The sequence below is a fragment of the Pseudomonas sp. Tof1 genome, assembly GCF_055390395.1.
Genome location: NZ_AP024344.1, coordinates 6476060 through 6924271, shown reverse-complemented (window position 1 = coordinate 6924271; position 448212 = coordinate 6476060). Strand labels below are relative to the sequence as shown.

Below are 448212 nucleotides of genomic sequence, written 5' to 3'. Positions count from 1 at the left end.
CTTCGCGCAGGCCGGTGCGCCGGGTGATCCAGGCCGACAGGCCGGCCATGCCCATGCCCGCACCGAGGCCGCCGAGGGTCAGTGCCGGCAGGCTCAGGCCGGCGATCCAGAAGCCGACGGCGGCGCCGGGCAGGATGCCGTGGGCCACCGCGTCACCGATCAGGCTCATGCGTCGCAGGATCAGGAACACCCCCAGCGGCGCGGTGCTGCAGGCCAGGACCAGGCCGCCGAGCAGGGCCCGGCGCATGAACACGAAATCGTGGAACGGCTGCCACAGGTGCTGGGCGAACATCAGCATCAGGCCACCTGTGTGATCGGTTGTTGCACGATCAGCTCGCGGCTCGGTGCCAGTACGCAGCCGCTGTGCTTGATGCGCAAGGCGTCGGGGATGTGCTGGCGCACGGCGGCGAGGTCATGGCAGACCACTACCAGCGTACGCCCCGCCGCGTGCCAGGCGTGGATGTGTTTCCACAGCAGTGCCTGGCCTTCCTCGTCGAGGGCGGCGTGGGGTTCGTCGAGCAACAGCAGCGGCGCTTCGGCCAGGCTCAGGCGGGCCAGCAGAGCGCGTTGCAACTGGCCGCCGGACAAGGCCATCAGCGGCCGCTGTTCCAAGCCTTCGAGGTCCCAGTCGGCGATCACCGCCTGCAGGCGTTCGTTGCGTTGCTGCGGGCTCAGCTTGATGCCCCACAGGCCGGCGACCACCAGTTCCTGCAGGTTGATCGGGAACTGCCGGTCGAGGTGCTGCTGTTGCGGCAGGAACGACAGGCCTCCGCGGCGTGGAACATCCAACTGCACCTTGCCGGCCAGGGGCTTCTGCAAACCGGCGAAGACTTTCAGCAGGCTGCTCTTGCCGGTGCCGTTGGCACCGATGACCGCGGTGAGGCTACCGGCGGCCAGTTCGAAATCCACCGCGGGGGTCAGTGGCTGGCCGGGTGGGCCCCAGCGCAGGCCTTGGCAGCGGATCATGCCGACCTCCAGTTCCACCCGCTCTCGGCCACGGCGTCGTGGGCGTGCAGGCTTTCAGCGTGAACCACCCGCAGGTGGAAACCCTGCACCGCGTCTGCACGCTTGAGCGCCAGGTTCAGGCGGCGTGCCGCGTCTTCGCAGAACATCAGGTTCTGCCCGTTGGCGAGGGCGAAGGCCTGCTCGTCGGCGCGCTTCACCGCAGTCTGCACGGCGGTGCCCAGTGAGGCCTCGGCATCGTTGATCAGGGCTTCGAAGGGAAACCGATACGTTTTTTCATCAAGTCGGATTTGCAGGTGTGCAATGCTGCGCTGGCTATGGGGTGTGGCGACGATGCCTTGGGTACTGCCGAGCCAGTTGAGGACCTTGCCGTGTTCCAGCGGCTGGTCGGCGAAGTCCTGGTTGAACTGTTGCTGGATCAGTTGTCGGGCGAGGGCGGCCGAGCAGGGGCAGGTGGAGGAGTAGGCCACGTCAATTTTCAGTTCCACGTGGAACACTCCGCTTTTCAGCTCGGCTAACACACTGACGGGATAGGCTTTCCAGCCGGCCAGCGGGCTGACCAGCGCCGGGCGCTTGAGCAGCAAATCGGTGTGGATGCGCAGGTAGGCGTTACTGGACAGCCCGTCATGGCTGTCGAGGAATTGCTGCAGCACCGCGTGGACCCGTGCCGGTGTCAGTTCTTCCTGTTGCAGGCGCTCCAGGGCCAGGTACAGCCGGGACATGTGAATACCCCGCGCTTCGCCGTCATCGAGGCTGACGCCGGCGTCGGCGCTGGCGCTGAGGCGTTGGCCGTCGAGGGTGATGGGCAGAGCAATGCCGCACATGCCCACCCACTCAAGGGGCAGGGCTTGCCGGGATGACTGCGCGGCGATATCCGGCAGCGTCAACGCATTCATGAGTAGGTCCATCGTTGGAAATAAAATGTCATGTTATATTATAACAATTGATTCGACGATGCCTTTTTTCGCCAGGGCTCTACACAGCCATATCGAGCAGGGACGCTCCCTCAATTTGTGGTTATCGGTTCATGCATAGACGTCAATTGCTCAACTTCCTGCTGGCCAGTGCGGCCTTCATCCCGCTTGGCGTGTCGGCGGCGCAGATCCGCAACGCCCGGCTCTGGCGCTCCGGCGACAAGCTGCGACTGGTGCTCGATCTCAGTGGCCCGGTGCAGTACAAGACGTTTTCCCTGACCGCGCCCGAGCGGCAGATCATCGACCTGAGCGGGGCAAAGCTGACGGGCGACTTCAGCCAACTGGCCCTGAAGAACACGGTGATCCGCTCGATCCGCTCGGGACATTTCGGCCAGGGCGACACGCGGATCGTCCTCGACCTGGCCAACCCGGTGCAGTTGAACAGCTTCCTGCTGCCGCCCGGGGAGGGGCAGGGCCACCGGCTGGTGCTCGACCTGGCCAGCAACGCCAGCGCCGCCGCACCGCCCCAGACTCTGGCCGCGGCAGCCGTCGCGCCCCAGGCCAGGCATGAACCGACGCCGGGCAAGGCTCACCCCAGGCGCGACATCATGGTGGTGGTCGACCCCGGGCACGGCGGCAAGGACCCGGGCGCGGTGGGCTCCAAGGGGCAGCGCGAGAAGGACGTGGTGCTGTCCATCGCCCAGCTTCTGGCCAAGCGGCTCAAGCGTGAAAAGGGCTTCGATGTTCGCCTGGTACGCAACGACGATTTCTTCGTGCCGTTGCGCAAGCGCGTGGAGTTCTCCCGCAAGCACAACGCCGACATGTTCATCTCGGTGCACGCCGATGCGGCGCCGCGGATCACCGCGTCGGGGGCGTCGGTGTACTGCCTGTCCGAAGGCGGCGCGACCTCGACCACCGCGCGCTTCATGGCCCAGCGCGAGAACGGTGCCGACCTGATCGGTGCGCAGAGCCTGCTCAACCTCAAGGACAAGGACCCGATGCTGGCCGGGGTGATCCTCGACATGTCGATGAACGCGACCATCGCCGCCAGCCTGCAACTGGGGCATACCGTGCTCGGCAGCCTGGAGAACATCACCACCCTGCACCAGAAGCGCGTGGAGCAGGCCGGCTTCGCGGTGCTCAAGTCACCGGACGTGCCGTCGATCCTGGTCGAGACCGGCTTCATTTCCAACGTCCGCGACAGCCAGCGGCTGGTCACCGCGCGGCACCAGCAGGCGATTGCCGACGGGCTGTTCCAGGGCCTGAAAACCTACTTCGAGAAGAACCCGCCGCAGGACAGCTACATCGCCTGGCGCCAGCAGCAGGCAAACGAAGTGCTGGTCTAGTGGCCTAGCAGCCCACCAACCGATCACAGGTGAACTTCTTGCTCAGCCCGCCGGAACTGGAGAAGCGGTTCACCGTGGTCCACCCCACCCGCCGGCTGTAGCCGACCCAGGCCTCGCCATCCGAGGCAATGCCGGTGAAGAAGGTCAGTTGTCCGTAGCGGCTGCTGGTCTGCGCCCAGTAGCGCTTGCCGGTCACTTCGAACCCCTGCAGGTAGATCGTCTTGCCCACCGTGGCGACGCCATAGGCGTTGCCGGCGGCGTCCTTGCACGCCAGCAGGGTGGCGCTGCGGGTGCAGTTGGCCAGTGGGCCGGGCACCTGGGCCCCGGCGCCGGTGGCGCAGAGCAGCAGGCTCAGCAACGGGTATTTCAGGGCGGCGCGCATCGGCATTCTCAAGAGAGGGTTGGCTCCAGCATCAACCCCTTCGTCGCCAGCGGCAAGTGGGGATTGGCTAAAATGTATTGTTATAATATAACATTAAGCAAATTCCCCGACGGCGACCTCTCCATGACCGAAGACGAACTGCTCGCCCAGCCCGAGGCGGACTACATGAACGATGCACAGCAGGCGTTCTTCCGTGAGTTGCTGCTCCAGCAACGGCGTGAGCTGCAGGAGCGCATCAGCGGCGAGTTCGTCGTGCTGCGCGAGCACGAGCCCAGCAGCGATCCGGCGGACATCGGCAGTGCCGAGGAACAGCGCCAATGGCAACTGCGCCTGCTGGAGCGGGAGAAGAAGCTGCTCGACAAGATCGACCAGGCCCTCGAGGCCCTGGCCCGTGGCGAATACGGCTGGTGCCGCGAGACCGGTGAACCGATCGGTCTCAAGCGCCTGCTGCTGCGGCCCACTGCCACCCTGTGCATCGAAGCCAAGGAACGTGAAGAGCTGCGCGAGCGCCACAAACGGGCGCTCTGAGCCGGCCAACCTGATGAGGAACCAACCATGACCCAACGTCTTCCCGTGACCGTGCTGTCGGGCTTTCTCGGCGCCGGCAAGAGCACCCTGCTCAACCATGTACTGCGCAACCGCGAAAACATGCGGGTAGCGGTGATCGTCAACGACATGAGCGAAATCAATATCGACGGCAGCGAGGTTCAGCGTGACGTCAGCCTCAATCGCGCCGAGGAAAAACTGGTGGAGATGAGCAACGGTTGCATCTGCTGCACCTTGCGCGAGGACCTGCTGGAGGAGGTCGGCCGGCTCGCTCGCGACGGGCGCTTCGACTACCTGCTGATCGAGTCCACCGGTATCTCCGAACCGTTGCCGGTGGCCGAAACCTTCACCTTCCGCGACGAGACCGGACAGAGCCTGGCCGACATCGCCCGCCTCGACACCATGGTCACGGTGGTCGACGGCATGAACTTCCTGCTCGACTACCAGGCGGCGGAAAGCCTGGCCTCCCGCGGCGAAACCCTCGGCGAGGACGACGAGCGCTCGATCACCGACCTGCTGATCGAGCAGGTCGAGTTCGCCGACGTGATTCTGATCAGCAAGATCGATCTGATCTCCAGCCAGGAGCGCGAAGAACTGATGGCGATCCTCGCGCGCCTGAATGCCCAGGCCGAGATCATCCCGATGGTGATGGGCGAAGTGCCCCTGGCGAAGATCCTCAACACCGGCCGCTTCGACTTCGAGCGTGCCTCCCAGGCTCCGGGCTGGCTGCAGGAACTGCGCGGCGAGCATGTGCCGGAAACCGAGGAATACGGCATCGCCTCGACCGCCTACCGGGCGCGGCGGCCGTTCCACCCCGAGCGCTTCTTCGACTTCATCAACCGGCCCTGGGTGAACGGCAGGCTGCTGCGTTCCAAGGGTTTCTTCTGGCTGGCGAGCAAGTACCAGGAAGCCGGCAGCTGGTCCCAGGCCGGTGGCCTGATGCGCCATGGTTTCGCCGGGCGCTGGTGGCGCTTCGTACCGAAACAGCACTGGCCGCAGGACGAGGATAGCATCGCGGCGATCATGCAGAACTGGATGGCGGCCACCGGCGATTGCCGCCAGGAACTGGTGTTCATCGGCCAGGGTATCGATTTTGCGCAACTGACGGCCGACCTGGACGGCTGCCTGCTCAGCGACGACGAAATGGCCCTGGGGGTCGAGGGTTGGCGGCTGCTGCACGACCCGTTCGGACCGTGGCACGACGAAGAGGCGGCTGCCTGATGCTGGCGCCGCGCTTGCAGGCGCAACCGTCGATCCGCCAGGTCGAGGGCGAGGCCCCGACCGTGCTTGGCGAGATTCTTCAGGATGGGGTCAACCTGGCACTCTGGCAGCGCCGCCTACCCAGCCATATCGCCGATTTTGCGCACTTGCTGCTGTCGTTGGGCGAGCCGCTGGCGCAGGCGCTGAGCCTGGAGATGCCGGACGACGAGTCCAGGCCGAACCTGCACGGGCTGGCCTCGGGGTTCAGTGACCTGGAGGGTTACGAGGGCTTCATCAGCGACGTGTCCTGGCTGGTCGGCGCCTATGCCTGCCTGCTCGGCGCGCGGCGGATCGGCCTGCGCCTGCGGGTGCTGGACAAGGCGATGTGCCCGCGGTTTCACGTCGACCATGTGCCGGTGAGGTTGATCACCACCTACGCGGGTTTGGGCAGCCAGTGGCTGGCGGAAGGGGCGATGGATCGGCGACAGTTGGGCAGTCCGGTGGCGGAGCCGATGGAGGCCGGGTCGATTCGGCAGATGGACAGCGGCGCGGTGGCCTTGTTGAAGGGCGAACGCTGGCATGGCAATGAAGGGTTCGGGTTGGTGCATCGTTCGCCGCAGGTGGCGGCGGGGGAGCGCCGGTTGATCCTCACGCTGGACTGGCTGGCTTGAGTTCAGGCGCCGCACAGCTTCAGGTGTGCTCAGGGCACCTGCCACTGCCCGGCACTCTGGCCTTCGCAGAACGGCTTGAGATACGCGGCATCCGTTGCCACACCGTAATAGTGAATATTCTGCCGGTAGGGCATATTGGCAACCTGGGCGTTGCGGCAGACACCGAATGAGCCGCCCGGGCACTGCTCGACGTATTCGACCTCGACCTTTTGGCCCGCCAGGCTCGGCTGGCAGAAACCGTCGTTGAACAGCTTGGCCGGGATATTCACGTTCTCCTGGCAGACCTTCACGTCGAGCCGTTCGCCCTGGCTGTGGACCACACAGGCTTGCGCCAGGACCTGACTCGACCCCAGCGCCGCCAGCAGCGTCAGGCCAATCGACCGCATCATTCACCCACCCCTTCAGGCATATCGGCCCGCTTATGTTGCAGAACATTCCCACGCATGTCATCGCCGGTCCCCTCGGTGCCGGCAAGACCAGCCTGATTCGTCAGTTGCTGGCGCAAAAACCGCCAGGCGAGCGCTGGGCTGTGCTGATCAACGAGTTCGGCCAGATCGGCCTGGATGCCGCGCTGCTGACCCGGGCCGACGATGGTATCGCACTGGGCGAGGTGGCTGGCGGCTGCGTGTGCTGCGTCAACGGCGCACCGTTCCAGATCGGCCTCGGCCGGCTGCTGCGCAAGGCGCGCCCCGACCGCCTGTTCATCGAGCCTTCCGGTCTCGGTCATCCGGCGCAGATTCTGCGGCAACTGGGCGCGGCGCCGTGGCGCGGGGTACTGGCCTTGCAGCCGTGCGTGATGGTGCTGGACGCACCGGCCCTGGCGGCGAGCCAACCGTTGCCGGCGTCGCAGCAGGAGGCCTTGGCGCTGGCCGGGCTGCTGCTGTTGAACAAGTCGCAAGGGCTGGATGAGGCCGCGCGCGCGCACGTGCTGGCGCGTTTGCCGGAGCGTCCGCTGCGCTGGACCGAGCAGGGTGTATTGGCGCTGGACGAGTTGCTGGCCCTGGAGTCGCCAGGCCTGGATGAATCGGCCACGCCGGGCGTGCTGCCCACGGCACCGGCGAGCGTGACGCTGCCGGCGATCTGGACCGACCCGAGCCAACCGATCTGCCAGGAGCATGCCGGGGAGGGCAACTGGAGCATCGGCTGGCGCTGGCACCCGAGCCAGCAACTGGACCCGGAACGCATTCGTGAGTGGTTGGCCACTCTGGACTGGCGGCGGGCCAAGCTGGTTATCCACAGCCCGGCTGGCTGGGTGTCGGGCAATGCTGTGGATAACTCGTCGCTGGCCTGGCAGCCCAGCGCTTGGCGCAAGGACTCGCGGCTTGAGCTGATCTTCAGTCAGCCCCAGGACATCGAGCCGCTGAAAGCCGGCATGCAGGCCTGCCGGCTGGGCTAGCCTGTTCGCCTTCGGCCCGGGGCTTCGCCGGGCTGCGCTGCCATTCCTGGCAGGCCCCTGAACTGGAATGCAGGCATGCGCATCGGCCGTACAGGCCCCAGCCGCTCAGTGACGCGACTGGCTGTGGTCCTTGGGATGATCCTGGCGCCATTGGCTCAGTTCGATGATCTCGGCCGTCGGCTGTTCGGCCCTGGCTTCGAATGGGTAGGGCGGCAGATCGATCTGCGCGCTGTGGGCGCCGAACTGGGTGATGGTGCCGACGTGGCGCTGCTCGCCGGTGACGGTGAACTCGAAGTGGTAGATCCGCGCCAGGCGCCGTCGGCCGTTGGCATCACGGACGATACCGATACGCTTGAGGGCCACGGCACCGTCGAGCAGTTCCAGGTCAAGCCTGGCGCAATGCTGCTTGACCCGCTCCAGCGCCCGTTCGCGCAGGCCATGGTTGTGCCAGAGCCAGGCAGCGCCGGTGGCCAGCAACATCAGCACGAACATATTTCCCAGGGTCAGCATGAATGCCACTCCATCAAGTTGAGAGCAGCTTAACTGGCTCGCCGGTCTGTCGTACAGGCTCTGTTTAGTCGCATACTGCGTGGCTCGAATCTTTTTGTCTTGCTGGAATTCGGAATGAAACGCACTCCTCATCTGCTTGCCATTCAGTCCCACGTGGTTTTCGGTCATGCCGGCAATGGTGCGGCGGTTTTCCCCATGCAGCGGGTCGGGGTGAATGTCTGGCCGTTGAACACCGTACAGTTCTCCAACCACACCCAGTACGGCCAGTGGGCCGGCGAAGTGTTGGCGCCGCAGCGGATCCCGGAACTGGTGGAAGGTATTGCCGCCATCGGCGAGCTGGGCAACTGCGACGCGGTGCTGTCCGGCTACCTGGGCAGCGCGGCACAGGGGCGGGCGATCCTCAGCGGCGTGGCGCGGATCAAGGCGGCCAACCCCAAGGCGCTGTACCTGTGCGATCCGGTGATGGGCCATCCGGAGAAGGGCTGCAGCGTGCCGGTGGAGGTCAGCGACTTCCTGCTGCAGGAGGCGGTGGCGCAGGCCGATATCCTCTGCCCCAACCAGTTGGAGCTGGACAGCTTCTGCGGCCGCTCGCCCCAGTCGCTGTTCGATTGCCTGGCAATGGCCCGCAGCCTGCTGACGCGGGGGCCGCAGGTGGTGCTGGTCAAGCACCTGGCCTATCCGGGCAAGCCCGAGGACAGCTTCGAGATGCTGCTGGTGACCGCCGAAGGCAGCTGGCACCTGCGCCGTCCGCTGCTGGCGTTCCCGCGCCAGCCGGTGGGCGTCGGCGACCTGACTTCAGGGCTGTTCCTGGCCCGGGTGCTGCTGGGCGACAGCCTGCTGACGGCCTTCGAGTTCACCGCGTCGGCGGTGCACGAAGTGCTGCTGGAAACCCAGGCCTGCGCCAGCTACGAGCTGGAACTGGTGCGGGCCCAGGATCGCATCGCCCATCCGCGGGTGCGCTTCGAGGCGTTGCCGATCAGCCTGTGATCTCCGGGCCCACTCCATGTACCCGTGTGGGAGCGGGCTTGCCCGCGAATAGGCCCTCAAGTCTCGCGCCGCTTGAACGGACGCCTTCGCGGGTAAGCCCGCTCCTACAAGAGCTTAAGGCGCGTCGGCCTTGATCTCCTGGTAACGCTTTTCCAGCTCCTGGCGGATCTGCCGGCGCTGTTGGGCCTGGGCGTAGCGGCGCTTGCCCTCGCTGGTCTCCGGCTGCAGTGGCGGCACCGGTGCCGGCTTGCGCTGGTCGTCGACCGCGACCATGGTGAAGAAGCAACTGTTGGTGTGGCGCACCGAGCGCTCGCGGATGTTCTCTGTCACCACCTTGATGCCGACCTCCATCGAGGTGTTGCCGGTGTAGTTCACCGAAGCCAGGAAGGTCACCAGTTCGCCGACATGCACCGGCTCGCGGAAAATCACCTGGTCCACCGACAGGGTCACCACGTAGCGGCCGGCATAACGGGCGGCGCAGGCATAGGCCACTTCATCCAGGTATTTGAGCAGGGTGCCGCCGTGGACATTGCCAGAAAAGTTGGCCATATCCGGGGTCATCAAAACGGTCATCGACAGCTGGGCGTTTCCAGGTTCCATAGCACGCTCACGGGTAGGTAGGGACAGGTTCAGGCACCTCTGCGGGCGCTTTGGGCATTTTTCAGACACCTCGATTACGGGACGCCAGCCATGGTTGCATCGTCACGCGCCAAGCGATCTGTTTCTACATATTGCACCGGCTTTCTGTCGGAAGTCGCGGTGTTAACCTTCGAAAAGCCATGCCATAGAAAATTCTTACACCCGGAACGTTGACCGCCGACGACTCAATGGGCGCGGTGGGCGGTCTGGCCAACATCCGCCGACACAAGGAGCGTCACGCCATGCATGCCATCAGCTTTATTCAGGACCTGGCCGTGATCATGCTGGTGGCGGGCGTGGTGACCATCCTGTTCCACCGCTTCAAGCAGCCGGTGGTGCTCGGCTATATCGTCGCCGGTTTCATCATCGGCCCGCACACCCCGCCGTTCGGCCTGATCCATGACGAGGACACCATCAAGACCCTGGCCGAGCTCGGGGTGATTTTCCTGATGTTCTGCCTGGGGCTGGAGTTCAGCCTGGGCAAGCTGTTCAAGGTCGGCGCGACGGCGTTCATCGCCGCGTTCCTGGAAATCGTGCTGATGATCTGGATCGGCTACGAGATCGGCCGCTGGTTCGACTGGAACACCATGGACTCGCTGTTCCTCGGCGCGATCCTGGCGATTTCCTCGACCACCATCATCGTCAAGGCGCTCAATGACCTGAAGATGAAGAACCAGCGCTTTGCGCAACTGATCTTCGGCGTGCTGATCGTCGAGGACATTCTCGGCATCGGCATCATCGCCCTGCTGTCGAGCATTGCCGTCAGTGGCACGGTGAGTTCCGGCGAAGTGTTCTCCACCGTCGGCAAGCTGTCGCTGTTCATGATCGTCGCCCTGGTCATCGGTATCCTGCTGGTGCCACGTCTGCTGGCCTATGTCGCCCGTTTCGAAAGCAACGAGATGCTGCTGATCACCGTGCTGGGCCTGTGTTTCGGCTTCTGCCTGCTGGTGGTGAAGCTCGAGTACAGCATGGTGCTGGGGGCGTTCCTGATCGGTGCGATCATGGCCGAGTCGCGCCAGTTGCTGAAGATCGAGCGCCTGATCGAGCCGGTTCGCGACCTGTTCAGCGCGATCTTCTTCGTCGCCATCGGCCTGATGCTCGATCCGGCGGTACTGCTCGAATACGCCTGGCCGATCGCGGTGATCACCGTCGCGGTGGTGCTGGGCAAGATGGTCTCCTGCGGACTGGGCGCGTTCATCGCCGGCAACGATGGCCGCACCTCGCTGCGGGTGGGCATGGGGCTGTCACAGATCGGCGAGTTTTCCTTCATCATCGCCGCCCTGGGGATGACCCTGCAGGTCACCAGTCACTTCCTCTACCCGGTGGCCGTGGCGGTCTCGGTGATCACCACCCTGCTCACACCGTACCTGATCCGCGCGGCCGACCCGCTGTCGCTGAAGCTCGCCGCCGTGGTGCCGCGCCGCATGGGCCGGGTGTTCGGCCTGTATGGCGAATGGCTGCGCAGCATCCAGCCCCAGGGCGAAGGCGCGCTGCTGGCCTCGCTGATCCGCAAGATCCTGCTGCAGGTGGGGGTGAACCTGGCGCTGGTGGTGGCGATCTTCTTTGCCGGCGGCTTTTTCGCCCAGCCGATCGCCACCTATCTGCAAGGCTGGGTCAGTGAGCCGAGCTGGCACAAGGCATTGATCTGGGGTGGCGCGCTGCTGCTGTCGCTGCCCTTCCTGATTGCCGCCTACCGCAAGCTCAAGGCGCTGTCGATGCTGCTGGCGGAGATGGGGGTGAAGCCGGACGTGGCCGGGCGGCATACCCAGCGCGTGCGCCGGGTGATCGCCGAGGTGATTCCGCTGCTGTCGCTGCTGGTGATCTTCCTGCTGTTGTCGGCGCTGTCGGCGAGCATTCTGCCCACCAGCGAACTGCTGATGCTGATCGCGGTGGTCGCCGCGGCGGTGGCGGCGCTGCTCTGGCGCTGGTTCGTCCGCGTACATACGCGGATGCAGGTGGCCCTGCTGGAGACGCTGGAGAACAACAGGGACTCGGCGGGGCACTGAGGCCTCAGGGTGCCCCGCCGATTGGCGGGGTGTCAGCTTTCCAGCCAGACGTCCCGCGCCCAGTGCCAGACCGACTCCCAGGACTCTTCGGTGATCAGTTCCTCTTCGCCGGACCACAGCACCACAGTGCCGTCCTCCTCGACGCAGTAGTAGTCGTCGCCGTCCTGGCAGATCGGGATCAGGTCCCGCGGCACGCCGCTGTCCCAGGCGTTGGCCGCCACTTCCGGCAGGTAGGTGTGGGATTGCGGGTCGGTGACGGTCACCGGCTCCAGGCTGCCGTAGACCACGTCGCTGACGGTCAGCAGGAATTCCTTGAAGACGAAGGGGATGTTGATGAACAGCTCCTCTTCGATCTCGACCAACTGATCCTCGTCGGGCAACTCCAGTGGCACCGGTACGGGTTCGTTGGCTTCACGCAATTGTTCGATAACTTCTTCCACGGCCTCGATCCTCTTGCTGCATGGCGCGGTTGGGTATGACGCGTTTTATACAGTAGCTCGTTACAAGTGCAATCGTGAAATGCAAAACCCCGGACAAGTCCGGGGTTCTGATGTATCAGACAACGCGCCTGGATCAAACGTTCTGGCGGATACCGGCGACCAGCCAAGGCTGGTTGTCGCCTGGCAGGCGCTCCATGTTCCAGCTTTCGCTGAACACTTCGCCCTGGTCGAAACGCGAGGTTTTCGACACGCCGCTGAAGGTCAGGGTGGCGATGGTCTTGTCGGCACGGTCATCCACGCCGTCCAGTTGCACCTGCAGGTTGTCGATGTAGGTGGACTGGAAGCCGTCGCCCAGGCTGGCGCGTTCCTGCCTGAGGAACTGCAGCATTTGCGGGGTCACGAACTCGGCGATCTTGTCCATCTCGTTGGCGTCCCAGTGCTGCTGCAGCGCCTGGAAGTGGCTGCGGGCGGCTTCCAGGAAGCGTTCCTCGTTGAACCAGGCCGGAGCGTTGATCACGCGGCGCGGCGCGGCGGAACCACCGAAGATCGGGTTCTGGGCAGGAGCCGGTTGCTCGAACACTTCACGCTGGTACGGCGCGCCGGCTGGAGCCATTTGCTCCTGCTGCTTGCGGCGACGGGAGGCAATGAAGCGGAAGATCACGAAGGCGATGACCGCCATGATCAGGATGTCGAAGAACTGCATGCCCTGGAAGCCGCCGCCCATGAACATGGACGCCAGCAGGCCGCCAGCGGCGATACCGGCCAATGGGCCCAGCCAGCGCGAGGCGCCGCCGGCCTTGGCTGCCGCACCTGCGGCACCCGCTGCGCCAGCCGTGGCGGCTGCACCGCCGGCAGCGCCAGTGGCAGGGGCCATCTGGCTGGTTTGGTGGGTCGGTGCCGACCCCGCGCTTTTACCGCCGCCAAAGCGCTTGGCGTTGGCGTCGAGGCTCATCGTCAGGCCGATGCAGAGCGCCAGGGCGATGCTAAGAAAACGTTGCATAAAGGGTATTCCCGTTTGTGGAGTGCACGCGTGTCATACTGCACAGGTGAATTGTTACTGGCTAGCGAGAGAGTGTTTCCGGCTTTTGCCTGAATCCTCTCACCTCAATGCTGAATATTTCATGAAAGCCAGTAGGTCCAATGTTCATTGGGTTGTTGGCTTGTCTTTAGATCTTGTATGAAATTTCCAATTCGCCACCCCTCCTGTAGGAGCCGGGCTTGCCCGCGAAGCTTTTAGCGATCTCAAGGGCCCCTTCGCGGGCAAGCCCGGCTCCTACAGGGGCGCGGCGGCGCCCAAGACGTTTCAGTGCCGCAGGAGCAGCGGTGCCCAAGGCGTTTCAACACCACAAGGCTGTGTGCCCCGGAAGCGTCAGCGCCGCAGCGCCAGCAGGACTACGCCGCCGGTAATCATGCCGATACCGGCCCATTGCCGCAGGTCGAGCCTTTCGCCCAGCAGCAGGACGCCGATGATCGCCACCAGCACCACGCTGAGCTTGTCCACCGGCGCCACCAGCGACGCCGGGCCGGCTTTCAGCGCACGGAAGTAGCAGAGCCAGGAAGCACCGGTGGCCAGGCCCGACAGCAGCAGGAACAGGTAGCTCTTGCCGGAGATCGACCTCAGGGACTGATATTGGCCCGTGGCGTACAAAATCAAGGCCAGGCTGATCAGCACCACCACCGTGCGCAGCAGGGTGGCGAAGTCCGAGTTGACGTTATCGATGCCGATCTTCGCGAAGATCGCGGTCAATGCGGCGAAGGTCGCCGACAGCAGCGCCCAGAATGTCCACGAGGAAAAGAAGCCAGGGCCCATGGTGTCGCACTCCCGCAGAGTGAATTCGATTCGATCGTTCCCACGCATCGCGTGGGCCTGCATCCGGTACCGCCCTGCGTGACAGGGAATGGACGCCGAGCGTCCCGGGCGGCGCTCCCACGCGGAACGTGGGAGCGATCCTGGTTTCTGCCTTGCCGCTTAAATGGCTTCGAGCTTGGCGTAGCCGAGCATCAGCCACTTGCTGCCTTCGCTGAAGTTGACCTGGACCCGTGCCTGGGCGCCGGAGCCCTCGAAGTTGAGGATCACGCCGTCACCAAAGATGCTGTGGCGTACCGCCTGGCCGAGGCTGAAGCCGGTCTGCGGAATCTCGCTGCCGCTGAACAGGCTGCTGGCCTGCTGCTGGCTGCCACCGAACGGCCGGCTGACGCTGTTGGACAGGCGCACTTCCTGCACCAGGCCCTTCGGTACTTCACGTACGAAGCGCGACACCTTGTTGTAGGTCTCGCTGCCATACAGCCGACGGGTTTCCGCGTAGGTCATGACCAGGTTCTGCATCGCCCGGGTGATGCCGACATACGCCAGCCGACGCTCTTCCTCCAGGCGGCCGGGCTCCTCCAGGCTCATCTTGTGGGGGAACAGGCCTTCTTCCATGCCCACCAGGAACACGTAGGGGAATTCCAGGCCCTTGGCGCTGTGCAGGGTCATCAACTGGATGCTGTCTTCGTGCTCGTCGGCCTGGGCATCGCCGGCTTCCAGCGAGGCATGGCCGAGGAAGGCCGCCAGCGGCGACAGGTCTTCCTCGCCCTCGGCGGCCTCGAAGTTGCGCGCCGCACTGACCAGTTCCTCGAGGTTTTCCACCCGGGCCTGGCCTTTCTCGCCTTTTTCCGCCTCGTGATAGGCGATCAGGCCGGACTGCTCGATGACGATCTGGGTCATCAGGTGCAGCGGGCTGTCCTGGGTCCTGGCGGCCAGGTTCTCGATCAGCTCGATGAAGGCCCCGAGCGCGCTGGCGGCCCGGCCGGTCACGCCCTTGTTGGCGATCAGCTGGGCCATGGCCTCCCACATCGACACATTGCTGTGGCGGGCGTGTTCGCGGATGGCCTCGACGGTCTTCTCGCCGATGCCGCGGGCCGGGACGTTGATCACCCGCTCCAGCGCCGCATCGTTGCCCCGGCCTTCGAGCAGGCGCAGGTAGGCCATGGCGTTCTTGATCTCGGCCCGTTCGAAGAAGCGCTGGCCACCGTAGATCCGGTAGGGGATGCGCTCGCGCAGCAGGGCTTCTTCCAGCACCCGTGACTGGGCGTTGGAGCGGTAGAGAATGGCGATGTCGCTGCGCGCCAGGCCGGTCTTCAGCGCGCTTTCGATGGTTTCCACCACGTAGCGCGCCTCGTCGTGTTCGTTGAAGGCGGCGTAGAGGTTGATCGCCTCGCCGTCGCCGCCGTCGGTCCACAGCTCCTTGCCCAGGCGCCCGGTATTGTTGGCGATCAGGGCGTTGGCGGCCTTGAGGATACCGGCGGTGGAGCGGTAGTTCTGCTCCAGGCGGATGGTCTCGGCGTCCGGGAAATCGTCGGAGTACTGGTAGATGTTCTCGATCTTCGCGCCGCGCCAGCCGTAGATCGACTGGTCGTCGTCACCGACCACCATCAGGCTGTCGCCGCCCTTGGCGAGCATGCGCAACCAGGCGTACTGCACGGCGTTGGTGTCCTGGAACTCGTCCACCAGGATGTGCCGGAAACGCTTCTGGTAATGCTCGAGCAGGCCCGGGTGGTCGCGCCACAGGTCCAGGGCGCGCAGCAGCAGCTCGGAGAAGTCGATCACGTTGGCCCGGGCGCAGGCGGCCTCGTAGGCCTCGTAGATGCTGCGCATGGTCGCCAGGAACAGGTCGCCGCTGGCCTGGATATGCTGCGGGCGCAGGCCCTCGTCCTTCTGCCCGTTGATGAACCACTGGGCCTGGCGGGCCGGCCAGCGCTGCTCGTCCAGGCCCAGGTCGCGGATCACCCGCTTGACCAGCCGCTGCTGGTCGTCGCTGTCGAGGATCTGGAAGGTCTGGCTCAGGCCGGCTTCCTGCCAGTGCGCCCGCAACAGGCGGTGCGCCAGGCCGTGGAAGGTGCCGACCCACATGCCGGCCGGGCTGATGCCCATCAACTGCTCGATGCGGTGGCGCATCTCGGCAGCGGCCTTGTTGGTGAAGGTCACCGACAGGATCGAGTAGGGCGAGGCGTTCTCGACCTGGATCAGCCAGGCGATACGGTGCACCAGCACCCGGGTCTTACCGGAGCCGGCGCCAGCCAGGACCAATTGACGACCAACGGGGGCGGCTACGGCCTGGCGTTGGGCGTCGTTGAGGGAGTTCAGCAGGAGGGAGAGGTCATCGTTGCGCATCGGCGCATTCTAGGGTGCTGGCTACGGGTGGGCAAACCCTAATGCCGGGCGGTCGAGGCTGTGGCCGACGAAAAAACCGGCGTGATGACGACCGGCGGGTCATCGGCCGCAGGCGGCGCAATAGCTGACTTTGTCCGGTGTGGAAGGGTCTATCGCGGGAAAATCCATTACATTTTATGACTTGGAGCAGTTTGGTCCGGCCGGAGGCTTGTGTATGCTCCTGCGACATTTATGGCTCAACCATTATAAGAACAATGCCCATATGACACACAGCTCCGACACGCTGAGCCCCTCCGTGGAGGCCGGGCGGGTGATCCGCAAGCAGTTCGCCACCGAGTTGGCGGTCGAGCGCACACGCCTGCTGTACCAGGGCTCGTTGCTGCCCACCCTGTTCATGCTGATCAACGGTCTGGTCTGCGCCTGGCTGCTCTGGAGCCCGCAGCGTTACCTGCTGGTCAGCATCTGGATGGTCTGGCTGATGGCGCTGGTGGCCTTGCGCGTGATCCAGGTCGCGGCGTTCGATTCGGCCATTCCCAGCCGGCAGGCCCAGCCGATCTGGCGCCGGATGTTCCTGCTCGGCTCCGCCGTCAGTGGCCTGACCCTGGCCTGCGCCGGCATCGCCCTGGTGCCTACCGACAGTTTTCTCCAGCAGGCCTGGGTATTCGGCCTGATCGGCGCGGCCACCCTGTCTGCCAGCATCGCCTATGCCGTGAGCTTTCCGGCGTTCCTCACCTTCACCTTGTCCTGCCTGCTGCCTGCCATTGGCTACCTGTTCTGGGAGGGTGATGGCGCCCGCCAGGGCTGGGGCTGGCTCGGACTGATCCTGCTGGCCTCCCTCAGCGTGGTGGCATTGCAGGTCAACCGGCTGATCGAGCGCGGCCTGCTGCGGCGCTTCCAGAACCAGGCGCTGATCGAGAACCTGCAGCAGGCCCAGGCCCGCAGCGAGCAGCTCAACCAGGAGCTGGCCCGCGAGGTCGAGCAACGCCGCCGGGCTGAACTGGAACTGCGCGAGGCCCAGGCCGAGCTGGAAAACCGTGTCGCCCAGCGCAGCCGGGAGCTGGACCTGGCGAACCAGGCCCTGACCAAGAGCGAAACGCGCCTGGCGCTCGCCCTGCAGGCCAGCGAACTCGGCCTGTGGGACTGGAACCTGCAGACCGACGAGGTGCACCACACCCAACTCAAGGAGCTGTTCGGCCTCGACCCCGAATACGTCACGGCCATGCTCAGCCACCTCAAGCCGCGCCTGCACCCCGAGGACCTGCCGGCGCTCAAGCGCGCCCTGGTGGAGCACCTCAAGGGCCGCAGCGAGGACTATGTCATCGAATACCGCATACGCCATGGCGACGGCCACTGGGTCTGGATCGAGGACCGCGGCCGGGCGGTGGAACGTAGTGCCAGCGGTCGCGTACTACGAATGGTCGGTACCCGGCGCGATATCAGCTCGCACAAGGAGCTGGAGGCGCAGCGGCAACTGGCCGCGACGGTGTTCGAGGCCGCCAGTGAAGGCATCGTGATCTTCGACCCGAACTACTCGCTGCTGGCGGTCAACCAGGCGTTCAGCCGGGTCACCGGCTACCAGATCGAGGACATGCTGGGGCGCAACGTCGTCGAACTGCCTTGCAGCCGCGACGCCCGTCGGCATTACTCGATGATCCACCAATCCCTGGAGCAGTACGGCAGTTGGCAGGGCGAACTGGTGGAGGCGCGCAAGAACGGCGAGCTGTATCCGCAGTGGCTGCAACTGAATACCGTGCGCGACAAGCGGGGGAAAGTCAGCCATATCGTGGGCTTCTTCGCCGATCTGTCGGCGCGGCGCGAATCCGAAGAGCGCATGCGCTACCTGACTCATTACGACGAGCTGACCGGCCTGGCCAACCGCTCGCTGTTCAAGGAGCGTCTGCGCGAGGCCAATCAGCGGGCCCGCCAGGAAGGGCGCAGCCTGGCGCTGCTGCATATCAACCTGGATCGCTTCAAGCTGCTCAACGACAGCCTCGGCCATGAAGTCGCCGACCAGTTGTTGCAGAAGATGGCCCGGCGCCTGGTGAACGCGCTGCCGGAGGCGAACACCATCGCCCGCCTGTCCGGTGACGAGTTCGCGGTGCTGTTCGATGCCTACGGCACGCTGTCCAGCCTGGCCAGGATGGCGACGCGGCTGCTCGGCAAGCTGCGCCTGCCGGTGACGGTGGAAGGGCATGAGCTGGTGGTCAGCGCTTCCATGGGTATCAGCCTGTTGCCGGACAGCGCCCGGGAAATCCCGGCGCTGGTCAGCCAGTCGAACATCGCCATGCAACATGCCAAGCACCTGGGCGGCAACAACTTCCAGTTCTATACCGAAAGCCTGCAGGCCAGCACCCTGGAGCGCCTGCAACTGGAGAACCAGTTGCGCAAGGCCATCGAGGAACAGCAACTGAGCGTGTTCTACCAACCCAAGCTGTGCCTCGCCACCGGTCGCCTGAACGCCGCCGAAGCGCTGGTGCGCTGGGAGCATCCGACCATGGGCCGGGTGCCGCCCGGGGACTTCATCGGGCTGGCCGAGGAAACCGGGCTGATCGGTCCGATCGGCGAGTTCGTGTTGCGCCGGGCCTGCTGGCAGGCGTGTGAGTGGCAGCGCCAGGGCCTGCCGGCGATGCGGGTGTCGGTGAACCTGTCGGTGCACCAGTTGCGCCAGGGCAAGCTGGTCAGCCTGGTGCGTCAGGTCCTCGAGGAAAGCGGGCTGGCGCCGCACCTGCTGGAACTGGAACTGACGGAAAGCCAGTTGCTCGACAGCGTCGAGCACATCATCGCGACCTTCCAGCAACTGCGCGACCTGGGCGTGAAGCTGGCCATCGACGATTTCGGCACCGGCTATTCGTCCCTGAGTTACCTCAAGCGCTTCCCGGTGGACTACGTGAAGATCGATCAGGCCTTCATCCGCGGCCTGGACGAAGGCAGTGAAGACGCCGCGATCACCCGGGCAATCATCGCCATGGCCCACAGCCTGGGCCTGAAAGTGGTGGCCGAGGGCGTGGAAAACCCGCAGCAACTGGAGTTCCTCAAGCTGCACGGCTGCGACGAGGTGCAGGGCTACCTGATCAGCCGGCCGGTGGAGGCCGCGGAGTTGGTGCGGCTGCTACGCAACGACCGGCACGCCGGTTGATTCGTGCACTGTCTTCATGATCACCGCTTCATCTTGTAGGAGCCGGGCTCGCCCGCGAACCGCCAAAGGCGGCCATTCCCCGGCGAAACCGGCTCCTGAAAACGCATTCTCCAACGCAATGGCACAGGCGAGCACCGATTTCATGTAGTATAACTACAAGAATGCTACATCCCAGGCGTTCGCCCATAACAATCGAGTCCAGCCCTTGAACCTGTTGCAACACATCGCCCAGTCCCGCACCCTGCTTCGCAAATCGGAGCTCAAGGTTGCCGATCATGTCCTGCTCGACCCGGCGGCGGTGATGCACAGCTCCATGGCCGACCTGGCCCACAGCGTGGGCATCAGCGAGCCGACCATCGTGCGATTCTGCCGGGCCATCGGCTGCTCGGGCTTCCAGGACCTGAAGCTCAAGCTGGCCCAGAGCCTGGCGGCGGGTGCCAGTTTCGGCCAGTTCGCGATCCATGAAGACGACTCTGTCGCCGACTACAGCCTGAAGATCTTCGACACCACCCTGCACACCCTGATGGAGGTGCGCGAGAAGCTCGACCCGGCGGCCCTGCAGCGGGCGGTGACGGCCATGTCGGCCGCCCAGCGTGTTGAGTTCTACGGCTTCGGTGCGTCCGGTGCGGTGGCGGCGGATGCCCAGCACAAGTTCTTCCGCCTGCTGCTGACCGCGGCGGCGTACTCCGACCCGCACATGCAGGCGATGTCGGCGGTGACCCTCAAACCCAGCGACGTGGCGATCTGCATTTCCCAGTCGGGGCGGTCCAAGGACCTGCTGATCACCGCCAACATGGTCCGTGAAAGCGGCGCGACGCTGATCACCCTGTGCCCGAGCCAGACACCGCTGGCCGAGCTGTCGACGATCAACCTGGCGATCGACGTGCACGAGGACACCGAGATCTACACGCCGCTGACCTCGCGTATCGCCCACCTGGTGGTGATCGATGTGCTGGCGATGGGCGTGGCGATGGCCCGCGGGCCGAGCCTGGTGAACCACCTCAAGAGCGTCAAGCGCAGCCTGCGCAGCTTGCGGCTGTCGCCCAAGTCGCTGAAGAACCTCGAAGACTGATTTCATCTCCCTGTCATCCGGCTGCCGCCAAATCGTAACGCCCTGAAGCCATCTTGGAGTCTCCAACCCAACCTGGGAGACTCGAAATGGCCCGGCACCACGAAGAGCAAAGCAGCGTAAAGACCCGTCGGCAGCAGGAAGACCAGCGCCGCATGGAATTCCGTCGCGCAATCGAAGACCGCAACGAACTGCGTCAGCTGCAACAGGAAATCGCCGCCCTCAATTACTGGCAGATGGACTCGGCAGCCGACCGTCGAAGCGCTCAGCGAGCCCACTGATCTGCAGCCTTTCACTTCGGATGAACCCCAGGAACGCATGCGCGACCGGTGACAGGCGTTTATCCCTGGCCTGAACCACGCACCAGCTGCGATAGAGCGGCAGTTCTTCCACCGGCAGTTCCCGGAGCACGCCGGTCGCCAGTTCCAGGCTCAGGGCGTGGCGCGTCAACAGCGCCAGGCCCAGCCCCGCCACCACGCTTTCGCACTGCGCCTCGCCAGAGGTCACTTCGAGTGTCTGCGAGAAGTGCACGCGCTTTTCCTTGAAGTACTCCTCGCAGGCCATCCGGGTGCCCGACCCCGGTTCGCGGATCAGCAACGGATAGGGTTCCAGGTCCTGCAGGCGCAGCGGGCCCCTGTGGCACAACGGATGATCGGGTGGGGCCACGGCGACGATCGGGTTGTTCAGGAACGGCAGGAATTCCAGGCCCATGTCCTGGGGCACCATGGACATGATCAGCAGGTCGTCGCGGTTGTCCGACAGCCGCCGCAGGGCCTGGGCGCGATTGACCACCGTGAGGTGCAGGCTGACCTCGGGATACTGGCGCTTGAAGGCGGCGAACAGGTGCGGCACGAAGTACTTCGCGCTGGATTCCACCGCCAGTTTCAATTGCCCCTGCAGCGATCCCTGCATGTCGGAGAGCTGCATGTCGAGGTTTTCCAGCCGGCCGAAGATGTCCCGGCTGGCGCGCTGTAACGCTTCAGCCGCTTCGGTCATGTAGAGCTTTTTGCCGACATATTCGAACAACGGCTGGCCAATCAGCTCTTCCAGCTGACGAATTTGCAGGCTGACGGCTGGCTGCGTAAGCGACATTTCCTCGGCCGCGCGGCTGTAGGAACGCAAATCGCAGACCTCATTGAAGATCTTCAACTGGCGTAATGTCATACGCATCAAGGACTTACGCATTTCTTGCGAGCACTCTCAGGCGGCTGGTCAGGCAACTATAAGTCATTGCTTATAAGCGACCCAATAATTATTGATTTTAGTTTATCGCTGACCGGGACTAGTGTGGTGATGCGACTGGCTTGAAACATTTAGTCACTCGTCGACCCGTGCTGTGGGACAGACATCGGGTCGTGGACATAGGGCTGGCCCGCGAGGCTTCTGGTGTTTTGACGGACACCATCGCGGGCGGGCCCAGGTCCTTTCTGGTTCCAGCAGGTTGTTTTGTTCCAGCGGCTTAGGAATTTCCAAGTGATAAAAAAGATCCTGATCGCCAACCGTGGTGAGATTGCCGTACGTATCGTGCGGGCCTGTGCCGAAATGGGCATTCGCTCCGTGGCGATCTTCTCCGACGCTGACCGGCACGCCCTGCACGTCAAGCGCGCGGACGAGGCCTACAGCATTGGCGCCGAGCCCCTGGCCGGCTACCTCAACCCGCGCAAGCTGGTGAACCTGGCGGTGGAAACCGGCTGCGATGCCTTGCATCCCGGCTATGGCTTTCTCTCGGAAAATGCCGAACTGGCAGAAATTTGCGCTGAACGTGGGGTGAAGTTCATTGGCCCGGCGGCGGAAGTGATCCGGCGCATGGGTGACAAGACCGAAGCCCGGCGCAGCATGATCAAGGCCGGCGTGCCGGTCACTCCAGGCACCGAAGGCAACGTCTCCGGCATCGAGGAAGCCCTGCGCGAGGGTGACCGTATCGGTTATCCGGTAATGCTCAAGGCCACCTCCGGTGGTGGCGGTCGCGGCATCCGGCGCTGCAACAGCCGCGAGGAGCTGGAACAGGCATTCCCGCGGGTGATTTCCGAAGCGACCAAGGCCTTCGGCTCGGCGGAAGTCTTCCTGGAAAAATGCATCGTCAACCCCAAGCACATCGAGGCGCAGATTCTCGGCGACAGCTTCGGCAACGTGGTGCACCTGTTCGAGCGCGACTGCTCGATCCAGCGCCGCAACCAGAAACTGATCGAAATCGCCCCGAGCCCCCAGCTGACCCCTGAACAGCGCGCCTACATCGGCGACCTGTCGGTGCGTGCGGCCAAGGCGGTGGGCTACGAGAACGCCGGCACCGTGGAGTTCCTGCTCGCCGATGGCGAGGTGTACTTCATGGAAATGAACACCCGGGTGCAGGTGGAACACACCATCACCGAGGAAATCACCGGGATCGATATTGTCCGCGAGCAGATCCGCATCGCCTCCGGCCTGCCGCTGTCGGTCAAGCAGGAAGACATCATCCATCGCGGTTTTGCCCTGCAGTTCCGGATCAACGCCGAGGACCCGAAGAACAACTTCCTGCCCAGCTTCGGCAAGATCACCCGCTACTACGCGCCCGGTGGTCCCGGCGTGCGGACCGACACGGCGATCTACACCGGCTACACCATTCCACCGTTCTACGACTCCATGTGCCTGAAACTGGTGGTCTGGGCGTTGACCTGGGAAGAGGCGATGGACCGTGGCCTGCGGGCCCTGGACGACATGCGCCTGCAAGGCGTGAAGACCACCGCCGCCTATTACCAGGAAATCCTGCGTAACCCGGAATTCCGTAGTGGCCAGTTCAATACCAGCTTCGTGGAAAGCCATCCGGAACTGACCAACTACTCGATCAAGCGCAAACCCGAAGAGCTGGCCCTGGCCATCGCCGCCGCCATCGCCGCCCACGCAGGCCTGTGAGGACTATTACAATGACCAAAAAGATTCACGTTACCGACACGATCCTGCGCGACGCCCACCAATCGCTGCTCGCCACCCGCATGCGCACCGAAGACATGCTGCCGATCTGCGACAAGCTCGACAAGGTCGGCTACTGGTCGCTGGAAGTCTGGGGCGGCGCGACCTTCGACGCCTGTGTGCGCTTCCTCAAGGAAGACCCGTGGGAGCGCCTGCGCAAGCTGCGCGCGGCCCTGCCCAACACCCGCCTGCAGATGCTCCTGCGCGGCCAGAACCTGCTCGGCTATCGCCACTACAGCGACGACGTGGTCAAGGCCTTCGTCGCCAAGGCGGCGGTCAACGGCATCGACGTATTCCGTATCTTCGACGCCATGAACGATGTGCGTAACCTGCGCGTCGCCATCGAGGCGGTGAAGGCCGCCGGCAAGCACGCCCAGGGCACCATCGCCTACACCACCAGCCCGGTGCACACCATCGAGGCCTTCGTGGCCCAGGCCAAGCAGATGGAAGCCATGGGTTGCGACTCGGTGGCGATCAAGGACATGGCCGGCCTGCTGACTCCGTTCGCCACCGGCGAGCTGGTCAAGGCACTGAAGGCCGAGCAGTCGCTGCCGGTGTTCATCCACTCCCACGACACCGCAGGCCTGGCCGCGATGTGCCAGCTCAAGGCGGTGGAAAACGGTGCCGACCATATCGACACCGCCATCTCCAGCTTCGCCTGGGGCACCAGCCATCCTGGCACCGAGTCGATGGTCGCGGCCCTTAAAGGCAGCGAGTTCGATACCGGCCTGGACCTGGAACTGCTGCAGGAAATCGGCCTGTACTTCTACGCCGTGCGCAAGAAGTACCACCAGTTCGAAAGCGAATTCACTGCGGTCGACACCCGGGTACAGGTCAACCAGGTGCCGGGCGGGATGATTTCCAACCTGGCCAACCAGCTCAAGGAGCAGGGCGCCCTCAACCGCATGAACGAAGTGCTGGCGGAAATTCCGCGGGTGCGCGAAGACCTCGGCTTCCCGCCGCTGGTGACCCCGACTTCGCAGATCGTCGGCACCCAGGCCTTCTTCAACGTCCTGGCCGGCGAGCGTTACAAGACCATCACCAACGAGGTGAAGCTGTACCTGCAGGGCGGTTACGGCAAGGCGCCGGGCACCGTCAACGAGCAGCTGCGCCGCCAGGCCATCGGCAGCGAGGACGTGATCGACGTGCGGCCGGCCGACCTGCTCAAGCCGGAAATGGCCAAGTTGCGCAACGACATCGGCACCCTGGCCAAGTCGGAAGAAGACGTGCTGACCTTCGCCATGTTCCCGGACATCGGGCGCAAGTTCCTCGAAGAGCGCGAGGCCGGCACCCTGGTGCCTGAAGTGCTGCTGCCGATCCCCGAGGCCGGCGGTGTGCGTGCGCCGGGCGGCGAGGGCGTACCGACCGAGTTCGTCATCGACGTGCACGGCGAAACCTACCGCGTGGACATCACCGGGGTCGGCGTGAAGGCCGAAGGCAAGCGGCACTTCTACCTGTCCATCGACGGCATGCCGGAAGAAGTGGTGTTCGAACCGCTCAACGAATTCGTCGGCGGTGGCAGCAGCAAGCGCAAGCAGGCCAGTGCGCCAGGCCACGTCAGCACCACCATGCCGGGCAACATCGTCGATGTGCTGGTCAAGGAAGGCGACAGCGTGAAGGCCGGTCAGGCCGTGCTGATCACCGAAGCCATGAAGATGGAGACCGAAGTGCAGGCCGCGGTATCGGGCAAGGTCGTCGCCATCCACGTGGCCAAGGGCGACCGGGTCAACCCGGGCGAGATCCTGATCGAGATCGAAGGCTGATCGACAGCCTTCATCTATCAATGTTTATCCTCGGGGAGGCGTATGCCTCCCTTTTTTTGTTCATTCTTTGAGCATGTTGTGTGGGGTGTTATGGTCTGCTGCTCTAGAACGATATGCATTTTATTGCGTATATTTGCGCCGTATAGCAAGGCTGATGCATTATATTGCAGTTATTGGGCGATGCTGGCAGGCGAATCTGTACTATATTGCAGTTTTGGCGGCAGTCTCTGCCTATAAAGTGCATTAAGTTGCAGGTTGAATCATGTACGCACTCACACTTCAGGCCTACACCGACGGAATCTGGCAGGACGCCATGACCCTGATTTTCGAGTCGCCGGAAAAAGGTTTCGAGGGGCGTTGCAGGTTTGCCTACAAGCAGAGCTATCTGCTGGATCATATCGAGGATATGGGCAGTCCATTCGCCTGTGCGGTCAGTGCGAACCTCCCGCTGGACTGGGACAGCATGGATGACCGGCAGGCTCCGGCCTTCCTGCAGGATATTGCTCCTGCCGGTGCTGCCAGGCGCTTCCTCATCGCCAGGGTGGGGCGGGAAAAGCCTGATGATGTCAATGCCGACCTTTTTTTGCTGGGTAAAAGCACCCCGGCTCCCGTTGGCCATCTGCGGGTCAAGGAGTCCATGGACGTGCAGGACGGTCGTGAGCCCATGGGATTTACCCGAGCGGACGTGGTGGCGCGCGATAACCGATTTCTCGAGTACGCCTACGAGCAGGGCGCGGCGATTGGCGGAGCTACGGGAGCTGGAGGCGAAGCACCGAAGTTGCTGATGAGTGAGGACCACAATGGCCTGCTGTACCCGGACGCGGTTCTCGATGATCGCGACGTGGCACAACACTGGTTCGTGAAATTCGCTCGAAACAAGTCCACGCAGACCGATCAGGACATCCTCAGGAGCGAGTACCACTATTACAGGGCTTTGCAGGTGCTTGGGATCGAAACTGTCTCGGTGCAGGGGCTGAAGCTGGAGGAAGCCAACAGACCGAGCCTCTGGATGCAACGTTTCGACCGTCATGTCACTGAGCAGGGGACCGAGCGTTCAGCCGTGGAGTCGGTGTATTCGTTGGCCGGGGTCACGGTGCCTGGCAGTCGCCTGAAGCACCTGGAGGTGATCACTCGTCTGGTTGCACTTTGGCGCCAGGCCGGCCAGGGGGAGCAGGTGGAAGATCTGGTGGCGGATTATCTGCGCCGTGATTTGCTCAACAAGATCCTGGGCAACTCCGACAACCATGGGCGCAACACATCGATCATCCGCGATCAGCGGGGGGTTCGCCTGGCACCGATTTACGACCTGGCGCCCATGGTCATGGATGATGAAGGTGTGACACGCAGCACCAAGTGGGCAAGAGATATCGAAAGGGGCGGGGAGGTGGATTGGCGCAAGGCGTGCGACGCGCTGGCGGGGCTGGTCGAGCCCCAGGCGGCCTTTGAGCGGCTTCGGGCGGATGCCAGGCATCTGTTGGCCTTGCCCGATATTCTGACGGATAGTGGCTTGCCCGCCGTCACCATGAACCATCCGTTGATTGCCTTGAAAAGGCTTGGTCAGCGTCTGCGAGACTGGGGGTTGGCATGACGCTCAGCCTGGAAGTCCGTGCCCTGCTGATCCAGGCCATTCAGGATGATCTGGCCCAGGGCATGATCAGCATCGGTGTTGCGGTCAGGCGCTTGCGGACGGAGGTAACGGGGTTGCAGCAGACCCAGTTTGCCCGGATGTGCCGGATTTCGGTCCGTACCCTGGTGCATATCGAGCATGACGAAGGCAATCCGACCCTCAAGTCGTTGAACTCTGTATTCAGGCCCTTCGGGTTGCAGATGGGCGTGGTGCGACTGCGCAAGACATCAGGCTGAGGTGCTCAGCGGTCAGGCAGCTGTTCATGAGCCTGACCGGTTGATGGAAAGTTGTCAGAAAGCCAGCGCCCACTGCCCCATGATGCCGTGGTTGCTGTTCTTCGCGCCGAGTTCGCCGCTGTAGCCCAGGCCCAGGCGATGGCGGGAGGACAGGTTCAGTTCGAGTCCGGCTTCGATCGCCAGGCTGTCGCGGTCCTGGGCGATGCCGCGGGTCGTGAAGGTCATGGCGGTGGCCCGGTTCGTCTGGCGGGTGATGCTGTCGAGTTCGCCATACAGGTGCTTCCAGCCGGCACTCAGGTGCGGGGTCAGGCTCATGCCGTGGCCGAAGCGCCAGTTGCCGGCGGCCCGCAGGCCCAGTGTGGTGCTGAAGTTGTCCAGGGCCTGGCCGCTGTTCTTCAGCACCGCCTCACCGCCTTTTTCCGTGTGTCCCTGGCGTGAGTAGCGCTGGTAGCCGAGGCCGGCAAAGGGTTCGGTACTCAGTTGGTTGTTGCCCAGGCTGTAGCCGAATTCGGCGAAGGCCTGCTGGCTGGTGGCCGTGTAGTTGCCGGAGAGTCGATCCTGATAGCCGCTGAACGCGACGTGGCGTTGAGTGCTGCCAGCGTGGCTGCTATGGATCGCGCCGAAGCGCAAGGCTGCGGGGCCGTCCTGGCGCAGGGCGTAGGCGCCGGCATGCCAGCTGTCCAGTTCGCCCCTGAAGTGGCTGCCCTTGTGCTCGGAACGGGATTTTCCGCCGAGCAGGCCCAGGCGCCATTCGTTGCCCAGCGACCAGTCGGCCCCCAGCACCAGGCCCCGGGTCGTCTGCTGGAAGTCCTTGCCGCCCTGTGCCGGTTCGAATCGGCCCACGTTACTCAGGCTCTGTAGCCACAGGCGACTCCTGCCGTTGTCGGGCTGGAGCATGGCCGACAGCGCGCTGGCGCCCACCTGTCGGGTAGCGCCGAGAGTGGCCTGGGCCAGGTTGGCATTATCGGCACCGGCCAGTTGGGTCAGGGCGGCTTCTCTTTCGGCCGGACCGAGCCGGTTCAGGGCTTCGAGCAGTGGGGATGCCGGAATCGTCGGCAGGATGTTGCCACCCTGGCCGCCTTTGGCGGGCTCATGGGCGGGTGACGGGGAGGTGGTCGGCAGGCTGCCCCGGGTTCCGGCGGCTGTTTGAGCAGCCAGTCCCAGTCGTAGACGCTGGATGAACCGCGGTAGGCATTTGGCGGTGGCTGCTGGGCCTGTGCCTGCTGGGCCAGCAGTCCGTTGAGCACCAGGGCCAGGGAGATGGCGAGACGGGTCTTGGGGAGCATTCCATTTCATCCTCAGAATAGGTCGAGGAGGAAATGTATCGAGCTGTCCAAGCGGTAAATGTCGGGGTTTTTACCTGGGCTTCGCGGGAGATGTCAGCAGCTTTCCGTTTATTTCGGCTGTGTCCTGGTGTGCGGTGGCCGGAAAGTCGGCCACCGCGTGTCAGGCCTTCAGGCTTCGCGACATTCGGTCAGGGTCCGCACCTGCCCCGTTGCGCCCAGGTTGTCCTCCGACAGCCAGCGCTCGAAGCCGGCATTCACGGCGGGCCATTCCGAGTCGATGATGCTGAACCAGGCGGTGTCGCGGTTCCTGCCCTTGACCACCATGTGCTGGCGGAACACGCCCTCGAATTGGAAACCCAGGCGCTCGGCGGCGGCGCGGGAGCGGGCGTTGTCGTTGTTGCACTTCCACTCCAGGCGCCGGTAGCCGAGGGCGAAGGCCTCCCTGGCCAGCAGGTAGACCGCCTCGGTGCTCTTGGGCGAGCGCTGCATCGGTGCGCCGAAGGTGACGTGGCCGATCTCGATGCGGCCCTGGGCCGGCACGATCGACATCAGGCTGAGGGCGCCCTGGACTTCGCCGCTGGCCTTGTCGACAACGGCAAAGAAGTAGGGATCGCTGCTCGCCGCGTGGCCGGCAAGCCAGTCGTCGAAGGCGCCTTCACGCTGCGGGAACGGGCCGTAGGGCAGGTAGTCCCACAGTTTCGGATCGGCGCCGGGGCCTTCCAGGGCGCGATACAGCTCGTCGCCATGGCGGGCGGCGTCGAGTTTTTCCAGGATGATGAAGCGTCCTTCGAGGCGTCGGGTGGACGGCGCCGGGGCGCCATTCCAGTTGGCTACGGGTGTCGACATGGTGTTGTTCTCGGGCTCAGAGGCCGTGGCGGAATTGAATGAAGCCCGGGCGTTCGGCAATCCGCTCGTACAGCTGGATGGCCGTGGCATTGGTTTCGTGGGTCAGCCAGTGCACCTTGCTGCAGCCGTCCCGGGCCGCCGTGGCGTACACATGCTCGATCAGCTTGCGACCCAGGCCGGTACCGCGCACCTCGGGGGCGACGAACAGGTCCTGCAGGTAGCAGGAATTCTGGATGCTCCAGTTCGAGCGGTGGTAGATGAAGTGCACCAGGCCCACGGCCTTGCCGTCCTGCCAGGCCAGGGCGGCGTGGGTGGTCTCGGCCGGGTCGAGGAAGCGCTGCCAGGTCGACTGGTAGATGCTGTCCGGCAATTCGGTTTCGTAGAACTTCAGGTAGGCCTGCCACAGCGGACGCCAGACGGCCTGGTCGGCGGCGGTCACCGGACGGATTTCGATCGAACTCATGCTGACACTCCTTGATGCATCAATTGGGCGAGGGCTTGGTCCTGGCTGTCGGCACTGGCCGCCAGCCCTTGTTGTACGCCGGCGATATCGACGGCACTGCGGTTCTGGCTGAGCTTGCGCTTGCCTTCCAGGCGCTGGATCGGCAGGGCGATGCCGACGATGGCCTTGAGCATGGTGGCGATGTACGGCTCGGGCGCATCGTCGACTGTCCAGGGGGTGGCCCGGCCGGCTTCATGGCGGTCGGTGAGGGCACCGACCAGTTGGCGCAGGCGCCCGGCCTCGTCGAACACCTCGGCCTGGCCGTAGGCGTGCACGGCCGTGTAGTTCCAGGTTGGCACGACCTTGCCGTGTTCGGCCTTGCTGGCATAGAAGGACGGGCTGACATAGGCATCGGCCCCCGGAAAGATCACCAGCGCCTCGGCGCCTTCGGCCAGCTCCTGCCACTGCGGATTGGCCCGTGCCAGGTGCCCGAGCAGGGTGCCATGGGCGCCCTGGCCCGGGTCGAGCAGCAGCGGCAGGTGGCTGGCCTGCAGGCCCAGTTTGCCGTGGGTGACCAGGATCGCCAGGCGCGTGGCCTGGATGTGCCGGTGCAGGGTGGGCAGGTCGTGTTCGGCGAAGGCGCTGGGTGTGTACATGGAAATTTTCCTTGGCGAATACCGGCATCCTAGGCAGGCTATTGGTTGGTTGTAAGAGCCATTGTTGGTGATTTTCATAGGTCCAATGCCATGCCCAGTCCATCGCTGCCCCTGTCGTTCGACCCTGCCGGGATCCAGCTGGATCCGGCCAAGGGCCTCAGCCGCCAGCTCTACCAGGCCCTGCGCCTGCGGGTGCTGGACGGACGCCTGGCCAGTGGCAGCCGCCTGCCGGCCAGTCGCGACCTGGCCAGTGCCCTGGGGATCTCCCGCAACAGCGTGGTCCGGGCCTATGACCAGCTGTATGCCGAGGGCTTCATCGAGGGGCGGATTGGCGATGGCACCTACGTTGCGCGATTGCCAGACAAGGCGCTGCCGATCAGAAAGTTGTCCACAAAAGTATCCACAGGGTTTTCAACAGGCTTATCAACAGAGTTATTCACAAAATCGGTGAAAGATACTGGGATTTCGTCCAGTAAAGTTATCCACAATCAGGCGCTGGAGCGCATCGAGCGCAACGCGATGTACGAGCCGCCGGAGGGTCCGCCACGGGCTTTTCGGGTAGGAGTGCCGGCTTTCGACCTGTTCCCGTTCGGCGTCTGGGCCAAGCTGCAGGCGGCTTTCTGGAGAAAACCGGACCTGGCGCAGCTGTGCTACGGCGAGCCGGCGGGGGAGAGGCAGTTGCGCAGCCTGATCGCAGCGTACCTGCGCAGTTCCCGTGGTTTGTCCTGCTCGCCTGAACAAATTGTGATCACCAGCGGTGCACAACAGGGCATCAGCCTTTGTGCACAGTTGCTGGTGGACCCCGGCGACGGCGTGGCGGTGGAAAACCCCGGCTACCGGGCGGCGCGGCTGGCGTTCGCGGTAGCCGGGGCGACGGTGCATGGCGTGGCGGTGGATGACGAGGGCCTGGACTGTGCCGAACTCGGGCGGTTGCCGGACTGCCGGCTGGCCTATGTCACGCCGGCTCATCAATACCCCACCGGGGTGATCATGAGCCTGGCGCGGCGCCTGGAGCTGCTGGCCTGGGCCGAACGCACCGGCGGCTGGATCGTCGAGGACGACTACGACGGCGAGTACCGCTACAGCGGCGCGCCGCTGGCACCGTTGGCGGCCCTGGACCGGCAGGGGCGGGTGCTCTACGTCGGCACGTTCGGCAAGATCGCCTTTCCGGCGCTGCGCCTGGGTTACCTGGTGTTGCCGCCGACGCTGGTGGACGCCTTTTCCCAGCGGCGCGCACTGGACATGCGCCACTCGGAAGTCAGCACCCAGGCGGTGATGGCCGAGTTCATGGCCGCCGGGCATTTCCAGCGGCATATCCGCCGCATGCGCCGGGCCGCCCTGAGCCGACGCAACACCCTGCTGGCCCATTGGCCGACCGATATCCGCGGCTGCGGCAGCCTGCCGGAAGCGGTCGCCGGCCTGCACCTGACGGTACCGGTCGAGAGCCTGGAGCGGGAGCAGGAACTGATCGCCCGGGCGGTGGCTGTCAGCGTCGAGATCAGCTCCTTGAGCAGCTTCTGGATCACCCCGCCGCAGCCGCCGGCGGAGCGCCACGCCGGGTTGGTCCTGGGGTTTGCGGCGGTGCCGGAGGCGGACATCGAGGCGGCCCTGGGACGTTTGCGCGAGGCCTGGCGGGACTGACCAGGCGGCAACGCCGGACTACTTAGTTACCGCCTCCCGTGAGCGGCGCATGACTATGGTCGAGGGCCAGATTCTTCAGCCCCGAGACCTTTTGTCATGTCCAATGCTTCAAGTCCCCTCTCTTGCGTTCTGGCTCCGGTGAGCGAGAGCGATCAGGCCTCCCACGTCTTCAGCCTCGCTGATTGCCTGGCCGCTCGTCCCAGTCTCGAGCGCGCCACGGCCGAGCTGGTGCAGGCGATGCTGGAGGAGCATTTCCCGGCCCAGGGAAAACAGCTGCGCAATGCGGCTTTCATCAATCTCACGGTGGGCGCCGGCAGTGATGCACCGGCGACCCGGCAGATCGTCCCGCTGACCCATCGGCTGATTGACTGTTGGCTGGGCAAGGCCGCGCCGATTCATCCCCTGGGCAGCTACCTGACGCTTGATCCGGGCGCCGAGACGCCACAACTGCTGCGTCTGCCGGTGGACACGGTGGAAGGGCTGATAAGCGAATGGGCGCCGTCATTGCTCGATGCCTACCAGCAGAGCCTGGTGGATTTCTGGAGTTCGCCTGCTTCGTCGTGGCAGGGCCTGGCGGATTTCTGGAACCCGTCACAAGGGGCTTCGCCCTGGCAGCAACTATCGGACTTCATCGCGGCCCAGTTGCGCCAGGCCAGTGCTGTACTCACGGGCGAGGAGTTGGACACGGTACAGGCCGTCCTCGATTTTCCGGATTTTCAGGGCCGTTCCCAGGCGCTGGGAGAGAGTTGCGCGAGGGCGCGCATCATGCTGGTCGGCACCCGTGCCCAGGGCTCCGAGACGCTGTACCGGCAGGCACTGCTGCTGACGCGTGAGGTCGGCCAGCGACAGATCGTGTTGTTGTACACGCTGCTGGGGGCATCGAGGCGTTCGACTCCATCGAGGCGCTGGAGATGACCTTGAGTGAGGATGAGCCGGGCCCGGCCGACTATTCGGCGGACCATCATGTCTTCGATGCCCTGACGGCCACCCTGCTGACCCGCCAGTTGCAGCACATCGCCACGCTCGAACCGGGCGACTACAGCGACCGCGCCAGGCTCGACCAGCACCTGCAAGAGCTGACCGGGGCACAGGGGCTGCTGGGAGCCTTTCACTCCGACCATGAAGCGAAGCTGCGGCCGTTGCACGAGCTGCTGCCCGACTGGCTGCAGCAGGCCTCGACTGCGGACCGTAGCACCTACGCCCGCTATGTCAGCAGGCTGGCGCAAGTGCATCGGTCCCTGGGCGGCAAGGCGTTTCTCGATGGCATTCCCGGCATTCTCGAATTTGCCGAACAGGAGCTGGCCAAGAGCCTGACCAGGCTCGACTCCAGGGCCGAGGGGGTATCGGTTGGCCATATCCGCGTGACGCTCACCCAGAGGGACAACAGTTCGTGGGAAACCGCCGACCGGGGTTTCAACCCTGGCCTGGACCAGCGCACCCGCTCGTCCACCGAGGACTACACGGACATGGCGCTGCAGAACATCGAGGCCTTTCCACTCTCCGCCGTCGCGCAGATTCACTACGGCAAGCCTGAGACGCCGGTACCGGCCTGGATGACCTTTGAGCGGCTGCGTGCAGCCGTGAGCGAGGCCAACATCGGTGCCACCTATCCCGCCTTGCTCAAGCGCAAGCTCAAGTGCAATCCGGCCGAGCGCTATCGACAGTACTCGCTGTTCAGCCTGTACCTGCAGGTGCTGTTGCCGATGTTGGCATTGGAGCTGCGGTTGACGCAGCGGCTGACGGAGCCTGCGCAGCTTTACGTCGAGGCCGTGATGAGTCTCGGCACCCAGGCTCTGGTGGTGTCGGGACAGTCCATCGTGGTCCGGCCCCTGGCCTTGCGGGCGCACCCTGGCGCGACGGCGGACCAGGTACTCAATCATTTCGTGATCGGCCCGCGGAGCGTCGACCGGGGGCCGCAGGTGCTCTTGCGACCGGCGGCGGCAGAGCCCTTGCTCGAGTTCGCCTCGCTCGCGCACCTGCTGGCGGCCATCCAGGTCGAGGGGCAATTGCAACAATCGGTGCTGGCGGGCCTCGATGACTACAGTCGCAGGATCTATGAGCGGGGTGGCTTCATTGAGCCGCATCTGTCGCAGCTGATCATCGACGACTGGACACTGCCCGCGATTCCCGAGCCGCCCACACTGGATACCGCGGTGTTGTCCGGCCGGGTCACCGACGCTCTGTTCGATGCCAGCATCGAAGCGCTGATCAGACACGCCGAGGCGGTCACGGTGTCCAATGCCGAAGCACGCCGGCAGCGCCTAACCAACCTCGGCTGGGCGTTGTTCAACCTGCTGCTGCCATGGGCGCCAGGTCCTCTGGCGGGCGTGGGGCTGATCGTGCAACTGCTGCCCAGCCTCAAGGCGCTGGCCGAGCCGAATAACCGCAGCCCCTGGGCGGCGTTCGCCGATGTGCTGTTGAACCTGGCGGCCGTGCTGGTCTATCACCGCCGGCTGGCACTCGGCCCATCGCCCGTCGTCGGTGTCGGTGGCTCGGTCCTCAGCCCATGGAGCGGTGGCAGCAGGACGCTGCCGGCCTTCATCTGGACCCGCCGAGGACGTGAGCTGACCGCATCCGAGCTGGAGCGGCTGAAACCGTTCCACCTGGCGGCCGAGGTGCCCGACGTCATGTCGGCAGCCGTGGGTGAATGGCAGGGCCTGTACCAGCGCGACGGCTTGTTCTATGCCCATGTCGACGGCGAATGGTTTCGGGTTTCGCGCACCCTCGAAGGGGTGAGGATCGTCAATGACAACCACCCGGCGTTACAGGGGCCCTGGTTGACCCGCACGGCTTCGGGAAGCTGGCAACTGGACCGCGGTCCCCTGTTGCTGGGCGGTGCCGGCGAGCTGAGTGTGCGGGCCAGGAAGAAACTCAACACCCTGAAGTACCAGGCCCGCCAATTGCTCGACTCCTTGCCTGGCCGGCTGCACAGGGGCGAGAAGAACCTGCGTATCGCGCATGGCCCGGCCGATATCGAGACCCTGTTGGCCAATGAGGCCGGGTTGTTCAGCGAGCTGTCGGTCAAGCTGCAGGCGCTGACCCAGGGGCTGGAGGAGTATCCCGCAGAGCTGGTGGACAAGCTCGACGCCGGCGCGAAACTCCTGCGCGCCCAGGGCGTACGCCTGCGTATCGAAAGAGTGAAGCTCGACCCGCCCTCGGTCATTGGCGTGGCGTACCTCAAGAGCCGGCAGCAGATCAGGATCCGGCGCCTCGGGCCGCGCAAGGACATGTCCGGCGGCAAGGGCCGGGACTTTCTGCAGGAGTACGAGATCGCCGATCTGCAGCGTACCCCGCTGTGGTACGCGCACTTTCACTATGCGAGCCTGGAGGCGGCGGATGCCCGTTTTACCGCGGCCCATCTCAAGACGCCGCAGCAGCGTTTCCTGGGGAGGAGCTTCCAGAAGGCCCAGCAGAATTCGGGGCAGAGCATCGATGACATCCAGCGTTACACGATCGACCCGACCTCGGCCGCCGAACTGTTCCTGTCGCCGGACCGCCAGGTGTAGGCCCTGTCGCCACGGGGGCGGCGACAGGGCTGCGCCTCAAGTCCCCGACTTGATCCGCGTCCAGGCCCGGGTGCGGGCCCGTTCGGCCTTCTGGTCCAGCGGCTGCAGGGTGTAGAGGGTCTTCATCGCCGCCTCGGTGGGGTACAGGTTGGCGTTGTGGCGGATCGTCGGATCAACCATTTCGGTCGCATCCTTGTTCGGGTTCGGATAGCCGACGAAGTCGCTGATCGGGGCGATCACCTGCGGTTGCAGCAGGTAGTTGATGAAGGTGTAGGCGTCCTCCGGGTCCTTGGCGCCCTTGGGGATCGCCAGCATGTCGAACCAGATCGGCGCGCCTTCCTTGGGCAGGCGCATGTCCACCACCACGCCGTTCTTGGCGTCCTTGGCGCGGTTGGCGGCCTGGGAGAAGCTGCCGGAGTAGCCGACGGCGACGCAGATGTCGCCGTTGGCGATATCGGCCATGTATTTGGACGAGTGGAAATAAGTGATGTAGGGGCGAATCTTCAGCATCAACGCCTCGGCCTTTTCGTAGTCCTTGGGGTTCTTGCTGTTGGGGTTCAGGCCCAGGTGCTGCAGGGCCAGCGGCAGGATCTCCGACGGCGAGTCGAGCAGGGCGACGCCGCACTGCTTGAGCTTGCTGATGTTCTCTTCCTTGAAGATCAGGTCCCAGCTGTCCACCGGCGCGTTGTCGCCCAGGGCCGCCTTGACCTTGGCCGGGTTGAAGCCGATCAGGATGGTGCCGTACATGTAGGGCACGGCGAACTGGTTGCCCGGGTCGTTGGCCTCCAGCAGCTTCATCAGCTTGGGATCGAGGTGGTTCCAGTTCGGCAACTTGCTGCGGTCCAGCGGCTGGAATACTCCGGCCTCGATCTGCTTGGCGAGGAACACGTTGGACGGCACCACCACGTCATAGCCGGAATTGCCGGTGAGCAGCTTGGCCTCCAGCGCCTCGTTGGTGTCGAAGATGTCGTAGACCAGCTTGACCTGGCTGTTCTGCGCCTTGAAGTCGTCCAGGGCCTTGGGCGTGATGTAGTCGAACCAGTTGTATACCCGCAGGGTACGGTCTTCGGCGTGCGCCGCGCCGCTGAGCACGGCGGCGCACAGGGCCGGGGCGATGAGACGCTTGAGTCTGTTCATTCTTCTAGTTCCTCATTGGGCGTTCTGGAAACCTTCGAGTACGTTCACGGCATTGATGCCGATTTCTTCCACCGCATAACCGCCTTCCATCACGAACAGCGTCGGCTTGCCCAGGCGGGCGATGCGTTCGCCCATGCGCAGGTAGTCGGGGCTGTCGAGCTTGAATTGGGAAATCGGATCGTCCTTGAAAGTGTCCACGCCGAGAGAAACCACCAGCACGTCGGCGTCGTAGCGCTCGATCTCGCCACAGGCCTGCTCCAGCGCCGTGCTCCAGCGCTCCCAGCCGCTGCCGGCGGCCAGCGGGTAGTTGAAGTTGAAACCCTCGCCGGCGCCTTCGCCCAGTTCGTCGGCATAGCCGAGGAAGAACGGGAACTCGGCTTGCGGGTCACCGTGGATCGAGGTGAAGAGCACGTCGCTGCGCTCGTAGAAAATCGACTGGGTGCCGTTGCCGTGGTGGTAGTCGACGTCGAGGATCGCCACCTTGGCGCGGCCCTGGTCGAGGAACGCCTGGGCCGCGATGGCGGCGTTGTTCAGGTAGCAGTAGCCGCCCATCAGGTCGCTGGCGGCGTGGTGCCCCGGTGGCCGGCAGAGGGCGAAGGCGCTGTGGGCGCCGCGCTGGATCTCGGCCTGGGCGGTGAGGGCGACCTGCGCTGCGCTGTAGGCGGCCTGCCAGGTACCGGCGGTGATTGGTGCGCCACCGTCGAAGCTGTAATAGCCGAGCTGGCCATGCAGGCTCTTGGGCAGGACCTGACGCAGGGTGCGCGCCGGCCAGGTGAACGGCAGCAGGTCGCCGTCCTGGCCCAGTTCGGCCCAGCGGTCCCAGGCGCCCTTGAAGAAGTCCAGGTAGGCGGCGTCGTGGATGCGGCGGATCGGTTCGAGGCCGAAGTCCTCGGGCTCACGCACCGGCCCCAGGGCCTGGTGGCGGACACGGGCGAGTACGTGGTCGGCGCGCGAAGGCATCTCGAAGCAGGGCATCAGTTGCCCGTCGATCAGCTCGCAGCGGCCGTGGTGCAGGTGGTGATCATCTGAGTAGACCGTCAGCATTTATTGTTCTCCGTTGGCGTGGACGTGGGCTCATTCTTGATGCCCGGCGCGGATCGGAGAACGGCAGGAGCGGCCAAAAGGGGATCGATATGGCCAAAACCTCTGTCCTGATTTCGCCCCTGAATGAGGCAGCGCCGCACCGTTGGGTGGCACGCTCGGTCAGGGCCGGAACTGGCTCGGGCTGACGCCACTCCAGCGCACGAAGGCATGGCGGAAGCTGGCGGTTTCGCTGAAGCCCAGTTCGTCGGCGATCCGGTGGATCGGCAACTGGTCGTCGGCCAATAGTTGCTTGGCCCGCTCGAAGCGTAGTTCGTCGAGCAGTTCCTGGTAGCTGCAGCCGAGGTCGCGCAGGTGCCGGCGCAGGGTTCGCGCCGAGCAGTTCATCTGTTCGGCCAAGCCTTCCAGGCCGGGCGCGGTGTGCAACTGGGCGGCGAGCAACTGGCGGATGCGTCCGAGCCAGGCCTGGCGCCCGGTGAACTCCAGATTCTGCTTGCGGCAGCGTTCGGCCATGGCCTGGTGGGTGATCGGGTCGGCCAGCGGCAGCGGCTGGTCCAGCCAGGTGCGGTCGAAGGCGAAGGCGTTGCGGGTGGCGCAGAATTGCAGCGGGCAGTCGAAGCTGGTGGTGTAGTCGGCCTGGTAGTCCGGCGCGTCGTGTTCGAAGCGTGCGGCGAGCAGGGGCAGGGGACGGCCGAGCAGGTCGTCGCAGATGACTTTCAGCGAGACCAGGCAGAACTCGACGTTGAAGGTCGCCAGTTGCGGGCTTTCGCGGTAGTCCGCGGCGGTGAACCAGATGCGCTCGCCGTCTTCCTCCAGGCTCAGTTCGAAGAGTGTTCCCAATAGCGCCGGATAACGCAGGGCCAGGCGCAAGGCGTCACCGAAGGTGGCACTGGTGAGCAGGGCGTAACCGAGCATGCCGTAGGACGAGACGTGCATGCGCCGCCCCAGTTCCAGGCCGATTTCCCGACGCAGGGCCACGGCGTTGGCGCACACCTGCATCTCCTGGTTGGTGGTGATGCGGGTGTCGGCGCGGCTCAGGTCCGCGGCGCTGATGCCGCTGCCGGCCAGCAGCGTGTCGTCGGGCAGGCCCTGTTCGCGGAAGGTCTTGAGCACCAGGGAAACGGCGTTGAGGGTGGTCAGGTGGGAGTGGAGCATGCTCGATTCCGGCCTTGGGAGGTGCTTGAGTCGAGCAAGTTGCGTGCCGCAGAAGTCTTTCCTGAGGTCGACACGCTCTTGCAGGATGCAGAGTTTCTCGCGAAGTTTCTAGCAATCAGAGCGTTCCACACCATGTAGTTGTTCCAGTTCCTCCAGTGTTATGGCGTTACTTCGGCCTGACTGAATATCCGAGAGGCGTTGCTGGGCCACAGAGGCATCCTTGAAATTGTCCATGTGTTCAAGAATGGCCCTTCGGAAATGGATAGCTGCATTGATTGACAGGGCCAGGCGTCTCCCAATCATCTTTGCTCACCCTCGTTCTCCTACCGGTTGTGATCCGTCCAGCAACGCATCCACCAGGGCCCGGGCCATTTCCACCGAATGCACCATCGACCAGATCAGCCCGCGTTCGATGCCGCTGCCCTGTTCGGTGATTTCATCGGAGACCTCTTCGGCGCAGCGCAGCAGCAGGGAGACGTGGTTGAGGGTGGTTTCGGCGTCGATACCGGCCTTGACGTCGAACAGCGAGCGATGGCGGCCGTCGCGCAGGTCGCCGGGGCGGGCGGCAGTTTCCTTCAGGGCTTGCAGCAGAGGCGGTTCGTGGGGTTGGTCGTTGAGCACTTGCAGCAGGTCGGCGTTGGCCTGTTGCAGGATCGCCGTGATGCGGCGGTGGGTGGCTTGGCTGGGTGGATCGGGGACTGGCTTGTGCATGGTGTCACTCCTATTGCGGCATGGGAGTTGGCACCTGTCGCTGCTAAACGAGTGGGTGGCAGCTGTACGCGGGTTAGCAGACCGGCCAATAGGAAACCGGCGCACCCGAAGGTGCCCCACGCACAGCCGCCGTGAGACTGGGGGCGTGAAAAAACGCCGGCCATGAGGCATGGGGGCGCTGTGTGCCTATTGAGCGTGGGCTGCTAAACCCGATCACCGCGAAAGAGCGGTGACGCAACGACGATAGTCACGCGGCTGGACAGGCGCAATACGTTGGAATTTTCTAGGAAATATCCCTCAAGTAAAAGGGATTTGTCTTGAAACGCAATGTTTCATGCATCGCGGTTTGTCGGTGGTTGGGAGGGGGAGAGAGGCTGTCGTGGCGAGCGGGCTTGTCGGAACGCCGCACCGCCGCTCTCGGCTGCGAAGCAGTCGCAAAACCTACCGGCTCGATCATCCTGACATATCGAGTACACGGGTTTCAGGGCCGCCTCGCGCCCCAGCGCGGGCAAGCCTGCTCGCCACGAGATTGAGGGGGCCGGGATTCCGGCTCAGCAATCTGGGAGCCGGTTGCCCATCACGTCTCCGGCATCGCCGAGGAGTGGTGGGTCGAGATTCTCCAGCCGTTGGCGCTGCTCCAGGCATAGGTGAAGGTGTAGCGGGCGGACACGCTCGGCTTGTCCTTGAAGGCGAAGGTGTAGGTACCGATGTCGATCGCTTCGTTGCAGCCGGTGCGGATGGTGCGGCTGTCGATCCTGCCGCTCGGCTTGTTGGCCAGGAAAGTGCTCGAAGTAGTCGATGCGCTCGGCGTCGGTCAAGCGTGGTTTGTTCGATACGGTGGGCAGCAGCACGGCATCGTAGAGATACTCTTGCGCGACCTTTTTCGCATCACCGGTCTGCAACGCCGCGTTCCATTCATCGAACAGGACTTCGATCTGGGCCGCTGTCACCGGTGTACACATCAGGGGCTTGTCGGCCAAGGCCGGTACGGAAACAAGGCTGCACAGCGCGGCCAGTACGACTTGTTTTTTCATGCTTTTCCCAAGGCTGCTCCGGCAACTGTTCGAATAAGAAAGAGCCAATACTTCCGTGACCGGCACACTTCATCCGTTCGGGGCAGAATGCCCGTCCCGATTGGCTCGTGAGGTAATGGGCCGATGCGACACATAAGGCTGTCGGCGCCTGTTTGCAGGCGTGACAAGGCGTCGGTGTCTGGCCCGAAGCTGTTACTTGAACGTAACAAGTTGCTCTTTTGTGCGATTGGCCTGGCGTGTTTCTTATTGTTGGAAGACAGTGCGTTCACACAACCGGCGAGAACTTTCCTGTCTATGCACGGCAACTTGAGGCAAGCCTACCCCGGGCGTTATGGCGGGGTGTAGTGCTCGGACGGTCTATAGGAATTGCTACAGATATATCTGGAGGATGTTGCTGGAGTCTGTAGGAAGGGGCTGTAACCCCAGTGAGTGCTGGCTCACTGGGGCGCATCGGACGGCAGGGCGCCGCCCGCAGGTTGCATCAGCGTTGTGTCACCGGTACGCCTTGGGCGGCGCTTTCAACCTGTGGGTTGGCCGGCCAGGCGGCACGGTCCAGGTCCAGGTCGTTGAACTTGCTGGCGTCGAACACCGGCTGCTTGATGCCGGCACGACGCTGTTCGTCGTAGTCGCGCATCACCCGCAGGCCGACCTTGAACAGCAGCGCCAGGGCGACCAGGTTGACGAACGCCAGGCAGGTCATGGTGATGTCGGCGAAGGCGAACACGGTCGACAGGTCCTGCATCGAACCCCAGACCACCAGCGCCAGCACCAGGCCGCGGAAGGCCATCAGCACGGCACGGTTGCGGCTGAGGAACTGCAGGCTGTTCTCGCCCAGGTAATAGTTGTAGAGGATGCAGGTGAAGACGAACAGCGACAGCGCAACGCTGACGAAGATCCGGCCCCAGTCACCGACCACGGCGGCCAGGGAGTTCTGGGTCAGGACGATGCCGTCCCCTTCGAAGCCCGGGGTGTAGAAGCCCGACAGCAGGATCAGCAGCGCGGTGCAGGTGCAAATCACGAAGGTGTCGAGGAACACGCTGAACGCCTGCACCACGCCCTGGGCGCCCGGGTGTTTCACGGCCGCCACGGCGGCCACGTTCGGGGCACTGCCCAGGCCGGCTTCGTTGGCGAACACGCCACGCTTCACGCCCATGACGATGGCGCTGCCGAGCAGGCCGCCGAAGGCCGGGTCGAGGCCGAAGGCGCTTTTGAAGATGGTTTCCAGCATGGCTGGCACGTGTTCGATCTGGGTGCCGATCACGTACAGGGTCACGCCGATGTAGGCCAGGGTCTTGATCGGTACCAGCAGGTCCGACACGGCGGCGATACGCTTGATGCCACCGATGAAGGTGATGGCCAGCAGCACGGCCAGGACGATGCCGGTGTGCTTCGGATCGAAGGCGAAGGCGTTCTGCAGCGAGTGGGTCACGGTGTAGGACTGCAGGCCGATGAAGGCAAAGCCGTAGGTGACCAGCAGCAGGATCGAGAACACGATGGCCATGCTTTTCAGCTTGAGGCCGTGCTGGATGTAGTAGGCCGGACCGCCACGGTACAGGCCATCGCCATCGGCGCGCTTGTAGACCTGGGCCAGGGTACATTCGAAGAAGCTGCTGGACATGCCGACCAGTGCGGTGACCCACATCCAGAACACGGCGCCCGGACCCCGAGGGTCACGGCGATACCGACACCGGCGATGTTACCGGCGCCGACGCGGCCGGCCAGGCTCAGCATCAGGGCCTGGAACGAGCTCAGTTGGCCGGCCTGGCCGCGCAGGGATTCCTTGAAAACCCCGAACATGTGGCCGAAGTGGCGGAACTGGACGAACCGTGAACGGAGTGTGAAGTAGCTGCCGAGCCCGACGATGAGCACGATCAGTACTTTCCCTGAGAGGAAGTCGTTGATGACTTCAAGCATGGATGGATCCTCGCTTTTTTTGCAAAGGCGGCTCGATCGGCCGGTCGCGTCAACACCCGGTGTTGCGGGCAGTGTGGGCTGGCGACAGGTCTTCCCGAGCTTGCGCGGGTTGTTTTTAGTGTTGTTTCGCGTGTTTCAGTGCCGCTGTGCCGCGGATCGCTTACGCGAAGAGGGGCGGCACTATACCGATCAGGACTGCCAGCGTCTGCACAGCCTGTCATTTTTCATGAATAACCCTGTAAGCGTTGTCCCTGACACCTCGCCAGTCGGATGACGAGTACCGCTGTCCGGTAGACGATCGGCAGGGCGTTTTCACTATGAAAAATCCAGTCAAAAAAAAGGGCTTGAAGGATGGACCTTCAAGCCCTCAAAAGGTGAGAGGTGTCTAGTCCCTCGACCTGGTGAGCGTGTTGCGATCAGGTGGCTGAAGGTCAGGCCTTCAGGGGCACCAGACGTGGAGCGATCATGTTCTCCGGGCGCAGGATGTCGGCGAGCATCGCTTCGTCGAGCAGGCCTTCCTCGCGCACCAGTTCCAGTACGCCGCGGCCGCTTTCGAGGGCGACACGGGCGATACGGGTGGCGTTTTCATAGCCGATGTACGGGTTCAGCGCGGTGACCAGGCCGATGGAGTGTTCCACCAGCTCGCGGCAGCGGGTCTCGTTGGCGGTGATGCCGACGATGCAGTGTTCGCGCAGCATGTCCATGGCGCGTTGCAGCAGGCGGATCGAGTCGAAGATCTTGAAGGCGATCAGCGGTTCCATCACGTTCAGTTGCAGTTGGCCGCCTTCGGCCGCGATGGTCAGGGCCAGGTCGTTGCCGATGATCTGGAACGCCACCTGGTTGACCGCTTCCGGGATCACCGGGTTGACCTTGCCGGGCATGATCGAGCTGCCTGGCTGACGCGCTGGCAGGTTGATTTCATTGATGCCGGTGCGTGGGCCGCTGGACAGCAGACGTAGGTCGTTACAGATTTTCGACAGCTTGACTGCGGTACGCTTGAGCATGCCGGAGAACAGTACGAAGGCGCCCATGTCGGAGGTGGCTTCGATCAGGTCGGCAGCCGGTACCAGCGGCTGGCCGCTGATGGTCGCCAGGCGCTCTACCGCCAGGTTCTGGTAGCGTGGGTCGGCGTTGATGCCGGTGCCGATCGCGGTACCGCCCAGGTTGACTTCGGTGAGTACTTCCGGTGCCAGGGTCTTCAGGCGTGCCAGGTCTTCGCCGAGGGTGGTGGCGAAGGCGTGGAATTCCTGGCCGAGGGTCATCGGTACGGCGTCCTGCAGCTGGGTGCGGCCCATTTTCAGGACGTGGGCGAATTCTTCACCCTTGGCGCCGAAGGCCTGGATGAGGCTCTCCAGGCTGGCGAGCAGGGCGTCGTGGCCCAACAGCAGACCCAGGCGGATGGCCGTCGGGTAGGCGTCGTTGGTCGACTGCGCCATGTTCACGTCATTGTTCGGGTGCAGGTACTGGTATTCGCCCTTGCTGTGGCCCATGGCCTCCAGCGCGATGTTGGCGATGACTTCGTTGGCATTCATGTTGGTCGAGGTGCCAGCGCCGCCTTGAATCATGTCCACCACGAACTGCTCGTGGAAGTCGCCGCGGATCAGGCGGGCACAGGCCTCGCTGATGGCAGCGTGCTTGGCTTCGCTCAGGTGGCCCAGTTCGCGGTTGGCGTCGGCGGCGGCCTGCTTGACCATGGCCAGGGCCACGACGAATTTCGGGTAGTGCGAGATCGGAACGCCCGAGAGGCGGAAGTTGTTCACCGCTCGCAGGGTCTGGATGCCGTAGTACGCGTCGCCGGGTACTTCAAGTACGCCAAGGAGGTCTTTTTCTGTGCGGAAGGATGCAGCGGAGGACATGATAGAAATCATCTCGATATGAACCCGGTCGATGCCGGAACGTCGCCAATGCTAGGCCTGTGCGGTTTTTTGGGCCAATGCTGTTGCACACTGCCCCATGCATAAACGGCATAATGCAGGTGTGACGCGGCGTGCGTGACGATCGTGTGAACCAAAATGGTGCGCGTGACGGAGAAGTTGATGAATCTCGAAAGCAAATGGTTGGAAGATTTCAGTGCCCTGGCGGCCACCCGCAGCTTTTCCCAGGCTGCCGAGCGCCGCTTCGTCACGCAGCCGGCCTTCAGCCGGCGGATCCGCAGTCTGGAGGCGGCGCTGGGGTTGACCCTGGTGAACCGCTCGCGCACCCCCATCGAGCTGACGGCGGCGGGGCAGTTGTTCCTGGTGACGGCGCGTACGGTGGTCGAGCAGTTGGGCGAGGTGGTGCGCCACCTGCATCACCTGGAAAGCGGTCAGGGCGAGGTGATGCAGGTGGCCGCCGCGCACTCCCTGGCGCTGGGGTTCTTCCCGCGCTGGGTCGCGCAGTTGCGCAACGAGGGCCTGAACATCGCCACGCGGCTGGTGGCGACCAACGTCGGGGACGCGGTGCATGCGTTGCGCGAGGGCGGTTGCGATCTGATGCTGGCCTTCTATGACCCGGATGCGGCGTTGCAGATGGATGCGGAGATCTTCCCGTCGCTGCACCTGGGGCAGACCGAGATGTTGCCGGTGTGCGCGGTGGGGCCGGATGGCAAGCCGCTGTTCGACCTGGAGGGCGAGGGTAGCGTGCCATTGCTGGCCTATAGCGCCGGGGCCTTTCTCGGGCGCTCGGTGAACCTGTTGCTGCGCCAGCGCAACCTGCGTTTTACCACGGTGTACGAGACGGCCATGGCCGACAGCCTCAAGGGCATGGCGCTGGAGGGCCTGGGAATCGCCTGGGTGCCGCAACTGAGCGTGCGGGCCGAGTTGGCGCGGGGAGAACTGGTGGTGTGCGGCGGCCCGCAATGGCATGTGCCGCTGGAGATCCGCCTGTATCGCTGTGCACTGGTGCGCAAGGCCAACGTGCGGCTGCTGTGGCGCAAGCTGGAGAGCGGTACGGCGCAGGCAGTGGTGACGAACTGAAACAAACCGTCTGGGTGCAGGCTGGGCCCCTGTAGGAGCCGGCGGTCCGGCGTCCCGGTTTATCCGCGAAGAACGATGACGCGTAGTCCGGAAAAACCGCGCCGCTCCATTCGCGGAAAAATCCTGCTCCCACAGCGTTCGGCTTCCACAAGGGCGGCGTTCGAGCTGGGTTCGGATTGACCTGAAAGTCAGGTAAACCGGCCTTCAGCGGCTAACATCGACCCAGCGACAAAGGTGCGTCAAACGCGCTTTTTTCGGTATACTGCGCGGCCTTCGGTCGGTTTGCCCGGCCATTATTCGCATGACAAGCCACGCCGGTCCTCCCGCGTGGCTTGTTGTTTTTTGACGCGCCCGCGGGCGCCCAAGAGAAGAGGCACGACGATGAGCGCACTGGTTGGCGTGATCATGGGCTCCAAGTCCGATTGGTCCACCCTTAGCCACACCGCCGATATGCTGGAAAAGCTCGGTATTCCCTACGAGGTGAAAGTGGTATCGGCCCACCGCACCCCGGACCTGCTGTTCCAGTATGCCGAAGAGGCCGAGGGCCGCGGTATCGAGGTGATCATCGCCGGCGCGGGTGGCGCAGCCCACCTGCCTGGCATGTGTGCGGCCAAGACCCACCTGCCGGTCCTGGGCGTGCCGGTGCAGTCGTCGATGCTCTCGGGTGTGGACTCGCTGCTGTCGATCGTGCAGATGCCGGCCGGCATTCCGGTCGCCACCCTGGCCATCGGCAAGGCTGGCGCGATCAACGCCGCACTGCTGTCGGCGAGCATCCTGGGCGCCAAGCACCCGCAGTTCCACGCCGTGCTGAAAAAATTCCGTACTGAGCAGACAGACAGCGTTCTGGACAATCCAGACCCACGCATCGCCTGAGGTTTTTGACGATGAAGATCGGTGTAATCGGTGGCGGCCAACTGGGCCGCATGTTGGCCCTGGCAGGCACTCCGCTGGGGATGAACTTCGCTTTCCTCGACCCGGCGCCGGATGCCTGCGCGGCCGCCTTGGGCGAACATCTGCGAGCCGATTACGGCGATCAGGACCACCTGCGCCAATTGGCCGAGGAAGTCGACCTGGTGACCTTCGAGTTCGAAAGCGTGCCGGCGGAAACCGTGGCCTTCCTGTCGCAGTTCGTCCCGGTCTACCCGAGCGCCGAAGCCCTGCGCGTCGCCCGTGACCGCTGGTTCGAGAAGAGCATGTTCAAGGACCTGGGGATTCCGACCCCGGCCTTCGCCGACATCCAGTCCCAGGCCGACCTCGACGCGGCGGTGGCCAGCATCGGCCTGCCGGCCGTGCTCAAGACCCGCACCCTGGGCTACGACGGCAAGGGCCAGAAGGTCCTGCGCAGCGCGGCCGACGTGGTCGGCACCTTCGCCGAACTGGGCAGCGTGCCCTGCCTGCTGGAAGGTTTCGTACCGTTCACCGGCGAAGTCTCGCTGATCGCCGTGCGTGCCCGCGATGGCGAAACCCGTTTCTACCCGCTGGTGCACAACACCCACGAGAACGGCATTCTCAAGCTCTCGGTGGCGAGTACCGACCACCCGTTGCAGGCCCTGGCCGAAGACTACTCCAGCCGGGTGCTCAAGCAACTGGACTACGTCGGCGTGATGGCGTTCGAGTTCTTCGAGGTCGACGGAGGCCTGAAGGCCAACGAGATCGCCCCGCGCGTGCACAACTCCGGGCACTGGACCACCGACGGCGCCGAGTGCAGCCAGTTCGAGAACCACCTGCGGGCGGTCGCCGGCCTGCCATTGGGCTCGACCGCCAAGGTCGGCGAGAGCGCCATGCTCAACTTCATCGGCAGCGTGCCGCCGGTGGAGCGCGTGGTGGCGATCGCCGATTGCCATCTGCACCACTACGGCAAGGCATTCAAGGCCGGGCGCAAGGTCGGTCACGCCAACCTGCGCTGTGCCGACCGGGCTACGCTGCAGCAGCAGATCCTGCGGGTCGAAGCGCTGATCGCCGAGTAAAAGTTATCCAGGCGGGCGGGAACCATCGGTCCCCGCCGTCCTCTGATGGCAAGATGCTGGGGCCCAACTAGGCTTCAGTTGGGGGCAATCATTCAGAGGAAACGTCATGGGTATCATCGGAACCATCTTCATCGGCTTGATCGTTGGCCTCGTGGCGCGTTTTCTCAAGCCGGGCGATGACAGCATGGGTTGGATCATGACCATTCTGCTGGGTATCGGCGGTTCGATCGCCGCGACCTACGGTGGTCAGGCACTGGGCATCTACCACGCCGGGCAGGGTGCCGGTTTCATTGGCGCGGTGGTCGGCGCCATCGTCCTGCTGGTGATCTACGGGCTGATCAAAAAGAACTGAGCGACCTGCGCAACCCCCTCTGTGCAACCCGCGCAGAGGGGCTAGAATGCGCGACTTGATTCCCTCCTGCCGAGTTCCTCATGCGTCGTCTCCTGTTGACACTTCTCCTGCTGGGCAGCGGCCTGGCCCATGCGGCCGAGCTGCCGGAAACCGACTGGCTGGAACTGATGCCAAAATCGGATCAGAAAGCCCTCGAGCAAATGCCGGAGATCAGCCACAACTCCCCGGAAGCCAACGGTACCTTTACCGCCAAGGGTGGGCTGAAGCAGGCCAAGGGCTTGCCGGCGGTGATGTATTCGACCAAGACCGTAGCCGCCATGAACGGCAAGGACATCCGCATCGGTGGTTATCCGGTGCCGCTGGAAACCGACGCCAAGGGCCGCAGCACGCTGTTCTTCCTGGTTCCCTATCCGGGCGCCTGCATCCACGTGCCGCCGCCACCGCCGAACCAGTTGGTGCTGGTGCGTTATCCCAAGGGCCTGAAGCTGGACGATATCTACACGCCGTTGTGGGTGACCGGCACCCTGAAGGTCGAGAAGGTCAGCAATGACCTGGCCGATGCGGCCTATGCGCTGGATGCGGCGAAGGTGCGGGTGGTGAAGGAGTCGGATTTGTAGGGTGTTGGTCGGTCAGGTCGCTGTTCGCGGCGGCGGACCGCCGCGAGCCAGGCGCCCCGGTCCTAACCCAGGCGGCGGCTGCCGATGGTCACGCCCAGCGCATGACTGGCGCCCGGCGCCAGCGTCACCACGTCATTCATCACGTTCGCCGTCTCGATGCACAGCATCTTCTGCCAGCCATCGTCAGCCAGGTCGGCCAGTTGGCTGGCCCGGTCGATCCACGGGTTCCAGATCACCGTCGAACGCGAGTTCTCGGCCGTCAACTCGATACGCCGCTCCCAGGTCGGGTCGACGATGCTCAATTGCGCCGGGGTATCCAGGTAGATGCGGTCGGTTTCGCCGGTGAAATGCAGCTCACCCTGCTGCCGGACCTGTTTCCAGTCATCCGTCGTGTCGATGTAGGTCAGGCCATCGAGGCCGTCGACGTGCACGTTGCGCACATCGCTGACCGCGAAGTAGGTGTGCAGCGCCTGGCTCAGGGTGACCGGATGATCGTCGAGGTTCTCGCTGGTGAGGCTGATGTGCAGCTTCTCGCCCAGATGCACCGCCAGTTTCAGCCCGACCTTGTGCGGCCAGCCCGCAAAGCCGCCTTCGGGCAGCGGCAGGGTGAATTCGGCCAGTACGCCGTCGTTATCGGCCTGGATGCCCTGCAGGTTCCATTCCCGGGTCCGGACGAAACCGTGGGCGGTCGGCGCCTCGCTGGTCTGGCGCATCGCCTGGACGCTGTCGGGGTTGCGCTGGAACACGCCGAACCAGGGCCAGCATACCGGCACGCCGGCGCGGATACTCTTGTCGTGCTTGAACTGGGCCTGGTCGTTGAGCCAGATCACCGGCGGTTCGCCGGCCAGCTGATAACTGAGGATGTGTGCTCCCTGCTGGGCGACCAGCAGCTCGGCCTGGCCGTGGCTGATCTTCCAGCAGTTGAGTTCATCCAGCTTGACCGTTTCAACGTGTGGCGTGTTCATGGGGTTCTCGCTCGGCAACAGGGACTGCAATGGACCGCAAAAAACGCCGCGGGTTTAGGTGCGCCGTGGCACGGAGCGGGTGCGGCCGCTGCCGTCGATGGCGACGAAGACGAACACCGCTTCGGTGACCTTGCGCCATTCGCTGGACAGCGGGTCGTCGCTCCACACTTCGACCATCATCCGGATCGAGCTGCGGCCGATTTCCAGGGCCTGGGTATAAAAGGACAGCTGGGCCCCGACCGCCACCGGCACGAGGAACGCCATGCGGTCGATGGCCACCGTGGCCACCCGGCCACCGGCGATCTTGCTGGACATGGCGGTGCCGGCCAGGTCCATCTGGTTGACCAGCCAGCCGCCGTAGATATCGCCGAAACCGTTGGTTTCGCGGGGCAAGGCGGTGATTTGCAGGGCGAGATCGCCTTGCGGGATGGGGTCTTCTTGTTCGAGTTCGATCATATCCAGGGCCTCTGACCCATGACGCTACGTGGGTATTGCAGGTGAATGGACGTCTTCAGGAAAAACGATTCAGCCCGAACATGCTACGTTCGTCACGTTTCTCTAAGGCGTACTCAAGGGAAACTCTGCAAAACCGGCTGGAGGGAGCTTCCAGCGACGTTTTTGCACAGCACCCTTGCAGGGTGGCAGCCACCAGTATATCGAGCGACCCGCTTGACTTCGACCGTCAGAAAGCCCTTTCGATCGCTCTATATCGGGACATTACTTACTTTCTGAAACATTTTATTATCTTTTCCCGGCCATCCGCGCTTGTGCATGGGCGGGGTGAACGGGTGGGGCCGCAGGAGATTTTCCTGCCCGCCTGCTGCCTCGAGTGCCATCGGCCTGGCGAGCGTCAGGCTGCCGACGATATGTTTTACCGGTTTATCGTTTTACTACAACCGTGCTTGTGCGATCTTTGCCGGATCGACACCGGTGACGTTGCGGCCGGGCCACCTACAGACCTATCAGTAAATATAAGAGAAGCCTTGCATGAGTACTGTGTCTCCCAGCCTTGCGCCGCCCGCGCGCCCGCTGACCCGTAATGACTACAAGACGCTGTCGCTGTCGGCCCTGGGAGGCGCGCTGGAGTTCTACGACTTCATCATCTTCGTGTTTTTCGCGGCGGTGGTCGGCAAGCTGTTCTTCCCGGCCGAGATGCCGGAATGGCTGCGCCTGATGCAGACCTTCGGGATCTTCGCCGCCGGTTACCTGGCGCGGCCGCTGGGCGGTATCGTCATGGCGCACTTCGGCGACCTGCTGGGCCGCAAGAAGATGTTCACCCTGAGCATCTTCATGATGGCCGTGCCGACCCTGATCATGGGCCTGCTGCCGACCTACGCGCAGATCGGCATCTGGGCGCCGATCCTGCTGCTGCTGATGCGGGTGATCCAGGGTGCCGCCATCGGTGGCGAGGTTCCGGGCGCCTGGGTGTTCGTCGCCGAGCACGTGCCGGAGCGGCAGATCGGCTTCGCCTGCGGCACCCTGACTTCGGGCCTGACCGCCGGCATCCTGCTGGGCTCGCTGGTCGCGACCCTGATCAACAGCCTCTACAGCCCGCTGGAAGTGAGCGATTACGCCTGGCGTATCCCGTTCCTGCTGGGCGGCGTGTTCGGCCTGTTCTCGGTGTACCTGCGCCGCTGGCTGCACGAGACCCCGGTATTCGCCGAGCTGCAGCAGCGCAAGGCATTGTCCGACGGCATTCCCCTCGGCGCGGTGCTGCGTGACCACCGTGGCGCGATCATCATCTCGATGCTGCTGACCTGGCTGCTCTCGGCTGGCGTGGTGGTGGTGATCCTGATGACCCCGACCGTACTGCAGACCGTCTTTCACTTCACTCCGACGGTGTCGCTGCAGGCCAACAGCCTGGCGATCGTGTGCCTGACCCTGGGCTGCATCGCTTCCGGCGCCCTGGCCGACCGCTTCGGTGCGGGGCGGGTGTTCGTCATCGGCAGCCTGGCGCTGATGGCCACTTTCTGGACCTTCTACAGCACCGTGGCGGCCCATCCCGAGTGGCTGTTCCCGCTGTACGCCCTGAGCGGCCTGTTCGTCGGCACCATCGGTGCGGTGCCTTACGTGATGGTCAAGGCGTTCCCGGCGGTGGTGCGTTTCAGCGGCCTGTCGTTCTCCTACAACCTGGCGTACGCGATCTTCGGCGGCCTGACGCCGATGGTGGTGACCCTGCTGCTCAAGGACAGCCCGATGGGGCCTGCGTATTATGTTGCAATCATTTGCAGCGTCGGCGTGCTGGTGGGCGGCTACCTCTGGTCCAAGTCCCGCTAAGTTACGTTTTTCCGGGTTTCCAGCGTTTCATGGATAAAGGCCAGTCATCCTCGCGGATGCTGGCCTTTCATCTAATTGTCACATACCAGTCATAGAGTGTTCATGCGGCCTGCCGATACTTGGCCCCGACTTAACATAACCTCTCTGCTAGGAGTAAGGCATGAAACTGAAACGTTTGATGGCGGCAATGACCTTTGTCGCTGCTGGCGTCGCGACTGCCCACGCGGTGGCCGCTGGTGTAGATCCGTCCATTCCCGCCTATACCAAAGTCCAAGGCGTGTCGGGCAACCTGTCCAGCGTCGGTTCCGATACCCTGGCAAACCTCATGACCCTGTGGGCTGAGGGCTACAAGAAAGAATATCCGAACGTGAACATTCAGATTCAGGCCGCCGGTTCCGCTACCGCACCGCCCGCACTGACTGAAGGTACTTCGAACCTCGGCCCCATGAGCCGCAAGATGAAGGACACCGAACTGGCGGCCTTCGAGCAGAAGTACGGCTACAAGCCGACCGCCATCCCGGTCGCTGTCGATGCCCTGGCGGTATTCGTGCACAAGGACAACCCGATCCAGCACCTGACCATGGAACAGGTTGACGCGATCTTCTCCTCGACCCGTCTGTGCGGCGCCAAGGCCGACGTCAAGACCTGGGGCGACCTGGGCGTGACCGGCGACCTGGCCAACAAGCCGGTCCAACTGTTCGGCCGCAACTCGGTATCCGGCACCTACGGCTACTTCAAGGAAGAAGCCCTGTGCAAGGGCGACTACAAGCCTAACGTGAACGAGCAGCCGGGTTCGGCTTCCGTGGTGCAGTCCATCAGCTCCTCGCTGAACGGCATCGGCTACTCGGGTATCGGCTACAAGACCGCCAGCGTGAAGACCGTGGCCCTGGCCAAGAAAGGCAGCACCGACTTCATCGAAGACAGCGAAGAAAACGCCCTGAACGGCAAATACCCGCTGTCGCGCTTCCTGTACGTCTACGTCAACAAGGCTCCGAACAAGCCTCTGGCCCCGCTGGAAGCCGAGTTCGTGAAGCTGGTTTTGTCCAAGCAGGGCCAGGAAGTCGTAGTCAAGGACGGTTACATCCCGCTGCCAGCCAAGGTTGCCGCCAAGGCGCTGGCTGACCTGGGCCTGAGCGAAGGCGCCAAGAAGTAAGCACCGGGCCGGCGTCTGGTGGCCTGTGTGGCTGATCGCACACCCAACTCCAAGTCCCTGAACCTGGATTTGAGTATCCGAATCAACCGTACAGGCCACTGGCTCCGGTATGTGGGAGCGGGCTTGCCCGCGAAAGCGATCCTGGAAGGACGCTTCGCAGGCAACCGGCAACCCGCGCACTAAATTTCCGAATCCGCTGCCAGCCATGCTGGGCGGCGGCTTCCGTGCGTCACTGCACTGTCATCTTTCTGTCATACAGGATCGCTAGGGTGTGCGCATGAACGATCTGGCCAATTCCACCATGACTACGACTTCTCCCCCCAAGCGCATTGACTTCAATACGCCTGAACTCAAGCGCAAGCGCCAAATTCGTGCGCTCAAGGACCGCCTGACCCGCTGGTATGTATTCGTTGGCGGCCTGGCCGTCCTGGCGGCGATCACGTTGATCTTCTTCTTCCTCGGCTATGTGGTCATGCCGCTGTTCCAGGGTGCCTCGCTGACGGCGGAAAAAGCCATCAGTCCGGCCTGGATGCGCGATGCCGGCAACCCGCTGATGATCTCCCTGGAAGAACAGAACCAGGTCGGCATGCGGGTTTCCGACCAGGGGCAGGTGCTGTTCTTCGCTGTCGAAGGCGCTGCCGAGCTGTCGCGGGTGAACCTGCCGATTCCGGCCGGTACCAAAGTCACCGCCATCAGCAAGGACCAGCCGGGCGTCCCGCTGGTTATCGTCGGCCTGTCCAACGGCCAGGCGCTGGTGTTCCGCCACAGCTACAAGGTGACCTACCCGGATGGCAAGAAGACCATCACCCCGACGATCGAATACCCGTACGGGGAGACGCCGATCACCCTGGATGAGCAAGGGCATGCCCTCGAGCACGTGAACCTCAACGCCAGCGACTCGACGCTGATCGCCGTGGGTTCCAATGGTGCGCAACTGCACGTGCTGGCGCTGACCAAGGAAGAAAACATGATGACCGGCGAGGTCACCAGCGAGCAGAAGAGCATCGATCTGCCGCAGATGACCGAGCCGGTGAAGGCGATCTACATCGATCCACGCCAGCAGTGGTTGTATGTGATCAACGGGCGTGCCCAGGCCGACGTGTTCAGCCTGCGCGACAAGAGCCTGAATGGCCGTTACAAGCTGCTTGAGGACGCCAACGCCGAAGTGACCGCCAGTGCACAGCTGGTCGGTGGCATCTCGCTGATCATCGGTGACTCCAAGGGCGGCCTCGGCCAGTGGTTCATGGCCCGTGACACCGATGGCGAACTGCGCCTGAAGCCGATCCGCAGCTTCCAGATGGGCAACGCGCCGATCGTCGAGATCAGCGCCGAAGAGCGTCGCAAGGGCTTCGTCGTCCTGGATGCCGCCGGCAAGCTCGGCGTGTTCCACAGTACTGCGCACCGTACCCTGCTGGTCGAGCAGGTGGTCGACGGTCCGGGCCTGTTCGGCCTGTCGCCGCGGGCCAACCGGGTGATCGTCGAACAGGGTGGCAAGATCCAGCCGCTGCTGCTCGACAACCCGCATCCGGAAGTGTCCTGGAGCGCGCTGTGGAGCAAGGTCTGGTACGAGAACTACGACGCACCCAAGTACGTCTGGCAATCGACCGCCGCCAACACCGACTTCGAGCCCAAGCTGAGCCTGTCGCCGCTGACCTTCGGTACCCTGAAGGCCGCGTTCTACGCCATGCTGCTGGCGGCGCCGCTGGCCGTCGCCGCAGCGATCTACACCGCCTACTTCATGGCCCCGGGCATGCGCCGCAAGGTCAAGCCGGTGATCGAGCTGATGGAGGCGCTGCCAACGGTGATTCTCGGCTTCTTCGCCGGCCTGTTCCTGGCGCCGTATGTCGAAGGCCACCTGCCGGGGATCTTCAGCCTGCTGCTGTTGTTGCCGATCGGCATCCTGGTGGCCGGCTTCGCCTGGAGCCGCCTGCCCGAATCGCTGCGCCTGCGGGTGCCGGACGGCTGGGAAAGCGCGATCCTGATCCCGGTGATCCTGTTCGTCGGCTGGCTCTCGCTGTTCATGAGCCCGCACCTGGAGTCGTGGTTCTTCGGCGGCGACATGCGCCTGTGGATCTCCCACGACCTGGGCATCACCTACGACCAGCGCAACGCCCTGGTGGTCGGCCTGGCCATGGGCTTCGCGGTGATTCCGAACATCTACTCGATCGCCGAAGACGCCGTGTTCAGCGTGCCGCGCAGCCTGACCCTGGGCTCCCTGGCCCTGGGCGCCACGCCCTGGCAGACCATGACGCGGGTGGTGATCCTCACCGCCAGCCCGGGCATCTTCTCGGCGCTGATGATCGGCCTGGGCCGCGCCGTCGGCGAGACCATGATCGTGCTGATGGCCACCGGCAACACCCCGGTCATGGAGATGAACCTGTTCGAGGGCCTGCGCACCCTGGCGGCGAACGTCGCGGTGGAGATGCCGGAGTCGGAGGTGGGTGGTAGCCATTACCGCGTGCTGTTCCTCTCGGCACTGGTGCTGCTGCTGTTCACGTTCATCATGAACACCCTCGCGGAACTGATTCGTCAGCGTCTGCGCAAGAAATACTCGTCGCTTTAATAAAGGTAGAAGTCTGTGAAACAGAACTCCCTGAATGGCTGGTTCAAGAGCGGCGCCCCTGGCGTCTGGATCAGCGGTGGTGCGGTGTCCATCGCGGTCATCATGACCATCGGCTTGCTGGCGGTGATCGCGGTGCGTGGGCTGGGGCATTTCTGGCCGGCGGATGTGATCCACGCCGAGTACAGCATTCCCGGCCAGGCCCCGCAGGTCGTGGTCGGCGAGGTGGTGCAGAAGGAAGAAGTGCCGCGGGCGCGCCTGAAGACGGCGGGCCTGCCGGTGCCGGACAACGGCCCCGAGTTCATGACCCGCGAGCTGGTCAAGGTCGGTAACCGCGACCTGAACGGCAACGATTTCACCTGGGTCGTCGGTGAGTGGCTGACCAACCTGAGTACGCCGGCCGAGTTGATGGCCATCGAGCGTCGCGAGTGGGGCAACTTCTACGGCACCCTGGTCAACGTCAAGGAAAACGGCAAGGTCGTCGCCGAAGGCGAGGCCGCCTGGCCTGAGCTGCAGGCGCGGATCGACCGTGTGAACGGTCTGGCCAGGCAGCTCAAGACCCTGGAAAAGAGCGACATCGGCGCGATCAACGCAGGCCTGGAGCGTATTCGCCTGCATGGCCGCAAGCTGGAACTCGAAGGCAAGCTGGACGCTGCCGCCCAGGCCGACATGGAAGCCGAGAAGGCCGAGCTGCATGCCCGATACCAGGCGATCGAAGCGCGCCTGAGCGAGCTGCACACCGAGTTCAATCGCGACAGCCTGACGGCCCGCGATGGCAACGGCAAGGAACTGGAAATCGGCATCAGCAAGGTGGTCCACGCCTACCAGCCGAACGCCATGGGCACCTTCACCAAGCTGGGTTTCTACTTCAGCAAGGTCTGGGAGTTCCTCAGCGACGACCCGCGGGAAGCCAACACCGAGGGCGGGATTTTCCCGGCGATCTTCGGCACCGTGATGATGACCCTGATCATGGCGATGATCGTCACTCCGTTCGGCGTGCTGGCGGCGGTCTACCTGCGTGAGTATGCCAAGCAGAACACCCTGACCCGGGTGATCCGCATCGCGGTGAACAACCTGGCCGGCGTCCCGGCGATCGTCTACGGCGTGTTCGGCCTGGGCTTCTTCGTCTATGTGCTGGGCGGCTCGCTCGACCGGCTGTTCTTCCCCGAGGCCCTGCCGGCGCCGACCTTCGGCACCCCGGGCCTGCTCTGGGCCTCGCTGACCCTGGCGCTGCTGGCGGTGCCGGTGGTGATCGTGGCCACCGAGGAAGGCCTGGCGCGTATTCCGCGCACCGTCCGCGAAGGTTCGCTGGCACTGGGGGCGACCAAGGCCGAGACGCTGTGGAAGATCGTCCTGCCGATGGCCAGCCCGGCGATGATGACCGGCATGATCCTCGCCGTGGCCCGTGCCGCCGGTGAAGTGGCGCCGCTGATGCTGGTGGGCGTGGTGAAGCTGGCGCCGTCGCTGCCGGTGGATGGCAACTACCCGTACCTGCACCTGGACCAGAAGATCATGCACCTGGGCTTCCACATCTACGACGTCGGCTTCCAGAGCCCCAACGTCGAGGCGGCGCGCCCGCTGGTGTACGCCACCGCGTTGCTGCTGGTGCTGGTGATCGCCACGCTGAACCTCTCGGCCGTGTGGATCCGTAACCACCTGCGCGAGAAGTACAAGGCGCTGGATAGCTGATGACGCATTACCTGTAGGAGCAAGGCTTGCCCGCGAAGCTTTTGGCGGCCTCCGAGGCCCTTCGCAGGCAAGCCTTGCTCCTGCAAGGTCCCTTATTGCACACGCCGCCCAGCGGCGTACCGAAACGAATTTGTTAGCGCAGGGAGTTTACCCATGCAGCATGAAACCCAACCCCACGGCATCAACATGTCCGCCCTGGGTCGCAGCAAGCAGAGCCTGGACCTGGCCAGCGAGACCGTGGCCATCGAAGTGCCGAAACTGAGCCTGTTCTACGGCGAGAAGCAGGCACTGTTCGACGTCAGCATGAACATCCCCAAGCAACGCGTGACCGCCTTCATCGGCCCGTCCGGTTGCGGCAAGTCGACCCTGCTGCGCACCTTCAACCGGATGAACGATCTGGTCGACGGCTGCCGCGTACAGGGCGAGATCAACCTTTACGGCAACAACATCTACCGCAAGGGCGAGGACGTGGCCGAGCTGCGTCGCAAGGTCGGCATGGTGTTCCAGAAGCCGAACCCGTTCCCCAAGACCATCTACGAGAACGTCGTCTACGGCCTGCGCATCCAGGGCATCAACAAGAAGCGCGTGCTCGACGAGGCTGTGGAATGGGCCCTCAAGGGCGCGGCCCTGTGGGATGAAGTGAAGGACCGCCTGCACGACTCCGCACTCGGCCTGTCCGGCGGCCAGCAGCAGCGTCTGGTGATCGCCCGTACCATCGCCGTGGAGCCGGAAGTGCTGTTGCTCGACGAGCCGTGCTCGGCACTCGACCCGATCTCGACCCTCAAGGTCGAGGAACTGATCTATGAACTGAAATCCAAGTTCACCATCGTGATCGTGACCCACAACATGCAGCAGGCGGCCCGGGTTTCCGACTACACCGCGTTCATGTACATGGGCAAGTTGGTGGAATTCGGCGATACCGATACCCTGTTCACCAATCCCGCGAAGAAGCAGACCGAGGACTACATCACCGGTCGTTATGGCTAGGAGCGGCTGTGTGCCGCAGGCCGGAGGCGGCAAGGCAGATGCTGTGCGAACCCCGGATCACCCTATCACTGCTTGAAACGCGCGGCTTGAAGCCTGCAAGTTTCGCGGAGCTAAACCAATGATTGATAAAGAAGGTCTTACCCATCACATCTCCGCGCAGTTCAACGCGGAGCTGGAAGAAGTTCGCAGCCACCTGCTGGCCATGGGCGGGCTGGTGGAGAAGCAGGTCAACGACGCGGTGACCGCACTGATCGAGGCCGATTCCGGCCTGGCCCAGCAGGTGCGCGAGATCGATGAACAGATCAACCAGATGGAGCGCAACATCGACGAGGAGTGCCTGCGCATCCTCGCCCGTCGCCAGCCGGCGGCCTCCGACCTGCGGTTGATCATCAGCATCTCCAAGTCGGTGATCGATCTCGAGCGTATCGGCGATGAAGCCACCAAGATCGCCCGTCGTGCCATCCAGCTGTGTGAAGAAGGCGAAGCGCCGCGCGGTTATGTCGAAGTTCGTCACATCGGCGACCAGGTGCGCAACATGGTCCGCGACGCACTGGATGCCTTCGCCCGTTTCGACGCGGAGCTGGCGTTGTCCGTGGCGCAGTACGACAAGATCATCGATCGCGAGTACAAGACCGCCTTGCGCGAGCTGGCCACCTACATGATGGAAGATCCACGCTCTATCTCGCGGGTGTTGAGCATCATTTGGGTGTTGCGTTCGCTGGAGCGGATCGGTGACCACGCACGCAATATCTCCGAGCTGGTAATCTACCTGGTACGTGGAACCGACGTACGGCACATGGGCCTCAAGCGCATGCGTCAGGAAGTTGAGGGAGTGGCCCCCGAAACTGCTAATGTTCCGGACAAATCTGACGATAACTAAGATTGCCCGAGAGAAACGCCCGGCCAATGGTCGGGCGTTTTTGTTTGTGGCGTACGAATTTTATGCGCCTTGCGAGCGATAAAATCCCGGCGTGACTGATCAGTTTTGCAAATGGCCATTAGCCAGTATGCTGGCCGGGATTTTTAGAGGAATGGTCAATGAGCAAAGTCAGTGTGTTGGTGGTGGATGACGCATCGTTCATCCGCGACCTGGTGAAAAAGTGCCTGCGCAACTACTTCCCGGGTGTGCGGACCGAAGACGCCGTCAACGGACGCAAGGCCCAGGCGATCCTGGCGCGCGAGGCGTTCGACCTGGTGCTGTGCGACTGGGAAATGCCTGAGATGTCCGGCCTGGAGCTGCTGACGTGGTGCCGTTCGCAGGAGGCTCTCAAGACCATGCCGTTCGTGATGGTCACCAGCCGCGGCGACAAGGAGAACGTGGTGCAGGCGATCCAGGCCGGGGTTTCCGGCTACGTCAGCAAGCCGTTCACCAACGAACAACTGCTGACCAAGGTCAAGCAGGCACTGCACAAGGTCGGCAAGCTCGACGCGCTGATGAGCAGCGCTCCGAAGTCGAACGCGGGGTTTGGCAACGACTCGCTGAGCGCGCTGACCGGCGGCAAGCCGGCGGTGGTGTCGCCTGCGGCTCCAGCAGCCCCCGCAGCGGCGCCCGCTGCGTCCAAGGGCATCCTCAACAGCCCGCCGGTACGTCCGGCGGCGGCTGCGGCTGCGAGCCCGGCGACCGGCGGTCGTGGCCAGGGCCAACTGCGCCTGGCCAGCGGCACCCAGCAATGTGTGATCAAGGCCCTGAGCATCAAGGAGGCCCTGCTGGTGGTTCGTCGCGGCGAGGCCCTGCCACAGATCCTGGAAAGCGCCGTGCTCGACCTGGAGCAGGGTGACAATGCCGAGGTCGCCCGCCTGAACGGCTACCTGCACGCGATCGTCGCCCATGAGCCCAAGCCGGACAGCGACTGGCTGCAACTGACCTTCCGGTTCATCGACCAGGATGCGCAGAAGCTCGACTACATCTCCCGCCTGATCGCCCGCGGCACCGCCCAGAAGCACTTCGTTCCTGGCGCCTGATGCCCGTCTGACAACCCGGTGCGGCTGGCGCCGGGTTGTTTCTCCTCGTTCCTACGTTACGTATCGAAAGACCTTTCGTCCGAATATCCGCTCGTCCGATTTCTTTATATCTGTTTTGATATAGATTGATCAGCAAGGCATGGCTGCCGGCCAAGTCTTGCAACAACCTCGTGCCACGAACGCTTCGCCCGTTGCTTACGCTTTTCCTGGCAAGCACGGGAGGTATCGCGATGGCAAGGCACAAGGACGTGGTATTCGTAGGGAGTTCGCTCGGGGATTTGCGAGCCTGCCCGCTGGAGGCGCGAAGAGCGGCGGGTTTTCAGCTGGATCTCCTGCAGCAGGGTGAAGCACCCTGTGACTGGAAGCCCATGATGACGGTGGGCAGGGGGGGCTACGAAATTCGGATCAATGATGAGAGCGGGGCATTCCGGGTGTTTTATGTGGCCAACAGGGTTGATGCCTTGTATGTGCTTCACGCCTTCAGGAAGACGACGCAGAGGACCCAGGCCCGGGATATCGAGCTGGCCAGGGCGAGATATCAGGAGATAGGAGCAAAACCATGAGCGATCATGTTCATATCGAACGTTTTTCCTCCGTCTGGGATGCCCTGGAGGAGACTCCCCGGGAGGCGGCCAACATGCGTCTGCGCTCCCGGCTCATGCTGGAACTGATCCGTAGGATCAGCGCCTGGGAGTTGTCCCAGAAGGCCGCGGCCAAGCGCCTGGGGATCAGCCAGCCCAGGCTCAACGACCTGCTCAATGGCAAGATCGACAAGTTCTCCCTGGACGCGCTGGTGAACCTCTCGGAGCCGGCGCAACTGGACGTCGACCTGTGCTTCGGCCAGGGTGCGACTCAGCTCGCCTGAGTCACACAAACATCTTGGCGGCCTGCTAATCTGCTCGCCACGTTTGGTTTGGCGGCTTGCCCTATGTTGTTCCTGCGCCTGTTGTTTTCCTGTGGCCTGCTGATGGTTGCCACCTCGGCTGCGGCCATGACGGTCTACAAGTACGTGGACGCCAATGGCGTGGTCACCTACAGCGACCGCCCGGCGCCGGGGGCCCAGGTGTTCGTGTTTCGCGATCGGATGGTCGAGCACCTGGAGCGCCAGGTGCGCCTGGACATTCGCAGGCAGAAGGGTGGCGACGAGGTGTTCGTGCGTAACGACCTGTATGCGCCGGTGGAAATCGAGTTGAGTTTCGCCGCGCTGAAGAACGTCAGCGGAGCGCCCGTGCAGCCGATTCGCAAGGTGTTGCCGGCGCGCAGTCACCAGCGTCTGGCGCTGCTCAGCGCGAGCCAGGCCGGGCAACCGTTCCTGTATACCCCCAAATTCCGCTATTCCCTTGGTGACCCTTCAGGCCAGGCTCAGGGCTATCGTTATCCGTTTCCCTGGCGCGGCGGGCCCTTTCGCCTGACCCAGGGGCCGAACGGCGAATACAGCCATCATGGCGCCAAGAGCCGCTATGCGATGGATATCGCCATGCCGGTCGGTACGCCGATCATCGCCGCGCGGGGCGGGGTCGTGGTCAAGACCGAGAACGACCAGTCCGGGCGTGGCAGGAACCCGGCGGGCAACTTCGTGCGGATCCTGCATGACGACGGCACCATGGGTGTCTACCTGCATCTCAAGCAGGGCTCGGTGAGCGTGCGCGAGGGGCAGCGGGTGGCGGTGGGGAGCCCGCTGGGGCTGTCGGGCAACACCGGCAACAGCACGGGGCCGCACCTGCATTTCGTGGTGCAGCGCAATACCGGGCTGGGCCTGGTGTCGATTCCGTATCAGTTCAGCCAGCCGATGGAGGCGTTGCCGAACTTCGCCGTGGGCGGGCAGTGAGACCACGGGTTGGACGCTGACCTGTAGGAGCGTGCCTTGTCGGAACGCCGCACCGCCGCGAACAGGCCGGCAAGTCTGGAGCCTCCCACAGGCCTGGCATCCGTTCGCCCGGGGCGTCAGTCGAGCTTGAGGACCTTGGCCAGGATGATCTTCGGCCCCTTCATCTTCTTGATGATGATGCGCAGGCCTTCGACTTCCATCACCTCTTCCTCCTCGGGCACCCGCTTCAGGCTCTCGTAGACCAGGCCGGCGAGGGTTTCGGCCTCGATATGGTCCAGGTCGATACCCAGCAGGCGCTCGACCTTGAACAGCGGCGTGTCACCGCGCACCAGCAACTTGCCCGGCTGGTAGGCGAGGATGCCGCGTTCGGCCTTGCGGTGTTCGTCCTGGATGTCGCCGACCAGCACTTCGAGCACGTCTTCCATGGTCAGGTAGCCGATCACCTTGCTGTCGGCTTCCTCGACCAGGGCGAAGTGCGAGCCGCCCTGGCGGAACTGCTCGAGCAGGCGCGACAGCGGCATGTGCTTGGACACGCGCTCCAGCGGGCGGGTCAGTTCGGCCAGGTTGAACGACTCGGGGATGTGGTCCAGGGCCGCCAGTTCCAGCAACAGGTCCTTGATGTGCAGCAGGCCGACGAACACATTGCGCTCGGCGTCGTATACCGGGTAGCGGCTGAACTTGTGGCGACGGAACAGCGCCAGGATTTCCTTGAGCGGGGCGTTGCAGTCCAGGGTCACCAGGTCTTCGCGGGAGTTGGCCCAGTCGACCACCTCCAACTCGCCCATTTCCACGGCCGAGGCCAGTACGCGCATGCCCTGGTCGCTGGGGTCCTGGCCGCGGCTGGAGTGCAGGATCAGCTTGAGCTCTTCACGGCTGTAGTGGTGTTCGTGATGCGGGCCGGGCTCGCCCTGGCCGGCGATACGCAGGATGGCGTTGGCGCTGGCGTTGAGCAGGTAGATGGCCGGGTACATCAGCCAGTAGAACAGGTACAGCGGCACCGCCGTCCACAGCGACAGCAGCTCCGGCTTGCGGATGGCCCAGGACTTGGGTGCCAGCTCGCCGACCACGATGTGCAGGTAGGAAATGATGAAGAAGGCGGTGAAGAACGACACGCCCTTGATCACTTCGGGAGAGTTTACGCCGATGGCGCCGAGCACCGGTTCCAGCAGGTGGGCGAAGGCCGGCTCACCGACCCAGCCCAGGCCCAGCGAGGCCAGGGTGATACCCAGCTGGCAGGCGGACAGGTAGGCGTCCAGCTGGCTGTGCACGGTGCGCAGGATCTGCCCGCGCCAGCCGTTCTGCTGGGCGATGGTTTCGACGCGGGTCGAGCGCAGCTTGACCATGGCGAACTCGGCCGCAACGAAGAAACCGTTGAGCAATACCAGCAGCAGAGCAAAGAGAATCATGCCGAAATCGGCGAATATCGAGAAGAGGGTCAAGCTACTAGGGGAAGGGTCCATGATGGGGTTTTACGGGTTCCATATTTCAATTTGAAGTTGTGTTTCGCGGCCTGAAAGGCAGGCCCAAGCCTTCCAATGTAGCGGCACACGGGCCCCTTGCCTAGTGGCCTGTGTGGCTAATTCGCATGCTCCACTCCGAGCCCATGGCTTCGCCAGACAGCGTTGCCATTCCTCGCCGTAGCCCTGCTACGACTCGTCATGGCGCCTTGCCTGGCAAACCCCTGGGCCCGAATTTGAGTATTCGAATTAACCGTACAGGCCACTAGTGGCCCGTGTGCCTGATCCCGATGGGACCGCGCATTCAGACGGAGAGTTCGTTCTTTTGCGAACGCACGACCTGGGCCGGCGCGAAATGACAGGTGAAGGTGCTGCCGTGGCCCGGCACGCTGCTGATCTCCAGGCGCGCCCGATGGCGCAGGAGCACGTGCTTGACGATGGCCAGGCCCAGGCCGGTGCCGCCGGTGTTGGAGTTGCGGCTGGAGTCGACGCGGTAGAAGCGCTCGGTCAGGCGCGGCAGGTGCTTGTTGTCGATGCCGATCCCCGAGTCCTGGACGCTGAGGTGCGCGCCCTGTTCGTCGCCCCACCAGCGTACGCGAATGGTGCCCTCGGCCGGAGTGTACTTGACGGCGTTGAACACCAGGTTGGAGAAGGCACTGCGCAGTTCACCCTCGCTGCCCTTGAGACGGATGCCCGGATCGGCTTCGACGGTGATGGTCTGGTTGAGTTGCCCGGACAGCGCCTGGGCATCGTTGCGGATCGTCTGCAGCAGGCTATCGACCTGCACCGGATGGTTGTCCGATGGGTAGTCGGTGGCCTCCAGCTTGGCCAGCAACAGCAGGTCGTTGAGCAGCGTCTGCATGCGACCGCCTTGCTGCTGCATCTGCTGCAGGGCGCGCAACCAGCGCGGGTTCACGTCCTCGACGTTGTCCAGCAGGGTCTCCAGGTAGCCGCAGATCACCGTCAGCGGGGTGCGCAACTCGTGGGAGACGTTGGCGATGAAATCCTTGCGCATCTGCTCCAACTGGTGGATGCGGGTGACATCACGGACCAGCATCAGGTGCTCGTTGTTGCCGTAGCGGGTGATGTGCAACTGGATGCGCAGGCGGTCGTTGGTGGGCGAGGGGATTTCCAGCGGTTCGGCGTAGTTGTCCTGCTCGAAGTATTCCTTGAAGCGCGGGTGGCGTACCAGGTTGGTCACCGGCTGGCCGCTGTCCTGCGGGGTCTTGAGGCCGAGCAGGGTTTCGGCGGCGCGGTTCCACCATTCCAGGTTGCCGTCGCTGTCGAGCATGACCACCGCGTCCTTGAGCGCCGCGGTGGACTCCTGGACCCGGTCGATCACCGCCTGCAGGCGGCCGCGCACGCGTTGGTCGCGGCGTTGCAGGTGGTAGATGCTGTCGAACACGTCGCCCCACAGGCCGTAGCCATCGGGCGGTGCCTCGTCGGGTTTGTGCAGACGCAGCCACTCATGCAGGCGCAGCAGTTGCTTGAGGGTCCAGACGAGGTAAATCCCCAGGCCCACGGCCAGGGCCCAGCTGTAATAGCCGCTGATCAGGCCGACCAGCAGGCAGCCGGTCACGAGCAACAACAGATGGCGGATCAGGGTGCCATGCCAGTTCTGATTCACTTCAACATGCGTCCTTGTCAGCGGTCAGTGCGCGTAAGGCGGCTCAGCCCTTGGTGGAAAACCGGTAGCCGGTGCCGCGCACGGTTTGTACCAGATTTTCGTAGGCATCGCCGAGGGCCTTGCGCAGGCGGCGGATATGCACATCGACGGTACGCTCTTCGACATAGACGTTGCCGCCCCAGACCTGGTCCAGCAACTGCCCGCGGGTGTAGGCGCGTTCCTGATGGGTCATGAAGAACTGCAACAGGCGATATTCGGTGGGACCCATCTCGGCCGGCTTGCCGTCGATGGTCACGCGGTGGCTGATGGGGTCGAGCAGCAGGCCACCGACTTCGATCGGCGCTTCGCCGTCGGTCGGGCCGGCGCGACGGAGCACGGCCTTCAGGCGGGCCACCAGTTCCCGGGGGGAAAACGGTTTGGTGATGTAGTCGTCGGCACCGACTTCCAGCCCCTGGATCTTGTTGTCTTCCTCGCCCTTGGCGGTGAGCATGATGATCGGGATGTCGCCGGTCAGCTCGTCGCGCTTGAGGCGGCGGGCCAGTTCGATGCCCGAGGTGCCGGGCAGCATCCAGTCGAGCAGGATCAGGTCAGGCTTGCGGTCGACGATGATCGCATGGGCCTGCTGGGAGTTTTCCGCTTCCATGCAGTCATAGCCGGCCATTTCCAGGGCGACAGCGATCATCTCCCGAATCGGGGCTTCGTCATCGACGATCAGAATGCTCCTGCCAACCATGTCCCTTAATCCTCTTGTCATTGAACTGTCTTGCGCCGCATTAGATAACGAAATTATTGCAGTCATGTGACAGCTTTTCCGCGTTGCCGACGATAGCCAGTTTCATGAACTAAGCTGGGGGTTCGAATCTACAACCACAAAAGGAAGGTTCTGATGACTAACTCTTCGTTTTCGCTCAAGGCCCTGATGGTTGCCGCCGTGCTGGCCCTGCCGGCGCTGGCCTCTGCCGCCGAACCTGCCATGGCCAAGGGTGGAATGCTGGTCGACCATCATGGCATGACGCTCTATACCTTCGACAAGGACGCCGCGGGCAAGTCGATGTGCAACGGCGACCCCTGCGAGACCAACTGGCCGCCGCTGGCCGCCACCGCCACGGACAAGGCCTCGGGCAAGTGGAGCGTGATCAAGCGCGATGACGGCAAGCTGCAGTGGGCCTATGACGGCAAGCCGCTGTACACCTTCAAGGCCGACAAGAAGGACGGCGACATGACCGGCGACGGCAAGGGCGGCGTCTGGCACGTGGCCAAGCCCTGAGGACCCGTGAACCAGGGTTTTCGCGACCCTTGTAGGAGCCGGGCTTGCCGCGAAGCCTTTAGCCAATTCGAGGGCCCATTCGCGGACAAGCCCTGCTCCTACAGTCTGCGGTGTATTGGGTTGCTGTGGATTGGGAATAGGCTCAGCGCAGCGCGTAATCCAGCACCACGCCGATGAAGATCGCCAGCCCCGCCCAATGGTTGTGCAGGAACATCCTGAAGCAGCGCTGCGGATCGCGATCGCGGGTCATCCAGAATTCCCAGGCGAAACACGCCGCCGCCACCAGCAACCCGACATGGAACCAGGCGCCCAGTTCGAAGCGCGAGCCGGCCAGCAGCAGGCAGCCGAGCATCAGTCCCTGCAGGGTGAGGATGATCACCCGGTCGGCATCGCCGAACAGGATCGCGGTGGATTTCACTCCGATCTTCAGGTCGTCCTCGCGGTCGGTCATCGCGTAGTAGGTGTCGAAGGCCACCGTCCACATCAGGTTGGCGATGTACAACAGCCACGCCGCCGCCGGCAGGTTGCCGTCCTGGGCGGTGAAGGCCATCGGAATGCCCCATGAGTAGGCGGCACCCAGCACCACCTGCGGGTAGTAGGTGTAGCGTTTCATGAAGGGATAGCAGGCTGCCAGGGCCAGGGCACCGAAGGACAACCACACGGTGGTGGCGTTGGTGCACAGCACCAGCACGAAACTGATGCCCATCAGCAGGGCGAACACCGCCACCGCCTCCTTGCCGCTGATCCTGCCCGCTGCCAACGGCCGTTGTTCGGTGCGCTTGACGTGGCCGTCGACCTTGCGGTCGGCGAAATCGTTGATCGCGCAGCCGCCGGCGCGGGTCAACACCACGCCGAGGCCGAAGATCAGCAGATGGCTCAGCGAGGGCACGCCCTTGGCGGCGATCCACAGCGCGCTCAGGGTCGGCCACATCAGCAGGTAGATGCCGATCGGCTTGTCCATCCGCGTCAGTTGCAGGAAGTCCCAGGCCCGTGGATGCAGGCGGTTCAGGGATTTGAGCAGGTTGAGGTACATCAGCAGGTCTCCTCGATGGCATCGACGGCCTGCCACAGACTCGGCAGGAAGATCTCCGCCACCAGCAGGCTCAAAGGCCCACGGTTGAAACGCGAGCGGCGACCCCAGAGGTTGTCGGTACGGTGTTCGGCCGGCAACCATTGTGCCGGGTAATGGCAGACCTCGATCGCCTGGCGTTCGAAGGCCTGGTCGCAGAACAGCAGTTCGCCCAGCGAGCGGCTGCCCAGTTCATCCAGGTTCAGCCCGCCCTGTTGCAGCACGCTCTGCGCCGCCACGCTGCGGGCGAACACCCAGGGCTGGCCATGACCGCGCAGATAGACCTCGCGCACCCAACCGAGGCTCCCCGGCGGCAATTCGAGGGCGGTGCACTCGTCGTCGCGCAACGCTTGCCAGCCCTCGAACAGTGGCGTGACGCTGAAGGCATTGTCGCAAAGCCTGGTCAGGCGTCGGGTCAGTGACCCTTCGTCGAACAGCCAGTCGAGGGTCCGAGTGCTGGGTTGGGGCGCCAGTCGACTCTGCGTGAGCCAGGCGGGAGAGGCCGGAATAGGGGCGTTGTGCGACACGATGGGCAGTTGATCGGCAGCCAGTGAGGCCGCGAGCTTACCACAGGGTATCCGGCCAATTAGAGCGCCTGGGCGGTCATGGCTGGCGATCGTGCTTGCATCTGCCGGCTTCGGTCAGTACAAAACGCCCTGAGCCGGACGACAACGCCGTACCCATCGATCGTCCGTGCCGAACATGCCTGGGAATCGAGGAAGTAACGCATGAAGAAGTGGCAGTGTGTGGTCTGTGGCCTGATCTACAACGAAGCCGAGGGCTGGCCGGATGACGGCATCGCCCCGGGTACCCGCTGGGAAGATGTGCCTGAGGATTGGCTGTGCCCGGACTGCGGCGTCGGCAAATTGGATTTCGAGATGTTCGAAATCGCCTGATCGAGCAAATTTCAAACAATCATGGATGTGGAGAAGGGAATGAACGTACCTGTCGTGATCGTCGGTACCGGGTTGGCCGGTTACAACCTGGCCCGGGAGTTTCGCAAGCTCGACGGCGAAACCCCGCTGTTGCTGATTACCGCCGATGACGGGCGTTCCTACTCCAAGCCCATGTTGTCCACCGGCTTTGCCAAGAACAAGGACGCCGACGGCCTGAGCATGGCCGAGCCCGGTGCCATGGCCGAACAGCTCAAGGCCGAAGTGCGCACCCATACCCGCATCAGCGGCATCGACCCGGGCCACAAGCGCCTGTGGATCGGCGAGGAAGCGGTGCCCTATCGCGACCTGATCCTGGCCTGGGGCGCGGAAACCGTGCGGGTACCGGTCGAGGGCGATGCGCCCGAGGCGATCTTCCCGATCAACGATCTGGAGGACTACGCCCGTTTCCGCGCTGCTGTCGCCGGCAAGCAGCGCGTGCTGCTGCTGGGCGCGGGGCTGATCGGCTGCGAGTTCGCCAACGACCTGATCCTGGGCGGCTACGAGGTCGACCTGGTGGCGCCTTGCGAGCAGGTCATGCCGACCCTGCTGCATCCGGCCGCCGCCGCCGCGGTACAGGCCGGCCTGGAGGGCCTGGGCGCGCGTTTCCACCTGGGGCCGGTGCTGACCCGTCTGCAACGGGTCGGCGATCACCTGCAGGCGCACCTGTCCGACGGCGAGACCCTGGACTGTGACGTCGTGGTCTCGGCCATCGGCTTGCGCCCGCGCATCGACCTGGCCGCGGCGGCGGGCCTGCAGGTCAACCGCGGGGTGGTGGTCGACCGCCATCTGCGCACGTCCCACGCCAATATCTACGCCCTGGGCGATTGCGCCGAGGTCGATGGCCTGAACCTGCTCTACGTCATGCCGTTGATGAACTGTGCCCGTGCCCTGGCCCAGACCCTGGCCGGCAACCCCACGGCGGTGAGCTATGGCGCCATGCCGGTGACGGTGAAGACGCCGGTCTGCCCGCTGGTGGTATCGCCGCCGCCACGGGGCCTGGAGGGCGCCTGGACGGTCGAGGGGCAGGGGGCCGACATCAAGGCGCTGTGCCGTGATGCCAGTGGTCGCCTGCTCGGTTATGCCCTGACCGGCGGCGCGGTCGCGGAAAAACTGGCCTTGAACAAGGAACTGCCGGCGCTGCTGGCGTAAATAACGCTCCTTCTGTCGTAAACACCCTGCTTTTGCCTCTACAAAGGTCGCAGGCAGACTGGCGCGGGGCTCGACGCCGTGCCATTCTCCTCCCGTCTGTCGCAGCGTAGAGCCTGCGGCGCTTTGGGCGCTGTTCCGGAAGAACAGCACGGACATAACAACAAAAAACCGTCAAAGAGGCTTCACTATGCGTAAACCAGAACTCGCCGCTGCAATCGCTGAAAAAGCGGATCTCACCAAAGAACAAGCCAACCGTGTACTCAACGCGGTTCTCGAAGAAATCACCGGCGCGCTGCACCGCAAAGACAGCGTGACACTGGTGGGCTTCGGCACCTTCCTGCAGCGTCATCGTGGCGCCCGTACCGGCAAGAACCCGCAAACCGGCGAGCCAGTGAAAATCAAGGCCAGCAACACCGTGGCGTTCAAGCCGGGCAAGTCGCTCAAAGACAGCGTCAACCCGTAAGCCTCATGGCAGTACTCCCGGAGCAAGGGGAGTGTTGGGGAAGAATGGGCACGCCGATCGGATCGGGTGCCCATTTTCATTGCCGACCCGGTTGGGCGGCGGACAAAAATGAGAGCGGCGTCATGGCTCGGTGAATGGTTGCGCCGGGCGCCTTGATTGTTACCAGTTATTGCCTGAAGATTCGCGGCTCATCGAGTCATCCACCTGCATGGAAAGCGTCTTCGACCATGACTGCATACCGCCTCCAGGAAGCCGAGCTGGACATTCCTGAGACCTGGCAGGACCAGAGCCTCAACATCTTCAAGCTGCCCGCCGTCGGTGGTGCGCGCGAAGCCAGTTTCGTCATCAGCCGCGACCCGAGCCGCGCTGACACGCCGTTTGCCGACTACGTCGAGGCCCAGCTGAAAAGCGCCGGGCAGCAGTTGCCTGGCTTCAACCTGATCAAGCGCTGGGACTTCGTGCTGAGCGAGCACGCCGCCGTGCTGCTCGACTACAGCTGGCAGCGCGAAGGGCGCGAGCTGATGCTGCGCCAGGTGTTCATCGATCGCCAGCCTGTGGGCCTGATCGCCACCCTGACCACCACGCCGAACGACCTCGTGCACCACGAGCCGGCCTGGAAGGCGGCTCTGCAGACGCTCAAGCTGCAGCCCCGGACCTGATCGGCGGCAATCGTCAATATGGACATGTTGGCCGCCGCCCGCCTCGGCGATGAGATAGCCCACGGTTTCGGCGTGGCCGCGATGGTCGCCGGTGCCGTGGCCGGTGCCCTGATCGGCGCTGCGGTGGTGGCCGCCACCGTAGCCACCGGCGGCGCGGCGCTGGCGATCATGGCCGGTTCGATCGCTGCTGGCGGGCTGTCGATGTTCCAGATCGTCAAGGGCCTGAACACCATTTTCGATTTACCGGAGCCGACGACCGGAACGTTGATACTCGGCAGCCAGAATGTCTTCATCAACAGTCGCAACGCCATGCGCGCCGGCGTCGATGCGGCGGACTCCTGCTCGGGCCTGCCGCTGAACCATCCGTACTGGCCGTTCAACGTCGAGATCGCCGAAGGCAGTGCCACGGTCTATATCAACGGCCAGCCGGCGGCGCGCCTGAAGAGCAAGATGAGCTGCGGCGCGCACATCAAGACCGGCAGCCCGAATACCTTCATCGGCGGGCCGACGGTGGCCGTGGCGTTCGTCCTGGATATCGAGGGCTGGATGCACACCGGCCTGGAAGCACTGGGCCTGGCGGCGCTGGGTGGTGCGGCGATACTGGCGGCCATGACCGGGCTGGCCGCCCTGGGTGGCTTCGTCGTGATCGGCGGGGCGATGATGGGGGGGATGGAGCTGCTGGGCCAACTGGGCGATCGCCTGGGGCCGGGCTACCGCGACCTGCTACAGGGCGTTGCCGGCATGGCCCTGCTGGGCATGGGGCCGAAGATGGCGCGCCTCGCCGAGACGCCGACGCCGCGCGCGGCGGCCTACAAGGCCGGGATGACCGAAGCCGATATCATGGCGATTCCCAAGGGCAGTCGGCCACCGCCGAGCGACTACCTCGAGGGCTCGTATATCGACAGGCACCTGCAGACCTTCAAGGACGAGGGCGGCGGCTTCCTGTTCACCGCCGACGACATTTCCAACCCCAAGTACGGCTCGTTCAACCCGAACAAGTTCGTCATGGCAAAGTCCGACCTGCAAGGCGTGGTGGCCGAGTACCAGAAGGCCGGCGATGTCTCGGTGCTGGAGTCGGCCCTGGGCTACGATCCCGGCTCGCTGGTGGGCAAGGACATCTACATGGTGAGCCTGGACAACCCCAAGGTGCTGATGCCCACCGGCAACGAAGGGGGCGTCAACTCGCTCTGGCGCCCGGGCGGCCTGACCTATCCGGGCGGCATGCGCGAGGCAGTGCTGGACAATGTGCCGATTTCCCACGGTAATGACGTCAATGTGCTGATGTCGACCCACGATGTAGTGAAAATCCAATGAGCAACCCGTTCGACAATGTGCTGCAACTGGCCCTGGCCAACGATGAGCTGGACAAGTTCCTGGTGGGCGAGCCGTTCTACTTCCTCGAAGCCAAGGTCGACAACGACGAGCCGCAGAACGTGGTGGCGGCCTTCGACCAACTGATCGTGCCGTACTGGCGTCTAACCCACGATGCGAGCTTCCCGACGCGTTTCGTCGCGGCCCTGCTGACCCTCCTGGCGACCTATCCGGATCGCAACCGGGCGATCTACATCGCCCATGACTGGGTCTGGTACTACCGCTTCTGCCAGGACAAACAACGCAAGCAGCCGCAGGGCCCCTACGGCGACCTGTTCGACGTCGACCTGGGCAGTGTGGCCGTGGCACTCAAGCGCCAGCTGGAAAGCCGCAAGGCCGACCTGCAGGCCGACACCCGCTGGGCGGGCGCGGCCTGGAACAGCCCGGATGGCATGTGGACGCCACTGATGCGTTCGGCGCTGATGGTGCGTGACAAGCTCGGCGGGCCGGACTTCGTTCCGGCCAATGCCTGAGCCGGCGTCAGGCGGTCATTGCCTGTGCGGGGTGGCCGGCGTCCTTGAGCAGGGCGTCGACCTTCTTCAAGTGATTGAGCAGGGCGCCGACGTTGCCGGCATTGATCAGCGTGCCCTGGGCGAAGGCCCTGTTCAACGGGATCATGGCACTGGACACCGCATGGTTGGCCTGGGCTTCCTGCAGATTCTCCTGAAGTTGCCTGAGCATGTCCCTGAGCAGGGGATCATCCAGGGATAGCGGGGCGCCCAGGTCATGCTTCTTCAGCGTACTGACCAGCAACCCCAGCGCCACGCTGGCCCGCATCAACGCTCTTTCTCGTGCATCCATACGCCATCTCCCATGTTGACGATCCTGGTGACGACTCAAGAATAGACCACGATTGTGACCAACCCGCAAACAGAACATCGGGACGTGAAGTCGCACCCGTCTATCGACGTCAGCGGCCCACGACGGGGTAGTGCCTGATGCGGCACGGATGGCTGTTGCCATCGCCCTTGCACATGCCATCCAGATAGCGATAGTCGACCCGTACCGTCTGTCCCTTGCCGGGCCAGCGCTTGCGTGGAAGGGTGCTCTGGTAGTCGGGCGTTTCCGGGGTGAAGGTGAGGCTCGTGCCTGCCTCCGGACACTCGACCGCCGCCGATTGCGGGCTGGCCTCCAGGACCTGGGCCTGCAACTGCGGATAGGGTTGTTTCACGACCTCGGTGACGCGCAGGTCCAGGCGGCAGACCTGCCAGGTTGCGGCGTGTGCGGGGAGGCACACGGTCGATAACGCCAGGGCCAGTAGCGTAGAAAGCGTGGTCTGTTTTTTCATGATCGCGCAGTGCCTGTGTGAGAGGTTCCCCGGCTGTCTCAGCCAGGTTGTTGCAGCAGCGAAATGAGCTGATCGGCGAACTCCTGTCCTTCGACCTCCACCAGGTTTTTCAGATTGAAGATGCCGCCACGCTGCATGGCCAGGTTCTTGAGTCGGCGCTTGAGCAGGTTGTTCTGCGGGCTCTCGGGTTGGCTCGTGACCTGGGCCAGGGCCTTCCTGGCGCGTTCGGCCAGATCCCGGACGTAGAGGTGGCGGCTGTCCGTCGGTGGAGAAATCTGTTCCAGGTTGCAGTTCTTGAAGGTGACGTAGTCCAGGATGCAAGCGCTGAAATCTGCCCGGAGCATGGTGTTCGGTTGCTCTGCAACGAAGTTCACTTCCTGGAGCTTGCCGGAAAAACTGCAGTTTTCCAGCTTTCCGGCGTCGAAGGTGTTGTCGATGATCTTGCAGGTGTCGAACAGGCAATCGACCAGGACGCAATCATTGAAGGGGCTTTGGCGAAAGTCGCATTTGATGAAAGTGCACTGGCGGAACACGCTGTCATTGAGGCCCGCAGCGCGGAAGTCGATGTTCCTGAAGGTGCATCGTACCAGCTCGGTGGCGCTGAAGAAGCGCGCGTTGGAGAAGTCACTCTTCTCGAATGTGCAGTCTTGCAGCAGGCTCTGGTCGAAGATCGGGTAGGCGAGGTTGGTGTTCTTCAGCTCGCATCCCTTGATCAGGGCCTGCTCGAAGCGGGTTTTTTCGGGCAGTGCCCAGTCTTCACGCTTGACGCCCGAGAGCAGTTGCGATTCGGTTCGGTTGTTCACCACGTTACTCCTTCGTAGCCGTTTCCCCAGTCGCCGTAACGTCGCTGGTGGGTGCCTCTGGCCCAGTCAGCTTTGGTTGTCAGGTCCCACCAGGATTTATTCTTCGAATCATACACGTCGGGTAGTCGTTGACCCGACTTGGATACATTGAGGTGGGCCAACGATGGGTCCGCCTGTACGCGACGCTTGAACTCGGCATCGATCCGCTGGCCTACATACCGTCTATAGCGCGACCTGGCCTGGCCAAGGTCACCCCTGTCATAAGCCCGTTTTATCGCTGCCCGCTGTTTGACGGTAAGTGATCGTTGCGGGTTCTTGTAGACCGCCTTGCGTGCAGCGTTTGCGTGCGCCTGCAACTTTTTCGTCGTAGCGCTGCAAGGCGCCCATCCCCACGGGTCGATCCACTCGAACGGGTTGGGGGCATACTGATAGAGGTTGAAGCCACCCAGTAGCCCAATCGGATCCGGTGTGGTGAAGCGTCCGATATCGGGGTCGTAGAACCGGAACGTGTTGTAGTGCAGGCCGGTCTCACGATCCAGGTACTGGCCCTGGAATCGCAGGTTCTGCTCTTCGATGTAATAGGGCTCACGGACTTCCTCCAGGGTGTTGCCCCAGACCCTGTAGCGTGCCTGCCACAGCGTATGTCCGTCGCTTTCCGTCAGTTGCTCGGGCAGGCCGTTGAGGTCGTTGTGGTAGTAGCGCACCTTTTGCAGTGCGCCCAGCCCGTCGACACGCGCCAGCGGCTCATAACTTCCATCGTCATACAGGTACAGGCTTGTCTGGCTGTGCCGATGCTCCTGCAGCAACCGCAGCCCATCCCAGGTAAAACGTGTCTCACCCAGTGGATAACCGTGGCTGTCCTGCTCGGTCTTCTCGATACGCCGCCCCAGCGGGTCGTAGCGCATGCGCACCACGGTCTGCTTCGCGCCGTCCTGGTTATGCACCTCGATCAGCCGATGTTCGGCGTCGTAGGCAAAGCGTTGCACCCGCCGGCTACCGCTGCGCTTTTCGATCATCCGGCCGAAGGCGTCGTAGCGGTAGCGCTTGTCCTGGTAGGTCAGCAGCTTGTTGTGCACCACCAGGCCGGCGCCAGCCGCCGGGCCGTCGAGCAGGTTGGCGGCGGCGTCGTAGGCGAAGGTTTCGCTCTGGCCCTGGACGTTGTCCTGGCTGGCGAGGATCCGTCCGGTGGCGTCGTAGTGCAGCAGTTGGCGCCGGTCACCAGGGGGTTGCTGGTCCAGGCGGCCGATCAGGTTGTCGGCCGGGTCGTAGTCGAAGTGCTTCTGTACCGGTGCCGGCAAGGCCGAGGGTGGGCCGGCGGGGCGGCGCAGGCGTGAGCGCAGTCGGCCGCTGCGGTCGTAGTCGCTGCGGGTGCTGAGCTGGCCTTGGGTGCGCAGAACCTCGCGGTGCAGGCGGTCGCGCTCGAAGTCGCTGATCACCTGGCCGTCGAGGTTGAGCTGGTGCAGGTGCCCGCTGCCGTAGTGCAGGCGGTTGATCCGGCGACCGTCCGGTAACTGCGTCTGCTGCAGGTTGCCCAGTTCATCGTAGTGGTGCTGAAGGCTGCCCGCCGCGCTCTGTTCTTCCAGCAACTGGCCAAGGGCATCGTAGGCGAAGCCCAGGCTCTGGGTCTGTCCGGCGTTGTCGGTGAAGGTCACGGCGGTCAGTTGGTCGACCGGGTCATAGCTGTATTCGGTGCGGCCATCGTCGGTGACCTTGGCCACCAGCCGGCCGACCGCATCGCGTTCAAGCCGGTGGACGATGGATTTGACCGGCTCGCTCGGCACGGCGGCCAGCCCAGTGCCGAAGGGGGCCGGTACATACTCCAGGCGGGTGACGTCATCCAGGCCGTCGTAGGCATAGCGCCGGGCGCTGCCGTCGAGGTCCTGCTGTTCGACCAGGCGGTCGCCGGCGTCCCATAGGAAGCGGTAGCTTTCACCATTTTCGTTGGTCAGCGCCATCAGGCGGCCGTAGGCGTCGTAGCTGAACTGTACCTGGCGTCCGACGGCATCGATGCGCTGGCGCACCTGGCCGCGGCGGTCGTACTGGTAGGCGGTGGTGTGGCCGGCCGGATCGACATGGCCGGTCAACTGGCCGCTGCTGTCGCGCAGGTACCGTTCGACGCGGCCGTCGGCCAACGTGGTCTGCAGCAGGTTGCCCTGGGCGTCGTGCTGGTAGGTGGTGCGTTCGCCGAGGGCGTCGGTGACCACCTGCAGGTAGCCACGGCGGTCGTAGCCGAAGCGCGTGGGGTAGCCGGAGCAGTCGATGTGCTCGGTCAGTTGCCCGAGGTCGTTCCAGTGCAGAGTCTTGCTCTTGCCGCTGGCGTCGATGATCTGCACCACCTGGCCACGGGCGTCGTAGCGGTATTGGGTGACCTGGCCCAGCGGGTCGGTCTCGTGGGTGCAATTGCCACGCGGGTCGTAGCGGTACTGCCAGTTGTGGCCGGCGCTATCGGTCTCCACCAGCGGCAGGGCCCAGTGTTCCAGCCAGACGGTTGAATCACTGCGTCCCAGCGGATCGAGGCTGTCGCTGAGGTTGCCGGCCTCGTCGTAGCTGTAGCGGTACTGTCCGCCCTGGGGATCGATGGCGCCGAGCAACTGGCGCTCGTCGTTCCATTCGAACTGCCAGGTCTGGCCGAGGTTGTCGGTGTATTCGGTGATCTGGTGCTGCGGGTTCCAGCGTCGGATGCTCACGCGCTTCAAACCGTCGGTGATCCGCGTGGTGCCGCTGTCCAGGTCGTAGTCGAAGCGGTACTCGTCGCCGTCATCGGTCCAGTGGCGAATCACTCGCCATTCGCGATTGCCGACCTCGGCCCACTGGTAGAAGCAGCGCAGGCCGGTGGGCAACTGATGCTCGACCATCCGCCTGTGCTCGTCATAGGCGAAACGCCGCTGGACCTGGCCGAGGGCATCGCGGACTTCGGCCAGGTCGCCGCCGTTGTCGTAGGCGTAGCTGACCAGCACCTCGCGCTGGTGATCGGGATACAGGCGCTCGATCTGCACGATCCGCTGTGGCCATTGTGGGCTGTAGACCAGTTCCACCTGCACCTGATCGAAGGTGTCGCGCAGGCGGGTCAGCTTTCCGGATTCGTCGTAGTCGAGATAGAGGCGATTGTCGTTGCGATCGCCCAACTGGCTCAGGCGCAGATGGGCGGGGTTGGCCGGGGTCGGCTCGAACAGGCGGTACAGGCCGTCATCGCTCTCGATCAGCAACTGGCCGTTGCCATTACGGCGCACGGCCAGGCCTTCGCCGGCGCTGAACACCGCACCGCCGAGGGGGATCGTGCCCATGTCGATGCGCCGCGCCTGTTCGTCGGTGTAGATCAGCCGTTCGCCACCCTCGGGATGCCGCTCGACATGCACGCAGACTTCATAGGGCACGCTCCAGCCGCTGCCGAGCAGGCTGCCCTGGCGTTCGTCGCGGCTGTTGTAGAAGCGCTGCCAGTCGATGGGCAGGATGCCGGGCAGGACGAAATCCAGCTCATCCGCGTCGCCCAGCACCTTGGCGCCCGTGGCGGCATGCACCGGGTTGGGCGAGCCGGCGATGGCCCGGGTCAGGGCGCCGGTGGCCTGGCTGACGACGAACGAGTTGACCCCCGACAGCAGCATGCACGGCAGGTTGCTCAGGAACTTGCCCTTGCCGCCCTTGAGCATCATCAGCACGGTCACCGCCAGGCCGATGCCCGGCGTCTTGCCGCTGCGGATCTCGCGGACCACCACCGAGTTGCCACCGATGGTCACGTTCGGCGAGATGGTGCCGGAGGACACCACCTTGCCGTCGCAGGTGCTGCGGTCGCCGCTGCGCACGGCGGGTTGGCCGTTGATGCTGACCTTTTCCGAGCCTTCGGCGAGATACTGCTGTGGCATCGGCGAGTGCTTGGTGCAGGTCACCAGGTCCAGCGGCTTGGGTTGTGTGCCGGGTGCCGGGCTGGCGACCGTGGGCCGCCACATCTGCGAGAAGAAACCCTTGGCCATGTCGAGGAAGCCGGGGCTTTCCTCCTCTGCCGCGGCTTCCTCGGGAACGTTGGCGGCCTCGCTGCCGGGCACTGCGCCAGCCGGTGCCGGCGGTGGTGCGGTGCCGGCGGCGCGCGCGGCGGGAATCGAGTTGGTCAGGGTATTTTTGGAGCCGGTCTGGATGGTCGCCTGCACCGTGGGCGGAAACAGCGCGTTGCCGATCCCCTCGCACATGTCGCTCAGGCCCTTGTCGGCGCCGGTCTTGCTCATCACCACGCCGACGATCACCCCGACCACCGCACCCAGCAGGCAGGCGCCGAGACCGCCGGTGGCCACCGTGATGCCGGTGGCGGCCACCACCGCCGCCGTCGCCAGTGCGCCGATGGCGACGTTGGCCGCCACCTCCAGCACGCCGCCGACGATGTCGGCCATCACCGAGGTGTGTTCCAGCCCGTCTCCCAGGCGGGCGGCCCAGAGTGCGTCGGACATGGCTCAGGCCAGTGCCAGGCTGTGCTTGATCGTGGCCCAGTGGGCGGCTTCGGCATCGCCCAGCGGCTGTGCCTTGACGTAGCTGAGCGCAGTCATCTTGCGCGTGCCGGGCAGGACGAAGGCCAGCTGGAACTGGTAGACGTTGTCCGCGCCCTTGCTGTACTGGCTGCGCGATTCGATGGCATCGAGGGATTGGTCCGCACCCAGTCGCACGTCCTGGCGCGGCTGGTAGCGCAGTGCCTGGACCTGTTGTTCGAGGCGCTTGAGCTGGCTGTCGAAGTTGCTGCGCAGGTCCTCGCCGTCGGCCAGCAGGCTGCGGCTGACGATCAGCGACGTGCCCAGTTCCGGAAACTTGAGGATGTTGATCGAGGCATCGAGCAACTCGCTGTCGGGTAGCTGGAACTGGAATTCGTTGAGGCGATAGGTCATGGCGTGAAGTCCTTTTTACTTGGCCTTGGGAAAGGCCGATGCCACCTTGGCGTCGATCGTGCCTTTCACGCCGTCGCCTTCCGGGGCGGCGTCGGGGCCCTTGCCGTTGTTGAGGTGCAGGACGCCGCCGGTGTTGAACTGCGCGTCACCGCTGGCGTGGAAGCTGATCTGCACGCCGCACAGGTTGATCTGGCCGCTGGCGTTGAGCTCCAGCACGCTGGCGCCGCAGACCAGCCGCAGGTTCTCGCCGACCTCGATCAGGTAGCTCTGGCTGACGCTGTCGGTCTTGCTCTGGCCGACGGTGAGCACGTCCTGCTGCTTGACGATGCGCACCCGGTTGTTGCCGATCAGCACGGTCTCGTCGTGGCCGATGCTCTTGTTGCGGTCATTGCCCACCGAGTGGCTTTCATTGACCTCGACCACGATGTCCTGGTTGCGCTCGGCATGGATGTACAACTGCTCGGCCCCCTTCTTGTCCTCCATGCGGATTTCGTTGAAGTTGGCCGGGCTGCCGCCCTTGCTCGAACGGCTCTTCATGCCGCTCTGGGTGGCGTTGGCGGGCAGGTCGTAGGGCACTGTCTGTTCGGCGTTGTAGACCCGGCCTGTGATGATCGGCCGGTCGGGGTCGCCTTCGAGGAAACTGACGATGACTTCCTGGCCGATCCGCGGGATCTGCATCGAGCCCCAGTTCTTGCCGGCCCAGGCCTGCGACACGCGAATCCAGCAGGAGCTGTTTTCGTTGGACTGGTCGTGGCGGTCCCAGTGGAAGTGCACCTTGACCCGGCCGAACTGGTCGGTCCAGATCTCTTCGCCGGCCGGGCCGACCACCACGGCGGTCTGCGGGCCGCGGACGATGGGCCGGGTGGTGTTGGGCAATGGGCGGAAGCTCTGCTGGGCATCGATGCAGGTCAGGCTGCTTTCGAACTGCGAGCCCGCCGTACCGGTACCCGACTCCAGGCTCTCCTGGGCGAGGTAGTAGCGCGCGGCGACGATCAGGTATTCGCGGTTCTGGTCCTGGCGGCCGAAACCGGTCAGGCTGAACAGGTTGCCGGCACCGATGCCGCGGGCATTGCCGTTGAGCTGCACGCGCTCGTGCAGGCTCTGGATCGCTTCGATGCGGGTGCGCGCGTAGTGCTCGCCGTCCTGGCTCTGCACGTAGCTGCCGGGGTAGTCGTACAGCGGATAGTCACCGGCGGTGTGCGGGCGCGGCATGGTCGAGCGCACGTCGATCCGCGCGCTGGGGCGCTGGAAATCGTAGTCGTTGAGTTCCAGGGAGCCGGGCTGGACTTCCTGGGCCAACTGCCAGCCGTTGAGGTGGTCGCGCTCGCGGTGCTGGCCATCCGGCGGGTAGTAGGGGATCGACTCGTAGCCGGGAGCCGGGTGGTGGGCACCGTAGGCGTCGGCCAGCACCAGTACGTGGCGGTCCTTCTCATGGCGGAAGTAGTAATAGATGCCTTCCTGCTCCATCAGCCGGCTGACGAAGTCGAAGCTGCTCTCGCGGTACTGCACGCAGTATTCCCACTCGCGGTAGGGCTGGCTGAGCACGTCTTCGAAGTCGGAGAAACCGAGGTCGCGGAACACCTGCTTGATGATCTGCGGGATGGTCATGTGCTGGAAGATGCGGCAGTCGGAGGTGCGGGTCAGCAGCCAGAGCCAGGGTCGCAGGGTCACCTGGTAGCTGGCGAACTGGCCGCTGTCGACGTTCTGGCTGCAGCGCGCGACGATGCCGTGGAAGTAGCGGCTGGCCCCGCCCTGCAATTGCAGGGAGAGGCTCATGGGTTTGCCCAGCAGCTGGTTCAGGTCGATGGCGCCGTCGTTGGAGGTCAGGTGCAATTCGTATTCGAACGGCCGCCCCAACTCCTCGCCGCCGCCCATGTCCTTGAGCAGCAGCACATCCGGCCCGAGGGGGCTGTGGACCTGGGCCAGGCGGGTGGCTTGTGTGAATAGCATCGGTTATCTCTGGGTGTTGTGGCGTCTGGGCGGGCGCTTTCGCGGGCAAGCCACGCTCCTACACGTGTTGCGTCGTACACGTGCTCTGTGTGCGACGCTGACCTGTAGGAGCCGGGCTTGCCCGCGAAGAGGCCTTCTCAGGCTTCCACGTCGCTGAACTGGTAGTGCAATTCGTTATCCCGCACGCTGATCCTCACACCCGCCAGCGGCTTGCCTTCGAGCATGCGCGTGAGGAACTCGCGGCTCATGTCCGGCAGCAGGCTGTTGGTCAGGATCGCATCGATCATCCGTCCGCCGCTCTCGGTCTCGGTGCAGCGCGAGACGATCAGGTCGACCACCTCGTCGTCGAAGTCGAAGGCGACCTTGTGGGTGCTTTCCACGCGCTTCTTGATGCGCCCCAGCTGCAGGCGGGTGATCGCCTTGAGCATGATGTCGCTGAGCGGGTAGTACGGAATGGTCACCAGGCGGCCGAGCAGCGCCGGCGGGAAAATCTCCAGCAGCGGCTGGCGCAGGGCCTTGGCGATGTCCTCGGGGTCGGGGACGTTGCCGGCGTCCTTGCACAGGTGCGCGATCAGCTCGGTACCGGCGTTGGTGGTGAGCAGGATCAGGGTGTTCTTGAAGTCGATCAGCCGGCCTTCGCCGTCTTCCATCACGCCCTTGTCGAACACCTGGAAGAAGATCTCGTGCACGTCCGGGTGGGCCTTCTCCACCTCGTCCAGCAGCACCACGCTGTAGGGCTTGCGCCGAACCGCTTCGGTCAGCACGCCGCCTTCGCCGTAGCCGACGTAGCCGGGCGGGGCACCCTTGAGGGTGGAGACGGTGTGGGCTTCCTGGAACTCGCTCATGTTGATGGTGATGACATTCTGCTCGCCACCGTACATGGCCTCGGCCAGGGCCAGGGCGGTTTCGGTCTTGCCCACGCCGGAGGTGCCGGCGAGCATGAACACGCCGATCGGCTTGCTCGGGTTGTCGAGGCCGGCGCGGGAGGTCTGGATGCGCTTGGCGATCATGCTCAGGGCATGATCCTGGCCGATGATGCGCTTGCTCAGGTGCTGGTCGAGGTTGAGCACGGTTTCCAGCTCGTTGCGGGCCATGCGGCCCACCGGGATACCGGTCCAGTCGGCGACCACCGAGGCCACCGCCTGGTAGTCCACGGTCGGCAGGATCAGCGGGCTCTCGCCCTGCAGGTCGCTGAGGCGCCGTTGCAGGTCGATCAGTTTCTCGCGCAGGGCATGGCCCTGTTCGCCGCCGACATCGCTGTCCACCACGCCGGTGCTTTCACGCAGCTCGGCCCGGGTGGCGAGCAGTTCGTCGACCAGGCTCTTCTCCTCGGTCCAGCGGCTTTCCAGTTCGGCCAGGCGCTCGCGCTCGCTGGCGAGCCGTTCTTCGCTGGCGTTCCGGCGGCTGGCGGTGTCGATGCCGATGGCATGTTCGCGGGCGATGATCTGCAGCTCGGTCTCCAGCGCCTCGATACGCCGCCGGCTGTCGTCGACCTCGGCCGGTACCGCGTGCAGGCTGATGGCGACCCGCGCGCAGGCCGTGTCGAGCAGGCTGACGGACTTGTCCGGCAGTTGCCGCGCCGGGATGTAGCGATGGGACAGCTTGACCGAGGCCTCCAGGGCTTCGTCGAGGATCTGCACCTGGTGATGTTTTTCCATGGTCGAGGCGACGCCGCGCATCATCAGCAGCGCCTTGTCTTCCGACGGTTCCGGTACCTGCACCACCTGGAAGCGGCGGGTCAGGGCCGGGTCTTTCTCGATGTGCTTCTTGTACTCGGCCCAGGTGGTCGCGGCCACGGTGCGCAGGCTGCCGCGGGCCAGCGCCGGCTTGAGCAGGTTGGCCGCGTCACCGGTACCGGCGGCGCCACCGGCACCGACCAGGGTGTGGGCTTCGTCGATGAACAGGATGATCGGCTTGGGCGAGGCCTGGACGTCCTCGATGACCTGGCGCAGGCGCTGTTCGAACTCGCCCTTCATGCTCGCGCCGGCCTGCAGCAGGCCGACGTCGAGGCTGCGCAGTTCGACGTCCTTGAGCGACGGCGGTACGTCGCCGGCGACGATACGCAGGGCGAAACCCTCGACCACCGCGGTCTTGCCGACCCCGGCTTCGCCGGTGAGGATCGGGTTGTTCTGGCGGCGGCGCATGAGGATGTCCACCAACTGGCGGATCTCCTCGTCACGGCCGACGATCGGGTCGAGCTTGCCGCTGCGGGCCTGTTCGGTCAGGTCGACGGTGAAGCGCTTGAGCGCCTCCTGCTTGCCCATGGCGCTCGGCGCGATGGCACCGCTGGCTTCGCCCGGCGTGGCGCCGGCATTGAAGCCGTCGCTGGCGCCCAGGTTGTTCTCCGGCGAATCACCGACGTACTCGTCGAAACGCTCGCTCAGGGCCTCGGCCTTGATCTTGTCGAACTCCGACGACAGCCCCAGCAGCGCATGGCGCAGGCTCGGGGTCTTGAGGATGCCGAGCACCAGGTAGCCGGTGCGCACCTGGCTTTCGCCGAACATCAGGCTGCCGTAGACCCAGCCGCGTTCCACCGCTTCCTCGACGTGGGAGGACAGGTCGGTGATCGAGGTCGAGCCGCGCGGCAGGCGGTCCAGCGCCTCGGTCAGGTCACGGGCCAGGCGCGCCGGCTCGATGTTGAACTGGCGCACCAGGCGGTGCAGGTCCGAGTCCTGCAACTGCAGCAACTGGTGGAACCAGTGGGCGAGTTCCACATAGGGGTTGCCCCGCAGCTTGCAGAACACCGTGGCGGCTTCGATGGCCTTGTAGGCGACGCTGTTGAGTTTGCCGAACAGCGCGGCGCGACTGATTTCACCCATGCTCTGTGCTCCTTGAGTGGTGGGCTGGTGTGGCGTGTTCGGCGTAATGCCGGGCCAGGATCAGGTCCCTGGCGTCCTCTTCGGGTTGGCCGACCCAGGTGTTGAAACCCAGGCGGAATTGGCCGTTGAGTTGCAGCCGGGGGACTTCGGGCTGTTCCAGGACCAGGTTGAGGTCCCAGTCCAGCTCGTGTCCCAGGTATTCGGCGACCCACGCCACCAGGTGGTGGAAGGATTCGCCATCGGGCAGCAGGCTCATGTATTCGTCGAGCTTCAGCGGGCCGAAGCGGATGCGGAACTTGTGCTGGCGGTCCCACACGTGGCGGCCGAGGCAGAAGTCCACGCCGAGCTGGTTGGCGGTGACGCCGAGACGGCTGCGTTCCGGCAACTCCAGCCACTGGCCGACGTATTCCTCGATCTCCACCGGCAGGCCGAAGTACTCGCCGAGAATGGCTTTCAGGCCGTCCGGGTAGCGGGTCTGGGCGGCGAGGTGGCCGCTGAAGTGCAGCTTGGCGGTCGGTGGAACCAGGCCCTGGTCGAGCAGGCCGGGCATGCCCCGGCCGCTGAGGGCGGCCAGGCGCCCGGACCAGTAGTCGTCGTCCGGGCGGTCATGGCTGACGGTCGGCCGCGCTTCGGCCCAGGCCCGATAGAACAGGCTCAGCAGGCGGTGGTGGAACACGTCGAGGAAACGCTTGCTGGTGCTGTCGGCGTTGTTGCGCTGGCGCTCGCGCACGTATTCGGTGAGGTGCAGCGGCAACGGGCCGTTGGGGCCGCCGAGGCCGAAGAAGAACTGCTCCAGACGGGCCGGCGCGTTGTCGCTGGCGGGCGTCATCGAGGCCAGGGTCGCCGGGGCGAAGGCGCAGTCCAGCTGTTGACCCAGGCGCAACGGATCATCCGCCAGGCGCAGCGAATGGCCGAAGCGCGGCAGGTGCGGCGATTCGCACTCGATACGCCGCAGCGCCTGGAAGAAGTCGTATTCCCAGGGCTCGGCTTGCATCGCCGTGAGCGTGCTCACAGGGTCGGACGGCGTCCGGGCTTGGCTTTCCATCGCATGATCTCGCCGCGTTCGGTGGTTCGAATCACCGTCTCGGTAAAACTGTTGATCGACACGTAGCGTGCCAGGAAGCGTTCGAACACTGCGCCGAGGAGGAACACCCCGGTGCCGCGGAACGCGTTCTCGTCGAATTCCAGGGTGATCTCCAGGCCGCGCCCGAAGACGATCGGCCCGGGCATCGGCAGCCGCCGGGTACAGGCCTTGCTGCTGACTTCGCGCAGGCCCTCGATCTGCAGTTGCAGGGCGGCATCGTTGCTCTCGCCGTACAGCCGCAGCAGCTCGCGCAGGGCCGCGGCGCCCTGGCCCTGTTCGCTCAGCGACAGGTAGTTCAGCGAGAGCTGGCTGATCAGGCGCCAGGCCTTGTTGTCGTGGGCATGGCTGGCCCGTGGCCGGCTCGGCCCGGCCAGGCAGCGCACCGCCGATACCGGGGCGCTGTCGGCCAGGGTGAAGTCGCTCTTGCCGCTGCCCACGCTCATGAACAGCGGCAGGTCGCGGTTGGTGCACAGCGCGCTGACGCCGAGCTGGCGCAGGTCGTGGCGGTAGGGTGCCTGCTGACTGTCGACCAGGCTGACGAAGGTTTCGCTGCCGATGTAGGTCGAGCGGGTACCCTTGCGCCGCTGCTCGCTGGACAGCACCCGCGGCTCGCGGCGCAGGATGTAGTAGGCCTGGTCGCGGCCGTAGCGCGACGGATCGCGCACGGCGTAGAAGGGCAGGAATGGCTGGTCGGGCCCGGTGCCGTGGCCGGTGACGCCGGTCAGCGAGTGGATCTCGAAATCCATCGGCCGGGTGCGGTCGGCGATCACATGGTGTTCGTTGACCCGTTCGGACAGGTGGATGCGGTCCAGGCGGCGCGGGAACAGGTTGATCGCCGGGGTGCAGAAAGGCACGAACTGGGCGGTGTCGACACTGCTTTCCAGGCTCGGGTCGAAGCGCTCGAACAGCACGATCAGTTCCAGCTCCTGGCCGCTGCAGCGCTTGACCGCCCGGCCCAGCCCGCTGAAGTCGACGAACAGGTAGCGCTGGGGCAGGGCGAAGTATTCCTGCAGCAGGCGATAGCCCTGGAAGGCCTGGGCCACCACCGGCATTGCCGCTTCGCGGTCGTCGAAGCCGCAGGAGCGCAGGGCGTCCTGGGGCAGGCGCTCGACCCAGTCGCCGCCCGGAGCCCGGGCGAAGACCGCGCAGGCATTGCCCAGCAGTTGTTCGTAGAGGCGGAACGGTTGCTCGTCGGCACCATTGAGGTACAGCGGCAGGTTGTCCAGGTCGAGCTGGTTGAAGGGCAGCTCGGCGCCGGTGCGCAGGGTCAGGCGCAGGCCGGCCTTGGCCTTGGGCTCGCTGGCGGCCAGGCGGCCGAGCACGGTTGCCGGGTTGCCGAAGTACTCGGCCTGGCTGACCTGCAGCGGCCACAGCGTCACCGCATGGGCGGTGCGGTACTCGCAGGAGGTCTGGGTGTCCTTGCCGAGGGTCGCGCGCAGCACGCTGTCCCGTGGCAGGGTGAAACCGCTGGCCAGCGAACCCTCGTCGGGATCGGTCTGCAACTGCACCACGGTCATCGACGGCGTCGGTGCCAGGTAGTGCGGGTAGGCGATTTCCAGCAGGTTGTGGGTGAAGGTCGGGTACTCGGCGTCGAGCTTGAGCTGCACACGCGCGGTGAGGTAGGCGAAACCTTCCAGCAGGCGCTCGACATAGGGGTCGGCGCAGTCGATCCCGGACAGCGTCAGGCGCCCGGCGATCTTCGGGTATTCCTTGGCGAACTCGGCGGCACTTTCGCGGACGTGCTGCAGCTCCTGGTTGTAGAGGTCGAGCAGGCGCGGGTTCATGAACGTCTCCGTTGCTCGGCCGGGACCACGCGGACATGGCCGGACTCCAGGTCGAGGTCGGTGCGCAGCAGCAGCGGCAGGGGCGCCGGCAGGGCCCACAGGTCGCCCTCGATCTCGAAGCTCAGGGCGTTGTGGTTCATCTCGCCGTAGGCAACCTGGGCGCGGACCCGCAGGGTGCTGGCCAGGATGCGTGGCTCGAACGTGGCGATGGCCTTGTGGATCAGGCTTTCCAGCGCCGGGATATCGATGCTCGAGGCACTGTAGCCGGCCAGTGCCGGCAGGCCGTAGTTGACCACCGAGGTGCCGGCCGGGGTATGCAGGGTGGCGTCGGCGTCGAGCAGCGAGGTGGTATTGAGCAGCCAGGTCAGGTCACGCAGCACCGAGGCCTTGAGTTGGCTCAGGGACAGCACGCGCTTGTCCGTGCCTTCCTGCGGGTGGCCGGGGTCGTCGTCGGTCAACCGGTCGAGCAGCGACGGTTGCAGGCGTTCGCGCAGGGCGAAGTCGCTGGGCACGCTGCTCATCGTGCGACGTCACAGGAACTGGACGCTGCGGGGCGGCAGCTCCACGGATCGGGAAGCGCAGGCTTGGCCATGCTTGGACACCGGCAATGAATCGAATTCGGGGGTGTTGCGCCAGGTGCCCCGACGCCGGGCGTCGGGGGCACGAGGATCACATCTTGGTGTTCGAGCGGATGTTCCAGCCGAACTTGACCGGGCCGCCCTGCTTGGAACCGTCGGCCTTCTGCTCCTGGTACTCGACCTGGACCTGGGCGAAGTTCAGGGTGACGTTTTCGGTCAGGCGATCATCGCTGCCCGAGCCGCCGGTGCTCAGCGAGGTGATCAGCACTTCGCTCAGGTCGATCTTCATGTACTCGACCTGGCTTTCGCCGCCGGCCTTGCGCACCACCAGGGTGACCTTGTCGACGTGCTTGCCGCTGGCGCAGTGCATCATCAGGTTGGGCGAGGACTTGTCGACGTACTTGGTCAGCGACAGGTCCTGGATGTTGACCTTGCCGGCGCCACCGCCACCGCCCATGTGCATGTTGCCGGACTGGGACATGCCCCAGCTCCAGTTCAGGACGTCGATTTCGTCCTTGTGGGCCTTGTCCATGGACTCGCCCTTGATGTCACCGATCTTGATGAAGATATCAACAGCCATGTTTTCTCCAGTGTGGTCTGCACCACGAGGTTGTTAGCCAGGACCTGCCGTCGATGGCGAGGTCGCCGTTATTACGGGTGACGCCTTCCCCGTATGGGAGCCTGCTCCCATCGGGGAAAACAGCGCCTGTGGGGTTACGCCCCCTTCGCCGATGGCAGCTTCGACACCAGGCGCAGCGACACGGTCAGGCCTTCGAGCTGGTAATGCGGACGCAGGAAGAACTTGGAGGTGTAGTAGCCCGGGTTGCCTTCGACGTCCTCGACCACCACTTCCGCCGCCGCCAGCGGATGCTGGGCCTTGGTGGTTTCGGTGGAGTGGGCCGGGTCGCCGTCGACGTAGTTGAGGATCCAGTCCTGCAACCAGCGCTGCATTTCGTCCTTTTCCTTGAACGAACCGATCTTGTCGCGAACGATGCACTTCAGGTAATGGGCGAAGCGGCAGGTGGCGAACAGGTACGGCAGGCGCGCGGCCAGGTTGGCGTTGGCGGTGGCGTCCGGATCGTCGTACTCGGCCGGTTTCTGCAGCGACTGGGCGCCGATGAACGCGGCGAAATCGGTGTTCTTCTTGTGCAGCAGCGGCATGAAACCGTTCTTCGCCAGTTCCGCTTCACGACGGTCGGAGATGGCGATCTCGGTCGGGCACTTCATGTCCACGCCGCCATCGTCGGTCGGGAAGGTGTGCGCCGGCAGGCCTTCGACCTCGCCGCCGGACTCGACGCCGCGAATCCGCGAGCACCAGCCGTAGTGCTTGAACGAGCGGTTGATGTTCACCGCCATGGCGTAGGCCGCGTTGGCCCAGGTGTACTTGTTGCTGTCGGCGCCGTCGGTGTCTTCCTCGAAGGCGAAGGCCTCCACCGGGTCGGTCTTGGCGCCATAGGGCAGGCGGGCCAGGAACCGCGGCATGGTCAGGCCGATGTAGCGCGAGTCTTCCGATTCACGCAGGGAGCGCCAGCCGGCGTATTCCGGCGTGGTGAAGATCTTGGTCAGGTCGCGCGGGTTCGACAGTTCCTGCCACGAGCCCATGCCCATCACGGTCGGCGAGGCGGCGGAAATGAACGGCGCGTGCATCGCCGCGCAGACCTTGGACAGCTCGCCCAGCAGCTCGACATCCGGTGGCGACTGGTCGAAGTAGTAGTCGCCGACCAGGCAGCCGTAGGGCTCGCCGCCGAACTGGCCGTATTCCTCTTCGTACATCTTCTTGAAGATCGGGCTCTGGTCCCAGGCCGTGCCCTTGAATTTCTTCAGGGTCTTGTGCAGCTCCGGCTTGGAGATGTTCAGCACGCGAATCTTCAGCTGTTCATCGCTTTCGGTGTTGTTGACCAGGTAGTGCAGGCCACGCCAGGCGCTTTCCAGCTGCTGGAACTCGGGGTGGTGGATCACCTGGTTGACCTGGGCGGTGAGCTTGGCGTCGATGGCGGCGATGATCGACTCGATCGACTTGATGGCGTCGTTGGACACCAGGTCGGTCTGCGCCAGGGCCTGCTCGGCCAGGGTGCGCACGGCGCCCTCGACGGCCTCGCGGGCACGCTCGGTCTTGGGTTTGAACTCCTGCATCAGCAGGCTGGCGAATTCGCTGGGTTCGGTGGTGCCGCTTTGCAGAGGCTGATTGTCTTGCTGCAACTGGGTCATGATCGTTCGTCCTGATTAAGCGCTGGGCTCGGAGTCCTGGGGCTTTGGCGCACTGGCCAGGGCCTGGAGCAGCGCCGGATCCTTGATGGCCTTCATGATGATTTCCTCGGCACCGGTCTTGCCGTCCATGTAGGTCAGCAGGTTGGCCAGCTGGGTGCGCGCCTCGAGCAGCTTGTTCAGCGAGTCGACCTTGCGCGCCACGGCGGCGGGGCTGAAGTCGTCCATGCTTTCGAAGGTGATGTCCAGGCTCAGGTTGCCTTCACCGGTCAGCTCGTTCGGCACGTTGAACGCGACCCGCGGTTTCATGGCCTTGAGACGCGAGTCGAAGTTGTCGACGTCGATCTCCAGGAATTTGCGGTCGGCGACGGCGGCCAGCGGCTCGGCGGGTTTGCCGGCCAGGTCGGCCAGCACGCCCATCACGAAAGGCAACTGGACCTTTTTCTCGGCGCCGTAGAGTTCCACGTCGTACTCGATCTGGACCCGTGGCGCGCGATTGCGCGCGATGAATTTCTGAGAACTTTGCTTCGCCACGTTGCTGCTCCTGGTCGCTGTTGCGACGGTGTAGGCGTCATCGGTATAGGCCGTTAACGTAACTGCGCGGAGGGTTCAGGCTTATTCGCCTTCCGGACCACGCAGGTTTTCAAACTGGGACATGCCGTCGGGGATCAGGTTGCGCACGATCGCCTCGAAGTCGGCGTGGACCAGATGCTTCGCCCGGTTCAACAGCACCGGCAGCGGGCTCGAAGGCTCGTGGCGGGTGTAGTAGGCGAGGATCCGGTCGAGGCTGCGCAACACGTCGTCGCGGTTGCCGATCTCGCCGGTGGCACGTGGCGCCGCGACCGCGGGAGCGTCCGCCGACGGGTATTCGCTGCTGTCGCCGGTGCTGTCGGTAGCCTCCGGGGCCGGGGCGGCACCGCCCGGGGCGTATTCGGCGAGCACCTGCAACGCCAGCTTGAGCGGTTGGCGCAGGGCGCTGAGGTCGACCCCCTGGGCCGAGCCGACCTGTTCGGAAACGAAGCGCTCGATGGCTTCCAGCGTGCTGCGGGCCTCGGTGATGGCGTTGCGCACGGCCTCCAGTTCATCCGGGTCGGTATCGCGCAGGGCGCCGCTCAGTTCGTCGGGGCTCAGGCTCTCGTCGGCGAAGCTCAACAGGCCGCTGGCGTTCAGTGCGGCGCGCAGGGTTACGGTGCCGAAGGCCCGCGAGCGGGTCAGCACGCTTTCGCGCAACAACCGCACGTTGGTGTCGCAGGCCAGGCCGGACAAGGCGTTGACCCGCACCGTGGGGTCATTGTCGTCGTCGGCGTCGAGCAAGGGATAGAGTTCGCCCCAGTATTGCTGGAGCAACTGGTGAATCAGTTCGAGGGCGTCGCGCAGGCCGGCGAAGCCTTCGAGGGCCAGGCTGCTTTGCGCCAGGAAATGGGTGATGCGCAGGTCTTTGCTGCGTTGCAGCAGGGCCGTGCTCGATTGCTCGATGACACGCCAGGCGGGCGGTTCTGCCGGTTGCACGGAGTCGCCCATGATGCGCTCGGGTTTACCCTGGGCATCACGTTCCAATTGCAGGAATTGCGCGTCATATTCCAGGTCCTCGCCGCAGGGCGAGTTCGCGGAAACAGCAGCAAGCAACAACGGCAGGTCCAGCAAGTTCGATCTCCTTATCGCCTGGCAAAGTGCCAGCTATTTCCCGAGAAAGTTCCCTCGGGGAAATTCTCATAATTCTCGTGGATATAGGGACTTTGATATCACACGGCCATCATGTATAAACAGGAAGTTGTGCATTTTTGGTGTAGTACTTGGGGCTTGTCAAGGTAAGCTACTCACCCTTTGTTACAGTTGTGACGGGCTCGGCAAGGCCGTCGACTACCGGGTCAGGGCCTGTACGATTGTAGAAAAATTGTGGGTAGAATCTTCCAGTTTCGCCGAAATGGCTGAAAACAATGGGGTTTTACCCCGGGGCCGGAAGGCCCGGACCGCGCTTGCTGCAGGAACACCGCAGCGGGCCGGCTGTGCGTGGAAGTACTGCAAGGAGGCGCAATGTCGCTGTGCTTGACTATTACTAGTTATCACAAGATCACCCCTGGCCAATGTCCCGAAAAGACCATGGACAAGGGCGTGATGGCAATTGGCCGCAGTCCTGAGAATGACTGGGTGCTGCCCGATCCGGAGCGGCTGGTTTCTTCACGACATTGTGTTATCCAATACAGGGAGGGTCGTTACTATCTGACGGATAACAGTACCAATGGCGTGGAACTGGTCAATTCCGGTATCCGCCTGCGCCGGGGCAACAGCGAGCTGTTGCAGGATGGCGAAATCATCCGGATCGGCGAGTATGAAATCCGTGTACGGATCGACTTCAACCTGCAACTGGCCGATTCGCCCCTGTCCGGGGTGGACACCTCCAACAGTTTCGAGGCCCTGATGGGGCGTGCCGCGGCCGCTCCCACGCCGACGCCACAGCCGGCGAGCATCCCGGCGCATTTCCAGGGCGGCTCGGCGATGGACACCTTCCCCGATCTGTTCGACTTCCTGACGCCCGCGAGCGTGCCGCCGGCGACCGTGCCGGATCATGTGCCGGCGCAACAGCATGATTTTCGCCCGCCGACGCCAGTGGCTCCGCCTGCTCCGGTGATTGCGCCGACCCCGCCGATTCCCTCGGCCCCGGTCGCCAGCCCCGGTATGAACATGATTCCGGAAGACTGGGACCTGTTCGGCGATACACCCAAGGCCCCGGTCGGCCAACCGGCGCCGATCCCGGTGGTGATGCCCGATGTCGTTGCTCCGGCACCCCTGGCGGTGGAGCCTGTCCCGGCTCCGGCTCCGGCTCCAGTCGCCGCACCCGAGCCTGCGCCCATCCCCGCACCGCAGCCCGTATCGCAGCCTGCTCCGGTGGCCGCCCCGGTGCCACCGGGAAGCCCGCAGGCCGACCTGCTGCAGGCCTTCCTGCGGGGCGCCGGGCTCGACCAGCTACGCATCGACGGTGCCCAGGTGGAAGCGCAGATGGAGGCGGTCGGCCGCAGCTACCGGCTGATGGTCGAGGGCCTGATCGACGTCCTGCGTGCCCGCAGCAGCCTCAAGGGCGAGTTCCGCATGCAGCAGACGATGATCCGGCCGGTGGAGAACAACCCGCTGAAGTTCGCGCCGAATGCCGATGAGGCGCTGCTGCTTCTGCTGCGCCACGGCAATCAGGCATTCATGGCGCCGGACCAGGCGGTCCGCGACAGCTTCGACGACCTGCGGGCGCACCAGCTGGCGGTCATGGCCGGGGTGGAAGCGGCGATCAAGCATTTGCTCAAGCGTTTCGAGCCGGCCGAACTGGAGGCGCGCATGAGCCGCCCGGGCGGCCTGTCGAACCTGTTCGGCGGTTCGCGCCAGGCGCAGTACTGGCAGCAGTTCACCGAGCTGTATTCGCGGATTTCCCGCGAGGCCGAGGACGACTTCCAGGACCTGTTCGGACGCGAGTTCAGTCGGGCGTACGAGGAACACAGCGCGCGGCTGGGCAGGGGATAGGTTGAGGCGGGTGACGGCCTTGAGGGCGCTTTCGCGGGCAAGCCCGCTCCCACAAGGGCCAGTCCCCGGCAGGTTCTGCAGGCTGAAGGCAACAAACGGATTCAACGGAAAGCCAGACCGTCACTGAGGACGCAGGATGATTCACCGAGTTTTACTGGCAGCGGCCATGACGCTGCTGCTCAATGCGTGCAGCAAGGACGCGGCCGCACCAGCGCCTGCCGATGAGCCGGCGGCCGACAGCGCCACCGCTGTCCTGAACTTTCATGCCATCAGCGGTCTCAACCCCGGCGCCAACGGGGCCCCGGCTCCGGTGCGGGTGCGCATTTTCGAGCTGAAGAACACCGCCAACTTCAATCGAGCCGACTATTTCGCCCTGGCCGAACGGGCCCAGGCGACCCTCGGCGCCGACCTGATCGACCAGGACGAAGTGCTGGTGCAGCCCGGCGAACAGTTGAGCGTCGAGCGGCCGCTCAACCCGCGACCCGCCATGTCGGGCTGGTGGTGGGTTATCGCGAGATCGACCAGGCGTTGTGGCGCAGCGTACTCAGCGTCCAGCCCCGGCAGGTCACCGACTATCAGATCAGCCTCGATGTGCGTGCCGTGCGCAGCGCCGTCGAAGGCTCCGCCCCTTAGGCAAACGGAGAAGCCATGTCCTGGAACAATCGAGTGGTCTGGTCGGAAGGCATGTTCATCGGAACGCAGCACTTCCAGCAGCATGACCGTTACCTGGAAAACCTGATCGACGCCCGCAGCCGTCCGCTGTCCGCCGGTGCCTGGGGGTTCTCCGAACTGTTGATCGACCAGGGCCTGCTGGCCCAGGGCAAGCTGGCCATCGTTTCCGCCAAGGGCCTGCTGCCGGACGGCACGCCGTTCAACATTCCCCACGATGACCTGGCGCCGAGCCCGCTGAGCATCGAGGACAGCCTGCGTGACGGGGTGATCTACCTGGCGCTGCCGCTCAAGCGCGCCGGTGCCCGCGATACCGTGGACGAGGGCGAGGAGCTGGGCGGGGCGCGTTACCTGAGCCAGGTGCGCGAGGTGCGTGACGACAACGCGCCGTTCGAGAACCGGGCGCCGGTGGCCGTCGGTTCCCGGGCCCTGCGCCTGCTGACCGGGGGCGATGGCCTGAGCGACTACGCCGCCATCGGCCTGGTACGGATCAAGGAAAAACGCGCCGACCGCGCCCTGGTGCTGGACGAAAGCTATATCCCGCCGGTGCTCGACGTGGCCGCGAGCAAGCCGCTGGCGGCGTTTCGCAGCGAGCTGCTGGGCCTGCTGCACCAGCGTGGTGAAGCGCTGGCCGGGCGCGTGGTCGCCTCGGGCGCCGGCGGCGCCTCGGAGATCGCCGATTTCATGCTGCTGCAACTGGTCAACCGCGCCGAGCCGCTGATCAGCCACCTGAGCCAGTTGAGCCCGCTGCACCCGGAACGCTTCTACAGCGAACTGGTGAGCCTGGCCGGCGAGTTCTCCACCTTTTCCCAGACCGGCCGGCGCCCGGCCGAGTATCCGCAGTACCAGCACGACGCCCTGGCGCTGAGCTTCGCCCCGGTCATGCAGGCGCTGCGCGAGGCGCTGTCGATGCTGATCGACAGTAAGGCGACGCCGATCCCGATCGTGGAAAAGGCCTACGGCATCCATGTGGCGATGCTGGCCGACAGGACGCTGATCGACAACGCAAGCTTCATCCTGGTCGTACGTGCCGACATCCCCAGCGAAACCCTGCGCGGGCGTTTCGTCCAGCAGAGCAAGATCGGTTCGGTGGAGCACATCCGCGACCTGGTGAACCTGCAACTGCCGGGCATCGGCCTGCTGCCGTTGCCGGTGGCGCCGCGGCAGATCCCGTTCCACGCCGGCTCCACCTACTACGAGCTCGATCGTGGCAGCGAGCACTGGAAGCAACTGATGCACTCCGGCGGCTTCGCGTTCCATGTCGCCGGGGAGTTCCCGGGGTTGAACCTGGCTTTCTGGGCCATCCGAGGATAAGCGGCGATGCACTCCAATGAAGATCCGCTGGGCCAGCCAGCCCCGGTACCCAACGACCGTACCCAGTTCATGCCGCGGCCCGGTGGCCGCGAGCCCCAGGCCGCGCCGAGCGCCCCGCTGTCGATGCCGGCCGCGCCGCTGCCGATTGGCCAGTCCCAGGGCCTGAACCCGCTGGAAAGCGCCGCCGGCCCGTTGCTGGCGCTGCTCACCCGGCTGCGCAACACCATCGCCCATCCGGCCCCGGCCAGCCTGCGGGCGCAGTTGCTGGGTTACCTGCGGCAGTTCGAGGAGCGTGCCGAGGCCGCCGGCGTGGCGCGCAACGAGGTGCTGCTGGCGCGTTATGCGCTGTGCACCGCCCTCGACGAAGCGGTGCTCAGTACCCCATGGGGCAGTACCAGCGAGTGGGGCAAGCAGAGTCTGCTGATCACCGTGCACAACGAGGCCTGGGGCGGCGAGAAGGTGTTCCAGCTGCTCGAACACTGCCTGCAGAGCCCGCGCGAGCGCCTGTACCTGCTGGAGCTCTTGTACCTGTGCATGTGCCTGGGCTTCGAAGGCCGCTACCGGGTCATGAACGACGGCCGCAGCCAGCTGGAGGCGTTGCGTGAGCGCACCGCCGCGACCATCCGCAGTGCCCGTGGCGAATACGAGCGTGAACTGTCGCCGCGCTGGCGCGGCCTGACCGTGGCCCGCGACCGCCTCAGCCAGTTCATGCCGCCCTGGGTCGGCGTGGCGATCGGCCTGGCGCTGCTGCTGGCCCTGCTGTTCGGCCTGCGCATGAAGCTGGCCGCCGACGCCGAGCCGGTGTTCAAGAACATCCATGCCCTGGGCGAGATCCCGGTGCAGACCATCGACCGGCCGGTGGTACAGCCCAAGGTGGTCGAGCGGCCGCGCCTGGCCGGTTTCCTCGCCGAGGAAATCAGGGCTGGCAAGGTCGCGGTGGAGGACAAGGTCGACCGTTCGGTGGTGACCATCCGCGGCGACGAACTGTTCGCCTCGGGCAGCGCCAGCATCGTCGATGACTTCCAGCCGCTGATGCTGCGCATCGCCGATGCGATCCGCAAGGTCAAGGGCCAGGTGCGGGTCACCGGCCACAGCGACAACCGTCCGATCGCCACCCTGCGCTTCCCGTCGAACTGGGCGTTGTCCCAGGCGCGGGCCGAGCAGGTGCTGCAGATCCTCGCGGCGAAGACCGGCCAGCCCGAGCGCTTCAGTGCCGAAGGGCGCAGCGACACCGAGCCGCTGGCGTCGAACGCCACGGCCGAAGGCCGGGCGAAGAATCGCCGGGTGGAAATCACAGTCTTTGCGGAGGGAGTCGAGTGAAGGCTTTTTTCGGTTTTGTCATTCGCTGGGTGATCCCGGTGCTGGGGCTGATCGCCCTGAGCCTGATCATCTGGTTCGTCGGCCCGTTGCTGGAAGTGCTGGTGCCGGAAGGGCGGCGCTGGGCGCTGATCATCCTGATCTTCGCGATCTGGATCGCTTATCGCGTGTTCCGCCTGATCCAGGCCCGCCGCCAGGCGGCGAAGGTCATGCAGAGCCTGGCCGCGGATACGCCGCCGGATGCGGCCAGCGTCGCCACCGCCGAAGAGCTGGCGACCCTGCGCCAACGCATGGACGAGGCCCTGGCCCTGCTGAAAAAGGCCCGGCTCGGTGGCGACGAGCGCCGTAACCTGTACGAGCTGCCGTGGTACGTGATCATCGGCCCGCCCGGTTCGGGCAAGACCACCGCGCTGGTCAACTCCGGCCTGCATTTCCCCCTGGCCGCGCAACTGGGCGCCGGGGCGATCCGCGGTGTCGGCGGTACCCGCAACTGCGACTGGTGGTTCACCGACGAGGCCGTGCTGCTCGATACCGCCGGCCGCTACACCACCCAGGACAGCCATGCCCAGGTGGACAAGGCGGCCTGGCTGGGTTTCCTCGACCTGCTCAAGACCCAGCGTTCGCGCCGGCCGATCGATGGTGCGTTCATCGCCATCAGCCTGTCCGACCTGCTGCTCGGCACCGACGCCGAACGGGCGGCCCATGCCGCGGCGATCCGCGCCCGGATCCAGGAGTTGTACACCCAGCTCGGCGTGCGCTTCCCGATCTACCTGATGCTGACCAAGCTCGACCTGGTGCCGGGTTTCATGGAGTTCTTCGACTCCCTGAGCAAGGAAGAGCGGGCACAGGTGTGGGGCACGACCTTCACCCTGGACGACGGCAAGAACGCCGAAAGCCCGCTGGTGCACTTCAAGGGCGAATTCGCGGCTCTGGAGCAGCGGCTCAACGAGCGCCTGGTGGAGCGTCTGCAGCAGGAGCGCGACCCGGCCCGGCGTGACCTGATCTATGGTTTCCCGCAACAGTTCGGCGCGCTGCGCGAGTGCCTGCAGAGCTTCCTCGACGGTGTGTTCAAGCCCAACGCCTATGAAGACCGCGCGCTGCTGCGCGGGGTGTACTTTACCAGCGGCACCCAGGAAGGCAGCCCGATCGACCGTCTGATCGGTGCCATGGCCCAGAGCATGAGCCTGGACCGCCAGCACCTGGCCCGCCAGAGCGGCACCGGGCGCAGTTACTTCATCGAGAAGCTGTTCACCGCGGTGGCCTTCGCCGAGCGCGGCCTGGTCGGGGTCAACCCCAAGGTCGAGCGGCGGCGCAAGTGGCTGGCCCGTGGCGTACTGGCGGCGACGGTGGCGGTGGTGCTGCTGGTCAGCACCCTGTGGCTGATCAGCTACAAGGCCAACCAGGCCTATATCGCCCAGGTCGACCAGAAGGTCGCACCGCTGGGCCAGAGCGTGCAGAACCTCAGCCCGGCGCAACGCGACGTGCTGGCGGTGCTGCCGCTGCTCAATGCGGTCCGGCACCTGGCCGGCGATGCGCCGGGCTGGTCCGAGGGGCTGGGGCTGTACCAGGGCGACATGCTCGAGGCCGAGTCCGCCAGCGTCTATCGCAAGCTGCTGATCGCGGTGTTCGCGCCACGTCTGGTAACCCGTGTCGAGGAACAGTTGCGCAGTGGGGGCAGCTCGGACTTCCTCTACGAGGGCCTGAAGGCCTATCTGATGCTGGCCGATAACGAGCACTACGACCCGGAGTTCATCAAGGCCTGGATCGCCCTCGACTGGGACCGCAATCTGCCGCGCGACCTGCCGCCGGATCAGCGTCTGGCCCTGGGCGAGCACCTCAAGGCGCTGTTCGACCGGCATCCGCCGAATGCGCGACTGGACGAGCGGCTGATCGATGACCTGCGGCGGCAGTTGCAACAACTGCCGGTGGCGCAACGGGTCTATGACCGGGTCAAGCGCCAGAAGCTGCCGGCCGGAGTCAGTGACTTCCGCATCAGCGACGCCGCCGGCCGCGATGCCGCGCTGGTGTTCAGCCGCAAGAGCGGCAAGCCGCTGAGCGAACCCCTCAGCGGGTTCTTCACCGCCAAGGGCTACCGCGAGGCGTTTCTGCTGGCCAGCCTGAACCAGGCCGGGACCCTGGCGGAAGAGCAGTGGGTGCTGGGCCGCGATCAGGGGGAGCAGCAGAACGTCGCCAGCCTGGCGGCGGATGTGCGCCGGCTGTACTTCCAGGATTACCTGCGCCAGTGGGATGCGCTGCTGGCCGATATCGACTTCGTGCCGATCACCAGCGTGGCCCAGGCGGCCGACGTGCTGCGGGTGATTTCCGGGCCGACCTCGCCATTGAAGAAGCTGCTGGTGGCGGTGGCCAAGGAAACCGACTTGCAGCAGGAAGAGCGCCTGCTGGCGGCCCAGGGCAAGAAGGTCGACAGCGGCGTCGACCAGATCAAGCAGCGCCTGGGCTCGATGCTCGGCCAGGAACAACCGGCCAGCGACGCGCCGGCGGCACCGGCCGAAGACCCGGTCAGCGCGCATTTCGCCGAACTCAATGCGCTGGTCAGCAAGGGCGAGGGCGAGCCGGCAGCCATCGATGGCCTGCTGGCGGACATGAACGCGCTGTATGTGCAGGTCAGCGCCATGGTCGGGGCCAGTGGCGATGCCCTGCTCGGTGAGGCCAAGAACCAGGCCGCGGGTGCCGCCGCCCGGGTCAGCCTGAATGCCGAGCGGCAGCCACCGCTGGTGCAGGGCCTGGTCAAGTCGGTGGTCAGCTCGACCACCAACAGCATGATGGGCGGGGTGCGCAACCAATTGAACGCGGCCTGGGTCAGCGAGGTGGTGAACGTCTACCGGCAGTCCCTCAGCGGGCGTTATCCGTTGTCCCCCGGCAGTTCCCGGGATGCGACCCTCGACGACTTCGGCCAGTTCTTCGGCGTCGGCGGGGTGATGGACAACTACTTCCGCAAGTACCTGCAACCCTATGTCGACACCTCGACGGCGACCTGGCGCTGGCAGCCGGGGGCGGCGCAGAAGCTGGGGATTTCTCCGGGCGTGCTGCAGACCTTCCAGCGCGCCGCGGCGATTCGCGATGCGTTCTTCCGCTCCGGTGGCACCCAGCCGATCGTACGCTTCGAGCTCAAGCCGGTGGCGATGGATGCTTCGATCACCCAGTTCCTGCTCGACCTCGACGGCCAGCAGATCAGCTACGACCACGGCCCGAGCCGCCCGGTGGCGATGCAGTGGCCGAATCCGGGCAGCATCGGCGTGGTGCGCCTGTCGATCTCGCCTCCTTCGGCCACCGGCCGTTCCGGCGTGACCCTGGACGGTCCGTGGGCCTGGTTCCGCCTGCTGGAGCAGTCGGACCTGGTGGCCGGCAACTCGCCGGACCGCTTCAACCTGCGCCTGCGGGTCGATGGTGCGAGCATCTCCTACGAACTGCGCGCCAACAGTGCCTTCAACCCGTTCAAGAGCCGCGTGCTCAGCGGCTTCAGCCTGCCGGAGCGCCTATGACGACAGTCGGTTACTACGGCAAGCTGGCCAGCCGCGGCGATTTCGTCAGCCGTGGACTGCCTCAGGATTTCGTGCAGCCGTGGGACGCCTGGCTGGCGTCCGGGCTGCATGCCAGCCAGCAGCAGTTGGGCAGCGAATGGTTGAACGTGTACCTGGTCAGCCCGCTCTGGCGCTTCGTGCTGGCAGCGGGGGTCTGCGGCCCGGAGGCGGTGGCCGGTGTGCTGATGCCGAGCATCGATCGGGTCGGACGCTACTTTCCGTTGACCATCGCCCAGCCGCTGGATGATGGGCATGCCCTGGCGACGGTGGTCGGCGGTGCCGATGACTGGTTCGAGCGGGCCGAAGCGCTGTTGCTGGCGACCCTGGAGGAGGGCGCCAGTTTCGAGGCGTTCGAACACGGTGTGCAGAACCTCGGCCGGCTGGTGTACGCCAACAAGACGCCGGGCAGCGAGTTCGCCGGTCTGCAGCGCTTTGCCGCGCTCGATGCCCAGAGCCGCGCCCAGGCCCTGGCCGAACAGGCCTGTGTCGGTTCGAGCCTGTGGTGGGGGCGGGGGTCGCAGCGGATCGACGCGGGCCTGATGCGTTGCCAGGGGCTGCCGGCCACCGCCGATTTCGGCAGTTTCCTGCTGGGCAAGGGAGTGGCGAGCTAAATGGCCAATACCCCTGAAATCACCTACAAGTCGGCCAGCTACAGCCATGTCGGCATGGTGCGCCAGATCAACGAGGACGCCTGCCTCGACCTGCCCGATGCCGGCCTGTGGGCCGTGGCCGACGGCATGGGCGGGCATGCGGCGGGCGACTATGTCGCCAGCCTGATCGTCGACACCCTGCGGCGTATTCCGCCGTCGGACTCGCTGGCGATCTACAGCAATGCCCTGCGCACGCGCCTGGCCGAGGTCAACGCGGCGGTTCGCGAAGAGGCCGGCAACCGCGGGGTGTCGATGATGGGCAGCACCGTGGTGCTGCTGGCGGTGCGCGGTGACGCCGCGATCTGCCTGTGGGCCGGTGACAGCCGCCTGTATCGCCTGCGCGATGGCCAGCTGGAGAGCATTTCCCGCGATCACAGCTACGTCCAGGACCTGCAGGACAGCGGCCTGCTCAGTGAAGCCGAGGCACGGGTGCACCCGCGGGCCAATATCGTCACCCGGGCGATTGGCGTCGAGGCGCAACTGGAACTGTCGACGAGCAACTTCCAGGTGCTCCCCGGCGACAGCTTTCTGCTGTGCAGCGACGGCCTGAACAAGACCGCCGAGGACGCGGAGATCCGCGACGTGCTCGCTCATCCGGAACCCTATGCCGTGGTGCGCAGCCTGGTCCACCTGGGCCTGACCCGGGGTGCCCCCGACAACATTACGGCGATCGTCGTCAAAGCCACCTGAAGACACTTCCCCACATGGACATACTGATTCCCGGATTCGACATAGACGGCGAGATTGGCGAAGGCGCCATGGCCACCGTCTATCTGGCGACCCAACGGTCGCTGGAGCGCAAGGTGGCGCTGAAAGTCATGGCGGCCGCGCTGGCTGCCGACCCGACCTTCTGCGAGCGCTTCCTGCGCGAAGGTCGGACCCTGGCGCGGCTGTCGCACCCGCATACCGTGACCATCCACGATATCGGCAATGTCGGCGAGCTGTACTACATGGCCATGGAGTACCTGCCCAACGGCACGCTCAAGGAGCGCATCGCCGCCGGCCTGAGCCCGGAGCAGGGCGTGCAGTACATCCGCCAGATCGCCTCGGCACTGGGCTATGCCCATGCCCAGGGGCTGGTGCACCGCGACGTGAAGCCGGCCAACATCCTGTTCCGCGCCGACGGCACCGCGGTGCTCTCGGACTTCGGCATCGCCAAGTCGCTGGACGACCGCACCCAGTTCACCCAGGCCGGCTTCGCCGTCGGTACGCCGAGCTACATGAGCCCGGAACAGGCGCGCGGCCAGGAGATCGACGGCCGTGCCGACCTCTATGCCTTGGGCGTGGTGCTCTACGAAATCCTCGTCGGCAAGCTGCCCTACACCGGCACCGACGCGCTGTCGACGGCGCTGGCGCACCTCACCGAACCGCTGCCGGAACTGCCGATCCAGCACGGTCGCTACCAGCACATCCTGCAGCGGCTGCTGGCCAAGGATCCGGCGGAGCGCTTCGCCGACGCCGCGGCCTTGCAGGCGGCGCTGGACAATCTGCCGGCCGAGGAGGCGCTGGAGTCGACCCTGATCCAGCCCCTGGCCCTGTCCAAGGTGCCCGAGAAACCGGCGACCCCCGACCTGGGCGGGCTGACGCCGGTCTCGATCGAAATTCCCAACCCGCCGCCGGCGCAACCGGCCTCGCGGCCAACGCCCCAGCCCGCGCCGCCACCGAGTCCGCAGCCGGTGCTGCGCGACGCTGGCGACTCGCAGCAGCGCCGTGGTCCGGTACTGGCCCTGCTGGCCGTCGCGGTGGCGGCGGCCATCGGCGTCGCCGGTGCCGGCTACTGGTGGCTGGGCAGTGACAAACCGCTGAAGGCGCCAGCGACCACCAGCACCACGCCGCCGGTGTCCGGCACGCCGGTGGCGGGGACGCCTGCCCTGTCGAGCACGCCGCCCGCCTCGGACAGGCCGGCAGACCCGGTGAGCACGACGCCGGTTGCCCAGGCTTCGCCGGGCGAGGCGGACGGTGGCAACCGCCCGTTGCTCATGGTCGGCAAGAAAACCCTGTTCCAGCGCGTGTTGAGCCAGCCCGGAGCGCAGTTGTACAACTCGCCCGGTGGCCAGGCCGACAAGGCGCTGCCGGCGTTCTCGGTGCTGTACGTCTACCAGCGCAAGACCGTCGACGGTGCGCCCTGGCTGCGCGTCGGTGCCGCCAGCGACGGGCGCAGCGAAGGCTGGCTGCCGGGCGCCAAGGTCAGCGAGTGGAAGCAGAGCCTGGTGCTCAAGTTCACCGAGCGCTCCGGGCGTGAGCCGGTGATGTTCCTGCGCGATGCCGCCGATATCGACAAGCTGCTGGCCAATCCGGCCTCGGCGAAGAACCTGTTGCTGAACGCGCAGAAGAACCCGGCCGACAACCAGCGGGTGCTGGCCCTGGAGCCGGCGGCCAGCGCGGTGCCGCAGAACCAGTTCTACCTGCTGCCGATCTTCGGTTCGCGGGAAAGCTTCGACGAAAACGGCCAGCCGGTGCAGTTGCTCAATGTCGCCTCGATCGACCCGGGCAGCGCCGCGCAGAAAACCGGCAACGGTAGCGCGGCTGTGGCGACGGCGGACAAGTTCCGCACCGCGATCGTGCTGGTGGTCGACACCACGGTGTCGATGCAGCCGTACATCGACCAGGTCCGCGACGTGGTCCATGAGCTGCAGAGCAAGATCGCCGAGCGCGGCGAGCTGGACAGCGTCAGCTTCGGCATGGTGGGCTTTCGCAACAGCATCCAGAAAACCCCTGGCCTTGAGTACCTGAGCAAGACCCTGATCACCCTCGACCAGGGCCGCGATCCCGAGCGTTTCCTGGAGCTGGCGCGGCAGGTCAAGGCCTCCACGGTGTCGAGCCATTCGTTCAACGAGGACTCGTTCGCCGGGATCATGCAGGCGGTCGACGGCATGGACTGGTCCGGCTACGGCGGGCGCCTGATCCTGCTGGTCAGCGACGCCGGTTCGCTGCGCAAGAACGACCCCTACAGCAGCACCCGGATGAACGAGGCGGAGATCCGCCAGGCGGCGCTGAGCAAGCAGATCAAGATCTATGCGCTGCACCTGCGCAGCGAGGCCGGCAAGAAGAACCACGCCTTCGCCGAGCAGCAGTACCGTACCCTGACCGCCGACGCCAACCCGAAGATCGGCGACCTCTACATCCCGGTCCAGGGCGGCGATGCGCACAAGCTCGGCGAGCGGGTCGAGGAGATCGGTTCGGTGTTCGCCAACCTGGTGCACCAGGTGCGCAGCAACCAGGCCCAGGCAGCGCCGTTGCTGGCTTCGGCACCGAGCCTGGCGGACAAGTCGGCGGCCATCGGTTATGCCATGCACATGGACTTCCTCGGTCGCAAGGGTGCCAGCCAGGCACCGCAACTGGTCAGCGCCTGGACCGCCGACCGCGACCTGACCAACCCGGCGCTGCCGGCGTTCCAGGTCTGCGTGATGCTGACCAAGCTGCAGCTCAACGACCTGCAGCAGTCGCTGAAGCTGATCGTCGATGCCGCCCGCAAGACCCAGAGCTCGCCGAAGGATTTCTTCCAGGAAATCGCCAGCGCCAGTGCCTACATGAGCCGCGACCCCTCGGCCCTGCGCAAGGGCGGCAACCTGGCCGATGGCGGAGTGCTCGGCGAATACCTCGAAGGCCTGCCGTACCGCAGCAAGTCGTTGAGCATGACCCAGGATCTGTGGCTGTCGCTCAGCGTGGCCGAACAGGAGGATTTCATCGACGAACTGGAGTCGAAGATCCGCCTCTACGAGACGTTCCACAACGATGTGGCCAACTGGGTCCGGTTCGGCGATGCCGAGCCGGGTGACGCGCTGTACCGCGTGCCATTGTCGACGCTGCCGTGATGATCAGCCTGCGCGACGTACGCAAGACGCGGGGTGAGGGTGCCCAGCGCTACAGCCTGGTGATCCCGCGCCTGAGCCTGGCGCCTGGGCAGCAGTGGGCGGTGGTCGGCCCCAGCGGCTGCGGCAAGAGTACCTTGCTCGACCTGCTGGCGCTGGTCTCGGCCCCTGACCGCGCCGGGTTGTTCGCCTTCGAGGGGCCCGCCGGCGCGCAGGATATTGCCGCGCTCTGGCGCGAAGGACGGCAGGACGCGCTGGCGCAACTGCGCAGCCGCTATCTCGGCTATGTGCTGCAGACCGGCGGGCTGCTGGGCTTTCTCGACGTGCGCGGGAATATCGAGCTGTCGCGCAAGTTGCTGGGCATGGCCGACGACGGCAGCGTGCGGCGGCTGGCCGAGCAGTTGGAAATCGCCGATCAGTTGGACAAGAAACCCCAGGCCCTGTCGGTCGGCCAGCGTCAGCGGGTCGGCTGTGCCCGGGCCCTGGCCCATGCGCCGCGGCTGTTGCTGGCCGACGAGCCGACGGCCGCACTCGACCCGCTGAATGCCGGGCGGGTCATGCAATTGCTGCTCGGGCAGGTGGCGGAGCAGGGCGCCTGCTGCGTGATCGCCAGCCATGATGAGGTGCTGGTGCGCGACCTGGGCATGAACGTGCTGCGCATTACCTGCCAGCGCGACGCCGATGGCGGCGTGACCGCGACCCTGGGAGGCCAGCCGTGATGCGCGCTTCGCTGGTGGCGGCCCTGGCCTGGCAGGACTACCGCGCCGATGCGCGGCTGTCGGCCTGCTCGGTGTTGGCCCTGGTGGCGGTGATCGCACCCCTGCTGGTGCTGTTCGGGCTCAAGTTCGGCCTGGTCAGCAGCCTGACCGAGCGGCTGGAGCGTGACCCACTGGTGCGCGAGATCATTCCCCTGGGCGGCGGGCGCTTCGGCGCGGCCTACATCGCCGAGTTGGGGCGCCGCGACGACGTGGCGTTCGCCCTGCCGCGCACCCGGCAGATCGCCGCGACCGCCGACCTGTCGATCAGTCGCCAGGGCCCGGCGTTGAACGTCGAGATGCTGCCGACCGCCGAAGGCGACCCGTTGCTCGGCGGCCTGCCGGCGCCGACCGGGCTGGCGGCGATGCTGTTGAGCCATACCGCGGCGGAAAAGCTCGGGGTCAAGGCCGGTGACTGGCTCGAAGTGTCCTTCGGGCGTCAGGTGGCCGGCCGGGTGGAAAGCCAGCACACGCAGATCCAGGTGCAGGCGGTGCTGCCGCTGGAGGCCTTCGGTCGCGATGCGCTGTTCGCCCCGCTGGCGCTGCTGGAGGCTGCCGAGGATTATCGCGATGGCCGTGGCGTGCCGATGCTCGGCTGGAGCGGCGAGCCGGCCGGTTCCGCCGCGCAGCGGGTGTATCCGGCCTTCCGGCTGTACGCCCGCGAACTTGACGACGTCGAGCCGCTGCGCCGCTATTTCGCCGAACGTGGCCTGCTGGTCTCGACCCAGGCCCAGACCATCGCCCAGGTGCAGTCGCTGAGTCGCAACCTGTCCATCGTATTCTGGATCATCGCCACCCTGGCCCTGGCCGGGGCCTTCGCGGCGATCTTCGCCGGCGCGCTGGCGGCGGTCGAGCGCAAGCGCCGCGAGCTGTCGGTGCTGCGCCTGCTCGGCCTGGGCACCGGCGCCCTGTTGCTGTTCGTGGTGCTGCAGGCGCTCTACAGCGGGTTGTTCGCCGCCGGCTTGAGTGTGCTGCTGTACGTCGTCGCGGAGCAGGGCCTGAATCATCTGTTCGTGCAGGTGGCCGGCGAATACGCCAGCCAGTTGCTAGGGCGCCATTACATGCTGGCACTTTTTTCGGTGTTGGCGGTCTGTGCTCTGGCTGCGGCCCTCGGTGGCTGGCGAGTGGCACAGATAGAAGCTTCGGAAGGAATCAGAGATGTTTAAGCTGCGCAGCGCGGCCTTCATGATGTTGATCGGCTCCCTGGGCCTTGCTTCTCTGGGGGCAGGCGGCCTGGCGTGGGCCGACGACGACACCAACAAACTGGACAACCCCAAGCCGCTGAGCGGCGATATCAGCCTGCCGCTGCCGTGCGATGGCGAGATGGTGTTCCGCTACGTCTACATCCTCGCCCAAGGCACCCTGGACGACCGCGAGATCAGCCTCGGCTACCCGTTCAGCGAAGACGAGCCGGGCTACAAGCAGTCGTTCATTTCCGGTTACCGCCGGGACTTCATCAACGGCCAGTTCACCCTCAAGGACCTGCCTGCCGATTGGCAGAAGGCGATCTCGCCGGCCCTGCCCAAGACCGATGCCGGCTCGCCGTTGAAACCGATGTTCTATTTCATGGGCAAGTACCCGGTGACGGCGCGCCAGTACGCACTGGTCATGTCCCAGGCGCCCTCGCTGGCCAGTGGCGAACCGGCCCCGGCCTGCGAAGCGCCCGAGGGGATTGCCGGGCGCCTGCCCAAGGTCAAGGTGTCGCGCTTCGATGCCGAGCGTTTCTCCGCGGTCTACAGTGCCTGGCTGATGAAGTACCACCGTGACCGGCTGCCGGTCAGCGGTCGTGGCCGCTCGGCCGAGGACGGTGGCGCCGGTTTCGTTCGCCTGCCGACCGAGGTCGAGTGGGAGTACGCCGCCCGCGGTGCCCAGGCGGTCAGCCGCCAGGAACTGGAAGGCCGGTTGTTCCCGCGCCGGCAGCCGGGCAGTGACACGGACGGCCCGCTGTCCGACTATGCGGTGTTCAACCAGGTCGCCGGCGGCACCGGCCAGGCGCCACGGCTGATGCCGGTAGGCACCAAGCTGCCGAACCCGATCGGCCTGTTCGACGTGATCGGCAACGCTGCGCAGATGGTCCAGGAGTCGTTCCAGCTGGTTCATGCCGGGCGCCGCCAGGGCGCCTACGGCGGCTTCGTGGTCAAGGGGGGCAACTACCTGGAAGGCGAGGGCACGCTGTTCACCGGCATGCGCCGCGAGTACCCGCTGTTCGCCGCCGATGGTACCGAGCAGAGCAACGAGACCACCGGTTTCCGGGTCGCCATCGGCGCGCTGTCGGCGCCGCGCTCGCGCTACAAGGAGCTGTTCGAGCAGTGGCAGAAGGAGGGCCGCCTGGCTGCCCTGACCGATGCCATCGACGACGTCCAGGATCCGACCAAGCGCCTGGACAGCATCATTTCCGGCACCACCGACCCGCGGCTGCAGGCCGAACTGGGGCTGGTGAACGAAGAGCTCAAGCGCAACGTCTCGCTGATCGCCCGCCAGCGCGAGGAAGCGGCCGGCAACCTGATCCAGTCGGCGGCGCTGGTGGCCGAAACCGTCAACAACTACAACATCCGCCTGACCAACCTGAAGAAGAGCCGCCAGCAGGCCGTCGACGCCAAGGACGAGGCCAGCGCCGCGCTGTTCGCCACCGCCATCGACAACGGCACCAGCGCGCTGGACGGCGCGGTGGCGATCTACATCGACAACCTGGCAACGGCCACGCGGTACACCGATGCGGTGATCCAGGCGCAGTTCCAGCGGGTCAAGGAAGAACTCAGTCGCAAACCCGTGCTCGGCAACAGCCTGGTGGCACGGGCGACCCTGTTCGTTCGTCATGTCGGCGATTATCGCAAGCAGCAGCGGGCCGACCCGGCGACGATCTTGAAAGCGTTACTCGCATCCAACGCCCAGAAGCCCTGAGTGTTGGGAATCCGGCGAGTGTAGAGGGGATCCGGGCGGTAGGTGCCGCATCGGCCAAGTCAAACCAAGAAAGGAAACATGAACATGATTTTCTCCAGCAAACCCCTTGTTTCAACCTCGCGGTGCCGCGCCGCGCTGTGGGTTGCCGCCGGATTCAGCACCGTGCTGATGGGCGGTTGCGCCACCTCGCCAACCTCCAAGGTCGGCGCCAGCACCAAGGTCGAGTACTACCCGACCTGCTACGAGCCGGTGCAGCACCTGCGTGCCACCGATTCGGACATGACCCGCTCCATCGCCACCGGTGCGGTGCTCGGTGCCCTGGGCGGCGCCGCGCTCGGCGCGCTGACCGGCGACGATTCGAGCAAGCGCGGCCGTAACGCCGCCATCGGCGCCGCGGGCGGCGCGCTGGCCGGTGGTGCGGCGGGCTACTACACCGAGAAGCAGAAGCAGATCGCCGACGACAAGCAGCGCATCAGCTCCTATGCCGGCGACATCAGCAAGAGCGCGGCCGAGATGGATCGCAACACGGCTTATGCCCGTGCTTCGCAGAGCTGCTACCAGCGTGAGTTCGCCAACCTGGTCTCGGCCCGCAAGGCCAAGACCATCGGCGATGCCGAAGGTCGCAAGCGCCTGGCGGAAATCGTCGCCGGCCTGAAGGAGTCCAATGACCTGATCGTCGCGGTCAACGGTCGCAACGCCGAAGACCTGAACAACTACACCCAGGCCTACGAGCAGGACCTGCGCCAGGTGGGTGTGCAGCGTACCGACGTGGTCACCGTGGCGACCGCCGATACCGATCCGGTGGTCGCACCGACCACCGGCAAGACCAAGGGCAAGAAGCCGCCCGTGAAGGTCGCCAAGAAGCAGCTGCCGACGGTGCCGAGCGAAGCGGTCGCCACCGAGAAGACCCTGCAGGACGCCAATGCCAAGAAAGCGGCGAGCCAGGAAGTCGCTACCGCCGGCCAGTCGCAGGTCAACAGCATGTGCAAGAACCCGGACCTGGGCGACTGGGCTCCGGTCCCCTGCCCGAACGTCTGAGTGACTGCCTGGTCACGAACGTGCTGATATAAGCGGCAAACGCCAGCCGATCTTCTTGCAAACAAGGAGATCGGTGGCGTTCCTCGAACAAACCGCTACACTGCGCCGGCCCTTTCATTTTTCTGCCGAGGCGTTGTGCATGAAATTCCGTTTTCTTCTCTGGGCGATGGGCCTGCTGATGGCCCGGGCCAGTCGCAATAACCCCGCGTTCCAGCAGCAACTGGCCGACAAGGCGCTGGTGTTCCAGCTGCAGACCCTGGACGGCAGGATCGCCCGTCACTTCATCGTCAGGGACCTGCGTATCAGCAGCAAGTCCGGAACCCATCCGGAGCCGGCGTTCGCCATCGGCTTCAAGGATGCCGCGTACGGCTTCGCCACGCTGCAGGCGAAGAACAAGCAACTGGCGTTCATGACGGGGATTCAGGACAAGTCGATCCAGATCAAGGGCAATCCGGCCCTGGTGATCTGGTTCCAGGGGCTGACCAAGTACCTCAAGCCGAAGAAAAAGAAGGCCTGAAGCGTCACCTCTCTTGATCGTTCCCACGCTCCGCGTGGGAATACAGCCCGTGACGCTGTGCGTCACAAGAGCGGACGCCGAGCGTGGGAACGATCGGTGTCCGGGTCTGCAGTCGTCGGGGGGATTCAGTGCTGGCTGAACTGCGAAGCCAGCTCGCGCAGCAGTACTTCGGCTTCGAGCACCTTGTTCACCACGTCCTCGGCCTTGTCGCGGCTCAGGCCCAGGCGATCGAGCAGGGCGTCGGGGATTTCTTCGTCCGGCCCGGAACCGATGTTGCGGCTGCGCAGCAGGCGCACCGCCAGGCACACCAGGTTCGGATACTCGGCATACACGCCATCGTAGTGCGGGTCGTGCTGGAAGCGCAGGGCGGTGGCCAGTTCGTCCGGCATGTCCCAGTAGCGCATCAGCCAGGCGCCGATCTGCTCGCGGCTGATACCCAGCAGATGCTGCTCGACATAGCTGTGGCACAGGTGCGGGTTGACCTCCAGGTGCCGGCAGATCAGCGAGAAATGCGGCGGGAACACGTGGGCCAGCAGCAGGTAGCCGAAGTTGTGCAGCAGGCCGGCCAGGTAGGTCAGGCCGGCTTCCGGGCGCTGGGTGCGCGGCATGGCGCGGGTCAGGCCCTCGATCACCGCGGCGGTGTAGATCGATTGCTGCCAGTACGGCGTGCTGTGCTGTGGCTGGTCCTTGGGCAGGCTCAGGGTCTTGCCCAGGGCCAGGCCGAGCGCCAGGTTGATCACCAGGTCGAAGCCCAGCACCCGTACGATCGCGTCTTCCACCGAGCGGATCTTGCCCGGCGAGGCGTAGTACGGTGACGCCGCCCAGCTCACCACCTGGGCGGCCAGGGCCGGGTCGGTCTCGACCACGCCGGTGATGTCGTCGATGGTTGCGTCAGGGTCGACCCGCAGCTTGATGATTTTCTGCGCAGTCTCCGCCAGCGGTGGAATCTCGATGGTCGCTTCCAGGCGCTGCTGGATGCGCCGGGCGGTGAACACCTGGACCGCCTGGGTGATTTCCTTGCGATCGTCGTCCGGACGGTCGAGGTTCGGACGAATGTTGCCCAGGGCTTCGCCGAAGCTGGCGGCGCTGGCCTTGGTAAGCATGCTCCTGAAGTCGTCGGTGGCGATTTCCAGCAGCAGGCCGGTTTCGCCGGAGTTGATCAGCAGGCTCGGCTCGCGCAGCAGCTGTTCTTCGTACAGGCAGGGCGAACTGGTCAGCGCTGGCAGGCCGGGCAACAGGTGCAGGCTGTGCTTGCCGAGCATGCGCTCCAGGCGTTCGGTCGACACCGCCGTCAGGCGCCGACCGGTGAGTTCGGCCAGGCGGTTGAGGTCGAGCAGTTGGTTCTGCGGGAACAGCACCATGAGCGCACCGACTGCGTCATCGAGCAGCACCGCCTGAACCTTGCGCGCCGCCGGCAGACTCGGGGAGTCGGTGACTTCACGGTAGTTGATGGCGAGCTTGTCGAGCAGCATTCGAACCACAGACGGGGTGTGCGGGGTTGCATCGATGAGGGCAACTTCAGTCATGGTCTGTATCCGGCTTCCTACAATTTCAGCAGTATAACCAGCTTGTCCCGGTCATTGGTCCACGAAATGTGAGGTCTATCACACTTGGCCGTATTGTTGGCCGTGGCGCAGCCAGCGTTCCAGCAGCGGGCTGACGTGCTGCGGCCAGCGTGCCAGCAGGGTTTGAGCCGCATCGCGCACGGCCGGAAGCAGGTCGGCGTCGCGCATCAGGTCGGCGACCTTGAACTGCAGCAGCCCGGTCTGGCGAGTGCCGAGCATTTCCCCGGGACCGCGCAGCTCCAGGTCCTTTTCGGCGATGACGAAGCCATCGTTGGTCTCGCGCATGATCCCCAGGCGCTGGCGGCCGATCTGCGACAGTGGCGGGTGGTAGAGCATCACGCAGTGGCTGACGGCGCTGCCGCGACCGACCCGACCGCGCAACTGGTGCAACTGCGCCAGGCCCAGGCGTTCGGGGTTCTCGATGATCATCAGGCTGGCGTTGGGCACGTCGACACCGACTTCGATCACCGTGGTGGCGACCAGCAGTTGCAGGTTGCCGACCTTGAATTCGGCCATCACCGCGGCTTTCTCCGCGGCTTTCATGCGCCCGTGGATCAGCCCGACCCGCAGTTCGCCGAGGGCGGCGGTCAGCTCTTCGAAGGTGGTCTCGGCGGCCTGGCAGGTCAGTTCCTCGGACTCCTCGATCAGCGTGCAGACCCAGTAGGCCTGCCGCCCTTCGGCGCAGGCGGCGCGGACCCGTTCCACCACCTCGAAGCGCCGGCTGTCGGCGACCAGCACGGTGTTCACCGGCGTCCGGCCGGGTGGCAGTTCGTCGAGGATCGAGGTGTCGAGATCGGCGTAGGCGCTCATCGCCAGCGTGCGCGGGATCGGTGTGGCGGTCATGATCAGCTGGTGCGGGCACATCTGCCCGCCAACGCCCTTCTGGCGCAACGCCAGGCGCTGCTGGACGCCGAAGCGGTGCTGTTCGTCGATGATCACCAGGGCCAGGTTCCTGAACTGCACTTCGTCCTGGAACAGGGCGTGGGTGCCGACCACCATCGGTGTGCCGTTGGCGATCTGTTCGAGGGCGTTGGCGCGGGCCTTGCCCTTGAGCTTGCCGGCCAGCCAGGCGGTCTCGATGCCCAGCGGGGCGAGCCAGCGCTGGAAATTGATGAAATGCTGCTCGGCAAGAATCTCGGTCGGCGCCATCAGCGCCACCTGGTAGCCGGCTTCCAGCGCCTGCAGGGCGGCCAGGGCGGCGACCACGGTCTTGCCCGCGCCGACATCGCCCTGGATCAGTCGCAGCATCGGCTCGGGCTGGCTGAGGTCATAGGCGACCTCGTTGCCCACCCGCTGCTGGGCGCCGGTCGGCGGGAAACCGAGGTTGGCGAGAAACTGTGCGGGCAGCCTGCGCGCTTTCGGTAGCGCCGGGGCACGCAGGGCCCGCAGGCTTTCGCGCAGGCGCTGCTGGGACAGTTGGTGAGTGAGCAATTCTTCGAAGGCCAGCCGATGCTGGGCCCAGTGGTGACCGAGGGCGAGTTCCTCGACGTCGGCATCGGCCGGCGGCTGGTGCAGGTAACGGATCGCATCGTCCAGCGGTGCCAGCTGGTAGTCGCTGGCCAACTCCCGCGGCAGCCAGTCCGGCAGGCTGCGCGGGCCGAGCATGGCCAGGCTCTGCTGGCTCAGCAGGCGCAGGCGTTGCTGGGTCAGGCCCTCGGTCAGCGGGTAGATCGGCGTCAGGGTCTGGTCCACCGGCGGTGGCTCGTCGCCGGTCAGCGCGCGGTATTCCGGGTGGTAGATTTCCAGCCCCGAAGCGCCGGGGCGGGCCTCACCGTAGCAGCGCACATGGGTGCCGCGCTTGAGGCCTTCCTTCTGGGCGTTGCTGAAGTGGTAGAAGCGCAGGCTCAGGCTGCCGGTGCCGTCATTGAGGCGCACCAGCAGGCTGCGGCGCTTGCCCATGACCACATCGGCGCCGCTGACCACGCCCTCGATCACCGCGTCCTGGCCGGGGCGCAGGGCGCCGATGGGAACCACGCGGGTGCGGTCCTGGTAGCGCAGGGGCAGGTGGAACAGTACATCCTGGATGGTTTCCAGGCCGACCCTGGCCAGTTTCTCGGCCATGGCTTCGCCGACACCCTTGAGTGCCGTGACTGAGACCTGCGACAGCTCGGTCACGGCATTCAGCTCGCAACGGGCGGCTTGGCCACCGAGCACAGGCGGATCGAATCGGCGAGGATCTCGATCGCCTTGGGTCGCGGGAAGCTGGCGCGCCAGGCGATGGCCACGGTGCGGAACGGTGTCGGCGGCGTCAGCGGACGCACCTCGATGACGCCGGGCGCATAGTGATGGCTGTCCACGGCCGACAGCGGCAGTACCGACACGCCCAGGCCCGAGGCCACCATGTGGCGGATGGTTTCCAGCGAACTGGACTCGACCGTGGTGTGCTTGGACGCTTCGGTGCCCTTGCCCAGGGTCGGGCAGGCTTCGAGGACCTGGTCGCGGAAGCAGTGGCCTTCGCCGAGCAGCAGCAGGCTCTTGTCGTTGAGCAGGGTACTGTCGATGGTTTCCTTGCGGGTCCAGGGGTGCGTGGCCGGCATCAGCACGTAGAACGGCTCGTCGTACAGCGGCAGGGTCAGCACATCGGCCTCGTTGAACGGCAGGGCGATGATCACCGCGTCCAGTTCGCCGTTGCGCAGCTTGTCGCGCAGCACGTGGGTGAAGTTTTCCTCGATGTACAACGGCATCTGCGGGGCGACCCGGTGCAGTTGCGGGATCAGGTGCGGGAACAGGTACGGGCCGACGGTGTAGATCGCGCCGACCTTCAGCGGCGCGGTCAGCTGGTTCTTCCCGGCCTGGGCCAGCTCACGGATGCCCTGGGCCTGTTCCAGGACCTTCTGGGCCTGGGCCACGATGCTTTCGCCAACCGGCGTCAGGCGCACGGCACTCTTGCTGCGCTCGAAAATCAGTACGCCCAGCTCGTCTTCCAGCTTCTTCACGCCCACTGACAGCGTCGGCTGGCTGACATGGCAGCGCTCGGCCGCGTGGCCGAAGTGCTGCTCTTGGGCGAGGGTAACGATGTAGCGTAATTCTGTCAGGGTCATAGTGGGCGTCCATGAAGTTGCCAACCAAGCATAACGGCTGCAATCGATAGACGCACGTTATCAGGTGAAGGTTTGGTGAAGATTGTCGTCAATGTCGATCGGAGGGGGCGGCAGGGAGGCGCTGTGGAAGCCCGCTCCCACAAGGGGCGAGCCAAAGCCGCTGTCAGTTTCTATATGAAAAAAGGAAGAATCCCACGGGTTGCGTGGGATTCGGGAAGGGCTAGCGGTTGCGCTTGTCGATCGAGTAGACGAAGGGCGCAACGATCTCGATGCTGCCGTTGGTCAGCATGTCGGCCGGCGGCTTGGGCAGCGGCTGGGCACGACGGATCATTTCCAGGGTGGCCCGGTCCAGGTCGGCGTTGCCCGAACGGCCCACCAGTTCGTACGAGAGCACCTTGCCTTCGGCGTCGACGACGAAGCGCAGACGGTTCAGGCCTTCCTTGCCGCGCGACTGGGCGGCAGGCGGGTACTTCTTGTACTTGCCCAGGTGCGCCAGCAGGGTGCCTTCCCAACTGGCCTTGGCGGCGAGCTGCTGGGGCGATGGGCCCGGTGCCGGCGCCGCGGATTTCTCCGGCGGGCGGGTGGTCGGCGGCTCCTCGGAAGGTTTCTCCTCTTCCTTGGGCTTTTCCTTCTCCGGTTCCTTCTTCACTTCCGGCTTGGGCGGCTGTGGCTTGGGTTTGGGCTTGACCGGCTTGGGGACCGAGATCGTCGGTTTCGGTGCCTCGGCCAGCTTCGGCAGCGGCAGCTCTTCCTCCGGCTCCGGCGGTTTCGGCGGGGTCACCACCTTGGGCGGGGCCGGTGGGGCGGCGCGGGCGGCAGCGGGGCCAGCTCGACCATCATCGCCTGCGGCGGCAGTTCGATCGGCTTGGACACCGACCAGTTCAGGGCGGCGAGGATCGCCACCGCGTGAACGCCCAGCACCAGGGCCAGGCTACCGCCGTAACGCGTCAGTTTTTGGCGCGTCGTGATCATTTCTTGGCTGCCGTCTCAAGTCCGACCAGGCCGACCTTCAGGTAACCGGCCGCGCGCAGCGCGTCCATGACGTGCATCAGGTCGCCGTAGTCCACACCCTTGTCGGCCTGGAAGAAGATGGTGGTGTCCTTCTTGCCATGGGTCTTGGCGTCCAGGGCCGGGCCCAGGGACTCGGCCTTGACCTCTTCCTCGCCGAGGAACAGCTTCTGGTCGGCCTTGACGCTGAGGAACACCGGTTTCTCGGGCCGTGGCGACGGCTTGGCGGTCGAGGCCGGCAGGTCAACCTTGATGTCCACGGTGGCGAGGGGCGCCGCCACCATGAAGATGATCAGCAGTACCAGCATCACGTCGATGAACGGCGTGACGTTGATTTCATGGTTCTCGGACAGCTCGTCGTCCGCGCCTTCCTTCAAATGCAGACCCATGGCGGATTAACCTACCTTGACCATGTGCGGCTGGATGGCGCGCTCGGACGGCAGGTGGTCCAGGTCACGGCTGACCAGCAGCAGAACCTGGGCCGAAGCGTCGGAAACCTGGGCCTTGTAGCCGGCGATGGAGCGGGCGAAGACGTTGTAGATGACCACCGCCGGAATGGCCGCGACCAGGCCGAGGGCGGTCGCCAGCAGGGCTTCGGCGATACCCGGGGCAACCACGGCGAGGTTGGTGGTCTGGGTCTTGGCGATGCCGATGAAGCTGTTCATGATGCCCCATACGGTACCGAACAGACCGACGAACGGTGCGGTGGAGCCGATGGTGGCCAGTACGCCGGTGCCGCTGCTCATGTTGCGGCCGCAGGCGGCCACCAGGCGCTCCAGGCGGAAGCTGACGCGTTCCTTGATACCTTCCTTCTCGCGGCTGTTGGCCGACAGACGCATTTCCTCGAGGGCATCGTGCACCAGCAGGTTGGCCAGGGTACCTTCCTTGGCGGCGGTGGCGCTGGCGTCCTTGAGGGTCACGGCTTTCTTCAGGCTGGCGATTTCACCGCGCAGGCGACGCTTGGCGCCCAGCAGTTCGAAGCCCTTGGCGATCCAGATGGTCCAGGTGATGATCGAGGCGATGGCCAGGCCGATCATGACCAGCTTCACGATGATGTCGGCGTTCTGGTACATGCCCCACGGAGACAGGTCGTGGGACATGCCCAGGCTGTTGCCTTCGGCTGGCAGTGCGTCGGCATCGGAGGCCTCGGCCGGGGCGGCGTTCTCCACGGGGGCCTGGTCGGCCGCGATCGGCGTGGTCGCGGCCGGTGCTGCTGCGGTGGCGGCCGGTGCGGCGTGGTTGGCCGGCTCATCGGCGAATGCGGCGGTCGGGGCCAGCAACAGGCTGAACAGCACCGCTGCCACCGAGCGCCAGACGCGCGACGGGCTGTGGAACTGGGTTGGCGAGGCGGAGGAGTGAATGCGTGTCATGCTGGCCGGACCTGAGCGAAGTAAAAGTGGGTCTTGTCCTTCCAGGCCTCGTTGGGCCGAGAACAAATGGGTGGTCATTATTGCAAGTAATTCTTGTTAACAGAAGTAATAGAGTATCTTTTTTTCTTCGATTGCTGGCCGTTCGTCCATTCCTGACGCTAGGCTGTGGCCCTTTGCGTGGAGGTTTCCGATGTCCGCTCCTTCTGTTCTGATTGCCGGCTGCGGGGATGTCGGTTCTCGCCTGGCCAGCCAACTGCTGGGCCGGGGCTGGCAGGTCTACGGTCTGCGCCGCTCGATTTCCCGTCTGCCGGAGGGCGTGCAGGGGGTGGCGGGCGATCTGTTCAGTGCGCAGCGCCCTGCGGGCTGGCCGACCGGTTCACTGGACTATGTGGTGTATTGCGCGGCGGCGACCGAGCACGACGAGGCCGGCTATCGGGCGGCCTATGTCGACGGTCTGCGGCATGTCCTGGGCTGGCTCGGGGAGTCCGGGCAGCGGCCACGGCGGCTGTTGTTCGTCTCCAGCAGCAGCGTCTACGTGCAGCAGCAGGGCGAGTGGGTGGATGAAACGTCGGCGACCGAAGCCGAGGGTTACTCCGGGCGGTTGATGCTCGAGGCCGAGCAACTGGCACTCGACAGTGGCATTGCGGCGAGCCGGGTGCGCCTGACCGGGATCTACGGGCCGGGCCGCGAGTGGCTGCTGACTCAGGTGCGCCGGGGTTATCGGGTGGCTGTCGAGCCACCGCTCTACGGCAATCGCATTCATGCCGACGATGCGGCCGGGTTGCTGGCATTCCTGCTGGAGGCCGATCGGGCGGGCCGGGTGCTGGAGGATTGCTACATCGGTGTCGATGATGCGCCAGCTCCGTTGGCCGAGGTGGTGGCCTGGTTGCGCGAATACCTGGGGGTCACCGAATGGGATGCCGAGGCCAGCGTGCGTCGTACTGGCAGCAAGCGTTGCAGCAACGCCCGGGCACGGGCGCTGGGCTGGGTTCCGCGTTATCCCAGCTATCGCGAGGGGTATGCGGCGATTCTCGAAGGGCGCTGAAAGCTTCGTCGGCAAGCCCGCTCCCACAGGAGCCTGGCTTGCCAGGCCTTGAGTGCGTCTTCGCCGGCAAGTCGGGCTCCTACAGGAACGGTGTTGTCACTTTTCCAGCAGCCACTGGCGATTGCCGGGATAGAGCTGTGGCTTCTCGTCGGCGGCCGCCGAGTTCAGCGCCTGGAAGATCTCCAGTTGCTTGCCCTTGCGGACGAAGATCCAGGCATTGCCGCGGTCGCCCTGCTGCAGCCAGATGCTGTCGTTGTCGCCGCTCATCGAGGCGCAGTCGCCCGCCAGGCACAAGGCGTAACGATCGGCGCCCGGCAGGCCTTCGAGGCGTCCGTCCGGGAGGAATTTCACCTCGCTGCCTTCACCCGGGCCACTGACGATTTTCCAGTCGCCGCCCATGAACGCCGAATACAGCGCCTGCTCGAAGCTGGCACCGACCGGGGCGTTGGCCGGCAGTTCGGTCGGGGCGCGGACGAACGGCTGCTCGGGCTCGTAATCGCTGGCGCCCTGGATCAGCTCCTTGCCGTCGCGGGCCAGCGAGGTGCCGGCGCTGCCATAGAAGTCGACATGCCACTGCTTGCCATCGGCACGCACTTGCCCTTCAGGGCGCTCGAAACCGTTGCTGTATTTGGCCTGGCCGGTGCGGGTGTCGACACTCCACTCCAGGTTCGGCCCATAAGTGGCCAGGGCTTCGCGCAGGCTGCCCTTTTTCACGGCCGCGTCGATGGCGGCCTGGTTGATCCAGGTGCCGCTGACGTCATATTTGGCGGGATCGCTGGCGCAACCGCCAAGCAGGAGGGCGAACAGCGGGAGGGCTAGCGCTTTGCGCATGGTGAAATCCTTGCAGGCGAGGCTGGCGCGCTGTCGGGGGTCGCGCCAGGCAGTGCGGTGTGGTTCCGGGGGGCTTATTCGATGACCAGGACGGCGTCCATCTCGACTTGCGCGCCGCGTGGCAGCGAGGCAACGCCGATGGCGGCTCGCGCCGGGTACGGCTGTTCGAAGTACCTGCCCATGATCTCGTTGACCTTGGCGAAGTGGCTCAGGTCGGTGAGAAAGATGTTCAGCTTGACGATGTCCCGGAACGAGCCGCCGGCGGCTTCGGCCACGGCCTTGAGGTTCTCGAACACCTGCACGGTCTGGGCCTCGAAGCCTTCCACCAGTTCCATGGTCCTGGGGTCCAGGGGAATCTGGCCGGACATGTACACGGTGTTGCCGGCCTTGATCGCCTGGGAGTAGGTGCCGATGGCAGCAGGGGCCTTGTCGGTGCTGATAACGCTCTTGGTCATGAATGACTCCTTGTAATGTCCGGCCGCGGGAGGCTACGCACGCATGCGGGTGATGCGGATCACTCCGGCCAGGGCGCGCAGTTTCTTGATCACCCGGGCCAGGTGCACGCGGTCGTGCACGCTGACCACCAGCTGGACCACGCTGATGCGACCATCGCGTTCGTCCATGCTGATCTTCTCGATATTGCCGTCGGCCGCGTTGACGCTGCTGGCCAGCAGGGCGATCAGGCCGCGCTGGTGTTCCAGTTCGACACGCAGCTCGACGTTGAATTCGCCGGTGACATCCTTGGCCCAGGAGAGCTGGATGCATTTTTCCGGGTTGTGGCGGATTTCGCTGATATTGCGACAGTTTTCCAGGTGCACGACCATGCCCTTGCCCGCCGACAGGTGGCCGACGATCGGGTCGCCCGGAATCGGCGTACAGCACTTGGCATAGCTGAGCACCAGGCCTTCGGTGCCGCGAATCGCCAGCGGGCCCTCGGGGCTCGGCAGCTGTTCGCCCTCGCCCAGCATGCGTCGGGCCACCACGTAGGCCATGCGGTTGCCCAGGCCGATGTCCTCGAGCAGGTCCTCGATCAACTCCAGGCGGTACTCGTGGAGGATCGATTGCACGCGCTCGGCCGGAATCCTGTCCAGGGCACTGTCGAAACCGTTGAGCACCTTGTTCAGCAGGCGCTCGCCGAGGGCGATGGATTCCGAGCGGCGTTGCAGCTTCAGGGCGTGGCGGATATGGGTACGGGCCTTGCCGGTGACCACGAAGTTGAGCCATGCCGGGTTCGGCCGGGCGCCGGGGGCGCTGACGATCTCGACCGTGGAGCCACTTTGCAGCGGTTCGGACAGCGGGGCGAGACGGCGATTGATCCGACAGGCAATACAGCTGTTGCCCACGTCGGTGTGCACCGCGTAGGCGAAGTCGACCGCCGTGGAGCCCTTGGGCAGCTCCATGATCCGGCCCTTGGGCGTGAACACGTAGACCTCGTCCGGGAACAGGTCGATCTTCACGCTCTCGATGAATTCCAGGGAGTTGCCCGCGCGTTGCTGCATCTCCAGCACGCCCTTGACCCACTGGCGGGCGCGGGCATGGGTGCCCTTGGGCTGCTCGTCGCCGCTGGACTTGTACAGCCAGTGGGCGGCGATGCCGTTGTTGGCCATCTCTTCCATTTCGCGGGTGCGGATCTGGATCTCGATCGGTACGCCGTGCATGCCGAACAGCGTGGTATGCAGCGACTGGTAGCCGTTGGCCTTGGGAATCGCGATGTAGTCCTTGAAACGGCCGGGCAGCGGCTTGTACAGGTTGTGCACGGCGCCGAGCACGCGATAGCAGGTGTCGACCTTGTCGACGATGACCCGGAACGCATAGACGTCCATGATCTCGTTGAAGGCCCGGCGCTTGCCGCGCATCTTCTTGTAGATGCCGTAGAGGTGTTTCTGCCGGCCGCTGACTTCGCCCTGGATACCGTCCACCGCCAGGCAGTGGCTCAAGGATTCCTCGATCTTGTTGACGATTTCCTTGCGGTTGCCGCGGGCGCGCTTGACCGCCTGGTAGATGCGCGCCGAGCGCATCGGGTGCATGGCCTTGAAACCCAGGTCCTCGAACTCGATACGCACCGCGTGCATGCCCAGGCGGTTGGCGATGGGCGCGTAGATCTCGAGGGTTTCCTTGGCGATGCGCCGGCGTTTTTCCCCGGACAGCACTTCCAGGGTGCGCATGTTGTGCAGGCGGTCGGCGAGCTTGACCAGGATCACGCGGATATCGCGGGCCATGGCCATGGCCATCTTCTGGAAGTTTTCCGCCTGGGCTTCGGCCTTGGTCTCGAAGTTCATCTGGGTCAGCTTGCTGACCCCGTCGACCAGTTCGGCCACGGTCTCGCCGAACTGCGCCTGCAGCGCTTCCTTGGCGATCCCGGTGTCTTCGATCACGTCATGCAGCATCGCGGCCATCAGGCTCTGATGGTCCATGTGCATGTCGGCAAGAATGCTCGCCACCGCCAGCGGGTGCGTGACGTAGGCTTCGCCGCTGCGACGGCGCTGGCCGTCGTGGGCTTGTTCGGCGTAGAAGTACGCCCGGCGGACCAGGTTGACCTGGTCGGCACCGAGGTAGGTCGATAAGCGATCGGCGAGGGCGTCTATGCTCGGCATGAGGTTTCCCCCGGCCGAAGCCTTGTACCCTGCGCCGTGCTACGTCGACCAGGCATAGGCTTAGACGGCCTCGTTGGACTCGTCCTCGAAAGCCGCGAACAGAGGTTCGTCTTCGACGATCTCCTCGTTGGCGATCATTTCGTAGTTCACCAGGCCTTCGGCGATTTCACGCAGGGCAACGACGGTAGGCTTGTCGTTTTCCCATGCCACTTTCGGCTCTTTGCCGCCGGTCGCCAGTTGACGAGCACGCTTGGTGGAGAGCATGACCAGCTCGAAACGGTTATCCACGTGTTCTAGGCAGTCTTCAACGGTTACGCGGGCCATGGTGTTCCTCGTAGCAAATGCGGTAGGCGGGCTGCCCGGATGGGCGAGCGGACTCAACAGTTTAAAAAATCACCAGCGATTAGGGAAGCGCTGTTTTTTTCAGCAGAGATTCCGTTGCGCCACAAGGTGCAATGTAAAGCCCTTGCGACGCTTTTGGAAAGTCTTTGTTTCAGGCCAGCAACTCGCTCAACAGGGCGGCATGCTGCTGTTGCTGCGGCTGCTGTTGCAGCCGGTTGGCGCGGAAGATCGCCTTGAGATCGTCCAGGGCGTGGGCGAAATCGTCGTTGATGATCAGGAAATCGTACTCGACGTAGTGGCTCATTTCGCTGACCGCTTCGCGCATCCGGCCTTCGATGATTTCGTCGCTGTCCTGGCCGCGGTTGTTCAGGCGCTGGCGCAGGGCCTGCTGGCTCGGCGGCAGGATGAAGATCGAGCGGGCCTGGGGCATCTGCCGGCGGACCTGCTGGGCGCCTTGCCAGTCGATCTCCAGGATCAGGTCGTGGCCGGCGTCGAGGGTCTGCTGCAGGCTGCTCTGGGAGGTGCCGTAGAGGTTGCCGAAGACTTCGGCCTGTTCGAGGAAGTCGCCCTGTTCGGTCAGGCGCACGAACTCGGCGCGGTCGACGAAGTGGTAGTTCACTCCGTTGGTCTCGCCCGGGCGCATGGCGCGGGTGGTGTGCGAGACCGACACGCGGATCTGCGGCTGGGCGTCGATCAGGGCCTTGACCAGGCTGGTCTTGCCTGCGCCCGACGGTGCGGAAATGATGTAGAGGGTGCCAGTGCTTTGGGTCATGTCGGGGTAGCCTTACTCGATATTCTGTACTTGTTCGCGCATCTGTTCGATCAACACCTTGAGGTTGACCGCGGCGGCGGTGCTGCGCGGGTCGAAGGCCTTGGAGCCCAGGGTGTTGGCTTCGCGGTTGAGCTCCTGCATCAGGAAGTCCAGGCGCCTTCCGGCGGCACCGCCGGACTTGAGCACCCGGCGTACTTCGATGATGTGGGTGCTCAGGCGGTCGAGCTCTTCGGCGACGTCGCTCTTCTGCGCCAGCAGGACCATTTCCTGTTCCAGGCGCAGCGGGTCCAGTTCGGCCTGCATGTCGGCGAAGCGGTCGAGAATCTTCTGGCGCTGGCTGGCGAGCATCTGCGGCACCTGCTCGCGCAGGGTGGCGACATCTTCCTCGATCGCGGCCAGGCGCTCGTTGATCAGGCGGGCCAGCTCCGCACCTTCGCGCTCGCGTCCTTTCCTGAGTTCTTTCAAACCATCGGCGAACAGGGTCAGGGCCTGGTTGTTCAGGGCCTGCGGGTCGCTGGCGTCGGCCACCAGCACGCCGGGCCAGGCCAGGACTTCCAGCGGGTTCAGGGCAGCCGGCTGCTTGATCAGGCTGGCGACGGTCTCGGCGGCGGCGATCAGTTGCGTGGCGCGCTCGCGGTCGATCTGCAGCGGCTGGCCGCCGGTTTCCTCGGTGTAGCGTAGGGTGCATTCCAGCTTGCCGCGGGACAGGCCCTGGCGCAGGGCTTCGCGCACGGCGCCCTCGAGGTCGCGGAACGATTCCGGCAGGCGCAGGTGCGGTTCCAGGTAGCGGCTGTTGACCGAGCGCAGCTCCCAGCTCAGGGTGCCCCGGGTTCCGGCACTTTCGACACGGGCGAAGGCGGTCATGCTATGGACCATGGAAGTACCTCGCTGTTCGGGCCTGCCGACGTTGTCGGGCGGGCCTGATGGGTAGATTGAAGCCGACTGGCAGCAAAGGCGCAGGATTGTAGCGCAGTGTGGCGGGCAGGACGAAGGTCTCCTGCCCTGTGGTTGGGTTGTAGAAGCCGGAAGTATGCTGTTGGATTTTTAGAAGTGCCCAGCGCCGGCCATGACCTCTATAATGCCGGGTAGATTTCCGTCCCTGTACAGGTATTCCCAGATGAAACGTCCAAGTGGTCGCGCCGCCGATCAGCTTCGCTCGATCCGCATCACCCGCAACTACACCAAACACGCCGAGGGATCTGTACTGGTCGAGTTCGGCGACACCAAAGTGATCTGCACGGTCAGTGTCGAGAATGGGGTGCCGCGCTTCCTCAAGGGGCAGGGCCAGGGCTGGCTGACCGCCGAGTACGGCATGTTGCCGCGGGCGACCGGTGAGCGCACCCAGCGCGAAGCCAGCCGTGGCAAGCAAGGTGGCCGGACCCTGGAGATCCAGCGTCTGATCGGGCGTTCGCTGCGCGCAGCGCTGGACATGTCCAAGCTCGGCGACATCACCCTGTATGTCGACTGCGATGTGATCCAGGCCGATGGCGGCACCCGCACGGCGTCGATCACCGGCTCCATGGTGGCGCTGGCCGACGCGCTGAAGGTGATCAAGAAGCGCGGTGGCCTCAAGGCCGGTAACCCGCTCAAGCAGATGATCGCCGCCGTGTCGGTGGGCATGTACCAGGGCGAACCGGTGCTGGACCTGGACTACCTGGAAGACTCCGCTGCCGAAACCGACCTGAACGTGGTGATGACCAGCACGGGCGGTTTCATCGAAGTGCAGGGCACCGCCGAAGGTGCGCCGTTCCAGCCTGAAGAGCTGAATGCGATGCTGGAGCTGGCGAAGAAGGGCATGGGCGAGATTTTCGAATTGCAGAACGCCGCCCTGGCTGACTGACCGGCACGAGCAGATGCAAAAAAGCCGACAGGATGTCGGCTTTTTTGTGGGCGCTGTCCAGGTTCCCGCCGGGACCCTGTCTCACTGGCTCAGATGGTCAGCGTCCAGTCGTAGTCCACGATCAGCGGCGCGTGCTGCGAGAAGCGCGGCTGGCGTGGCAGGCGGGCGCTGCGCACGGAGCGACGCAGACCCGGCGTCAGGATCTGGTAGTCGAAACGCCAGCCGAGGTTGAGCATCTCGGCTTGTTCGTTATCCGGCCACCAGCTGTACTGGTCACCTTCACGGCTGACTTCGCGCAGGGCGTCGACATAGCCCATGTTGCCGAGAATTTCGTCCATCCAGGCCCGTTCCGGAGCCAGGAAGCCCGGAGACTGCTGGCTGTCGCGCCAGTTCTTGATGTCGAGCTTCTGTTGCGCCACGTACAGCGAGCCGCAATAGATGTATTCACGACGTTTGCGCCGCTGCTTGTCCAGATAGCGGGCGAAGTCGTCCATGAGCTTGAACTTCTGGTTCAAGTCTTCATCGCCGTTCTGCCCTGATGGAAGCAGCAAGGTCGCGATGCTGACCTTGTCGAAATCGGCTTGCAGGTAGCGCCCGTAGCGGTCCGCCGTCTCGAAACCGAGACCGCTGATGACGGCCTTCGGTTGCAACCGCGAGTACAGAGCCACGCCACCCTGGGCGGGGACTTCGGCATCGCAGGCATAAAGGAAGTAGCCATCCAGTTGGAAGGCTGGATCATCCAGTTCAAAGGCGGAGGCGCGGGTGTCCTGCAGGCAGATGACGTCGGCATTCTGGGCTTGCAGCCAACTGAGCAAACCGCGCTCGACTGCAGCCTGAATACCATTGACGTTCACACTGATGATCCGCATAAATGGCCCCAAAAATCACGTGCGTGTATGATACCCGAGGTCTACCTAATTAGCTAAATTCGTGGTATTTGGGGTTTTTTCATGCAGGCGTATCAGCGCGATTTCATCCGTTTTGCCATCGATCGCGGGGTTTTGCGCTTCGGTGAGTTCACCCTGAAGTCGGGGCGTACCAGCCCGTACTTCTTCAATGCCGGCCTGTTCAACTCAGGTTCCGCGCTGGCCCAGCTGGGGCGTTTCTATGCCGCGGCGATCGTCGACAGCGGCATTCCCTTCGACGTACTGTTCGGCCCGGCCTACAAGGGTATCCCGCTGGCGGCCGCGACCGCCGTGGCCCTGGCCGAGCATCACCAGCGCGACCTGCCCTGGTGCTTCAACCGCAAGGAAGCCAAGGCCCATGGCGAAGGCGGCAGCCTGGTGGGCGCGCCACTGACCGGCAATGTGCTGATCATCGACGACGTGATCACCGCCGGCACCGCGATCCGTGAGGTGATGCAGATCATCGAGTCCCAGGACGGCGCGAAGGCCGCGGGCGTGCTGATCGCACTGAATCGCCAGGAGCGTGGCAACGGCGAGTTGTCGGCGATCCAGGAAGTCGAGCGCGATTTCGGTATCCCGGTGGTGAGCATCGTCTCGCTGAACCAGGTGCTGGAATTCCTCGCCGGTGACGAGCAGCTCAAGCAGCACCTGCCCGCGGTGGAGGCCTACCGCGCGCAGTACGGGATCTGATTCCCCTTGCGCCCGGTCTGCCTGTTTCTGGCCCTGGCGCTTGGCGCCCCGTTCGCCGTACAGGCGGACGAGGTGCTGTTCTATCGGTATGTTGATGACAAGGGCGTCACCGTGCTGGACCGCCAGGGTGTGCCGCCGGAGTACGTCGGCAAGGGCTACCAGGTGCTGAACCAGCAGGGCCGGGTGGTGCAGACCGTGGCTCCGGCGCTCACGCCCGAACAGCAGCAGCGCAAGCAGGCCGAGAAGGCCCAGGCGGATGCCAATGCCCAGTTGCTGCAGCGCTATTCCAGTGTCGAGGACGTCGACAAGGCCCAGGCCCGCAGGCTGGCCGAGCTGGATGCGCTGATTGCCAACGTGCAGAACAACCTCCAGGCGCTGCTGGCCCAGCAGGCGGGCCTGCAGGGCCAGGCGGCGGAGCAGGAGCGTGCCGGCAAGGAGGTTGCTCCCGAGTTGCTGGCGCAGCTCGGCGGCCTGCGCGACGAGCAGGTGCGGATGAAGGCCGATATCGCCAGGTATCAGGCGGCGCGGGTCCGGGTTCAGCAGGACTTCGCCGCGGATCGGGCGCGGGTCGAGCAGTTGTTGCGCTGAGATCTCGGTCATGAAAAAGCCCCGCCCGGTTTCCCGGAGCGGGGCTTTTTCATCAGGGGTGTCCGGATCAGTGACGCTTGCGGTTGCTGATCAGGGTGCCCATGCCGGTGTCGGTGAAGATCTCCAGCAGCACCGCATTCGGTACCCGGCCGTCGATGATCAGCGAGCTGCCCACGCCGCCCTGGACCGCTTCCAGTGCACACTGGATCTTCGGCAGCATGCCACCGTAGATGGTGCCGTCGGCGATCAGTGCGTTGACCTGGTCGGTGCTCAGGCCGGTCAGGACCTTGCCTTCCTTGTCCAGCAGGCCGGCGATGTTGGTCAGCAGCATCAGCTTCTCGGCCTTCAGCGCCTCGGCGATCTTGCCGGCCACCAGGTCGGCGTTGATGTTGTAGGACTCACCGTTGGCGCCGACGCCGATCGGCGCGATCACCGGAATGAAATCGCCCTTGACCAGCAGGTTCAGCAGGTCGGTGTTGATCCCGACCACTTCACCCACCTGGCCGTAGTCGATGATTTCCGGTGCGGTCATCTCCGGGGTCTGGCGGGTGACGGTGAGTTTCTTCGCCCGGATCAGTTCCGCGTCCTTGCCGGTCAGGCCGATGGCGCTGCCGCCGTGGCGGTTGATCAGGTTGACGATGCTCTTGTTCACCTGGCCGCCGAGGACCATTTCCACCACGTCCATGGTCTGCGCATCGGTGACGCGCATGCCGTCGACGAAATGGCTTTCGATGGACAGGCGCTTGAGCAGGTCGCCGATCTGCGGGCCACCGCCGTGCACGACTACCGGGTTGATGCCCACGGCCTTCATCAGCACGATATCGCGGGCGAAGCCGGTCTTGAGCTCTTCGCTTTCCATAGCGTTGCCGCCGTACTTGATCACCAGCGTCTTGCCGACGTATCGGCGGATGTAGGGCAATGCTTCGGAAAGAACCTTGGCGGTGTTGGCAGCGGCTTCGCGTTCGAGGGTCATTCAGGGCTCCGGTGAAACAAGTGGTCAGGCGGTGTTCTACACCGCCCGGATGTCAGAACGGTAATTGGAGATCGGGTGCAACACGTTTGAGCTGGGCGTGGAACACGTCCTTGATACGCTGCAGCTCGTCCTCGGTATCGGCCTCGAAGCGCAGTACCAGCACCGGTGTGGTGTTGGACGCGCGAACCAGGCCCCAGCCTTTGGGGTAGTCGACCCGGACCCCGTCGATGGTGGTCAGGTTGGCATCGCCCCATTGTGCGTCGTGCAGGGCTTCAATGATGCTGAATTTGCCCTCGTCGGTCACATTAATGTTGATCTCCGGCGTGGAAATATCGTTCGGGAAGGTCGCGAACAGCTCCTCGGCGCTGGATTTCTCCTGGCTGAGGATCTCCAGCAGGCGTGCCGCGCTGTAGATGCCGTCGTCGAAACCGAACCAGCGTTCCTTGAAGAAGATATGGCCGCTCATCTCGCCGGCGAGCAGGGCACCGCTCTGCTTCATTTTCTTCTTGATCAACGAATGACCGGTTTTCCACATGACCGGGCGACCGCCATATTCCTGGATCAGCGGGGTCAGGCGGCGGGTGCATTTGACGTCGAAGATGATATCCGCGCCAGGGTTGCGTGACACCACGTCCTTGGCGAACAGCATCAGCAGGCGGTCGGGAAACACGATGCTGCCGGTGTTGGTCACCACGCCCACGCGGTCGCCGTCGCCATCGAAGGCCAGGCCCACGTCGGCGTTGGTTTCCTTGACCTTGGCGATCAGGTCCTCGAGGTTTTCCGGCTTGCCCGGGTCCGGGTGGTGGTTCGGGAAGTTGCCGTCGACTTCGCAGAACAGCGGGATCACCTCGCAGCCCAGCGCTTCAATCAACCGGGGCGCGATCACGCCGGCGGCGCCGTTGCCGCAGTCGACCACCACCTTGAGTTTTTTCGCCAGGACGATGTCCTCGCGGATCTGGCTGAAATAGCGGTCGAGGATCTCGACCTTCTCGATGCTGCCCTTGCCGCTGCTCAGGTCGTTGGTCTTGAGGCGGGTGTGCAGGGCCTGGATCTGTTCGTTGGCCAGGGTGTCGCCGGCGATGATGATCTTGAAGCCGTTGTAGTTCGACGGGTTGTGGCTGCCGGTCAGCATCACCCCGGACTTGCCCGCCAGCACGTTGGCCGCGTAGTACAGGGCCGGGGTCGGCACCAGGCCGACGTCGCTGACGTGGCAGCCGCTGTCATGCAGGCCCTGGATCAGTTGCTGGACCAGTTCCGGGCCGGACAGGCGGCCGTCGCGGCCGACCGAGACATTCGGTTCGCCCTGGGCCAGGCTCTGGGAGCCGATGGCGCGGCCGATCCAGTAGGCGGTCTCGCCGTTCAGGGTTTCCGGGACGGTGCCGCGGATGTCGTAGGCGCGGAAGATGCTGTCTGGAAAGGTCGGTACGGTGCTGTTCATGGGTTGAGGGTGCTCCGTTCTCAGGAAGTCCTGGTTTTCGTCGAGAATGTCGATATCAAGGATGTCGACACCTTGGAATAGCGGATCGGTCCAGTTGGCACCGTGGGTGACGGGCTGGATCGGCTCCGGGGCACTGCTGGTCGTCTGGCCCGGGTCAATGCCGGTGTGGTCCGTGGTGGCGACAGGCTGGGCGTTGCGCTGGGAGAAGCGCGCCAGTTCCTGCGCCAGTCCATTCAGGGCCGGCAGGCTCAAACTGAAGGCTTTGACGGCTTTTCCGCTGGAGAGTTCGTGAAGCAGTTGTTCCAGCTGTCGGGCATCGTCGTCGAGACGCTGTTGCAGGCGCCGGTGGGTCAGCCGGATCGCCAGTGCGGCGCTGCCGAGCGCCAGCGCGATGGCCAGCAGCAGGAAGCCGTAGACCTGGAGCGGATAGCCGAACTGGAAGGCCGTTCCCGGGACGAACTTCAGTGTCCAGTTGCCATTGCCGGTGCCGAGTGGGTAGCTTTCGGTCGAGGCGCCGATGCCGCGCTGATCGAGCACCTGCTCCGGGCTGCCGAGAATGCTCTGGGTCAGGTGCAGCGAGCCGATGTTCTCTTGCCAATAGCCCAGGGGTTGCAGCAGCCGTTGCAGGTCGAAGACCAGCAGCAGGGTGCCGGCCACTGGCGCGTCCGTTGTCTCGTGCAGCGCCGCGACGCTGTAGACCAGCCAGCGCTGGCCGACCTTGTAGGCTTCCGGTGGGGGTTTGACGCCACGCTCGGCGCGCCGGATCAGGTCCAGTGCCGAGAAATTGAGCGGTGCCGCACGATCGGTGAGAGGCTGGGCGGCGTCGCGCAGGTTCAGTTGCGCATCCACCAGGCCGGGCAGGTAGCGCAGGCTGTTTTCCGCCGCTTTCACGGCATTGCCGTCCGGGTTTTGCAGGGCCTTGAGCAGGGCAGGGTTGAGCGCGGCGGCGTCGGTCTCGGCGATCAGGTCGTTGGTGACCTGGCTCAGCCTGGACGCAGCCGTGCTACCGGCCGATTGCGCCATTTGCGAGCGAAAGAACTGATGGGTGGGGGCCAGTACGCCGAACCAGAGCAGTGCGGCCGCCAGAAGCACGCCGCCGAGCGCGATTTTCAGGCCTGGCAGCAGTGGATGGGCGGCCTCGTTCGAAGACGGCTGGTCATGATGTCCGGGTCCGTTGCCGGCCTTTGCACTGCGCTTGAAGCCTTTCAAATACCGCCTCCGCGAAACTCATCCTGAACTGCCGCGCGAATCATCCTGGCCAGTTTCTCGGCACCGGCCAGGATCAGCGTAGGTCAATGGCTGCCCGAATGCCCGAAACCGCCAGCACCGCGCTGGGTTTCGTCGAACTCCTGGACCAGTTCGAAGTGCGCCTGGACCACCGGTACCAGTACCAGTTGGGCGATGCGTTCGCCGACGGCGATGGTGAAGGCGCTTTGGCCGCGGTTCCAGCAGGAGACCATCAGTTCGCCCTGGTAGTCCGAATCGATCAGGCCCACCAGGTTGCCGAGGACGATACCGTGCTTGTGGCCCAGGCCCGAGCGCGGCAGGATCAGTGCGGCCAGGCCCGGGTCACCGATGTAGACCGACAGGCCGGTGGGAATCAGCAAGGTCTGGCCCGGTTCCAGTACGGTGTCCTGCTGCAGCATGGCGCGCAGGTCGAGGCCGGCGGAGCCGGGCGTGGCGTACTGCGGCAGGGGGAATTCGCTGCCGATGCGCGGGTCGAGGATCTTGGCTTGCAAAGCGTGCATGGGGATTAAACCTGGTTCAGTCGTGAAGCGATGAAAGAGATCAGCTGGCGGGCGATCTTGCCCTTGCTGGTCTGGGTGAAAACGGTGGCCTGCAGGTCGCGGTCGATCACGCTGCAGGCGTTCTCCTCGCTGTTGAAGCCGATGCTGGGGTTGGCCACGTCATTGGCGACGATCAGGTCGAGGTTCTTGTCCTTGAGCTTGCGCGCGGCGTAGTCGAGCAGGTGCTCGGTCTCGGCGGCGAAGCCGACACTGAAGGGGCGGTCGGGGCGGCCGGCGATGGTTGCCAGGATGTCCGGGTTGCGCACCATCTGCAGCAGCAGGCCGTCGCCGGTCGTAGGGTCTTTCTTGAGTTTTTGCGGGGCAACGACTTCCGGGCGGTAGTCCGCTACCGCGGCGGAGGCGATGAACAGGTCACAGGGAATCGCGGCCTCGCAGGCGGCGAGCATGTCGCGGGCACTGACCACATCGATACGGCTGACCCGATCCGGTGTAGGCAGGTGCACCGGGCCGGTGATCAATGTCACCCGGGCGCCGGCTTCGACCGCGGCCTCGGCCAGGGCGAAGCCCATTTTTCCGGAGCTGTGATTGGTGATGTAGCGAACCGGGTCGATGTTTTCCTGGGTCGGGCCGGCGGTGATCAGCACATGCCGGCCGGTCAGGGCCAGGTGCTGGAAGCAGTCGGCGGCGCGCTGGGCCAGGTCGGTGGCCTCGAGCATGCGGCCCAGGCCGACGTCGCCACAGGCTTGACTGCCGGCGGCCGGACCGAAGACCTTGAAGCCGCGGCTTTGCAGCAGATGGGTGTTGGCCTGGGTCGCCGGGTCGCGCCACATGGCCTGGTTCATGGCCGGTGCGATGGCGACGGTGGCATCGGTGGCGAGCACCAGGGTGGTCAGCAGGTCATCGGCGATACCCTGGGCCAGGCGGGCGATCAGGTCGGCGGTGGCCGGTGCGATCAGCACCAGGTCGGCCCATTTCGCCAGTTCGATGTGGCCCATGGCGGCTTCGGCCGCCGGATCGAGCAGGTCCAGGTGCACCGGGTGCCCGGACAGCGCCTGCATGGTCAGCGGGGTGATGAATTCGCTGCCGCCACGGGTCATGACCACGCGTACTTCGGCGCCCTGGTCGAGAAGTCGGCGAACCAGCTCGGCGCTTTTGTAGGCGGCAATGCCGCCGCCGACGCCGAGAACGATGCGTTTCCGATACAGCCGCTGCATAGGCCTGCCTTTTAGTGTCCAGTGATTACTTCCCCGAGGACGCCTCCCCAGGCCGGTTCGGGGGTGAAAAAGATGGACTACGATAACACAGCGCCCGTCATGGAACAGCGGGCCCCAGGGGCACAGGGAGGTGTGATGAGTATTCGTGATTGGCCGGCGGCGGAGCGGCCGCGGGAGAAATTGCTGGAGTTGGGAGCGGCCAGTCTGTCCGATGCCGAGTTGCTGGCGATCTTCCTGCGCACCGGTGTGTGCGGCAAGAGCGCGGTGGATCTGGCGCGGCATCTGTTAGGGCAATTCGGTAGTTTGCGTAGTCTGTTGGAGGCAGGCCAGCGGGAATTCAGCCTGGAGCTGGGCCTGGGGCCGGCGAAGTTCGCCCAGTTGCAGGCGGTGCTGGAAATGGCCCGCCGGCATCTGGCCGAGCGTCTGCGGCGCGAGTCGGTACTGGAGAGTCCGCGGGCGGTACGCGATTACCTGAAGGCGATGTTGCGCCATGAGGCCCACGAAGTGTTCGGCTGCCTGTTCCTGGATGCCAAGCACCGGGTGTTGGCCTTCGAGGCGCTGTTTCGCGGCACCATCGACAATGCCAGCGTGTATCCACGGCAGGTGGTCAAGCGGGCGCTGGCGCACAATGCGGCGGCCTTGATCCTCTGTCACAACCACCCGTCGGGGTGGCCGAGCCCAGTCACTCCGATCGGCTGCTGACCGGCCGCCTGCGCGATGCACTGGAACTGGTGGACGTGCGGGTGCTCGATCATTTCGTGATCGGCGATGGCGAGCCGTTCTCGATGATGGAGCATGGGATGATGTAGCGCACGGCCCCGTTTCCGGGGCCGCTAGTGGCCTGTGTGGCTAATTCGCACACTCGACTCCGGGTCCAGGGCCTCGCCAGACTGCGCTGCTGGACCCGAATTTGAGTATTCGAATTAACCGTACAGGCCACTAGGCGGATCAGGGCTTGACGCTGACCTTGGCGAAGTCCTGGCGCCCGAACGGGCTTACCTGGTAGCCGTGGACGTCCTTGCGCACCAGGGCGAAGGCGGTCGGATGGGCCAGCGGCAGCCAGAGTGCCTGCTGCTGGATCTGGGCCTGGGCCTGCTGGTAGAGCTTGCTGCGCACGCCCTGCTCGCTGGTGGTTTTCCCGGCGCTGATCAGCTTGTCCAGGTTGGCGTCGCAGTAGCGGGCGAAGTTGGTCCCGGACTTCACGGCGGCGCAGGAGAATTGCGGGGTCAGGAAGTTGTCCGGGTCGCCGTTGTCGCCGGCCCAGCCCATGAACAGCAGGTCATGTTCGCCAGCCTTGGCGCGACGGATCAGTTCGCCCCATTCGATCACGCGGATTTCCGCCTGGATGCCCACTTCGGCGAGGTCGGCCTGCAGCAGTTGCGCACCGAGGCTCGGGTTCGGGTTGAGCAGGCTGCCGGATGGCCGGGTCCAGAGGGTGGTCTGGAAGCCGTTCTTCAGCCCGGCCTTGGCCAGCAGCGCCTTGGCCTTCTCCGGGTCGTGGGCGTAGCCGGGCAGGTCCCTGGCGTAGCTCCAGGTGTTGGGCGGATACGGGCCGTTGGCGGCTTCGGCGGTATCTTCGAAGACGGCCTTGAGGTAGCTGGTCTTGTCGAAGGCCAGGTTGATCGCCTGGCGCACCTCAGGCTTGTCCAATGGCGGGTGCTGGCTGTTGATGGCGACGAACGCGGTCATGAAGGCAGCGGTCTTCTCCACCTTGAGTGCCGGGTCCTTGCTCGCCGAGCCGACATCCAGGGGCTTGGGCGAGAGGGCGATCTGGCATTCGTTGCGCTTGAGTTTCTGCAGGCGTACGTTGGCGTCCGGGGTGATCGCGAACACCAGGGTGTCGACCGCCGGCTTGCCGGCGAAGTAGTCCGGGTTGGCGCTGTAGCGGATCGAGGCGTCCTTCTGGAAGCGGCCGAACACGAACGGGCCGGTGCCGATCGGCTGGCTGTTGAGTTTTTCCGGGGTGTTGGCCGCCATCAGCTTGTCGGCGTACTCCGCCGAGTAGATGGAGGCGAAGCCCATGCTCAGGGCGGCGAGGAAGGTCGAGTCCGGGTGATCGAGGGTGAAGCGCACGGTCAGCGGATCGGTGGCCTCGACACGCTTGATCAGCGCCGGCAGTTGCAGTGACTGGGCGTGGGGGAAGCCGCTCTGGGCAATCTTGTGCCAGGGGTTGGCCGGGTCGAGCATGCGCTCGAAGCTGAAGCGCACGTCGGCCGCGCTCAGGTCGCGGGTCGGCTTGAAGTAGTCGGTGTGATGGAACTTCACGCCCGGATGCAACTTGAAATCGTAAGTCAGGCCGTCATCGGAGACGGTCCAGCTGTCGGCCAGGCTCGGTACCAGCTTGCCGCTGGCGGCATCGAAGTCCACCAGGCGGTTCATCAGCACGTCCGCCGAGGCGTTGGTGGTGGTCAGCGAGTTGTACTGCACGACGTCGAAGCCTTCGGGGCTGGCCTCGGTGCAGACGCTCAACGAGGTCGCGGCATGGGCCAGCGGGCCGAAAAACGGGACGAGCAATAGCGGCAGGGCAGCGAAGCGCATGTTCAGTTTCCTTTGCAGGTCGTTGTCCCATCTGCGAGTGCAGTCTGGAAAAACCTCTACCCTAGTACCCCGGACGGCAATTGACTATCCCATTTTTACTCGGCCGGCCTGGGTTGCTGTAGAATCCGGCGCTCTTGTCCGTAAGAGATTTGCGGACTCCTGCCGTGTGTGGCGAATTTTGTGCGACGAGCGGCATTTTTCGTCCCGAGCCCCGGCATTGGGGTCTCGTACCCAGGTTTTCGGGCACTCGACACGGTTTTAATCGCACTTGATGTTGTTGCACCGTAGTCTTTCTGGTATAAAGCAGCGCTCTTTTCTAGGGGCCCGGTTCCTTCGCTTGTAGGTGTAGCCGGTAAGACCCTTAAAGAAACGCGGCGCCTGGCGCCAAATGACTGAGAGATTAAGCGGCCAACCCATGCCGGGTTGGGCATGTGGTTTTAGAGGGCTGAGGCATGTCTAGAGTCTGTCAAGTTACCGGTAAGGGTCCGGTGACTGGGAATAACATTTCCCACGCAAACAACAAAACCCGTCGTCGTTTCCTGCCGAACCTGCAGCATCACCGCTTCTGGGTCGAGTCGGAGAAGCGTTTCGTGCGCCTGCGCGTTTCCGCCAAGGGCATGCGTATCATCGACAAGCGCGGCATCGACGCCGTGCTGGCCGAACTGCGCCGTGATGGCAAGGTATAAGGAGCTAAATCATGCGTGAATTGATTCGTCTGATCTCGAGCGCCGGTACTGGTCATTTCTACACGACTGACAAGAACAAGCGCACTACTCCGGACAAGATCGAGATCAAGAAATATGATCCGGTTGTTCGCAAGCACGTGATCTACAAGGAAGGCAAAATCAAGTAATTGATTTTGTTTTTCGAAAAAAACCCCGACTGGTTCGGGGTTTTTTTTCGCCTTTTTTCCGGCCTTTTCCTGCGCAGCGCTCCGCCATTTCCTGCGTTTTTTCCGTTTTGCCTTTCCTAGACTGCCTGGGCAACCAGAAAACACAGTCAGGGAGGACGTTCATGGTTATCGCAAGGATGTTTTTATTGTTGCTGCTGGTGTTCCTGGCGGCAGCCAGTGTCGCGGTCTCGGCGGCCCCCTGGCCGCTGTCGAAATCACCACCGAAGCCTATGTGCAACGGCTGATCCAGGCGACGCGGACGGCCTGGCCGGCGCTGGCCGGGTTCAACCACGCTACCCGGATATTCGCCGACATCCGGTTGGTGGTCAGCGATGGGCGGCGGGCCTTTGTGATGGGGATGCGCGAAGGGCAGGAGGTGGAAATGGCGAAGGTCAGGGCGCTGGGTGTCAGCCATGAGTACCAGCGCTATCGGCGGATTGCCTGGGAAGGGCGCCCGGCGATCTTCGTCGGCCTGGGTGAGACGGTGCCGGAGCGTGAGCGACAACGGCTGCAGGACCCGAAGGCGTTGCCCGAGCTGTTCGCTCTGGCGACCCACGAGGCCTTTCACTTCCATGTCGAAGCCGCCTGGCTACGCCTGCCGGGGGCGCAGCGCAGCATCGCCTATCCCGCCAGCGCCGAGCCAAGGCTGCTGCGCAATCGGATCATTCGCCAGTTGCTGGCGGCGGCCCGGGGGCAGCCCGAGGGGCTGGCTCGGGCCAGCTACTGGTATCGCCGCTGGCTGGACGAACATGCCGAGGAGGCGGTACGTCTTCGCCAGGTCGACCGCTCCGAGGGCAGTGCGCGCCACGTGGAGACGGTTGCTGGCCTGCTGGCCCGGGGAGTGCGCCCCGGCTCGTCCGAATGGTCGGAGTCGATGCTGGAGGCATTGACCCGCCAGGCACAGGAGGACTACCTGGCTCCTGACCTGGAGAGCTATGTGCTGGGGGATCTCGCTGGCTACCTGCTCGAACGCCAGGGCGTGGACTGGTTGCCCCGTGTGGCTCGGGGCGAAACACCGCTGGCGATCCTGCTGGAACCGGTGGCGCCGGTTGTCGCGCCCGCCGATGAACGCATGGAGCGGCGCATCCGCAAGGCTGTCGCCGCTGCCAACCACCAGGCGGCGCAAGCCCTGGAGCCTTTCGTGCAGCGTTTCCACGACCCGGCGGGCGGGCGCCTGCTGGTGCCGAACCGGGCCCTGCCGGACAGTTTCGAGGTGGGCGATTCCTACCACCTGGCCATGCAGCCGGGGAGCATCGAAGTCGGGGTGCGGGCCGGCTTCGTCCTGGGCGACGGCCGAATCGATCTCCACGCGGCCACGGTTGCCACCCAGCTGACATCCGCCTGCGGTCGCGAGGATCTCTACTGGATCCTCGCGCTGGCCCCGACCGAGCTGGAGAAAACCGCCGATGGCCGGCTGCGTGTCGAGCGCGCCGACCTCAGCCTCGACATCCCCTATCCGCAGCGCGCCGCCGGGGAGTTGCGTAGCTGGTGCGTGGCCGCCTGATCAGGCTTTCTGTTCGAACACCACATAGATCTTGCGGCAGTGCTCCAGCACCTCCCAGGTACCCTTGAAGCCGGCCGGGATCACGAAGCGGTCGCCAGCGCGCAAGGTCTTGGCGTTGCCATCGTTGTCGCGCAACACCGACACGCCCTGGACGATTTCGCAGTATTCGTGTTCGGTGTAGTTCACGGTCCACTGGCCGACCGCGCCTTCCCAGACGCCGGCATTCATCTGCCCGCAAGGGCTGTCGTAGTGATTGAAGATCGTCTGCTCCGGATCGCCCTTGAGCACCTTCTCCGGCGCCGGGCGGAAGCGTTCGGGGGCGGTGGTGGCTTCGCTGAAATCGACGATGTCCTGGATGTTCATGCTGCTTTTCCTCGGCAGTGACAGGGCGGGTACTCGAATGTCTGGAGTCTATGTTTATTAAAATGAACATGGCAACGGCGTTTGCCCAGCTGCTGTCAAATATATTGAAAGTTCAGGGGCCGCTGGTTTAGGGTGGTGGGTGTCGTGGGCCGAAAAAATGGGCCATCGAACAGGATTCTCGACGGTGCTTGCGCGCGAGCGCGTGGCGCTTCTATTTCAATAAGAGGAGGACACTTGCATGACCACCCTGACTCGTGCCGACTGGGAACAACGCGCCCGTGAGCTGAAGATTGAAGGCCGCGCCTACATCAATGGCCAATACACCGCCGCCGTTTCGAACGAAACCTTCGAGTGCATCAGCCCGGTCGATGGCCGGCTGCTGGCCCAGGTTGCCAGTTGCGACAGCGCCGACGCCCAGCGTGCGGTGGAAAATGCCCGTGCCACCTTCGATTCCGGGATCTGGTCGCGCCTGGCCCCGGCCAAGCGCAAGGCGACCATGATCCGTTTCGCCGCGTTGCTGAAAACCAATGCCGAAGAGCTGGCCCTGCTCGAAACCCTCGACATGGGCAAGCCGATCACCGACTCGCTGTTCATCGACGTACCCGGCGCCGCCCAGGCACTGAGCTGGAGCGGCGAGGCCATCGACAAGCTCTACGACGAAGTCGCCGCGACGCCCCATGACCAGCTGGGCCTGGTGACTCGCGAGCCGGTCGGCGTGGTGGGCGCCATCGTGCCGTGGAACTTCCCGCTGCTGATGGCCTGCTGGAAGCTCGGCCCGGCCCTGGCCACCGGTAACTCGGTGATCCTCAAGCCTTCGGAAAAATCCCCGCTGACCGCCATCCGCATCGCCGCCCTGGCCGTCGAGGCCGGTATCCCGGCCGGTGTGCTGAACGTGCTGCCCGGCTACGGTCACACCGTCGGCAAGGCCCTGGCCCTGCACATGGATGTCGACACCCTGGTGTTCACGGGTTCGACCAGAATCGCCAAGCAACTGCTGGTCTACTCCGGCGAGTCGAACATGAAGCGCGTCTGGCTCGAGGCCGGTGGCAAGAGCCCGAACATCGTCTTTGCCGATGCCCCGGACCTGCAGGCCGCCGCCGAGGCCGCGGCCAGTGCGATCGCCTTCAACCAGGGCGAGGTGTGCACCGCCGGCTCGCGCCTGCTGGTCGAGCGTTCGATCAAGGACACGTTCCTGCCGCTGGTGGTCGAGGCCCTCAAGGCCTGGAAGCCGGGCAACCCGCTGGACCCGCAGACCAACGTCGGGGCGCTGGTGGACACCCAGCAGATGAATACCGTGCTGTCCTACATCGACGCCGGGCATGCCGACGGCGCCAAGCTGGTGGTCGGTGGCAAGCGTACCCTGCAGGAAACCGGCGGGACCTACGTCGAACCGACGATTTTCGACGGCGTGACCAACGCGATGAAGATCGCCCAGGAAGAGATCTTTGGCCCGGTGCTGTCGGTGCTCACCTTCGATACCGTCGAGCAGGCCATCCAGATCGCCAACGACACGCCGTATGGCCTGGCCGCTGCCGTCTGGACCGCGAACATCTCCAAGGCGCACCTGACCGCCAAGGCCCTGCGGGCCGGCAGCGTATGGGTCAACCAGTACGATGGCGGCGACATGACCGCGCCGTTCGGTGGCTTCAAGCAGTCGGGTAATGGCCGCGACAAGTCGCTGCATGCGTTCGACAAGTACACCGAACTGAAGGCGACCTGGATCAAGCTGTAACCTCTTCAGGGCGCCTTGGCCTGTAGGGGCCGGCCTGCTGGCGATTGCCATCTGTCTCCTACCGATCTTTCCCACGCCCGGCGTGGGAATGCCTCCCCGGACACTCGGCGTCCGCTCTTGGGACGCGTCGTGTCGCGGGCTGCTTTCCCACTCGGAGCGTGGGAGCGATCCAAGGATGTGGTGCATCCATGATGCAGCCGGGCTTTGCGCGAGGAGGCCCGGCTGCGTCGTCTTTGACAAAAACTTGTCCACAGGAGCGTGGAAATGCGTTGGGCGACTTATTTCGCCGTCCTGGCCTCGGTGCTCAGCGTCGGCCTGGCGCTGGGGGTGAGCATGCCGCTGGTGTCGTTGCGCCTGGAAAGCTGGGGTTATGGCGCGTTCGCCATCGGCGTCATGGCGGCGATGCCGGCCATCGGCGTGCTGGTCGGTGCCAGCCTGTCCAGTCGGCTGGCGGCGCGGCTGGGCACTGCCCGGCTGATGGCCTCGTGTCTGTGGGCCGGGGCCTTTTCCATCGGGCTGCTGGCGCTGTTGCCCAGCTATCCGGTATGGCTGGTGCTGCGCCTGATGATCGGGGTGATTCTGACCATCGTGTTCATTCTCGGCGAAAGCTGGATCAACCAGCTGGTGGTCGAGCAATGGCGCGGACGCCTGGTAGCGCTCTACGGCAGCAGCTACGCCTTGAGCCAACTGGCCGGGCCGCTGCTGCTGGCGGCGGTGGGCACCGAGCGTGACTATGGCTTCTGGGTCGGCGTGGCGCTGCTGGTGACCTCGCCGTTCCTGTTGCTGGGGCGTACCGGAGCGCCGAGCGCGGAGTCCGGGCGCGTGACCCTGGCCGACCTGCTGGGTTTCTGTCGCGGCCTGCCGGCGATCGCCTGGGCCATTTCGCTGTTCGCTGCCTTCGAGGCGATGATCCTGACGCTGCTGCCGGTTTACTGCCTGCGCCAGGGTTTCACGGCGGACATCGCCCTGGCGATGGTCAGCACCGTGGTGGTCGGCGATGCGCTGCTGCAGTTGCCCATCGGGGCCTTGGCCGACCGTATTTCGCGACGGGCGATGTTCGTCGGTTGCGCGGTGGTGCTGATGCTGTCGAGCCTGGCGGTGCCCCTGCTGATCGACACCCTGCTGATCTGGCCGTTGTGGGTGCTGTTCGGGGCTAGCGCGGGAGGCTTGTTCACGCTGTCGCTGATTCTGATCGGCGAACGTTATCGTGATGACGCGCTGGTTCGTGCCAACGCCCACGTGGCCCAGTTGTGGGGTATCGGTTGCCTGCTCGGGCCGCTGGCGGCAGGGGCGGGCAGCCAGTGGATCAGCGGGCATGCCTTGCCGCTGTTCATGGCGGCGGGGGCGCTTGGCCTGGTGATGCTGGTGTTGCGCCAGGGGGCGTTCGGTCGGGTCGAGCCCCTGTCGGTCTAGAGCATGCGCTCCAGGCCGACGCGGTTGGTCAGCCAGGCGTTGATCCGGCGCCACCAGCTGCCGGGTTCGCGATGCAGGACATGGATCTGGCCGTTGTCTTCGGTGACCCACACCAGTTGCCCGGCCTCCAGGCGCGGCTCGTAGCTCAGCGCCGGGGCCATGCCCTGCAGGGCCAGGGTGCGCACGTGCTCGGCCAGTTGCGGGCTGTCCACCAGCACCCCGACCTCGGTGTTCCACAGCACTGAGCGCGGGTCGAAATTGAACGAGCCGATAAAGGCTTTCTGCCGGTCGAAGATCATCGCCTTGCTGTGCAGGCTGGAGTCCGAGCCCTTGGACGAACCGCTGTGGAACAGGCGCGGACCGCTGCCGCCAGGGGCGCCGGGCTGGCGTCGCAGTTCGAAGAGTTTCACCCCGTGTTCCAGCAACGCCTTGCGATAGGGTGCGTAGCCGCCGTGCACGGCCGGCACGTCGGTGGCCTCCAGTGAGTTGGTCAGCAGGCTCACCGAAACCCCGGCGTCGGCCCGCCCCGTCAGGTACACCAGCCCCGGCTGGCCGGGGACGAAGTAGGCGGAAATCATCATCAGCTCGCTGTGCACGCTGCTCAGCACGGGTGACAGCTGGGTGGTCAGCAGCAGGCGCGGGTCGGGTTCGTCCCGGGCCAGCACCTTGCTCGGCGCATCCCACAGCGCCTGGTTCCAGGCCCAGATCAGTTCGCGGCGCCAGGTGTCCAGCCGGGGGTGGTACTGGTAGTCGGCCAGGCGCTGGTACAGCGCGGCATTGCGCTGGCGCCAGTCGGCCAGGGAACGCTGCAGGCGCTCGCGGGTGTCGGCCAGGTCGCTGGCGGTGGGCTGGCGCGAGAGGAACTCGCCGATGGGTTTGCTCAGGGCGCTGTTCCAGTACTGGTCGAAGCTGTGGCCCAGCTGCTCGGCCACCGGCCCGATGCTGAGCATGTCGATGTCGGTGAAGTTCAGGTCCTGTTGTGCGCCGAAGTACTCGTCGCCCAGGTTGCGCCCGCCGACGATGGCCGCGCTGTTGTCGGCCAGCCACAGCTTGTTGTGCATGCGCCGGTGCTGCAGGTTGAGGTTGAACAGCCGGCCGAGGGTGCGTGTGGCCAGGGTGCTGCGGCCCAGGTCCAGCGGGTTGAACAGGCGAATCTGGATATGCGGGTGGGCGGCCAGGGTGGCGATGAGGTCGTCGAGGCCGTCGCTGGTGGTGTCGTCCAGCAGGATACGCACCCGTACGCCGCGGTCGGCGGCCTTGAGCAGTTCGTCCACCAGCAGCCGGGTGCTCAGGCCGTCATGGACGATGTAGTACTGCAGATCGAGGCTGCTCCGGGCGTTGCGGATCAGCTCGGCGCGGGCCCTGAAGGCCTCGCCGCCGTTGGGCAGCAGACGGAAGCCCGAGCGCCCCTGGTAGGGCGCGGCCTGGGCCTGGAGGTCGCGACCGAAGGCCGAGTCCGCGGCCGGCAGTGCCTGGCTGGGAACCCGGGGCGCGTCCAACGAGGCACATCCGCCCAGCAGCAGGGCGAGCAACAGGAAGCAGGATTTCAAGCGCGGTCGCCCCAGGTCGAGTCTGGCCAGTGTCGGGATATGGACGCTGGCCGGCGGATAAAGGTCAATCGTCGCTGCACGAATCTTCGTTCAACAGGCGGATCGCTGTCGCGCCAACCTTGCGGACCGCCTCCTCGATCTGCGCCGTTGGCTTGGCAGCGTAGTTCATCCGCAGGCAATTGCGGTACTTGCCCGAGGCCGAGAAGATGCTGCCCACCGCGACCTGGACCCCCTGGTCGGCCAGGGCGCGATTGAGCCGCAGGGTGTCGAAGCCCTCCGGCAGCTCGACCCACAGCATGAAGCTGCCCTGGGGCCGGCTGGCACGGGTACCGGCGGGGAAGTAGCGGCTGACCCAATCGAGCATCAGGTCGCGATTGCGCTGGTATTGCGTGCGCATCCGCCGCAAATGCGGCTCGAAATGGCCGTTGCGCAGGAAGTCGGCGACCGCCAGTTGCGGTTGCGGGGCGCTGGCGCCGGTACTGATGTACTTCATGTGCAGCACGCGTTCCAGGTAGCGGCCGGGCGCGACCCAGCCGACCCGCAGGCCCGGGGCCAGGGTCTTGGAGAACGAACTGCAGAGCAGCACCCGGCCATCGTCGTCGAACGACTTGATGGTCCGCGGTCGCGGGTAGGTGTAGGACAGTTCGCCATACACATCGTCCTCGATGATCGCCACGTCGAAGCGCTGCGCCAGCTGCAACAGTGCCCGCTTGCGCGACTCCGGCATGATGTAGCCCAGCGGGTTGTTGCAGTTGGGGGTCAACTGTATGGCCTTGATCGGCCACTGTTCCAGGGCCAGTTCGAGGGCGTCGAGGCTGATGCCGGTGAGCGGGTCGGTGGGAATCTCCAGGGCTTTCATGCCCAGGCCCTTGAGGGTCTGCATGGCGCCATGGAAGCTGGGCGAGTCCACCGCGACGATGTCGCCATGGTTGCAGGTGGCACGGATACTGGCCGACAGCGCCTCGTGGCAGCCGGTGGTGACCACCAGGTCCTGGGCGCCTAGGTGGCAGCCGGAATCGAGCAGCAGCCGGGCGATCTGCTCGCGCAGGCCGAGGTTGCCGTAAATGTTGTCGTAGGCCAGCCCTGGCAGGTCCTGGCGACGGCTGATCTGCGCCAGGCTGCGCAGCAGCGGCTTCATGGTCGGGCTGCCGATGTCGGGGATGCCGCGGCCCAACTGTACGGTGTCCTTGCGTGGCACCGCGCGGATCAGGTCCAGCACCTGGTCCCACTGGGAGATTTCCACCGGCCGCTGTGCCGGGCGACCGGCGACCGGTAACGCCGGCAATTCCCGGCTGGCCGGCACGAAATAACCGGACTTGGGCTTGGGCAGGGCCAGTCCGTTGTCTTCCAGCAGCCGATAGGCCTGCTGCACTGTACTCAGGCTGACACCATGCTCCACGCTCAACGCCCGTACAGACGGCAGGCGGTCGCCCGGACGGTAGAAGCCTTGTTCTATGCGGGTTCCCAGCAATTCGGCGAGGTTGACGTAGAGGCTCATGGCGGCTGCTCGATCAGGATGCGAACGGGATACCGGTACAGATTGCCAGAAAATACAGGATTCAGTCGCGATTTCGCCAAATCTGTATGGAAATAATACAGGTTGTTTGAATCTGTAATGGTTTTGCGCCAAAGGCCATCCTTGCGACTCAGGGCAACCGAGTAACGAAGGAGCAATGGCAATGAACGGCTTGAGCGATGTGCGTCTGGTTTTGCGTGACCAGGAACTGATGACCGGGCAGGAGCGGGCGGGGGCGGTTTCCTGCGTTGCCCCGCGCGCTCCCGAGTTGAGTCGGATGGGCCTGTTCTGGCATCGCCTGCGTACCCGCAAGGTGCTGCTCGAACTCACGGCCGACGAGTTGCGTGATATCGGCCTGACCCGCAGCGAGGCCCTGGCCGAAGGGCTGAAACCTTTCTGGCGTGACTAGTGGCCGATTAGCGCAATTCCTTGAGGCGATGCCAGAGCATCCCCAGCGCCAGCAGCGGCGAACGCAGGTATCTGCCGCCCGGGAAGGTGATATGCGGGACCCGGGCGAACAGGTCGAAGTCATCGTGTTGCTGGCCGCTGATGGCCTCGGCCAGCAAGCGACCGGCCAGATGGGTGGCGTTGAGGCCATGTCCGGCATAGGCCTGGGCGTAATAGACGTTGGGCTGCGCCTGCAAGCGGCCGATCTGCGGCAGGCGGTTGGCACCGATGCCGATCATCCCGCCCCAGTGGTAGTCGATCTTCACCCCGGCCAGTTGCGGGAATACCTTGAGCATCTTGGGCCGCATGTAGCCGGCGATATCCTGCGGGTCGCGACCGGAGTAGTGACAGGCGCCGCCGAACAGCAGGCGGCGGTCGGCCGATAGCCGGTAGTAGTCCAGCGCGACCCGCTGGTCGCAGACCGCCATGTTCTGCGGCAACACCGAGCGGGCCTGCTCCTCGCTCAACGGCTCGGTGGCGATGATGTAGCTGCCGGCGGGCAGCACCTTGCCGCCCAGTTCCTCGTTGAGCCCGTTGATGTAGGCGTTGCAGGCCAGCACCAGGGTCGTGGCGCGCACCACTCCCTGTGCCGTATGGACCCGCACCTGCGGGCCGTAGTCGATGCGGGTGACGGCGGACTGTTCGAACAGCTTCACGCCCAGTTGTTCGGCCGCCGCCGCTTCGCCGAGGGCCAGGTTCAGCGGGTGCAGGTGCCCCGAGCCCATGTCGACCAGGCCACCGACGTAGCGGTCGGAGCCGACCACGCTGTGCATTTCGTGGGCCTGCAGCAGGCGGGTTTCGTGGCGGTAGCCCAGTTGCCGGAGTTCTTCGGCGTCCTCGGCGAAACCTTCCAGTTCACGGGGCTTGTTCGCCAGGTCGCAGTAGCCCCAGGTCAGGTCGCAGTCGATCCGGAACCGCTCGATGCGCTGGCGGACGATTTCCACCGCCTCCAGTCCCAGCAGTTTCAGGCGGTGCACACCGTCCTGGCCGATGACCGGGGCGAACTGCTCCAGGCCATGGCCGACGCCGCGGATCAGTTGCCCGCCGTTGCGCCCGCTGGCGCCCCAGCCGATCCTGCGGGCTTCCAGCAGGACCACGGCGAGGCCGCGTTCGGCCAGTTCGATGGCGGTATTGAGCCCGGAGAAACCGCCGCCCACCACGCAGACGTCGGCCTGCACCTCGCCCTGCAACGGTGGATATTCCGGTTGCGGGTGGCTGCTGGCGGCGTAGTAGGAAGCGGTATGCCGGGCAGGGGCGTTCATGTGCGTGGTCCTGATGATCGTGTTTGGAAAATTTGACGGAGGATAAGCCGCCGCCCCTCGCACGGGCAACTTGATGGCCTGCATGGCTAGAGGAGGTGCTGTCTGGGATGGGCCTTTTCAGGCAGAATCCAGGTCTTTCCCGGTATTTTGTAAGGCCTCGATGAGCTGCAACAGCCAGAAAATCCGCTTTCTGCGGCAGCAGATCCCGTCCTTCGAATGTGTGCCGGGCTGTCATGACTGCTGTGGGCCGGTGACCACCTCCTCGGAGGAAATGGCCCGCCTGCCCCGCAAGACCGCTGCCGAGCAGGAAGCGGCACTGAACGAACTCAATTGCGTGCACCTGGGGCCGAATGGCTGCACGGTGTATGACGAGCGGCCGTTGATCTGCCGGCTGTTCGGCACCACGCCAAGCCTGCCATGCCCCAATGGCCGGCGACCGGTGGAGATGATTCACCCGCGGATCGAGAAACAGGTTCATGAGTACATCGCCAGCACCCGGCAGGTGCTGGTCTAGGCTATGTACGAAATCGCTTGAAACTTGGTTATGCGGCGTTAAAAACCGGCTCGGAATGCTCATTGACAACCAGTCAACTGCGCTTCCTCGCCGGTTTTTGCCTTGCCTAACCTGCGTTTCAAACAATTTCGTACACAGTCTAGTCTCGCCAGGCGATCGGTGTGTCGCCAGATTCAGTCCGGGATCGGCAGGTTCAGGCTCTCCTTCACTTCCTCCATCACGATATAGCTCTTCGATTCGCGTACGTGGGGCAGCTTGAGCAGGATGTCGCCCAGCAGCTTGCGGTAGGACGCCATCTCGGAAATCCGCGCCTTGACCAGGTAATCGAAGTCGCCCGACACCAGGTGGCATTCCAGCACATGCGGCAGCTTGAGCACCGCACGGCGGAACTCCTCGAAGGTATCGCCGGACTTGTAGTCGAGGCTGATCTCGACGAACACCAGCAGGCTGCCCTTCAGGTGCTGCGGATTGAGCCGGGCGTTGTAGCTCATGATGATCCCTTCGCGCTCCAGCCGGCGTACCCGCTCCGTGCAGGGGGTGGTCGACAGGCCGACCTTCTCGCCCAGTTCGGTGAATGAAATACGTGCGTCTGTCTGAAGGATCCGCAGGATGTTGCGGTCGATCTTGTCCAGCTCGCGTTTGCTCTGGTGATTGGTCCGCATAGGGGATGCGCCTCCGTAAAAAGCCATATTGCCGAGAATTCTCGCCAAATATAGGCACTTATATAGTGAAAAGCACTGGCTGTTGTTTTTTACACTGCGCGCATCTCTGCTTTGAACAATAAACATCGGCGGCTGGCCGCCATTGAGGGGCATAAACATGCGAGTTCTGGTCTTGGGTAGTGGCGTCATCGGAACCGCCAGCGCTTATTATCTGGCCCGGGCCGGCTTCGAGGTGGTGGTGGTCGACCGCCAGCCGGCCGTCGCGATGGAGACCAGTTTCGCCAACGCCGGCCAGGTCTCGCCCGGTTATGCCTCGCCGTGGGCTGCCCCGGGCGTGCCGCTGAAAGCCATCAAGTGGCTGCTGCAGCGTCACGCGCCGCTGGCGATCAAGGCCACTGCCGATATCGACCAGTACCTGTGGATGGCACAGATGCTGCGCAACTGCACCGCCAGCCGCTATGCGGTGAACAAGGAGCGCATGGTTCGCCTGTCCGAGTACAGCCGCGACTGCCTCGACGAACTGCGCGCCGAAACCGGCATCGCCTACGAAGGCCGCAGCCTGGGGACTACCCAATTGTTCCGCACCCAGGCGCAACTGGATGGCGCGTCGAAGGACATCGCCGTGCTCAAGGAGTCCGGCGTGCCGTTCGAACTGCTCGACCGTGCCGGCATTGCCCGCGTCGAGCCGGCCCTGGCGAGTGTCACCGATATCCTCGCCGGTGCCCTGCGCCTGCCGAACGACCAGACCGGTGACTGCCAGATGTTCACTACCCGCCTGGCCGAAATGGCCGTCAAGCTGGGGGTGGAATTCCGCTTCGGCCAGGACATCCAGCGCCTGGACCACGCCGGCGACCGCGTCAACGGCGTGTGGATCGATGGCAAGCTGGAAACCGCCGACCGCTACGTGCTGGCCCTGGGCAGCTACTCGCCGCAACTGCTCAAGCCGCTGGGGATCAAGGCGCCGGTCTACCCGCTCAAGGGTTACTCGCTGACCGTGCCGATCACCAACCCGGCGATGGCGCCGACCTCGACCATTCTCGACGAGACCTACAAGGTCGCGATCACCCGTTTCGACAACCGCATCCGCGTCGGCGGCATGGCGGAAATCGCCGGTTTCGACCTGTCGCTGAACCCGCGTCGGCGCGAAACACTGGAGATGATCGTCAACGATCTTTATCCTCAGGGCGGTGACCTGCAGGCGGCCAGTTTCTGGACCGGCCTGCGTCCGACCACCCCCGACGGCACCCCGATCGTGGGCGCCACGCCGCTGCGCAACCTGTTCCTGAACACCGGCCACGGTACGCTCGGCTGGACCATGGCCTGCGGTTCAGGTCGCCTGCTGGCTGACCTGATGGCGAAGAAAAAGCCGCAGATCAGTGCCGAAGGCCTCGATATTTCCCGTTATGGCAATCACCAGGAGACTGCAAGACATGGCAATCCAGCGCCAGCTCACCAATGAGCGCATGAGCCAGATCGTCGTTCACGGCGGTACCGTGTATCTGGCCGGGCAGGTGGGTGACGACCTGAGTGGCGACATCGAAAAACAGACCCGCGAGACCCTCGCCAACATCGAGCGTCTGCTGGATCTGGCCGGTACCGACAAGACCCGTCTGCTGTCGGTGACCATTTACCTGAAGGACATCGATGCCGACTTCGCCGGCATGAACGCGGTCTGGGACAAGTGGCTGCCCAAGGGCGTCGCCCCGGCCCGCGCCACGGTCGAGGCCAAGCTCTGCGAACCGGAAATCCTCGTGGAGCTGTCGGTCGTCGCCGCCCTGCCTTAAGCAAGATCCCTCTCCCGGCATGACCTGTGGCCCTCCATTTGTCATGCCGGTTTTTTATTACCCATCGACTGTCTAGAAGTTTGCCACCATGCGTCCTGCCCGTGCCCTGATCGACCTCCAAGCCCTGCGCCACAACTACCGGCTGGCCCGCGAAGTAGCGGGGGCCCGTGCCCTCGCGGTGATCAAGGCCGACGCCTATGGGCATGGCGCGGTACAGTGCGCCCAGGCCCTGGAAGCCGAGGCCGACGGTTTTGCCGTGGCCTGCATCGAAGAAGCGCTGGAGCTGCGGGCCGCAGGCATCCGCGGGCCGATCCTGTTGCTCGAAGGCTTCTTCGAGGCCGACGAACTGGCGTTGATCGTCGCGCACGATCTCTGGTGCGTGGTGCATTCGCTGTGGCAGTTGGAAGCGATCGAGCTGGCGGCCATCGCCGCGCCGATCACCGTCTGGCTGAAGCTGGACACCGGGATGCACCGGGTCGGCCTGCACCCGGACGACTACCAGCCGGCCTACCGGCGCCTGCTGGCGACCGGCAAGGTGGCGAAGATCGTGCTGATGAGCCACTTCGCCCGGGCCGACGAGCTGGACAGCCCGCGCAGCGAGGAGCAGGTCGCGGTGTTCGAGGCGGCACGCCAGGGCCTGGCCGCCGAAGTCAGCCTGCGCAACTCGCCGGCGGTGCTCGGCTGGCCGCGGATTCCCAGCGACTGGGTGCGCCCCGGCATCCTGCTGTACGGTGCCAGCCCGTTCGACGCCGAGCACCCGGTCGCCTCGCGGATGCAGCCGGTCATGACCCTCGAATCGAAAATCATCAGCGTGCGCGAACTGCCGGCCGGCGAGCCGGTGGGCTATGGCGGCCGGTTCGTCACGCCCGGGCCGATGCGCCTCGGGGTGGTCGCCATGGGCTATGCCGACGGTTATCCACGCCATGCCCCGACCGGTACGCCGGTGCTGGTGGCCGGCCAGCGCAGCCAGTTGCTCGGCCGGGTGTCGATGGACATGCTCTGCGTCGACCTCACGGATATCCCCCAGGCCGGCCTGGGTTCGACCGTCGAGCTGTGGGGCAGGAACATCCTGGCCAGCGAGGTGGCGGCCCGAGCCGAAACCATTCCGTACCAGATCTTCTGCAACCTGCGCCGGGTCCCGAGGCTCTACACCGGGCAATAGCGGGTAGCCGGCACGACCGTTGGGGCGTTTGCCCAGGCGGATTCGGGTCCAAGTGTTGTAAATACTGAACGCTATGCCATGATATCGCTCAATTACAACATCGCCTGAATGCCTGGGGGGCTGCCGCATTGGACGTCGGTGAACGACTGCAATCCATCCGCAAAATGAAAGGTCTGTCTCAGCGTGAACTCGCCAAGCGTGCGGGCGTCACCAATAGCACCATTTCGATGATCGAGAAGAACAGCGTCAGTCCCTCGATCAGTTCGTTGCGCAAGGTGCTTGGCGGCATTCCCATGTCGATGGTCGAGTTCTTTTCCGAAGAGATCCTCCAGGAAACGCCGACGCAGATCGTCTACAAGGCCCATGAGCTGATCGATATCTCCGACGGCGCCGTGACCATGAAGCTGGTCGGCCGCGCCCATCCGAGTCGCGCCATCGCCTTTCTCAACGAAATCTACCCGCCCGGTGCCGACACCGGCGAGGAAATGCTGACCCACGAAGGCGAAGAGACCGGCATCCTGCTCGAAGGTCGGCTGGAACTGGTGGTCGGTCTGGAAACATTCGTCCTCGAAGCGGGCGACAGCTACTATTTTGAAAGTACCAAGCCGCATCGCTTCCGTAACCCGTTCGACACCCCGGCGCGACTAATCAGCGCAGCGACACCGGCCAACTTCTGACGGCCCGGGGCGCCAGCTCAGGGATTCAGGGCGCCCGGCAGTACGGACCCGCGTTGTGGGCAATACCCTTGCAACTACAGGGGTTGTTTCGCAGCAGCGGTCTTACCGCTATACTCACGCCCGCCCGCGAAACCGTGGTCGCGGCGTGATTAGCCACCATTGAGGGTGAACGCGTGAACCTAATTATGAAAATGCTGGCTGCACCAGCAACCGTATTGGCCCTATGGGCTGTCAGCGCTCAAGCTACGACGAACGACGAGATCGCCAAGCGCCTGGAGCCGGTCGGCCAGGTCTGTGTTCAAGGTCAGGAATGCAAGGGGATGGAGGTCGCGGCATCGGCGGGCGGTGGTGGCGGCGCCAAGACCCCTGACGAAGTGATCGCCAAGCATTGCAACGCTTGCCACGGCTCCGGCCTGCTGGGCGCGCCGAAAATCGGCGACACCGCAGCCTGGAAGGAACGTGCCGATCACCAGGGCGGCCTCGACGGCATCCTCGCCAAGGCCATCACCGGCATCAACTCGATGCCGCCAAAAGGCACCTGTGCCGATTGCTCGGACGACGAACTCAAGGGTGCGATCAAGAAGATGTCCGGCCTGTAAGCCAACGGATCTTCCCGGGAAAGCCGCTTTCGAGCGGCTTTTTCGTACCTGCCTTTCAGAATTTTCGATTGGCCTGTGCAGCAAAGCCCCGGCAAGCCCGGTCCAACCTCCATTCAGGTACAAGCGAGGAAGGTCGGATGACGCTGACGTGTTCCATCGAGCGGGCGGTCGACGAAGTGCTGGCGCGGTTGCCCACGCATATCCACATGGGCCTGCCGCTGGGGCTGGGCAAACCCAATCGTTTCGTCAATGCGTTGTACCGGCGGGTCAGCCGGTTGCCGCAGCGGCAACTGACGATCTACACCGCGCTGAGCCTGGGCCGGCCACCCCTCGGTGAGGGTTTGCAGCGGCGTTTTCTCGAACCCTTCGTCGAGCGGGTCTTCGGCGACTACCCGGAACTGGATTTTCTCGACGACCTGCGGCGTGACCGCCTGCCGGCCAATATCCGTATCGAACAGTTCTTCCTCCAGCCCGGCAGCCTGCTCCACAGTACCGCCGCCCAGCAGGACTACGTCAGCAGCAACTACAGCCATGCCGCCCGGGACATCAACGCCGCCGGCCTCAACCTGGTGGCCCAGCTGGTCGCCGCTGACGAGCAGCAGCCGGGCCGCCTGAGCCTCAGTTGCAACCCGGACATCACCCTCGACCTGCTGCCGATGATCGCCAGGCGCCGCGCCGCCGGCGAGACCATCCTGTTACTGGGCCAGGTACATGCCCAATTGCCCTACATGCCGGGCGACTCGGAGATCGACCGTGCGGCTTTCGACCTGCTGATCGACGAACCTGAGCGCAGCACGCTGTTTTCCACGCCGAACATGCCGGTCGGTTGCCAGGACCATTTCATCGGCCTGCATGCCAGCACCCTGGTGCGCGATGGCGGAACCCTGCAGATCGGCATCGGCTCGATGGGCGATGCGCTGACCGCCGCGTTGTTGTCCCGGCATGCCGACAACGCTGGCTATCGTGCCCTGTTGGACGACCTCGACATACGGCCCTGGCAGGCGCTGATCGCCCGTGAAGGGGGTATCGAACCCTTTGCCAGCGGCCTTTACGGTTGCAGCGAGATGTTCGTCAATGGCCTGCTGGTGCTGGCCGATGCGGGCATCGTGCGGCGTCGCGTCCATGCCGATATCGACGCGCAGCGCCGGGCCATCGCCGGGCAGCCCGACGCCACGGCAGGCGTGGTGGTGCACGGTGGCTTCTTCCTCGGGCCACACAGTTTCTACCAGCGGCTGCGGGCGTTGCCGCGGGAACGGCTCGCCGAGTTCAACATGACCGCCATCAGCTACATCAACGAGCTGTATGGCAACGAGGCGCTCAAGCGTCTGCAGCGCCAGGAGGCGCGGTTCATCAACAGTGCCTTCACCATGACCCTGCTCGGTGCCGGGGTGGCCGACCAGCTCGAGGACGGGCGGGTGCTCAGCGGCGTGGGCGGGCAGTACAACTTCGTCGCCCAGGGCCATGCGCTGCAGGATGCGCGTTCGGTGCTGATCCTGCGCAGCTGGCGCGAGGCCGGTGGCGAGGCCAGTTCCAATATCGTCTGGGAGTATGGCCACTGCACCATTCCCCGGCACCTGCGCGATATCGTGGTGACCGAGTACGGGATCGCCGACCTGCGCGGCAAGAGCGATGCCGTTGTGATCGAGGCACTGCTCAACATCAGCGATTCACGGTTCCAGGCCGGGCTGATCGAACAGGCGCAGAAGGCCGGCAAGCTGCCGCAGAACTTCCGTCTCGACCCGCGCTTTGCCGACAACACGCCACAGCGCCTGGAAGCGCTGCGTGAGCGCCATCCGCAGCTGTTCGTGGAGTATCCGCTGGGCAGTGATTTCACCGTCGAGGAGCGTGACCTGTTGCGGGCGCTGAACTGGCTCAAGCGCCACTTCAAGCTCAGCGAAGTGCTGGAGCTGGGCAAGGCGACCCTGGAGGCCCCCGAGCCGTCGGCGTTCCCCGCGCACCTGCAACGCATGGGCCTGGACCAGCCCCAGGGACTGCGCGAAGAGTTGTATCAGCGTCTGCTGTTGGCGGGCTTGCAGGCGACCGCCCGGCGCCTTCAGTTGTAGGTGATTTCCACGGTGGCCTGGCTGACCAGCGTGCCTTCGCGCACGCTGCCGGTCTTCCAGTAGGCCGCGCCCAACGGCAGCACCGCCTGGCCGCCGCTGGGCGACAGGGTGCGGGCGCTGTCGCCGCCGTCGGCACGGATGGTCCGTTGCACACCGCCCAGCCGCGAGTACAGCCACAGCCCGACGCCTTGGGCATCGCCGGTATTGGCGAAGCGGGCGCCGTCTGTCGGCACCTGGGTGCCGGCGAAGGTGAAGGTCACGCTGGTGATATCCGAATCGCAGAGGGCACTGATTTCGAAGTCGCGGTGGCCCGTCGATTCGCTGCCGCTGAAATCGCTGACCTTGGCCGGTGGCAGGACCACCGGCCGATCGTATTCCCCGGGGACCAGGTTGCAGGTCCCGCCCTCGACCAGGCCCTCGATCTGCAGATTGCCCGGATTGAGGGTTTCCGCCGAGGCGTTCTCGAGGGTGGCGGCAACCATCAGCACCAGGGGTAACAGGTAGGTTTTCATGAGATGTTGTCCGTTCTGGCGGGGTGCTGGCTACCGCTATCGCGGCGCAGCGGGGCCGGTGTTTCAGTTGTAGGTGATGCTCACCGTCGCCGTGGTCAGCAGGGTGCCCTTGGAGACGGTGCCGGTTTTTATGTAATGCGCCGCCATGGGCAGCGTGGCCTTGCCGGCGCTGGTCGCGACGGTGCGCTGGCGTTGGGCGGCGGTGCCGTTGGCCGGGATGTTGTAGTTCGCCCCGTCGCGGGCCTGGAGCACGGTGGAGATACCAGCGGCTGTGCCGGTATTGGCCCAGCGGGTGGGGTCGGCGGAAGCCGGGGTGCCGGAGAAGGTGAAGATGACGTTCCTGATGTCCGAGTCGCAGGTGGCGCCCAGGCTGAACTCCTTGAGCCCGGTCCAGGTGCTGGAGTCGAAGTCGCTGACCTTGACGGTCGGCAGTGTCGGATTGCTGATGGTGTCGAGGTTGCAGGTACCGCCGTCGATCTGGCCGCGCACGGTCAGGGTACCGGTGGTGGCGGCCTGGGCGGCGGTGAGGCTGCCGGCGATCAAAAGGGCGAGTGCCAGGAGAGGGGTTTTCATTCCGGTGGTCCTTCTGGTGGGTTTAGTTGTAGGTGATGTTGACGGTCACGGCGCTGACGAGGGTGCCTTTGCCCGGTGTGCCGATCTTCCAGTAGGCGGCGCCCAGCGGCAGGACCGCCCGGTTGGCGCTGACACTCACGGTGCGGGTGTTTTCGGTGCCGTTGGCGCGGATGGTGGACTCGACACCGCCGATGCGTGAGTACAGCCATGTGCCAACGCCGGGGGCGGTACCGGTGTTGGCGAAGCGATAGCTGTCACCGTTGGCCGGGGTGCCGGTGAAGCGGAAGGTCACGCTGGAGGCATTGTTGCAATTGGCGCTGATCTCGAAGTTGTATTTGCCGGCCGAGTTGTCGGTGAAGTTCGAGAGCTGGATCTTGTCCAGGTTGATCGTGCGGTTGACGTCGCCGACGGCCAGGTCGCAGGTCGGGGATTGAACGACGAACTGCACCGAGTTGTTGAGCGCTATGGTCTTGATCAGCCGGCCGCTCCAGTACTGTTGCCGCAGGTTCCCGGCGGGGACCGTGCCTGTCGAGATGTTGCCGATCTTGTAGAAATGCGCCTCCATGTCCGTCAGGTTGTGCACGATGATCCAGGGTAACCCGGGCTCTGTGCCTGAAGAGCTGTGGAGCTCGACCGATCTGAACAAGGTGGCGTCAGGGCTCCTGCTACGGATCAGCACAGCGACTCCCGGCACGTTGGTGCGATAGCCCATGAGCCTGGGCCCACCGAGGTCGACCTGGTCGGAAGCCGCATAGCGCCCGACGATCTGATAGGGGAACGCGGGCGAGCAGCGGCTTTCGCCGCTGGGGAACGGTCGGCTGAGCGATACCTGGGCGATCAGCCGGCCCACCTGCAGATCGGCCGGTACGGTGATGGTGCTCGGAAAGGTCGCGCCGTTGCGGATGTTGGGATAGTAGTCACAGCCGGCCTGGGCCAGTGTGGAAAGGGTCAGGCTGGCGGCCAATACGGCCAGTGAGCGGATCGGAGCTTTCATTGTGGATCTCGCGAAGTCGGGGTTTGCGGGCTGTCGATGGCCTGGCAGAGGCCGTCGATCTGGCGCAGGTTCTGGGAACTGCCGCTGCTGTCCTGCGGGCCGAGGTCGTAGTCGATCCGGCACTGGCTCGCGCTGCTGGCGCCCCACTTGACGATGAGTTGGCCGCGATCGCGGGCGACCCGAACGAAGACCTTGCCACCCTGGCCGACCACGCCGACATGGGCGTGGTCCTCATCGAATACATCGGCACCGAACGGCAATGCGGAGTGGTCGTCCCGGGCCGCATCGATCATCACGGCGCGGCCGCTGCTGGTTTCGTACTTCATCACCACCACCGAGCCGGCACGGGGCGCGATGTTGTGGGAAGCGGCCTTGAGTTCGACGTCGTGGGACATGTCGCGCGGGTCGAGTTCGACCACGTTCTGCCGGTAGGGGGTCAGGTGCGGCACCACGGCGTAGCCCTTCCCATCGACCTGGGTGTTGCCGCCGACCCAGGCGCCCTGCGCGCCGGGAGCGTTGACCAGGCCGATGGTGTCGCCCAGTTCCGGGGTCAGGGTCACGCCGTCGGCATGGGCCACCAGGCCGCCGGACAGGCTCAGCGACTGCGCGTGGTAGTCCTTGCCCTGGCTGTGGCTGGTGGAGGCCAGGGCGTAGCGGCTGCGGTATTGCAGGTCGGCGTTGAAGCTGTTGCCGACACCGTTGTCGGCATGGCTGAGCGAGGCGCCGTAGTTGTACTCGTTGCGCTCGCCGAGGGTGCCGCTCAGGCCCGCTCGCGCGCTGTTCTGGCGATCGCCGTGGATCAGCGTGCTCGACAGGTTGGGCGCGCGGTCGGAATGGCCCAGGGGCAGGTGGAAGGTGAGGTCGATCTGGTTGCTGCTGCGGTTGCTCAGCAGGTCGCGGCTGCGCTGGGCGCTGACGGTGTAGTTCACGCGCTGCCAGTTGCCGTTGTAGCCGGCGGTGAAGCTCAGTTCGCCGCCCTTGCGGTTCCAGTAGTGCTGCGACGAGCCGGTGAGGAACAGCGAGCCGCGCTCCAGGTTCTGGTTGAGGCTGATGTCCAGGCGCTCGCGCAGGCGACCGACGCGCTCCAGGTCGCCGCCGGTGCGTGCCAGCTCGCGTAGTTGCGCGGTGTCGCGGGCGGTGAGGAAGCCGTCGGTGGAGTAACGGAAGGCACCCAGGGCGAAGTCGGTGCCGGTGCTGGCGAAGATCTTGTTGTAGCGCGCCTGCAGGCTCTGCCCGCGGCGCCGGCCCAGGCCGGGGATCTCGGCCTGGGAAGTGGTCAGGTCGAAGGAGATCGCCCCCGCCGGCGTATTCAGTGCCGAACCGAACACCTGGGCGTTGTAGCCCTCGGAGGCCAGCGCGCCGGTGTAGCCGGTGAGCAGGTTGTTCAGGCCGTACTGGAACGTGCCCTGGGCCAGCCAGGGCTTGCTGTCGATGCCCAGTTCGTCCATCTCGCCCAGGCTCAGGGAGTAGCGGCTGTAGCCGGGGCGCAGCAGGTTGATGTTGGAGGCGAACGGCACGATGAACTGGCGTTGCCGGCCATCGGCTTCGGTGACGGTGACCTCCAGGTCGCCGCCGTAGCCGGTGGGGAACAGGTCGTTGAGTACGAACGGCCCGGGTGCCACGCTGACTTCGTCGAGCAGGATGCCGCGCTGGCGGACGCTGACCCGTGCGTTGGTCTCGGCCACTCCGCGGACGATCGGCGCGTAGCCGGTCAGCGAGTCGGGCAGCATGCGGTCGTCGGTGGACAGGGTGGCGCCGCGCATGCGCAGGCTGTCGAACAGTTCGCCGGTGGTGTAGATCTCGCCGGCCATCAGTTGCGATTGCAGCCCGGGCAACTCCCGTTGCACGTAGGTGGCGCTGCTCTGGTACTGGCTGCCGGCTTCATTGCTGCTGTAGGCGCCGTTGTGGCGCAGGTGCCAGCCTTCCAGATTGAGGCCGGTGTGCAGCCCCAGGTAGCTGGAGAACGATGAGCGGCCCTGGTTGCTGTTGCGGAAACCGTTGGCATTGTAGCGGGCGAAGGCGGCATTGACGCCCGAGTCCCAGTACTCCGGGCTGACGTAGCCGCGGACCGAGCGTGACAGGTAGATTTGCGGCACCAGCAGGTCGAGCCGGCTCTCGCCGGCATCGAAGCTGACGCTGGCACCCGGTACGTAGGTGCCGAGGCTGCCGCAGTAGACAGCCGTCGGCAGCGCGGGCGGGACCGGCTCGCCGGCTTCGGCAGCCTTGGCCGGCACACGGTCGATGTCGATGCCCAGGCGCAGCAGCAACGGGCGCTCCAGGCACAGTTGGGCATTGCTCTGGCCTTCGACGCTGGCGAAGGTCAGGTCCTGGCGCCCGATCCAGTCGCCGTTCACCGTGACGTCGGCCCGGTACTGGCCCGGCAGGACCACGTTGCCTTCGTTGAAGCGCGAGATGTCGATCTGTCCGCCGCCGGGAAAGAATGCCGGGTTGAACTCCACCCGTTCGACCTCGTCCGCGGCCAGGGCGCTGCCGCTGCCCAGCAGCAACAGGCCATGAAGGACGCGGGCCAGGCGGCATGGCCGGGTACGTGGCCCGATGGACTCGGGCGAGCTTTGGGATCTCATGGTCAAGGTTCCAAACGGTTTGTGTTGCCAAATTCGGGCAAGCCGGGCCCGGCCAGCGCGCGTCAGGGATCGCGGAGGGGGCGGGCGTCTCGTGTTCGGGTGTCCTGGCGCTGCCAGGTGGGGATTCAGTGGCTCATGGACTGAGCCGGACCTTGTGCAGGTGCCGGGCTCCGTAGTCATCGATGGTCTGGAACTCGACCTGCGCATCGCCAGCCGGCACGGCGCTCAGGCCGGGCAGGGGAAAGCGGTTGCTGGCGTGCGGGTTGACCATGTTTTCGGCCGCATCCTGGCCGGTCGGCTTGGCGTGGCGCTGGCCGGCGGCGAGCAGTTCGACCGAATCGAAGCTCAGGTGGTAGGGGGTCGGGTTGGTCACTTCCAGGGCCTGGCCCTGCTCGTCCCGGACCAGGCGCCAGCGCAGCTTGTCGACGGCCTGGGTGGCTTCCAGGGGCAGGTCCGCCGGGCGGAAGAACACCTTGATGCGGGTGCGAAAGGCCAACTGCAACTGGTTTTCCTGTTCGCTGGCCTGGACCTTGGGCGGCACTTCCAGCATGTTCAGCCAGAACAGGCTCTCCTGATTCGTCGGCAGGGGGTCGCCGGTATAGGACAGGCGCAACACCTGCTGCCGGCCCGGTTCCATGCGGAAGATCGGCGGCGTGGCGACAAAGGGCACGCGGGCCTGTTCCGGAGTCACTTCTTCATCGCCGTTGTCGAGCCAGACCTGCACCAGGGCCGGTTTCGGGTTCTTGTTCTCGAAGCGGATCGTCACTTCCTTCTGGGCCGCCGGGTACACCACCCGGGTGCCGGTGATGACCACGCTGGCCTGGGCCGCGAGGCTGCCGGCGAGCATCAGGATGAGCAGGCCGAGCTGGAGTCTGAGGGTATTCATGAACGGTTCCTGGCTCCGCTTCAGGAGGTGATGTCGGCGCTGTGGCTGATGCGTGCGCCGTGGTCGCTGACGGCCGTGAACTCGACCTTCAGGGTGCCGGCGGGCCGTGTGCGCAGGGTCGGTAGGACGAAGCGCTTGATGTCGCCGGAGGGCAGCAGCAGGCTGTCGTCGACCTGCTGGTTCGGCGCCTTCGGATAACGCCCGCCCTGGCCGACCAGTTCGACCGAGCCCAAAGACACGTGATAGGGCGTGGGGTTGAGCACTTCCAGGGCATGCCCGCCAGCGTGGCGTACCAGCTTCCAGCTCAGCTTCGGCGCCGCGGCCCCCTTCGGATAGGGCAGCCCCTGCGGCCGGAAGAACACCCGCAGGCGTGAACGGAACGACAGCTCCAGCAGGTTCCTGTCGCCGGTATCGACGGTGTTCGGCTGCACTTCCAGCACGTTCAGCCAGAACAGGCTTTCACGGTCCCGGGGCAGGGGTTCGCCGGTGTAGCGCAGGCGCGGTGCCTGTTGCCGGCCGGGTTCGATGCGCATCACCGGAGGCAGTGCGGTGAACGGCGCCTGGGCGGTGGCCGGGGTGGCGTACTTGTCGCCATTGTCGAGCCAGAGCTGGACCAGCGAAGGTCGGTCGCCCTTGTTCTCCAGGCGCACGACCACTTCCTGCTGGTCGGCGGGGTAGATCACGCGGGCACCGTGGATGACCACGGCGGCCTGTGCGGTAACGGCGGTCAGCGCTGTCATCAGCAAGGCACAGAGGAACCTGCCCGGATGAGCCATGTTGTTCATTGAAGGAAAACTCTCTGGAGGTGGAGCGGACCCGCCTGGTGGCTGCGGGTCCCCTGGGACTCGTCAGTCGGCGTACTCGACCATGAAGCCGACGCGGGTCGCGACCAGACCTTCGCCGGCCGTGCCGGTGGCGTAGTACTGGGCGGCCAGTGGAATGACCGCCTGGTTGTCGGCGATCACCACGCCCTCGGACTTTTCGTTGTAGACGTGGATCGGCGTGCCGTCGCGCTGGGTCACCTCGACCTGCACATTGCTGGCGGCGTCGGCACCGTCATCGATGTTCAGGCGGCCGGTGGCGATGTCGATGGCCGGGCTGGTCGGGTCGAATGCGACCATCGCCGTGCGGCCGTTGGTGCAGGTCGTCTCGCCCGGGGCGCCGACGCGGATGGTGAAGCCGGTGAGGTTGGCGCGGTCGCCGGCGTTGGTCAGGCGGGCGGCGGAGACACCGCCCAGGTCGACGTTCTTGACCACGGTGCCACCCCCTGGCGCCTCGCCTTCGATGGTGCAGGTGATGTCCCGCACCAGGCCGTTGAAGTTGATGATGCCGTCATTGGCCGCCGAGGCCGGCAAGGCGATCAGGGCGGCGAGGGCCAGGGAGACGGCGGCGGAGACTTGAGAGATTTTCATGGCGTTACCTTGAATGGTTTCAGTTGTTTTCCCGCTTGCAGGCCGCAAGGGAAGGCGTTTGGCCTGCCGGATGCGGGACGCCACTGTCGCGCAAGCCCCAACCGTGGAACATAGAGATAACTCGAAACAGAGCAGTTTCGAGATTTCTCGAAACGCGCTTCTGATATCGAGTGCTATAAGCCTGAAAGTTCTGTAGGCATTCACCATGGCTCAGGCTTTGGCTGCGGTTTCTCTTTCAGGAGGTCGATAAAAGATGACAAGTGCACTCCCTGGTCCCTACACCGTCATGCTGCTGGACGATCACGAACTGATTCGGGTCGGTACGGTCCTGTGGTTGTCCAAAGAGCCCGATCTGCAGGTGATCGGTTCCTATTCCACGAGCAGGGAACTGTTGGCGGCGCTGGCCGTTCGCCAGCCCGACATCCTGGTCATCGATTTCATGCTCGGGCCCAGGGAGATCGACGGCATCAACCTGATCCGTACGCTGCGGCTGCGTCATCCCGAATGTCGGCCGCTGGTGCTGTCGGCCCACTACACACCGGCCACCGTCTCGCTGGCGCTACGGGCGGGCAGTTGGGGGTTCTTCGGCAAGAGCGAGCGTCTGGAAGGGCTGGCGTCGGCGATCCGCACGGTGGCTCGCGGCAGGATCTACCTGCACCCGGTGATGGCGGCGGAGGTGGCGGCGGTTTCGGAAACCGAGGTGCATCGGGTGGCGAGCGTGGCCGAGCCGGTCTGCGCGGGCGCGCATGGCGAGGTGCTGTCGCCGAGGGAGCGCGAGGTGTTGCGCTGCTTTCTCGACGGCATGTCGGTCAATGGTATCGCCGCCAAGTTCTCGCGCAGCGCCAATACCATCAGCACGCAGAAACAGTCGGCCTATCGCAAGCTGGGGATCAAGAACGACAGCGAACTGTTCAAGTTGTCCAGTTCGCTGCACGGTTCGCGGGCGATGGGCTTCTGAGGCCGGGTGGCCTACTCGATGAAGGTCACGACGCCGCCGGCCAGCGACTTGACCCGGGCCAGGGACTCGACCCGGTAGCCCTGGGCGTCCAGTTCGGCACGGCCGCCCTGGAAGGATTTCTCGATGACGATACCCAGGCCCGCCACGGTGGCGCCGGCCTGCTTGATGATCGAGATCAGTGCCTGGGACGCCTTGCCGTTGGCCAGGAAGTCGTCGATGACCAGAACCCGGTCGCTGCTGGTCAGGTGACGCGGCGAGATCGCCACGGTGTTCTCCACCTGCTTGGTGAAGGAGTACACGGTGGCCGACAGCAGGTTTTCGGTCAGGGTCAGGGACTGGTGCTTGCGCGCGAAGATCACCGGTACGCCCAGGTTCAGGCCGGTCATCACCGCCGGGGCGATGCCCGAGGCCTCGATGGTGACGATCTTGGTGATGCCCGAGTCGGCGAACCGCCGGGCAAATTCGTCGCCGATCTGCTTCATCAGTTGCGGATCGATCTGGTGGTTGAGGAAGGCGTCGACCTTCAGGACCTGATCGGAAAGCACGATGCCTTCTTCACGAATTTTCTTATGCAGTGCTTCCACGTAACGTCCTCGAATAGCGCGTTCTGGCGCTGGAAAATAATAGGGGTTGTCCCATCACCCGATCCACCTGTAGGAGCGTGGCTTGCCCGCGAAAGGGCCCTTGAGGAGAAAAGCTTCGCGGGCAAGCCCTGCTCCTACAGGAAGGGTGGGGCGGGGGTAAAAGGGTCAATTCTAGCGCTTTAGCATCGCCCGTATATCCGCCAGCGCCGAGTTGCCGCGCACGGCCTTCACTTCGGTCGGCGTGTCGTCGTTGCCTTCCCAGGCCAGGTCGTCCGGCGGCAGCTCGTCGAGGAAACGACTCGGCGCACACTCGACCACCTCGCCGTATTGCTTGCGCTTGGCGGCGAAGGTGAAGGCCAGGGTCTGGCGCGCGCGGGTGATCCCGACGTAGGCCAGACGCCGCTCTTCCTCGATGGTGTCGGCCTCGATGCTGGAGCGGTGGGGGAGAATCTCTTCCTCCATGCCCATGATGAACACGTAGGGGAATTCCAGCCCCTTGGACGCGTGCAGGGTCATCATCTGCACGCCCTCGGCACCTTCTTCCTCTTCCTGCTGGCGTTCGAGCATGTCGCGCAGCACCAGCTTGCCGATGGCGTCCTCGACGGTCATCTCGCCGTCTTCGTCCTTCTCCAGGGTGTTTTTCAACGCCTCGATCAGGAACCAGACGTTGCTCATCCGGTAGTCGGCGGCCTTGTCGCTGGAGCTGTTGGTGCGCAGCCAGTTCTCGTAGTCGATGTCCATGACCATGCTGCGCAGCGCGGAGATCGGGTCTTCGCCGGCGCACTGCTCGCGCACCCGGTCCATGAAGCGCTTGAAGCGCGACAGGCGCTCGGTGAAGCGGCTGTCCAGGTGCTCGCCCAGACCGATCTCGTCGGTGGCGGCGTACATCGAGATCTTGCGCTCGGTGGCGTAGTTGCCGAGTTTTTCCAGGGTGGTCGAGCCGATTTCCCGGCGCGGCACGTTGATCACCCGCAGGAAGGCGTTGTCGTCGTCGGGGTTCACGATCAGGCGGAAGTAGGCCATCAGGTCCTTCACTTCCTGGCGACCGAAGAAGCTGTTGCCGCCCGACAGCCGATAGGGAACCTGGTGGTGCTGCAGCTTCAGCTCGATCAGCTTGGCCTGGTAGTTGCCCCGGTAGAGGATGGCGAAGTCGCTGTAGGGGCGGTTGGTGCGCAGGTGCAGGGTGAGGATTTCCATGGCCACCCGCTCGGCCTCGGCGTCCTCGTTGCGGCAGCGGATCACACGGATCTCGTCGCCGTGGCCCATCTCACTCCACAGCTGTTTCTCGAACTCGTGGGGGTTGTTCGAGATCAGTACGTTGGCGCAGCGCAGGATGCGGCTGGTGGAGCGGTAGTTCTGCTCAAGCATGACCACCTTCAGGGACGGGTAGTCTTCCTTGAGCAGCATCAGGTTTTCCGGGCGCGCGCCGCGCCAGGCGTAGATCGACTGGTCGTCGTCGCCGACCACGGTGAACTGGTTGCGCTTGCCGATCAGCATCTTCACCAGCAGGTACTGGCTGGCGTTGGTGTCCTGGTATTCGTCCACCAGCAGGTAGCGCACGCGGTTCTGCCACTTCTCCAGGATGTCGGCGTTGTCCTCGAACAGCTTCACCGGCAGCAGGATCAGGTCGTCGAAGTCCACCGCGTTGAACGCCTTGAGCGTGCGCTGGTAGTGGGTGTAGACGATGGCGGCGGTCTGTTCCTTGGGGTTGCGTGCGTTTTCCAGGGCCTGGGCCGGCAGGATCAGGTCGTTTTTCCAGCCGCCGATCATGTTCTTGATCTCGTCGACGCCGTCGTCGCCCGAGTATTCCTTCTGCATGATGTCGGTCATCAGGGCCTTGACGTCGGTCTCGTCGAAAATCGAGAAGCCCGGCTTGTAGCCCAGCCGCACATGCTCCTTGCGGATGATGTTCAGGCCCAGGTTGTGGAACGTCGAAACCGTCAGGCCACGGCCCTCGCCCGGACGCAACAGGGTGCCGACCCGCTCCTTCATCTCGCGCGCGGCCTTGTTGGTGAAGGTCATGGCGACGATGTACTGGGCCCGGATGCCGCAATTCTGGATCAGGTGCGCGATCTTGCGGGTGATCACGCTGGTCTTGCCGGAGCCGGCACCGGCGAGCACCAAAAGCGGGCCGCCGACGTAGTTCACGGCTTCTTGCTGCCGGGGATTGAGTCGGGACATGAGGGAGTAAGAAGTCTGTTACGAAAAAAGGGCGGGCATTTTAACAGGCTGGACGGATTCTGCCGCGACTCTCCGACATTGTGACGCAATAGGCGATCTAAATTTGCCGGTTTTGTTACTTTCCCGCAGGATGCGCAAAGAATTTAAGGCTATTGTTCAACCTTACCCGGTATAAGGTAGCGGTTGAGAAGTATTCGCATTGTAATCGCTCGATGGCGAGTCATAATGCTTTTCGCCAATGTTTTTTGCAGAGTCTAGGGAGCTAGCTTGTCTACGCCTGTCGAACCCTTGCGTTTGCTGCTGCTGGCCGATGATCCGGCCTGGGCGGCGTTGTTGCGCGAGTGTCTCGCTCCGTTGGGGGCACGGCCATGCTGGTCAGTGCCACTTCGTGGGAGTTGGTCCGCGGCCTCTTCGATAACGAGCGCGCGGCGGTCCTGCTGAGCGTGCCGCAATTGCAGCCGGCGCCCGGGCGCTGCAGCCTGCCGACCGTGCTGCTGCTCGACGAGGAGCCCGAGGTCGCGCCGCTGGGCGTCAGCGACTGGCTGGTGCGCGATACCCTGGATACCGCGACCCTGCGCCGTTGCCTGCGCCATGTGCATGAGCGCGGGGTGCTGGAAAACACCCTGCAACGCCTGGCCGAGCAGGACCCGCTGACCGGCATCGCCAACCGCCAGGGCTTCCAGACCCTGCTGACCGCGCGCCTGGCCGAGAACGAGGGGCGCGGCCTGGCCCTCGGGCATCTCGACCTGGACAACTTCCGCCATGCCAACGACGCATTGGGCCACCAGGCCGGCGACCGGCTGATCCTGCAGGTGGTCGCTCGGCTCAAGAGCCAGCTGGAAGCCGGCGACCAGCTGGCGCGCCTGGGCAGCGACGAATTCGCCCTGCTGATCGACACCCGCCGTGCGCCGCAACGCGCCGAGTGGATGGCCGAGCGGATCGTCGAGGTCATGGCCGAACCCTACTGGGTCGACGGTGAAAGCCTGCTGATCGGCTGCAGCCTGGGCATCGCCCATGCCCGTGCCAAGGCCGGTGCCGACCCGCTGATGTGGCATGCGCACATCGCCATGCAGCAGGCCAAGAGCACCCAGGGCTGCACCTTCAACATCTTCAACGAACGCATCAACCGCAATGCCCGCAGCCTCGCCGACCTGGAAAGCGAACTGCGTCGGGCGTTGCGCCGCGACGAGCTGGAACTGCACTACCAGCCGCGCCTGGACCTGGGCAGCGGGCAGATCGTCGGCCTCGAAGCACTGGTGCGCTGGCGCCATGGCGAGCGCGGCCTGCTGCCACCGAGCGAATTCGTGCCGCTGGCCGAGCAGAGCGGGCTGATCGTGCCGCTGGGCTACTGGGTGATTTCCCGAGCCCTGCGCGATATGCAGGACCTGCTTGGGCGCGGGCTGGGGCCGCTGCACATGGCGGTCAACCTGTCGTTCCGGCAGTTCCAGGACAGCCAGTTGCTGTCGACCCTGAGCCGGCTGATTGTCGAGCGTGGAGTCGAGGCGCAATGGCTGGAGTTCGAACTGACCGAAACGGCGGTGATGCGTCGCAGCGACCTGGTCAAGCAGACCATGGACGCCCTCGGGCGTCTGGGCGTGCGTTTTTCCCTGGACGACTTCGGTACCGGCTTCTCCTCGTTCGTGCACCTCAACAGCCTGCCGATCGCCCTGCTCAAGGTGGACAAGAGCTTCGTCGGCGGCATGGAGCTGCGCGAAGAGAACCGCAAGCTGGTTCACGCCATGATCAACCTGGCCCACAACCTCAACCTGGAAGTGGTGGCCGAGGGCGTCGAGACGCCGGAGCAACTGGCCCTGCTGCACGGTTTCGGCTGCGATCAGGTGCAGGGCTACCTGATCAGCAAGCCGTTGCCGCTGGAGGAACTGGCGCAGTACCTGACGTCCTGTGCCAATCGGCCGGCGATCGAGGCTGTCTGCTGATCCGGCGTTCACCACGATCGCTGTAGGCGTCGGATTGATCCGCGAAGCGTTTGACGGTCTCGAGGGCCTGTTCGCGGATCGATCCGGCGCCCACAGGCGGTTAAAGTCTTCCCCTTACGGGGCGCAGTTCATGGCCGCTTGAGCCGATGCCTTCTGTTCGCTTTTGCCCAGCATCCGCTTCATCCGCCATTCGAACGCCAGGGTCAGCCCGGTCGCCGCGCACGCCAGCCCCAGCGCCAGCCCCCACCAGACCCCGGTCGGTCCCCAGCCGAGGTTGAACGCCAGCAGCCAGGCCGACGGCGCGCCAATCAGCCAGTAGCAACCAAGCCCGACCAGGAAGGTGGTCTTGGCGTCCTTGAGCCCGCGGATCGCGCCCATGGCGATGGTCTGGGTGCCATCGAACAGCTCGAACCACGCGGCCACCGCCAGCAGGCTGACCGCCAGTTCGATCACCGGGCGGAACGCCGGGTCATTGTGGTCCAGGAACAGCCCGATCAACTGATTCGGTGCCAGCCAGAACAGCATGGCGAAGGCCAGCATGGCCGCCGCGCCAAAGGCGATCCCGACCCGCCCCGCCCGCCGTGCGTCCAGCAGTTGCCCGGCCCCGTAGTGCTGGCCGATACGCAGGGTGATGGCGTAGGAAATCCCCGCGGGAATCATGAACGCCACCGAGACGATCTGCAGGGCGATCTGGTGCGCCGCCAACTGCGTGCTGCCCATGGTGCCCATGCACAGGGCGGCGAAGGCGAACAGCCCGACTTCCACCGCATAGGTGCCACCGATGGGCAGGCCCAGCCGCCACAGCTCGCGCAGGTACTGACCGTTCGGCCGCGACAGGCCCCGCCGCAGCGGGTAGTCGCGATACGCCGCATGCCGGCGGATATGCCAGGCCAGGGCCAGCGCCATACAGTTGGCGACGATGGCCGTGACCAGGCCGATCCCGGTCAGGCCCAGGTGCGGCAGGCCGAACATGCCGGTGATCAGCGCGTAGTTGAGCAAAAAGTTGGCCACGGTCCCGCCCAGGCTGATCACCATCACCGGCGTGGCCCGCCCCAGCGCACTGGTGAAGCCGCGCAGGGCCATGAAACTCAGGTAGCCGGGCAGGGCGAACGGCAGTACCAGCAGGAACTGGCCGGCGGCCTGCACGTTGCTCGGCGTCTGGCCGAACAGCAGCAGAAGCGGCTTGAGGTTCCACAGCAGCAGGCCGGCGACCAGCGCCATGGCCCAGGCCAGCCAGAGCCCGGCCTGGGCCAGGCGGGTGACGCCCTGCGTGTCGCCGGCGCCGTGCCGGATGGCCACCAGGGTACCGACCGCGGCAATCACCCCGAGGCAGAAGATCGACACGAACGAATAGCTCGCCGCGCCCAGGCCGCCACCGGCCAGGGCCTCGGGACTGAGCCGGGCCATCATCAGGGTGTCGGTCAGCACCATCAGCATGTGCGCCAGCTGCGAGGCGATCAACGGCCCGGACAGCCGCAGGATGGCCAGGAGCTCGGTACGTGCTGGATGCTGCATGATCATCAGACTCGAAGGGGGACAGGAGGGTTAAAGGACTGATTCTCGGCGCTTGCACGGCTTTGCACAAAGGGATAAAAACGATTGCTCGCATGATAAAAACTCATGTATGAGTACCTGCCTGGTGCTGTTCCATCCCGTTCCCGGAAGGTCACGAATGTCTCGTCGTCTGCCCCCTCTCTATGCCTTGCGCGCCTTTGAAGCGGCGGCGCGCTACAGCTCGTTCACCCGGGCGGCCGAAGAACTGTCGATCACCCAGAGCGCGGTCAGCCGGCATATCCGCACCCTGGAGGAGCACTTCGCCTGCCGGCTGTTCCAGCGCAACGGCCGCAACCTGCAACTGACGGAGGCCGCGCGGTTGCTGCTGCCGGGCATTCGCGAGGGTTTCGGTGCGCTGGAGCGGGCCTGCGACACCCTGCGCGCCGAAGATGACATCCTGCGCATGAAGGCGCCGTCGACCCTGACCATGCGCTGGCTGCTGGCCCGCATCAGCCGCTTCCGGCACCTGCAGAAAGGCAACGAGGTGCAATTGACCAGCGCCTGGATGGACGTCGACAACGTCGATTTCAACCAGGAACCGTTCGATTGCGCGGTATTGCTCGGCGCCGGGCATTTCCCGCCGGACTGGGAGTCCAGCTACCTGTTCTCCGAATGGCTGATCCCGGTGGGCGCACCGACCCTGCTCAACGACCAGCCCTGGGACGTCGAGCGCCTGGCCGCCACCGAGCTGCTGCACCCGACGCCGGACCGTCGTGACTGGCGCAACTGGCTGGAGCGCATGGGGCTGTCCGAGCGTATTTCCCTCAAGGGCGGCCAGGTGTTCGACACCCTGGAACTGGGGATGATTGCAGCGGCCCGTGGTTACGGCGTGTCCATGGGCGACCTGCTGATGGTGGCCGAGGACGTGGCCCAGGGACGCCTGAGCCTGCCCTGGCCGACGGCAGTGGCCAGTGGCGAAGACTATTACCTGGTATGGCCCAAGACCCGCCCCGGCGGCGAGCGTCTGCGCCGCCTGAGCGACTTCCTGCAAGGCGAGGTCGCCGCCATGGAACTGCCCCAGGTCGAGCGCCTGGGCTGAGCACACGGCCCATCAATCAGATTTCTGGCAGATACCCCTGCAAATTGCTCAAGTATCTCCTTGAGCAGCCGACTGTAGCGACATGGAACCTTCGTTCAGAAAGGCCCCTCACGACTCAACATACAGAAAAGCCGGGTAGCGCCAGGGACAGGGATGACCCGGCCACTCGGTCAGGAGCTGTTCATGCCTCAACCCCGTGCCCGAATCGCCACGCAACTCGGCCTTGCGCTCTCCGTCATCCTGGCAGTGGTGATCAGCGGCAGCACCGTATTCGCCCTGCGTTCGCTGGATTCGGCCAACCTCGACACCCGCGAAGAGCACCTGGCCAGCGAAGCACGTCTGCTCGCCGACCAGTTGAACACCTTCCACGGGACCCTGCGCGAAAACACCCAGCGCCTCAGCGGGCTGTTCGAGAAGCGCTTCAGCAACGGCCTGAGCGCGCGCACCGATGAGCCGGTCAGCGTGGCCGGCACCCAGGCTCCGGGCCTGTACCTGCGCGACAAGCTGCTCAACAACGATTTCACCGAAGTCGACGATTTCAAGCAGATGACCGCCGGGGTTGCGACCCTGTTCGTGCGCAGCGGCGACGACTTCATCCGCGTCAGCACCTCCCTGACCAAGCAGGATGGCAGCCGTGCCATCGGCACCCTGCTCGACCACCAGCACCCGGCCTACGCCAAGCTGATGGCGGGGCAGGGCTATGTCGGCCGGGCCCTGCTGTTCGACCGCTACTACATGACCCAGTACACCCCGGTGCGCGACAGCAGCGGCAAGGTGTTCGCGGTGCTGTTCGTCGGCTTCGACTACACCGATGCGCAGAAGGCGCAGTTCGATAACCTCAAGCGGTTCCGCATCGGCACCACCGGTTCCCTGGCGTTGCTCGACGAACAGAAACGCTGGCTGGTACCGCCAGCCGAGGTGAACGACCCCGAGCAGGCGGCCAAGGTGATCGCCGACCTGGCGAAACAGCCCGGCCAGGGGCGCTTCTGGAGCGACAGGAGCGACGACATCTACAGCGTCGCGGTGCCTTTCGCGGATGGCCCGTGGTCAGTGGTGGCGAGCATGCCCAAGGCCGAAATCAGCGCAGTGACCTGGAGTGTCGGTATTCGCCTGGTGCTCGGCAGCCTGCTGGCGATGCTGCTGGCGGTGGGGGCGGCGGTCTGGCTGCTGCGCAGCAAGTTGCGTCCGTTGGGTGACCTGGTGCGCCAGGCCCAGGCCCTGGGCGCTGGCGACCTGAGCGTACGGCTCAATGTGTCGAGCCAGGACGAGATTGGCCAGCTGGCCGGCAGTTTCAACCAGATGGGCCAGGCGCTGTCGACCATGGTCGAGCACATCCGCAAGGCGGCCCAGGAGGTCAACGGCCGTGCCCAGGCCCTGTCCGGCCTGTCGAGCGGCGCCTACGAAGGCATGGAACAGCAGTCCGGCGAAATCACCAGCATGGCCGGCGCGGTCGAAGAGTTCAGCGCCACCTCGCTGAACATCGCCGACAACATGAGCAATACCGAGCGCCTGGCCCAGGAAAATGCCCAGCAGACCCGTATCGGCCGCAGTTCCATGGAAGAGGCTTCGTCGTCCCTGGAACAGATCGCCGCGGCGCTGAACAGCACGGCGACGGTGATCAACACCCTGGGCCAGCGTTCCCAGGAAATCGGCGGCATCGTCGGCGTGATCACCTCGATCGCCGAGCAGACCAACCTGCTGGCGCTCAACGCCGCCATCGAAGCCGCCCGGGCCGGCGAACAGGGCCGCGGTTTTGCCGTGGTCGCCGATGAGGTACGCAGCCTGGCGGGGCGTACCCGCGAGGCGACGGACGAGATCTCCAGCATGATCCACAGCATCCAGCAGGAAACCGGTCATGCCATCCAGACCATGGAGCAGGGCAACTCGCTGATGCAGGAAGGCCTGTCGCGCAACGCCAACGTCGCCTCGGCGCTGGCGCGTATCGACGAACAGAGCCGCTCGGCCGGCCAGCAATTCGCTGCCATCACCACCGCCACCCAGGAGCAGAGCAGCACCGCGACCCTGCTCAGCAGCAACCTGCAGAGCATCGCCCTGGCCAACAGCGAACAGCGCGAAGTGGTCTCCAACCTGGCGCAGACCGCGCGCGAGCTGGAGATGCTGGCGGCGGAACTGCGGCAGGAGGTTGATCGGTTCCGGTGAGGCGGCGCCGGTCTTTAGATCCATTCGCGGGCAAGCCACGCTCCTACAGTGCCGAGTCGTACATGGACCCTGTATACGACTCGGCACTGTAGGAGCGAGGCTTGCCCGCGAATAGGCCCTCAACCTCACCGCAGTACCAGCCACTATCCCGGCCATATCAGGCACTACTGGGCCGGTACTGCAACGCCTCGGCCAGATGCTCACGGCTGATTCCCTCTACCTGCTCCAGATCCGCCAACGTCCTTGCCACCTTCAGCAACCGATGCGCGGCCCGCAGCGACAGGGTCAGGCGTTCGCAGGCTGTCTCCAGCCACGTTTCATCGGCTGTGGATAACTTGCAGTGCTGGCGCAATCCCTGCAGATCGAGAAAGGCGTTGGCGCACCCTTGGCGTTGCTGCTGGCGCCGGCGAGCTTGCGCCACCCGCTCGGCCGCCTTGGCCGTGGTGTTTCCCGGCTCCTTGACCGGGCTCAGTGCCGTGGCCTCACGGGCCACGGTCAAGTGCAGGTCGATACGGTCCAGCAACGGGCCGGACAGCTTGTTGCGATAACGCTGGATCTGCTCCGGGGTACAGCGGCAGCGGTTGGTCGGGTCGCCAAGGTATCCACAGGGGCACGGATTCATTGCCGCCACCAACTGGAATCGAGCGGGGAAACGTACCCGGTCGCGGGCGCGGGAGATCACGATATGGCCCGACTCCAGCGGTTCGCGCAGCACTTCCAGTACCTTGCGGTCGAACTCCGGCAGTTCATCGAGAAACAGCACGCCATGATGGGCGAGGGTGATCTCGCCAGGACGCGGTCTCGATCCACCACCGACCAGCGCCGGCCCGGACGCCGAGTGGTGGGGCTGGCGAAACGGCCGCTGCGGCCAACTGCTCAAGGGCACATGACTGGCGACCGACTGGATCGCTGCCACCTCCAGCGCCTCATGCTCGTCCAGCGGCGGCAACAGCCCGGGCAGCCGGCTGGCCAACAGCGTCTTGCCAGTACCTGGTGGGCCGCTGAACAGCAGGTTGTGCGCCCCGGCGGCGGCGATCAGCAAGGCGCGCTTGGCGGCCAGTTGGCCCTGGACTTCGCTCAGGTCCGGGTAGGGCTTGGCCTGGTGCAACAGGCCGTTGGATTCGAACGGCTTGATTGGCGCGTGGCCGTTGAGGTGGGCGACCAGTTGCAGCAGATGATCGACGGCAATCACGGTCAGCCCACTGGCCAGCGAGGCCTCCTCGGCATTGGCCAGCGGCACCACCAGCGTACGCCCGGCCGCACGGGCCGCCAGCGCTGCCGGCAACACCCCTTGCACCGGGCGAATGGCACCGGAGAGCGCCAGTTCGCCCAGGCACTCCATGTTGTCCAGTGTCAGCGCCGGAACCTGGATGCTGGCCGCGAGAATGCCCAGGGCAATGGCGAGATCGAAGCGCCCGCCGTCCTTGGGCAGGTCCGCCGGAGCCAGGTTCAGGGTGATGCGCCGGGCGGGAAAGTCGAGGGCCGAATTGAGAATCGCACTGCGCACCCGGTCCTTGCTTTCCTTCACGGCGGTTTCCGGCAGGCCGACCAGGGTCAGGCTCGGCAGGCCATTGGCGAGATGGGTTTCGACGGTGACGGCAGGGGCTTCCACACCGACCTGGGCGCGGCTGTGGACGATGGCTAGGGACATGTTTCTTCCTTGAACGTGGCGCGGGTTTGCTGCGGTTCTGGAAGGCTAGACGAGTGAGGGGCGGAGCTGGGTGGCTTTGTGTGTCGAGACGATTCGTCTTTACACGATAAGCGTATGCGGGTAGGCATGCATCGCACTGTCATGCGTCACCAGGCTCATCCCTTCGGCAATTGCCTGAGCCACCATGATCCGATCAAACGGATCGCGATGGTGGTTCGCCAGCGTGCCGACGATAAGCCCGTGCTCTGCGGTAATGGGAAGTTCAAGGTAACCGGCATCCAGCAGGGCTCTGCGCAGCACGGCTGGATTGATGCTCACCTCTTGCTCAGAGCGTAAACCGCCCTATCGTGACATTGAGTTCGCCGGCCAGTTGCGCCAGCGTCTGGCTGGCCCCGGTGGTCTGGCTGGCGCGCACGGCGGACTGGGCGGAAAGGTCGCGAATGCGCACCAGGTTCTGGTCGACTTCCCGGGCCACCTGGGCCTGTTCCTCCGAGGCGCTGGCAATCACCAGGTTGCGTTCGTCGATCTCCGCCACCGATTTGACGATGCTCGACAGGGCCTGGTTGGCGGAGGTCGCCTGGCTATGAGTGTGCTCGGCTTGCGAGGTGCTCAGTTCGAGCGCCTTGACCGTGTTGTGCGTGCCGACATGCACCTGCTCGATCATGCTTTCGATCTCTCGCGTGGACTCACCCGTGCGGTGCGCCAGGCCGCGAACCTCGTCGGCGACCACGGCGAAGCCTCTGCCGGCTTCGCCTGCCCGTGCCGCTTCGATCGCTGCGTTCAATGCCAGCAGGTTGGTCTGTTCGGACACGGCGCGAATGACTTCCAGGACCTTGCTGATCGCCTGCGTATGAGCCGAAAGCAACTGGGCTTGCGCGGAGGCGTCACCTACATTGCCCACGAGATGGGTGATCGAGGCCAGCGTCACGTTGAGTTCCTCCTGGCCTGAGCGGGCGGCGCTGTTGGAGGAGCGGGAGGCTTCGGAGGTCGAGGCGGCGTTTCGAGCGACCTCTTCCACGGCCTGGGTCATTTCCGTGACGGCGGTGACCGCCATTTCGATCTCAATATTCTGTGAGTTCAGGTCTGCATGGCTGTCGCGCATCAGCGCATTCAGCTCCTCGGCGGCGGAGCCCAGTTGATTGGCGGCGGCGCCAATCTGGTTCAGCATCGTGTGCAGATTGCCACGCATACGCTCCATCGACTGGAGCAGCAAGGCGGCCTCGTCGACACCGTCGATGTCCGCGGCGAATTTTCGCAGGTCGCCGGAGGCGATTTTTTCCGAACTGCCCAGGGCCTGGCCAATGGGGCCTGCCAGGCTGACGATCAGGCGCCACGCGAGCATCAGCGTATACAGGAGCGACATGACCAGGACGCTGCCGATCACCCACCGGGCACTGCTGTAGGCGGCTTCAGCCGCAGCGGACGCTTGCGCCTTGGAGTCGTCGTTTATCTTTTCAAGTTTCTTAAGCTGTGCCTTGATCTGCTCGGCGGTCGCCACCATTTTGCCTATGATGACTTCCTGGGCCTCTTCGTGCCTGCCGTCCTTCAACAGCTTATAGCCCACTTCCGTGTCTGCGTTGTACGTGGCAAATAGCGCAACAATGCTGTCGACCGCTGATTTTTCCTCTCCGGTACTGATGAGCGGGCGGTACAGGTCGACTGCCGTATTGAACAGTTTCTGCTTTTCCAGAACCTTGGCATAAGCTTCGGGCAGTTTTGCCTGGCCTACCGACAACAAGCGGACCACGTCGGTCCTGGTATTCGAGAAGGCCAGTGCTATGTCGTCACCCAGTGCAATACCGGGCAGGGAGTCGTTCTCGATTTTCTGCCCTTCTTCCCTCACCTTGGCGATCTGCATCAGGCCGAAAATACCCAGGATCAGGACAATCAGGACAATCGAGCAGAAGCACAGAAGGACCCGATTGGCGATTTTCATTTTTCGCAGCAACATGTATTACCTCGATTCAATGGTCAAAAATCGGATAGTGACGAGATCATCAGGATGTCCTGCCGGGCGTTACATCAATTCGGATAATCTTCGATGACACACTCTCTGGGTATTCCCGGCAAAAAACGCTGGGGCCTGCCAACCAGAAATCCCTGCATCCACGTCGCCGCGCAGCTCACCAGGCGCTCGGTATCACGATCGAACTCCACACCTTCGGCAATCACATGGGGCGCCAATGTCTTGCACAGTCCCACCAAATGCCTGAATGCATCACCCGCTACTTCGCAAGTTCGGGCGCGCTGCAAGTAACCCTTGTCGATCTTGATAATGTCCGGTGATGCCGTACGGATGAACTCAAGAGTGCTGAAGCCGGAACCAAAGTCGTCCACTGCCAGCAGGCAGCCCAAACTTCGCATGCGAATGACAAACTCGGCTGCAGCGTCGTGATTTGACGAAGCGCTTTCCGTTATTTCAATAACGAGTCTTTCAGCAAGTCCGGGCTCGGCCTTGAGTTGCAAGATGATGCTGCGCCACTTTTCGTCCAGCGCCGCACTTTGCGCAGATATATTGCAGCCCAGGCGTATGTCTGGATAACGGCGCAACATGTCGAGCACACTCGACACCACACAATGATCGAGGGCCCTTATGCACTTCCTTTCTTCCAGGACTGGAAACGGGTCGAGCTTCAGGGGGCCAGCGCAGTGCCTCAGCAACCCTTCGTAGTACAGATTGGTATTCGACTCGACCGACATGATCGGTTGGAACGCGAGGAAAAAACGGCCCTGGGCGAGTTCGTCGTAGAACCAGTGAACAAAGTCCGGCGTTTCTTCGGACGAGACGCTACAGAACTCCAGGTCGGAATTCATGTCTGTGTGAGAGACCACTGGCATTACCTCCGCCGGTAACAGACATCTGTGTACTTGATGGGCACGACACCGCTGGGAATGGTGGGAGATGGCTATAAGCTATCATTCGGGCAATGATCACACCGGTGCATTACCTTGCCTAGTGTCTTGAGATCCTTTTATTATGTCCGCTCGCGCAAGTCACCCTCGGTAGTTTGGGCTCAGGCGGTACGTGGTCGATAAAAGATCCCCAGGGTGAGCAATGTCTGAAATTGCAGCGAGTGAATCTACTGAGATTACCCAGGCGACCTCGAAGAGAACTCCCAGGATAAAAGAGTTTTCTGATTTATATAAATCAAGACTTTCCGAGTTGCTCGAGCAGAACAAAATGGATTTTTCCCGGGTCTATCGTTTCCTTGACGAGGCCTACGAGTGCACAGGGGACATCGATATCGGTCTTGTCGCCTATCAATACGCCAAGCCGTATTTCCTTGGCGTTCCAGGTTACTCGGTGATGTCCAGCCCCACGATTGGCGTCGCGCTGGAGCGTCTGGTGAAATACTATCCGCTGATCACGGATGCATCATTCATCAGCCTGGATGAACGATTCGAAAAGCTTGCCATTACCGCGCGTCCCAAGGGTTCGTCCGGTTCCCAGGTTCCCCGGTACATCATCGATGCCGCCGCCTCTGGTATTCTCGGGCTGGTTCATTGGCTCGCTCATCCACTTGAAGTCCAGCCGAGTCTGGTGGAGTTGCCTTATCCAAGACCTGTCGATACGACAAGTCTTGAGCGCCTGTTTGGTGACTGCCTGCATTTCGAGGCCGCGCATCTTGGCTTGTCGTTCAGTCAGGATATAAAGAAGGCTCCGGTGTTTACCGGGAACCCTGTCTTTGAAGATATTCATTGCCGATATGCGGATGCGCTGCTGGAAGAGCAGATCAACGGTTCGTTGGTCGAGAAGGTTCGTTCAGTGTTTTCCGCAGGGGTTGCCGAGGGAAGACTGCCCTCGCTTCAGGCGGTGGCGCTCGGCCTGCGCGTGAGTGCACGAACGCTGCAAAAGTCCCTGGAGCGCGAAGGGGTGACCTTCTCCGAGTTACAGGAAAATCTGAGAAAGGAAATTGCCGGTAATCTGTTGTCCATCTCCACATTGAGCCTGAAGGAAATCTCCTCGATACTCGGATTTTGCCAGCCGAGCAGCCTGCACAAGGCCTGTCGGCGTTGGTTCGGCTCATCTCCCGGCCAGCTCAGGGCAACAAACTCCAGGAACCTGCAGGCTGACTGAATTATCCATGCCGACAATCGCCCCCACCTGCGCCCAAGTGGTACTGAGACTGAAGGAGCTGGCGCACTCCAGCTCTCATCGGGTCGACGACCTGCATGCTTCTCTGAGCGAGAGGGCAGCAGCTGGGCATCGGGTACGGATAGAAGATATTTCGAACTTCGTGGATATTCTTCAGCGCGACTCGAATAGCCCCGATATCGGTCTGGGCTGCCATGAGCTGTTCCATCCAGGCCAGCTCCAGTCTCAGCTCTACCCGGTGATGTGCAGTGCCACATTGGGCGAAGCCCTGACGAGTCTCTCGCAGTATTCGTCATTGTTATCGGATGGAGTGCCGCTGCTTATCCTGGAGGAATCCGAGTCCTATAGCGTCGTTTTCCTGAGGTTGGAGTTGCTGGGGCTCTGCAGGTCCTACATCGATTGCTATCTGGCCACCATCCTGGGCATCGTCCACTGGCTGCTCCCCTTGCAAAGGGTCGTGCCGGTCGCGACAGCCGTGAGTTATGACGCGCCGTCCGACCGCCATGAGCTGGAGGCTCTTTTCGGCAGGAATCTGCGGTTTTCCAATCTGGTCAACAAGATCACCTTCTCCGCCAGGGACTGGCACCAGAGGTTGCCGACTGCCTCCCTCGAGCTGAAACTGCATTATGAGCGCCTGCTCAACGCCGAGCTTCAGAACACGCCGGTGAAGATGTCGTCGGTGGTGAAGAACCATATCGTCGTGGGCTTGGCAAAGGGCATTGTCGTTTCTCTGGAGAGTATCGCGAGTGCCCTGAACCTGACCCCACGAATGCTGCGCAACCGGCTGGATGATGAGTTGACCGGCTTTCGCCAGCTTCTGGACGAGTGCCGCTTCCAACTGGCCAGCCACTTGATCGGCGCGACGGGTCAGGGCCCGGCGACGATTGCGCAGAGTTTGGGATTCACTGAGATCAGCAGCTTCTATCGCGCCTGCAATCGGTGGTTCGGCTGCTCTCCCGGCGTCTATCGCCTGAAAGCAGCCCGGGCACGTTCGCCCCGGGCTGAAACGGTCAGTTCCCTTTGATCTGCTCTGCCTCATCCGTATCGCTGGCAAACAAGCGCGCCAGTTCCACCCGCGCTTCCTGGGCGGTCTGCATGACCTTCGAGCGGTCGCCACGTACTAGGTGCTGGGCCGCCAGGGTCTCTTCGTCGTGGGTCATGAACTGCCGGATGCGGCGTTCCGCCTGAGCTGAGCCAAGGCCCAGGCCTTCCAGGGCACGGCGGGTCATTTCCAGGCTGGAGTAGTAGGTTTCGCGTACCGGCTCGGCACCGGCATCGAGCAGTTGATGCACGTGCTGGCGGTTGCGCGCGCGGGCCAGGACCTTGACCTGCGGATACAGGCGCTGCACGGTTTCTGCGGCCTTCACCGCCTTCTCCGGGTCGTCCAGCGCGACGATGAAATACTCGGCCTCACCGACCTTGGCGGCGCTGAGGATTTCCGGGCGCAGCGGGTCGCCGTAGAACACCGGCACGTGCTCGAAGTTGCGGGTCATCTCGATGGTATCGACCGAGGTGTCCAGGCCAATGAACGGGATGCCCTGGGCATGCAGGATGCGTGCGACGACCTGGCCGACGCGGCCCATGCCGGCGATGACCACCCGCGGGCCGTCGCTCTTGATCTTGCGCAGTTCTTCCGGCACTTCCCGGGCCTGCTGTGGCGGGGCCTTGATGAAGCGGGCGCAGGCCATCAGCAGCAGGGGAGTGACGGCCATCGACAGGGTGATGGTCATGATCAGGGTGTCGTAGGTACGGGTGTCGAACAGGCCGAGGTTCTGGCCGAGCTTGAACACCACGAAGGCGAACTCGCCGCCCGCGGCCAGCACCATGCCCAGGCGCAGGGCGGCGATGCGCGACAGGCCACCGGCCATGCGTCCGACGAACATCAGCAGCGGCAGCTTGATGACGATCAGCAGCAACGTCAGGCCGACGATCAGGCCAGGGTTTTCGAACAGCAGCGGCAGGTTCGCGCCCATGCCCACGCTCATGAAGAACAGGCCCAGCAGCAGGCCCTTGAACGGCTCGATCTGCGATTCCAGTTCGTGGCGGTATTCCGAGTCGGCCAGCAGCAGGCCGGCGAGGAACGCCCCGAGGGCCATCGACACGCCGGCCAGTTCCATCAGCCAGGCGGTGCCGATCACCACCAGCAGTGCGGTGGCGGTGGCGACTTCCGGCAGGCCGGTGCGGGCCACGGCGCGGAACAGCGGACGCAGCAGGTAGCGGCCACCGACCACCACCACGGCGATGCTGCCGAGGACCTTGAGGCCATGGACCAGGCCGCTTTCGCCGGTTTCCTGCACGCCGGTGACCGCCAGCAGCGGCACCAGGGCGATCAGCGGGATGGCGGCGATGTCCTGGAACAGCAGGATGGCGAAGGCGAGTCGGCCGTGGGGGCTGTTCAACTGGCGGCTCTCGGCCAGGCTTTGCAGGCCCAGCGCGGTCGACGACAGGGCCAGGCCCAGGCCGAGCACGACTGCCGCCTGCAGGCTCTGGCCGAAGGCGGCCATGGCCACGGTACCGATCACCAGGCCGGTCAGCAGCACCTGGGCCAGGCCGACGCCGAACACCGCCTTGCGCATCAGCCAGAGACGCTTGGGCGACAGTTCCAGGCCGATGATGAACAGCAGGAACACCACGCCCATCTCGGAGAAATGCGCGACGTGTTCAGCATTGCCCATCAGCTTCAGCACTTGCGGGCCGATCAGCACGCCGGCCAGCAGGTAGCCGAGCACGGCACCGAGCTGGAGGCGCTTGGCCAGGGGGACGATGATGACGGCGGCCATCAGGAAAATGACCGAGGCCTGCAACAGGCTGCCTTCATGGGGCATGGGAGAATTCCCTTTCTTCAGTGAGACAGTGGAAGCCCGCCAGCAGTGCAGCCTGGCGGGCCTGTGTTCGCAGGGATCAGCCCAGGGTGCGTTGTGGGGCCTTGTGCACCATGGTGTAGGCGTAGTCGACGCCCATGCCGTAGGCGCCGCTGTGCTCGCGCACCAGATCCATCACGGCATTGTAAGTGTCCTTGTGGGCCCAGTCGCGTTGGTATTCGAGCAGCACCTGCTGCCAGGTCACCGGAATCGCGCCGGCCTGAATCATCCGCTGCACGGCCATGTCATGGGCTTCCTGGGTGGTGCCGCCGGAAGCGTCGGTGACGATGTACACCTCGTAGCCTTCGGCCATGGCTTCCAGGGCCGGGAATGTCAGGCAGACCTCGGTCCACAGGGCGGCCATGATCAGTTTCTTGCGGCCGGTGGCTTTCACTGCTTCCACCAGCTTCCTGTCTTCCCAGGAGTTCATCGAGCTGCGCTCGATCGGCTGGGCGCCCGGGTTCACGCCCAGCAGCTCCGGCCAGATGTAGCCGCTGAAGCTTTCGGTTTCCACCGAGGTGTAGATCGTCGGCACGTTGAAGATCTTCGCCGCCTTGGCCAGGCCTACGGTGTTGTTCTTCAGCGTTTGACGGTCGATCGATTGCACGCCGAAGGCCATTTGTGGCTGGTGGTCGATCAGGATCAGGGCGGAGTTGGTTGGGTTCAGCAGTTCGCGGTTGGACATGATTGAGTTCCTTTTTGAGTCGATAAAGTGGGTGAAGCGAATTCGGCACCGGCCTGGCGTTTTGCTCAGTGGCTGCGGTATGGGTGTACTTTAGGGGTGATCCATGATCGAGACAATTAGGCAGAAATGAGAATGATTGATTCTAAAATGGGGACAATATTTTCAAGGCTCGAATGACTGCTGAACCAGCCTGGCTGGGCCTTTGCGAGAGGGGAGTCGGGAGAGGGAGGACGTGACAGGCCAGGGCGGCCTGTCACGTCGGCTGCTGCGGGATCCGGCGTTACGCCTGGAAGTCCTTGAGCAGTTGATCGGCAATACGGATGCTCAATGCGGCGCCGGTCAGCGTGGGGTTCACGCAGGACGACGACGGCATCACGCTGGTGCCGGCGATGAACAGGTTGGCGTGGTCATGGGCGCGACAGTCACGGTCGACCACCGAGTTCTTCGGATCGTCGCCCATGATGGTGGTGCCCATGATGTGCTGGCGGTTCTGGAAGCCCACGTCGGTGCTGAGGATGTCGGCGTCGAGCAGCTTGGCGAACTGCTTGAAGTCCTCCAGGGCCTTTTCCTTGCCGGCGTGCCAGTAGTCCGGGACGCTGTAGTAGATCTCCGGCACCGGCAGGCCGATGGCGTCGAACTTGGTCTTGCTCGGCGTCACGCGGTTTTCCGGCAGCGGCAGGGTCTCGAAGTCCACCGCCCAGTTCAGCGAGCGCGCCGATTGCAGGCGGATCTGCTCGTCGAGTTTCGAGCCGAGCACGCCCTTGGCGATCAGGTTGCTGGTGATCTGCGAGGTGGGCACCGTGTTGCGCACCTTGATCTTGTAGCTCGGGTAATCCTTGCGGAACCCGCCGTCGCGGCTGTTGAGGTACACCAGCAACTGGGTCGGGCCTTCGCCGGGCCACATGTCTTCCTTGGTCATCACGTTCATGCTGATGCCGGTGTGGTCCATCAGGTTGCGACCGACCTGATCGGACGAGTTGGCGATGCCGTTCGGGTACTTCTCCGAGGTGGACATCAGCAGCAGCTTCGGCGATTCGATGCCGTAGGCCGCCAGCACGAAGTAGCGGGCGGTCAGGCGGTGCTGGGTTTTGTCCGGGCGCATGTACCAGATCGCGCTGATCTTGCCGTCGTCGCCAGCCTCGATCTTGTACACCACCGAGTTGTCCAGCAGCTTGGCGCCATGGCGCTCGGCTTCGTCGATGTGCATGGAACCATCGTACTTGGCGGCAATCGGGCAGACCGGGTTGCAGTTGTTGTTGCCGGCGCATGGCGGCCGCTTGCCGTAGGGGCGGGTAGCACGGCCGTTGGGTTCGAGGATCGGGTTGTAGCCGCCCTTGCTCAGCATCGTCGACAGGCGCTTGAACATGTAGCTCGGCTTCAGGCCCGCCATCGGGTAGGGGATGGAGCGTGGCGGGAAGGCCGCGCCGCCCTGGCCGCTTTCGTCCTGGCCGTCGACGCCGGACACGCCCAGCTCGGTTTCGGCGCGGGCGTAGAAGGGTTCCAGTTCGTCGTAGCTGATCGGCCAGTCACGCCCGCGCCCGTACAGGCTGTTGAGGCGGAAATCGTTGGGCAGCATGCGCCACAGCGATGAGCCGAAGTGCCAGGTGGTACCGCCGACCACGCGCAGGTACGAGGTGTTGTATTTTACCGGGCCGACCTGCTGCAGGTAGTCGCCATAGGTGGAGGGCGCGTGCGGCAGGCTCGGGTACGGCGAGCCGGCGCCTTGCAGCTTGGCGTTGGCCAGCGACAGCTTGACCGGGGTGTTGCGGAAGGTTTCGACGATGTCGCGGCGGTTCACCCGAGGGCCGGCCTCGAGGACGATCACGGACTTGTTGGCCTTGGCCATCTCGGCGGCGATCAGGCCGCCCATCACGCCGGAGCCGATGACGATCACGTCGGCGTCGTACGCAGCACTGCTCATAGTTGGGTTTCCTGTCTATCGGTTGGCTTGTTGCCCCAGGAGTCGGGCCACCGCCGTAGGTGGGAATGGCGAGGATGCCGTGGGTCGGGGCGTACATCAGCGCCTCGGAGTAGCTGACCAGTTCGGCGTCGGCCAGCTCGCCGACGATGCCCAGGTACCAGGCGGAGATGATGCTGGTGGCGGTCGCCTTCAGCGACGCATCCGGGTTGGGCTGGGCCAGGTATTCATCCACGTGCTTGAAGCCTTGCGTGGCGATCAGTTGGCGCAGGGCGCCGACGTTTCCGGCGAAGTTCGGCGCACGCTTGCTCAGCGCGCGGTAGTAACGCGCCGCCAGCACCGGGTTGACCGGGCGGCTGACGAGGAACTGCGACAGGGCGATGAAGTCCTGATCGTCCGCCGCCAGTACCGATTGCCACGGCGCGAGGCTGCCGACCAGGGCGGCCAGGCCCAGGGTCACCGAACCGCGCAGCAGGCTGCGGCGGGAGAGGGTGTGCTTGTCAGTCATCGAAGTTTCCATGGTTCAGGCCTCCAGGCGCCGACGACGAGCCTTGAACCTGAACAACGCCAGGATGACCAGCAGGCCGAGAATGATCAGGCCCGGCACGCTGTACTGCGCCAGGACGGCGAGTGGCGCCTTGGGGCCGCCTTCGCGCACGCGCGCCACGTCGGCGGCGGTCACGGTTTTTTCCGGGTTGCCGTAGTGGGTCAGCACGTAGTTGCTGACATCGGCGATTTCCTGGTCGCTGAGGCGGTCGGTGTAGAACGCATTGGGACCGAAGCCCGGCATGTCGATGGCGACGCCGTCGACCTTGCGGTGCACGCCATGGACGATGGTCGCGATCAGGTTGTCGGCACGGCTGGTGGCGGTGTTGTGGAACAGTGACGGGTACTCGCGGTTGCCCTGGCCGTTGGCCTGGTGGCAGTTGGCGCAGGTGCCGCTGAAGATGTGCCAGCCCGGGTTGTCCTGCGGTTTGCCGCCGCGCAGGGTCAACTCATCGCTGGAAGCCTGGCCGAAGGTGTGGCGGGCCTGGCGCTCGCCGCCGTCGACCGGAGTGGTCTGAAGCAGGTAGGCGGCGATGGCCTTGAGGTCGTCATCGCCCAGGTATTGCAGGCTGTGTTCGACCGCCTCGGCCATCGGCCCGGCGGCCTGGGCCTTGCCCTCGACGTGGCCGGTGCGCAGGTAGGCGACGATTTCGTCGCTCGACCAGGCGCCGATGCCGCTGGTCTTGTCCGAGGTGATGTTCGGCGCGAACCAGGCGCCCAGCGAGCCGCCGGACAGCGCCTTGTCGTTGTTGGCGGCCATCAGCACGTTGCGCGGTGTGTGGCAGGTGTCGCAGTGGGCCAGGGCGTTGACCAGGTAGTCGCCGCGGTTGACCTGGGCCAACTTGGCCGGATCCGGGGTGAAGCGTTTGTCACTGTGGAACAGGGCGTTCCAGCCGATCATCGAGGCGCGGATGTTGAACGGGAAGTCCAGCTGGGTCTTGGGGCTTGGGGCATCCACCGGTTTCACTTCATGCATGAAGTACTGGTAGAGCGCGGCGACGTCGCTGTCGGTCATCTTCGCGTAGGAGGTGTACGGCATCGCCGGGTACAGGTGGGTACCGTCCGGCGTCACGCCGTCGCGTACGGCGCGGGCGAAGTCCGCCTCGCTGTAGTTGCCGATCCCGGCGCTTTTGGACGGGGTGATATTGGTCGAGTAGATCACGCCCATGGGCGAGTTCAGCGGATAGCCGCCAGCGAACGCCTTGCCACCGGCACTGGTGTGGCAGGCCACGCAGTCGGCGGCCACAGCCAGGCGCTTGCCCGCCGATGCGTTGGTATCGAGCGCCTCGGCGTGGGCCCCCAGGCTGACGGCCATCAGGGCCAGCCACCCGGCCAGGGTATTGCTTATGGGTCTTGCCTTCTGAACGCCAGGCAACAGCCGACCCATCCTTTGCGGATGCATGTGTAACTCCTCACGGTTTGACTTGCGCGCGTGACGCCCGGTTCGTGTCATTTTCGTGACCGAACAACTGGTGTCGTACGACATCGTATGTTTGCGATTAATATTTCACATGCTGTAACATTTAACAACGATAATGGCAAAAAGCCATCACGTATTTGTTTCAGTAAATGGCTCTGGAATGCATGTTTCAGAAGGTAGGCGGCCTGCCGTGTCGTGCGCGCGACGCGGGGGGCGAGAAGGAAGTGATCCCATCAAGCTTGCGGGAAAAACAGGTGTTCGGCTTGTGCGTTTGTGCTGTGGTACGACGTCGTTGGCTGAATGACCTTGCCATGCGCCAGGCGTGTCCGTGTTGTTGTCGGGCGGACTCGAGCAGCGAAGGCATCCCCACACAGGCCCGTCACCCGGTTGTACGCGGGGGCAGGGAAATGCACACATGAACAGGGACGCTCTACCGGCGCCCACAAGGATCCACCGATGAACTGGCTCAACGATGCAAAGCTTTCGACCAAACTGATCTCCTCCTTTTTCCTGTGCGCGCTGATCACGCTCGCCGTGGGCATGCTTGGCATCAGTGGCGTTTCCGCACTGTCGGCGCGCCTGCAGGCGGTGTTCAGCAACAACCTGGTTTCGGTCGCCAACACCTCGCAGACCAAGACCAAGGCGGTCGGCCAGACCCGTGACATGTACCGGCTGTATGTCGCCACCGCGGGCAATGCCCCGCAGAGCGTCAAGGATGAGTTCCTGGCCTCGATGAAAGCCAACCAGTTGGCCAGCGAGCAGGCGTTCGCCGCCTACCGCAAGGGGCCGCTGGCCGAGGACGAGCGCATTGCCGGTGACCAGATGGCGCGCGACTGGCCGATCTACCAGGCGCTGGTGCAGCGCTATGTGGCGATGATGGCGGCGGGCGACCTGGAGAACGGCCGCGTCTTGCTGCTGGGTGACCTGCAGAAGGCCTACCGCAAGGTCATGGACCAGTTGACCATCATGATCGACTCCAACGATCGCCAGATCAGCGAGGACGCCAAGGCGGCGGCAGCCCAGGAGGCGACGGCCAGGGCGGTGCTGTACAGCGGTATCGGCATCGCCTTCATCGCGGCCGTGCTGCTGGGCTTTTTCATCAGCCGCCTGATCAGCCGGCCGATCGCCACTGCGGTCGACTGTGCCCAGCGCATCGCGGAGGGCGACCTGACCCAGCGCATCAGCAGCCACGGCCGCGACGAGGCCGGCCAGTTGCTCAAGGCCCTGGGCGACATGCAGGACAGCCTGAAGAACACCATCCAGCAGATCGCCAGCGCCGCCGACCAACTGGCGTCCGCCGCCGAGGAACTGACGGCGGTCACCGATGACGGCAGCCGGGCGCTGACCCGCCAGAATGACGAAATCCAACAGGCCGCCACCGCCGTCACGGAAATGACCTCGGCGGTCGAGGAAGTGGCGCGTAATGCCGTGTCGACTTCACAGGCTTCGCAGTCGACCAGTTCGCAGGCCAGCAGCGGGCGCGACCAGGCCCGCAGCGCGGTGCAGGCGATCAACAACGCGACCCGGGAAATCACCTCGTCCACCGGCCTGGTGAAGGACCTGGCGGTGCAGGTGCGCGATATAGGCCAGGTGCTGGACGTGATTCGTGGTATCGCCGAGCAGACCAACCTGCTGGCGCTCAACGCGGCCATCGAGGCGGCCCGCGCCGGTGAGCAGGGCCGCGGCTTTGCCGTGGTCGCCGATGAGGTACGGGCCCTGGCGGCGCGGACCCAGGCGTCCACCGGCGAGATCGAGGCCATGATTCATGCGGTACAGGACCGGGCCGACAGCGCGGTCGAGGCCATGGGCAAGAGCCAGGCGCTGGTCACCGAGACCCAGGATCTGGCGCGGGCCACCGGTGAGGCGCTGGAACAGATTGCCGACGGCATCGCGCAGATCAACGACCGCAACCTGGTGATCGCCACCGCGTCCGAGGAGCAGGCCCATGTGGCTCGCGAGGTGGATCGCAACCTGGTGAACATCCAGGATCTTTCGACCCAGACTGCCGCCGGGGCGAATCAGACCAACGCGTCGAGCCAGGAACTGTCGAACCTGGCGCTGTCCTTCAACTCGCTGGTCAGCCGTTTCCGGCTCTGATTCCACTGGGCCGTCCGGCCCGGTTTGTCGCCTGGCGCCATAACGGCGCCGGGTGCTTCATTCCTGGGTGGGCGCCAGCCGTGCTTCCAGTTCGGCGACCTTCGCCTCCAGGCTTTCCAGGCGCGCACGGGTGCGGGCCAGGACCACCATCTGGCTATCGAATTCTTCCCGGCTGACCAGGTCCAGCTTGCTGAAGCCGCTCTGCAGCAGGGCCTTGAACTGGCTTTCGATTTCGTTGCGCGGCAACGGGCTTTCGCCACTGAACAGGCGGGAGGCTTGACCGCTCAGGGCGTCGAGGAAGTCTTTGGGCGCGAGCATGATGTGGATTTCCGGATACAGGGTCGGCCCAGTGTACCACGCAGTGTCTATAGTGATTTTCGTGGGCGGCGGTGCACGCTTTTTGCGCAGGCCGCCGGGCGCCCGCGCACCGTTGTTGTGCGTGCCATTGGGGCGTGGCGCGGCTTTTCCCTGGCCATGAGGGGCAAGAGCTTGAAAATCATGGGTTTTGCAGAGATGGCAAGGTTTCTGCTTAGACACTCATGACCCATGCACTGATGCAGTCGCTGTGACCAGGCAGTGCGGCGGGCTCGGCCAATCGGCAACGGTTGGCTGACGTCGACGGGCTGATCAGGGCTGACGGCGCGTTACAAAGCCAGGCACTGCGCTTAGACTTGAGTCGGGTTTGTTTTCCTGGGGCAAGTCCACCAATTCGGGAGAGAGTTTCATGAAGCTAGTCACTGCCATCATCAAGCCGTTCAAACTGGACGATGTGCGCGAGTCGTTGTCCGAGATCGGCGTGCAGGGCATTACCGTCACTGAGGTCAAGGGCTTCGGTCGGCAGAAAGGCCACACCGAGCTGTATCGCGGCGCGGAATACGTGGTCGACTTCCTGCCCAAGGTGAAGATCGATGTCGCCATCGACGACAAGGATCTCGATCGGGTTATCGAGGCGATAACCAAGGCCGCCAACACCGGCAAGATCGGTGACGGCAAGATCTTCGTGGTCAATCTGGAACAGGCTATTCGCATCCGTACCGGCGAAACCGATACCGACGCCATTTAAGCCGCCCAAACCCCAACGCCCCAGGAGAAAACAATATGACTCTGCGTAAATTCGCAGGGCTAGGAGCCCTGTTGTCCCTAATAATGCCAGCCATGGCCATGGCGGCGGATCCTGCTCCCGCGCCCGTGCTCAATGCCGGTGACACCAGCTGGATGCTGACCTCCACAGCCCTCGTGCTGTTCATGACCATTCCGGCCTGGCGCTGTTCTATGGCGGCATGGTGCGTTCGAAAAACATTCTTTCGGTGATGATGCAGTGCTTCGCCATCACCGGCCTGATCACCATCCTGTGGTTCATCTACGGCTACAGTCTGGCGTTCGACAGCACCGGGATGGAAGCCGGCGTGGTCAATTTCAATTCCTTCTTCGGCGGCATGAGCAAGGCGTTCCTGGCCGGTATCACGCCTGCCAGCATCACCGGTCCGGCGGCGTTGTTCCCCGAGGCCGTGTTCGTCACCTTCCAGATGACCTTCGCCATCATCACTCCGGCGCTGATCGTCGGTGCCTTCGCCGAGCGCATGAAATTCTCCGCGATGCTGATCTTCATGGGCGTCTGGTTCACTCTGGTCTATGCGCCGATTGCGCACATGGTCTGGGGCGGCGCCGGTTCGCTGCTCGGCGACTGGGGCGTGCTGGACTTCGCTGGTGGCACCGTGGTGCACATCAACGCCGGTATCGCCGGTCTCGTGGCCTGCCTGGTGCTGGGCAAGCGCAAGGGCTACCCAACCACTCCGATGGCCCCGCATAACCTGGGCTACACCCTGATCGGCGCGGCCATGCTGTGGGTCGGCTGGTTCGGCTTCAACGCCGGTTCCGCTGCCGCGGCCAACGGTACCGCCGGCATGGCGATGCTGGTGACCCAGATCGCCACCGCCGCTGCCGCGCTGGGCTGGATGTTTGCCGAGTGGCTGACCCACGGCAAGCCAAGCGCACTGGGCATCGCCTCGGGCGTGGTTGCCGGCCTGGTTGCCATTACGCCGGCTGCCGGCACCGTCGGCCCGATGGGTGCACTGATCATCGGCCTGGCCGCTGGCGTGGTGTGCTTCTTCTGCGCCACTTCGCTCAAGCGCAAGCTCGGTTACGACGATTCCCTGGACGCCTTCGGCGTGCACGGCATCGGCGGTATCCTCGGCGCGATCCTGACCGGTGTGTTCGCCGCTCCGTCGATGGGTGGCTTCAACGCCGCGACCACCGACGTGGCCGCCCAGGTCTGGGTACAGTGCAAGGGTGTTGGCTTCACCGTCATCTACACCGCGATCGTCACTTACGTGATCCTGAAAGTGCTGGATGTAGTGATGGGCCTGCGGGTGACCGACGAGGAAGAATCGGTCGGTCTCGACCTGGCACAACACAACGAGCGCGGCTACAACCTCTAAGCGCCTCGGAAAAAAATGCCCGGCTTGCCGGGCATTTTTTTGTCCGGATTTTGTCCATGCGAAAAGGCCTGAAAGGATTTATCCAGAGGCATTGCGGACAAAACACCGGGCCCTGTTCCCATGGGGCAATGGCTTACAGCATGGCAGGCGTATTAGGCGCTTTGCTTTTTTCCTGAGCGCGCTAGAATGCGCGCCGATGGGCGGAGAACTGTATGTGGCAACAGACACTGATCACCTTGCGGGCCAAGCCCCGGGTTTTCATTTGGTGACCGATGAGTTGCTCGCGGGCCTGCCTGAACTCAAGGCATGTCGGGTCGGTCTGTTGCACTTGTGGCTGCAGCATACCTCGGCCTCGTTGACCATCAACGAGAATGCCGATCCGGCGGTTCGTCGCGACTTCGAGCGTTTTTTCAATCGACTGGTCCCGCAAGGCGACCTCGACTATGAACACAACGACGAAGGTGCGGACGATTTGCCGGCGCACTTCAAGGCCAGTTTGCTAGGCTGTCAGCTGACTTTGCCGGTAACGGCGGGGCGGCTGGCGCTGGGTACCTGGCAAGGCGTCTATCTTGGCGAGCACCGCGATCATGGCGGTGCCCGTAAAGTCCTTGCCACCCTTCAGGGTGATGGGGCATAAGCCGCTGGACACCAGTGGATGTTGATTTTTTTCCGGCAGCCTTCGACAGTCGGCATAGCTGGGCTATAACTAATCTGCTTTTCGCAAGTCATGAGGTAGAACATGAGCGACGATGATCTGGAAAACGATGACCTCGAAGTAGGTGACGAAGACGAGAACGAAGAAGGCCTGGAAGCGTCTGCAGAAGACGTGGACGTTGCCGACGACGATGGCGGCGACGTTCCTGCTCCGACCTCCAAGGGCAAGGCCAAGGCTGCGGTATCGGTCGATGAGCTGCCCAGCGTCGAGACCAAGAACAAGGAGCGCGATGCTCTGGCGCGGGCCATGGAAGAATTCCTGGCGCGCGGCGGCAAGGTGCAGGAAGTGGAGGCCAATGTGGTCGCCGATCCGCCCAAGAAGCCGGATAACAAGTACGGCAGCCGCCCTATCTGAGTGGCGCTATCTGCTTGTCGAAAAGCCCGCCGTCGCTGCGGGCTTTTTCATGCCTGGGATTCGGGCCTGGCGCCTCTGCGTGGGCCTATCGGGTCGTGGTGTTCCAAGCGGCCAGCAGGGCGGGCAGTTCGGTGAGGCTGCGAATCTCGGCATCCGGGCGGCGCTCGGCTTCCCAGGCCTTGCCCGCGGGGTTGTACCAGACCGCCCGCAGGCCCGCCTGCTGGGCCCCGGCGATGTCGTCGCCGGGATGGTCACCGATATGCACCGCGGCGCTGGCGGCAATGTTGCCGCCGCGCGCCAGGGCCTCGTGGAACAGCCGTGCATCCGGCTTGGCGATACCGATGTCCTCGGCGCACAGGGCAAAGCGGAAGTAGTCGGCCAGGCCCAGGCGACGCACGTCGGCGTTGCCATTGGTGACCACGCCGAGGGCGAAGCTGCTGCCCAGGGCTTGCAGGGTCGGCTCGACCTCGGGGAACACGTCGATCTGGTGCCGCGCGTGGATGAACACCTCGAACGCCTCGTCGGCCAGCACCGTCGCCTGCGCCTGGGGGTAACCGGCTTCCTCCAGGGCATGGAACAACACTCGGCGGCGCAGGGCGCTGATCCGGTGCTTGAGTGTCGGCTCCCGGAGCAGCACGCGTTCGCGGATGGCCCACAGGTGCTCGATCGGGATGCCGCCGAGGTCCGGCGCATGGCTGGCCAGCCACTCGCGCAGCACGTTTTCCGCACTGTGGATCACCGGGGCGGTATCCCACAGGGTGTCGTCGAGGTCGAAGGTGACCAGCTCAATCGTCATTGCGAGGAATCCTTGCTGCGTTTGGCCCGGGGTGGGCGCTGTCATAGACGGTGGCCAGGTGCTGGAAGTCCAGGTGGGTGTAGATCTGCGTGGTCTTGATGTCCGAGTGGCCAAGCAGTTCCTGCACGCCGCGCAGGTCCTGGGACGATTCCAGCAGGTGGCTGGCAAAGGAATGGCGCAACATGTGCGGGTGCAGGTTCTGCCCCAGTTCGCGTTCGCCCGCGGCCTTGACCCGCAACTGGATGGCCCGTGGGCCGAGGCGCCGGCCCTGCTGGCTGACGAACACCGCATCGTCCGCCGGATTGCTCAGGGCGCGCAGCGGCAGCCACGCCTGCAGGGCTTCGCGAGCCTTGCGGCCGACCGGCAGCACGCGGGTCTTGCTGCCCTTGCCGTGGACCTGCACCAGGCCATCGGCGAGGTCCAGCTGGTCGAGATTGAGCCCGGTCAGTTCCGACAGGCGCAGACCCGAGGAGTAGAACAGTTCGAGGATGGCCTGGTCGCGATGGGCGAGGAAGTCGTCTTCCACGGCGCCATCGAGCAACTGCTGGGCGCGATCGGTGTCGAGGGTCTTGGGCAGCCGGCGTTCGCTCTTGGGCGGTGCCAGGCCGGTGGCCGGGTCGTGATCGCAGAGGCCTTCGCGATTGAGGTACTGGTACAGGCCGCGTACCGCCGACAGCAGCCGCGCCAGGCTGCGCGAGGACTGCCCCTGCTGATGCAGGCGGGCGACCAGCCGGCGCAGTCGCTGGATATCCAGGGCGGACCAACTGCCGAGCTGTTCCTTCTCGCAGAAGGCCAGGACCTTGTTCAGGTCGCGGCGATAGGCCTCGAGGGTGTGGGGCGACACCTGACGCTCACTGCGCAGGTGCTCGCAGTAGGCGTCCAGCTGTCGTTCCATGGCTAGCGCACCGAGCGCAGGGAGTGGGTGAAGCGCGGGACGACGCGGCCCAGGACTTCGGCGATATAGCTGAGGAACAGGGTGCCGACCGAACTCTTGTAGTGCTGCGGGTCGCGGCTGGCGATGGCGAGCACGCCATGCAGGCCCAGGTGACTGATGGCGACCACGGCGGTGGAGCCGATCTGCTTGCGCTGTTCCTCGCCGAACAGGAAGTCCAGCTCATGTTCGCGCAGGCTGCCGCTGACGCTCTTGCCTTCCGAGAGCAGCCCGCCGATCGCCTGCTGGGCTTCGGCGCCGCTGACCCAGCGGCCCACCGGCATGGCGTTGTCACTGAACAGGATCAGGCTGACGAAGGGCACCTGGAAGTCCTGGCGCAGGCTGTCCTCGACGGCCATCACCAGGTCGTCGAGGCTGCCGGCGTCCATCAGGGCGAGGATCAGCCGGCGAGTCTTGTCGAACAGCCGGTCGTTGTCACGGGCGACGTCCATCAGTTGCGACAGCCGGTGGCGCATCTCGATGTTGCGTTCGCGCAGGATCTTCATCTGCCGCTCGACCAGCGACACCGTGTCGCCACGCTGATGCGGGATGCGCAGCGCCGGCAGCAGTTCCTCGTGGGTGACGAAGAAGTCCGGGTGAGCCTCCAGGTAGGCGGCGACGGCGGCCGCCTCAAGGCTCTGTTCTGGCAGTTCGTGGGGCTGTTCGGCTGGAACCTTGGGCTGGTCGGTCATGACGTTCGCTCGCTTATAGACGCACTTGTCCTTCATACACCCGCACGGCCGGTCCGGTCATCATCACCGGCTGGCCGACGCCCGCCCACTCGATGGACAGGCGTCCGCCGGGCAGGTCGATGGTCACCGGCGAATCCATCCAGCCCTGGCTGATGGCGGCCACCGCGGCGGCACAGGCGCCGGTACCGCAGGCCTGGGTTTCCCCGGCGCCGCGCTCCCAGACGCGCAGTTGCGCGCGATGGCGGTCGATCACCTGGAGGAAGCCGACGTTGACCCGTGCCGGGAAGCGCGGATGGTGTTCGATCTTCGGACCCAGCTCGTGGACGGGCGCCGCATTGATGTCGTCGACGCGCAGCACCGCATGGGGGTTGCCCATGGACACGGCGGCCAGCTCGACGGTGCGGCCATCGACCTCGAGCGGATAGCTCAGGGCCTGGGCCGGTGCCTGGAACGGGATGTCCGTCGGCACCAGGCGCGGGGCGCCCATGTCGACGCTGATCTGGCCGTCCTGGCGGACGTCCAGTTCGATGATGCCGCTCTTGGTCTCGACGCGGATCCGGCGCTTGGCGGTCAGGCGCTTGTCCAGCACGAAACGGGCGAAGCAGCGCGCGCCGTTGCCGCACTGTTCCACTTCCGAGCCGTCGGCGTTGAAGATCCGGTAGCGGAAGTCCACGTCGGGGTTGCTCGGCGCCTCGACGATCAGCAACTGGTCGAAGCCGATGCCGGTGTGGCGGTCGCCCCACTGTTTGGCGTGCTTGGGCAGGATGTGCGCGTGCTGGCTGACCAGGTCGAGGACCATGAAGTCGTTGCCCAGGCCGTGCATCTTGGTAAAACGCAGCAGCATGGAGTTACTCCGGCAGCAGGCTTTCGCCAGCGTACAGTTCGGCCAGGGTTTCGCGGCGGCGGATCTCGATCACCTGCTCGCCATCGACCAGCACTTCGGCGGCGCGGCCGCGGGTGTTGTAGTTGGAGCTCATGACGAAACCATAGGCACCGGCCGAATGCACGGCCAGCAGGTCGCCTTCCTCCAGCGCCAGCTGACGGTCCTTGGCCAGGAAGTCGCCGGTTTCACAGATCGGGCCGACCACGTCGTAGGTGCGCGGCTGGGCATCCCGTGGGCGCACGGCGGTGACGTTCATCCAGGCCTGGTACAGCGACGGGCGGATCAGGTCGTTCATCGCCGCGTCGACGATGGCGAAATCCTTGTGTTCGGTGTGCTTGAGGTATTCGACCCGCGTCAGCAACACGCCGGCATTGGCGACGATGAAGCGGCCCGGTTCGAACATCAGCGCCAGGTCGCGGCCGGCGGTGCGCTCGCGCACGGCCTTGATGTAGTCGGCCACCTGCGGTGGCTCCTCATCGCGATAACGCACTCCGACGCCGCCACCGAGGTCGATGTGCTGCAGGTAGATGCCGCACTCGCCAAGACGGTCGATCAGCGCCAGCAGGCGGTCGAGGGCATCGAGGAACGGGTCCAGGCTGGTCAGTTGCGAACCGATGTGGCAATCGACGCCGAGCACTTCCAGGTTCGGCGACTGCGCGGCGCGAACGTAGGCCTCCTCGGCGTCGGCAATGGCGATGCCGAACTTGTTTTCCTTGAGACCGGTGGAGATGTACGGGTGGGTACCGGCATCCACGTCCGGGTTGACCCGCAGCGAGACCGGCGCACGTACGCCCATCTCGGCGGCCACCTGTTGCAGGCGCTCCAGTTCTTCGGCGGATTCGACGTTGAAGCAGTGGACGCCGACTTCCAGGGCGCGACGCATGTCCTCGCGGGTCTTGCCGACGCCGGAGAAAACGATGCGGTCGGCGCGGCCGCCTGCGGCCAGTACACGCTCCAGCTCACCACGGGACACGATGTCGAAACCGGCTCCCAGGCGGGCCAGCAGGTTCAGCACGCCGAGGTTGGAGTTGGCCTTGACCGCGAAGCAGACCAGGTGCGGTACGCCTTCGAGGGCGTCGGCATAGGCGTGGTACTGCGCCTCGATATGCGCGCGGGAGTAGACATAGGTGGGCGTGCCAAAGCGCTCGGCAATGGCGGACAAAGCCGCACCTTCCGCGAACAGCTCACCGTCGCGGTAGTTGAAAGCGTCCATGGTGATCCCTTACTCGTAGGTGTCGTGCTTGTGCGCCTTGCTCTGCGAGGACTTGGCCTGGTCGTTGGGGTTCTGGCCGTCATCGGGGAGGTACAACGGACCCTTTTGACCACAGGCGGAGACCAGGCAAGCGATCGCGAGGAGCGCAGCAAGGGAAGAGATCAGGCGCTTCATGGCGAAATCCTTTGTAAAAGCATTGATTGCGCCCGAGTATACCGGCCACCCGGCGGCTTGCCTATGCGAGCCGCCAGCCGGACGGTGGCAGGCCGATTCTTGGTGTCTCGTCGCCCCGGGCTGGTTATGCTTTGCAAACATCCGGCGACGCGCTTATCTTCGCCCGCCTGGAGTGACACGCATTTTTCGAGGTTTGTGCAATGAGTTTGACTGAAGCCCGCTTTCACGACCTGGTCGATAGCCTCCAGCAGAATCTGGAGGATGTGTTCGACGAGAGTGACCTGGATCTGGACCTGGAAAACTCCGCCGGAGTGTTGACCGTCAAGTTCGACGGCGGCAGCCAACTGATCTTCAGCCGCCAGGAGCCCTTGCGCCAGCTGTGGGTAGCGGCGCGCTCGGGCGGCTATCACTTCGACTATGACGAAGAGAACAGCCAGTGGGTCTGCGACAAGAGCGAGGAACTGCTCAGCGAGATTCTCGCCCGGGCGACCTGGGAGCAGGCCGGCGTCAAGCTGGACTTCGACGAGATCTGATGGTGACGCAGCCCGCCGCTTCCGTCCGACCCGCCAAGCCGTTGTACAGCAATGTCAGCCCGGCGGTGCCTTCGCCCTGCGTGAGCCTTTGCCGGCTCGATGAGCAGAAAATTTGTATCGGATGTTTTCGGCACGTCGAGGACATTCGCGAATGGCGCTCGGCGGACGATGAGCGTCGGCGGGTGATCTGCGCGCAGGCCAGGGCGCGCAAGGCTCGGGCCTGAGCCGCTCTCTGTAGGAGCGGCTGGCCGACGCTCGGTTGCCCGCGAAGCTTTTGGCGGCCTCAAGGTCCTCTTCGTGGGCAAACCCGCTCCTGCAGGGATAGCTGCCCGGTAGGGCTGGTACGCTGGGGGTGGCTTGTGTATTTACGCTGCTGTGGTAGTGTCCGGCTATACCCCGCACTGAAGCGGGAAGTGAGAACCCCGCCTTTCGTGGCGGGGTTTTGCTTTTATCGTGCAGAAAAAGGAGTCTGCCTGGATCATGAGCACCGCACCTTCCATCATTCTTACCCGCCTCGACGTGCAGCGTCTGGAGCGCCTGATCGACAGCCTCGACGACTCGCTGCCGGGCGTCATCGCGCTGCAGGCCGAACTGGACCGCGCTGAAAACGTCGTGGGCCACGAAGAAGTGCCAGCCGGTGTCGTGACCATGAACTCCCGGGTGCATTGCCGCGAGGAAGGCAGTGGCAAGGACTACCGGCTGACCCTGGTCTACCCCCAGGACGCGAATGCCGACGAAGGCAGGATTTCGATCCTGGCGCCGGTCGGCAGTGCCTTGCTTGGCCTGCAGGTCGGCCAGCACATCAATTGGCCGGCCCCGGGCGGCAAGACCCTGAAGCTGGCCTTGCTCGACGTCGAATACCAGCCGGAAGCCGCTGGCGACTACCACCTCTGAACCGGCTTCAGACCAGATCCAGCGCGATGTTCAGCGAGTTCTCCAGCTCGGCCTTGTAGCGCAGGTGCAGGTTGGTCGAACCCGCTCCTTCGCCGACCAGGCCGCTGAGGTCCAGGTCGGTGATGTAGCAGCGGTAACGCTCGATCTCGCGGCGTTGGCCAACGATTTCCTGGGCCACCGCGATGTACAGCTGGTTGCCGTATTCCAGCTCGGAAAACTCCCGCTGATTGCAGTACAGGGTGACCTGCACCTCGTCCTGGCCGGTCTTGCCGACGATAGCCTGGACGTCGTAGAACGGCTTGTTGACCGGCGTCCGCGGTGCCGGTCGGGCCTCGACCCGGCGCGCCCGGCCCGGCGCTGAAGGCAGCAACTGGTAGTACAGGACTTCCAGCGTGCGGCTGGACGCCGAGTCCATCGGCATCAAGGCTTCGCGACGGTAGAGGATCGACTGCAGGAAGCGTTGCAGCGGCACCAGCAGGCTCTGTTCGTCGTGGAACGGCAGGCGCTGCTGCCACAGGGCATTGAACTCATCCAGCACATACAGCTCGGCCTGGTCTTCGTTGATCCGGTAGAACACCTGCACGCAGTCGGGCTGGCCCATCGGCAGCACCAGGGCCAGGTCGTGTTCTTCCATGGCGCGCAGGTCCAGATGCAGCGGGCTGTAGGCCGACAGGTCGCTGCTCAGGTAGTCGAGCAGCAGCGAGATGCTGTCCAGGGCGATGTGCTTGACGTGGCCGGGCACCAGCTCCAGCACGTGGTAATGCTGCTGGACCTGCACCAGATAACGGTGGTTGAGATTGCCCAGCAGCAGTTCCTGGGCGGTGTTGAGCACTTCCTCGACCCGCTGGGCGATGAACTGCGCACGGTTGTGGCAGAAACAGCGCACCTGCAGCCGCGGCATGTCGCGGCCCAGGGGCAGGTTGTTGAGGTAGTCGCGTACGCAGTCGAGCAGCGCATGCGGCCCGTCGTAGCGGTTGATCAGCACCTCGTTCCAGCTGTTGAGGGTGACCTGGTCGAGGGTCAGCACCAGGTTTTCCCGGACTCCGGCATAACTCAGGGAGTCGGTGCGCTCGGTGGTCATCAGGATATTCAGGTCGCGGTGGTGCTTGAGCGGGTCGACCCCGACGTTGACCAGGATCAGCACCTCGCCGGGGATGCTGGGGCGCAGCAACTGTTCTTCGTCGACACTGCTCAGTGGCAGGGCGATCAACTGCTGCAGGCTGCCGAGCAGGTTGAACAGCTCGAACTCGGTCAGGTCGCTGCTGCCGGGGTGCAGGGCCAGGCGGGTGCTGCTGTCGATCACGCCGTTGCGATGGCACCAGGTGAGCAGTTCGAGCAGCTCGCGGCTGCGCTTGATCGGCGCGAAATGCTCCCATTCCTGGGCGCCCAGGCTGCCGTTGTACAGGCCCCAGTGGGTCTGCCCCGGCTCCTTGCGGTTGGGCGACTGCACCAGGGTGAGGGTGTCCTCGGCCATGTCCGGGGCGATTCCGGGGTTGATGAATTCGATCTTGCCGGCCTTGCGCTCGAAGGCCGCGTAGAGCCGGCGGCCGAGCACGTTGAGGTCGCGCTTGTTGATCAGGCTGACCGCCTGCTCGCTGCGGGCGAACTGGGTCAGGAAGCGATAGCTGTAGTTCAGCTCGTTGACCAGCGCCCGGCGTTCGGCGCTGACCTGGCGGACCTTCCACTGACTGCGGCTGTCGAGCAGCGTCAGTTGCCGGCGGTCCCAGCCCCACTCGCCGGCCAGGCGGATCAGCAGCAGACGCTGCCAGCTGCTGTTGCGCGTGTTGCCGCCGGTGAGCTTGCGGTTGACCTTGAGATACAGGCTGCGCCGCACCAGCTCCAGCCGCTCCGGTTCGTTGCGGGCCTTGAGGTATTCCTCGATCCGCCGGTAGACCACGACATAGGGGTCCAGCTCGTCCAGGTCCAGCCGATTGGCGAACACCGCCTGCTTGAAGCGCAGGCTCAGGCATTCGACCTGTGGGTGTTCGCTGGCATAGACCTCGGTCAGCAGCAGCTTGAGCACCGACTTGTAGGGCGACTCGATGCCCTTGAACAGTTGCCAGAGCCCGGCACCGATGAACTCTCCCGGCGGAATGTGCGCCAGGTGACCGAGGTCCAGGCACTCGTCGGCGCGGATGAAACGCTTGGACAGCAGGGTGTGGGTGTACTGGTCGTAGCGCGATTCCTCGTACACCGGCACCAGCCACCACAGCGGCGTGCGTCCGGCGAGCCAGATGGCGGTGCGGTAGAACTCGTCCAGCAGCAGGTAATGCTGGGTGGTGCCGCAGTCTTCCGAGCTCAGTTGCGCGTCGCGCTCGCCACGGACGAAACGGGCCGGATCGATCAGGAAGAAGTGCGCCTCGGCGCCCTGGCTGGCCGCCCAGGCTTCGAGCAACTGGCATTTCTTGCGCAGTTCGGCCAGTTCGCCCTGGCTCAGGTCGCTGGCATGGCAGACCCAGAAGTCCATGTCGCTCTGGTCGGCCTGGGCCAGGGTGCCCAGGCTGCCCATCAGGAACAGCCCGTGGATCGGCCGTGGCAGGCTGGCGGGGCGGCTCTTGTAGGAGAACGAGCGGGTCAGGCGCTGGGCCTCGACCAGGGCCGCATCGTTCGGTTCGTAGTTCGACAGACCGGCGGGCGTGCTGCCCGAGACGTAGCCGGGCAGCAGCGGATGATTGACGTGGAAGAACAGCGGCAGCACGTTCAGCACCACCTGCTGGCGCGGCGACAGGCCTTCCAGGGCGCGCTCCAGTCGCCCCTGATTGAGTTTCAGGAAGCGCGAGCGCAGTTGACTGAGCACCTGGCGGTCAATGCCCTCGTCCAGGTTAGGGCGTATTTCGTGGGTGCGCGTCATCGGCTTGCGGCGCTCGGCATTAGGAAATATCTGAAAGACGCAGTTTACAGGCTAAGCGGGCCCCGCTTTAAGCTGAATTTGTCGATGGGTGTCAGATGGTCGGCTCACTGATCACGGGGAGCCCGCGCAGTCCGGGCAGAGGCGGGACCGCGTGGGCAATCTGCGCAATCAGGCAGCTTCTCCGACGCTCAGGATGGTCAGCAGGCCCTGGGCATGCTCGGCGGCATCGCGGCCCAGGCTGGTCAGGTAGCCACCATCGACCTGGGTGATCAGTTCCTTGTCGAACAGGCGTTTGGCGGCAGCGATGGCTGAAGGGGCGGCGGTCTGATGAATTTTCAGGCCCTCCTGGGAGCTTCCCAGGTTGAACAGTGCAAGGATTTCCAGTTCGGCAACCAGCTCAGGGGTATACGACATAAGGACTCCAGACTTTCAGGAATTATTATCGGGCGACGCACCACTAAGGTGATCCCACTTGCCCGGGCTGTCCAGTGCCGGGGCGTTTTCAGTGTAGACGGAGCGGGGATGGGTGTTGTTTTATCGGCCCTGTTCGCGGGCAAGCCACGCTCCTACAGGACGGAGCCGAACACAAATCTTGTGCTCGGCACGGACCTGTAGGAGCGTGGCTTGCCCGCGAATGGTCTCTGACGTCGCCGAAATCCCCTGAGGTTCATTCCTTTTCGGGCGGCAGCTCTGGCAAGGCGCGCAGGGCTGTTTCGTACCACTCGCTGTCGAACGGGCGATCGTCGTCGAGCATGGCGTCGATCTCCACCGCCAGTACATGGGCCATCAGGTTGAGGATCTCGTCGCGCTCGTAGCCGACCAGGGTCAGCTTGTTGAAGGTGGCCTTGGCGGCCGGCGGGTTGCCGCTTTCGATCTGGTTTTCGATGGCCTGGGTCAGGGTGGTCTCGGCGAACGCTTCGTCGTCGTTGTCGATATCGCTTGGCTCGCTCATGGCAGGCTCCTGTGGGTGAGGGCGCCAGTTTACCCGTATTGGGCGCCACGGTGCTGCTGGTCAATTTTTATCCAGTGCACTATAACTGCCTGCGCCCACCCCGCACGGCCTGGAGGCTCTGTGATGCTCAAGCTTTATGGATTTTCGGTCAGCAATTACTACAACATGGTGAAGCTGGCCCTGCTCGAAAAAGGACTGCCTTTCGAGGAGGTCGCTTTCTACCCCGGACAAAGCCCGGAAGCCCTGATGATCAGCCCGCGCGGCAAAGTACCGGTGCTTGGCGTTGAACAGGGCTACATCAACGAAACCACGGTGATTCTCGAGTACCTGGAAGACACCCAGGGCGGCCAGCCGCTGCTGCCGCGCGAGCCGTTCCAGCGGGCCCAGGTCATGGCGCTGGCCAAGGAGATCGAGCTGTACATCGAGCTGCCGGCGCGGGCCTGCTTTACCGAGGCGTTCTTCGGTATGCCGGTGCCGGAAGCGATCAAGGAAAAGACCCGTGGTGAATTGCTGCTCGGATTTGCCGCGCTCAAGCGCCATGGCAAGTTCGCCCCCTATGTGGCGGGCAGCGAGTTCACTGTGGCGGACCTGTATTTCCTCTACAGCGTCGACCTGGCCTGTGCGGTGGGTGGCAAGCTGTTCGGTATCGACCTGCTGGCCGACATGCCGCAGGCGAAGGCGTTGCTGGAGCGGTTGCAGCAGACCGAGCATGCCAGGCGGATCGCGGCGGACAAAGAGGCGGCGATGCCGGCGTTTCTGGCGATGATTGCGGCGAAGAAGTAGCTCTCCGACCTGTGGGGGCCGGCTTGCTGGCAGTCCGCCGAGGGCGGCCAGCCAGCACTCGTGTGGCGCCAGCTATCGCCAGCAAGCGTCCCGCCCCACCGGCTCCCACAAGGGTTGGACGGGTGTCCGGCTTCCTGGGGGCCGTCCAAACCGTGGGAGCGGGCTTGCCCGCGAACAGGCCCCACAAGTTCCGTGGGCTGGCGATCCGTTCCTAGCGGCTGGCGAGCAGGGCCTGGCCGCGGGCGACCGCAGCCTTGACCTGGGCCGGGGCGGTGCCGCCGATATGGTCGCGGGCATTGACCGAACCTTCCAGGGTCAGTACGGCGAACACGTCCTGTTCGATCTGGTCGCTGAACTGGCGCAGTTCCTCCAGGCTCATTTCCGCCAGGTCCTTGCCGGTCTCCACGCCGTATTTCACCGCATGGCCAACGATTTCGTGGCAATCACGGAACGGCAGGCCACGGCGCACCAGGTAGTCCGCCAGGTCGGTAGCGGTGGAGAAACCGCGCAGCGCCGCTTCGCGCATCACCGCGTGGCGCGGCTTGATCGCCGGGATCATGTCGGCGAACGCGCGCAGCGAATCGCGCAGGGTGTCGGCGGCGTCGAACAGCGGCTCCTTGTCTTCCTGGTTGTCCTTGTTGTAGGCCAGCGGCTGGCCTTTCATCAGGGTCAGCAGGCCGGTCAGCGAGCCGAACACCCGGCCGGTCTTGCCGCGTACCAGTTCCGGCACGTCGGGGTTCTTCTTCTGGGGCATGATCGAGCTGCCGGTGCAGAAGCGGTCCGGCAGGTCGATGAATTGGAACTGCGCGCTGGTCCACAGCACCAGCTCCTCGGAGAAACGCGACAGGTGCATCATCGCGATGCTGGCCGCCGAGCAGAATTCGATGGCGAAGTCGCGGTCGGAAACGTTGTCCAGCGAGTTGCCGCCCACGGCCTCGAAGCCCAGCAGCTGCGCGGTGTACTCGCGGTCGATCGGGTAGGTGGTGCCGGCCAGCGCGGCGCTGCCCAGGGGCATGCGGTTGGTGCGCTTGCGGCAGTCGACCAGGCGCTCGTAGTCGCGGCTGAGCATCTCGAACCAGGCCAGCAGATGGTGGCCGAAGGTCACCGGCTGGGCGGTCTGCAGGTGGGTGAAGCCGGGCATGATGCTCCCGGCCTCGCGCTCGGCCTGTTCCAGCAGGCCTTTCTGCAGGCGGGTGATTTGCGCCAGGATCAGGTCGATCTCGTCACGCAGCCACAGGCGGATGTCGGTGGCGACCTGGTCGTTGCGGCTGCGCCCGGTGTGCAGCTTCTTGCCGGTGATGCCGATGCGGTCGGTCAGACGCGCCTCGATGTTCATGTGCACGTCTTCCAGGTCCACGCGCCAGTCGAAGTGGCCGGCCTCGATTTCGCCCTGGATGGTGGTCAGTCCGTCGATGATGCTGTCGCGCTCGGCATCGGTCAGCACGCCGACCTTGGCCAGCATCGTCGCGTGGGCGATCGAACCCATGATGTCGTGGCGGTAGAGGCGCTGGTCGAACGTGACGGAGGCGGTGAAGCGGGCGACGAAGGCGTCGACCGGTTCGCTGAAACGGCCGCCCCAGGACTGATTGGTCTTGTCGGTGCTCATGGATTCGCTCGTGATCTGCTGAAGATGGATTGCCGGAAAAATTGTTGCCGATCATAGCAGGGTTGCTCCGGCTGGGGCTGACACCGGTCGTGCGGTTTTTATTTCGACCGAATCGGTCGCATGGCTTGTCGTCGACAGCACAGACGTCGACACTGGGGGTATGCCAACCTCACGAACGAACACCGGGCGTGATGCGCCCGCGACACCGGAATTCTTCCTGCCGGAGCTCTGCCTGCCCGAAGCGCTGCTGGTGCTGGTGGTATTGGCCGAGCTGCTGGTGATGGTGCTGGTGCTCAGCGAACCGATGCCCGCCGGCTTCGATTGGGTGCGCCTGGCCCTGACGTCGCTGTATGTGCAGTGGATCGTGCTGCTCTCGGCGGCCGTGCTGTGCGCCGCCCGGGCCTGGCTGGCGCGCCTGCGCCCCGGCGTGGCCGGGGTATTGTGCTGTCTCCTGGTGGTCGGGCTGACACTGGCCTGCACCGCGCTCACCGAATACTTTTCCCTCGTCGCCACCCAGGCCGACAGCGGCAGCCCCGGCCGTTATCTGCGCCATGCGCTGATCAGTCTCATCATGTCGGCGCTGATGCTGCGCTACTTTTACCTGCAGAGTCAGTGGCGGCGCCAGCAGCAGGCGGAGTTGCAGGCCCGGCTGGAGGCCTTGCAGGCACGGATCCGCCCGCACTTCCTGTTCAACAGCCTGAACAGCATCGCCAGCCTGGTGGCGAGCGACCCGCGCCAGGCCGAGCAGGCGGTGCTGGACCTGTCCGATCTGTTCCGGGCCAGTCTCGCCAAGCCGGGAAACCTGGTGACCTGGCGCGAAGAACTGGAATTGGCGCAACGATATTTGTCGATCGAACGCTATCGTCTCGGCAACCGTCTACAGTTGGACTGGAGGGTCGGCACAATTCCGGAGGATTTGCCGATCCCGCAACTGACCTTGCAGCCTTTACTGGAAAACGCTCTGATCTACGGCATCGCTCCGCGTGTCGAAGGCGGGGTGGTCAGGGTCGAAGCCGACTATAGAGAGGGGGAGTTCGTATTGTGTATCAGCAATCCCTATGACGCCGCCGTGCAGCAGGCGTCCAACGGTACTCACCTGGCACTGGTGAACATTGGTGCACGACTTGCGGCACTTTTTGGGCCTCGCGCTAGTCTTAGCGTGGATCGCCGTGACGGCCGTCACTTCACCTGTCTACGCTATCCTTGTGCGAGACTCACTCAGGAATCCAGCGCAATATGAATGTCCTGATCGTTGATGACGAACCCCTGGCCCGCGAACGCCTGACCCGTCTGGTCGGCGAACTCGAGGGTTACAGTGTATTGGAGCCCAGCGCCACCAATGGCGAAGAGGCATTGGCCCTGATCGACAGCCTCAAGCCGGATATCGTCCTGCTCGACATCCGCATGCCCGGCCTCGATGGCCTGCAGGTGGCTGCGCGCCTATGCGAACGCGAAACACCGCCAGCGGTGGTGTTCTGCACCGCCCATGACGAGTTCGCCCTGGAAGCCTTCCAGGTCAGCGCGGTGGGCTATCTGGTCAAGCCGGTACGCCCCGAGCATCTGCTCGAAGCCCTGAAGAAGGCCGAGCGGCCCAACCGTGTGCAACTGGCCGCGTTGACCCGGCCGGCGGCGGAAAGCGGCAACGGGCCGCGGACCCATATCAGCGCGAGGACCCGCAAGGGCATCGAGCTGATCCCCATCGGCCAGGTGATCTACTTCATCGCCGACCACAAGTACGTGACCCTGCGCCATGAAGGCGGCGAGGTGCTGCTCGACGAGCCGCTCAAGGCCCTGGAAGACGAGTTCGGCGAACGCTTCGTGCGCATCCACCGCAACGCACTGGTGGCCCGCGACCGTATCGAACGCCTGCAGCGCACGCCCCTGGGACACTTCCAGCTGTTCCTCAAGGGCCTCAACGGTGATGCACTGATCGTCAGCCGGCGGCATGTCGCCGGTGTGCGCAAGATGATGCAGCAGCTTTAACCCGGGGCTTGCAACAGGCCCCGGGGTTCATCCGTCCGCTGTTCCAGGCCAGGGAGGCTGCGGACTTCCTGATACAAGTCAAAGCTGGCCGGGCTGAACTGTTATTATCTGCCGTATCTATTCAGTACGGACCGTTCCATGTCTTCTCGCGAAATCCGCATCGCTACCCGTAAGAGCGCGCTCGCCCTGTGGCAGGCCGAATACGTCAAGGCCCGCCTGGAACAGGCTCACCCGGGGTTGCTGGTGACCCTGGTGCCGATGGTCAGCCGCGGCGACAAGCTGCTCGACTCGCCCCTGTCGAAAATCGGTGGCAAGGGCTTGTTCGTCAAGGAGCTGGAAACCGCCCTGCTCGAGAACGAAGCGGACATCGCCGTGCACTCCATGAAAGACGTGCCGATGGATTTTCCCGAGGGGCTGGGCCTGTTCTGCATCTGCGAGCGTGAAGATCCCCGCGACGCCTTCGTCTCCAATACCTACGCCAGCCTGGACGCCCTGCCGGCCGGGGCGGTGGTCGGCACGTCGAGCCTGCGCCGCCAGGCCCAGTTGCTGACCCGCCGGCCCGACCTGCAGATCCGCTTCCTGCGGGGCAACGTCAATACCCGCCTGGCCAAGCTCGACGCGGGTGAATACGACGCGATCATCCTGGCGGCGGCGGGGCTGATTCGCCTCGGCTTCGAAAACCGGATCAGCTCGGCCATCAGCGTCGAGGACAGCCTGCCTGCGGGTGGCCAGGGAGCCGTGGGCATCGAATGCCGCAGTGCCGACCACGAGATCCATGCGTTGCTCGCCCCCCTGCACCACGCGGACACTTCCGTGCGGGTCACGGCCGAGCGGGCGCTGAACAAGCATCTCAACGGCGGCTGTCAGGTGCCGATCGCCTGCTACGCGGTGCTGGAAGGCGGGCAGGTCTGGCTGCGCGGCCTGGTCGGCCTGCCGGCCGGCGGCCTGCTGCTGACCGCCGAGGCCCGCGCCCCGCAGGCAGACGCCGAGGCCCTGGGCGTGCGGGTTGCCGAGGACCTGCTGGGGCAGGGCGCCGATGCCATTCTCAAGGCGGTCTACGGCGAGGCCGACGGCCAATGAGTGGCTGGCGCCTGCTGCTGACCCGGCCGGCGGACGAGTCGGCCGCGCTCTCGGCGACTCTGGCCGAAGCCGGAATTTTCAGCAGTGCCCTGCCATTGCTGGCGATCCAGCCGCTGGTCATCGAAGGTGCCGAACTGAGCAAGATTCTCGAACTGCCTTTCTATGCGGCGGCGATCGTCGTCAGCAAGCCGGCTGCGCGCCTGGGCCTCGACCTGGTCGACCGCTACTGGCCGCAGCCGCCGATGCTGGACTGGTTTACCGTGGGCGCCGCGACGGCGGGCCTGCTGGACGACTATGGCCTGCGCGTGCACTACCCGGCCGAAGGGGACGACAGCGAAGCCCTGCTGGCGTTGCCAGCCTTGCAGGAGGCGTTGGCCCAGCCCGAACCGAGGGTGCTGATCCTGCGTGGAGAGGGCGGACGTGAACTGCTGGCCGAGCGTTTACGCGCCCAAGGTGCTAGTGTCGACTATCTGGAATTGTACCGCCGCCTCCTGCCCGAATACGCCGACGGCACCCTGACCCGGCAGATTCAAGCGGAACGCCTGAACGGGCTGGTGGTCAGCAGTGGACAGGGTTTTGACCACCTGCGACAGGTGGCGGGAGCGGATTGGCCTGAAGTGGCCCGGTTGCCGTTGTTCGTTCCAAGCCCGCGGGTGGCGCAGATGGCCCGTGCCGCCGGGGTGGAACATGTTGTGGATTGTCGTGGTGCCAGCGCCACGGCCTTGCTGGCGGCGTTGCAGGAGTACCCTGTGCCCGCTTTCTGAATGCAAAGGATGGACACGTGAGCGATACAGCCTTGCCAAAAGAACAAGCTCAACCGGCGCCCGAGACGCCGGCCAAACCGCCGGCGGCGCCTGTCGAGCGCCGTGGCAACGGTCTGGCGATCCTTGCCCTGCTGCTGGGGGCCGCCGGTGTGGCAGCCGGTGGCTGGGGGATCTGGCAGGTGCGCAACCTGCAGGCCAATCACCAGCAGCAGAGCGGGCAACTGCAGGACCTGGGCAACCAGGCGCAGTCGCTCAAACTCAGTGAACAGCAACTGTCCGCGCGCCTGGACCAGTTGCCGGCTGCCTCCGAACTGGAGGACCGGCGCCGCCTGGTGGCGCAGTTGCAGGGCGACCAGCAGCGACTGAGCCAGCGCCTGGAAAGCGTGCTGGGGGCCAGCCGCAAGGACTGGCGCCTGGCCGAGGCGGAGCATCTGCTGCGCCTGGCCACACTGCGCCTGTCCGCCTTGCAGGACGTGACCAGTGCCCTGGCGCTGGTCCAGGGTGCCGACGACATCCTGCGTGAGCAGAACGACCCGGGTTCGTTCGCCGCCCGTGAGCAACTGGCCAAGAGCCTGGCGGCGCTGCGCAGCACCGAGCAGCCGGACCGCACCGGGTTGTTCCTGCAACTGGGCGCACTGCGCGACCAGGTTGCCCAGCTCAACGAACTGGCGCCGGAATACAAGGATCGTGGCGACTCGTTGCTGGGCCTGACTTCCGATGGCGATGGCGCCAGCCGCTGGGCCCAGTGGTGGGACGAGATCTCGCGCTACATCCGCATCGATTTCAACGCCAACAAGAACATCCGGCCGCTGCTGGCCGGGCAGAGCCTGACCCAGGTCCGCCTGGCCCTGAGCCTGGCCCTGGAGCAGGCGCAGTGGGCGGCCTTGAACGGCCAGGCGCAGGTGTACACCCAGGCCCTGACCGAGGCCCGTGACGTGTTGACCGGCAGCTTCAACCCGGACAATCCGCAGAGCAAGGTCATGGTCGAGCAGCTCGCCGAACTGAGCCGCAAGCCGGTGACGGTGCTGACACCTGATCTCGCCGCGACCCTGGGCGCCGTCCAGGCCTACCTCGAGCGGCGGCACGTGGAAACCGAGACGCCGGTACGCGGCGAGGCGAAACCGGCGCAGGAGACCAGCCCATGAAGCGATTCATCGCCATTGCCCTGCTGGTCATCGCCGTTGTCGGCCTGGTGGGGTACGCGATTTACCGGCATGCCGGCTACGTGCTGATCGCCTATGACAGCTTCCGTTACGAATCCAGCCTGTGGGCGTTCCTCGCCGTGCTGCTGGTGTTGTGGCTGGTCTATCGACTGCTGAAATTGCTGGTCGGTCTGGTCACGGCATCCAGCTCGGCGGCCAATCCCTGGTCCCGGCGCAACCGCAGCCGACGCGTCCAGCTGGCCATCGAACACGGCCAGATGGACCTCGCCGAAGGCCGCTGGGCCAGTGCCCAGAAGCATCTGCAGCGCGCCGCCGAGGCTGAGCGCCAGCCGTTGCTTTATTACCTTGGCGCGGCGCGCGCGGCCAACGAGCAGGGCAAGTATGAGGAATGCGACAGCCTGCTGGAGCGGGCCCTGACACGCCAGCCGCAGGCCGAACTGGCGATTGCCCTGAGTCACGCGCAGTTGCAGGTCGACCGTGGCGATACCGATGGGGCCTTGGCTACCCTGCAGGCGATGCACGATCTGCATCCCCACAGTGTCCAGGTGCTGCGGCAGTTGCAGCGTTTGCACCAGCAGCGTGGCGACTGGTCGGCGGTGGTCCGGCTGCTGCCGGAGTTGCGCAAGGACAAGGCCCTGCCGCCCGCCGAACTGGCGGAACTGGAGCGACGTGCCTGGGGGGAAAACCTGAGCCTGGCGGTGCGCCGTGAGCAGGATGGTGAAGCCGGGCTGAAATCCCTGGAGCGCGCCTGGCAGCAGTTGTCCGCGGCCCAGCGCCAGGAGCCGCAACTGGTGCTGGCCTATGCCGAGCAACTGCGTCAGCTGGGGGCGGACGGCGAGGCCGAGGAGGCTTTGCGTACGGCGCTCAAGCGCCAGTACGACAGCCATCTGGCCCGGCTCTACGGCCTGTTGCGCGGGCGTGACCCGGTGCGCCAGTTGCAGACCGCCGAGGGCTGGCTCAAGGAGCATCCGGGCGATGCCAGCCTGCTGCTGACCCTGGGCCGCCTGTGCCTGCAGAACAGCCTGTGGGGCAAGGCGCGGGATTACCTGGAAGCCAGCCTGCGGGTGCAGCGCAATCCGGAGGCCTGTGCCGAGCTCGCCCGGTTGCTGGCCCAGTTGGGCGATACCGAGCGCAGCAACCAGCTGTTCCAGGAAGGTCTCGGCCTGCTGGATGAGCGCCTGCTCGCGCGGCCGCTGCCGGTTCCGGTCAGCGCCTGACGGCGGCAAGGGACGGGGCGCCTGTGGTGGGCGTTCCGTCCCGGACACGCGGCCTATTTCCCTGTAATGCCTTGATACCGAAATCCTACTTGCCACGTAATGGTTTCATCGGACGCCTATCGGTAATTCCTTACAGGCTTGAGGAATTATCTGCGCTGGCTTGCCTTGAAAGGGCCGCGGCCTTTCCTCTACCGTAACTGCCTGTCTCTCCTGTTACGGAATAGCCATGTTCCTGGCCCGCTCACGTTCTCTGTTCTCCCTGGCCTTCCTGGCAGCGGCGCCGGTCATGGCGGCTTCGTTGTACCTGGAGTATGGGGTGGGACTGGAGCCTTGCTCGTTGTGCCTGGTCCAGCGGCTGTTCCTCGCCGGCTTCTGCCTGGTCAGCCTGTTGGGCGCATTGCACGGGCCGGCGCGAGTCGGCTGTCGGGTGTATGGCGCGCTGGGCCTGCTGTTCGCCCTGGCCGGCGCGGCGACCGCGGCCCGTCAGGTCCTGCTGCAGCAGGTACCGCCGGAGGAGTTGATGATCTGCCAGCCCGGCCTGCATTGCCTGATGGAGCAGGTATCGCCGTTGCAGGCGCTGCAACTGATGTTCCGGGCCACCGCCGAGTGCGCGCAGATCCATTGGACGCTGTTCGACCTGAGCATTCCCGAGTGGAGCCTGCTGGCCTTTGTCGGCATGAGCCTGGTGGCGATCTACCAGATGATCGGCCCGGTTCTCGGTGGTTGGCGCGGTGCCTCGCGCGACCGATAGTCGCCCCCGCGGATTAAACGCTTGTATGAACTTTCTCGTCTGCGTACCTTGAAGCAGGTGTCGTGCGGGCATAATCTGGCCCGCACGCATCCAACGCAAACAAGGTTGCCCTGTTTGGCCAAGTCAGGATCCTCGGTGGGTACGAGGTGTCGGGCGGCATGACCCTGAAGGGAAGAAATCACCATGCTCGAAAGTTGTCAGAATGCCCAGGAACGCTGGGGCGGAGTCCATCTGCTGATCGATCGCTGGTTGCAGCATCGCCATGAACTCGTGCGGGCCTATGATGCGCTCGGCGCCGAGCCTGGAGCCCTGGCGGACAGTCGCCAGCCGTTGCAGGAGTTCTGTGGGGTCCTGGTGGACTATGTGTCGGCCGGACACTTCGAAATCTATGAACAGCTCACCAGCGAGGCCAAGGCCTTTGGCGACCAGCGCGGGCTGAAACTGGCCGATACCCTCTACCCCCGTATCGATGTGATCACCGAAAAACTGCTGGCCTTCAACGATCTGTGCGACGCCGGCAAGTGCGTGGCGGAGAAGTTCAAGGAACTCGGTGGCCTGTTGCATGAGCGCTTCGAGCTTGAGGACTGCCTGATCGAAGTGCTGCACAACGCCCACAAGGAAGAGGCCGTCGCCCAGGCTTGAGCGGTAATGGGCAGTCCCTGAAGACGGTGCGCATGGCGCACCGTTTTTCGTTTCAGGCCAGGTTCAACTGGCGACGCCGAGCAGTTCGATATCGAAGACCAGCGGGGTGTAGGGCGCGATCAGGTCGCCGGCACCGTCCGCACCATAAGCCTGTGCCGACGGCAATACCAGGCGCCATTTGGCCCCGACCTGCATCTGTGGCAGGGCGCTGCGCCAGCCATTGATCACACTGTCCAGGCGAAACCACTGCGGCTGGTCGTTCTGGTCGAAGACCGTGCCATTGGGCAGGTGCCCGACATAGCGCACCTGGACCCGTCCGTTGGCGGCAACCTTTTCGCCGGTGCCCGGTGTCAGCTCGGTCACCAGGATACCGTCGGCCAGTTCGCGGACACCTGGCTTGGCTTTCTCTTCGGCGAGGAATTTCTTCTCGGCCTCGAGTGCGACTTCGCTTTGCGGCTTGGTCGAATCGTCGGCGGCCTGCGCTTCGTGGGCGGCGAGGATCTGTTCGATCCGTTCGTTCGCGAGTGCCAGCGGCTTGCCCTGATAGGCCTGTTGCAGACCCTCCACCAGCGCCTTGAGTTGCAGGTCCGGCACCTCCTGGCGCAAGCGTTCGCCCAGGCTGGCGCCGAGGCTGTAGGCGAGGTCATGGGCGTCGTCGGCTTTTCCCTCCGTTGCGCCGTGGGCCAGCGGCAGAACAAGACACAGCGACAGCATTAGGTAACGCGACATGGCAACTCTCCGACCTGAGACCCGACGGATTATGCCAGTGCCGCACGCCGGTTGTGGGGCTGCGCGAATGATCCCCGAGAACATTTTTTGCCGCATGCAACGTCGGCCCTCCAATACTGTCAACATGCCCTAGCGGCGGTAGTCACAGAAGGTCTAGTATGAGCCGCACTCACGTCAGCCAGGAGGTAAACCATGTCGGCCACCAAGAAGCCTGTAAATACTCCGTTGCACTTGCTCCAACAACTGTCGGGCAGCCTGCTCGAGCATTTGGAAAACGCTTGCTCGCAAGCCTTGGCTGATGCTGAAAAACTGCTCGCCAAACTGGAAAAACAACGCGGCAAGGCTCAGGAAAAACTGCACAAGTCGCGCACCAAATTGCAGGACGCCGCCACTGCTGGCAAAGCCAAGGCGCAAGCCAAGGCCAAGGCCGCTATCGGTGAGCTGGAAGAGCTGCTCGACAAGCTGAAAACCAGCCAATCGGAAACCCGCGCCTACATCCTGCAACTCAAGCGTGATGCACAGGAAAGCCTGAAGTTGGCGCAAGGCGTTGGTCGTGTGAAAGAAGCCGTGACCAAGGCGCTTTCGACCCGTGAAACCAAACCGGCCGCACCGGCCAAGGTCGCTGCCAAGCCTGCCGCCAAGCCAGCCGCGAAACCTGTCGCTGCTAAAACTGCCGCCGTCAAACCTGCCGCTGCCAAGCCTGCTGCCGCCAAGCCAGCTGCTGCTAAAACGGCTGCTGCCAAACCCGCTGCGAAACCTGCCGCTGCCAAGCCTGCTGCCGCCAAACCCGCTGCGAAACCGGCTACTGCCAAGCCAGCTGCCGCCAAACCAGCCGCGAAACCTGCCGCTGCCAAGCCTGCTGCCGCCAAACCCGCTGCGAAACCAGCTACTGCCAAGACTGCTGCCGCCAAACCCGCTGCGAAACCGGCTACTGCCAAGACTGCTGCCGCCAAGCCCGCCGCGAAACCGGCTACTGCCAAGCCAGCTGCCGCCAAGCCCGCCGCGAAACCGGCTACTGCCAAGCCAGCTGCCGCCAAGCCCGCCGCGAAACCGGCTACTGCCAAGCCAGCTGCCGCCAAGCCCGCTGCGAAACCGGCTGCTGCCAAGCCAACGGCCGCCAAGCCCGCGGCGAAACCCGCTGCTGCCCCTGCCGCAGCCAAGCCGGCCACTCCGGCAGCCGCTCCTTCGGCTTCGGCTCCAGCGACTGCCGCTGCTCCTGCTTCGGCCCCTGCCGCGCCAGCGACCACACCGGCCGCCAGCAGCACCCCTACCAGCGCTTCCTAAGCCTGGCTCACCACGACGCGCAGCTGGTGCAGCGCGTCGTGGTTCAGGTGCGCCGCTTCACCGGCCGCACTTTCCAGCCACACCGCCAGATCATCGGCCGCTTCCCTTGGCCAATCCCCGCTCAAGGCCTCCAGGCGCGACAGCAACTGCTGCTCGGCTTCCAGTTCGAGGGCCTTGATCCGATCACGCAACCTCTTCAGTTCGCTGTCCTGCAGGGCCATGGCCCGCCATTGCCCGCGCAGTTGCCGCAGGGGCTGCACCACCTGTTCGTGCCAGGGGTGCGCGACCCGCCGCAAGCCCTCCAGCCGCCCAGGCGCGTACTTCACGCCGCGTACTCCGAGCCAGGCCGCGCAGAGCAGCAGGCAGACATTCGCCCCATGCCCCTGCAGCGCCAGGCAGGTTCCTTCCACGCCAGGCTTGGCGTAAATATCCAGGGAAAACGTCCACAGGTCAGCATGCATGGTGAGATCCGCGCCAGTTGCGAGGGAAGCTGGTAGACTCCGCCGCCATTATGATTCGACTTCAGAACCTGACTTTACAGCGTGGCCCGCAGCGTCTGCTAGAAGACGCCGAGCTGACCCTGCACGCCGGCCAGAAAGCCGGCCTGATCGGTGCCAACGGCGCCGGCAAATCGAGCCTGTTCGCCCTGCTGCGTGGCGAGCTGCACCCGGACTCGGGTGACTGCTTGCTGCCGGCCGATTGGCGTATCGCCCACATGCGCCAGGAGGTCGATACCCTCGAACGCCTGGCGGTCGACTATGTGCTCGACGGCGACGTGCGCCTGCGTCAGGTGCAACGCGACCTGGCTGCCGCCGAGGCGGCCCAGGACGGTTCGGCGCTGGCCCGCCTGCACTCGGAACTCGACAGCGCCGACGGTTATACCGCCGATGCCCGTGCCCGCAAGTTGCTGGCCGGCCTGGGTTTCACCAACGAGCAGATGGATCGTCAGGTCGGCGACTTCTCTGGTGGCTGGCGGATGCGCCTTAACCTGGCGCAGGCACTGATGTGCCCGTCGGATCTGCTGCTGCTCGACGAACCGACCAACCACCTCGATCTCGATGCGATCATCTGGCTGGAGGAGTGGCTCAAGAGCTACCCCGGTACCCTGCTGCTGATCTCCCATGACCGTGACTTCCTCGATGAAGTGGTCGATCACGTGGCCCATGTCGACCAGCGCAAGCTGGTGCTCTACCGCGGCGGCTATACCGCGTTCGAGCGGGCCCGTGCCGAGCGCCTGGCGCAGCAGCAACAGGCCTACGAGAAGCAGCAGGCACAGCGTGCGCACATGGAAAGCTACATCGCCCGCTTCAAGGCCCAGGCCACCAAGGCCCGCCAGGCGCAGAGCCGGATCAAGGCCCTGGAGCGGATGGAGGAGCTGTCGGCGGCCCATGTCGATTCGCCGTTCGACTTCACCTTCCGCGAGTCGCACAAGATCTCCAGCCCGTTGCTGGACCTCTCCGATGCGCGCCTGGGCTATGGCGAGAAGACCATCTTGGAGAAGGTCAAGCTGCAGCTGACTCCGGGGGCGCGGATCGGTCTGCTAGGCCCCAACGGCGCGGGCAAGTCGACGCTGATCAAGAACCTCGCCGGCGACCTGTCGCCCCTGTCGGGTCGCCTGACCCGTGGCGAGAACACCGTGGTCGGCTACTTCGCCCAGCACCAGCTCGACTCCCTGGATTCCAAGGCCAGCCCGTTGCTGCACCTGCAACGCCTGGCGCCGACCGAACGCGAGCAGACCCTGCGCGACTTCCTCGGCGGTTTCGATTTCCGTGGCGCGCGCATCGACGAGCCGGTACTGAATTTCTCCGGTGGCGAGAAAGCCCGGCTGGCCCTGGCGTTGATCGCCTGGGAGCGGCCGAACCTGTTGCTGCTCGACGAACCGACCAACCACCTGGACCTGGAAATGCGCCTGGCGCTGACCATGGCCCTGCAGGAGTTCAGCGGTGCGGTGCTGGTGGTTTCCCACGACCGCCATCTGCTCAAGAGCACCACCGACAACTTCTTCCTGGTCGCCGACGGCAAGGTCGAGGAGTTCGATGGCGACCTGGATGACTATGCCCGTTGGCTGGTGGAGTATCGTCAGCGCAGCGCACCGGTCAGCAGTGCGCCGGTCAACCCCGACAAGACCGACAAGAAGGCCCAGCGTCAGGCCGCCGCAGCCCTGCGTCAGCAACTGGCACCGCACAAGCGTGAAGCGGACAAGCTCGAAGCCGAGCTGGGCAAGCTGCACGAGCGCCTGGCGACGGTCGAGGCGAGCCTCGGCGACAGCGCACTCTACGAAGCCGCCCGCAAGGACGAGCTGCGTGATCTGCTGGCCGAGCAGGCCAAGCTCAAGGGCCGTGAGTCCGAGCTGGAGGAGGCCTGGATGGCGGCCCTGGAACTGCTGGAAAGCATGCAGGCGGAACTGGAGGCGTTGTCCTGACGGACGCGCCCTCGCTGCTTCAAGAAAACGGTGGTCAAGTTCACGCCTTCGGATTAGCTTAGAGGTTTGTTACAACTCTTATCCGAGGTGCGTGATGCTGCTTGAGACATGGCTGGCCTTTTTCGCTGCATGCTGGGTAATCAGCCTGTCTCCAGGGGCGGGCGCCATCGCCTCGATGTCCAGTGGCCTGCAATACGGCTTCCTGCGTGGCTACTGGAACGCCCTCGGCCTGCAACTGGGACTGGCGGCACAGATCGCGGTCATCGCTGCCGGTGTCGGGGCGATCCTGGCGGCATCCTCTACCGCCTTCTACGCCATCAAGTGGTTCGGTGTGGTCTACCTGGTCTACCTCGCGGTCAAGCAATGGCGTGCGCTGCCCAGCGACATGACCGAAGAGGCGACGATCCGTTCGGTCGGCAAGCCGCTGACCCTGATGTTCCGCGGTTTCCTGGTCAACGTCAGCAACCCCAAGGCCCTGGTGTTCATGCTCGCGGTACTGCCGCAGTTCATCGACCCCCATGCGCCGCTGGTACATCAGTACCTGATTCTCGGGGTCACCATGATCGCTGTCGACATGATCGTCATGGCCGGCTACACGGGCCTGGCGGCCAAGGTCCTGCGCCTGCTGCGCACGCCACGGCAGCAGCGGCGGATGAACCGGACCTTTGCCGGGTTGTTCGTGGGTGCGGCGGGCTTCCTGGCGACCCTGCACAAGGCCACCACCTGAAACGCGGGCGAGGCAAAGAAAAAGGCGACCTTGATGGTCGCCTTTTTTGTCGCGTCTGGAACTACTGCAGAACCCTGGCCGGTTCATCCGGTGGCAGGTTGTTGCGTTGCAGTGGCGGGCGCGAGTCCGGAGACATGTCCGGACCACCCAACTGCAGGCTCAGTTGCCGTGCGACATCTTCGCCCAGGGATTTCGACACATCGCGTACCACCCGCGGGCGGTTCAGCGACACGCGGATATCCCGGCTGTTGACCAGCTTGGTGTCCTGGCCTTCGCCCATGGCGGTGAACGCCGAGGTGATCTGGTAGGTACGGGTGTTGATCAGGCTGAAGTCGCCCACCAGGGTCAGGCCCAGCACCGCCGAGTAGCTGTTGGTGTTGGCCAGTTCATTGATGTCCTGGGTGAAGTCGATATCCGATACGGTGCCGAACAGCACGTAGTCGGCCCCCTTGAAGCTGCCGCCCTTGATCCGCTTGATGACGTCGTAGACGTCACCCTTGGAGTTGGACGTATAGGGCGTGCCCTGGACCAGCTGGAACATGCCGCTGCGCAGGATCTCACCCTTGATGTCGCCGGTGAACTTGCGCAGTTCGCCCTGCTCGATGTAGCTGCTGCGGCTTTCGTACTCGTCGTAGCTCGCCGAGCCGGACGAACCGTAATAGCCCTGCTGGAAATTGCCGCGTGCCGAGACGCTGCGGATGTACTGCTCCACCTTCGCCTGATACGCGAGGTCCGCCACCGCGACTTTCGGCGCGGCCTGTACGCCAAAGGCCCAGGCCAGGCCGATAATGCCAATCCATGCTCGCATAGCTTAACGCTCCGTGGTTTTGCGGATCTCTTTCTCGTCCATCCATTCGGCCAGGCCGCTTTCGACGTCGATCAGTTGCAGGCTGAACTTGTAGAACACGTCCTTGTAGTCGCTGCTGCGCTTGACGATCGAGCTGATCGAGCCTTCCAGGCGGTACTTGGCGGCGATCATGTTGCCGGTCTTGCTGATGGTGCTCTTCTTGTACAGGCCGCTCTGGTTCTGCAGCTTGAGCTGGTCGACCTGGCTCTGCATCTCGGTGTTGTCGCTGGCGAAGCGGGCAGTACCGGATTTCATCAGCTGGGTCTTGATCGAGGTGGTGATCTCGCGGGTGTCGATGTATTCGCTGGTCTTGTTCTTCACGTCATACACCTGGACCACCGGGCGGCCTTGCAGCACGCCGGACTGGGCCAGGGAGCGGGTCATGGATTCGGCGATCATCTGCAGGTCGGTGGAGCCGAACTCGTTGGTGACCAGCTCGACAGCCTTGGTATCCCCGTAGCTGATGTTCTTGCCGCCGAGGACCGGCGAAGTGTTCTGGGCGCAACCGCTGGCCAGCAGGGCAACGACGGCGAGGAGCGAAAGGCGTGCAAACATGGAGAGGTTCTCTTCAAAGGGGCGCAAGGGATGGCTTCGCGTCAAGGCGTCTTGACTTCGAGGCGGAAGTCGACGGCCTTCGGCGTCGGCGCGATGGCGGGCAGGAAGGTGCTCTGGGCGCCATACAGGCTCAGGGTCTTCCAGGCTTCCTCGTCGGCGATCGGGAAGCCGTCGTTGCCCAGCCAGGCAAAGCGGTAGTACATCATCTTGTTCTTGGTGCGCGTATTGCTCAGTTGCACCTTCACGGTCAGGAAGCCGTTTTCCCGGGCAACGCGGATGGCGCCGACCTGGATGTCTTTCATTTCGCCCATGACGACGATCTTGCTCGCGGCGCTGCCCGGCGCCGGTGGTGGCGCAGGGGTTGCACAGCCGGCCAGCAGGGCCAGGGCAACGACAGCGGTCAGTTTGAAACGCATGGAAAAAGACTCCGTTCTCAAGGTTGTTTGATACTGGCCACGGCGGTCGGGCTGGTGCTCGGGATCCGCTGGGCCGCCAGGCCGCTGGTGAATACCTGGTTGCCGATGGCCCGCAGGCTGATCACCTGGTAGTGCCGATCGACGTTGATCCTGACCAGCGAACCGCCAGCGGCGCTGGGCAGCGAGACCTGGTGCTCGCCCTTCTTCAGGCGCAGGCGGACCACCTGGGTGGTGTCCGGCAGGGTGCGCCAGGTGCGGGTATCGGCGCCCTCTAGCACGGCGGAAGTGATGCCCACGGCCAGGCCCGCGATCGGGTTGACCTTGTTCAGGTTCTTCTGGGCGATGCCGCGGCTGATGGCCCGTACGCTGGTACGCAGGATGATGCCCGGCATGTCGTCGCGCAGGGCGCGGCTGGACATGGCGGTGGTGCTGTTGAGGGCGGTCAGGTTGACCTGCTGGCCATCGACGCCGATCTGGCCGAAGCCGGGGGTCGAGGTGTCGGCCTTGATGATCGGGAACGACAGCGGGGTGATCACCACGTTGTCGGAGATCAGCAGCGGCAGCGGGATGCGGATCGAGTCGCGGGCCGGCGCCAGGCCGCTCTGCACGACGATCAGGATATCGCTGTCATCGTCCTTGCCGGCCGGCTTGTCGAGATTGACCAGGGCCTGTTCGAGCAGCGGGGTGTTGGGGCGCAGTTCGGCCGCCTGGCGATAGCCCGGCGCGGCCAGGTCCTTCTCGCCCAGCGCTTCATAGATGTAGCCGGCGAGGTAGTGGCTGAAGGCGCTCTGGTAGCTGTTTTTCAGGCTGACCACTTCGGGCGCGTCCAGGCTGGCCACCGGGTAGCCCTTGAGGTCCTTGTACTGGGTCTTGATGCCTTGCTTGTCGGCTTCCTCTTCGCGCTTGAGGTATTCCTTGTCGCGTAATTCGGCGATCACCGCTTCGCGTTCGTGGGTCTTCTTGATCGCGGTGCGGGCGCTCTCGAAGTCGTTGGTGGCGAGGAAGTTCAGCGCCATCTGGGTGGTCAGCATGACCTTTTCGTAGTCGTAGCCTTCGTAGCGGCGGACCTTGTCGTTGACCAGGAAGCTGCCGAACTGGGCGGCATACCTGGCGTAGTCGACCTTGACCGCATCCTCCCACTGGCCAACGACCTGGTCGGCGCTGTTCCAGGCCTGCTGGCTGCCGGTGATGTCGCCCTTGGCCCGCAGCAGTTCGCCTTTCTCGAAGTAGTACAGCAGGTCACGGTCTTCGCCGGTGTTGTTCTTCTCCAGCAGCGACAGCGCCGCGTCGACATTGCCGGAGGCCAGTTGCTGGTTGGTCTGCGCCAGCTCACCGTCGTAGTTGCGGAACACCGAGCAGCCGGACAGCAGGGTCACGGCCCCAAGGGCGATAAGAAGGCGGGTGCTGGGTGTCATGAGCGACATCTTCCCTGATGGTGAAAGCAGCCGGAGGGCGGGTCTGGCTGGATGAACCCATTGGCAGGGCAGGCTACCCTAACAATTCCTCATTAAAAGAGGAGCTTTTATTGCGTTTGCCCATAACGCCGGCGCGGCATTATAGGCGGCGAGTGCTGGCTATGTAATGGCTTTTTTGCTCCAAAATGGTGGCTCATTACCGCGTCGAGCGATGACGGCGCCTGACCACGTTAAAGGGGGCGGGTTGTGGCGTCGACGTGTCGGGGGAGGAAGATCGCGTAGGAGTCCGCGTCTGTCTGCGCAGGTCGGATCCGGGAGTTGTAGGGTGATTGCGCAACTGTCGTGGCCTGCGCCTGGGTGTCCTACCCACGTGCAGGAAACTTCAGGGTTTCGCCGGGGACGAGTGAATCGCGTAGCCGCTGGCGAATACCCGCGGCAGATCGAGCAACTGCCCATCAGGCGGCAGAGCGGCAAGGGAGTGAACAGGCGCCAGGCCGTGGTTTTGACTCTCTTCCTGGCGGGCGTTCGGAGCGGCTATTTGTCTGTTTGCACCGCGTAATGCTTGAGTGAGGCGCGGTGAGAGGGAACAATATGTTACTTCGCATTTCCATTTAGGTCGTTTCAATGATTGTTCCCACGCGTTTCCTGGCCTGGCTGATGCTGCCGATGTTCGTCCTATGCAGCTCCAGCCTGCTGGCGAATACGGTGGAAGGCGCTCCCCAGGCCCTGCACCTGATCGATTACATCGGCGCGGACTACCCGGCCACGGTGGCGGATGGCAAGGTCATCGACGAAACCGAATACCACGAGCAACTGGAGTTCCTCAGCGCGTTGCAGAAGCTGGTCGTCGCGTTGCCGGCCCGTGCCGAAAGGGCGGAGCTGGAGCAGGGCGTTGCCGACCTGCGCAAGGCCATCAGCGAACGCCAGGAGGGCTCGCTGGTGGCGCGTCAGGCCCGCCAACTGGGCGCCAGGCTGGCCGTGACCTATGAGGTCAGCCAGGCTCCGGCCATTACCCCGGACCCGGCCCGCGGTGCGCCGCTTTATGCCCAGCAATGTTCGGTCTGCCATGGCGAAAGCGGGGCCGGCGACGGCCCGGCGGGCAGCGGCATGACGCCGCCGCCGGCCAACCTGCGTGACGCCTCGCGACTCGATCGCCTGAGCCTGTACGGCATCTACAACACCCTGACCCTGGGTGTCGAAGGGACGGACATGCCGTCGTTCGCCGATCAGCTCGACGAACGCCAGCGCTGGGACCTGGCGACCTACATCGCCAGCTTCAGTGCCGCACCGGTGGCGCAGACCGACAAGACCTACAATATCGCCGACCTGGCGCGCCAGACGCCCAGCGAGATCCAGGCCGCCGAAGGCGACGAGGCCGCGGCGCTGTTCCGCGCCCAGCGGGCCCAGCCGCCGCAGGTCAAGCGGGGGCCATCGCAACTGCTCGACTACACCGCGACGACCCTGGACAAGAGCCTGGCCGCCTACCGCGCCGGCGACCGCGAGCAGGCCTACGACCTGTCCGTGGCGGCCTACCTGGAAGGCTTCGAACTGGTCGAAAGCTCCCTGGACAACGTCGATGCCAACGTGCGCAAGGACACCGAGAAGTCGCTGATGGCCTATCGGCAGTCCCTGCAGGACGGCCTGCCGGTGGAGCAGGTCGAACAACGCCTGGCGTTCGCCAAGGACAAGCTCAAGACGTCTGCCGGTCTGCTCGGCAACGATGGCCTGAGCCAGTCGCTGAGCTTCATCTCCGGCCTGCTGATCCTGTTGCGCGAAGGCCTTGAGGCGATCCTGGTGCTGGCGGCGATCCTGGCGTTCCTGCGCAACACCGGCCAGCAATCGGCGGTGCGCAGCGTCAACATCGGCTGGGGCCTGGCCCTGCTGGCGGGGGCCGGCACCTGGGCACTGGCGGCCTACGTGATCGACGTCAGCGGCTCCCAGCGCGAACTGCTCGAAGGCTGCACCGCGCTGTTCGCCAGTGTGATGGTGCTCTGGCTCGGTGTGTGGATGCACGATCGCCGGCATGCCGCGGCGTGGCAGGACTACATCAAGAGCAGCCTGGTCGGTGGCGGCGGTCGTTTCGGTTTCGCCGTGCTGGCGTTCTTCTCGGTGTATCGTGAACTGTTCGAAGTGATCCTCTTCTACGAAACCCTCTGGCTGCAGGCCGGCCCTGCCGGGCACAGCGCGGTGCTGGCCGGCGGGGCGACGGCGCTGGTGCTGCTGGTGGGCCTGGCCTGGGTGATCCTGCGCGGTTCGGCGAAATTGCCGCTGGCGCTGTTCTTCGGCATCAATGCCGGGTTGCTCTGCGCCCTGTCGGTGGTGTTCGCCGGCCACGGCGTCAAGGCACTGCAGGAGGCCGGGATCTTCGGTACGCGGCCGGTGGCATTCTTCGACTTCGAGTGGCTGGGCATTCACGCCGACGCCTACTCGTTGGGTGCCCAGGTCGTCGCGTTGCTGGCGATCATCGTGCTCTACGGCCGTAGCCGGCTGGCGGAGAAGCGCCAGTTGCAGGCGTCCTGAGCATGCGCGTGTGGATCGATGCCGACGCTTGCCCACGGATCGCCCGTGACCTGGTGGTGAAGTTCGCCCTCAAGCGGCAGTTCGAGGTGGTGCTGGTGGCGGGGCAACCGCAGCCCCGGCCACCCTTCGCCTGCGTGCGGCTGATCGTGGTGCCCAGCGGGCCGGATGCCGCCGATGACTATCTGGTGGAGCATGCGGTGGCGGGGGAACTGGTGATCTGCAGCGATGTACCGCTGGCCGATCGCCTGGTGAAAAAGGGCGTGGCGGCACTCGATCCCCGGGGCAAGCCGTTCGACGAGCAGAACATGGGCGAGCGGCTGGCGGTGCGCAACCTGTTCACCGAGCTGCGCGAGCAGGGGCAGGTCGGCGGTGGCCAGGCGCCCTATGGCGAGCGCGAGAAGCAGGCGTTCGCCAATTCGCTGGATCGGATCCTGACCCGGCTCGCTCGCGCCACCTAACCTTCCTGGGCCAGTTCCAGCACCCGGTCCACCAGCTTGTTGATCCCCGCCGCCGCTTCGCCAATCGACCGGGCGAGCATGTAGGCGGGGGTCGTGACCAGCTTGCGGGCCTTGTCCTCGACAATTTCATCCACCGCGCACTCCTGGTGGTTGGCGCCCATGCGGCCCAGGGCCGCGGCGGTGTCGGCGTCGTTGCCGATGGTGCAGGTCACGCCCGGGCCGTAGATCTTCGCCGCCAGCGCCGGGGTGATGCAGATCAGCCCCACCGGCTTGCCGGCCTCGGCGAAGGCTTCGGCCAGCGCCAGGACTTCGGCCTGCACGCTGCAGCCGGCGCCTTCGATGGCAAAATTGGAGAGGTTCTTCGCCGCGCCGAAGCCGCCCGGCACGATCAGCCCGTCGAATTCCCGTACATCGGCCTCGCGCAGGTCGCGGACCTGGCCGCGGGCGATGCGTGCCGACTCCACCAGCACATTGCGCGACTCGGGCATTTCCTCGCCGGTCAGGTGGTTTATCACCTGCATCTGTGCGATGTTCGGGGCGAAGCACTGCACCTGGGCGCCACGCTGGTCCAGGCGCAGCAGGGTCAGCACGCTTTCGTGGATCTCGGCGCCGTCGTAGACGCCACAGCCGGATAGGATTACCGCGATTTTCCTGGTCATGTTGGATCTCCCGATGTCTGGCGTTAAATGTCTACCAATCTGGCATTCATTGTCAGCGGAATTTGCAGCGACTACACCTAATCTTGGGCCAATCGTTCCTCTTGGGTAGCGCCATGGACCTCATTCCTTATGCGATTCCGTTTTTCGTCGTACTGATCATCGTCGAGCTGCTGACCGACTATCGCCGCGGTACCCGCAACTATCGGGTGGCCGACGCGATCAACAGCCTCAGCACCGGCGTGCTGTCGACCACCACCGGCCTGCTGACCAAGGGCGTCGGCCTGGTGACCTACGCCGTGGCCCTCGACCACCTGGCGCTGTTCGATCTGCCGGCCGACAGCCCGTGGGTCTGGGTCATGGCCTTCGTGGTCTACGACTTCTGCTACTACTGGCTGCATCGCATGGGCCATGAGCGCAATATTCTCTGGGCCGCGCATTCGGTGCATCACCAGAGCGAGGACTACAACCTGTCCACCGCCCTGCGCCAGACCAGCACGGGCTTCCTGCTGAGCTGGATCTTCTACCTGCCGCTGGCGGTGCTCGGTGTGCCACTGTCGGTGTTCATCACCGTGGCGGCGCTGAACCTGCTCTACCAGTTCTGGGTGCACACCCGGCACATTCCCAAGCTCGGCTGGTACGAGTGGTTCTTCGTCACGCCGTCCAACCATCGCGCGCATCATGCGCAGAACCCTCTCTATATGGATCGCAACTACGGCGGCGTGTTCATTCTCTGGGACCGGCTGTTCGGCACCTTCCAGGAGGAGGACGACGCCGAGCCGGTGGTGTTCGGGGTGACCACGCCGCTGGCCAGCTGGAACCCGCTGTGGGCCAACCTGCAGTTCTACGCGCAACTGGCCGCTGACGCGCGGCGTGCCGAGCGCTACCGGGACAAGCTGCGTATCTGGTTCATGCCCACCGGCTGGCGCCCGGCGGACGTCGCGGCGAAGTACCCGATGACGAAGCATGACCTGGCGCACTTTCGCAAGTTCGAGGTGCCGCTGGAGCCACGTCAGCAGGTCTATATCGCCTTGCAGTTCGCGGTGTACGTGGCGCTGGGCAGCTACCTGATGAACTTCGCCGAGAAACTGCCCCAGGCGGCGCTGGTGCTCGGCTGGGCGGCGATGCTGCTGGGGCTGTTCGTACTCGGGGCGGGCCTGGAGAACCGGCCATGGGCGTTGAAGCTGGAGGTGATGCGGCTGCTGCTGAATGTGCCGTTGGCCTGGCTGGCGCCGCTGGTCGGGCTGTGGCCGGCCAGCCCGTTGGGCTGGATCGGCCTGCTCAGCTACAGCCTGCTGAGCGTGATCGGGCTCTACTGCAGCAGGGGGCGGGTCATTCGGCTGGCGGGTTCGTAGGGCCGGCCAGGGACTGTTCGGCCTCGGCCCTGCGGGCCAGGCGGGCGCTCTTGAAGCGCCGCCAGCTCCAGAGAACCAGGCCGACCAGCAGCAGGCCGCCGAGCACCCACAGCTCGTACTTCTTCACGCTGCCGAGCATGCCTTCGAGGATCGCCCCGAAGTGATAGGCGGCCGCCGCCAGGGCCGCGGCCCAGATGGCCGCGCCGATGCCGTTGAGCAGCAGGTAGCGCCCCGGTGGATAACCTGACAGGCCGATCGCCACCGGCATCACCGTGCGCAGGCCGTAGACGAAACGGAAGCTCAATACCCAGATGTCCGGATGGCGGCGGATATGTTCCAGGGCCCGGTCACCCATCGACTGCCAGCGCGGCTTGCGCGCCAGCAACTTGCGGCCGTGCTTGCGCCCCAGGAAGTACCACAGCTGGTCGCCGGCATAGCTGCCGAAGAACGCCACGATAACCACCAGGTTGATGTCCATGTATCCGCGAAACGCCAGGAAGCCTGCGAGTACCAGAATGGTCTCGCCTTCGAAGAACGTTCCGAGAAACAGGGCGAAGTAGCCGAAATCCTGCAGAAATTGTTGGAGCATTGTCTGGATGCTGGCGAAATGAACGCGCAGCCTAACCCTTCGACGACAGAGAGGAAAGTGTCCAAATGTGTCTCGACGTTAACATTTCCTACAAAAGTCGCGACTGCGGCGCCCGGTCGCAGGAGTAAGCACAACTGTCATTCCTTCGTCATAATGGCCGCTTATAACTGCCATGCTCGCCCGCCCGCGCGGCTCAGGAGTCTGCCGTGAGCTTTACCCCCGCCAATCGCCTGTTTCCCGCCACCCGCCTGCGCCGCAATCGTCGCGACGACTTTTCCCGACGCCTGGTGCGCGAGAATGTTCTGACAGTCGACGACCTGATCCTGCCGGTATTCGTGCTTGATGGCGAGAACCGTCGCGAGGCGGTGGCGTCGATGCCGGGGGTCGAGCGCCTGACCATCGATCTGCTGCTCGAAGAGGCGGCGAAGTGGGTCGAACTGGGGATTCCCGCCCTGGCACTGTTCCCGGTGACGCCGGCCGGGCTCAAGTCGCTGGATGCCAGCGAGGCTTGGAACCCGCAAGGCATCGCCCAGCGCGCCACCCGCGCGTTGCGGGAGCGCTTCCCCGAACTGGGGGTGATTACCGATGTGGCCCTGGACCCGTTCACGACCCACGGCCAGGACGGTATCCTCGACGAGGAAGGCTACGTTCAGAACGACATCACCGTCGACGCTCTGGTGCGCCAGGCGCTGTCCCACGCCGAGGCCGGTGCCCAGGTGGTGGCACCCTCGGACATGATGGACGGTCGGGTCCAGGCGATTCGCGAGGCGCTGGAGCTGGCCGGTCACGTCAACGTGCGGATCATGGCCTACTCGGCGAAATACGCCAGCGCCTACTATGGCCCGTTCCGCGATGCGGTCGGTTCGGCCTCGAACCTGGGCAAGGCGAACAAGGCTTCGTACCAGATGGACCCGGCCAACGGCGACGAAGCCCTGCATGAAGTGGCTGCGGACCTCGCCGAAGGCGCCGACATGGTCATGGTCAAGCCGGGCATGCCGTACCTGGACATCCTTTACCGGGTCAAGAATGAATTCAAGGTGCCGACCTTTGTCTATCAGGTCAGCGGTGAATACGCCATGCACATGGCGGCGATCCAGAATGGCTGGTTGAGTGAAGGGGTCATTCTCGAATCCCTGACCGCCTTTAAACGTGCCGGTGCCGATGGCATCCTGACTTACTTTGCCGTTCGTGCCGCTCAATTGCTACGAGAGCAAAAATAGCCCTCACAGGAACACTCGATGAATACCGAAGGACTCAGCGAAGTTGAAGTAAAAGAAGCTCAACCGGTGGTCGAGCAGATCGTCGAAACCCCGCCGGAACTGGAACCGGCGCCGGTGGTGGCCGAGGCGCCGCATGTGGCGGTGCCGTCGGTGGTGGCGATCCCGAACCTGGATGACAGCAGTCTCTACATCCACCGCGAGCTGTCGCAGCTGCAGTTCAACATCCGCGTGCTGGAGCAGGCGCTGGACGAGTCCTATCCGTTGCTGGAGCGGCTCAAGTTCCTGCTGATCTTCTCCAGCAACCTCGATGAGTTCTTCGAGATCCGTGTCGCCGGGCTGAAGAAGCAGATCACCTTCGCCCGCGAACAGGCCGGTGCCGACGGCCTGCAGCCGCACCAGGCGCTGGCACGCATCAGTGAGCTGGTCCACGGCCAGGTCGATCGCCAGTACGCGATCCTCAACGACATCCTGTTGCCGGAGCTGGAGAAGCACCAGGTCCGCTTCATCCGTCGGCGCTACTGGACCACCAAGCTCAAGACCTGGGTCCGCCGCTATTTCCGCGACGAGATCGCGCCGATCATCACCCCGATCGGCCTCGACCCGACGCACCCTTTCCCGTTGCTGGTGAACAAGAGCCTGAACTTCATCGTCGAGCTCGAGGGTATCGATGCCTTTGGCCGCGACTCCGGTCTGGCGATCATTCCGGCACCGCGCCTGCTGCCGCGGATCATCAAGGTCCCGGAAGACGTCGGTGGCCCTGGCGACAACTATGTATTCCTGTCGTCGATGATCCATGCGCACGCCGATGACCTGTTCCAGGGCATGAAGGTCAAGGGCTGCTACCAGTTCCGCCTGACCCGCAACGCCGACCTGGCGCTGGACTCCGAGGATGTCGAGGACCTGGCCCGCGCCCTGCGCGGCGAACTGTTCTCCCGTCGTTACGGCGATGCCGTACGCCTGGAAGTGGCCGACACCTGCCCGAAACACCTGTCGGACTACCTGCTCAAGCAGTTCAACCTGTCCGAGAACGAGCTGTACCAGGTCAACGGTCCGGTGAACCTGACCCGCCTGTTCAGCATCACCGGCCTGGACAGCCATCCGGAGCTGCAATACACGCCGTTCACCCCGCAGATCCCGAAACTGCTGCAGAACAGCGAGAACATTTTCAGCGTGATCAGCAAGCAGGACATCCTGCTGTTGCATCCGTTCGAGTCCTTTACCCCGGTGGTCGACCTGCTGCGCCAGGCCGCCAAGGACCCGCATGTCCTGGCCGTGCGCCAGACCCTGTACCGCAGCGGTGCCAACTCGGAGATCGTCGATGCCCTCGTGGACGCGGCGCGCAACGGCAAGGAGGTCACCGCGGTGATCGAGTTGCGGGCGCGTTTCGATGAAGAGTCCAACCTGCAACTGGCCAGCCGTCTGCAGGCGGCCGGTGCGGTGGTGATCTACGGTGTGGTCGGCTTCAAGACCCACGCCAAGATGATGCTGATCCTGCGCCGCGAGGCTGGCGAGATCGTTCGTTACGCCCACCTGGGCACCGGTAACTACCACGCCGGCAACGCCCGCCTGTATACCGACTACAGCCTGCTGACTTCCGACGACGCTCTGTGCGAAGACGTTGGCAAACTGTTCAGCCAACTGATCGGCATGGGCAAGACGCTACGCATGAAGAAGCTGCTGCATGCGCCGTTCACCCTGAAGAAGGGCATGCTCGACATGATTGCCCGGGAGACCCAGTTCGCCATCGATGGCAAGCCGGCGCACATCATTGCCAAGTTCAACTCGCTGACCGATCCGAAGATCATCCGTGCGTTGTACAAGGCCAGCCAGTGCGGCGTGCGCATCGACCTGGTGGTGCGTGGCATGTGCTGCCTGCGTCCGGGTATCGCCGGGGTTTCGCACAATATCCATGTGCGTTCGATCATCGGCCGCTTCCTGGAGCACACCCGGGTGTTCTACTTCCTCAACGGCGGCGAGGAGCAGCTGTTCCTGTCCAGTGCCGACTGGATGGAGCGTAACCTCGACAAGCGGGTCGAGACCTGCTTCCCGGTCGAGGGCAAGAAGCTGATCCTGCGGGTCAAGAAAGAGCTGGAAAGCTATCTCACCGATAACACCCACAGCTGGAGCCTGCAGTCGGACGGTCGCTACATCCGTAATACGCCAACCGGCAACCAGAACCCGCGCAGTGCCCAGACGACCCTGCTCGATCGTCTGAGCAGCCCGGTCCTCAGCGTACGTTGAGGGTGATGCTGACTCGGGTCAGCCACTCCGCCTCCAGGGCGAAGTCGGCCTGAGTCAGCTGGTTCTGCTCCAGCCAGCCCTTGGGGAATACCACATCCAGGGTATCGCCGTCGGCGCGCAAGGCGACCTGCGGCATTTCCTGGGTGCCGCGGATGTGATGGAACAGGATCGCGAAGCGCAGCAGCACGCACAGGCGAATCAGCTTGATGCCGTCGTCGCCGAACTCGGCGAACTTGTCCTTGGGAATGTTGCGACGATGCCCGCGAACCAGTAGCGCGAGCATCTGCTGGTCTTCCCGGGAGAAGCCGGCCAGGTCGGAGTGCTCGATCAGGTAGGCGCCGTGCTTGTGGTACTGGTAGTGGGCGATGTCCAGGCCGACTTCGTGGACCTTGGCTGCCCAACTGAGCAGCTCGCGCCAGACGCCGTCTTCCAGCTCCCAGTCCTTGGCCACCTGGTCGAAGGCATGCAGTGCCTTGCGCTCGACGCGCACCACCTGCTCCTGGTCGACATGGTAACGCTCCATCAGCGAGGTGAGGGTGCGTTCGCGCACGTCTTCATGGTGGTGGCGGCCCAGCAGGTCATAGAGCACGCCTTCGCGCAGGGCGCCGTCGCAGTGGTCCATGCGCTGCAGGTCGAGGGAGTCGAAGATCGCTTCGAGAATCGCCAGGCCGGCAGGGAAGATGGCGCGGCGGTCCGGCTTGATCCCTTCGAAATCGATCTTCTCGATTTCGCCGAGCTTGAACAGCTTGCGCTTGAGCCAGGCCAGGCCTTCGGCATTCACCTCGCCGTTGCCCTGGCCACCGGCCTTGAGGGCCAGGCCGATGGCGCGGATGGTCCCGGACGAACCGATCGCCTCGTCCCAGGTCAGGCGGTGCAGGGCGTGTTCGATGCTCATGATCTCCAGGCGCGCCGCGGTGTAGGCCTGGGCGTAGCGGGCCGGGGTGATCTTGCCGTCGCGGAAGTAGCGCTGGGTGTAGCTGACGCAACCCATCTGCAGGCTTTCGCGCAGCAGCGGTTCGAAGCGTTGGCCGATGATGAATTCGGTGCTGCCGCCGCCGATGTCGGCGACCAGGCGCTTGCCCGGGGTGTCGGCGAGGGTGTGGGAGACGCCGAGGTAGATCAGGCGGGCCTCTTCGCGACCGGAGATGACCTCCACCGGGTGGCCGAGAATCTTTTCGGCGCGGTGGATGAATTCGGCGCGGTTGCGTGCCTCGCGCAGGGCGTTGGTGCCGACGATCCGTACGGCGCCCAGGGGCATGCCGTTGATCAGTTGGGCGAAGCGCTTCAGGCAGTCGAGCCCGCGTTGCATCGATTCTTCGCTGAGTTTGCGCTCTTCATCGATGCCGGCGGCCAGTTGAACCTTTTCGCCGAGCCGCTCCATGATCCGGATTTCACCGTTCTGGGCCTTGGCCACGACCATGTGGAAGCTGTTCGAGCCCAGGTCGATAGCGGCGATCAGGGAAAGATTCTTGGCTTGGGAATGGGGCATGGTTGAAGGATCTCGGTCGATAACCCCTCCATCGTGCCACGATCAGGCTCTGACGCCAACGTAGGGCGCCCGGGAGCAGCCGGTCAGGGTCGGTTGCGGGGTGGGTGGAACATCATTGCGTCAATTTTCCTACATGAATATGTCACATTCATTACTTGTTTGGCATGGTCAAGGTGACACCGATATCCAAGGCATCCGATTCCGCCTGTTCTTTATTCAACTAACCGATTGCGAACGCTCCGGTTTTTCTGGCGTGGATCAATAGGGAAACTAGCGCCCGGCAATCTTGCCTTGGTGTCAGTTATTTAATTGTTGCTGGCTGTAGAGACTGAAGTGTCCTGGGTGCAGTGGGGTTTCGGTTAAAACAGACGGCCTTGAATAACTCATGCCCGCTAAAAACAGAATGACATGGAGGGGGAAAATGAAGTTGTTATCCAAGTTGACGCTCGGCGCCCTGCTGGTTGCAGTCGGAGGTTATGCCAGTGCCGCTGACCTGCTGGTGACAGGCACGATCATCCCGCCGGCTTGCACGTTGACCCTGCAGAACGGCGGTATTGTCGACTACAAGAAGATTGATGGCGGCTCCCTGAAACCGGACAACTATACGCGCCTGGAGGCCAAGAGCGTGCCGTTCCTGGTCAAGTGCGAGGGTGGCACCCGGGTGGGCGTGAAGACCATCGACAACCGCGCCGGCAGCAAGGTCCCGGGTATCGTGCAGGCGTCCATCAATCCGGGCTACGACGACATCTACAACTATGGCCTGGGCACGACGTCGGGTGGCCAGCGGATCGGCGGCTATGCGTTGATCATCAAGAAGTCCTTGGCCAACTTCCCGTTGGTGAACACCATAGTGTCGGGTAACAACGGACTGAACTGGAAGCGTGGCGACGGTGCCCTGGGCCAGTATCAGAACATCATGTCCTGGAGTGGTTTCATGGCCACTCATCCCGCTTCGGTGGAACGGGTCAGTGGCGTACTGGAAGTTCAGGCGGTCATCAACAAGACTTCCGAGCTTGATATAAAAGAAGCAGTAAGCCTGGACGGTTCGGCAACCCTGGAACTGCGCTATCTCTGAATAACTTGGATTAAAATGGCAACTAACCAGTAGAGAAGAAGCCGGCACGCAAGTGTGTGCCGGCCATCTCGTCATGTCTGTATCAAACGGATCTTAATATATGTTCGCCAGGGAGCGTGTCACTTGGAGACCATGCCTCGTATGCCCTATTTTGCCGGTGCGTTGTTCTTTCTTCTGGGTGTGTTATGGGGGAACGCCCGGGCCGATGGTGTGCAACCGGAAACCACGGTGGTCATTCTCCATGAGGAGGAGGGTCAGGCCAGTATCCATGTGCGCAATACCGAGAGCGGCACGGTCCTGCTGAATTCGGCCATCGAGTCCATTCCCGAGGACCTTGAGGCGCTGGTGGTGGTGGCGCAGCCGGTCTCCCGGCTCGACGGCGGCGAGACGCAGGTGGTGACCTTTCTTGCCATCAACGACCAACCACTCAAGACCCAGCGCCTGAAGCGGGTCACCTTCGAGGGCATACCGCAGCGCAAGTCCGCGGACGGCGCCACGGTAGGTATCAACCTGCGCCAGAACCTGCCGCTGATCCTGCATCCCAGAGGCTTGGCACGCAATGGCGAGCCCTGGAAGGCGTTGACGTGGCACCAGCGCGGATCCAGGCTGCTGGTACGTAATGACAGCCCTTATGTCGTGCGCCTGGCGCCGGAGCTCCAGCTCAACCCGCACAAGACCAGCGTGATGCTGGGCCGCAGTTACGTGCTGCCGGGGGAGGTGCTTGAGATCGAAATGGACCCGGCGCTGCCGAGGAGTACGTCGGTCACTCTGCAGCCGGCAACGGTCTACGGATTTGCGGTAGCCAGCTACGAAGCACCGATTCTTGCCGAAGCACTGTGATGCTTGCATGAGAGCGCCTGAGCGACGAGCCGGTGAGGGCCACGGCCGATGCCTGCCGATTTCCAGGTCGGCCCAGTGGCTGATCAGGGGGCTGGGGCTGGTCTTGCTGGGGTTTGGCGAGCCTGTCTCGGCCCAGAAGAAGGAGGAGGCCGCCGAGGTGGAGTTCGACTTGTCGGTGCTCTCCGGACGCGGCATCGATCCCGCAGTTGCTGATTATTTCCGCCTGGCACCGCGCTTTCGCGAAGGGCAGCAGGTGGTGAATCTGGAGCTCAACGGCGATTCGCTGGGCCTTGCCAAGCTCCATTTCGACCAGGAGGGTCAGTTGTGTTTCACCACGGCGTTGCTGGACAAGGCCGGCTTGAAGCCGACCGCCACCACTGCCGGCAGGGTGCTTGACCAGGACTGCCATGACTTCTTGCAGGCATATCCGCAGGCCCGGGTTTCCCTGCGACCCCATCGCGAGGAGGTGGCCCTGCTGGTGCCGACCCAGGCCCTGCGCGGCCAGCGGCTCGACGAGGGTGCCTACAGCCGTGGCGGTACGGCGGCCTTGCTCAATTACGAGGTGTTGGCGGTCGACACCCGTTCGCAGCAGCGGACCGAACGTTTTCTTTCGGCGGCGACCGAGGCGGGGTTCAATGCAGGCGACTGGGTCGTGCGCAGTCGCCAGTTGCATGTCGCCCACGATGGGAAACGGCAAACGGAGCATCTGTATGCCTACGCGCAACGGGACCTGAACGCCTGGCAGACAACGTTCCAGGCCGGCCAGATCAGCAGCGCAGGGCCGATATTCGCCGGTGTCCCACTCTCCGGTGTGCAGTTCATGCCCGGCGGTTCGTTGGTGGGTCGGGCCGGGCATGGCGTGGTGGTCCGGGGCGTGGCGTTCGATTCATCGCGCGTAGAGGTTCGCCAGTCCGGCGTATTGATCCATACCACCCTGGTCCCCCAGGGGCCCTTCAGCCTGGCCGGTCTGCCGTTGCTCGGCGACAGCGCCGACCTGGAGGTCCGGGTCATCGGCGAGACGGGCGGTGAACAGCGTTTTGTCGTACCTGCGGCATCCTTCCGGGGGCCGCGTCGGTCCCGCCGGGTTACCACCTGGCCCTGGGGCGGCTGCGCGAGGGCGATGGCGACGGTGCGGATGAGCCATTGCTGGCGACCGGTAGCGGCACCTGGGGGCTAGGCCGATTCGGCTCGTTGAGCAGCGGGCTGTTGGCCAGCGACGACTATCGTGCCACCGGTTGGGCGTTCGACAGCCGAGTCTGGGAGCGGGTCGGCCTGGGTTTGCGCAGCACCCTGTCCCAGACGACCCGGCACTCCCTGACAGGGCGGCAGGACAGCCTCTCGCTGAGCAGCCCATTCGTGGCGGATATCGACCTGAGCCTGAGTGCTACCCTGCGCACTGCCGGTTATCGCGATCTGTTCGAGGTGCACAGTGCAGATCGCAATAATGATTCCAGCCTGCGCCTCAGGCGACAGTACACCACTGCACTCGGCTGGTCGGATGCGCAACTGGGCGGTTTCAGCCTGGGCTACTCGCGCAACCTGATGTTCGATGGGCGTTCGTCCCAGCGCCTGCATGGGCTCTGGAGCAGGGACTACCGGTATGCCAGCGTCAACCTGAGTGTCGACTCCAGTGTCGGGCCACGCGAGGGGCGTCATGCGTCGGACCCGGGGCTGGGGATGCGCCTGGGCGTCAGCATCCCGTTGGGTGGGGATCGGCGGATTGGTTCCTACGTCAGTCGTCGCGGCGACCGGCTCAATGTCGGTGGAGATTACCGTGAGCGGGTCAGCGACACCCTGAGCTACGACCTGGGGCTGGAGCGCGATCTCGACAACCGGCAGCAGCTCACCAGGGCCAACCTCAGTCTGCTGCCGCGCTACACCCAGGTAGGGCTGGGGGCGACGCGCCACCCTTCCGGCACCCGTTACAGCGGGCAGTTGTCCGGAGGCGTCGCCCTGCATGGGGGAGGGCTGACGTTCTCGCCCTACGCCATCCAGGAAACCTTCGGGGTGGCCTCGGTGGGTGAGCTGTCCGGCATCCGCCTGGCCACGCCGCAAGGCCCGGTCTGGACCGATTTCAGCGGGCAGGCGGTGCTGCCCGGCCTGTCGGCCTATCGGGAGAGCCAGGTGGAAGTCGACAGCCGCTCGTTGCCGCGGCGTGTCGACCTGATCAATGGGGTGAAGCGTCTGGAGGCCGGGCGCGGGTCGTTCAACCGGGTTGATTTCTCGGTGGTCAGTGCCCGCCGGCTGCTGCTCAAGGTCACCGACGAAAATGCCGAACCGCTGCGTCAGGGAGCATTGGTGTCCAGCGTCGAGGGCGGGCTGCTCACCACGGTCCTCGGCGAAGGCATGGTTTTCCTGAATGATGCCGAGGCTGGGCAGCGACTGAGTATCCGCCTGGCCGAGCATACCCACTGCGTCCTGACTGTCGAACTGGCCGAAGCCGTCGACAACGACAGGCCCTACGAAACGGCCACGGCGGTTTGCCGGGCGATCTGATCCAGAGGACACCGTCATGACTTCTTGCGCCAGCAGCATCCTGCGCCGTTGTTGCCTTGCTCTTGCCTTGTGTTCGTTACCCGTTGCCGCCCATGACTGCACGTTGTCCCTGAGCCAGGCGCAGATTGATCTCGGCTCGCTGCGCCTGGGGAGTCTGCCAATCCAGCCCGGGCAGTCCGAGTTGTCGCTGGGTCTTCGCCGACTGAGCCTGACGATCGTCTGCCCCGGCCCACGGCCATGCTGTTGCGTTTCGAAGGGGCCGCGGCGGGGCCGCAGGCCTACCGTCTGGCTCGGGGCTACTTCACCGTCGGCCTGGGCAACGCCCGGCTGGATGGCGAGCCCGTCAGCCTGGCGGTGGAGGGCCGCCCGGAAGAGCACGGGGCCGATTGGCTGATGGCCCCAGGCCGGACTGTGCGAGTGCTGGCGCAAGGGCTGCCGGCCAAGGGGCGGTTTTTCTCGGCGCAGGTCGAGGTCGAACCGCGCCTGCCCCTGGCCATGAGCCGAGTCGGCGACGAGACCGAAATCCAAGGCCGCGGGCGTTTCGAACTGGTGCCGGGCGAATGAGCGGTCTCAGGCGGGGGTTTCCACGCTGCCGATGAAGTTCGCCAGCTCCGCGGTCTGCGGATTGGCGAACAGCACCTTGGGGTCACCGACTTCATGGACCTTGCCCTGGTGCATGAACACCAGTTTGTCGCCGACTTCCCGGGCGAAGCGCATTTCATGGGTGACCATGATCAGGGTCATGCCGTCCCTCGCCAATTGGCGCACCACGCTGAGCACTTCATTGACCAGCTCCGGGTCCAGCGCCGAGGTGATCTCGTCGCACAGCAGCACTTTCGGCGACATCGCCAGGGCCCGGGCAATCGCCACCCGCTGTTGCTGGCCGCCGGAGAGACGATCCGGGAAGGCATCGAACTTGTCGCCCAGGCCGACCCGTTCGAGCATCTGCCGTGCGAGTTCGGCCGCCTTGGCTTTGGGAACCTTCTGTACCACCTGCGGGGCGAGCATGACGTTTTCGCCCACACTCAGGTGCGGGAACAGGTTGAACTGCTGGAACACCATGCCGACCTTCTGCCGTAGGCTGCGCAGGTCGGCACGGGCCGCATCGAGGTATTCGCCGTCGACCTCGATCACGCCGTCGTTGATCGATTCCAGGCCGTTGAGGGTGCGCAGCAGGGTGCTCTTGCCCGAGCCGCTGCGGCCGATAATCGCCACCACCTGGCCTTGCTCGACACTCAGGTCGATGCCCTTGAGCACATGATGGTCGCCGTAGTACTTGTGCAGGGCGGAAATTCTAAGAAGCGACATGCAGTCTCCTTTCCAGGTAGCGCGCACTGAGGGACAAGGGGTAGCAGAGGAGGAAATAGCCGACGGCCACCAGGCCGTAGACCATGAAGGGTTCGAAGGTGGCGTTGGCGAGCATGCCGCCGGTCTTGGTCAGTTCGGTGAAGCCGATGATCGAGGTCACCGCGGTGCCCTTGATCACCTGCACCGAAAAGCCCACGGTCGGTGCGATGGCGATGCGCAGTGCCTGCGGCAGGATCACGTGGCGCAGTTGTTCGTAGCGGTTGAGCGCCAGGCTGGCCGAGGCCTCCCACTGGCCGCGGGCGATGGATTCGACGCAGCCGCGCCAGATCTCCGCCAGATAGGCGCCGGTGAACAGGGTCAGGGCGATGGCGGCCGCCAGCCAGGGCGAGATGTCCACCCCGAGCAGGGCCACGCCGAAAAACACCATGAACAGCTGCATCAGCAGCGGCGTGCCCTGGAACAGTTCGATATAGGCGCGGGCCAGGCCGCGCAGCAGGGGCTTTTCGGCAATGCGCAGCACCATCACCAGCAGGCCGAGCAGGCCGCCGCCGAGGAAGGCCACCAGCGACAGCACCAGGGTCCACTGCAATCCGCTCAGCAGGTTGTTGAGGATGTCCCAGAACGTGAAATCCATCAGCGACTCCTCGACAGGTAGCGCCGTCCCAGCCAGTTGAGCAACTGGCGGATCAGCAAGGCCATGCCCAGGTAGATCAGGGTGGTCAGGGCATAGGTTTCAAAGGCGCGGAAGTTGCGCGACTGGATGAAGTTGGCGGCGAAGCTCAATTCCTCGGTGGCGATCTGCGAGCACACCGCCGAGCCAAGCATGACGATGATGATCTGGCTGCTCAGGGCCGGCCAGACCTTGCCCAGCGCCGGGCGCAAGACCACATGGCGGAAGGCCTCGAAGCGGCTCATGGCCAGGGCCGCGGCGGCTTCCAGCTGCCCGCGGGGAATCGCCTCGATGCCGGCGCGGATGATCTCGGTGCTGTAGGCGCCGAGGTTGATCACCATCGCCAGCACCGCCGCCTGCCACTCGGAAATCTGCAGTCCCAGGGACGGCAGGCCGAAGAAGATGAAGAACAGTTGCACCAGGAACGGCGTGTTGCGGATCAGTTCCACATACACCCCGAACAGGGCCGAGAACGGCTGGATCTTCCAGGCACGCACGGCTGCGCCGAGAATGCCGAGACCGACTCCCAGCAGGGTGCCGATGGCGGTCAGCTCCAGCGTGAACAGGGCGCCGCGCAGCAGCAGATCGGCGTTGTGCAACACCGGCAGAAAGTCGAACTGATAAGCCATGGAGCGGGCCTCGGGAAAACCGGATCAGAGATCGGCGGGCAACGGTTGCTTGAGCCATTGCTGGGCGTTCCTGTCCAGGCTGCCATCGGCCTTGGCGGCGCTCAGGATCTGGTTCACCTTGTCCAGCAAGGCCGGCTCGTTCTTGTTCACGCCGACATAGACCGGGGAGTCCTTGAGCTTCACCTTCATCGCCGGCACCCGTTTCGGGTTGCGTTCGGAAATGGCCACCATCACCACGTTGCCGCTGGCGATCAGGTCGACCTGGCCGGCGAGGTAGGCGGCGATGGTCGAGTTGTTGTCCTCGAAGCGCTTGATCGTCACGCCCTGGGGCGCCACGGCGGTCAGTTCGATATCCTCGATGGCGCCACGGGTGACGCTGATGGTCTTGCCCTTGAGGTCATCCAGGCCATTGATCGCGGCTTCGGGCGGGCCGAACACCGCGAGGTAGAAGGGCGCGTAGGCCCGGGAGAAGTCGATGACCTTTTCCCGCTCGGCGTTCTTGCCGAGGCTGGAGATCACCAGGTCGACCTTGCCGGTGGTGAGGAACGGGATGCGGTTGGTGCTGTTGACCGGGGTCAGTTCCAGCTTGACCTTGAGCTGGTCGGCCAGCAGTTTCGCGGTGTCGATGTCCAGGCCACGGGGTTTCATGTCCGGCCCGACCGAGCCGAAGGGCGGGAAGTCCTGGGGCACGGCGACCTTGAGTGTGCCGCGGGCGACGACATCGTCCAGGCCATTGGCATGGGCGACTGCCTGGCCCAGCATCAGGCTGGCGAAGAGGGCGGCGAGCAGGGCGTTGAAGCCTTTGGTCATGGCGGATCTCCGAATGCGAAAAGGGGAGGGTTACGGTTCGATATGCATTGCACAGCCCATGCCATACCGTGCGAAAAGCCCTGTATTCCGGGCCTCGTCAGGGTTTTCATGGTCTTACTGGTCTGAACAGTTGCTATTCTTTTCGCACCGTTATCGCGCATGGGTCATGGGGCGCGAACCAGTGCTGGGCGTGACTTGCCGCCCGCCTGTAATAGCTTTACAACTAGCGCTTTATCGGACCTTCCAGCCTGGGCACCATGAACTCGATTTCCCGCGCCGTACCTGAAGTGGCGCTGCAAGCCATTCGTAAATTGATCAGCGAGGAGGGCTACGGCCCGGGCGACGCCCTGCCCTCGCAGCGTGACCTGGCGCAGCGCCTGGGATCAGCCGGGCGTCGCTACGCGAGGCACTGTCGTCCCTGAGTGCGCTGGGGGTGATCAGCGTGCAGCCGGGCAAGGGGGTGTTCGTCCAGGCGCAGGGGCAGGCGCCGTCCGGCAGCGGGCTGGCCTGGCCGTTCGCGGCCCAGGCTTCGGCCGAGGACATTTTCCAGTTGCGCTATGCCCTCGAAGGGTTTGCCGCCGGGCTGGCGGCGGTCACGCTGACGGCGGATGAGCTGGATATCCTGCAGGACAATGTCGACGCCATGCGTGCCGAGCTGCTCGCCGGGGACTTCGAGGCTGCCGCCCGGCTGGATTTCGACTTTCACCGGCGGATCCTCCTGGCCAGCGGCAACCAGGCCATGGTCGGCATTCTCAGTGCCACGGCCGAATTGTTCCTGGAGAGCCAGAAACTGCCGTTCATCCGGGCCGAACGGGCCATGGAAACCTGGCAGGAGCACCGCAAGATCCTCCGGGCTTTGGCCCGGCATGCGGCGGGGCCGGCGCAGAAGGCCATGCAGGAGCATGTGCGCAATGCGGCGCTGCGCACCGGGATCGCTTTCGTCACGCCGGCCTGATTCTGCGTTGCACGGAGCGGGGCATCGGCCCCACAGTGTGCACACAGGATTTTTGTAGTCACCCGTACCTTGTGAGAGCAGGATCCATCGGCGAAAGCGCCGGTACAATCACCGCCACCCCTGGGCTTTCTTGACCGCTTGTCGGCTGTGAGTCCAGGACAGTTGGCTCCCACGGATTGGGTGATACTCAAACTCATGGAGTACCATAGTTAGACTCAATCATCTGCGGCTTCCTGTACGTAGGAAGGGCGGCTATGATGGGCAACGTTTTTTTGGGTTTACCACTGCGGAGAATTCCATGAGCAGCCATCATCACCACCACCTTATCAAGCACGTCACCGACGCGTCCTTCGAAGCAGACGTCCTGAAGGCCGAAGGCCCTGTGCTGGTTGACTACTGGGCTGAGTGGTGCGGTCCTTGCAAAATGATCGCTCCGGTCCTGGACGATATCGCCGCTCACTTTGAGGGCAAGCTGACCGTCGCCAAGCTGAACATCGACGAAAACCAGGATACTCCGGGCAAGCACGGTGTGCGTGGTATCCCGACCCTGATGCTGTTCAAGAACGGCCAGGTCGAGGCGACCAAGGTCGGCGCCCTGTCGAAGTCGCAGTTGCAAGCTTTCCTCGACGCGCACCTCTGATCGTCGTTAAAAGGCCCCGCAAATAGCGGGGCTTTTTCGTTGTTTGGGGCTAGACTCTGTGAAATGCAGGTGTTACATTCGGCCCCGCACTGGTTTCGCCATTGCCCCCTGCTAGCCGTCGCCGACGCTCTCCTTTTCGAACAAGTACGCGATCCTGTCGCCTTCTCTGCGGCGCGGCCTCATTAAGCCAAAAGCTTAATTTCCCCCCTCCATAAATGATTACGTCATTCCTATATGAATCTGACTGAACTCAAGCAAAAGCCGATTACCGAACTGCTCGAATTGGCCGAACAGATGGGCATAGAGAACATGGCCCGTTCGCGCAAGCAGGATGTGATTTTCTCCCTGCTGAAAAAGCACGCGAAAAGCGGTGAGGAAATCTCCGGTGATGGCGTGCTGGAGATCCTCCAGGACGGCTTCGGCTTCCTTCGTTCTTCCGACGCGTCCTACCTGGCCGGCCCTGACGACATCTACGTGTCGCCGAGCCAGATCCGTCGTTTCAACTTGCGCACCGGTGACACCATCGTTGGCAAGATCCGCCCTCCAAAGGAAGGCGAGCGTTATTTCGCCCTGCTCAAGGTCGACACGATCAACTACGATCGTCCGGAAAACGCCAAGAACAAGATCCTGTTCGAAAACCTGACGCCGCTGTTCCCCAACGAGCGCCTGAAGATGGAAGCCGGCAACGGTTCCACCGAAGACCTCACCGGCCGCGTCATCGACCTCTGCGCCCCGATCGGCAAGGGCCAGCGTGGCCTGATCGTCGCCCCGCCGAAAGCGGGCAAGACCATCATGCTGCAGAACATCGCGGCCAACATCACCCGTAACAACCCGAGTGCCACCTGATCGTCCTGCTGATCGACGAGCGTCCGGAAGAAGTGACCGAGATGCAGCGCACCGTACGGGGTGAAGTGGTTGCCTCGACCTTCGACGAACCGCCGACCCGTCACGTGCAGGTTGCCGAGATGGTCATCGAGAAGGCCAAGCGCCTGGTCGAGCACAAGAAGGACGTGGTGATCCTGCTGGACTCCATCACCCGTCTGGCCCGCGCCTACAACACCGTGATCCCGAGCTCCGGCAAGGTCCTGACCGGTGGTGTCGATGCCCACGCCCTGGAAAAACCGAAGCGTTTCTTCGGTGCCGCGCGTAACATCGAGGAAGGCGGTTCGCTGACCATCATCGCCACCGCGCTGGTCGAAACCGGCTCGAAGATGGATGAAGTGATCTACGAAGAGTTCAAGGGTACCGGTAACATGGAACTGCCCCTGGACCGCAAGATCGCCGAAAAACGCGTGTTCCCGGCCATCAACATCAACCGTTCCGGTACTCGCCGCGAAGAGTTGCTGACGGCCGACGACGAGCTGCAGCGCATGTGGATCCTGCGCAAGCTGCTGCATCCGATGGATGAAGTGGCGGCCATCGAGTTCCTGGTCGACAAGCTGAAAACGACCAAGACCAACGATGAGTTCTTCCTGTCGATGAAGCGCAAGTAAGTCGAACAGAGCAGAAAAGCCGGGGAAACCCGGCTTTTTGCTGTCTGGACGCGGCGCGGACCGTGCCAGGGCAAGTGTTCGCTTGCACGATATCGGGGCGAACCGGGTACACTGCCCACCCCGAACGCCACGGACCCTACGAGGCTCACGCATGCAGTATCGCGACTTGCGCGACTTTATCAGCGGCCTGGAACAGCGCGGTGAACTCAAGCGCATCCAGGTTCCGGTGTCCCCCATTCTGGAAATGACCGAGGTCTGCGACCGCACCCTGCGGGCCAAGGGCCCGGCGCTGCTGTTCGAAAAACCCAGCGGTTTCGATATCCCGGTGCTCGGCAACCTGTTCGGCACCCCGGAGCGGGTCGCCCTGGGCATGGGGGTCGACGATGTCGGCGAACTGCGGGAAATCGGCAAGCTGCTGGCCTTCCTCAAGGAGCCGGAGCCGCCCAAGGGGCTCAAGGACGCCTGGTCCAAACTGCCGATCTTCCGCAAGATCATTGCCATGGCGCCCAAGGTGGTCAAGGACGCGCCCTGCCAGGAGATCGTCCTCGAGGGTGACGACGTCGACCTCGGCAAGCTGCCGGTGCAGCACTGCTGGCCAGGCGACGTGGCGCCGCTGATCACCTGGGGCCTGACGGTCACCAAGGGGCCGAACAAGGATCGCCAGAACCTCGGCATCTACCGCCAGCAGGTGATCGCCCGCAACAAGGTGATCATGCGCTGGCTCAGCCACCGTGGCGGGGCGCTGGATTATCGCGAATGGTGCGAGAAGCATCCGGGCCAGCCGTTCCCGGTCTCGGTGGCGCTCGGGGCGGACCCGGCGACCATTCTCGGCGCGGTCACGCCGGTGCCGGACAGCCTGTCCGAGTACGCCTTCGCCGGCCTGCTGCGGGGCAACCGCACCGAACTGGTGAAGTGCCGGGGCAATGATCTGCAGGTCCCGGCCACCGCGGAAATCGTTCTCGAAGGCGTGATCCACCCGGGCGAAATGGCCCCGGAAGGCCCGTATGGCGACCACACCGGCTACTACAACGAGGTCGACGACTTCCCGGTGTTCACCGTCGAGCGCATCACCCACCGGATCAAGCCGATCTACCACAGCACCTACACCGGGCGACCACCGGATGAGCCGGCGATCCTCGGAGTGGCACTGAACGAAGTGTTCGTGCCGATCCTGCAGAAGCAGTTCCCGGAAATCACCGACTTCTACCTGCCGCCCGAGGGCTGCTCGTACCGCATGGCGGTAGTGACCATGAAGAAGTCCTACCCTGGCCATGCCAAGCGCGTGATGCTGGGTGTCTGGTCGTTTTTGCGACAGTTCATGTACACCAAGTTCGTTATCGTCACCGACGACGATATCAATGCCCGGGACTGGAACGATGTGATCTGGGCCATCACCACGCGCATGGACCCCAAGCGCGACACGGTGATGATCGACAACACTCCGATCGACTACCTCGACTTCGCCTCGCCGGTTTCCGGCCTGGGTTCGAAGATGGGGCTGGATGCCACCCACAAGTGGCCCGGCGAAACCACGCGCGAGTGGGGCCGGGTGATCGTCAAGGATGAAGCCGTGACCCGGCGGATCGATGCCATCTGGAATCAGTTAGGAATAGATTGATGCGTGTGACCTTGCAGCCCTCCGGAGCCGTGCTGGAGATACGACCCGGCGAGCGGATTCTCGATGGTGCCCGGCGGCTGGGCTATGACTGCCCGCAGAGTTGCCGCAATGGCAATTGTCACGTCTGCGCGGCGTTGCTGGTGGAAGGCCGGGTCGCGCAGGCGGGCGCTGTCCGTGACCATGGCGAGTTCTACACTTGTATCGCCGAGCCCCTGGAAGATTGCGTGGTGCTTTGGGATGGTGTCCTGGCCCTGGGAGAGTTGCCGGTGCGTAGCCTGGCGTGTCAGTTGACCGAATGCGTCGAGATCGGCGGCGATGTCTGGCGGGTTCGCCTGCGGGCGCCGGCGGGCAAGCCGCCGCGTTATCACGCCGGGCAGTACCTGATGATCGAGCGTGACAACGGCGAGAAATCGGCGTTTTCCCTGGCCTCGGCGCCACACTCCGGGCGTGACCTGGAACTGCATGTGCTGGTGCGCGAAGCCAGTGCGCGCCGGTTGATCGAGCAGTTGCAGCGCAACGGCATGGCGCGGGTCGAACTGCCGTTCGGCGATACCCACCTGGCCGAACTGCCGGATGCGCCGCTGGTGCTGATCGCCGCCGGGACCGGCATGGCGCAGATGCACAGCCTGATCGAGCACTGCCGTTCACGCGGGTTCGAACACCCGGTGCACCTGTACTGGGGGGTGCGGCGGCCCGAGGACTTCTATGAGCTGGAACACTGGGACGAGTGGCAGAAGCTGCCGAACCTGTTCCTGCACAAGGTGGTCAGCGACCTGTGCGGCTGGGAAGGGCGCTGCGGCATGCTGCACGAGGCGGTCTGCGAGGACATTGCCGACCTGTCGAGCGTGCGGGTCTATGCCAGCGGCTCGCCGGCGATGATCTACGCAACGCTGGATGCGCTGGTCGAGGCGGGGATGGATGCGCACCAGATGCGGGCGGATGTCTTCGCCTACGCGCCGAGGTCCTGATTGGCGATGGCCTGTTCGCGGATAAATCCTGCTCCCACCAGCGCTCGCGCCGTGCATGACTCCTGCGAGCGACGCTGACACTGTGAGAGCCGGATTCATCTGCGAACAGGGCCAGCACTCTCCACCCATGATCAGAACCTGACCCCCGTGGTGATCATCGCCGCATTGAACCCCAGCAGCACCAGTTCGGCCGCCACCGGCCCGTAGTAGGTGCCCACCGACGGAATCAGCACCGGCGCCACGCCCAGGCGGTTCAGCGGAATCTTGTCGCGGTACTCGCCGCGATAGCCCTGCAGCAACCCACCCGTCACCTTCGCGTACAACGGATAACGTGCGCTGTCGAAGCGCTGCCCGACATAGCCGTAGTACGAGCGCTGGCTGAACGAGTTGCGAAAAGTCGCGGCGCCGTACAGCCATCCCGACCCGTCATGACGTTCCAGGCCAAGCAGGTCCTGATGATTGTTGTGTTCGGGAGCGGGTGAATAGTGCCGGGAGTACAGACTGGTCTGGGCATACCAGAAGCCCTTCTCTGCGGTGGACTCCTGGGCGGCGAGCACGGCGCTGGCCGTTCCCAGCGAGAGGACAAGCACTGCGGCGAACATCGATCGATTCATGGGGCTGACCTCTCTGGGACGCGGTTATTCGAGAAGTTGGCCGTTATACGGAGCCTGACCCCGGCTCGTCAGCTCTTGCTATCTGAAAGGTCTGTAGGGTTTTTTACTAATGCAGTGTTTAGCTTATCCATATTCGATTCTGATATTTAATTTATTTATTACATATCATTAGGCTATATGTCATCGGACTACCGGCCTGTATCAGCCAATCATCAACACAATGACCGACACCGTTCGCCACACGGACCGATCGTGCGAACTCGGGGCATGAAGCCCCGACTTTGGATTCCAAGGGGAGCGGTATGGGGAGCAACACGCAACACCGGCTGTACTCGGCGATTTTGTCCGCTCATTTGCTGACCGCCGCAGGCGCGATGACTTTCACCCAGGCGGCCGCCGCCGATTCGAATGACACCACGGCCGATGCGCCGAAACTCGATACCGTCATTGTCACCGGTACCCGCGCCCAGGAGCGCACGGCCAGCGGTTCGCTGTCGCCGATCGACGTGATCAGCGGCGACAGACTGCGCAGCAGCGGCTCGGATGAGCTGGGCACGGTGCTGGCGCGGCTGATTCCCTCCATCAACTTCCCGCGCCCGTCGCTGGTGGATGGCGCCGAGCTGGTGCGCCCGGCGCAACTGCGCGGGCTGTCGCCGGACCAGGTACTGGTGCTGGTCAACGGCAAGCGTCGGCACACCAGTGCCTTCGTCAATCTCGGTGGTGCGGTGGGGCGTGGCTCGGCACCGGCCGACCTGAATGCGATTCCGATTTCGGCGGTCGACCATATCGAGGTGCTGCGTGACGGCGCCTCGGCCCGCTACGGCTCCGATGCGATTGCCGGGGTGATCAACGTGATCCTCAAGAGCGCCGACCACGGCGGCTCTGTTTCCAGCAAGTTCGGCGAGTACAAGAAGGGCGACGGCATTCACCGTCAGCTCGACGGCAACAGCGGCTTCACCCTGGGCGACAATGGCTTCTTCAACCTTTCCGGTGAGGGTTCCGACAACGACTACACCAACCGTGCCGGCAAGGACTACCGCCCGGCCAGCGTCGGTTCGACGACTTATGGCCAGCAGGTGTTCCGCCAGGGCGAGCCGGCTACCAACGAGGGCAAGGTGCAGTTCAACTCCGCCTACAGCTTCAACGAGGCCGCCGAGTTCTACGGCTTTGGCGGCTACAGCAAGCGTCGGGGCGAAACCGCGGCGTTCTACCGGGCGAGCAACGCCTCGAACAACATTCCGGCGATCTTCCCCAACGGTTACCTGCCGCTGATCCACGGCAATCTCGAGGACACCTCGCTGGTGCTTGGCCTGCGCGGCCTGCTGGCGGACGACTGGCACTACGACCTGTCGGTCAACTACGGCAAGAACGAGTACGAACTGCGCACGGAAACCATCAACACCTCGCTGGGCCTGAACACGCCGCGCAAGTTCGACAACGGCACCCTGAGCAACGACCAGCGCCAGCTGAACTTCGACCTGTCGCGAGAGTTCAACCTCGGCTGGCTGCCCTATCCGGTGTCGCTGGCGCTGGGCGCCGAATACCTGCGCCAGGGCTACCAGATCAGCGCCGGCCAGCCCGAGTCCTACTACCAGAGCGGCAGTTCCGGCCTGGGTGGTTTCCGCGCCGCGGATGCCGGCAGTTACTCGCGGCACAACTTCGCCCAGTACCTGGACCTGGAGACCCACTTCACCGAGAAGCTCAGCGCCTCGGCGGCGGTGCGCCATGAGGACTACAGCGATTTCGGCTCGAACGTCAGTGGCTCGCTGTCGGCGCGCTACGATTTCACCCCGCAGGTGGCGGTCCGCGGCAGCATTTCCAACGGCTTCCGGGCGCCGTCCCTGGCCCAGCAGAACTTCACCTACACCTCGTCGCAGCTGATCGGGTCGACCGTCCAGGAAGCCGGCACCTTCGCCGCCAACAGCCAGGTGGCGCGCCTGCTCGGGGCCGAGGACCTGAAGGCGGAGAAATCGCGCAACTACAGCCTCGGCCTGGTACTGGAGCCGGCGGACAACCTGACGGTGACGGCCGACTTCTACCGGATCGACATCCGTGACCGCATCAGCCTCTCGTCCAACCTGGTGCTGAACAACGCCGCGATCAACTACCTGCAGGCCAACGGTGTCGGCAACATCAACTACACCAGCGCGCGTTACTTCACCAACGCCACCAATACCAGCACCAACGGCATCGACCTGGTGGCCAACTATCGTTACCTGCTGGATAACGGTGCGCGCTGGAACAGCACCCTGGGCTACAACTACAACCGGACCAAGGTCACCGATGTGAAGGACAACCCGGCGATCCTCAATCAGTTGGGGGTCAACCTGGTGCGGGTGGATCGTCGCGAACGGCTCGGCCTGCTCGGCGACACCACGCCACGGCACAAGCTGACCTTCGGCAACGACCTGAGCTTCGGCAACTGGGTGCTGCACAGCAACCTGACCCGCTATGGCTCGTTCACCAGCTACCAGGCCGATGCGGTCAACGACCAGACCTTCAAGGCGGCCTGGCTGCTGGATCTGGCGGCGGACTACAAGCTCAAGCAGTGGACCTTCACCCTGGGCGGCGACAACGTCACCGACAAGTACCCGGAAAGGCTCAGTGCCTTCGCCAACAGCGGCGGCAACCTGGCCTATAGCACTTATTCGCCGTACGGTTACAGCGGCGCGTTTTATTACGGTAAAGTGACTTACAACTGGTAACTATCGAGGAGCCCCACGCGATTCGTCATGGCTGCTACAGATCCTGTTTTGCCGGGTTTGGCTTATCCGCCGCGCCTTGAGCTGGGGGCGCAACTGACCCACGAACAATTGCTCAGCTCGATGCAGGCCACCATGGCCCGGCACAAGGGCGGACCGGTCTGGTTGTTCGCCTACGGCTCGCTGATCTGGCGGCCGGAGTGTTCGGCGGTGGAGCGGGTGCGCGGGCGGGTCCACGGTTATCACCGTGGCCTGTACCTGTGGTCCCATGAACATCGTGGTACGCCGGAACTGCCGGGGCTGGTGTTCGGCCTGGATCGCGGGGGTTCCTGCAGCGGCTTTGCCTATCGGTTGCCGGAGGACCAGCTGGAGGCGTCGCTCTACGCCCTGTGGCAGCGGGAGATGCCGGTGCCGTCCTATCGACCGCACTGGCTCAACTGTCGCCTGGAAACCGGGCAGACGGTGCAGGCCCTGGGGTTCGTCCTGGAGCGGCACCTGCCCAGCTATGCCGGCAACCTGCCCGACAGCATCCTGACCCAGGTGTTGCAGAGTGCCTGCGGGCGTTACGGTACCACCCGGGACTATGTCGAGCAGACCGCCAGCGCCTTGCGCAGCCACGCGATGCCGGATCGTAACCTGGAGGCGCGGCTCAAGCGCTGCCGTTCAGGCTCACACTGAGTACCAGGAGTACGCAAGTGAGGTGTCTTGCGCTGGACCCTTGTGGGGAGCCAGCTTGCTGGCGATAGCGGTGCTGCTATCGCCGCAGGCTGTGTCGAATGGCGGCCTTTGGCGGATCGCCAGCAAGCCGGCTCCCACAGGGTGAGGTGGGTCAGGCGATCGCGCTACGGCTCGTGCTGGCAGCCCGGGTGTGCCACAGGGTCGGTGCCAGGAACGCCATGGACAGCAGGCAGGCCACTACCAGCAGGACGAAACCGCCATCCCAGCCGAAGTGGTCGACGGTGTAGCCCATCGCCGCGCTCGCTGCGACCGAACCGCCCAGGTAACCGAACAGGCCGGTGAAGCCGGCAGCGGTACCTGCGGCTTTCTTCGGTGCCAGTTCCAGCGCCTGCAGGCCGATCAGCATCACCGGGCCGTAGATCAGGAAGCCGATGGAAAACAGCGCGATCATGTCGATGGTCGGGTTGCCGGCCGGATTGAGCCAGTACACCAGCGTCGCCACGGTCACCAGGCCCATGAACACCATGCCGGTCAGGCCCCGGTTGCCACGGAAGATCTTGTCCGACATCCAGCCGCACAGCAGCGTGCCCGGAATCCCTGCCCACTCGTAGAAGAAGTAGGCCCAGGAGGTCTTGTCGACGTCGAAGTGCTTGGCTTCCTTGAGGTAGGTCGGTGCCCAGTCCAGCACGCCGTAGCGCAGCAGGTAGACGAAGACGTTGGCCATGGCGATGTACCAGAGCATCTTGTTGCGCAGCACGTACTTGACGAAGATTTCCTTGGCGCTGAACTCGCTTTCGTGGCTGGCGTTGTAGCCTTCGGGGTAGTCGTCCTTGTACTGCTCGATCGGCGGCAGGCCGACCGACTGCGGGGTGTCGCGCATCGTGATGAAGGCAAAGGCCGCAACGGCCAGGGCCACGCTCGCCGGGACGTAGAACGCCGCATGCCAGTCGTTGAACCAGCCCATGCCGAGCAGGAACAGCGGGCCGATCAGGCCACCGCCGACGTTGTGCGCCACGTTCCACACCGAGACCACGCCGCCGCGTTCCTTCTGCGACCACCAGTGCACCATGGTCCGTCCGCTGGGCGGCCAGCCCATGCCCTGGGCCCAGCCATTGATGAACAGCAGGATGAACATCATGGTCACGCTGGAGGTTGCCCAGGGCGCGAAACCGAAAATGAACATGATCGCGGCCGAGATCAACAGGCCGAAGGTCAGGAAGTAGCGAGGGTTGGAGCGGTCGGACACCAGCCCCATGAGGAACTTCGACAGGCCGTAGGCGATGGCGATCGCCGACATCGCCACGCCCAGGTCACCCCGGCTGTAGCCCTCGTCGATCAGGTACGGCATGGCCAGGGAGAAGTTCTTGCGCAGCAGGTAGTAGCCGGCATAACCGAAGAAGATCCCGGCGAAGATCTGCCAGCGCAGGCGTCGGTAGGTGCTGTCGATTTTTTCCTCGGGCAGCGGTGCCCGGTGTGCGGCAGGTCGAAAGAAGGCAAACATTCAAGGGCTCCAGGTTTCTTGTTTTGACTGCGGATGCGAATGTTACATTTTCGTTACCGAAAATAGCAGGCTTTCTCATCCGCAAATGTAGGAAATGGAGTGTTCTTGATGTTGTTTTATGAACATGTCGCGAAGGAATAAATGAAGGACGCTTTCAGGGCGTGCCACCATCGTCTGGCAGCAGGTGCTCCTGGATCTTCTCGCTGCGGGACTGGATCAACTGCCCATGGTCGTCGAAGCGCAGCACGAGCAGCCAGTCATAGACATCCTCCGGCCAATGTTTCTGGCCGATGATCTTTTTCACATCCGCGCCGAAGGCCCCGATCAGGTTGTCGATCTGGCCGTGATGCCAGGCAATCAGCAGCACCGCTGCCCGGTTGGTCTTGCCCAGCGACTTGACCAGCTTGTCCACGTCCTTGTCGGCGTAGGGCTGTTCGATCGGCAGTTGCAGGCGTTGCGACAGTGGGGTGAGGGTCAGGCGCGGGCGGTCGCTTTGCTTGCTGTCGCTGGTGGCGATCAGCCGTTGGGGAATGAGGTCCTGGCCTTCGAGTTGCAAGGGGGCGAAGTAGTGGGCGTAGGCCTGGGCGCGTTGTTCGCCTTTGGGGCTGAGGCCACGACCCTGGTCGGGCTTCTCCGCGTGCCGGACGATCAGCACCGTGGCATTGCTCAGGCCCGGCGTTGTCTTGTCGTCCTGGTGGGCCTGGGCGGTGAAGGGCAGCACCAGGGCCGATAGCAGCAGGGCGCCGGGCAGCAGCTTTTGCAGCAGGGGAATCATCGAATTGCCTCCATGGGGTAGAAAAAGCGCCCGTGATGGGCGCTTCCTGTCCGTGGGGCTGAATATAGCCCTGTTCGCTGCCGGCGCCTCGTGAAACCCGCTTCAGCGTACCTGCACCACCACCTTGCCCACCGCCTTGCGCTGGCCCAGGTCGTCGATGGCTCTGGCCGCTTCAGCCAGCGGATAGGTCTGCGACACCAGCGGCTTGAGCTTGCCCTCGGCGAACCAGGCGAACAATTGCTGGAAGTTTGCCGCGTTGTCCTGGGGCTGGCGCTGGGCGAATGAGCCCCAGAACACCCCGACCACCGCGGCGCCCTTGAGCAGCGCCAGATTCACCGGCAGTTCGGGGATGCGCCCGCTGGCGAAGCCCACCACCAGCAGCCGGCCATTCCAGGCAATGGCGCGTACGGCCTGGTCGAACAGGTCGCCGCCCACCGGGTCGTAGATCACGTCGGCACCGTTGCCATCGGTCAGGCGCTTGATCTCGTCCTTGAGGCTGGTTTCGCTATAGTTGATCAGTTCGTCGGCACCGGCGGCCTTGGCCACCGCGAGTTTTTCGGCGCTGCTGGCCGCGGCGATCACCCGTGCACCCATGGCCTTGCCGATCTCCACCGCCGCCAGGCCGACACCGCCGGAGGCGCCGAGCACCGCCAGGGTCTCCCCCGGTTGCAACCGGGCGCGCTGCTTGAGCGCGTGCATCGAGGTGCCGTAGGTCATGCTGAAGGCTGCGGCGCTGGTGAAATCCATCGTGGCCGGAATCGGCAGCACGTTGTAGCCCGGTACCGCCACTTCCTCGGCAAAGCTGCCCCAGCCGGTCAGGGCCATGACCCGGTCACCGACCTTGAGGTGGCTAATCTTTTCTCCCACGGCCGTGACCACCCCGGCCGCTTCGCCACCGGGCGAGAACGGGAAGGGCGGCTTGAACTGGTACTTGCCCTCGATGATCAGCGTATCCGGGAAGTTCACCCCGGCAGCATGCACCTGCAGCAGGATTTCGTTCTTTTTCGGCGTCGGACTCGCGATTTCCTCCAGCACCAGCGTTTCGGCAGTGCCGAAGGCTTTGCACAGTACGGCTTTCATCGGGCTATTCCTTTGGGAGTGGTGGCCGATAAGTGTAGGAGCGTGAGTCGAAGGGTCAACGAGCATGCCCTGGCCTGATAGTCGCCTATAAGCTTTGTGCTTGGGCTCGACGGCAGGGCTCGCTATGCTAGACCGCAACCAGGATTGAGGAGCGAATCGTGAAAGCGTGGATCATGTTGATGGTGGCCTTGTCGCTGCCGATGGCGGCAATGGCGGAAGAGGCCAAGGAAGGCGAGGGCGCGGCGCCCAAGGTCAGCTATATCAGCCTGACCCCGCCGTTCGTGGGCAACTATGGCCTGGACGGCAGCCCCAAGCTCAAGGTCTACAAGGCCGACGTGGCGGTGCGTGTGACCGGTGACGCGGCGGCCCAGGCGGTCAAGGCCAACGAGCCGTTGATCCGCAACCAGTTGGTGGCGCTGTTCGCCCAGCAGACCGTGGACTCGATGAGCAACGTCGAAGCCAAGGAAAAGATGCGTCAGGAAGCCCTCAAGCAGGTCCAGCAGGTGCTGACCGACGAGACCGGCAAGCCGCAGGTGGAAGACCTGCTCTTCAACAACCTGATCGTACAGTGAGCCGGCATTTGTCGTGTCGGCCCGGGTGTTTTCGCGGGCAAGCCGCGCTTCTACCGTCTTGAGTCGTATTGGTAGGCGCGCGGCTTGCCCGCGCATGGGCCGCCGCCGTCAACGCAAGGCCAGAACCGCTGCCCACTGCTCTGCCGTCACCGGCATCACCGACAGGCGGCTGCCTTTGTGCACCAGTGGCATTTGCGCCAGTGCGGCCTGCTGTTTCAGGTAGCCGAGCCCGAGCACCTTGGCGAAGGTCTCGACATGCCCGACCTGCAGGGCGCTCCAGGGATTCTTCTCGGGCGTGGCCTTGGGGTCGTGGTAGTGGCTTTGCGGGTCCAGCGCCGTCGGGTCCGGGTAGGCCGCCGCGACGATCCTGCCGATTCCGGCAATCCCCGGCTCCGGGCAACTGGAGTGATAGAAGAAGAACTCGTCGCCAACCGCCATGGCCCGCAGGAAGTTGCGCGCCTGGTAGTTGCGGACACCGTCCCAGCGGGTTTCGCCCAGCTTGGCCAGGCCTTCGATCGAGAGCTCGTCCGGCTCGGATTTCATCAGCCAGTAGGCCATGGTGGTGCTCCTTGGGCAGTTTGTCGGGCAATTTCACACAAACCGACGGTCGGTTGACGCCAGCGTTTGCGTAGTGGTTCACGTTATCGCAAAATGCCGGAATTTTAAGCTTGACGCTGCTGCACGGCCTAATCATCAAACCGCTGCTGTCATCGTATGTGATTTGCCTAGGGGGGCAATCGATGAAACGCAAACCGGATTTACTATGGACTTTGGTTATTTTGTTCGGTTTGGGTGTGGTGACAACGGGTTATGCCCAGGGCCTGTGGTCCGGCAAGAAGGACGCTCCCGTCGAGATCGCCCAGCAGCAGCCCCAGCAGTCGACCCTGTTCAAGCGTTGATCCCGCCAGAAAGGCGTCGCCATTCGCGTTGACGCCCTTGTTCCACTCGCTTCAGCCTGCGATATACCACGCACTGCCTGTGACCGTTCCGCGCAGCGGCACATCCCAACTGGCCTGATCCAGTCTCGCCACTTTCTGGCATTCATGGGCCAGCCCCAGCAGCGTCGGCTTGCGCCAGCTCTTGCGGCGCGACTGATAGGCCAGGCTGCGATCGTAGAAGCCGCCGCCCATGCCCAGGCGTCCGCCGAGCGGGTCGAAACCGACCAGCGGCAGCAGCACCAGGTCGAGCGCCCAGACCTTGCGCTGGGCGGCCGGGTTGATTCGTGGTTCGAGAATGCGGAAGCGGTTGGGCCGCAGCTTTTCCCCGGGGCGAATCCGCTGGAACACCATCTTGGTCCGCGGCCAGGCGCTCAGCACCGGCAGATAGGTGTGCTTGCCACGACGCTGGGCCTCGCGCAGCAGCAGGCGCGGATCGATTTCGCCGTCGGTCGGCAGGTACAGGGAAACATGGCGGGCACGGCGGAACAGCGGGTGTTGCGCCAGTTGCCGATACAGGCCGCGTGCGGCCTGGCGTTGCTCGCCGGGCGTGAGGGCGCGGCGCGCCTTGCGCAGCAGTCGTCGAAGTTGCGGGCGGGAAAGCGGCGCAGGTTCGGTCATGGATTCGTGCTGCAGGCAGTGGAGCGGCCAGGACGGCGGCCCGTGAAGACCCCTGTCGGCATTCACCGACATGGGCCTGGAAATCAGGCTCCCCGGATGAACCGCTGTCGACTTAGCCCTTGAACCCGAGAGTTCAAGGTGGAAGGTGCAGTAGGCGTTAAGGCTTTCCGTCTAGCGGACATGCACACCGGCCCAACGTGCAAATTCCAGGGTAGTGCAAATCGGCTCAGGGACATCGTCAACTGGCAAGCACCCCAGGGAGTGATGCCAGTATAACCGAAAGGGCTGTGGGAATCAGCCTTTGCTGGTGTCCGAATCGGAAGACAGCACCAGGTCGACCCGCTCAAGCAGGTCACGCACCTGTTCGCGTGTCGAACTGCTGGCCTGCACATCTGGGCGCTCCTGTTTGTGCAGCAGGTCGTGGGTGATGTTCAGCGCGGCCATCACGGCGATGCGGTCGGCACCGATCACCTTGCCGCTGCTGCGGATCTCGCGCATCTTGCCATCCAGGTAGCGCGCGGCGCTGATCAGGTTGCTGCGTTCTTCCTGGGGACAGATGATCGAATACTCTTTATCGAGTATCTGCACGGTAACGTTATTGCTTGAACTCATGAGTCTTGCTCCAGGGCCTTGAGGCGCGTAATCATCGATTCAACCTTGCGCCGGGCGATTTCGTTCTTTTCAATAAGGTGTGCGCGCTCCTCGCGCCAGGTCTTTTCCTGAGCTAATAGGAGTCTGTTTTGGCTTTTTAGTTGCTCGACCCGGGTAATCAACAGTTCGAGTCTGGCCATCAGCGCGTGCAGGTCGTTGTCTTCCATTCATTATCTACTTTGATGTCGACTGAATATGACTGATGAGCGGTCGTGACTGGAGCGTTTGGGCTCTGTGCGAAATGTATCGGCGCTCGCCCAGGCCGCGCTGAAAACATTTCGTCCAGACCCTGGCAAACGAGTTGTCCGCCTCGATGGTCTTGGCGGGCCCTCGAATGCTAGGATACAAGGCCTTCATTCTAGACATTGCGCCGTTCGGCGCCTAGCCGCCCATGCCTATTCAGAATTCCCCCTATAACGCCTTTGCCACCCTGCTGAGCAGCAATGGCCATCCGGTCTCGCCGGCCGAACTGCACGGCCTGTTGCTCGGTCGCAGCTGCGCCGGTGCCGGCTTCGAGGCCGACAGCTGGCTGGTGGATGCCGCCGAACTGCTCGAAGGCGAGCCGCAGGACAACGTGCGCAACGCCCTGATCGGCCTGCAGGAGATGGTCAAGGGCGAACTGACCAGCGACGACATGACCGTGGTCCTGCTGCTGCCGAGCGACGACGCGCCGCTGACCGAACGTGCCGCCGCGCTGGGCCAGTGGTGCCAGGGCTTTCTCGCCGGTTTCGGCCTGACCTACCGTGCCAATGCCCTGAGCATCGAGGCCACCGAGGTGCTGCAGGACCTGGCCGCCATCGCCCAGGTCCAGGACGCCCTGGAAGAGTCCGACGACGGCGAGAACGACTACATGGAGGTCATGGAATACCTGCGTGTCGCGCCGCTGCTGCTGTTCACCGAGGTCAACAAGCCGGCCGAGCCGGCTGCCAAGCCTTCGCTGCACTGAGTTCGAAAGGGAGTTCCGTCTGCCCATGATCCATATCCCGAAAGCGGAATACGCCCGGCGGCGCAAGGCGCTGATGGCGCAGATGGAACCCAACAGCATCGCGATCCTGCCGGCGGCTGCGGTGATGATCCGCAACCGCGATGTCGAGCATGTCTATCGCCAGGACAGCGACTTCCAGTACCTCAGCGGTTTCCCCGAGCCCCAGGCGGTGATCGTGCTGATCCCCGGCCGGGCCCACGGCGAATACGTGCTGTTCTGTCGCGAACGCAACGCCGAGCGCGAACTCTGGGACGGCCTGCGTGCCGGCCAGGAGGGCGCGATCCGTGACTACGGGGCGGACGACGCATTTCCCATCAATGATATCGACGACATCCTGCCGGGCCTGATCGAAGGGCGCGACCGGGTGTATTCGGCGATGGGCAGCAACCCGGAATTCGATCGGCACGTGATGGACTGGATCAACGTGATCCGTTCCAAGGCCCACCTCGGCGCGCAGCCGCCGAACGAATTCGTTGCCCTGGATCATCTGCTGCACGACATGCGCCTGTATAAATCGGCGGCAGAAGTGAAGGTCATGCGCGAGGCCGCGGCGATTTCCGCCCGCGCCCATGTGCGGGCCATGCAGGCGGCGCGGGCCGGCCTGCATGAGTTCAGCCTGGAAGCCGAGCTGGACTACGAGTTCCGCAAGGGTGGGGCGAAGATGCCGGCCTACGGTTCGATCGTTGCCGCCGGACGCAACAGTTGCATCCTGCACTACCAGCAGAATGACGCGGTGCTCAAGGAGGGTGACCTGGTGCTGATCGACGCTGGCTGCGAAATCGACTGCTATGCCAGTGATATCACCCGTACCTGGCCGGTCAGCGGCAAGTTTTCGCCCGAGCAGAAGGCGATCTACGAACTGGTGCTGGCTGCCCAGGAAGCGGCGTTCGCCGAGATCGCCCCGGACAAGCACTGGAACCAGGCGCACGAGGCGACGGTGCGGGTCATCACCCGCGGCCTGGTGGAGCTGGGGCTGCTGGAAGGCGACGTTGACGAGCTGATCGAAACCGAGGCCTATCGGGCCTTCTACATGCATCGCGCCGGCCACTGGCTGGGGATGGATGTGCATGATGTCGGCGACTACAAGGTCGGCGACCAATGGCGCGTGCTGGAGGTCGGCATGGCGCTGACAGTGGAGCCGGGGATCTACATTTCCCCCGACAACCAGAACGTGGCGAAGAAATGGCGCGGCATTGGCGTGCGCATCGAGGACGACGTGGTGGTGACCAGGCAAGGTTGTGAAATTCTGACCGGCGGTGTGCCCAAGACCGTGGCCGAGATCGAGGCCCTGATGGCCGCTGCGCGGGTGTCTGCAGCATGAGCCGGGCCAATCTGGCGATCATCGGCGGTGGCCTGGTCGGCGCCAGCCTGGCCCTGGCGTTGCAGGCCGGGGCCAAGGCACGTGGCTGGAAGATCGTGCTGATCGAACCCTTCGCCCCCGGCGACAGCTACCAGCCGAGCTATGACGCGCGTTCGTCGGCGCTGTCCTTCGGCTCCCGGCAGATCTACGAACGTCTGGGGCTGTGGCAGCCGATTGCCCAGCGCGCCGAGCCGATCAGGCAGATTCATGTGTCCGACCGCGGCCGTTTTTCCACGGCACGGCTGTCGGCCATGGAAGAGGGCGTGCCGGCCCTGGGCTATGTGGTGGAGAACGCCTGGCTCGGCCAATGCCTCTGGCAGGGGCTGGACCAGGAGGTGGTCAGTTGGCGCTGCCCGGCCGAGGTGACCCGCCTGCAGCCACTGGAAGGCGGCTATCGCCTGAGCCTCAACGATGACACCGTGCTCGACTGCGAGCTGGCCGTGCTGGCCGACGGTGGCCGTTCCGGCCTGCGCGAGCAACTGGGGATCGGCGTGCGCAAGCGGCCGTACAACCAGAGCGCGCTGATCGCCAATATTTCACCGGGCGAAGCCCATCACGGCATGGCCTTCGAGCGGTTCACCGACGAAGGGCCGATGGCCCTGCTGCCGTTGCCGGACAACCGTTGTGCACTGGTCTGGACCCGGCTCGGGATGGACGCTCAACGGCTCGCGCAACTGGACGAGCGCAGCTTCCTCAGCGAGTTGCAGGGTGTGTTCGGTTATCGCCTCGGCACCCTGAAGCAGGTCGGTGCGCGACACCTGTACCCGTTGACCCTGGTGGAGGCCGAGGAACAGGTCCGCCCGCACCTGGCGGTGCTGGGCAACGCGGCCCATAGCCTGCATCCGATTGCCGGACAGGGCTTCAACCTGTCCCTGCGCGATGCCCAGGCCCTGGCTGAAGCCTTGCTGGCCAGCGAGGCGCCACTGGGCGACTTTGCGACCCTGCGCGGCTACCAGGAACGCCAGCGCCTGGACCAGACACTGACCGTCGGTTTCTCCGATCGGGTCACCCGGCTGTTCGGCAGCGGCCAGCCGCTGGTCGCCCTGGGGCGCAACCTTGGCCTGCTGGGCCTGGACCTGCTGCCGCCGGCCAAGCGCTGGTTCGCCCGCCAGGCCATGGGCCTGGGAACGCGTGCCGATGTCTAGAGTCTTGTGGTGTCTCTGGCCACCACGAATCCTGTAGGAGCCGGGCTTGCCCGCGAAGGGGCCATCAAGGCCGCCAAAAAGCTTCGCGGGCAAGCCCGGCTCCTACATCACTTGCTAAGGTTTGAAGCATGGAAATGCGCGCAGATGTGCTGATTGTCGGGGCCGGGATGGTGGGCAGTGCCCTGGCCCTGGCGTTGAAAGACAGTGGCCTGCAGGTGCTGCTGCTCGACGGCGGGCCGATGAGCGTCAAACCGTTCGATCCGCTGGCGCCGTTCGAAGCTCGGGTGAGTGCCCTGTCGGCCGCCAGCCAGCGCATTCTCGAGCGCCTGGGTGTATGGCCCGGCATTGCCGGGCGGCGCGCCAGTCCCTACCGCGACATGCAGGTCTGGGACGGCAGCGGTACCGGGCAGATTCACTTCTCGGCGGCCAGTGTGCATGCCGAGGTGCTCGGGCATATCGTCGAGAACCGGGTGGTCCAGGACGCCTTGCTCGATCGCCTGCACGACTGCGACATGGGCCTTCTGGCCAATGCGCGGCTGGAGCAGATGCGCCGCTCCGGCGATGACTGGCTGCTGACCCTGGCCGACGGTCGCAAGCTGCGTGCGCCGCTGGTGGTGGCCGCCGACGGCGCCAATTCGGCGGTGCGGCGCCTGGCCGGTTGTGCAACGCGGGAATGGGATTACATGCATCATGCCATTGTGACCAGCGTGCGCAGCAGCCAGCCGCACCGGATGACCGCCTGGCAGCGTTTTACCGACGACGGTCCGCTGGCGTTCCTGCCGCTGGAGCGTGACGGCCAACAGGACTGGTGTTCGATCGTCTGGTCGACCACCCCGGGTGAGGCGGAGCGCCTGATGGCACTGGATGAAGCCAGCTTCCGCCATGAGCTGGAGCGCGCCTTCGAAGGGCGCCTCGGCGAGGTGCTTGCCGTTGACCCGCGTGTCTGCGTGCCCCTGCGCCAGCGTCACGCCAAGAGTTATGTCGCCGAGGGGCTGGCGCTGATCGGTGACGCGGCGCATACCATCCACCCGCTGGCGGGGCAGGGCGTGAACCTGGGTTTCCTCGATGCCGCGGTGCTGGCCGAAGTGCTGCTGCGGGCGGTCGAGCGTGGCGAGCGGCTGGCCAGTGTGAAGGTGCTCAGCCGCTTCGAGCGTCGGCGCATGCCGCACAACCTGGGGTTGATGGCGGCGATGGAGGGTTTCGAGCGGCTGTTCCAGGCCGACCCGCTTCCGTTGCGCTGGCTGCGCAATACTGGCTTGAGGGTGGTCGACCAGGTGCCCGAGGCCAAGGCGCTGTTCGTGCGCCAGGCACTGGGCCTGACGGGGGATCTGCCGGAGCTGGCCAGGGCCTTGTAGGTGCCGGTGCCCGGTGTGTCCGCGAAAGTGTTCTGGAGAGCGCTGAAAGCTTGGCGGGCAAGCCCGGCTCCTACAGAAGCATGAATCCTGACGCGCCTTGATAGGGCAGATGGGAAACCCGCGGTGAATCTGTGCAACATCTGGTAACGCCTCCGTGCCGACTTCGGTTGAGGGCGCAAATGTGAGTCACTATCATTTCGCGCTTACTTGCGCACTTGAGGGAACGCTCCCATGCCGGCACCGAAGCGTCTACTGACAGCCCTGGCCCTGACCCTGATGGCGGGCGCCGCCCACGCTGCCGATGAGGTGGTGGTCTACTCCTCGCGAATCGACGAACTGATCAAGCCGGTGTTCGATGCCTATACCCGGAAGACCGGGGTCAAGGTGAAATTCATTACCGACAAGGAAGCGCCGCTGATGCAGCGGATCAAGGCCGAAGGCGAGAATGCCACCGCCGACCTGCTGCTGACCGTCGATGCCGGCAACCTCTGGCAGGCCGAACAGATGGGTATCCTGCAGCCCTTCACCTCGAAGACGATCGACAGCAACATCCCGCTGCAGTACCGCTCCTCGGCCCATCAGTGGACCGGCTTGAGCCTGCGCGCGCGAACCCTGGCGTATTCCACCGAGCGGGTGAAACCGGCGGACCTGACCACCTACGAGGCACTGGCCGACAAGCAGTGGGAAGGCCGCCTGTGCCTGCGTACGGCGAAAAAGGTCTACAACCAGTCGCTGACCGCCACCCTGATCGAGGTGCATGGCGCCGAGAAGACCGAGCAGATTCTCAAGGGCTGGGTGAACAACCTGTCCACCGACGTGTTCTCCGATGACATCGCGGTGCTCGAGGCGATCAACGCCGGGCAGTGCGACGTCGGTATCGTCAACACCTACTACTACGGGCGTCTGCACAAGCAGAACCCGAACCTGGCGGTGAAACTGTTCTGGCCGAACCAGGGTGATCGTGGCGTGCACGTGAACCTGTCGGGGATCGGCCTGACCAAACATGCCCCGCACCCGGAAGCGGCCAAGGCGCTGGTGGAGTGGATGACCACGCCCGAGGCCCAGCGGATCTTCGCCGATGTGAACCAGGAGTTCCCGGCCAACCCGGCGGTGCCGCCGTCGGCGGAAGTGGCGAGCTGGGGCAAGTTCGTCCCCGACGCCCTGCCGGTGGAAATTGCCGGCAAGCGCCAGGCCGAGGCGATCCGCCTGATGGACCGCGCCGGCTGGAACTGACAACACCATCCTATCTCTTGTAGGAGCGCGGCTTGCCCGCGAATGAGGCGATGCGGTGTTCCAGTGGCACTGCGTCATCGTTCTTCGCGGGCAAGCCACGCTCCTACAAGGGCGCTCACACACAACCCCAACCGAGAAGTTTCTTGGCCCATCCCATCCAACGCCGCTGGTACCCCCTGGTCTTCGCCGTCGCGGCCCTGGTGCTGTTGCCGCTGAGCGTATTGTTGCTGTCCTGGCAGTCGATCGACGCGCAGATCTGGACCCACCTCTGGGATACCCAGCTGCCACGCCTGCTGGGCAACACCCTGACCCTGGTGGCTGGCGTCGGGGTCGGTGTGACCCTGCTGGGTGTCAGCCTGGCCTGGCTCACCAGCCTCTGCGAATTCCCCGGCCGGCGCTGGCTCGACTGGGCGTTGATGCTGCCCTTCGCCATTCCGGCCTATGTGCTGGCCTTCGTTTTCGTCGGTCTGCTGGATTTCTCCGGCCCGGTGCAGACCCTGCTGCGCGAAGTCTTTGGCAGCGGCCTGCGGCTGCCGCGGGTGCGCTCCACCGGTGGGGTGATCCTGGTGCTGGTGCTGGTGTTCTACCCCTATGTCTATCTGCTGGCGCGCAGCGCGTTCCTGGCCCAGGGCAAAGGCCTGATGGAAGCGGCGCGGGTGCTCGGCCAGTCGCCCTGGCAGGCGTTCTGGCGGGTGGCCCTGCCGATGGCGCGGCCGGCCATCGGTGCCGGGGTCGCGCTGGCGCTGATGGAGACCCTGGCGGATTTCGGCGCGGTGTCGGTGTTCAACTTCGACACCTTCACCACCGCGATCTACAAGACCTGGTACGGCTTCTTCAGCCTGTCCAGTGCCGCCCAGCTGGCCAGCCTGCTGCTGCTCGCGGTGATGCTGGTGCTCTATGGCGAGCGGCGGGCCCGCGGTGCCAGCCGGGCCGGCAACGAGCGGCCCCGGGGCAGTGCGCTGTACCGCCTGCATGGCCTGAAGGCCTGGGCGGCTAGCGGCTGGTGCCTGCTGGTGTTCGCCTGCGCTTTCGTCGTGCCATTGCTGCAACTGCTGGCCTGGTTCTGGCGGCGCGGGCGCCTCGACCTGGATGAGCGCTACACCGGGCTGATCCTGCATACCCTGTACCTGGGCGGCATGGCTGCGCTGGTGACCGTGGCGGTGGCGATGCTGCTGGCCTTCGCCCGTCGCCAGGCGCCGACCCGGGCGATCCGCAGTGGCGTCAGCCTGGCCAACCTCGGTTATGCGTTGCCCGGCTCGGTGCTGGCGGTGTCGATCATGCTCGCCTTCAGTTACCTGGACCGCGAACTGGTGATCCCGCTGTCGAGCTGGTTCGGCGGGGCCGGCAAGCCCCTGCTGCTGGGCAGTCTCTCGGCCCTGCTGCTGGCGTACCTGGTGCGTTTCATCGCGGTGGCCTACGGGCCCTTGGAAAACAGCCTGGAGCGCATTCGGCCGTCGTTGCCGGAGGCCGCTCGCAGCCTGGGGGTGGGCGGGCCGCGACTGTTTTTCAAAGTGTATCTGCCGCTGCTGTTGCCCGGTACCCTGAGTGCGGCATTGCTGGTGTTCGTCGATGTGCTCAAGGAAATGCCGGCGACCCTGCTGATGCGCCCGTTCGGCTGGGACACGCTGGCGGTGCGGGTCTTCGAGATGACCAGCGAGGGCGAATGGGCGCGGGCCTCGTTGCCGGCCCTGACCCTGGTGCTGGTCGGCCTGTTGCCGGTGATCGGCCTGATCCGGCGTTCGGCAAGGCAAATCGGTTAGGTGCCAGGTCGGTTCCTTGCGGCTACAATGCGCGGCATTCGGTGTGGTCCGTCTGACAGACCGGGTTCCGGAATACGGCTCAAGGCCCCATTCATAAAGGGCTGAAGCCAGTCCGGCGCCTGTCCGCACCTTCGCCACGCCCGGAAGGAGAAACCCATGGGACAGCGCACGCCTCTGTATGACCTGCACCTCGCCCTCGGCGCGAAGATGGTCGATTTTGGCGGTTGGGATATGCCTCTGCACTACGGCTCGCAAGTCGAGGAGCACCACCAGGTGCGTCGCGACTGCGGGGTTTTCGATGTCTCGCACATGACGGTGATCGACGTCGCCGGCAGCCAGGCCAAGGCCTGGTTGCAGCACCTGCTGGCCAATGATGTCGAGCGACTCGACAGCCCGGGCCGCGCGCTCTACAGCGCCATGCTCACCGAGCAGGGCGGGGTGGTCGATGACATGATCGTCTACCGCACGGATGCCGGTTACCGGCTGGTGGTCAACGCGGCCACCCGCGACCAGGACCTGGCGTGGATGAACGCCAGGCTCACCGGCTTCGATGTCCAATTGCTGGAGCGTCCCGAGCTGGCGATGCTGGCGATCCAGGGCCCGCAGGCCCGGCACCGGATCAGCGAACTGGTGAGCCAGTCCCGCAGCCAACTGATCCAGCAGCTCAAGCCCTTCGAAGGCCGCAGTGACGGCGACTGGTTCATTGCCCGCACCGGCTACACCGGCGAGGATGGCCTGGAAATCGTGCTGCCGGCGCAGCAGGCCCCGGCGTTCTTCAACGACCTGGTCGGGGCCGGTATCTCGCCGATCGGCCTCGGTGCCCGCGATACCCTGCGCCTTGAGGCCGGGATGAACCTCTACGGCCAGGACATCGACCTGAATGTCTCGCCGTTGGCCTCCAACATGGCCTGGACCATCGCCTGGGAACCGACGGGGCGCGACTTCATCGGCCGCGCTGCCCTCGAGGCCGAAAAGGCGGCCGGGCCAAGCCTCAAACTGGTCGGTCTGGTGCTGGAGGAGCGCGGTGTCTTGCGTGCGCACCAGGTGGTTCGTATCGCCGACGTTGGCGAAGGAGAGATCACCAGTGGTAGTTTCTCTCCTACGCTTAGCAAGTCGATTGCTCTGGCGCGTGTTCCCGCAGCTACGGCCGACCGCGCTGAAGTTGAAATTCGCGGCAAATGGTACCCGGTTCGCGTGGTAAAGCCGACGTTCGTGCGTCATGGCAAAACCCTGGTCTGATCTTATCCGGCGAGCCTGTGCCGCAGGCCGCTGACACTTTTTCTCGAGGACTCTTGAATATGAGCGTTATCCCTAGCGATCTGCGTTATGCCCAAAGCCACGAATGGGCCCGCCTGGAAGCCGATGGTACGGTGACCGTCGGTATCAGCGACCACGCTCAGGAGGCGTTGGGGGATGTGGTGTTCGTCGAGTTGACCGAAGTCGGCAAGACCTTCGCGGCAGGCGATGCGGCGGGTGTGGTGGAGTCGGTGAAGGCCGCTTCCGATATCTATGCACCGGTGTCCGGTGAAGTGATCGCGGTGAACGAGGAACTGGCCGATTCGCCGGAGCTGCTCAACGAAGAACCCTACGAGTCGTGGATCTTCAAGCTCAAGCCGAGCGACAAGTCCGAGCTGGACAAGCTGCTGGATGCCGCTGGCTACAAGGCCTCCATCGGCGAGTAAATCGGGCGCAAGGCCCTGGGGCCCTATTCGCGGGCAAGCCACGCTCCTACAGTTTTGAGTCGTCCGTAACTTTGTGTACGACCGACAACCTGTAGGAGCGTGGCTTGCCCGCGAATAGGGCAGGCGCCTCGGTCTCAGCGCGACAGCGCCGCCTTGACCGCAGTCACTGCGCGCTCGACATCGGCCTGGGTGATCACGTTGAACATCGGCAACGAAACGATCAGGCGCCCGACCCGCTCGGCGATCGGGAACATGCCTTCCTTGAAGCCGCGGGCGCGGTACAGGCTCAGCAGGTGGATCGCCGGGTAGTGGTAGCCGATGCCGATGCCCTGCTGCTTCATGTCCTCCATGAAGGTATCCCGTGCCGGACGACCGTCCTGGCGCTCAGGCAGCACCAGCTGGAACATGTGCCAGTTGCTGTGGGTGAAGTCCTTCACCGGCAGTTGTGCGCCGTACTTCTCCTCGAAATCGCTGCCGAAGCACTCGAAGTAGTACTCGGCCATCGCCCGGCGATGGGCGGTGATGGCGTCGACCTGGGCGAACTGCCCCAGACCGATGGCCGCGGCGACGTCGGTCATGTTGAACTTGCCACCGAGCACGTCCACGTCCAGCCCGTCATGACCGCTGCGGGTCACGCCCTGCAGGCGATATTTCTCCGCCAGGCGTGCTTCCTCGGCATTGTTCAGCACCAGGCAGCCGCCCTCGGAGGAGGTGATGTTCTTGTTCGCCTGGAAGCTGAACGAGACGAAGTCGCCGAGGGCGCCGATCTTCTGGCCTTTCCACTCCGAACCCAGGGCCTGGGCGGCGTCTTCGACGATGCGCAGGTTGTGCTTCTTCGCGATGGCGTAGAGGCGGTCCATGTCCACCGGCAGGCCGGACAGGTACACCGGGATGATCGCCCGGGTGCGTGGGGTGATGGCGGCCTCGAGCTTGTCCAGGTCGATGTTGCGGGTCACCGGGTCGATGTCGGCGAACACCGGGGTGGCACCGACCTCGATGATCACGTTGGCGGTGGCGACCCAGGAAATCGGCGTGGTGATGACTTCGTCACCCGGGCCGATGCCGGCGATCCGCAGGGCGATTTCCATGGTGCAGGTGCCGGAGTTGAAGGTCCGCACCGGACGCCCGCCGAAGTATTCCGACAACTGGGCTTCGAAGGCCGCCACCTTGGGACCGCTGGTGATCCAGCCGGAACGCAGGACGTCGGCGACCGAGGCAATGGTCGCTTCGTCGATGGTGGGTTTGGCGAAAGGCAGGAAAGGAAGTTGGCTCATGGGGTCGTGACGTCCGATGTTTAGAGGCCGGGAAATGTTCCACAGGCGGTAAAGAGTAGACAGCAATGCCGCGATGCCATCGATCATACTGATTTGATGTGAAATTTCGGTGCTTTTTGCTGTCCTGACGCTGAACGGATGCTTCGCGGCAGTCGGGGTGGCGGGCTGCTATGCTGCTTGCACAGTGTTCGAAACGCGGTGCTCGCCCGTGTTGCCCAGCGCGCGCCGCCAGGAGAGAGCCCTAATGTCCGAGTTGCCGTCCCTGCGCCAGTTGCGAGACTCCCAGGCCTTTTTGCGCCGTCACCTGGGGCCCGATGCCAGCGAGCAGCAGGCGATGCTCGCCGCTCTCGGAGTGGCGAGCCGTGTCGAGCTGATCGAACAGACGGTACCGTCGGCGATCCGCCTGAACCGCGAGCTGGAGCTGCCGGCGGCCCTCGACGAGCAGGCGGCGTTGAGCCGGCTGCGTGGCTACGCCGAGCAGAACCAGCTCTGGACCAGCCTGATCGGCATGGGCTACCACGGCACCCTGACGCCGACGGTGATCCTGCGCAACGTGCTGGAAAATCCCGGCTGGTACACCGCCTACACCCCCTATCAACCGGAAATCGCCCAGGGGCGGCTGGAAGCCCTGCTCAACTTCCAGCAGATGACCATCGACCTGACCGGCCTGGAGCTGGCCAACGCCTCGCTGCTCGACGAAGCCACCGCGGCAGCCGAGGCCATGGCCCTGGCGCGGCGGGTGGCGAAGTCGAAAAGCAACCTGTTCTTCGTCGACGAACACTGTCATCCACAGACCCTTTCCGTGGTGCGCACCCGCGCCGAGGGCTTCGGTTTCGAATTGCTCGTCGGCCCTGTGGATAACTTGAGCCAACACAAGGTGTTCGGCGCATTGCTGCAGTACCCGGATACCCATGGCGAGGTTCGCGACCTGCGGCCGTTGATCGAGCAACTGCATGCCCAGCAGGCGCTGGCCTGCGTGGCCGCCGACCTGTTGAGCCTGCTGCTGCTGACGCCCCCGGCGAACTGGGTGCCGACGTGGTGTTCGGCTCGTCCCAGCGCTTCGGTGTGCCGATGGGCTATGGCGGGCCGCATGCGGCGTATTTCGCCACCCGCGACGAATACAAGCGGGCGATTCCCGGGCGCATCATCGGCGTCTCCCGGGATGCCCGCGGCAACCTGGCCCTGCGCATGGCGCTGCAAACCCGCGAGCAGCATATCCGCCGGGAGAAGGCCAATTCGAACATCTGCACGGCCCAGGTGCTGCTGGCCAACATCGCCGGTTTCTACGCGGTCTACCATGGCCCCGAGGGCCTGCGGCGCATCGCCCAGCGGGTTCATCGACTGACCTGCATCCTCGCCAGCGGCCTTGAGCGCAAGGGCATCGTCCGGCTCAACCGGCACTTCTTCGACACCCTGACTCTCGATGTCGGCGGCAGCCAGACGGCGATTCTCGAAAGCGCCCGGGCGGCGCGGATCAACCTGCGGATTCTCGGGCGCGGCCAGTTGGGCCTGAGTCTCGACGAAACCTCTGACGAAACCACGGTGGCGCGGCTGCTGGATATCTTCCTCGGGGTCGATCACGGGCTGGACGTCGCCGAACTGGACGCCGAGAGCCTCGATGCCGGTATCCCGGCGGAACTGCAGCGGACTTCCACGTACCTGACGCACCCGGTGTTCAACAGCCATCACAGCGAAACCGAGATGCTGCGCTACCTCAAGCAGCTGGAGAACAAGGACCTGGCCCTCAACCAGTCGATGATCCCGCTGGGCTCCTGCACCATGAAGCTCAATGCCAGCAGCGAGATGATCCCCATCACCTGGCCGGAATTCGCCAACCTGCACCCGTTCGCCCCCCGTGAACAGGCGGCGGGCTATACCGCGATGATCGCCGAGCTGGAGCGTTGGCTTTGCGCGATCACCGGCTTCGATGCGATCTGCATGCAGCCCAATTCCGGGGCCCAGGGCGAATACGCCGGGTTGCTGGCGATCCGCAAGTACCATGAAAGCCGCAAGCAGGGCGCGCGCAACATCTGCCTGATTCCGGCCTCGGCCCACGGCACCAACCCGGCCTCGGCGCAGATGGCCGGCATGCAGGTGGTAATCGTCGAATGCGACGATGCGGGCAACGTCGAGCTGGAAGACCTCAAGGCCAAGGCCCGGGAAGCCGGCGACAGGCTGTCCTGCCTGATGGCGACCTATCCCTCGACCCATGGCGTCTACGAGGAGGGCATCCGCGATATCTGTGAAGTTATCCACAACCATGGCGGCCAGGTGTACATGGACGGCGCCAACCTCAATGCCCAGGTCGGCCTGGCGCGTCCGGCGGATATCGGCGCCGACGTGTCGCACATGAACCTGCACAAGACCTTCTGCATCCCCCACGGCGGCGGTGGTCCGGGCATGGGGCCGATCGGCGTGCGTGCGCACCTGGCGCCGTTCGTCGCCAACCATCCGGTGGTGCCCATCGACGGCCCGCTGCCGCAGAACGGCGCGGTCAGCGCCGCACCCTGGGGCAGTGCGAGCATCCTGCCGATCAGCTGGATGTACATCGCGATGATGGGGCCACAACTGGCCGACGCCAGCGAGGTGGCGATCCTGGCCGCGAACTACCTGGCGCAACAGCTCGGCGGGGCGTTCCCGGTGCTCTACAGCGGGCGCAATGGCCGGGTCGCCCACGAGTGCATCCTCGATCTGCGTCCCCTCAAGGCACAGACCGGCATCAGCGAGGAGGACGTGGCCAAGCGGTTGATGGACTACGGCTTCCACGCGCCGACCATGTCGTTCCCGGTGCCGGGGACGCTGATGGTCGAGCCGACCGAGAGCGAGTCGAAAGCCGAGCTGGACCGCTTCGTCGAAGCCATGCTGAGCATTCGCGCGGAAATTGCCGAGGTGCAGAGCGGCAACTGGTCCGCCGAGGACAACCCGCTCAAGCGGGCGCCGCACACCCTGGCGGATATCACCGAGGGCTGGGAACGTCCCTACAGCATCGCCCAGGCGGTCGTGCCGACGGCGCACACCCGGGCCCACAAGTACTGGCCGACGGTGAACCGGGTGGACAACGTCTACGGCGACCGCAACCTGTTCTGCGCCTGTGTACCGCTGGACGACTATCGCTGAGCGCATCGCATGATGAAAAACGCCGACTGATCGTCGGCGTTTTTCATCGATTCAAGCTGCAAACCTGGCGATCACTCTTCGGCCAGGGCGTTCTTGGCCAGGATCGCATTGGCCAGCTCCATGTCGCTGGCCTTCAGGTCCGGGTTGTCGGCCCGCACTTTCTGCATGGCGGCTTCCAGGTAGGGTCCACGGATCGCACCATCGCTGGCGACGAAGCTGCCGGCGTCATCCTGGGCGGCGACGATCAGCTTGTGGTCCTTGAAGGTCAGGTAGGTCGAACCGGTGGTTGCGCCGGACGAAATGACGTTGCGCCAGAAGCCGTCGGCCATGGCCGAACCAATCGGGAGGGACAGCAACGCCAGGGTGGCGACAGCATATTTGAGACGCATGATGGTGACTCCGCTTGGGGTGATATGCAGCATTGGATTGTGCTCACCGAGACGGAGTTCCATTGCCCTCATTCAACTGTTTCGACCTGCAGGACGGTGCCGTGCTGCGCGATCACCCGGACCCGTGCGCCCACCTCGGCATCCGGGCCGGTGACCAGCCACACACCGTCGCCGACCTTGATCTTGCCGCGCCCGCCGCTGATCGGCGAATGCACCACGAAGACCCGGCCGATCAGCTCATGGCCGCGTTCGTTGAGCCCCGGTTGGTCGCTGACGATGTTGGCGGCGCGCTGGCGCTTCCACCAGAACACCGCGGTCAACACCGACAGCAGGCCGAACAGCAGGAACTGCAGGGTCCATGGCAGGCCGGGGATGACGAAGGTCAGCACACCGACCACCGCGGCGGCGATGCCGACCCACAGCAGGTAGCCGCCGGTGCCGAACACCTCGAGGATCAGCAGCAGGGTGCCGAGGGCCAGCCAGTCCCAGAAGGACAGATGTTGCAGGAATTCCCACATGGCCGTTGCCTCAGGTCTTCTTGCCGTCGAAGGTGGCCTTGACGATTTCGCCGATGCCGCCGACCGCGCCGATGACCTGGCTGGCCTCCAGTGGCATGAGGATCACCTTGCTGTTGTTGGCCGAGGCCAGCCGGCCCAGGGTTTCGACGTACTTTTGCGCGACGAAGTAGTTCACCGCCTGGACGTTGCCGTTGGCGATCGCCTCGGACACCACCTGGGTGGCGCGGGCTTCCGCCTCGGCCTGCCGCTCGCGGGCCTCGGATTCGAGGAAGGCGGCCTGGCGGTTACCCTCGGCCTCGAGGATCTGCGCCTGCTTCTTGCCCTCGGCGGTGAGGATCGCCGAGGCGCGCAGGCCTTCGGCTTCGAGGATCTGCGCACGCTTGACCCGCTCGGCCTTCATCTGCCCGGACATCGCCGCCATCAGGTCGGCGGGCGGGCTGATGTCCTTGATCTCGATCCGGGTGATCTTGATGCCCCACGGCGCGGTGGCTTCATCGACGGTGCGCAGCAGGCGCTCGTTGATGGTGTCGCGCTGGCCGAGCATGGCATCGAGCTCCATGGAGCCGAGCACGGTGCGGATGTTGGTCTGCAACAGGTTGCGGATGGCATGTTCGAGGTTGTTCACCTCGTACGCGGCCTGGGCGGTGTTGACCACCTGGAAGAAGCACACGGCGTCGATCTGCACCGTGGCGTTGTCGGAGGTGATGACTTCCTGCGGCGGGATGTCCAGCACGCTTTCCATCACGTTGATCTTGCGCCCGATGCGGTCCATGACCGGGACGATGATGTTCAGGCCCGGCTTGAGGGTGGTGGTGTAGCGGCCGAAGCGCTCCACCGTCCATTGGTAGCCCTGGGGTACGACCTTGAAGCCCATGAAGACGATGGCGATGGCCAGGCCGACGAAGAGCAGAAGTACGCTGCCGATTTGCATGACGATTCCCTGTTCAAGTGATTACCGAGATACCGATAATGAGCTGATTGTAGCGACTCTGGCCCAGGAATAAGTGTGTCATTTGTGTTCAAGCCTGTAGGACGCAGCCCGTGCTAAGGTGCGGGTCATCGACTCTGCCGCGAGCACCCGATTGCGATGATCTTCGGTCCCGATCCGTCCGCCATCCTGTTCATTTTCCTGCTGGCCGCGCTGGCCGTGGTCAGCACGATCGGACTGCTGTGGGTGCTGGTGGCCCTGCTGTTCGCGCGTACGCGCCGTCACCTGCGGCGCAATTCCTGGCGCTACGGCTGCCTGATCGTGCCGGGCCTGATCTTCGCCGGGCTGGGCGGGGCGATGTTGCGGGAGTTCCAGCGCCTGGACGCGGCGTCCGAGGCCGAGCGCCAGGCGCTGAATCCGCGGTTGCAGGCCGAGCTGCGCCTGGGCGAGCTGAGCTTCCCGGCGGGCAGCCAGGCGCATCTGGGCACCCTCGACCCCGAGGACTGGCAGGGGAAACCGCAGGCGCACGGTCTGGACAGCCTGAAGTCGATCGAACTGGCAGCGCCCATCGAGATCCGGGGGATGCCGGTGTCGGCGATCGACTTCTCGCCGGGCTACAGCGATTCCAGCGTGCGCCTGGAACACGACCAGGTCATACAGGATTGGCCCTGTGCCGCAGGCACCTGGGCGAGTTTCCGGCGCGAGGCGCAGGACACGTACCGGCCGAGCCGCTGGCGTTTCAAGGAGTGCGCCCTGGTCCCCGGCGTGGGCGTGGCCGGCGTGACCTGGCCAGCGGGCACTGTGCTGCATGGCGACCGGGAGGGCTGGATGCTGCGCGCCGAAGACGCCGACAACCTCGACATCGCCCTCGATGGCCTGCACCTGTCCTCGCTGCGCATGTACCTCGACAGTCAACGGCGCACCGAGAGGTGGGATGGGCAACTGGCCCGTTCCACCACCCTGGGCGAGTGGCTTTATCCACAGGGCACGCGGGTGCGCGGCGACGAACGCGGCGCCTGGCTGTTCAGCCCGACCGGCGAGCAGGACGCGATCAACCGGCGCACCGGCGAGCAGATCGCCGAAGGACATTCGATTCTCCAGCGGCGCGGCGATGCCGCCCCGGTGAGCATCAAGCCCAACAGCGAGGTCGGGGTGATCGACTGGTTCGTCCTCACCCCGGCGAAATGAAGTGTTGCCCGCTCAACGTTGCTCGCTCTGGGGAGTGACCCGCAGCACCTCCTCGATGGTGGTCAGCCCCGCCGCGACCTTCTGTGCGCCGGACAGGCGCAGGCTGCGCATGCCTTCCTTGAACGCCTGGCGGCGCACCGCCAGCAGGTCGGTGTCGGCATGGATCAGCGCCTTGACGCTGTCGCTGAGCAGCATGATCTCGTAGACCCCGGCGCGGCCGCGGTAGCCGGTGTCGCGACATTCCAGGCAGCCGACCGCCTGTTGCGCGCCGCTGGGCAGGGGCGCCTGCCAGGGGCGGGTGAGGGTCTGCCAATCCTCCTCCGACAGCTCGTGCGGCGCCTTGCAGTGCGGACACAGGGTGCGTACCAGGCGCTGGGCCATGACCCCGAGCACGGTAGCCTTGATCAGGTAGTGCGGTACGCCCAGTTCGAGCAGGCGACTGATCGCGCTCGGCGCATCGTTGGTGTGCAGGGTCGACAGCACCAGGTGGCCGGTCAGGGCGGCCTGGATCGCCATCTCGGCGGTTTCCAGGTCGCGGATCTCGCCGATCATGATGATGTCGGGGTCCTGGCGCATCAGCGCGCGCACGCCGCTGGCGAAGGTCAGGTCGATATTGTGCTGGACCTGCATCTGGTTGAAGGCCGGCTCGACCATCTCGATCGGGTCCTCGATGGTGCAGAGGTTGACCTCCGAGGTCGCCAGTTTCTTCAGAGTGGTGTACAGCGTGGTGGTCTTGCCCGAGCCGGTGGGGCCGGTGACCAGGATGATGCCGTTGGGCTGGCGGGTCATGTCCTGCCAGCGGCGCAGGTCATCGGCGCAGAAGCCGAGCTGGTCGAAGTCCTTGAGCAATACCTCCGGGTCGAAGATCCGCATCACCATCTTCTCGCCGAACGCGGTCGGCAGGGTCGACAGGCGCAGCTCGACCTCGCCGCCGTCGGGGGTCTTGGTCTTGACCCGGCCGTCCTGTGGCTTGCGCTTTTCCGCGACGTTCATCCGGCCCAGGCTCTTGAGCCGGCTGACGATCGCCATGGTCACCTGGGGCGGGAACTGGTAGACGTTGTGCAGCACGCCGTCGATGCGAAAGCGCACGGTGCCCTGCTCGCGGCGCGGCTCGATGTGGATATCGCTGGCGCGCTGCTGGAAGGCGTACTGGAACAGCCAGTCGACGATGTTGACGATGTGCGCGTCGTTGGCGTCCGGCTCCTGGTCGCTGGCGCCGAGGTTCAGCAGCTGTTCGAAGTTGCCCAGGTTGTGGCCTTTCTGGTCGACCGTGCTGGCGCCGCTGACCGACTTGGCCAGGCGGAAGAACTCCACGGTATAGCGCTGGATATCCACCGGGTTGGCCACCACCCGCCGGATCGGCAGCTTGAGCACATGGCTCAGGTCGGCTTCCCAGCTGCGCACATGGGGCTGGGCGCTGGCCACGGTCACGCCGTCGTGATCGACCGCCACGGCCAGGATCTTATGGCGCTGGGCGAACGCATAGGACATCAGCGGCATGATCGCGGCGACGTCGATCTTCAGCGGGTCGATGCGCAGGTAGGGTTGGCCGGCCTGTTGGGCCAGCCACAGGGTCAGGTTTTCCAGGTCCAGCGGCTTGCCGGGGCGGCTCAGGTCGGGCAGGTGCTGGCTGGCGATGAACTCCAGGGGATGCAACTGGCTGTTCTGCGAGTTGCGCCGGGTGGTCATGGCGTGTTCGGCCGAGTCCTGGCTGATGAATCCCTGGCTGACCAGGTCGCGTAGCAGTTCGTTGAGGTCCAGCCAGTGATCCTGGTTGAGAGAGGCGACGGGCATGCGGGCTCCTGTTCGGGCGGTCAGTAGTCCCTGTCTGACCGTGAGAAAGCAAGAATAGTCGCGAGGTTGCCCGAAGTCTGTGCCGAGACCGGAACGAGGCGTGCGATTTTTTCTCCGTCGGCTCAGCCCGCCGCCTGCAGCCGCGTTGGCTGGGCCTGTGCCGCCGGCTGCAGGTGCACGGCAAACACGCTGATGAGGTTGCGCATCTTTTCGCCGATCACTTCGGCACGGTGCCAGCTCAGGCCATCCAGCTCCAGCTCGATCAGAAACACGCCATCGTCCTGGCGGGCCTGCACCTGCAGGGGCGTGAGCAACTGCAGGGCGAACAGGTTGAGCAGGCGGCAGAGCAGGTCCGGTTCGGCCTCGGCCCGGACCTGGTACTGCACCCGGCAGTGCTCGTTGTGCGGGGACCAGGTATCGGGGCGTGAAGGCGTCAGGGGGTCGCGGCTGTACATGGTCTATCTCCTCGATCGGCTGGAGAAAGTTTTACATGTCGAGCTGGGTATTTCTTATCTATCATGGGCGAATTTCGCACCATGGCGACTTGTATTATTCACTGATAAGGCGATTCGAGGTTTTTCTATGCAGAGTGAGCTTGATGCGTACGATCGGCGGATCCTGGCGTTGCTGCAGGAGGATGCCTCGCTGTCCAGTGCGCAGATCGCCGAGCAGGTGGGCTTGTCCCAGTCGCCCTGCTGGCGGCGGATCCAGCGGCTCAAGGATGAAGGGGTGATCCGCAGCCAGGTGACCCTGCTCGATCGGAAAAAGATCGGCCTCAACACGCAGATTTTCGCCGAGGTGAAACTCAATGCCCACGGTCGCTCCAACTTCGCCGAATTCACCGAGGCGATCCGCGGTTTTCCCGAAGTGCTTGAGTGCTACGTGCTGATGGGCGCGGTGGACTTCCTGCTGCGCATCGTCACGGCCGATATCGAGGCCTACGAGCGGTTCTTCTTCGAGAAGCTGTCGCTGGTCCCGGGTATCCAGGAGGTCAACTCCATCGTCGCGCTGTCCGAGATCAAGTCCACCACCAGCCTGCCGGTGTTGCGTCCCTGAGGGCTCACCGGCCCGCGGGCCGCGGCATCTGCAACAACGCCTTGACGATGGCCTCGCTCCAGGCCCGGTAGCCGGTGAGGGTCAGGTGCTGGCCGTCGATGGTCGCCCACTGGCCCTTGCCGGAGAACTGCAGCGAGTCGATGTAGCGGCAGGGCGCGACGCTCTTGCCGAGGAAATCCGACATCGTCCGCACCCGTTCATAGGTCTTGCCGTATTTGCCGCCCTCGCTGCCCCAGCTCGGTCCGACCCAGACACAGGGGCTGTGGTGGTCGGCGAGGGCTTTCACCAGGCTGTTGGTCTGTTGCCAGATCCAGGCCTTGGGAAAGCTCGGCTTGTCGTAGCTGGCCATGGTGTCGCCCATGACGATCACGGTGATATCGGGTTTGTCGCTGTCGAGCAGTTGGCCGATCGGCCGGGTCGTCGCATTGTCCAGCACCGTGGCCTCGGCGCTGCCCCGGCGTTCGGCGCCGCCGCAGGGGCTGGGGGTCGCCTTGAGCCAGTCGCCGGCGCTGGCACCGCAGATGCCGATGGAGTGGACCTGGGCACCCTGGCGGCTGAGGGCCTCGTGCAGCGGGTTGAGCAGGAAATCGGGGGTCGCCAGGTGGCTGTCGCCGATGATCAGGACGGTCAGGCCCGCCAGGACCGATGAAGTGGTCATGTTGCACGCTCCCGCAGTTCAATTGGAGTAGGGCGAACGGTACGGGCTGACCGGCAGGGCCATCGGCCCGCTGATCTTCTCGAACAGGTAGCGCAGGTACAGCCCGGCGGTGACCTGGCGGTAATCCTGGGCGTTGTCCACACCCAGCTCGCCGCCCAGCAGCAGGTTCGAACCGAGCCGATATTCGCCCGCCGCGTTCAGGTTGTAGCCGACCCCGGTACTGCTCTTGCCGGGGTACTTGAGGTCGTTGGCAGCCTGTTCGGTGCGGTGTCCGGGAAAGTAGTCGGCGCCTTTCTGGTTGATGTACTGCACCCCCAGCGCGCCGTTGAGCCGATAGCTGAAGCGCTCGGAGCGCTGCGACCAATTGACCGGCACCGCCACGGAGAAGAACGTCTGCGGGCTGAAGTAGCCGCCGTGGCCGTAGGTGAAGAAGCCCTGGTTGTTTTCATAGGACAGCACCATGGTGCTCAGGCCCACGGTCAGCTTCTCGTCGGGCTGGTTGTCCAGGTACCAGTAGAGGCCGCCGCCCAGTTCGGCGCGGGTGTTGTCCTCGACGTTGTGGCCGACCAGCTTGTGCAGGGCGCCATAGCCATACAGGCCGACTTCCTGATCGTCGTAGCCGAGCAGCGCGCGCCCGCCGTTGGCCGTCACGCCACCCCAGCTGATGCCGGTGCGGCGGTCCTTCGCGCCGGCGAAGGAGGTCAGGCTGTCGGTGACCGGCCGCCGCGACAGGGCGATGCTGTAGTGCATGTTCGGGCTGGAGACCAGCGGCTGTTCCAGGCTGATGCCGCCGATCACGGTGTTGTAGGTGAAGCCCACGGGACTGACGCCGATGTCCGCCTTGATCCCGTGGGGCGGGCTGTCCACGGCGACCGCCAGCCCGACGCCATTGGCCTGCTGCGAGCCGGGGGAGCCGCTGGGCAGGCCGCTGCCGAAGCGGCCGAGGCTGTAGTCGTGGGCGCTGCCGGCGTGCAGCGAGACCGGGGTCACCCGCAACGCGACCCGATTGTCACCGGCCGGCAGGTTGGCTTCGAACGGTGCCTCGACATCGGTCAGCTTGCTCAGGCCCGACTCGTTATTGTTGCTGCGCACGCTCAGGCCCTGGGCGACATAGGCGCTGCGTTCCTGGAGAATTTCGTTCAGCGCCAGCTGCGCCGGGCTCAGATCCTGCTGCGCGGCTTCGCCTGCACGGCGGCCGGCGGCGAAGGGATTGCCGGCCGGTGCCGGATCGTCGTCCAGAAGACTATCGGCGCTTTCATAGCGTGAGGGTGCCAGGGACGGATCGGGCGGCATGCTCTCGGCCGACTCATTGCCGGAACGCAACGGGTCCTCACTGCGGACCGCGACTCGGCGGGGTTGTCCCGGCAGGTCGAGGAAGGGGTTGTCGCCGTCGCTGTCCGCCCTGTCGAGCGCCGGGTTGGCGCGCCGCTGGCTGCCCTCGATGGCCACGGCCTGGCGCAGCAGGTCGGCGGCCTCGGAACTCTTGCCCATGGCGCGATAGGTGGCGGCGGCGCTGGTCAGCACCTTGGGCACGCCCGGCTTGAGGGCCAGGGCGCTCTTGAGGGCCTTTTCCGCCCGCGCGTTGTCGTGGGCCTGGGCGGCCAGGCTGGCGACGCTCAGTTGCAGGTCGGCATTGCGCGGATCGTTTTCCAGCAGCGGCTGGTACAGCGCCATGGCCTTGGCGTTGTTGCCGCTGGCGCTGTACAGCCGTGCCAGGGCCGCGTTCGCCTGGGGATCGCGCGGTGATTGGCGCAGGATCGGCTTGAGCAAGTCGTAGGCGGCCACCAGGTTGCCTTTCTCGCGCAACTGGTCGGCCTGCCGGATGCGGTACAGCTTCACCAGGGAGGCGTAATGTCGGCGATCGCTGTCGCTCAGGCGTGTCCCCTGCAGGTTGCGCAGGATGTCGGCGGCGTCGTTGTCCTGGTCGGCCTTGAACAGGATGTCGGCGTAGAGCAGTTGCAGTTTGTTGGCGGGGTTGGGTGAGCGCTCCACCAGGTCGCGCATCAGCGCCACGCCCTGTTGTGGCTGGCCGGCATCGAGGTAGGCCGCAGCCAGGATCGCCACGCGCTCGGGCCTGCCCTCGGTCAGGGCCTGGCTGCGGGCGAGCAGGGCCTGGGCCTCGTGCTGCTGGCCACGCCGGAGGTTGGCGACGGCGGCATCGGTCTGCACGTGCAGGGCGATTTCCTTGCCCAGCTCGTCCATTTCGCGGCTGCGCCGCGCCGCAGGGATACGCGCGAGGCTGGCCTGGGCGTCCTGCCACTCGCCCAGTTGCGCCGCCAGCAGGGTGCGGGTGTAGAGCGCGTCGGGCTGATCGGGGTGGCGCTTGAGCAGGTCATTGATCTGCTCCCGGGCAGCCTGGGTGCGGCCCTGGCCGAGGTAGATCCGCGCCAGGGCGAAGCGTGTCCAGGCATTGCCGGGGTCATCCGCGAGTGCCTGCCGGTAGGCCTGTTCGGCGGCCCTCAGGTCGCCGCGTTGTTCGGCTACCCGGGCCACCTGGGTGGCGCGCAGCGAACGGACCGACACCTCGGCGTTCAGTCGCGCCTGGGCCGTCGCTGACAGCGAGTCGATCAGCTTGAGCGCCTCATCGGCCTTGCCCTGCTGCGCCAGTACCGCGATCAGGCCGTTGAGGGCCTGGGGGTCGTCGCGGTGGCTGGCGAGGATTCGCCGGTAGGCGGCCTCGGCCTTCGCCAGTTGGCCGTCCTGCGCCTGCAGGTTGGCCAGCGCCACCTGGCTGGACGATTGCCCGGGGTTCTGGCGGGCGGCCTGCTCGATCATCTGGCGCGCCTGGTCCTGGCGCCCGGCTTTCTGGGCCGCGCTCGCGCCGGCCATCAACCGCCAGTAGCGCACGTTGTCCAGCGCCTGTCGCCAGGGCTGTCCGCCGGGCTGGCGGGTGGCCCGGACCAGCAGGTCCTCGGCTTCGTCCAGGCGCTCCTGTTTCTGCCGCACGATGCCCAGGCCGCCGAGTGCGTCGGGGTCGTCGGGTTTTTCCTGGAGGCGCGCCTGAAACGCCTGCTCAGCGGCGGCCAGGTCGCCGGCCTCGAGGGCCTGCAGGCCGCGGGCGTCCTGTGGGTCGCGGCGCCAGGCCGCAGCTTTCGCGGTGCTGGTGTTGCTGCGGGTGAGGGCCTTGCCCTTGTTCATCAACTCGCGGATTTCCCGGTCGTCCGGGTGGGTGGCGAGGAACTGCTCGAACAGCGGAACCTGCGCCGGTGCCGGCGGGCCGATCCAGGTCAGGGCGAAGCGCCAGGTCTCATTGGCGTCGCTACCGACATCCTTGTCCCTGGCCAGTACGGCCAGGCGACGGATGCCTTCGGCGCGGGTGTCGAGGTTGCGCACCATGTGCTTGGCCAGGAACAGTGCCGCGGCACGGTCGTCGGGGTGTTCGCGCAGCAGCCGTTCGAGCCCGTTGCGGGCTTCCTGTTCGCCGCCACGGGTGTAGCCCAGCAGGAAGTAGAACTCGCGGGCCAGGTCGCCCTGCGGCTGGCGGCCATTGAACAGTTGCCGGTAGACCTTCACCGCGTCGTCGTACTGGTTGCCGTCGACCAGTTTTCGCGCGCGGGCCAGCAACTGCGCCTGTTCGTCGTTGCCCAGGGCGATGTCCTGCTCCAGTTGTTGCGCCTGGCGTGGCGGCGGTACCAGCGCCTGCAGGCGGGCGAGGTACTGGCGGGCCTCGTCCGGACGCTTGAGCTGCACGTTGCCCAGGCCCAGGCCATAGAGGGCCTCGGGCTGGTCCGGGGCGAGCAGCAGCAGTTTGTTCCAGGCATCCATGGCCCGGTCGGGATTGTGCTGGGCCTGCCAGTAGCGGCCCTGCTCGATCAGTTGGGCCTGTGGGTCATCGGCGGCTCGTGCCGCCGTGCCGGCCAGGGCGAGCAGCAGCGCCAGCGGCAGGCTGCGGCGCAGGTGCGTGCGCCTCGCCAGCCGGCTCATGACAACCGCCGCTTGGCCTGGGCCCGCAGGCCGCGGAAGATCAGCGCGCAGAGCAGGACAAAGCCGAGCAGGACGCTGAACAGCAGCCAGCCGACATGCCGCGACAACAGCAGCTGCAGATGCCGGAACCAGCCCAGGTGGCCGACGTAGTACGGCTGGTCGGCGGTCAGGCTGGTGACCTGTTTGTCCTGGACCACCGCCAGGCGGCCCTGGATCTGATCCTTGTAGTCGTCGCCGCCGATCATCGCCGCTGTCACCTCTTGCAGCCGGGCCGGCTCGCTGCTGGCGATCACCACCACGCTGCGCCCGCCCTTGAGTGGCGATTCGAAACCGGCCAGGTAGGGCGTGCCGCTGCCCGACCAGGCCAGGGCGGTGCGGGTCCTGCGGATCGCCGCCTCGCTGTCGGGGCTGAACCAGTCGTGGATGCGCAGGGCCAGGTCGCTCAGGTCGAAGAAGTGATGGCTGCTTTCGCTGCGCGCCGGCAGTGCCTCGGCCCAGCGCTTGAGCAGCGGCTGGTCACCGCCGGCGGCCAGGACCAGCATGTCCTTCTCGCTGACCGTGTCGATGTCGCGGGCCTGGATCACCTGGACGCCGGTGGTCGGGTAGCCGGTGGAGTCGCCGAAGCGGCCGAACACGGTGAGGTAGGCGCTCAGCACTTCCGGGCCCGGGTTGTCGGGCATGACCACGGCGGTTTCCGCGAGATCGGCGAGGCGGGTGAAGGGGAAGCCGCTGTCGCGGAACTTGGCCAGGTCGGGCATCGGCGTGTAGTGATCCAGGCCGCTGAGGTCGAGGGTCGAGTCCGGCTCGATCTGGCCGCGCATGTCCTCGACGATGACGTCGCGGCATTCGCCCTGCTTGACGTAGTCGTACATGTAGCGCAGTTGCAGCTGGGCCTTGAAGGTGGAGATGTCCAGCGGCAGGAACATGCTCGCTTCGCGGGGCAGGCTGTCGTCGGTCTTCAGCCATTCCAGCCACTGGGGTTCGCCGTTCAGGTTGGCGATCGACGGCAGCTGCATGGAGCGGATCAGGTGGTCGTTGAGGTGCACCAGCAGCGCCGAATTGGTCGAGAACTGCTGCGGGGGTGTAGCGATACTTGAGCTGCAGCGGCACGCCGCGGTTACGCCACTCGAACAGGTCCGGCGGCAGGCGCAGCGGCACGATGATTTCCCGCGGGTTGTAGCCGGAGACATGCAACTGCTGAGCGTCCACCAGCTCGCCGAGCTTCACCGGCCGGTCGGCCGGCAGCCAGTTGGGCGCATCGTAGGGCAGCCGGGCCGGTACCGGGTCCAGGCGATCGATCAGCGCGGTCGCGCCGGACATCGCCTTGCTGCCCAGGGCGACGGCGAGGGCGGCGGTCTTGAGTTCGGCGTCGTTGCGACCGCTGATCACCAGCAGCTTGCCGTAGGGGTCGTTGGGGTTGGTCATCATGGTGACGCTGGGGCCGGTGGCCGGGTTGCCCGACAGTTCGCCCAGGGGCAGCGCCTCGCGCCGGGTCGCCAGCACGATGGCGCTGCCTTTGGCCGGCAATTGGCCGACGCTGGCGGGGAAGGTCGCGGTGCGGTAGCTGGCCAGCGCGCCGAACTTCGATGACAGCGCGGCGGCCGCTTCCAGTTTGGCGAGGCCCGGGGCCGTGTCGAAGACGAACGGCAGCGTCAGCGGCCGGGCATCGTGGCGATCGAAGAACGGTGCCGGCAGCAGGGCCAGGTCGTTCTTCAGGGCGATCGGCGAGTACTGGATGTTCAGTTGGCTGTCATTGCTGACCCTGGCCCACAGGCTCGAATGCAGCGGGTCTTCGCACTGCATGGTGTAGTGGCCGATCAGTTGCAGGTCGATCCGGTTGAAGTCGGTGATCAGCCGTGCCGGAATCTCGACCACCTTCTCCAGGTCCTTGCCGGCCTCTTCCCTGGGCAGCGGCAGGCTGGCGGCGACCTTGTCGTTGACCAGCACGTTGAGCTGCGACAGGTCGGGCAGCATGGAGGGCGAATAGCTGAAGCGCAGCACCAGTTGTACGCCGGTGACGACCTGGTCGGCGCGGATGCCGAAGTCGGCGCTGTCGGTGGACTCGACCCCCTTGAGGTACATCGGGTCGCGACGTCCCAGCTGCTTGAACGTCAGGCTGTAGCTGTTGCCCGGGTTCGTCTGGGGCTGAGCGGCCGCCGTGTTGCCATGGACCTCGGCTTGCGAGAGCGCCCTGCCGGTGTCGGGGAGCAGGCTGCAGCAGGCCAGCAGAGCCAGGGCATAACGGGTGCAGCGTCCCGCGCTGCCAACGGAGGAGGTCGTGGTCATGGCGTGTCCAGGGCGGCGGTGGAGGAGGAGTGGCGGCGGGCGATGGGCAGCGTGGGCAACAGGCGTACGCTGGCCTTGAGCAGTTCGGCAATGCCGTGCAGGCCGATGGTGCTGACTTCTCGCAGGGCCGCGAGGGGCGAGTCCGGTTTGCCGCTGCCCCAGTTCATGGCCCAGGTGTCGGCGCGGGCGAAGGTCAGGTGGACCAGGTCGCTTTGCTGACGCAGGGTCATCGGGTCGAACTGGATACCGATGGTGCTGCCCTGGCTGGAAACCACGGTGCCGTCGAAGTCGTAGTGTTGGGCATGGCGGAACAGCGAGACCCGCAGGCGTTCGCCGCGCGGGATCGATTGTCCCTGCGCGAGCCGGAGCCCCAGGCCATGTTGCGAGAAATCCTCGGTGGTGCTCTGCCACTGCCTGCCGTCGGCCAGTTGCAGGCTGACCGGCAGTTGCGCCTCGACCCGCGGCTCGCTGCGGATCTGCCGGCTCTCGCTGGCGACCGCCAGGGCTGCACTGGTCACCATGACGTTGTACAGCGCCCAGACCTGGTTGAGCAGGACGGTGATGTCGGTGGTGTCGTCGGCACCGATGTAGTCGTAGAGGCCGAACAGCACCCCGGCGATGTTCAGGAGCAGCAGCACGATGTAGGGGCGGGCCATCTTCCAGTCGAAAAACTCCGGATGCAGGTCGCCGCCCTTGTCGGTGACGTTGAAGTGCCCGGAGCGTGGCCGGATCATCGCCATCAGCACCGGTGGCAGGATGTACCAGGCCAGCACCGTCTCGTAGACCTCGTTCCAGTACGAATGGCGGAACCGGCCCTGGATGCGCGAGTTGGTCAGGTTGGCCAGCAGCAGGTGCGGGAACGCGTAGGCGGCGACCATCAGCGGTGCGGCGTGGAAGATCTGCGCGCCGAAAATCAGGTAGGCCAGGGGCGCGGTGAGGAACACCATGCGCGGGAAGCCGTAGAAGAAGTGCAGCATGGCGTTGGTGTAGCAGACGCGCTGGCCGAGGGTCAGCCCGCGGCCGAGCATGGGGTTGTCGGTGCGGAAGATCTGGGTCATGCCGCGGGCCCAGCGGATGCGCTGGTTGATATGTCGCGACAGGTTCTCGGTGGCCATGCCGGCCGCCTGGGGCAGGGCCAGGTAGGCGGTGTTGTAGCCGGCACGGTTGAGCTTGAGCGAGGTGTGGGCGTCTTCGGTCAGGGTGGTTTCGTCCATGCCACCGACGGCCTCCAGCGGTGCCCGTCGCATCAGCGCACAGGAGCCGCAGAACATCGCCGCGTTCCACAGGTCGTTGCCGTCCTGCACCAGGCCGTAGAACAGCTCGCCCTCGTTGGGCACCGAGTGCCAGGTGTCGAGATTTTTCTCGAACGGGTCGGGCGAGAAGAAACAGTGCGGGGTCTGCAGCATCGCCAGCCGGGGGTCCTTGAGGAACCAGCCCATGGCGATCTGCAGGAAGGAGCGCGACGGCACGTGGTCGGCGTCGAAGGCGGCGATGTACTCGCCGTGGGTCACCCGCAGCGCGGCGTTGAAGTTGCCGGCCTTGGCATGCAGGTTGTTGTCGCGGGTCAGGTAGTGGGCACCGACGCTTTCGCAGAACTCGCGAAACTCCTCGCGGTGGCCGTCGTCGAGCACATGGACCCTGAGCTTGTCCTCGGGCCAGTCCAGCCCCTGGGCGGCGAACACCGTGACCTTGACGATCTCCAGCGACTCGTTGACCGTGGTGATGAACACGTCGACGCTGGGCCATTGCTCGGGGGCCTGGTCGAGCAGGATCGGCCGGCGCCGCAGCGGCCAGGCGGTCTGCACGTAGCCGAACACCAGCACCACCAGGGCGTAGAGTTCGGCCACCACCAGGGTGTAGCCGAACAGGGTGTCGTGGAAGTTTTCCAGCTGCAGGGTTTCGCTCAGGCGCCAGTACATGTAGCGCAGCGAGGCGATCAACGACAGGCTGATCATCGCGATGATCGGCAGGCGCCCCTCGAAGCGCCGCAGCAGCAGCGCCGCAATCACCAGCAGCAGGCCGAGCAGGGCCTGCCGGGACAGGCTGGCCGGCGCGCTGATGACGCCGGCAAGCACCACCGCGCAGAGCAGCGCAGCGATCCACAGGAGTACCCGGCGCAGGCGCTCGGGCCATTGCCGGGCGCGCCTGAAGCTGGTGCCGAGCAGACGTTCGACGCGGCGTTCGAGGGTCATGGCAGGCGTGGCTCCAGTTGGTCGTAGAGTTTGTCGGCGATGGCCAGGATGTCCTGGCAGCCGCGGGCGTCGGCGCTCTGTTCGAACGGATTGCATTCGTAGGCCAGGGCCTCGGAGATGGCGTCGTCCCAGGCGACGGTGCCGAGCAGCTGGGGCTTGAGCTGGTTTTCGAGGATCTGCGCGATGTCCACGGACAGCGCATGGGAACTGTCCACGCCGTTGATCACGAACCGGCAGCTGGCGGGCCGCTCGCCGCCCAGGTGCGGGGCGAGGGTGTTGACCAGGTGTTCCAGTGCGGCATGGGAGGCGGCATCGGGTCGGACTACGGCGACGATCAGGTCGGCCATGTGCAGGGCCTGTTCCTGGAACACGCTGCTGCCGGCCGGGGTATCGATGATCAGCGTGTCGTGCCGGCCCAGGTGCAGGGGCGCCAGGTGCCGGGCGAGCCAGAGCGGGTCGTCCTCGAGTTGGCGTTCGAGGCCATGCAATTGCTGCGGTTCGCTTTCGCCGAAGGGCAGCAGCCGGGTGCTGGCGTAGCCGGTCTGGGCCAGCTCCTGCCAACTGCGCTGCTCCAGGCTGGCGCGGCAGATCCCGGCGGCCTGGGGAAGGATGCCCAGGTGCCGATGCTGGGCGTTCTGCGGGTCGAGTTCGAGGACCACGGCCTGGCGGTCGGCGCTGTTGAGCAGGATCGCCAGCAGGCTGGCCAGGGTGCTGCGGCCCACGCCGCCACGAGTCGAGACCACCGCGACAATCCGTGCCGCGACGTGGGGCATGACTGGCGTCTGCCGGTGTTGCTCGGCCTGGGCCTGGCGCTGCCGGGCGAGATCGGTGAGCAGCGTGCGCAGGGAGGGCGACGAGGCCGGGTCGGCGATTGCGGGGGGCACCGCCAGGCTTGGCGTTTCGGCGGGTGTTGGCGCTGGAGGCGGTGGGCTGGGCGCGGGGAGAGGCTTTTCGGTGAAGGCCCGGGCCACCTCGATTTCCCGATAGCGGTCGGTGCTGGCCCCGAACTTGCGCATCAGGTTTCTGACATCATCGTCGTCTGAAGGCTGCATGACAGTATCCGTACCATTCCAGAAGAACTTGAAAGGGGACAGATACGGCTAATCACACAATGCCGTCGTACTGCGTGCCGTTTGGCAAACGATGGTGTTCTTAAAGGTGTCGCCTGTGTGTCTTGTCGATAGAACCTGAGGGACTTGGCAATGTTCCTGAAGGTTTTATCGCGCTGGTCAGGTTCAAATGTAGACCAGATTTTCCGCTGCAAGGAATTTTTGCTGGAAAGCGCAGGTGCCGAGCCTGCTCGCGAGATATAGGCGACCTTGATGGCCTCTTCGCGGGCAAGCCCTGCTCCTGCACGATGGCGCTGCTGTTACAGGCGCGACAGGGCTTTCCAGGCACGGCCCTGGGATACGGTCAGCGCCTGCTGGACCCGTGCTTCCAGTACTTCATCGCTGATATCCAGCTCTGCCAGTTGCGCCAGCTTGTTCAGCTCGCCGAACAGGCGATCCAGCTCCGGCAGTTCCAACACGCCACGGGCCAGGTGCAGCCAGGCCTGGATACGCTCGATGCGTGGCAGTTGCTCGGCCAGGTCTTCCGGCTGTTGCTGGTAGCGGCCCAGTTGCAGCGCCACGGCTTCGTCGGCCAGCAGGCGGGGCAACCAGCTCTGCAACTGCGCGGCACCCTGGCGGTTGCCGCGGTTGGCGCGCTCGACCGTCCAGCTGCGGGCCAGCAGCCAGCGCGAGGTGTTCAGGGAGAACTGGCCCCAGCGCACATCCTCCAGCTCCTCGAGGAACTGCTCCGGGGCAGCCTTGCGCACGTCCTCGTCTTCGATGCCGGCGTTGACCAGCGGGCGCCAGTCTTCCAGCAACGCGTCCAGGGCCTTGCGCAGTTCGCTGGTCGATTGCCGTGGTGCCACCTGACCGAGGCTGCCGACCAGCGCCCGCAGTTCGATCAACTGTTGCAGCCAGTCCTGCAGCAGGCGCCAGTGGCCGTTGAAGCGGTACTGCTCGGCCAGCCGCTGGCTGCTGCCGAGCAGGTGCCAGGCCAGCGCGGTGAAGGCGTCGTCCACCGAGGTCTCGGCGGTCAGTTGCGGCGTCGGCAGGCTCAGCGAGTAGCTGTTGGCGTCGAACAGCCGGTAGCCGCGTTCGGCCTTGCTGATATCGCAGGGCATCAGCGCCAGCTTCTCGGCCAGTTCGGCGGCCAGTTCCAGCAGCGCCTCGGGCTCGCCTTCGCGCAGTTCCAGTTCCAGCTCGCAGATTTCCTCCTTCTGCTTGCCGGCGATGACGGAACCGAGGTCCAGCGCCGCCTCGATCACCACTTTCGATTTGCCACGACCCCAGGCGATCTCGGCGCGCTCGCGAACGAAATCGGTGGTGAAGATCGGCTTGAGGGTTTTCTTGTCCAGCTCGGCCAGTTGCGCCGGCCAGCATTCGCCATCGAGCTTTTTCAGGTCCAGCCTGGCCTTGGCCAGGTGCCAGTCGTACTCGTTGCGCTCGGACAGGCCGGCGATGCTCTGGCCGCGGGTCTTGAGGGTCTGGATCACTTCGTCGCCGTCACGGCGCAGGCGCAGGGCGACCTTGGCCTGGGCCAGGTCGCGTTCGGGGGTGTCGAAATACTGGTTCATCAGTTCACGACGTTCCCAGCCGCTCTTGTTGCGCTTCTTCAACAGCGGGTGCTCGCGCAGGGCGGCGAGGGTTTCGCGGCTGACGCGGAGTTTGATTTCGGTTTCTTTCTGCATGGCCGGAAAATCCAGGATCGGGAGTGCGGCCGGGGAGAAGAGTGGCCGCCTTGGGGGATGCAGTGTACAGGACAAGCGGGTCGCACGCGTCGTGGCGGTTTATTCCGGCCGCCGGATGGCTCTATGATGGGCTTCGCCTTGGAGTCCGGGAGTCAGCGCAATGCCTTTGCCGTCGATGAAAGATCAGTTCGCTGCGCTGATTGCAGTTCCTTCCGTCAGTTGTACCCAGCCGAGCCTGGACCTGAGCAACCGTCCGGTGATCGACCTGCTGGCCGGCTGGTTGAGCGACCTGGGTTTCAACTGCGATATCCAGCCGGTCAGCCCCGGCAAGTTCAACCTGCTCGCCAGCTTCGGCAGTGGTCCCGGCGGCCTGGTGCTGGCCGGGCACAGCGACACCGTGCCGTTCGACGAAGCGCTGTGGCAGACCGACCCGCTCAAGCTCAGCGAGGTCGATGGCCGTTGGGTCGGCCTGGGCAGTTGCGACATGAAGGGGTTCTTCGCCCTGATCATCGAGGCGGTGCGGCCGCTGCTCGAGCAGCCGTTCAAGCAGCCGCTGCTGATCCTGGCGACCTGCGACGAGGAAAGCTCGATGTCCGGCGCCCGTGCCCTGGCCGAGGCCGGGCGGCCGCTGGGCCGTGCGGCGGTGATCGGCGAGCCGACCGGGCTCAAGCCCATTCGCCTGCACAAGGGCGTGATGATGGAGCGCATCGACATCCTCGGCCGCAGCGGCCACTCGTCGGACCCGAGCCTGGGCCACAGCGCCCTCGAAGCCATGCACGATGTGATCGGCGAGCTGCGTGGCCTGCGCGGGCAGTGGCAGCGCGAGTACAACAACCCGCAATTCACCGTGCCACAGCCGACCCTGAACCTGGGCTGCATTCACGGTGGCGACAACCCCAACCGCATCTGCGGCCAGTGTGCCCTGGAATTCGACCTGCGACCGCTGCCGGGCATGGACCCGGGCGTACTGCGCGCGGCGATCCGCGGCAAGCTTGAGCCGCTGGCTGCGCGGCACCAGGTGAAGATCGACTATGCGCCGCTGTTCCCCGAGGTGCCGCCCTTCGAGCAGGTGGCCGATGCCGAACTGGTACGCATCGCCGAAAAACTCACCGGTCACCGCGCGCAAGCGGTGGCGTTCGGTACCGAAGCGCCTTATCTTCAGCGCCTTGGCTGCGAGACCCTGATATTGGGCCCCGGCGATATCGATTGTGCGCACCAGCCGGGAGAATTCCTCGAAATGTCACGTTTGCAGCCTACCGTACAGCTGTTGCGCGAACTGATTGAACATTATTGCTTGAGCCCGGCCCCGAGCTTGCGTTAAATGCCAGGCCAAACCATTCATTACCGAGTAAGGAGAGCCCGCGTGTCGCCAAGCCTGTTCCGACGATAACCAACAGCCCGTTGTGCGTTTTCACGTTGCACCCCTTTTTCATTGGCTGTTTTTTATACAGGTTCAGGTCATGCCCGAATACGTTAACTGGCTTCGCCACGCCTCTCCCTATATCAATGCCCACCGCGATTGCACCTTTGTCGTCATGCTGCCCGGCGACGGTGTCGAGCACCCGAACTTCGGCAATATCGTCCACGACCTGGTGCTGCTGCACAGCCTCGGGGTGCGCCTGGTGCTGGTCCACGGCTCGCGCCCGCAGATCGAAAGCCGCCTGGCCGCACGCGGCCTGACCCCGCACTACCATCGCGGCCTGCGTATCACCGACGCGGCCACCCTGGAGTGCGTGATCGACGCGGTCGGCCAGTTGCGTATCGCTATCGAGGCGCGTCTGTCCATGGATATGGCGGCCTCGCCGATGCAGGGCTCGCGGTTGCGTGTGGCCAGCGGCAACCTGGTGACGGCGCGACCGATCGGCGTGCTGGAAGGCGTCGACTATCACCACACCGGCGAAGTGCGCCGGGTCGACCGCAAGGGCATCAACCGCCTGCTCGACGAGCGCTCCATCGTGCTGCTGTCGCCGCTGGGCTACTCGCCCACCGGGGAAATCTTCAACCTGGCCTGCGAAGACGTCGCGACCCGCGCGGCGATTGACCTGGGGGCGGAAAAACTGCTGTTGTTCGGTGCCGATCATGGCCTGATCGATGAAGATGGCCACCTGGTCCGCGAATTGCGCCCGCAACAGGTTCCGGCGCATCTGCAACGCCTGGGCAGTGATTACCAGGCCGAACTGCTCGATGCGGCGGCCGAGGCCTGCCGTGGCGGCGTGGCCCGCAGCCATATCGTCAGCTACGCCGAAGATGGCGCGCTGCTGACCGAACTGTTCACCCGTGACGGCGGCGGTACGCTGGTGGCCCAGGAGCAGTTCGAGCGGGTTCGCGAAGCGGCGATCGAGGATGTTGGCGGTTTGCTCGACCTGATCAGCCCGCTGGAAGAGCAGGGCATCCTGGTGCGGCGCTCGCGCGAGGTGCTGGAGCGCGAGATCGAGCAGTTCAGTGTGGTCGAGCGTGAAGGGATGATCATCGCCTGTGCGGCGCTGTACCCGATTGCCGACTCGGAGGCGGGTGAGCTGGCGTGCCTGGCGGTGAATCCGGAGTACCGCCATGGCGGGCGTGGCGACGAGCTGCTCGAGCGTATCGAGACCCGGGCGCGGGCGCTGGGGCTCAAGACCCTGTTCGTCCTCACCACCCGGACGGCGCACTGGTTCCGCGAGCGCGGGTTCGCCCCGAGCAGCGTCGAGCGCCTGCCGAGCGCGCGGGCGTCGTTGTACAACTATCAGCGTAACTCGAAGATCTTCGAGAAGGCGCTCTGACCCTCCGAGCCCTTGGGTAGCGCTTGAGGGCCTATTCGCGGGGCTTGCCCGCGAAAGCGTCAGGCCTGTCGGCGCCGGCTCAGTTGCTGATCGCCAGGATGCTCGCCTGGTAGGAGCCGACGAACACATCGAAATCGCCGACCTCGTTCTGCTCCAGCTCCAGTTGCTGTACCAGCGACTGGCGGGCGCTTTCCTCGAACGCGGTCTGCTCCTGCTTGGTCAACGGCTGGCTGCGGAAGGACTCGGCATGGGCCAGGCTCTGGCGCATGGCGAACTGGGCAAAGCTTTCCTTGTGTTCGGTCATGCTCGCCAGTACCCGGGCCGATGGAGTCAGGGACGAATCCCTGATCTTCGCCCGCTGCTCGTCCAGCGCCTTGGCGTGATCATCGCCACCCTGGCTCTGGTCCAGCAACGCCGCCAGCGGCGCGATCCGCTCCAGCAGCTCGGCGGCCCATTCCTTCATGTCCACCGCCTGGCCATCACGTTGCAGTTGCAGGCCCGGACGGCGGCCTTCCTTGACCACGCTGAGGAAATTCGCGGTGGCATTGCCGCACTCGCCGTTTTCGAGCTGCGGGCTGTCGTTCAGTGCGCAGTACAGCAGGAACGCGTTGAGGAAGCGCGCCTCGTTCAGATCGATGCCGGTCGGCAGGAACGGGTTGATATCCAGGCAGCGCACCTCGACGTACTGCACGCCACGGGCCATCAGCGCCTGGATCGGCCGTTCGCCGGTGTAGGTCACGCGTTTGGGGCGGATGTTGGAGTAGTACTCGTTCTCGATCTGCAGGATGTTGGTGTTGAGCTGGACCCACTCGCCATCCTTGTGGGTACCGATCTCGACATAGGGCGCGTAGGGTGTCGCCACCGCCTTGCGCAGGCTGTCGGTGTAGCTGTTGAGATCGTTGTAGCACGGCGTCAGGCCGGCCTGGGCGTTGCTCTGGTAACCCAGGTCGCTCATGCGCAGGCTGGTGGCGTAGGGCAGGTACAGCGTCTCGGCGTCGAACTGTTCCAGCGAATGCGCGCGGCCGCGCAGGAAGCCGGCATCCAGCGCTGGCGAGGCACCGAACAGGTACATCAGCAGCCAGCTGTAGCGACGGAAATTGCGGATCAGCGCGATATAGGCCAGCGACTGGTAGTCACGGTCCGAGCCGGTGAAACCTTCGGCCTGCTTGAGCAGGGGCCAGAGCTTTTCCGGCAGCGAGAAATTGTAGTGAATCCCGGCGATGCACTGCATCGTCTTGCCGTAGCGCAGGGCCAGGCCCTGGCGGTACACGTACTTGAGCCTGCCGATATTCGAGGTGCCATAATAGGCGATCGGAATGTCTTCCTCGGCCGGCAGCGGGCAAGGCATCGACGGGCTCCACAGGTACTCGTTGCCGAGCTTGCTGTAGGCGAAGCGATGAATCCTGTCCAGGCTGCCCAGGGTGTCGGCCGGGTCGGTCAGGGCCGGAGTGATGAACTCCAGCAGCGACTCGGAATAGTCCGTGGTGATCTGCTCGTTGGTCAGCGCCGAGCCGAGTTCTTCCGGGTGCGGTGTCTGCGCCAGTCGACCTTCGGGGGTGACGCGCAGGCATTCGCGCTCGATGCCGTGCAGGCACTGCTCGAGCAGGGAGAGGTGGTCGCGCTCGCCGAGCAGAGCCAGGCGGCGGTTGAGAAGTTCGCTCAAGTTGGATTCCTTCACGCGTCGGTCGCCCCAATATGGGGGTGGGCAAGACGGTCTACAAGGGTGAAGTTGAGAACTGGCGTTGTCGCCTGGTAAATGTCAGAAAACGCCGATACTTCGTCCCTGAGTCGGGCGCGGCGCCGGAGGAAAATTCCGACACTGCGCTTGCAGTGTCGAAATTAACCCAAATCGAGACGTAACAGCTAGAGAACAGCGAACGTGCCTTGTGCTTTCGCGACAAGTTTGTCGCCCTGGTGCACCTCGGCCTCGACCACCAGGGTACGGCGGCCGGGGTGGATGACCCGGGCGGTGCACAACACGTCGCCTTCGGCCACCGCCCGCATGTAGTTGATCTTGCACTCGATGGTCGCGCTGCGCTGGTCGAAGCCATGGGTGGCCGAGCAGGCCAGGCCCATGGTGATGTCCACCAGGCTGAACAGCGCGCCGCCATGCAGCACGTTGCCGCGGTTGCGCAGCTGCGGCGTCAGCGACAGGGCCACCTCGGCAACGCCGGTGTCCAGGCGTTGCAGGCGGCAGCCGAGCAGTTCGCTGAAGGCGCTCTGGGTCAGGCCGTCAGGGATTTCCATCAGCGCTTCTTCAACTGCTTGGCGTTGGCGAACAGCGAGGCCATGGCATTGTTGGCCGGGGCTGCGGTTTCCTTGCGCGGGGCGTTGTTCTGCGACGGCCGTGGGGCCGAGCCCGGGCGCGAACCACGGGCGCCGTCGATCTTCTCGCCGGGGGTGTCGCTCATGCGCATCGACAGGCCGACGCGCTTGCGCGGGATGTCGACTTCCATGACCTTCACCTTGACCACGTCGCCGGCCTTCACCGCTTCACGCGGGTCCTTGACGAATTTCTCGGACAGCGCCGAGATGTGCACCAGGCCGTCCTGGTGGACGCCGATGTCGACGAAGGCGCCGAAGTTGGTCACGTTGGTCACCACGCCTTCGAGGATCATCCCCAGTTCGAGGTCCTTGAGGTCCTCGACCCCTTCCTGGAACGCCGCGGTCTTGAACTCGGGGCGTGGGTCGCGGCCCGGCTTGTCGAGTTCCTGGAGGATGTCGGTGACGGTCGGCAGGCCGAAGGTTTCGTCGGTGAACTTCTTCGGGTCCAGGCGCTTGAGAAACGCGCTGTCGCCGATCAGCGAGCGGATGTCGCGGTCGGTTTCGGCGGCGATGCGCTGTACCAGCGGGTAGGCTTCCGGGTGCACCGCGGAGGCGTCCAGCGGGTTGTCACCGTTCATCACGCGCAGAAAGCCGGCGGCCTGTTCGAAGGTCTTTTCGCCCAGGCGCGGGACTTTCTTCAGCGCGGCGCGGGTCTTGAACGCACCGTTCTCGTCGCGGTGGCTGACGATGTTCTGCGCCAGGGTGGTGTTGAGGCCGGAGATCCGCGCCAGCAGGGCCACCGAGGCGGTATTCACGTCGACGCCCACGGCGTTCACGCAGTCCTCGACCACCGCGTCGAGGCCGCGGGCCAGTTTCAGTTGCGAGACGTCGTGCTGGTACTGGCCGACACCGATGGATTTCGGGTCGATTTTCACCAGCTCGGCCAGCGGGTCCTGCAGGCGGCGGGCGATGGAGACCGCGCCACGGATCGATACGTCGAGGTCCGGGAATTCCCGGGCGGCCAGTTCCGAGGCCGAGTACACCGAAGCGCCGGCTTCGGAAACCATGACCTTGGTCAGGCGCATGGCCGGGTACTTCTTGATCAGGTCGGCGGCCAGCTTGTCGGTCTCGCGGCTGGCGGTACCGTTGCCGATGGCGATCAGGTCCACCGAGTGCTTGGCGCACAGCGCGGCGAGGATGGCCAGGGTCTGGTCCCACTTGTTGTGCGGCACGTGCGGGTAGACGGTGGTGTGGTCCAGCAGCTTGCCGGTGGCGTCCACCACGGCCACCTTGCAGCCGGTGCGCAGGCCGGGGTCCAGGCCGAGGGTCGCGCGCGGGCCGGCCGGCGCGGCCAGCAGCAGGTCGTGCAGGTTGTGGGCGAAGACGTTGATCGCCTCGGTTTCCGCGCTATCGCGCAGTTCGCCGAGCAGGTCTGTTTCCAGGTGGGTGTAGAGCTTGACCTTCCAGGTCCAGCGCACCACTTCGCCCAGCCACTTGTCGGCGGGGCGGTTCTGGTTCTGGATGCCGACATGCTGGCCGATCATGCCTTCGCATGGGTGCAGGGTGCCCGGCAACTCGTCGCCGACTTTCAGCGAGGCCGCGAGAATGCCTTCGTTGCGGCCACGGAAGATCGCCAGGGCGCGGTGCGACGGCATGCTCTTGAGCGGCTCGTCGTGTTCGAAATAGTCGCGGAACTTGGCGCCTTCCTCTTCCTTGCCGGCCACCACGCGGGCACTGATGATCGCTTCCTGCTTGAGGAAGTTGCGCAGCTTGTCCAGCAGGCTGGCGTCTTCGGCGAAGCGCTCCATCAGGATGTACTTGGCGCCTTCGAGGGCGGCCTTGGTGTCGGCGAAGCCCTTTTCGGCATCGACAAAGCGCGCGGCTTCGGTTTCCGGGGTCAGCGACGGGTCGTTGAACAGGCTGTCCGCCAGCTCGCCGAGGCCGGCTTCCAGGGCGATCTGGCCCTTGGTGCGGCGCTTCTGCTTGTACGGCAGGTACAGGTCTTCGAGACGGGTCTTGGTGTCGGCGAGTTGGATGTCACGCGCCAGGGCTGGGGTGAGCTTGCCTTGTTCCTCGATGCTGGCGAGGATGCTGGCGCGCCGCTCGTCGAGTTCCCGCAGGTAGCGCAGGCGTTCTTCCAGATGCCGCAGTTGGGTGTCATCCAGGCTGCCGGTGACTTCTTTCCGGTAGCGGGCGATGAAAGGCACGGTAGAGCCTTCATCCAATAGGGCGACGGCCGCTTCGACCTGTTGTGGGCGTACGCCGAGTTCTTCGGCGATGCGGCTGTTGATGCTGTCCATAAAACCACCTGACAAAGTGTGAAATCAGGCGCGCCGGGCCTTTGGGCCTGTCGGGCGAGCCTGGTTTGGGATCAAAAAGGCGCACCTTGTGACCCGGGAAATCAGCACATTGCTGTGAGCCTTTGCAAAAAAGATGGCTTCGAACAGCAATGATCAGACGTTGCCTGACGCAGAAAGCGGGGCATTATAACCAGCGTTCCGGGCTTGGGGGGATTGTGCGCGTGTAGGCATAAAGCGCTGTTTGCTGGTAGTCGAGGAAAAATCTGCTAACAATGCACAGGATACGCATGGGGGCCGCTGGCCCCATAATGCGCGCCGAGATCAAAGGAGCAACCCATGAGCAGCACTGCACAAACTGCTGAAGGCGAAAAAATCCTCATCGTGGACGACGATCCGGGGCTGAGCAGCCTGCTGGAGCGTTTTTTCACCAGCAAGGGCTATCGCGCCCGCGCGGTGGCCAACACCGAGCAAATGGATCGTCTGCTGGCCCGTGAAGTGTTCAATCTGGTGGTCCTCGACCTGATGCTGCCGGGTGAAGACGGCCTGACGGCCTGCCGTCGCCTGCGTGCGGCGAACAACCAGGTGCCGATCATCATGCTCACCGCCAAGGGCGACGAACTGAGCCGGATCAAGGGCCTGGAACTGGGGGCCGACGACTACCTGGCCAAGCCGTTCAACCCCGATGAGCTGATGGCGCGGGTCAAGGCCGTGCTGCGCCGCCAGGCCGCGCCGGTTCCGGGCGCCCCGGGCAGCGAGGACGAAAGCGTTACCTTCGGCGACTACGAGCTGTCCCTCGCCACCCGCGAACTCAAGCGCGGTGACGAGGTGCACATGCTTACCACCGGCGAATTCGCCGTGCTCAAGGCACTGGTGATGCATGCCCGCGAACCGCTGACCCGCGACAAGCTGATGAACCTCGCCCGTGGCCGCGAGTGGGATGCACTGGAGCGTTCCATCGACGTACAGATTTCCCGCCTGCGTCGCATGATCGAGCCGGATCCGTCCAAACCGCGCTATATCCAGACCGTCTGGGGTGTGGGCTACGTGTTCGTGCCGGACGGCACCGCGACCAAGTGACCGGTGATTTGTAGGAGCGAAGTGCCCGGGCGTGCGCAAGCCGCCCGGGCAAGTCGCGATCCGCAATTGTGCGAGCCCGCCTGCTCGCTCCTGCAAAGTATGTAGCGGCTGTATTTATGAAGACCCCTCTCTGGTTCCCCCAAAGCTTCTTCTCGCGCACCCTCTGGCTGGTGCTCATCGTGGTGCTGTTTTCCAAGGCGCTGACCCTGGTCTACCTGCTGATGAACGAGGACGTGCTGGTCGATCGCCAATACAGCCACGGCGTGGCGTTGACCCTGCGTGCCTACTGGGCGGCCGACGAGGACGATCGCGACAAGATCGCCGATGCGGCGGGGCTGATCCGCGTGGTCAGCGGTGGGGTGCCGGAGGGCGAGCAGCACTGGCCGTACAGCGAGATCTACCAGCGCCAGATGCAGGCCGAGCTGGGGGCCGACACCGAGGTTCGCCTGCGCATGCATGCGCCGCCGGCCTTGTGGGTACGGGCGCCGAGCCTGGGCGCGGGTTGGCTGAAGGTGCCGCTGTATCCGCATCCGTTGCGCGGGCAGAAGATCTGGAGCGTGCTGGGCTGGTTCCTGGCCATCGGGCTGTTGTCGACGGCGTCGGCCTGGATCTTCGTCAGCCAGCTCAACCAGCCGCTGAAGCGCCTGGTTTTCGCCGCACGGCAACTGGGCCAGGGACGCAGCGTACGCCTGCCGATCAGCGACACACCCAGCGAAATGACCGAGGTCTACAGCGCCTTCAACCAGATGGCCGAGGATGTCGAGCAGGCCGGTCGCGAGCGTGAACTGATGCTGGCGGGAGTTTCCCATGACCTGCGCACGCCGTTGACCCGCTTGCGCCTGTCCCTGGAACTGATGGGCGACCACAGTGAACTCAGCGAGGACATGGTGCGGGATATCGAGGACATGGACGCGATTCTCGACCAGTTCCTCGCCTTCATCCGTGACGGCCGCGACGAGTCGGTGGAGGAGGTGGACCTCAGTGACCTGGTGCGCGAGGTGGTGGCGCCCTACAACCAGAACGAACAGCGGGTGCAGATGCGCCTGCAGCCGATCCGGCCGTTTCCCTTGCGGCGGGTGTCGATGAAACGCCTGCTGAACAACCTGATCGGCAACGCCCTCAACCATGCCGGGGAAGCGGTGGAAGTCGCTGCCTACGTGTCTGGCGATACCAACGCACCCTATGTGGTGCTGAGCGTGATGGACCGGGGGGCGGGTATCGACCCGGCGGAGCTGGAGGGCATCTTCAACCCGTTCACCCGCGGCGACAAGGCCCGGGGCGGCAAGGGCACCGGCCTGGGCCTGGCGATCGTCAAGCGGATCGCCTCGATGCACGGCGGCAATGTCGAATTGCGCAACCGGTCCGGTGGCGGTCTGGAGGCGCGGGTTCGGTTGCCGTTGGGGCTGATGCTTCCGCGCGACGCGGTCTAGCCCGCGTCGGTTTGCCGGGCGGGTTTCAGCCCTTGCCCTTGGTTCGGGTCATGTTCGGCCCGCCGTTCTTCTCGATATGCTGGATGATCATGCCCGCCACGTCCTTGCCGGTGGTGGTCTCGATCCCTTCCAGGCCCGGCGACGAGTTGACCTCCATCACCAGCGGTCCGTGATTGGAGCGCAGGATATCCACGCCGGCCACGCTGAGGCCCATCACCTTGGCTGCGCTGAGTGCGGTCATGCGTTCTTCCGGGGTGATCTTGATTAGGCTGGCACTGCCGCCGCGATGCAGGTTGGAGCGGAATTCGCCAGGGCGGGCCTGGCGCTTCATGGCCGCGATCACCTTGTCGCCGACTACGAAGCAGCGGATATCGGCACCGCCGGCTTCCTTGATGTATTCCTGGACCATGATGTCCTGCTTGAGGCCCATGAAGGCCTCGATCACCGATTCCGCCGCGGTCGCCGTCTCGCACAGCACCACGCCGATGCCCTGGGTGCCTTCGAGGACCTTGATCACCAGCGGGGCGCCGTTGACCATCTCGATCAGGTCGGGGATATCGTCCGGCGAGTGGGCGAAGCCGGTGACCGGCAGGCCGATCCCGCGGCGCGACAGCAGTTGCAGCGAGCGCAGCTTGTCCCGGGAGCGGGCGATCGCCACCGATTCGTTGAGCGGAAAGACGCCCATCATCTCGAACTGGCGCAATACCGCGCAGCCATAGAAAGTCACCGAAGCGCCGATTCGCGGAATGACCGCGTCGAAGCCTTCCAGCGGTTTGCCGCGGTAGTGGATCTGCGGCTTGTGGCTGGCGATGTTCATATAGGCGCGCAGGGTGTCGACCACTACCATTTCATGGCCACGCTGGACGCCGGCCTCGACCAGGCGACGAGTGGAATACAGACGCGGATTACGCGACAGCACAGCGATTTTCATGCAACACCTGTGGCAGAGGTAGTAGTAACCGGGAACACCGGCTTTTCCTGAACGTATTTGCTGCCTGGATTGACCACCAGTTGGCCGTCGACCAGGGCCTTGGAACCGAGCAGCAGGCGATAGCGCATGGACTTGCGGCAGGCGAGGGTGAACTGCACCTGCCAGACCCGGTCGCCCAGGGCCAGGGTGGTGGCGATCACATAACGGGCCTGGGCATGGCCGTTGGAACTCTTGATGGTCTTCATCGCCAGCAACGGCGCTTCGCAGCGCCGATGGCGCAACTGCACCACGGTGCCCAGGTGGGCGGTGAAACGTACCCACTTCGCCCCGTCGCGCTCGAACGGCTCGATATCGGTGGCGTGCAGGCTGGAGGTACTGGCGCCGGTGTCGATCTTCGCCCGCAGGCCCGCGACTCCCAGATCCGGGAGCGCGACCCACTCGCGCAGACCCACAACGGTCAAATGGTCAAATGTCTTCAAAGTGCTCAACCGGTGAGAAACCTGCTCGGACCGCCAGGCAGCGGCCATGGCGGTATTCACGCAGAATAATGGGTAAATGGCGATAGATATCTGTGCGACTTTTTAAAGGTCGTGAACATATCCCTGGCTCATCCGGCATTCTAGACCGGGAGGGGAAATTCAGCTTCGACGGCAACGGTAGTACAGTTGAGCAATATTTCAGTTTGAGGAATCCCCGTGGCACAGAAATCGGAAGAGGACGACAAGGTTCGACTCGACAAATGGTTGTGGGCAGCCCGCTTCTACAAGACCCGCGCCCTGGCCAAGGCGGCGATCGAGAGCGGCAAGGTGCATTGCCGTGGCGAGCGCTGCAAGCCTTCGAAAGAGCCGCGGGTCGGCGACGAACTGCTGATTCGCACCGGCTTCGATGAGCGTACCGTAGTGGTCCAGGCGCTGTCGGTGGTGCGCCGTGGCGCCCCTGAGGCGCAGGCGCTGTATGCCGAGACCGCCGCCAGTGTCGCCAGGCGCGAGGCCGAGGCGGCCCAGCGCAAGGCCGGTGCCCTGGGGTTGACCACTGACGGCAAACCGACCAAGAAGCAGCGCCGCGACCTGTTCAAGTTCCGTGGGGCGGGTGGCGAATAATCCCGTTGATCCTTGACTGACAGGCATTCGCCCCCATGTTGCGTGGTCAGAACCCCGATTTGTTCATAAAATGCTCAGAATCTCTGAGTCGAACACCTTTATTCCTACTTCCAGAATCGAAACCTATGTCAGATCTACCAGACACCGATTACACCCAACGCTTCATCTTCGATGACAGCGACACGCGTGGCGAACTGGTGTCGCTGGAACGCAGCTACGCTGAAGTCCTGGCCAAGCACCCCTATCCGCAGCCGGTGGCCCAACTGCTCGGCGAACTGATGGCCGCCGCCGCGCTGCTGGTCGGCACCTTGAAGTTCGACGGCCTGCTGATTCTTCAGGCACGCTCCGAAGGCGCGGTGCCGTTGCTGATGGTCGAGTGTTCCAGCGAGCGCGAGATTCGCGGGCTGGCCCGCTACGAGGCGGATCGGATCGCGCCGGGTGCAAGCCTGGCCGAACTGATGCCCAACGGTGTCCTGGCGCTGACCGTCGACCCGGTCAAGGGTCAGCGTTACCAGGGGATCGTCGACCTTGACGGCGCGACCCTGTCGGACTGCTTCACCAACTACTTCGTCATGTCCCAGCAGGTCGGTACCCGCTTCTGGCTCAATGCCGATGGCCAACGTGCCCGCGGCCTGCTGCTGCAGCAACTGCCTGCCGACCGGATCAAGGATGAAGAGGAGCGTGCCGCCAGCTGGCAGCACATCACCGCCCTGGCCAGCACCCTGACCGCCGAGGAGCTGCTCGGCCTGGACAACGAAACCGTGCTGCATCGCCTCTATCATGAGGAAGCGGTGCGCCTGTTCGACAACCAGCCGCTACGCTTCCATTGCAGCTGCTCGCGCGAGCGCTCGGGTAACGCCCTGGTCAGCCTGGGCCTGGAAGATGCCCAGCAACTGGTGGCCGAGCGGGGCGGTGCAATCGAGATCGATTGCCAATTCTGCAACCAGCGTTACCTGTTCGATGCGGCTGATATTGCGCAGTTGTTTGCCGGCGCAGGGGTCGAGACCCCGTCAGATACTCGTCACTAAAACGCTTCAGCGCAGGTAAATCTCCTGTCAAACGCCGGAAAATAGGCGTTCTGACAGGAGGGCCCTACTCTTTTTGGGCGTTTCTGGCATAATCCGGCGCACTTTTTTCACGGTAGTAGTGCGCGACTTTCTACTACAAAACGTTTGGAGCACTCGGCCAGCGGCCGACGGGGAATTTCATGACGCAAGCAAACAATGCCGTGTACACCGATCTGAGTGTCGATGATCTGGTCAAGGAAGCCCTGGCTCGTGGTGAAGGTGAGCTCGCCGATACCGGCGCGCTGGTGGTGCGTACCGGCCATCGTACCGGTCGTTCGCCGGTAGACCGTTTCATCGTCGAAGAGCCTTCCACCCAGGACGAAATCGCCTGGGGCCCGATCAACCGCAAGTTCCCGGCCGACAAGTTCGACGCCCTGTGGAACCGCGTCGAAGCCTTCGTCGGCGAGCGCGAGCGTTTTGTTTCCCACGTGCATGTAGGTTCCGACCCTGCACACTACCTGCCGGTCAAGATGACCACCGGCACTGCCTGGCACAACCTGTTCGGCCGTTGCCTGTTCATCAACCCGGAAGCCGGCCAGTACAACGCCGGTGGCAAGGCCGAGTGGCAGATCCTGAACGTGCCGGACTTCGAGTGCGTGCCCGAGCGTGATGGCACCAACTCCGATGGCACCGTGATCATCAACTTCGCGGCCAGGAAAGTCCTGATCGCCGGCATGCGCTACGCCGGTGAAATGAAGAAAGCCATGTTCTCGGTGCAGAACTTCCTGCTGCCGGCGGTCGACGTGCTGCCGATGCACTGCGCGGCCAACATGGGCGAAGCGGGCGACGTGACCCTGTTCTTCGGCCTGTCGGGCACCGGCAAGACCACCCTGTCGGCTGACGAAAGCCGCTACCTGATCGGTGACGACGAGCACGGTTGGGGCGAGGGCGTGGTGTTCAACATCGAAGGCGGTTGCTATGCCAAGTGCATCGACCTGTCCGAGAAGAACGAGCCGGTCATCTGGAAAGCCATCCAGCACGGCGCCGTGCTGGAAAACGTCGTGCTCGATGCCAACAAGAAGGCCGACTACGCCGACAGCAGCCTGACCCAGAACAGCCGTGCGGCCTACCCGCGTGAACTGATCGAAAAACGCGCACCGAAGAACCTCGGTGGCGAGCCGAACGCTGTCATCTTCCTGACCTGCGACCTGACAGGCGTACTGCCTCCAGTGTCGATCCTCAGCGAAGAGCAGGCGGCCTACCACTTCCTGTCCGGTTACACCGCGCTGGTCGGTTCGACCGAAATGGGTTCGGGCGGCGGCATCAAGTCGACCTTCTCCACCTGCTTCGGCGCGCCGTTCTTCCCGCGTCCGGCTGGCGTATACGCGGAGCTGCTGATCAAGCGCATCCGTGGTTTCGGCTCCAAGGTCTACCTGGTCAACACCGGCTGGACCGGCGGTGGCTACGGCGTGGGCAAGCGCTTCAACATCCCGACCACCCGTGGCGTTATCGCGGCGATCCAGAGCGGCGCTCTGGTCGGTGCCGAGACCGAGCACCTGGACACCATCAACCTGGACGTGCCACTGGCCGTCCCAGGCGTCGAAACCGGCCTGCTCAACCCACGCAACACCTGGGCTGACAAGGCTGCCTACGACGAAGCGGCGAAAGCCCTGGCTGGCCTGTTCATCGAGAACTTCAAGAAGTTCGACGTGAGCGACGCGATCAAGGCGGCTGGTCCGCAGTTGTAATCGGGTCTTGCTCTTCGATTGAAAAAAACCGCCCTTCGGGGCGGTTTTTTATTGCCTGGTTTACTGGCTCACAAGTGAAGCCGTTGAAATGGGTGATTTTTCGTTATCTAGCGTGAGATGAAATGCTCAAAAATGATTAGCAAATCGTTGCGACATTCCACTATTAGTGGAATACTATGCCTGTAACTGCGGAACGACTGACCGGATGAGATTGAGCGTTCCCTAGCCCGAAAGGGTGTTCGCGCAAGGCGAACCGAGGCGAAAGCCGAAGTGGTGTCCGGATCTGCTTTACCGAATACGAAAAGGGCGCTTATGGCGCCTTTTTTCGTTTCTGCTGTTAGCGCTTCGTTGCCGTTGGCTGACCCATGTATATTTTGCCACACAGTAACATAAAGGCCATGCTGCCCTTGAGGCTGGGTCCACTTTCCTCGTCTTGGTGGTAGGCGCTTTCCACCACCAACTGCAAATCCTGCCATTGCCGGCGATCCTTACCTGCACGCCGGATTTCAAAAAACACATGATAAGGGCCTGAAGGGTCCTCAATTACGATCGAGTAGCACCAGTTCCGCTCGGTCGCGGTTTCCCAAACCTTTGTCTTTGGCGATTCTGCCAAGCCACAGATTAATGCTGGAAGGCTATGCGATAACCGATAGCGAGTGGGGCAGTATGTCCGTTGTCGTTCACTACCTGCGTCGATGATTGGTTCGCTCGCTGGATGGCTCGCTGCGTCATAGCTTTTGGAGAAGCAATGATTCGAGAAGGTTACGTGCACGCGTAGCCTTTTCTTGGCCAGTTGGCTGTCGAGTTCAAAGGTGAACGGTTCCAAGTGTGATAGGTCGACAGACGCGCCATTGATAACCAAGGGGGGAAGTACGAATCGGTCACACGGCGCTCCTTTTTTATGCGCCTAGTGTACAGGGTCGTGGCCGACGTCACCTTACCGCCGAGCCAGTTGGTAGGGCATCTGAGTCATGCACAGGTCGCAACCCACTCAGGTCGGCACAGTTTGATTCAATTTTTCAGCGCAAGGTGTGGACACACTCAAGTGGCCCGATTCTGAGTTTTAGAGGGCGCACGCTCAATGCCGTCACCTAAGAGTTACGTTATGGCTTTGCATCTTTGATCAGCCCCCATCTGTTGTAGCTTCAGGCAGGACCGAGGGCTCGGCAGCCACGGGGGGCGGTTCGGATGCCGGCGGGCTCTGCGGTGGGCGATAGTTGCTGCGGTTGTAGGCCATGTAGCCCAGCATGCCCACCAGCAGCAGTAGCAATATCCGCAGGCTGTGGGATTTTCTGCGAAACCTGCGTGCGGCCTTCTGCTTGCGCGGGTGCGATCCCAACACCACGTCAACCTGTTCGAGGTGCAGGCGTTCGAAACGAGTGACGCCGCCGTCTTCAGGGTTTTCTTGCATGATCAGCCGCTACCTTCCTTGGCGAGTCTGCGACTTGTCGGCGCTTTACCATGGGCTTTGAGTGGGGTTGCGAATCAGATTGGCAAGATGGCCTTTTGCCTCCAGTGACTGGTCCACAAAAGCAAAATTTTCCACCTGAACATTAGACGTTTCGTACAAAAAGTCGGTATGTTCCGCTGCAAATTTTCCGGGGGTCATTCGACACCCGCGTCTTGAGCTTAAAGGGAGTTGGGTATGCATTTGCTTCGCATGGCTTCGGTATTTTCGTTGTGTGCCCTGGCCTGGTCGGTCCAGGCCGAGTCGCTGCCGGTCGAAGTGCTCAGCGCCGTGGTCAAGGACCGGAAGATCGCCGACGCCGACGTGCTGTTGCAGCGCAACGGCGAGCAGAATGTGGTCGGCAAGACCAACGCCCAGGGCCAGGTTACCCTCCAGAGCGGTTTCGCCGACGATGCCGGCAGCCTGCTGATCATCAAGAAGGCCGGTTACTCCAACCTGGTGGTCAAGTGCCCGTGCAAGGACATGACCTATGCCATCAGTCCGGTGATGCAGAACCTCGATGGCCTGCGCGTGGTATTGACCTGGGGCAAGACCCCGGCGGACCTCGACTCGCACATGATCTTCCCCGGCAACAACATCTACTTCGAACAGAAGCAGGGCGACGACGCCGACCTGGACGTGGATGACACCGACAGCTATGGCCCGGAAACCATCACCCTGCAGAAGAAGCACTACGGCGAGAGCTACGTCTATGCCGTACATGACTTCACCAACAGCGAAAATCCAGGCTCGCGCCAGTTGTCCAACAGCCAGGCCAAAGTGTTCGTCTACATGGGCCAGTCCCTGGTACGCACCTACTACGTGCCGACCAACCGCAGCGGCAACCTGTGGACCGTATTCCGCATGACCGGCAACGGCGACTTCCAGGACATCAACACCTTCAGCGGTGTGAAGGTGGAGCCGGCAAATGTGCTGAACGAAGTCTCGCCGCTGCTCGACGACAAGGTGGCGATTGCCGAAGTGGCGGTAAGCTCCACGGCCCAGGCCGATGCGCGAGCATTGAACGTGAAGGGCGAGGCGGCCTACAAGGCCGGTGACCTGGAACAGTCGATCGCGCTGTTCCGCCAGGCTATCGACCTGAACAACAGCTTCGGCCAAGCCTACAGCAACCTCGGCCTGGCGTACCAGAAGGCCGGGAATACCGCCGAAGCCATCTGGGCCAACCGCAAGGCGGTCGCGCTGGCATCCGGCAACTCGGCCAACACCGTTCGCGCCAGTTCCTACTACAACATTGCCCGCATCTATGAAAACGCCGGGCAGTTCTCCGACGCGCTGCGTCACTACGAACTGGCCAAGGAACAGAAGGCCAATCCGGTGTATGACACGGCGATCGAGCGGGTGAAAAATCGCTGAGTCTTCAGCCGGTCCAGTCTCGACAACGCGCCATCTCCGGCGCGTTGTTCGTTTCCGGTTGCCGAATGCAACGAATGGGCGTGGAGCATCTGGCGTGCTTTGGGAGTGTCAGCGTGAGCTGTCGCTGAGCACTGCGTACTCATCACCGTCCAGCGTGAAGCCGGCGACTTCGTGCATGCCCAGGCGCGCATGGGCGCGTAGTGAGGCTTCGTTGTCCCGCCGAATGAAGAGAATCGCCTCGCGCCCCCGGTAATGGCGTTGGAGTTGCGCATAGAGCTGCGCCAGCAGGCCCTGGCCGCGTTCCGTGGCGGCGATGCAGGCCGGGCCATAGACGTAGGCGTCGGGGCTGCCGGGCCAGGCCGCCAGCATGGCCTGGATCGAGGGTGGCGCCGGTTGGGTGTCTTTTGCCGCGCTGAACAGTACGCCAACGACCTGGTCGTCGCGGCAGGCGACCACTACCGGAGCGTTGCCGAGGGCCATTTGCCTGACTTTTTCGAGCGGAAACTCTCCGGTCAGTGATCCACCCCGGGAAGGTGAATTGGCCTGGAGCAGTTGGGTGATGCCTTCGATATCGGCGGCGGTAGCGAGGTTGATCCTGTGCATGAGTAGTCTCCTGAAGGGAGGCGAACCTACTGCATGGATGGCGCCAGGGCTTTCAGGTTACGCCCGGTGGTCGATTTTCGTACAGGTCACTGGGGTCGATCTTCAGTTCCCTGGCTGTGCCGGCGCCAGATCCTGCCCCACCGCCAGGCTGGCGCGGATCGCTGCCAGGGCGGCCTTGTAGTAGGTCCGGCCCTCGGGCGACTCGGCAAAGTTCGAGAACTCTTCCAGTTCCGGATCGGACAGGTCGCGATAGACGTAGAGCAGGGTGTTTTCCAGGTCGTTGCCGATCTGCTGCATCAGGCGCTCGCGTTGGCCGTTGAGCAGGCCCTGGGCGGTACCGGCACCGAGCAGACCGGGGATCATCGAACTGAGGCTGTCGGCGGCGACACCGGCGATGGCCAGGCTGACCTCGGCACCGGCTTCGCGGGCCGGCAGGGCGTTGGCCAGGTGGTTGATCAGCAGTCGGCGCGTCGCGCTGGCTTCGATATGCGGCAGGCCCTGGGCGTTCTTCGCCAGTTGGTCGCGGCGGGTGGCGAGCAGTTCGGCGGCGACGATCTTGCGCCCCAGCGGTGACTGGAAGAACTTCAGCGCCGGGGCCGGGTTGGCCAGGTTTTGGCGCAATTGGGCTTCGGCCCGCTGGTCCATGGCCTGGGGGGCGAAGCGCTGGTTGCTGTTATTGACCAGGGCCTGGTAGACCGCCGGTGGCAGGCTGTTGCGGTATTTCTGCTGGGCGGCGCCCAGGGCATCGCTGAAATGCGCGCGCTGTTCTGGCCAACCGGCGACCTTGTACAACTGGTCGTGGCTGTCTGCCCAGGCGGGCATGGTGCAGAACATCAATAGCGAAAAAAGCAAACGGCGCATAGGGACTCCTGTCTACAGCCGACTATTCTCCCGGCGAGCGCCGGACTTGTCGAGAATTCGTATTGTCATGTCCGGCGGCTCTGTCGGATTCCTGGACGTACGGATACTATGCGCGCCATGCAAATACCTTCTGATCATCCGTTGCTGTTATCCATTGTCGACGACCTGGCCGAGCGCGGCTGGTCGCAACAGGAACTGTTCCTGCCTGCCGATCTGACTCGCGAGCTGGCTACCGAGTGCCGTAAACGTGCGGCAGACGGGGAACTGGCGCCGGCGGGTGTGGGGCGGGGTGCGGCGCAGCAGGTGCGCGAGGGCATCCGTGGCGATCACATCCAGTGGCTCGAACCGGGCCAGGCCGAGTCCTGCGACCGCTACCTGGAACTGATGAACAGCCTGCGCGAGGCGCTGAACCGTGGCTTGTACCTCGGGCTCGAGGATTTCGAGTGCCATTTCGCGTTGTACCCGGCCGGGGCCTTCTACCGCCGGCACCTGGACCGTTTTCGTGACGATGACCGGCGTTCGGTGTCGGCGGTGCTCTACCTGAACGATACGTGGCTGCCGGAAGAGGGCGGCCAGTTGCGCATGTACCTGGCCGATGAGGTGGAGCGTGACGTACTGCCGACCGCTGGTTGCCTGATCGTGTTCCTCTCCGGCGATGTCCCCCACGAAGTCCTGCCGGCGACCCGCGAGCGCCTGTCGCTGACCGGCTGGTTCCGCCGACGCGGCGACGAGCCGTTCTGATGCCGCACAAGATCCTGGTCAGTCGCTGCCTGCTCGGGCATCGGGTGCGTTATGACGGCGGTGCCAGCGGCCCCTACGCGCAACTGGCCGCCTGGCAGGACGAAGGCCGGGTGGTTGCGCTGTGCCCGGAAGTGGCCGGCGGCCTGCCGACCCCACGGGCAGCGGCGGAGATTCCCGGCGGCCAGGGTGGGCAAGTGCTGGAGGGGATTGTCCGGGTCGTGACCCATGACGGCGCGGATGTCAGCCAGGCGTTCATCGACGGGGCCCGACAGGCGCTTGAACTGGTGCGGCGCCACGCCATACGGATTGCCGTGCTCAAGGCCAACAGCCCGTCCTGCGGCAATCTGCAGACCTACGACGGCACCTTCAGTGGCGTGAAGGTCGCCGGCGAGGGCGTGACTGCGGCCTTGCTCAGGCAGGCCGGCGTCCAGGTGTTCAGCGAACTGGAACTTCCCGAAGCCGCTGCCGCCCTGGCGCTGCTGGGCGCCTGCTGAGCCTGGCCCTCAAGGCTTGGGCGGCTCGCTCGCATCCATGCCGAACCATTTCTCCGACAACGCCATCAGCCTTCCGTCGGCTTTGATCCGCTGCAGGGCCAGGTTCAGGCTCGCCTGAAACGCCGGGTTGCCCTTCTGGAACGGGATGGCCAGGGTCACGGTCGGCCCCACGGGCGCGCCTTCCTTGACCGGCAGATGGCTGTCACGAATGGCGAAGGGGATCAGCAGACGATCGCTGATGGCGGCGTCGATCTGCTTGTCGGCCACATCCTTGAGCGGCTGCTGGGCATTCGGATAACTGCGCAGGTCGACGCCTTCGACCGTACGCGCCTGGTCGACGAACTGGCTACCTTGAGCTACACCCAAAGCACCCCCTCTGAGCGCTTCCAGAGTGCTGAGCGGTCGTTGCTCTTCCTTGCGCACGATCAACTGGGCGCTGGTGTAGCTGTAGGGTTCGCTGAAGTCGAAACGTTCCTTGAGTTCCGGGGTCAGTGCTATGTGATTGATGGCAATGTCGTACTTGCCGCTTTCCACGCCCTGCAGCAGATCGGCGGAGTCGGTGGTGATGAAGGACGGATTGACCTCGAGTTCCCGGGCCAGCAGCTCGCCCAGTTCGACTTCGAAGCCGGTCAGGTGCCCGTCATCCTTGAAGCCGAAGGGGCGCATGTCGCCCTCCAGGGCAATGCGCAGTTCGCCCCGGTCATTGACGTCGTCGATCAGTTCGGCCTGGGCGAAGGGGCTTGCGAGGGGCAGTAACAGCAACAGGCCAGGCAGCAAACGCATGGTCACTCCTAAGATGAAATCGAGCGGGCGATGCGCAACCGCCACCCGCTTTGCTTTATGTTTGTGGGCAAGTTTGGACAACGATTTGTCGTGAAGTTGTCATCACCCGCCACATTTTGTGGAAAAACCGGAGAAGTTAATGAAAACCTTAGTGTCTCGTGTAGCTTTAGCCACTGCCTTGCTGGGTTCCAGCTTCCTCGCCGTCGCCGCGGATGGCATTCCGCGCACGCCAGCGCCCAAGGGCGCCGAGGTGGAGATCGTCTCGCCGAAGGACGGCGCCACGGTCGACAAGACCTTCACCGTCAAGTTTGGCATGAAGGGCCTGGAGCTCAAGCCGGCCGGTGATGCCACCCCGAACTCCGGCCACCATCACCTGCTGGTCGACCAGAAGGAGCTGCCTGACCCGAGCCTGCCGATTCCGGCGACCGAGCAGGTGATCCACTACGGCAAGGCCCAGACCGAAACCCAGCTGACCCTGGCCCCGGGCAAGCACACCCTGCAACTGGTAGCGGGCGACAAGATCCACATGCAGTTCGAGCCGACGGTGGCCTCGAAGGTCATCACCGTCAATGTGAAGTAAGCGGTCGCGCAAATGAAAAAGGGAGGCCTGCGAAGGCCTCCCTTTTTCGTTCAGCGCCGGGAGCTTAGAACAGTACGCGGGAACGGATGGTGCCGTTGACGTGCTGCAGCTTCTCTTGAGCCAGGTCCGAGTACTCGGCGTCGACGTCGATCACCACGTAGCCGACCTTCTCGTTGGTCTGCAGGAACTGACCGGAAATGTTGATGCCGTTTTCGGCGAAGACCTTGTTGATCTCGCTCATCACGCCCGGAATGTTCTGGTGGATGTGCAGCAGGCGGTGTTTGCCCGGGTGAGCCGGCAGGGCCACTTCCGGGAAGTTGACCGACGACACCGAGGTACCGTTGTCGCTGTACTTGACCAGCTTCTCCGCCACTTCCAGGCCGATGTTGGCCTGGGCTTCGGCGGTGGAACCACCGATGTGCGGGGTCAGGATCACGTTGTCCAGGCCACGCAGCGGGCTTTCGAAGATGTCGTCGTTGGAGCGTGGCTCCACCGGGAACACGTCGATGGCCGCGCCGATCAGGTGCTGGTCCTTGATCGCGTCCGCCAGGGCGTCCAACTCGACCACGGTACCGCGGGCGGCGTTGATCAGGATGCCGCCCTTCTTGATCGCACGGATTTCCTTCTCGCCGATCATCCACTGGGTCTCGGCGGTTTCCGGAACGTGCAGGGTGACGATGTCGGACATGCCCAGCAGTTCGTGCAGGCTGGACACCTGGGTCGCATTGCCCAGTGGCAGCTTGGTCAGGGTGTCGTAGAAGAACACCTGCATGCCCAGGCCTTCGGCCAGGACCGACAACTGCGTACCGATCGAGCCGTAGCCGATGATCCCCAGTTTCTTGCCGCGGATCTCGAAGGAGTTGGCCGCGCTCTTGATCCAGCCACCCCGGTGGCAGGAAGCGTTCTTCTCGGGAATGCCGCGCAGCAGCAGGATCGCTTCGGCCAGCACCAGCTCGGCAACGGAGCGGGTGTTGGAGTACGGGGCGTTGAATACGGCGATGCCGCGCTCGCGAGCCGCGTCGAGGTCGACCTGGTTGGTACCGATACAGAAGCAGCCCACGGCGACGAGTTTCTTCGCGTGATCGAAGATTTCCTCAGTCAGTTGGGTGCGCGAGCGGATGCCGATGAAGTGGGCATCGGCGATCTTTTCCTTCAGTTCGGCGTCCGGCAGGGATTTGGTGTGGTACTCGATGTTGACGTACCCGGCGGCCTTGAGGACGTCGACTGCGGATTGGTGGACGCCTTCGAGAAGAAGGAACTTGATCTTGCTCTTATCGAGAGAAGTCTTGCTCATCTGCGTAAACCTGTGTCCCGGAGAAAAATGGCAGGAAAATGGACAGCTGGAGCTGACCTCACGGCGTATTCGCCGGCTCCGCAGGTCGGCCTCATAGCACGCTTCTGCGGGGGGCGTATGCTAGCATATGCGACCCGCAAACACTCATTCTGCGACGTGAAGCGTTCTCAGGGTGACCATGAAATGTTTGAGAGTTCTGTCGATGACCGATGCCGTCCTGATTGATGAACTGAAAACCCTGGTTGAACCCGGCAAGGTCCTGACCGACGCCGACTCCCTGAATGCCTACGGGAAGGACTGGACCAAACATTTCGCCCCTGCGCCCAGCGCTGTCGTGTTTCCCAGGACCATCGAGCAGGTCCAGGCCATCGTGCGCTGGGCCAACCGCCACCAGGTCGCACTGGTGCCATCCGGTGGCCGTACCGGCCTGTCCGCCGCCGCCGTCGCGGCCAATGGCGAGGTGGTGGTGTCGTTCGACTACATGAACCGGATTCTCGACATCAACCTCACCGACCGCACCGCCGTGTGCGAGCCGGGGGTGGTCACCGAGCAGTTGCAGAACCGCGCCGAGGAACATGGGTTGTACTACCCGGTGGATTTCGCCTCGGCGGGTTCCAGCCAGATTGGCGGCAATATCGGCACCAATGCTGGCGGAATCAAGGTGATTCGCTACGGCATGACCCGCAACTGGGTAGCCGGCCTGAAGGTCGTCACCGGCAAGGGCGACCTGCTGGAGCTGAACAAGGATCTGATCAAGAACGCCACCGGCTATGATCTGCGCCAACTGTTCATCGGTGCCGAGGGCACCCTGGGCTTCGTGGTCGAGGCCACCATGCGCCTGGACCGTGCGCCGAAGAACCTGACCTGCATGGTGCTCGGCACGCCCGATTTCGACTCGATCATGCCGGTATTGCACGCGTTCCAGGGCAAACTGGACCTGACCGCCTTCGAATTCTTCTCCGACAAGGCGTTGGCCAGGATCCTCGGCCGTGGCGACGTGCCGGCGCCGTTCGAAACCGAGTGTCCGTTCTACGCGCTGCTGGAGTTCGAGGCGACCACCGAGGAGGTGGCCAACCTCGCCCTGGAGACCTTCGAGCATTGCGTCGGGCAGGGCTGGGTGCTCGATGGTGTGATGAGCCAGAGCGAAACCCAGTTGCAGAACCTGTGGAAACTGCGCGAATACATCTCCGAGACCATTTCCCACTGGACGCCGTACAAGAACGACATTTCGGTCACGGTGTCGAAAGTTCCGGCGTTCCTCCAGGAAATCGACACGATCGTCCGTGAACACTACCCGGATTTCGAAGTCGTCTGGTACGGCCACATCGGCGATGGCAACCTGCACCTGAACATCCTCAAGCCGGACAGCCTGAGCAAGGACGAGTTCTTCGCCAAGTGCGCCACGGTCAACAAGTGGGTGTTCGAGATCGTCGAGAAGTACAACGGCTCGATTTCCGCCGAACACGGCGTGGGCATGACCAAGCGTGACTATCTCGCCTACAGCCGCTCCCCGGCCGAAATCGAATACATGAAGGCGATCAAGGCGGTGTTCGACCCGAACGGGATCATGAACCCGGGCAAGATCTTCGCGGTTTGAACCCCGCGTCACGATGACAAGCAGACCAGGAGACGCTCAATGAGCTATCAGCACCAGTATGTCGACGGTACCCCCATTCACTTCCCGCTGGGCAAGGTGGTCTGCATCGGCCGCAACTACGCCGAACACGCCAAGGAACTGGATAACCCGGTGCCTACCGAACCTTTGCTGTTCATCAAGCCGGGCAGTTGCGTGGTGTCGATCGAGAACGGTTTCAAGATTCCGGTCGACCGGGGTTCGGTGCATTACGAAGCGGAAATCGCCGTATTGATCGGCAAGCCGTTGTCGACCAAGCCGAGCCGGGAAGAGGTGCTCGATGCGATTTCCGGCTTCGCCCCGGCGCTGGACCTGACCCTGCGCGACAAGCAGGCGGAACTCAAAGCCAAGGGCCTGCCCTGGGAAATCGCCAAGTCGTTCGACGGCGCGGCGGTGCTCGCTCCATTCGTGGTCGGCAGCACTTTCCCCGACCTGACCCGTATCGGCATTCGCCTGACCATCAATGGCGAGGTCCGCCAGGACGGGATCAGCAGCGACATGCTCAACCCCATCGTGCCGATGATCCAGCACATGGCCGCGTGTTTCTCGCTGCAGGCCGGTGACGTGATTCTGACCGGTACGCCGGTAGGCGTGGGACCGCTGAACGTCGGTGACGAACTGGTGCTGGAATTGCCGGGCGTCAGCCGGTTCGAAAGCTGCGTTCGCTGAGACCTGGCCGTAGCCCTCTTCGCGTCAGGTTGCTGCGAAGAGGGCATCTTCCCCCCTGTTTCCATCTGCGTGACTTCCCGGCTTTTGCCGTTTTTTTCACATTCCGTCTGGATAATTTCCCGATCTGGCGCTGGGCCTTGCCTAGAGTGTTTGTCTGAATGCCATAAAGATCAGGAAAGTGCCTTCGCATGAGTGGTCAAACCTTTTCCTCTCCGTCTACCGCTGTTCGCTCCCGTTTCGCCCGACGCTGGTATTACTGGCTGCTGCTGGCGGCGCTGGTGATCGGGGTAGGGTTGTCCAGGTTCATGCACTGGGACGATCGCGGCCTGCTGTGGCTCAAGGAGCGTTTCGAAACCCCTGCCGAGCGCCAGCAGAGCGTCTGGCTGCCCGGCTACCGGGCGGTGATCGACGCCAAGCCCCTGGCGGGCATGGAGAAGGACGAGGCCTCTGACGTCAGCTACAGCCCGCGGACCAAAACCCTGTTCGCGGTGATGGGCAAGAACCCGTTCCTCGCCGAGCTGACCCTGCAGGGCGACGTGTTGCGCAAGATTCCCCTGGTCGGCTGGAACAATCCCGAGGCCGTCACGGTGCTGGAAGGCGACAGGATGGCGATCGTCGATGAGCGCATGCATCTCCTGACCATCGTCACTGTGGATGCGAATACCCGTGAGCTGAATATCAAGGACTTTCCGCAGTACGACCTCGGTCCCTCGAAGGATCAGAACAAGGCGTTCGAGGCGGTGGTCTGGGATGCCCGCAACCAGCAGATCCTGCTCGGCGAAGAGCGCCCACCGGCGCTGTTCGGCCTGCAAAGCGACGGTACCCGGTTTCTGGGCGAGAAGCGCAGATTGGCTGGCGACCAGCTGGATGTGCGCAATCTTTCAGCGTTGGCGATCGACCCGCGCACCCAGCATACGCTGGTGTTGTCGGCGGAGTCGCATCTGGTGCTGGAGTTGGATGAGAAGGGCAACCAGGTCAGTTTCATGACCCTGCTCGGTGGTTTCAACGGTTTGAAACACACCATTCCGCGTGCCGAGGGCGTGACCATTGACGAGGAAGGGGTCGTGTACGTGGTCAGCGAGCCGAACCTGTTCTACCGTTTCGAGAAGCAGTAGGTCTCAGCGCAGCAAGCGCCTGGGGCAAGCGTGGTGCCGCAGGATTAAGCTTGAATTCATGCCGTCGTGGTTAATTCGTCACCGGTCCTGTCTTCGAGCTTGCACATATGTATCAGACTTTGCGCCTGAACTCCCTGATCCCGTGGGTCGGTCTCTGTGCTCTGCTATTGATGGGGCTCGTCGGCCAGCATTATCGGCTGTTCGAGCGGGCCTGGTTCAACTGGCATGCCTGGTGGCAACCGAGCGAGGCAAGCATCGGCCTGGCGGATTACCGTGTGGTCATCGAGGCGCAGGCGATCGACGGGTTGGAGGATGATGTCTCTGCCCTGACCTTCGACCCCGTCAGAAAAAGCCTGTTCACCGTGACCAACAAGAATGCCGAATTGATCGAGCTGTCGCTCGATGGGCGTATCCTGCGGCGTATTCCGTTGCGTGGCTTCGGTGATCCCGAGGCCATCGAATTCATCAGCGCCGATACCTACGTCATCACCGATGAGCGCGGCCAGCGGCTGATCAAGGTTCGCCTGGGTGACGGCACGCGGTTTCTCGATGCGGCCGACGCCGAGCAACTGACCCTCGGTGTGAATCTGCCGGGGAACAAGGGCTTCGAGGGGCTGGCCTACGACTCGGTCGGCAGGCGACTGTTCGTGGCCAAGGAGCGCGATCCCCTGCTGATCTACGAGATCCATGGTTTTCCCTACCCTGAACCTGCGCAATCATCCGCCGTGCATGTGGCCAGCAATCCTCGCCGCGACGCCCGACTTTTCGTGCGTGATCTTTCCAGCCTGCAGTTCGACGAGCGCAGCGGGCATCTGCTGGCGCTCTCCGATGAGTCGCGGCTGGTATTGGAGCTCGATGTCGATGGGCGTCCAGTCGGCAGCCTGTCGTTGCTCAAGGGCCAGCAGGGGCTCGGCGCCAGCGTGCCCCAGGCCGAAGGCATTGCCATGGATGATGAGGGGACGCTGTACCTGATCAGCGAGCCGAATCTGTTCTACGTCTTCAAGCGCACTACAGAGTAAACCCCGGGCTTGCTGGCGATGAACGATGACGCGCAGCCCGGGCTGCGCGTCTGCTCCGGCCAACTCAGGCCTTGAGCGTCTTTACGCCTTCATGGGTGCCCAGCAGCAGCAGGTCCGCCGGGCGCGCCGCGAACAGGCCGTTGGTGACCACGCCGACGATCGCGTTGATCTGCGTTTCCAGCTCCACCGGGTTGGTGATCTGCAGGTTGTGCACATCGAGGATGATGTTGCCGTTATCGGTCACCACACCTTCGCGATACACCGGGTCGCCGCCGAGTTTCACCAACTGGCGCGCCACATGGCTGCGGGCCATCGGGATCACTTCCACCGGCAGCGGGAACGCGCCGAGCACCGGCACCAGCTTGCTGCCGTCGGCGATGCAGATGAAGGTCTTGGCCACGGCCGCGACGATTTTCTCGCGGGTCAGGGCCGCGCCGCCGCCCTTGATCAGGTTCAGGTGCGCGTCGCTTTCATCGGCGCCGTCGATGTAGAACTCCAGGTCGCTGACGGTATTGAGTTCGTACACCGGAATGCCATGGCCCTTGAGTCGTGCCGCAGTGGCCTCGGAGCTGGCGACCGCGCCATCGAAGGCGCTCTTGTGCCTGGCCAGGGCGTCGATGAAGCAGTTGGCGGTGGAGCCGGTGCCCACGCCGACGATGCTTTTCTCATCGAGCTTGGGAAGGATGAAGTCGACAGCGGCCTGGGCCACCGCCTGTTTGAGTTGATCCTGGGTCATGCGGGCTCCGGAAGCGGGCAAGGTGTGAGCGAAAGGCCGGCATTATAAGCGTCGGGCCGGCAAAAGGGGCGATCAAAACCTCAGGAACCCTGTGGTCGTTGCCGCGAGCGCTGGGTTAGACTCCTCGGTCCCTGCCCAACCCGCCAGTGATGCTTTCCGATGCTCGAACAGTACGTCAAGAAGATCCTCACCTCGCGCGTCTACGACGTCGCCGTGGAAACCCCGTTGCAGAGCGCCCGCCAGCTTTCCGAGCGGCTGGGCAACCAGGTCCTGCTCAAGCGCGAGGACCTGCAGCCGGTGTTTTCCTTCAAGATTCGCGGCGCCTACAACAAGCTGACCCAGCTCAGCGATGCCGAGCGCGCCCGTGGCGTGGTCACCGCGTCAGCGGGCAACCATGCCCAGGGTCTGGCCCTGGCGGCCAAGGTGCTGGGGGTCAAGGCGACGATCGTGATGCCCAAGACCACGCCGGAAATCAAGGTCGAGGGCGTGCGTTCCCGTGGCGGCAAGGTGGTGTTGCATGGCGACTCCTTCCCGGAAGCACTGGCCTACTCGTTGAAACTGGTCGAGGAAAAGGGCTACGTCTACATTCACCCCTACGACGATCCCCACACCATTGCCGGGCAGGGCACCGTGGCAATGGAAATCCTGCGCCAGCACCCCGGGCAGTTGGACGCGATCTTCGTGCCGGTCGGTGGTGGCGGGCTGATCGCCGGGATCGCGGCCTACGTGAAGTACCTGCGCCCGGAGATCAAGGTGATCGGTGTCGAACCGGACGACTCCAACTGCCTGCAACAGGCCATGGCCGCCGGTGAACGGGTGGTGCTGCCTTCGGTGGGGATCTTCGCCGACGGCGTCGCCGTGGCCCAGATCGGCCAGCACACCTTCGATATCTGCAAGGACCATGTCGATGAGGTGATCACCGTCAGCACCGACGAGATCTGTGCGGCGATCAAGGACATCTACGACGATACCCGTTCGATCACCGAGCCGGCCGGCGCGCTGGGCGCCGCCGGGATCAAGAAGTACGTCGAGCAGCGCAAGGTCAGCAGGCAGACCCTGGTGGCCATCGACTCCGGCGCCAACGTCAACTTCGACCGCCTGCGCCATGTCGCCGAGCGCGCCGAGCTGGGTGAAGGCCGCGAGGCGATCATCGCCGTGACCATTCCCGAGCAGCCGGGCAGCTTCAAGGCGTTCTGCGAGGCCATCGGCAAGCGCCAGATCACCGAATTCAACTATCGCTACCACACCGGCAGCGAAGCGCACATCTTCGTCGGCGTGCAGACTCACCCCGACAGCGACCCGCGCAATGTGCTGATCGAAAGCCTGACCAGCCAGGGTTTCCCGGTGCTGGACATGACCGACAACGAACTGGCCAAGCTGCATATCCGCCACATGGTGGGCGGCCATGCGGCACGGGTCAGCGACGAAATGGTGTTGCGCTTCGAGTTCCCGGAGCGTCCGGGGCGCTGTTCAACTTCCTCAACAAGCTCGGCGGGCGCTGGAATATCTCGATGTTCCACTATCGCAACCATGGCGCGGCCGATGGACGGGTGGTTGCCGGCCTGCAGGTGCCGAGCGAGGAGCGGCACCTGGTTCCCGCCGCGTTGGCGGAAATCGGCTACCCGTACTGGGATGAAAGCGACAACCCGGCCTATCGCCTGTTTCTGGGCTGAAACGGGGCGGATGACTGCTACGCTGATGGGCAACCACCAAGGAAAAAGAGCGAGATGGAAACCTTCACCGCCCTGAAAGTGCTGCACAGCACGGTTACGGTGCTGCTTCTGGGCAGCATGCTGGCCGTGGCCCTCTGGTTCTGGCGCGGGCGCCGGGCCGGCGACCTGGCAATCCCGGGGCGGATCCTGAAGATGCCCTGGGTACTGGCCTGGTGGCTGATGGCCCTGTGCCTGGTGGTGCAGCCGGTCAGCGGCTGGTGGCTGGTGCACCTGGGTGGTTTCCCGCTGGGCCAGACCTGGCTGCTCGGCTCCAGCGTGCTCTACACTTTCGGTTGCCTGGCCTGGGCCTGGCTCGTGGTGCGGCTCAATCGCCTGCGCCGGGGCGAGGCGGGCGGCCGTTGGAAATTCACGCTGACGCTGGCGATCTTCAGTACGCTGTGTTTCGTCGGGATCGCTGCCCTGATGGACGCCAAACCGGTTTAGTCCGCCAGGGATCGTCATGAAAGTTCTTCTGGTGGGGGCCACGGGTTTCGTGGGTCGCCACCTGCTTGCCGCGCTGACCGCCAACGGTCATGAGGTGATCGCTACCAGCCGGCGTCGCCATTCCCGGGATTTGTCCGAAGTCGAGTGGCAGGTTCTCGATCTGGATCTGCTGGCCAGCGATCCCCAGCACTTCGTGATCCCCCCGGGCCTCGATCTGCTGATCAACGCGGCGGGCCTGATGAGTGTCGATCGCCAAGCCTTGCAGCGCACCCAGGATCGCGGCACGCGGGCGCTGTTCGACCTGGCGGCGGCGCGGGGGCTGCGGGTCCTGCATATTTCCGCGTTGGGCGCCGGCGAGCAGCCGGACGTGCCTTTCCTGGCCAGCAAGGCGGCAGCCGATGCCCACCTGATGGAACTGGGCGTATCCGCTGTGGTGTTGCGGCCGTCGTTGCTGGTGGGCGCGGGCGGGACGAGCAGTGGCTGGTTGACGCGCCTGTCGCCCTGGCCGCTGATTCCCCTGCTCGATCTTGAGGCCCGCTTGCAGCCGGTGCATATCGATGACTTGTCCGGTGCGGTGCTGGCGTTGTTGCGGCACTGGCCGTCTTCCTCGCGGGTGCTGCCGTTGGTCGGGCCGCAAGCCTTGACCGTGGCGCAACTGCTTGATCACCTGCGCGCGGCCCAGGGCTGGGCGCCGGCACGTTACCTGAGAATCCCCTCATGGCTGGCGACGGCAGGTGCCTGGTGTGGCGAGCGCCTGGGTTGGCTGGCGTGGAATCGCCAGTGCCTGCGCATGGCCCGGCGCGACAATGTCGCCGATCCCGAATTGCTGGGGGCGCTGTGCGGCTACCGGGCGGCGCCGTTGGCGACCCATCTGGTCGACTGGCCGAACGCCGCGCAAAGCGTCCAGGCGGCCCTGCGCCCACTGATGCTGGCGGTGATGCTGCTGATCTGGTTCGGCACGGCCGCGGTCTGTCTGGGGCCGGGTTACGACTGGAGCCTGCGGATCATGGCCGAATCCGGCGTGACGGGCGAGGCTGCGCGTTTCGCCGTGTGGCTCGGTTCGTTGTGCGATGCCCTGCTCGGGTTGGGCATGCTGCTGCGGCGCTGGCGCCGCCGGGCGTTGCAGGCCCAGTTGCTGCTGATGGCCGGCTACACCCTGATCATCACCCTGGTGCTGCCGCACTACTGGTTTGACCCCTACGCTGCCGTCGCCAAGAACCTGGTGCTGATGGTCGCGACTCTTTGGCTGTTATGGACTGAACCGCGTCGATGAGCGCCTACCTGATACTCAAGACCCTGCATATCCTGTCTTCCACCATTCTCTTCGGCCTCGGCGCCGGCTCCGCCTATTACGCCTTGCGTGCCTGGCGTACCGGCAGGGTCGAGGTGATCGCCGTAACGTTCCGCCATCTGGTGTTCGCCGATTGGGCCTTTACCACCACCACGGCGGTGTTCCAGCCGTTGAGCGGCCTGGGGCTGGCGTACCTGGCGGGCTGGCCGCTGACCCAGGGCTGGCTGCTGTGGAGCATGGGCTTGTTCGTGCTGGCGGGGATCTGCTGGTTGCCGGTGGTGTGGCTGCAGATCCGCGTGCACAGGATGGCCGATCAGGCACTGCGAGAGGGGGCGCCAATGCCGCTGAAGGCGCAGACATACATGCGCTGGTGGTTTGCGCTGGGTTGGCCGGCGTTCCTGGCGTTCATGGCGATTTTCTACCTGATGGTGGCCAAGCCGGTCTGAGCATCTTGTGGTGCTCTTGTGGGCCTCTTCGCGGGCAAGCCCTGCTCCTACAGATTCGAGGCGTACTGGGCTCTTGTGTACGACACGGTCCTGTAGGAGCAGGGCTTGCCCGCGAAGAGGCCGCCAGGTCTTGCCTGGCTCCAGGGGGTCAGCCGCGCAGGCTGATCACTGGCCAGCCACGCCGCTCGGCCTCGGCCCGCAGGTTCGGGTCCGGGTCCACCGCCACCGGATTGCTCACCTGCTCCAGCAATGGCAGATCGTTCATCGAATCGCTGTAGAAGTAGCTGTCCTGCAGGCTGTGCCCGGTCTCTTCCAGCCAGCGGTTCAGGCGCGTCACCTTGCCTTCGCGAAAGCACGGCACGTCGGTGCTGCGCCCGGTGTAGCGGCCGTCGATCATTTCACACTCGGTGGCGATCAGGGTCTCGACGCCCAGGCGTGCGGCAATCGGTCCGGTCACGAAACGGTTGGTCGCGGTGATGATGACCAGCTTGTCGCCGGCATCGCGATGCCGGGCCAGCAGTTCCAGGGCCTTGGGCAGGACGATCGGCTCGATGCAGTCGCGCATGTAGTCGCGGTGCCATTCATCCAGTTGCGCCCTCTCGGTGCGACCGAGAATTTCCAGGCAGAAGTTCAGGTACTCGGCGTTGTCCAGCTTGCCGGCCAGGTAGTCCTGATAGAACTCGTCGTTGCGGGTTTTGTAGGCCACCGGGTCGAGAATGCCCCGTTCGCACAGGTAATCGCCCCAGGCGTGGTCGCTGTCGCCGCCCAAAAGTGTGTTGTCCAAGTCGAATAAAGCCAGACGCATTGCAGTTACTCGCTGAAAAGCCTGTAAAAAGGCGATCAGAATACGGTCTTTTCACAAGAGTGCACATAAGGTATGGCGGTGCGTTGCTGCTTTCACAACCTTTGTGGAACAATGCGATGACATGCGTTTACGAGGTGGTTGCCGTGATCGACCCCGATGGTTTCCGTCCTAATGTCGGGATAATTCTGACGAATGATGCTGGTCAGGTCTTATGGGCCCGGCGCATCAATCAAGATGCATGGCAGTTTCCGCAAGGTGGGATCAATCCTGACGAGACGCCTGAAGAGGCCTTGTACCGCGAATTGAACGAAGAAGTCGGCCTGGAACGAGAGGATGTGCAAATTCTGGCCTGTACCCGGGGCTGGTTGCGCTATCGTTTGCCGCAACGTCTGGTGCGTACCCACAGCCAACCGCTGTGCATCGGCCAGAAGCAGAAATGGTTTCTCCTGCGCCTGCTGTCCAACGAGCAGCGGGTGCGGATGGATCTGACCGGTAAACCGGAGTTCGATGGCTGGCGCTGGGTCAGCTATTGGTACCCGTTGGGCCAGGTGGTGACATTCAAGCGCGAGGTTTATCGTCGCGCGCTCAAAGAGCTTGCCCCGCGCCTTTTAACGCGCGACTGACACGGAGTTCGACCCCGAGCCATGCTCAATACGCTGCGCAAGATCGTCCAGGAAGTTAACTCCGCCAAGGATCTCAAGACGGCGTTGGGGATTATTGTCTTGCGCGTCAAAGAGGCCATGGGCAGCCAGGTCTGCTCGGTCTACTTGCTCGACCCCGAGACCAATCGCTTCGTACTGATGGCCACCGAAGGCCTGAACAAACGCTCCATCGGCAAGGTCAGCATGGCGCCGAACGAGGGCCTGGTCGGCCTGGTCGGCACGCGCGAGGAACCGCTGAACCTCGAAAATGCCGCCGATCACCCACGCTATCGCTACTTCGCCGAGACCGGCGAGGAGCGTTACGCGTCATTCCTCGGCGCGCCGATCATCCACCACCGTCGCGTCGTCGGCGTGTTGGTCATTCAGCAGAAGGAGCGTCGCCAGTTCGACGAGGGCGAAGAAGCCTTCCTGGTGACCATGAGCGCCCAGCTGGCCGGGGTTATCGCCCATGCCGAGGCGACCGGCTCCATCCGTGGCCTGGGCCGTGAAGGCAAGGGCATCCAGGAAACCAAGTTCGTCGGCGTACCGGGTTCGCCTGGCGCGGCGGTCGGTACCGCGGTGGTCATGTTGCCGCCAGCTGACCTGGACGTGGTGCCGGACAAGGCCATCACCGATATCGACGCCGAGCTGGCGCTGTTCAAGACGGCCATCGAGGGCGTGCGCAACGACATGCGCACCCTGTCGGCCAAGCTGGCCACCCAGTTGCGGCCGGAAGAACGGGCGTTGTTCGACGTCTACCTGATGATGCTCGACGATGCCTCGCTGGGCAGCGAAGTCACCAACGTCATCAAGACGGGCCAGTGGGCCCAGGGCGCCTTGCGCCAGGTGGTCACCGATCACGTCAACCGCTTCGAACTGATGGATGACGACTACCTGCGCGAGCGCGCCTCGGACGTCAAGGACCTGGGTCGCCGCCTGCTGGCCTACCTGCAGTCCGAGCGCCAGCAGAACATGGTCTACCCGAAGAACACCATCCTGGTCAGTGAGGAACTGACCGCGACCATGCTCGGCGAGGTGCCGGAGGGCAACCTGGTCGGTCTGGTGTCGGTACTCGGTTCGGGTAACTCCCACGTTGCGATCCTGGCCCGGGCCATGGGCATCCCGACGGTGATGGGCCTGGTCGACCTGCCGTATTCCAAGGTCGATGGCATCGAGCTGATCGTCGATGGCGCCCGCGGCGAAGTCTTCACCAACCCCGGCGAGTTGCTGCGCAAGCAGTACGTCAGCGTGGTGGAGGAGGAGCGCCAGCTGTCCCAGGGCCTCGATGCCCTGCGCGAACTGCCTTGCGTGACCACCGATGGCCACCGCATGCCGCTGTGGGTCAACACCGGCCTGCTCGCCGACGTCGCCCGCGCGCAACAGCGTGGCGCGGAAGGCGTGGGCCTGTACCGCACCGAAGTGCCGTTCATGATCAACCAGCGCTTCCCGAGCGAGAAGGAACAGCTGGCGATCTACCGCGAGCAGCTTTCGGCGTTCCATCCGCAGCCGGTGACCATGCGCAGTCTGGACGTCGGCGGCGACAAGTCGCTGTCGTACTTCCCGATCGTCGAGGACAACCCGTTCCTCGGCTGGCGCGGCATTCGCGTGACCCTCGACCACCCGGAAATCTTCCTGGTGCAGACCCGGGCCATGCTCAAGGCCAGTGAAGGCCTGAACAACCTGCGCATCCTGCTGCCGATGATCTCCGGCACTCACGAGGTGGAAGAAGCACTGCATCTTATCCACAGGGCCTGGGGCGAAGTGCGCGACGAAGGCACTGACGTGCCGATGCCGCCGGTGGGGGTGATGGTCGAGATTCCGGCGGCGGTGTACCAGACCCGCGAACTGGCGCGTCAGGTGGATTTCCTCTCGGTCGGCTCCAACGACCTGACCCAGTACCTGCTGGCCGTCGACCGCAACAACCCACGGGTCGCCGACCTGTACGATTACCTGCACCCGGCGGTGCTGCAGGCCCTGCAGAACGTGGTGCGCGATGCCCATGCCGAAGGCAAGCCGGTGAGCATCTGCGGCGAGATGGCGGGCGATCCGGCGGCGGCGGTGCTGTTGATGGCGATGGGCTTCGACAGCCTGTCGATGAACGCCACCAACCTGCCGAAGGTGAAATGGATGCTGCGCCAGATCAGCCTGAGCAAGTCGCAGGAATTGCTGGCCCAGGTGATGACCATCGACAACCCGCAAGTTATCCACAGCACCCTGCAATTGGCCCTGAAGAACCTCGGGCTGGGGCGGATGGCCAATCCGGTGGTCAAGCACTGATCATCGGTAGGTGTGACGCGGAGCGTCACTGGCGGCATTCCCGCGCGGAGCGTGGGAACGATCAGTCTTCGCAACCCATCTCGATCATCCCCGCACTCCGCGACCCGCTCCGATCCTGCCCACGCTCCGCGTGGGCAGGCATCCCGGGATACTCCGCGTCCCCTCAGACCGTCAACTCCACCTCGCCCAGATGCCCGCCATGGGGGCCGAAGCTGCGTTCGACCAGATGCCGCGTGCCATCAGCCCCAACGATCAGCGCCGTGCTCGCCCGCGTGCCGTAGCTGGGGCTGGCGATGAAAATGCTCGACAACAGGCTCTCGGTCGCCAGGCCCACGCCGGTATCCGGCAGTTCGACGAATGGCGCGATGGTCGGATCGGCCAGCAGGGCCAGCAGATTTTCCGGCGAGGGCCGTTCCAGTGCCTGCGCCAGTGCCGCCCTGGCCTTCAGCAGTTTCGGCCATGGCGTGTCGAGTCCGGCATTCGACAAGCCGTAGATCCCCTCCGGCAGTCGACGTGGCTGCCCTTCATGGGAATTGAAGTGCCAGAGTTCCTCGGCATCGCCCAGCAGCAGGTTGAAACCGGCGTACTCCGGTGATCGTGCGACGATATCCTGGAGATAATCGGCAATCGGGGTGTTTTCGCCGAGAAATCGAGCCACCAGTTCGCCACGTGAGCGGCGTGCCGGCGGCTGATGCGGATTACGGATATTGGTCAGCGCGGCGAAGCGCCGCCGGGCGCCGACGCCCAGCCAGGTCCCGCCGGCTTCCAGGTCGCGTCCGGCGTAGACTTGCGGGTTTTCCGGCCACTGCCCCAGCGGCAGGCTCGGCCGGGCGTAGAACTCGTCGCGGTTGGCCGCAACGATCAGCGGCTGGGCATGGCCCGGGCGCCAGGCGAAGACAATCAGGCACATCAGGTTATCCCTCTGTGGTTTCCCACACTCTACGCAGGGTGCCGTTCGTCATCCAGTAGAGACGAGCGGCATGCATCCGTTACCATGCCGGACTTGTTTCGGGGGTTGCATGGAATTTCTGCTCTATTTGCTGCTGGGTGCCTGTGCGGGCGTACTGGCCGGGCTGTTCGGCGTCGGTGGCGGGATCATCATCGTCCCGGTGCTGGTGTTCAGCTTCACCCTGCAGGGGTTCGACAGCTCGATCCTGACGCACCTGGCGGTCGGCACTTCCCTGGCCACCATCATTTTCACGTCGATCAACACCATTCGCGGTCATCATCGGCGGGGCGCGGTACGCTGGCCGATCTTCGCCTGGATGGCCGTGGGTATCCTGCTCGGCTCGGGACTCGGGGCACTGACGGCCAAGGCGATTGCCGGGCCGAACCTGCAGAGGATCATCGGCGTTTTCGCCCTGATCGTCTCCGTGCAGATGGCACTGGACCTCAAGCCCAAGAGTCGTCGGGAGATTCCCGGCAAGGCCGGCCTGGGCCTGGCGGGTGTGGTGATCGGCTGGGCTTCGGCGATTTTCGGCATCGGTGGCGGTTCGCTGACCGTGCCGTTCCTGACCTGGCGCAGCCTGCCGATGCAGCAGGCGGTGGCGACCTCGTCGGCCTGTGGCCTGCCGATCGCCGTGGCCAGCGCCATCAGCTTCATGCTGCTGGGCTGGCATGACCCGTTGCTGCCGGAGCACAGCCTGGGCTTCATCTATCTGCCGGCCTTGCTCGGCATTGCCCTGACCAGTATGTTTTTTGCCCGCTTCGGTGTGCAACTGGCGCACAGGCTTTCGCCGTTGCTGCTCAAGCGACTGTTTGCCGGGCTATTGTTCTGTGTCGGGATGAAGTTCCTGATCTGAACCTCAGGCCCGGTTCAGCGGACCGGGCGCAATATTGGCTTAATCGCGGGTCTTCATCATGACCCGCTGGCCCGCTTGCCGCCTGGGTGAACGGGCCCCGAATTTTCTACTCTACCAAGGAGTCGCAATGCTGCCTTACCCGCAGATCGACCCGGTGGCCGTCGCCATCGGCCCGCTGAAAATCCACTGGTACGGCCTGATGTACCTGGTCGGCATTGGCGGTGCGTGGCTGCTGGCCTCCCGGCGCCTGAACCGTTTCGACCCGACCTGGACCAAGGAGAAACTCTCCGACATGGTGTTCTGGCTGGCCATGGGGGTGATCGTCGGCGGGCGCCTGGGTTACGTGCTGTTCTACGATCTGCCGGCCTACATTGCCAATCCGATGCTGATCTTCGAGGTCTGGAAGGGCGGCATGGCCTTCCATGGCGGCTTCATCGGCGTGATGCTGGCGGCCTGGTGGTTCGGCCGGCGTAACGGCAAGTCGTTCTTCGAACTGATGGACTTCGTCGCACCGATGGTCCCGATCGGCCTGGGCGCCGGGAGGATCGGCAACTTCATCAACGCCGAACTGTGGGGCAAGCCGAGCGACGTGCCGTGGGCGATGGTGTTCCCGCCGTTCAGCGACCCGGCGCAGTTGCCACGCCATCCGTCGCAGTTGTACCAGTTCGCCCTCGAGGGTGTGGCACTGTTCATCATCCTCTGGCTGTTCTCGCGCAAGCCGCGGCCGACCATGGCGGTTTCCGGCATGTTCGCGTTGTTCTACGGGATCTTCCGTTTTATCGTCGAGTTCGTCCGGGTGCCGGATGCGCAGCTTGGCTACCTGGCGTTCGGCTGGGTGACCATGGGGCAGATTCTCAGCCTGCCGATGATCATCGGTGGCCTGGCGCTGTTGTGGTTCGCCTATCGCCGCAACCCGACCACTCCGGCAACGAAAGACGCCGCGCTTTAAATTCGAATCGGGGCCCGCGGGCCCCGTATTCAAGGATGCAGGTAACTCATGAAGCAATATCTCGATCTGGTCGCCCATGTCATCAAGAACGGCACCAAGCAGGCCAACCGTACCGGTGTGAACACCATCAGCTTTCCCGGCGCGATGCTGCGTTACGACCTCAAGGAAGGTTTCCCGGCGATCACCACCCGCAAGCTGGCCTTCAAGTCCGCCATCGGCGAGATGTGCGGCTTTCTGCGCGGGGTGAACAACGCCGCCGAGTTCCGTGCGTTGGGTTGCAAGGTCTGGGACCAGAACGCCAACGAGAACGCCCAGTGGCTGGCCAACCCGTTCCGCCAGGGCGATGACGACCTCGGTGAGATCTACGGCGTGCAGTGGCGCAAGTGGCCGGCCTACAAGCAGATTCCGGCGAGCAATCGCGCGGCCATCGAGCAGACCCTGGCCCAGGGCTACCGGCAGATCGCCCAGGGCGAGGAGGACGGCCAGGCCTATGTGGTGCTGTACAAGGCGATCGACCAGGTACGCCAGTGCGTCGACACCATCATCAAGGACCCGGGCAGCCGGCGCATCCTGTTCCACGGCTGGAACTGCGCGCAACTGGATGAAATGGCCCTGCCGCCGTGCCACCTGCTGTACCAGTTCCACCCGAATGTCGAGACGAAGGAAATCTCCCTGACCCTCTATATCCGCTCCAATGACCTGGGTCTGGGCACGCCGTTCAACCTGACCGAGGGCGCGGCCCTGCTGAGCCTGATCGGCCGCCTGACCGGCTACACGCCGCGCTGGTTCACCTATTTCATCGGCGATGCCCATGTGTATGAAAACCACCTGGACATGCTCAACGAACAGCTCGCCCGCGAGCCGTTCCCGATGCCGAAGCTGGTGATTGCCGAGCGGGTGCCGGAGTTCGCCAGGACCGGCAAGTACGAGCCGGAATGGCTGGAGAAGGTCGAACCGAGCGACTTCAGCCTGGAAGGCTATCAGCACCATGCGCCCCTGACGGCGCCGATGGCGGTCTAAGCAGCGCCTGGCTTTGCGGCTGGCGCTCCCTGTTGTTCCTGCGATGATCGTGCTTCAGGCAGATCCTGGGTGCGCCACGACACCGTGGGAACAGGATGTATCCGCGAAAGCGCCGGTGTGGGTGGTCAGTGCCCGTGACTCCTGCCCACATGTGAGTGCTCCACTTCGGTCGGCACCACGCTGCCGCTGACCTCCAGCCGCTGCAGGATCGCGCACTGCTCCGCCTCCGGCCCGCCGCCACAGCGCTGGCGCAGGTCCAGCAACTGGGCCTGCAACGCCAGCAGTCCGTCGATCCGCGCCTTGACGTGGTGGATGTGCTCGTCGATCAGCGCGTTCACGCTCTCGCACTGGTCCTGGGGACTGTCGCGCAGGCTCAGCAGGCTGCGGATCTCCTCCAGGGTCATGTCCAGGCTGCGGCAGTTGCGGATGAAGGTCAGGCGCTCGACATGAGCCTGGGTGTACAGGCGGTAGTTGCCTTCGCTGCGCGCCGGTTCCGGCAGCAGGTTTTCCTTCTCGTAGTAACGGATGGTTTCCACCTGGCAGTCGGTGAGTTTCGCCAGTTCGCCAATCTTCATCGCCGGATCTCCCAAAAGGGTGCTTGACCCTATAGTGGCTACAGGGTGTTCACTTGGCAACAGGCACCTTTCAGGGACGTATCCCATGAGCGACTCCATCCACACCCCGCGCCAGCCTGGCAACGACCACCCGCACACGCACGAGCACGGCGGCTCCTGCTGTTCGCGCACCTTCGAGCCCACCTCCGGCACTGGCCATCAGCATGCTGGTCACGATCACGGCCATGCCGATAAACCGGCTCAGGGCGCCTGCAAGCCGCTGCAGCCAGTGAAAGCCGGCCATGCCCACGATCACGGCGGGCATTCCCACAGCTGCTGTTCGGCCGCCGAAGCCCCGGCCCTGGTCACGCTCGGCAATGGCCCCCGTGTCGATAGCCGCCTGAGCCGCTTCCGCATCGAAGCCATGGATTGCCCGACCGAACAGACGCTGATCCAGAACAAGCTGGGCAAGCTGGCGGGCATCCAGCAGTTGGAGTTCAACCTGATCAACCGGATTCTCGGCGTGACCCATGACCTGCCGTCGACCACCCCGATCGTCGAGGCGATCAAGTCTTTGGGCATGCAGGCCGAGCCGCTGGAAGAGGGTGCGAGCGAGCAGGCCGCCAGCCAGCCTCCGGCAAGGAAACCCTGGTGGCCGCTGGTGGTTTCCGGAGTGGGCGCCCTCGCTGCAGAAGTGATCCACTTCACCAACGCCGCGCCCACCTGGGTGGTGGCCATCGTCGCACTGGTCTCGATCTTCAGCGGCGGCCTGGGCACTTACAAGAAGGGCTGGATCGCCCTGAAGAACCGCAACCTGAACATCAATGCGCTGATGAGCATCGCCGTGACCGGCGCCGTACTGATCGGACAGTGGCCGGAAGCGGCGATGGTGATGTTCCTGTTCACCATTGCCGAGCTGATCGAGGCGCGTTCGCTGGACCGCGCGCGCAACGCCATCGGCGGCCTGATGCAGATGGCCCCGGAAACGGCCACGGTGCGCCAGGCGGAGGGCAACTGGGTGGAGGTCGAGGTCAAGCGCGTCGAACCCGGGGCTCTGGTGCGGGTCCGGCCCGGTGAGCGCATCGGCCTGGACGGTGAGGTGGTCTATGGGACTTCCAGTGTCGATCAGGCGCCGATCACCGGCGAAAGCCTGCCGGTCGAGAAGAATCCTGGCGACAAGGTGTTCGCCGGCACCATCAACCAGGCCGGTTCCCTGGACTATCGGGTAACGGCGGCAGCGGGCAATTCGACCCTGGCGCGGATCATCCATGCGGTGGAGCAGGCCCAGGGCGCGCGGGCACCGACCCAGCGTTTCGTCGACAGCTTCTCGAAGGTCTACACCCCGGCGGTATTCGCCCTGGCCCTGGCCGTGGCGGTGATTCCACCGCTGTTCATGGCGGGTGCCTGGTTCGACTGGATCTACCGGGCCTTGGTTCTGCTGGTGGTGGCCTGTCCTTGCGCCCTGGTGATCTCGACGCCGGTGAGCATCGTCAGCGGCCTCGCAGCGGCAGCGCGCAAGGGCATCCTGGTCAAGGGCGGAGTCTATCTGGAAAGCGGCCATCAACTCGACTATCTGGCGCTGGACAAGACCGGCACCATCACCCACGGCAAGCCGGTACTGACAGACTTCCTGCCGCTGCAAGCGCCGCACCGCGAGACGGCCCCGGCGATCGCCGCCAGCCTGGCGGCGCGCTCCGACCACCCGGTGTCCCTGGCGATCGCCCGCGATGCCCGGGACCGGCAGCTCGAACTGCGTGAGGTCGAGGCCTTCGAAGCCCTGGCCGGGCGTGGCGTCCGTGGCGACATTGGCGGCCAGCGCTATCACCTGGGCAACCATCGGCTGGTGGAAGAGCTGGGCCTGTGCTCACCGGCACTGGAGGAAAAACTCTTTGCCCTGGAAGAGCAGGGCAAGACGGTCGTGCTGTTGCTCGACCGCTCCGGCCCGCTGGCGTTGTTCGCCGTGGCCGACACGGTCAAGGACAGCAGCCGCGAAGCCATTCGTCAGTTGCACGAGCTGGGTATCAAGACCCTCATGCTCACGGGTGACAACCCGCACACGGCCAAGGCGATCGCCGCCCAGGTGGGCATCGACGAGGCCCGCGGCGACCTGTTGCCGACCGACAAGCTGCAGGCCATCGAGGCCTTGTACGCCAAGGGGCATCGGGTCGGCATGGTCGGTGACGGCATCAACGACGCGCCGGCGCTGGCCCGCGCCGAGATCGGTTTCGCCATGGCGGCGGCCGGCACCGATACCGCCATCGAAACCGCCGATGTCGCCCTGATGGACGACGATCTGCGCAAGATTCCTGCCTTCATTCGCCTGTCACGGCAGACTGCGGGTATCCTCAGGCAGAACATCGCCCTGGCGCTGGTCATCAAGGCGGTCTTTCTTGCGGTAACCTTCTTCGGTATGGCGACCATGTGGATGGCGGTGTTCGCCGACATGGGCGTCAGCCTGTTGGTGGTATTCAATGGCTTGCGCCTGTTGCGCAAATAGATGGTGAGAGAGTGATGTGCTGAGTGCGGAGCTGAAGGCGTTTTACATGGTCGCCCGCCTGGGCAGCATCACCCTGGCGGCGAAGAAACTCGGCCTCAGCCAGCCCACGGTCACCACTCAGATCCGTCACCTGGAGAGCCAGTACTCGGTCGAGCTGTTCTATCGCGGCGGCCGCCGACTGAGTGTCAGCGAGGACGGCGCGCGGCTGCTGCCGATGGTCAAGGCGCTGCTGCAGCAGGAGGCCGATATCGAGTTCTTCCTGCGCAACAGCGGCCAGGTGCAGGGCGCCTTGCGCATCGCCGCGACCGCGCCGTACTACATCCTCGATCTGGTGAAGGCGTTTCGCGAGCGCCTGCCCCAGGTCGAGGTGTCGATGGAGATCGGCAATTCCCAGCAGGTCCTGGAGGCGCTGGAGGAATACCGGGTCGATGTCGCCGCCTCGTCGCAACTGCTCGAGGACCCGCGGCTGATCCGCCGGGTGTTGGGCAGCGACCCGCTGGTGCTGGCGGTGCATCGCAATCATCCGCTGGCGATTCATGACCATGTGCCTTTGAGCGCGCTGGCCGGGTACTGCCTGCTGATGCGAGAGGCGGGTTCGACCACCCGGCAACTGACCGAAGAGCTGTTGCGCGAGGCACGGGTCAGTCATGGGCCGCTGCTGGAAATCGGCAGTCGCGAGTCGATCCGCGAGGCGGTGTTGCGCAACATCGGCATCAGCATCATTGCCCGCCAGGAGGTGCCCCATGACCCACAGTTGCGGGTGCTGACCATCGAGAACGCGCCGCAGATCCCGGAGTACCTGTATTGCCTCAAGGAGCGCAAGTCGGCGCGCCTGCCGGCGGCCTTCCTGGGCCTGGCGCAGGAGATGGCGCCGCTCTGACTGATGGGCGCCGGAAACTGAGGGAGCCGGATTTATCCGCGAAAGGGCCAGTCCAGACACCCCATCACTATCCCATCGTTCCCTCGGCCCCCGTGGGCACACCTGCGAGGACGCTCGGCGTCCGCTCTTGTGACACGGAGCGCCACGGGTTGCATACCCACGCAGAGCGTGGGAACGATCAAGATCTGCGTAGTCCTTATCCTACCCAAATCCACCAATACCACTATCGGCAGCTTTTGCCTTATTGCCACACGACGTACGCATTGGCTGCCTAGCATGACCTTCATCTGCTTGATGAGGTCTGTCCATGAACCACCCGATTGCCCACGCCCCGGTCAACCCCGGTGCCGCGCTGAAAGTCCGTGGTGTGCAGAAGCGCTTCGGCGCCTTTGCCGCACTGGAGAACGTCTCCCTCGACGTCGCCGCCGGCGAGCTGGTATGCCTGCTGGGGCCGTCGGGTTGCGGCAAGACCACTCTGCTGCGCTGCATCGCCGGCCTCGAGCGCCAGGACGATGGCGAGTTGTTCCTCGGCGAGCGCAATGTTTCCGAACTGCCGCCTCAGGCCCGTGACTACGGCATCCTGTTCCAGTCCTACGCGCTGTTCCCCAACCTGACCGTGGAGGCCAACATCGCCTACGGCCTGAGCGGCAGTAGCCGTGACCAAGTGCGTCAGCGTGTTGCGCAGATGCTCGAACTGGTCGGCCTGGCCGGCAGCGAGAAGAAGTATCCCGGCCAGCTCTCCGGCGGTCAGCAGCAGCGCGTGGCGCTGGCCCGCGCCCTGGCGCCGGCACCGTCGCTGCTGTTGCTCGACGAGCCGATGTCGGCCCTCGACGCCCGGGTGCGCGAGCACCTGTGCAGCGAGTTGCGCCAGCTGCAGCGCAGCCTCGGCGTGACCACGCTGATGGTCACCCACAATCAGGATGAGGCCATGCTGATGGCCGACCGCATCGCCGTGATGAACAACGGCAAGGTCGAGCAGTACGCCACGCCCCAGGACATCTACGACAGGCCGGCCACCCCGTTCGTCGCCGAGTTCGTCGGCCAGGGCAACTGGCTGCCGTTCCAGCAGCGCAGCACCCGGCATGCCCAGGTCGGCACCCTGCAATTGCGCCTGGCCGACGGGGCTCCGCGGGCCGGCTCCGGTCGGCTGTTCTGCCGCCCCGAGTCGATCAGCGTCAACCCGCCGGTGCATGAGGAAAACCTGTTCGCCGCGCGGGTGCGGGAAATCACCTTCCTCGGTAATCGCTGCCGCATGAGCTTCGAACTCAACGAACTGCCCGGCCATCCGCTTCTGGCCGAAGTCGGTCCGCAGGACATGCCGCGCCTGGGCTCGCCGGATATCTGGGTCGCGCTGCCCCCGCGCAGCCTCCAGGTGTTCGCCTGAGATGGCCGCGCCAATCGGCCTGGCGCTGCCGCGCCAATCGACCCCGGCGGCCAGGCGCGGCGACCTCGGGGATCGACTGTTCGTGGTCGGCGGCAAACTGCTCTGGCTCGGCCTGCTGGCTGTCGCGGTGCTGTTGCCGCTGCTGGCGATCTTCTGGCGCGGCTTCAGCAACGAGGCCGGGCAGGGCGGTGGCTGGCTCGCCGCGCGGGAGTTGCTGGGCAGCGACAACTTCCATTGGCTGCTGGGCAACAGCCTCAAGGTTTCCATCAGCGTCGCGGCGATCGTCGTACCGCTGGCCTACCTGTTCGCCTATGCCCTGCAACGCACGCTGATTCCCGGCAAGACCCTCTGGCGCGGCCTGTCGCTGCTGCCGCTGATGGCGCCCTCGATGCTGCCGGGGATCGCCCTGGTCTACCTGTTCGGCAACCAGGGCCTGCTACGCGGCCTGTTGGCGGACAACATCTACGGTTTCTGGGGCATCGTCCTCGGTGAAGTCATCTACACCTTTCCCCATGCGCTGATGATCCTGCTGTCGGCGCTGTCACTGGCCGATGCGCGGCTGTTCGACGCCGCTTCGAGCATGGGGGCCAGCCCATGGAAGGCCTACCGCAGCATCACCTGGCCGGCGACCCGGCAGGCGGTGTTTGCCGCCCTGTGCCTGGTGTTCACCCTGACCATCACCGACTTTGGCGTGCCGGTGGTGGTGGGTGGCGATTACCAGGTGCTGGCGCTGGAAGCCTACAAGGCGGTGGTCGGCCAGCAGCAGTTCGGGCGTGGCGCGCTGATCGGCATGATCCTGCTGCTACCGGCGCTGCTGAGCTTTGCCGTCGATACCTGGCTGCGACGGCGCCAGGGCGATGCCATGAGCGGTCGGGCCCAGGTGTTCCAGCCGTTGCGCAGCCCGGCGCGGGATTCGTGTTACCTGGTGATCGTGCTGTTGATCTGCGCCGCGCTGCTGCTGGTGTTCGGCATGGCGGTGTATTCGTCGCTGGTGAAATTCTGGCCGTACAACCTGTCGTTGTCCCTTAGCCACTACCGCTTTGACGAGACGGCGGGTGGTGGCTGGCTGGCCTATCGCAACAGCCTGACCCTGGCCCTGTGCACCGCGCTGATCGGTAGCGCGCTGATCTTCAGCGGTGCCTACCTGATGGAAAAGACCCGCGGCCAGCGCGGCCTGAACGTGGCCTTGCGCCTGCTCAGCTTCGTGCCGATGGCGGTGCCGGGCCTGGTCCTGGGGTTGGGCTACGTGTTCTTCTTCAACCTCGTCGGCAACCCGCTGCATGTGTTCTACGGGACCATGACCCTGCTGGTGGTGTGCACCATCGCCCACTACCTGACCACCGCGCAGATGACCGCGACCACCGCCCTGCGCCAGCTCGACGGCGAGTTCGAGGCCGCCGCGCTGTCGCTCGGGACGCCGCTGTACCGGCACTACCTTCGGGTCACGCTGCCGATCTGCCTGCCGGCCGTGCTGGACATCATCCGCTACCTGTTCGTCTCGGCGATGACCACGGTGTCGGCGGCGATCTTCCTCTACAGCCCCGACACCATCCTCGCCGCGGTCGCCGTGCTGAACATGGACGACGTCGGCAACGTCGGCGGCGCGGCGGCCATGTCGACCCTGATCCTGTTCACCTCGGCGGGCGTGTCCCTGCTGCTGGCCTGGGCCTCGCGCGGCTTGCTGCGCCGTACCCAGGCCTGGCGGCAGAGCGTGCCCGGCCATTGATCCGTCCACCAGCCCAGCCCTACACCTCAAGGAACCGCATCATGTTCAAGCCGTTGACCCTTGCCGCCGCCGTCCTCTCGCTGTTCAGCCTCAACGCCTTCGCGGCGAAGACCGAACTGACCGTCTATACCGCCCTCGAAGCCGAGCAGCTCAAGAGCTACAAGGACGCGTTCGAGAAGGCCAACCCGGATATCGGCATCAAGTGGGTGCGTGATTCCACCGGCATCATCACCGCCAAGCTGCTGGCCGAGAAGGCCCGGCCACAGGCCGATGCGGTGTGGGGCCTGGCCGCGTCGAGCCTGGCGATCCTCGACCAGCAGGGCATGCTGCAGAGCTATGCACCGAAGGACCTGGGCAAGATCGGTGACCACTACCGCGATCCGGCCAACCCGCCGGCCTGGGTCGGCATGGACGTCTGGGCCGCGACTATCTGCTTCAACACCGTCGAGGCGCAGAAGCAGCACCTGAACAAGCCGGTGAGCTGGCAGGACCTGACCAAACCCGAGTACAAGGGTAAGATCGTCATGCCCAACCCGGCCTCGTCCGGCACCGGTTTTCTCGATGTCAGCGCCTGGTTGCAGACCTTCGGCGAGAAGCAGGGCTGGCAGTACATGGATGACCTGCACCAGAACATCGGCCAGTACGTCCACTCCGGTTCCAAGCCCTGCAAACTGGCGGCGGCGGGTGAGTTCCCGATCGGCATTTCCTTCGAATACCCGGCCATTCAACTCAAGCGCCAGGGGGCGCCGCTGGACATCGTCCTGCCGAAGGAAGGCCTGGGTTGGGAGATCGAAGCGACGGCGGTGATCAAGGGCACTCCCCATGAAGAGGCCGCGAAGAAACTGGCCGACTTCTCCGCCAGCCCGGCGGCCATGGCGCTGTACAAGGAAAACTTCGCCGTGCTGGCCCAGCCGGGGATCGCCAAGCCACAGACCGAGTTGCCGGCCGACTACGAACAGCGCCTGATCAGGAACGACTTCGCCTGGGCCTCGAAGCACCGCGACGAGATCCTGGCCGAATGGCGCAAGCGCTATGACGGCAAGTCGGAGAAGGTTGCCCAGTAAGTCCCTGGCCGAGCCCGAACCTTCGATCGTTCCCGCGCACCGCGTGGGAACGCCTCTCTGGACGCTCGGCGTCCGCTCTTGTGACGCACAGCGTCACGGGCTGCATTCCCACGCGGAGCGTGGGAGCGATCAACCTGGCCATTGCTTCAGGACCCTTCATGACCTATCACAGCGACATCCTCATCGTCGGCGCCGGTATCCTCGGCCTGTCCCACGCCTATGCCGCCGCCCGCCGCGGCCTCAAGGTCCGGGTCTTCGAGCGCAGCGCCACGCCCCTGGGCGCGTCGATCCGCAATTTCGGCCAGGCGTTGGTCACCGGCCAGCCGCCAGGCGTCATGCTCGACCTGGCCCGCGCCAGCCGCGAGATCTGGGGCCACTGGTCGCAGCACGCCGGTTTCGAACTCAAGCGCAACGGCAGCTACCTGTTCGCCCGCAGCGAAGCCGAGGAACACCTGCTGGAAGCCTTCTGCGCCGGCCGGGCCCGCGAGCACGGCTACCGGGTGAAACTGTTGCAGGGGCGGGCCCTGGCCGACCTGCACGGCGGCCAGTTCAGCCATCATCGCGCCACCCTGCACGGCCTGGATGACCAGCAACTGTATTCCCGCGAGGCGATCCCGACGCTGATCGACTACCTGCGTCGCGAGCTGGGCGTCGAATTCCACTTCTCGACCCTGATCCGCGAGGTCGAGTCCGGCCAGTTGCACAGCACCGCGGGAACCTTCCGCGGCACGCAGATCGTGGTCTGTTCGGGCCACGACTACCAGACCCTGCTGGCCGAGTCGCTGGCGACCCTGCAGCCGAGCATCTGCCGCCTGCAGATGCTCCGCGCCCGCCCGTTGCCCAGCGGTTTGGACCTGCAACACGCCGTGCTGACCGGTCTCAGTTGCGTGCACTACGGCGCCTTTGCCGATCTGCCGGAAGCGGCGGCGATCCGGGCGCAGATCCAGCACGAAAGCCCGCACCTGCAGGAGCACGGCATCCACCTGCTGATCAGCCCAACACCCCATGGCGAGTTGATCATCGGCGATTCCCATCACTACGGCAGCGATCCGTCGCCGTTCAATGCCGAACAGGTGGATAACTGGATGCTGGAACTGGCCGAGCACACCCTCGGTTGCAAGGTCCAGGTGCTCGAGCGCTGGCAGGGCGTCTACGGTGCCAAGGGGCCGGGCCCGTTCTCGTTCCTGCAGGCCGCGCCCGGCGTGCACGCGGCGCTGATGCACACCGGTGTCGGCATGAGCGTCGGCCCGGCCATGGCCGAGGCCAATATCGCCACCTTGCTGGGAGAGAGCCGATGAGCCGGGTCGAACAGGTGCTGGACGAGGTCTTCGGCCTCTACCGGCAGTTCGGCAGCGCCGACTACATCGGCGAGCCGGTTTCGCAACTGGAGCACATGTCCCAGGCCGCACAGCGGGCGATGGCCGAAGGCTGCGACGACGAAGTGGTACTGGCGGCGTTCTTCCACGACATCGGGCATATCTGCCCACGGCCGACGGCGGCGGACCGGAGCATGGGCGGCTATGGCATCGCCAGCCACGAACGCCTGGGCGCGGACTATCTGCGTCGTGCCGGGTTCAGCGAGCGGCTGGCGCGGTTGGTGGAGTATCACGTACAGGCCAAGCGTTATCTGACCCTGGTCGAGCCCGGGTACTACGAGCGTCTGAGCCAGGCCAGTCGGCGAACGCTGGAGTACCAGGGTGGGATGATGACCCTGCAGGAGGCCACCGACTTCGCGCAGGACCCCCTGTGCGACTTGAGCCTGCGCATGCGTCAGTGGGATGAACAGGCCAAGCTCGAAGGCGTGCCTGTGCTGGATCTGCAAATCCTGCGGGCCAAGGCGGCCAGTCTGCTGGGACTGTAGGGTTTTGCCTTGCTTCCTACTTGGCTGGAAGATGTGTCTGTAGGTATGTGTAGGTCTTTGCTCTGTTAGATGGTTGAATCTTCGGATATCCCGCCGCAGTCGCCTCGCTGAAAATGTGCCCATGGCCTGCCAAGGTTCCAGACCCGCGGGCCTTGCGGTATTCGGGCAGGCAGGAGGCCTTTCCTGTCGCCCCATGCCGCCTCATTCTCAAACAAGTCGAGGTTACTCATGAGCAATACTCAAACTGAAGATGTCACCGTGCAGGAAATGACCCTTGAGCAGACGGAGGAGGTTCGTGGTTCGGGTCTTCTCGCGGAGCTCGGCTTGTTGATCGATGTGGCCTATGAGTCGTTCAAGGGAGTCACGGAGAAATACAGCAACTGAGCAAGCCTGTCTTGGGCATCGCCGAATGATCGAGGCTTGGCTCCTGAACGGGGCGGATGAAGATTGACTGGCCGTTCGGTCGCCAGCGATCCCTACCGCTCCTTGTGTCACCCCCTACGTCACGGCACCACGGCTTTTGGCAGTGGGCCAGGCCCGGTTCTGTAATGGGCCTGGCCGTTCTTTCTGACGCGGCCGCATGCGCCGCGATCCGCACGGGTCCTGTCATGCTTGAGTTGGGAAAGGTGGCGCCCCGGGGAGCCTTCGCGCCACTGCTGTTCGCCTGGTTGGTCGCGGTGTTCTTCATGGCCGCCATCACGTTGCTGCTGCTGGGCAACTATGCGCGCAAGGAGGATGTGCCGGGGAGGGTGCAGACCCGCGATGTGGTGCGTATCACCAGCGAACGACCGGCCCATATCCGCGAGGTGCTGGTGCAGGCCGGCGAGTCGGTGAGCAAGGATCAGCCGCTGGTGCGCATCCGCGCCCTGGAGCCGGAAAACCTCGATGAAGACGGCACCCGGCCCATGTCCCGGCAGAGTGCGGAGCGCCTGGACAACCTGCTGCGGGACGTCGCCCGCGACGAGACCCGGGCGCGCGAATCCCATCAGGCCGGCCAGCGCTCGTTGCAGTTGCAGATCGCGCAACTGCACAAGGATCTGCAACTGACGGCAACCATCAAGCGCTCGATCCAGCGGCGCGTGCGCATCGCCCTGGACAACCAGCAGCGCCACGAGCGCCTGAGTGCCGAGGGTGCGGTGTCCGCAGCGGCACTGAACGAGGCGATCGTGCGGCACGAGGCGGCGATCCAGGACCTGGCCAACAACGACCTCGCCCAGGCCAGCGCCCGTCAGCGCATACTGGAACTGGAGCAGCGTGCCCAGGAGGCCGAGCACGAGCTGACACGCCGGCTCAGCGAACTGGCCCGCCAGCGCCATGAATTCAGCGAACGCCTGGAAGCCTTGGGCAAGAGCCAGGAGTACGTACTGTTGTCCCCGGTCGACGGCGTGGTCGATGCCGTTTCGGTGTTCCCCGGCGCGCGCGCCCAGGGCGGCCAGCCGATGATGCTGCTGCGCATCGCCGGTGGGGCGCAGGAGGCCCCCCGGGTGCTGTTGTCGGTGAGCCCGGCGGCGATCGGTTTCGCTACCGCCGGCACCGAGGTCATCGTCAGGGTCGATGCCTTTCCTTATGCCCGCTATGGTGTGATCCGCGGGCATATCGTTCACAGCAGTGCCAGTACCTATCTGGAGCCCGCACCCGGTGCCGGTGGCGAGGATCGTGACCCGGGGCCGGCCTACCTGGCCGAGGTGCAACTGGACTTCAGCGACCCGCGTACCCGTATCCATCGCGAGTGGCTCAAGGACGGCATGACCCTCAGCGGCTCGTTGCGCCTGGAACGGCTCAGCCTGATGCAGTGGCTGTTCCTGCCGGTGCTGCGCGGGTTTGAAGGCAACCCGGATTACCTGCGTCAAGCGGACAAGGCGGCATGAGCCGCTTCACCCAGGTGCTGCGTGATGCCCTGGCCCGTGCGCGGCATGGCTGGCGTGGGCGGGTCCCGGTGATTTTCCAGGATGAAATATCCGAATGCGGCCTGGCCTCCATCGCCATGGTCGCCGGTTATCACGGCAAGGCCCTGAGCCTGAGGCAACTGCGTCGGGACTATCGGGTCGCCCGGGATGGCATGTCGCTGTTCCAGATGATCAGGGTCGGCGAGGCGCTGGGCTTCGCCTGTCGCCCCCTCAGGCTCCCGCTCAAGGGGCTCCGGCAGTTGCGCACGCCCTCGATCCTGTTCTGGCACAACATGCACTTCGTGGTGCTGCAGTCGGCTGGCGCCAAGGGCGTACACATCGTCGACCCGGCGGTGGGGCGGCGTTTCTACCGCTGGGAGGAGGCGTTGTCGATGTTCAGTGGCGTCGCCCTGGAGATGGTCCCCGGCCTGGCCTTCACCACGCGGATCGAGGCCCGTCCGCCGGCGGTGTTCGGTGTCGCCGGGGTGTTGTCCCGCAACCCCTGGCTGTGGCGCTACCTGCTGCCCATGGGACTGTTGTCGGTGCTCGGCTATCTGGGAGCGATCGCCGCGCCGAAGTTGTTCTCGCTGACGGTGGACGAGGTGGTGACGAAGAACGACCAGGACCTGCTGTTCCTGATCCTCTACGTGTTCGGCGGGATATTCCTGTTCAAGACGGTCGCCGCCTGGTTGCGGGCGGTGCTCGACACCCGCCTGCGCATCGCCCTGAGTCAGGACCTCTCCACCGGGGTGATCGCCTGGCTGCTGCGGCTGCCGGCCAGTTACTTCGAGCGCCGTGCGGCGGGCGATATCCTGCGGCGTACCCAGGCGACCGACAAGGTTTTCCTGACCTTCACCGCCGGCTGGATGGACATTGCCATCGACCTGGCGTTCGGCTTGGCCTTCCTGCTGCTGATGGGGCTGGTCAATGTGCAACTGGCGTTGCTGTCGCTGTTGTTGTGCCTGCTGTTCTTCATGGTACGCGGCCTGACCCTGCCGATGATGGAGCGCGACCACCAGCGCTCCATCGAAGCCGAGACGGCGCGCAACGTGACCCTGTTGGGGACCCTCGACTGCATCGAGTCGGTCAAGCTCTACAACCAGGAAGCGGTACGCCTGGCGAACTGGAGCAACCAGCACACCGACACCGAGATCGCCCGGGCCAGCGTCCAACGCCTGCAGGCGATGAACCAGGTGGTGCACGAGGGTCTTTCCCATGGGCACTCGCTGCTGGTCAGCGCCCTGGGCGCACTGGCGGTGCTCAACGGCGAGAACAGCGTCGGCGACCTGTTCGCCTTCGTGCTCTACAAGGACATGTTCATGGGCTGCGCGCTGAAGGTGGTCGACCGCTATATGGGGCTGCGCCTGGTGACGGTGGAGCTGCGGCGGATCGACGATATCGTCGACGAGGCGGCCGAACCGACCGAGTCCAGCGTCTACAGCGCAGGCCCCCTGGAGTCGGGTCAGGCCCTGCGCAGGGTTCGCCTGGACGACGCGTGCTTTCGCTACAGCTCGTTCGACCGGCCGACCTTCGAGCACCTGCATTTTCAACTGGCGGGGGCTGCCCGGCGGATCGCCATCTTCGGCCCTTCGGGCTGCGGCAAGAGCACCCTGCTCAAGGTACTGGCCGGGTTCTATCCGCTGGATGCCGGGCAACTGCGCATCAATGGCCTGAGCCTGCGCCAGTTCGGCCTGCGGCGCTATCGCCGATGTGTGGCCTATGTCACGGCCCATGACGAGATCATTGCCGGCTCGGTACTGGAGAACATCGTCATGGACAGCAACGGCAGCGACGCCGCGCACCTGAAGGCTTGCGTCGAACAGGCCGGGCTGCTCGACAGCATCCTTGGCCTGAGCAATGGCTTCAACACCCTGGTCGGGAGCATGGGGGTGCAATTGTCGTCCGGGCAGAAACAGCGCCTGCTGATTGCCCGGGCACTCTATCGGCGGCCGGAGCTGTTGCTGCTCGACGAACCCACCTCGCATCTGGACCCCGGCGCCCGGGATGTGATCATCGAGACCATCCGCCGTTTGCCGATGTTGTGCGTGATCGTGACCCATGACCGTGCGGTGGCCCTGGCCTGCGACCAGATCTGGCTGATGCGCCAGGGCAGCCTGCGGCCCCTGGGCAGGCGTCGGACATGACGCAATGGCGGTCGCGTTGGTCGATGCGCGGTTGGTTGCTGTGGCTGGGCCTGCGCAGGCGCTTGCGCGAAGCGTTGCTCAGGGGGCCGCCCGTTGCCTGGGTCGATGGGGCGTGCGCGTGGGCTTGCCGGTCGTTCCGGCACTGCTGGCGCGGCTGCCGGTGGCCTGGCGGGGGCCCGCCTACCCGCGCAGCCTGCAGAACCTGGCCCTGTTCGGGCTGGAGCCGGACGAATGCCGGGAGCGGGCCTGTCGCCACAGTGCGATCAGGCTGCAATGTGCGCTGGTGGAGCACCTGTACCCGCGTCATCGGCCGGTTCGGTTGCGGGCGTGGATTCGTTCGATCGCCTGGGTCGATCCCCATGGGATCTGGGCGCGCTCGGCTCCATTGCTGGTGCTGGCCCATACCGGCGAATACTGGATGGCGGTGGCCTGCCTGGTGGAGCGTCACGCCGAGGCGACGCGGTTCGTCATTCCCATCTGGAATTTCAACGACGAACTCACCCGCTCATCGCTCAAGAGCCTGGAGGCCTTCGGGCACCAGGTGGATATTCTCGACAGCCGGGCCCCGGGCACGGCGCTGGCGCTGGCACGGGCGATCCGCCGCGGCGACCGGGTGATCATCTTCGCCGACCTGCCGGTGAGCATGGGAGGCCTGCGCAGCGGCGAGCCGACCGGGGGCCACCTGTTCGGGCGCGCGGCGCAGTTCGTCAAGGGGCCGATGTTCCTCGCCGCGAAGCTGGGATGCGATGTGCTGTTGGCGGGGCATCGGGTGCAGTTGGGCGGACCGGGGCAGTTGCACCTGATCGAATGGGTTGCCAGTGCGCCGGCGGCACAGATGCAGGTGTCGTGGGCCAGGGCGATCGAGCGCTTTCTGCTGGAGTCACCGCAAGACTGGTTCTACCTGTCACGCATGGAGGCATTTTTCCAGCGGCAGCAGGGCCCGGCGCAAAGGCTGGCGAGCCTGCCCGCCGAACTGCTTCGGCGTGGTTCCCGGTGAATATCGGCAGAGCACTGCTGGCGGCCTGGGTCGTGGGGCTGGCTGGCTGCTCGCTGGTCCCCAAGCAGGAGCCGCCCGTATTGCCGGTGGCCGAGCGCTGGCGGGAGTCTACGGATGACGAGGCGCAGTTGCCGCCGTGGCGGGTGATGTTCGCCGATGTCGAGTTGCAGGGGCTGATCGAGCAGGCCCTGGAGCATAACCGCGAGGTGCGTCTGGCGGTGTTGCGTGTCGATGAGGCGCGGGCGCTGCACGGTGTGGCCCGGGCCGATCAGTGGCCGGCACTGGGCATCAATGCGGGGACGCAGAGGCGTGGTGTTTCGGCGCTCGATTCGCCCAGCGGTCAGTCGCTGGTGCGCGAGCAGGGGCATTTCCGGCTTGGGCTCACGGCCTTCGAGCTGGATCTGTGGGGGCGGGTCCGGGCCCTGCGCGAGGCGGCCGGCCAGCGTCTGGCGGCGAGCCGGGAAGATGTCCTGAGTGCCCAGCTCGGCCTGGTGGGCGAGGTGGCGGCGGCGTTTTACGAATACCTGGCCCACGTCGAGTTGGGCGGACAGAGCCAGGCGTCCCTGGAGCAGGCCCGGGCCGCAGCGCGTCTGATCGGTCGTCGCCAGGCGCTGGGCCTGGCGAACGAACTGGAGCTGCGCCAGGCCGATGCGTTGGTGCTGAGCCTGGAGGCCGAGCTGGCCCAGACCCAACGGGAGCTGAGCCTGTCGCTGAACAGGCTGGAGCTTTTGGTGGGTGCGGCCGTCGATGGCGACCGGCTGGCGGGCCGGGCGGGCGATACGTCATCGATGCTGAGTGAAGTCGCGCCGGGGCTGCCCTCGGATCTGTTGCTGCGGCGCCCCGATATTCGTGCCGCCGAGGCCCGCCTGCGGGCGTTCAATGCGCATATCGGCGCGGCCCGCGCGGCCTTTCTGCCGAGTATCAGCCTGACCGGGCTGTTCGGCCTGAGCAGTCCACAACTGGGCCAGCTGTTTTCCGGTCAGGCCCGGGAGTGGTCGTTCAGCCCGCAGCTGGATCTGCCGCTTTTCGACATGGGGCGACGCTTTTCCCAGCTTGATCTTTCCCGGGCCCAGCGCGAGATTGCCCTCGTCGAGTATCAGCGGGTGATCCAGCAGGCGTTTCGCGAGGTGGCCGACGCTCTGGGTTCGAGTCGCCCGCTGGCGGCCCGGCTCGCTGCGCAGCAGCGTCTGGTGGACAACGAGGCGCGGCGGGCCGAGCTGGCGCAACGGCTCTACGAAGGCGGGTTGAGCAGTTATCTCGAAGTACTGGACGCCCGGCGCGGCTTGAACAGCGCGCGGCAGACGCTGGTCCGCGTGCGCCTGTCGCAGACCACCAACCGCATCGCCCTGTATAAGAGCCTGGGGGGTGGCTGGCCGTCGGTGGCGCCCGAGTGAGCCGCCGTTACAGGTCTTGCTGCAGCGTCTCGATCTGCTCCTGGCGTTCGGCCTGGCTCAGCTTCGGTTGCGGGTTCAGCGATGACCACTGCGGGTGGGCCCGTGCCTTGTGCAGGGCGGGCGGCAGCTTGCCTTCGCGCCAGGTCGTGTCGGCGGGCGCTGCCAGTTGGATGCGCTCCAGCGCCGCATGCCCCCGGGCCTCCAGTGCCAGCAACAATTGCCGCTGACGTAGCGCGAGCAGGCGCAGCACGCTGTCGTCGAGCGTCAGCTCGCGCTGGCCCTTGAGCTTGCCGAGCAGGCGGTTGCCGTAGCCGCGGGCGGTCTGCAGGGCACCGCCGGCAATGGCGCCGGCCAGGGCGGCGGCCCCGAGTGTCAGGCCGCCGACCAGCAGGTCGACGCCGGCTCCCGCTGCGGCGCCGGCGGCAATCCCGCCGCCGACCTTCACGCCCAGTTGCTTGAGGGTTTCCGGGTTGAACAGGTCGTCGCCCCAGCGCCCGTCGAGCAGCGGCAGGTCGCTGGCGGTCGCGTCGTCGCTGCGAAAGGCGTAGAGCTTGAGCAGCGCCTCGACGCAGCGTTGCTCGCGCTGACGCACCGCCTGGCGCAGTTCGGCGATGGCGTTGCTTTCTGCCGTGGCATCGCCGGCCACCTGGCGCCGGCAGGCGGCGCAGTCAATCAGCAATTCGGCGATCAGCCGGTTGGCGCCTTGCCGGCGTGCCTGGCGTTGCGCTTGCAGGTCATGGACCAGGCGTTCCAGCTGCGGCCGGGAACCTTCCAGCAACAGCGCGAGGCTTTCGTAGAGGCGGCGCTCGCCGTCCTCCGGTGGTGCGACGCTGTCGAAGCGCACCAGTGCGTGCAACCCCAGGCGGGCCAGGGCCTGGCGCCAGTCGTTCTCACGCTGGGTGGCACTGCTGACGAAGTTGAGCACCGGCAGCAGCGGTTTGCCGCAACTGGCGAGCACCGACAGTTCGTCGCGGTACTTGGCCAGTACCGGCTCGCGGGCATCGATCACGTACAGTCCGGCATCCGAGGCCAGCAACTGGCGCAGCACCTTGGCTTCCTGTTCGAAACGCTGCCGGGCCTCGCTGCCGTCGAGAAAACGGTTGACGCGGGCCGGGCCGTCCAGGCGCTCGCCAGGCCGGTCAAGACGTTCGAGGTAGTCGAGCAGGGCGATGGCGTCTTCCAGGCCGGGGGTGTCGTACAGCTCCAGCAGCGGTTCGCCGTCCACCGACAGCCGCGCACCCTCGACGTGGCGGGTGGTGCTGGGGCGATGGGAGACTTCGCCGAAGCCGACGTCCCGGGTCAGCGTACGCAGCAGGGAGGTCTTGCCGACATTGGTGTGGCCGACCACGGCCAGTTTCAGCGGCTTAGTCATGGCCGGTCTCCAGCCAGATGAGCGGAGCGCTGTCGGCGAACGGCAGCTCGAGCTGTTGCAGGGCGTTGTGCCAGTCGCCGAGGCGGTCGGCGTCCAGCGCCTGGCCGGGCGGTGCCTGCAACAGCCAGACGCGGGTGGCGGCGGCACTGCGGGCCAGTTCGGCGATCAGCGCGAGGCTGCCGCGATCCGGCGAGCGCCGTGGGTCGCAGGCGATCGCCAGGCGGGCCGGCGGGAAACGGGTCAATTGTTCGAGCAGTTTCTGCCGGGATTCGCGGCTGTCGAGAATTCCGGCGTCGCGGACATCCTTCGGCAGGGCGGGCGGCCAGGGGCGCTTGTCGTCCAGTTCGACGGCCACCAGCAAGGCGCCGGCGCTGTCCTGGTCGGTCACTCCGGCCTCGGCATTGGGCAACTGCGCGGGCGCGGCATCGTGGATGCCCAGGCGTTCGCTGCTGGGCATCAGGCGTTCGCGCAGGTGGGCGTAGCCGGGCAGGTTCGGGTCCAGTGCCAGTGCGCGCACACCGCTGCGCCAGCGCCATAGACACAGCAGCGCCAGCAGCAGGCGGGGCAGCAGGCCATAGACCAGCAGCCCCCGACCAGCCAGCCGGCCCAGGCCTGGCGGGCGTTTTCCAGGTCGAGGGCGGCATTGCCGCTGGCGCGGATCATGGCCTCGCCGGGTACGCTGAAACCCAGCAGCGCGGGCAGGGCGCCGAGGCCCTGGGTCAGGCCGACGAAGGTGTCGCCGTCGAGAATGGTGGTTTCCCAGACGAAGCCGTAGCGCCGGGTGGCAAGCAGCGTCAGCAGCACCACCAGCGCACAGGCCAGGGCCAGCAGCCACAGGCCGTGGACGACCACGCCGATGGCCCAGCGGTTCAGGCGTCGGCGTTGCAGCAGGAGCACCAGCGCCGGCACCAGTTGGACCGTTTGGGCATCGCGGGCGAGTTTCTCGCTGAGCCACAGCCACAGTCGGCCCAGGCTGGCGCCGTGACCGCCGGCGAAGAGCAGGCCCAGGGCCCAGCTCGCCAACAGCAGCAGGTTCAGCCCGAGCAGGCTGCCCAGGGCCCAGAACACGTTGACCGGCAACTGGCCGTTGCCCAGGGCGGCGAAGGCCAGCCCGGCGCCGCTGAGGATCACCAGTACGGCGAGCAGCAGCAGGGCCAGGCGCGCACCCTGCAACCAGTGGTGCAGGGCGGCGAGCTGGCCGTCGCGCTCGGCGAGCCAGAGCGCGCGGTGCTGGATGCGGGTCGCCAGGTCGCCACCGGCTGCGCGGGCGCGACGATTGGCTTCGAGGTCTTCCAGTGGCCCGGCCTGTTCTTCGCGCAGGCGCACGGTTTCGGTCAGCCAGAGGCGTTGCAGGGGAGTCGGTTCAGTCACACGCCATCCTGTTGCGGGGGAGGGCCAGAAGCATAACCGCTGCGGCTAGTGCCTGCACCCGGGTGTCGGGTATCCTCTTCGGCATGAAAACCAAACTTCCCCTCAGCCTGATCGCGGCCCTCGCGGAAAACCGCGTGATCGGCGTCGACAACAGCATGCCCTGGCATTTGCCGGCGGATTTCAAGTATTTCAAGGCCACCACCCTGGGCAAGCCGATCATCATGGGGCGCAAGACCTGGGACTCCCTCGGTCGGCCGTTGCCGGGGCGGTTGAACCTGGTGGTCAGCCGCCAGTCCGGGCTGCAGCTGGAAGGTGCCGAGGTGTTCCCGTCGCTGGAGGCCGCGCTGGTGCGGGCCGAGGCGTGGGCGCTGGAGCAGGGCGTCAGTGAACTGATGCTGATCGGTGGGGCGCAGCTGTATGCCCAGGGGCTGGAGCAGGCCGATCGCCTGTACCTGACCCGGGTCGGCCTGAGCCCGGCGGGCGATGCCTGGTTCCCGGAATTCGACCTGAACCTGTGGCAGCGGGTTTCCGACGAGCCGCATCCGGCGGAGGGCGACAAGCCGGCGTTCAGCTTCGAGGTGTGGGAGCGGGTCTGAGTTGCTGGGCGTGGTGACGCCGAGCGTCACCGGCAGCGTTCCCACGCGGAGCGTGGGAACGATCAGTACTTCCTGCAAGGGCTGATCAGGCCTGTGCCAGCTCGGCATGCTCATCGGCATCCAGCAGGCGCTTGTCGGTCTGCTTCATCATCTGGCTGGTGAGGGTGCCGGCGGTCATCGAGCCGCTCACGTTCAGCGCGGTACGGCCCATGTCGATCAACGGTTCCACCGAGATCAGCAGCGCCACCAGCGACACCGGCAGGCCCATCGCCGGCAGCACGATCAGCGCGGCGAAGGTCGCGCCACCACCGACGCCGGCCACGCCCGCCGAACTCAGGGTGACGATGGCCACCAGCGTGGCGATCCACAGTGGGTCCAGCGGGTTGATGCCGACAGTCGGTGCCACCATCACCGCCAGCATCGCCGGGTACAGGCCGGCGCAGCCGTTCTGACCGATCGTCGCACCGAACGAGGCGGCAAAGCTGGCGATCGACTGTGGAACTCCCAGGCGACGGGTCTGCGCCTCGATGCTCAGCGGGATGCTCGCGGCACTGGAGCGGCTGGTGAAGGCGAAGGTCAGCACGGGCCAGACCTTGCGGAAGAAGCGCAGCGGGTTGACCCCGGCCAGTGACAGCAGCAGGCCATGGACCACGAACATCAGCCCCAGGCCGAGGTAGGAGACCACCACGAAACTGCCGAGCTTGATGATGTCCTGCAGGTTGGAACCGGCCACCACCTTGGTCATCAGGGCCAGCACGCCGTAGGGGGTGAGCTTCATCACCACCCGTACCAGGCGCATTACCCAGGCCTGCAGGGTGTCGATGGCGTCGATCACCTTCTGGCCTTTTTGCACGTCATCCTTGAGCAGTTGCAGGGCGGCGATGCCGAGGAAGGCGGCGAAGATCACCACGCTGATGATCGAGGTCGGCTTGGCCCGTGCCAGGTCGGCGAAGGGGTTCTGTGGAATGAACGACAGCAGCAGTTGCGGCACGTTGAGGTCGGCGACCTTGCCGGCGTAGTCGCTCTGGATGGTCTGCAGGCGGGCCATCTCCTGGGTACCGGCCACCAGGCCTTCGGCGCTCAGGCCGAACAGGTTGGTCAGCAGGATGCCGATCAGCGCGGCGATGGCGGTGGTGAACAGCAGCGTGCCGATGGTCAGGAAGCTGATCCGGCCCAGGGCCGAGGCATTGTGCAGGCGGGCCACGGCGCTGAGGATCGAGGCGAACACCAGCGGGATCACGATCATCTGCAGCAACTGCACGTAGCCGTTGCCCACCAGGTCGAACCAGGCGATGGAGGCCTTGAGCACCGGGTTGCCGTCGCCGTAGACGGTATGCAGGCCAATGCCGAACGCCACGCCCAGGGCCAGGGCGAACAACACCTTGCGGGCCAGGCTCCAGGAGGTATGGCGGGTTTGTGCCAGGCCCAGCAACAGGGCGAGGAACACCAGCAGATTGAGAATCAGCGGCAGGTTCATGAAGACTCCGGAAACAATGAGTGCCAATCACTCTGGGGCGGTGATTGTGAACCGTTCAGCCTAACAGCTTGATATATATAGATTTAATATCTAAATGGAATGTCGACTGTCGCTTTTGGAATAAGCTGATGACGCTGGGGCGTATGCCGGTGGCGGGATCAGGACGCGGGCGGTCGTCCTCGGATGAGAACTGTCACACGGATTTGTTAGCGTCACAGACTTTCATCCAGGAAGATCCCGCCCATGAAATTCGCCCCCAAACTCCTCGCCGCCGCACTCTGCCTGGGCCTTGCCGGCCAGGCCTATGCCACCGAGCTCAAGCACTGGCCGCAGGATCAGGCCAAGAAACTGGAGGCGATGATCGCCGCCAATGCCAACAAGGGTAATTTCGCGGTGTTCGACATGGACAACACCAGTTACCGCTATGACCTGGAAGAGTCGCTGCTGCCGTACATGGAGAACAAGGGGCTGATCACCCGCGATACCCTGGACCCGTCGTTGAAGCTGATCCCGTTCAAGGACACCGCCGACCACAAGGAAAGCCTGTTCAGCTACTACTACCGCCTCTGCGAAATCGACGACATGGTCTGCTACCCGTGGGTGGCCCAGGTGTTCTCCGGTTTCACCCTCAAGGAGCTCAAGGGCTACGTCGACGAACTGATGGCGTCGGGCAAGCCGGTGCCGAGCACCTATTACGATGGCGATGTGGTGAAGAACATCGAGGTGCAGCCGCCGAAGGTCTTCGCCGGCCAGGTCGAGCTGTACAACAAGCTGATGGAGAACGGTATCGAGGTCTACGTGATGACCGCCGCCTCCGAGGAACTGGTGCGCATGGTCGCGGCCGATCCCAAGTATGGCTACAACGTCAAGCCGCAGAACGTGATCGGTGTGACCACCCTGCTCAAGGACCGCAAGACCGGCGAGCTGACCACCGCGCGCAAGCAGATCAGCGCCGGCAAGTATGACGAGAAGGCCAACCTCGGCCTGGAACTGACTCCGTACCTGTGGACCCCGGCGACCTGGATGGCCGGCAAGCAGGCGGCCATCCTGACCTATATCGACCAGTGGAAAAAACCGGTACTGGTCGGTGGCGACACCCCGTCCAGCGATGGCTACATGCTGTTCCACAGCGTCGACGTGGCCAAGGGTGGCGTACACCTGTGGGTCAACCGCAAGGACAAGTACATGAACCAGCTCAACGGCATGATCAAGAGCAATGCCGAAGCCCAGAAAAAGGAAGGTCTGACGGTGACGGCGGACCAGAACTGGGTGATCGTCAAGCCGGAAGAGATCCAGTAAGACCGGGTTGCTCCGAGCAGGCAGTAAAAAGCCCGGCACTTTGGCCGGGCTTTTTGTTGGACGACGGTGCTTACGGCACCAGCTTGTCGAGCATCGCCTTGTCGCGCACCGCGCCCTTGTCGGCGCTGGTGGCGAGCAGGGCGTAGGCCTTCAGCGCGCTGGTGACCTTGCGTGGACGCTGTTCGGCCGGTTTCCAGCCTTTCTTGTCCTGCTCGACACGGCGGGCCGCCAGTTCCTCGTCGCTGACCAGCAGGTTGATCGAGCGGTTCGGAATGTCGATCAGTACCTTGTCGCCATCCTGCACCAGGCCGATCGCGCCGCCGGCAGCGGCTTCCGGGGAAGCGTGGCCGATGGACAGGCCCGAGGTGCCGCCGGAGAAGCGGCCGTCGGTCAGCAAGGCGCAGGCCTTGCCCAGGCCCTTGGACTTCAGGTACGAGGTCGGGTAGAGCATTTCCTGCATGCCCGGGCCGCCTTTCGGGCCTTCGTAGCGGATGATCACGATGTCGCCGGCCTTCACTTCGTCGGCCAGGATGCCGCGCACGGCGCTGTCCTGGCTTTCGAAGATCTTCGCGTTGCCTTCGAACACCAGGATCGACTCGTCGACACCGGCGGTCTTCACCACGCAACCGTCGAGGGCGATGTTGCCGTACAGCACGGCGAGGCCGCCTTCCTTCGAGTAGGCGTGCTCGACGCTGCGGATGCAGCCGTTCTCGCGGTCGTCGTCGAGGGTCTCCCAACGGGTCGCCTGGCTGAAAGCGGTCTGGGTCGGGATACCGGCCGGGCCGGCCTTGAAGAAGGTGTGCACCGCTTCATCGTCGGTCTGGGTGATGTCCCAGTGGGCGATGGCCTCGGCCAGGCTCCTGCTGTGGACGGTCGGCAGGTCGGTGTGCAGCAGGCCGCCACGGGCCAGCTCGCCGAGAATGCTGATGATGCCGCCGGCACGGTGCACGTCTTCCATATGGTACTTCTGGATGTTCGGCGCGACCTTGCACAGCTGCGGCACCTTGCGTGACAGGCGGTCGATGTCGCGCAGATCGAAGGCGACTTCGGCTTCCTGGGCGGCGGCCAGCAGGTGCAGGATGGTGTTGGTGGAACCGCCCATGGCGATGTCCAGGGTCATGGCGTTTTCGAACGCCTTGAAGTTGGCGATGCTGCGCGGCAGTACCGAGTCGTCGTTCTCGCCGTAGTAGCGCTGGCACAGCGCGACGATGTCGCGACCGGCGCGCAGGAACAGCTGTTCGCGGTCGGCGTGGGTGGCCAGGGTCGAGCCGTTGCCCGGCAGGGCCAGGCCCAGGGCTTCGGTCAGGCAGTTCATCGAGTTGGCGGTGAACATGCCGGAGCACGAACCGCAGGTCGGGCAGGCGCTGCGCTCGTACTCGGCAACCTTCTCGTCAGAAGCGTTGGAGTCGGCGGCGATGACCATCGCGTCCACCAGGTCCAGGCCGTGGGAGGCCAGTTTGGTCTTGCCGGCTTCCATCGGACCGCCGGAGACGAAGATCACCGGGATGTTCAGGCGCAGGGCGGCCATCAGCATGCCGGGGGTGATCTTGTCGCAGTTGGAGATGCAGACGATGGCGTCGGCGCAGTGGGCGTTGACCATGTACTCGACGGAGTCGGCGATGATCTCGCGGCTCGGCAGCGAATAGAGCATGCCGTCGTGGCCCATGGCGATGCCGTCATCCACGGCGATGGTGTTGAATTCCTTGGCGACGCCACCGGCGCGTTCGATTTCGCGGGCGACCAGTTGGCCCATGTCCTTGAGGTGGACGTGACCGGGGACGAACTGGGTGAAGGAGTTGGCGACGGCGATGATCGGTTTCTTGAAGTCGGCGTCTTTCATCCCCGTGGCGCGCCACAGGGCGCGGGCACCGGCCATGTTGCGGCCGTGGGTGGATGTTTTCGAGCGGTAATCAGGCATGGAGCACTCCGGGCGGCTAATCAGGTAACAAGTGGGGAGTGAGCTTCTATTGACCCTCGGGAACACCTGGAAAATGGCCGTGTGTCCGAAAGCTGCCGACAACGGCACGGGATCGCCGTGCGTCTCAGCCTGAGCTCATAAACCCGCCGGGGGATGACTGGCGATGAATAGGACGATTCTACACCGCTGGCGGCTGGAAGGAATGGGGTGGACGCGACGGCGGCGTTCAGCGCCCGAGCCTGGCGCTGCTCAGCAGGCCGAGCAGGCTGCAGATGACGAAGCCCATGCCGAGGGTCGGCAGCAGCAGGACGTCGCTCCTGGCCAGCAATGCGCTGCTGGCGGCGGCTGCCAGAAACATGAGGGTGTTGCCCGCCGACGCCGCAGTGCCGGCGTTCGCCGGGAACAGCAGCATCGCTGCGGAGATCGCCGTCGGGCGGGTGATGCTGACCGCCGCGGCACTCAGGCACATCGGCAGCAGCAGGCTGGCGGTGGAGACCAGCCCCAGTTGCAGGGTCAGCAGCAGTGCCAGGCCGGCGGCACCCAGCAGGAGCAGGCCGATATCGATCTGCGCACGCACGCCCAGGCGCTTCTGCAACCGGGTGGCCAGCACGCCACCCAGCAGGTAGGCAGCACCATAGATCAGCAGCACGATGGCGTATTGGTATTCGGAGAGGCGCAAGCCGTCCATGAAGATCAGCGGCGAGACGCTGGTCAGGGCGAAGTAGGGGCAGAACACCAGCGCCGCGATCTGCCAGTAACGACGGAAGTCGCCATGGCCGAGGATCTTGCGCATCGACTGGCGCGGCGCCGGACCTTGCGTGGTCCCGGTTGCGGAGCGCCGAGGCAGCGCCCGCAAGGCCAGCAGGAAGAGGCCGGCAGCGACCAGGGTAAAGGCATGGAAGCTGCTCCTCCAGCCGAAGCTGTCCAGCAGCCAGGAGCCGAGCAGGGGTGAGAGGGCGACGAACAGGCCGCTGAAGCTCATGTAGAAAATGCGAACAGGGATGCGTTCCTGCGGCTCGAACAGGTCTTCGACCAGCGCCAGGCCGAGGACGAAGAAGCCGCAACCCAGTGCCTGGACGCTGCGAAAGAACAGGAAGGCGACGAAGTCCGTGGCCAGGGTGCAGCCGATGGCACCGATGCAGGAGAGGGTGAGGCAGGCCAGCAGCACCTGCTTGCGTCCGAACCGATCGGAAAGTGGCCCCATCACCAACTGCGAGACGACAAAGACCAGGGTGAACAGGCTGACCGTCAGGGCGATGTCGGCGGTCGAGGTGGCGAATTGCTCCGCCAGGGCTGGAAACGCCGGCAACAGAACATTGAGCGGGAAAAAGCTGATCAGTGATATGCCGGTGACCAGCAGCAGTTGGGGGCGGCTCGATTGCCGGATGCTTGTGTCGGTCGACGCCATCATTGGCTTCCCGATGGGGTCTTGAGCAGTTCCTGAAGTTCGTCGCAGATCGATTCGCCATGGCTGTAGCCGGCACCGACGAACAGCAGTGGCTGTTCGCTCAGGTCCTCCAGGCGCAGTGCCTGCTCGATCTTCTGTTCGCACAGGGCGGCGGTTACCCAGGTCTTCAGGCCCAGGGCGGTGGCGGTAAGCTGGAAGGTTTGCGATATATGCCCGGCTTCCAGCAGGGCGACGCGATAACCCTGGGAATGCGGATACTTCCACCACATCTTGTCGAATCGGCAAGTAATGAATATGCCGAACGGCAAGTTTTCGATAAAGTGCTGGCCTTGCACTAAAGTGGCCAATGGCACGCCGAGGCCTCTTATAAGCGTCAGTGCATGTTTGTCCGGGTGGTAATAATAAAAACCCGGCCCGATATCGTCGACATTACGGATATAAAGATAACCTTCGCTGCAATTGAGGCCGCCGCCCGATGGGCTGCTGCGACGTGCACGAAAGTCTTCCGGTATGCAAGGGTCAGTATCCAGTTCGCGTTCCCTCAGATAACCCAGGGAAAGATAAAGAACCGTGCTGAGGTGTTCGAGGGAAATACGCCAGTCGAAAAACTTGCGGCAGGTCTTGCGTTGCAGGAGCACGCTGGTGAAGTCGACGCTGTTGCTCTCGCCATGACCCGGCAATGGCGGCGGAAGGTGGAGCATGTCCTGGTGCAGTGCGATGGCATGGCGATGGGGCGGCGGTTGCTGGCGTCGCATGACCTCCCGGCAGTGCGCGAGGTAGTCTTGCGCCCATTCCACGCTGTTGTCCGGGTTGTTCGCCTGCGGCAGGTCGCGGGTGCCGACATGGAAGATTCTCGACAGGTCGTCCCAGCCCCAGTGGTCGTTGGGAAAGGGGTTTGCGCTGATGATGCCGGTGCTCACGAAGGTCGAATCGACTGGATGGTGCGGGTCGAAGCGGGAGGGCTTCTCGACCAGTTCGGTCAGCCGGTCGGCATGGTGTTTATCCATCGAGTACTGTTCATGGGACTTGTAGTTCCAGATGACAAGTGCAGGTGGCTTTATCAGGATGAACAGGTCGGGATTGATATGCATGAGTCTGTGCCCGCTTTTCGGTTTTCAGGCTGGATCGAAGATGGGGGAATCGACCCAGCCTGTCTCGGGTTTATTTCGACGTTCCGAGCATCGCGTGATGGCCTGCGGATACTTTATATTCAAGTTTTATCTTTTCCATGCTTGTGCCTCCTTTCTGTTTATATCGCCTCGATAGTGGGCGATTAATCAGATAATAGGCTCATGAAGAAAGTTGGCAATGAGCAGTTGTGTAGGTTATGTCCGAGTTATATGTCGGTCATATCCAGTTAATTGCGGTGGGCGAGCACTTTCGGGAGGGCGAGTGCCGCAGGAGTTTCAACTGGGGCGGAAAGTGGTCGGCGAGGCGCCCCGCCCTGGGTACAGGGCGGGGCGCCAGCCACTCAGCTGTTGGGCAGCAGGCGGCAGGTGATGCTCTTGATGTAGCGGGTTTCCGGGATCGCCGGATGCACCGGGTGGTCCGGGCCCTGGCCGCCGCGTTCCAGCAGCTGGATATTGCGGTCCAGGTGGCGGGCGCTGGTCAGCAGGATGTTCTGCAGGTCGTCTTCCGGCAGGTGCATCGAGCATGAGGCGCTGACCAGGATGCCGTCCTTGCTCAGCAGGCGCATGGCCTGTTCGTTCAGGCGACGGTAGGCGCCCTCACCGTTCTTCAGGTCCTTCTTGCGCTTGATGAACGCTGGCGGGTCGGCCACGATCACGTCGAAACGCTCTTCGGCGGACTTCAGCTCCTTGAGGGCTTCGAATACGTCGCCTTCGATGCAGGTCAGCTTCTCGGCGAAACCGTTCAGTGCGGCGTTGCGCTCGACGCCGTCGAGAGCGAAGCCCGAGGCGTCGACGCAGAACACTTCGCTGGCGCCGAAGGCCGCGGCCTGCACGCCCCAGCCACCGATGTAGCTGAACAGGTCGAGAACCCGCTTGCCCTTGACGTACGGTGCCAGGCGCGCGCGGTTCATGCGGTGGTCGTAGAACCAGCCGGTTTTCTGGCCTTCCATCACCGGCGCCTCGAACTTCACGCCGTTCTCTTCCAGGGCAACCCACTCCGGCACTAGGCCGAACACGGTCTCGACATAGCGCTCGAGGCCCTCGGCATCACGCGCCGCCGAGTCGTTCTTGAACAGGATGCCGCTGGGCTTGAGTACCTGGACCAGCGCGGCGATCACGTCGGCCTTGTGCTGTTCCATGGTCGCCGAGGCGAGCTGGACCACCAGGATATCGCCGAAACGGTCGACCACCAGGCCCGGCAGCAGGTCGGAATCGCCGTACACCAGGCGATAGAACGGCTTGTCGAACAGCCGTTCGCGCAGCGACAGGGCGACGTTGAGGCGGTGCACCAGCAGCGACTTGTCCAGTGGCAGGCGGGCATCGCGCGACAGCAGGCGGGCGCAGATCAGGTTGTTCGGGCTCATGGCGACGATACCGAGGGCCTTGCCGCCGGCGGCCTCGAGAATGGCCTGGTCACCGGCCTTGAAGCCGTGCAGCGGGGTTGCGGCCACGTCGATTTCGTTGCTGTAGACCCACAGGTGGCCGGCGCGCAGGCGGCGGTCGGCATTGGCTTTGAGGCGCAGGCTGGGCAGGGACATGACGTCGCTCCGGGAAAAAAGAGCGGAATTATAACGGGAGTTGGCGTTCACCGGTTCGTCAAGTTTCATGTGATTGAGTTCACATATCACCCATCCTGAACCACTTTTCCGCTAGAATCGGCGACTCGCCCGGAGTGTGTACCAATGTCCCAAGAACTTTCAGCCGAACAGATCCAGCAGGCCTTGCAAGGCATCAGCGTGCCGCCTCAACCGCAGATCATGGTGGATCTGCAGATGGAGCAGTACATGCCTGATCCGGACCTGGATGTGATCGCCCGGCTGATCAGTCAGGACCCCGGGCTCTCCGGTGCGCTGCTCAAGATCGTCAATTCGCCCTACTACGGGCTGACCAACAAGATCGCCTCGATCCAGCGGGCGGTGACGCTGCTGGGCAGCCGTTCGATCATCAACCTGATCAACGCGCAGTCGATCAAGGGCGAGATGGCCGATGAAACCATCGTGACCCTCAACCGCTTCTGGGACACCGCCCAGGACGTGGCGATGACCAGCCTGACGCTGGCCAAGCGCACCGGCTCCCAGGCCATCGACGAGGCCTATGCCCTGGGGCTGTTTCACGATTGCGGGATCCCGCTGATGCTCAAGCGCTTCCCCGACTACATGACGGTGCTGGAGCGGGCCTACGCCGATGCCGGTCCCGAGAAGCGGGTGGTGGACACCGAGAACGACGCGTTCAACACCAACCATGCGGTGGTCGGCTATTACACGGCCAAGTCCTGGCGCCTGCCGGAGCATGTGACCAACGCCATCGCCAACCACCACAACGCGTTGGCGATTTTCAGCGACGAATCGACCCGCAACAGCCAGTTGAAGAACCTGCTGGCGATCCTGAAAATGGCCGAGCATATCTGTGAGTCCCACCGGGTACTGGGCAACCAGACCGAGGACCGCGAATGGAATGCCATCGGCCACCTGGTGCTCGACTACGTCGGCCTGTCCGACTACGACTTCGAGACACTCAGGGAAAACATCCGCGAACTGGGTGCGCACTGATCGGGCGCACGCCATTTCCTGAACGGGAATCTCCATGCCTGAACTACCCGAAGTCGAAACCACCCGGCGCGGTATCGCGCCTCATCTGGAAGGGCAGCGGGTCAGTCGCGTGATCGTCCGCGACCGGCGCCTGCGCTGGCCGATCCCGGAAGACCTGGATGTGCGGCTGTCCGGGCAGCGGATCGTCCAGGTCGAGCGGCGGGCCAAGTACCTGCTGATCAATGCCGAGGTCGGCACGCTGATCAGCCACCTGGGAATGTCGGGCAACCTGCGCCTGGTCGAGGTCGGCCTGCCGGCGGCCAGGCATGAGCATGTGGATATCGAGCTGGAGTCGGGCCTGGCCCTGCGTTATACCGACCCGCGCCGTTTCGGGGCCATGCTCTGGAGTCTCGACCCGCTCAAGCACGAATTGCTGGCGCGGCTGGGGCCGGAACCGCTGACCGACCTGTTCGACGGCGAGCGGCTGTTCCAGCTGTCCCGTGGGCGCTCGATGGCGGTCAAGCCGTTCATCATGGACAACGCGGTGGTGGTCGGCGTGGGTAACATCTATGCGACCGAAGCGCTGTTCGCCGCCGGGATCGACCCGCGGCGCGAGGCCGGCGGTATTTCCCGGGCGCGCTACCTGAAGCTGGCGACCGAGATCAAGCGGGTGCTGGCCCATGCCATTGAGCGTGGCGGCACCACCTTGCGCGACTTCATCGGCGGTGACGGCCAGCCCGGCTATTTCCAGCAGGAACTGTTCGTCTATGGTCGTGGCGCCGAGCAGTGCAAGGTCTGCGGCAGCGGCTTGCGCGAGATTCGCCTGGGGCAGCGTGCCAGCGTGTATTGCCCGCGTTGTCAGAGCTGACCCGGGTTGCCGGCAGGCGCTATAGTGAGTCTTTGCCCCCATTGCTTAGCCCAAGGATAGCGCCATGACACCGTTTCGTACCCTGGCCTTGTTGCTGGCCCTGACCTTTGGCCTGCAGTCACTGCCGGCCCTGGCCGAAGACGGGACCAGCGGCGACCCGACCTACAAGATCCAGAATCCGCCGGCCTACGCGATGATCGGTGACCTGCTGGTTGCCCGGCCGCTGCTGGTGGGCGCGACCCTGGTCGGCACGGCGGTGTTCGTGGTTTCGCTGCCTTTTACCGTGTTTGGCGGGGTCGACGGTGTGGGCAAGGCCGGCAAGGCGCTGGTGGTCGACCCGGGCAAGGCGGCCTTCGCCCGGTGCCTGGGTTGCACGGCGGAAGGTTTCGACGGCGATCAGTGATCTGCGGGGGGCTTCGCGGCGACCTGTTCGCGGAAAAGTCCAGCTCCCACAGCGTCAGCGTCGTTCGCAGGACTCATGCACGGCGCGAGCACTTATGGGAGCCGGATTTATTCGCGAAGAGGCCCGCACAGCTTGCCTACCACCATGGAATCCTCCACGGGGCGCGGGATATCAGGCCTTGCCCGTAATCTTGCGATACTTGGCCATCAGCTCTTCCTGGGTTTCCGGATGAGCTTCGTCCAGCGGGATGCAATCCACCGGGCAGACCTGCTGGCACTGGGGCTCGTCGTAGTGGCCGACACACTGGGTGCACAGGTTCGGGTCGATCACGTAGATCTCTTCGCCCTGGGAAATGGCGGCGTTCGGACACTCGGGTTCGCAGACGTCGCAGTTGATGCAATCGTCGGTAATGATCAGGGACATGGGCACTCCGGCCCGGGCGGCAGGCCCGGGCAACGTGAAAACTTGATGTGCCAATTGTGCCGCATTGACGCGCGCAGTGCACGCGGGTACGTCAGGGCTGGCGTCAGCTGCGCCGTCCGTGGCAGCTCCCGGGAGGTGCCAGGCGGGGTTACTTCCTGAAGCGCAGGGTCAGGGCGTCGGCCACCGCCGGGTGGACGAACTTGCTGATATCTCCGCCCAATGCGGCGATTTCTCGAACCAGCGTCGAGGAAATGAACGAGTAGCGCTCGGACGGCGTGAGGAACAGACTCTCCACCTCCGGTGCCAGTTGACGGTTCATGTTCGCCAGCTGGAATTCGTACTCGAAGTCCGACACGGCACGCAGGCCACGCAGGAACACGTTGGCGTTCTGCTCCTTGGCAAACTGCGCCAGCAGCGTGGAAAAACCCATCACTTCGACATTGGGCAGGTGCTTGGTGACCTCGCGGGCCAACTCCACACGCTGTTCCAGCGGGAAAAGCGGGTTTTTCTTCGGGCTGGCGGCCACGGCAATGATCACGTGGTCGAACAGGCGCGCGGCGCGTTCGACCAGATCGCCATGGCCCTTGGTAATCGGGTCGAAGGTACCTGGGTACAACACTCGGTTCATCGCGTCGTCCTGGTGGGAGTCCGTTGGGGAATCGGATGGTATCGCAGCCTTTCCTGTCGGCCAAGTCAGGACGCATGGAAGAAAGCCGTATGGACGTCGTGAACACTCCTCTTATGCGGTTTTCAGGCGCTCTGCCAGGGCCGACGCCAACTGGGCGGTCAGCCCGTAGACGGAAAGCTGCGGGTTGGCGCCGATGCTGGTGGGGAACAGCGAGCCGTCATGGATCGACAGGTTGCGCAGTTGATGGTGGCGGCCGAGGCTGTCGGCGACCGCGGTTTTCGGGTCTTCGCCCATGGCGCAGCCGCCCATCACGTGGGCGCTGCCCAGCCGGGTGCGGTAGGTTTCCAGGCGCAGACCATCGATCAGGGTTTTGGCCTGGTCGAGGGAGTTCACGTAGTTGGCATCGGCATGCAGCGGCAACACCGACTTGGCGCCGGCGGCGAACTGGATCTCGGCCATGCTGTGGAACGCCCGGCGCAGGCCGTCCCAGGCGTAGGGCGACACCTGGTAGTCGAGCACCGGGCTGCCATCGCCGCGCAGTTCCACCTCACCGCCCGGGCTGTCGGGGTGAAAACCGTCGCGCAGCAGGGCCAGCATCACGTGGGTGTGCGGCAACTGTTCCATGCGCAGGGCACTCTGCGGACCGAAGCCGCCGAGCAGGGTGCTGGCCAGTGCCGGTTGCAGCGGTGGCACTTCCAGTTTGTAGGACATGTGCCCGGTGGTGCCGTCCAGCCATTGGAAATGGTCGGAATAGATGGATTGCGGGGCGCCGTAATAGGGGTTGATCACCTCGGAAAACTGCCCGGCGGAGAAATTCACCAGGTGCAGGAAGGTCCGTTTGCCCAGGCGATCGTGCGGGTCGGGCGCCTTGGAACGCAGCAGCAGCCCGGGGCTGTTGATACCGCCTCCAGCCAGCACGTAGTGGCGGGCCTTGACGGTGATCTTGCGGCCATTGGGGGCGACGCAGCGCGGGTCCATCCCTGAGCATTGCAGGCTGCTGACCTTGTCGCCCTCGATCAGCAGCCGTTCGGCGCGTGCCAGGTAGAGCAGTTCGCCGCCTTTTTCCAGGGTGGCGGGGATCGTGGTGACCATCATCGACTGCTTGGCGTTGGTCGGGCAGCCCATGCCGCAGTAGCCCAGGTTCCAACAGCCGCGCACGTTGCGCGGGATGACCTTCCAGCTGTAGTTGAGCTTTTCGCAGCCGTTGCGCAGTACGTCGTTGTTGGCATTGGGTGGCATCACCCAGGGCGCGACGCCGAGCCGCTGCTCCATTTTCTCGAACCACGGCGCCATCTCGGCGACGCTGTGGCCCTTGACGTTGTGTTCCCTGGCCCAGTGTTCGAGGGTCGGCTCGGGCGTGCGGAAGCTGGAGGTCCAGTTGATCAGCGTGGTACCGCCGACCGCGCGGCCCTGGAGAATGGTGATGGCGCCATCCTTGCTCATGCGGCCGATCCCTTCCTGGTAGAGGCTGGTGTAGGCCTCGTCTTCGAGCATCTTGAAGTCGTCACTGGTCTTCAGCGGCCCTTCCTCGATCAGCAAGACCTTATAGCCGGCGGTACTGAGGATTTCGGCGGTGGTTCCGCCGCCGGCACCGCTGCCGATGATCGCGACATCGGCCTCCAGGGTCAGGTCCTGTTGCAGTTGCGAGCCGTTGTAGGTTTTCCAGCCGCGGGCCAGGCCTTCGCGGAACAGATCGGGTACCGGCATGTGACGCCTCTTTTATTGTTGTTTTGACAGGTGTGCCTGGTTGAGGGCGGCGGCGAAGCTAGACCTTGGGCGGCCCCGGATAGCCACAGTGGGCCCAGGCCTCGGGGCGGTTGTACCAGGCCATCATCACCAGTTGCAGCAGCGAGGCGTGGCCCATGCGCAGCAGGCTCAGCAGGCTGTTTTCCCAGCGTTCGAGAAAGGCCTGGATCTGCTCGGTACTGGCATTTTCCCAACTACCCCAGATGCCCGTCAGTGGGCCGCGGGTAATGCCCATGCCGAGCACGTCGAACAACTGACGGGTGAGCTTGAGCATCTCCGGCGAGAGGTGGGCGAGGCTCTTGTCGAGGCTGGCCAGGGTCTGGTCGACGGCGGCGGGCATCTTGTCGGGGCTCACCGCCCCCTGCAGCATCACCGGGATCAGCGCCCGCAGAAACGGCAGGTCAGCCGCCTGCAGGACGACGAAGCCGTTGGCCGGCCCGGCCGCCGAACAGCCGGTCAGGCTGGCGGCCAGTCCAGCAGTGGTGAGGAAGGCACTGGCGCACAGGCCGAGTTTCAGCAGGCCGCGCCGTGACAGCTCGGGGGATTCGGACAGGCTTGAAGTCATTATTGTTATACCTGGGCAAGGTCAGCGAACGAACAGCTTCTGGATCAGTTTCTGGATCGATTTTCCATAGGGCGGGTAAATCAGTCGTGCGGCGTTGAAGCGCTGCTTGGTCAATACGCCCTTGGCCTTGCTGAAGGTCAGGAAGCCTTCATGTCCATGGTAATGGCCCATCCCCGAGGGGCCGATGCCGCCGAACGGCAGGTCTTCCTGGGGAACGTGCAAAAGGGTGTCGTTGAGGCAGACCCCGCCGGAATGGGTTTCGTGGAGCACCCGCTGCTGCTCGCGCCTGTTGTAGCCGAAGTAGTAGAGCGCCAGTGGGCGGGGTCGCTGATTGATGTAGGCGAAAGCCTCATCGAGGCCGTTATAGGGAACGATCGGCAGCAGCGGGCCGAAAATCTCGTCCTGCATGACGGTCATTTCGTCACTGACATTCAGCAGCAGGCTGTGGCCCATGCGGCGTTGCTGGCCCTGGTCGAACAGCGGAATCAGCAGCGCCCCCTTGCTGGTGGCGTCGCTGATGTAGCCGTTGAGCCGTGCCAGCTGTCGTTCGTTGATGATGCTGGTGTAGTCCGGGTTGTCCGCCAGGGTCGGATAGAAGCCGCGTACCGCCTGGCGATAGGCTTCGACGAAGGCGCCAACCCGTTCCTCCGGCACCAGCACGTAGTCCGGGGCCACGCAGGTCTGGCCGGCGTTCAGGGTCTTGCCGAAGGCGATGCGCTCGGCGGCGTCCTTGAGTGGTACGTCGCCGGAGACGATCGCTGGCGACTTGCCGCCCAACTCCAGGGTCACCGGCGTCAGGTGCTCGGCGGCGGCGCGCATCACGTGCTTGCCGATGCTGGTGGCGCCGGTGAACAGCAGGTGATCGAACGGCAGCTTGGAAAAGGCCATGCCGATGTCCACGTCACCGAGTACCACGCACACCAGATCTTCCGGGAATACCCGGCCCAACAGTTCCTTGAGCAGCAGGCCGGTGGCCGGGGTCGATTCGCTGAGCTTGAGCATCACCCGATTGCCCGCGGCCAGGGCGCCGACCAGCGGGCCGATGGCCAGAAACAGCGGGTAGTTCCAAGGCACGATCACGCCCACCACGCCCAGCGGCTGGTAGACCACCTTGGCCGAGGCCGGCTGGAAGGCCAGGCCGACCTGGCGCCGGGCCGGCTTCATCCAGCGCTTGAGGTGCTTGCGGGCGTAATGGATGCCGTGGAGGCTGGGCATCACTTCGGCCAGCAGGGTCTCGTCGGCGCTGCGGTTGCCGAAGTCGGCGTTGATGGCTTCGATAATTGCCCGTCGTTCGTCGCTGAGTAGATGGCGCAGGCTCTCCAGCCACTGCCGACGTTGCTCGGCCGGTGGCATCGGATGCGCGGCATAGGCCCGGCGCTGGGCCTGGAACAGGCGCTGGAGCTCGCTCTGTTGCTGCTGTGATTCCTGCAGGTAGGCGATTTCGGCAGACATGGCGCACTCCAGAGAATGTGTTTTTATTTTTAAACAAATGTTTAGAGCTAAAGCTCGAAAATGTCAACAGCCGTGGGCGCCACGAACCGTTTATCCCTCGCGTGATAGGCCGTAAGATGCGAAACACCGCACTCTTGAAGTAAAGCTGAGTCATGGCCCGACGAATAAAAACCAGTGAGCGCATCGTTCAGAACAGCCTCGACCTGTTCAACCAGCAGGGCGAGCGCAGCGTCAGCACCAATCACATCGCGGCGCACATGGAGATTTCGCCGGGCAACCTCTACTACCACTTCCCCAACAAGCAGGCGATCATCGCCGTGCTGTTCGCCGAATACGAAGAACTGGTGGACAGTTTCCTTCGCCCGCCCCAGGGCCGCGCCGCGACCATCGAGGACAAGCGCTTCTATCTCAAGGCGCTGCTGGCGGCGATGTGGCGCTATCGTTTCCTGCATCGCGACCTTGAACACCTGCTCGAAAGCGATGCCGAACTGGCGGCGCGTTATCGGCGGTTCTCCCAGCGCTGCCTGATCCAGGGGCAGTTGATCTACAAGGGGTTCGTCGATGCCGGGATTCTCGCGATGGACGCGGTGCAGATCGAGTCGCTGACCCTCAACGCCTGGATCGTTCTGACCTCCTGGGTGCGCTTTCTCAGCACCACCCGGGAAAGCGCCAACCACCTGAGCGAGGAGTCGATCAAGCGTGGGGTGTACCAGGTGCTGGTGCTCGAGTCGGGCTTCGTCACGCCCCAGGCCCGGGAGGCGGTCGACAGGTTGCTGAATGAATTCTATGTCCCCCTGGCCAAGGCTCTGGAAGAGGCCTAGGGCGGCGGGTTGTTTTATCCCTTTACGAGGAATGAGTCATGCCCCTTGCGCAATTGATCAGCCCGCAGCAACTGGCCGAGCGCCAGGCCCGGCCCGGGTTGGTGATCCTGGATTGCCGTTTTGCCCTGGAAGACCCCGACTATGGCCAGCGCAGCTATGCCGAGGGGCATATCGAGGGCGCGCACTTCGCCGATCTGGAGCGCGATCTCAGCGGCCCGGTGACCCGGGGCGTGACCGGGCGTCACCCGCTGCCCGAGCCGGCGGCGCTGGTGGAACATCTGCAGGCCTGGGGGATCAGCGCCGACAGCGAAATCGCGCTGTATGACGATGGCCCCGGCATGTACGCGGCCCGGGCCTGGTGGTTGCTGGCGTGGCTGGGCAAGCGCGATGGCGTGTTCCTGCTCGATGGCGGCCTGAAGGCCTGGCACGCGGCCGGGTTGCCGTTGAGTCTGAATCCACCGCCGAGTGGCCGTGGCACTTTCAGCGGCAGTGCGGACCCTTCATTGCTGATCACTGCCGAACAGCTGCAACAGCGCCTCGGCCAGCCATCCATGACGCTGCTCGATGCCCGCGCGTTGCCGCGTTTTCGGGGCGAGGTGGAGCCTATCGATCCGGTCGCCGGGCATATCCCGGGGGCGCAGTGCGCGGCGTTCAACGACAACCTCGGTGCCGACGGACGGTTCCTGCCGGCCGATCAGCTCAAGCAGCGTTTTGCCGCCCAGTTGGGTGATCGCCCGGTGCAGGAGCTGGTGGCCTATTGCGGCTCCGGGGTGACGGCGTGCCACAACCTGTTTGCGCTGAGCCTGGCGGGTTATCCGCTGGCAACCTTGTATCCGGGCTCGTGGAGCGAGTGGATCACCGATCCGCAGCGGGCGATCGCTATCGGCGATTGAGTGGCTGGTCTGTTCGCGGGCAAGCCCTGCTCCTACAGGCTGAGCGTCGTTCGCCAGTCCTGCGCACCACACCGCCCTCGTGTAGGAGCAGGGCTTGCCCGCGAATGGGGCCATAAGTCATGCCCCGTATCGTGAAACGGCCTGCACCAGGCATCGGTCGGTGACAGGGCTCAGCGGCCGGCCAGCCACTGCGGAATCCGTCGCTCCAGGTAGTAGCCGGGCTTGCCCAGGCTGCCGTCGACGAAGCCGACATGACCGCCCTTGTCCTGCAACTCGAACTCGGTATCCGCCGCCAGCTCGGCCGGCTCCGGCAGGCTGTGGCGGAACACGAAGGGGTCGTCCGCCGCCTGGATGATCAGGGTCGGCGTGCGGATTGCGCCGAGAAAGTACCGGCTCGATGCCCGGCGGTAATAATCCTGGGCATCCCGGTAGCCATGCAACGGCGCGGTCACCCGGCCGTCGAAATCCCAGAAGGTGCGCATGCCCGTCAGCGGGCCGAGATCGCTGAGGGTCGCCAGGCCTTCGATTCTGCCGTCATGCTGGAACTGGCGCTGCTTGTCCTTGATGTAGGCGAGCATCTCGCGCATGAAATGCGCCTGGTAGACCTTGGAAAAACCCTGGCCGATGCGGTCTGCGCACTGATCCAGGCGAAACGGCACCGAGACCGCGACGCCAGCCTGCAAGCCGCTGTCACCAGCACTTTCCCCCAGATGTTTGAGCAGCACGTTGCCGCCCAGCGAATACCCTACGGCGTAGAGTGCCGCCAGGGGCCGCTTGCGCCGAAGGTGGGCGATGGTCGCGGCAAGGTCCTCGCTGGCTCCGGAATGATAGCTGCGGGCCAACAGGTTCGGCTCGCCGGAGCAGCCCCGCCAGTTCAGCGCGACGCTGGCCCAGCCGCGATTGGCCAGGGCCTGTTGCATGCCGACGATATAGGGCGAATTCGAGGATCCGGTGAGCCCGTGCAGGAGCAGTACCAGAGGTGTCGAGGCCGCGTGGGGGCCGAACCAGTCGAGGTCGAGAAAGTCGCCGTCGTCCAGCCAGAGCCGTTCGCGCTGGCGGTCGAGTACGGTCTTCTTGCGCCAGAGCGGACCCCAGAGGGTCTGCAGATGGGGGTTGCCCAGGCCGGGAGCGGGGCTGAAACGGTTGGACATGGGGGGCGGTCTGTCTCGTCGTGGGTGCGCCAGGCGGCGCACCCGGTCGATCGGTCAGCCGGCGGCCGGGGCGCTGCGTTGCCATAGCGCATAGTACACCTGCCCGGACTTCTGCTCGCGGTGCAGGCGCCAGTTGCCTGGCAGGCCGAGGGTCGAGGGTGCGCTTTCGCTTTCGGTATAGACCCAGGCATCGTCGGCCAGCCACTGGCGCTCTTCCAGCAGCGCGCAGACACCCGGCAGCAGGTTCTGGTTGAACGGTGGGTCGAGGAACACCAGGTCGAACGCGCTGGCCGGCTGGGTCTCCAGGTAGCGCAGGGCATCGGCGGTCTGCACCTGGCCGACGGTGCAGCGCAGGGTGCCCAGGTGCTCGCGCAGGCTGGACACGGCGACATGGCTGGCATCCAGCGCCTGGCCCATGGCCGCGCCACGGGACAGCGCCTCAAGGAACAGCGCGCCGCTGCCGGCGAACGGGTCGAGTACCCTGGCACCGGCGACGTAGGGTGCCAGCCAGTTGAACAGCGTTTCGCGCACCCGGTCCGGGGTTGGGCGCAGCCCCTGGACATCGGGGAAGGTCAGGCGGCGGCTGCGCCATTCGCCGCCGATGATGCGCAGTTTGTTCACGCCGTTGTGCGACGGTGCGGGTTTCTTGCTGGGACGCGATGGGCTGGCCATTAGTGCTCCGGAACCCCGAGCGGCTGCTCGGCGGGTTTGTCTGTCGGCGGCGGCAACGGCTTTTGCGGTACCGTCGGGCCTGCGGTGACGACGATCATCTTGTCGACGCTCAGGTGTTTGTCCATGGCGGCCTTGACCTGTTCGACGGTCAGCGCCTGGGTCTGCTGCATGAAGTCTTCAAGATAGTTCAGCGGCAGGTTGTAGAAGCCCATGGCACCCAACTGGCCGACGATATCGCTGTTGCTGGCGGTGGACAGCGGAAAGCTGCCGGCCATCTCGCGCTTGGCGTCGTCGAGTTCCTTCTGGGTCGGGCCGGACTTGAGGTACTCGGCCAGCACGTCTTCGACCAGTTTCTGCGTGCCTTCGCTCATTTCGGCGCGGGTCTGCAGGTTGATCATGAACGGGCCGCGCGCCTGCATCGGGCTGAAGCCGGAGTAGATACCGTAGGTCAGGCCGCGTTTTTCCCGCACCTCGCTCATCAGCCGAGTACCGAAACCGCCACCGCCGAGGATCTGGTTGCCCAGGGACAGCGCGGCATAGTCGGGATCGGCCCGGTCGATGCCCATCTGGGCCAGCAGGATGGTGGTCTGCTTGGACGGGAACTCGATATGCCCGCTGCTCGGTTGCGGGTCCTTGGCCAGGGCGATTTTCGGCAGTGCCGGCCCTTTTGGCAGGGCGGCCGAGACCTGGGCGGTCAGGGCTTCGGCTTCGCTGCGCGAGAGGTCGCCGACCAGCGCGATCACCACGTTGCCGGCGGCGTAGGCCTTGGTGTGGAAGGCGCGCAGTTGGGCGACGGTGATTGGCGGGATGCTCTTGGCCGTGCCTTCGCTGGGGTGACCGTAGGGGTGGTCGCCGTACAGGCGCTGGGACAGGTCCAGGCTCGCCAGCTTGCCGGGGTTCTGCTTCTGGAACTCGAAGCCGGCCAGCAGCTGGTTCTTGATCCGGGCCAGGGAATCGGCCGGGAAGGTCGGCTTGCCGACCACCTGGGCGAACAGCTTCAGGGCCGGCTCGCGTTTGTCGGCGGCACTGAGGCTGCGCAGCGAGGCGATCGCCATGTCCTTGTAGGAGCCGTTGCCGAAATCCGCGCCAAGGCCTTCGAAGCCCTGGGCGATGGCGCCGACGTCCTTGCCGGCCACGCCTTCGTTGAGCATGGCGTTGGTCAGGGTGGCCAGGCCCGGGGTCTTGCCGTCCTGGCTGCTGCCGGCGGCGAAGGTCAGGCGCAGGTCGAACATCGGCAGTTCATGGGCCTCGACGAACAGCACCCGGGCGCCTTCGGCGGTGTTCCAGGTCTGTACGTTCAGGCTGCGCCGGGCCGGCGCCTTGTCGTCCAGTTCGGCCAGCGACTGCAGCTTGTGGCTCGACTTGGCCTCTTCCAGGGCCTGGCCGGCCTGGGCACTTGCCAGACCCAGCAGGGGCAGGCCGAAACTGCCGGCGGCGACGATCAGGGCCAGGCCGGGCAGGGTGAAGCGCGAACCCTTGCTCATGGGCGGGTCTCCTCGGGCAGTACATGGGCGACGCTGAGACGTTCGCGGGTGAAGTAGGTGCGGGCGGCCTTCTGGATGTCCTCCGGGGTCACGCTCTGCAGGTCGGCCAGTTCGCTGTCCATCAGCTTCCAGGACAGGCCGACGGTTTCCAGCTGGCCGATGGCGGTGGCCTGGCTGGTGATCGAGTCACGCTCGTAGACCAGCCCGGCGATGACCTGGGCACGCACGCGTTCAAGCTCCTCGGCGGTCGGCGGCTTGGTCTTGAGCTGGTCCAGCAGGCGCCACAGACCGGCCTCGGCGTTGGCCAGGGTTTTCTTCTTCTGTACGTTCGGCATCGCCGACAAGGTGAACAGGCTGTCGCCACGGGTGTAGGCGTTGTAGCTGGCCGAACCGCCGGAGATCAGTTCCTCGCCACGCTCCAGTTGTGAGGAAAGGCGGGCGCTGTAGCCACCATCGAGCAGCGCGGCGATCAGGCGCAGGGCATTGACCGAACGCGTGTCCTGGGCGGTGGCGATGCTCGGCACGTTGAACCCGAGCATCAGGCTCGGCAACTGGGTCTTCACGTGCAGGGTGATCTGCCGTTCGCCGGGTTCGTCCAGCTCGCGCGGAATCTTCGCCGGTGGCGTGTCGCGCCGGGGGATTGCGCCGAAGTAGCGCTGCGCCAGGTTCTTCACCTCGTCCGGGGTGACATCGCCGACCACCACCAGGGTGGCGTTGTTGGGCACGTACCAGGACTGGTACCAGTGGCGCAGTTCCTCGACCTTCATGCGGTCCAGGTCGGCCATCCAGCCGATGGTCGGCGTGTGGTAGCCGCTGGCCGGGTAGGCCATCGCCTTGAAGCGCTCGAAGGCCTTGCCCATCGGCTTGTCCTCGGTACGCAGGCGGCGCTCTTCCTTGATCACCTCGATCTCGCGGCTGAACTCGTCTGCCGGCAGGCGCAGGCTGGCCATGCGGTCGGCTTCCAGTTCGAAGGCCACGCCCAGGCGGTCGCGGGCCAGGACCTGGTAGTAGGCGGTGTAGTCGTCGCTGGTGAAGGCGTTTTCCTCGGCGCCCAGGTCGCGCAGGATCAGCGAGGCCTCGCCGGGGCCGACCTTCTCGCTGCCCTTGAACATCATGTGTTCCAGGGCATGGGAGAGGCCGGTCTGGCCCGGGGTTTCATAGCTCGAACCGACCTTGTACCAGACCTGTGAAACCACCACGGGGGCGCGGTGGTCTTCGCGGACCACGACCTTCAGGCCGTTGTCGAGGGTGAATTCGTGGGTCGGTTGCGGGTCGGCGGCGAAGGCCGCGAGCGGCAGACAAAGCGTGCTGAGCAACAGGCCGGCGGTGCGGCGGGCTAGAGCATTCATTCGTTCTTAAACCTGTAGGACTGCCCGCTTGGTTTAGCGTCGGCGGGCGAGGAGGTGCTAGGATACTGATCCGTTTTACTGGCGGCCACGTCTATCCGGTCCCTGTGCTGCGCGCCAGGCCCGGAAAGGCTGTATGGGTCACCGGCCGAAACCTGCGCTCTGCCACTGCAGATCGTGGTGTTTTCGCCGATTTTGCCGTTCCAGATCTTCGTTTGGCGTCTGACTTCAGAGAAGTTTGATCTTCTCGACAAAATGTTGCGCGTGAACAAGCGGGTTAAATCGCAGTCTGTTCTGCATCGAATATTATTTGCCGGCGTGCCCATGGCGCGTCGCTACCTTGAGATAGCCGTCCTCCATGTTTGGTTCCAACGACGACAAGAAGACTCCAGCTGCGGCTGGCGAGAAAAAAGGCCTGTTCGGATGGCTGCGCAAAAAGCCGCAGGAAACCGTCGTCGAACAGCCGCAGGTTCAGCCCGAAGTCGTGCCGACGCCCGTCGTCGAGCCGGCCCCGGTGGCTGTCGAGGCACCCGTGAGCGCCGAGCCGGTGCGTGAGCAGCCGGTTGCCGAGGCACCCACGCCACCATCGACGCCCTGGCCGCCGCTGCCCGTGGCTGAAGAACCGGTGGCGCTGGTCGAGGATGTCCAGGCCGAACCGGTCGTCCCGCCGATTCCGCCGGTGGCTGAACCTGTCGCGCCCGCGCCTCGGATCGCCGAGGCTGCACCTGCACCTGCACCTGCACCTGCACCTGCACCTGCACCTGCACCTGCACCTGCACCTGCACCTGCACCGGTCGTAGTCGAGGCGCCCGCGCCGGTCGCTCCCGTTGTGCAGGAGCCCGCTCCGGCCGCTGTTGTCGAGCCGGCTGTGGCGGAGCCCGCCAAGCCGGCAGCTCCAGAGGCCAAGACCGGCTTCTTCGCCCGCCTCAAGCAGGGCCTGTCCAAGACCAGCGCCAGCATCGGCGAAGGCATGGCCAGCCTGTTCCTCGGCAAGAAGGCCATCGACGATGACCTGCTCGAAGAGTTGGAAACCCGCCTGCTGACCGCCGACGTTGGCGTCGAGGCCACCGGCGTGATCATCCGTAGCCTGACCCAGAAGGTCGCGCGCAAGCAGTTGACCGACAGCGACGCGCTGTACAAATCCCTGCAGGAAGAGCTGGCGGCGATGCTCAAGCCGGTCGAGCAGCCGCTGCGGATCGACTCGCAGCACAAGCCGTACGTCATCCTGGTGGTTGGCGTCAACGGTGCCGGCAAGACCACCACCATCGGCAAGCTGGCCAAGAAGCTGCAGCTCGAAGGCAAGAAGGTCATGCTGGCCGCCGGCGATACCTTCCGGGCCGCGGCGGTGGAGCAGTTGCAGGTCTGGGGCGAGCGCAACCATATCCCGGTGATTGCCCAGCACACCGGTGCCGACTCGGCTTCGGTGATCTTCGACGCGGTGCAGGCGGCCAAGGCCCGTGGCATCGACGTGCTGATCGCCGATACCGCCGGTCGCCTGCACACCAAGGACAACCTGATGGAAGAGCTGAAGAAGGTCCGTCGGGTGATCGGCAAGCTCGATGAGCAGGCGCCGCACGAGGTGTTGCTGGTGCTGGATGCCGGCACCGGGCAGAACGCGATCAATCAGGCCAAGCAATTCAACCAGACGGTCCAACTGACCGGTCTGGCGCTGACCAAGCTCGATGGCACCGCCAAGGGTGGGGTGATCTTCGCCCTGGCCAAGCAGTTCGGTGTGCCGATCCGTTATATCGGGGTGGGCGAAGGCATCGACGATCTGCGCACCTTCGAGGCCGAACCCTTTGTCCAGGCACTTTTTGCCGAGCGGGAGCGTTCATGATTCGTTTCGAACAGGTCGGTAAGCGCTATCCGAACGGACATGTCGGCTTGCATGAGCTGAGCTTTCGCGTCCGTCGTGGCGAGTTCCTGTTTGTCACCGGCCACTCCGGTGCCGGTAAAAGCACCCTGTTGCGCCTGTTGCTGGCGATGGAGCGGCCGACCTCCGGCAAGCTGCTGCTGGCCGGCCAGGACCTGGGGCAGATCAGCAACGCGCAGATTCCGTTCCTGCGCCGGCAGATCGGCGTGGTGTTCCAGAACCATCAGTTGCTGTTCGATCGTACGGTGTTCAACAACGTCGCCCTGCCGCTGCAGATTCTCGGCCTGTCCAAGGTCGAGATCGCCAAGCGCGTGGACTCCGCGCTGGAGCGTGTGGCCCTGTCGGACAAGGCCGAGCTGTACCCCGGCGACCTGTCCACCGGTCAGCAGCAGCGTGTCGGTATCGCCCGGGCCATCGTTCACCGCCCGGCGTTGCTGCTGGCGGACGAACCGACCGGTAACCTCGACCCGCGCCTGGCGGCGGAGATCATGGGGGTGTTCGAGGACATCAACCGCCTCGGCACCAGCGTCCTGATCGCCAGCCACGACCTGGCCCTGATCGCCCGCATGCGCCATCGCATGCTGACCTTGCAACGCGGCCGATTGATCGGCGATGGGGAGGCTGGCGCATGAGTGCGACCCGTAGTCCGAAAGTGGCTGAGCGCGTGGCTCCAAAGGCCTCCGAAGCACCACCACCGAAGAAAAGGCGCGACGAGGACGATGGTCCGGACTTCGGCACCCTGCTGCGCGCCTGGATCGAAAGCCACCGGGCCAGCCTGGCGGACAGTCTGCGCCGGTTGGGCAAGCATCCGATCGGCAGTTTCTTCACCTGCATGGTGATGGCGGTGGCGCTGAGCCTGCCGATGGGCCTGTCGCTGCTGCTGAACAACATCGAGCGCCTGGGCGGCTCCTGGCAGCGGGCGGCGCAGATCTCGCTGTACCTGCAACTGGACGCCAGCCCGAGCGAAGGCGAGAGCCTGAGCGAGCAGGTCAAGGCCATGCCGGGCGTGGCCGATGCCGAATTCATCAGCAAGGAAAAGGCCCTGGACGAGTTCCAGCAGCAGTCCGGGCTGGGCGAGGCGCTCAAGGAACTGCCGCAGAACCCGCTGCCGGGCGTGGTGCTGGTGACGCCGAACGAAGTCGACAAGCCGACCCTGGAAGCCTTGCGTCAGCGCCTGGCCGAGCTGCCCAAGGTGCAGCAGGCACAGCTGGACCTGGTCTGGGTCGAGCGCCTGGCGGCGATCCTCAAGCTCGGCGACCGGTTCGTCTTCGGCCTGACGGTGCTGCTGGTTTCCGCATTACTTTTGGTGATAGGCAATACCATTCGTCTTCATATTGAAAACCGCCGCACCGAGATAGAAGTGATTAAACTGGTGGGCGGCACCGATAGCTACGTGCGTAGGCCGTTTCTGTACATGGGCGCGCTTTATGGCTTTGGCGCCGGGATTCTGTCCTGGGGCGTGCTGGCGTTCGGCCTGAACTGGCTCAACGAGGCGGTGGTCGGGCTCGCGGGGCTCTACGGCAGCGATTTCGCCCTGGCCGGTGTCCCGGTTGCCGATGGTCTGTCGCTCTTGCTTGGCGCGGTGCTGTTGGGGTATATCGGTGCGTGGATTGCGGTGGCGCGGCACCTGCGGGAGCTGGCACCGAAGTAATTAATGTCAAATTAATGTGTTTTTGTTGGTATTGACCGTAGTGGCGATTAAAGGAACTTGTTCAGCGGTTCCCGGTCAATTTTCGCAGTGCTTCACTGCACGAGTCTGTGAGTCGGAGGTTTTTTCGTATGACCACTTCTTTGCAACCTGCCTATGCGCTGGTCCCGGGTGCGAACCTGGAGGCCTACGTCAATACGGTGAACAGCATTCCGCTGTTGTCGCCGGAGCAGGAGCGTGAACTGGCCGAGAGTCTCTACTATCAGCAGGATCTTGAGGCCGCTCGGCAAATGGTGCTGGCCCACCTGCGTTTTGTCGTCCATATCGCCCGTAGCTATTCCGGCTACGGCCTGGCACAGGCTGACCTGATCCAGGAAGGCAACGTCGGCCTGATGAAGGCCGTGAAGCGTTTCAACCCGGAAATGGGTGTGCGCCTGGTGTCGTTCGCCGTGCACTGGATCAAGGCGGAAATCCACGAGTTCATCCTGCGCAACTGGCGGATCGTCAAGGTCGCGACCACCAAGGCCCAGCGCAAGCTGTTCTTCAACCTGCGCAGCCAGAAGAAGCGTCTGGCCTGGCTGAACAACGAGGAAGTCCACCGTGTGGCGGAAAGCCTTGGCGTCGAGCCACGTGAAGTGCGCGAGATGGAAAGCCGGCTGACCGGCCAGGACATGGCGTTCGACCCGGCGGCGGAAGCCGACGACGACAGCGCGTTCCAGTCTCCGGCCAACTACCTGGAAGACCATCGCTACGACCCGGCGCGCCAGCTGGAGGATGCCGACTGGAGTGAAAACTCCAACAGCAACCTGCACGAGGCCCTGGAAGTGCTGGACGAGCGCAGCCGTGACATCCTCTACCAGCGCTGGCTGGCGGAAGAGAAGGCCACGCTGCACGACCTGGCGCAGAAGTACAACGTTTCGGCCGAGCGTATCCGCCAGCTGGAAAAGAGTGCGATGAACAAGCTGAAGCTGTCGATTGCCGCCTAAGCGTTCGCTGCAATGAAAAACGCCCCGAGTTGATCGGGGCGTTTTCGTTTGGGCCAGAGGTTGGGCCAAGTGGTGCGTTTGAAGGCCTGTTCGCGGGCTTGCCCGCGAACAGGCCTGACCCGCTACCCCGGTAACCAGGCTACAGCGCCCAGGGCGACCGGCGCGAATCGTTCAGCCCCGCCAGATACCCGGTTCCACCCAACTGACTCATCTGTTGGCGAATCCACCCCGCCCGCCGCGCCACATAGGTGCTCGGGTGGCTGGCACTCCATTCCCGCGGGTTGGGCAGCACCGCTGCCAGCAGACTTGCCTGCTGACGCGACAAGGCCGCCGCGCTGACCCCGAAATGATGTCGCGCCGCCGCTTCCGCGCCGAACACGCCTTCATCCCACTCGACGCTGTTCAGGTACACCTCGAGAATCCGCTGCTTGGGCCACAGCGTCTCGATCAGCACGGTGAACCAGGCCTCCAGCCCCTTGCGCAGATAACTGCGGCCGGACCAGAGAAACAGGTTCTTCGATACCTGTTGGCTGAGGGTGCTGGCACCGCGGATCGAGCCGCCGCGCTCGTTGTGCAGGAAGGCCGCCTGGATCGCGTCGAAGTCGAAGCCCCAGTGTTCGGGAAACTTCTGGTCCTCGCCGGCCATGACCGCTACCTTGAGTTCGTCGCTGATCTGGTCCCAGGGCTTCCAGGTCCGTTGCAGGTCGATCGGCTGGCCGTCGGTCCACGACTCGATCTTGCGCTCGACCATCAGTGCCGTGCCCGGTGGCGGTACCCAACGGAACAACAGCACCAGCAGCACGCTGGCGATGGCGAACCACTTCAGGGCGGTGAGAAGGCGGCGGAACAAAGGCTGCAACATAGAGATGGCTTGGCCGGGGCGTAGGAGCGGGCCATTATACAGACCCTGTGTCCCCTGAATGGAGTGCGTCATGTTGCGTGTGTTCCTGCTGCTCGCCGCGTTTTTCGGTTTCACCGGTGTCGGCCTTGGCGCCTTCGCCGCCCATGGCCTGAAAAAACGCCTGAGCGCCGACTACCTGGCGATCTTCCATACCGGCGTCACCTATCAGTTGGTCCATGCCCTGGCGCTGTTCGGCGTGGCGCTGCTGGCCGCCCATGTTCCGGGCCGCCTGGTGACCTGGGCCGGTTCGGCGTTCGCCGTCGGCATCCTGCTGTTCTCCGGCAGCCTGTACCTGCTGACCCTCAGCGGCGTCAGCAAACTGGGCATCATCACCCCGTTCGGCGGCCTGGCCTTTCTCGCCGGCTGGTTCTGTCTGGGGCTGGCCGCCTGGCGCCTGAGCTGACCGCGCAGTCCGCTTCAAGACGAATGGCTTGGGTCGTCCGGACTGATCGGGCTAGAATGTTGGCCCCTAAAAATGATGGCAGCCCGGCGCATGCGCATTCAATTGAACGGCGAATCCTATGAACTGCCCGACGGCGAAACCGTCGCGGCGTTGCTGGCCCGGCTTGACCTGGTCGGGCGGCGGGTGGCGGTGGAGCTGAACCTGGATATCGTCCCGCGCAGTCAGCACGCCGAAACCGCCCTGCGTGAAGGCGATCAGGTCGAAGTGGTACACGCCATCGGCGGCGGCTAGTCCGGTCCCGCGCCCTGATCCACCCCAGCAAGCCCTGAACCTTTCAAGAGGATGTGTGCATGAGCACTGTTCGCAGCGACAAGCCTTTCGTGCTGGCCGGCCGTACCTACCAGTCCCGCCTGCTGGTCGGCACCGGCAAATACCGCGACATGGAAGAAACCCGCCTGGCCATCGAGGCCTCGGGGGCCGAGATCGTCACCGTCGCGGTGCGTCGCACCAACCTGGGCCAGAACCCGGGTGAGCCGAACCTGCTGGACGTGCTGCCGCCGGATCGCTACACCATCCTGCCGAACACCGCCGGTTGCTATGACGCGATCGAGGCCGTGCGCACCTGCCGTCTGGCCCGCGAGCTGCTGGACGGGCACAACCTGGTCAAGCTGGAAGTGCTGGCCGACCAGAAGACCCTGTTCCCCAATGTGATCGAAACCCTCAAGGCCGCCGAAGTGCTGGTCAAGGAAGGTTTCGACGTGATGGTCTACACCAGCGACGACCCGATCATCGCCCGCCAGCTGGCGGAAATCGGCTGCATCGCGGTCATGCCGCTGGCCGGCCTGATCGGCACCGGCCTGGGTATCTGCAACCCGTACAACCTGCAGATCATCCTCGAGGAGGCGAAGATCCCGGTGCTGGTGGATGCCGGCGTGGGTACCGCGTCCGACGCCACCATCGCCATGGAACTGGGCTGCGAGGCCGTTCTGATGAACTCGGCCATCGCCCATGCCCAGCAACCGATCCTGATGGCCGAGGCGATGAAGCATGCCATCGTCGCCGGTCGCCTGGCCTACCTCGCCGGGCGCATGCCGAAAAAACTCTATGCCAGCGCGTCCTCGCCGCTGGATGGTCTGATCAAGTAAGAGCCTTTGATGACTGAATCGAACGAAACGCCAATCCACACGGAAGCAGGCGAAGAGCGCCAACACCGCCGCATCAAGAGTTTCGTGATGCGTGCCGGGCGCATGACCGAAGGCCAGCAGAAGGGCCTGGAGCAGGGTGGGCCGCTGTTCATCCTGCCGTTGGCCGACGCGCCGGTGGATTTCGACCAGGTGTTCGGCCGCAGTGCGCCGCGCTCGCTGGAAATCGGCTTCGGCATGGGCCATTCCCTGCTGAAGATGGCGGCTGCGGCGCCGGAGCAGGATTTCATCGGTGTCGAAGTGCACCGTCCGGGTGTCGGTGCGCTGCTCAACGGCGTGCTGACCCAGGGCCTGAAGAACATCCGCGTCTATGATTGCGACGCGATCGAAGTGCTGAGCCGTTGCGTGGCGGACAACAGCCTGGACCGGCTGATGCTGTTCTTCCCCGATCCGTGGCACAAGAGCCGGCACCACAAGCGCCGTATCGTCCAGGCGTCCTTCGCCGAACTGGTGCGCAGCAAGCTGAAGGTCGGCGGTGTCCTGCACATGGCTACCGACTGGGAACCGTATGCCGAGTACATGCTGGAAGTGATGAATGTCGCGCCGGGTTATCGCAACCTGGCCGAAGACGGCAAATGCGTACCGCGCCCGGCCGAGCGGCCGATCACCAAGTTCGAGCGCCGCGGTGAGCGCCTGGGGCATGGTGTGTGGGACCTGAAGTTCGAAAAGCTGGCGTAGGGTCTCCCCATCCGATGATCGCCCCACGCTGGCGTGGGGACGATTAAAAGTCGCCATTTTCAAATTTGCGGACTAGCCTACTACGCAATGGCGCAAATTGCCTGTTTGCGCCTCTGGTCCATAACCTTCCGATACAACCTGCCTTGCAGTCGACAGCCGGTTATTAGTCAGTGGCATTTCCTTGTTTGAAAGGAGCGTCCAATGAGCCTGACAACCGAGTTTTTCCTGCCCCAGCTACCCCGGCTGTTGCCCTATGCCTATCATCCGAACGCGACCCGGATTGAGTTCGCCTCCAATGGTTGGGTCCGGCGAATGCTGGGCGATTGCTTTATCAGCGAGAGTGAATTATTGCGTTTTTTGCGCGAGCGCAATGGCTTGTATGGCTCGCTGACCGTGCCGAGGGCCAGCGAGCAGCGGACCCAGGATGTCGCCGACTGGTATCAGTATGTGACGCTCATCGATACCGTCATGGCGCAAATCAATAATCCGCATGAGTTGTTCTCGACGATCGTGAACGGTTTCAATGCCGATGAGATTGATGATCCACGATCTTACATCAAGGCAGCCAATGAACTATGGCGGCGTATCAGTCCAGGATTGAGCAAGGCACAACTCGCCAGGTTTCTGGCAAGCCTTGAGGTGTTTCTGAAGGGTTGTACGTCGGAGATGGATGTCCAGCAGGGCCAGAGCATGGACGTCTTCGATTACGAGGCTTGCATGGCCTTGCGAAGAGATAGCTTTGGTTGTGATTTCATCGAGTTGTTGGCCGAGTATGGCGCAGAAGTCGACATGAGCGACTGTCTGGAGCAGATGGTCGAAGTGCACCTGCACTGCCGCCGGCAGATGATCCTGGTCAACGATCTGTTGTCCTGGCGCAAAGAGCGGTTACATGACGAAAAGATCAACCTTGTTCGGATTCTCATTGAACTGGAGGGATATGATTTGCAGGGCGCGGTAAATCGTCTGGTGGCCTTGGTCGAATATCATGAGAGAGCCTATATCGCGGCCAGGGATGAGCTGCTTTCCGGGCTGTTGGGAAAGCGCGACGATGTGCGTAAGTATCTGCTTTTCCTCGACCACCTGATGGGCGGGACTCAGGAGTTCGAATACCTGACTCCGCGCTACTTTGGAGACGGCTCGGTGTGGGATGGGAGTACGTTCGGCTGGGTTGATCTTGAGGCGGCGGTCACCCGCTTCCGCGAGCAGCCGAGTGCCTGCTGAGCAGGCCCCGAACTTTGCAGCGGACGCCGCCCCGGGCAGAGCAGGCTCAACGCCGGTCCGCCACCACCCCGATCAGGATCAACACCACCAGCAGCACCGGCGCCAGGCTGTAGTTGTTGAACTGACTCAGCCCCCGTACCACCCAGGGCGTGGCGTAGATCAGCGCCAGGCCGCTGCCGATCATGCACAACAGGGCCATCAGCGGTACGCGCAGCGCGCCGGCAATACTGCCCAGGCGCTGGTCGACCCAGGCCTTGAGATCTGCCCCGAACAACACCAGCAGGCAGCCCACCAGCGCCAGGGAAATTTCCGAGAGGTTGCTGCGGCTCCAGCGCGATACCGTGGCAAGCAGGCCGAGTATCAGGTCCATGGGGTTTCCTTAGGTCAAAAAGTGTTGCAGCAGGTCATTGAGAAACAGCTGTCCGCGCGCGGTCGCCACCAGACGTGTCGGTTCGACCTGCAACAGGCCGCTTTGTTCGGCCTCGGCCCGCCCTTCGTTCAAGCTGTCGAGAGCAAGCCCGGTGCGTTGCGCGAACAAGGCCGCGTCGACACCCTCGGTCAGCCGCAGGGCGTTCATCAGGAACTCGAACGGTAGCTCGTCGTTCTCCAGTGCCTTCTCGCCGGCCTGGAAGTTCTTGGCAGGGTTCAGGTAATCCTTCGGCAGGCGGGTCTTCCAGGTGCGTACGATACGCCCGTCCGGATGGCTGAGCTTGCCGTGGGCACCGGCACCGATGCCGATGAAGTCGCCGAAGCTCCAGTAGTTCAGGTTGTGCCGCGCGGCCCGGCCGGGCTGGGCGTAGGCCGACACCTCGTACTGGGCGTAGCCGTGCTCGGCCAGCAGGGCCTGGCCGGCTTCCTGGATGTCCCACAGGGTGTCGTCTTCCGGCAGCGTCGGCGGCTGATTCCAGAACACCGTGTTCGGTTCCAGGGTCAGTTGGTACCAGGACAGGTGCGTCGGTTTCAGCGCGATGGCCTGGCGCAGGTCGCCCAAGGCGTCCTCCAGGGACTGGTCGGGCAGGCCGTGCATCAGGTCCAGGTTGAAGTTGTCGAAGCCGGCCTGGCGTGCCATGTCCGCCGCCCGCACGGCTTCACCGCCGGTGTGGATGCGGCCCAAGGCCTTGAGCTTGTCTTCCTGGAAGCTCTGGATGCCGATCGACAGGCGATTGATGCCCAACTGCCGGTAGGCGGTGAACTTATCCTGCTCGAAGGTGCCGGGGTTGGCCTCCAGCGTGATCTCGATGTCGCTGGCGAACGGGATGCGCGCCTCGACGCCCCTGAGCAACCGCCCCAGCGCCTGGGGGCTGAACAGGCTGGGTGTGCCGCCGCCGAAGAAAATCGAACTCAGCTCGCGGCCATAGGCGGCCGGCAGGTCCTGTTCGAGGTCGGCCAGCAACGCGTCGACATACTCTTCTTCCGGCAGCACGGGGCTGGCGGCATGGGAGTTGAAGTCGCAGTAGGGGCACTTGCGCACGCACCAGGGGATATGGATGTACAGCGCCAGGGGCGGCAACTGCGGCAAGGCCGCCCGAGGAGGTTGCGCACCGCCGTGGATCAGCGGCAGCGCGGGAGCGGTCCGGGTCATTGCAGGCCCAGGCGTTGCCGCAGCAGGACCATGGCGCGGGCGCGATGGCTGAGCTGGTTCTTTTCCACGGGGCTCAGTTCGGCGCTGGAGCAGTCGCGCTCCGGTACCCAGAACAGCGGGTCGTAGCCGAAACCGTGTTCGCCGCTGGCGGCGGTGAGGATGCGACCATGCCAGAGGCCTTCGCAAAGGATCGGCAGCGGGTCGTCGGCATGCCGGACCAGCGCCAATACGCAGACGAACTGCGCTCCGCGCTCCGCCTCGGGAACGTCCTTGAGCGCTTCGAGCAGCTTGGCGTTGTTCGCCGCATCGCCCTTGCCATCGGCATAGCGGGCCGAATAGATGCCCGGCGCGCCGCCGAGGAAGTCCACCGCCAGGCCCGAGTCGTCGGCCAGCGCCGGCAGGCCGGAGATGCGTGCGGCGTTGCGGGCCTTGAGGATGGCGTTCTCGACGAACGACAGGCCGGTTTCCTCCGGCTCGACGCTGCTGAACTCGCCGATTGAGCGCAGGTGCACCGACTCGCCGAGCATCGCCTGCAGTTCCTTGAGTTTGCCAGCGTTATGGCTGGCCAGTACCAACTGGGTGAAATTCATCATTCGCCTGGGAAAAGCTCTTGGTTGAAGCTGAAGGTATTGGTTTGCCCGCCGCTGGTGACCGCGATCTCGAAAGTACGGTTTTCCTGCTGGGGTACCGGAAACTGGGCGATATAGTAGATCGCGCCCTGCTCGGTGATCTGCTTGAAGGTCAGTGGCAGGCTCTTGTTGGTCAGATCCTTGACGGCACCGCTGACCTGGGCCACCACCGGCTTGCCGGCCTTGAGCACCGCGACGTTGATCACGCCCTGGTTCTTGCTGCGCACCAGTTCGGTCGCCTTGGCGATGTCCGGTTGCAGGTAGGTGGAATTGAACGTGTTGTAGTGCACGGTGATGTCACCGAACACTTCCTGGCGCTCGCCCTTGATGGCGTCGGCGGCCATCGCCGACACCCCCAGGCAGGCACTCAACAGGAAAACCGCCAGACGTCCCATGATCATCCTCCTCGCACTCAGGTGATTTATACCGCGATCCGATGTTCCTGCAGGCCGGGGCTGCTGACGCGGTAGATGCCGATCTCTCCCAACAGATTAGGCCATAGCTTACTGGCCCACCCGTGGCGGTGCTGTTGATCCACGGCAAGCCGATCAATGACCTTGGCCTGGCGCTCGCGGCACAGTTCCTCGAAGTCCTCGAAGGTGCAGAAGTGGATGTTGGGGGTGTTGTACCAGGTGTACGGCAGGAATTCCGAGACCGGCATGCGGCCCTTGCTCGCCAGGTACCAGCGGCAGCGCCAGTGACCGAAGTTGGGGAAGGTGATGATGCACTGGCGGCCGACCCGGAGCATTTCGTCGAGGATCTTGTCCGGGTAGTGCACGGCCTGCAGGGCCTGGGTCATGACCACGATATCGAAGCTGTTGCTGGCGAAGTTGCCCAGGCCCTTGTCCAGGTCCTGCTCGATGACGTTGATACCCTTGGCCACGCAGGCGGCGATGTTGTCGGCGTCGTTTTCCAGGCCGTAGCCGGTGACCTGCTTGTTGTCGCGCAGCCAGCTCAGCAGCTCACCGTCGCCGCAACCGAGGTCGAGCACGCGGCTGCCGGCGGGGATCCAGTCTTGGATGATTTCCAGGTCGGCTCTCATGGCGTCCTCACAGCGTAATCCGGTTCATGTAATGGCCGAACGCCTGCAAGTAACGCGGGATCGGGATCAGGAAGGCGTCGTGGCCTTGGGGGGCGTCGATCTCCAGGTAGCAGACGTCCTTGCGCGCGGCCATCAGCGCATCCACCACTTCCCGCGAGCGGGCCGGGGAGAAGCGCCAGTCGGTGGTGAAGGACATCACGCAGAAGCTGGCCTTGGCGCCGGCGAAGGTCTTCGCCAGGTCGTTGTCGAAGTTCGCCGCCGGGTCGAAGTAGTCCAGGGCCTTGGTCATCACCAGGTAGGTGTTGGCGTCGAAACGCCCGGAGAATTCCTCGCCCTGGTAGCGCAGGTAGCTTTCGACCTGGAACTCGACGCTGTGGAAATCGTAGTTGAGCTTGTCGCTCTTGAGTCCGCGGCCGAATTTCTCGCCCATGGAGTCGTCGGACAGATAGGTGATATGCCCGACCATCCGCGCCAGCATCAGCCCACGCTTGGGAATCACGTTATGTTCCTGGAACGAGCCGCCGTGGAATTCGGGGTCGGTGAGGATCGCCTGGCGCGCCACTTCGTTGAAGGCGATGTTCTGCGCCGACAGCTTGGGCGCCGAAGCGATCGCTACGCAGTGGCGCACGCGATCCGGGTAGGTGATGGTCCACTGCATGGCCTGCATGCCGCCGAGGCTGCCGCCGACCACCGCTGCCCACTGGCCGATGCCCAGGCGATCGGCGAGGCGGGCCTGGCTGTGTACCCAGTCTTCGACGGTCAGCACCGGGAAGTCGGCGCCGAAGGGCTTGCCGGTCTCCGGGTTGATGCTGCTCGGGCCGGTGGAGCCGTTGCAGCCGCCGAGGTTGTTCAGGCTGACCACGAAGAACTTGGTGGTGTCGATCGGTTTGCCGGGGCCGATGCAGCTGTCCCACCAGCCGGGCTTGCGGTCGTCGGGGCTGTGGTAGCCCGCCGCGTGATGGTGGCCGGACAGGGCGTGGCAGATCAGCACCGCGTTGCTCGCCGTGGCGTTGAGGGTGCCGTAGGTTTCGTAGATCAGATCGTAGGCCGGCAGGGAGCGACCACAGGCCAGGGCCAGGGGCTCGCTGAAGTGTGCCGTTTGCGGCACGACCAGCCCGACGGAATCGTGGGGAAAGACTGTGGACATCGACCCTGCTCACGCTTGAATGAGGCGTAAGTCTAATGAGCGGGGGGATCAGCGGCAAGCAAAGGCCCGACCGGGTGGCGATTTGCGCAAAAACAGAAGCCTGGAGTGGACTGCTCCCAGGAAGCTGGATCCCCATCCAACCCTTGGGGCAGTCCAGACTGTGGGAGCGGGCTTGCCCGCGGATGGGCCCTTGAGGCCGATAGCTTCGCGGGCCAGCCCGCTCCCACAGGGGGTGCGTCAGATCAGGCGGAACAGCACTTCAGGCATGCCGCTCATCACCGCCAGCGGCGGGATCACATAGCTCTGCAGCAGCTGGATCACCAGGAATGCCAGGATCGGCGAGATATCCAGCCCGCCCAGGTTCGGCACGATCTTGCGGAACGGCGCCAGCACCGGCTCGCTGATCTGGTACACCAGCTCGGCCGCCGGGCTATGGCTGCTCGGGGCGACCCAGGAGAGGATCACGCTGATGATCATGGCGAAGAAGAACACCTTGAGGAACAGCGAGGTGACGCCGATGATCGCCCAGATCAGCAGGTAGGCGATATTGCCGGCCACGCCGTAGCTGAGCAGCAGGATCACCGCCATCAGCAGCATCTGCACGATGATCGCCAGCACCAGCGACGACATGTCCAGGCCGAACAGGCTCGGAATCACCCGGCGCATCGGCTTGAGCAGCGGCTGGGTGGCCTTGACGGTGAACTGGCAGAGCGGGTTGTAGAAGTTGGCCCGTACCAGTTGCAGGATGAAACGCAACAGAACCACCAGCAGATACAGGCTGCCCAGGGTCTGGATGACGAAGATGGCAGCGCTATTGAGTGCAAACATCAGTATTCCCCGAAAGTTACTGACCGAGCTGCTCGGCCATTTCGGCCGAACGCTGGGCGGCGGCGGCGAGCGCCTTGTCTACCAGGGCTTCGAAGCCGCCGGCCTGGAAGGTCTTGATCGCCGCTTCGGTGGTGCCGGCCGGGGAAGTCACCCGACGGCGCAGTTCGGCGGCATCCACGTCGCTGGCGACGGCCATGTGGGCGGCGCCCAGGGCGGTCTGCTGGCTCAGTTGGGTGGCGATTTCACGTGGCAGGCCGAGTTTCTCGCCGGCGGCGGTCATGGCCTCGATGAGCAGGAAGAAGTAGGCCGGGCCGCTGCCGGATACCGCGGTGACCGCGTCCAGCTGCCGTTCTTCATCCAGCCACAGGGCCGAGCCGACGGCCGACAGCAGGGTCTGTGCCTGCTGGCGCTGTTCGTCCGACACCTGGTGGGTGGCGTACAGGCCGCTGACGCCTTTGCGCAGCAGCGACGGGGTGTTGGGCATGCAGCGCACCACCGGTTGTTCGCCGAGCCAGTTGTTCAGGCTGGCACAGGTGATGCCGGCGGCAATCGACACCACCAGCTGGTTGGGCCTGAGGCTGGGGCGCAAGGCCTCGCACACGGCCTTCATGGCCTGTGGCTTGACCGCCAGCACCACCACGTCCGCGCCCTGGACGGCCTCGGCGTTGTCGGCGAACACGTCGATGCCGTGGTCGGCCGCCACCCGCGCACGGGTCTCGGCGCCCGGATCGCTGGCGCGAATCAGGGCGGCGTCCAGGCCTTCGGCACGCAGACCGCCGATCAGGCTGGCTGCCATGTTGCCGGCGCCGATGAAGGTGATTCGATTCTTGCTCATGAAGGATCCTTGGAAAGAGTGTGTGGGGCCCTTTCAGGCCTGGCCGTAGTCGCGGGCGCCAAACAGGGCGGTACCGATCCGCACCCAGGTGGCGCCTTGGGCAATGGCCGACTCGAGGTCGTGGCTCATGCCCATGGAAAGTGTGTCGAGCGGCAGGTCGAGGCTGTTCTGCAAGGTTCGCACGGTGGCGAACGCGGCGTCTTGTGCGGCACGCTCTTCGGTGGGTTCGGGGATCGCCATCAGGCCGCGCAGCACCAGGTTCGGCAGTTGGCCGATGGCGGCGGCCAGGGCCGGCAGGTCGGCCGGAGTGCATCCGGATTTGCTGGCCTCGCCGCTGACGTTGACCTGAATGCAGATATTCAGTGGTGGCAGGCCGGCCGGACGTTGTTCGGACAGGCGTTGTGCGATTTTCAGGCGATCCACGGAATGCACCCAGTCGAAATGCTCGGCAATGGCTCGAGTCTTGTTCGATTGAATGGGGCCGATAAAGTGCCAACTCAAGGGCAGGTCGGTCAATTCGGCCTGTTTGCCGAGGGCTTCCTGCAGGTAGTTCTCGCCGAAGTCCCTGACGCCTGCGGCATGGGCTTCGCGAATGGCGGCGGCGGGCTTGGTCTTGCTCACGGCGAGCAGGTGGACGTCGGCGGCATCGCGGCCTGCGGCCAGGGCGGCGGCGCGGATACGGGCTGCAACGGAGGCAATGTTGTCTGCTATCGTGGTCATTCAATCTCGCCCGCAGTTCAAAAGTCTGCGGCATTCTACCTGTATTGGGGAGTCTCATGGATATCACCGAGCTGCTGGCCTTTAGCGCCAAACAGGGCGCGTCGGACTTGCATCTCTCGGCCGGGTTGCCACCGATGATCCGGGTCGATGGCGACGTGCGCCGGATCAACCTGCCGGCGCTGGACCACAAGCAGGTCCATGATCTGATCTATGACATCATGAATGACCGCCAGCGCAAGGACTACGAGGAGTTCCTGGAAACCGACTTCTCCTTCGAAGTGCCGGGGGTGGCGCGCTTCCGGGTCAATGCCTTCAACCAGAACCGTGGCGCGGGGGCGGTATTCCGTACCATTCCGTCGAAAGTCCTGACCATGGACGACTTGGGCATGGGCGAGGTGTTTCGCAAGATCACCGAGGTGCCCCGTGGCCTGGTGCTGGTGACCGGGCCGACCGGCTCGGGCAAGTCGACCACCCTGGCGGCGATGATCGATCACCTGAACAACAACCGGCACCACCATATCCTCACCATCGAGGACCCGATCGAGTTCGTCCACGAATCGAAGAAATGCCTGGTCAACCAGCGTGAGGTGCACCGCGATACCCAGAGCTTCTCCGCGGCCCTGCGCTCGGCCCTGCGTGAAGACCCGGACGTGATCCTGGTGGGCGAGATGCGCGACCTGGAAACCATCCGCCTGGCGCTGACCGCCGCGGAAACCGGGCACCTGGTGTTCGGCACCCTGCACACCACCTCGGCGGCGAAGACCATCGACCGGGTGGTCGACGTGTTCCCGGCGGAGGAGAAATCCATGGTCCGCTCGATGCTCTCCGAGTCGTTGCAGGCGGTGATTTCCCAGAGCCTGCTGAAAAAGATCGGCGGCGGCCGGGTGGCGGCCCACGAAATCATGCTGGGCACCCCGGCGATTCGCAACCTGATCCGCGAGGACAAGGTGGCGCAGATGTACTCGTCGATCCAGACCGGCGGCTCCCTGGGCATGCAGACGCTGGACATGTGCCTCAAGGATCTGCTGGCCAAGGGCCTGATCGCCCGCGACAGTGCCCGCGAGAAGGCGAAGATTCCCGACAACTTCTAGAGCAGCGTTGTCTGATCGGTCATGCCCTGGCTGGCGCGCAGGGCTTCAGGCTCAGCGCTGGACGACCCGCATGTGGCCGGTCTGTTCCTTCGCGATCACCCGCTTGGCGACTGCGTAGTGGCTGGCCCAGTAGGGCTTCTTCAGGGTGTCGATGGTCACCGACTTGCCGCGACGCGGGGCATGGATGAAGCGGTCGTTGCCCAGGTAGATGGCAACGTGGTTGACCTTGCGGCTCTTGATGTTGAAGAACAGCAGGTCACCCGGCTTCAGGTCCTTGCGATCGACCTTCTGGCCGTGACCGGAGGCCATGGCGTTGGAGGTGCGGGGCAGGTCGCTGGCGGCGACACCGTTATAGGCGTACTTGACCAGCCCGCTGCAGTCGAAGCCCTTGCTCGGGCTGCTGCCGCCCCAGCGATAGGGAGTGCCCAGCACATTCACCGCGCGGCTCAGGGCGGCGCTGCTCTGCTTGCTGTTCGGTGCACCGGCAACGGCTGCGGTGAGCTCGGCCTGTTTCACTTTACCGTGGCTGTTATGCCTGCCAGGGTGTTTGCTGCCAGGAGCACTGATCTCGGAAATTTTGGCGACAGCTGCAGGTGACTTTGCAGTGTGGCCGTCGATATTGGGAAGACGTTGCTCACGATTGGTGGCGTGGGCGGCCAGTGGCATCAAAAGGCAAATGGTCAGCCATGTCTTGAAAAATGGTCGCATTAGGCAAGGCTCATATGGATTTAGCGCGCAACTTTATAACAGCTTGCAGGTCTTTCCGAGGCCGTTTGTCGACTCTATACAGGAGGCAAAAGCGCTCTGCGCCGCCGAAAAGAGACCCATGGGTCACGCGCAAGCCAGGTGCGGCAAGGCTTTCAGCGATTTTCAGCAAGACTCTGTTACATGTTTTGAGACAGTAAAAAAGTCACAAAAAAAGACGAAAAATTTATCTATCGCGCTCGGAGAGGACATTCATGAACAGCTATCGGCACGATGGCACCCTGGCCAATACCCACAACGTTTTTCTCGGGTATTTGCTGTGGATCTTCGGTTTCACCGGTTCCCATCGCTTCTACTACGGCAAGCCGGTGACCGGGACGATCTGGTTTTGTACGTTTGGCCTGCTGGGGATCGGCTGGCTGATCGACGTGTTCCTGATTCCGGGCATGGATCGCGAGGCCGATCTGCGTTTTACCCCGGGTCCGCTGGACTATACCGTCGCCTGGTTGTTGCTGACCTTTCTCGGCATCTTCGGTGTGCACCGCATGTACCAGGGCAAGTGGATCACCGGGCTGTTGTATCTGGTGACCGGGGGGCTGCTGGGGCTCGGGGTGCTGTATGACTTCTGGACGTTGAATGACCAGATTTCGCTGAGGAACAGCGGACGGGGGTGAGACCCCTGCTGGGGGTTGCGGTGTTCCCTTCGCGGGCAAGCCGCGCTCCTACAGGACGGTGTTGTACACAAGCGCTGCGTACACGCGCAATTGTAGGCGCGCGGCTTGCCCGCGAAGGGGCACCACGGTCTTTACGCCTGGTGGGTAATCCGCCCATCCATCAGCGTATAACGCACCGTCCCCGGCAGTGCATGCCCGATGAACGGGCAGTTCTCGCCGCGTGACAGCCACTGCTCGCCGGCCACGGTGGAGGTGCCCGGATCGAACAGCACCAGGTCCGCCGCGGCCCCCACCGCCAGTTTGCCCGCCGGCAGGCGCAGGGCATCGGCTGGTCCGGCGCTCAGTCGGGCGAGCAGGGTCGGCAGGTCGAGCAGGCCGTCTTCCACCAGGGTCAGGGCCAGCGGCAGCAGCAGTTCGACGCTGCTGATGCCCGGCTCGGTCGCGCCGAACGGTGCCAGCTTGGCGTCACGCTCGTGAGGCTGGTGGTGACTGGAGATGGCGCTGATGACCCCGGACTTCACCGCCTCGCGCAGGCCATCGCGGTCGGCGCGGGTGCGCAGCGGCGGTTGCACGTGGTACAGGCTGGAGAAGTCGATCAGCGCTTCGTCGGTGAGGATCAACTGGTACAGCGCCACGTCGGCGGTAACCCGCAGGCCCTTGGCCTGGGCCTGGGCGATCAGGGCCGCGCCGCGGGCGCTGGTCAGCTGGCTGAAGTGCGCGCGTACGCCGGTCTGCTCGACCAGCAGCAGGTCACGGGCCAGGGCCACGGTCTCGGCGGTTTCCGGGATGCCCGGCAGGCCGAGGAAGCTGGCGGTCGCGCCTTCGTGGGCCAGGCCGCCTTCGGCCAGATCGTGGTCCTGGGAGTGGAACACCACCGTCAGGTCGAACGTGGCCGCGTATTCCAGGGCCCGGCACAGGGTGCGGGTGTTGCGGAAGCTGTTCAGGCCGTTGCCGAACGCCACGCAGCCGGCATCACGCAGGGCCACCAGTTCCGCCAGTTGCTCGCCTTCCAGGCCCTTGCTCAGGGCACCGATCGGGAACACCTTGGTATTGCCGGCCTCACGGGCACGGTCGAGGATCAGTTCGGCGACTGCCGAAGTGTCGAGTACCGGCTTGGTGCGTGGCGGGCAGCACAGGCTGGTGACACCGCCGGCGGCGGCGGCGCGGGTTTCGCTGGCGATGCTGCCCTTGCGGCTGTAGCCCGGCTCGCGCAGGGCGACGTTCAGGTCGACCAGCCCGGGGGCGGCGACCAGGCCCTTGGCGTCAAGGCTTTCGCTTGGCTCGAAACCGGTCGGTGCGGTGCCGATGGCGACGATCCGGCCGGCTTCCAGGTGCAGGTCGCTGACCTGGTCCAGGCCGCTGCTCGGGTCAATGACGCGGGCGCCGATAATGCTGAGCTTCACTGGGCGTTCTCCTGCTCGAATTGGCGCTGGGCAGTCTGCCCGCTCATGGCCATGGACAATACGGCCATGCGTACGGCGATGCCGTAGGTAACCTGGTTGAGGATGACCGAACGCGGACCGTCGGCCACCGCCGATTCGATCTCCACGCCGCGGTTGATCGGGCCCGGATGCATGACGATGGCATCCGGCTTGGCGCCGGCCAGGCGCGTGGTGGTCAGGCCGAACAGGCGGTAGAACTCGCCCTCGCTGGGCAGCAGGCCGCCGGTCATGCGCTCGCGCTGCAGGCGCAGCATGATCACCACGTCGACATCCTTGAGACCTTCGGTCATGTCGGTGTAGACCTTCACGCCGTACTGCTCGATACCGATCGGCACCAGCGTCTTGGGTGCGATCACGCGGATATCCGGGCAGCCCAGGGTCTTGAGCGCGAGCATGTTCGAGCGGGCGACCCGCGAGTGCAGGATGTCGCCGACGATCGCCACCGAGAGGTTCTCGAAGCCGCCCTTGTGCCGACGGATGGTCAGCATGTCGAGCATGCCCTGGGTCGGGTGGGCGTGGCGGCCGTCGCCGCCGTTGATGATCGCCACCTGCGGGCAGACGTGTTCGGCGATGAAGTGCGCGGCACCGGAGTCGGAATGGCGCACCACGAACATGTCGGCGGCCATGGCTTCGAGATTGCGCAGGGTATCGAGCAGGGTTTCGCCCTTGCTCGCGGACGAGGTCGACACGTTCAGCGAGATCACGTCGGCCGACAGCCGCTGGGCCGCCAGTTCGAAGGTGGTGCGGGTGCGGGTGGAGTTCTCGAAGAACACGTTGCACACGGTCTTGCCACGCAGCAGCGGGACTTTCTTCACCGCCCGGGCACCGACCTCGAGGAACGAGTCGGCGGTGTCGAGGATTTCGGTCAGCAGCTCGTGGGGCAGGCCGTCGAGTGACAGGAAGTGGCGCAGCTGGCCCTGATCATTGAGCTGCAGGGGCGCTTGGCGTCTGGAGGCGTCATCGCAGAGGACTCTTTTTAAGGTGCTTGAAGGGCCAGATCTTGAAGTTCGAGCTGGAGCGGCGCGGGGCCGGACAATTTTACCCGTTCCGTGGGGGCCAGGGACAGGGTTGCCCCCACCACATTCGGCCGGATCGGCAACTCGGCGGCGTCCAGGTCCAGCAGGCAGACCAGGGTCACGCTGGCCGGGCGGCCATAGTCGAACAGTTCATTGAGGGCGGCGCGAATGGTCCGGCCGCTCATCAGCACGTCGTCGATCAGCACCAGGTGCTGGCCTTCGATCTCGAACGGCAGCTCCGACGGACGTACCTGCGGATGCAGGCCGTTCTGGCTGAAGTCGTCGCGGTAGAAGGAAACGTCCAGGGTGCCCAGTGGCGAATCGCTGTCCAGGGCCTTGAGCAGCGCCTGGGCGACCCACACGCCGCCGGTGCGGATGCCGATGTAGCGTGGGCTGTCGATGGCTCGCTGCTGCAGATGGGCCTTGAGGCGGACGGCCATCTGGTCGATCAGTTCGGCGGGATTGGGCAGGCTCATGATGGCTCCTTCAAGGGCCCCGCCCGACAGGCGCGGCGAGGGCTGAGACGGTACGACGCGCGGCGCCGTCAGGATTCGGGGGATACGGGGTTTTCTTCGATCCAGCTTTGCAGCAGCAGTTTGGCGGCGATGGCGTCCACCGGGTTGTCGCGGTAGCTGCCTTTGTGCCCACCCTTGGCCATGCGTTCGCCCTTGGCCTCGAAGGTGGTCAGGCGTTCGTCCTGGGTGAAGAACGGCACGTTGTAGCGGCCGTTGAGGCGGCGGGCGAATTTTTCCGCGCGGGCGCACATCTCGCTGGGCGTGCCGTCCATGTTCAGGGGCAGGCCGACCACCACCGCATCGGGTTTCCACTCCTTGATCAGGGCTTCGACCTGGTTCCAGTCGGGCACGCCGTTCTGCGCCTTGAGGGTGCACAGTTCGCGGGCCTGGCCGGTGACCATCTGGCCGACGGCAACGCCGATCTGCCGGGTGCCGTAGTCGAAACCCAGCAACAGACGGATATTGGCCATCAGGCGTGGCCCGCCTGGCTGGTCAGCAGGTTGAGGTTGACGCCCAGGTGCGCGGCAGCGGCGGCCAGGCGGTCTTCGCTATCGGTGTTGAAGAGGATTTCCGGGGAGAACGGGCAGGTCAGCCAGGCGTTATCGGCCAGCTCGGCCTCCAGTTGTCCGGCTTCCCAGCCGGCGTAGCCAAGGGTGATCAGGCTGCGCTCGGGGCCGACGCCATCGGCGATGGCGAACAGCACGTCCTGGGAAGTCGACAGCGCCAGGCCCTCGAGTTCGACGGTGGCCTGGTAGGTCTTGCCGATCGGGTGCAGGACGAAGCCGCGATCGGTCTGCACCGGGCCGCCGGAATAGATCGGAATATGCTGGCACAGCGCTGGCGGGTCGATATCAGGGCGCAACTGTTCGAGGATATCGGCCAGGTTCAGCGATTGCGGCCGGTTGATCACCAGTCCCATGGCGCCGTTTGCGCTGTGCTCGACGATATAGGTCACCGTCTGCGCAAAGTTCGGGTCGGCCATATGCGGCATGGCGATCAGGAAGTGATGCTTGAGGTACGTCGGGGTGAGGTTTTTCATGAACCCTAGTGTGGCGTTGGGCAGCCGAACTGACAAGCACGATGGCGCTCAATTGCTGGACAGCCGGTCCCCCCGGGCGAAACGCCAGGTACGGATGATTTCCAGGCGGTCGATGTCCGACAGGTCGCCGGTGAACGGCGCGAACGGCGCCGCCAGGCGGACGATGCGCTGCGCCGCCTGGTCCAGCAGCGGCTGGCCGGACGATTCGAGCACCAGCACCTCGTACAGCGAACCGTCGCGGTTGATCGACACCATCAGCCGCAGGCTGCCGTAGATCTGTTGGCGACGGGCTTCCTCGGGGTAGTTGAGGTTGCCGATCCGTTCGACCTTCTTGCGCCACTCGTCCTTGTACCAGGCGCCCTTGTCGCGCATGGTCGAAGCCGCGCTCAGGCGATGGATGCGGGGCCGCTTGGCATAGAGCTGGCGTTCCTTGGCCAGTTCCGCCTCCAGGCTGGCAATGTCGCTGGACAACTGCGAGCTGTCGAAGGTCGGCGTCTCGGCCCTGGGCGTGGCTTCGGGCTTGGGTTCTTCGTGGCGGGTGACGGTTTTCTTCGGTTTCGGCGCGACGGTGGCGACCGCCGCCTTGGGCGTCGTTTCACTGACCTGCGGCTTGGCCGGCGGTGGCGTGGCCACCTTGTTGACGGTGTTGTCCTGGAACGGCGCGACCTCGGTGGTGGTCGGGATCGCCTTTTTATCCAGGGTACCGCTGCCTTGCTGGTTTTCCTGGGCGAGGAAGTCGGCCTTGGCCGGCCTGGTCTCGCTCTTGAAGGTGGCCAGGGTGATTTCCAGGGTTCTGCTGACCTGCTTGGGCTCGACGAAACTGAACCCGACACCGAGCAGCAGCGCCAGGTGGATCAGCGCGGCGAGAAACAGGGTAAAGCCGAGCCTGTCGGCCGGGCGTACGCCGGTGCGGTAGAGTTCGGGAGGCAGATCGGCGGGGAGAGTCATGACCAGAAAACCAACATCACGCGTTTCGGAGGCGGTGCATCATAGCGCAATGTTGGTTCCATCTCGGCTGTTCTACATCAACGGCTCTTGAGCTTCTGCTCAATGGCATCCATCAGCAGGCTGCCGATCCGGGTGCCGAAGGCGTTGTCGATCTCGCGGATGCAGGTCGGGCTGGTGACGTTGATTTCCGTCAGGTGCTCGCCGATGACATCCAGGCCTACGAACAGCAGGCCCTTTTCCCGCAGGGTCGGTCCGACCTGGGCGGCGATCCAGCGGTCGCGTTCGGTCAGCGGGCGGGCTTCGCCGCGACCGCCGGCGGCCAGGTTGCCGCGGGTTTCGCCGCTGGCCGGGATGCGTGCCAGGCAATAGGGTACCGGCTCGCCATCGACCATCAGGATGCGCTTGTCGCCGTCCTTGATCGCCGGCAGGTAGGCCTGGGCCATGATCTGCTGGCTGCCCAGGGCGGTGAGGGTTTCGAGGATCACCGACAGGTTCGGGTCGCCGACCCGGTGACGGAAGATCGAGGTGCCGCCCATGCCGTCCAGCGGCTTGAGGATCACATCGCCGTGCCTGGCGGCGAATTCACGCAGCACGTCGGCGCGGCGGCTGACCACGGTGGGCGGCGTGCACTGGGGGAACTGGGTGGCGAACAGTTTCTCGTTGCAGTCGCGCAGGCTCTGGGGCTTGTTCACCACCAGCACGCCGGCCCGTTCGGCCTGCTCCAGCAGGTAGGTGGAGTAGACGAACTCCATGTCGAACGGCGGGTCCTTGCGCATCAGGATCACGTCCAGCTCGCTCAGGGCCGCGTCGGTTTCCGCTTCCAGCTCGAACCAGTGCTCGGGGTTGGCGAACACCTTCAACGGTTTCATCCGCGCGCGGGCTACCCCGGCGTCCTGGTAAAGATCCTGCTGCTCCATGTAGAACAGCGTCCAGCCGCGCTCCTGGGCGGCCAGCAACATGGCCAGCGAGCTGTCCTTCTTGTAGGAAATGCTCGCGATGGGGTCCATGACAATCCCGAGACGAACGCTCATGGGCTATATCCTCTGTAGGCCGTGAAGGCCGCAATGACTTGATAAAGTGGCGTCAGAGTGGCGCTGTGGAGGTTCGCGGTCAAGGAAAAAGCTGGGGCGGGGGCCGCGCATGGATTGCGTAGGGAGACTGTGCTAAAAAGGTTCGCATCCTGTACGAAATCCTTCCGCATCAAGGGTTTCGCGCCCGGAAACCGGGCATCCCTGGAAAATGCGTCGCTGTGGCGATGGTAGAGCAGATATGGAACAGCATTCCACAGCCTTGAAAGTCATGGTCATCGATGACTCCAAGACGATTCGCCGTACCGCCGAAACGCTGTTGAAGCATGTCGGTTGCGAAGTCATCACCGCTGTCGACGGCTTCGAGGCGTTGGCCAAGATCGCCGATCACCACCCGGGCATCATCTTCGTCGACATCATGATGCCGCGCCTGGATGGCTACCAGACCTGCGCCCTGATCAAGAACAACAGTGCGTTCAAGTCGACGCCGGTGATCATGCTGTCCTCCAAGGACAGCCTGTTCGACAAGGCCAAGGGACGTATCGTCGGTTCTGATCAGTTCTTGACCAAACCCTTCAGCAAGGAAGAACTGCTGGAGGCGATCAAGGCGCATGTCCCGGGATTTGCGGCAGTAGAACAAGCACTTTGACGGGGGGCCGCCGGGCCGCCTGCTTTATAAGAAATGGGGAGCACCATGGCACGCATCCTGATCGTCGATGATTCGCCGACTGAAATGTACAAACTGACCGGCATGCTGGAAAGGCACGGTCATGAAGTCCTCAAGGCCGAGAACGGCGCCGACGGCGTGGCCCTGGCCCGTCAGGAAAAGCCCGATGCGGTGCTGATGGATATCGTCATGCCCGGCCTCAACGGCTTCCAGGCGACCCGGCAACTGACCAAGGATCCGGAAACCTCGGCGATCCCGGTGATCATCATCACCACCAAGGACCAGGAGACCGACAAGGTCTGGGGCACGCGCCAGGGCGCCAGGGACTACCTGACCAAGCCGGTCGAAGAGGAAACCCTGCTCAAGACCCTGAACAACGTCCTGGCCGGTTGACGGCCGGCAGCCATGGCCGAATCGCAGACCGCCTTTGCGCTCCTGCTGGAGATAGACCAGCGCTGTCGGGCGCTGGCGGCGGACCTGCCGTCCCAGGAAGCCCGCCAGGATACCTGGAGCGGCATCGGTTTCCGGCTCGGCGAGCAGTGGTACGTGGCGCCCATGGGCGAAGTGGCCGAAGTGCTGCATGAGCCGCGCTACACCCTGCTGCCGGGGGTGAAGCCCTGGGTCAGGGGCGTTGCCAACCTGCGTGGGCGGCTGTTACCGCTGATGGACCTGTGCGGGTTCTTCGGTCATGAGTTGTCGACCGTGCGCAAGCAGCGTCGGGTACTGGTGCTGGAGTACAAGGACGTGTTCGCCGGCCTGCTGGTGGACGAGGTGGCGGGCATGCAGCACTTTCCCCGGGACAGCCGGCAGTTGCATTCGGTCGAGCGCCCGGAACAGGCCGTCGCGCCCTTCGTGCAGGGCTGTTTCGAACGTGGGCGCAACTGGTGGGTCTTCAGCCCGTTCAGCCTGGCGCAGGCTCCGGGGTTTCTTGATGTTGCAGTCTAATCGTGTGTCCGGCTTGCGCGGGGCCCGCTTCCATGGCAGTACAGGCAGAGGCCTGAGATGATCAAAGGCAAAACCGGCAATCCCGAGCAGGCCTCGCGCAGTCGTTCACAGATCATCGTGCTGTTCATCGCACTGATCGTGTTCATCATGTTGCTGTTCGCCAACTTCGCCTACCTGAACACCCAGGCCTCCTACGACAAGCAGTACATCAGCCACGCCGGCGAATTGCGCGTGCTGTCCCAGCGTATCGCCAAGAACGCCACCGAGGCGGCTTCCGGCAAGGCCGCGGCGTTCAAGCTGCTCAGCGATGCGCGCAACGACTTCGCCCAGCGCTGGGGCTACCTGAAGAAGGGCGACCCGTCCACCGGCCTGCCCGCCGCGCCGCCGACCGTGCGCAATGAAATGCACGCGGTGCAGCAGGACTGGGAAAGCCTGCTGAAAAACACCGATGCGATCCTCGCCAGTGAACAGACCGTGCTGTCCCTGCACCAGGTGGCGGCGACCCTGGCCGAAACCGTGCCGCAGTTGCAGGTCGAGTACGAGAAGGTCGTGGAAATCCTCCTGCAGCGGGGAGCACCGGCGGCCCAGGTGGCCATGGCCCAGCGCCAGTCGTTGCTCGCCGAGCGTATTCTCGGTGCGGTGAACACCGTGCTGGCCGGCGACGAAACCTCGTCCCAGGCGGCCGATGCCTTCGGTCGTGATGCGGCGCGCTTCGGCCAGGTGCTCAATGGCATGTTGCAGGGCAATGCCGCGATGAAGATTTCCCAGGTCGAGGACAAGGATGCCCGGGCCCGGCTCGGCGAGATTGCCGAACTGTTCGAATTCGTCTCCGGCTCGGTCGACGAGATTCTCGAAACCTCGCCGGAGCTGTTCCAGGTCCGTGAGTCCGCCAGCAGCATCTTCAGCCTGTCGCAGACCCTGCTGGACGAGGCCTCGCACCTGGCCAACGGTTTCGAGAACCTGGCGGGCGGGCGTTCCCTCGACACCATCGGCGGTTATGTCCTCGGCCTGCTGGCGCTGGCCTCGATCATCCTGATCGGCCTGGTGATGGTTCGCGAGACCAACCGCCAGTTGCGCGAGACCGCGGAAAAGAACGAGCGCAACCAGCACGCGATCATGCGCCTGCTGGATGAAATCGAGGACCTGGCCGACGGCGACCTGACCGTGACCGCCTCGGTGACCGAAGACTTCACCGGGACCATTGCCGACTCGATCAACTATTCGGTGGACCAGTTGCGCGACCTGGTCGCGACCATCAACCTCACCGCCGGCAAGGTCGCCGCCGCCGTGCAGGAAACCCAGGCCACCGCGATGCAACTGGCCGAGGCCTCGGAGCACCAGGCCCAGCAGATCAGCGAGGCGTCCGCGGCGATCAGCGACATGGCCCAGTCCATCGACCAGGTGTCGGCCAACGCCGCCGAATCCTCGGCGGTGGCCGAGCGCTCGGTGGAAATCGCCAACAAGGGCAACGAGGTGGTGCACAACACCATCCACGGCATGGACAACATCCGCGAGCAGATCCAGGACACCGCCAAGCGCATCAAGCGCCTGGGCGAGTCTTCCCAGGAGATCGGCGATATCGTCAGCCTGATCGACGACATTGCCGAGCAGACCAACATCCTCGCGCTCAATGCGGCGATCCAGGCCTCCATGGCCGGCGACGCCGGGCGCGGTTTCGCGGTGGTCGCCGACGAGGTCCAGCGCCTGGCGGAGCGCTCGTCCGCCGCGACCCGGCAGATCGAGACCCTGGTGCGGGCGATCCAGGCCGACACCAACGAGGCGGTGATCTCCATGGAACAGACCACCACCGAAGTGGTCAGGGGAGCGCGTCTGGCGCAGGATGCCGGGGTGGCGCTGGAGGAAATCGAGGGGGTATCGAAAACCCTGGCCGCGCTGATCCAGAGCATCTTCAACGCCGCCCAGCAGCAAACTTCGTCGGCGGGGCAGATTTCGCTGACCATGAACGTGATCCAGCAGATCACCACCCAGACCTCATCCGGTTCGACCGCTACCGCCGAGAGCATTGGCAACCTGGCGAAAATGGCCAGCCAACTGCGGCGCTCGGTCTCCGGCTTTACCTTGCCCCAAGCGCAAGATGCGCGTGAAACCCGGTAGTACGAGCATGAGCGAGCAGCAGCATGACTACGTGGCCCTGGAGTGGGTCAAGGGCGAGATCGCCGACACCCTGAAGCAGGCCCGGCAGGCCCTGGACGGCCTCGACGGGCCGGAGCATGGGGCCGAGGAAATCGCCGAGTGCCTGGCCTGTATCCACCAGGTGCACGGCAGTCTGCAGATGGTCGAGTTCTATGGGGCGGCGCTGTTGGCCGAGGAAATGGAACAACTGGTGCTGGCCCTGCAGCAGGGCCGGGTCAGCGAACCTGGCGAGGCCGTCAGCCTGCTGCACCAGGCGTTTACCCAGTTGCCGCTGTACCTGGACCGCGTGCACAGCGCCCGGCGCGATCTGCCGCTGGTGGTGCTGCCGCTGCTCAACGACCTGCGCAGCGCCCGTGGCGAAAGCCTGCTTTCGGAAACCAGCCTGTTCAGCCCGCTGCTGCCGGACCTGCCGCCGCTCGACGCCGAGGCCCTGGCCCGGCTGGCCCCGCCGGATCTGCCCGGGTTGCTGCGCAAGTGGCGACAGATGTTGCAGACCGCCCTGGTCGGGCTGCTGCGCGAGCAGGACGACGCCACCAACCTGGGCTACATGGCCAAGGTGTTCGGTCGCCTCGAAAGCCTCTGCCAGGGTGCACCGCTGGCGCCGCTGTGGGAGGTCGGTTCGGCGCTGGTCGAAGGCATGCTCGCCGGTGCGATCGGCAACAGCCCGGCACTGCGCAGCCTGCTCAAGGATGCCGACCGGGAACTCAAGCGTCTGCTGGAACAGGGTATCGAGGGCATCAACCAGGCGGCGCCGGACGAACTGCTCAAGAGCCTGCTGTTCTACCTGGCCAAGGCCGAGCAGCCTACCGCGCAGATGCGCGTGCTCAAGGAACGCTACGGCCTCGACGAGGCGTTGCCGGATACCCGCGTGGTCGACGAGGAGCGCGCGCGCCTGGCCGGCCCCGACCGCGACGCCATGCGCTCGGTGGTCTCGGCCCTCTGTGAGGAGCTGGTGCGGGTCAAGGAGCGGCTGGACCTGTTCGTGCGCAGCGATCGCCAGCACGCCGACGACCTGGCCGGTCTGCTGGCGCCGTTGCGGCAGATCGCCGATACCCTGGCGGTGCTCGGTTTCGGCCAGCCGCGCAAGGTGATCATCGACCAGTTGGCGGTGGTCCAGGGCCTGGCCCAGGGCCAGCGCGAACCGAATGACGCGGTGCTGATGGATGTCGCCGGGGCCCTGCTCTATGTCGAGGCGACGCTGGCCGGAATGGTTGGCACGGTCGAGCAGCAAGGGCGGGAAGAGAGCGGCCTGCCGACCACCGACCTGACCCTGATCCACCAGATCGTGATCCGCGAGGCGCTGCTCTGCCTGCAGCAGGCCAAGGACCTGATCGTCGACTACATCGATGCCAACTGGGACCGCGAGCGCCTGGCGCCACTGCCCGACCTGCTGACCCAGGTGCGGGGTGCGCTGTCGATGATTCCCCTGGGCCGCGCGGCGAGCCTGCTGGAAACCTGCAACCACTACATCCGCGAGCACCTGATCGACGAGCCGGCCTCGCCGCCCTGGCAGCAGCTCGATCGTCTCGCCGATGCCCTGAGCGGCATCGAGTACTACCTCGAACGCCTGGCGGAAGACCACGAGGCCCTGGGCGAGCAGGTGCTGGACAAGGTCGAGCAGAGCCTGGACGCCCTGGGCTATGCGCCGGTGGAGCTGGAGGTGCCGCTGCTCGAAGAGGCGCTGAGCCCTACCGAAGCCCTGGTGATGCAGGATCTGCAGGAACTGGACGACCCCCATGTGGTGCAGTCACTGGCCGATATGCTGGCCACCCCGGTCTCGGAACTCAATCCGCCGGCCCGACAGGTGCCCCGTAGCCTGCTGCCGCCGCCGTCCGACGAGCCGCCGGTGGATGACGAATTGCGTGAGGTGTTTCTCGAGGAAGCCGCTGAGGTCCTCGATGCCCTGCGTGACTACCTGCCACGCTGGGTCGCCGATCTCGACGGCCAGTCGGCCCTGGGCGAATTGCGCCGGGCCTTCCACACCCTCAAGGGCAGCGGCCGGATGGTCCGCGCGCTGGTGCTGGCCGAGCTGGCCTGGGCCATGGAGAACCTGCTCAACCGGGTACTGGAGCGCAGCCTGGAGCCCGCGCCCGAGGTGCCGCAACTGATCGACGAAGTACTGCACCTGCTGCCTGAACTGGTCGATGAGTTCGCCGCCGGCGCCCAGCGCCAGCGTGACGATGTCGACCAGTTGGCAGCCCGCGCCCATGCCCTGGCGAGCACCGATGATGGGGCTGACGCCGGGGCTGCGGATGACGTGGAGGCGCTTGACCGGCAGTTGCTGGAAATCTTCCGCGCCGAGGCCGAGGCCCACCTCGACAGTCTCAACCACTTTCTCGAACAGGCTGCCGAGCACCTGCCATTGCAGGTCAGCGACGAACTGCAACGGGCCTTGCATACCCTCAAGGGCAGCGCCTACATGGCCGGCGTCCTGCCGATGGCCGAGCTGGCCGCGCCGCTCTACTACCTGGTGCGCGAGTTCAAGGCCCATCTGCTGGCGCTGGACCTGGACGAAGTCGAGCTGCTGTTCGAGGCCGAAGGCCTGTTTCGCCAGGGCCTGCAGCAACTGGCGGACGATCCGCTGGTCGCCATCGACGGTGCGCCGCAACTGATCCGCCGGGCCGAGGCATTACTGGCGGCGCGGCTCGAAGCCCTGCTCAGCGTACCCAGCAGCGCCCAGCGCACCCGCCGCGACCCGCAACTGATCAACAGCTTCCTGGCCCAGGGCATGGATATCCTGCTGGATGCCGAAAGCCTGCTGCAGCGGTGGCAGCAGCACCCTGGCGAACGCCAGGAACTCAACGACCTGCTGGACGAACTGACCACCCTCGGCCAGGGCGCGCATCTGGCCGACCTGGAGCCGGTGGACGAGCTGTGCGAAGCCCTGCTGGATATCTACGGGGCTGTCGAGGAAAGCAGCCTGGCGGTCAGCGAGCGGTTTTTTCATGAGGCGCAGCAGGCTCACGAAGCGCTGATCAACATGCTCGACGAACTGGCCGCCGGCCAGGCGATCAACCCGCAGCCGGTGCGGATCCGCGCCCTGCGCGAGCTGCTCGACGAGGCACTCGACCCGTCCGCCACCGGGCTGATCAGGAACGACGGTGGCGCTGCTCCACGCATCAGCGAACTGGGCGCGGCCACCGCTGCGGCACAGCTCGAGGAGCGTGTGGACCTGGACGACGAGATCGTGGCGATCTTCCTCGAAGAGGCGGCGGATATCCTCGACAGTGCCGGGCTGGCGTTGCAGCGCTGGCTCGACGAGCCGGACAACGGCGCCTCGCTGCTGGCCCTGCAGCGTGACCTGCACACCCTCAAGGGGGGCGCGCGGATGGCCGAGGTCGGTCCGGTCGGCGACCTGGCCCATGAGCTGGAGAACCTCTACGAGGGGCTGCTGGACCGGCGCTTCAGCCATTCGCCGCCACTGGCGTTGCTGTTGCAGAAGAGCCATGACCAACTGGCCGTCATGCTCGAGCAGTTGCAGGAGCAGCAGCCGCTGAGCGATCCGGCGCGGTTGATCGACAGCCTCCAGGCGTTCCGCCAGCAGGGTGCCGAGCCGCTGGCGCCGGTACCGGTCGAGCCGCCCGCGACCGGTGGAGATCCGGAACTGCTCGAGGTTTTTCTCGAGGAAGGTTTCGACATCATCGAGAGCTCCGGCGCGGCGTTGCAACGCTGGCGCGCCGAGCCGTCGAGCCGCCAGGAAGTGGAAAACCTGCTGCGCGACCTGCACACCCTCAAGGGCGGTGCGCGAATGGTCGAGATCGCCCCCATTGGCGACCTGGCCCACGAGCTGGAGTTTCTCTACGAAGGCGTGTCGACCCTGCTGCTGCAGCCTGGTGACAGGCTGTTCGACCTGTTGCAGAGCGGTCATGACCGTCTGGCACAGATGCTCGATGCGGTGCGGGCCGAGCAGCCGGTGTCACCGGCCGATGCCCTGATCGCCGAGATCCAGGCGTTTGGCCGGCAGCCGCCGCTCGAACCGCCAGCGGTGGCGGAGCCGCCGGCGCCGCTCAAGAGCGAGCCGGAGGCTGAGCGCCCGCCCCAGGACATGGTCAAGGTGTCCGCCGATCTGCTGGAGGATTTGGTCAACCTGGCGGGCGAGACGTCGATTTTCCGTGGGCGCATCGAGCAGCAGGTGAATGACGCCAAGATCGCGCTCAACGAAATGGAAACCACCATCGAGCGGATGCGCGACCAGTTGCGTCGGCTCGACACCGAGACCCAGGGGCGGATTCTCAGCCGCCAGCAGGTGGAGGCCGAGCGCCTGGGTTACGAGGAATTCGACCCGCTGGAGATGGACCGCCACTCGCAGTTGCAGCAGCTGTCCCGCGCTCTGTTCGAATCGGCGTCCGATTTGCTGGATCTCAAGGAGACCCTGGCCGGTCGCAACCAGGACGCCGAGAACCTGCTGTTGCAGCAGGCCCGGGTCAACACCCAATTGCAGGAAGGCCTGATGCGCACGCGCATGGTGCCGTTCGAGCGCATGGTGCCGCGGCTGAAGCGGGTGGTACGGCAGGTCGCGGCGGAACTGGGCAAGGACGTCGATTTCATCGTCGGCAATGCCGAGGGCGAGGTCGACCGCAATGTGCTCGAACGCATGGTCGCGCCGCTGGAACACATGCTGCGTAACGCCGTCGACCACGGCCTGGAAAGCACCGAAGTACGGCGTGCGGCCGGCAAGCCGGAGCAGGGGCGGATCACCCTCGACCTGTCCCATGAAGGCGGTGATATCGTTTTCGACATCCATGACGACGGCGCCGGGGTCCCGCTCGACGCGGTGCGGCGCAAGGCGATCAAGCGCGGAATGATCGAGGAGGACACGCCGATCAGCGACCGCGACGTGTTGCAGTTCATCCTTCAGCCGGGCTTCTCCACCGCCGAACGCATCACCCAGATTTCCGGGCGTGGTGTCGGCATGGACGTGGTCCATGAGGAAGTGCGGCAGTTGGGCGGGACCATGACCATCGACTCGATCAAGGGCCAGGGCGTGCACTTCCAGATTCGCCTGCCGTTCAGCGTCTCGGTGAACCGGGCGCTGATGGTGCAGTGTGGTGATGAGCAGTACGCGGTGCCGTTGAACACCGTCGAGGGCCTGGTGCGGGTGCTCCCCAGCGAATTGGAAGGCTATTACCAGTGCAATCCGCCGCGCTACGAGTACGCCGGGCAGACCTACGAATTGCGTTACCTGGGCGAACTGCTGAAAACCGTCAGCAAGCCCAGGCTGTTGGGGCTGAGCCAACCGCTGCCGCTGCTGCTGGTGCATTGCAACGAGCAGCGGGTGGCGTTGCAGGTCGACAGCCTGGCCGGCACCCGCGAGATCGTGGTGAAAAGCCTGGGGCCGCAGTTCGCCGCGGTGTCGGGGCTCTCGGGGGCGACCATTCTCGGTGATGGCCGGGTGGTGCTGATTCTCGACCTGCTGGCCCATGTCCGCACGTCCCAGGCCTGGGTGCCGGTACCGCGGGCGCTGAGCGACCTGGCGGGCGACTTCACACCGCTGCGGCCACGGCTGGTGCTGGTGGTGGACGACTCGGTCACCGTGCGCAAGGTCACCAGCCGCCTGCTGGAGCGCAACGGCATGAACGTGCTCACCGCGAAGGACGGTGTCGACGCAATGGCCCTGTTGCAGGAGCACACCCCGGACCTGATGCTGCTGGACATCGAGATGCCGCGCATGGACGGCTTCGAGGTCGCGACCCGGGTGCGCAACGACCCACGCCTGAAGGACCTGCCGATCATCATGATCACTTCCCGTACCGGCCAGAAACACCGCGACCGGGCCATGGCGATCGGCGTCAACGACTACCTGGGCAAGCCGTACCAGGAATCGGTGCTGCTGGAGAGCATCGCCCATTGGAGCCATGCCCATGCATGAACACCGTGCCAGCAGCCTGACCGGGTTGATGCTGCCCCTGGCCGATCGCTACCTGTTGTTGCCGAACGTGGCGGTGGCCGAACTGATCGACTTCCAGCGCGGCGAGCCGGCCAGCGATGCGCCGCCGTGGTACCTGCGCCAGGTGACCTGGCGCGACCGCCAGTTGCCGCTGATCAGCTTCGAGGCGGCTTGTGGCGGCGCGATCGCCGTGGGCGAGCGTGCCCGGATCGTGGTCCTCAACACCCTCGGCGGGCGCCCGGAGCTGCGTTTCATCGCCCTGGTGATCCAGGGCATCCCGCGTTCGTACAAGCTCGACAGCCAATTGAGTTTCGTCGACGTGCCACTGTGCCGCCTGGAGAAGGCCGCGGTACAGGTCGGCGAGCTGGTGGCGAAGATCCCGGACCTGCCGGGGCTGGAACGCCTGGTACTGGAGTCGGGGCTGGCCTGAGATCGTTTCGTGCGGCTGATGGCCCCTTCGCGGGCCAGCCACGCGCCTACAGGAGGGTGGCTGGCATCGGTATCCCGAAGACGCTCGGTAGGAGCCGGGCTTGCCCGCGAAAGCGTCGGACCTGCTACTCCAGTAACACTCGCCCATTCACCACGACGACACTGCCACCCACCCCCCGCGTCAAATCATTAACCTTGGCGTAACAATCAGTCGCCGGGCTTGATTGATGCCCTGTCCGATCGCTCCTACTGTCTAGCCACGACAGCGAACCCCTGGAGTGAGCATGACAGCCCCCAATTCCCCCGACTCGCGCTGGACGCGGCGCCGCGCCGAGAAGCAGCGTCGTCTCGAACAGGTGCGGGCCCTCGCCGATGGCGTGGTGTTGCCGACCGAGCAGATCGTCGCCGCCCTGCAAGCCCTGATCATGCCCGGCGACCGGGTGGTGCTGGAGGGCAACAACCAGAAGCAGGCGGATTTTCTCTCGCGTTCCCTGGCCAAGGCCGATCCGGCCCGGCTTCACGACTTGCACATGATCATGCCCAGCGTCGGCCGTGCCGAGCACCTGGACCTGTTCGAGCGCGGTATCGCCCGCAAGCTGGACTTCTCCTTCGCCGGCACCCAGAGCCTGCGTATCAGCCAGTTGCTGGAGGACGGCCTGCTGGAAATCGGTGCGATCCACACCTACATCGAACTCTACGCGCGGCTGGTGGTGGACCTGATTCCCAACGTGGTGCTCAGCGCCGGCTTCATGGCCGACCGCGCCGGCAACATCTACACCGGCCCCAGCACCGAAGACACCCCGGCGCTGATCGAGCCGGCGGCGTTCAGCGACGGCATCGTGATCGTCCAGGTCAACCAGCTGGTCGACGATGTCAGCGAGTTGCCGCGGGTGGACATTCCCGCGTCCTGGGTCGATTTCGTGGTGGTGGCCGACCGGCCGTTCTATATCGAACCGCTGTTCACCCGCGACCCGCGGCATATCAAGCCGGTGCATGTGCTGATGGCGATGATGGCGATCCGCGGGATCTACGAAAAACACAACGTGCAGTCGCTCAACCACGGGATCGGCTTCAACACCGCCGCCATCGAACTGATCCTGCCGACCTACGGCGAGTCCCTGGGCCTGAAGGGCAAGATCTGCCGCAACTGGACGCTCAACCCGCACCCGACGCTGATTCCGGCGATCGAAAGCGGCTGGGTCGACAGCGTGCATTGCTTCGGTACCGAACTGGGCATGGAGAACTACATCGCCGCCCGGCCGGACGTGTTCTTCACCGGGCGCGACGGCTCGCTGCGCTCGAACCGGATGGTCTGCCAACTGGCCGGGCAGTACGCGGTGGATCTGTTCATCGGCGCGACCCTGCAGGTCGATGGCGACGGTCATTCCTCCACCGTCACCCGCGGGCGCCTGGCCGGTTTCGGCGGGGCACCGAACATGGGCCACGATCCGCGCGGTCGGCGGCATGGCACCCCGGCCTGGCTCGATATGCGCCTGGACCGCGGCGATGCGCCCCAGGCGCTGCTCGAACGCGGCAGGAAACTGGTGGTGCAGATGGTCGAGACCTTCCAGGAGGGCGGCAAGCCGACGTTCGTCGAAACCCTCGATGCCGTCGAGGTGGCGAGGAAAAGCGGCATGCCGCTGGCACCGATCATGATTTACGGCGACGACGTCACCCACCTGCTGACCGAGGAGGGGATCGCCTACCTGTACAAGGCCCGCTCCCTGGAGGAGCGCCAGGCGATGATCGCCGCCGTGGCGGGGGTCACTGCCATCGGCCTGCGGCACAAGCCGCAGGATACGGCACGGCTGCGGCGCGAAGGGCTGATCGCCTTGCCCGAGGACCTGGGCATCCGCCGCACCGACGCCAGCCGTGAACTGCTCGCGGCCAAAAGTGTGGCCGACCTGGTGGAGTGGTCCGGTGGCCTCTACAACCCGCCCGCACGCTTCAGGAGCTGGTAAATGCACGCCTTCAATCTGCAGCCCCAACCCCTGTCACTGGCCGAGCGCCTGGCGGATTTCGCCGTCGAAGCGCTGATCGACGAAGCCGACCTGTCGCCCAAGCCCGCCCTGGTGGACCGGCGTGGCAGCGGTGCACACAACGACCTGCACCTGGGCCTGATGCATGCCTCGGCGCTGGCGTTGTGGCCGATGTTCAAGGAGATGGCCGATGCCGCCATTGCCAGCCATTCCCCGGCATTCAGCGGCCTGGTATTGCGTGAAGCCCTGGGTCGTATCGGCCGCGAGGGAGAACAGGCGATGCTCAGGACCACCGGCGGAGTGAATACCCACCGTGGCGCGATCTGGGCCCTGGGCCTGCTGGTGGCCGCGGCGGCACAGGAGTCCGGCAGCGTTTCTGCCCAAGCGCTGACCCTCCGGGCCGCGCGCCTGGCACTGCTGGAAGACCGCCATGCACCCGGCGGCAACAGCCACGGCCAGCAGGTGGCCCGCCGTTACGGGGCCCGCGGTGCCCGGGAGCAGGCGCAACTCGGCTTCCCGGCCGTCACCCGGCTCGGCCTGCCTCAACTGCGGCGCAGCCGCCTGGCGGGTCACGGCGAACAGAATGCCCGGCTGGATGCGCTGCTGGCGATCATGACCGGCCTGGCCGACACCTGCGTGCTCTACCGCGCCGGCCTGCCGGGCCTGCAGGCCATGCAGCAGGGCGCCCGCGCGGTGCTGGAGGCCGGCGGCAGCGCCAGCCTGGCCGGCCGGCGCTGCCTGCATGAATTGGATCAACAGCTTTTGGCGATGAACGCTTCACCCGGCGGCGCGGCGGACCTGCTCGCCGCCTGCCTGCTGATCGACCGTCTCGAACAGGAAGCCTTGTGATGGAAAAACTGTCCTTCGAATTCCCCGCCGGACAACCGCCCCGGGGCCGTGCCCTGGTGGGCTGTGTCGGTTCCGGCGACCTGGAAGTGCTGCTCGAACCCGGTCACCCCGGCACCCTGTCGATCCAGGTGACCACCTCGGTCAATGGCAGCTCGGCGCGCTGGCAGCACCTGTTCGAGCGCTTGTTCGACGGGCGGCTGCCGCCGGCGCTGGCGATCGATATCCACGATTTCGGCGCCACGCCCGGGGTGGTCCGGTTGCGTCTGGAACAAGGTTTCGAGGAGATCGGCCATGACTGACAGCGAGGCTCTGTTGCACAAGCACAGTTTTGTCGAACTCGGCGCCCGGCAGCGGGCCAGGGCTTTGCTCGACAGCGGCAGTTTCCGCGAACTGCTCGATCCCTTCGCCCGGGTCATGTCGCCCTGGCTCGAACGCCAGGGCGTGGTACCCCAGGCCGATGATGGGGTGGTGATCGCCAAGGGCAGCATCGACGGCCTGCCGGTGGTCATCGCCGCCATAGAGGGCGCTTTCCAGGGCGGCAGCCTCGGCGAGGTGGGCGGCGCGAAGATCGCCGGTGCCCTGGAGCTGGCTGCCGAAGACAACCGCCAGGGCATCCCGACCCGCGCCGTGCTGCTGCTGGAAACCGGTGGCGTGCGCCTGCAGGAGGCCAACCTGGGCCTGGCGGCCATCGCCGATATCCACGCGGCGATTGTCGATCTGCGGCGCTATCAGCCGGTGATCGGTGTGGTGGCCGGCAGTGTCGGCTGTTTTGGCGGCATGTCCATCGCCGCCGCGCTGTGCAGTTACCTGGTGGTGACCCGCGAGGCCCGCCTGGGCCTGAATGGGCCGCAGGTGATCGAACAGGAGGCGGGGCTGGAGGAATACGATTCCCGTGACCGGCCCTTCATCTGGAGCCTGACCGGCGGCGAGCAGCGTTTCGCCAGCGGCCTGGTGGATCGTTATGCAAGCGATGACGTGGCCGCGATCCGGCAGCAGGTCGCGCACTTGCTGGAGGCTGGCCTGCCCGAGACACAGCGTAGTCGGCAGGCGGGCTGGTACCTGCAGCGGCTGGCTGAACTGGATGCCGCGCCACAGATCGACCCGGCCACGGTACGCCGGCTTTTCCAAGGAGATCGCCCATGAGCACCCGTTCCCTGCGCGGTTTGCACTGGTTCCAGAGCCTGGCTGGCGATGCCGTCGAGGCGACCGGCTTGCCGGCTTCGCTGAAGGTCGCCGATACCCGGCTGGGCGACCAGCCGGTACGCCTGCTGGCGGTGGTACCCGATGCGGACAACCGGTTTGTCCGCGCCCGTCATGGCGAAGTCGGCCTGTTGGAAGGCTGGAGTCTGGCGAGGGCGGTGGACGAGGTGATCGAGGCCGACAGCGCGAGTGGGCACAAGCGCGCGCTGATTGCCATTGTCGATGTGCCGAGCCAGGCCTATGGGCGTCGTGAGGAAGCCCTGGGGATCCATCTGGCCCTGGCCGCGGCCGCCGACAGTTACGCCCGTGCCCGCCTGGCGGGGCATGCGGTGATTGCCCTGCTGGTGGGCAAGGCGATGTCCGGGGCGTTCCTCGCCCACGGCTACCAGGCCAACCGCCTGATCGCCCTGCGTGATCCGGGGGTGATGGTCCATGCCATGGGCAAGGCCTCGGCGGCGCGCGTGACCCTGCGCAGTGTCGAGGACCTGGAGGCCCTGGCCGCCAGCGTGCCACCCATGGCCTATGACATCGACAGTTATGCCAGCCTGGGGCTGCTGTGGAAGGTGCTCGACGTGCAGCGGATCGAGCAGCCCACGGCGCAGGATCTGGCCTGTGTGCAGGATTGCCTCGGCGCCGCGATCGTCGATGCGATGCAATGTGGCACCGATCTGGGCGGACGGCTGGGGGCGCCCAATCGGGCTGCGTCGAGCCGGGTCCGGCAACTGTTGCGTGAACAGTGGTGAGTCGCGATGTGTAGCGACGGCCACTATCTCCCTCACGACCTGCTCTGGGGGCTGACCCCGGCGCAGTTGCCGCCGGATGCGCCGGCCTGGGTGGCTGAGGCGCTGGGCCTGGGGCAGCCGGTGGTGGTGCGGCGGGCACTGGTCGCAGCGGATCAATTGCCGGTGGGCGTGCGCGGGCTGTCGCGCGAGCAGCGTTTCGCCACGCTGATGCCGCGGCGGCTGGTCGAACGTCGGGTGCGCCCGGAGGCGCTGGTCGACAGCCGACTGGCCAGGCGGGACTGGCCGGCCTTGCAGGCTTTGCGGCATGTACGCCCGGCGCTCGATGCCCGGGGCCTGGCCTGGGGCGTCAGCGGCAGCGCCGGTTTTGAACTGGCCACCGGCTTGCCGACCCTGCACCCGGAGAGCGACCTGGACCTGATCCTGCGTGCACCGCAGGCGTTGTCGCGAGCCCGGGCCGCCGAGCTGTTGCGGCAACTCGACAATCCGTTCTGCCGTGTCGACCTGCAGTTGCAGACCCCGCTGGGCGCGGTGGCGCTGGCGGAGTGGGCGGGCCCGGCGCAACGGGTGCTGCTCAAGAGCGACGCGGGTGCACGGTTGGTGGCCGATCCGTGGAGTGCCGGGGAGTTGGCGGCGTGAGCAGCCTGCTGGCGTTTCCCGGCCAGGGTGCGCAGCAGCCCGGCATGTTGCGGCGCCTGCCCGATGCGGCGGTGGTTCGCCAGTGCCTGGGTGAAGCCGCAGAGGTGCTTGGCGAGGATCTGGCGTTGCTGGACAGCGCGCAGGCGCTGGCCTCGACCCGCGCGGTCCAGCTCTGCCTGCTGATTGCCGGGGTGGCCGGGGCCCGGCTGTTGCTGGACAACAGTCCACCGCCGGCCTACGTGGCCGGCCTGTCGATCGGCGCCTATCCGGCGGCGGTGATGGCCGGGGTGCTGGATTTCAGCGATGCCCTGCGCCTGGTCAGCCTGCGCGGGCAACTGATGCAACAGGCTTATCCACAGGGCTATGGCATGACCGCATTGATCGGTCTGGAACGGGCGGCTGTGGATAAGTTGTTGGCCCAGGTCCATGGCCCGCGCACGCCGGTTTACCTGGCGAACATCAATGCCGACAACCAGTGCGTGATCGCTGGTAGCGATGAGGCCATGGTCGCGGTCGCTGCCGCGCTGAAGCAGGGCGGAGTGGCCCGGCGCCTGGCGGTCAGTGTGCCGTCCCACTGCCCGTTGCTGGAGGCGCCGGCGCAGGCCTTGGCGGCCGCATTCGCCGAGGTACCGATGCGGGCGCCGTGCCTGGGTTATCTCAGCGGCAGCAGTGCCCGGTTGCTGCGCACTGCCGAACAGATTCGCGATGACCTGGCCTTCAACATGTGCCGGCTCATCGATTGGCGCGGTACTGTGCAAAGCGCCTACGAGCGCGGCGTGCGGCTGCAGATCGAACTGCCACCGGGGGCGGTGTTGACCGGCCTGGCGCGGCGGGTATTCGAACAGGGCAGCGTGGTCGCCTTCGACGGTGCCCGGCTGGACAGTCTCAAGGCACTGCTGCAAGAGGAGGGATGCCGCCACCGATAGAGACCGGCTGTTGCTTCGAAGGACAAAAACAACAACTTCGACACTGCGATGCGAGGATAACAACAATGATTATTTACGGTGTGGCACTGCTGGCGGCCTGTACCTTGGCCGGTGTGGTTCTGGGAGACATGCTCGGCGTGTTGCTGGGGGTCAAGTCCAATGTCGGCGGGGTCGGGATCGCCATGATCCTGCTGATCTGCGCCCGCCTGTGGATGCACAGGCACGGCGGCATGAGCAAGGAGTGCGAGATGGGCGTCGGCTTCTGGGGCGCCCTGTATATCCCGGTGGTGGTCGCCATGGCCGCCAACCAGAACGTGGTCACCGCCTTGCATGGCGGTCCGGTGGCGTTGCTGGCGGCCGTCGGTTCGGTGCTGCTGTGCGGTTGCACCATCGCCCTGATCAGCCGGACCAACAAGGGCGAGCCCTTGCCGGCCGAGCCTGCGGCGGCGTTGCCGGATGCCCATGTCGCGGGAGGTCGCTGACATGTGGGCTATCGTCGAGAAAGCATTGGAGCACAATGGGCTGATCACCGCGTTCGCGCTGGTCGGAGTGGTGATGTGGCTGTCGGTGCTGCTCTCCAGGCACCTGACCCTGGGTCGCATCCACGGTTCGGCGATCGCCATCGTGATCGGCCTGGTCCTGGCCTGGATCGGTGGCACGTTGACCGGTGGGCAGAAGGGCCTGGCCGACATGGCGCTGTTCTCCGGCATCGGCCTGATGGGCGGCGCCATGTTGCGCGACTTCGCGATCGTCGCCACCGCCTTCGAGGTGCAGGCCACCGAGGCGAGGAAGGCCGGCCTGATCGGCGCGGTGTCGCTGTTGCTGGGCACCGTGCTGCCGTTCATGGTCGGCGCGAGCATGGCCTGGGCCTTCGGTTATCGCGATGCGGTGAGCATGACCACCATCGGTGCCGGGGCGGTGACCTATATCGTCGGGCCGGTGACCGGTGCGGCGATCGGGGCCAGTTCCGATGTGATCGCCCTGTCGATCGCCACGGGCCTGATCAAGGCGATCATCGTGATGGTCGGCACGCCAGTGGCGGCGCGCTGGATGGGCCTGGACAATCCGCGTTCGGCGATGGTGTTCGGCGGCCTGGCCGGGACGGTCAGTGGCGTGACGGCCGGGCTCGCGGCGACGGATCGGCGGCTGGTACCCTATGGCGCGCTGACTGCGACCTTCCATACCGGGCTGGGCTGCCTGCTCGGGCCGTCGGTGCTGTTTTTCATCGTGCGAGGCCTGGTGGGCTGATTCAGGCGCGATGGTTGGCATACATCCGGCACTCCGCCAGGAGTGCCAGCAGGTTGGGGTCGCGCTCCTTGGCCTTGAGGAATACCACGCCGATATGCTGCTGCAGGTGGTAGCGCGGCTGCAGCGGAATCAGTTTCACCCGGTTTTCGTACACCGCGGCGATCCGCCCGGGCAGCAGCGCATAGCCGACGCCGGAGCTGACCATGCTCAGCAGGGTGAAGATATCGTTGACCTGCATCGCCACCTTGGGCTCGAAGCCCGCCTGTTCGAACACCCGATTGCCGTCGCGGTGGGTGGCGAAGCCCTGGGTCAGGGTGATGAAGGTCATGTCGCGCAGGTCCGCCAGGTCGACCTGGGCCTGTTGGGCGAAAGGCGAGTCGGCGGGCGTGGCGAGAAAGATATCGTCGGAGAACAGCGGCAGGTGTTCGCAGTCCGGATCTTGGGTGGTTTCGTCCAGCGACACCAGGATCGCGTCCACTTCCATGTTCCTGAGCTGGTACAGCAGGTCGATGTTCGAGCCGAGGATGAGGTCGATGTTCAGCTCGCTGCGACGGATCTTCAGGCCCATGATCAACTGCGGCACGGTCTTCACCGTCAGTGAGTAGAGCGAGCCGAGCTTGAAGCGTTCGGCGCAGAAGCCGGCGGCCTCACGGGTCAGGCGCACGCTTTCGACCACGTCCTGGATCAGTTTCTGCGCCCGCTCTTCCAGCACATAGGCGCTTTCCAGCGGTGTCAGGTTGCGCCCCTCGTGCTTGAACAGCGGGCAACGCAGGGCATTTTCCAGGGAATGGATGGCGCGGTGCACGCTGACGTTGCTGGTCTGCAGTTCGGCCGCCGCCCGGGCCAGGTTGCCGGTGCGCATGAAGGCCAGGAACACTTCGAGCTTTTTCAGGGTCAGTTCTTCATCGATCAACATGGGACGGACTCTTTTTCGAATGCTCCGATTGTGCCCAAGTCCCGGAGAGTTGGCTGAGGCTTTTTCAGTGGCCCCCCGTTCAACCGATCAGGCCGTTGCTGGCCGCCAGTCGCTGTTGGAAGGCCCGCAGCGTCTCATCGACCGGACAACCCTGATAGCCGCCGCGCAAGGCCTGGGCCCTGACGTTGCCATAGGCCGGCAGGAAGCTCTCGGGCAGTGGACGACTGCAGGCGGTGGCATGCCACTGGCGCAGCAGGTGGCGCTGGCGGCCGGGCTGCGCGCTGTCGGTAAAGCTGGTGCGGGCATGGCAGACCAGGTGGTTGTTGAGAAACTGCAGGTCGCCGGGCAACAGCTCCAGTTCCAGGCACATGTCCGGCAGGCAGGCGGTGTCATGCACCGCGTTCAGTGCGGCGCGGGCGATGTTGCCCAGGCGCGGTGCCCCCGGCAGGCGCTCGCAGTCGAGGTTGCGCTGACGATAGAAGCGGCTGGCGAAGACGCCGTGCTCCAGGGCGAATACCGGGCAGAGAAAAAAGCGCCTGTCGCTGGCGCTGTCGCGTGTCGGGTCGTAGAACGCCAGGGGTTGATAGAGCGCTTGGCACAACGCCGGATTCTCGCGCATCAGCCGGTCGTGCACGGCCCGCAGGCTGGCCAGGCGGAACAGCCCGCCGCGGGCCGCCTGGCGCAGGCAGAGCAGGGTAGTCAGGTCGCAGGCATCGGTGTGGAACTCCATGGAGCGGCTGGTGATGTGGCTGCGATGGGTCGGGTGATGGGGTTGCTGGCGGTCACGGACATCAACCAGTAACTCGCCTGCGTGATTCTGTACCAGCGGCACGCCCAGGTGCAGGCCGATACCCCAGGCGAGCAGGCGTGCCTGCTCGGGCGTCTTGTCGGCCACGGGAAATCCGGTGATCAGGAATACCCCGAGGCCCCGCTCGGTTTCCAGGACGGCCCGCTGCAGCAATTCATGTACCGTGGGCAGCGGGAAGTCCCGCGGGGTCATGTCCAGCGGCGATCTGCCCCGGCGTTTTGCATACTCCAGGGCGCAATCGACTTCGATGACCTGGGAGCGATCGAGGCGGTGTATCCAGGACAGCGAATGCTCGATCAGCTTTTCGCGGTTCCAGGCCTGGAGTGTTCGGGTCATGGCGGGCTCCCGTGGGGTGATGATTCGGGGCCTTCCATTTTCTGTATCGGCCGGCGATTTTTTTTTAATCTATGGAGCGAAATCCGGAAGCTTGTTTCCTCTTTGAAGGTAGGAAGCGGCTGTACAGGGCATCGGGCGACTGGGCCAGGCATGGCGTAGCGGGCCTGATGAAGTGTCCTGAGCAATGGAGGTGGGCGGTACATGTATCACGGGGAACGACTCAACGCCTGGACCCATCTGGTGGGGGCGATACTGGCGAGCATCGGCGCGATCTGGCTGCTGGTGATGGCAAGCCTGGATGGCAGCCCGTGGAAGATCGTCAGCGTGGCGATCTACGGGGTCACGCTGATGGCACTCTATAGCGTCTCGACCGTGTACCACAGCGTCCGCGGGCGGGCGAAGGTGATCATGCAGAAGGTCGATCACCTGTCGATCTACCTGCTGATCGCCGGCAGCTACACGCCGTTCTGCCTGGTCACTCTGCGCGGACCATGGGGTTGGACGTTGTTCGGCATCGTCTGGGGGCTGGCGGTGATCGGCATGTTGCAGGAGATCAAGCCGCGCTCGGAGGCGCGGATCCTGTCGATCGTGATCTATGCGGTGATGGGCTGGATCGTGCTGGTGGCGATCAAGCCGCTGCTGGCGGCCCTGGGCATGGCCGGGTTCATCTGGCTGGCCACGGGCGGGGCGCTATACACCCTGGGCATCATCTTCTTCGCCCTGGATCACCGGCTACGGCATTCCCACGGGATCTGGCACCTGTTCGTGATCGCCGGCAGCGCCCTGCATTTCGTGGCGATCTTCTGGTACGTGATCTGATGCGTCAGAAATCGCCCCACAGCTGCTGGGCCACCGCCAGGGCCACCACCGGTGCGGTCTCGGTGCGCAGCACCCGCGGACCGAGGCGTGCGGGCAGGTAGCCGGCCTTGGCCGCCTGCTCGACTTCGGCGTCGGACAAACCGCCTTCAGGGCCGATCAGAAAGGCCAGGCTGGCCGGCCTGGGATGGCTGGTCAGCGGTTCGGCCACCGGGTGCAGCACCAGTTTCAGTTCGGCCTGGGCCTGTTTCAGCCATTCACCCAGCGGCAGCGGCGGGTGGATCACCGGCAGGGTGGAGCGGCCGCACTGTTCACAGGCACTGATCGCGATCTGCCGCCAGTGGGCCAGGCGCTTGTCGGCGCGCTCGTCCTTGAGGCGGACTTCACAGCGCTCGCTGACGATCGGGGTGATTTCGCTGACGCCCAACTCGGTGGCTTTCTGGATCGCCCAATCCATCCGTTCGCCCCGGGACAGGCCCTGGCCGAGGTGGATGTGCAGCGGCGAGTCCGGTTGGCCGGCGAAGCTTTCGGTCAGTTGCACACGCACGTGCTTCTTGCCGACTTCCAGCAGGGTACCGAGGAATTCGTGGCCGGAGCCGTCGAACACCTGCAGCGCGTCCCCTTCGGCCATGCGCAGTACGCGGCCGATGTAGTGGGCCTGGGCCTCCGGCAGTTCGTGTTCGCCGAGGCTCAGAGGGGCGTCGATAAAGAAGCGGGACAGTCTCATGGTGTATCTCTGGATATCGGAATGATGGGTTGCCGGGGCGCCGCACTGCCGCGAATGGGTCGCGTGCGCCCGCTTGGCTTCTGTGGGGTTAGCCCGGATCACGGAAGTCCGGATGGAAGTTTTCCGGCACCGCCACGCTGACCGCGCTGCGGGTGGCAATGTCGATCCCCTCGCTGGCCACTTCGGCGAGGAAGTCGATCTGTTCCGGCGTGATCACGTAGGGTGGCAGGAAGTACACCACGTTGCCCAGCGGCCGCAGCAGGGCGCCGCGCTCCAGGGCATGCTGGAACACCTTGAGGCCACGGCGCTCCTGCCACGGGTAGGCGGCCTTGCTGGCCTTGTCCTGGACCATCTCGATCGCCAGGGCCATGCCGGTCTGGCGCACTTCGGCAACGTGCGGGTGATCCGCCAGGTGCGCGGTGGAACTGGCCATCCGTTGGGCCAGGGCCCGGTTGTTCTCGATGACGTTGTCCTGCTCGAAGATATCCAGGGTCGCCAGCGCCGCCGCACAGGCCAGCGGGTTGCCGGTGTAGCTGTGGGAATGGAGGAACGCGCGCAGGGTCGGGTAGTCGTCGTAGAAGGCGCCGTAGACGTCCTCGGTGGTCAGGCACGCCGCCAGGGGCAGGTAGCCGCCGGTGAGCGCCTTGGACAGGCAGAGGAAGTCCGGACGGATACCGGCCTGTTCGCAGGCGAACATCGTACCGGTGCGGCCGAAGCCCACGGCGATTTCATCGTGGATCAGGTGTACGCCGTAGCGGTCGCAGGCCTCGCGCAGCAGCTTGAGGTACACCGGATGGTACATGCGCATGCCGCCGGCTCCCTGGATCAGCGGTTCGACGATCACTGCGGCGACGCTCTGGTGATTCTCCGCCAGGGTCTGTTCCATGACCTGGAACAGGTTGCGCGAATGCTCTTCCCAGCTCATGCCCTGCGCACGCATGTAGCAGTCCGGGCTCGGCACCTTGATGGTGTCCAGCAGCAGGGCCTTGTAGGTCTCGGTGAACAGCGGCACGTCGCCTACCGACATCGCCGCCACGGTCTCGCCGTGGTAGCTGTTGGTCAGGGTGATGTAGCGTTTCTTCTGCGGCTGGCCGCGGTTGAGCCAGTAATGAAAGCTCATCTTCAGCGCGACTTCGATGCAGGACGAACCGTTATCGGCATAGAAGCAGCGGGTCAGGCCTTCGGGGTCATCTTCACCAGGCGCTCGGACAGCTCGATCACCGGCTGGTGGCTGAAACCGGCGAGGATCACGTGCTCCAGCTGGTCGACCTGGTCCTTGATGCGCTGGTTGATGCGCGGGTTGCAGTGGCCGAACACGTTGACCCACCAGGAGCTGACGGCATCGAGGTAGCGCTTGCCGTCGAAATCCTCCAGCCACACGCCTTCGCCGCGCTTGATGGGGATCATCGGCAGTTGCTCGTGATCTTTCATCTGGGTGCAGGGATGCCACAGCACCGCGAGATCGCGTTGCATCCACTGGTTGTTCAGGCTCATTTCCACTCTCCCACGGGCACCTTGCGACAGGCGCGGGCCAACAATCGCGCAAGCCTATGCAATGCCGGGCGACGGGACAACCCGTGCCGGTCATTCAACGGCCTCGCCACCGGCGAAGTGTCCGGGCGACGCGGCCTGCAGCGGTTGCAACGATTATCCTCCGGCGCCTCGAATAAAGTCGCCCGCCGGGGTGTTCCGGATAGGCGGCGACCTTAATATTTTCTTAACCCGCTCGTTCCAGACTTATGATCGTATTTCTCGATATTTCAAAGCAAAATTTTTCGCTTTAATTCGATAGGTAAACCATTAGTCTTGGGCGCAGTACTTACAGGATCTCTCGGCCATGCAGCTACGTAATTCATCTTCCCGCTACGGCGCAGTCAGCATGCTCCTGCATTGGGGCGTGGCTCTGGTGGTCTTCGGCCTTTTCGCGCTGGGCTTGTGGATGGTCGGTCTCGACTACTACAGCGAGTACCGCAAGGCCGCTCCGGACCTGCATAAAAGTATCGGCTTGACCCTGTTCGCGGTGATGGTCGTACGGCTGGCCTGGCGTTTCATCAGCCCGCCGCCGCCGGCACCGTCCAATCATGGCCGCCTGACCCGCCTGGGCGCCAAGTTCGGCCATGCGTTCCTCTATCTGGGCCTTTTCGCCCTGATGTTCTCCGGGTACCTGATTTCCACCGCAGAAGGTGTCGGGATTCCGGTGTTCAATCTGTTCGACGTGCCGGCCTGGATTTCCAGCATCCCCGACCAGGCGGATGTGGCTGGCACGGTGCACCTGTACCTGGCCTGGACCGTGGTGATCTTTGCCGTTCTCCATGGCCTGGCTGCGCTGAAACACCACTTTATCGATCGTGATGCGACGCTGACCCGCATGCTGGGTCGCAAAGCCTGATGTTCAACCTCGACTCAAAAGGAATAGAAGCATGTTGAAAAAGACTCTCGCCGCCCTGGCAATCGGTACCGCACTGTTCACTGCCGGTCAGGCGATGGCCGCTGACTACGTGATCGACAAGGAAGGCCAGCACGCCTTCATCGACTGGAAGATCAGCCACCTGGGCTACAGCTTCGTACACGGCACCTTCAAGGACTGGAGCGGCAAGTTCAGCTTCGACGCCAAGGCGCCTGAAGCGAGCAAGATCGAGGTCGAGCTGAAGACCGCCAGCCTGTTCTCCAACCACGCCGAGCGTGACAAGCACATCGCCAGCAAGGACTTCCTGGACGTTGCCAAGTATCCGGAAGCCAAGTTTGTCTCCACCAGCGTCAAATCCACTGGCGAGAAAACCGCTGACGTGACCGGTGACCTGACCCTGCACGGCGTGACCAAGCCGGTGACCTTCAAGGCCACCTTCAACGGTGAAGGCAAGGACCCATGGGGCGGCTACCGTGCCGGCTTCAACGGTACCACCACCCTCAACCTGAACGATTTCGGCATCAAGGGCCCAGGCCCATCCTCCCAGACTCTGGACCTGGACATCTCGTTCGAAGGCGTAAAGGCCAAGTAATACTTTTCCTGTAGGAGCAGCGCTTGTTCGCGAAGGGGCCCGATGGGCATGGCTTGGCGGGCAAACCCTACTCCTGCAGGGGAAGCTGGCCACAATGAAAACGCCCCGGTTCTCACGAACCGGGGGCGTTTTCATTGCCGAGGGAATACTCAGCGATTGCGGGTCAGCAACGCCGGTTTCTCGCCGCGTGGGCGGTTCGGCAACTGGTCCAGTTGCTCAGGCGTCAGGGAGCGATCGATCTTCGACTCCTTGTGCATGATCTTCGGCTGGTTCTCACGAGGGCTTTTCAACGCCGGCTCCTGGCGGAACGACTGGTCGTCCCGGGCCGGACGACGGTTGCGCGAGTCGTCGCGACGTGGCTGGCCATCCCGCGCTGCGCCATTACGGCCAGTGCGCTTCTGGGCACCCGCGCCGGCACCGGCACCGGTGCCGTTGCTGCCGCGCTGGCCATTCTGCCGGCCCTGGCCCTGGGCTGCACCGCCACGGGCTGCGCCTTGTCCGGCACCGCCGGGACGGCGACCACGACCCTGGGGCTTGGCGGCCTGTGGCACGTAGTCGACACGGTTGCCGAAGTTGTCCACGTCGTCATCGAGAAACTCTTCCGGGTCGCGGTCCGGTGCCGGACGCGGGATCTGGCGCTGTTGCTGCTGCTCGCGAGGCTTCTGCTCACGGGCCGGACGCTCGCCGCGACCGCTGTTCGCCGGCTTCTCCTTGCCGCCCTTGTCCTTGCCCTTGTCCTTGCGACCGCTACCGCTGCCACCGCCGTTGGCGCCGTCGCCACGGGGAGCACGCGCGTTGCGCGGGTTGCGGCCTTCCGGACGCTCGCGTACTTCCGGTTTTTCCGCTTCCACGGCGCTGGCGTCGAAGCCCATCAGGTCGCCGTCGGCGATTTTCTGCCGGGTCATGCGCTCGATGCTTTTCAGCAGTTTCTCTTCGTCCGGAGCGACCAGGGAAATCGCCTCGCCCGAGCGACCGGCACGGCCGGTACGACCGATGCGGTGGACGTAGTCTTCATCGACGTTCGGCAGTTCGAAGTTGACCACGTGCGGCAACTGGTCGATATCCAGGCCGCGGGCGGCGATATCGGTGGCGACCAGGATGCGGATCTCGCCGGCCTTGAAGTCGGCCAGGGCCTTGGTGCGGGCGTTCTGGCTCTTGTTGCCGTGGATCGCCGCGGCGGTCAGGCCGTGCTTGTCCAGGTACTCGGCCAGGCGGTTGGCACCGTGCTTGGTGCGGGTGAACACCAGCACCTGTTCCCAGGCGCCGGTGGTGATCAGGTGGGCCAGCAGGGCGCGCTTGTGGCTGGCGGCCAGGCGGAACACACGCTGCTCGATACGCTCGACCGTGGTGTTCGGTGGCGTCACCTCGATGCGCTCCGGGTTGTGCAGCAGCTTGCTCGCCAGGTCGGTGATGTCCTTGGAGAAGGTCGCCGAGAACAGCAGGTTCTGCCGCTTGGCCGGCAGCCGTGCGAGAACCTTCTTCACGTCATGGACGAAGCCCATGTCGAGCATGCGGTCGGCTTCGTCCAGCACGAGGATTTCCACGTGGGACAGGTCGACGCTGCCTTGCCCGGCCAGGTCCAGCAGGCGCCCCGGGCAAGCGACGAGCACGTCGACGCCACGGGCCATGGCCTGGATCTGCGGGTTCATGCCGACACCGCCGAAAATGCAGGCGCTGACGAATTTCAGGTCGCGGGCATAGAGCTTGAAGCTGTCGTGCACCTGGGCGGCCAGTTCGCGGGTCGGGGTCAGGACCAGTACGCGCGGTTGGCGCGGGCCGTGACGCTGGGATTTGTCCGGGTGACCGTTGGGGAACAACCGCTCCAGAATCGGGAGGGCGAAACCGCCGGTTTTACCAGTACCTGTCTGTGCCGCGACCATCAGGTCGCGACCTTGCAACACGGCGGGAATGGCCCGCTGTTGCACCGGAGTAGGCTCGGTATAGCCGGCGGCCTCGATGGCGCCGACCAAAGCCTCGGAGAGACCGAGGGAAGCAAAGGACATGAGTAATCCTGTTCAGTTAGGGCAAAGCCCGATGGGAATCTTGCCTGGCGCGAATGGCATCTGGGAGCTGAACAAAAGCGGCCGGCAGCGTGTGCGGCGTTTTCCTGTCCGGTCCTGGAGGACGCAATCCCGTCCGGTAATGCTGGATCTTGAGGCTCTACGCACGGCGCGCGCTGGCTCTTTGGCGGCGCAGGTCACTGTGTCGGAATACCTGATGCAAGGTCGAGCGTCCGGGCGTAAGCCTGGCGGGAACGCCGGAGTATAACAGAGCAATCGGCCTGTGCCGCGTTCCTGCTGCTCAACGGTTCACTGCTTTTTCCCGGCGCCGGGCGCGCCGGCATAGCGGGCGTTGAGTTCGGCATAGGCCGGTTCGCGCTTGAACCGCTTGAGTTCGGCGTTGAAGCGCTGCATCAGCAGGTCCATGCCGGCGTTGCGACGCAGGGCCAGGTATTGCCGATTGCGGCTGATCACGCTCGGGTACTGGGCGATCTGCTCCTGCAGGTTCAATTCGTTGAGCACATGCTGACCGACGCGGCGGTCGGTGATCACCAGGTCGATGCGCCCCAGGGCCAGCTTGCCGAAGTTGGACTCATGGCTGGGGGCCGGTTCGTGTCGGAACAGGCGCGATTCGTTGAATTGCGGACTGTACTGATAGCCCGGCGAGACGCCTACGGTCAGCCCGCGCAGATCATCCAGGCTGCTGAACGGATGGGGATGGGCCTTGGCGTAGAAGAGCACGAACTCCACTTCGGACAGTGCCTCGTCGGGATACAGCAGTTTGTCGTCGCGCTGGCTGCTGTGAAAGATATCCAGGGCGCCGTCGGCCTGGCCCTGTTCGAGCATCGCCAGGCAACGTTTCCAGGGCAGGAACTGCCACTCCACCTCGATCCCCAGGCGCTGGAAGACAATCGCCGTGGTCTCGTAGTCCAGGCCCTTGGCCTGGCCATTCTCCTCGTAGACATAGGGGGCCCAGGGTTCGGTGACAATGCGCAGTCGCTCGCCCCGGGCCGTCAGGCTCAGGCAAGTCAGGACAATGGCTGTCAGCAGTTGGGCAATGACGGGCATTGCCAGAGAGTACGATGGGCGCGCAGTAAATAGCCAGAGCCGCGTGAGGGCTCTGTCCCGGGCTATTCCCGTTGCAATAAAAAAGGCCCTGGCTTGCGCGAGGACCTTTTGTTCACGGCCTTTGCTGTCGGATCAGCGCGGCAGCTTGAGATTGTTCCATACCGCCAGGCTCGGTTCGGCCAGGTTCAGGGTATAGAAATGCAGACCCGGCGCGCCGCCTTGCAGCAGGCGTTCGCACATCTGGGTGACCACCTGCTCGCCGAAGGCCTGGATGCTCTGGCTGTCATCGCCGTAGGCTTCCAACTGCTTGCGGACCCAGCGTGGGATTTCCGCGCCGCAGGCGTCGGAGAAGCGTGCCAGCTTGCTGTAGTTGGTGATCGGCATGATGCCCGGCACGATCGGGATGTTCACCCCCAGTGCCCGTACGCGGTCGACGAAGTAGAAGTAGCTGTCGGCGTTGAAGAAGTACTGGGTGATCGCACTGTCGGCACCGGCGTTGGCCTTGCGCACGAAATGCTGGATGTCGTCTTCGAAATTGCGCGCCTGCGGGTGCATTTCCGGGTAGGCGGCGACTTCGATGTGGAAATGGCTGCCGGTCTCTTCACGGATGAAGCTGACCAGGTCGTTGGCGTGGCGCAGTTCGCCGCTGGCCATGCCCATGCCGGAGGGCAGGTCGCCGCGCAGGGCGACGATGCGCTTGATGCCGGCGTCCTTGTACTGGGTCAGCAGGCCGCGCAGGTCGTTCTTGCTGTCGCCCACGCAGGACAGGTGCGGAGCGGAAGGAATCTTTACTTCGCTCTCGAGCTGCAGCACGGTGTTGAGTGTGCGGTCGCGGGTCGAGCCGCCGGCACCGTAGGTGCAGGAGAAGAAGTCGGGATTGTGGCTGGCCAGCTGGCGGGCAGTGGCGAGCAGCTTTTCATGCCCAGCATCGGTCTTGGTCGGGAAGAACTCGAAGCTGTAGCGACGATCTTGGGACATGGTAATACCTGTGGAAGCTCAGAATACCAGTGTGGGAGCTGCCTGCCCGCAATGCAGTGGCCTCGATTCTGCAACAGTACCGAGGCGCTGCCATCGCCGGCAAGCCAGCTCCCACAACAGCCTGCTCTCGCCGGGAGAGCAGGCAACCAGGCCGATCAGTAGCGGTAGGCGTGCGGCTTGAACGGACCTTCGACGCTCACGCCGATGTAGTCGGCCTGGGTCTTGGTCAGTTGGGTGACCACGCCGCCGAAGCCGCGGACCATTTCCAGGGCCACTTCCTCGTCGAGTTTCTTCGGCAGTACCTCAACGGTCAGGCGCTCGGCTTTCTGGGCAGGCGACAGGTCGGCGTACTTCTGGCCGAACAGGAAGATCTGCGCCAGTACCTGGTTGGCGAACGAACCGTCCATGATGCGGCTTGGGTGACCGGTGGCGTTGCCCAGGTTCACCAGGCGGCCTTCGGCCAGCAGGATCAGGTAGTCGTCGTTCTGCGGGTCGAAATCGCCGTGGCCGGTGCGGTGGATCTTGTGCACCTGCGGCTTCACTTCTTCCCATGCCCAGTTCTTGCGCATGAAGGCGGTGTCGATTTCGTTGTCGAAGTGACCGATGTTGCAGACCACGGCGCGCTTCTTCAGGGCCTTGAGCATGTTCGCATCGCAGACGTTGACGTTACCGGTGGTGGTGACGATCAGGTCGATCTTGCCCAGCAGGGCCTTGTCGATGCTGGCTTCGGTGCCGTTGTTGATCCCGTCGATGAACGGCGAAACCACTTCGAAACCGTCCATGCAGGCCTGCATGGCGCAGATCGGGTCGACTTCGGTGACCTTGACGATCATGCCTTCCTGACGCAGGGACTGGGCCGAGCCCTTGCCCACGTCGCCGTAGCCGATCACCAGGGCCTGCTTGCCGGACAGCAGGTGGTCGGTACCGCGCTTGATGGCATCGTTCAGGCTGTGACGGCAGCCGTACTTGTTGTCGTTCTTGCTCTTGGTGACCGAGTCGTTGACGTTGATCGCCGGGATCTTCAGCTCGCCCTTGGCCAGCATGTCCAGCAGGCGGTGGACGCCGGTGGTGGTTTCCTCGGTGACGCCGTGGACCTTGTCCAGGACCTGCGGGTACTTCTTGTGCAGCAGTTCGGTCAGGTCGCCGCCGTCGTCGAGGACCATGTTGGTGTCCCAAGGCGCGCCATCCTTGAGGATGGTCTGCTCCAGGCACCACTCGTATTCCTGCTCGGTTTCACCTTTCCAGGCGAAGACCGGGATGCCGGCAGCGGCGATGGCGGCAGCGGCCTGGTCCTGGGTCGAGAAGATGTTGCAGGACGACCAGCGAACCTCGGCACCCAGGGCAACCAGGGTTTCGATCAGCACGGCGGTCTGGATGGTCATGTGGATGCAGCCCAGGATCTTGGCACCCTTGAGCGGTTGCTCGGCCAGATACTTGCGGCGCAGACCCATCAGGGCAGGCATTTCCGATTCGGCGATGATGATTTCGCGACGGCCCCAGGCAGCCAGGGACAGGTCGGCGACTTTGTAATCGGTAAAATCTGCAGGCGTGTTGACAGCGCTCATAGAGAGCCTCCATTCGTAGTGTGCGAATGGGCGCCGTTGTGCGTTTAGTATCCGGGCGCATCATCACGACCGGAGAACGCCCCATCCGAGCCTGACAGGTCGAGCCTGCTGCAGCGCCCCTCGGACAGGTGGCGGGTAAACGGTATCAGGGGAAGATGACCGTTTTGATCGGCGCTGAGTATAGCGGCCTGTCGAGGACTTCCCAAGGGTTTCTGTCGGTTCGATGAAGAATGCTCATGGCGACCATAGTCGAGTGTTCATAGAGCTTGACCGTGCGGTCTGCCATGATAGCTGGCATCAATGGCAAGACGGTCAGGTACGCGCATGAATTTCCACACCCGCAAATGGGTCAAACCCGAAGACCTCAACCCCAACGGCACCCTGTTCGGCGGTAGCCTGTTGCGCTGGATCGACGAAGAGGCGGCGATCTATGCCATCGTCCAGCTGGGCAACCAGCGGGTGGTGACCAAGTACATCTCCGAGATCAACTTCGTCAGTGCCTCGCGCCAGGGGGACATCATCGAGCTGGGTATCACGGCCACCGAGTTCGGGCGTACTTCGATCACCCTGACCTGTGAAGTGCGCAACAAGATCACCCGCAAGAGCATCCTGACCGTGGAGAAGATGGTCTTCGTCAACCTGGGCGAAGACGGCCTGCCGGCGCCTCATGGTCGGACCGAGATCAAGTACGTGAAGGACCAGTTCAAGGAGGACGGGATCAGTCCGATCTGATCGCGCCAGTCACTGAACAGCCGCGAACCCGTGGTGTCCCACTTTTCAGGCACACCTTGGGTTCAGGCACTCGATGGATACGCAAAAAGACGGCAAGACCCCGGACCTGTCGCCCGAAGAGCGGCAGGACGTCACACGCAACCAGCCGCCAAGGGCGGCGGTGCTGCATGAAATCATCCGCCTGCAGGGCGACCAGGAACTGGAGCGCAGTGTCGCCGCGCTCGGCTGGTCGGCGCTGGCGGCCGGCCTGACCATGGGCCTGTCGCTGATGGCGATGGGACTGCTCAACTCCCGGTTGCCGGAGGGCGAGGCGTTCAAGGTGATCGCCAGCTTCGGCTACTGCGCGGGCTTTCTCGCGGTGATCCTCGCGCGCCAGCAACTGTTCACCGAAAACACCCTGACGGCGGTGCTGCCGCTGATGAGCCAGCCGACCCTGGGCAACCTCGGTCGCCTGCTGCGCTTATGGGGCGTGGTGCTGGTGGGCAATCTTTGCGGCACGCTGCTGGTGGCCTACGTGATGCTGCATCTGCCGATCTTCGACAACAAGACCGACCTGGCCTTTCTCGAAATCGGTCGCAAGGTCATGGAGCACGAGCCACAACAGATGTTTGCCAAGGGCATCGTGTCCGGCTGGATGATCGCCACCATGGTCTGGATGATCCCGTCCATGGAGAGCGCGAAGATGTGGATCATCATCCTGATCACCTACCTCATGGCGCTGGGCGATTTCACGCATATTGTGGCCGGTTCGGCCGAGGTCTCTTACCTGGTATTCGCCGGGGAACTGTCATGGCGTGAGTTCTGGCTGCACTTCGCCGGCCCTACGCTGGCCGGCAACATCATTGGCGGCAGTTGCATCTTCGCCCTGATCAGTCATGCGCAGATCCGCAGTGAAAGCGGGGCGCCGAGGGATTCGCATGATGCTTGAAAGGTGACCGAGCGGTTCTGGTGAGTACCCAACGCATTCGTATGGCGGCAGGCTTGTCAAAGTGTGAACGTATTTGCCCCGCGGGCCATCAGATGCGCTAGTGTTGTGTGCGCCTTTGCCGACTAGACCGGCTTGCGCGAAACCGGCGTGCCTGCATGCTGGTCGACATGTTCATCCAACTCCAAGAACAAGGACTTTGTCATGACTCCAGCACTCTGGTGTGTATTGATCGCGATCTTCCTGCCCTACTTGTGCACCGGTATCGCCAAGTTCAGTGGTGGCCAGTTCGGGCCGCGGCAGAACCATGACCCGCGGGCGTTCCTGGAAACCCTCGAAGGTTTCGCCAGGCGCGCGCATGCGGCGCAGTTGAACAGTTTCGAGGTGACCCCGGCCTTTGCCGCGGCAGTGATCATCGCGCATCTGGTCGGTCATGCCTCGCTGGTGACGATCAACGTGCTGGCGGTGCTGTTCATCACCAGCCGTCTGCTGTACATCATCTGCTACCTGGCTGACTGGGCAATACTGCGCTCGGTGGTATGGGCAGTGGGGATGGCCTTGATCGCGAGTTTCTTCTTCGTGTCCATCTGAGGCCAGGCGAAGGCTTCTTCGCGGGCAAGCCCGGCTCCTACAGGCTGGTGTCGTAGTCGGAAAACCTGTTTCCGACACCGCACTGCAGGAGCCGGGCTTGCCCGCGAATAGGCCCCTACGGCCTGCACCGCAATCAGCTACCGATATCCGGCACCTGGGGCAACGCCATGCCCTTGGGCCACAGCATCCAGATATTGCCTTTCTGCTTCATGTCTCCCGCCAGTTGCCCGGCGGCGTCGCCGGTGCCCCAGAACAGGTCGGCGCGGACCTCGCCGGCAATCGCTCCACCGGTGTCCTGCGCCGCCACCGGCCGTACCAGCGGCGTGCCGTCCGGACGGGTGGTCGACAGCCACAGCAGGCTGCCCAGCGGAATGACCTTGCGATCCACCGCGACGCTGTAGCCGGCGGTCAGTGGAACGTTCAGCGAGCCACGCGGGCCTTCGTTGCTGTCCGGGTTGCGGGCAAAGAACACATAGCTCGGGTTGCTGGCCAGCAGCTCCGGGATGCGCGTCGGATGGGCCTTGGCCCAGGCGCTGATGGTGCCCATGGTCACGTCTTCCTTCTTCAGCTCGCCCTGTTCCACCAGCCAGCGGCCGATGGCCCGGTACGGGTGGCCGTTCTGGTCGGCGTAGCCGATCCGCAGTTGCCGGCCGTCATCCAGGCGAATTCGGCCCGAGCCCTGGATCTGCAGGAACTGCAGGTCCATCGGGTCGGTCAGCCAGGCCAGCACCGGAGCCTTGACGCCCTGGGTGGCGATCAGTGCGGCGTCGTCATAGGGTTTGACCACACGGCCTTCCAGTCGTCCACGCAGGCGCTTGCCCTTGAGTTCCGGATAGAGGCTGTCCAACTGGACGATGATCAGGTCGTCCGGTACTCCATAGACCGGCACCGTGGCCTTGTCCGTGCGGGTCAGGCTGCCGGGGTAGACGGGTTCGTAGTAACCGGTGATCAGCCCGTCGGCACTGTTTTGCGCCGAGCGCAGTCCGTAGACCTCGAGGTTCTGCTGAAGAAAGCTGCGAATGGCCACGGGGTTGGCGGGCACATTGCTCGCCGCGGCACAGGTGGCCGCCCAGGTGGCGTCGCTCTTCAGCCGGGTGCAGGCGCTGCGCCACGAGGCGAAGCCGGCCTGCAGGTCGGCGTCGGAAACGTTCGGCAGGGCTTTCCAGTCGGCCTTGACGTAAGTGGTGACCGGCACGGGTGGCTGGTTGTCCTTGCCATTGCAGCCGGCGAGCAGGGCCAGGGCGAACAGGCTCCAGCCCAGGCGTTTGTAAGTGGTGTTCATGAAGCGGTGTATTCCTTGAGTGATCACCTGTTCAGTCGTTGTTCAGGTAATCCATTCATTGAGTGAGGGTATTGGCGGCCTGGCCTATTGGTGTTTGATCTTCAGGCGAGGATACTGGCCGCCGTCTCCCGTGACCTGATGCCATCATGACTATCAAGAAATTTTTCGTTGTATTGCTGGCCGGCCTGAGCCTCGCCGCCTGTGGCGGTATCGACCCGAACTCGCCACTGGGCCAGCGCAAGGCCATTTTCAAGCAGATGCTCAAGACCAGCGAAGACCTGGGCGGCATGCTCCGAGGTCGGATCCCTTTCGACGGCCCGGCGTTTGCCGAGGGAGCGATCAAGCTGGATAGCCTGTCCCATGAGCCGTGGAAACATTTCCCGCAGGTCAAGGAAACGGAGCATACCAGCGCCAAGGCCGATGTCTGGCAAAAGCAGGCGCGTTTTCAGGAACTGGCCCGCTCGCTGGAGAGCGCCACCGGCGAGCTGGTGGTGGCGAGCAAGGTCCAGCCCTACCAGGCCAGCCTGCTCAGGCCGGCGGTGGAAAGGGTCGAGGATGCCTGCGATGCCTGCCACAAGGAGTTTCGCGATCACTGAGTGAACGGGGGCGGGGCGGGCTACTTGTCCAGCTCGTCCAGGGCGTCCTGCAGCTCCTTGCGGGACTCGGCGAGTTTGTCCTTGCGCTTGTTGATCTTCTCCGGGTCACCCTTTTTCATCGCCTTGTCGAGGTCGGCCTGACGGCGGCTGACCTCGTGCCGGGCATCGAGCACCTTGTTCTCCCGCTCCTTTTTCAGCGAGGTGTCGGTGCAGTGGGTGGTGACTTCGTCCAGGGCCTTCTCCAGGCCGGCCTGTTGTTCGCTGTTGCCCTGGGCCCTGGCGGCCTCGAGCTGGTTGCTGATGGCCTGGCGCTTGGCCGCGCAACCGGTCAGTTCGGGTTGTTCCTCGGCGGCCAGGAGCGGGGCGGCCATGACCGTGCACAGGGTGAAAAGCACCAGTGAAGAGGGAAGTTTCATGAAAGGCTCCGTGCTGAAAAATACTGAAAAGTGACAATGAACAAATAAAAGCCGACTCGGTTGTATGAGTGTTCCGATTCGGTTTGCAGCTTTTTCCTCAGAACCCATCGACCCCGGCGACACGTAATGATTCAGCCAGGGCCATTACCTGTGGGTCCCGAAAGAAGGCACCCAGGCGCGCGGCCCGTTCGGGGCCGATCCCGGGTTCGGCCTGCCAGGCCCCGACGGTTCGGCTGGCCAGTGCCTGCCAGTTGCCGTCCAGCCTGATACCGGCACCGGCGGGTACGCCCAGGGCCCTCAGCCAGCGCTCGAACGGCCGTTGTCGGGCCAACCGGGCGTTATCGAGCAACTGCCGGCTGCCGACCGGGCCCAGGCCGGCAATGTTAGCAAGCTCGTGGGCATCGAGTGTCAGCCAATCGAGCAGTTGTGCAAGGCGGCCCGCGCGAGCCAGCTTTTCCCAGGTTCCGGGGCCCAGTCCTGGCAGCTCCAGCCCCTGCTTGCCGCTCAGCCAGGCCAGTCGGGCGAGAAACTGGCTTTCGCAACCCGGGCCGTAGCGCCAGCAACTCGACTCATGGAAATCGTCCGGGTTGGGGACGTCGAGCGGTTCGCGTTCGACACTGCGCCAGACCACCGCGTCCAGGCGCGGAATGGTCAGGCCGGCGAGGCTGATGGCCACCTGATCGCCGGGACGAATGTCCAGCTCCCGCCAGCGTTGCAGCGAGCCGGTACTGACCCGCCTGATCTGACGGTCATCCAGGCGTACCGGGATCAGCTCGAGCATCGGCGTGATCCGGCCGGTGCGACCGATCTTGAAGCTGACCTGGCGTACATGGGCCAGGGCCTGGCTGTAGGGGTATTTCCAGGCGACGCTCCAGGAGGGTGCCCGGGCCTGCCAGAGGTGCGCGGCGGGCCGCTGACCCTGACGCAGAACCACGCCATCGCTGACGAAGGGCAACGGCTCTCGGAACCAGCGCTCGCGCCAGTGCCGGGCTTCGGCAAATCCCCTGATCGGCCGGCTGTAGGTCGCGCTGTCGGGGAAGCCCAGGGCGCTCAGGCCTTGCAGGCGCTCAGGCTGGGTCGCCGGGCCATCGGGCCAGTCCCAGACGAACAGGCCAATGCCTTCGCCCTCATCGGGTTGCAAGCGGTGCCGGGCCATCAGGCCGGCGACCTTGCTGCGAGCGTTCAGCCCGCCGTGTTCGGCCTGCACATGGCCGCTCTGGCGCCAGTACAACTCGCCTTGCAGCACCAGGTCGAGGGGTTGCGGCAATCGGCCAGGAATGGCCGCGATCCGGCGGGCCTGGTCGGTCCAGTTCTGGCCCTTGAGGCCGTCGCCACGGCTGATCACCTGCTGCAAGCGACCTTGCCGGTAGCTGAGGGTCACGGCCACGCCATCGACCTTGGGCTGGATCCACAGGTCCTGGCGGGTGCTGATCCAGTCCCGGGCCGCCTGTTCGTCCGGCAGCTTGTCCAGCCCGGTATGGGCAATCGGATGGGGAGTCGGCCCGCGCGCCTTGAGCAGCGGGTTGTCCGGCGGACTCCCGCTGGCGGCAAAACAGTCGCGCCAGCCCTGCAGGGTCTGGCGGGACTGGTCGTAGAGCTCGTCGGCGACCGGCGAAGTGCCCTGGCGGTGGTAACGCTCGTCCCACTGGGCGATTTGTTGCTCCAGGGCCTCGATTTCGCGCAGGGCGCGCTCCTGCGGCCACTGCGGGCACGGCGCGGCCTGGGCTGCGAAACAGCAGATGAAAAAGGCGATACCCAGGACGAAGCCCATGCCGCAGCCTCCTTGCTCGACCGAAAGGCAAAGCCTAGGGCATTAAAAAGCCCCGCGGGGGCGGGGCTTTCTTACCGCATATGTCGGCTTACTTGAACAGGCCGCCCAGTGCCTTGATGCCGGCATCGATCGCCTGCGCCTTGGGATCCTGGGGCGCCGCGGTGTTGTTGATGGGCTGCTGGGAGCTGGCCACGCCGCTGCAACTGGCGGTGATATGGTCCACGGCCATTTGCAGGCCGTTGGCCTTGACGGTGTCACCCTTGACCTTGGCGGCATAGATCTGTTTCTGCAGATCCTGCACCTGTTTGGGGTTGCAGCTGCCGGCGTCGGCGGTATTGCCGGTCGTCTGTGTCGTCGAGCCACCGCCCAGCTGTGTCGCCAGGTTGGTGAGTGCGCTCAGGTCGGCGGCCTGGGCTGGAAGGGTGAACAGGCCGAGCAGGATCGCGGCGGGGGCGAAAGCGGAAGTACGCATGGCAAACCTCAATGTTCGATTGCCGACGCATCAGAAAGGTTCTCGAACAGGCGCCGTGCAATATCCAGGGGAGAAACAGGGTCCGAGATGGCGAAATATAGGGAAACAGGTTTGTACAGGGAATGACCGGCTGTCATGAAAAAGCCCTTCATGGCGAACCATGAAGGGCTTTTGTGACGCAACCGACAAATTACAGGCCGGCAGCGGCTCGCAGGGCGTCGATGCGGTCGGTCTTTTCCCAGGTGAAGGTGGTGAAGGTGTCGTCGCCGACGGTCTTCAGCTCCGGGGTACGACCGAAATGGCCATAGGCCGCAGTGTCCTGGTACATCGGGTGCAGCAGGTCGAGCATGGTGGTGATGGCGTACGGGCGCAGGTCGAAGATCTCGCGGACCAGCTTGATGATCTTGTCATCGCTGATCTTGCCGGTGCCGAAGGTGTTCAGCGAGATCGAGGTCGGCTGGGCTACGCCGATGGCGTAGGAAACCTGGATTTCGCAGCGGTCGGCCAGGCCGGCGGCGACGATGTTCTTGGCCACGTAGCGACCGGCGTAGGCGGCGGAACGGTCAACCTTGGACGGGTCCTTGCCGGAGAAGGCGCCGCCGCCGTGACGGGCCATGCCGCCGTAGCTGTCGACGATGATCTTGCGGCCGGTCAGGCCGCAGTCGCCCACCGGGCCGCCGATAATGAAGTTGCCGGTCGGGTTGATGTGGAACTGGGTGTCCTTGGTCAGCAGATTGGCCGGGATGACGTGCTTGACGATCAGTTCCATCACGCCTTCGCGCAGGTCGCTGTAGGACACGTCAGGGTTGTGCTGGGTCGACAGGACGATGGCGTCGACACCGACCACCTTGCCGCCTTCGTAGCGGCAGGTCACCTGCGACTTGGCGTCCGGGCGCAGCCATGGCAGCAGGCCGGACTTGCGGGCTTCGGCCTGGCGCTGGACCAGTTGGTGCGAGTAGGCGATCGGGGCGGGCATCAGCTCCGGGGTTTCGTTGCTGGCGTAGCCGAACATCAGGCCCTGGTCGCCGGCGCCCTGGTCTTCCGGCTTGCTGCGGTCAACGCCCTGGGCGATGTCCACCGACTGCTTGCCGATGATGTTCATCACACCGCAGGTGGCGCCATCGAAACCGACGTCGGAACTGTTGTAGCCGATGTCGAGGATCACGTTGCGGACGATGTCTTCCAGGTCGACCCAGGCCGAAGTGGTGACTTCGCCAGCGATGATCGCCACGCCGGTTTTCACCAGGGTTTCGCACGCGACGCGGGCAAATTTGTCCTGGGCAATGATGGCGTCCAGCACCGCATCGGAAATCTGGTCGGCAATTTTGTCCGGATGCCCTTCAGACACGGACTCGGAGGTGAAAACGGAATATTCGCTCATATCGATGGTTTTCCTGAGTTTACCGATGTTGAGTGGCGCCAGTCGGTCCCTGAAAGTGGCGAACCTGAATCTGGAAACCATTACGTAAGCCTACATAGAGGCTGTCCCCGGGGACGAGCCCCGCAGCGATGGCCCAACGGGCCAGGTCTTCCTGTTCGAACCCCAGCCAGAGATCACCGCAGGCCTCCCTGGCCCAGCTCTGGTTGTGGCTGCATAACTCGGTTATCAGCAGACTGCCGCCGGGTCGCAGCAACCCGGTCATCTGCTTCAAGGCTTCGGCCGGCGCGGCGAAATGGTGCAGGACCATGTTCAGGACCACACAGTCGGCCTGGATGCTGTTGTTCTGCAATGCATCGGCCAGTTGCAGGCTGACATTAGTCAACGCCTCGCGGTCGCACAGTTGGCGGGCCAATTCGAGCATGGCCGGGCTGTTGTCCAGCGCCGTGACCTGCTGGAAACGCCGCGCCAGCTCGGGCAGGAAGCCGCCGTCGCCGGGGCCGATTTCCAGGGCCGTGGCGGTCGGCGCGAAGTTGAGCTTGTCGAGCAGCGCCAGGACGCTTTCGCGGTATTGCGCCAGGCCGGCGATCAGGTCCTGCTGGGCGCGGAACTTTTCCGCGACCTTGGCGAAGAAATCCTGGCTGGCGGCGGCCCGTTGCCCGTGTACCTGGGTAATGCGGGCCTGCACCTCGACCGGCAGTTGCAGGGCGTCGACCTCGTCGAGCAGGGCGGCGTGCAGCCGGCCGCCCGGCAATTCGGTGTGGGGCAGGGCGCGACGATAGAAGATCGCGTTGCCTTCCCGGCGGGTCGCTACCAGGTTGGCCTGGGCCAGTACCTTGAGGTGGTGGCTCATGCCCGACTGACCGATGGCGAAGATCTGCGCCAGCTCCAGCACGCCGAACGAGTCGTTGGCCAGCGCCCGCAATACGTTCAGCCGCAACGGATCGCCGCCGGCCTTGCACAGGGCGGACAGCTCGTCGCAGCGATCGTGAAGCAGGGCGGGCGCAGGTAGATTCATAAGGCCAGCAGTCTAGTCAGCGTCGCGACGCCCCGCAAGGTCAATATCAAAAACTTTTGATATTGCAGGATAAATGGCACTTTCCCGTTTTCCCGTGGCTCTACAGACCAGGAGCGGAAAGGATTCATCAGCACGATGCGCAACTATCGGCGGGAAAAACGCGGTGGAACGACTATCTGTCATTGCCCCGAGGGCTCTCCCTGAGGGAAAATGCACGCCTTTTTTCCGTTTCGTTTCAACTCAAAACCCAGGAGATCAGCGATGCCCAGCCGTCGTGAGCGTGCCAACGCCATTCGTGCCCTCAGCATGGATGCCGTGCAAAAAGCCAACAGCGGCCATCCCGGTGCCCCCATGGGTATGGCGGATATTGCCGAAGTACTGTGGCGTGACTACCTGAAACACAACCCGAGCAACCCGTCCTTCGCCGACCGTGACCGTTTCGTCCTGTCCAACGGCCATGGCTCGATGCTGATCTACTCGTTGCTGCACCTGACCGGCTACGACCTGTCGATCGACGACCTGAAGAATTTCCGTCAACTGCACAGCCGTACCCCGGGTCACCCCGAATTCGGTTACACCCCGGGCGTGGAAACCACCACCGGTCCACTCGGCCAGGGCCTGGCGAACGCCGTCGGTTTCGCTCTGGCGGAAAAGGTCCTGGGGGCGCAGTTCAACCGTCCCGGCCACAACATCGTCGACCACCACACCTATGTGTTCCTGGGTGACGGCTGCATGATGGAAGGCATTTCCCATGAAGTCGCGTCCCTGGCCGGCACCCTGGGCCTGGGCAAGCTGATCGCCTTCTACGACGACAACGGCATCTCCATCGACGGCGAAGTCGAAGGCTGGTTCACCGACGACACGCCGAAGCGTTTCGAATCCTACAACTGGCAGGTGATCCGCAATGTCGACGGTCACGATCCGGAAGAGATCAAGACCGCCATCGAGACCGCCCGCAAGAGCGAGCAGCCGACCCTGATCTGCTGCAAGACCACCATCGGTTTCGGTTCGCCGAACAAGCAGGGCAAGGAAGATTGCCACGGTGCCCCGCTGGGTGACGCGGAAATCGCCCTGACCCGCGCCGCGCTGAAGTGGAACCACGGTCCATTCGAAATCCCGGCCGACATCTACGCCGAATGGGACGCCAAGGAAGCCGGCCGTGCCGTCGAGGCCGAGTGGGACCAGCGTTTCGCCGCCTACTCCGCGGCCTTCCCGACCGAAGCCAACGAGCTGGTGCGTCGCCTGAGCGGCGAACTGCCGGCCGACTTCTCGGAAAAGGCCTCGGCCTACATCGCCGAAGTCGCGGCCAAGGGTGAAACCATCGCCAGCCGCAAGGCCAGCCAGAACGCCCTGAACGCCTTCGGTCCGCTGCTGCCCGAGTTCCTCGGCGGCTCGGCTGACCTGGCCGGCTCCAACCTGACCCTGTGGAAAGGTTGCAAGGGCGTCAGCGCCGAGGATGCCAGCGGCAACTACATGTACTACGGCGTGCGCGAGTTCGGCATGACCGCGATCATGAACGGCGTGGCCCTGCACGGCGGCCTGGTGCCTTACGGCGCGACTTTCCTGATGTTCATGGAATACGCCCGCAACGCGGTGCGCATGTCGGCCCTGATGAAGCAGCGCGTGATCCATGTCTACACCCACGACTCCATCGGTCTGGGCGAAGACGGCCCGACCCACCAGCCGATCGAGCAACTGGCGAGCCTGCGCACCACGCCGAACCTCGATACCTGGCGTCCAGCCGACGCGGTGGAATCCGCCGTGGCCTGGAAGCATGCGATCGAGCGCAAGGCCGGTCCTTCGGCGCTGATCTTCTCCCGGCAGAACCTGCAGCACCAGGTGCGTGATGCCGCGCAGATCGACAACATCAGCCGTGGTGGCTACGTGCTCAAGGATTGCGCGGGCGAGCCCGAGCTGATCCTGATCGCCACCGGTTCCGAAGTCGGCCTGGCGGTACAGGCCTTCGACAAGCTGACCGAGCAGGGCCGCAAGGTCCGCGTGGTGTCCATGCCTTGCACCAGCCTGTTCGATGCCCAGGATGCCAGCTACAAGCAGGCGGTCCTGCCGCTGGAAGTCGGTGCACGGATCGCCATCGAGGCGGCGCATGCCGACTACTGGTACAAGTACGTGGGCCTGGAAGGCCGCGTCATCGGCATGACCACCTACGGTGAGTCGGCGCCGGCGGCAGCCCTGTTCGAAGAGTTCGGCTTCACCCTGGAGAACATCCTGGGTCAGGCCGAGGAACTGCTGGAAGACTGAGTACGGCGATAGGCCGGTTGTCCGGGCCGGCCTCTTCGCGGGCAAGCCCTGCTCCTACAAGGTGTGTGTCGTACGCAACATGTGTGCACGGCACCCTCCTGTAGGAGCAGGGCTTGCCCGCGAAGGCGGTAGCCCGCACACCGCCTGCTTCCCTGGCTCACAGACAGTCCCGTTTTCACAGAACCCATGCCCCGGCATGGGTTCTTGATGTTCAAGCTCCGGCGAGATCCCCATGCCTCAACCGCGTCCCTACAGAGTTGCCCTCAACGGCTACGGCCGTATCGGTCGTTGTGTCCTGCGTGCGCTGTTCGAGCGGGGAGACCGGGCCGGGCTGGAAATCGTTGCCCTCAACGATCTGGCCGACATGGCCAGCCTTGAATACCTGACACGCTTCGACTCCACCCACGGCCGCTTTCCTGGCGAAGTACGGGTCGAGGACGATTGCCTGCACATCAATGGCCGCTGCGTGAAGGTCCTGCGCAGCGCCAACCCCGAAGACATCGACTGGGCCGGCCTGGGCGTCGACCTGGTGCTCGAATGCTCCGGCGCCTACCACACCCGCGAAGACGGCCAGCGCTTCCTGGCGGCCGGTGCGCCACGGGTGCTGTTCTCCCAGCCGATGGCCAGCGAGGCGGCGGTGGACGCAACCATCGTCTATGGGGTCAACCAGGATTGCCTGACCGGCGACGAACTGCTGGTGTCCAACGCTTCCTGCACCACCAACTGCAGCGTGCCGCTGTTGCGCCTGCTGGATCAGGCGATCGGTCTGGAGCATGTGTCGATCACCACCATTCATTCGGCGATGAACGACCAGCCGGTGATCGACGCCTACCACGCCGAGGACCTGCGGCGCACGCGCTCGGCCTTCCAGTCGATCATCCCGGTGTCCACCGGCCTGGCCCGCGGTATCGAACGGCTGCTGCCGGAACTTGCCGGCCGAATCCAGGCCAAAGCGGTACGGGTGCCGACGGTGAACGTGTCCTGCCTCGACATCACGATGCAGACCGTCAGCGACACCGATGCCGTGGAGGTCAACCGGATCCTGCGCGAAGCCGCCACCAGCGGCCCGCTCAAGGGGTTGCTGGCGTATACCGAGTTGCCCCACGCCAGCTGTGATTTCAACCATGACCCCCATTCGGCGATTGTCGATGCGAGTCAGACCCGCGTTTCCGGCCCGAGGCTGGTCAACGTGCTGGCCTGGTTCGACAACGAATGGGGTTTTGCCAACCGAATGATCGACGTTGCAGGGCACTACCTGAACGTTGTCCACCCAAAACCGTAAACCAGAGATTGCGACCCATGACCGTGTTGAAGATGACCGACCTCGATCTGCAAGGTAAGCGCGTACTGATCCGCGAAGACCTCAACGTCCCCGTCAAGGACGGTGTTGTCACCAGCGATGCGCGTATCCTGGCTTCGCTGCCGACCATCAAGCTGGCCCTGGAAAAAGGCGCGGCAGTCATGATCTGCTCGCACCTGGGCCGTCCGACCGAGGGCGAGTTCTCGGCCGAGAACAGCCTCGCGCCCGTGGCCGACTACCTGAGCCGCGCCCTGGGTCGCGAAGTGCCGCTGGTGGCCGACTACCTGGATGGCGTTGAAGTCAAGGCCGGCGACATCGTGCTGTTCGAGAACGTGCGTTTCAACAAGGGCGAGAAGAAAAACGCCGACGAGCTGGCCCGCAAATACGCCGCCCTGTGCGACGTGTTCGTGATGGATGCCTTCGGTACCGCCCACCGCGCCGAGGGTTCGACCCATGGCGTGGCCAAGTTCGCCAAGGTCGCTGCCGCCGGTCCCCTGCTGGCCGCCGAACTGGAAGCACTGGGCAAGGCCCTGGGCGCTCCGGCCAAGCCGATGGCGGCGATCGTCGCCGGCTCCAAGGTGTCGACCAAGCTCGACGTGCTCAACAGCCTGAGCCAGATCTGCGACCAGCTGATCGTCGGCGGCGGCATCGCCAACACCTTCCTGGCCGCTGCTGGCCACCCGGTGGGCAAGTCGCTGTACGAGCCTGACCTGCTGGACACCGCCCGTGCCATCGCCGCCAAGGTCAGCGTACCGCTGCCCGTGGACGTGGTGGTGGCCAAGGAGTTCGCCGAAAGTGCTGCCGCCACCGTCAAGCTGATCGCCGACGTGGCCGCCGACGACATGATCCTCGACATCGGCCCGCAGACCGCCGCCCGGTTCGCCGAGCTGCTGAAGTCGTCGCAGACCATCCTCTGGAACGGCCCGGTCGGCGTGTTCGAGTTCGATCAGTTCGGCAATGGCACCAAGGTGCTGGCCCAGGCTATCGCCGAAAGCGCCGCATTCTCCATCGCCGGTGGTGGTGACACCCTGGCCGCCATCGACAAGTACGGCGTGGCTGCGGATATCTCCTACATTTCTACCGGTGGTGGTGCTTTCCTCGAGTTCGTCGAAGGCAAGGTACTGCCAGCCGTGGAAGTGCTGGAAAGCCGCGCCAAGGCCTGAGCCGGTACCGACCGTTGAAAGGGAGTGTTCATAGGGTCAAGCCGCTTGCGCTGTGGCTCGCCGTCGCCGCGCTGGCCGGATGTGCCGGCCAGGCCGCGGTCGAACCGGCGCGGCCAGCGCCCGATCCGGCCGGCAAGGGCTGCTACCAGGCCGACTGGCAGGCGGAAACCGCGCCGTTGTTGAACAAGCGCCTGGGCCCGGATGGCCTGGAGAAATACGACACCCCGTCGCCGGCTCGGGAACAGGGTTGCCCCTGACGGGTCTGATTCATCACATGCAGTACTGGCGGCCTGGGTCGCCAGTCGAGGAACCGGCATGAAAGGCTTTATCGCCCTCGCTTCACTGGCACTGCTCGGCGGTTGCGCCGCCTTCAACCTGCCGTCGTCGAAACCGGCGGACAACTGGACCCGCTGGGTTTGCGACAGTCAGGCCGAAGTGCTCTGGCGTTACGCCGACAGCAGCCAGCAGGCGGTCGACGTACGCCTCGGCGGCGGCGACCAGGTCTATCGCCTCAAGCCGGAAGTCGGCGCCGTCGACAGCGGCGTGCTGTACAGCGACAACATGTTGGCGTTTCACAAAAAAGGTGAGGAAGGCCTGGTCTACTGGGTTGCCACCAACGATTTGATCGGTCGGGCCTGCAAGGCGCCCTGACCGGTAGTAGCTTGATCTAACTTGAATAGCAGCCGCCGCTACGGCAGGCTTGCACGATTAACGACCCTCGTCCGGGAGAGAGATACACAATGGCACTTATCAGCATGCGCCAGATGCTGGACCACGCAGCCGAATACGGCTACGGCGTTCCGGCTTTCAACGTCAACAACCTTGAGCAGATGCGCGCCATCATGGAAGCCGCTGACAAGACTGACTCCCCGGTGATCGTCCAGGCTTCGGCCGGTGCCCGCAAATACGCCGGTGCGCCGTTCCTGCGCCACCTGATCCTGGCTGCCATCGAAGAGTTCCCGCATATCCCGGTGTGCATGCACCAGGACCACGGCACCAGCCCTGACGTCTGCCAACGCTCGATCCAGCTGGGCTTCAGCTCGGTGATGATGGACGGCTCCCTCGGCGAAGACGGCAAGACCCCGACCGACTACGAGTACAACGTCCGCGTGACCCAGCAGACCGTGGCCATGGCCCACGCCTGCGGCGTTTCCGTGGAAGGCGAGCTGGGCTGCCTGGGTTCGCTGGAAACCGGCATGGCCGGTGAAGAAGACGGTATCGGCGCCGAGGGCGTGCTGGATCACAGCCAGATGCTGACCGATCCGGAAGAAGCCGCCGACTTCGTCAAGAAGACCCAGGTCGACGCCCTGGCCATCGCCATCGGCACCAGCCACGGCGCCTACAAGTTCACCAAGCCGCCTACCGGCGACGTGCTGGCGATCGACCGCATCAAGGAAATCCACAAGCGCATCCCCAACACCCACCTGGTGATGCACGGTTCCTCCTCGGTGCCGCAGGAGTGGCTGGCGATCATCAACCAGTACGGTGGCGACATCAAGGAAACCTACGGCGTACCGGTCGAGGAAATCGTCGAGGGCATCAAGCACGGCGTACGCAAGGTCAACATCGACACCGACCTGCGCCTGGCGTCCACCGGTGCGATGCGTCGCCTGATGGCCACCAACCCGAGCGAGTTCGACCCACGCAAGTTCCTCGGTGCCACCGTGGTTGCGATGCGTGACGTGTGCATCGCCCGTTACGAAGCCTTCGGCACCGCCGGCAATGCCTCGAAGATCAAGCCGATCTCCCTGGAAGGCATGTTCCAGCGCTACCTGAAAGGTGAGCTGAACGCCAAGGTCAACTAAGACCCTGTGCGGTGAAGAAACCCGTCGCAAGGCGGGTTTTTTCATGGTCGTCGATCGCTAGACGCGAATGCACTTGACGCTATGAGGAAACGATATAGCGGACTGTCAATTATGACAGTGGTGTGCCAGGACGCCGATACGCCACGCTGACGGTTCATTCAGCCAGTGAGGCCAATGACCATGAGCGAAGAGGAAGAAAGCGATCCAAACCGTCTGAGGTATTTCAAGACCCGCCAGAAGATCACCGTGACCCGGCGTATCCCGGGCGTGCAACCGGCCTGTGAGCGCGGCGAACTGTGCAGTATCGACTGGAGTGCGCGGCTACTCGTCTACTGTGCCGAAAGCGGCGTGTACCGAACCGTGAAGTTCGATGAGATCGAGCAGATCGATCCCATCGCCAGCTACCGCAAGTCGTCCCTGTTCCACCCCTGATCGAGCGGTATCTCTCTCCAGCCCCGCCCTGTATTCGGGGCCGTCAGCCTTGCTCGTGATCGATATCGAGCTTGTAGAAGGTCACCATCCCGCCCTCGCTGGTATACCCGGTGTTGTCCTGCACATAGACCCCTGCCTTGAAGTACAGCGGCTTGTCGCGCCAACTGCTGCTGACCTGGGTGTACCACGCCGCGTCGGCGGCGCGCACGCTGAGGTAGCCGCCCCGGCTGAGGTGGATCACGTAGGTGAAGCTCTTGTCCAGCGGCACGTCGTCGGCGATCTGGATGACCCGGCTCTCCTTGTCGTCCGGGTGGTTGCGGACCTTCACCACGATGATCCCGGTCTTGCGGCTGTCCTTGTACTGGTACTCGACCTTGAGCATCGGCTGGGTGCTGTTGAAGGCATGGATCTGGCCGATGACGATCTTGCCCGAGGACGGTACCTGGTTCACCGCCAGGGTTGCACGCAGGTAATTGTTGGCCTCGCTGTACAGCCAGTTGCGCAGGCGACCGTCGGGGTAGGTTTCGCGCAGTTCACTGCGCGGGTAGATGGCATTCTCGGTCTTGGAGCCGGTCACCGGTGACCAGAAGAACAGGGTGCCGGTATCGGAATGAAAATACTGGTCCTTGAAGCCTTGTACCAGTTTGGGGGTATCGATGGTTGCCGGCGGGGTGCCGACAGGGACGCTGAGGTTCCAGGTCGTCAGGTCGATCATGATCATCTGTTCCGTGAAAAACATGGGACTCGCGCAGCCGCAGGCCTGCCCGGAAATTTCGGACAAACCGCTTTGGCCCGCGCTTTTGCGCGCTCTTTATAAGGCTTGAAAGATAGTTTGTTAACGCCGAAGCGGCGAACGGTTGACGTCAAATCGCCGACGAAATGCGCGAGCCCCGATTGGCGGCGGCTTGGCCGAACGACCGCTAGTCGGATTGGCAGGGTGCTAGCACGAAAGATGGCCTATTGCTTCTATCAACCGTTAGTCGGGAGAGACGGGCCCGGGTTAAATGATGGCGTAGTGATTACTACGCTTTGCGCAAACTCGGACTAGAGTTGTTTCTGTAATTACGTCCGGTTCCGTCTGACATGGGTGGAGTCCCCTGAACTATAGAGATGCAGCATGGATTGCGCTCAACTTAAGGCTGGTGATAGCAGTTCTGTCCTTTTGGTGGTCGACGACTATCCTGAAAACCTGATCAGCATGCGAGCCCTGCTGGAACGGCAGGACTGGCAGGTGGTCACGGCGGCGTCCGGTATCGAAGCGCTGACACTACTGCTCGAACACGAAATCGACCTGGTACTGCTGGATGTGCAGATGCCCGGCATGGACGGCTTCGAAGTCGCCCGACTGATGCGTGGCAGCCAGCGTACCCGGCTGACCCCGATCATTTTCCTGACGGCCAACGAACAGTCCCAGGATGCCGTGATCAAGGGCTATGCCAGCGGCGCGGTGGACTATCTGTTCAAGCCGTTCAACCCGGACATCCTCAAGCCCAAGATCCAGGCCTTGCTTGAGCAGCAACGCAATCGGCGCACCTTGCAGCGCCTGACCCGCGATCTGGAGGCCGCCCGGGCCTTCAATGCCTCGGTGCTGGACAACGCCGCGGAAGGCATCCTGGTGGTCAACGACGACGGCAGCATCCGCTTCGCCAACCCGGCGATTTCGCGCCTGCTGGCGGCGCCGCTGGAAATGCTGATCGGCATGCCGTTCCTACACTTCATGCACACGCCGCACTTTGCCCAATGGCTGACGTCGCCTTTCTACGAAGGTTACTGCAAGGGCGAGACCTATCGCCTGCATGATGCGCTGCTGTGCACCAGCACCGGCGATTCGCTGCCGGTGGCGATGTCCTTTGCGCCATTGCCCAGCGACCAGAAGGCCATGGTGGTGACCGTGCTCGACATGTCGGTGGTGCGCCACCTGCATCAGCAGCTGGAGTTCCAGGCGGTGACCGACCCGCTGACCGGCCTGCTCAACCGTCGGGGCTTCTACCAGACCGCGGAAAACACCCTGCTGCGCAGCGATCCCGGTCACAAGTCGATGGTGCTGATGTACCTGGACCTCGACGGCTTCAAGCGGGTCAACGACTCCCTTGGGCACGATGCCGGCGACCGGGTGCTGCGCTGGGTCTCCGAGCAGTTGAAGGCCTGCCTGAAACCCTTCGATATCCTGGCGCGCATGGGCGGCGACGAGTTCACCGCCCTGCTGGAACTGGAGCGCCCGGAGCAGGCGGCGAAAGTCGCGGAGAAGCTGATCGAGCGCGTGTCGATCCGCCAACAGATCGATGGCATGGACATGACCCTGGGGGTCAGCATCGGTATCGCCATCTACCCCGATTGCGGTGCCGACCTGGAAGGCCTGTTGCGGGCGGCGGACATTGCCATGTACGAGGCCAAGCGCGCCGGACGCCAGCAGTACCGCTACTACGACCACGAAATGAACGGCCGCGCCCGCTCGCGGCTGATGCTCGAGGAAAGCGTCCGTTCGGCCATCGAGAGTCGTGAGTTCAAGATGGTCTATCAGCCCCAGGTGTCCCTGGAAGACGGCCATCTGCGCGGTTTCGAGGCGCTGTTGCGCTGGCATCATCCCAGCGTCGGCGATGTCCCGCCGGGGCTGTTCCTGCCGCTGCTGGAAGAAGTGCGGCTGATCAGTCGCCTGGGCAGCTGGATCTATCGCCAGGCGGCCAGCCAGCGTCATGACTGGAATGGCGTATTCGCCGATGAGCTGGTGCTGAGCGTGAGCCTCAGCGCCACGCAGTTCTGCATGCCGAACCTGATCGACGAGTTGCAGGAAGTGATCGAGCGGTATGACCTGCGCCCCAGCCAGCTGGAGGTCGAAGTCACCGAGTCGGCGTTGATGCAGGATTTCGAGGCTTCGCGCAAGCAACTGCGGCGGATCCGCGGGCAGGGCGTGCGGGTGGCCCTGGATGATTTCGGTTCCGGTCACTGTTCGCTGAATCACCTGCGCGATCTCGAACTGGACACCCTCAAGCTCGACCGCCATCTGATCGCCCGGATTCTCGATTCGCCCCGGGATGCCGCCCTGGCGCGCAGCGTGATCGAGTTGTGCCAGCAGTTCGGCCTGCTGGTGATTGCCGAAGGCGTCGAGACCCTGGAACAGGCCCACTGGCTGCGGGCCAATGGCTGCCCATTCGTACAGGGCTTCCTGGTCGCCCGTCCGCTGATCGCCAGGGATGCCACCGGTTTTGCCACGACCTTCGACTGGAGCGCACTGTCGAGCTGATTTCGCTAAACTGGCTGCCTTTCCCGATGCAGGCGATGGCCTCCCATGACTGTGCTGAAATACCTCCAGGCCTATCCGCCGTCCCTGCAGGAGCAGGTGCGCCAGATGATCGCCCAGGATCGGCTGGGCGCCTACCTGAGCCAGCGTTATCCCGGCCGGCATGCGGTGCAGAGCGACAAGGCGCTGTATGGCTATGTCCTGGACCTGAAACAGGAACACCTGCGCAACGCGCCGGCCATCGACAAGGTGCTGTTCGATAACCGCCTGGACCTGACCCATCGCGCCCTCGGCCTGCACACCGCGATCTCGCGGGTCCAGGGGGGCAAGCTCAAGGCCAAGAAGGAGATCCGCATCGCTTCACTGTTTCGGGAGGCGGCGCCGGAATTTCTCCGTATGATCGTGGTGCATGAACTGGCGCATCTCAAGGAAAGCGAGCACAACAAGGCGTTCTACCAGTTGTGCGAGTATATGCAGCCGGGCTATCACCAACTGGAGTTCGACCTGCGGGTCTACCTGACCTGGCGGGATCTGCAAGGCAAGGCCGCCGTGGCCGACTGATCGATCGACAAGGACTTTCCGATGGACATCAGCAAGACCAAGAGCAGTTTCTATCGCCGCCTGTACGTGGCCTGGCTGATCGACAGCGGAGCGGCCAACAGCGTCCCGGCGCTGACCGAAGTGACCGGCATGCCGCGGCGCACGGCCCAGGACACCATCGTCGCGTTGGCCGACCTGGATATTCATTGCGCATTCGAACAGCAGGAAGGCGCCCGCAATCATGCCGGCAGCTACCGGATTCATGACTGGGGCGCGATCGACAAGCGCTGGATCGAGGGCAACCTGGCGTCGATCAAGCAGGTGCTGGGTTATCCCTGAACCGTCTCAGGCCTTGCGCATGCCGACGTGCGGGATGCCGTCCTCCAGGTAGGTGTTGCCCACGGCGACGAAACCATAGCGGCCATAGTAGTCCTGCAGGTGCGCCTGGGCCGACAGGTAGATCTCCAGCCCCGACCACATCTTCTCGGTCTGCCTCAGGGCTTCTTGCATCAGCTCATGGCCCAGCCCGGTTCCGCGGGCTTCGGGGGCGACGACCACCCGCCCGATCGCCACGTTGCCGCCCTGGGACAGAGGGTCGAGCAGGCGCAGATAGGCCACCAGCCGGTCATCGCGCCAGCCCATCAGGTGATGGGTGTCGTCCCGCAGGTCGCGGCCATCGACTTCCTGATAGGGGCATTTCTGCTCGACCACGAAAACTTCGGTGCGCAGTCGCAGAATGGCGTACAGCTGTTCCTTGCCCAGGTCGCTGTGGTGCTTGCAGATCCAGTCGATGCTCATTTCATTCACTCTGATTCGATATCCGCTGTCGATACTAAGCGGCCTGGCCCATGCCGCCAACCGGGTGAACACTGTTGCGGCCCCGGGCGCGTTGCCCGTTTTCGGCATCTTTGTGTAATCTGCCCGGCAGGGCGTCTGCCCTGATGCTAATGAGCTACTGTTAGGAACAGGGAGCGCTCAATTGCTTTCTTCCGGCCCCTCTGCTTCGCCTCATTCTGCTGGGCCGTCCAGCCCGCTAAGGATCTTTGGCATGTCGCGACTGCATCGAGCTTTTGCCTTGCTTGGATTGTTGTTGCTCGCACAGGGTGCGGTTGCGCAAAAGCTGCGTCTGGTCGCCGATGCCTGGCCGCCCTTCACCGATGTGGGCCTGGTCAATGGTGGCCTGGCGACCGATATCGTCAGTACGGCCCTGGCCCGTGCCGGTTATGCCAGTCAATTCGAACAGGTGCCCTGGGCGCGGGCACTCAAGGGCGTCGGCGAAGGTCGTTACGATGTCTTGATTAACGCCTGGTACAGCAAGGACAGGACCCTGCTGGGGCAATTCTCGGGCGAGTACCTGATGAACCGGGTGATGTTCCTCCGGCACAAGGGCTCGTCGATCAGCTATGACAACCTGCAGCAGTTGCACGGCTACCCGATCGCGGTGGTGCGTGATTATGCCTATTCCAGCGAGTTCGAAGCCGATACCCGCTTACAGAAGGTGCCGGTGCACAACTTCGCCCTGGCCGTACGCATGTTGGCGGCGGAGCGGGTGAAGCTGACGCTGGAGGATGAGTATGTGGCGCGTTACTACCTTGGCCAGGAGTCGCCCGAGGTGCGCGATGCGGTGGAGTTCCTGCCCAAGCCGCTGACGGAGAATGGGTTGCATATCCTGGTCAGCCTGCAGAATCCCCAGCATGAGCAGATTGTCGCCGGCTTCGACCGTGAGATCGCCGCGATGAAGGCGGATGGAAGTTATCAGCGCCTGCTCGAATTGCACGGCATGTGATTGTCGGATCGAAAGCTTCGCGGGCAAGCCCCGCGAAGCGGTTGGCGGCTTTACACCGGCGCCTGTTCTTCCGCCCCCTTGATCAGGTGCGCCGCCAGCGTGCGCAATGGCCCCAACTGCCGGCAGATCAGCGCCAGCTGGGTCTGGACCAGACGCTGGATTTCGTCGATTTCTTCCGGCATCTGTTCCAGTTCGTTGGCCAGGGCTTCTTCAGCGTCGCTCTGGACTTCGATGGGCGTCTTGTTCGCCAGGCCGATGGCGATCTGCTCGATGCTGTTGGCCAGCGTGGCGCCGGCGCCATTGATCAGGTGTTCGCGGGCCTCCGCCGGCAACGGGTTCTCGCGGTGCGCGCCGAGCCCCGAGAGGTAGCTGAGCAGGGTGTGCGACAGCACCAGGAAGCGGAAGCCGACGTCGGCCTCCTTGCGGAAGTGCCCCGGCTCCATCAGCATGTTCGCCAGCGTGGTCGACAGCGCCGCATCGGCGTTGTGGGCGTTGCGACGGGCCAGGCGGTAGGCCAGGTCATCGCTCTTGCCCTGGCCGTACTGCTGCATCACCTGGCGCAGGTACAGACTGTTGCAGGTCAGGGTATTGGCCAGCACCTTGTTCAGGCGTCGCCCCTGCCAGTCCGGCAGGAACAGGAACACCGCCAGGCCGGCGATCAGGCTGCCCAGCAGGGTATCGAACAGGCGTGGCAGGAACAGCCCGTAGCCGTCACCCACCTGGTTGAAGCAGAACAGCACCATCAGGGTCATGGCGGCCGTCGCCAGGGTGTAGCGGGTGGTGCGGTTGATGAAGAACACCAGGCCGGCGGCGATGGTGAAGAACGCCTGGATCAGCGGGCTGGGGAACAGGTCGAACAGGGCCCAGGCCGCGGTCAGGCCGAAGGCGGTACCGATGATCCGCTGGCCGAGCTTGCGCCGCGTGGCGCCGTAGTTCGGCTGGCAGACGAACAGGGTGGTGAGAATGATCCAGTAGCCCTGGGACGGGTGCACCAGGTGCACCATGCCGTAGCCGACGCTCAAGGCCAGCGGCAGGCGCAAGGCATGGCGGAACAGCAGCGAGGTCGGCGTCAGTTGGGTACGCAGGCGCGTCAGCACGTCCTTGAAGTTGCGGGGCGAGCGGTCCAGCAGGCTGCTGTCGCTGGCGTCGGCCAGACTGTCGGGATTGCTCGCGGCGCTGAGCAGGCGGTCGAGGGTGCTGAGGTTGGCGGCCAGTGCCCGCAGCGAGCGCAGCAGGCCGCGCCAGGCCGGATTGCTCTGGATGCGCAGATGCTCCATCGAGGCATGCAGGTCCGCCAGGGCCTCGGCGAAGCTGGCGTCATAGACGAACGGCTGGCGCAACTGGATCGAGGCCGCCAGTTCCCGGCAGGCCTTGCCCTGCTGGCGCAGCAGGCGCTGGCAGCGGAACAGCACGTCGCTGTGGAAAAAGGCTTCGGCCAGGGCGTTGTACGGGTAGTGCGAGGAACTGGCGCGTTCGTGGATATCCTGGGCGAGGAAATACAGCTTCAGGTAGCGGCTGACCTTCGAGCCCGGCCGGCCGTTGCCGACCCGATGCAGGATGATTTCCTTGGCGGTGTTCAGCGCCGCGACCACCCGGCCGTTCTGCTGGGCCAGTTCCAGGCGCCGGGCTTCCACGTCCAGCTGGCGGATCGGTTCGAACAGCGATGACTTGAGCTTGAGGTAGTAGCCCAGCTCGCGAAACAGCTTGGCCAGGCTCTGCTGTACCGGCTGGTTGGAGAACATCGCCTGCCACAGCACCGAAAGCACGCCGTACCAGGCGGCGCCTGCCACCAGCAGCAGAGGCTCGTGCCAGAGGTTGGTGACTTCACCGCCGCGCTGGTCCACGCCGATCATGGTGTAGACCGAGAGAATCAGGGTGGCCGAAGCGATCGCGCCATAACGTTCACCCAGCGCCCCGAGCATGGTCAGGGCAAAGGCCGCCAGGGCCATGGCCACCACGAATACCCAGGGGTAGGGGAACAGCAGCTCGACCGAGAAGGCCGCCACGCTGAAACAGACCAGGGTCACCGCCAGGGCATTGAGGCGCCCCTGCCAGCTGTCATCGGTCTCGGCCAGGGCGCAGGCGATGACCCGAGGAACAGTGGGATCAGCAGCTTCATTTCGTTCTGGAACCAGCATAGCGCCATGATGCCGCTCAGTGCGATGAATACCCGAACGCTATAACTGAATTTGTCCAGCGCCCAGAGGCGGCGCAGGGACTGGTTGAACGAGGTCGATGCCATGAAGGTGTGAGAGCCTGCCAAGCGGTTGATCTGTATTAGCTTATAGACGGGTGGCGGTGCAATGGCGCCACATGCAAACAAAGCAAAATCTGTTCCGGTGGGTGGCGCTCCGCTGGCTGGCGATCGGTGTCAGCGCCATCTGCCGCAACGCCTCAGACGAACTGTGCCGCTGCATACCCCGAAGCCCACGCCCACTGGAAGTTGAACCCACCCAGGTGGCCGCTGACGTCCAGTACCTCACCGACGAAATACAGCCCCGGGCTCTTCAGCGATTCCATGGTCTTGGACGACACCTCGCGGGTGTCGACCCCGCCCAGGGTGACCTCGGCCGTACGATAACCCTCGGTTCCCGCCGGAATCACCTGCCAGTCGCCGAGCTTGCCGGCCACCTCGGCCAGCTCGGCCGGGGTGTACTGCTTCATCGGCCTGGACACGAACCAGTGTTCGGCCAGCAGGTTGGCCATTTTCCTGGTGAAGATTTCGCCCAGCAGAGTCTTGAGTTCACTGTTGGGCCGCTCGGCCTGCTGCTGTTGCAGCCACTGCAGGGCATCGTGGTCCGGCAGCAGGTTGATATGCACCGTGTCGCCTGGCTGCCAGAACGAGGACACCTGCAGGATCGCCGGGCCGCTGAGGCCGCGGTGGGTGAACAGGATGTTTTCCCGGAAACCCTGGTCGTTGCAGCTCACCAGGCAATCGACCGAGGTCCCCGACAGTTCCGTGCACAGCGCCTTGAGTTGATCGGTAATGGTGAACGGCACCAGCCCTGCGCGGGTCGGTAACACCTGGTGGCCGAACTGCCGGGCGACCTGGTAGCCGAAACCGGTGGCGCCGAGGGTCGGGATCGACAGCCCGCCGGTGGCGATCACCAGCGACTGGCAGGTGACCGGGCCAAGGGTGGTTTGCAGCAGGTAACCGCTGTCCAGCTTTTCGATGTGTTCGATGGAAGTGTCCAGGTGCAGTTCGACGCCGGCCTGGTCGCATTCGTCCAGCAGTATGCCGAGGATGTCGCTGGACTTGTTGTCGCAGAACAGCTGGCCGAGCTTCTTCTCGTGGTAGGGAACGCCGTGCTTGGCGACCATTGCGATGAAGTCCCACTGGGTGTAGCGGGCCAGCGCCGACTTGCAGAAATGCGGGTTCTGCGAAAGGAAGTTGCCCGGTTCGGTGTACAGGTTGGTGAAGTTGCAGCGCCCGCCACCGGACATCAGGATCTTCTTCCCGGCCTTGTTGGCATGGTCGAGCAGCAGCACCTGGCGCCCACGGGCAGCGGCGGTAAAGGCACACATCAGGCCGGCGGCACCGGCGCCGATGATCACAACTTCAGTAGAGCGCACAGCGCTGTCCTCACTCGGTTTCTGTTGGGGTGGAGCCGGTCCCTGGCCTTAGTGGGCGCGGGCTTGCCCGCGAATGGGCCAGTCAGCCTGGCCGGGGTCGTCGGCCCCACAGATGGACCTGGCGGCTATCAGAGAATCCGCACGCGCAGCGAACGGCCCTTGATCTTGCCGCTGTTCAGGCGCTGCAGGGCCTGCTTGGCGATACCGCGTTCCACCGCCACATAGGCCTGGAAATCGAAAATCGCGATCTTGCCGACCTGGGCCCGGGAATCCCTGCGTCGCCGGTCAGGGCGCCGAGGATGTCGCCCGGACGTACCTTGTCCTTGCGCCCGGCGGCGATGCACAGGGTGCTCATGGCCGGCAGCAGAGGGCCGCCGCCCTTGGCCTTGAGACTGTCGAGCTGTTCCCAGAGCAGCGGGGCCTTCTGCAATTCCTCGATCGCCCGCGCCCGATGGGCATCGGCCGGGGCCACCAGGCTTACCGCGATGCCCTTCTCGCCGGCACGGCCGGTGCGGCCGACGCGGTGGATGTGAATCTCCGGGTCACGGGCCAGCTCGACGTTGATCACCATGTCCAGGGCATCGATATCCAGGCCGCGGGCAGCGACGTCGGTGGCCACCAGCACCGAGGTACTGCGGTTGGCGAACATCGCCAGGACCTGGTCTCGGTCGCGCTGCTCCAGGTCGCCGTGCAGGCCGACGGCGCAGATGCCCTTGGCACTGAGCAGGTCGACGGTTTCCTGCACCTGTTGCTTGGTGAAGCAGAACGCCACGCACGATTGCGGACGATAGTGGTGGAGCACCTTCACCACCGCCTCCAGGCGTTCCTGCGGCGCCACTTCGAAGAAGCGCTGCTCGATCTGGCTGTCGGTGTGGAGGGTCTCGACCTTGACCTGCTGCGGGTCGCGCATGAACTTGGCTGCCAACTGCTTGATGCCGGCCGGGTAGGTGGCCGAGAACAGCAGGGTCTGCCGGCGCTCCGGGGTCTGGGCGATGATCGCCTCGATGGCGTCGTGAAAGCCCATGTCGAGCATGCGGTCGGCTTCGTCGAGCACCAGGGTGTTGAGCCCGCGCAAGACCAGCGTGCCCTTGTCCAGGTGCTGCTGGATGCGCCCCGGAGTGCCGACGATGATGTGCGCGCCGTGCTCCAGCGAGGCGATCTGCGGGCCGAAAGGCACGCCGCCGCACAGGGTCAGCACCTTGATGTTGTCTTCGGCACGGGCCAGGCGGCGGATTTCCTTGGCGACCTGGTCGGCCAACTCGCGGGTCGGGCAGATCACCAGCGCCTGGCAGCCGAAGAACCGCGGGTTGATCGGGTTCAGCAGGCCGATGCCGAAGGCGGCGGTCTTGCCGCTGCCGGTCTTGGCCTGGGCGATCAGGTCCATGCCCTTGAGCATCACCGGCAGGCTCTGTGCCTGGATCGGCGTCATCTGGGCATAACCGAGGGATTCCAGGTTAGCCAGCATGGCGGCGGACAGGGGCAGCGAGTTGAAAGCGGTGGCGATGGTGGTCACGGGACGGGCCTGCAAGAAAAAATGCCGCGTAGTGTATCAGTCTCGCCCCGGCAATCCGTAATTTCTGGACGAAAAGTAGTCAGATATCCTCATCCTTATCTGCGGGCCTGCGCCATAATCGGCGGGATGCAAGTCGTGGGCATCGGATTCACCCGCGAACAGGTCCTCAAGATCGCCCCTGGACCGCCCTGGGGAGGTGTGCGCTCCCCTAGGCAGCGAGCTCCTGGCTCAGTGCTCGATATGCTGCTCCCGCACCACCCGCGCCCGGCGTCCGTCCTGGGGCGAGAGTTGCAGGAAGATCGCCGCCGCCAGCATCGCCATGATGCCCACGGTGAGGAAGGTCAGCTGGAAGGCGCCGAGCACCGTTTCCACGCCATCGTTGCCGATCGCCGCGGTAAAGCCGCCGAGCAGCGCACCGGCGCAGGCCACGCCGAGGCTCAGTGACAGTTGCGCCACCACCGACAGCAGGCTGTTGCCGCTGCTGGCCGCCTTGTCGTCAAGATCGATCAGGGTCACGGTGTTCATCGCGGTGAACTGCAGCGAGTTGATCGCCCCGGCCACCGCCAGCATGCCCAGCAGCAGTGGATAGGGCGTGTGTTCGGTGACCAGCCCCAGGGCGGCGAGCATGATGCCCAGGGCCAGGGTGTTGCCGGTGAGGACGATGCGATAACCCAGGCGCTCGATCAGCGGACGGGCGATCGACTTGGCGAACATCGCCGCCGCGGCCAGCGGCAGCATGCTCATCCCGGCCTGGGACGGCGAGTAGCCCAGCGCCACCTGCAGCAGCAACGGCACCAGGAACGGCAGGGCGCCGCTGCCCAGACGGGCGAACAGGTTGCCGAGGATGCCCACGGCGAAGGTCCGGGTCTTGAACAGCGACGGCGCGAACAACGGATTGTCGACATGCCCGGCGCGCAGCCAGTAGGCCGCCAGGCAGGCCAGGCCGGCGAACAGCAGCAACATCACCCGCAGATGCGGCAGTTGCAGTTCGCCCAGGCCTTCCATGGCGATGGTGATCAGCAGCATCGCCGCGCCGAACAGCAGGAAACCCAGGCTGTCGAAACGGGTGCGTTCGCTGCCGCGCAGGTCGGGAATGAACTTCCACACCGCATAGCAGCCGATCAGCCCCACCGGCAGGTTGATCAGGAAGATCCAGTGCCAGGTCAGGAACTGCACCATCCAGCCGCCCATGGTCGGGCCGATCAACGGGCCGAGCAGACCGGGAATGGTGATGAAGCCCATGATCCGCACCAGCTCCGAGCGCGGGTAGGCGCGCAGCACCACCAGCCGGCCCACCGGCAGCATCAGCGAGCCGCCCAGGCCCTGGATCACCCGGGCGCCGACCAGCATGTTCAGCGAGCTCGACAGCGCGCACAGCAGCGAACCGATGCTGAACAGCAGGATGGCGCTGAAGAACACCCGCCGGGTGCCGAAGCGATCGGAAATCCAGCCCGAGGCCGGGATCAGCAACGCCACGGTGAGCATGTAGGCGATCACCACGCCCTGCATGCGCAGCGGGTTCTCCGCCAGGTCGCGGGCCATGGCGGGCAGGGCGGTGTTGAGGATCGTCCCGTCGAGGGACTGCATGAAGAAGGCAATGGCTACCACCCAGGGCAGCCAGCGAGCGGTCGTTGCGTCCAGCGGGGCACGGTCGGGCATGGAACGGCTCTTCGTTGGCAGGCGATGGACCGGATTATGCCTGATCGGTTTGCACTTGAGCGCTGTGCCGAAGCCCTATTTGCTCCTTCTTCAACAGGAAACCGAGCAGTGCCCGGTGCACGTTGTCGGCGGCCACCCGTGACTCCAGGTCGAGCAGGTGGCCGGTGTCCTCGGCCACCGAAAAACTGCAATGGGGAATATGCCGCTGGAACTGTCGGGCGCCTTCGGCAGGGGTGTAGATGTCCTTGGCACCGTTGAGAAAGTGCACCGGCGTGCGGATATCGGAGAGCGTCTTCAGGTAGTTGCCGTCACCCAGTTGCAGCACCTGGTCGATATGGAAGCGCGCCTGGCGGTATTCGGTGCTGGCCATGTTGGCGAGGTGCTGGTGGTTGGTGGTCTTGAGGCGAGGCGGGAGGAAGTGGCCGACGGTGTCATTGAGCAGGTGGCCGATGGCGGACTTGTCGTCGACCTGGATCAGCTCGTGCACTCGCTGCACATAGGCCAGCATCGGCGGGTTGAGGTCGGGGGCCAGGGCCATGATCACCGAGCTCTCGATGGTCGGCGGATTCCTGGCCAGGGCCAGCAGGCTGGATATCCCGCCCCAGGACGCCGACACCAGGTGGTTGACCGCGAAGCGCTCGATCAGCGCCAGGAGTATCTGCACCTCGTCGTCCTTGGTCACCAGGCCAGGGTCGGGGTTGTGGGCCTGCGAGCGGCCGGCGAAGGGCAGGTCGAACAGCAGCACGTTGAAATGTTCGGCCAGGCACTTGCTGGTGCGGGTGAAGGAGGAGGTGGTGGACAGGGCGCCGTTGACCATCAGCACGGTGTTGCGGCACGGGTCATCGCCGATGCGTTCGACGTGGATGTTGAAATGTCTGAACAGATTGTTGATGACGAAGCTTCCGTGATTCATATCAAACTCCAGCAAAACACTTTCGAGAGAGGAAAGAGGCGTGGCATTGAGTAACGAAATCGGGGGTGAAGCCTGATGGATCCATGATCGGGAGACGAGCGAGGTGCTGGCTTTTTAATGCCGTGTCGGATGAAGGGGTATGTATAGCGCGCCCGTGCTGGCGGGACAACAGTCTGAATGGATAGGTGTGCGGGTGTTTCCGCCAGGGATGCCAGGGGGCTTGCGGGGGCATTGTGGGAGCGGGCTTGCCCGCGAAGCTTTTTGCAGCTTGCGGGCACCCCGCCCCCATGGCTTCTTAGAGTGTGAGGGTCAGCTTGCCGATCAGTGCACCGGGCAGCAGGTTGGAAGAGGTCTGCCGCTGTTCATAGGTGCTGGCCGACAGCAGCAGTTCGCGCTCGGTGGTCAGGGCCAGCAGCTCGCTGCCCAGCAGGCTGTAGACACTGTCATCGAAGCGCATGGTGCTGATCGGTGCCTGGATCTCGCCGTTCTCCACCCAGAAGGTGGCGAAGCGGGTCATGCCGGTCATGCGTGCCGCCGACTGGTCCGAATAGTTCAGGTACCACAGGTTGCCGATATACAGGCCGGTGTCCAGCGCCTTGAGAATATCCGCCTGCGCCAGCTGGCCGCCGCGCATCTCCAGCGCGCTGGGGTACTCGCCGCCGCCCGCGCCGTTGGCGGTCAGGCCATACTCGGCGGCGCTGCGCGAACTGACCATGCGCTCGTTGGCCGAACCGCTGGCCACCAGCGACAGGTCGCTGCGTGGATAACCTTCGCTGGAGAAGGCCGGGCTCAGCGAGCCGCTGACCTGCTCGTCCAGCCAGACCTGTGGATGGAACGACGCCTCGCCGGCATACAGCTTCTGCAACGGACTGTACTTGCTGGCGATGGCCTGGGCCGAGAAGCCGCCCCAGCAGAGCATGCCCATGATCTCTTCCAGCGCCGCTGGTGCCAGGTAGGCGCGGTACTGGCCGGGAGCGAGGGTGCGTAGCGGTCGGCCGAGGAACGCCAGTTGTTCGCGGGCCTGCTGGAAGCGCCGGGCGAAGCTTTCGCTGTCCCAGCGTTCGCCGGCATAGCTGGCCTTCACCGCCTGGCCGTTGTCGTGGAACAGGCTCCAGTCGAAGTTGAAGCTGTTGGCCTGGTGCCAGCCGAACGCTCCGTCCGAACTGGCGAAGCCACGGCTGATCGGGCCGGCGGCATAGAAACCGACCAGGTCCAGGCCGGCCGCGGCGGTGCTGATCTCTTCCAGTATCTGGGCACTGTCGGGCAACGGCTGCTGTTGCACGCTGCGGCTTTGCCAGGCGGTGTGATTGAGCAGCAGATAGGGATCGGCCGGTAGCAACGGCAGGGTCTCGCGCAATTGCTGCAGGCCGTCGGCGAGACGCTGGCGATCCTGTTGCGCCTCACCGCAGAGGGTGATCTGCAGGTCCGCGTGGCGCCCCCCGTCGATCAGCTTGAGGCTCAGACTGGCCTGCTGGACCTGGCCGGCCTGGCGCACCCGGCCGTGGTTGAAGCGAATGAACTCGGACGACTCGGCGGCATAGCCGAGGGTGAACTGTTCCGTGGCCCGCAGGTTCGCCTGCAACCCGTCCAGCAGCGCCTGGAAATGAGTGGAGTCCATCATCAGGCATCTCCTCCGAAGACATCGACTTGGCTGAATACGCAGGCCGGCGAGGCGTGGCCGACG

The 448212-nt window shown here is 64.5% G+C and carries 397 protein-coding genes, 1 other RNA gene, 21 pseudogenes and 1 riboswitch (2 of these 420 only partly in view); of the genes and pseudogenes, 213 read left to right on the top strand and 206 right to left on the bottom strand.

The features are described 5' to 3' along the window. The 3 genes in view from ACZ5KU_RS31290 to folE2 are tightly spaced (at most 2 nt apart) and all read right to left on the bottom strand, a layout consistent with a single transcriptional unit that may run on beyond the window. On the bottom strand, positions 1–295 hold the 5' end (the start) of the coding sequence (locus ACZ5KU_RS31290; protein WP_054063502.1) for a metal ABC transporter permease. It extends 569 nt beyond the left edge of the window; the window shows 295 of its 864 coding nt (coding positions 1–295); the start codon lies at positions 293–295; its stop codon lies beyond the left edge, outside the window. 2 nt (positions 296–297) lie between these two features. Continuing rightward, positions 298–966, bottom strand: coding sequence for a metal ABC transporter ATP-binding protein (locus ACZ5KU_RS31285; RefSeq protein ID WP_054056837.1), 669 nt, complete (start codon positions 964–966; stop codon positions 298–300). Continuing rightward, a complete protein-coding gene (folE2, locus tag ACZ5KU_RS31280) occupies positions 963–1859 on the bottom strand; it encodes a GTP cyclohydrolase FolE2 (RefSeq protein ID WP_464736677.1) in 897 nt (298 codons plus the stop codon). The genes ACZ5KU_RS31285 and folE2 overlap by 4 nt, the downstream gene beginning before the upstream one ends. 131 nt (positions 1860–1990) lie before the next feature. Between folE2 and ACZ5KU_RS31275 the strand changes: the two genes are divergently transcribed. Continuing rightward, positions 1991–3223: an N-acetylmuramoyl-L-alanine amidase gene (locus ACZ5KU_RS31275; protein WP_464736676.1), complete on the top strand. Its 1233-nt coding sequence runs from the start codon at positions 1991–1993 to the stop codon at positions 3221–3223. A gap of 4 nt (positions 3224–3227) precedes the next feature. On the opposite strand, the gene ACZ5KU_RS31270 is transcribed toward ACZ5KU_RS31275, so the two are convergent. Further along, positions 3228–3605, bottom strand: a complete 378-nt coding sequence (locus ACZ5KU_RS31270; RefSeq protein ID WP_054056839.1) for a hypothetical protein — start codon at positions 3603–3605, stop codon at positions 3228–3230. Between the two features lie 123 nt (positions 3606–3728). Between ACZ5KU_RS31270 and dksA the strand changes: the two genes are divergently transcribed. Genes dksA through ACZ5KU_RS31255 form a run of 3 tightly spaced genes read left to right on the top strand, consistent with a single transcriptional unit; the run spans position 3729 to position 6022 of the window. After that, positions 3729–4133, top strand: a complete 405-nt coding sequence (gene dksA, locus ACZ5KU_RS31265) for an RNA polymerase-binding protein DksA (protein WP_054056840.1) — start codon at positions 3729–3731, stop codon at positions 4131–4133. 27 nt (positions 4134–4160) lie between these two features. Then, positions 4161–5372: a zinc metallochaperone GTPase ZigA gene (gene zigA, locus ACZ5KU_RS31260; RefSeq protein ID WP_464736675.1), complete on the top strand. Its 1212-nt coding sequence runs from the start codon at positions 4161–4163 to the stop codon at positions 5370–5372. Further along, on the top strand, positions 5372–6022 hold the full coding sequence (locus tag ACZ5KU_RS31255; RefSeq protein WP_054056842.1) for a DUF1826 domain-containing protein: 651 nt from the start codon (positions 5372–5374) through the stop codon (positions 6020–6022). Before zigA ends, ACZ5KU_RS31255 begins: the two co-directional genes overlap by 1 nt. 29 nt (positions 6023–6051) lie before the next feature. On the opposite strand, the gene ACZ5KU_RS31250 is transcribed toward ACZ5KU_RS31255, so the two are convergent. Beyond that, positions 6052–6408 (bottom strand): hypothetical protein, encoded by a 357-nt coding sequence (locus tag ACZ5KU_RS31250; RefSeq protein ID WP_054056844.1) that lies wholly within the window; start codon positions 6406–6408, stop codon positions 6052–6054. 35 nt (positions 6409–6443) lie between these two features. On the opposite strand from ACZ5KU_RS31250, the gene ACZ5KU_RS31245 reads away from it, so the two are divergent. Beyond that, a complete protein-coding gene (locus ACZ5KU_RS31245; protein WP_464736674.1) occupies positions 6444–7418 on the top strand; it encodes a CobW family GTP-binding protein in 975 nt (324 codons plus the stop codon). A gap of 105 nt (positions 7419–7523) precedes the next feature. On the opposite strand, the gene ACZ5KU_RS31240 is transcribed toward ACZ5KU_RS31245, so the two are convergent. After that, positions 7524–7928 (bottom strand): DUF3301 domain-containing protein, encoded by a 405-nt coding sequence (locus ACZ5KU_RS31240; RefSeq protein ID WP_054063453.1) that lies wholly within the window; start codon positions 7926–7928, stop codon positions 7524–7526. Positions 7929–8042: 114 nt separating this feature from the next. Here ACZ5KU_RS31240 and pdxY point away from each other — a divergent pair, with 114 nt between their 5' ends. Further along, a complete protein-coding gene (gene pdxY, locus ACZ5KU_RS31235) occupies positions 8043–8915 on the top strand; it encodes a pyridoxal kinase PdxY (RefSeq protein ID WP_464736673.1) in 873 nt (290 codons plus the stop codon). Positions 8916–9029: 114 nt separating this feature from the next. Here pdxY and ACZ5KU_RS31230 read toward each other — a convergent pair whose 3' ends face one another. Further along, the gene (locus tag ACZ5KU_RS31230) at positions 9030–9515 is read right to left on the bottom strand and encodes an acyl-CoA thioesterase (protein ID WP_054060272.1); all 486 of its coding nucleotides are present in this window, start codon (positions 9513–9515) and stop codon (positions 9030–9032) included. Between the two features lie 281 nt (positions 9516–9796). On the opposite strand from ACZ5KU_RS31230, the gene ACZ5KU_RS31225 reads away from it, so the two are divergent. Next, positions 9797–11560: a cation:proton antiporter gene (locus ACZ5KU_RS31225; RefSeq protein WP_054060275.1), complete on the top strand. Its 1764-nt coding sequence runs from the start codon at positions 9797–9799 to the stop codon at positions 11558–11560. Between the two features lie 32 nt (positions 11561–11592). Here ACZ5KU_RS31225 and ACZ5KU_RS31220 read toward each other — a convergent pair whose 3' ends face one another. The 4 genes from ACZ5KU_RS31220 to uvrD all read right to left on the bottom strand — a co-directional run bounded on the left by ACZ5KU_RS31220 (position 11593) and on the right by uvrD (position 16153). Continuing rightward, positions 11593–12000: an SMI1/KNR4 family protein gene (locus tag ACZ5KU_RS31220; protein ID WP_017903741.1), complete on the bottom strand. Its 408-nt coding sequence runs from the start codon at positions 11998–12000 to the stop codon at positions 11593–11595. A gap of 133 nt (positions 12001–12133) precedes the next feature. Continuing rightward, positions 12134–13000: a Tim44 domain-containing protein gene (locus tag ACZ5KU_RS31215; protein ID WP_054063454.1), complete on the bottom strand. Its 867-nt coding sequence runs from the start codon at positions 12998–13000 to the stop codon at positions 12134–12136. A 369-nt stretch (positions 13001–13369) separates the two neighbouring features. Next, the gene (locus ACZ5KU_RS31210; RefSeq protein WP_054056674.1) at positions 13370–13810 is read right to left on the bottom strand and encodes an EamA family transporter; all 441 of its coding nucleotides are present in this window, start codon (positions 13808–13810) and stop codon (positions 13370–13372) included. A 159-nt stretch (positions 13811–13969) separates the two neighbouring features. Then, entirely contained in the window at positions 13970–16153 is a 2184-nt protein-coding gene (gene uvrD, locus ACZ5KU_RS31205; protein WP_054056671.1) for a DNA helicase II, read from the bottom strand. A gap of 262 nt (positions 16154–16415) precedes the next feature. On the opposite strand from uvrD, the gene ACZ5KU_RS31200 reads away from it, so the two are divergent. The 3 genes from ACZ5KU_RS31200 (at position 16416) to ACZ5KU_RS31190 (ending at position 20639) form a co-directional block, all read left to right on the top strand. Next, entirely contained in the window at positions 16416–19289 is a 2874-nt protein-coding gene (locus ACZ5KU_RS31200; protein WP_416771087.1) for a putative bifunctional diguanylate cyclase/phosphodiesterase, read from the top strand. Positions 19290–19494: 205 nt separating this feature from the next. Further along, positions 19495–20361, top strand: coding sequence for a transcriptional regulator HexR (gene hexR, locus ACZ5KU_RS31195; protein ID WP_017902205.1), 867 nt, complete (start codon positions 19495–19497; stop codon positions 20359–20361). Positions 20362–20447: 86 nt separating this feature from the next. Next, complete coding sequence (locus ACZ5KU_RS31190; protein WP_081005865.1) at positions 20448–20639, top strand: PA3496 family putative envelope integrity protein; 192 nt, start codon at positions 20448–20450, stop codon at positions 20637–20639. On the opposite strand, the gene ACZ5KU_RS31185 is transcribed toward ACZ5KU_RS31190, so the two are convergent. Then, a complete protein-coding gene (locus ACZ5KU_RS31185) occupies positions 20581–21543 on the bottom strand; it encodes a LysR family transcriptional regulator (protein ID WP_054063455.1) in 963 nt (320 codons plus the stop codon). The two genes, ACZ5KU_RS31190 and ACZ5KU_RS31185, sit on opposite strands and share 59 nt — an antisense overlap. 288 nt (positions 21544–21831) lie before the next feature. Here ACZ5KU_RS31185 and ACZ5KU_RS31180 point away from each other — a divergent pair, with 288 nt between their 5' ends. The 4 genes from ACZ5KU_RS31180 to ACZ5KU_RS31165 all read left to right on the top strand — a co-directional run bounded on the left by ACZ5KU_RS31180 (position 21832) and on the right by ACZ5KU_RS31165 (position 26930). After that, the gene (locus tag ACZ5KU_RS31180; RefSeq protein ID WP_054056668.1) at positions 21832–23247 is read left to right on the top strand and encodes an acetyl-CoA carboxylase biotin carboxylase subunit; all 1416 of its coding nucleotides are present in this window, start codon (positions 21832–21834) and stop codon (positions 23245–23247) included. An 11-nt stretch (positions 23248–23258) separates the two neighbouring features. Next, entirely contained in the window at positions 23259–25067 is a 1809-nt protein-coding gene (gene oadA, locus ACZ5KU_RS31175; RefSeq protein ID WP_054056667.1) for a sodium-extruding oxaloacetate decarboxylase subunit alpha, read from the top strand. Between the two features lie 262 nt (positions 25068–25329). Beyond that, a complete protein-coding gene (locus ACZ5KU_RS31170; RefSeq protein ID WP_416771083.1) occupies positions 25330–26655 on the top strand; it encodes a type II toxin-antitoxin system HipA family toxin in 1326 nt (441 codons plus the stop codon). Beyond that, complete coding sequence (locus ACZ5KU_RS31165) at positions 26652–26930, top strand: helix-turn-helix domain-containing protein (RefSeq protein ID WP_017902210.1); 279 nt, start codon at positions 26652–26654, stop codon at positions 26928–26930. The genes ACZ5KU_RS31170 and ACZ5KU_RS31165 overlap by 4 nt, the downstream gene beginning before the upstream one ends. Positions 26931–26984: 54 nt before the next feature. On the opposite strand, the gene ACZ5KU_RS31160 is transcribed toward ACZ5KU_RS31165, so the two are convergent. The 5 genes from ACZ5KU_RS31160 to ACZ5KU_RS31140 all read right to left on the bottom strand — a co-directional run bounded on the left by ACZ5KU_RS31160 (position 26985) and on the right by ACZ5KU_RS31140 (position 30160). Further along, positions 26985–27884 (bottom strand): autotransporter outer membrane beta-barrel domain-containing protein, encoded by a 900-nt coding sequence (locus ACZ5KU_RS31160; protein WP_464737448.1) that lies wholly within the window; start codon positions 27882–27884, stop codon positions 26985–26987. A 65-nt stretch (positions 27885–27949) separates the two neighbouring features. Next, a complete protein-coding gene (locus ACZ5KU_RS31155) occupies positions 27950–28216 on the bottom strand; it encodes a hypothetical protein (RefSeq protein ID WP_464737452.1) in 267 nt (88 codons plus the stop codon). 168 nt (positions 28217–28384) lie between these two features. Beyond that, the gene (locus tag ACZ5KU_RS31150; protein ID WP_464736672.1) at positions 28385–29062 is read right to left on the bottom strand and encodes a GNAT family N-acetyltransferase; all 678 of its coding nucleotides are present in this window, start codon (positions 29060–29062) and stop codon (positions 28385–28387) included. 16 nt (positions 29063–29078) lie between these two features. Continuing rightward, entirely contained in the window at positions 29079–29525 is a 447-nt protein-coding gene (locus tag ACZ5KU_RS31145) for a GNAT family N-acetyltransferase (RefSeq protein WP_054056663.1), read from the bottom strand. Continuing rightward, a complete protein-coding gene (locus ACZ5KU_RS31140; RefSeq protein WP_419737220.1) occupies positions 29522–30160 on the bottom strand; it encodes an FMN-binding negative transcriptional regulator in 639 nt (212 codons plus the stop codon). Before ACZ5KU_RS31140 ends, ACZ5KU_RS31145 begins: the two co-directional genes overlap by 4 nt. A gap of 90 nt (positions 30161–30250) precedes the next feature. Between ACZ5KU_RS31140 and pdxR the strand changes: the two genes are divergently transcribed. The 3 genes from pdxR to ACZ5KU_RS31125 all read left to right on the top strand — a co-directional run bounded on the left by pdxR (position 30251) and on the right by ACZ5KU_RS31125 (position 35307). Continuing rightward, positions 30251–31801 (top strand): MocR-like pyridoxine biosynthesis transcription factor PdxR, encoded by a 1551-nt coding sequence (gene pdxR / locus ACZ5KU_RS31135; RefSeq protein WP_464736671.1) that lies wholly within the window; start codon positions 30251–30253, stop codon positions 31799–31801. 138 nt (positions 31802–31939) lie between these two features. Beyond that, positions 31940–32716 (top strand): hypothetical protein, encoded by a 777-nt coding sequence (locus ACZ5KU_RS31130; protein ID WP_464736670.1) that lies wholly within the window; start codon positions 31940–31942, stop codon positions 32714–32716. Next, a complete protein-coding gene (locus tag ACZ5KU_RS31125) occupies positions 32713–35307 on the top strand; it encodes a dermonecrotic toxin domain-containing protein (RefSeq protein ID WP_464736669.1) in 2595 nt (864 codons plus the stop codon). Before ACZ5KU_RS31130 ends, ACZ5KU_RS31125 begins: the two co-directional genes overlap by 4 nt. 36 nt (positions 35308–35343) lie before the next feature. On the opposite strand, the gene ACZ5KU_RS31120 is transcribed toward ACZ5KU_RS31125, so the two are convergent. The 7 genes and pseudogenes from ACZ5KU_RS31120 to aspA all read right to left on the bottom strand — a co-directional run bounded on the left by ACZ5KU_RS31120 (position 35344) and on the right by aspA (position 44155). Further along, a complete protein-coding gene (locus tag ACZ5KU_RS31120; protein ID WP_054057938.1) occupies positions 35344–36444 on the bottom strand; it encodes a polyamine ABC transporter substrate-binding protein in 1101 nt (366 codons plus the stop codon). Between the two features lie 12 nt (positions 36445–36456). Beyond that, positions 36457–37488: a histone deacetylase family protein gene (locus ACZ5KU_RS31115; protein ID WP_416771072.1), complete on the bottom strand. Its 1032-nt coding sequence runs from the start codon at positions 37486–37488 to the stop codon at positions 36457–36459. Positions 37489–37647: 159 nt separating this feature from the next. Then, positions 37648–38640, bottom strand: a complete 993-nt coding sequence (locus ACZ5KU_RS31110; protein ID WP_054057937.1) for an AraC family transcriptional regulator — start codon at positions 38638–38640, stop codon at positions 37648–37650. Positions 38641–38949: 309 nt separating this feature from the next. Further along, the gene (locus ACZ5KU_RS31105; protein WP_054057936.1) at positions 38950–39351 is read right to left on the bottom strand and encodes a DUF6124 family protein; all 402 of its coding nucleotides are present in this window, start codon (positions 39349–39351) and stop codon (positions 38950–38952) included. Between the two features lie 577 nt (positions 39352–39928). Beyond that, a pseudogene (locus tag ACZ5KU_RS31100) lies at positions 39929–40385 on the bottom strand (SgcJ/EcaC family oxidoreductase). Positions 40386–40866: 481 nt separating this feature from the next. After that, a pseudogene (locus ACZ5KU_RS31095) lies at positions 40867–42299 on the bottom strand (alanine/glycine:cation symporter family protein). 431 nt (positions 42300–42730) lie between these two features. Continuing rightward, complete coding sequence (gene aspA, locus ACZ5KU_RS31090) at positions 42731–44155, bottom strand: aspartate ammonia-lyase (protein ID WP_054058582.1); 1425 nt, start codon at positions 44153–44155, stop codon at positions 42731–42733. A 180-nt stretch (positions 44156–44335) separates the two neighbouring features. On the opposite strand from aspA, the gene ACZ5KU_RS31085 reads away from it, so the two are divergent. The 5 genes from ACZ5KU_RS31085 (at position 44336) to ACZ5KU_RS31065 (ending at position 48189) form a co-directional block, all read left to right on the top strand. Beyond that, positions 44336–45253, top strand: coding sequence for a LysR substrate-binding domain-containing protein (locus ACZ5KU_RS31085; RefSeq protein ID WP_054058583.1), 918 nt, complete (start codon positions 44336–44338; stop codon positions 45251–45253). A gap of 381 nt (positions 45254–45634) precedes the next feature. Then, entirely contained in the window at positions 45635–46126 is a 492-nt protein-coding gene (gene purE, locus ACZ5KU_RS31080) for a 5-(carboxyamino)imidazole ribonucleotide mutase (protein ID WP_054058584.1), read from the top strand. 11 nt (positions 46127–46137) lie between these two features. Continuing rightward, positions 46138–47220 carry a 5-(carboxyamino)imidazole ribonucleotide synthase gene (locus ACZ5KU_RS31075; protein WP_419737227.1) on the top strand — a complete coding sequence of 361 codons (1083 nt, stop codon included), beginning with the start codon at positions 46138–46140 and terminating at the stop codon, positions 47218–47220. Between the two features lie 106 nt (positions 47221–47326). Then, the gene (locus ACZ5KU_RS31070; protein ID WP_054058586.1) at positions 47327–47572 is read left to right on the top strand and encodes a GlsB/YeaQ/YmgE family stress response membrane protein; all 246 of its coding nucleotides are present in this window, start codon (positions 47327–47329) and stop codon (positions 47570–47572) included. A gap of 80 nt (positions 47573–47652) precedes the next feature. Further along, positions 47653–48189 carry a DUF3299 domain-containing protein gene (locus ACZ5KU_RS31065; protein ID WP_054058587.1) on the top strand — a complete coding sequence of 179 codons (537 nt, stop codon included), beginning with the start codon at positions 47653–47655 and terminating at the stop codon, positions 48187–48189. A gap of 62 nt (positions 48190–48251) precedes the next feature. Here ACZ5KU_RS31065 and ACZ5KU_RS31060 read toward each other — a convergent pair whose 3' ends face one another. Together ACZ5KU_RS31060 and ACZ5KU_RS31055 are read right to left on the bottom strand one after the other, a co-directional pair. Beyond that, positions 48252–49154 (bottom strand): D-hexose-6-phosphate mutarotase, encoded by a 903-nt coding sequence (locus ACZ5KU_RS31060; RefSeq protein WP_054063466.1) that lies wholly within the window; start codon positions 49152–49154, stop codon positions 48252–48254. Positions 49155–49208: 54 nt separating this feature from the next. Continuing rightward, on the bottom strand, positions 49209–49610 hold the full coding sequence (locus ACZ5KU_RS31055; protein WP_010447769.1) for an acyl-CoA thioesterase: 402 nt from the start codon (positions 49608–49610) through the stop codon (positions 49209–49211). A gap of 531 nt (positions 49611–50141) precedes the next feature. Between ACZ5KU_RS31055 and ACZ5KU_RS31050 the strand changes: the two genes are divergently transcribed. From ACZ5KU_RS31050 to ACZ5KU_RS31005, 10 genes are all read left to right on the top strand, one after another. Then, a complete protein-coding gene (locus tag ACZ5KU_RS31050; protein WP_054058589.1) occupies positions 50142–51431 on the top strand; it encodes an MFS transporter in 1290 nt (429 codons plus the stop codon). A 160-nt stretch (positions 51432–51591) separates the two neighbouring features. Next, positions 51592–52584 (top strand): phosphate ABC transporter substrate-binding protein PstS, encoded by a 993-nt coding sequence (locus ACZ5KU_RS31045; protein WP_054058592.1) that lies wholly within the window; start codon positions 51592–51594, stop codon positions 52582–52584. A 529-nt stretch (positions 52585–53113) separates the two neighbouring features. Next, positions 53114–55147: an ABC transporter permease subunit gene (locus ACZ5KU_RS31040; RefSeq protein WP_192842713.1), complete on the top strand. Its 2034-nt coding sequence runs from the start codon at positions 53114–53116 to the stop codon at positions 55145–55147. A gap of 15 nt (positions 55148–55162) precedes the next feature. Further along, the gene (gene pstA / locus ACZ5KU_RS31035) at positions 55163–56833 is read left to right on the top strand and encodes a phosphate ABC transporter permease PstA (RefSeq protein WP_054058594.1); all 1671 of its coding nucleotides are present in this window, start codon (positions 55163–55165) and stop codon (positions 56831–56833) included. 153 nt (positions 56834–56986) lie between these two features. Continuing rightward, a complete protein-coding gene (pstB, locus tag ACZ5KU_RS31030; protein WP_017901744.1) occupies positions 56987–57820 on the top strand; it encodes a phosphate ABC transporter ATP-binding protein PstB in 834 nt (277 codons plus the stop codon). A gap of 118 nt (positions 57821–57938) precedes the next feature. Then, positions 57939–58700: a phosphate signaling complex protein PhoU gene (gene phoU, locus ACZ5KU_RS31025; protein WP_054058595.1), complete on the top strand. Its 762-nt coding sequence runs from the start codon at positions 57939–57941 to the stop codon at positions 58698–58700. A 158-nt stretch (positions 58701–58858) separates the two neighbouring features. Next, positions 58859–59782 (top strand): response regulator, encoded by a 924-nt coding sequence (locus tag ACZ5KU_RS31020; RefSeq protein ID WP_054063468.1) that lies wholly within the window; start codon positions 58859–58861, stop codon positions 59780–59782. 230 nt (positions 59783–60012) lie between these two features. Then, on the top strand, positions 60013–60345 hold the full coding sequence (locus tag ACZ5KU_RS31015) for a type II toxin-antitoxin system RelE/ParE family toxin (protein WP_464736668.1): 333 nt from the start codon (positions 60013–60015) through the stop codon (positions 60343–60345). Next, complete coding sequence (locus ACZ5KU_RS31010; protein ID WP_273819795.1) at positions 60342–60647, top strand: helix-turn-helix domain-containing protein; 306 nt, start codon at positions 60342–60344, stop codon at positions 60645–60647. The genes ACZ5KU_RS31015 and ACZ5KU_RS31010 overlap by 4 nt, the downstream gene beginning before the upstream one ends. A 66-nt stretch (positions 60648–60713) precedes the next feature. Then, positions 60714–61610 carry a peptidoglycan DD-metalloendopeptidase family protein gene (locus ACZ5KU_RS31005; RefSeq protein WP_464737447.1) on the top strand — a complete coding sequence of 299 codons (897 nt, stop codon included), beginning with the start codon at positions 60714–60716 and terminating at the stop codon, positions 61608–61610. 116 nt (positions 61611–61726) lie between these two features. Here the strand turns inward: ACZ5KU_RS31005 and ACZ5KU_RS31000 are convergent, their stop codons facing one another. The 3 genes from ACZ5KU_RS31000 to phoB all read right to left on the bottom strand — a co-directional run bounded on the left by ACZ5KU_RS31000 (position 61727) and on the right by phoB (position 65427). After that, positions 61727–63070: a hemolysin family protein gene (locus ACZ5KU_RS31000; RefSeq protein WP_054057814.1), complete on the bottom strand. Its 1344-nt coding sequence runs from the start codon at positions 63068–63070 to the stop codon at positions 61727–61729. Between the two features lie 301 nt (positions 63071–63371). Beyond that, entirely contained in the window at positions 63372–64694 is a 1323-nt protein-coding gene (gene phoR / locus ACZ5KU_RS30995) for a phosphate regulon sensor histidine kinase PhoR (RefSeq protein WP_054057813.1), read from the bottom strand. A gap of 43 nt (positions 64695–64737) precedes the next feature. Further along, positions 64738–65427, bottom strand: coding sequence for a phosphate regulon transcriptional regulator PhoB (gene phoB, locus ACZ5KU_RS30990; RefSeq protein WP_010447794.1), 690 nt, complete (start codon positions 65425–65427; stop codon positions 64738–64740). A gap of 153 nt (positions 65428–65580) precedes the next feature. Between phoB and ACZ5KU_RS30985 the strand changes: the two genes are divergently transcribed. Then, on the top strand, positions 65581–65961 hold the full coding sequence (locus ACZ5KU_RS30985) for a COG4315 family predicted lipoprotein (RefSeq protein WP_054057812.1): 381 nt from the start codon (positions 65581–65583) through the stop codon (positions 65959–65961). Between the two features lie 142 nt (positions 65962–66103). Here ACZ5KU_RS30985 and ubiA read toward each other — a convergent pair whose 3' ends face one another. Next, positions 66104–66994 (bottom strand): 4-hydroxybenzoate octaprenyltransferase, encoded by an 891-nt coding sequence (ubiA, locus tag ACZ5KU_RS30980; RefSeq protein ID WP_054057811.1) that lies wholly within the window; start codon positions 66992–66994, stop codon positions 66104–66106. Further along, positions 66994–67557: a chorismate--pyruvate lyase family protein gene (locus ACZ5KU_RS30975; protein ID WP_416771049.1), complete on the bottom strand. Its 564-nt coding sequence runs from the start codon at positions 67555–67557 to the stop codon at positions 66994–66996. Before ACZ5KU_RS30975 ends, ubiA begins: the two co-directional genes overlap by 1 nt. Positions 67558–67758: 201 nt before the next feature. Here ACZ5KU_RS30975 and ACZ5KU_RS30970 point away from each other — a divergent pair, with 201 nt between their 5' ends. The 6 genes from ACZ5KU_RS30970 (at position 67759) to ACZ5KU_RS30945 (ending at position 72080) form a co-directional block, all read left to right on the top strand. Next, positions 67759–67926: a rubredoxin gene (locus tag ACZ5KU_RS30970; protein WP_054063473.1), complete on the top strand. Its 168-nt coding sequence runs from the start codon at positions 67759–67761 to the stop codon at positions 67924–67926. Between the two features lie 39 nt (positions 67927–67965). Then, positions 67966–69114 carry an NAD(P)/FAD-dependent oxidoreductase gene (locus ACZ5KU_RS30965; protein ID WP_464736667.1) on the top strand — a complete coding sequence of 383 codons (1149 nt, stop codon included), beginning with the start codon at positions 67966–67968 and terminating at the stop codon, positions 69112–69114. 187 nt (positions 69115–69301) lie between these two features. Continuing rightward, entirely contained in the window at positions 69302–69577 is a 276-nt protein-coding gene (locus ACZ5KU_RS30960; protein ID WP_003213368.1) for an HU family DNA-binding protein, read from the top strand. Positions 69578–69804: 227 nt separating this feature from the next. Then, positions 69805–70236, top strand: a complete 432-nt coding sequence (locus tag ACZ5KU_RS30955; protein WP_054057806.1) for a DcrB-related protein — start codon at positions 69805–69807, stop codon at positions 70234–70236. A gap of 18 nt (positions 70237–70254) precedes the next feature. Beyond that, a complete protein-coding gene (locus tag ACZ5KU_RS30950) occupies positions 70255–71550 on the top strand; it encodes a PAAR domain-containing protein (RefSeq protein ID WP_273819916.1) in 1296 nt (431 codons plus the stop codon). Further along, the gene (locus ACZ5KU_RS30945) at positions 71547–72080 is read left to right on the top strand and encodes a hypothetical protein (protein ID WP_054057805.1); all 534 of its coding nucleotides are present in this window, start codon (positions 71547–71549) and stop codon (positions 72078–72080) included. The genes ACZ5KU_RS30950 and ACZ5KU_RS30945 overlap by 4 nt, the downstream gene beginning before the upstream one ends. 7 nt (positions 72081–72087) lie before the next feature. On the opposite strand, the gene ACZ5KU_RS30940 is transcribed toward ACZ5KU_RS30945, so the two are convergent. The 14 genes from ACZ5KU_RS30940 to tssA form a co-directional block, all read right to left on the bottom strand. Beyond that, on the bottom strand, positions 72088–72408 hold the full coding sequence (locus ACZ5KU_RS30940) for a hypothetical protein (RefSeq protein WP_239687951.1): 321 nt from the start codon (positions 72406–72408) through the stop codon (positions 72088–72090). Positions 72409–72517: 109 nt separating this feature from the next. Continuing rightward, positions 72518–72895, bottom strand: coding sequence for a hypothetical protein (locus ACZ5KU_RS30935; protein WP_464736666.1), 378 nt, complete (start codon positions 72893–72895; stop codon positions 72518–72520). A 38-nt stretch (positions 72896–72933) separates the two neighbouring features. Further along, complete coding sequence (locus ACZ5KU_RS30930; RefSeq protein WP_192842686.1) at positions 72934–73698, bottom strand: pentapeptide repeat-containing protein; 765 nt, start codon at positions 73696–73698, stop codon at positions 72934–72936. Further along, a complete protein-coding gene (locus ACZ5KU_RS30925; protein WP_464736665.1) occupies positions 73695–78134 on the bottom strand; it encodes an RHS repeat-associated core domain-containing protein in 4440 nt (1479 codons plus the stop codon). Before ACZ5KU_RS30925 ends, ACZ5KU_RS30930 begins: the two co-directional genes overlap by 4 nt. A gap of 3 nt (positions 78135–78137) precedes the next feature. Beyond that, positions 78138–78563: a DcrB-related protein gene (locus ACZ5KU_RS30920; RefSeq protein ID WP_054059470.1), complete on the bottom strand. Its 426-nt coding sequence runs from the start codon at positions 78561–78563 to the stop codon at positions 78138–78140. 15 nt (positions 78564–78578) lie between these two features. Further along, entirely contained in the window at positions 78579–80513 is a 1935-nt protein-coding gene (locus tag ACZ5KU_RS30915) for a type VI secretion system Vgr family protein (protein ID WP_054059471.1), read from the bottom strand. A gap of 137 nt (positions 80514–80650) precedes the next feature. Continuing rightward, the gene (gene tssH, locus ACZ5KU_RS30910) at positions 80651–83332 is read right to left on the bottom strand and encodes a type VI secretion system ATPase TssH (protein WP_464736664.1); all 2682 of its coding nucleotides are present in this window, start codon (positions 83330–83332) and stop codon (positions 80651–80653) included. Continuing rightward, entirely contained in the window at positions 83325–84377 is a 1053-nt protein-coding gene (gene tssG, locus ACZ5KU_RS30905) for a type VI secretion system baseplate subunit TssG (RefSeq protein WP_273819921.1), read from the bottom strand. Before tssG ends, tssH begins: the two co-directional genes overlap by 8 nt. Beyond that, entirely contained in the window at positions 84341–86200 is a 1860-nt protein-coding gene (tssF, locus tag ACZ5KU_RS30900; RefSeq protein WP_054063478.1) for a type VI secretion system baseplate subunit TssF, read from the bottom strand. The genes tssG and tssF overlap by 37 nt, the downstream gene beginning before the upstream one ends. Beyond that, positions 86197–86721, bottom strand: a complete 525-nt coding sequence (gene tssE / locus ACZ5KU_RS30895) for a type VI secretion system baseplate subunit TssE (RefSeq protein WP_301600297.1) — start codon at positions 86719–86721, stop codon at positions 86197–86199. Before tssE ends, tssF begins: the two co-directional genes overlap by 4 nt. Before the next feature lie 148 nt (positions 86722–86869). After that, positions 86870–87358, bottom strand: coding sequence for an Hcp family type VI secretion system effector (locus ACZ5KU_RS30890; protein WP_054058362.1), 489 nt, complete (start codon positions 87356–87358; stop codon positions 86870–86872). 134 nt (positions 87359–87492) lie between these two features. Then, entirely contained in the window at positions 87493–88986 is a 1494-nt protein-coding gene (gene tssC, locus ACZ5KU_RS30885) for a type VI secretion system contractile sheath large subunit (RefSeq protein ID WP_054058363.1), read from the bottom strand. A 15-nt stretch (positions 88987–89001) separates the two neighbouring features. Beyond that, on the bottom strand, positions 89002–89517 hold the full coding sequence (gene tssB, locus ACZ5KU_RS30880; protein WP_054058364.1) for a type VI secretion system contractile sheath small subunit: 516 nt from the start codon (positions 89515–89517) through the stop codon (positions 89002–89004). A gap of 81 nt (positions 89518–89598) precedes the next feature. Continuing rightward, positions 89599–90624 (bottom strand): type VI secretion system protein TssA, encoded by a 1026-nt coding sequence (gene tssA, locus ACZ5KU_RS30875; RefSeq protein ID WP_464737446.1) that lies wholly within the window; start codon positions 90622–90624, stop codon positions 89599–89601. Between the two features lie 393 nt (positions 90625–91017). Here tssA and tagH point away from each other — a divergent pair, with 393 nt between their 5' ends. The 13 genes and pseudogenes from tagH to ACZ5KU_RS30810 all read left to right on the top strand — a co-directional run bounded on the left by tagH (position 91018) and on the right by ACZ5KU_RS30810 (position 109005). Next, entirely contained in the window at positions 91018–92490 is a 1473-nt protein-coding gene (gene tagH / locus ACZ5KU_RS30870) for a type VI secretion system-associated FHA domain protein TagH (RefSeq protein WP_416771034.1), read from the top strand. Positions 92491–92626: 136 nt separating this feature from the next. Continuing rightward, positions 92627–93123, top strand: a pseudogene (gene tssJ / locus ACZ5KU_RS30865) (type VI secretion system lipoprotein TssJ). A gap of 15 nt (positions 93124–93138) precedes the next feature. Beyond that, positions 93139–94473: a type VI secretion system baseplate subunit TssK gene (gene tssK / locus ACZ5KU_RS30860; protein ID WP_054063480.1), complete on the top strand. Its 1335-nt coding sequence runs from the start codon at positions 93139–93141 to the stop codon at positions 94471–94473. Positions 94474–94479: 6 nt separating this feature from the next. Further along, on the top strand, positions 94480–95793 hold the full coding sequence (locus ACZ5KU_RS30855; protein ID WP_464736663.1) for a DotU family type VI secretion system protein: 1314 nt from the start codon (positions 94480–94482) through the stop codon (positions 95791–95793). Next, positions 95790–99293 (top strand): type VI secretion system membrane subunit TssM, encoded by a 3504-nt coding sequence (gene tssM / locus ACZ5KU_RS30850; protein WP_273819926.1) that lies wholly within the window; start codon positions 95790–95792, stop codon positions 99291–99293. The genes ACZ5KU_RS30855 and tssM overlap by 4 nt, the downstream gene beginning before the upstream one ends. Then, positions 99290–99943, top strand: coding sequence for a type VI secretion system-associated protein TagF (tagF, locus tag ACZ5KU_RS30845; RefSeq protein ID WP_054063483.1), 654 nt, complete (start codon positions 99290–99292; stop codon positions 99941–99943). The genes tssM and tagF overlap by 4 nt, the downstream gene beginning before the upstream one ends. Then, a complete protein-coding gene (locus ACZ5KU_RS30840) occupies positions 99944–100672 on the top strand; it encodes a PP2C family protein-serine/threonine phosphatase (protein WP_054063484.1) in 729 nt (242 codons plus the stop codon). A 14-nt stretch (positions 100673–100686) separates the two neighbouring features. Next, positions 100687–103797, top strand: coding sequence for a serine/threonine-protein kinase (locus tag ACZ5KU_RS30835; protein ID WP_464736662.1), 3111 nt, complete (start codon positions 100687–100689; stop codon positions 103795–103797). Continuing rightward, complete coding sequence (locus ACZ5KU_RS30830; protein WP_054063486.1) at positions 103797–104513, top strand: ABC transporter ATP-binding protein; 717 nt, start codon at positions 103797–103799, stop codon at positions 104511–104513. The genes ACZ5KU_RS30835 and ACZ5KU_RS30830 overlap by 1 nt, the downstream gene beginning before the upstream one ends. Continuing rightward, entirely contained in the window at positions 104513–105715 is a 1203-nt protein-coding gene (locus ACZ5KU_RS30825; protein ID WP_054063487.1) for an FtsX-like permease family protein, read from the top strand. Before ACZ5KU_RS30830 ends, ACZ5KU_RS30825 begins: the two co-directional genes overlap by 1 nt. Further along, entirely contained in the window at positions 105708–107450 is a 1743-nt protein-coding gene (locus ACZ5KU_RS30820; RefSeq protein ID WP_054061160.1) for a formylglycine-generating enzyme family protein, read from the top strand. The genes ACZ5KU_RS30825 and ACZ5KU_RS30820 overlap by 8 nt, the downstream gene beginning before the upstream one ends. 84 nt (positions 107451–107534) lie before the next feature. Continuing rightward, the gene (gene tagQ, locus ACZ5KU_RS30815; RefSeq protein WP_054063504.1) at positions 107535–108488 is read left to right on the top strand and encodes a type VI secretion system-associated lipoprotein TagQ; all 954 of its coding nucleotides are present in this window, start codon (positions 107535–107537) and stop codon (positions 108486–108488) included. 139 nt (positions 108489–108627) lie between these two features. Then, a complete protein-coding gene (locus ACZ5KU_RS30810) occupies positions 108628–109005 on the top strand; it encodes a hypothetical protein (protein WP_054061280.1) in 378 nt (125 codons plus the stop codon). 125 nt (positions 109006–109130) lie between these two features. Here the strand turns inward: ACZ5KU_RS30810 and ACZ5KU_RS30805 are convergent, their stop codons facing one another. The 6 genes and pseudogenes from ACZ5KU_RS30805 to exbB form a co-directional block, all read right to left on the bottom strand. Next, positions 109131–110531, bottom strand: a complete 1401-nt coding sequence (locus ACZ5KU_RS30805; protein WP_054061279.1) for an aminoacyl-tRNA deacylase and HDOD domain-containing protein — start codon at positions 110529–110531, stop codon at positions 109131–109133. A 78-nt stretch (positions 110532–110609) separates the two neighbouring features. Beyond that, a complete protein-coding gene (gene recG, locus ACZ5KU_RS30800; protein WP_464737445.1) occupies positions 110610–112685 on the bottom strand; it encodes an ATP-dependent DNA helicase RecG in 2076 nt (691 codons plus the stop codon). A gap of 5 nt (positions 112686–112690) precedes the next feature. Then, the gene (locus ACZ5KU_RS30795) at positions 112691–113611 is read right to left on the bottom strand and encodes a hydrogen peroxide-inducible genes activator (protein WP_054061278.1); all 921 of its coding nucleotides are present in this window, start codon (positions 113609–113611) and stop codon (positions 112691–112693) included. Positions 113612–113831: 220 nt separating this feature from the next. After that, a pseudogene (locus ACZ5KU_RS30790) lies at positions 113832–114583 on the bottom strand (energy transducer TonB family protein). Next, positions 114580–115008, bottom strand: a complete 429-nt coding sequence (gene exbD / locus ACZ5KU_RS30785; protein ID WP_054061276.1) for a TonB system transport protein ExbD — start codon at positions 115006–115008, stop codon at positions 114580–114582. The pseudogene ACZ5KU_RS30790 and the gene exbD overlap by 4 nt, the downstream one beginning before the upstream one ends. A 6-nt stretch (positions 115009–115014) precedes the next feature. Further along, positions 115015–115989 (bottom strand): tonB-system energizer ExbB, encoded by a 975-nt coding sequence (exbB, locus tag ACZ5KU_RS30780; RefSeq protein WP_464736661.1) that lies wholly within the window; start codon positions 115987–115989, stop codon positions 115015–115017. 190 nt (positions 115990–116179) lie between these two features. Here exbB and ACZ5KU_RS30775 point away from each other — a divergent pair, with 190 nt between their 5' ends. Then, the gene (locus tag ACZ5KU_RS30775; protein ID WP_054056354.1) at positions 116180–117034 is read left to right on the top strand and encodes an SDR family oxidoreductase; all 855 of its coding nucleotides are present in this window, start codon (positions 116180–116182) and stop codon (positions 117032–117034) included. Positions 117035–117130: 96 nt separating this feature from the next. Here the strand turns inward: ACZ5KU_RS30775 and ACZ5KU_RS30770 are convergent, their stop codons facing one another. The 6 genes from ACZ5KU_RS30770 to ACZ5KU_RS30745 all read right to left on the bottom strand — a co-directional run bounded on the left by ACZ5KU_RS30770 (position 117131) and on the right by ACZ5KU_RS30745 (position 122449). Beyond that, a complete protein-coding gene (locus ACZ5KU_RS30770; protein WP_054056355.1) occupies positions 117131–117865 on the bottom strand; it encodes a hypothetical protein in 735 nt (244 codons plus the stop codon). Positions 117866–117939: 74 nt separating this feature from the next. Then, on the bottom strand, positions 117940–118320 hold the full coding sequence (locus ACZ5KU_RS30765; protein WP_054056356.1) for a RidA family protein: 381 nt from the start codon (positions 118318–118320) through the stop codon (positions 117940–117942). A gap of 33 nt (positions 118321–118353) precedes the next feature. Then, positions 118354–120459, bottom strand: coding sequence for a bifunctional GTP diphosphokinase/guanosine-3',5'-bis pyrophosphate 3'-pyrophosphohydrolase (gene spoT, locus ACZ5KU_RS30760; protein WP_054056357.1), 2106 nt, complete (start codon positions 120457–120459; stop codon positions 118354–118356). 60 nt (positions 120460–120519) lie between these two features. Beyond that, a complete protein-coding gene (rpoZ, locus tag ACZ5KU_RS30755) occupies positions 120520–120783 on the bottom strand; it encodes a DNA-directed RNA polymerase subunit omega (RefSeq protein WP_026144814.1) in 264 nt (87 codons plus the stop codon). 169 nt (positions 120784–120952) lie between these two features. Continuing rightward, complete coding sequence (gene gmk / locus ACZ5KU_RS30750) at positions 120953–121573, bottom strand: guanylate kinase (protein ID WP_054056358.1); 621 nt, start codon at positions 121571–121573, stop codon at positions 120953–120955. A 12-nt stretch (positions 121574–121585) separates the two neighbouring features. After that, positions 121586–122449, bottom strand: a complete 864-nt coding sequence (locus ACZ5KU_RS30745; protein WP_464736660.1) for a YicC/YloC family endoribonuclease — start codon at positions 122447–122449, stop codon at positions 121586–121588. 241 nt (positions 122450–122690) lie between these two features. Between ACZ5KU_RS30745 and rph the strand changes: the two genes are divergently transcribed. After that, positions 122691–123413, top strand: a complete 723-nt coding sequence (rph, locus tag ACZ5KU_RS30740) for a ribonuclease PH (protein ID WP_054056360.1) — start codon at positions 122691–122693, stop codon at positions 123411–123413. A gap of 89 nt (positions 123414–123502) precedes the next feature. Here the strand turns inward: rph and ACZ5KU_RS30735 are convergent, their stop codons facing one another. Next, complete coding sequence (locus tag ACZ5KU_RS30735; RefSeq protein WP_017901686.1) at positions 123503–124282, bottom strand: exodeoxyribonuclease III; 780 nt, start codon at positions 124280–124282, stop codon at positions 123503–123505. Between the two features lie 81 nt (positions 124283–124363). Between ACZ5KU_RS30735 and pyrE the strand changes: the two genes are divergently transcribed. Further along, positions 124364–125008 (top strand): orotate phosphoribosyltransferase, encoded by a 645-nt coding sequence (pyrE, locus tag ACZ5KU_RS30730; protein WP_054056361.1) that lies wholly within the window; start codon positions 124364–124366, stop codon positions 125006–125008. Positions 125009–125014: 6 nt separating this feature from the next. Then, positions 125015–125596 carry a hypothetical protein gene (locus ACZ5KU_RS30725; protein ID WP_054056362.1) on the top strand — a complete coding sequence of 194 codons (582 nt, stop codon included), beginning with the start codon at positions 125015–125017 and terminating at the stop codon, positions 125594–125596. A 67-nt stretch (positions 125597–125663) separates the two neighbouring features. On the opposite strand, the gene argB is transcribed toward ACZ5KU_RS30725, so the two are convergent. From argB to coaBC, 4 genes are all read right to left on the bottom strand, one after another. After that, positions 125664–126569 (bottom strand): acetylglutamate kinase, encoded by a 906-nt coding sequence (argB, locus tag ACZ5KU_RS30720; RefSeq protein ID WP_017901683.1) that lies wholly within the window; start codon positions 126567–126569, stop codon positions 125664–125666. Between the two features lie 52 nt (positions 126570–126621). Then, positions 126622–128007 (bottom strand): phosphomannomutase/phosphoglucomutase, encoded by a 1386-nt coding sequence (algC, locus tag ACZ5KU_RS30715; protein ID WP_204375717.1) that lies wholly within the window; start codon positions 128005–128007, stop codon positions 126622–126624. A gap of 1292 nt (positions 128008–129299) precedes the next feature. Next, a complete protein-coding gene (dut, locus tag ACZ5KU_RS30710; protein WP_054056364.1) occupies positions 129300–129755 on the bottom strand; it encodes a dUTP diphosphatase in 456 nt (151 codons plus the stop codon). 5 nt (positions 129756–129760) lie between these two features. Then, positions 129761–130969, bottom strand: coding sequence for a bifunctional phosphopantothenoylcysteine decarboxylase/phosphopantothenate--cysteine ligase CoaBC (gene coaBC, locus ACZ5KU_RS30705; protein WP_464736659.1), 1209 nt, complete (start codon positions 130967–130969; stop codon positions 129761–129763). A 135-nt stretch (positions 130970–131104) separates the two neighbouring features. Between coaBC and radC the strand changes: the two are divergent. Beyond that, positions 131105–131778 (top strand): annotated as a pseudogene (radC, locus tag ACZ5KU_RS30700) (RadC family protein). A gap of 139 nt (positions 131779–131917) precedes the next feature. On the opposite strand, the gene ACZ5KU_RS30695 reads toward radC, so the two are convergent. Then, a complete protein-coding gene (locus ACZ5KU_RS30695; RefSeq protein ID WP_054056367.1) occupies positions 131918–133507 on the bottom strand; it encodes an ABC transporter substrate-binding protein in 1590 nt (529 codons plus the stop codon). A 452-nt stretch (positions 133508–133959) separates the two neighbouring features. Between ACZ5KU_RS30695 and rpmB the strand changes: the two genes are divergently transcribed. Further along, positions 133960–134193 carry a 50S ribosomal protein L28 gene (gene rpmB / locus ACZ5KU_RS30690; RefSeq protein ID WP_026144812.1) on the top strand — a complete coding sequence of 78 codons (234 nt, stop codon included), beginning with the start codon at positions 133960–133962 and terminating at the stop codon, positions 134191–134193. 11 nt (positions 134194–134204) lie between these two features. Beyond that, a complete protein-coding gene (gene rpmG / locus ACZ5KU_RS30685) occupies positions 134205–134360 on the top strand; it encodes a 50S ribosomal protein L33 (protein ID WP_003177274.1) in 156 nt (51 codons plus the stop codon). Here the strand turns inward: rpmG and ACZ5KU_RS30680 are convergent. Continuing rightward, positions 134353–134637 (bottom strand): hypothetical protein, encoded by a 285-nt coding sequence (locus ACZ5KU_RS30680; protein WP_464736658.1) that lies wholly within the window; start codon positions 134635–134637, stop codon positions 134353–134355. The two genes, rpmG and ACZ5KU_RS30680, sit on opposite strands and share 8 nt — an antisense overlap. Between ACZ5KU_RS30680 and ACZ5KU_RS30675 the strand changes: the two genes are divergently transcribed. Continuing rightward, positions 134632–135903: a hypothetical protein gene (locus ACZ5KU_RS30675; RefSeq protein ID WP_464736657.1), complete on the top strand. Its 1272-nt coding sequence runs from the start codon at positions 134632–134634 to the stop codon at positions 135901–135903. The genes ACZ5KU_RS30680 and ACZ5KU_RS30675 overlap by 6 nt on opposite strands. On the opposite strand, the gene ACZ5KU_RS30670 is transcribed toward ACZ5KU_RS30675, so the two are convergent. Next, complete coding sequence (locus ACZ5KU_RS30670) at positions 135904–136266, bottom strand: cupin domain-containing protein (RefSeq protein WP_054056369.1); 363 nt, start codon at positions 136264–136266, stop codon at positions 135904–135906. A 238-nt stretch (positions 136267–136504) separates the two neighbouring features. Here ACZ5KU_RS30670 and ACZ5KU_RS30665 point away from each other — a divergent pair, with 238 nt between their 5' ends. Then, positions 136505–137998 (top strand): aldehyde dehydrogenase, encoded by a 1494-nt coding sequence (locus ACZ5KU_RS30665; protein WP_054056370.1) that lies wholly within the window; start codon positions 136505–136507, stop codon positions 137996–137998. A 264-nt stretch (positions 137999–138262) separates the two neighbouring features. Beyond that, positions 138263–139411 carry an MFS transporter gene (locus ACZ5KU_RS30660; RefSeq protein WP_054056371.1) on the top strand — a complete coding sequence of 383 codons (1149 nt, stop codon included), beginning with the start codon at positions 138263–138265 and terminating at the stop codon, positions 139409–139411. Here ACZ5KU_RS30660 and ACZ5KU_RS30655 read toward each other — a convergent pair. Further along, positions 139408–140961, bottom strand: a complete 1554-nt coding sequence (locus ACZ5KU_RS30655; RefSeq protein WP_193394215.1) for a phospholipase D family protein — start codon at positions 140959–140961, stop codon at positions 139408–139410. The genes ACZ5KU_RS30660 and ACZ5KU_RS30655 overlap by 4 nt on opposite strands. A gap of 64 nt (positions 140962–141025) precedes the next feature. After that, positions 141026–142459, bottom strand: coding sequence for an aminotransferase-like domain-containing protein (locus ACZ5KU_RS30650; RefSeq protein ID WP_054056373.1), 1434 nt, complete (start codon positions 142457–142459; stop codon positions 141026–141028). 181 nt (positions 142460–142640) lie between these two features. Between ACZ5KU_RS30650 and ACZ5KU_RS30645 the strand changes: the two genes are divergently transcribed. Continuing rightward, on the top strand, positions 142641–142886 hold the full coding sequence (locus ACZ5KU_RS30645) for a DUF1127 domain-containing protein (protein ID WP_054056374.1): 246 nt from the start codon (positions 142641–142643) through the stop codon (positions 142884–142886). A 7-nt stretch (positions 142887–142893) separates the two neighbouring features. Here ACZ5KU_RS30645 and ACZ5KU_RS30640 read toward each other — a convergent pair whose 3' ends face one another. After that, positions 142894–144186, bottom strand: coding sequence for an NAD(P)/FAD-dependent oxidoreductase (locus ACZ5KU_RS30640; RefSeq protein WP_054056375.1), 1293 nt, complete (start codon positions 144184–144186; stop codon positions 142894–142896). Between the two features lie 160 nt (positions 144187–144346). On the opposite strand from ACZ5KU_RS30640, the gene ACZ5KU_RS30635 reads away from it, so the two are divergent. Next, positions 144347–144700, top strand: a complete 354-nt coding sequence (locus ACZ5KU_RS30635) for a YkgJ family cysteine cluster protein (RefSeq protein ID WP_054056376.1) — start codon at positions 144347–144349, stop codon at positions 144698–144700. A 173-nt stretch (positions 144701–144873) separates the two neighbouring features. On the opposite strand, the gene ACZ5KU_RS30630 is transcribed toward ACZ5KU_RS30635, so the two are convergent. Then, positions 144874–145362 (bottom strand): Lrp/AsnC ligand binding domain-containing protein, encoded by a 489-nt coding sequence (locus ACZ5KU_RS30630; RefSeq protein ID WP_054058367.1) that lies wholly within the window; start codon positions 145360–145362, stop codon positions 144874–144876. 157 nt (positions 145363–145519) lie between these two features. Here ACZ5KU_RS30630 and dadA point away from each other — a divergent pair, with 157 nt between their 5' ends. From dadA to ACZ5KU_RS30600, 6 genes are all read left to right on the top strand, one after another. After that, complete coding sequence (dadA, locus tag ACZ5KU_RS30625) at positions 145520–146821, top strand: D-amino acid dehydrogenase (RefSeq protein WP_054058368.1); 1302 nt, start codon at positions 145520–145522, stop codon at positions 146819–146821. Beyond that, entirely contained in the window at positions 146793–147146 is a 354-nt protein-coding gene (locus ACZ5KU_RS30620) for a RidA family protein (RefSeq protein WP_054058369.1), read from the top strand. Before dadA ends, ACZ5KU_RS30620 begins: the two co-directional genes overlap by 29 nt. 88 nt (positions 147147–147234) lie before the next feature. Further along, positions 147235–148308, top strand: a complete 1074-nt coding sequence (alr, locus tag ACZ5KU_RS30615; protein ID WP_464736656.1) for an alanine racemase — start codon at positions 147235–147237, stop codon at positions 148306–148308. Between the two features lie 128 nt (positions 148309–148436). Beyond that, a complete protein-coding gene (locus tag ACZ5KU_RS30610) occupies positions 148437–148985 on the top strand; it encodes a cupin domain-containing protein (protein WP_017901663.1) in 549 nt (182 codons plus the stop codon). A 185-nt stretch (positions 148986–149170) separates the two neighbouring features. Next, positions 149171–149584 carry a c-type cytochrome gene (locus tag ACZ5KU_RS30605; RefSeq protein ID WP_081005863.1) on the top strand — a complete coding sequence of 138 codons (414 nt, stop codon included), beginning with the start codon at positions 149171–149173 and terminating at the stop codon, positions 149582–149584. A 137-nt stretch (positions 149585–149721) separates the two neighbouring features. After that, entirely contained in the window at positions 149722–151647 is a 1926-nt protein-coding gene (locus ACZ5KU_RS30600; protein ID WP_464736655.1) for an acetyl-CoA hydrolase/transferase C-terminal domain-containing protein, read from the top strand. Here ACZ5KU_RS30600 and ACZ5KU_RS30595 read toward each other — a convergent pair. The 7 genes from ACZ5KU_RS30595 to ACZ5KU_RS30565 form a co-directional block, all read right to left on the bottom strand. Further along, positions 151638–152159, bottom strand: coding sequence for a fimbrial protein (locus ACZ5KU_RS30595; RefSeq protein ID WP_054056660.1), 522 nt, complete (start codon positions 152157–152159; stop codon positions 151638–151640). The two genes, ACZ5KU_RS30600 and ACZ5KU_RS30595, sit on opposite strands and share 10 nt — an antisense overlap. Before the next feature lie 63 nt (positions 152160–152222). Next, the gene (locus tag ACZ5KU_RS30590; RefSeq protein WP_054064604.1) at positions 152223–152732 is read right to left on the bottom strand and encodes a fimbrial protein; all 510 of its coding nucleotides are present in this window, start codon (positions 152730–152732) and stop codon (positions 152223–152225) included. A gap of 22 nt (positions 152733–152754) precedes the next feature. Next, positions 152755–153726, bottom strand: a complete 972-nt coding sequence (locus tag ACZ5KU_RS30585) for a fimbrial protein (RefSeq protein ID WP_464736654.1) — start codon at positions 153724–153726, stop codon at positions 152755–152757. Continuing rightward, positions 153723–156311 carry a fimbria/pilus outer membrane usher protein gene (locus ACZ5KU_RS30580; RefSeq protein ID WP_464736653.1) on the bottom strand — a complete coding sequence of 863 codons (2589 nt, stop codon included), beginning with the start codon at positions 156309–156311 and terminating at the stop codon, positions 153723–153725. Before ACZ5KU_RS30580 ends, ACZ5KU_RS30585 begins: the two co-directional genes overlap by 4 nt. A gap of 133 nt (positions 156312–156444) precedes the next feature. After that, positions 156445–157197 carry a fimbrial biogenesis chaperone gene (locus ACZ5KU_RS30575; RefSeq protein ID WP_054064601.1) on the bottom strand — a complete coding sequence of 251 codons (753 nt, stop codon included), beginning with the start codon at positions 157195–157197 and terminating at the stop codon, positions 156445–156447. 20 nt (positions 157198–157217) lie between these two features. Next, positions 157218–157982, bottom strand: a complete 765-nt coding sequence (locus ACZ5KU_RS30570) for a fimbria/pilus periplasmic chaperone (RefSeq protein ID WP_054056655.1) — start codon at positions 157980–157982, stop codon at positions 157218–157220. Between the two features lie 63 nt (positions 157983–158045). Beyond that, a complete protein-coding gene (locus ACZ5KU_RS30565) occupies positions 158046–158609 on the bottom strand; it encodes a fimbrial protein (RefSeq protein ID WP_054056654.1) in 564 nt (187 codons plus the stop codon). 286 nt (positions 158610–158895) lie between these two features. Here ACZ5KU_RS30565 and ACZ5KU_RS30560 point away from each other — a divergent pair, with 286 nt between their 5' ends. Continuing rightward, positions 158896–159567 (top strand): response regulator, encoded by a 672-nt coding sequence (locus tag ACZ5KU_RS30560; RefSeq protein WP_054056653.1) that lies wholly within the window; start codon positions 158896–158898, stop codon positions 159565–159567. An 11-nt stretch (positions 159568–159578) separates the two neighbouring features. On the opposite strand, the gene ACZ5KU_RS30555 is transcribed toward ACZ5KU_RS30560, so the two are convergent. Then, complete coding sequence (locus ACZ5KU_RS30555; RefSeq protein WP_054056652.1) at positions 159579–160151, bottom strand: xanthine phosphoribosyltransferase; 573 nt, start codon at positions 160149–160151, stop codon at positions 159579–159581. A gap of 171 nt (positions 160152–160322) precedes the next feature. Then, positions 160323–162332 carry a DNA helicase Rep gene (gene rep, locus ACZ5KU_RS30550; RefSeq protein WP_026144807.1) on the bottom strand — a complete coding sequence of 670 codons (2010 nt, stop codon included), beginning with the start codon at positions 162330–162332 and terminating at the stop codon, positions 160323–160325. Between the two features lie 267 nt (positions 162333–162599). Between rep and ACZ5KU_RS30545 the strand changes: the two are divergent. Next, positions 162600–164269, top strand: a pseudogene (locus tag ACZ5KU_RS30545) (putative bifunctional diguanylate cyclase/phosphodiesterase). 114 nt (positions 164270–164383) lie between these two features. Here ACZ5KU_RS30545 and ACZ5KU_RS30540 read toward each other — a convergent pair. Beyond that, positions 164384–165790, bottom strand: coding sequence for a NorM family multidrug efflux MATE transporter (locus ACZ5KU_RS30540; RefSeq protein ID WP_054060455.1), 1407 nt, complete (start codon positions 165788–165790; stop codon positions 164384–164386). A gap of 151 nt (positions 165791–165941) precedes the next feature. Between ACZ5KU_RS30540 and ACZ5KU_RS30535 the strand changes: the two genes are divergently transcribed. Together ACZ5KU_RS30535 and ACZ5KU_RS30530 are read left to right on the top strand one after the other, a co-directional pair. Then, positions 165942–166862: a LysR substrate-binding domain-containing protein gene (locus tag ACZ5KU_RS30535; RefSeq protein ID WP_054060454.1), complete on the top strand. Its 921-nt coding sequence runs from the start codon at positions 165942–165944 to the stop codon at positions 166860–166862. 183 nt (positions 166863–167045) lie between these two features. Next, a complete protein-coding gene (locus ACZ5KU_RS30530) occupies positions 167046–169022 on the top strand; it encodes a methyl-accepting chemotaxis protein (protein ID WP_054060453.1) in 1977 nt (658 codons plus the stop codon). A gap of 157 nt (positions 169023–169179) precedes the next feature. Here the strand turns inward: ACZ5KU_RS30530 and ACZ5KU_RS30525 are convergent, their stop codons facing one another. The 5 genes and pseudogenes from ACZ5KU_RS30525 to ACZ5KU_RS30505 form a co-directional block, all read right to left on the bottom strand. Next, on the bottom strand, positions 169180–170673 hold the full coding sequence (locus tag ACZ5KU_RS30525; protein WP_054063625.1) for a YifB family Mg chelatase-like AAA ATPase: 1494 nt from the start codon (positions 170671–170673) through the stop codon (positions 169180–169182). Between the two features lie 99 nt (positions 170674–170772). Then, entirely contained in the window at positions 170773–170991 is a 219-nt protein-coding gene (locus ACZ5KU_RS30520; RefSeq protein WP_081009889.1) for a type II toxin-antitoxin system VapC family toxin, read from the bottom strand. Positions 170992–170998: 7 nt separating this feature from the next. Beyond that, on the bottom strand, positions 170999–171703 hold the full coding sequence (locus tag ACZ5KU_RS30515) for a methyl-accepting chemotaxis protein (protein WP_416773586.1): 705 nt from the start codon (positions 171701–171703) through the stop codon (positions 170999–171001). A 387-nt stretch (positions 171704–172090) separates the two neighbouring features. After that, positions 172091–172609: pseudogene (locus ACZ5KU_RS30510) on the bottom strand (MCP four helix bundle domain-containing protein); the annotation flags it as partial. Between the two features lie 86 nt (positions 172610–172695). After that, positions 172696–173487: an EAL domain-containing protein gene (locus tag ACZ5KU_RS30505; protein ID WP_464736652.1), complete on the bottom strand. Its 792-nt coding sequence runs from the start codon at positions 173485–173487 to the stop codon at positions 172696–172698. A gap of 241 nt (positions 173488–173728) precedes the next feature. Here ACZ5KU_RS30505 and ACZ5KU_RS30500 point away from each other — a divergent pair, with 241 nt between their 5' ends. Next, entirely contained in the window at positions 173729–174751 is a 1023-nt protein-coding gene (locus ACZ5KU_RS30500) for an AraC family transcriptional regulator (RefSeq protein ID WP_054061340.1), read from the top strand. Positions 174752–174758: 7 nt separating this feature from the next. Further along, the gene (locus ACZ5KU_RS30495) at positions 174759–175793 is read left to right on the top strand and encodes a helix-turn-helix transcriptional regulator (RefSeq protein ID WP_054063622.1); all 1035 of its coding nucleotides are present in this window, start codon (positions 174759–174761) and stop codon (positions 175791–175793) included. Here the strand turns inward: ACZ5KU_RS30495 and ACZ5KU_RS30490 are convergent. From ACZ5KU_RS30490 to ACZ5KU_RS30470, 5 genes and pseudogenes are all read right to left on the bottom strand, one after another. Beyond that, the gene (locus tag ACZ5KU_RS30490; RefSeq protein ID WP_054063621.1) at positions 175780–177594 is read right to left on the bottom strand and encodes a monovalent cation:proton antiporter-2 (CPA2) family protein; all 1815 of its coding nucleotides are present in this window, start codon (positions 177592–177594) and stop codon (positions 175780–175782) included. The genes ACZ5KU_RS30495 and ACZ5KU_RS30490 overlap by 14 nt on opposite strands. 76 nt (positions 177595–177670) lie before the next feature. Then, complete coding sequence (locus ACZ5KU_RS30485; protein ID WP_054059374.1) at positions 177671–178315, bottom strand: hydrolase; 645 nt, start codon at positions 178313–178315, stop codon at positions 177671–177673. A gap of 280 nt (positions 178316–178595) precedes the next feature. Further along, complete coding sequence (locus ACZ5KU_RS30480) at positions 178596–180236, bottom strand: GMC family oxidoreductase (protein WP_464736651.1); 1641 nt, start codon at positions 180234–180236, stop codon at positions 178596–178598. Positions 180237–180336: 100 nt separating this feature from the next. Continuing rightward, positions 180337–180741: pseudogene (locus ACZ5KU_RS30475) on the bottom strand (sugar dehydrogenase complex small subunit); the annotation flags it as partial. A 15-nt stretch (positions 180742–180756) separates the two neighbouring features. Then, positions 180757–182181, bottom strand: coding sequence for a cytochrome c (locus tag ACZ5KU_RS30470; protein WP_239688019.1), 1425 nt, complete (start codon positions 182179–182181; stop codon positions 180757–180759). A gap of 474 nt (positions 182182–182655) precedes the next feature. Between ACZ5KU_RS30470 and ACZ5KU_RS30465 the strand changes: the two genes are divergently transcribed. After that, positions 182656–184296 carry a methyl-accepting chemotaxis protein gene (locus tag ACZ5KU_RS30465; RefSeq protein WP_054059370.1) on the top strand — a complete coding sequence of 547 codons (1641 nt, stop codon included), beginning with the start codon at positions 182656–182658 and terminating at the stop codon, positions 184294–184296. A gap of 57 nt (positions 184297–184353) precedes the next feature. On the opposite strand, the gene ACZ5KU_RS30460 is transcribed toward ACZ5KU_RS30465, so the two are convergent. Next, positions 184354–184614, bottom strand: a complete 261-nt coding sequence (locus ACZ5KU_RS30460) for an accessory factor UbiK family protein (RefSeq protein WP_054059369.1) — start codon at positions 184612–184614, stop codon at positions 184354–184356. A gap of 406 nt (positions 184615–185020) precedes the next feature. Between ACZ5KU_RS30460 and glnK the strand changes: the two genes are divergently transcribed. From glnK to sutA, 4 genes and pseudogenes are all read left to right on the top strand, one after another. Continuing rightward, positions 185021–185359: a P-II family nitrogen regulator gene (gene glnK, locus ACZ5KU_RS30455; RefSeq protein ID WP_002555808.1), complete on the top strand. Its 339-nt coding sequence runs from the start codon at positions 185021–185023 to the stop codon at positions 185357–185359. Between the two features lie 35 nt (positions 185360–185394). Continuing rightward, positions 185395–186734 (top strand): annotated as a pseudogene (locus ACZ5KU_RS30450) (ammonium transporter). 212 nt (positions 186735–186946) lie between these two features. Then, a pseudogene (locus ACZ5KU_RS30445) lies at positions 186947–187371 on the top strand (secondary thiamine-phosphate synthase enzyme YjbQ). A 102-nt stretch (positions 187372–187473) separates the two neighbouring features. After that, positions 187474–187803 carry a transcriptional regulator SutA gene (sutA, locus tag ACZ5KU_RS30440; RefSeq protein WP_017901763.1) on the top strand — a complete coding sequence of 110 codons (330 nt, stop codon included), beginning with the start codon at positions 187474–187476 and terminating at the stop codon, positions 187801–187803. A gap of 85 nt (positions 187804–187888) precedes the next feature. Here sutA and ACZ5KU_RS30435 read toward each other — a convergent pair whose 3' ends face one another. From ACZ5KU_RS30435 to lptM, 6 genes are read right to left on the bottom strand one after another with little or no spacing between them, the layout of a single operon-like run. Next, positions 187889–188599, bottom strand: a complete 711-nt coding sequence (locus ACZ5KU_RS30435; protein WP_464736650.1) for an HAD family hydrolase — start codon at positions 188597–188599, stop codon at positions 187889–187891. After that, on the bottom strand, positions 188589–189494 hold the full coding sequence (xerC, locus tag ACZ5KU_RS30430) for a tyrosine recombinase XerC (RefSeq protein ID WP_464736649.1): 906 nt from the start codon (positions 189492–189494) through the stop codon (positions 188589–188591). The genes ACZ5KU_RS30435 and xerC overlap by 11 nt, the downstream gene beginning before the upstream one ends. Before the next feature lie 2 nt (positions 189495–189496). After that, positions 189497–190222: a DUF484 family protein gene (locus ACZ5KU_RS30425; RefSeq protein ID WP_054059364.1), complete on the bottom strand. Its 726-nt coding sequence runs from the start codon at positions 190220–190222 to the stop codon at positions 189497–189499. A 13-nt stretch (positions 190223–190235) separates the two neighbouring features. Then, positions 190236–191066: a diaminopimelate epimerase gene (gene dapF, locus ACZ5KU_RS30420; protein WP_464736648.1), complete on the bottom strand. Its 831-nt coding sequence runs from the start codon at positions 191064–191066 to the stop codon at positions 190236–190238. Positions 191067–191070: 4 nt separating this feature from the next. Beyond that, on the bottom strand, positions 191071–192318 hold the full coding sequence (gene lysA, locus ACZ5KU_RS30415) for a diaminopimelate decarboxylase (protein WP_054059362.1): 1248 nt from the start codon (positions 192316–192318) through the stop codon (positions 191071–191073). Between the two features lie 9 nt (positions 192319–192327). Next, the gene (gene lptM, locus ACZ5KU_RS30410) at positions 192328–192492 is read right to left on the bottom strand and encodes an LPS translocon maturation chaperone LptM (protein WP_081006013.1); all 165 of its coding nucleotides are present in this window, start codon (positions 192490–192492) and stop codon (positions 192328–192330) included. 200 nt (positions 192493–192692) lie between these two features. On the opposite strand from lptM, the gene cyaY reads away from it, so the two are divergent. From cyaY to rnk, 3 genes are all read left to right on the top strand, one after another. Beyond that, on the top strand, positions 192693–193025 hold the full coding sequence (gene cyaY, locus ACZ5KU_RS30405; RefSeq protein WP_054059361.1) for an iron donor protein CyaY: 333 nt from the start codon (positions 192693–192695) through the stop codon (positions 193023–193025). A 2-nt stretch (positions 193026–193027) separates the two neighbouring features. Beyond that, positions 193028–193249, top strand: a complete 222-nt coding sequence (locus tag ACZ5KU_RS30400; protein WP_464737444.1) for a DUF1289 domain-containing protein — start codon at positions 193028–193030, stop codon at positions 193247–193249. A gap of 256 nt (positions 193250–193505) precedes the next feature. Further along, positions 193506–193919 (top strand): nucleoside diphosphate kinase regulator, encoded by a 414-nt coding sequence (gene rnk, locus ACZ5KU_RS30395; protein ID WP_054059360.1) that lies wholly within the window; start codon positions 193506–193508, stop codon positions 193917–193919. Between the two features lie 7 nt (positions 193920–193926). On the opposite strand, the gene ACZ5KU_RS30390 is transcribed toward rnk, so the two are convergent. From ACZ5KU_RS30390 to ACZ5KU_RS30380, 3 genes are all read right to left on the bottom strand, one after another. Continuing rightward, positions 193927–196770 (bottom strand): class I adenylate cyclase, encoded by a 2844-nt coding sequence (locus ACZ5KU_RS30390; RefSeq protein WP_054059359.1) that lies wholly within the window; start codon positions 196768–196770, stop codon positions 193927–193929. Positions 196771–196938: 168 nt separating this feature from the next. Next, entirely contained in the window at positions 196939–197184 is a 246-nt protein-coding gene (locus ACZ5KU_RS30385; protein ID WP_464736647.1) for a TIGR02647 family protein, read from the bottom strand. Positions 197185–197437: 253 nt separating this feature from the next. Then, positions 197438–197722: a hypothetical protein gene (locus ACZ5KU_RS30380; protein WP_054059358.1), complete on the bottom strand. Its 285-nt coding sequence runs from the start codon at positions 197720–197722 to the stop codon at positions 197438–197440. A 123-nt stretch (positions 197723–197845) separates the two neighbouring features. On the opposite strand from ACZ5KU_RS30380, the gene ACZ5KU_RS30375 reads away from it, so the two are divergent. Next, on the top strand, positions 197846–198505 hold the full coding sequence (locus tag ACZ5KU_RS30375) for a glutathione S-transferase family protein (protein WP_054059357.1): 660 nt from the start codon (positions 197846–197848) through the stop codon (positions 198503–198505). Positions 198506–198716: 211 nt separating this feature from the next. Here the strand turns inward: ACZ5KU_RS30375 and argH are convergent, their stop codons facing one another. Next, positions 198717–200111, bottom strand: a complete 1395-nt coding sequence (gene argH, locus ACZ5KU_RS30370) for an argininosuccinate lyase (RefSeq protein ID WP_054059356.1) — start codon at positions 200109–200111, stop codon at positions 198717–198719. Positions 200112–200271: 160 nt separating this feature from the next. Between argH and ACZ5KU_RS30365 the strand changes: the two genes are divergently transcribed. From ACZ5KU_RS30365 to ACZ5KU_RS30330, 8 genes are all read left to right on the top strand, one after another. After that, positions 200272–201351 (top strand): sensor histidine kinase, encoded by a 1080-nt coding sequence (locus tag ACZ5KU_RS30365; protein WP_054059355.1) that lies wholly within the window; start codon positions 200272–200274, stop codon positions 201349–201351. Then, positions 201348–202094 carry a LytR/AlgR family response regulator transcription factor gene (locus tag ACZ5KU_RS30360; RefSeq protein ID WP_054059354.1) on the top strand — a complete coding sequence of 249 codons (747 nt, stop codon included), beginning with the start codon at positions 201348–201350 and terminating at the stop codon, positions 202092–202094. The genes ACZ5KU_RS30365 and ACZ5KU_RS30360 overlap by 4 nt, the downstream gene beginning before the upstream one ends. A gap of 138 nt (positions 202095–202232) precedes the next feature. After that, positions 202233–203174 carry a hydroxymethylbilane synthase gene (hemC, locus tag ACZ5KU_RS30355; RefSeq protein WP_464736646.1) on the top strand — a complete coding sequence of 314 codons (942 nt, stop codon included), beginning with the start codon at positions 202233–202235 and terminating at the stop codon, positions 203172–203174. After that, positions 203171–203938: a uroporphyrinogen-III synthase gene (locus ACZ5KU_RS30350; RefSeq protein ID WP_054063615.1), complete on the top strand. Its 768-nt coding sequence runs from the start codon at positions 203171–203173 to the stop codon at positions 203936–203938. Before hemC ends, ACZ5KU_RS30350 begins: the two co-directional genes overlap by 4 nt. A gap of 17 nt (positions 203939–203955) precedes the next feature. Further along, complete coding sequence (locus tag ACZ5KU_RS30345; RefSeq protein ID WP_054061395.1) at positions 203956–205083, top strand: uroporphyrinogen-III C-methyltransferase; 1128 nt, start codon at positions 203956–203958, stop codon at positions 205081–205083. Continuing rightward, positions 205080–206318, top strand: coding sequence for a heme biosynthesis protein HemY (locus tag ACZ5KU_RS30340; RefSeq protein WP_054061394.1), 1239 nt, complete (start codon positions 205080–205082; stop codon positions 206316–206318). Before ACZ5KU_RS30345 ends, ACZ5KU_RS30340 begins: the two co-directional genes overlap by 4 nt. 226 nt (positions 206319–206544) lie before the next feature. After that, complete coding sequence (locus ACZ5KU_RS30335) at positions 206545–207069, top strand: disulfide bond formation protein B (protein WP_054061393.1); 525 nt, start codon at positions 206545–206547, stop codon at positions 207067–207069. Positions 207070–207252: 183 nt separating this feature from the next. Next, a complete protein-coding gene (locus tag ACZ5KU_RS30330; RefSeq protein ID WP_054061392.1) occupies positions 207253–207711 on the top strand; it encodes an Rsd/AlgQ family anti-sigma factor in 459 nt (152 codons plus the stop codon). 63 nt (positions 207712–207774) lie between these two features. Here the strand turns inward: ACZ5KU_RS30330 and ACZ5KU_RS30325 are convergent, their stop codons facing one another. Further along, positions 207775–208440: an FKBP-type peptidyl-prolyl cis-trans isomerase gene (locus ACZ5KU_RS30325; protein WP_054061391.1), complete on the bottom strand. Its 666-nt coding sequence runs from the start codon at positions 208438–208440 to the stop codon at positions 207775–207777. Positions 208441–208632: 192 nt separating this feature from the next. Here ACZ5KU_RS30325 and ACZ5KU_RS30320 point away from each other — a divergent pair, with 192 nt between their 5' ends. Further along, positions 208633–209724 carry an AlgP family protein gene (locus ACZ5KU_RS30320; protein WP_464736645.1) on the top strand — a complete coding sequence of 364 codons (1092 nt, stop codon included), beginning with the start codon at positions 208633–208635 and terminating at the stop codon, positions 209722–209724. Here ACZ5KU_RS30320 and ACZ5KU_RS30315 read toward each other — a convergent pair. After that, complete coding sequence (locus ACZ5KU_RS30315; RefSeq protein ID WP_054063612.1) at positions 209721–210185, bottom strand: TIGR02444 family protein; 465 nt, start codon at positions 210183–210185, stop codon at positions 209721–209723. The genes ACZ5KU_RS30320 and ACZ5KU_RS30315 overlap by 4 nt on opposite strands. Positions 210186–210235: 50 nt before the next feature. On the opposite strand from ACZ5KU_RS30315, the gene ACZ5KU_RS30310 reads away from it, so the two are divergent. After that, a complete protein-coding gene (locus tag ACZ5KU_RS30310; RefSeq protein WP_054058763.1) occupies positions 210236–212146 on the top strand; it encodes an ATP-binding cassette domain-containing protein in 1911 nt (636 codons plus the stop codon). A 94-nt stretch (positions 212147–212240) separates the two neighbouring features. Further along, positions 212241–212873 (top strand): LysE family transporter, encoded by a 633-nt coding sequence (locus tag ACZ5KU_RS30305; RefSeq protein WP_017902613.1) that lies wholly within the window; start codon positions 212241–212243, stop codon positions 212871–212873. Between the two features lie 61 nt (positions 212874–212934). Here ACZ5KU_RS30305 and ACZ5KU_RS30300 read toward each other — a convergent pair whose 3' ends face one another. Genes ACZ5KU_RS30300 through ACZ5KU_RS30285 form a run of 4 tightly spaced genes read right to left on the bottom strand, consistent with a single transcriptional unit; the run spans position 212935 to position 216106 of the window. Further along, on the bottom strand, positions 212935–213681 hold the full coding sequence (locus ACZ5KU_RS30300; protein ID WP_054058764.1) for a penicillin-binding protein activator LpoB: 747 nt from the start codon (positions 213679–213681) through the stop codon (positions 212935–212937). Positions 213682–213684: 3 nt separating this feature from the next. After that, positions 213685–214275 carry a penicillin-binding protein activator LpoB gene (lpoB, locus tag ACZ5KU_RS30295; RefSeq protein ID WP_054058765.1) on the bottom strand — a complete coding sequence of 197 codons (591 nt, stop codon included), beginning with the start codon at positions 214273–214275 and terminating at the stop codon, positions 213685–213687. 41 nt (positions 214276–214316) lie between these two features. Further along, positions 214317–214691, bottom strand: coding sequence for a YcfL family putative periplasmic lipoprotein (locus ACZ5KU_RS30290; protein ID WP_054058766.1), 375 nt, complete (start codon positions 214689–214691; stop codon positions 214317–214319). Between the two features lie 17 nt (positions 214692–214708). Next, positions 214709–216106 (bottom strand): COG3014 family protein, encoded by a 1398-nt coding sequence (locus ACZ5KU_RS30285; RefSeq protein WP_425357907.1) that lies wholly within the window; start codon positions 216104–216106, stop codon positions 214709–214711. 624 nt (positions 216107–216730) lie between these two features. On the opposite strand from ACZ5KU_RS30285, the gene ACZ5KU_RS30280 reads away from it, so the two are divergent. Both ACZ5KU_RS30280 and ACZ5KU_RS30275 read left to right on the top strand, forming a co-directional pair. Continuing rightward, positions 216731–218626 (top strand): cytochrome c/FTR1 family iron permease, encoded by a 1896-nt coding sequence (locus ACZ5KU_RS30280; RefSeq protein WP_273825868.1) that lies wholly within the window; start codon positions 216731–216733, stop codon positions 218624–218626. Positions 218627–218628: 2 nt separating this feature from the next. After that, the gene (locus tag ACZ5KU_RS30275; protein WP_054058482.1) at positions 218629–219084 is read left to right on the top strand and encodes a YaiI/YqxD family protein; all 456 of its coding nucleotides are present in this window, start codon (positions 218629–218631) and stop codon (positions 219082–219084) included. Here ACZ5KU_RS30275 and elbB read toward each other — a convergent pair. Then, entirely contained in the window at positions 219081–219743 is a 663-nt protein-coding gene (gene elbB / locus ACZ5KU_RS30270; protein ID WP_054058483.1) for an isoprenoid biosynthesis glyoxalase ElbB, read from the bottom strand. The genes ACZ5KU_RS30275 and elbB overlap by 4 nt on opposite strands. Before the next feature lie 113 nt (positions 219744–219856). On the opposite strand from elbB, the gene ACZ5KU_RS30265 reads away from it, so the two are divergent. After that, entirely contained in the window at positions 219857–221095 is a 1239-nt protein-coding gene (locus tag ACZ5KU_RS30265; protein ID WP_464736644.1) for a sterol desaturase family protein, read from the top strand. Here the strand turns inward: ACZ5KU_RS30265 and ACZ5KU_RS30260 are convergent. Continuing rightward, the gene (locus ACZ5KU_RS30260; protein WP_054058485.1) at positions 221073–221684 is read right to left on the bottom strand and encodes a DedA family protein; all 612 of its coding nucleotides are present in this window, start codon (positions 221682–221684) and stop codon (positions 221073–221075) included. The two genes, ACZ5KU_RS30265 and ACZ5KU_RS30260, sit on opposite strands and share 23 nt — an antisense overlap. Positions 221685–221890: 206 nt before the next feature. Between ACZ5KU_RS30260 and hemB the strand changes: the two genes are divergently transcribed. Both hemB and ppk1 read left to right on the top strand, forming a co-directional pair. Next, positions 221891–222904, top strand: a complete 1014-nt coding sequence (hemB, locus tag ACZ5KU_RS30255; RefSeq protein WP_054058486.1) for a porphobilinogen synthase — start codon at positions 221891–221893, stop codon at positions 222902–222904. Positions 222905–222922: 18 nt separating this feature from the next. Continuing rightward, the gene (ppk1, locus tag ACZ5KU_RS30250; protein WP_416770951.1) at positions 222923–225145 is read left to right on the top strand and encodes a polyphosphate kinase 1; all 2223 of its coding nucleotides are present in this window, start codon (positions 222923–222925) and stop codon (positions 225143–225145) included. Here ppk1 and ppx read toward each other — a convergent pair. Then, the gene (gene ppx / locus ACZ5KU_RS30245; protein ID WP_054058488.1) at positions 225132–226634 is read right to left on the bottom strand and encodes an exopolyphosphatase; all 1503 of its coding nucleotides are present in this window, start codon (positions 226632–226634) and stop codon (positions 225132–225134) included. The genes ppk1 and ppx overlap by 14 nt on opposite strands. 421 nt (positions 226635–227055) lie before the next feature. Here ppx and ACZ5KU_RS30240 point away from each other — a divergent pair, with 421 nt between their 5' ends. The 5 genes from ACZ5KU_RS30240 to ACZ5KU_RS30220 all read left to right on the top strand — a co-directional run bounded on the left by ACZ5KU_RS30240 (position 227056) and on the right by ACZ5KU_RS30220 (position 231609). Beyond that, positions 227056–227709: a DUF1120 domain-containing protein gene (locus tag ACZ5KU_RS30240; protein WP_416770949.1), complete on the top strand. Its 654-nt coding sequence runs from the start codon at positions 227056–227058 to the stop codon at positions 227707–227709. 141 nt (positions 227710–227850) lie between these two features. Continuing rightward, positions 227851–228549, top strand: a complete 699-nt coding sequence (locus ACZ5KU_RS30235) for a fimbria/pilus chaperone family protein (RefSeq protein WP_081005957.1) — start codon at positions 227851–227853, stop codon at positions 228547–228549. Between the two features lie 7 nt (positions 228550–228556). After that, positions 228557–229726: a fimbria/pilus outer membrane usher protein gene (locus tag ACZ5KU_RS30230; protein WP_464736643.1), complete on the top strand. Its 1170-nt coding sequence runs from the start codon at positions 228557–228559 to the stop codon at positions 229724–229726. After that, on the top strand, positions 229693–231045 hold the full coding sequence (locus tag ACZ5KU_RS30225; protein WP_464736642.1) for a fimbria/pilus outer membrane usher protein: 1353 nt from the start codon (positions 229693–229695) through the stop codon (positions 231043–231045). Before ACZ5KU_RS30230 ends, ACZ5KU_RS30225 begins: the two co-directional genes overlap by 34 nt. A 237-nt stretch (positions 231046–231282) precedes the next feature. Then, complete coding sequence (locus tag ACZ5KU_RS30220; RefSeq protein WP_464736641.1) at positions 231283–231609, top strand: hypothetical protein; 327 nt, start codon at positions 231283–231285, stop codon at positions 231607–231609. A gap of 6 nt (positions 231610–231615) precedes the next feature. Here the strand turns inward: ACZ5KU_RS30220 and ACZ5KU_RS30215 are convergent, their stop codons facing one another. Genes ACZ5KU_RS30215 through ACZ5KU_RS30200 form a run of 4 tightly spaced genes read right to left on the bottom strand, consistent with a single transcriptional unit; the run spans position 231616 to position 234462 of the window. Further along, the gene (locus tag ACZ5KU_RS30215) at positions 231616–232353 is read right to left on the bottom strand and encodes an amino acid ABC transporter ATP-binding protein (protein ID WP_464736640.1); all 738 of its coding nucleotides are present in this window, start codon (positions 232351–232353) and stop codon (positions 231616–231618) included. Further along, positions 232340–232990, bottom strand: coding sequence for an amino acid ABC transporter permease (locus ACZ5KU_RS30210; RefSeq protein ID WP_081005959.1), 651 nt, complete (start codon positions 232988–232990; stop codon positions 232340–232342). The genes ACZ5KU_RS30215 and ACZ5KU_RS30210 overlap by 14 nt, the downstream gene beginning before the upstream one ends. Beyond that, positions 232987–233652 carry an amino acid ABC transporter permease gene (locus ACZ5KU_RS30205; RefSeq protein ID WP_464736639.1) on the bottom strand — a complete coding sequence of 222 codons (666 nt, stop codon included), beginning with the start codon at positions 233650–233652 and terminating at the stop codon, positions 232987–232989. The genes ACZ5KU_RS30210 and ACZ5KU_RS30205 overlap by 4 nt, the downstream gene beginning before the upstream one ends. A gap of 24 nt (positions 233653–233676) precedes the next feature. Next, a complete protein-coding gene (locus ACZ5KU_RS30200; protein ID WP_054058494.1) occupies positions 233677–234462 on the bottom strand; it encodes a transporter substrate-binding domain-containing protein in 786 nt (261 codons plus the stop codon). 257 nt (positions 234463–234719) lie between these two features. Between ACZ5KU_RS30200 and ACZ5KU_RS30195 the strand changes: the two are divergent. From ACZ5KU_RS30195 to ACZ5KU_RS30175, 5 genes and pseudogenes are all read left to right on the top strand, one after another. Next, a pseudogene (locus ACZ5KU_RS30195) lies at positions 234720–235417 on the top strand (FadR/GntR family transcriptional regulator). A gap of 298 nt (positions 235418–235715) precedes the next feature. Continuing rightward, positions 235716–236057 carry a thioredoxin TrxA gene (gene trxA / locus ACZ5KU_RS30190; protein WP_054058496.1) on the top strand — a complete coding sequence of 114 codons (342 nt, stop codon included), beginning with the start codon at positions 235716–235718 and terminating at the stop codon, positions 236055–236057. 234 nt (positions 236058–236291) lie between these two features. Further along, a pseudogene (rho, locus tag ACZ5KU_RS30185) lies at positions 236292–237550 on the top strand (transcription termination factor Rho). A gap of 151 nt (positions 237551–237701) precedes the next feature. After that, positions 237702–239168, top strand: coding sequence for a 4-hydroxy-3-polyprenylbenzoate decarboxylase (gene ubiD / locus ACZ5KU_RS30180; protein ID WP_464736638.1), 1467 nt, complete (start codon positions 237702–237704; stop codon positions 239166–239168). After that, on the top strand, positions 239168–240136 hold the full coding sequence (locus ACZ5KU_RS30175; RefSeq protein ID WP_273825860.1) for a CDP-6-deoxy-delta-3,4-glucoseen reductase: 969 nt from the start codon (positions 239168–239170) through the stop codon (positions 240134–240136). The genes ubiD and ACZ5KU_RS30175 overlap by 1 nt, the downstream gene beginning before the upstream one ends. Before the next feature lie 131 nt (positions 240137–240267). Here the strand turns inward: ACZ5KU_RS30175 and ACZ5KU_RS30170 are convergent, their stop codons facing one another. Beyond that, entirely contained in the window at positions 240268–240750 is a 483-nt protein-coding gene (locus ACZ5KU_RS30170) for a hypothetical protein (protein ID WP_054058500.1), read from the bottom strand. Positions 240751–241052: 302 nt separating this feature from the next. Between ACZ5KU_RS30170 and ACZ5KU_RS30165 the strand changes: the two genes are divergently transcribed. Next, positions 241053–243455 (top strand): TonB-dependent receptor plug domain-containing protein, encoded by a 2403-nt coding sequence (locus tag ACZ5KU_RS30165; RefSeq protein WP_464736637.1) that lies wholly within the window; start codon positions 241053–241055, stop codon positions 243453–243455. A gap of 27 nt (positions 243456–243482) precedes the next feature. Beyond that, entirely contained in the window at positions 243483–244130 is a 648-nt protein-coding gene (locus tag ACZ5KU_RS30160; RefSeq protein ID WP_054058502.1) for a gamma-glutamylcyclotransferase, read from the top strand. A 151-nt stretch (positions 244131–244281) separates the two neighbouring features. Here the strand turns inward: ACZ5KU_RS30160 and glpT are convergent, their stop codons facing one another. The 3 genes from glpT to ACZ5KU_RS30145 all read right to left on the bottom strand — a co-directional run bounded on the left by glpT (position 244282) and on the right by ACZ5KU_RS30145 (position 247486). Continuing rightward, positions 244282–245631 carry a glycerol-3-phosphate transporter gene (gene glpT, locus ACZ5KU_RS30155; protein ID WP_054063599.1) on the bottom strand — a complete coding sequence of 450 codons (1350 nt, stop codon included), beginning with the start codon at positions 245629–245631 and terminating at the stop codon, positions 244282–244284. A 154-nt stretch (positions 245632–245785) separates the two neighbouring features. After that, the gene (locus ACZ5KU_RS30150) at positions 245786–246406 is read right to left on the bottom strand and encodes a flagellar basal body-associated protein FliL (RefSeq protein ID WP_464736636.1); all 621 of its coding nucleotides are present in this window, start codon (positions 246404–246406) and stop codon (positions 245786–245788) included. 102 nt (positions 246407–246508) lie between these two features. Next, complete coding sequence (locus tag ACZ5KU_RS30145) at positions 246509–247486, bottom strand: NADPH:quinone oxidoreductase family protein (RefSeq protein ID WP_464736635.1); 978 nt, start codon at positions 247484–247486, stop codon at positions 246509–246511. Between the two features lie 158 nt (positions 247487–247644). Here ACZ5KU_RS30145 and ACZ5KU_RS30140 point away from each other — a divergent pair, with 158 nt between their 5' ends. Further along, on the top strand, positions 247645–248058 hold the full coding sequence (locus tag ACZ5KU_RS30140) for a flagellar basal body-associated protein FliL (protein ID WP_054058506.1): 414 nt from the start codon (positions 247645–247647) through the stop codon (positions 248056–248058). A 108-nt stretch (positions 248059–248166) separates the two neighbouring features. Here ACZ5KU_RS30140 and ACZ5KU_RS30135 read toward each other — a convergent pair whose 3' ends face one another. Then, entirely contained in the window at positions 248167–248616 is a 450-nt protein-coding gene (locus tag ACZ5KU_RS30135; RefSeq protein ID WP_054058507.1) for an EVE domain-containing protein, read from the bottom strand. A 110-nt stretch (positions 248617–248726) separates the two neighbouring features. Between ACZ5KU_RS30135 and ACZ5KU_RS30130 the strand changes: the two genes are divergently transcribed. After that, positions 248727–248957: a hypothetical protein gene (locus ACZ5KU_RS30130; RefSeq protein WP_017902648.1), complete on the top strand. Its 231-nt coding sequence runs from the start codon at positions 248727–248729 to the stop codon at positions 248955–248957. Between the two features lie 51 nt (positions 248958–249008). On the opposite strand, the gene ACZ5KU_RS30125 is transcribed toward ACZ5KU_RS30130, so the two are convergent. From ACZ5KU_RS30125 to ACZ5KU_RS30110, 4 genes are all read right to left on the bottom strand, one after another. Next, positions 249009–249614 (bottom strand): 5-formyltetrahydrofolate cyclo-ligase, encoded by a 606-nt coding sequence (locus tag ACZ5KU_RS30125; protein WP_416770935.1) that lies wholly within the window; start codon positions 249612–249614, stop codon positions 249009–249011. 85 nt (positions 249615–249699) lie between these two features. Then, positions 249700–249878, bottom strand: a non-coding RNA gene (gene ssrS, locus ACZ5KU_RS30120) — 6S RNA. Positions 249879–249908: 30 nt separating this feature from the next. Further along, a complete protein-coding gene (locus tag ACZ5KU_RS30115; RefSeq protein WP_054058508.1) occupies positions 249909–250226 on the bottom strand; it encodes a cell division protein ZapA in 318 nt (105 codons plus the stop codon). Next, the gene (locus tag ACZ5KU_RS30110; protein ID WP_054058509.1) at positions 250223–250432 is read right to left on the bottom strand and encodes a TIGR02449 family protein; all 210 of its coding nucleotides are present in this window, start codon (positions 250430–250432) and stop codon (positions 250223–250225) included. Before ACZ5KU_RS30110 ends, ACZ5KU_RS30115 begins: the two co-directional genes overlap by 4 nt. A gap of 224 nt (positions 250433–250656) precedes the next feature. On the opposite strand from ACZ5KU_RS30110, the gene ACZ5KU_RS30105 reads away from it, so the two are divergent. The 8 genes from ACZ5KU_RS30105 (at position 250657) to gcvH (ending at position 259785) form a co-directional block, all read left to right on the top strand. Continuing rightward, positions 250657–251211 carry a YecA/YgfB family protein gene (locus ACZ5KU_RS30105; protein ID WP_054058510.1) on the top strand — a complete coding sequence of 185 codons (555 nt, stop codon included), beginning with the start codon at positions 250657–250659 and terminating at the stop codon, positions 251209–251211. 25 nt (positions 251212–251236) lie between these two features. After that, positions 251237–252571, top strand: a complete 1335-nt coding sequence (pepP, locus tag ACZ5KU_RS30100) for a Xaa-Pro aminopeptidase (RefSeq protein ID WP_054058511.1) — start codon at positions 251237–251239, stop codon at positions 252569–252571. Then, on the top strand, positions 252568–253755 hold the full coding sequence (gene ubiH, locus ACZ5KU_RS30095) for a 2-octaprenyl-6-methoxyphenyl hydroxylase (protein ID WP_419737295.1): 1188 nt from the start codon (positions 252568–252570) through the stop codon (positions 253753–253755). Before pepP ends, ubiH begins: the two co-directional genes overlap by 4 nt. Positions 253756–253889: 134 nt before the next feature. Beyond that, a complete protein-coding gene (locus ACZ5KU_RS30090; RefSeq protein WP_464737443.1) occupies positions 253890–255110 on the top strand; it encodes a 2-octaprenyl-3-methyl-6-methoxy-1,4-benzoquinol hydroxylase in 1221 nt (406 codons plus the stop codon). A 231-nt stretch (positions 255111–255341) separates the two neighbouring features. Continuing rightward, entirely contained in the window at positions 255342–256343 is a 1002-nt protein-coding gene (locus ACZ5KU_RS30085) for an extracellular solute-binding protein (RefSeq protein ID WP_054061502.1), read from the top strand. A gap of 143 nt (positions 256344–256486) precedes the next feature. Next, positions 256487–258103, top strand: coding sequence for an ABC transporter permease (locus ACZ5KU_RS30080; RefSeq protein ID WP_416770928.1), 1617 nt, complete (start codon positions 256487–256489; stop codon positions 258101–258103). 156 nt (positions 258104–258259) lie between these two features. Then, on the top strand, positions 258260–259342 hold the full coding sequence (gene gcvT, locus ACZ5KU_RS30075; protein ID WP_464736634.1) for a glycine cleavage system aminomethyltransferase GcvT: 1083 nt from the start codon (positions 258260–258262) through the stop codon (positions 259340–259342). 59 nt (positions 259343–259401) lie between these two features. Next, positions 259402–259785 (top strand): glycine cleavage system protein GcvH, encoded by a 384-nt coding sequence (gene gcvH, locus ACZ5KU_RS30070; protein ID WP_054061165.1) that lies wholly within the window; start codon positions 259402–259404, stop codon positions 259783–259785. Between the two features lie 134 nt (positions 259786–259919). On the opposite strand, the gene ACZ5KU_RS30065 is transcribed toward gcvH, so the two are convergent. Next, positions 259920–261059: a DegT/DnrJ/EryC1/StrS family aminotransferase gene (locus tag ACZ5KU_RS30065; RefSeq protein ID WP_054061166.1), complete on the bottom strand. Its 1140-nt coding sequence runs from the start codon at positions 261057–261059 to the stop codon at positions 259920–259922. Positions 261060–261303: 244 nt separating this feature from the next. Here ACZ5KU_RS30065 and gcvP point away from each other — a divergent pair. Beyond that, positions 261304–264176: pseudogene (gene gcvP / locus ACZ5KU_RS30060) on the top strand (aminomethyl-transferring glycine dehydrogenase). Between the two features lie 71 nt (positions 264177–264247). Here the strand turns inward: gcvP and ACZ5KU_RS30055 are convergent. The 3 genes from ACZ5KU_RS30055 to ACZ5KU_RS30045 form a co-directional block, all read right to left on the bottom strand. Continuing rightward, positions 264248–264565 (bottom strand): DUF2388 domain-containing protein, encoded by a 318-nt coding sequence (locus ACZ5KU_RS30055; protein ID WP_054061175.1) that lies wholly within the window; start codon positions 264563–264565, stop codon positions 264248–264250. A 68-nt stretch (positions 264566–264633) separates the two neighbouring features. After that, complete coding sequence (locus ACZ5KU_RS30050) at positions 264634–265083, bottom strand: NfeD family protein (RefSeq protein WP_054061168.1); 450 nt, start codon at positions 265081–265083, stop codon at positions 264634–264636. A 10-nt stretch (positions 265084–265093) separates the two neighbouring features. Next, on the bottom strand, positions 265094–266014 hold the full coding sequence (locus ACZ5KU_RS30045; RefSeq protein WP_054061169.1) for an SPFH domain-containing protein: 921 nt from the start codon (positions 266012–266014) through the stop codon (positions 265094–265096). A 156-nt stretch (positions 266015–266170) separates the two neighbouring features. Between ACZ5KU_RS30045 and ACZ5KU_RS30040 the strand changes: the two genes are divergently transcribed. Beyond that, positions 266171–267199 (top strand): hypothetical protein, encoded by a 1029-nt coding sequence (locus tag ACZ5KU_RS30040; protein WP_416770922.1) that lies wholly within the window; start codon positions 266171–266173, stop codon positions 267197–267199. A 12-nt stretch (positions 267200–267211) separates the two neighbouring features. Here ACZ5KU_RS30040 and tfpB read toward each other — a convergent pair whose 3' ends face one another. Together tfpB and ACZ5KU_RS30030 are read right to left on the bottom strand one after the other, a co-directional pair. After that, entirely contained in the window at positions 267212–268993 is a 1782-nt protein-coding gene (tfpB, locus tag ACZ5KU_RS30035) for a type IV pilus assembly ATPase TfpB (protein ID WP_054061171.1), read from the bottom strand. Positions 268994–269115: 122 nt separating this feature from the next. Continuing rightward, positions 269116–269448, bottom strand: coding sequence for a hypothetical protein (locus ACZ5KU_RS30030; RefSeq protein ID WP_054061172.1), 333 nt, complete (start codon positions 269446–269448; stop codon positions 269116–269118). A 127-nt stretch (positions 269449–269575) separates the two neighbouring features. Here ACZ5KU_RS30030 and ACZ5KU_RS30025 point away from each other — a divergent pair, with 127 nt between their 5' ends. Further along, the gene (locus ACZ5KU_RS30025) at positions 269576–270049 is read left to right on the top strand and encodes an Lrp/AsnC family transcriptional regulator (protein ID WP_054063589.1); all 474 of its coding nucleotides are present in this window, start codon (positions 269576–269578) and stop codon (positions 270047–270049) included. 4 nt (positions 270050–270053) lie between these two features. Here ACZ5KU_RS30025 and ACZ5KU_RS30020 read toward each other — a convergent pair whose 3' ends face one another. The 6 genes and pseudogenes from ACZ5KU_RS30020 to ACZ5KU_RS29995 all read right to left on the bottom strand — a co-directional run bounded on the left by ACZ5KU_RS30020 (position 270054) and on the right by ACZ5KU_RS29995 (position 281846). Beyond that, complete coding sequence (locus ACZ5KU_RS30020) at positions 270054–270707, bottom strand: SGNH/GDSL hydrolase family protein (RefSeq protein WP_464736633.1); 654 nt, start codon at positions 270705–270707, stop codon at positions 270054–270056. Positions 270708–270725: 18 nt separating this feature from the next. After that, positions 270726–274631, bottom strand: coding sequence for a cellulose synthase subunit BcsC-related outer membrane protein (locus ACZ5KU_RS30015; RefSeq protein WP_464736632.1), 3906 nt, complete (start codon positions 274629–274631; stop codon positions 270726–270728). Further along, positions 274628–276917, bottom strand: a pseudogene (gene bcsB / locus ACZ5KU_RS30010) (cellulose biosynthesis cyclic di-GMP-binding regulatory protein BcsB). Before bcsB ends, ACZ5KU_RS30015 begins: the two are co-directional and overlap by 4 nt. Next, positions 276914–279109: a UDP-forming cellulose synthase catalytic subunit gene (bcsA, locus tag ACZ5KU_RS30005; RefSeq protein ID WP_054058581.1), complete on the bottom strand. Its 2196-nt coding sequence runs from the start codon at positions 279107–279109 to the stop codon at positions 276914–276916. Before bcsA ends, bcsB begins: the two are co-directional and overlap by 4 nt. Beyond that, a complete protein-coding gene (gene bcsQ / locus ACZ5KU_RS30000; protein WP_464736631.1) occupies positions 279106–280161 on the bottom strand; it encodes a cellulose biosynthesis protein BcsQ in 1056 nt (351 codons plus the stop codon). Before bcsQ ends, bcsA begins: the two co-directional genes overlap by 4 nt. A 317-nt stretch (positions 280162–280478) precedes the next feature. After that, complete coding sequence (locus ACZ5KU_RS29995) at positions 280479–281846, bottom strand: CYTH domain-containing protein (protein WP_464736630.1); 1368 nt, start codon at positions 281844–281846, stop codon at positions 280479–280481. A 160-nt stretch (positions 281847–282006) separates the two neighbouring features. Here ACZ5KU_RS29995 and argE point away from each other — a divergent pair, with 160 nt between their 5' ends. Next, the gene (gene argE, locus ACZ5KU_RS29990) at positions 282007–283167 is read left to right on the top strand and encodes an acetylornithine deacetylase (protein ID WP_054058622.1); all 1161 of its coding nucleotides are present in this window, start codon (positions 282007–282009) and stop codon (positions 283165–283167) included. 139 nt (positions 283168–283306) lie between these two features. Continuing rightward, entirely contained in the window at positions 283307–284605 is a 1299-nt protein-coding gene (argA, locus tag ACZ5KU_RS29985) for an amino-acid N-acetyltransferase (RefSeq protein ID WP_054058623.1), read from the top strand. A gap of 79 nt (positions 284606–284684) precedes the next feature. Here argA and gshA read toward each other — a convergent pair whose 3' ends face one another. The 3 genes from gshA to ACZ5KU_RS29970 form a co-directional block, all read right to left on the bottom strand. Further along, positions 284685–286268, bottom strand: coding sequence for a glutamate--cysteine ligase (gshA, locus tag ACZ5KU_RS29980; RefSeq protein WP_416770908.1), 1584 nt, complete (start codon positions 286266–286268; stop codon positions 284685–284687). Positions 286269–286468: 200 nt separating this feature from the next. Further along, complete coding sequence (locus ACZ5KU_RS29975; RefSeq protein ID WP_054058625.1) at positions 286469–286852, bottom strand: PaaI family thioesterase; 384 nt, start codon at positions 286850–286852, stop codon at positions 286469–286471. Further along, positions 286852–289170 (bottom strand): Tex family protein, encoded by a 2319-nt coding sequence (locus ACZ5KU_RS29970; protein WP_054058626.1) that lies wholly within the window; start codon positions 289168–289170, stop codon positions 286852–286854. The genes ACZ5KU_RS29975 and ACZ5KU_RS29970 overlap by 1 nt, the downstream gene beginning before the upstream one ends. A 336-nt stretch (positions 289171–289506) precedes the next feature. Between ACZ5KU_RS29970 and ompR the strand changes: the two genes are divergently transcribed. Both ompR and ACZ5KU_RS29960 read left to right on the top strand, forming a co-directional pair. Further along, positions 289507–290247 (top strand): osmolarity response regulator transcription factor OmpR, encoded by a 741-nt coding sequence (ompR, locus tag ACZ5KU_RS29965; protein ID WP_054058627.1) that lies wholly within the window; start codon positions 289507–289509, stop codon positions 290245–290247. Positions 290248–290363: 116 nt separating this feature from the next. Continuing rightward, entirely contained in the window at positions 290364–291677 is a 1314-nt protein-coding gene (locus ACZ5KU_RS29960; RefSeq protein WP_054058628.1) for an ATP-binding protein, read from the top strand. Positions 291678–291702: 25 nt separating this feature from the next. On the opposite strand, the gene rimK is transcribed toward ACZ5KU_RS29960, so the two are convergent. Beyond that, a complete protein-coding gene (rimK, locus tag ACZ5KU_RS29955) occupies positions 291703–292608 on the bottom strand; it encodes a 30S ribosomal protein S6--L-glutamate ligase (protein WP_017903280.1) in 906 nt (301 codons plus the stop codon). Beyond that, a complete protein-coding gene (rimB, locus tag ACZ5KU_RS29950; protein WP_054058629.1) occupies positions 292605–293087 on the bottom strand; it encodes a retropepsin-like aspartic endopeptidase RimB in 483 nt (160 codons plus the stop codon). Before rimB ends, rimK begins: the two co-directional genes overlap by 4 nt. 216 nt (positions 293088–293303) lie before the next feature. On the opposite strand from rimB, the gene ACZ5KU_RS29945 reads away from it, so the two are divergent. The 3 genes from ACZ5KU_RS29945 to ACZ5KU_RS29935 all read left to right on the top strand — a co-directional run bounded on the left by ACZ5KU_RS29945 (position 293304) and on the right by ACZ5KU_RS29935 (position 296463). After that, a complete protein-coding gene (locus ACZ5KU_RS29945; RefSeq protein WP_054058630.1) occupies positions 293304–293708 on the top strand; it encodes an RNA-binding S4 domain-containing protein in 405 nt (134 codons plus the stop codon). Between the two features lie 125 nt (positions 293709–293833). Further along, entirely contained in the window at positions 293834–294736 is a 903-nt protein-coding gene (gene hslO, locus ACZ5KU_RS29940; protein ID WP_054058631.1) for an Hsp33 family molecular chaperone HslO, read from the top strand. A 179-nt stretch (positions 294737–294915) separates the two neighbouring features. After that, the gene (locus ACZ5KU_RS29935; protein WP_054058632.1) at positions 294916–296463 is read left to right on the top strand and encodes a phosphoenolpyruvate carboxykinase; all 1548 of its coding nucleotides are present in this window, start codon (positions 294916–294918) and stop codon (positions 296461–296463) included. A gap of 337 nt (positions 296464–296800) precedes the next feature. Here the strand turns inward: ACZ5KU_RS29935 and ACZ5KU_RS29930 are convergent, their stop codons facing one another. After that, a complete protein-coding gene (locus tag ACZ5KU_RS29930; protein ID WP_464736629.1) occupies positions 296801–297289 on the bottom strand; it encodes a hypothetical protein in 489 nt (162 codons plus the stop codon). Between the two features lie 297 nt (positions 297290–297586). Then, positions 297587–297874 (bottom strand): hypothetical protein, encoded by a 288-nt coding sequence (locus tag ACZ5KU_RS29925; protein WP_054063579.1) that lies wholly within the window; start codon positions 297872–297874, stop codon positions 297587–297589. Positions 297875–298108: 234 nt separating this feature from the next. Here ACZ5KU_RS29925 and ACZ5KU_RS29920 point away from each other — a divergent pair, with 234 nt between their 5' ends. Further along, positions 298109–299284 carry a tetratricopeptide repeat protein gene (locus ACZ5KU_RS29920; protein WP_464736628.1) on the top strand — a complete coding sequence of 392 codons (1176 nt, stop codon included), beginning with the start codon at positions 298109–298111 and terminating at the stop codon, positions 299282–299284. A 108-nt stretch (positions 299285–299392) separates the two neighbouring features. Here the strand turns inward: ACZ5KU_RS29920 and ACZ5KU_RS29915 are convergent, their stop codons facing one another. Beyond that, positions 299393–299887: an N-acetyltransferase family protein gene (locus ACZ5KU_RS29915; protein ID WP_464736627.1), complete on the bottom strand. Its 495-nt coding sequence runs from the start codon at positions 299885–299887 to the stop codon at positions 299393–299395. A gap of 102 nt (positions 299888–299989) precedes the next feature. Beyond that, the gene (locus tag ACZ5KU_RS29910; RefSeq protein WP_054058635.1) at positions 299990–300748 is read right to left on the bottom strand and encodes a DUF2059 domain-containing protein; all 759 of its coding nucleotides are present in this window, start codon (positions 300746–300748) and stop codon (positions 299990–299992) included. 108 nt (positions 300749–300856) lie between these two features. Here ACZ5KU_RS29910 and ACZ5KU_RS29905 point away from each other — a divergent pair, with 108 nt between their 5' ends. After that, on the top strand, positions 300857–301489 hold the full coding sequence (locus ACZ5KU_RS29905; RefSeq protein ID WP_464736626.1) for a 2OG-Fe(II) oxygenase: 633 nt from the start codon (positions 300857–300859) through the stop codon (positions 301487–301489). After that, on the top strand, positions 301489–301983 hold the full coding sequence (locus tag ACZ5KU_RS29900) for a 2-thiouracil desulfurase family protein (protein ID WP_054058637.1): 495 nt from the start codon (positions 301489–301491) through the stop codon (positions 301981–301983). The genes ACZ5KU_RS29905 and ACZ5KU_RS29900 overlap by 1 nt, the downstream gene beginning before the upstream one ends. A 9-nt stretch (positions 301984–301992) precedes the next feature. Here ACZ5KU_RS29900 and ACZ5KU_RS29895 read toward each other — a convergent pair whose 3' ends face one another. Then, positions 301993–302766: a transporter substrate-binding domain-containing protein gene (locus ACZ5KU_RS29895; RefSeq protein WP_054058638.1), complete on the bottom strand. Its 774-nt coding sequence runs from the start codon at positions 302764–302766 to the stop codon at positions 301993–301995. Positions 302767–302905: 139 nt separating this feature from the next. On the opposite strand from ACZ5KU_RS29895, the gene ACZ5KU_RS29890 reads away from it, so the two are divergent. After that, the gene (locus ACZ5KU_RS29890; protein ID WP_054063574.1) at positions 302906–303346 is read left to right on the top strand and encodes a DUF4399 domain-containing protein; all 441 of its coding nucleotides are present in this window, start codon (positions 302906–302908) and stop codon (positions 303344–303346) included. Between the two features lie 64 nt (positions 303347–303410). On the opposite strand, the gene serA is transcribed toward ACZ5KU_RS29890, so the two are convergent. Further along, positions 303411–304640: a phosphoglycerate dehydrogenase gene (serA, locus tag ACZ5KU_RS29885; RefSeq protein WP_017903268.1), complete on the bottom strand. Its 1230-nt coding sequence runs from the start codon at positions 304638–304640 to the stop codon at positions 303411–303413. Between the two features lie 202 nt (positions 304641–304842). Here serA and ACZ5KU_RS29880 point away from each other — a divergent pair, with 202 nt between their 5' ends. The 4 genes from ACZ5KU_RS29880 (at position 304843) to ACZ5KU_RS29865 (ending at position 309076) form a co-directional block, all read left to right on the top strand. Continuing rightward, positions 304843–306237 (top strand): FAD-binding oxidoreductase, encoded by a 1395-nt coding sequence (locus tag ACZ5KU_RS29880; protein ID WP_054063573.1) that lies wholly within the window; start codon positions 304843–304845, stop codon positions 306235–306237. Positions 306238–306276: 39 nt separating this feature from the next. After that, on the top strand, positions 306277–306942 hold the full coding sequence (locus ACZ5KU_RS29875) for a fumarylacetoacetate hydrolase family protein (RefSeq protein WP_054058641.1): 666 nt from the start codon (positions 306277–306279) through the stop codon (positions 306940–306942). 188 nt (positions 306943–307130) lie between these two features. Next, a complete protein-coding gene (locus ACZ5KU_RS29870) occupies positions 307131–308057 on the top strand; it encodes an SdiA-regulated domain-containing protein (protein WP_054063572.1) in 927 nt (308 codons plus the stop codon). Between the two features lie 107 nt (positions 308058–308164). Continuing rightward, positions 308165–309076, top strand: a complete 912-nt coding sequence (locus ACZ5KU_RS29865) for an SdiA-regulated domain-containing protein (protein WP_054063571.1) — start codon at positions 308165–308167, stop codon at positions 309074–309076. Positions 309077–309140: 64 nt separating this feature from the next. Here ACZ5KU_RS29865 and rpiA read toward each other — a convergent pair whose 3' ends face one another. Beyond that, the gene (gene rpiA / locus ACZ5KU_RS29860) at positions 309141–309812 is read right to left on the bottom strand and encodes a ribose-5-phosphate isomerase RpiA (protein WP_054058644.1); all 672 of its coding nucleotides are present in this window, start codon (positions 309810–309812) and stop codon (positions 309141–309143) included. A 159-nt stretch (positions 309813–309971) separates the two neighbouring features. Here rpiA and ilvA point away from each other — a divergent pair. The 4 genes and pseudogenes from ilvA (at position 309972) to ACZ5KU_RS29840 (ending at position 313705) form a co-directional block, all read left to right on the top strand. After that, a pseudogene (ilvA, locus tag ACZ5KU_RS29855) lies at positions 309972–311485 on the top strand (threonine ammonia-lyase, biosynthetic). 54 nt (positions 311486–311539) lie between these two features. Next, a complete protein-coding gene (locus ACZ5KU_RS29850; RefSeq protein ID WP_464736625.1) occupies positions 311540–311968 on the top strand; it encodes a DUF2269 family protein in 429 nt (142 codons plus the stop codon). Positions 311969–311984: 16 nt separating this feature from the next. Further along, positions 311985–313241 carry an SDR family oxidoreductase gene (locus ACZ5KU_RS29845; RefSeq protein WP_464736624.1) on the top strand — a complete coding sequence of 419 codons (1257 nt, stop codon included), beginning with the start codon at positions 311985–311987 and terminating at the stop codon, positions 313239–313241. Next, complete coding sequence (locus ACZ5KU_RS29840) at positions 313238–313705, top strand: DUF2269 family protein (protein ID WP_054058647.1); 468 nt, start codon at positions 313238–313240, stop codon at positions 313703–313705. Before ACZ5KU_RS29845 ends, ACZ5KU_RS29840 begins: the two co-directional genes overlap by 4 nt. A 148-nt stretch (positions 313706–313853) precedes the next feature. Here the strand turns inward: ACZ5KU_RS29840 and ACZ5KU_RS29835 are convergent, their stop codons facing one another. After that, positions 313854–314510 carry a histidinol-phosphatase gene (locus ACZ5KU_RS29835; RefSeq protein WP_054058648.1) on the bottom strand — a complete coding sequence of 219 codons (657 nt, stop codon included), beginning with the start codon at positions 314508–314510 and terminating at the stop codon, positions 313854–313856. Between the two features lie 143 nt (positions 314511–314653). On the opposite strand from ACZ5KU_RS29835, the gene ACZ5KU_RS29830 reads away from it, so the two are divergent. Both ACZ5KU_RS29830 and ptsP read left to right on the top strand, forming a co-directional pair. Then, a complete protein-coding gene (locus tag ACZ5KU_RS29830; RefSeq protein WP_026145062.1) occupies positions 314654–315133 on the top strand; it encodes an RNA pyrophosphohydrolase in 480 nt (159 codons plus the stop codon). Between the two features lie 21 nt (positions 315134–315154). Then, positions 315155–317428, top strand: a complete 2274-nt coding sequence (gene ptsP / locus ACZ5KU_RS29825; protein WP_054058649.1) for a phosphoenolpyruvate--protein phosphotransferase — start codon at positions 315155–315157, stop codon at positions 317426–317428. A gap of 163 nt (positions 317429–317591) precedes the next feature. Here ptsP and ACZ5KU_RS29820 read toward each other — a convergent pair whose 3' ends face one another. Continuing rightward, positions 317592–318338, bottom strand: coding sequence for an NRDE family protein (locus ACZ5KU_RS29820; protein WP_464736623.1), 747 nt, complete (start codon positions 318336–318338; stop codon positions 317592–317594). 109 nt (positions 318339–318447) lie between these two features. Between ACZ5KU_RS29820 and ACZ5KU_RS29815 the strand changes: the two genes are divergently transcribed. The 3 genes from ACZ5KU_RS29815 to ACZ5KU_RS29805 all read left to right on the top strand — a co-directional run bounded on the left by ACZ5KU_RS29815 (position 318448) and on the right by ACZ5KU_RS29805 (position 321199). Next, on the top strand, positions 318448–319230 hold the full coding sequence (locus ACZ5KU_RS29815) for a sulfite exporter TauE/SafE family protein (protein WP_464736622.1): 783 nt from the start codon (positions 318448–318450) through the stop codon (positions 319228–319230). Positions 319231–319357: 127 nt separating this feature from the next. Further along, positions 319358–320179 (top strand): prolipoprotein diacylglyceryl transferase, encoded by an 822-nt coding sequence (lgt, locus tag ACZ5KU_RS29810; protein WP_054058652.1) that lies wholly within the window; start codon positions 319358–319360, stop codon positions 320177–320179. A gap of 48 nt (positions 320180–320227) precedes the next feature. Continuing rightward, positions 320228–321199, top strand: coding sequence for a thymidylate synthase (locus tag ACZ5KU_RS29805; protein ID WP_054063564.1), 972 nt, complete (start codon positions 320228–320230; stop codon positions 321197–321199). A 125-nt stretch (positions 321200–321324) separates the two neighbouring features. Here ACZ5KU_RS29805 and cadR read toward each other — a convergent pair whose 3' ends face one another. Further along, positions 321325–321774, bottom strand: coding sequence for a Cd(II)/Pb(II)-responsive transcriptional regulator (gene cadR, locus ACZ5KU_RS29800; protein WP_054058654.1), 450 nt, complete (start codon positions 321772–321774; stop codon positions 321325–321327). An 85-nt stretch (positions 321775–321859) separates the two neighbouring features. Here cadR and ACZ5KU_RS29795 point away from each other — a divergent pair, with 85 nt between their 5' ends. The 12 genes from ACZ5KU_RS29795 to ACZ5KU_RS29740 all read left to right on the top strand — a co-directional run bounded on the left by ACZ5KU_RS29795 (position 321860) and on the right by ACZ5KU_RS29740 (position 337586). Then, positions 321860–324250 carry a heavy metal translocating P-type ATPase gene (locus ACZ5KU_RS29795; RefSeq protein WP_464736621.1) on the top strand — a complete coding sequence of 797 codons (2391 nt, stop codon included), beginning with the start codon at positions 321860–321862 and terminating at the stop codon, positions 324248–324250. A 16-nt stretch (positions 324251–324266) separates the two neighbouring features. After that, on the top strand, positions 324267–325130 hold the full coding sequence (locus ACZ5KU_RS29790; protein ID WP_054058655.1) for a LysR family transcriptional regulator: 864 nt from the start codon (positions 324267–324269) through the stop codon (positions 325128–325130). A 307-nt stretch (positions 325131–325437) separates the two neighbouring features. Beyond that, on the top strand, positions 325438–326514 hold the full coding sequence (locus ACZ5KU_RS29785) for a putative 2-aminoethylphosphonate ABC transporter ATP-binding protein (protein ID WP_054063561.1): 1077 nt from the start codon (positions 325438–325440) through the stop codon (positions 326512–326514). Between the two features lies 1 nt (position 326515). Beyond that, entirely contained in the window at positions 326516–328240 is a 1725-nt protein-coding gene (locus tag ACZ5KU_RS29780) for a putative 2-aminoethylphosphonate ABC transporter permease subunit (protein ID WP_464736620.1), read from the top strand. Positions 328241–328281: 41 nt separating this feature from the next. Beyond that, positions 328282–329304 (top strand): putative 2-aminoethylphosphonate ABC transporter substrate-binding protein, encoded by a 1023-nt coding sequence (locus ACZ5KU_RS29775; protein ID WP_464736619.1) that lies wholly within the window; start codon positions 328282–328284, stop codon positions 329302–329304. Positions 329305–329462: 158 nt separating this feature from the next. Further along, entirely contained in the window at positions 329463–330602 is a 1140-nt protein-coding gene (locus ACZ5KU_RS29770) for a TIGR03364 family FAD-dependent oxidoreductase (RefSeq protein ID WP_464736618.1), read from the top strand. After that, positions 330599–331165: a phosphonate degradation HD-domain oxygenase gene (locus ACZ5KU_RS29765; RefSeq protein WP_054059378.1), complete on the top strand. Its 567-nt coding sequence runs from the start codon at positions 330599–330601 to the stop codon at positions 331163–331165. Before ACZ5KU_RS29770 ends, ACZ5KU_RS29765 begins: the two co-directional genes overlap by 4 nt. A 228-nt stretch (positions 331166–331393) precedes the next feature. Further along, on the top strand, positions 331394–331549 hold the full coding sequence (locus ACZ5KU_RS29760; protein WP_160319861.1) for a hypothetical protein: 156 nt from the start codon (positions 331394–331396) through the stop codon (positions 331547–331549). Between the two features lie 224 nt (positions 331550–331773). Continuing rightward, positions 331774–333033: an HlyD family secretion protein gene (locus ACZ5KU_RS29755; RefSeq protein WP_273823307.1), complete on the top strand. Its 1260-nt coding sequence runs from the start codon at positions 331774–331776 to the stop codon at positions 333031–333033. After that, complete coding sequence (locus ACZ5KU_RS29750) at positions 333030–335195, top strand: peptidase domain-containing ABC transporter (RefSeq protein WP_464736617.1); 2166 nt, start codon at positions 333030–333032, stop codon at positions 335193–335195. The genes ACZ5KU_RS29755 and ACZ5KU_RS29750 overlap by 4 nt, the downstream gene beginning before the upstream one ends. Positions 335196–335313: 118 nt before the next feature. Next, positions 335314–336192 (top strand): lysophospholipid acyltransferase family protein, encoded by an 879-nt coding sequence (locus ACZ5KU_RS29745; protein ID WP_464736616.1) that lies wholly within the window; start codon positions 335314–335316, stop codon positions 336190–336192. Further along, entirely contained in the window at positions 336189–337586 is a 1398-nt protein-coding gene (locus tag ACZ5KU_RS29740; protein WP_464736615.1) for an efflux transporter outer membrane subunit, read from the top strand. Before ACZ5KU_RS29745 ends, ACZ5KU_RS29740 begins: the two co-directional genes overlap by 4 nt. A gap of 7 nt (positions 337587–337593) precedes the next feature. Here ACZ5KU_RS29740 and ACZ5KU_RS29735 read toward each other — a convergent pair whose 3' ends face one another. Together ACZ5KU_RS29735 and ACZ5KU_RS29730 are read right to left on the bottom strand one after the other, a co-directional pair. Next, complete coding sequence (locus ACZ5KU_RS29735) at positions 337594–338958, bottom strand: GTPase/DUF3482 domain-containing protein (RefSeq protein WP_416770881.1); 1365 nt, start codon at positions 338956–338958, stop codon at positions 337594–337596. After that, a pseudogene (locus tag ACZ5KU_RS29730) lies at positions 338951–340329 on the bottom strand (DUF2868 domain-containing protein). Before ACZ5KU_RS29730 ends, ACZ5KU_RS29735 begins: the two are co-directional and overlap by 8 nt. Before the next feature lie 83 nt (positions 340330–340412). Between ACZ5KU_RS29730 and ACZ5KU_RS29725 the strand changes: the two are divergent. Then, positions 340413–340925, top strand: a complete 513-nt coding sequence (locus ACZ5KU_RS29725; RefSeq protein WP_416770877.1) for a dihydrofolate reductase — start codon at positions 340413–340415, stop codon at positions 340923–340925. 85 nt (positions 340926–341010) lie between these two features. Here the strand turns inward: ACZ5KU_RS29725 and ACZ5KU_RS29720 are convergent, their stop codons facing one another. Further along, complete coding sequence (locus ACZ5KU_RS29720; RefSeq protein ID WP_273823314.1) at positions 341011–342402, bottom strand: L-cystine transporter; 1392 nt, start codon at positions 342400–342402, stop codon at positions 341011–341013. Between the two features lie 243 nt (positions 342403–342645). On the opposite strand from ACZ5KU_RS29720, the gene ACZ5KU_RS29715 reads away from it, so the two are divergent. Then, positions 342646–343701, top strand: a complete 1056-nt coding sequence (locus tag ACZ5KU_RS29715) for an HAD family hydrolase (RefSeq protein ID WP_054063552.1) — start codon at positions 342646–342648, stop codon at positions 343699–343701. Positions 343702–343771: 70 nt separating this feature from the next. Here ACZ5KU_RS29715 and ilvD read toward each other — a convergent pair whose 3' ends face one another. The 4 genes from ilvD to ACZ5KU_RS29695 form a co-directional block, all read right to left on the bottom strand. Next, on the bottom strand, positions 343772–345619 hold the full coding sequence (gene ilvD / locus ACZ5KU_RS29710) for a dihydroxy-acid dehydratase (protein ID WP_054058392.1): 1848 nt from the start codon (positions 345617–345619) through the stop codon (positions 343772–343774). A gap of 226 nt (positions 345620–345845) precedes the next feature. After that, complete coding sequence (locus ACZ5KU_RS29705; protein WP_464736614.1) at positions 345846–347027, bottom strand: MFS transporter; 1182 nt, start codon at positions 347025–347027, stop codon at positions 345846–345848. Continuing rightward, the gene (locus tag ACZ5KU_RS29700) at positions 347027–348118 is read right to left on the bottom strand and encodes a SagB family peptide dehydrogenase (protein ID WP_054058393.1); all 1092 of its coding nucleotides are present in this window, start codon (positions 348116–348118) and stop codon (positions 347027–347029) included. The genes ACZ5KU_RS29705 and ACZ5KU_RS29700 overlap by 1 nt, the downstream gene beginning before the upstream one ends. A gap of 380 nt (positions 348119–348498) precedes the next feature. Further along, positions 348499–349695: a class I SAM-dependent rRNA methyltransferase gene (locus ACZ5KU_RS29695; RefSeq protein WP_054058394.1), complete on the bottom strand. Its 1197-nt coding sequence runs from the start codon at positions 349693–349695 to the stop codon at positions 348499–348501. Positions 349696–349893: 198 nt separating this feature from the next. Here ACZ5KU_RS29695 and ACZ5KU_RS29690 point away from each other — a divergent pair, with 198 nt between their 5' ends. The 3 genes from ACZ5KU_RS29690 (at position 349894) to ACZ5KU_RS29680 (ending at position 351956) form a co-directional block, all read left to right on the top strand. Further along, complete coding sequence (locus ACZ5KU_RS29690; RefSeq protein ID WP_192842705.1) at positions 349894–350706, top strand: HDOD domain-containing protein; 813 nt, start codon at positions 349894–349896, stop codon at positions 350704–350706. 34 nt (positions 350707–350740) lie between these two features. Further along, positions 350741–351553, top strand: coding sequence for a bifunctional DNA-formamidopyrimidine glycosylase/DNA-(apurinic or apyrimidinic site) lyase (gene mutM / locus ACZ5KU_RS29685; protein WP_054058396.1), 813 nt, complete (start codon positions 350741–350743; stop codon positions 351551–351553). Between the two features lie 64 nt (positions 351554–351617). After that, positions 351618–351956 (top strand): hypothetical protein, encoded by a 339-nt coding sequence (locus ACZ5KU_RS29680; RefSeq protein ID WP_054058397.1) that lies wholly within the window; start codon positions 351618–351620, stop codon positions 351954–351956. A gap of 171 nt (positions 351957–352127) precedes the next feature. On the opposite strand, the gene ACZ5KU_RS29675 is transcribed toward ACZ5KU_RS29680, so the two are convergent. From ACZ5KU_RS29675 to ACZ5KU_RS29655, 5 genes are all read right to left on the bottom strand, one after another. Beyond that, positions 352128–352379 (bottom strand): YfhL family 4Fe-4S dicluster ferredoxin, encoded by a 252-nt coding sequence (locus ACZ5KU_RS29675; RefSeq protein WP_054058398.1) that lies wholly within the window; start codon positions 352377–352379, stop codon positions 352128–352130. A gap of 148 nt (positions 352380–352527) precedes the next feature. Further along, a complete protein-coding gene (gene coaD / locus ACZ5KU_RS29670) occupies positions 352528–353007 on the bottom strand; it encodes a pantetheine-phosphate adenylyltransferase (protein ID WP_054058399.1) in 480 nt (159 codons plus the stop codon). A 111-nt stretch (positions 353008–353118) separates the two neighbouring features. Continuing rightward, positions 353119–354714 (bottom strand): GMC family oxidoreductase, encoded by a 1596-nt coding sequence (locus tag ACZ5KU_RS29665; protein WP_416770872.1) that lies wholly within the window; start codon positions 354712–354714, stop codon positions 353119–353121. A gap of 58 nt (positions 354715–354772) precedes the next feature. Continuing rightward, entirely contained in the window at positions 354773–355318 is a 546-nt protein-coding gene (locus tag ACZ5KU_RS29660) for a twin-arginine translocation pathway signal protein (protein ID WP_054058401.1), read from the bottom strand. 21 nt (positions 355319–355339) lie between these two features. Further along, positions 355340–356770, bottom strand: coding sequence for a coniferyl aldehyde dehydrogenase (locus ACZ5KU_RS29655; protein ID WP_464736613.1), 1431 nt, complete (start codon positions 356768–356770; stop codon positions 355340–355342). A gap of 152 nt (positions 356771–356922) precedes the next feature. On the opposite strand from ACZ5KU_RS29655, the gene ACZ5KU_RS29650 reads away from it, so the two are divergent. Then, positions 356923–357591 carry a TetR/AcrR family transcriptional regulator gene (locus ACZ5KU_RS29650; protein ID WP_054058403.1) on the top strand — a complete coding sequence of 223 codons (669 nt, stop codon included), beginning with the start codon at positions 356923–356925 and terminating at the stop codon, positions 357589–357591. Positions 357592–357629: 38 nt separating this feature from the next. After that, complete coding sequence (locus ACZ5KU_RS29645; protein ID WP_464736612.1) at positions 357630–358484, top strand: sulfurtransferase; 855 nt, start codon at positions 357630–357632, stop codon at positions 358482–358484. A gap of 170 nt (positions 358485–358654) precedes the next feature. On the opposite strand, the gene ACZ5KU_RS29640 is transcribed toward ACZ5KU_RS29645, so the two are convergent. From ACZ5KU_RS29640 to ACZ5KU_RS29625, 4 genes are read right to left on the bottom strand one after another with little or no spacing between them, the layout of a single operon-like run. After that, positions 358655–359635, bottom strand: a complete 981-nt coding sequence (locus ACZ5KU_RS29640; RefSeq protein WP_054058405.1) for a hydrolase — start codon at positions 359633–359635, stop codon at positions 358655–358657. A 54-nt stretch (positions 359636–359689) separates the two neighbouring features. Further along, positions 359690–360307 carry a 16S rRNA (guanine(966)-N(2))-methyltransferase RsmD gene (gene rsmD / locus ACZ5KU_RS29635; protein WP_054058406.1) on the bottom strand — a complete coding sequence of 206 codons (618 nt, stop codon included), beginning with the start codon at positions 360305–360307 and terminating at the stop codon, positions 359690–359692. After that, positions 360307–361791, bottom strand: coding sequence for a M16 family metallopeptidase (locus ACZ5KU_RS29630; RefSeq protein ID WP_054058407.1), 1485 nt, complete (start codon positions 361789–361791; stop codon positions 360307–360309). The genes rsmD and ACZ5KU_RS29630 overlap by 1 nt, the downstream gene beginning before the upstream one ends. After that, positions 361788–363140 carry a M16 family metallopeptidase gene (locus ACZ5KU_RS29625; protein WP_464736611.1) on the bottom strand — a complete coding sequence of 451 codons (1353 nt, stop codon included), beginning with the start codon at positions 363138–363140 and terminating at the stop codon, positions 361788–361790. The genes ACZ5KU_RS29630 and ACZ5KU_RS29625 overlap by 4 nt, the downstream gene beginning before the upstream one ends. 355 nt (positions 363141–363495) lie before the next feature. On the opposite strand from ACZ5KU_RS29625, the gene ftsY reads away from it, so the two are divergent. The 4 genes from ftsY (at position 363496) to rpoH (ending at position 367644) form a co-directional block, all read left to right on the top strand. Beyond that, the gene (gene ftsY, locus ACZ5KU_RS29620) at positions 363496–364974 is read left to right on the top strand and encodes a signal recognition particle-docking protein FtsY (protein ID WP_464736610.1); all 1479 of its coding nucleotides are present in this window, start codon (positions 363496–363498) and stop codon (positions 364972–364974) included. Then, complete coding sequence (gene ftsE, locus ACZ5KU_RS29615) at positions 364971–365642, top strand: cell division ATP-binding protein FtsE (protein ID WP_054058053.1); 672 nt, start codon at positions 364971–364973, stop codon at positions 365640–365642. Before ftsY ends, ftsE begins: the two co-directional genes overlap by 4 nt. Next, complete coding sequence (ftsX, locus tag ACZ5KU_RS29610) at positions 365639–366661, top strand: permease-like cell division protein FtsX (protein WP_054058054.1); 1023 nt, start codon at positions 365639–365641, stop codon at positions 366659–366661. Before ftsE ends, ftsX begins: the two co-directional genes overlap by 4 nt. 128 nt (positions 366662–366789) lie before the next feature. Further along, positions 366790–367644, top strand: a complete 855-nt coding sequence (gene rpoH, locus ACZ5KU_RS29605; protein ID WP_010444950.1) for an RNA polymerase sigma factor RpoH — start codon at positions 366790–366792, stop codon at positions 367642–367644. Positions 367645–367783: 139 nt separating this feature from the next. Here the strand turns inward: rpoH and mtgA are convergent, their stop codons facing one another. Beyond that, positions 367784–368506, bottom strand: a complete 723-nt coding sequence (mtgA, locus tag ACZ5KU_RS29600) for a monofunctional biosynthetic peptidoglycan transglycosylase (RefSeq protein ID WP_054058055.1) — start codon at positions 368504–368506, stop codon at positions 367784–367786. A gap of 70 nt (positions 368507–368576) precedes the next feature. Between mtgA and ACZ5KU_RS29595 the strand changes: the two genes are divergently transcribed. From ACZ5KU_RS29595 to ACZ5KU_RS29575, 5 genes are all read left to right on the top strand, one after another. Beyond that, entirely contained in the window at positions 368577–368948 is a 372-nt protein-coding gene (locus ACZ5KU_RS29595; protein WP_464736609.1) for a DUF423 domain-containing protein, read from the top strand. Positions 368949–369038: 90 nt separating this feature from the next. Continuing rightward, entirely contained in the window at positions 369039–369239 is a 201-nt protein-coding gene (gene thiS / locus ACZ5KU_RS29590; RefSeq protein ID WP_054058057.1) for a sulfur carrier protein ThiS, read from the top strand. 59 nt (positions 369240–369298) lie between these two features. Then, the gene (locus ACZ5KU_RS29585) at positions 369299–370093 is read left to right on the top strand and encodes a thiazole synthase (protein ID WP_017903470.1); all 795 of its coding nucleotides are present in this window, start codon (positions 369299–369301) and stop codon (positions 370091–370093) included. 9 nt (positions 370094–370102) lie between these two features. Further along, complete coding sequence (gene trmB / locus ACZ5KU_RS29580) at positions 370103–370828, top strand: tRNA (guanosine(46)-N7)-methyltransferase TrmB (protein WP_464736608.1); 726 nt, start codon at positions 370103–370105, stop codon at positions 370826–370828. A 201-nt stretch (positions 370829–371029) separates the two neighbouring features. Further along, on the top strand, positions 371030–372049 hold the full coding sequence (locus tag ACZ5KU_RS29575; protein WP_054058059.1) for a terpene synthase family protein: 1020 nt from the start codon (positions 371030–371032) through the stop codon (positions 372047–372049). A 46-nt stretch (positions 372050–372095) separates the two neighbouring features. On the opposite strand, the gene ACZ5KU_RS29570 is transcribed toward ACZ5KU_RS29575, so the two are convergent. The 9 genes from ACZ5KU_RS29570 to ACZ5KU_RS29530 form a co-directional block, all read right to left on the bottom strand. Continuing rightward, positions 372096–372419: a DUF3392 domain-containing protein gene (locus ACZ5KU_RS29570; RefSeq protein WP_010444939.1), complete on the bottom strand. Its 324-nt coding sequence runs from the start codon at positions 372417–372419 to the stop codon at positions 372096–372098. Positions 372420–372428: 9 nt separating this feature from the next. Then, positions 372429–373631: a radical SAM family heme chaperone HemW gene (hemW, locus tag ACZ5KU_RS29565; RefSeq protein ID WP_416770857.1), complete on the bottom strand. Its 1203-nt coding sequence runs from the start codon at positions 373629–373631 to the stop codon at positions 372429–372431. Then, on the bottom strand, positions 373628–374224 hold the full coding sequence (rdgB, locus tag ACZ5KU_RS29560) for an RdgB/HAM1 family non-canonical purine NTP pyrophosphatase (protein WP_054058061.1): 597 nt from the start codon (positions 374222–374224) through the stop codon (positions 373628–373630). Before rdgB ends, hemW begins: the two co-directional genes overlap by 4 nt. Beyond that, positions 374221–374655: a DUF4426 domain-containing protein gene (locus tag ACZ5KU_RS29555; protein WP_054058062.1), complete on the bottom strand. Its 435-nt coding sequence runs from the start codon at positions 374653–374655 to the stop codon at positions 374221–374223. Before ACZ5KU_RS29555 ends, rdgB begins: the two co-directional genes overlap by 4 nt. Before the next feature lie 26 nt (positions 374656–374681). Continuing rightward, entirely contained in the window at positions 374682–375302 is a 621-nt protein-coding gene (gene metW / locus ACZ5KU_RS29550; protein ID WP_054058063.1) for a methionine biosynthesis protein MetW, read from the bottom strand. Between the two features lie 7 nt (positions 375303–375309). Beyond that, positions 375310–376449, bottom strand: coding sequence for a homoserine O-succinyltransferase MetX (gene metX / locus ACZ5KU_RS29545; RefSeq protein ID WP_416770855.1), 1140 nt, complete (start codon positions 376447–376449; stop codon positions 375310–375312). Between the two features lie 237 nt (positions 376450–376686). Further along, a complete protein-coding gene (locus ACZ5KU_RS29540; protein WP_054058065.1) occupies positions 376687–377277 on the bottom strand; it encodes a YggT family protein in 591 nt (196 codons plus the stop codon). Between the two features lie 16 nt (positions 377278–377293). Continuing rightward, positions 377294–378112 carry a pyrroline-5-carboxylate reductase gene (proC, locus tag ACZ5KU_RS29535; RefSeq protein ID WP_464736607.1) on the bottom strand — a complete coding sequence of 273 codons (819 nt, stop codon included), beginning with the start codon at positions 378110–378112 and terminating at the stop codon, positions 377294–377296. A gap of 33 nt (positions 378113–378145) precedes the next feature. Beyond that, positions 378146–378832: a YggS family pyridoxal phosphate-dependent enzyme gene (locus tag ACZ5KU_RS29530; protein ID WP_054058066.1), complete on the bottom strand. Its 687-nt coding sequence runs from the start codon at positions 378830–378832 to the stop codon at positions 378146–378148. A 56-nt stretch (positions 378833–378888) separates the two neighbouring features. Between ACZ5KU_RS29530 and ACZ5KU_RS29525 the strand changes: the two genes are divergently transcribed. Further along, positions 378889–379923: a type IV pilus twitching motility protein PilT gene (locus tag ACZ5KU_RS29525; protein ID WP_054058067.1), complete on the top strand. Its 1035-nt coding sequence runs from the start codon at positions 378889–378891 to the stop codon at positions 379921–379923. Positions 379924–379974: 51 nt separating this feature from the next. On the opposite strand, the gene ACZ5KU_RS29520 is transcribed toward ACZ5KU_RS29525, so the two are convergent. Next, positions 379975–380631 carry a C40 family peptidase gene (locus ACZ5KU_RS29520; protein ID WP_054058068.1) on the bottom strand — a complete coding sequence of 219 codons (657 nt, stop codon included), beginning with the start codon at positions 380629–380631 and terminating at the stop codon, positions 379975–379977. A gap of 251 nt (positions 380632–380882) precedes the next feature. Between ACZ5KU_RS29520 and ACZ5KU_RS29515 the strand changes: the two genes are divergently transcribed. Next, positions 380883–381302, top strand: coding sequence for a TM2 domain-containing protein (locus ACZ5KU_RS29515; RefSeq protein ID WP_054058069.1), 420 nt, complete (start codon positions 380883–380885; stop codon positions 381300–381302). A 131-nt stretch (positions 381303–381433) separates the two neighbouring features. Here the strand turns inward: ACZ5KU_RS29515 and ACZ5KU_RS29510 are convergent, their stop codons facing one another. From ACZ5KU_RS29510 to gshB, 7 genes and pseudogenes are all read right to left on the bottom strand, one after another. Then, positions 381434–382705: a dihydroorotase gene (locus ACZ5KU_RS29510; protein WP_464736606.1), complete on the bottom strand. Its 1272-nt coding sequence runs from the start codon at positions 382703–382705 to the stop codon at positions 381434–381436. Continuing rightward, a pseudogene (locus tag ACZ5KU_RS29505) lies at positions 382702–383705 on the bottom strand (aspartate carbamoyltransferase catalytic subunit). The gene ACZ5KU_RS29510 and the pseudogene ACZ5KU_RS29505 overlap by 4 nt, the downstream one beginning before the upstream one ends. A 15-nt stretch (positions 383706–383720) precedes the next feature. Continuing rightward, positions 383721–384236 carry a bifunctional pyr operon transcriptional regulator/uracil phosphoribosyltransferase PyrR gene (gene pyrR, locus ACZ5KU_RS29500; RefSeq protein WP_054060887.1) on the bottom strand — a complete coding sequence of 172 codons (516 nt, stop codon included), beginning with the start codon at positions 384234–384236 and terminating at the stop codon, positions 383721–383723. A 68-nt stretch (positions 384237–384304) separates the two neighbouring features. Continuing rightward, the gene (gene ruvX / locus ACZ5KU_RS29495) at positions 384305–384745 is read right to left on the bottom strand and encodes a Holliday junction resolvase RuvX (protein ID WP_054060888.1); all 441 of its coding nucleotides are present in this window, start codon (positions 384743–384745) and stop codon (positions 384305–384307) included. Further along, entirely contained in the window at positions 384745–385314 is a 570-nt protein-coding gene (locus ACZ5KU_RS29490; RefSeq protein ID WP_054060889.1) for a YqgE/AlgH family protein, read from the bottom strand. Before ACZ5KU_RS29490 ends, ruvX begins: the two co-directional genes overlap by 1 nt. Positions 385315–385362: 48 nt before the next feature. After that, positions 385363–386262: an energy transducer TonB gene (locus ACZ5KU_RS29485; protein WP_054060890.1), complete on the bottom strand. Its 900-nt coding sequence runs from the start codon at positions 386260–386262 to the stop codon at positions 385363–385365. A 77-nt stretch (positions 386263–386339) separates the two neighbouring features. Then, a complete protein-coding gene (gene gshB, locus ACZ5KU_RS29480) occupies positions 386340–387293 on the bottom strand; it encodes a glutathione synthase (protein WP_054060891.1) in 954 nt (317 codons plus the stop codon). A 238-nt stretch (positions 387294–387531) separates the two neighbouring features. Between gshB and pilG the strand changes: the two genes are divergently transcribed. From pilG to madM, 15 genes are all read left to right on the top strand, one after another. Beyond that, positions 387532–387939, top strand: coding sequence for a twitching motility response regulator PilG (gene pilG, locus ACZ5KU_RS29475; RefSeq protein ID WP_054060892.1), 408 nt, complete (start codon positions 387532–387534; stop codon positions 387937–387939). Between the two features lie 45 nt (positions 387940–387984). Further along, complete coding sequence (pilH, locus tag ACZ5KU_RS29470) at positions 387985–388350, top strand: twitching motility response regulator PilH (protein WP_054060893.1); 366 nt, start codon at positions 387985–387987, stop codon at positions 388348–388350. 12 nt (positions 388351–388362) lie between these two features. Continuing rightward, on the top strand, positions 388363–388902 hold the full coding sequence (locus ACZ5KU_RS29465) for a chemotaxis protein CheW (RefSeq protein WP_464736605.1): 540 nt from the start codon (positions 388363–388365) through the stop codon (positions 388900–388902). Between the two features lie 57 nt (positions 388903–388959). Continuing rightward, a complete protein-coding gene (locus ACZ5KU_RS29460) occupies positions 388960–391017 on the top strand; it encodes a methyl-accepting chemotaxis protein (RefSeq protein WP_464736604.1) in 2058 nt (685 codons plus the stop codon). Between the two features lie 7 nt (positions 391018–391024). After that, complete coding sequence (locus tag ACZ5KU_RS29455) at positions 391025–396925, top strand: Hpt domain-containing protein (RefSeq protein ID WP_464736603.1); 5901 nt, start codon at positions 391025–391027, stop codon at positions 396923–396925. Then, a complete protein-coding gene (locus ACZ5KU_RS29450) occupies positions 396918–397373 on the top strand; it encodes a chemotaxis protein CheW (protein ID WP_054060897.1) in 456 nt (151 codons plus the stop codon). Before ACZ5KU_RS29455 ends, ACZ5KU_RS29450 begins: the two co-directional genes overlap by 8 nt. 283 nt (positions 397374–397656) lie before the next feature. Then, a complete protein-coding gene (gene mdcA, locus ACZ5KU_RS29445) occupies positions 397657–399333 on the top strand; it encodes a malonate decarboxylase subunit alpha (RefSeq protein ID WP_054060896.1) in 1677 nt (558 codons plus the stop codon). Beyond that, positions 399334–400200 carry a triphosphoribosyl-dephospho-CoA synthase gene (locus ACZ5KU_RS29440; RefSeq protein ID WP_416770839.1) on the top strand — a complete coding sequence of 289 codons (867 nt, stop codon included), beginning with the start codon at positions 399334–399336 and terminating at the stop codon, positions 400198–400200. After that, positions 400200–400499, top strand: coding sequence for a malonate decarboxylase subunit delta (locus ACZ5KU_RS29435; protein ID WP_054061417.1), 300 nt, complete (start codon positions 400200–400202; stop codon positions 400497–400499). The genes ACZ5KU_RS29440 and ACZ5KU_RS29435 overlap by 1 nt, the downstream gene beginning before the upstream one ends. Beyond that, the gene (locus ACZ5KU_RS29430; RefSeq protein WP_054061416.1) at positions 400492–401343 is read left to right on the top strand and encodes a biotin-independent malonate decarboxylase subunit beta; all 852 of its coding nucleotides are present in this window, start codon (positions 400492–400494) and stop codon (positions 401341–401343) included. Before ACZ5KU_RS29435 ends, ACZ5KU_RS29430 begins: the two co-directional genes overlap by 8 nt. Further along, positions 401340–402143 carry a biotin-independent malonate decarboxylase subunit gamma gene (mdcE, locus tag ACZ5KU_RS29425; protein ID WP_464736602.1) on the top strand — a complete coding sequence of 268 codons (804 nt, stop codon included), beginning with the start codon at positions 401340–401342 and terminating at the stop codon, positions 402141–402143. The genes ACZ5KU_RS29430 and mdcE overlap by 4 nt, the downstream gene beginning before the upstream one ends. 6 nt (positions 402144–402149) lie before the next feature. Beyond that, positions 402150–402779: a malonate decarboxylase holo-ACP synthase gene (locus tag ACZ5KU_RS29420; protein ID WP_054063530.1), complete on the top strand. Its 630-nt coding sequence runs from the start codon at positions 402150–402152 to the stop codon at positions 402777–402779. After that, on the top strand, positions 402776–403705 hold the full coding sequence (mdcH, locus tag ACZ5KU_RS29415; protein ID WP_464736601.1) for a malonate decarboxylase subunit epsilon: 930 nt from the start codon (positions 402776–402778) through the stop codon (positions 403703–403705). Before ACZ5KU_RS29420 ends, mdcH begins: the two co-directional genes overlap by 4 nt. A gap of 65 nt (positions 403706–403770) precedes the next feature. After that, positions 403771–404187 carry a malonate transporter subunit MadL gene (gene madL / locus ACZ5KU_RS29410; protein ID WP_054061301.1) on the top strand — a complete coding sequence of 139 codons (417 nt, stop codon included), beginning with the start codon at positions 403771–403773 and terminating at the stop codon, positions 404185–404187. A 1-nt stretch (position 404188) separates the two neighbouring features. Further along, positions 404189–404953: a malonate transporter subunit MadM gene (gene madM / locus ACZ5KU_RS29405; RefSeq protein ID WP_054061302.1), complete on the top strand. Its 765-nt coding sequence runs from the start codon at positions 404189–404191 to the stop codon at positions 404951–404953. Between the two features lies 1 nt (position 404954). On the opposite strand, the gene ACZ5KU_RS29400 is transcribed toward madM, so the two are convergent. Together ACZ5KU_RS29400 and ACZ5KU_RS29395 are read right to left on the bottom strand one after the other, a co-directional pair. Continuing rightward, on the bottom strand, positions 404955–405869 hold the full coding sequence (locus ACZ5KU_RS29400) for a LysR family transcriptional regulator (RefSeq protein ID WP_054061303.1): 915 nt from the start codon (positions 405867–405869) through the stop codon (positions 404955–404957). A gap of 79 nt (positions 405870–405948) precedes the next feature. Further along, on the bottom strand, positions 405949–407013 hold the full coding sequence (locus ACZ5KU_RS29395) for a TauD/TfdA family dioxygenase (RefSeq protein WP_054061304.1): 1065 nt from the start codon (positions 407011–407013) through the stop codon (positions 405949–405951). A 201-nt stretch (positions 407014–407214) separates the two neighbouring features. Here ACZ5KU_RS29395 and trhA point away from each other — a divergent pair, with 201 nt between their 5' ends. Next, positions 407215–407832 carry a PAQR family membrane homeostasis protein TrhA gene (gene trhA / locus ACZ5KU_RS29390; protein WP_054061305.1) on the top strand — a complete coding sequence of 206 codons (618 nt, stop codon included), beginning with the start codon at positions 407215–407217 and terminating at the stop codon, positions 407830–407832. Between the two features lie 4 nt (positions 407833–407836). Here the strand turns inward: trhA and ACZ5KU_RS29385 are convergent, their stop codons facing one another. Beyond that, positions 407837–408556: a 16S rRNA (uracil(1498)-N(3))-methyltransferase gene (locus ACZ5KU_RS29385; protein WP_054063526.1), complete on the bottom strand. Its 720-nt coding sequence runs from the start codon at positions 408554–408556 to the stop codon at positions 407837–407839. 88 nt (positions 408557–408644) lie between these two features. Continuing rightward, positions 408645–410050, bottom strand: a pseudogene (locus tag ACZ5KU_RS29380) (adenosylmethionine--8-amino-7-oxononanoate transaminase). 343 nt (positions 410051–410393) lie between these two features. Between ACZ5KU_RS29380 and ACZ5KU_RS29375 the strand changes: the two are divergent. Together ACZ5KU_RS29375 and ACZ5KU_RS29370 are read left to right on the top strand one after the other, a co-directional pair. Next, positions 410394–410945: a cytochrome b gene (locus ACZ5KU_RS29375; protein ID WP_054063524.1), complete on the top strand. Its 552-nt coding sequence runs from the start codon at positions 410394–410396 to the stop codon at positions 410943–410945. Between the two features lie 31 nt (positions 410946–410976). Beyond that, positions 410977–411555, top strand: a complete 579-nt coding sequence (locus ACZ5KU_RS29370; RefSeq protein WP_054063523.1) for a YceI family protein — start codon at positions 410977–410979, stop codon at positions 411553–411555. Positions 411556–411704: 149 nt separating this feature from the next. Here the strand turns inward: ACZ5KU_RS29370 and ACZ5KU_RS29365 are convergent, their stop codons facing one another. From ACZ5KU_RS29365 to ahcY, 4 genes are all read right to left on the bottom strand, one after another. Next, positions 411705–413558 carry a DEAD/DEAH box helicase gene (locus tag ACZ5KU_RS29365; RefSeq protein WP_464736600.1) on the bottom strand — a complete coding sequence of 618 codons (1854 nt, stop codon included), beginning with the start codon at positions 413556–413558 and terminating at the stop codon, positions 411705–411707. Between the two features lie 306 nt (positions 413559–413864). Continuing rightward, the gene (locus ACZ5KU_RS29360; RefSeq protein ID WP_054059718.1) at positions 413865–414623 is read right to left on the bottom strand and encodes a substrate-binding periplasmic protein; all 759 of its coding nucleotides are present in this window, start codon (positions 414621–414623) and stop codon (positions 413865–413867) included. Positions 414624–414755: 132 nt separating this feature from the next. Beyond that, on the bottom strand, positions 414756–415601 hold the full coding sequence (gene metF / locus ACZ5KU_RS29355) for a methylenetetrahydrofolate reductase [NAD(P)H] (RefSeq protein ID WP_054059719.1): 846 nt from the start codon (positions 415599–415601) through the stop codon (positions 414756–414758). Positions 415602–415756: 155 nt separating this feature from the next. After that, on the bottom strand, positions 415757–417166 hold the full coding sequence (ahcY, locus tag ACZ5KU_RS29350; RefSeq protein ID WP_054063520.1) for an adenosylhomocysteinase: 1410 nt from the start codon (positions 417164–417166) through the stop codon (positions 415757–415759). 21 nt (positions 417167–417187) lie between these two features. Then, positions 417188–417294: riboswitch (S-adenosyl-L-homocysteine riboswitch) on the bottom strand. 196 nt (positions 417295–417490) lie between these two features. On the opposite strand from ahcY, the gene ACZ5KU_RS29345 reads away from it, so the two are divergent. The 3 genes from ACZ5KU_RS29345 (at position 417491) to ACZ5KU_RS29335 (ending at position 419414) form a co-directional block, all read left to right on the top strand. Continuing rightward, positions 417491–417898 carry an acyl-CoA thioesterase gene (locus ACZ5KU_RS29345; protein WP_054059721.1) on the top strand — a complete coding sequence of 136 codons (408 nt, stop codon included), beginning with the start codon at positions 417491–417493 and terminating at the stop codon, positions 417896–417898. 73 nt (positions 417899–417971) lie between these two features. Next, positions 417972–418826 carry a formate/nitrite transporter family protein gene (locus tag ACZ5KU_RS29340; RefSeq protein ID WP_054059722.1) on the top strand — a complete coding sequence of 285 codons (855 nt, stop codon included), beginning with the start codon at positions 417972–417974 and terminating at the stop codon, positions 418824–418826. A gap of 201 nt (positions 418827–419027) precedes the next feature. Next, the gene (locus ACZ5KU_RS29335; protein ID WP_464736599.1) at positions 419028–419414 is read left to right on the top strand and encodes an MAPEG family protein; all 387 of its coding nucleotides are present in this window, start codon (positions 419028–419030) and stop codon (positions 419412–419414) included. Between the two features lie 133 nt (positions 419415–419547). On the opposite strand, the gene mltA is transcribed toward ACZ5KU_RS29335, so the two are convergent. Continuing rightward, positions 419548–420696: a murein transglycosylase A gene (gene mltA, locus ACZ5KU_RS29330; RefSeq protein WP_054059918.1), complete on the bottom strand. Its 1149-nt coding sequence runs from the start codon at positions 420694–420696 to the stop codon at positions 419548–419550. A gap of 146 nt (positions 420697–420842) precedes the next feature. Here mltA and ACZ5KU_RS29325 point away from each other — a divergent pair, with 146 nt between their 5' ends. After that, a complete protein-coding gene (locus tag ACZ5KU_RS29325; protein WP_054059919.1) occupies positions 420843–421292 on the top strand; it encodes a c-type cytochrome in 450 nt (149 codons plus the stop codon). Between the two features lie 20 nt (positions 421293–421312). Here the strand turns inward: ACZ5KU_RS29325 and ACZ5KU_RS29320 are convergent, their stop codons facing one another. The 5 genes from ACZ5KU_RS29320 to ACZ5KU_RS29300 all read right to left on the bottom strand — a co-directional run bounded on the left by ACZ5KU_RS29320 (position 421313) and on the right by ACZ5KU_RS29300 (position 426347). Continuing rightward, positions 421313–421708: a DUF1090 domain-containing protein gene (locus tag ACZ5KU_RS29320; RefSeq protein WP_054059920.1), complete on the bottom strand. Its 396-nt coding sequence runs from the start codon at positions 421706–421708 to the stop codon at positions 421313–421315. A 97-nt stretch (positions 421709–421805) separates the two neighbouring features. Beyond that, complete coding sequence (ligB, locus tag ACZ5KU_RS29315; RefSeq protein WP_054059921.1) at positions 421806–423479, bottom strand: NAD-dependent DNA ligase LigB; 1674 nt, start codon at positions 423477–423479, stop codon at positions 421806–421808. 88 nt (positions 423480–423567) lie between these two features. After that, positions 423568–423951, bottom strand: a complete 384-nt coding sequence (locus ACZ5KU_RS29310; RefSeq protein WP_054059922.1) for a DUF1090 family protein — start codon at positions 423949–423951, stop codon at positions 423568–423570. A 190-nt stretch (positions 423952–424141) separates the two neighbouring features. Next, complete coding sequence (gene metK / locus ACZ5KU_RS29305; protein ID WP_054059923.1) at positions 424142–425332, bottom strand: methionine adenosyltransferase; 1191 nt, start codon at positions 425330–425332, stop codon at positions 424142–424144. Between the two features lie 19 nt (positions 425333–425351). Continuing rightward, complete coding sequence (locus ACZ5KU_RS29300) at positions 425352–426347, bottom strand: ArsR/SmtB family transcription factor (protein ID WP_054059924.1); 996 nt, start codon at positions 426345–426347, stop codon at positions 425352–425354. Positions 426348–426608: 261 nt separating this feature from the next. Between ACZ5KU_RS29300 and tkt the strand changes: the two genes are divergently transcribed. The 7 genes from tkt (at position 426609) to ACZ5KU_RS29265 (ending at position 433306) form a co-directional block, all read left to right on the top strand. Continuing rightward, a complete protein-coding gene (gene tkt / locus ACZ5KU_RS29295; RefSeq protein ID WP_054059925.1) occupies positions 426609–428606 on the top strand; it encodes a transketolase in 1998 nt (665 codons plus the stop codon). A 232-nt stretch (positions 428607–428838) separates the two neighbouring features. Beyond that, the gene (gene epd / locus ACZ5KU_RS29290) at positions 428839–429888 is read left to right on the top strand and encodes an erythrose-4-phosphate dehydrogenase (RefSeq protein WP_054059926.1); all 1050 of its coding nucleotides are present in this window, start codon (positions 428839–428841) and stop codon (positions 429886–429888) included. 17 nt (positions 429889–429905) lie between these two features. Next, positions 429906–431069, top strand: a complete 1164-nt coding sequence (locus ACZ5KU_RS29285; protein WP_054059927.1) for a phosphoglycerate kinase — start codon at positions 429906–429908, stop codon at positions 431067–431069. A gap of 14 nt (positions 431070–431083) precedes the next feature. Beyond that, positions 431084–431326: a hypothetical protein gene (locus ACZ5KU_RS29280; RefSeq protein ID WP_054059928.1), complete on the top strand. Its 243-nt coding sequence runs from the start codon at positions 431084–431086 to the stop codon at positions 431324–431326. 58 nt (positions 431327–431384) lie between these two features. After that, positions 431385–431720, top strand: a complete 336-nt coding sequence (locus ACZ5KU_RS29275) for an MliC family protein (protein ID WP_054059929.1) — start codon at positions 431385–431387, stop codon at positions 431718–431720. A gap of 89 nt (positions 431721–431809) precedes the next feature. Next, the gene (gene fba / locus ACZ5KU_RS29270; RefSeq protein WP_017902971.1) at positions 431810–432874 is read left to right on the top strand and encodes a class II fructose-bisphosphate aldolase; all 1065 of its coding nucleotides are present in this window, start codon (positions 431810–431812) and stop codon (positions 432872–432874) included. Positions 432875–433054: 180 nt separating this feature from the next. Beyond that, a complete protein-coding gene (locus ACZ5KU_RS29265) occupies positions 433055–433306 on the top strand; it encodes a hypothetical protein (protein WP_054059939.1) in 252 nt (83 codons plus the stop codon). A 43-nt stretch (positions 433307–433349) separates the two neighbouring features. Here ACZ5KU_RS29265 and ACZ5KU_RS29260 read toward each other — a convergent pair whose 3' ends face one another. After that, entirely contained in the window at positions 433350–434021 is a 672-nt protein-coding gene (locus tag ACZ5KU_RS29260) for a polysaccharide lyase family 7 protein (protein ID WP_054059940.1), read from the bottom strand. Between the two features lie 402 nt (positions 434022–434423). On the opposite strand from ACZ5KU_RS29260, the gene ACZ5KU_RS29255 reads away from it, so the two are divergent. Genes ACZ5KU_RS29255 through ACZ5KU_RS29245 form a run of 3 tightly spaced genes read left to right on the top strand, consistent with a single transcriptional unit; the run spans position 434424 to position 437423 of the window. After that, complete coding sequence (locus tag ACZ5KU_RS29255; RefSeq protein ID WP_054059930.1) at positions 434424–436547, top strand: putative bifunctional diguanylate cyclase/phosphodiesterase; 2124 nt, start codon at positions 434424–434426, stop codon at positions 436545–436547. Positions 436548–436592: 45 nt separating this feature from the next. After that, on the top strand, positions 436593–437105 hold the full coding sequence (locus ACZ5KU_RS29250; RefSeq protein ID WP_054059931.1) for a M48 metallopeptidase family protein: 513 nt from the start codon (positions 436593–436595) through the stop codon (positions 437103–437105). Positions 437106–437126: 21 nt separating this feature from the next. Further along, complete coding sequence (locus ACZ5KU_RS29245; protein ID WP_273825269.1) at positions 437127–437423, top strand: winged helix-turn-helix domain-containing protein; 297 nt, start codon at positions 437127–437129, stop codon at positions 437421–437423. 6 nt (positions 437424–437429) lie between these two features. Here the strand turns inward: ACZ5KU_RS29245 and ACZ5KU_RS29240 are convergent, their stop codons facing one another. After that, positions 437430–437882 (bottom strand): GNAT family N-acetyltransferase, encoded by a 453-nt coding sequence (locus tag ACZ5KU_RS29240; RefSeq protein ID WP_054059933.1) that lies wholly within the window; start codon positions 437880–437882, stop codon positions 437430–437432. Between the two features lie 250 nt (positions 437883–438132). On the opposite strand from ACZ5KU_RS29240, the gene ACZ5KU_RS29235 reads away from it, so the two are divergent. Beyond that, entirely contained in the window at positions 438133–438870 is a 738-nt protein-coding gene (locus ACZ5KU_RS29235; protein WP_054059934.1) for a substrate-binding periplasmic protein, read from the top strand. 50 nt (positions 438871–438920) lie between these two features. On the opposite strand, the pseudogene yccS reads toward ACZ5KU_RS29235, so the two are convergent. The 7 genes and pseudogenes from yccS to ACZ5KU_RS29200 all read right to left on the bottom strand — a co-directional run. Beyond that, positions 438921–441112, bottom strand: a pseudogene (gene yccS, locus ACZ5KU_RS29230) (YccS family putative transporter). 152 nt (positions 441113–441264) lie between these two features. After that, on the bottom strand, positions 441265–442443 hold the full coding sequence (locus tag ACZ5KU_RS29225; RefSeq protein WP_054063510.1) for a BaiN/RdsA family NAD(P)/FAD-dependent oxidoreductase: 1179 nt from the start codon (positions 442441–442443) through the stop codon (positions 441265–441267). Between the two features lie 128 nt (positions 442444–442571). After that, positions 442572–443908, bottom strand: a pseudogene (dbpA, locus tag ACZ5KU_RS29220) (ATP-dependent RNA helicase DbpA). Positions 443909–444184: 276 nt separating this feature from the next. Next, a complete protein-coding gene (gene mdtD, locus ACZ5KU_RS29215) occupies positions 444185–445615 on the bottom strand; it encodes a multidrug transporter subunit MdtD (RefSeq protein WP_054059937.1) in 1431 nt (476 codons plus the stop codon). A gap of 34 nt (positions 445616–445649) precedes the next feature. Continuing rightward, positions 445650–446528 (bottom strand): alpha/beta fold hydrolase, encoded by an 879-nt coding sequence (locus ACZ5KU_RS29210; protein ID WP_054059938.1) that lies wholly within the window; start codon positions 446526–446528, stop codon positions 445650–445652. Positions 446529–446823: 295 nt separating this feature from the next. After that, on the bottom strand, positions 446824–448146 hold the full coding sequence (locus tag ACZ5KU_RS29205; RefSeq protein ID WP_464737442.1) for a TldD/PmbA family protein: 1323 nt from the start codon (positions 448144–448146) through the stop codon (positions 446824–446826). 2 nt (positions 448147–448148) lie between these two features. Beyond that, positions 448149–448212 (bottom strand): annotated as a pseudogene (locus ACZ5KU_RS29200) (TldD/PmbA family protein) (it continues 1378 nt past the right edge of the window).

What these genes read in the sequence shown, in the direction of transcription:
- ACZ5KU_RS31285 (WP_054056837.1), bottom strand. Translation starts at nt 966, where the DNA reads ATGATCCGCTGCCAAGGCCTGCGCTGGGGCCCACCCGGCCAGCCACTG.
- folE2 (WP_464736677.1), bottom strand. Translation starts at nt 1,859, where the DNA reads ATGAATGCGTTGACGCTGCCGGATATCGCCGCGCAGTCATCCCGGCAA.
- ACZ5KU_RS31275 (WP_464736676.1), top strand. Translation starts at nt 1,991, where the DNA reads ATGCATAGACGTCAATTGCTCAACTTCCTGCTGGCCAGTGCGGCCTTC.
- ACZ5KU_RS31270 (WP_054056839.1), bottom strand. Translation starts at nt 3,605, where the DNA reads ATGCGCGCCGCCCTGAAATACCCGTTGCTGAGCCTGCTGCTCTGCGCC.
- dksA (WP_054056840.1), top strand. Translation starts at nt 3,729, where the DNA reads ATGACCGAAGACGAACTGCTCGCCCAGCCCGAGGCGGACTACATGAAC.
- zigA (WP_464736675.1), top strand. Translation starts at nt 4,161, where the DNA reads ATGACCCAACGTCTTCCCGTGACCGTGCTGTCGGGCTTTCTCGGCGCC.
- ACZ5KU_RS31255 (WP_054056842.1), top strand. Translation starts at nt 5,372, where the DNA reads ATGCTGGCGCCGCGCTTGCAGGCGCAACCGTCGATCCGCCAGGTCGAG.
- ACZ5KU_RS31250 (WP_054056844.1), bottom strand. Translation starts at nt 6,408, where the DNA reads ATGCGGTCGATTGGCCTGACGCTGCTGGCGGCGCTGGGGTCGAGTCAG.
- ACZ5KU_RS31245 (WP_464736674.1), top strand. Translation starts at nt 6,444, where the DNA reads ATGTTGCAGAACATTCCCACGCATGTCATCGCCGGTCCCCTCGGTGCC.
- ACZ5KU_RS31240 (WP_054063453.1), bottom strand. Translation starts at nt 7,928, where the DNA reads ATGCTGACCCTGGGAAATATGTTCGTGCTGATGTTGCTGGCCACCGGC.
- pdxY (WP_464736673.1), top strand. Translation starts at nt 8,043, where the DNA reads ATGAAACGCACTCCTCATCTGCTTGCCATTCAGTCCCACGTGGTTTTC.
- ACZ5KU_RS31230 (WP_054060272.1), bottom strand. Translation starts at nt 9,515, where the DNA reads ATGGAACCTGGAAACGCCCAGCTGTCGATGACCGTTTTGATGACCCCG.
- ACZ5KU_RS31225 (WP_054060275.1), top strand. Translation starts at nt 9,797, where the DNA reads ATGCATGCCATCAGCTTTATTCAGGACCTGGCCGTGATCATGCTGGTG.
- ACZ5KU_RS31215 (WP_054063454.1), bottom strand. Translation starts at nt 13,000, where the DNA reads ATGCAACGTTTTCTTAGCATCGCCCTGGCGCTCTGCATCGGCCTGACG.
- ACZ5KU_RS31210 (WP_054056674.1), bottom strand. Translation starts at nt 13,810, where the DNA reads ATGGGCCCTGGCTTCTTTTCCTCGTGGACATTCTGGGCGCTGCTGTCG.
- uvrD (WP_054056671.1), bottom strand. Translation starts at nt 16,153, where the DNA reads ATGCGCAACGATGACCTCTCCCTCCTGCTGAACTCCCTCAACGACGCC.
- ACZ5KU_RS31200 (WP_416771087.1), top strand. Translation starts at nt 16,416, where the DNA reads ATGACACACAGCTCCGACACGCTGAGCCCCTCCGTGGAGGCCGGGCGG.
- ACZ5KU_RS31190 (WP_081005865.1), top strand. Translation starts at nt 20,448, where the DNA reads ATGGCCCGGCACCACGAAGAGCAAAGCAGCGTAAAGACCCGTCGGCAG.
- ACZ5KU_RS31185 (WP_054063455.1), bottom strand. Translation starts at nt 21,543, where the DNA reads ATGCGTAAGTCCTTGATGCGTATGACATTACGCCAGTTGAAGATCTTC.
- oadA (WP_054056667.1), top strand. Translation starts at nt 23,259, where the DNA reads ATGACCAAAAAGATTCACGTTACCGACACGATCCTGCGCGACGCCCAC.
- ACZ5KU_RS31170 (WP_416771083.1), top strand. Translation starts at nt 25,330, where the DNA reads ATGTACGCACTCACACTTCAGGCCTACACCGACGGAATCTGGCAGGAC.
- ACZ5KU_RS31165 (WP_017902210.1), top strand. Translation starts at nt 26,652, where the DNA reads ATGACGCTCAGCCTGGAAGTCCGTGCCCTGCTGATCCAGGCCATTCAG.
- ACZ5KU_RS31155 (WP_464737452.1), bottom strand. Translation starts at nt 28,216, where the DNA reads ATGCTCCCCAAGACCCGTCTCGCCATCTCCCTGGCCCTGGTGCTCAAC.
- ACZ5KU_RS31150 (WP_464736672.1), bottom strand. Translation starts at nt 29,062, where the DNA reads ATGTCGACACCCGTAGCCAACTGGAATGGCGCCCCGGCGCCGTCCACC.
- ACZ5KU_RS31145 (WP_054056663.1), bottom strand. Translation starts at nt 29,525, where the DNA reads ATGAGTTCGATCGAAATCCGTCCGGTGACCGCCGCCGACCAGGCCGTC.
- ACZ5KU_RS31140 (WP_419737220.1), bottom strand. Translation starts at nt 30,160, where the DNA reads ATGTACACACCCAGCGCCTTCGCCGAACACGACCTGCCCACCCTGCAC.
- pdxR (WP_464736671.1), top strand. Translation starts at nt 30,251, where the DNA reads ATGCCCAGTCCATCGCTGCCCCTGTCGTTCGACCCTGCCGGGATCCAG.
- ACZ5KU_RS31125 (WP_464736669.1), top strand. Translation starts at nt 32,713, where the DNA reads ATGACCTTGAGTGAGGATGAGCCGGGCCCGGCCGACTATTCGGCGGAC.
- ACZ5KU_RS31120 (WP_054057938.1), bottom strand. Translation starts at nt 36,444, where the DNA reads ATGAACAGACTCAAGCGTCTCATCGCCCCGGCCCTGTGCGCCGCCGTG.
- ACZ5KU_RS31115 (WP_416771072.1), bottom strand. Translation starts at nt 37,488, where the DNA reads ATGCTGACGGTCTACTCAGATGATCACCACCTGCACCACGGCCGCTGC.
- ACZ5KU_RS31110 (WP_054057937.1), bottom strand. Translation starts at nt 38,640, where the DNA reads ATGCTCCACTCCCACCTGACCACCCTCAACGCCGTTTCCCTGGTGCTC.
- ACZ5KU_RS31105 (WP_054057936.1), bottom strand. Translation starts at nt 39,351, where the DNA reads ATGCACAAGCCAGTCCCCGATCCACCCAGCCAAGCCACCCACCGCCGC.
- aspA (WP_054058582.1), bottom strand. Translation starts at nt 44,155, where the DNA reads ATGTCCTCCGCTGCATCCTTCCGCACAGAAAAAGACCTCCTTGGCGTA.
- ACZ5KU_RS31085 (WP_054058583.1), top strand. Translation starts at nt 44,336, where the DNA reads ATGAATCTCGAAAGCAAATGGTTGGAAGATTTCAGTGCCCTGGCGGCC.
- purE (WP_054058584.1), top strand. Translation starts at nt 45,635, where the DNA reads ATGAGCGCACTGGTTGGCGTGATCATGGGCTCCAAGTCCGATTGGTCC.
- ACZ5KU_RS31075 (WP_419737227.1), top strand. Translation starts at nt 46,138, where the DNA reads ATGAAGATCGGTGTAATCGGTGGCGGCCAACTGGGCCGCATGTTGGCC.
- ACZ5KU_RS31070 (WP_054058586.1), top strand. Translation starts at nt 47,327, where the DNA reads ATGGGTATCATCGGAACCATCTTCATCGGCTTGATCGTTGGCCTCGTG.
- ACZ5KU_RS31065 (WP_054058587.1), top strand. Translation starts at nt 47,653, where the DNA reads ATGCGTCGTCTCCTGTTGACACTTCTCCTGCTGGGCAGCGGCCTGGCC.
- ACZ5KU_RS31060 (WP_054063466.1), bottom strand. Translation starts at nt 49,154, where the DNA reads ATGAACACGCCACACGTTGAAACGGTCAAGCTGGATGAACTCAACTGC.
- ACZ5KU_RS31055 (WP_010447769.1), bottom strand. Translation starts at nt 49,610, where the DNA reads ATGATCGAACTCGAACAAGAAGACCCCATCCCGCAAGGCGATCTCGCC.
- ACZ5KU_RS31050 (WP_054058589.1), top strand. Translation starts at nt 50,142, where the DNA reads ATGAGTACTGTGTCTCCCAGCCTTGCGCCGCCCGCGCGCCCGCTGACC.
- ACZ5KU_RS31045 (WP_054058592.1), top strand. Translation starts at nt 51,592, where the DNA reads ATGAAACTGAAACGTTTGATGGCGGCAATGACCTTTGTCGCTGCTGGC.
- ACZ5KU_RS31040 (WP_192842713.1), top strand. Translation starts at nt 53,114, where the DNA reads ATGCGCGATGCCGGCAACCCGCTGATGATCTCCCTGGAAGAACAGAAC.
- pstB (WP_017901744.1), top strand. Translation starts at nt 56,987, where the DNA reads ATGCAGCATGAAACCCAACCCCACGGCATCAACATGTCCGCCCTGGGT.
- phoU (WP_054058595.1), top strand. Translation starts at nt 57,939, where the DNA reads ATGATTGATAAAGAAGGTCTTACCCATCACATCTCCGCGCAGTTCAAC.
- ACZ5KU_RS31020 (WP_054063468.1), top strand. Translation starts at nt 58,859, where the DNA reads ATGAGCAAAGTCAGTGTGTTGGTGGTGGATGACGCATCGTTCATCCGC.
- ACZ5KU_RS31015 (WP_464736668.1), top strand. Translation starts at nt 60,013, where the DNA reads ATGGCAAGGCACAAGGACGTGGTATTCGTAGGGAGTTCGCTCGGGGAT.
- ACZ5KU_RS31010 (WP_273819795.1), top strand. Translation starts at nt 60,342, where the DNA reads ATGAGCGATCATGTTCATATCGAACGTTTTTCCTCCGTCTGGGATGCC.
- ACZ5KU_RS31000 (WP_054057814.1), bottom strand. Translation starts at nt 63,070, where the DNA reads ATGGACCCTTCCCCTAGTAGCTTGACCCTCTTCTCGATATTCGCCGAT.
- phoB (WP_010447794.1), bottom strand. Translation starts at nt 65,427, where the DNA reads ATGGTTGGCAGGAGCATTCTGATCGTCGATGACGAAGCCCCGATTCGG.
- ACZ5KU_RS30985 (WP_054057812.1), top strand. Translation starts at nt 65,581, where the DNA reads ATGACTAACTCTTCGTTTTCGCTCAAGGCCCTGATGGTTGCCGCCGTG.
- ubiA (WP_054057811.1), bottom strand. Translation starts at nt 66,994, where the DNA reads ATGTACCTCAACCTGCTCAAATCCCTGAACCGCCTGCATCCACGGGCC.
- ACZ5KU_RS30970 (WP_054063473.1), top strand. Translation starts at nt 67,759, where the DNA reads ATGAAGAAGTGGCAGTGTGTGGTCTGTGGCCTGATCTACAACGAAGCC.
- ACZ5KU_RS30965 (WP_464736667.1), top strand. Translation starts at nt 67,966, where the DNA reads ATGAACGTACCTGTCGTGATCGTCGGTACCGGGTTGGCCGGTTACAAC.
- ACZ5KU_RS30960 (WP_003213368.1), top strand. Translation starts at nt 69,302, where the DNA reads ATGCGTAAACCAGAACTCGCCGCTGCAATCGCTGAAAAAGCGGATCTC.
- ACZ5KU_RS30955 (WP_054057806.1), top strand. Translation starts at nt 69,805, where the DNA reads ATGACTGCATACCGCCTCCAGGAAGCCGAGCTGGACATTCCTGAGACC.
- ACZ5KU_RS30950 (WP_273819916.1), top strand. Translation starts at nt 70,255, where the DNA reads ATGGACATGTTGGCCGCCGCCCGCCTCGGCGATGAGATAGCCCACGGT.
- ACZ5KU_RS30945 (WP_054057805.1), top strand. Translation starts at nt 71,547, where the DNA reads ATGAGCAACCCGTTCGACAATGTGCTGCAACTGGCCCTGGCCAACGAT.
- ACZ5KU_RS30940 (WP_239687951.1), bottom strand. Translation starts at nt 72,408, where the DNA reads ATGGATGCACGAGAAAGAGCGTTGATGCGGGCCAGCGTGGCGCTGGGG.
- ACZ5KU_RS30935 (WP_464736666.1), bottom strand. Translation starts at nt 72,895, where the DNA reads ATGAAAAAACAGACCACGCTTTCTACGCTACTGGCCCTGGCGTTATCG.
- ACZ5KU_RS30925 (WP_464736665.1), bottom strand. Translation starts at nt 78,134, where the DNA reads ATGTCCGACGCACTCTGGGCCGCCCGCCTGGGAGACGGGCTGGAACAC.
- ACZ5KU_RS30920 (WP_054059470.1), bottom strand. Translation starts at nt 78,563, where the DNA reads ATGACCTATCGCCTCAACGAATTCCAGTTCCAGCTACCCGACAGCGAG.
- ACZ5KU_RS30915 (WP_054059471.1), bottom strand. Translation starts at nt 80,513, where the DNA reads ATGCTATTCACACAAGCCACCCGCCTGGCCCAGGTCCACAGCCCCCTC.
- tssH (WP_464736664.1), bottom strand. Translation starts at nt 83,332, where the DNA reads ATGGGTGAAATCAGTCGCGCCGCGCTGTTCGGCAAACTCAACAGCGTC.
- tssG (WP_273819921.1), bottom strand. Translation starts at nt 84,377, where the DNA reads ATGGAAAGCCAAGCCCGGACGCCGTCCGACCCTGTGAGCACGCTCACG.
- tssF (WP_054063478.1), bottom strand. Translation starts at nt 86,200, where the DNA reads ATGAACCCGCGCCTGCTCGACCTCTACAACCAGGAGCTGCAGCACGTC.
- tssE (WP_301600297.1), bottom strand. Translation starts at nt 86,721, where the DNA reads ATGAGCAGCGTGCCCAGCGACTTCGCCCTGCGCGAACGCCTGCAACCG.
- ACZ5KU_RS30890 (WP_054058362.1), bottom strand. Translation starts at nt 87,358, where the DNA reads ATGGCTGTTGATATCTTCATCAAGATCGGTGACATCAAGGGCGAGTCC.
- tssC (WP_054058363.1), bottom strand. Translation starts at nt 88,986, where the DNA reads ATGACCCAGTTGCAGCAAGACAATCAGCCTCTGCAAAGCGGCACCACC.
- tagH (WP_416771034.1), top strand. Translation starts at nt 91,018, where the DNA reads ATGTCGCTGTGCTTGACTATTACTAGTTATCACAAGATCACCCCTGGC.
- tssK (WP_054063480.1), top strand. Translation starts at nt 93,139, where the DNA reads ATGTCCTGGAACAATCGAGTGGTCTGGTCGGAAGGCATGTTCATCGGA.
- ACZ5KU_RS30855 (WP_464736663.1), top strand. Translation starts at nt 94,480, where the DNA reads ATGCACTCCAATGAAGATCCGCTGGGCCAGCCAGCCCCGGTACCCAAC.
- tagF (WP_054063483.1), top strand. Translation starts at nt 99,290, where the DNA reads ATGACGACAGTCGGTTACTACGGCAAGCTGGCCAGCCGCGGCGATTTC.
- ACZ5KU_RS30840 (WP_054063484.1), top strand. Translation starts at nt 99,944, where the DNA reads ATGGCCAATACCCCTGAAATCACCTACAAGTCGGCCAGCTACAGCCAT.
- ACZ5KU_RS30835 (WP_464736662.1), top strand. Translation starts at nt 100,687, where the DNA reads ATGGACATACTGATTCCCGGATTCGACATAGACGGCGAGATTGGCGAA.
- ACZ5KU_RS30830 (WP_054063486.1), top strand. Translation starts at nt 103,797, where the DNA reads ATGATCAGCCTGCGCGACGTACGCAAGACGCGGGGTGAGGGTGCCCAG.
- ACZ5KU_RS30825 (WP_054063487.1), top strand. Translation starts at nt 104,513, where the DNA reads ATGCGCGCTTCGCTGGTGGCGGCCCTGGCCTGGCAGGACTACCGCGCC.
- ACZ5KU_RS30820 (WP_054061160.1), top strand. Translation starts at nt 105,708, where the DNA reads ATGTTTAAGCTGCGCAGCGCGGCCTTCATGATGTTGATCGGCTCCCTG.
- tagQ (WP_054063504.1), top strand. Translation starts at nt 107,535, where the DNA reads ATGATTTTCTCCAGCAAACCCCTTGTTTCAACCTCGCGGTGCCGCGCC.
- ACZ5KU_RS30810 (WP_054061280.1), top strand. Translation starts at nt 108,628, where the DNA reads ATGAAATTCCGTTTTCTTCTCTGGGCGATGGGCCTGCTGATGGCCCGG.
- ACZ5KU_RS30805 (WP_054061279.1), bottom strand. Translation starts at nt 110,531, where the DNA reads ATGACTGAAGTTGCCCTCATCGATGCAACCCCGCACACCCCGTCTGTG.
- ACZ5KU_RS30795 (WP_054061278.1), bottom strand. Translation starts at nt 113,611, where the DNA reads ATGACCCTGACAGAATTACGCTACATCGTTACCCTCGCCCAAGAGCAG.
- exbD (WP_054061276.1), bottom strand. Translation starts at nt 115,008, where the DNA reads ATGGGTCTGCATTTGAAGGAAGGCGCGGACGACGAGCTGTCCGAGAAC.
- exbB (WP_464736661.1), bottom strand. Translation starts at nt 115,989, where the DNA reads ATGACACGCATTCACTCCTCCGCCTCGCCAACCCAGTTCCACAGCCCG.
- ACZ5KU_RS30775 (WP_054056354.1), top strand. Translation starts at nt 116,180, where the DNA reads ATGTCCGCTCCTTCTGTTCTGATTGCCGGCTGCGGGGATGTCGGTTCT.
- ACZ5KU_RS30770 (WP_054056355.1), bottom strand. Translation starts at nt 117,865, where the DNA reads ATGCGCAAAGCGCTAGCCCTCCCGCTGTTCGCCCTCCTGCTTGGCGGT.
- ACZ5KU_RS30765 (WP_054056356.1), bottom strand. Translation starts at nt 118,320, where the DNA reads ATGACCAAGAGCGTTATCAGCACCGACAAGGCCCCTGCTGCCATCGGC.
- spoT (WP_054056357.1), bottom strand. Translation starts at nt 120,459, where the DNA reads ATGCCGAGCATAGACGCCCTCGCCGATCGCTTATCGACCTACCTCGGT.
- rpoZ (WP_026144814.1), bottom strand. Translation starts at nt 120,783, where the DNA reads ATGGCCCGCGTAACCGTTGAAGACTGCCTAGAACACGTGGATAACCGT.
- gmk (WP_054056358.1), bottom strand. Translation starts at nt 121,573, where the DNA reads ATGACCCAAAGCACTGGCACCCTCTACATCATTTCCGCACCGTCGGGC.
- ACZ5KU_RS30745 (WP_464736660.1), bottom strand. Translation starts at nt 122,449, where the DNA reads ATGGTCCATAGCATGACCGCCTTCGCCCGTGTCGAAAGTGCCGGAACC.
- rph (WP_054056360.1), top strand. Translation starts at nt 122,691, where the DNA reads ATGAAACGTCCAAGTGGTCGCGCCGCCGATCAGCTTCGCTCGATCCGC.
- ACZ5KU_RS30735 (WP_017901686.1), bottom strand. Translation starts at nt 124,282, where the DNA reads ATGCGGATCATCAGTGTGAACGTCAATGGTATTCAGGCTGCAGTCGAG.
- pyrE (WP_054056361.1), top strand. Translation starts at nt 124,364, where the DNA reads ATGCAGGCGTATCAGCGCGATTTCATCCGTTTTGCCATCGATCGCGGG.
- argB (WP_017901683.1), bottom strand. Translation starts at nt 126,569, where the DNA reads ATGACCCTCGAACGCGAAGCCGCTGCCAACACCGCCAAGGTTCTTTCC.
- algC (WP_204375717.1), bottom strand. Translation starts at nt 128,007, where the DNA reads ATGAACAGCACCGTACCGACCTTTCCAGACAGCATCTTCCGCGCCTAC.
- dut (WP_054056364.1), bottom strand. Translation starts at nt 129,755, where the DNA reads ATGCACGCTTTGCAAGCCAAGATCCTCGACCCGCGCATCGGCAGCGAA.
- coaBC (WP_464736659.1), bottom strand. Translation starts at nt 130,969, where the DNA reads ATGCAGCGGCTGTATCGGAAACGCATCGTTCTCGGCGTCGGCGGCGGC.
- ACZ5KU_RS30695 (WP_054056367.1), bottom strand. Translation starts at nt 133,507, where the DNA reads ATGCGCTTCGCTGCCCTGCCGCTATTGCTCGTCCCGTTTTTCGGCCCG.
- rpmB (WP_026144812.1), top strand. Translation starts at nt 133,960, where the DNA reads ATGTCTAGAGTCTGTCAAGTTACCGGTAAGGGTCCGGTGACTGGGAAT.
- rpmG (WP_003177274.1), top strand. Translation starts at nt 134,205, where the DNA reads ATGCGTGAATTGATTCGTCTGATCTCGAGCGCCGGTACTGGTCATTTC.
- ACZ5KU_RS30670 (WP_054056369.1), bottom strand. Translation starts at nt 136,266, where the DNA reads ATGAACATCCAGGACATCGTCGATTTCAGCGAAGCCACCACCGCCCCC.
- ACZ5KU_RS30665 (WP_054056370.1), top strand. Translation starts at nt 136,505, where the DNA reads ATGACCACCCTGACTCGTGCCGACTGGGAACAACGCGCCCGTGAGCTG.
- ACZ5KU_RS30660 (WP_054056371.1), top strand. Translation starts at nt 138,263, where the DNA reads ATGCGTTGGGCGACTTATTTCGCCGTCCTGGCCTCGGTGCTCAGCGTC.
- ACZ5KU_RS30650 (WP_054056373.1), bottom strand. Translation starts at nt 142,459, where the DNA reads ATGAGCCTCTACGTCAACCTCGCCGAATTGCTGGGAACCCGCATAGAA.
- ACZ5KU_RS30645 (WP_054056374.1), top strand. Translation starts at nt 142,641, where the DNA reads ATGAACGGCTTGAGCGATGTGCGTCTGGTTTTGCGTGACCAGGAACTG.
- ACZ5KU_RS30640 (WP_054056375.1), bottom strand. Translation starts at nt 144,186, where the DNA reads ATGAACGCCCCTGCCCGGCATACCGCTTCCTACTACGCCGCCAGCAGC.
- ACZ5KU_RS30635 (WP_054056376.1), top strand. Translation starts at nt 144,347, where the DNA reads ATGAGCTGCAACAGCCAGAAAATCCGCTTTCTGCGGCAGCAGATCCCG.
- ACZ5KU_RS30630 (WP_054058367.1), bottom strand. Translation starts at nt 145,362, where the DNA reads ATGCGGACCAATCACCAGAGCAAACGCGAGCTGGACAAGATCGACCGC.
- dadA (WP_054058368.1), top strand. Translation starts at nt 145,520, where the DNA reads ATGCGAGTTCTGGTCTTGGGTAGTGGCGTCATCGGAACCGCCAGCGCT.
- ACZ5KU_RS30620 (WP_054058369.1), top strand. Translation starts at nt 146,793, where the DNA reads ATGGCAATCCAGCGCCAGCTCACCAATGAGCGCATGAGCCAGATCGTC.
- alr (WP_464736656.1), top strand. Translation starts at nt 147,235, where the DNA reads ATGCGTCCTGCCCGTGCCCTGATCGACCTCCAAGCCCTGCGCCACAAC.
- ACZ5KU_RS30605 (WP_081005863.1), top strand. Translation starts at nt 149,171, where the DNA reads ATGAAAATGCTGGCTGCACCAGCAACCGTATTGGCCCTATGGGCTGTC.
- ACZ5KU_RS30600 (WP_464736655.1), top strand. Translation starts at nt 149,722, where the DNA reads ATGACGCTGACGTGTTCCATCGAGCGGGCGGTCGACGAAGTGCTGGCG.
- ACZ5KU_RS30595 (WP_054056660.1), bottom strand. Translation starts at nt 152,159, where the DNA reads ATGAAAACCTACCTGTTACCCCTGGTGCTGATGGTTGCCGCCACCCTC.
- ACZ5KU_RS30590 (WP_054064604.1), bottom strand. Translation starts at nt 152,732, where the DNA reads ATGAAAACCCCTCTCCTGGCACTCGCCCTTTTGATCGCCGGCAGCCTC.
- ACZ5KU_RS30585 (WP_464736654.1), bottom strand. Translation starts at nt 153,726, where the DNA reads ATGAAAGCTCCGATCCGCTCACTGGCCGTATTGGCCGCCAGCCTGACC.
- ACZ5KU_RS30580 (WP_464736653.1), bottom strand. Translation starts at nt 156,311, where the DNA reads ATGAGATCCCAAAGCTCGCCCGAGTCCATCGGGCCACGTACCCGGCCA.
- ACZ5KU_RS30575 (WP_054064601.1), bottom strand. Translation starts at nt 157,197, where the DNA reads ATGAATACCCTCAGACTCCAGCTCGGCCTGCTCATCCTGATGCTCGCC.
- ACZ5KU_RS30570 (WP_054056655.1), bottom strand. Translation starts at nt 157,982, where the DNA reads ATGAACAACATGGCTCATCCGGGCAGGTTCCTCTGTGCCTTGCTGATG.
- ACZ5KU_RS30565 (WP_054056654.1), bottom strand. Translation starts at nt 158,609, where the DNA reads ATGAAAATCTCTCAAGTCTCCGCCGCCGTCTCCCTGGCCCTCGCCGCC.
- ACZ5KU_RS30560 (WP_054056653.1), top strand. Translation starts at nt 158,896, where the DNA reads ATGCTGCTGGACGATCACGAACTGATTCGGGTCGGTACGGTCCTGTGG.
- rep (WP_026144807.1), bottom strand. Translation starts at nt 162,332, where the DNA reads ATGTCCCGACTCAATCCCCGGCAGCAAGAAGCCGTGAACTACGTCGGC.
- ACZ5KU_RS30540 (WP_054060455.1), bottom strand. Translation starts at nt 165,790, where the DNA reads ATGATCATGCAGCATCCAGCACGTACCGAGCTCCTGGCCATCCTGCGG.
- ACZ5KU_RS30535 (WP_054060454.1), top strand. Translation starts at nt 165,942, where the DNA reads ATGTCTCGTCGTCTGCCCCCTCTCTATGCCTTGCGCGCCTTTGAAGCG.
- ACZ5KU_RS30530 (WP_054060453.1), top strand. Translation starts at nt 167,046, where the DNA reads ATGCCTCAACCCCGTGCCCGAATCGCCACGCAACTCGGCCTTGCGCTC.
- ACZ5KU_RS30525 (WP_054063625.1), bottom strand. Translation starts at nt 170,673, where the DNA reads ATGTCCCTAGCCATCGTCCACAGCCGCGCCCAGGTCGGTGTGGAAGCC.
- ACZ5KU_RS30515 (WP_416773586.1), bottom strand. Translation starts at nt 171,703, where the DNA reads ATGACCCAGGCCGTGGAAGAGGTCGCTCGAAACGCCGCCTCGACCTCC.
- ACZ5KU_RS30505 (WP_464736652.1), bottom strand. Translation starts at nt 173,487, where the DNA reads ATGAATTCCGACCTGGAGTTCTGTAGCGTCTCGTCCGAAGAAACGCCG.
- ACZ5KU_RS30500 (WP_054061340.1), top strand. Translation starts at nt 173,729, where the DNA reads ATGTCTGAAATTGCAGCGAGTGAATCTACTGAGATTACCCAGGCGACC.
- ACZ5KU_RS30495 (WP_054063622.1), top strand. Translation starts at nt 174,759, where the DNA reads ATGCCGACAATCGCCCCCACCTGCGCCCAAGTGGTACTGAGACTGAAG.
- ACZ5KU_RS30490 (WP_054063621.1), bottom strand. Translation starts at nt 177,594, where the DNA reads ATGCCCCATGAAGGCAGCCTGTTGCAGGCCTCGGTCATTTTCCTGATG.
- ACZ5KU_RS30485 (WP_054059374.1), bottom strand. Translation starts at nt 178,315, where the DNA reads ATGTCCAACCGCGAACTGCTGAACCCAACCAACTCCGCCCTGATCCTG.
- ACZ5KU_RS30480 (WP_464736651.1), bottom strand. Translation starts at nt 180,236, where the DNA reads ATGAGCAGTGCTGCGTACGACGCCGACGTGATCGTCATCGGCTCCGGC.
- ACZ5KU_RS30470 (WP_239688019.1), bottom strand. Translation starts at nt 182,181, where the DNA reads ATGCATCCGCAAAGGATGGGTCGGCTGTTGCCTGGCGTTCAGAAGGCA.
- ACZ5KU_RS30465 (WP_054059370.1), top strand. Translation starts at nt 182,656, where the DNA reads ATGAACTGGCTCAACGATGCAAAGCTTTCGACCAAACTGATCTCCTCC.
- ACZ5KU_RS30460 (WP_054059369.1), bottom strand. Translation starts at nt 184,614, where the DNA reads ATGCTCGCGCCCAAAGACTTCCTCGACGCCCTGAGCGGTCAAGCCTCC.
- glnK (WP_002555808.1), top strand. Translation starts at nt 185,021, where the DNA reads ATGAAGCTAGTCACTGCCATCATCAAGCCGTTCAAACTGGACGATGTG.
- sutA (WP_017901763.1), top strand. Translation starts at nt 187,474, where the DNA reads ATGAGCGACGATGATCTGGAAAACGATGACCTCGAAGTAGGTGACGAA.
- ACZ5KU_RS30435 (WP_464736650.1), bottom strand. Translation starts at nt 188,599, where the DNA reads ATGACGATTGAGCTGGTCACCTTCGACCTCGACGACACCCTGTGGGAT.
- xerC (WP_464736649.1), bottom strand. Translation starts at nt 189,494, where the DNA reads ATGGAACGACAGCTGGACGCCTACTGCGAGCACCTGCGCAGTGAGCGT.
- ACZ5KU_RS30425 (WP_054059364.1), bottom strand. Translation starts at nt 190,222, where the DNA reads ATGACCGACCAGCCCAAGGTTCCAGCCGAACAGCCCCACGAACTGCCA.
- dapF (WP_464736648.1), bottom strand. Translation starts at nt 191,066, where the DNA reads ATGCTGCTGCGTTTTACCAAGATGCACGGCCTGGGCAACGACTTCATG.
- lysA (WP_054059362.1), bottom strand. Translation starts at nt 192,318, where the DNA reads ATGGACGCTTTCAACTACCGCGACGGTGAGCTGTTCGCGGAAGGTGCG.
- lptM (WP_081006013.1), bottom strand. Translation starts at nt 192,492, where the DNA reads ATGAAGCGCCTGATCTCTTCCCTTGCTGCGCTCCTCGCGATCGCTTGC.
- cyaY (WP_054059361.1), top strand. Translation starts at nt 192,693, where the DNA reads ATGAGTTTGACTGAAGCCCGCTTTCACGACCTGGTCGATAGCCTCCAG.
- rnk (WP_054059360.1), top strand. Translation starts at nt 193,506, where the DNA reads ATGAGCACCGCACCTTCCATCATTCTTACCCGCCTCGACGTGCAGCGT.
- ACZ5KU_RS30390 (WP_054059359.1), bottom strand. Translation starts at nt 196,770, where the DNA reads ATGACGCGCACCCACGAAATACGCCCTAACCTGGACGAGGGCATTGAC.
- ACZ5KU_RS30385 (WP_464736647.1), bottom strand. Translation starts at nt 197,184, where the DNA reads ATGTCGTATACCCCTGAGCTGGTTGCCGAACTGGAAATCCTTGCACTG.
- ACZ5KU_RS30380 (WP_054059358.1), bottom strand. Translation starts at nt 197,722, where the DNA reads ATGAGCGAGCCAAGCGATATCGACAACGACGACGAAGCGTTCGCCGAG.
- ACZ5KU_RS30375 (WP_054059357.1), top strand. Translation starts at nt 197,846, where the DNA reads ATGCTCAAGCTTTATGGATTTTCGGTCAGCAATTACTACAACATGGTG.
- argH (WP_054059356.1), bottom strand. Translation starts at nt 200,111, where the DNA reads ATGAGCACCGACAAGACCAATCAGTCCTGGGGCGGCCGTTTCAGCGAA.
- ACZ5KU_RS30365 (WP_054059355.1), top strand. Translation starts at nt 200,272, where the DNA reads ATGCCAACCTCACGAACGAACACCGGGCGTGATGCGCCCGCGACACCG.
- ACZ5KU_RS30360 (WP_054059354.1), top strand. Translation starts at nt 201,348, where the DNA reads ATGAATGTCCTGATCGTTGATGACGAACCCCTGGCCCGCGAACGCCTG.
- hemC (WP_464736646.1), top strand. Translation starts at nt 202,233, where the DNA reads ATGTCTTCTCGCGAAATCCGCATCGCTACCCGTAAGAGCGCGCTCGCC.
- ACZ5KU_RS30350 (WP_054063615.1), top strand. Translation starts at nt 203,171, where the DNA reads ATGAGTGGCTGGCGCCTGCTGCTGACCCGGCCGGCGGACGAGTCGGCC.
- ACZ5KU_RS30340 (WP_054061394.1), top strand. Translation starts at nt 205,080, where the DNA reads ATGAAGCGATTCATCGCCATTGCCCTGCTGGTCATCGCCGTTGTCGGC.
- ACZ5KU_RS30335 (WP_054061393.1), top strand. Translation starts at nt 206,545, where the DNA reads ATGTTCCTGGCCCGCTCACGTTCTCTGTTCTCCCTGGCCTTCCTGGCA.
- ACZ5KU_RS30330 (WP_054061392.1), top strand. Translation starts at nt 207,253, where the DNA reads ATGCTCGAAAGTTGTCAGAATGCCCAGGAACGCTGGGGCGGAGTCCAT.
- ACZ5KU_RS30325 (WP_054061391.1), bottom strand. Translation starts at nt 208,440, where the DNA reads ATGTCGCGTTACCTAATGCTGTCGCTGTGTCTTGTTCTGCCGCTGGCC.
- ACZ5KU_RS30320 (WP_464736645.1), top strand. Translation starts at nt 208,633, where the DNA reads ATGTCGGCCACCAAGAAGCCTGTAAATACTCCGTTGCACTTGCTCCAA.
- ACZ5KU_RS30315 (WP_054063612.1), bottom strand. Translation starts at nt 210,185, where the DNA reads ATGCATGCTGACCTGTGGACGTTTTCCCTGGATATTTACGCCAAGCCT.
- ACZ5KU_RS30310 (WP_054058763.1), top strand. Translation starts at nt 210,236, where the DNA reads ATGATTCGACTTCAGAACCTGACTTTACAGCGTGGCCCGCAGCGTCTG.
- ACZ5KU_RS30305 (WP_017902613.1), top strand. Translation starts at nt 212,241, where the DNA reads ATGCTGCTTGAGACATGGCTGGCCTTTTTCGCTGCATGCTGGGTAATC.
- ACZ5KU_RS30300 (WP_054058764.1), bottom strand. Translation starts at nt 213,681, where the DNA reads ATGCGAGCATGGATTGGCATTATCGGCCTGGCCTGGGCCTTTGGCGTA.
- lpoB (WP_054058765.1), bottom strand. Translation starts at nt 214,275, where the DNA reads ATGTTTGCACGCCTTTCGCTCCTCGCCGTCGTTGCCCTGCTGGCCAGC.
- ACZ5KU_RS30290 (WP_054058766.1), bottom strand. Translation starts at nt 214,691, where the DNA reads ATGCGTTTCAAACTGACCGCTGTCGTTGCCCTGGCCCTGCTGGCCGGC.
- ACZ5KU_RS30285 (WP_425357907.1), bottom strand. Translation starts at nt 216,106, where the DNA reads ATGACACCCAGCACCCGCCTTCTTATCGCCCTTGGGGCCGTGACCCTG.
- ACZ5KU_RS30280 (WP_273825868.1), top strand. Translation starts at nt 216,731, where the DNA reads ATGATTGTTCCCACGCGTTTCCTGGCCTGGCTGATGCTGCCGATGTTC.
- ACZ5KU_RS30275 (WP_054058482.1), top strand. Translation starts at nt 218,629, where the DNA reads ATGCGCGTGTGGATCGATGCCGACGCTTGCCCACGGATCGCCCGTGAC.
- elbB (WP_054058483.1), bottom strand. Translation starts at nt 219,743, where the DNA reads ATGACCAGGAAAATCGCGGTAATCCTATCCGGCTGTGGCGTCTACGAC.
- ACZ5KU_RS30265 (WP_464736644.1), top strand. Translation starts at nt 219,857, where the DNA reads ATGGACCTCATTCCTTATGCGATTCCGTTTTTCGTCGTACTGATCATC.
- ACZ5KU_RS30260 (WP_054058485.1), bottom strand. Translation starts at nt 221,684, where the DNA reads ATGCTCCAACAATTTCTGCAGGATTTCGGCTACTTCGCCCTGTTTCTC.
- ppk1 (WP_416770951.1), top strand. Translation starts at nt 222,923, where the DNA reads ATGAATACCGAAGGACTCAGCGAAGTTGAAGTAAAAGAAGCTCAACCG.
- ppx (WP_054058488.1), bottom strand. Translation starts at nt 226,634, where the DNA reads ATGCCCCATTCCCAAGCCAAGAATCTTTCCCTGATCGCCGCTATCGAC.
- ACZ5KU_RS30240 (WP_416770949.1), top strand. Translation starts at nt 227,056, where the DNA reads ATGAAGTTGTTATCCAAGTTGACGCTCGGCGCCCTGCTGGTTGCAGTC.
- ACZ5KU_RS30235 (WP_081005957.1), top strand. Translation starts at nt 227,851, where the DNA reads ATGCCCTATTTTGCCGGTGCGTTGTTCTTTCTTCTGGGTGTGTTATGG.
- ACZ5KU_RS30230 (WP_464736643.1), top strand. Translation starts at nt 228,557, where the DNA reads ATGAGAGCGCCTGAGCGACGAGCCGGTGAGGGCCACGGCCGATGCCTG.
- ACZ5KU_RS30220 (WP_464736641.1), top strand. Translation starts at nt 231,283, where the DNA reads ATGCTGTTGCGTTTCGAAGGGGCCGCGGCGGGGCCGCAGGCCTACCGT.
- ACZ5KU_RS30215 (WP_464736640.1), bottom strand. Translation starts at nt 232,353, where the DNA reads ATGTCGCTTCTTAGAATTTCCGCCCTGCACAAGTACTACGGCGACCAT.
- ACZ5KU_RS30205 (WP_464736639.1), bottom strand. Translation starts at nt 233,652, where the DNA reads ATGGCTTATCAGTTCGACTTTCTGCCGGTGTTGCACAACGCCGATCTG.
- ACZ5KU_RS30200 (WP_054058494.1), bottom strand. Translation starts at nt 234,462, where the DNA reads ATGACCAAAGGCTTCAACGCCCTGCTCGCCGCCCTCTTCGCCAGCCTG.
- trxA (WP_054058496.1), top strand. Translation starts at nt 235,716, where the DNA reads ATGAGCAGCCATCATCACCACCACCTTATCAAGCACGTCACCGACGCG.
- ubiD (WP_464736638.1), top strand. Translation starts at nt 237,702, where the DNA reads ATGCAGTATCGCGACTTGCGCGACTTTATCAGCGGCCTGGAACAGCGC.
- ACZ5KU_RS30175 (WP_273825860.1), top strand. Translation starts at nt 239,168, where the DNA reads ATGCGTGTGACCTTGCAGCCCTCCGGAGCCGTGCTGGAGATACGACCC.
- ACZ5KU_RS30170 (WP_054058500.1), bottom strand. Translation starts at nt 240,750, where the DNA reads ATGAATCGATCGATGTTCGCCGCAGTGCTTGTCCTCTCGCTGGGAACG.
- ACZ5KU_RS30165 (WP_464736637.1), top strand. Translation starts at nt 241,053, where the DNA reads ATGGGGAGCAACACGCAACACCGGCTGTACTCGGCGATTTTGTCCGCT.
- ACZ5KU_RS30160 (WP_054058502.1), top strand. Translation starts at nt 243,483, where the DNA reads ATGGCTGCTACAGATCCTGTTTTGCCGGGTTTGGCTTATCCGCCGCGC.
- glpT (WP_054063599.1), bottom strand. Translation starts at nt 245,631, where the DNA reads ATGTTTGCCTTCTTTCGACCTGCCGCACACCGGGCACCGCTGCCCGAG.
- ACZ5KU_RS30150 (WP_464736636.1), bottom strand. Translation starts at nt 246,406, where the DNA reads ATGATTCCCCTGCTGCAAAAGCTGCTGCCCGGCGCCCTGCTGCTATCG.
- ACZ5KU_RS30145 (WP_464736635.1), bottom strand. Translation starts at nt 247,486, where the DNA reads ATGAAAGCCGTACTGTGCAAAGCCTTCGGCACTGCCGAAACGCTGGTG.
- ACZ5KU_RS30135 (WP_054058507.1), bottom strand. Translation starts at nt 248,616, where the DNA reads ATGGCCTACTGGCTGATGAAATCCGAGCCGGACGAGCTCTCGATCGAA.
- ACZ5KU_RS30125 (WP_416770935.1), bottom strand. Translation starts at nt 249,614, where the DNA reads ATGACCGAACCTGCGCCGCTTTCCCGCCCGCAACTTCGACGACTGCTG.
- ACZ5KU_RS30115 (WP_054058508.1), bottom strand. Translation starts at nt 250,226, where the DNA reads ATGAGTTCAAGCAATAACGTTACCGTGCAGATACTCGATAAAGAGTAT.
- ACZ5KU_RS30110 (WP_054058509.1), bottom strand. Translation starts at nt 250,432, where the DNA reads ATGGAAGACAACGACCTGCACGCGCTGATGGCCAGACTCGAACTGTTG.
- ACZ5KU_RS30105 (WP_054058510.1), top strand. Translation starts at nt 250,657, where the DNA reads ATGCCTATTCAGAATTCCCCCTATAACGCCTTTGCCACCCTGCTGAGC.
- pepP (WP_054058511.1), top strand. Translation starts at nt 251,237, where the DNA reads ATGATCCATATCCCGAAAGCGGAATACGCCCGGCGGCGCAAGGCGCTG.
- ubiH (WP_419737295.1), top strand. Translation starts at nt 252,568, where the DNA reads ATGAGCCGGGCCAATCTGGCGATCATCGGCGGTGGCCTGGTCGGCGCC.
- ACZ5KU_RS30090 (WP_464737443.1), top strand. Translation starts at nt 253,890, where the DNA reads ATGCGCGCAGATGTGCTGATTGTCGGGGCCGGGATGGTGGGCAGTGCC.
- ACZ5KU_RS30085 (WP_054061502.1), top strand. Translation starts at nt 255,342, where the DNA reads ATGCCGGCACCGAAGCGTCTACTGACAGCCCTGGCCCTGACCCTGATG.
- gcvT (WP_464736634.1), top strand. Translation starts at nt 258,260, where the DNA reads ATGGGACAGCGCACGCCTCTGTATGACCTGCACCTCGCCCTCGGCGCG.
- gcvH (WP_054061165.1), top strand. Translation starts at nt 259,402, where the DNA reads ATGAGCGTTATCCCTAGCGATCTGCGTTATGCCCAAAGCCACGAATGG.
- ACZ5KU_RS30065 (WP_054061166.1), bottom strand. Translation starts at nt 261,059, where the DNA reads ATGAGCCAACTTCCTTTCCTGCCTTTCGCCAAACCCACCATCGACGAA.
- ACZ5KU_RS30055 (WP_054061175.1), bottom strand. Translation starts at nt 264,565, where the DNA reads ATGCGTCTCAAATATGCTGTCGCCACCCTGGCGTTGCTGTCCCTCCCG.
- ACZ5KU_RS30050 (WP_054061168.1), bottom strand. Translation starts at nt 265,083, where the DNA reads ATGTGGGAATTCCTGCAACATCTGTCCTTCTGGGACTGGCTGGCCCTC.
- ACZ5KU_RS30045 (WP_054061169.1), bottom strand. Translation starts at nt 266,014, where the DNA reads ATGCAAATCGGCAGCGTACTTCTGCTCTTCGTCGGCCTGGCCATCGCC.
- ACZ5KU_RS30040 (WP_416770922.1), top strand. Translation starts at nt 266,171, where the DNA reads ATGATCTTCGGTCCCGATCCGTCCGCCATCCTGTTCATTTTCCTGCTG.
- tfpB (WP_054061171.1), bottom strand. Translation starts at nt 268,993, where the DNA reads ATGCCCGTCGCCTCTCTCAACCAGGATCACTGGCTGGACCTCAACGAA.
- ACZ5KU_RS30030 (WP_054061172.1), bottom strand. Translation starts at nt 269,448, where the DNA reads ATGTACAGCCGCGACCCCCTGACGCCTTCACGCCCCGATACCTGGTCC.
- ACZ5KU_RS30025 (WP_054063589.1), top strand. Translation starts at nt 269,576, where the DNA reads ATGCAGAGTGAGCTTGATGCGTACGATCGGCGGATCCTGGCGTTGCTG.
- ACZ5KU_RS30020 (WP_464736633.1), bottom strand. Translation starts at nt 270,707, where the DNA reads ATGACCACTTCATCGGTCCTGGCGGGCCTGACCGTCCTGATCATCGGC.
- ACZ5KU_RS30015 (WP_464736632.1), bottom strand. Translation starts at nt 274,631, where the DNA reads ATGAGCCGGCTGGCGAGGCGCACGCACCTGCGCCGCAGCCTGCCGCTG.
- bcsA (WP_054058581.1), bottom strand. Translation starts at nt 279,109, where the DNA reads ATGACCCTCGAACGCCGCGTCGAACGTCTGCTCGGCACCAGCTTCAGG.
- bcsQ (WP_464736631.1), bottom strand. Translation starts at nt 280,161, where the DNA reads ATGCAGCCTTCAGACGACGATGATGTCAGAAACCTGATGCGCAAGTTC.
- ACZ5KU_RS29995 (WP_464736630.1), bottom strand. Translation starts at nt 281,846, where the DNA reads ATGCAGAAAGAAACCGAAATCAAACTCCGCGTCAGCCGCGAAACCCTC.
- argE (WP_054058622.1), top strand. Translation starts at nt 282,007, where the DNA reads ATGCCTTTGCCGTCGATGAAAGATCAGTTCGCTGCGCTGATTGCAGTT.
- argA (WP_054058623.1), top strand. Translation starts at nt 283,307, where the DNA reads ATGCCCGAATACGTTAACTGGCTTCGCCACGCCTCTCCCTATATCAAT.
- ACZ5KU_RS29975 (WP_054058625.1), bottom strand. Translation starts at nt 286,852, where the DNA reads ATGGAAATCCCTGACGGCCTGACCCAGAGCGCCTTCAGCGAACTGCTC.
- ACZ5KU_RS29970 (WP_054058626.1), bottom strand. Translation starts at nt 289,170, where the DNA reads ATGGACAGCATCAACAGCCGCATCGCCGAAGAACTCGGCGTACGCCCA.
- ompR (WP_054058627.1), top strand. Translation starts at nt 289,507, where the DNA reads ATGAGCAGCACTGCACAAACTGCTGAAGGCGAAAAAATCCTCATCGTG.
- ACZ5KU_RS29960 (WP_054058628.1), top strand. Translation starts at nt 290,364, where the DNA reads ATGAAGACCCCTCTCTGGTTCCCCCAAAGCTTCTTCTCGCGCACCCTC.
- rimK (WP_017903280.1), bottom strand. Translation starts at nt 292,608, where the DNA reads ATGAAAATCGCTGTGCTGTCGCGTAATCCGCGTCTGTATTCCACTCGT.
- hslO (WP_054058631.1), top strand. Translation starts at nt 293,834, where the DNA reads ATGTCAGATCTACCAGACACCGATTACACCCAACGCTTCATCTTCGAT.
- ACZ5KU_RS29935 (WP_054058632.1), top strand. Translation starts at nt 294,916, where the DNA reads ATGACGCAAGCAAACAATGCCGTGTACACCGATCTGAGTGTCGATGAT.
- ACZ5KU_RS29925 (WP_054063579.1), bottom strand. Translation starts at nt 297,874, where the DNA reads ATGCAAGAAAACCCTGAAGACGGCGGCGTCACTCGTTTCGAACGCCTG.
- ACZ5KU_RS29920 (WP_464736628.1), top strand. Translation starts at nt 298,109, where the DNA reads ATGCATTTGCTTCGCATGGCTTCGGTATTTTCGTTGTGTGCCCTGGCC.
- ACZ5KU_RS29915 (WP_464736627.1), bottom strand. Translation starts at nt 299,887, where the DNA reads ATGCACAGGATCAACCTCGCTACCGCCGCCGATATCGAAGGCATCACC.
- ACZ5KU_RS29910 (WP_054058635.1), bottom strand. Translation starts at nt 300,748, where the DNA reads ATGCGCCGTTTGCTTTTTTCGCTATTGATGTTCTGCACCATGCCCGCC.
- ACZ5KU_RS29905 (WP_464736626.1), top strand. Translation starts at nt 300,857, where the DNA reads ATGCGCGCCATGCAAATACCTTCTGATCATCCGTTGCTGTTATCCATT.
- ACZ5KU_RS29900 (WP_054058637.1), top strand. Translation starts at nt 301,489, where the DNA reads ATGCCGCACAAGATCCTGGTCAGTCGCTGCCTGCTCGGGCATCGGGTG.
- ACZ5KU_RS29895 (WP_054058638.1), bottom strand. Translation starts at nt 302,766, where the DNA reads ATGCGTTTGCTGCCTGGCCTGTTGCTGTTACTGCCCCTCGCAAGCCCC.
- ACZ5KU_RS29890 (WP_054063574.1), top strand. Translation starts at nt 302,906, where the DNA reads ATGAAAACCTTAGTGTCTCGTGTAGCTTTAGCCACTGCCTTGCTGGGT.
- serA (WP_017903268.1), bottom strand. Translation starts at nt 304,640, where the DNA reads ATGAGCAAGACTTCTCTCGATAAGAGCAAGATCAAGTTCCTTCTTCTC.
- ACZ5KU_RS29880 (WP_054063573.1), top strand. Translation starts at nt 304,843, where the DNA reads ATGACCGATGCCGTCCTGATTGATGAACTGAAAACCCTGGTTGAACCC.
- ACZ5KU_RS29875 (WP_054058641.1), top strand. Translation starts at nt 306,277, where the DNA reads ATGAGCTATCAGCACCAGTATGTCGACGGTACCCCCATTCACTTCCCG.
- ACZ5KU_RS29870 (WP_054063572.1), top strand. Translation starts at nt 307,131, where the DNA reads ATGAGTGGTCAAACCTTTTCCTCTCCGTCTACCGCTGTTCGCTCCCGT.
- ACZ5KU_RS29865 (WP_054063571.1), top strand. Translation starts at nt 308,165, where the DNA reads ATGTATCAGACTTTGCGCCTGAACTCCCTGATCCCGTGGGTCGGTCTC.
- rpiA (WP_054058644.1), bottom strand. Translation starts at nt 309,812, where the DNA reads ATGACCCAGGATCAACTCAAACAGGCGGTGGCCCAGGCCGCTGTCGAC.
- ACZ5KU_RS29850 (WP_464736625.1), top strand. Translation starts at nt 311,540, where the DNA reads ATGGAAACCTTCACCGCCCTGAAAGTGCTGCACAGCACGGTTACGGTG.
- ACZ5KU_RS29845 (WP_464736624.1), top strand. Translation starts at nt 311,985, where the DNA reads ATGAAAGTTCTTCTGGTGGGGGCCACGGGTTTCGTGGGTCGCCACCTG.
- ACZ5KU_RS29840 (WP_054058647.1), top strand. Translation starts at nt 313,238, where the DNA reads ATGAGCGCCTACCTGATACTCAAGACCCTGCATATCCTGTCTTCCACC.
- ACZ5KU_RS29835 (WP_054058648.1), bottom strand. Translation starts at nt 314,510, where the DNA reads ATGCGTCTGGCTTTATTCGACTTGGACAACACACTTTTGGGCGGCGAC.
- ptsP (WP_054058649.1), top strand. Translation starts at nt 315,155, where the DNA reads ATGCTCAATACGCTGCGCAAGATCGTCCAGGAAGTTAACTCCGCCAAG.
- ACZ5KU_RS29820 (WP_464736623.1), bottom strand. Translation starts at nt 318,338, where the DNA reads ATGTGCCTGATTGTCTTCGCCTGGCGCCCGGGCCATGCCCAGCCGCTG.
- ACZ5KU_RS29815 (WP_464736622.1), top strand. Translation starts at nt 318,448, where the DNA reads ATGGAATTTCTGCTCTATTTGCTGCTGGGTGCCTGTGCGGGCGTACTG.
- lgt (WP_054058652.1), top strand. Translation starts at nt 319,358, where the DNA reads ATGCTGCCTTACCCGCAGATCGACCCGGTGGCCGTCGCCATCGGCCCG.
- ACZ5KU_RS29805 (WP_054063564.1), top strand. Translation starts at nt 320,228, where the DNA reads ATGAAGCAATATCTCGATCTGGTCGCCCATGTCATCAAGAACGGCACC.
- cadR (WP_054058654.1), bottom strand. Translation starts at nt 321,774, where the DNA reads ATGAAGATTGGCGAACTGGCGAAACTCACCGACTGCCAGGTGGAAACC.
- ACZ5KU_RS29795 (WP_464736621.1), top strand. Translation starts at nt 321,860, where the DNA reads ATGAGCGACTCCATCCACACCCCGCGCCAGCCTGGCAACGACCACCCG.
- ACZ5KU_RS29785 (WP_054063561.1), top strand. Translation starts at nt 325,438, where the DNA reads ATGAACCACCCGATTGCCCACGCCCCGGTCAACCCCGGTGCCGCGCTG.
- ACZ5KU_RS29780 (WP_464736620.1), top strand. Translation starts at nt 326,516, where the DNA reads ATGGCCGCGCCAATCGGCCTGGCGCTGCCGCGCCAATCGACCCCGGCG.
- ACZ5KU_RS29775 (WP_464736619.1), top strand. Translation starts at nt 328,282, where the DNA reads ATGTTCAAGCCGTTGACCCTTGCCGCCGCCGTCCTCTCGCTGTTCAGC.
- ACZ5KU_RS29770 (WP_464736618.1), top strand. Translation starts at nt 329,463, where the DNA reads ATGACCTATCACAGCGACATCCTCATCGTCGGCGCCGGTATCCTCGGC.
- ACZ5KU_RS29765 (WP_054059378.1), top strand. Translation starts at nt 330,599, where the DNA reads ATGAGCCGGGTCGAACAGGTGCTGGACGAGGTCTTCGGCCTCTACCGG.
- ACZ5KU_RS29760 (WP_160319861.1), top strand. Translation starts at nt 331,394, where the DNA reads ATGAGCAATACTCAAACTGAAGATGTCACCGTGCAGGAAATGACCCTT.
- ACZ5KU_RS29755 (WP_273823307.1), top strand. Translation starts at nt 331,774, where the DNA reads ATGCTTGAGTTGGGAAAGGTGGCGCCCCGGGGAGCCTTCGCGCCACTG.
- ACZ5KU_RS29750 (WP_464736617.1), top strand. Translation starts at nt 333,030, where the DNA reads ATGAGCCGCTTCACCCAGGTGCTGCGTGATGCCCTGGCCCGTGCGCGG.
- ACZ5KU_RS29735 (WP_416770881.1), bottom strand. Translation starts at nt 338,958, where the DNA reads ATGACTAAGCCGCTGAAACTGGCCGTGGTCGGCCACACCAATGTCGGC.
- ACZ5KU_RS29725 (WP_416770877.1), top strand. Translation starts at nt 340,413, where the DNA reads ATGAAAACCAAACTTCCCCTCAGCCTGATCGCGGCCCTCGCGGAAAAC.
- ACZ5KU_RS29720 (WP_273823314.1), bottom strand. Translation starts at nt 342,402, where the DNA reads ATGAACCTGCCGCTGATTCTCAATCTGCTGGTGTTCCTCGCCCTGTTG.
- ACZ5KU_RS29715 (WP_054063552.1), top strand. Translation starts at nt 342,646, where the DNA reads ATGAAATTCGCCCCCAAACTCCTCGCCGCCGCACTCTGCCTGGGCCTT.
- ilvD (WP_054058392.1), bottom strand. Translation starts at nt 345,619, where the DNA reads ATGCCTGATTACCGCTCGAAAACATCCACCCACGGCCGCAACATGGCC.
- ACZ5KU_RS29705 (WP_464736614.1), bottom strand. Translation starts at nt 347,027, where the DNA reads ATGGCGTCGACCGACACAAGCATCCGGCAATCGAGCCGCCCCCAACTG.
- ACZ5KU_RS29700 (WP_054058393.1), bottom strand. Translation starts at nt 348,118, where the DNA reads ATGCATATCAATCCCGACCTGTTCATCCTGATAAAGCCACCTGCACTT.
- ACZ5KU_RS29695 (WP_054058394.1), bottom strand. Translation starts at nt 349,695, where the DNA reads ATGTCCCTGCCCAGCCTGCGCCTCAAAGCCAATGCCGACCGCCGCCTG.
- mutM (WP_054058396.1), top strand. Translation starts at nt 350,741, where the DNA reads ATGCCTGAACTACCCGAAGTCGAAACCACCCGGCGCGGTATCGCGCCT.
- ACZ5KU_RS29680 (WP_054058397.1), top strand. Translation starts at nt 351,618, where the DNA reads ATGACACCGTTTCGTACCCTGGCCTTGTTGCTGGCCCTGACCTTTGGC.
- ACZ5KU_RS29675 (WP_054058398.1), bottom strand. Translation starts at nt 352,379, where the DNA reads ATGTCCCTGATCATTACCGACGATTGCATCAACTGCGACGTCTGCGAA.
- coaD (WP_054058399.1), bottom strand. Translation starts at nt 353,007, where the DNA reads ATGAACCGAGTGTTGTACCCAGGTACCTTCGACCCGATTACCAAGGGC.
- ACZ5KU_RS29665 (WP_416770872.1), bottom strand. Translation starts at nt 354,714, where the DNA reads ATGCCGGTACCCGATCTGTTCCGCGAAGGCCTGGCCCGCGGCTGGAAA.
- ACZ5KU_RS29660 (WP_054058401.1), bottom strand. Translation starts at nt 355,318, where the DNA reads ATGACTTCAAGCCTGTCCGAATCCCCCGAGCTGTCACGGCGCGGCCTG.
- ACZ5KU_RS29655 (WP_464736613.1), bottom strand. Translation starts at nt 356,770, where the DNA reads ATGTCTGCCGAAATCGCCTACCTGCAGGAATCACAGCAGCAACAGAGC.
- ACZ5KU_RS29650 (WP_054058403.1), top strand. Translation starts at nt 356,923, where the DNA reads ATGGCCCGACGAATAAAAACCAGTGAGCGCATCGTTCAGAACAGCCTC.
- ACZ5KU_RS29645 (WP_464736612.1), top strand. Translation starts at nt 357,630, where the DNA reads ATGCCCCTTGCGCAATTGATCAGCCCGCAGCAACTGGCCGAGCGCCAG.
- ACZ5KU_RS29640 (WP_054058405.1), bottom strand. Translation starts at nt 359,635, where the DNA reads ATGTCCAACCGTTTCAGCCCCGCTCCCGGCCTGGGCAACCCCCATCTG.
- rsmD (WP_054058406.1), bottom strand. Translation starts at nt 360,307, where the DNA reads ATGGCCAGCCCATCGCGTCCCAGCAAGAAACCCGCACCGTCGCACAAC.
- ACZ5KU_RS29630 (WP_054058407.1), bottom strand. Translation starts at nt 361,791, where the DNA reads ATGAGCAAGGGTTCGCGCTTCACCCTGCCCGGCCTGGCCCTGATCGTC.
- ACZ5KU_RS29625 (WP_464736611.1), bottom strand. Translation starts at nt 363,140, where the DNA reads ATGAATGCTCTAGCCCGCCGCACCGCCGGCCTGTTGCTCAGCACGCTT.
- ftsY (WP_464736610.1), top strand. Translation starts at nt 363,496, where the DNA reads ATGTTTGGTTCCAACGACGACAAGAAGACTCCAGCTGCGGCTGGCGAG.
- ftsE (WP_054058053.1), top strand. Translation starts at nt 364,971, where the DNA reads ATGATTCGTTTCGAACAGGTCGGTAAGCGCTATCCGAACGGACATGTC.
- ftsX (WP_054058054.1), top strand. Translation starts at nt 365,639, where the DNA reads ATGAGTGCGACCCGTAGTCCGAAAGTGGCTGAGCGCGTGGCTCCAAAG.
- rpoH (WP_010444950.1), top strand. Translation starts at nt 366,790, where the DNA reads ATGACCACTTCTTTGCAACCTGCCTATGCGCTGGTCCCGGGTGCGAAC.
- mtgA (WP_054058055.1), bottom strand. Translation starts at nt 368,506, where the DNA reads ATGTTGCAGCCTTTGTTCCGCCGCCTTCTCACCGCCCTGAAGTGGTTC.
- ACZ5KU_RS29595 (WP_464736609.1), top strand. Translation starts at nt 368,577, where the DNA reads ATGTTGCGTGTGTTCCTGCTGCTCGCCGCGTTTTTCGGTTTCACCGGT.
- thiS (WP_054058057.1), top strand. Translation starts at nt 369,039, where the DNA reads ATGCGCATTCAATTGAACGGCGAATCCTATGAACTGCCCGACGGCGAA.
- ACZ5KU_RS29585 (WP_017903470.1), top strand. Translation starts at nt 369,299, where the DNA reads ATGAGCACTGTTCGCAGCGACAAGCCTTTCGTGCTGGCCGGCCGTACC.
- trmB (WP_464736608.1), top strand. Translation starts at nt 370,103, where the DNA reads ATGACTGAATCGAACGAAACGCCAATCCACACGGAAGCAGGCGAAGAG.
- ACZ5KU_RS29575 (WP_054058059.1), top strand. Translation starts at nt 371,030, where the DNA reads ATGAGCCTGACAACCGAGTTTTTCCTGCCCCAGCTACCCCGGCTGTTG.
- ACZ5KU_RS29570 (WP_010444939.1), bottom strand. Translation starts at nt 372,419, where the DNA reads ATGGACCTGATACTCGGCCTGCTTGCCACGGTATCGCGCTGGAGCCGC.
- hemW (WP_416770857.1), bottom strand. Translation starts at nt 373,631, where the DNA reads ATGACCCGGACCGCTCCCGCGCTGCCGCTGATCCACGGCGGTGCGCAA.
- rdgB (WP_054058061.1), bottom strand. Translation starts at nt 374,224, where the DNA reads ATGATGAATTTCACCCAGTTGGTACTGGCCAGCCATAACGCTGGCAAA.
- ACZ5KU_RS29555 (WP_054058062.1), bottom strand. Translation starts at nt 374,655, where the DNA reads ATGGGACGTCTGGCGGTTTTCCTGTTGAGTGCCTGCCTGGGGGTGTCG.
- metW (WP_054058063.1), bottom strand. Translation starts at nt 375,302, where the DNA reads ATGAGAGCCGACCTGGAAATCATCCAAGACTGGATCCCCGCCGGCAGC.
- metX (WP_416770855.1), bottom strand. Translation starts at nt 376,449, where the DNA reads ATGTCCACAGTCTTTCCCCACGATTCCGTCGGGCTGGTCGTGCCGCAA.
- ACZ5KU_RS29540 (WP_054058065.1), bottom strand. Translation starts at nt 377,277, where the DNA reads ATGTTTGCACTCAATAGCGCTGCCATCTTCGTCATCCAGACCCTGGGC.
- proC (WP_464736607.1), bottom strand. Translation starts at nt 378,112, where the DNA reads ATGAGCAAGAATCGAATCACCTTCATCGGCGCCGGCAACATGGCAGCC.
- ACZ5KU_RS29530 (WP_054058066.1), bottom strand. Translation starts at nt 378,832, where the DNA reads ATGACCACGATAGCAGACAACATTGCCTCCGTTGCAGCCCGTATCCGC.
- ACZ5KU_RS29525 (WP_054058067.1), top strand. Translation starts at nt 378,889, where the DNA reads ATGGATATCACCGAGCTGCTGGCCTTTAGCGCCAAACAGGGCGCGTCG.
- ACZ5KU_RS29520 (WP_054058068.1), bottom strand. Translation starts at nt 380,631, where the DNA reads ATGCGACCATTTTTCAAGACATGGCTGACCATTTGCCTTTTGATGCCA.
- ACZ5KU_RS29515 (WP_054058069.1), top strand. Translation starts at nt 380,883, where the DNA reads ATGAACAGCTATCGGCACGATGGCACCCTGGCCAATACCCACAACGTT.
- pyrR (WP_054060887.1), bottom strand. Translation starts at nt 384,236, where the DNA reads ATGAGCCTGCCCAATCCCGCCGAACTGATCGACCAGATGGCCGTCCGC.
- ruvX (WP_054060888.1), bottom strand. Translation starts at nt 384,745, where the DNA reads ATGGCCAATATCCGTCTGTTGCTGGGTTTCGACTACGGCACCCGGCAG.
- ACZ5KU_RS29490 (WP_054060889.1), bottom strand. Translation starts at nt 385,314, where the DNA reads ATGAAAAACCTCACCCCGACGTACCTCAAGCATCACTTCCTGATCGCC.
- ACZ5KU_RS29485 (WP_054060890.1), bottom strand. Translation starts at nt 386,262, where the DNA reads ATGACTCTCCCCGCCGATCTGCCTCCCGAACTCTACCGCACCGGCGTA.
- gshB (WP_054060891.1), bottom strand. Translation starts at nt 387,293, where the DNA reads ATGAGCGTTCGTCTCGGGATTGTCATGGACCCCATCGCGAGCATTTCC.
- pilG (WP_054060892.1), top strand. Translation starts at nt 387,532, where the DNA reads ATGGAACAGCATTCCACAGCCTTGAAAGTCATGGTCATCGATGACTCC.
- pilH (WP_054060893.1), top strand. Translation starts at nt 387,985, where the DNA reads ATGGCACGCATCCTGATCGTCGATGATTCGCCGACTGAAATGTACAAA.
- ACZ5KU_RS29465 (WP_464736605.1), top strand. Translation starts at nt 388,363, where the DNA reads ATGGCCGAATCGCAGACCGCCTTTGCGCTCCTGCTGGAGATAGACCAG.
- ACZ5KU_RS29460 (WP_464736604.1), top strand. Translation starts at nt 388,960, where the DNA reads ATGATCAAAGGCAAAACCGGCAATCCCGAGCAGGCCTCGCGCAGTCGT.
- ACZ5KU_RS29455 (WP_464736603.1), top strand. Translation starts at nt 391,025, where the DNA reads ATGAGCGAGCAGCAGCATGACTACGTGGCCCTGGAGTGGGTCAAGGGC.
- ACZ5KU_RS29450 (WP_054060897.1), top strand. Translation starts at nt 396,918, where the DNA reads ATGCATGAACACCGTGCCAGCAGCCTGACCGGGTTGATGCTGCCCCTG.
- mdcA (WP_054060896.1), top strand. Translation starts at nt 397,657, where the DNA reads ATGACAGCCCCCAATTCCCCCGACTCGCGCTGGACGCGGCGCCGCGCC.
- ACZ5KU_RS29440 (WP_416770839.1), top strand. Translation starts at nt 399,334, where the DNA reads ATGCACGCCTTCAATCTGCAGCCCCAACCCCTGTCACTGGCCGAGCGC.
- ACZ5KU_RS29435 (WP_054061417.1), top strand. Translation starts at nt 400,200, where the DNA reads ATGGAAAAACTGTCCTTCGAATTCCCCGCCGGACAACCGCCCCGGGGC.
- ACZ5KU_RS29430 (WP_054061416.1), top strand. Translation starts at nt 400,492, where the DNA reads ATGACTGACAGCGAGGCTCTGTTGCACAAGCACAGTTTTGTCGAACTC.
- mdcE (WP_464736602.1), top strand. Translation starts at nt 401,340, where the DNA reads ATGAGCACCCGTTCCCTGCGCGGTTTGCACTGGTTCCAGAGCCTGGCT.
- ACZ5KU_RS29420 (WP_054063530.1), top strand. Translation starts at nt 402,150, where the DNA reads ATGTGTAGCGACGGCCACTATCTCCCTCACGACCTGCTCTGGGGGCTG.
- madL (WP_054061301.1), top strand. Translation starts at nt 403,771, where the DNA reads ATGATTATTTACGGTGTGGCACTGCTGGCGGCCTGTACCTTGGCCGGT.
- madM (WP_054061302.1), top strand. Translation starts at nt 404,189, where the DNA reads ATGTGGGCTATCGTCGAGAAAGCATTGGAGCACAATGGGCTGATCACC.
- ACZ5KU_RS29400 (WP_054061303.1), bottom strand. Translation starts at nt 405,869, where the DNA reads ATGTTGATCGATGAAGAACTGACCCTGAAAAAGCTCGAAGTGTTCCTG.
- ACZ5KU_RS29395 (WP_054061304.1), bottom strand. Translation starts at nt 407,013, where the DNA reads ATGACCCGAACACTCCAGGCCTGGAACCGCGAAAAGCTGATCGAGCAT.
- trhA (WP_054061305.1), top strand. Translation starts at nt 407,215, where the DNA reads ATGTATCACGGGGAACGACTCAACGCCTGGACCCATCTGGTGGGGGCG.
- ACZ5KU_RS29385 (WP_054063526.1), bottom strand. Translation starts at nt 408,556, where the DNA reads ATGAGACTGTCCCGCTTCTTTATCGACGCCCCTCTGAGCCTCGGCGAA.
- ACZ5KU_RS29375 (WP_054063524.1), top strand. Translation starts at nt 410,394, where the DNA reads ATGCAGCTACGTAATTCATCTTCCCGCTACGGCGCAGTCAGCATGCTC.
- ACZ5KU_RS29370 (WP_054063523.1), top strand. Translation starts at nt 410,977, where the DNA reads ATGTTGAAAAAGACTCTCGCCGCCCTGGCAATCGGTACCGCACTGTTC.
- ACZ5KU_RS29365 (WP_464736600.1), bottom strand. Translation starts at nt 413,558, where the DNA reads ATGTCCTTTGCTTCCCTCGGTCTCTCCGAGGCTTTGGTCGGCGCCATC.
- ACZ5KU_RS29360 (WP_054059718.1), bottom strand. Translation starts at nt 414,623, where the DNA reads ATGCCCGTCATTGCCCAACTGCTGACAGCCATTGTCCTGACTTGCCTG.
- metF (WP_054059719.1), bottom strand. Translation starts at nt 415,601, where the DNA reads ATGTCCCAAGATCGTCGCTACAGCTTCGAGTTCTTCCCGACCAAGACC.
- ahcY (WP_054063520.1), bottom strand. Translation starts at nt 417,166, where the DNA reads ATGAGCGCTGTCAACACGCCTGCAGATTTTACCGATTACAAAGTCGCC.
- ACZ5KU_RS29345 (WP_054059721.1), top strand. Translation starts at nt 417,491, where the DNA reads ATGAATTTCCACACCCGCAAATGGGTCAAACCCGAAGACCTCAACCCC.
- ACZ5KU_RS29340 (WP_054059722.1), top strand. Translation starts at nt 417,972, where the DNA reads ATGGATACGCAAAAAGACGGCAAGACCCCGGACCTGTCGCCCGAAGAG.
- ACZ5KU_RS29335 (WP_464736599.1), top strand. Translation starts at nt 419,028, where the DNA reads ATGACTCCAGCACTCTGGTGTGTATTGATCGCGATCTTCCTGCCCTAC.
- mltA (WP_054059918.1), bottom strand. Translation starts at nt 420,696, where the DNA reads ATGAACACCACTTACAAACGCCTGGGCTGGAGCCTGTTCGCCCTGGCC.
- ACZ5KU_RS29325 (WP_054059919.1), top strand. Translation starts at nt 420,843, where the DNA reads ATGACTATCAAGAAATTTTTCGTTGTATTGCTGGCCGGCCTGAGCCTC.
- ACZ5KU_RS29320 (WP_054059920.1), bottom strand. Translation starts at nt 421,708, where the DNA reads ATGAAACTTCCCTCTTCACTGGTGCTTTTCACCCTGTGCACGGTCATG.
- ligB (WP_054059921.1), bottom strand. Translation starts at nt 423,479, where the DNA reads ATGGGCTTCGTCCTGGGTATCGCCTTTTTCATCTGCTGTTTCGCAGCC.
- ACZ5KU_RS29310 (WP_054059922.1), bottom strand. Translation starts at nt 423,951, where the DNA reads ATGCGTACTTCCGCTTTCGCCCCCGCCGCGATCCTGCTCGGCCTGTTC.
- metK (WP_054059923.1), bottom strand. Translation starts at nt 425,332, where the DNA reads ATGAGCGAATATTCCGTTTTCACCTCCGAGTCCGTGTCTGAAGGGCAT.
- ACZ5KU_RS29300 (WP_054059924.1), bottom strand. Translation starts at nt 426,347, where the DNA reads ATGAATCTACCTGCGCCCGCCCTGCTTCACGATCGCTGCGACGAGCTG.
- tkt (WP_054059925.1), top strand. Translation starts at nt 426,609, where the DNA reads ATGCCCAGCCGTCGTGAGCGTGCCAACGCCATTCGTGCCCTCAGCATG.
- epd (WP_054059926.1), top strand. Translation starts at nt 428,839, where the DNA reads ATGCCTCAACCGCGTCCCTACAGAGTTGCCCTCAACGGCTACGGCCGT.
- ACZ5KU_RS29285 (WP_054059927.1), top strand. Translation starts at nt 429,906, where the DNA reads ATGACCGTGTTGAAGATGACCGACCTCGATCTGCAAGGTAAGCGCGTA.
- ACZ5KU_RS29275 (WP_054059929.1), top strand. Translation starts at nt 431,385, where the DNA reads ATGAAAGGCTTTATCGCCCTCGCTTCACTGGCACTGCTCGGCGGTTGC.
- fba (WP_017902971.1), top strand. Translation starts at nt 431,810, where the DNA reads ATGGCACTTATCAGCATGCGCCAGATGCTGGACCACGCAGCCGAATAC.
- ACZ5KU_RS29265 (WP_054059939.1), top strand. Translation starts at nt 433,055, where the DNA reads ATGAGCGAAGAGGAAGAAAGCGATCCAAACCGTCTGAGGTATTTCAAG.
- ACZ5KU_RS29260 (WP_054059940.1), bottom strand. Translation starts at nt 434,021, where the DNA reads ATGATCGACCTGACGACCTGGAACCTCAGCGTCCCTGTCGGCACCCCG.
- ACZ5KU_RS29255 (WP_054059930.1), top strand. Translation starts at nt 434,424, where the DNA reads ATGGATTGCGCTCAACTTAAGGCTGGTGATAGCAGTTCTGTCCTTTTG.
- ACZ5KU_RS29250 (WP_054059931.1), top strand. Translation starts at nt 436,593, where the DNA reads ATGACTGTGCTGAAATACCTCCAGGCCTATCCGCCGTCCCTGCAGGAG.
- ACZ5KU_RS29245 (WP_273825269.1), top strand. Translation starts at nt 437,127, where the DNA reads ATGGACATCAGCAAGACCAAGAGCAGTTTCTATCGCCGCCTGTACGTG.
- ACZ5KU_RS29240 (WP_054059933.1), bottom strand. Translation starts at nt 437,882, where the DNA reads ATGAGCATCGACTGGATCTGCAAGCACCACAGCGACCTGGGCAAGGAA.
- ACZ5KU_RS29235 (WP_054059934.1), top strand. Translation starts at nt 438,133, where the DNA reads ATGTCGCGACTGCATCGAGCTTTTGCCTTGCTTGGATTGTTGTTGCTC.
- mdtD (WP_054059937.1), bottom strand. Translation starts at nt 445,615, where the DNA reads ATGCCCGACCGTGCCCCGCTGGACGCAACGACCGCTCGCTGGCTGCCC.
- ACZ5KU_RS29210 (WP_054059938.1), bottom strand. Translation starts at nt 446,528, where the DNA reads ATGAATCACGGAAGCTTCGTCATCAACAATCTGTTCAGACATTTCAAC.
- ACZ5KU_RS29205 (WP_464737442.1), bottom strand. Translation starts at nt 448,146, where the DNA reads ATGGACTCCACTCATTTCCAGGCGCTGCTGGACGGGTTGCAGGCGAAC.